Genomic DNA, 461,373 nt, shown 5'->3' with positions numbered 1-461,373 from the left:
TCACACCGGTTACTTTTCCGTTGTCATCCATCTCCAGAGCCAACGGCTGCAGATTAAATTCAAAGTTAACGCCTTCTTCACGGGCATTTTGTACTTCGCGCCGCGAGCCCGGCATATTCTGTTCGTCACGGCGGTAGGCACAAGTTACTTTGGTCGCGCCCTGCCGAATTGCAGTACGTACGCAATCCATGGCGGTATCGCCGCCACCGAGCACTACCACTTGCTGGTCTTTTAAATCAATCAATGGATACTTGGGCATGGCGGTATCCATCAGCTGTTGCGTATTCCCAATTAAGTAAGGCAAGGCCGCAACTACGCCGTTTGCATCCAGGCCTTCTAGTTTGCCATCCAGTGCTTTGTAGGTACCCATGCCCAAAAACACAGCGTCGTATTCCTGCAACAGCTCGTCAAACTTAATATCACGCCCAACTTCCACCCCAAGGCGAAACTCAATGCCCATATCGGTGAATATTTCCCGGCGCAGTTGCATCACTGACTTTTCCAACTTAAATGGCGGAATGCCGTAAGTTAGCAAGCCACCAATTTCCGGATAGCGATCAAACACCACCGGTTTCACCCCGCTACGAATTAATACATCAGCACAGGCTAAGCCCGCCGGCCCTGCGCCTATGACCGCTACTTTTTTATCGGTAGCAATAACCTCGGACAGGTCCGGTCGCCAGCCTTGCTTGAAGGCTTCATCGGTAATGTACTTCTCGATACTACCAATAGTAACCGCGCCAAATTCGTCATTGAGCGTACAGGCACCCTCGCAGAGTCTGTCCTGCGGACACACGCGGCCACATACTTCGGGCAGGCTATTGGTTTTATGCGCCAGCTCAGCCGCTTCAAAAATGCGCCCTTGCTGAGCCAGTTCCAGCCACTGGGGAATATAATTATGAACCGGGCATTTCCATTCACAATAAGGATTACCACAGTCAAGGCAACGGTCTGCCTGACCTTTCACCTGATGCTCTGGCATTGGCTGATAAATTTCTACAAAGGAAATTTGCCGTTCCTTGAGATCACGCTTGGGCGGTTCAATGCGCTGTACATCCATAAACTGGTACACGTTCTTGTTCATTTACATTACCTCAACGCGTAGTTCAGCAGTGGATCTGGCCCGGTGCCCCAGCAAGTCAGCGATACTGGCCGACTTGGGTTTCACAATATAAAACTGTGACAAATGAGCTTCCAGGTCGGTAAGTATGGCATTGGCGTAGCTACTACCGGTCGCTTCCACGTGCTCGTTAATCAGTCCACGTAAATGCTCAACCAGAATAGGTGCATTTACCGGCAGTGCTTCCACCAGCCCCGTATTTAAACGCTGCTCCAGCTTGCCGTCGCTGTCCTGAACATAAGCAAAACCACCAGTCATGCCGGCACCAAAGTTAATACCCATTCTACCCAGTACCACCACAATACCACCGGTCATATACTCGCAGCCATGATCGCCAATGCCTTCAACCACAGCAATGGCACCAGAATTACGAACCGCAAAACGCTCGCCGGCACAACCCGAGGCATACAATTTGCCGCCGGTAGCCCCGTACAAACAAGTGTTCCCCATAATAATAGATTGCTCGGATTGGTAGTTGCTGTCAGCCGGCGGCCGCAGAATCAGTTGCCCACCCGCCATGCCTTTACCGACATAATCATTGGCGTCACCGGTAACTCGCAAGTGCATACCGCCTGCATTCCACACTCCGAAGCTTTGTCCGGCACTGCCGGTAAAGTCTATTTTTAATGGCGAGCCAGCCATGCCCTGATTACCATGCTGCTTCGCAATAGCTCCGGCCAGGGCCGCGCCAACAGAGCGGTCGAAGTTACGAATCGGAAACTGCCAGGTGCCGCCGCGTTTGCTTTTAATAGCGTCGCTACAAGCTGCCAATAGCTGCTGGTTCAACTCGCCTTTATCGAACGACGGGTTTGGCTCAGTGCAATACAACGGCAATTCAGACTTAGTGCCGGCAGCGGCCAGTAATGGCGTTAAGTCCAGCTGTTGCTGCCGCAAGGTTTGACCCTCCACCCGCGCCAGTAAGTCCACCCGCCCAATTAAATCAGTGAGTTTTTCCACGCCCAGTTTCGCCAACCATTCCCGCACTTCCTCGGCCAGAAACTCAAAGTAACGAATCACTTTTTCAGGTAAACCGGTAAAGTGCTCACGGCGCAATTGCTCGTCCTGCGTGGCTACGCCGGTGGCGCAATTATTTAAATGGCAAATGCGTAAGTATTTGCAGCCCAGTGCAATCATAGGCGCAGTGCCAAAGCCAAAGCTCTCAGCACCTAAAATGGCTGCTTTGATCACGTCCAGGCCGCTTTTCAGGCCGCCATCTACCTGCAGCCGCACTTTATGGCGCAAGTTATTCATCACCAGCGCCTGGTGCACTTCAGCTAACCCCAGTTCCCAGGGACTACCGGCATGTTTTACCGAGGTAAGTGGGCTGGCACCGGTGCCGCCATCGTAACCTGACACCGTAATCAAATCGGCGTAGGCCTTAGCTACACCTGCCGCGATAGTGCCAATACCTGGTGCAGATACCAGCTTCACCGACACCAGCGCCTGCGGATTCACCTGCTTTAAGTCAAAAATAAGCTGAGCTAAATCTTCAATCGAATAAATATCGTGGTGCGGCGGCGGTGAAATTAAGGTGGTGCCAGCCACCGAGAAACGTAGCTTGGCTATTTCAGCGGTTACTTTCTCACCCGGCAACTGCCCGCCTTCGCCGGGCTTCGCACCTTGCGCTACTTTTATCTGCAGTACATCGGCATTCACCAGATAATGCGGGGTTACGCCAAAGCGCCCCGACGCTACTTGCTTAATGCGCGAATTCTTATCCGTACCAAAGCGGCGTGGGTCTTCGCCACCCTCGCCTGAATTGGAACAGCCGCCAATGCGATTCATGGCCTGGGCCAGTGCTTCGTGTGCTTCAGGGCTTAATGCACCAATAGACATAGCCGCCGTATCAAACCGTTGAAATAATTTAGCTGCAGGTTCAACCGCTTTGATATCCAGTGGCTTAGCTACTGCCTGCGGGTGCAACAGGTCACGTAAATGTGCAATAGGACGATCATTTACGTACACCTTAAACTGGTTGTAAGCGGCCTGATCGGAGTTATTTACCGCCCGTTGCAGGCAAGTCACTACATCGGGGTTATAGGCATGATATTCACCGCCATGCACATATTTTAACAGGCCACCCTGAGTTAAATCACGACGCTTCAGCCAGGCCTGTTTTGCCAGCTTCAGTAAATCTTGTTGCAGGTCGGTAAAAGTAGCACCACCAATGCGTGCCGGGGCCGTTTTAAAGCAGCGCGAGCGCAACTCAGCGGCAAGCCCCACAATTTCGAATAAGCAGGCACCTCGATAGCTGGCCACAGTGGCTATACCCATTTTCGACATGATTTTTAGCAGGCCTTTATTAATACCATCGCGGTAGTTGGTTAATGCTTCGCGGGCTGGTAAGTTAATAACTTTCTGCGCAACCATTTGTTCAATAGTTTCATACACTAAAAACGGATATACGGCCGTTGCACCCAGGCCAATCAGCACCGCCATTTGATGCGAGTCGCGAACCGCTGCCGTTTCCACCAGAATATTCGAATCACAGCGCAACCGTTCGGCTACCAGTTGCTGTTGTACCGCGCCTACCGCCAGCGCTACCGGAATAGGTAACAACTCTTTGGCAATGCCGCGATCCGACAGAATGAGCAGTACCACCTGCTGCTCGCGCACCAGCCGCACGGCCTCTTGCGTCAGCCGGGCAATGGCTTGTTCTAAGTTGTCTTTCAGCGGATCATATTGCAGCGACAAAGTGGCATGGCGATAGTGCTCTTCATCCAGTTCGCGTAATTGTTTCATGTCGGTGTACATAAGCACCGGCGATTCAAATACCACCCGCCCGGCATAGCCGGAGGTTTCGTTAAAGACGTTTTGCTCGCGCCCAATACAAGTAGCCAACGACATCACGTGACGTTCGCGAATAGGATCAATGGGCGGATTGGTCACCTGCGCAAACTGCTGGCGGAAGTAATCGAACAGTTGCCGTGGCTGCCTTGATAATACCGCCATAGGGGTATCATCACCCATAGAGCCGGTGGCTTCGTTACCGTCACAGGCAAGCACGCTAATGACTTGCTGCAGTTCTTCGCGAGTGTATTGGAATAGCTTGTGGTAAGTGCGCATGCGCTCGTCGTCAAACAAGCGCTGCCCAATGAGCTCAGCACTACAATCTCGAAATGGCACTAACCGGGTTACGTGCTTGTCCAGCCACTGGCGATACGGATGCCGTTGCTGCAGGTCATGATCAATATCGGCGCTGCGCAGAATACGGCCGTTGTAGGTGTCCACCGCCAGCATTTCGCCGGGGCCAAGCCGGCCTTTTTCAACCACCTCGGCATTCTGGTAGTCCCAGATCCCCACTTCCGAGGCCACCGTTAGAATGTCATTGCTGGTAAGTACATAGCGGGCTGGGCGCAAGCCGTTGCGATCCAGACTACAGGCCACGTGGCGGCCGTTACTCATCACAATACCGGCCGGTCCGTCCCAGGGCTCCATATGCATGGAATTAAATTCATAAAACGCCCGTAAGTCGTCGGCCATGGTGGGATTGCCCTGCCAGGCAGGCGGCATTAACAAACGCATTGCGCGGAATAAGTCCATGCCGCCAGCCAGCATCAATTCCAGCATGTTATCCAACGACGACGAATCTGAGCCACTTTCGTTCACAAAAGGGGCGGCGTCTTGTAAATCGGCCAGCAGTGGCGAGCTAAGTTTGTAACTGCGCGCCTGGGCCCACTGCCGGTTACCACGAATGGCATTAATTTCACCATTGTGCGCCAGAAATCGGAAGGGCTGTGCCAGCGGCCAACGCGGGTCAGTATTGGTAGAAAAGCGTTGATGGAATACACAAATAGAGGTGGTGAGTTCAGGGTCGGCTAAATCCGGGTAAAACCGCGCCAAATCGGCAGCCAGCATTAAGCCTTTATAAACAATCACCAGGCACGACAGCGAACACACGTAAAACTCCGGATGCTCAGCCTGCAAACGTTTTTCTGCGCGCCGACGTGCCATATACAGGCGGCGTTCTAAATCCTTTTTTCGCCAGCCCGGTGGTGCTGACACAAATACTTGCTCAATTTGGGGCTGTGAGGTTCGCGCTGCATCACCCAACACGCTGTCGTCAAAGGGAACGTCGCGCCAGCCTTCTACGGTTAAAGTTTCGCGCTGAAGCTCTTCGGCCAGAACCTCTCGTTCAACCTCAGCCAATGCTTCGTCTTGGCTTAGAAAAATCATCCCAACCGCAAACTTTTTACCGACCGACCATTCCTGGTCGCTCGCCAGCGCCCGAAAATAATCCTCCGGTAGCTTTAACAATAAGCCGCAGCCGTCGCCGGTTTTACCATCAGCTCCAATACCGCCACGGTGCTGCATATTCGCTAACCCGGTAATAGCAGTTTCAACCAGCCAATGACTAGGCTCGCCGTTAATCTGAGTAATCAGACCAAAGCCACAGTTATCGCGAACATCGTGGTGATTGTATAAGCTCATAGTTAACCTGCTGTTAACGGACAAGCTTTTAACTTAGCAGGCAGGGGGATTACCGCAAGGGGGTAAGGGGTATAGCGGCCATTCAACCAGTGAATACGACCGCTAATAAAGGCATATAGAAGTTATAGTACTAGAAGCTAGCGCGGCAGATTACGGGAAAACTCAAGCATCCGGTCCAGCGGCTTCATAGCGGCTTTACCTAACTCGGCATCCACGTGAATCTCATGCTTAGCGCCGCCGTTCTCCAGAGCCTCTGCAATCGCCTGTAAGCCGTTCATGGCCATCCAGGGGCAATGTGCACAGCTACGACAGGTAGCGCCGTTACCAACCGTTGGCGCCTCGATAAAGCGCTTATTTGGCTGCAGTTGCTGCATCTTGTAGAAGATGCCGCGGTCAGTGGCCACAATAAAGGTTTCGTTAGGCATGGTTTGGCTTGCTTTAATAAGCTGCGAGGTTGAACCCACGGCATCGGCCAAGGCAACGATATCGCGCGGTGATTCAGGATGCACCAATATGGCTGCGTCGGGGTACACCGCTTTTAAATCAAGCAAAGCCTTGGCTTTAAATTCATCGTGTACCACACAAGCGCCCTGCCACATCACCATGTCGGCACCGGTTTGATCGGCAATATAGTTACCCAGATGGCGGTCAGGGCCCCATAAAATCTTCTCGCCCTGCGCATCTAAGTGATCAACCAGTTCCAGCGCCATGCTGGAGGTAACCACCCAGTCAGCTCGTGCTTTCACCGCAGCCGAGGTATTGGCATACACCACTACGGTGCGATCCGGGTGTTCATCACAAAACGCGCTGAATTTATCCGCCGGACAGCCTAAATCAAGCGAACAGGTCGCTTCCAACGTTGGCATCAGTACGGTTTTTTCAGGTGTTAGAATTTTGGCGGTTTCGCCCATAAATTTCACGCCGGCAACAATCAACATTTGCGCGTCGTGATCGCGGCCAAACCGGGCCATTTCCAATGAGTCAGACACACAGCCACCGGTTTCTTCTGCCAGCGCCTGAATATCATGATCGGTATAGTAGTGCGCCACCAACACCGCATTGCGTTCGTGCAATAAGGTTTTGATGCGTTCTTTATAGTGTTGTTTGTCCGCGTCGCTCAGCGGCGCAGGCTTCGCCGGAAAATGGTAATCCAACGTATCAATGATTTGTATTTGGCTCATATGGTGATTTGTTGCGGCTAGGAACCGCTGACTACTGCAAAAGGTTTGAATATTATAACAGAAATATTTGAGTGACGGTATTGGTGGGTCGTGCTGGATTCGAACCAGCGACCAATTGATTAAAAGTCAACTGCTCTACCAACTGAGCTAACGACCCGTCACTAATCTTGGTGGGTATAACTTGTGCCTCAGCATTGCAATATTGGTGGGTCGTGCTGGATTCGAACCAGCGACCAATTGATTAAAAGTCAACTGCTCTACCAACTGAGCTAACGACCCACAATACACACTGCTTGTTACAACCTAATGCTGTTGCAACGGCGGCATAGTTTACTGAAATAACACCGGGTTGCAACTGCAAATTGCAGTTAATGGGTGCGTTTGCTTAATTAACGCCCACATCGGGGCGTTTTATTACAATGTTTCTACAATTCACTCAAACGTTGGCGCGCTAAACCAGCTTCGGTGCTGTCCGCGTAACCTTTAATAACCTGATTGAAGTAGTCTCTGGCCGCCGCGTTTTGACCTTGCTGCCGCGCAATAGAACCTAACTTCAATAAGCAGTCTGCCCGCTTATTACTGTCAGGATAATCATCTACCACAGTTTTAAATTGTTCAGCTGCGCCATCGTAGTTGCCATCTGAAAACAACAACTGCCCTAGCCAATAATGCGCATTAGGGGCATAGCTGGAATTTGGGAAGCGCTCGATAAACTGCTGGAAAGCCGGAATCGCATCTTGGTAGCGCTTGTCTTCCAGCACTAACTTGATGGCACGATCGTAGGCATCGTTTTCGGAAAGATTGCCAGAGTAGTCAGCCGTATTGTTGCTACCACCGGTCACTGCAGAACTGTCAATAACCTGAGTGTTCGCTGGTGCGCTACTTTGATTGGCTAAACGTCGGTCAATTTCCTGATAAAGCTCACGTTGACGGGTTAGCAATTGTTCCAGTTGAAACGCATGCTCTTCAGTAACGCCACGCAGTTCAGCAACTTCTTCCTGCAGCATATTCACCTGGTTAAGCAAATTCATTTGCGCACTGTTACGTGCATCAATAACTCGCTCTAACTGGTTCAAGCGTTCCTCAAGACTTCCTGAGGAGACACTAGCAACAGGAGCCTGGACAGCTAACGCTGGCCAGGCTACACACAAAGCTGCAACCGCAATAAGGTTTAATTTCATACGTAACCTTTTGCCGATGTCTTAATTACCAACGAACCGGACGCTAGCTTAGTAAACTAAAACAGCGCGACGGTTTTTAGCGTAGGCTGATTCATTTGAGGCACGAACCAGTGGCTTCTCTTCACCGTAAGAAACGGTAGAAAGTTGCGAAGAACTAACGCCTAAGTTACGCAGGTATTCAGTTACTGCTTTGGCACGACGCTCGCCCAGAGCAATGTTGTACTCAGGTGTGCCGCGCTCATCAGCGTGACCTTCAATGACTACGTCAACCGATGGGTTTTTAACTAAGTAATCAGCGTGAGCAGCAAGTAGTTCAGCATACTCAGAAGCAATGCGAGATTCGTCAAAAGCAAAGTAAATCATATGCTCTTTACGTAGTTCGTCATATTTTTCCTGACGCTGTTCTTCAGGCGACATAGTGCGCTCTGCTGCACCCACATCAACACCAGAATCTTGTTGCTGTTGTTGATTCGTTTCTTGCGTACCAGCACCAGAATCAGTTTGTTGATTCGAGCTACAAGCTGCCAGCGTTACGATTGGTAAAGCAATGGCTAAGCCTTTCAGAAATTTGTTCAAGTTCATCCGCATGTTCCTTTTTTTTTCGTCTGAAATACTACTACATATTAAACCGTGATGCGCCTTCACTGCAACCTAACGCAAATACGGCGACCATGATGGCGATTTCACTTCACCCTCGCGGGCTGGCAATCTCGCCTTAAAACGACCATCAACGGACACCAGCGCCAGTACTTGTTTACCATTGTGCGTAGTACTGTATATGATCATGCTGCCGTTGGGTGCCAAACTCGGCGACTCATCTAATGATGTTTGAGTCAGTACCTGCATTGCACCAGACGGATAGTCTTGTTTAGCAATATGGTAGTTGCCGCGTGTACGATTTACCAGTACGAACTGATCTCCGCTTGGCATCACCGTACCACCCAGGTTTTGCTCGCCTTCAAAAGTTAACCGACGAACCGAACCTGATTGTAAATTTACGCTATAAAGCTGTGGCCTTCCACCTCTTTCTGACGTAAATATCAACGATTTACCGTCAGGAGTCCAGCTTGGCTCAGTATCAATAGCGCGATTATTTGTCACCCGTTGCAGTTGTTGATTTGCCAGGGTCATTATATATAACTCAGGATTACCGTCTTTCGACAGCACCATAGCTAAACGCTTACCGTCGGGTGACCAAACAGGGTTCCCGTTGATACCCGGAAATGACGTTATTTTGTCACGACGAGTGGTGTAAATGTCCTGCACAAAAATCTCTGCGGTTTTATTTTCAAAACTCACATAAGCAAGCTTGTTGCCATCGGGCGACCAGCTCGGCGACATTAGTGGTTGATTACTACGTAGCAATACCCGCTCGCCGTAACCGTCATAATCGGCAACCATCAGCTGATATGGCTTATCATCGTTATAGTTAACCGTAACATAGGCAATGCGCGTCATGAATGCACCAGGCTCGCCAGTTAGCTCTTCATAAACCACGTCTGAAATTCGATGGGAGTATTGACGGAACTGTGAACTGGTTACCACGCTACTACGCGCATCCAGGATATGGTCATTGCTTGCCACCAGTTCACCTTCACGCAACATTTGCGATCCACCACCGGTAATCTGGCCGCGCAACACGTCAATCACTTCAAATTTAATGGTATAACGGTCTACTGAATACTCTTCAACGGTTCCCACCACAATGGCTTCAACCCCCATGCCGGCCCATGCTGCGTAGTCTACTTCGCCGCTGGCGCTTGGCATTTGCGGCATAGCTGCAGCCGGAATCGGGTTGAACTTACCACTGCGCATTAAATCTGCAGCCACCACATTGGAAATATCGCCCGGAGCCGGGCCCTCACCTTTCCAGCGAAATGGCACAACTGCTATCGGCCGGGCTGTGTCTATACCCTCGGTAATGACAATTTCCAGGGCCCCGCGGGCCAGCGGACTGGTCAATATACTCAAACTCAGGAATAAAATTACTAGTTTTTTCATCATAGGGTTACAACTCAGGTTTCACAGTTAATTTAATGGTCGCCATTTCTGCATATATATCAGGATCTTCTGATACCGGCAGCGTATTAGCTTTCAACACTGCATTGCGGGCCGATCGACACACGTTATCATCTCCGGATCCGGTGTTCACCGATTTTACAAAGCCGCTTGGTGCAACATTAATCGTTAACTCACAAGACTTCCCACGCATGGAATCATCGATATTCCAATTGCGTTGAATAGTTTGTTGAATCAACGCCGTATACTTTTGAATCTCACTTTGCATTTGCTGCGAGCGAGCGCGTTGACGCTGCGCCATTTCTTCCGCTAATTCGCGTTGCATTTGCGCTTCACGCTCGGCCTTGCGGCGCTGCTCTTCTTCGCGCTTGCGTTGTTCTTCGGCTTCCCGCTGGCGGCGAGCTTCTTCCTCACGACGTTCCTGCGCAGCCTTTTCGGCAGCAGCTTCTTCGCGAGCCCGACGTTGAGCGGCTTGCTCAGCCGCAGCTTCTTCTGCCTCGCGGCGCTCGCGCATACGCTGGGCTTCCTGCTCCGCTTCACGTTGCTCTTTGGCCGTTTGCTCTGCTAACTGTTGTTGCCGCTGCCGTTCCTGCTCCGCCCGACGTTGGGCTTCAGCAGCGCGACGTTCCAGTTCAGCCACGCGCCGCTGTTCGGCCTCACGCTGTTGCTGTTGGCGCTCACGAATCTGCGCAGCTTGCTGGTCTACCGCTGCTTTGTCGACCGCAACAGCCGCTACAATTTCATCTTCTAAATCGTCTTCCATGTTACTAATGTCAACTTGCATGGCAGGCCGATCGTAGTCGGGAGTAAACTCCATGCTGACAAAAATAATGGCCCCAATAAACAGGTGTAAGCCTACTGATATGGCCAACGGCACCTTCATAGAGGTACTCGCGCCAGCACCGGCCAACTGCCTGCCAGAGGTCTTAACCGCGCTATCAGACGCCTGCTTCGATGAAGTTTTGTTTGGTTCCGCCACTACTCTATTCCACGCCTGTCGAATCTGTCATTAAACCCACGGAAGGTACGCCAGCTCGTTGCAGTAGTACCATCAGTTGCACAATTTGATTGTAAGAAACAGCGCCGTCACCGTTCACCATGACCGGTCGCTCAGGATCCACCTGTAACTGAGCTGCTACCTGCACAGCCAGCTCCTGCGCCGACAATGGTGCCTCGGGATTGGAGTTTTCGTTCAGAAAATACTGCCCATCGCGGTTTACCGAAGCTACCAGCGGGGTCTTGCTATCTTCTGACAGAGGCTCCGCCGCTGCTTTTGGCAAATCAACATTTACACCCTGAGTAATCAAAGGCGCAGTTACCATAAATATAATCAGCAATACCAACATCACGTCGATGTACGGCACTACGTTAATATCTGCCACCGGACGACGCCGACGGCGCTGCACCGTCATCATTATACAGTTCCTTCCTGAGCCGCCGGATTACGCGTTTCAGCTGCTTTCACATTCAGCGCCTGGCGCTGCAAAATAGCTAAAAACTCATCCATAAAGTTCAAATACTGGTTATCCACTTTCTCAACCCGGTTGGTAAAGCGGTTGTAGGCAATAACCGCCGGAATAGCGGCGAACAAGCCCATCGCGGTGGCAATCAATGCCTCAGCAATACCAGGAGCAACCATGGCTAAGGTAGCCTGTTGCACCGAACCTAAACCGATAAAGGCATTCATGATGCCCCAAACCGTACCAAACAAGCCCACGTATGGGCTGATAGAACCAATAGTGGCCAGCAGTGACAAGTTACTTTCTAATTTATCCATTTCACGGGAGTGCGCGACACGCATGGCGCGGTAACTCGCATCCAAAATATGCTGACGTTGAATGTCCTTGTTATTACGCAGGCGAGCAAACTCTTTAAAACCGGCGTAAAACAGTAATTCCATGCCGCGGCTGTTGTGCGCCCGGGCCGAAATCTCCTGAAACAAGCGCGCTAAATCAACCCCTGACCAGAACCGTTCTTCGAATTTATAAGCGTCCTGCAAAGCCGTTTCAATCGCTTTGCGGCGCTGGAAAATCATGGCCCAGCCGGCTACTGAGAAAAACAGCAACAGCAGCATAACCAGTTGTACAACAATACTAGCTTCTAAAATTAATGCAGTTATTGATAAATCAGCTTGCACGCTTAAGTTCCTCTACTATTTCAACTGGCATGGGAGTGGCTTTCATGGGCTTGTCTGCTGTGGCTAGGCTAACACATGCGGCCTTCACCGTCGCGCTGCAGATAACCTGTTGATCAGGGCCCAGCACCCATTGTTCAAATTCCACTGAAGCCCGGCCAACCCGGGTCATTTCACTATGCACCTGCAGCAGCTCGTTAAAGCGCGCTGGCAAGCGTAAATCTAATTGAACCTGGCGCACCACAAAAGCAACTCCGGCGGTTAGCCAAGTGTCCTGCTCTATACCTAACGATCGTAACCATTCCGTGCGGGCACGTTCAAGAAATTTGAGATAGTTCGCGTAATACACGATACCACCTGCATCGGTGTCCTCGTAGTAGACCCTGATAGGCCAGATAAAAGTTCCGGCAGAAAAATTTATTTTATCCATATCACCAGCTAAGTTTGAGTTGCTTAAAAAAGCGGCAGACTTTTATTCATGTATAAAAACAAGCGCTTTTTAACTAATAAATTGAAAAATAAAGATTAATTTGGTCATACCAATTTACAAGAGAACAAAAAACAAACGTTAATTTTTATAACAAATTAGTTAAACTAATGCGAACAACAATTTTTCTCGGTTGAATATAGCGTTCTCACCTCTATAATACGCACCATATCAGAGACGAAGAGATTGGTTGTCACTTCTTTGCTGTTATGTTCCCTGGATTTAACTTCCTTGTTGTTCTGTATTTTGCCCGCACCTTTGTGCGGGCTTTTTTTTGTCTATTCCACCGCTTTCCCGGGTAAGCCGAAATGCGCATAAGCATGTGGCGTGGCAATTCTGCCGCGCGGCGTTCGTTGCAGAAAGCCTTGCTGAATCAAATAAGGTTCCAGCACGTCTTCAATGGTTTCTTTTTCTTCACCAATGGCAGCGGCTAAGTTATCTAAACCCACTGGCCCACCCGAGAATTTTTCCATAATGGCCAGCAGCAACTTGCGGTCCATGTAATCAAACCCGGCTTCGTCTACGTCCACCATGGTTAATGCCTGCTTGGCAATATCCTGGGTAATGTTACCGTCGCTGCGCACTTCGGCAAAATCACGCACCCGTCGCAACAACCGATTCGCAATTCGTGGCGTACCGCGCGAGCGCCGAGCTATTTCTACCGCACCGTCGTCAGCCAGTTGCAAATTCAGGTAGCTGGCCGAGCGCTTAATAATTTCGGTCAGTTCGCTCACCTGATAAAACTCAAGCCGCTGTACAATGCCAAACCTGTCCCGTAAAGGAGAGGTTAAAGCGCCAGCTCGCGTGGTTGCACCAATAAGAGTGAAAGGAGGCAGTTCAAGCTTAATTGACCGGGCCGCCGGACCTTCACCAATCATGATATCCAGCTGATAGTCTTCCATCGCTGGATAAAGAATTTCTTCCACCACCGGACTCAACCGATGAATTTCATCAATAAACAGCACATCGTGTGCTTCAAGATTGGTCAATAGTGCCGCAAGATCACCAGCTTTTTCCAGCACCGGCCCCGAGGTTTGCTTAATATTTACGTTAAGTTCGTTGGCAACAATGTTGGCAAGCGTGGTTTTACCAAGCCCGGGCGGTCCGAATATCAACAGATGATCCAGCGCCTCTTCCCGTTGCCGGGCGGCCTGAATAAAAATACTCATTTGCTCAACGACGTGAGTTTGACCCGTATAGTCCGCCAGTGATTTGGGCCGAATAGCGCGATCAATCACTTCGTCGTCACCCTGCGGTAAGGCTTGATTAATACGGTCGGCTTCTATCATGCTGTCGCAACTCTTCTGTCATTGGGCGGCATTCGCGCTGCACCGGGTTGATAACTACCGTGACTTACCATCAGGCCATTGATTTTAAAGCCTGACGGATCATTTCCTCACTGCTCATACCGCTGGTTGCCACTTGTTTAATGGCTTTTTCCGCCTGCACCGGTTTGTAACCTAAGGCAGCCAGCGCACTCAGTGCGTCCTGACGCGGGTCATTCACCGGTATGGTCGGTTGCAAGTCGTGGTCATCCACACCAAAGCTGTCGGTAGCTGGTGTGGCGCTGGTCCAGTTGGCCAGGCGGTCACGCATTTCTACCACTAAACGTTCTGCGGTTTTGCGGCCTACGCCGGGTAATTTAATTAAGCTGGATACGTCATCATGACTCACCGCGCGCACAAATTGGCTGGCCGTCATGCCTGACATAATAGTAAGTGCTAACTTGGGGCCAACACCTTGTGCTTTAATCAACTGCCGAAACAAGGTTCGCTCGGCCTGAGTGTTAAAGCCATACAGTAACTGAGCGTCTTCGCGCACCACAAAATGCGTGCACACCACCAGGTTTTCACCAATCTCGGGCAAGTCGTACATACAGGTCATTGGCATTTGAACTTCATAGCCAACACCTTGCACGTCAATCAATATTTCCGGTGGCTGCTTGCGTAGTAACCGACCCGTTAGTTGTCCTATCACCCTTGCTTCTCCAATTGGTTAGCGTAGCCGTCCACGTACTGTTTTTTGTGCCGCACCAGCCATTCGGATTAAACTTTGGCGGGTATGGGCATGGCACAAAGCTACCGCCAGCGCGTCCGCAGCATCGGCTTGCGGCGGTTGTGATAACTTTAACACAGACATTACCATATGTTGCACCTGCACTTTGTCGGCACCACCGGTACCTACTACCGCCTGCTTAATTTGTCGGGCTGAGTACTCAGCTACACTCAAATCGGCACAGGCTGCAGCGACAATAGCCGCGCCACGGGCCTGACCAAGCTTCAGCGCAGAATCCGGATTACGCGCCATAAATACTTGCTCAATAGCAAATTCGTCAGGTTTAAACTGGGTAATAAGCTCGGCCACACCATCGTGAATAAGCCGCAAACGTTCCGCCAGCTCGCGCGGTTTAGCCGCAGTTCCGGCGGCCCGAATACAGCCACTGCCCAGGTAGTGACACTTACTACCCTTTTGTTCGATGACGCCGTAGCCGGTAAGCCGCGAGCCGGGGTCAATACCCAGAATAATGGTCATGCTAAAGGTCGCATTAGCCGTATCAAGTTAAGCGCTCCAGCAACTCGTCGCTGATATCACCGTTGTGATACACATCCTGCACATCGTCTAAGTCTTCCAGCGCATCAATTAACTTCAAAAATTGCTCAGCGTTATCAGCGTCCAGTTCAGAGCGAGTTTCCGGTACCCAGGTCACTTCCGCATGGGCGCTTTGCAGGCCCGCGTTATCCAATGCGTCTTTCACCTGACCAAAGGTCTCTGGCGTGGTGTACACGTCGAAACTGCCATCGGCTTCGTTATGCACAACATCTTCGGCCTCAGCTTCCAGCGCCGCTTCCATAAGTTCGTCTTCGCTGGTGTCCGCGCTGTAGCTTAGTACACCGCGCTTATTAAACAGGTAGGCAACCGAGCCGTCGGTACCTAAATTGCCACCGTGTTTACTAAAGGCATGGCGTACGTCCGACACCGTTCGATTGCGGTTGTCCGTCATGGTTTCAACCATAATAGCAACGCCACCCGGGCCGTAGCCTTCATAGGTAAGTTCATCAACGTTATCGCCGTCTAAGTCACCACTACCGCGTTTAATGGCGGTGTCTATGGTGTCGCGCTTCATATTATTTGATAGTGCTTTATCAATAGCAGCGCGCAGGCGGGGATTGGTTTCAGGTTCGCCACCGCCCTCTCGGGCGGCAACTGTAATTTCCCGGATCAGGCGGGTAAAAATTTTGCCTTTTTTGGCATCCTGAGCCGCTTTACGATGTTTTATATTGGCCCATTTGGAATGTCCTGCCATAGGTCCTGTCCTCGTTTAGCTTGCTTTACTCGCTGTCATCCGTGCCCGGTAGCGCTTTCAAATCAATACCTAAGTCGTCCAGCGCGGCGGTATTGGCCACACCCGGCGCATCGGTAAGCACACAAGCAGCAGTCGTGGTTTTCGGGAAGGCGATCACATCGCGGATAGAGCTTGCGCCAACCATCAACATAACCAAACGGTCTAAGCCAAAGGCTAAGCCTGCATGCGGTGGCGTGCCGTATTTGAGTGCTTCTAACAAGAAGCCGAATTTTTCCTGCGCTTCGTCAGGCTCAATACCCAAAATACCGAATACCGCTTGTTGCATTTGATTTTCGTGAATACGAACCGAGCCACCACCTACTTCTACGCCATTTAACACCATGTCGTACGCGTTCGACAACGCTTCGGCCGGGTTGGCTTTCAGCTCTTCAGCAGTCACATTCACCGGTGCGGTAAACGGATGGTGCAAGGCAGCCAGACCACCTTCATAGGCTTCAAACATAGGGAAGTCGACTACCCATAGCGGGCGCCACTCGTCACTTACAAAGCCGTGTTCCTGGCCTACTTTCAAGCGCAGTGCGCCCAAAGCTTCAGCCACTACAGTAGATTTATCAGCGCCGAAGAAAATAATATCGCCGTTAGCCGCTTCCGTACGCTCTAGAATACCTTGCAGAGCGTCATCCGGAATAAACTTCAGTACCGGCGACTGAATGCCCTCGCGACCGGCGCTTAAGTCTTTTACTTTCAGCCAGGCCAGGCCTTTGGCACCGTAAATACCGACAAAGTTGGTGTATTCATCAATGTTCTTGCGCGAAATAGCCTCGGCTTTGCCCGGTACTTTAAGCGCCGCAACGCGACCATTCGCATCGTTAGCTGGCCCTGAGAATACTTTGAACTCAACCTCTTTTAATAAATCAGCTACGTCTACCAGCTCCAGCGGGTTGCGCAGGTCTGGTTTATCGCTACCAAAGCGACGCATAGCTTCGTGCCAAGTCATGCGTGGGAATTCACCCAGTTCAACTTGCAACAATTCACTGAATAACTGACGCGTCATTTTCTCAGTAACCGCCATCACCTGATCGGCACTCATAAATGAGGTTTCAATATCTATTTGGGTAAATTCAGGCTGACGATCGGCGCGTAAGTCTTCGTCACGGAAGCACTTCACGATTTGATAGTAGCGATCAAACCCTGACATCATTAGCAATTGCTTAAACAGCTGCGGTGATTGCGGCAACGCAAAGAACTTACCTTTATGCGTGCGGCTTGGTACTAAGTAATCACGCGCGCCCTCAGGAGTTGCCCGGGTCAGCATGGGCGTTTCAATGTCTAAAAAGCCCTGCTCATCAAAAAAGCGACGCACCAGACTGGTTACTTTGGCACGGAACTGCAGGTTGTGGCTCATTTGCGGACGGCGCAGGTCTAAGTAGCGGAAACGTAAGCGCTGCTCTTCGCTTACCTGTTGATTAAAATCAATAGGTAGCGGCTCGGCGCGGCTAATAATTTCCAGCTCAGTGGCGTTAATTTCAACCGCACCACTGGCCATATCTTTATTCACCTGACCATCAGGACGCGCACGCACTGTGCCCTGCAAACGAATGCAGAATTCCTGACGCAGCTTTTCAGCAACCGCAAACATGTCTTTTTGATCCGGGTCGAAAACCACCTGAACCAGGCCGTCACGGTCACGAATGTCGATAAAAATCAGGCCGCCTAAGTCGCGACGACGGTTAACCCAGCCACACAAAGTGACTTGTTGACCAATAAGAGCTTCAGTGACTTGTCCACAATAATGGCTGCGCATTTGCCTTTCCTACTACCATGTTTGACGCTGCCAACGAACTGCCAGCGAGTTTTAAGATGAGTAAATTTCAGAACGCAACATTATAACGGACTGCGGGTGAAAGTCATTAGCCAGCGCATAAACAACCCCCGCCCGTTTTCACATTTTTCAAATAAGCGTACAATAACCTAACTTCTGCGAACTTTAGCGATAACAACAGGATACGCATGTCCGATATCTCTCAAAATAAACGCGATGCGCTCTTTGCTGAACCCTTAGCTCAAATCAGCGATTTTTGTTTTGATGAGCAGGTGGTTGAGGTGTTCCCGGATATGATCAATCGATCGATTCCCGGCTACCAAACCATACTGCACACGCTCAGCAAACTGACCGCTCGCTATGCGCAGCCAAACACTAAACTTTACGATTTGGGTTGTTCGCTGGGTGCCGCCACTATGGCCATGCGCAAAGGCTGTGAGCAGCTAAGTGGCTGTGAAATTGTTGGCGTAGATAACTCCGCCGCGATGATTAAGCGTTGTCGCTTGCACTTAGACGGTTTTAAATCGTCAGTGCCGGTGCACCTGCAGTGCGAACCTATTCAGCAAACCAAGATTCAGAATGCCTCTGTGGTGGTGGTTAACTTTACCCTGCAGTTTGTCCCTAAACCTGAACGACTCGAGGTGCTGAAACACATTTACGCGGGTCTTGAACCCGGCGGTGTGTTGATTCTGTCGGAAAAGGTTATCGGCGCACACCAAACCGGCGATGCGCTGCTGGTTGATTTACACCACGACTTTAAACGCGCTAACGGCTACAGTGACTTAGAAATAAGCCAAAAACGCGCGGCTATTGAAAACGTGATGCGTATTGATTCGCTTGAAGAGCATCAGCAGCGCCTGGCTGCGGCCGGTTTTGTTGACACCCAGGTGTGGTTTCAATGCTTTAACTTTTTGTCATTAGTGGCAGTAAAACCAACACAGCGAGACCCGCAATGAAACGGAGCCAAATGTCAGCACTGCAATTGTGGCAGCAGGATTTGGCGCGCTTGCTGGCGTCCCCCGTGGCTCCCTGGTTAACTCATCTCACCGGGCAACTAGAGCAATGGCAACACTCTCAGCAACACGGTGAATGGACCAAGTGGTTACGAACCATCGACTTGCTGCCTGAGCTTACTGCCAGCCACTGTGAGCTAGGTGATACGATTCGGTTAGGCCCTGCTGCAGCGGAGCATCAGCAAGCCCAGCTACGCGGCTTACTGAGCCAATTAATGCCATGGCGCAAGGGTCCCTTTGATGTTTTCGGTGTGGAAATTGACACTGAATGGCGTTCCGACCTGAAGTGGCAACGCTTACTACCACATATTAGTGATTTGCAGGGGCGGCAAGTGCTGGACGTTGGCTGCGGCAGCGGCTATCACCTGTGGCGCATGCAGGAAGCCGGTGCTACGGATGCCTGGGGAATCGACCCGGGGCAGCTGTTTGTGGCCCAGTTTTTAGCCTTGCGCCGGTTTATGCCAGCAACTATCGCCGAGCGTGCTCATATGTTTCCACTGGGAATTGAGCAAATGCCGACTAAACTAGAGTTTGATACGGTGTTTAGCATGGGCGTGCTTTACCATCGCCGCTCACCCATAGATTTTCTTAGCCAGTTACACCAACAATTGCGCCAAGGCGGCGAACTGGTACTGGAAACTATTGTGGTGGAAGGCGACGAGAACACTGTGCTGGTGCCAGGTGAACGTTATGCCAAAATGCGCAACGTTTGGTTTCTGCCAAGTTGTGCCGCACTATGCCATTGGTTAAAGCGCGTAGGCTTTAGTAACGTACGCGTAGCGGATGTTGCCACCACCAGTATTGAGGAACAACGTCGTACCGACTGGATGCAGGGTGAGTCTTTATCAGACTTTCTTGATCCAAAAGCACCAGAACTGACTATTGAAGGGTATCAGGCTCCCCGGCGAGCCGTCTTACTGGCCACAAAATAATGCAACCTTACCGTCCAAAAACTACTATCGAGCAATGGCGCATACTGCAAGCCGTGGTAGATCGCGGCGGTTATGCACATGCCGCGCAACAACTAAATAAGAGCCAGTCATCGCTAAATCATGCGGTGGCTAAGCTACAACAGGTGCTGGGCGTGCAACTACTGGAAGTACGCGGGCGTAAAGCGTGTTTAACCGACATTGGCGAAGTGATGCTGCGGCGCTCGCGCCAACTTACGCAAACCATTACTGAACTTGAACAGCTGGCTGAGAACTTAAATGAAGGCTGGGAGCCACACATCCGCATGGTGGTGGAAATGGTGTTTGACCGCACCCCCATACTTACTTTGTTGCAAGAGTTTGAAAAACAAAGTCGAGGTAGCCGCTTAATCATCGAAGACTCGGTGTTAACCGGCACCAAGCAGCATATTCAGGAGCAATCCGCCGACTTAGTTATTACTCATCAGTTACCTAAAGGTTACATCGGTGAGCCTATCGGTGAATATCAACTGGAATTGGTGTGTCACCCTTCCCATCCGCTGGCTCAGTTAGAACGAGCGGTAACTCAGGACGAGCTCACGCAGCACCTGCAAGTGGTGATTAGTGACACCGCACCCAAGCCGGATGAAACCGAAGGTTGGTTGCGCTCCGAACAGCGCTGGACCGTGAGTCACTTTGATGAAGCCTTACGGCTGGTGTTAGGCGGGCTTGGTTTCTGCTGGTTGCCACCGCATGTCAGTGGTGCCGCTATTCGTAACGGAACCTTGCGGAAGCTCGAATTGGAAGGCAGCAGCCATCGCCGCGGCTCGCTTTATCTGGTGTTACCTAAAGGTGAAAAAGCAGGGCCGTGTGCGCGTATGCTGGCACAAATTCTATTGCAGGGACTGCAACAACCGCCAGGTAGTCAGCACTTGCAGCCGGTTCCTGTTGCTAAAGTCGGTACCGGCCTGTAATTCCAGGCCGGTGTTTAACTTTACTTAGTATTCAAGCTCGCTAACCACTGACGCATGTCGGCCCCTAATGAGGGGTGACGCATAGCATGCTCTACAAAAGCCTTCGCATAACCTAATTTATTACCACAATCGTGGCTACGCCCTTTCATGTAGTATGCGTGCATTTGCTGATCTTCCAGTAACATCGCCATAGCGTCGGTTAGCTGGATTTCATTACCGGCACCCACCGGGGTACGCTCCAGCAGGCTCCACAAAGCCGCCGGAAACACATAGCGGCCAACCACAGCTAAATCTGATGGTGCCGAACCTACCGCAGGTTTTTCTACTAAACGGGTAATAGCAGCTTGCTCACCCGGCGCTAAGTCCTTGCCATTGATATCAGCAATACCATACTGATCAACTAACTCGCCTGGTACCTTCTCAACCATCACCTGGGCGTTACCCGACTCTTTAAAGTTACGCACCATTTCGGCCAGGTTGTCACGCTTCAGGTCGCAACTAGCGGCGTCTACCAGAACATCCGGCAACACCACCGCAAACGGCTGATCATCAATCAATGGCCGCGCGCACAGCACGGCATGGCCTAAACCTTTCGCCACACCCTGACGCACGTGCATAATAGTCACACCACGCGGACAAATAGACTGCACTTCTTCCAGCAGTTGGCGCTTAACCCGAGTTTCCAGCGTCGTTTCCAGCTCAAAACTGGTATCGAAATGGTTTTCGATTGAGTTTTTACTGGAATGAGTGACCAGAATCACATCAGTTAAGCCAGCCGCCGCACACTCTTCCACAATAAATTGAATGAGTGGACGGTCAACCAGTGGCAGCATTTCCTTTGGAATCGCTTTGGTTGCCGGCAACATCCGTGTGCCAAGTCCGGCAACCGGTATAACTACTTTTTTTACCATGTTAAATCCTTTACTTCTGATTTTTGTCAGAGGCTTTTGAAGTGGTAATACCCTCGTGTTCAGCAACCACTTCCAGTTCTTGCTCAATACCTTCAACGGTAGTAGAAGGTTCCTGGCGTTCAGCGCCATGCATCCAGTCTACTAACTTGCCTGAAATTGCCCACAAAATAAGGCCAAATACGATAAGGCCCAGAGCAATACCACCAAACACCACCAGCAAACCCGAGAATTCAGGGCTAATACCTAAGCCGCCAGCGAAATTTTTGACCGGATCGTATTGGTCGGCAGTGTCAGAAAACGACCCTACCAAACCTGCCAGGTATTGCGCAATTGCCGGCATCAGGAACCAAATACCCATCACCAGACTAGCCAAACGCAGCGGTGCTAGTTTGGTCATCAACGACAAGCCTACTGGCGAAATACAAAGCTCACCCAAGGTATGGAATAAGTAAGCCAGTACCAGCCAAATCATGCTGGACGAACCTGTGGCCTGAATTTCAAATACACCAACCACCAAAAAGCCAAAACCAATGGCAGTTAATAATAAACCTGCGAAGATTTTTATCGGTGCATCAGGGCTGCTGTCGCGCTTGTGCAGAAATACCCACAGGATTGAGAATATAGGTGCAAAAATAAGAATAAACAGTGGGTTTAACGACTGGAAGTAACCCGCCGGAATTTCAAAGCTACCCACAGTACGGGCCGTATACTCCGACGCGTAAATGTTCATTAAACCACCGGCTTGCTCAAAGGCCAGCCAGAACACAGTTACAAACACGAATAGTGACAAGATAACCCGCAGGCGATCACGCTCCACTTCGGTTAACGGCTTCTTGGTACCGCCAGATGCTTCCAGCGAAAGCTTCGCACCAGGAATTTTACCAATGTCGCCTAAAAAGCGCTGGAAGGTCAGGCCCTGAGTGATTACTGCCAGGCTCATACCAACACCAGCGGCAAAGTAGCCCCAGCGCCAGCCGTATTCCGGACTTTCACCCAAAGTTGAGGTAATTAACGGCGCAATAAAGGCACCTAAGTTAATACCCATGTAGAAAATTGAGAACGCACTGTCGCGACGGGCATCACCTTGTGGGTATAAGTCACCAACAATGGTAGAAATGTTTGGCTTAAACAAACCGTTACCGGCAATAATTAAACCCAAACCAACATAGAATAAATCCATGCTGTGAGGTGTGGCCGCAAAGAGCACGAACTGCCCGGCAGCCATTAACACACCACCCCATAAAATAGATTTACGTTGCCCTAAGAAGTTATCGGCTAACCAACCACCAATCAGTGGCGTAAAATAAACCAGTGCGGTGTAGTAGCCATACAGCTTTAACGCATCACCTTGCGATAAACCGAAACCTGGGTTAACGGACTCTGTGGCAGCAACTAAGGTTAATACCAATAGCGCGCGCATACCGTAATAAGAAAAACGTTCCCACATTTCAGTGGTAAACAGAATGTATAGTCCGGTCGGGTGACCAAACAAAGTTCCCTTAGATGGAGCCTGGCTCATACAACGCCCTCAATTTCAGTTCTAATTATTGTTTGAATTTAGCGCGCCAGCTCAACTGCGACGCCACGTGGTGAGCAAGGTTTATATCCTATTGAGGTGCGTGGTTGCAAGAACTAGCGGCAAATCCATCCGAAATATGATACTATTGAGGGCGTGCTAAAGTTTCCAAAATGGTAGGATATGATTTACTTTTCTCCACGACAAGTTCCTGAATTAAAACAATTTACCCTAACAGAACGGGCGGCTCTTGTGCTTCAGGCACAACACCTAATGCCAACGCCACGGCGCTGGCTTGCCAATATGATTAAGCTGGTGGTTTTGAGTGCATTATTTGTACTGCTGATAAACGTTCAAGGCTGGTATTGGCAGGTATTAACGCTGTTAGCCGCCGGTTTAAGCTATCCGCTGCTGTTACAACCGGTGAATTTAAATCTGGCGCGGCCTTATATTCCACAGGCGGTGGCAGCGGCTAAGCGGCAGTCTGATATCGTTGTAAACGAAGCCGAGCATCATTAAAGCATAAGGTAAACATTTCGCCGGCCACTATAGGTTGCCGGTGGGTGCGAAACTGTGCTTGTTGCCAAATCCCTAAACTTAAATCGCACTTAACCGGATGCGACAGCTCAATGCGTTCGCCCGCCTGTGCCCAGGCAAATTCGTGTTCATGAGTATCTAAAATACCAATAACCACATCGTAAGCGGTACGGATTTTAGAGTGACAAAGCTCGCTGTTCAGGTGTGCTAATAGTTCAGCCGGGTGAAACAAGAGTTTATCGGTGCCGGCTAACGCCTGGCGCACCAGCGGATTAATCAAAGTTTTCAGTACCAATAGCGAAATCAAGGTCTGCCCCGCCACCCCATTTGCCGTGGCCATAACAACTAACACTTTACCTTCGGTGAGCTGCCGATAATCCAGCAACAAGCGCTCCGGACTCTGTTCACCAAAGTCGTGGGCAATGCGGTACTCACCGCTGTCTAAATCACCGTTGGGAATAAGGTCGTTGGTTAAGCGCGAAACTACGTCTTCGTCCTGATAGAGCACATCGATATGTGAGTCCAGCTCCCATACCTCACGCTCATGCGCTTCTTCCAGACGATGTCGGTCCAGGCAGTTGTGAATGGCAAAATCCAGAAGTTCCAGGTCGTGAACCGGTTTTACCAGGTAATCCCAGGCGCCCAGGCGCACCGCTTCACGTATATGTGACATTTGCTCTGAAGCTGAAATAACAATAACGGGAATGTCCTGATTACGGGACACCAGGGTTTCCAGTACATCCAGACCTGACATGCGGGGTAACAGTAAGTCACATAGCACCACGTCAGGCTCACTGCTGGCACAGGCCTCTAAACCAGCTTCACCATCGTCTACTACCCGCACTTCATACCCGCGCTGCGTCAAAAATTGACGCACCACTGACTGAAATACAGCATCATCTTCAATCAGTAAAACTCGGGTTGCCTGCATGAACACCTCTGAAAAACGCTTAGAATCTATGCTTAAGCATTGTTCAGCATACGCCATCCGTCAATGTACAAAGGCCAATTAAGACATTTTTGCGTTAATCGTCGTCAAAGTCTTCGAATTCTTCGAACTCTTCCGGCTCTTCCAGTGGTGGATTACCGTCATAAACGTTATTCCGCCAGTTTTGAAAGTAGGCTTCGCGCACGAATGAGTACTGATCCAGCGAGTTCTCCAACACGTCTTCCTGACGGCGTAGCTCCAGTCGCATGGTTAAACCCTTAATGGTATAACGTGCAAGATTGGCAGGCCAACTCAGCACATCCAGTGGAAAGTACAGCCCGTCAACATAATCGCCGCCGCGGTCGGTTACCACAGTTGGCCCCATCGCAGGCAACATCAAATACGGGCCATTCCCCACGCCCCAACTTGCTAGCACTTCACCAAAACCTTCCTGCCGTTTGGTCATACCTAACTCGCCGGCCACATCAAAAAAGCCCAGCAAGCCGACCGTTGAGTTCAGCACAAATCGGCTTAGTGAAACACCAGCGTCGGCTATTTTCCATTGCAGCAGGTTGTTTACTGTAGAAGATGGCTCATCCAGATTCTCGGCCATGTTGTACAGGCCATTGCGCACCGGCTCAGGAATTTTTTCGTAGGCCAGCGCCGCCGGTCTAATCACGGCTTCATCCAGCGACTGATTAAAGTCCCATAAATCCCGGTTCACGGTTTCAAACGGGTCGCGCGGGTCGGCATAATCATCGTCGCCGTTATCGCCGGTACTACTGCAACCTGCCAGCAGCGCCAGCATAAAAGCCATCAATAAATGTTTCATAGAATCCTGTACTCAGTTAGCGACCATCGTTAATACGGTTGTTTATAGTAACGTTAAGGGTTTCGTTGGTTATGGTAGTTATAACCTCAGAGCGACCATCAAGATCACCCGGGCTAGCATCAATGCGTTCATCGGCAGATATTCGCGCCAGCACTTGCCATTGTTCCAGACTACTTAAGGTGTAGTCAGCAAGCATAGCATCCGCATCACTTAAAGTGACTGTAACCGGAAATTCAGTAACTGGCTGTTTCACCACAGCTGCCGGCATCGGGTTGCCGTCGGGGTCACGTACATACACAAACAAAGTGGCCCCCTCAGGCACCGCTGCTTGCAGCTCAGGCGCCAGATCCACGGTAACCCGAATAGCTGTATCGGCACCTGCTAAGCGTTGTCTGGCATCGCTTAAAGCCTCTTCAATAACCGCGTAGCGGCCATCGCCAGGTTCCAGTTGCTCTAATAGTAATTGCCAGGCAGTTACTGCTTCTTGCCAGTCTTGCTGTTCATAGGCCACAAACCCGAGTAACGACAATGCATCGGGGCTTTGCGGATTTTGTTGCAACGCTTGCACCAGCAACTCAGCGGCCTGAGCCAGATAACGAGGCTCACCCGTGCTTAGCAACAGCTGACTAAAACTCAGCAGAGTTCCCATGCGATCAGGTTGTAAATCATAGCTCCGCTGCATCGCATCAATAGCTTGTTCCATTTGCCCCTGTGCCAACATCACCCGGCCGTAAACCAACCATGCCACGGCATCGTTTGGCTGCCGGGCCAGCTTCTGGCGCAAGCCCAGCGCAAAGGTATCCAGTTCGCGCGGGGTTAATTGTTCCTGATCATTCTGTAATGCGCGGCGACCAAGCTCCGGCAATGCCAGCAAAGCGTCGTCGGCTTGCAACTGCAAGCGCCAGCTGCCACTGCCATAGTAAACCCCGCTAGCAATAACCATTACCAGCAGCGCTACTACCCACAGCTTAACCGGCTGCGACGTTTCCAGCTTTTGCTCAAGCTCCGCATTTTCATTCACAAAGCGCTTATCCAACTCAGTTTTTGCTGCAGCCAGGGCCGATTTACTCAATACCCCGTCTTTCGCTTCGTTCTCAAGCTCTTGAATACGTTGCTGATAAAGCTCACGATTTACCGTTAACCGCGTACGTTTAATGTCACTCTGACGGCGGCCAAATACCAGTAAAAAGGCACCACCAAGAAGTAACACCAGTGCCAGAATCAACCAATTAGCTATCATCATCGGCTCCTTGTTGTAACTGCTTCAAGCGCGCCTGTTCCTGTGCTGACAAAGTCACCGGCTGTTGCTTCTGGCTTCTCACCATGAATGTAATAACCACTATACCTAACCCTATTGCCAGCAGCGGGGCTAGCCATAAAATGCTGGTGCTCCATTGCATTGGTGGCTGGTAATGCACGAAATCGCCGTAACGAGCCACCATAAAATCTATTACTTGTTGCTTACTCTGGCCAGCCATCACCATGTCGTAGCTACGGTCGCGTAAGTCTTTTGCCAAGGGCGCGTCAGAATCCGCTATGGTCTGATTTTGACACTTAGGGCAGCGCAGTTCATTAATGAGTTCATAATACAACTGCTGTTGCGCAGCGGTTTCGAACTCGCGTTGATCGGCCGTGGCATGCTGGCTCAGCAACATAAAGCTAAGGCCAAACACCAACGTCATTAAACTTCGCATGGCTGTGCTCCCTGTTGCAGACATTCAAACAGCGGCCGCAGCTTGGCTTCCCAAACCCGCTCGTTTACGTCGCCAACATGGCGATAAACAACACGCCCTTGCGCATCAATAATAAAAGTTTCAGGGGCGCCGTATACGCCAAACTCAAGCGCCACTTTGCCAAGTTCGTCGTACAGATTTAACTGGTAAGGGTCGCCTAAAGTATTCAGCCAGTTCACCGCTTTTTCACGAGAATCGTCTTTATAGTTTAAGCCAACAATAGGCACACCCTCAGCGGCCAGCTTATTCAGGTACTCGTGCTCAGCCCGGCAGGTAGGACACCAGGTTGCCCATACATTCAACAACATCGGCTGACCTTGCAACACCGCTTCGGTATGCATGGTATCGGTATCATAAATATCAGGTAGCTCAAAAGCCGGCACTGGCTTACCCACTAACGCCGAACTTAACTCGGTCGGGTCAGAAAACAGCCCCCGCAGCAGGAATAAGGTCATGCCAAGGAATAACGCCAGCGGTATAAACAACACCAACAATCGTGTGGTTTTAGACATCAGGCGCTCCCCGGGGCTAACTCATTCGCTTTGCGCTGGGCCCGATAGCGTTTATCGGTAAAGGCTAACAGTCCGCCCAAAGCCATAATTAACGCACCACCCCAAATCCAGCGCACCATCGGCTTAATGTATATGCGCAATGCCCAGGTATCCGGTGTATTACTCGTGGTAATAGGTTCACCCATAGCCACATACAAGTCGCGGGTAAAGCCGGCATCTAAGCCAACTTCCGTCATACTGGTGCGCTGCACCCGATAAAAACGTTTGTCACTTTCCACTTGTGCAACCAGAGTGTCGTTCTGATACACACTAAACCAGCCACGATCAGCATCGTAGTTCGGGCCATCTACCCGCGCCAACTTGTCGAAATGGAAGTAATAACCACCAACTTCAATGTGCTCACCCGGCGCTAGTCGAACGTCGCGCTCAATTTCGTAATTACTAACGGCGGTAATGCCTATTAGCATCACGGCAAAACCTAAGTGACCCAGTACCATGCCCCAGTGACTACGCCCTAGTCGGGTTAAGCCTTGTATACCCTGGCCGCGTTGTACTAGTCGTAAGCGCACTTCGGCTACTGTGGTTAACACTATCCACAGCGCCATCACCAAACCCAGTACCGCCATGGCAGTTACCTGATCGGTTAGCAATACCGGTAGCAAGTAGCCCAGCAGCAACGCCAGTCCAAAGGCCAGCAATAAGCTGCCTTTAATGTCAGACAATGCCTGCCGACGCCAACGGGTTAACGGGCCGAAACCAAGTAGCGCGGCAAAAGGCACTACCAGATACAAAAACATTTGGTTAAAGAAGGGTTCGCCAATAGAAATAGAACCTAAGCCCAGTTCTTTGTGCACCAGCGGTAATAAGGTACCCACCAGCACCACCAAGGTGGCAGCCATCAGTAATATATTATTGCCCAGCAACATCACTTCGCGTGACACACCCTCGTACTTGGTTTGGCTTTGTACGCTGCCAGCTCGCAGCGCGAACAGCAGCAAGGAGCCGCCAATAACGACCACCAGTAGACCTAAAATAAACAAACCCCGGGCGGGATCAGTGGCAAACGCATGCACCGACACCAATACCCCGGATCGTACCAGGAAGGTACCCAGCAAGCTTAAGCTGAAGGCCGCAATAGCCAACAAAACTGTCCAGGCCTTAAAGGCACCACGTTTTTCCGTTACCGCTAAGGAATGTATTAAGGCGGTACCAACCAGCCATGGCATAAAGCTGGCATTTTCTACCGGATCCCAGAACCACCAGCCACCCCAGCCGAGTTCGTAGTATGCCCACCAACTTCCCAGCGCAATACCTACGGTTAAAAATACCCAGGCTGCGGTAGTCCAGGGACGCGACCAGCGCGCCCAGGCGGTATCCAGTTTACCCGCCATTAGGGCGGCAATAGCAAAGGCGAAAGCCACCGAAAAGCCAACGTAACCCATGTACAGCAACGGCGGATGAATAATCATGCCCGGATCTTGCAGCAACGGATTTAAGTCGCGGCCGTCTACCGGAATGAGCGGCAGGCTACGGTCAAACGGATTTGATACGGTAATCATGAACAGATAAAAGCCAACGCTAATGAGGCCCAATACCGCCAGCACCCGCGCCGTCATGCTCAGCGGCATCCGCTGTGACCACAGCGCTACCGCCGCGGCCCAACCAGCCTGCATCACCATCCACAATAAGAACGACCCTTCATGCGAGCCCCACACTGCAGTAATGCGATAAACCACCGGTAGTTGGGTATTCGAGTTAGCTGCCACATAGGCAATACTGAAGTCGTTGCTAATAAAGCCCCAGGTAAGGGCAATAAAGGCCAGTACGGTAAACAGAAACTGGCCATAAGCCAGCGGTCGCGCCAGGCTCATGTAGCCGCTATGCTGGCGATGCACGCCCCATAGCGGAATAACGCACAGCAATACCGAAAAGGCGAATGCCAGTGCTAGTGTTAAGTGGCCTAACTCAGCGGTCATAACCTGATTTCCCATCCTGTTCAGAGGTGTCTGGTTGTGCTTGCTCGTCTTTTTTCATGTAATCCGTACGGGTATTCGGATTCTCGTGACGAATACCTTTCATCGCTTCAGCCAGTTCCGGCGGCATATATTCTTCGTCGTGCTTGGCCAGTACTTCAGACGCAGTCATTTCCGTGGGCGAGGTTAAAACACCTTGGGCTACTACACCCTGCCCTTCGCGAAACAGGTCCGGCAGAATACCGGTATATAACACCGTGACTTCCGGGCCGGTATCCACTAATTGAAAGCTAACCTGTAAGGTTTCAGGGTCCCGTTGCACCGAGCCTTCCACCACCATGCCACCAATGCGCATGCGTTGCCCTACGGTGGGCTTAATTTGTTGCTTACCTTTACCTTCAACCACTTCCGAAGGCGTGTAAAACAAGTCAATATTCTGATTTAGTGCTACCAGCATCAGACTCAGCGCAGCACCAACCCCAATCACCAAAGCGGCAACTAGTAGTAAGCGTTTTTTGCGGCGTGGATTCATGCGTAGTTACTCCTTGGCACTGTTTTGTACACTATTGTTCTGGGTTGCAGCCTGGCGTTTGGCCAGCCGCTGTTGGCGATGTTGCTGGCGAGCGCAGTCACGCTGTAATTGCCGGCGCGTTAACACGCTTTGCAACAGCAGTGCGAATAAGGCTAAAAAAGTCACACCAAAAGACAGCCACACGAAAAAACCGTAGCCACCCATTAAAATAAAATCGCGGAAGCTGTCAAATGCCATTAGCTTTGCTCCTGCTGCGAATTAATGTCTGCTGAGGCCGACTTAGGATTCAAAAGTTCCTCACGTACCCAGGGGCGATGCAATTCATGGCGCAAAATTTCATGGCGCAAGCGCAGCATTACAAAGGCGGCTGTCATGAGCGCGAAAGCGAGCAGCGAAATTAATAGCGGCCACAACATTTCAGTAGCCATTGAGGGTTTCGCAAATTTCGTAATAGTGGCGCCCTGATGCAGGGTATTCCACCACTCGACTGAGAAGTGAATTATCGGCAGATTAACCACCCCAACCAGCGCCAGTATTCCGGCAGCTTTGGCGCCGGTGCGGGCATCTTCAAACGCATAATAAAGCGCCATTACGCCAGCATACAAAAACAATAAAATCAGCTCTGAAGTAAGCCGCGCATCCCACACCCACCAGGTGCCCCACATAGGTTTGCCCCAGGCAGCGCCGGTAAATAAGGCAATGAAGGTTAGTACGGCACCAACCGGTGCAATAGCCGCAATGCTCCATTCCGCCGTGCGAATTTGCCACACCAGCGCTATAAAGGCCATGATGGCCATACCTGCATAAGCACCCATTGAAAAAATAGCCGCCGGCACATGAATGTAAATAATGCGGTAACTGTCGCCTTGTTGATAGTCAGCCGGCCCAAACGCCAGCCCCCACACCAGCCCAACCGTTAAGCTGAGTAGTGCCAGAGCAGTTACCCAGGGTAACCAGCGGCCCAGCAACTGATAGGTTGCTTCGCCTTTTGCATAGGGGTGTAACCATCGCCACATGTTAGTTCACGCTCACTTTTACTGCTGCCGCTACTGCAAACGGCGTTAAGGTCAAAGTTAAAATACTAAAACTGGCCAGTAGCAGTAACTGGCCGAAAACCGGTGCGCCAAACACGGCGCTTTCCACCGCTGCCGTTGCAAAAATCAGTAATGGAATGAATAACGGCAATACTAACAAACTTAGTACGGCGCCACCGCGCTGCAGGCTCACTGTTAATGCTGCACCTACGGCTCCCACCGCACTTAACACCGGGGTGCCTAGCAACAAGGTGATTAACAATACAGGTAAGGCACTCAACGGCAGGTTCAGTAATAACGCCAGTAACGGCGCAATCAGCACCAGTGGCAAGCCGGTTAGCAACCAGTGCACCAGTATTTTCGCCAGCACCGCCAGTGGTAATGGGCACGGTAAGAGCACTAACTGCTCCAGCGTGCCGTCCTGATAATCATCGCGAAACAAACGTTCCAGCCCCAGCAACGACGCCAATAGCGCCGCCACCCAAATCACTCCCGGTGCAATACGCGCTAAAATATCAGGCCCGGGGCCAATAGCGACCGGGAACAAACTAATAACCATAAACAAAAACAGCAACGGATTAATCACGTCACTGCGGCGGCGCAATGCCACCTTCAAATCTCGTTTTAACAACGCCGCCAGTTGGCTTCGATAGCCTCTAGTCATAATTCATAACCTCGGCGCCCAGTAAAATGGTGGCCGCCGGCACTGACAGCCGTTGATGCGAGGTCATGATAATGCCGCCACCGGTGCTTAAATGTTCCTGCATCCGCTGTTCAAGCAATTGAATGCCCTGACGATCCAGTGCGGTAAAAGGCTCATCTAATAACCACACTAGCGCCGGGCTATACCATAAGCGCGTTAGCGCTATGCGACGCTGCTGCCCAGCCGATAATTGTTGCGCCGGAATATCTTCTAAGCCAAGCAGCCCGATTTGTTCAAGTAAATCCCAGGCATTCGCCTGCACGCCGTCCAGCTGTTGTTGCCAGGCTAAATTTTCAAGTGCTGACAGCTCGGCTTTAATACCAGCTTTATGCCCCAGAAACAGCGTTTGCCGACGCACTTCTTCGCTTGTTGCTGCTTGTCCGTCAAGCCATTTAATGGCGCCCTGATAGTCACTGAACAGCCCTGCCAGCATGCGCAAAAGCGTTGACTTACCGGCACCGTTAGGGCCTTCTACATGCAGCAGCTCGCCGCGCCCTAGCGTAAAGGACACACCGCTAAATAGAGTTCGCTCGGAGCGAATTGAGGTTAAACCCTCGGCATGCAATAGTGATGGCGTGGAAATAACTGCGTTACCTTTGTTAAACGACGCACAGATGCCGCCGATAATACCACAAGGCGCGCGCAGTTTTCTATGCTGTAACAAGCCTTTCAACGGGCATCATGAGCGGATAATGTAACCGTTAATGTAACCAATGGTGTCACCTTAAATGGGTTCAGGAATGTATGGCTGATCTTTTATCACAACTGGTACAGGCGCTGCGCAACGGCGGGCTTAGCAAGCCGGCAGCCAGCTCGGCAGCGCCCGCAGCGGGTTCTATGCCAGGCTCTGTCGCGCAAAACCCAGCCGCCACGGGAACTGGCTCGCTACCACCTTTGAGTAATCCTCAACTGTTGGCGGTGATGGCGGTAGCGCGGGATCAGTTATTAATGACTATTGGCCGCCAACAAGTAACTATAACGCCGCAGCAATTGCCCGCAGCGCCACAGCCCATACAACTTGGTCAGCAAGTATTGGTGCAACAAACGGCGAATCAGCTACACACTATGTTGTGGCAGCAAGTCACCAGTCAACTACAGCAATTGCAGCAAGGATCGCGGGCATTGCCCTCGCTACAACAGCCGGTGCAACTGCAACCGCCGCCGGGAAATCCGGCGCAACTGATCATGTCAGGCCCCGCCAGCGGCAAGCCGTTGTGGCAGGTAAACCTAAGTCAGCTGGCGCCAAATTTAACCCGGCAATTATTAGCATCGGCATCGCCCGCCGCGCCTGCACCAACGCAGGCCCCGGCCCAGCTCACCTTGCGCTTATTGCCGGCCACCAGCTCCGCGCCAGCGCCGCAAGTACAACTGCAACTAGCACGCCCAGGACAAACTTCAGTGCAGGCCGACATACCGCTGGCGAAACTGCCACCCGCGTTGATTGAAAAGCTCATTGGCACGCCTGCGCGAACCACGCCGCTAACCTCACTTAACCAGCCAGTAACGGCTAGTCAGCCGGCCGCAACAGCGGCAGCACCTCTGCTAACCCCAGCGACACAAAATCCGACCCGCGCGTTACTGCCATTACAGGGTAATCAACTAGCGCCAACCGAACTACGTCAGTTGATTCAGCAATTGGCAAGTCAATTAGCTACGGCGGCAACACAGCCAGCTACTAACACTACTGCGGCTCAGCCGGCAGCAGCGGCTGCAACGCCGGCGGCAACCTTACAAAATTTATTGCAGGCCGTTGCTACCCAGCTACCGCAAGGGGCTGACTTTACCCGCAGCGAAGCTCTGCAGCAGTGGGTCAGCCAATGGTTTGCAGCGCGTCCGGTTAGCTTAAACCCCCAGCAGAGTCTCGGCGGCATTGGTCAGTTATTACTTTTAACTCTGGCGGCACGGCTTGGACAAACCACCGGACAACCTGCGGCAACCACCACCGCCACCAATAATTTCAGCCAGAACCTAGCGCAATGGTTGCAAGGGCAACCACCTGGGCCGGCCACTGCGAACGCGGCTGCGCCGGCAGCAAACCCGGCCGCTGCTAACGCGTTAAGTTTTGCCAATTTACCGGCCAATACCTTGCAGCAACTGTTGCAAGTGCTGAGCGGCGGCTTAAACAGCGCGCGCTTCAGTCAGGCCATACTGACCGAATCAAGCCGGGTGGGCGCTCCCGACTACCATATACTGTTGCCCATGGGCACCGGCCCCCAGCAGAAAGACGCCGAAGTACTGATTCAGCGCCGTCTGCACGAGAAAAAGCGCAAAGCCGAAGCCGCTGAAGATCAATGGTTATTTAAGCTTAAAATGGAGTTAAGCCAGTACGGTCCGGTGCTGGTAAAAGGTAAATATCAACAAAGCGGAACCAGTATTGTTTTTATTACTGAAAATATAGGGGCGCGGGTGCATATTCAGGAGCGGCTGAAGTTTCTGCAGGCACGTTTAGACCAGTTGCAGGTGCCTAAGGTTGAACTCAGTGCCATTCGTGGCAAAGTGCCAGACACGCTACGCGAACCCGGCGAAAACAGCATTCACATTCAGGTGTAAACAACATGAGTAAATCAAAACAAGCCATTGGCCTGGGTTACAACGGTAGTAACGCCCCCTCGGTGGTAGCTAAGGGCTTTGACGGCCTGGCCGAGCAGATTATTGATTTAGCCAAAGCTAACGGGGTGTTGGTACATGAAGACCCAGAACTGGCCAACAGTTTGGCGCAGCTGGACGTTGGCGAGGAAATACCGCGCGATTTATATGTGATTATTGCGGAGCTGATTGCCTTTGCGTACTTGTTAGATGGTCGCTTTCCGGAACACTGGACCATGCCGGAAGGACGTTTCTTCGGACAGGCTTAAGAGTTGCTGTGTTTGTGAACCGACATCAGTAGCTCGGCTTCGGCACGTGGTAGTTCACATTCCTGCATAAGTTCTTCAACGCTGGCACCACTGGCCACCAATTTAGCGGCGCGCTGATACTGTCTACTTTCAGGATCCTGGTCCGCTACTTCCTGCAGGCGTGACTGCAAATCCGTATTGGCCTGCTCCAGGCTATGCAACTGCTTAGTTACGCCCAAAGTACCGCTTTGTAACTCGCGAAACTCTTTGCGCAGCCGCAGTACTTCATGGGCTGCTTTAGTCACTGTGGTCAGCCTGTCCTGCAATGGTTGAACTTGCTGGCGTAACTCGCGCACTTCACGCAGTAAGTAAACACTCACTGCCAGAGTGACCGCCAAAGCCAGCACGCTGATTAACAGAACTATCGTAAAGCCAATGCTCATCAACGCGCTCCAAGGGCAGATTTACAGACGAGAAATCTCATCCCACTCTTCATCGTTTAATAGTTTATTCAAATCAACCAGAATCAGCAGCTCGCCTTCGCGGTTGCTAACACCCTGAATAAACTTAGCACTTTCTTCAGTACCCACATTCGGCGCACTGTCGATGTCAGATTTTTTCAGGTAAACCACTTCGGCAACGCTATCTACCATAATCCCAATCACTTGCTTATCGGCTTCAATGATAACCACACGGGTGCTGTCGGTAACTTCGGTGGTAGGCAAACCAAAGCGCGTGCGAGTGTCGATAACAGTCACCACGTTGCCGCGCAGGTTAATAATACCCAACACATAATCAGGGGCGCCAGGTACCGGTGCAATTTCGCTGTAGCGCAATACTTCCTGCACCTGCATTACATTAATACCGTAGGTTTCCTCTTCCAGGCGGAAGGTAACCCACTGCAACACCTCATCGTTACCGTCTATGTCGGTTGCTTTTTTTACTGTACGGCTATCACTCATGACCGTTGCTCCCATTCCTTTCGAATGCTGTTAGTTAACCTTGCTGACTACCCATGCCTTTGTCAAGCATGGCAATCAGCTCATCTACATTTAATAGCGCGCACATTTTCTCGCGCACAACCCCGGCCAACCAGGGCCGCTTGCCTTGATCAGTTCGACGCCACTGAATGGCATCGGGCTGAATGGTGGTGCTAGTTACTAGCTCTTCGCAGGCCAGCCCCCAACTACTATCACTCAGCATAATCAAATATTGATAATCCAGCTCGCTGGCTAATTTCTCACTATATTTTTCCGGCATCACCCAGCGTGCGGTGTCCACCACCTGCAACTTGTCGTCGCGCTCGGTCATAATGCCAACAAACCAGTCCGGCTTGCCAAATAAGGTACTGGTTTTACCCATACTGTGAATACCGCCAAGGCTTTTCAGCGGCACCGCCAGCGTAAGCCCGGCTACTTTAAAAAACAGCGCCTGAAATTCATGCTGCTGATATTCTTCCATGCTGGTACCAGGCGGCTGACCAGCGTCACCTTTGTGGGCTTCCACATCAGCAATAATTTCGGCATCAGCAACTGGTACGTCTGCTTGCGGCGGTTCTGATTCTGGCTCCGGCGGCGGTGGCGCTTTGGTCACAGGTTCGGTGCGTGGCGCAATACGCCCTACTACCGGTTCTTCCTGTACTGACTTAATTTCTGTTTCCACCAACGGCTCAGGCTTAACCTGTTCCAGCAAACGTGCTACCGGCTCGTGCCGCAACGGCTGCGTGAGGGTTTCACGTTCCTCGGTTAACAGCGCCGACAAATACTCGCGCATAGCTTTATCTGTATTGGAGCGACTCATCGTAACTGCTCCACTTGCCGGTCTTGTTGAATCAGGTAAGTCAGCAATGCGTTATAAGCATGCACACCGCGCGCTGTAGGCGCATAGTAACTAGGTGGCTGCTGAGCGGTACTGGCGTCACGGAACTTGGTATCCACCGGAATCATGCCCGGCCACACTTTCTCACGATAGGTTTCGCGTAACTTGTCATAAGCCAGTAGCGAGGCGCGGGTACGTTTGTCGTACATAGTCGGAATAATGGTATACCTGTGTTCCTGATTCTGTGATTTCTGAATCAAACTCATGGTACGCATCATGCGCTCCAAACCTTTTAACGCCAAAAACTCCGTTTGCACCGGAATCAATACCCGCCGGCAGGCGGCCAACGCATTCACCATCAACACCCCCAACACTGGCGGCACATCAATCAATACGTAATCAAAATCATGTTTTAACAAGTTCAGCGCGCGTTTTAGTACCAGTCCCATACCACTGCGTGCGCCAAGTTTACGGTCCAGCGTGGCGAGTGCCATGCTCGAGGGCAATACCGAAATACCGTCAATAGCGGTTTTACAGATAGCCTGGCGAACCTCGTCAACGCCTACCGCACCGGTGTCGGTAAATAAATCGAACGCCGTATACTCAAGCGTTTCTGAGTCAATGCCAAAATAATAGGTTAACGACGCATGCGGGTCGGTATCTACCAACAGCACCCGTTTACCTTTTTGCGCTAACAAACCGCCAAGCGCAACCGCCGTGGTAGTTTTACCCACCCCGCCTTTCTGGTTGGCTACGGTCCAAATTTTCATTAGCGCCGGTACCCCACTTCACGCAATATTGCCGCCGCCATGTCAGGTAACGGAATATTCTTTTCGGCAATACCCGCCTGGGTTACTGCTTGCGGCATGCCATATACCACCGAAGTGGCTTCGTCCTGCGCCAAAATTTTAGCGCCCAATTCTTTCAGCATACGACAGCCTTCGCGGCCGTCAGCGCCCATACCAGTTAAAATAACGCCCAGCACTTTGCCCTGATAGCTTTTGGCTAACGACGCAAAGGTTAAATCAACACTGGGGCGATAGGTCAGGCGTGCGTTTTCGTCATCGCGAATACGAATCCGGCCGCTACCTGCACGGCCCTCAATCAGCATTTGCTTACCGCCTGGGGCTAAATAAGCATGCCCTGGCTTCAGCACGTCGCCATCGGCGGCTTCTGAAACTGTGATTTGGCACAAGCCATTTAAGCGCTGCGCAAACGCATTGGTGAAGGCGGCTGGCATATGCTGCACCATCACAATCGGATACGGAAAGTTTGCCGGTAACTTAGTTAGTACTTGCTGTAAGGCTACCGGGCCGCCCGTAGAGGTACCAATGGCTAGTAACTGATACTGACTACTGGTTTGCAGCGAACCGGCATCAATGGCCGCACTGGGGCGCCGTGCCGCAGGTTCAGATCTGGTTTCGCGCCGTGGCGGTGGCGTTTGCTCACGTGCCGAAGCTGGCTCCCGCCGTGAACTAGCGTCACTGCTACGTCCTAGTCGCGCAGCTAACGACGATAAGCCACTAGTAGGGGGCGCTGGCGACGGCGTCCGTAATACCGGCTGAGTGCGTGTACCACCTAAGGCCAGCACCCGTTGCTGTAATACCAGCACCGCATCATCACGATTGCGCGCAATGTCTTCGAATTTTTTCGGCAGAAAGTCTACCGCACCAGCGTCTAGCGCATTTAAAGTGGCTTGCGCCCCTTCATGCGTTAATGAGCTGAACATTAGAATTTGGGTAGGGGCTGTTGCCATGATTTGGCGCACTGCTGAAATGCCATCTAGCACCGGCATTTCAATATCCATAGTAATGACATCGGGTCGCAAACGTTTGGCTTCCACCACCGCATCTTCACCATTATTGGCCGTGCCAATAACTTTTATGTCACTATTTGCTTCTAGTATTTCGGTTACCCGACGACGGAAAAAGGCAGAGTCGTCGACTACCAATACAGATACTGTCATTACTTACTTCGCTCGTTAAAGGCGACGGGCGTAGTATTTTAGCAGACTCGGAATATCGAGGATCAGCGCAATACCACCGTCACTGGTAATGGTTGCTCCAGCCATGCCCGGAGTTCCTTGTAATAGCAGGTCGAGCGGCTTAATAACCACCTCTTCCTGGCCGATTAAGCCATCTACTACAAAGCCAACCTGTTGATTGCCAATTTGTACAACCACTACATGACCGTTTTCATTGCGCTGGTTACGGTCCGGCTTGCGAGTCAACCAGTGCTCTAAGAAGAACAACGGAATTGCGCGTTTACGCACAATCAATGTGAGTTGGTTGTCCACTACATTGGTTTGATCCATATTAAGATTAATAATCTCACTAACCCCGGCTAGCGGCAGCGCAAAGGTCTGCTCTTTTACCATCACCATTAAGGTAGGCAAAATGGCTAAAGTTAGCGGCACTTTAATGGTTAATTCGGTGCCTTTGCCTAATTCGGACTGAATATTTACAGTACCATTAAGCTGATTAATTTTAGTTTTCACCACATCCATGCCAACGCCACGACCGGATATGTCAGAAATTTGCTCTTTGGTTGAGAAACCCGGCGCAAAAATCAGGTTGTAGGCGTCTTCGTTCGACATGCGGGCGGCTGAATCGGTATCCAGAATACCCTTGCCAATAGCTATATTCTTCAGCTTCTCGGCATCCATACCGGCACCGTCGTCTTTAATCGACAACAGAATATGGTCGCCTTCCTGAGAGGCCGACAACAATACCGTACCTGTTCTTGGCTTTTTGTTTTTCTCACGATCGTCCGGCATTTCAATACCGTGATCTACTGCGTTGCGCACCAAATGCACCAGTGGATCGGCAAGTGCTTCAACCAGGTTTTTGTCCAGGTCGGTGTCTTCGCCATGCAGTTCAAGATTAATTTCTTTCTTCAGGCTACGCGCCAGGTCACGAACCACGCGTGGGAAGCGACCGAACACTTTCTTAATTGGTTGCATGCGGGTTTTCATCACCGCGCCCTGCAAGTCGCCAGTTACCACGTCTAAGTTGGCAATGGCTTTACTCATTTCTTCGTCTTCGTTATTTACACTCAAACTTAATAAACGGTTACGCACTAATACCAATTCGCCAACCATGTTCATAATCTGGTCAAGGCGTTTGGTGTCCACCCGCACGGTAGTTTCCGGCGGTGGCGCAGCTGGTGCTGCCGGCTTCTTATCGGCAACTACAGCAGGCTTATCTGAGCTTGGTGCGGCTGGCGTTGCAGCAGGTTTAGCCGCTTCTGCTTTTTTCTCTGCTGGTTTTGCAGCTGGCTTGGCCGGCTCTTTACTCTTGTCTTTCGCAGGCGCAGAACCACTGCCATGAATTTCATCTAATAAAGCTTCAAATTCATCATCGGTGATTTCTTCATCCGAATCGTCAGCAGTCTCTTTCTTCGAGCTCTTACTGGTATCTTTAGCGGCTGGCGGAGTGCCCGCACCAGGCCCACCTTTGCCGTGAATTTCATCCAGCAAAGCTTCAAATTCGTCGTCGCTAATTTCATCATCAGCACCGGCATCGCCGCTGTCGGCCTTCGGGCTCTCGGCTTTTGGCGCTGCTGGCTTGCTAGCTTTGGCAGGCTTACTTGCGCCGCCACCATGCAGTTCGTCCAGCATCGCTTCGAATTCGTCATCGGTAATTTCGTCAACGCCGCCTTCGCTGCCGGCTTCAGGCGTTGCCGCAGGCTCTTCAGCTGCTGGTTCTTCCGGTTCTGCTTCAGGCTCTGCTGCAGCTTCGTCTTCCGAAGCCGGTTTAGCTAAGCGGTCTAACGCTGCTAGTAACTCAGGGCTGGCAGGAACTGGCTCGGTGCGTGCCTGAGTGGCCGCGAACTGGGCATTAATAGTGTCCAGCGCCTGCAAAATAACGTCCATGAGTTCAGAGGTCACTTTGCGCTGGTGATTACGAAGGGTATCAAACACGTTCTCAGCGCCGTGGCAGGTGTCAACCAACGCCGTTAGCGACAAGAACCCGGCGCCACCTTTCACGGTGTGGAAGCCGCGGAATATAGCATTCAGGAGTTCTTGATTATCAGGATTGTTTTCGAGCTCAACTAACTGCTCAGAGAGCTGCTCGAGAATCTCGCCAGCCTCAATCAGAAAGTCTTGTAAAATGTCTTCATCTACGTCAAAGCTCATTCATTGTGCTCCGTCAAAATCCTAAACTCGACAATAAGTCATCGACTTCATCTTGCCCGTTTACTACATCGTCACGTTGTTCTGCGTCAATAATTGGGCCTTCTGCGCCAATATTGTCAGGCTTCGCTTTTTTCTTATCGGCCTGCACTTCAGAATCTTCACGTTTTGCGAATACTTTCAGCAATTCGATGAGATTTTGTTCAACATCCTGTACCAATTCAATCACGCGACGGATCACCTGGCCGGTAATATCCTGGTAATCCTGTGCCATCAGTACTTCAGTCATTAGCCCCTGCAAATGCGCAGCATGCTGGCCTGAATCGCGAATAAAACTATCAACATCGTGGCAAAGCTGTTTGAACTCGTTCAGCTCTAAGTCACGACTCATTAAACGGTCCCAAACGGGCTGGATATGACTAACTTGCTGATGCATTTGCTCAGCAATAGGTAAGCTGGCTTCAACCGCATCCATGGTTCTGTTAGCGGCATCTTCGGTACGTTGAATAACATAGTTGAGGCGGTTCTTCGCATCCGGAAGCTCGTCTTCCATTAACGACTCTAACCGCGGGTCTACGTGGAAATCCTGTAACGAGTCATGCAAATCGCGCGTAAGCCTGCCTACCGATGCAAATAACTCATCGTGTTGGACTTTGACGATTTCGCCAAGAAGGGCATCTGCTTGCGCTTGTTCGCCTTGCTCTAATAGTTCAACGAGCTCCTTGGCTTGCGCCAGCGAGATCCGAATGCTATCTGAAGCCATAATTGGATCCCGTTAGATTACTTAATACGCTCGAATATTTTCTCAAGCTTTTCACGCAAAGTTGCGGCGGTAAAAGGCTTAACAATATAACCGTTCACACCAGCCTGAGCGGCTGCAACGATTTGCTCACGCTTCGCTTCGGCGGTAACCATCAGCACCGGCAGGTGGCTCAGGTTCTCGTCAGCACGAATAGCTTTAAGCAAATCAATACCCTGCATGCCTGGCATGTTCCAGTCGGTAACTACAAAGTCGTAGTCGCCATTTTGCAACATAGGCAGCGCCGTATTACCGTCGTCGGCTTCCGATACGTTCTGGAAACCAAGGTCACGTAATAGGTTTTTGATGATACGTCTCATGGTAGAAAAATCATCTACCACAAGAATTTTCATATTTTTATCCAAAGCACCCTCCGCTGAGGCTCTCGATCATGGTTACTGAAAAATACGCTGATTAGTCAACCCAGGTTTGCATACGCGCTTTTAACCGCACCATTGCCTGACTGTGAATTTGACTGACGCGAGACTCGCTTACACTGAGCACTTCGCCTATTTCTTTTAAGTTTAGTTCTTCATCGTAATATAGTGACAATACTAAGGCTTCACGTTCCGGTAATGAGGCAATGGTATTGGCAAGTGCTTTATGAAACGCCTGATGCTCTATGGCACGTTCCGGCTCATTGCGATCAACACTTTGGTGTTCTGCCACCAATACATCTTCGCTAACACCCAAATCTTCAATGCCGATCATGCGCCCTGAGCTTACATCATTTAGCATATGATGATATTCATCAAGTCCAATATCAAGTTTCTCTGCTACCTCAATGTCACGGGCATCGCGGCCAGTTTCATTTTCGACTTCCCGCACCGCGCTGGCCAGTAACCTACCGTTACGGTGTACCGACCGCGGCGCCCAATCGCCGCGCCTGATTTCGTCAAGCATCGAGCCACGAATACGAATACCGGCAAAGGTGTCAAAACTAGCACCTTTGGTATTATCAAAATTACGAGCAGCTTCCAGCAGACCAATCATGCCCGCCTGAATCAAATCATCAACCTGCACACTGGCAGGCAACCTGGCCATCATATGATGGGCAATACGTTTTACCAAACCGGTGTGCTGCTCAATAACCTGCTGCGGACTTGCCGCAGTAGCTGTGTAAGCAGCCGCTTTATTCACTCGCGACATCTCGCTCTAATTGGTTGTCGGCAGATCCTATCAATTGCTCAAGGAAAAATTCCATATGCCCCCCAGGTTGTGCCGGAATAGGCCAATTAATAGCCCGTACCGCCAAGGTCTTAATCGCCAGCGACGCCGGTGATTTCGGGTATGCTTTCACAAAAGGTTGCTGCTTGCGCACGGCTAGTCGTAAATTTTCATCAAACGGCACAATCGCCGCCAATTCCAGCGCAACATCTAAAAAACGGTCGGTTACTTTGGTCAGTTTGTTGTACAGCACCTGACCTTCGCGCATGGTACGAACCATGTTAGCAATAATTTTGAATTTAAATACGCCGTGCTCGCGGCTTAGAATTTTGATTAAGGCATACGCATCGGTAATTGAGGTAGGTTCATCACACACTACTACCATCACGTCCTGAGCGGCGCGAGCAAAGCTCAGCACCATGTCAGAAATACCGGCAGCGGTATCTACTAACAACACATCGTAGTCGCCTTGCAAGCTGCTAAAGGCGCGAATTAAACCGGCGTGTTCGGCGGGTGACAATTCCACCATATTCTTGGTGCCCGAGGTTGCCGGCACAATTTTAATGCCGCTTGGGCCTTCCACCAGCACATCTTCAAGATCGCACTGGCCGCTGAGAACATGCGATAAGTTGCGTTCAACCCGCAACCCGAGCATTACGTCCACGTTCGCCAAACCTAAGTCAGCATCCAGAACTAATACCCGTTTGCCTTGCTCAGCCATAGCAATGGCAGTGTTCAAGGTTACGTTGGTTTTACCCACGCCACCTTTACCACCGGTTACTGCTATTACTTTTACCATTGATTTTTTCATTCTTCGCAGGCCACTCGCTTGATCTAATACCACGGATTTTTCTGCCTAACTTTTTAGCATTACTGCTTTGTCTGGACCCTGATTTGCGTTGCCATGTTCGGTTATTGTCGCAAACCGGAAACTTGCTTTCAGACATTCATAGAAGATGATGTCATGTAAGCATAATTTGAACAAATGCTTTTCTCATAAAGACGTTCAGCTTCGGCTACTAAAAAGCCTGCGTCTGCCGCTTTCAAATCTTCCGGAACTTGCTGACCGTCTGTGACATAACTTACTGGTAAAGCATGCTCTATGGCAACACTCAATACCTCACCTAAGCTCATACATTCGTCTAGTTTGGTCAAAATACAACCAGCCAGTGGCAGTTTCTTGAACTGGCGCAGTATATCTTGTTGTACTGGGGATTGCGCGGTTGCTGACATCACCAGATAAGGTCTGATTTGCAAACGAGCATTGCCCATTAAAGTGCCCAAGTGCTCACTTAAGCGCAAGTCACGCTGGCTCATGCCCGCCGTATCAATTAAAACTAACTTTTTCTGCCGTAATTGTAACAAAATATCGGACAGCTCGCGCGCGTCTCTGGCAATTTTAACCGGACAACCAATAATACGACCATAGGTTTGTAATTGTTCAGTCGCACCAATACGGAAGGTATCTGTACTCACCATAGCGACGTTCTCAGCACCATACTGTTGGGCATAACGAGCGGCTAATTTTGCAACTGTGGTGGTTTTACCCACGCCGGTAGGACCAACTAAAGCCACCACGCCACCTTGCGTCAAGATGTCGTCTTTGGTGGTATGAATCTGACCTTGTAAAATATGTAGTGTCTGTTCCCAGGCTTCGTCATCTGATTCGGCTTCCGGAATAAAACAGGACAGCTGATCGGCTACACCACTGGCTAAACCCATTTGCTGTAGGCGCTTAATCAACATAGCGCGAGTTGGTTCGCTACGTTCAATTTCCTGCCACATCAAACCCGATACCTGATGCTGCAATAATTTTTTGATGCCTGCCATTTCGTTTTGCAGTGCTTTTAATTCGTCGCGACCGCCGCTAATAGTATCAGCGGGGCCTTCCTGCTCAGGCTGTGCCGCCTGGAAATTCTCTGGTACTTCCATTTGTGCCGGTTGCGAATTTTGAGCCGGTGCGCGAGGAGCCTGCGCCGGACTGGTTGCCGCCGCTCTACCTGGCAACTGGGCTGGCTCTTCACCTAGCATCTTCGCCTGCCGCTGCAACAAGGCTTGCAAGCTGTCTGCTGGCTCAGCTTCCGCCTGGCTGGCTTCAGCACGTGGTGCGGCCGCAGCCGGCTGCGCCGCTGGCTTGGCTTCAGGGCGGCGTGAATCCGGGTCAATGGCAGCCACAATTTCCACTCCGCCATTCACGCGTTTGTTTGACATAATAACCGCATCAGCTCCCAATGCAGCTTTCACATCAGACAGTGCAGTACGCATATCTTTGGCAAAAAAGCGTTTAATTTTCAAAGCATTCACCCTTACTCAATGTTTCAATTCTAGTTTTCAGTTTTGCTCTATCAGGCTGTTGGTGCCGGTTCGGCCTGGCCGCCAATAGAACTCACAATTCGAATTTGTTTGTCGTCCGGTACTTCCTGATACGACAGCACCCGCATGCCGTTGGCTGCGTGGCGGGCAAAGCGCGCCATGGTGTTGCGTAAAATTCCGGAGGTCAGCAATACTGACGCTTCACCGTTCATCTCCTGTTGCTGATGCGCTTGCTGTAATGACTGCTGCAAACGCTCGGCTAAACCAGGTTCAATACCTGCTGCAGACTGGTTGTTACCATCATTGCCTGCTGCCTGTAGAGACTGATGCAACATCTGTTCCAGTTCTGGCGCCAAGGTAATGACAGGTAACTCAGCAGCGCCGCCGCTAATGTCCTGCACAATCAACCGGCGCAGTGAAATACGCACGGCCGCGGTAAGCACATCGGGGTCTTTGCTGCGTGGGGCATACTCAATCAGGGTTTGTACGATGGTGCGCAGATCACGCACAGCAATGCCTTCGTCCAGCAGGTTTTGCAGAACTTTCACGAAGGTGCCCAGGCTAATAGTGTCGGGAACCAGTCCTTCCACCAGCTTCGGCGTATTTTTGGCAAGCATGTCGAGCAGGTTTTGGCCTTCTTCATGGCCTAGCAGCTGCGCTGCATTGTTGGTAAGTATTTGGCTTAAGTGGGTAGCAACTACAGTAGCCGCGTCAACCACGGTGTAGCCCAGCGTTTGCGCGTGGTCACGCTTCTCCGGACGAATCCATACCGCATCCAGACCGAACGCCGGATCTTTGGTTGGCTCGCCCTCTAATTTGCCGAATACCTGACCGGGATTTATAGCTAAGTCCCAGTCATGGCGAATATCGGCCTCGCCCATAGTTACGCCCATGAGCGTAATGCGGTAGCTATTCGGGCCTAAATCCAGGTTGTCGCGAATATGTACGGCAGGAACTAAAAAGCCCAACTGCTGGGAAAGCTTCTTGCGCACGCCTTTAATGCGCGTCAACAACTCGCCACCTTGAGTTTTGTCCACCAGCGGAATCAACCGGTAACCCACTTCCAGACCAACAGTATCCACGTGGTTTACGTCTTCCCAACCCAGCTCGCGTTGCGCCGAAGCTGGTTGTTCTTTGGCTGCTTCCACTTTCTTGGCTTCATCTGCTGCCGCGGTTTTGCCTTTCTTGATTTTTAGGTAAGCAATTCCCGCCAGCAGTGCCGACATGGTCAGGAACGCAAAGTGTGGCATGCCGGGAATCACGCCAAGTGCGAACAGTACAGCACTGGCAATAATCATTACCCGTGGGTTTTCAGCCAACTGGAACACCACCTGCTCACCCATGTCTTTGGTGTCGTTTTCACGGGTGATGATGATAGCGGTACCTACCGACAGTAATAGCCCTGGTATTTGTGCCACCAAGCCGTCACCAATGGTAAGTAAGGTATAAATTTCAGCAGCTTCAGAGAAGGTTAAATCGTGCTGAATCATGCCGATCAGGAAGCCACCAACAATGTTGATAACCAGAATCAGGATACCGGCAATGGCATCCCCTTTAACGAACTTACTGGCACCGTCCATGGACCCGTAGAAGTCAGCCTCACGGGTTACATCGTGGCGCCGCTCTTTGGCTTCTTCCTGTGAAATAAGCCCGGCATTTAAGTCGGCGTCAATGGCCATTTGCTTACCTGGCATAGCGTCCAGGGTAAAGCGTGCAGACACCTCGGAAATCCGGCCCGCACCCTTGGTAATAACCATGAAGTTAATAATGATCAGAATTAAGAAAACAATCAGACCAACAGTGTAGTTACCACCGATAACCACACTACCGAAGGCTTCAATAACGCTACCCGCAGCACCTGGTCCGGTGTGGCCTTCCAGCAGTACAATACGGGTAGAAGCTACGTTCAGACTTAAGCGCAGTACGGTAGCAATCAGCAAAATAGTGGGGAAAGAGGCGAAGTCCAGCGGGCGTTTGGTATACACCGCAACCAGCATCACCACCAGCGACAAGGTGATACTGAAGGAAAAGAAAGTATCCAGCAGAATCGGCGGTATGGGTAATACCACCATGGCCAAAATCATCAGTACCGCCAGTGGGGTACCGAATCCTTTTACTATATAGCCATATTTTTGCGACAGGTTGTTGGCGCTGCTGCGTAAGTTTTCAAGGTTCTGCATGTTGCTGGCTGACTCCGAATGACACCGTCAAAATTCACTCTTCTGAGTAGGTGTATTCAAGAATCAAGCCAGCTTAAAAAATTACTCTTGCATTAAAATATTGAACTGTCGGTTACCACTTAAATTATCAATAGAAACCTGTGCTGGCGTAAAGCTAAAGCCCTCTTTTGCAAAGGTAATCAAACCACTCCAACCTGCCGGAATATTGGCGCACGAATAAAACGGTGTTTGGTTACGCCCGCCGGTTTGATATTCACAACTTAAATTAAGGTCGCTAATAGTCACATTCACATTGCGTAACTGATTGTTTTTACAGCTACTACCAAGAGCATCCAAACAGTTAATTTCGCCGGTAACCGAGAACAAGTCGGTGTTCTCGTCTTGCGCAGTTACCGTAACGTTGACGGCATCGGTAAATACCCGACCAGCATCAACCGGATTGGTTGCAGCACTGCCGATAACACCGGAGTTCCCGCCCAGCACCTGCATGTTTACTACACTCATACCATTTTGCTCGGCCTGCAAGCGCCCCCGGCTGTAAGTACCGTAAAAGCTGTTCTCAGGGTCAACAATAGTTCCAATAGGCTCGTTGGTTACTGAAGCCACCACGGCATTGTCACTTTCCCAGTCACTTAGCAGCGTTAAGTTAACCTCGTAAAAGGGCACAATACGTAGCCAGTCCGTCTCGCCATTTTGTAATCGGGTTAGTACTTCCTGTTCGTGCGCAGCATCCATTTCATCCAGGTAAACACCCCGGCCAATCAGCTGGTAGGCTCCCGGCGCCACATTCAAATCACGTCCGGTTGGCGGTTGCGGCAGAGGTTCACCCGTTACCATGGCCCGCACCGCTTGCTGAATATAAGCTTCGTATACCGACGCACTGTCGCTCTGAGTAAGGTAAGCCGCGCTCATCAGTACCACGCTCTGCAGTTGCCAGTCAGCAAAAGGTGCGTAATAGCCGTCAACTCGACGCATACGGCAAGCTTCTAAATATTGGTCTCCTACGCCGGCTTCCACCAAACTACCGTTAACCTCATTGTAGTGGCGATGATTCCCAGAGGCGGTCCGATTGTCTGTCTGCTGATACAGATTACCGTCGGCAACCATAGCGCTGGAATCATGATGGTCGCGACAACACTGATTACACAAAGCCGGTTGATTGGCATCGGCGCTCACCCCAACATTTTTTTCAATGAACTCACTGGCAGCGGTGTCTAGTTGCAGTTCGCCGTCAATTAACGCCATGCGGTTGGGGGTAGCTCCCTGTCCTGACGCCTGCAGCGTGCAGCGACAGTTCAATGTCATAAAGTCTTCAATGCGTTGGGTTTGCGTGGCTTCATCGTAAGTAACCGCATCAAAAGACACCTGCAAATACTCACCCGAACGGCTTACCTGTGGCGTTGGCTTGGAGGTTTCTTTCACAAAATATTCAGAGGCAGCTGAGTTTTCTTCCAGTTTAATGGCTATTACTTCAGGAGCTGCGCCTGGGTTATAAACAACTCTGGGATCCGCCCTCACCGACGGCTCACGTGCCACCCGCTGGCCGTCACGCAACTGCAAAGCAGCAGACCAACCGGGTACTTCAATTTGCTCGGTAGCGCCACCACGAGCCTGCCAGCTCACCTGCACGCTCACTGATTTCGCATGTGGCGTAGGTGCCGGCGTAGTTGAAAATTTTGCTGGTAGCACCTCGCTGTCGGCGGCAAACCACTGGCCATCGTAAAACTGATCGGTTACCTGCCACTGCACAGCAAAGGTTTGCTGGGTGCTAGTGACCGATTCGCTCCCCGCACTAATAGCAGCAAACTCAGTCGCGCGCAGCTGTTCCAATCGGCTTTGGGCAATATCCATAGCGGCATTGCGTTCCGCTGCTAAGGCAGTACTGCGAATAAAAGTGCTTTGCAAAGTTACCAGCGAGCCAATACCAACACCTAAAATGAGTAGGGCTACCAGCAGTTCAATAAAGGTAAAACCGCGACTACGCACACCGCCGGTTCTTATTGCTGAGCTATTAACGGAAATCATGCCAGCTCCCTCCTACCCGCGAAACCCGCCGAAATGCATCGTTATTGGTAATATTCGCCAGTACCTCGCCATCAAAACGCACGGTTAAGGTGCCATTGGCCAGATTGGCCGGATGATTAGCCAGTACTGCTCCGTTCACCAAAGCGCCGCCATTCATAGTTAATTCATAGGGTCCACCGGTGTCTTCAGGCGTCGTGTAACTCATCACCAGACCATTGACTTCAGCGCCACCATTCATTTTTAAGTCACCGTCTTGCACAATCAAAATAACCGGTGCTTCAGTGCTACCTAAAATGGTGTTACTGCTCACATCACAATTACCACTTACCCACAACAACCCACTGGGCTGGCTTCCCAGGTCACTGCAATTGGTAAGTTGAGCCGCCGCCTGATCGCGCAGTTGCTGCCAGTCGGAGCCGGGAATACCAAATAAATAATCGAGTAAGTCGTCCGGAAAGTTCAGATCCTGATCGAGAATGTCGATGCCATGCTCACCCCGTTCACTTAAGGGGCGACTGCTGCACTCGCCGTTACTAAACTCCTGCTGACCACAAGTAGAGCCGCTGCCGTTTACATCCACCACGCCGTCGGTCCAAATGGACAAAGGCACACCGTCGCCACCGCCATTCGGATTGGCAACTACCTCAAAGTTCCCCGACACATTAATGCCACCCTTCACTGCCAGCGGTGTATCCGGATAGGCACGAATTACCGGTAATACCACCAGCGACGAAGTTACTTCCCGGTGCGTGTCACTTTGTGCAGCTTTAGCGCGTGCCAGCACCGAGGCTAAGTCCACATCGCCACGAGGGGTGCCATTAAAACGTTCGGAATTAACCGTCAGTTCGTACTCGCGCGCAGCCAGGGTACCCGTGCTGGTGCTGCTATTGGCATTATTCATTACTGCCGCCTGCGCAATGCGTTGTTCCAGCGCTGATTCTGCTACTAACAAAGCCTCACGGCTGTCGTGATAATTTCGCAAAATACGTTGTTCCTGTAGCTTAAACCGGGCGGTAAAAATGGTAATAACTATCACCACCGCCAGCAGCAGTATGGTTAACGTAAGCGTTGTGAAACCACGGTTAGAAGTCTGCATTTCGAAGTACCACGTGTTGCGTCAGTTCCCGTGACAAGGTTGGATCTTGCTGCAAGTGCGCCTGTAACCGCACTTGCACCTGTTGTTCGGTAATAGTGCCGGTAACCACCTCGGTCACCGTAAACTGCAATGCATCCACCACTATCACATCGGCGCTGGTTAGCCCCTGCCAGCCGTTATCGCCGCACAAAGCACCACCCTGGCGCCGTTGCACCTGCTGATTGCGTAGCCGATAGCCAAAGGCCTCGGTGGAGCCTGAATTAACCCCGTTCTGATCGGCATCGTAGGCAAATAAAATACAGCTATTAACTACTTCGTCAGGATGCTCGCCTACCACCAGCGAATTACGGAAGTCCTGATTGGCATTGGTCGGGTCTACCACCTGCGTCACAAAATCTGCGGTATAGCCACTACGGCGTAAGTCACCCACAATTAAGCCAAGTGTCGCCAGCGTTTCTTCCTGCAGCTGACTGGCCTTCAAGGAGCGGCTATTCACGCCTAAGGTATTGGTAAATACACTGGTTAATGCCGCCAGCAGTACTAGCCCAAGCGCCAGTGTTATCAACATTTCCAGCAAGGAAATACCACGTTGGTTACGAATTAGCTGCATGTGGGGAAGCCTCCGCTGAAGTTCGCACTCTGGCACATACGCACGCGCCCAAGTGCACTCACTATAACCTTCACCTCAGCGGTATTGGGCAATTGGTAACTCACCGTGCCGGCGTGCCCCTCGGCCAACCCCCGCATACCATCAAACGCGGTGTAGCTGCCGCCAACAAAATTGGCATTGGTAAGCGCTACCTGGCCGTAATCAGCTGCATCCAGACGGCGGCTCACATCGTTTATTGCGCAACTTTCAGTCAGACAATCACAGGTTGAGGTAGTAGCTACCGCGGCACACCAGTTGTCAGCATTTTGCTGCCACACCACGTAGCGTGGTTCACCAGCGCGCAGCGCATCAGAGCGGGCGTATTGTAATAAAGCGTAACTTTCCTGAGCGGCACCACTTAGGCGGGAGTTTTGTAGCATAGACAAAAATGAGGGTACGCCAACGGCAACAATAATGCCCAGCACGGCCAGGGTGACCAGCAATTCCAGCAAACTAAAACCAGCACCGCGCCTAACTGTCAGCCTTAGCCTAACGACAGACCGCTGCGACTGGCGCCGACCGGGCAATGCGCATATGCTACTTAACTCGAACGCAAAATTAGCCATTGAGATGTACCGCCAAATATCGTACTTATGAACTTCACTATAACGAATTTTTCGTCAGGATCATCTATGTTGTGCAAAGATAAATGCCGAATTAGTACCTCTACATTGCCTGCAAGCCACAAACAGACTGGCTTTACGCTTATGGAACTACTAGTAACCCTGGCCATAATTGGTATTTTAGCGTCGGTAGCCTACCCCGTGTATCAGGATCACGTACGCAGTGCCAAGCGGGCAACCGCTATTAGCCACTTATTAACCTTGCAATTAGCACAGGAAGAATGGCGGGCGCGTAATCCCACCTATGGGTCAATTGCTGATTTAGGATTGGGTTTAACCAGCGACAACTATACGTATTCGGCCACCAATTTAAGCGGTACCACCTACACCTTAGAGGCAACAGCGACAGGTGCTCAAGCCAATGATACGGGCTGCGAAACTTTAACCGTTAATCAAAATGATACAAAAACGCCAGCAGACTGCTGGCGTTGATAGGTAGTTAGCGCGCTACTTGCGCGTGATTTAAATAGCTTTTACGCGCAGTTCTGGTGGTATCGAAAAGGTCACATTTTCAGGGCGACCGCTGCGCTCTTCCACATGCTTACCACCCCACTCCTGTAACTGCCGAATCACATTCTGCACCAACACTTCCGGCGCTGAAGCCCCCGCAGTAACGCCAACGCGCTGCACATTGTTCAGCCATTGCTGCTCAATGCAGCCAGCGTCATCAATTAAATAGGCGGTGGTATTCATTTTTTCAGCCAGTTCGCGCAAGCGATTTGAATTAGAGCTATTGCGTGCACCAACCACCAGTAATACATCTACATCGGAAGCTAATTCGCGCACGGCATCCTGACGGTTCTGAGTAGCGTAACAAATGTCGTCTTTACGCGGCCCCTGTATCGCCGGAAATTTCGCGCGCAGTGCATCAATCACATCGGCGGTGTCGTCTACCGACAAAGTGGTTTGGCTCATATAGTGCAACTGCGACGGGTCTTTCACTTCCAGTTTCGCTACGTCTTCAACTGATTCCACCAGATAAATACCGCCGTCAGCATTGGCATACTGCCCCATAGTGCCTTCCACTTCCGGATGACCATGGTGACCAATAAGTACACATTCCTGCCCCTTGCGGCTGGCGCGGGTTACTTCCATATGCACTTTAGTTACCAGCGGGCAGGTCGCGTCAAACACTTGCAAACCACGTTCTTTGGCCTGCTTGCGCACCGCCTGCGACACCCCATGCGCACTAAAAATAACAATGCTGTCATCGGGTACTTCGTCCAGTTCATCGACAAACACCGCGCCACGATCACGCAGGCCGTTTACAACGTATTTGTTGTGCACCACTTCATGGCGCACATAAATAGGCGGTTCGAAAATGGCTAAAGCGCGCTCAACAATGGTAATAGCACGGTCAACACCAGCACAAAAACCACGTGGATTCGCTAATATAATGTCCATTCAAAACCTCCTGTTCGCCAGCAACTTATTTTCCAACAAATTACGGCGACACACTAATTACTTCAACCGCAAAGGTAACCGTTTGACCGGCCAGCGGATGATTAAAATCAATAGTTACCGACTGCCCTTCTACCGCTCTTACAATGCCCGGTAAATCAGTACCGTCGGGTTGGGTAAATGCAATAATAGCACCTACTTCCGGCTTAGTTTCAGCGCTAAATTTAGTCGCATCAACGTAGTAAATATTGTCTGGATTCGGTTCGCCAAAGGCGTTTTCCGGCGTCAGCTCAAACTCACGCTCGTCACCGGCGCGCAAACCCACCAAACAAGCTTCAAAGTTCTCGGTTAAGTTGCCGTCACCCATGCGAAATTTCGCTGGTTTACCAGAAACCTTGGTGCTGTCAGCTACCGAACCATCACTCAACTTAATGGTAAAGTGCATAACCACTTCGTGGCCGTGCTCAATGCCTAATCGATTCATTACTTTGACTCCGAAACTGGCTCGCGTTCAAAAAAAGCTTCCAGTAACATCAAAATGGCCCCAAGCGTAATGGCCATGTCGGCTACATTGAATGCCGGCCAATGCCAGTCACCCGCATATACATCTACGAAGTCAATTACGTAGCCAAACACGATACGATCAATCACATTACCAATAGCGCCAGCTAAAATAAGCGCGAAAGCCAGATTTTGACGCCATAAATTCGCCGGATTGCGGCGCAGCCAAATCACCAGCACCACACTCACAGCTATGGCAATGGCAGTGAAGAACCACCGCTGCCAACCACCGCTATCACTTAAAAAGCTAAAAGCCGCGCCATAATTGTGCACGTAGGTAAAGTTCAGGTTAGGCAGTAAGGCAATGCTTTCGTACAGCTCAAAGCTGTGCATTACCCATTGCTTAGAAATTTGGTCTAAAACTATCAGCACCAAACTTAACCATAGAAATTGTACGCCAGTGCGGCCTGTTGTATTTGCATCAGGCATAAGTACGCTCCTCGCCATCGCCTTCTACGTTGGTTACGCAGCGCTGACATAGTTGTGGATGTTCGGCAATACTGCCCACTTCCGGTCGGTGATGCCAGCAACGCTCACATTTTTGCTGCTCGCTCTTATTAACCTGTACCCACAAACCTTCAATATCAGTTGCCTGCACACCTTCCGGCGGCGTGGTGGTCACTTCAACCTGAGCCTGCGAAGTTAGCATCACAAACCGCAGCTCATCTTCCAGTCGCTGTAACTTTTCAGCTAACTCAGTTTGCGCATATAAAGTAATTTCAGCCTGCAATGCACCACCGATTTTTTCGTCACGGCGTGCTTGCTCAAGGGCTTTATTTACTTCATCACGAATGTCGATAAGCTCAGCCCAGTAGGCGTGATCCACTTGCAGTTCAGCGAACTGATTAAAGCCCTGATACCAGCTTTCGGTAAACACGTAGTCACTGCGTTGCTCACCGTTGTTATCGCGCGCTGGCAGGCTCTGCCATACTTCCTGCGCGGTAAAGCTACAAATAGGCGCCATCCAGCGCACTAAGGCTTCAGCAATATGATACAGGGCCGTTTGGCACGAGTGGCGCGCAACGCTGTCGGTTTTCGCGGTGTACTGACGATCTTTAATCACGTCCAGATAGAAGCTACCCAGCTCAATTGAGCAGAAGTGCATTAATTTTTGTACCACCACGTGGAACTGGTAGTTGTCGTAGGCTTCCAGCAATTCTTCCTGCAACTGCATGGCACGGGCAACAATCCACTGGTCCATTTCAACCATGTCGCCCGGCGCTACCGCATCTTTGCTGGGCTCAAATTGATTCAGGTTAGCCAGTAAGAAACGGGCGGTGTTACGAATACGACGGTAAGCATCGGCTGAGCGCTTCAGGATTTCATCCGATACGGTCATTTCTGCCGAGTAATCGGTTGAAGCCACCCACAAGCGCAGAATGTCGCCACCGAGCTTGTTCATGACTTCCTGCGGCGCTACCACGTTACCAATAGACTTGGACATTTTGCGACCCTGACCATCTACGGTAAAGCCGTGCGTTAGTACCTGCTTGTACGGAGCTTCTTCGTACATAGCCACGCCGGTTAACAGACTCGACTGGAACCAGCCACGGTGCTGATCCGAACCTTCCAGATACAAGTCTGCCGGCCAGCTTAAGCCTGCGGTTTCTTTTAACACGCAGTGATGGGTAACGCCTGAGTCAAACCACACGTCCACAGTGTCAGTCACTTTGCGGTAGTCAGCCGCTTCACTTTCCGGCAGCAAATCGGCTGGCTCTAAATCGAACCAGGCCTGAATGCCTTTTTGTTCAACCAGCTTGGCTACGTCTTCCATTAGCTCCAGCGTACGCGGATGCAAGGCATCGGTATCGCGGTGCACCAATACTGCCAGTGGGTTACCCCAGGTACGCTGACGTGAAATACACCAGTCCGGACGGCCACTAACCATTTGTTGAATACGGCTTTGACCCCATTCAGGTACCCAGCGTACTTGCTCAATTTGTTGCAATGCCTGACGGCGCAGACCTTCTTTTTCCATGCTGATAAACCACTGCGGTGTCGCACGGAAAATAATAGGCGTTTTATGGCGCCAGCAATGCGGGTACGAATGACGAAACGCTTCGTGGTGCATCAAAGTACCCGCTTCTTTTAACGCCTCAACAATGTTGTCGTTAGCTTTAAACACATGCTGACCGGCAAACATTGGGGTGTCTTCTTTATACACGCCGTTGTCACCAACCGGGTTATACACTTCAATGTTGTAACGAGCGCCAACCAGGAAATCGTCTACACCGTGGCCTGGCGCGGTATGCACACAGCCGGTACCTGACTCCGTAGTCACGTGCTCGCCCAGAATAATGGGCACCTGCAAGTCAAACAGCGGATGTTTCAGCTGTTGCAGTTCAAGCGCTGCGCCTTCACAGAAACCAAGTTTGTGGTAATGATTGATGTTCCAGCGTTCCATCACATCATTCACCAAATCAGAAGCTACAATTAAGCGCTCAGCGGCTTGCTCGCCGGTAGCTTCCACTTGTACCAGGGCGTATTCAAGCCCGGCATGCACAGTTACCGCACGGCTAGCCGGAATGGTCCACGGCGTGGTGGTCCAGATAACCATGCTCAGCGGGCCTTCACCGTCATGCCCCTCGGGGTGACGGAACGCTTGCACCGCAGTGGCTTCATCTACCAGCGGGAAACGCACATCAATAGAAGGTGAGGTTTTGTCCTGATATTCCACTTCAGCTTCAGCCAGCGCAGAACCACAGTCGGTGCACCAATGCACCGGCTTAAAGCCTTGTTGCATGTGACCGTTATCAATGATCTTCGCCAGTGCCCGAATGCTGTCGGCTTCCTGCTTAAAGTTCATGGTCAGGTACGGGTTGTCCCAGTCACCGAACACGCCCAAACGTTTAAAGTCTTCGCGTTGCTGCTCAACCTGAGTCATGGCGTACTCACGGCATTTCTGACGAAATTCCGCTTCATTCAGCTTTTTACCCGGCTTGCCGTATTTTTTTTCAACCTGCAATTCAATCGGTAAGCCGTGACAGTCCCAGCCCGGCACATAAGGCGCATCAAAGTCGCTTAAGGTTTTGGCTTTTACAATCACGTCTTTTAAAATTTTATTTACCGCATGCCCAATGTGAATTTGGCCGTTGGCGTACGGAGGGCCGTCATGCAAAATAAACGTTGGCTTGCCTTTCTTAGCGTCCCGAATGCGTTGGTATAAACTGTCGTTATACCAGCCTTTGAGCATTTCCGGTTCACGCTGAGCCAGGTTCCCACGCATGGGGAAACTGGTATCAGGCAAGTTGAGCGTATGCTTGTAATCACTCATGTTCCGTTTATTCCTTTGGTTGATGCCAACAACGCTGTTTATGGCATTGCATCACGGCTTGAATTAGGTCGAACTTACTTTTCTATCAAGTTACATTTCAAGGCTAAAATTCTAGCGCGTTGCAAGCCCCCGGGCTACCTCAACATCGCGTTTTATTTGGTGCTGTAATTCAGTTAGGGAAGCAAACTTCTGTTCCGGGCGAATAAAGGCCGTTGGGGTTACTTCCAAATGCTTGCCATATAAGTTCAGGCTTTGATCAAACAGGTGTACTTCCAGTTGCGCCTGCTCACCATTCACGGTTGGGCGAGTACCAATATTGGCAATAGCGGGGAAAACCCTACTCAAATCGTTTTCTATAGTGACATTCACTGCAAAAACACCTTGCAACGGTGATTTTAACCGCTTTAGCAGTACATTTGCGGTAGGAAAGCCAATGGTGCGTCCGCGTTTCTGCCCATGCACCACTCGCCCGCTACAGCTGTATGGCCGCCCTAACATGGCGGCTGCCGCACCAAAATCACCGGCCGCCAGCTCACCGCGAATAGCCGTGCTACTAACCCGGCGTTGCTGTTGCCGGAAGCTATGCGTGTCTACTACCTGAAAATTAAACTCTTCACCAGCTTGCTGCAGTAGTTTGAAGTCACCTTCGCGACCACGGCCAAAGCGAAAGTCGTCGCCAACAACTAAAAACTCAATGCCCAGTTGCTGTACCAGTACCTGCTCAATAAAGGTGGTGGCCGGCAGCGCGGCAAAGCGGCGGTTAAACTGCACACACAGGTGGCGATCAATGCCTTGCGCAGCCAGTTGAATATGCTTTTCGCGCCAATTGGTAAGCCGTGCCGGTGCCTGCTGCGGTTGAAACAACTCTTGCGGCTGGGGCTCAAAGGTCATGACTGTTGCCGCTACCTGACGTTGCTGAGCTTGTTGTAAAACCTGCGCCAATACCGCCTGGTGACCCAAATGAACGCCGTCGAAATTACCAATGGTGAGCACGCAACCGCGATGTTGCGGGCGAATTGTATGTATGCCGCGAATAAGCTCTGTCATTTCGGGTTAACTGCCACCATGTTGTCGTGTCCGCGCTTGCCACCCCAAGGCGCGAAAATAAAGGCGGCATTATACAAGAATTTAGCGGCGGTTTCGATACTCTTACACGCGCCGCCAGGTTTGGCTAGTGCACCCACTTAGGCCGGTGCCCGCAAGTGGCGCAAGCGCACCCCTAACACCAGCAAGAGTAACAGGTAAGCAACCCCGGCTAAGCCAATTAACTGCGCCAGCTGCAGGCTGCGTTCGGTAATGGAATAGGCCAGCCATTGCTCGCGTGGCGGCGACAAGTAAAGCACCAGCGCAGCCATAACTAAAGTGACCAAAGTTACTCGCAGCAGAAATAGCCAGGTGCCCGGCTGGGCTTTTAGTACGCCGTCTTTGTACAAACCGAATGCCAGCATACCAGCGTTCATGGCCGCCGACATAGCGGTTGCCAACGCCAGCCCCACATGTCCGAAGGGAATAGCCAGAATAATGTTGAACACCATATTGCTGACCATGGCAATAATGCCAAATTTCACCGGTCGTTTCGTGTCCTGCCGTGAGTAAAAGCCGGTTGCCAGCACTTTCACTAGCATAAAGCTAAGCAAGCCGGTTCCGTAAGCAATCAAACTGTAAGACGCCAACTGCGCATCCGATGGCGTAAAGGCGCCGTGCATAAATAAGGTCATGAGCATAGGCTCGGCCAGTACAATCAACCCGGCCATGGCAGGCATACCCAACAGCACCACGGTGCGAATGCCCCAGTCCAGGGTTTGACTGAAAGCTTCCGCTGATTTATCAACATGCCGCCCCGACAACGCTGGCAAAATCACCGTGGCAATGGCGATACCAAACAAGCCCAGCGGGAATTCTAATAAGCGGTCGGAGTAATACAGCCAGCTGATCGAGCCGGTAACCAGAAAGCTCGCAATTAAGGTGTCCAGCAACAGGTTAATTTGGCTTACCGATACCCCAAATAACGCCGGAATCATGAGCTTGCGAATGCGGGTAACGCCTTCATCGCGCCAGCCCCAGCGGGGCCGAACTAACAAGCCAGCGCGCTTTAAAAAAGGTAACTGGAACAGTAACTGAATCAGGCCACCGAAGAATACACCCCAGGCTAGCGCATATTCCGGCTGCTCCATATTTGGCGCCCACCAAATGGCGGCAGCAATAATGGCAATATTTAAAAACACCGGGGTAAAGGCCGCAATGGCGAATTTACCCAGGGTATTTAAAATGGCACCCGCTAAGGCGGTGAAGGTAATAAACCACAGGTAGGGAAAGGTAATTCGCAATAAGTCGCTGGCCAGCACATATTTATGGCCTTGCGGGCCATCGTTGTACCAGTCTAAAAACCAACCGGTACCAAAGAGCGCGGCTACCACCGGCGATAACACCACACCAGCAATGGTAATAATAGTAACCAGGGTGCCTAAAGTGCCGGCTACCCGCGCAATCAGCAGTTGCTGATCCGGTAGCGACCGACCCTGTTTGTATTCCACCAATACCGGCACAAAGGCTTGTGCAAAGGCACCTTCAGCAAACAAGCGGCGTAAAAAATTAGGGATTTTGTTAGCGAATAGGAAAACGTCGGCGGCGGCTCCGGCACCCATTAAGTTGGCAATAACTACATCACGCACTAATCCGAGGATACGTGACAAAAAGGTCATAAAGCTCACCACAACACCGGAGCGTAAGAGCCTTGCTGATGCAGATTTTAGCGGAGTTGGTGTTGACTGCTGCCGCGCCACTGAGCCTATCCTTTTGAAACATTGCGAAGCTGTGCAAAGCAGCGTACATTTTCACTCCGTGTATAACAACAACTATATGAGTTCAATTATGTGGAAATGGATTGGAGGTATCTTTGCTGTACTACTAGTGGTAGTCAGCATTTTGGTGGTAAACGCCATTTGGTTTAAACCCTTTTCAATCAACGTATTTTACGAGCGAGCTATGCTCAAAACCACGCTGGATTCGCCCCAGTTACTTACCCAGTTAGGCCTGCTCGAGCGCTTTGGTATTGATGGCCATAATGCGCGATTGGACGACCTGTCGGTTGAAGCACGCGCGCAAAGCTACAAGGATTTAGCTGACACTTACGCCACCTTCAGTAGCTACAGCAGCAGCGATATGAATCAAACCGACAGCATTTCCTATGCGGTATTCGACTATTTTTTGCAGCAACAAATGGCCGGCGAGCGCTGGCAACATCATGGCTACCCGGTGAATCAGCTGTTTGGGGTACAAAACACCCTCCCGAGCTTTTTTGTAAACATGCATAAAGTGAATGACGCCACCGGTGCTGAACACTACATTTCGCGCCTGCATGCCGTACATGATCAGTTCATCGGTTTAATTAATGACATTCAGCAACGTGCTGAGCGTGACATTATACCGCCGAAGTTTGTGCTTACCGCCAGCATGGAGCAAATTGAAAACTTTCTCTCTGGTGGCCCTGGCGAAAATCTATTGCTGACCAGCTTTGCCGACAAACTGGCTGACACTGAGCTTACCGAAGCCGAGCGCACGGACTGGCTGGAGCAAGCCGAAACCGCGCTAACAGAAGCGGTATTCCCGGCTTATCAGAATTTGTATGCCAGTTTGGAAAGCCTGCAAGCACAAGCTGACAACACTGCCGGCGTGTGGAAACTGCCCGACGGCGACGCCTACTACAACCATATGCTGAAACAACACACTACGACCGACCTTACCGCGAATGAAATACATGAGTTAGGTTTGGCCGAGGTTGCGCGTATTCAGGCCGACATGCAGGCCATTTTCAGTAATCAGGGTTACACCTCAGGCACCGTTGGTGAATTACTGGCACAAATAAACGAGCAGGAAGAGTTTTTGTATCCGGATACCGACGCCGGCCGGGAGCAAATTCTGGCGGACTACAAAAGCATTATCACTGACATTAAAACCTATTTAGGGCCAGCCTTCCGGATTCGTCCTGAAGCTGACTTAGATGTGCGTCGGGTACCAGAATTTGCTGAAAAGAATGCGCCAGGTGCTTATTATCAGAGCCCGGCAATAGACGGATCGCGTCCGGGTGTGTTTTTTGCCAACCTGTATAACATTAACGACACGCCAACTTTTGGTATGAAAACCCTGGCCGTGCACGAAGGTATTCCGGGTCACCACTTCCAGCTCGCTATTCAGCAGGAACTGGACGGCTTGCCAACATTCCGGAAATTTGTACCCTTCACCGTGTATTCCGAGGGTTGGGCACTTTATACCGAACAGCTCATGTACGAATTGGATTTATACGGCAACGATCCTTTTGGTAATCTGGGCCGCTTACAAGCAGAGCTATTCCGCGCCGTGCGGCTGGTGGTAGACACCGGCATTCACGCCAAGCGCTGGACCCGCGAACAGGCCATAGACTACATGCAGGCCAACACCGGCATGACTGAATCCAGTGTCACCTCGGAAATTGAGCGTTACATCGTTATGCCCGGCCAGGCTACCTCGTATAAAATCGGTATGTTGAAGCTGGTGGAGTTACGCAACAAAGCCCGCACCGAACTGGGTAGTAGCTTTGATTTGCGCGACTTCCACGATGTGGTGCTACAAAGCGGTTCACTGCCATTGCCAATTCTGGAACAAGTAATAGACCAGTTCATCGAGATGAAACTGCAAATTGAAAAGGCCGCTTAAATTCTAACTTTTCCATTGCCGGGGAGTTGACTTTTGCCTGCAAAACAGGCATATTCCTCGGCCTTTATAAAGAAGCGTTCTGTTAACGAATTTTAGGAGTTCACCTTGGCTAACATCAAGTCTGCGAAAAAGCGTGCGGTACAAGCGGAAAAGAACCGTCGCCATAACGCGAGCCGCCGCTCAATGATGCGTACACAATTGAAGAAAGTTTTAACTGCCGTTGAGGCAGGTGACAAAGCGGCTGCACAGCAGGCTTTTGCTGACCTGACTCCAATCCTTGACCGTTATGCGGGCAAAGGTTTGATCGGTAAAAATAAAGCAGCTCGTCACAAGAGCCGCATCAACACCAAAATTAAAGAAATGGCGTAAGCCTTTTCTGCAATCAGGTGTTAACGGAAAAACCGGCTTCTGCCGGTTTTTTTGTGCCCGTCACATTATTTGTTCTATGATGCTCACATGAAAACAATAGTGTTCCGCGTTGCGGCGTTTGAGAGTATAGGAATTGGCCATCTGGTGCGATGCTTCGCGCTGGCGCAGCAATTTCGTCAGCAAGGCTTAACTTGCCGTTTCCTGCTTACCGAAGCTGCGGCCGCTATTGCCAACCAGTTAGATAATTTCAACTTCCCAATTACCACTATTAGAAGCCAGAACGCGCTGACCGGTGAGCTGGACAGCATTCATAGTGTGGCCAATGAAAACGACTGGCTGGTGATTGACGGTTACGAATTTAGTGCCGCCTACCGGCAGCAACTCAGTGAACTAGGATTTAAACTGTTGTGGCTAGACGATTGGGCCGAGCCGGAACCTGCCCACGTGGCAGCCATACTGAATAGTGGCGCCGGGGTAACGGCTAACGCTTATCAACATCAGCCTACTGGCACTAAATTATTTTTAGGCCCTGCTTATCACCCGCTACGGCCAGAGTTTTTCAAACAGCCTTACCGCAAGGCGCGCGATTGCGAAGCCCTTAGTATTATTTTTGGCGGCAGTGACCCGGCCAACCTAATGACCAGCATTGCCACTGTACTGTCCGCCGATAGCAACTTTCGCGAACTACCGCTGCAATTTATTTGTGGCCCGGCATATCAACGCCTGGACGAACTGGAAGCGCTGCTAGCCGATCAGCCCAACTGGCAGTTGTTACACAACCCCAGTAACATTGCCGAGGCCTTGAATAACTCCCGCCTGGTGGTTACCGCTTGTGGCTCAACTACCTTTGAATGCTGGGCCTTAGGCCGACCCATGATTGCGGTGCAAGTGGCGGGTAATCAGCAGGCTCAGGCGCAGCATTTAGCTGAGCAAGAGTTAGCCGAAGTGTATCAGGCCGCCGATTTTATCAAGCACTGCCACCGGGCGTGTCAGCGTTACTTCGACCACGCCTGGCTGGCACAAGCGCAACAGCGGCAAAGCCAGCAAGCCTGTGGCAGCAAACTGGCTGATATTGGCAAGTGGTTAAGCGAGCATTAAGATGACTCAGGCAGTAACTATAGCCGCCCGCGCATCCGCCATTTCGTTTCATCAGGACGCATAGGGTCGAATAAATAATCCGCACAAAGAAATTCCAGCGTCCGTTGCCATTCTGCCAAGCCCTCTTTAAAAATCTCCACCCCCTGCTCCGGTGACTCACCGGCATACAGAAAACGCGTTAAGGTGGCATGGGTTAAATGCATTTCTGAGGCGAACAATGGAAATAACAGCGACTGATGCGCATGAAACGACAGTGAAATAACCGATTGCTGCTGGCGAATCACCTCTAACGCGCCGTCTTCATCGGTTACCGCACGTTTGGTTACCCGTAGCAGAGCTTTAAATTCACTCACCAGGTTCTGCCGGGTATAACGCTCATCGAAGGCGTCCTGAATGCGTTTTGCCAACGCATTGGAAAACACCTGCTCCGACAGTTCGCGGTAAGTGTCTGCAGGGCTAGCAAGGCCAGGCTCCAACATAATCAAATCTGGCTTTAACGGCATAGTACCGCTGATAAACATGCCGTCACTGCAATTGTACACTTCCTGGTGCGGTTGTTCGTGCAACAGGCGGCTCATCATGTCAGCTGACGCTTTAAACTGAAACTGAGTGTCTACCGTGGGCCGTAAATTGCCCCGCACCCGGGCCTGGCCGCTAATTTTGTCTTTATAGTTATACAGCTCTTTCGAGGTTTTGTTGTTGTAGTAAATAGAATGCTTAGAGTGGTGCTTGTCGGCCGACGCATAGCCAAGATCCACCCCCATCAAATAAATTTGCCGGAAACCAAGTAATAACGTTATATCCAACGCCAAATTGGAAACCGTTGGAAACGAGTGCTGAACCATATCAACGGATATACCCAGCTCTTTAATAATCCAGTCGTAGGCCGCCGAACTGCCATCACCATGCTTAAACACCGTCCAGGTTTCTTTGAACAGATTGCTTACCTCAGGACACACGGTAGTTACCGACAGCAAGGTGATTTGCTTTAAATAGTCGGGATCTTGTATTGACGAGATAATTTCAAAAGGTACCCGATTTTGCTCAAGCTCCGCATGGAAATCAGGTTGAATGCCGTATTTCCACAAGGCTTTTAAAGCAGTACCGCAAGACACCACTAATACCTGATCACGAATACTCAGCAGGTGCTCAATTTGATCGTCCAGCGACGGCCCGTTACCAACAATAAACAACGGTGTATTAAACTTTTGCCCTTGCTCACGCCGCTTAGCCAGTACCGCGCTATCAAGCAACTTCACATCGCTCTTAAAGTTAGTACGGTTATGCGCTAGCGCATAACGCACATGGTCAAAGTACTCGGCCCATACCAATAGGGTTTTCATTTCGCGCTTGAGCGAATTTACCGCTGACTGCAGGCGAGCTACCGGCGTTGGTAAATAGAAGTAGGTATTCGCCGTTAGGTAGCCATCACCCTCGCTGAAGCGGCGAATCATGTCTTGCTCAAAATAGGTGCCGTCGTCGCCAATGCTAAAATGCAGTGATGCTTCGCGCTGCTGAAAATCAGCAAAAATGTCAAACCAGGGAACCGTGTATAGCGACCAGTAAAAGAACTCAATATTCGGTTCAATCACATACAAGGAGTGAATGCGGTGCTCCTGTACCAGCGTTTCTAATTGATAACCAAGCGCTGGCATAAATACCGCTAGTGCCGGAATAGACTTTGGCAATCCGGCGGCAGCGCCGGGATACTTAGCCAAAATTTCACCAAGTCGCTGCGAGTATTTAAAGTGCTGATAATCAAATAATTTACCGCCGGTATAGGAAATCGCTAAATCATTGGCTTCCGCGTGCTCTTTATAATCGGCCAGATTCTGTTGCGACGAAACCTGTGGCTGTTGCGGATACCAGTAACCGCGCCTTTCCTTATGCAGCAGATTAAAACCACCGTCGGCATTCTCTTGAATACCCCAGTTGGTGGGTTCGTAGTCTTGTAGCTGCTCATGAAGGTCCGGGTAAAACTCGGCCAGCGCTTCCATATTTTGCAAGTACAACTGCCTGGCAGCCAGCCAAGCCGGCGACTGCTCATGGCTTTCATCAGGAACTTGCAATTGTGGACTAAAATGCGGCAGCGCATGTTCAATGCCATTAAAATCAGGCAGCTTATAGTTGCGTTTGGTTACCTGCTCAAAGCGGTAGCTGTCGCTCTGTAAGTAAGCCAACCAGGCATCCAGAAAGCTATGATGCGTATGTCGATACAGCCACAGCTGCTCCAGCTTTAAGTGGCTAGTCAATTCCACCAAATCGTCAGCGGGAGTAAGCGCCGCATCACCAATTTGCAGAAATAACTGAGTGCCCTGCTGCGCCGCTTGCTGCAACATACTGGCCCAGTCACAACTCGACAAAGATGCAGCAAATACATCAGGATCCGGCTCATATACCAACACCTGCTCAAATTGATGTTGTTGGAACAGGGTTTCCAATGCCACACCTGAGCCCAGCCCGCATAGCATCAGGGCACCGCATTGCTCTGGTAACGCCTGTTGCACTACTTGACCCGTGGCAATTTCAAAACGAATAGCTTGTTCGGCAAAGCGGGCGGCATCGTCCCGGGCTTCGGCTTCAGCTTGAATGCCGTAAAAGGTAATGCCTGTGGTTAAATCCACCAGGTTGATCTGACCCGCACTGGTACAGAAATGACCCACGCGCGTTGGCATGTGCGCACGGAATTGCTGAAATAAACTAGGAATATGTTCCGCAAAAGCCAACAAATTTGCTTGCAAACGTTTATTCAGGGAGTGATTGATAGTTGCTTCAAGCTCTTGTTGGGCAACCGGGTCGGCCAGTACTTGCGCCTTAATTTGATGAATCATTGATTAGTCAGCTATTTAATCACTATAGATAGTGGCTAAGCTACAAGCTGCAGGGCAGGTATTCAATAGTTTTTGCGGGCTTTCTTACCAACTTGAATCGTCTGAAGTTGTTTTCCGTAGTCGGTTTTAACCGTATTCAGACGTTTCTCCAGAGTTTTGGCAAACTCCAGCTCTTTACTTAGCTGCTCATGTTTTTGTTCCGCACTCACGTTTTCATCCAAGTAAGCAACGTACAACTCCAACTGCTGTTGGTACTCACCAGCTAAGGTCTGCAAACGACCGATATTGGCATCGTCACCGTCTGCAGTAATAGCAAGCTGCGTCATTTCTTCACGCAGCTCACCTAACTTGCGCAGGGCTAAAGAACTCAATAGCCGCTCGCTGACTGCATTTCAGCCTGTTGCTGGTACGCTTCATCACGAGCCGCCTGAGGAATGGCATCCCAACCTTCTTTAATGGTTTGCATGATGTCCGCTGAGTCAATTAACGGCTGCGCTTCGTTGGTTACGCTGGCTTTGTTAATTTGCTCTAAAATGAACACATACAAATCATTCAGATTGGTGGTGAGCTCTTCCGCACCAGGTACTGGCTTCAGTGAGTCACGCAAGGCATTTACAATACCTACCGCACGCGCCAGGTGTGCACCCTTAGCCTGATATTCTTTACGCTCAATGCAACCACGCGCCTGTGCCAGGCGGTCAATAGCGCCTTGCATCAGCATTTGAATAATTTTGTGGGGTTCAGCGCTGGCAACCTGATCTTTCACGCCAACCTGATGATATGCATTTAAACCTTTATTCATTTTGAGTACCTCTTATTAATTGGTACCGAATCCTGGCAATGATGCCAACTGACTAGACAGATAACTGGAAGTCGAATTCAGTTCCGCCAGCACGCCATCCAAAGCGGTATAACGAGCACGTAGCGTTTCTTCGTAACTTTCCATGTATCGGTCGAACTGCTCTCTTTCTGTAGTTAAATTTTCCTGACGTGACTTAAATACTTGTTCTTTACCGGAAATTAATCCGCCAGTTTGCGCATATTGTGCCACTAAGCTATCTAATTTGGTGGCAATACCATCGTCAGCAGAGAATAAATTCGCAACCTGATCAAAGTTGGTTTCCAGCGCTTTGGTCAAACGCTCTTCGCCGGTACCACCAGCGCCAGCTTCTGACGATATTTCTAATTTGCCGTCGTCGTTAAAGGTAACGCCCAACGCATATAAGGTTTTCATGGCGCCTTCGCCGCTATCAACAGCACCACCAACAATGTTCGTTAGTGAGCTTTGCAAACCACGCACCAACGAATCACCCACCAGGGCGCCCCGGCCTTGTTCTTCGGCACTGGTACGAGTTACTCGGTTAATTTCATCAACGACTTTGTTGTAGTTGGAAACAAAGCCTTCGATTTTCTCACGCACACCAGCTACGTCGGTATCAACGTTCAGTGTAACAGTTTCACCAGGTGCCGCTTTTTCAGCATCTAAGGTCACGCCCTCAATTGCGTTTTCAAAGGTGTTGGTTGCGCTATAGGTGCGAATGCCATCAATATCCATAATGGCATCACGCGCTGAATCTTGCGCAGCAATAGTCATACCGCCAGCACCGCCGCCATTGGCAACGGTAGATACGCTATCAAGCTCAGCGTTGTCATTAGTTACGCTTAGTTCCTTCGCTGCACCGGTTTCCGAGGAGCTAAATACCAAACGGGTTTCCGGAGTAGCGCCGCCGGTGTTGATAATAGATGCACTCACACCAAAGTTATCGGCGTTCTTATTTACCGCGTTGGCAATGTCAGCAAGGGTTGCATTGGCACCCACCGCCACACTAAAGCTTGACTCACCGTCAGCTGTGGCGAAGGTTAAATTACCAGCAGTAGTACTAACTACCTGATCAGAGCCGGTAAAAGCTTCTGACTTGGCTTTACTACCCTGTGCCAATTGCTCTACCGAAATTTGGTAGCTTGCTTTTGGCGCACTTGAGCTTGCCGTTGCGCTCAGAAACGGGTTGTCACTGTCTTGCCCGGTTATTTCAGCTGAACGTGACTGCAAGGTACGCGAGTCTTTTAAGTCGGTAATACTAGTACGGAAGGTCGACAAGGTGGACTTCAGTTTGCTAAATGCAGACAGGCTCACCTGAGCTTCAGTTTCACGGCGCTTTAACGACGCTTCTTTTGGCTGGCGCTCAATTTGCACCAACTGCTTAACCAAGTCATCAAGTGCCAGACCTGAACCTACGCCTAAAGCTGAAATAGCCATGAAACCTCCTTCGTCGCGAAAGGCATATTCACCTTCCGAAGACTACTTATATGCGACTATCAATGAGCATGCCAACCACCTGGCCAACTTGCTCGGAATCTTCTCGTAAACGTTCTGCCAGACGAACTAAGTCTTCTGACGGAATTTGTCGAATCACATCACCGGACTTTGAGTCCACTACTTTGATGACTGTGCGATCCGCGTCTTCGTTCACGCTAAACTGTAAATTGCGTCGACTTAACTGCTGCGACTCATTTAGGTTATCGGCGACAGCTTGCAAAAATTGAGCCCGTTCTTCTTCAGACTTTTCGTTCTCTTTTGCTTGTTCCGCCTGCTGCTTTGCTAAGGTCTCAGACAAAGCCCGATCTGTAGCGATATTCGCCTGCGAAGCTGGCTCCTTGCGTTCGGCGTCAGACTGCGATGCTACTTTGTCGCCTCGATTTGAACCGTCGAAGCGCGGTGCAACTGCATTAATTTCGGCCGCCATAACTGCCTCCTTGAATGCGTGGTTCGCGACAGCACCAGATTATCTGGGCTGCCATGCGAAACCACAATATTAAACCAATTAACCCAACAGCGACAGCGCCGCTTGTGGACGTTGGTTTGCCTGCGACAAAATCGCCAGACTCGCTTGTTGCATGATCTGGAATTTTGTCAATTTTGCTGTTTCTGAAGCAAAATCCGTGTCCTGGATGCGCGATTGCGCAGCACTGACATTTTCAGAAATATTAGTTAAGTTACGAATAGTTGACTGGAAACGGTTTTGAATCGCACCCAAATCAGCTCGCGCACCATTAACCACTGATAATGCCGCATCAATAGATGCCAATGCACTAGATGCACCAGCAGTAGTCGATACCGACACAGCCGTTAAGCTCAAACCACCAGCACTGAAGCCATTCGTATTCTTGGCAACAACGTTAATAGTCTGACCAGCGTTTGCACCTACTAAGAAAGAAGCACTCAGTTCACCGTCAAGTACCTTAATACCAGCGAATTCACTATTGCCGGCAATACGGGTAATTTCCGATTTCAGCGCGCTAACTTCTTTGTTCAGTGCGTTTAAATCTTCTGAAGAGTTGATGCCGTTTTGAGCTTGAACCGCTAACTGGCGCATACGTTGCAGCGCAGTTGTCGTTTCTTGTAATGCGCCTTCAGCGGTTTGCGCTAAAGAGATGCCGTCATTGGCATTACGCACAGCTTGATTCAGACCTTCGATTTGCGAGGTCATCCGGCTCACAATTTGCATGCCAGCAGCATCATCAGCAGCGCTGTTGATACGGAAGCCTGAAGACAGGCGCTGGAATGACTTATCAAGTCCACTAGTTGACTGCATCAACTGACGCTGAGCATTTAGTGACGAAATATTAGTATTTACAAAAAGTGCCATGGCACATCCTCCGTTACATAAAAGCACTGTGCTTTTATGAAATATGGTCACGGAATCTACAATAAGATCCTCGCCCATTTCGGATATCGGCAATTTTTTGCCGCACTTTAGTACTTTTTTAGTATTTTTTTAACATTTCTGCCGAAAACGGCAACTTATTTCCGCTTTCGCCGTATTCGGTGAGCTTGAGAAAACAAATTATTACTGGTTAAGTGGCTGAAGTTTCGTTATAAATCAAGCAGTGGTTCGCGCTATAGTGTTGCTATGAACGATTCTGCAGTTACTGAAATAAATACCTTACATAGGTACCTTAAATAAAAAGGCAGCAAGTTATGTTTAACGGCAAAACGATACTCATTACCGGTGGCACCGGATCTTTCGGTCATAAATATACGCAAACCTTGCTGGCTCGTTACAAGCCGAAAAAAATAATTATCTATTCTCGTGACGAACTGAAGCAGTCCGAAATGCAGCAGTTGTATCACGACCCATGTATGCGCTATTTCATTGGTGACGTGCGCGACCCGGAACGCATGGTTCGGGCTATGTACGGCGTTGACTATGTGATTCACGCTGCCGCGCTAAAGCAAGTACCAGCTGCTGAATACAACCCCATGGAGTGCATCAAAACCAATATTAACGGTGCCGAGAACGTTATTAATGCGGCGCTTGATGCCAACGTGAAGAAAGTAATTGCCTTATCTACCGATAAAGCTGCCAACCCGGTAAACCTCTATGGCGCCACTAAACTGGCGTCCGACAAGCTATTTGTTGCCGCCAATAATATGTCAGGTGGCCACGCGACGCAGTTTTCAGTGGTGCGCTATGGCAATGTGGTTGGTTCTCGCGGCTCGGTAGTACCACTGTTCGAACGTTTAATTCAGGAAAACACCGACCACCTGCCCATTACCCACGAAGGTATGACCCGCTTTTGGATAACGCTGCAACAAGGCGTTGATTTTGTTTTGAAAAACTTTGAGCGTATGCAGGGTGGCGAAATTTTTGTACCGAAAATTCCTTCCATTCGCATTGTAGATTTGGCCAAGGCCATGGCACCTAAATTACCTATTAAGGTTGTCGGCATTCGCCCTGGCGAGAAGCTACATGAAATGATGTGTCCGGGTGATATGTCGTTTCATACCTTTGAATTCCCCGACCACTACGTAATTGCCCCGGCCATTAAGTTTTTCAGCCGTAGCAATAACTTCACTTCCAATGCGCTGGGTGAGAAAGGCGAGCAGGTAAACGAGAATTTTGAATACACCTCGGATTTAAACCCGGACTTTTTAAGTGTAGAGCAAATTCAGAGCCTGAACGCGAACACTCTGTTAACCGAGCTGTAGTAGCTGATACAGCAGCTCAGCTCGTTGCCAGTCCTCAGGCGTATCTATGTCCTGTACCCGGTGCCTGGGCAGTATGTGCATGCGTGAATGCTGCGCGAATACCGGTTTTTCGTTTAAAAACGCACTAGCACGACCCCAGTAAAACTGCCCGGCATCATGATAAGCCTCAATCAAATCCTGGGAGCGCGTACTGCGGTGCTCCGGCGCAAACATATGTACCTGCTCTTGCTCGTCCTTATACAACGCCCGCTGAATCGGAAAACCGTAACTGGTAGCGCTAAACACATACTCACTAGTGCTGTTTTCCAGACTATGCAGCCCGGCCTGAAGATCACCCGCTAACAACAAGGGCGCCGTGGCATACAAACAGCACACATACTCCGGCATCACTTCCTGTATTTTTAAATACTCAATAGCGTGACGCACTACCGCGCTGGTGCCGGTGTAGGCATCGGCCAGCTCCGCCGGGCGCAAAAATGGCACCTCGGCGCCGTATTCACGAGCCACTGCGGCAATTTCCTCGTCGTCGGTGCTCACCAGAATGCGGTCAAAAACCCCGCTTTGCTGCGCCGTTGCAATACTGTGCGCCAGCATAGGTTTGCCCGCAAACAGCTTAATGTTCTTGCGCGGAATACGCTGACTGCCGCCACGCGCAGGAATAATAGCGACTCTCATGATGCGTGCTCCGTTAACGCGTGCCGCAGCGCTGCTACTACTTCTTGTTGTTCGGCATCAGTCAGCGTAGCGTACAGCGGTAAACTAATAGCACCGCTGTAATAGTGTTCTGCCGCCGGGAAATCACCCTCGCGAAAGCCAACTCCCTGATAGTAAGGCTGCGTATGAATTGGAATATAATGCACATTCACCCCAATGCCCTGCTCCCGCAGTGACTCAAATACCGCCCGGCGGCTGGTCGCAGGCACCTCAACCACATACAAATGCAACGCCGAGTAATTGTTGCCATTGCGCTGCTGACTGCGAACCGGCAGCCCGGCCAGCAGCTCATCATACTGATCGGCCAGTTGCTGCCGGCGCGCCACAAATTCATCTAACCGCTGCAGCTGCGAGCAGCCCAATGCCGCCTGTAGCTCGGTCATACGATAGTTCAGCCCCAACTCAATTTGCTGATAGTACCAGGGCCCGTCGGGTGCCTTGGTCATGCGCTCGGGATTGCGGGTAATACCATGGCTGCGCAACTCACCCAAACGCTCGGCTACTTCTTTACTACGCGTGGTAATAACCCCACCTTCAGCAGTAGTCACTATTTTCACCGGGTGAAAGCTGAATACCGTGAGCGCTGAATACTGACAATTACCTATGGGCTGGTCCTGATAGCGCCCACCAATCGCATGCGAAGCGTCTTCAATAACCTGAAATTTATACTGCTTAGCCAGCGCCGCAATAGCTTCCATATCACAGGGCTCACCACCAAAGTGCACCACCACTAATACCTTAGGCGGCTGCTTCGCCGTCGCCAATTTAGCTTTTAACTGCTCAGGGCACAGGTTGTAGGTAGCCGGGTCAATATCAACAAAATCCACCTTAGCCCCACAGTAGAGCCCACAATTGGCCGAGGCCACGAAGCTGTTGGGTGTGGTCCACAAGCTATCGCCGCTCTTCAGCCCCAGCGCCAGGCAACCAATATGCAGCGCTGACGTGGCGCTGTTCACCGCTACCGCATACGCAGCATTAGTGTGTGCTGCAACGGCTTTCTCAAACGCCGGAACCTGCGGCCCCTGCGTTAAAAAGTCAGACTTCAGCACCGCCGTAACTGCATCAATATCTGCTTGATTTATATCTTGTTTGCCATATGGAATCATGGAGGTATCTGGTTACCCGATAAATGGTTATGCTTGGTATTACACTACATTGATATCGGTAAGCAAACATCAAACTTCAGTTTTACGCCGCAAAACCGATAGAATGTTTAACATAATGATGAATCAGCTCAGGAACTTATATGGCGTTTATTCATAAACTTGCCGACGTACAAAGCGACACTATTGGCGCTGACACGCGCATTTGGCAATTTGCCGTGGTGCTGGCCGGCGCGCAAATTGGCAGCGACTGCAATATCTGCGCGCATACCTTTATTGAGAGCGACGTGGTTATTGGCAATCAGGTAACGGTAAAATCTGGCGTATTCCTGTGGGACGGCACCAGAATTGGTAATAACGTATTTATTGGTCCTAATGCCACCTTCACCAATGACAAATACCCGCGCTCAAAACAATATCCTGATCAGTTTCAGGGCATAGTGGTGGAAACCGGTGCCAGTATTGGTGCCAATGCCACCATTTTACCCGGTATACGTATTGGTGCTGGTGCTATGGTGGGCGCCGGTGCAGTGGTTACCCGCGACGTACCAGCAAACGTAGTAGTGGTTGGTAATCCAGCCCGGGTAGTGCAGGCACGCAATGAAGGTGACTCCGCATGAAGTTTTTAGTTACCGGCGGTGCCGGTTTTATTGGTTCAGCCGTGGTGCGCTATTTAATTCAGCACACTCAGCACAGCGTGCTGGTGCTGGACAAACTGACTTACGCAGGCAACAAACTGGCGCTTGAACCCGTGCTTAACGACAGCCGCTGTCGTTTTCAGCAAGGCGATATCTGCGACGCCGCGTTGGTGGCCAAGTTACTGACTGAAGAGCAGCCTGATATTATTTTGCATCTGGCAGCCGAAACCCATGTAGACCGTTCTATTGATGGCCCTGCGGATTTTATTCAAAGCAATATTGTGGGTACCTTTGTGCTGCTGGAGCAGGCGCTTGCCTATTGGCAGAAGTTAGATCCGAAACGCCAGCAGGCCTTTCGTTTTCAGCACATTTCCACCGATGAAGTATTTGGTGATTTAGAACCGCAGGAGCCTGCCTTTACCGAGCAAACGCCCTATCAACCCAGTTCGCCCTACTCGGCCAGCAAAGCCAGCTCGGATCATTTAGTGCGGGCCTGGGAACGCACTTACAAACTGCCAGTACTGATTACCAATTGCTCCAATAATTACGGCCCCTACCAGTTTCCGGAAAAACTAGTGCCACTGATGATTTTAAAAGCATTAGCAGGTGAAGCATTGCCAGTGTACGGCGACGGTCAGCAAATTCGCGACTGGCTGTACGTAGAAGATCACGCCAAAGCGCTGATTCAAGTAGCCGAACAAGGTAAGGTTGGCGAAACCTACTGCATTGGCGGCAACAGCGAACTGAGTAACCTTAACGTGGTGCGCACCATTTGCGCTGAGCTGGATAAACTGCGCCCGCACCAGCACGGGTCCTATGCCGAGCAAATTGAGTTCGTCACGGACCGTCCGGGCCACGACCGCCGCTACGCGATTAACTGCGAAAAAATAACCCGCCAGTTAGGCTGGCAACCAGATACCAAATTTAGTGACGGCATTGCCAATACCATTCAGTGGTTTTTGAACCACCCAGACTGGTGTGGTGCCGTGGCAACCGATAACCAGACCACCCAGCGACAAGGGCTAAAAGGTACCTTATGAAAGGCATAATATTAGCCGGCGGCTCCGGCACCCGGTTGTACCCTATTACTCAGGGCGTTTCCAAACAGCTGTTACCGGTATACGACAAGCCCATGATTTACTATCCGTTGTCGGTACTGATGCTGGCGGGCATTCGCGATGTGCTTATTATTACCACCCCAAACGATGCCAGCAGCTTTGAACGTTTGCTGGGTGACGGCTCACAGTTTGGCTTACGGTTGTCTTACGCCATTCAGCCGGAGCCGGAAGGTTTGGCGCAGGCATTTATTATTGGCGAGGACTTTATTGGCAACGACAACGTGTGTCTGGTCCTGGGCGACAACATATTCTACGGTCAGGGCTTTACGCCCAAGCTGCGCGAAGCCGCCAGCAATTTAAACGGCGCCACTATTTTTGGTTATCAGGTGAAAGACCCTGAGCGCTTTGGCGTTATCGAGCTGGACTACAATACTAGTCAGGTGCTGTCGATTGAGGAAAAGCCTGCTGAGCCAAAATCCAATATAGCCGCCACAGGTTTATATTTTTACGACAATCGCGTGATTGAATTTGCCAAAAACGTACAGAAGTCCAATCGCGGCGAACTGGAAATAACCTCTATTAATCAGATGTATCTGGACGACAACACCCTAAAAGCCGAAATTCTTGGCCGGGGTTTTGCATGGCTGGACACAGGTACTTTTTCAAGCTTACTTGAAGCTGCACAGTTTGTTGAAACGCTCGAAAAACGTCAGGGTTACAAAGTCGCGTGTTTAGAAGAAATAGCCTTCGGCCAGGGCTGGATTAGCCGCGAGTCGTTGGAAGCCACGGCGAAGCAGCTACATAAGAGTAATTATGGGGAATATTTGATGTCCATACTAAAAGCTGCGGCACGCACAGGCTCTAGGCCGCCACAATGAGCTTGATTGAAACCTTAAGTTTCGATATCCGCAGTGACGGCCGCGGCGACTTAATTGCCATTGAATCGGGTAAAACGGTGCCGTTTGAATTTAAGCGGGTGTACTACATGACCAATTTAACCTCGCATCCGCGCGGCTTTCATAGCCATAAAAACCTACAACAGGCAGCTATTTGTGTGAAAGGTGCCTGCACTTTTATTCTCGACAACGGTAGCGTGCGTGAATCGGTGCGGTTGGATAAACCCAATCAGGGCTTGTTAATTGGCAACATGATTTGGCGTGAAATGACTGATTTTACCGAAGACTGCGTGCTGATGGTTCTGGCCAGCGAGCACTACGACGAAAGCGATTACATTCGCGACTACGACGAATTTCTGGCGCTGGCAAAAACAGCAGGATAACTATGATTAAGTTTCTGGATTTACGACAGCTAAATGCCCGCCACCAGACTGAGCTGGAGCAGGCCTGTAGCCGAGTGGTGCAATCTGGTTTCTACATAGGTGGCCCCGAAGTAACCGCGTTTGAACGCGAATTTGCCGATTACTGTGGCAGCGCGCACTGCATTGGCGTAGCTAACGGGCTGGATGCGCTGACACTGACCTTACGCGCCTGGCTGGAACTCGGCCAGATTAAACCGGGTGCCGAAGTGCTGGTACCCAGCAATACCTTTATTGCCACCGTACTGGCAGTAACAGCCGCCGGTTTAACGCCGGTGTTGGTAGAGCCAAACCCTGACACGCATTTATTAGAAGTAGCCCAAGTTGAAGAGGCTATTACCCAACATACCCGCGTGATTATGCCGGTACATTTATATGGTCAGTTGGTGGATATGCCGGCGCTGATGAAATTAGCGCGCCAGCACAACTTGCTGGTGCTGGAAGACGCCGCTCAGGCGCATGGTGCCAGTTTAAACGGACAACTAGCCGGAAGTTTCGGTGATGCCGCGGGCTTTAGTTTTTATCCGGGTAAGAATCTGGGTGCGCTTGGTGACGCCGGTGCAGTCACTACATCCGATAATGAGCTGGCCCAGGTTATTCGCAGTCTGGGTAACTACGGCTCTACAGAGAAGTACCACAACACCTATCAGGGCGTGAACAGCCGCCTGGACCCCATGCAGGCAGCTCTGCTACGCGTGAAGCTGCCCTATCTAACTGCAGACACTGAGCGCCGCCGTGACATTGCCACCCAGTATCTTAGCGGCATTACCAATCCTCTGTTGCAATTGCCTCAGCAGGGCGACCAGCTAGCTCATGTGTGGCACCTGTTTGTGGTGCGCACCCAGCGCCGTCAGGAGCTACAGGCATGGCTGCAGCAATACGGCATAGAAACTCATATTCACTACCCATTGGCACCGCATCAGCAGCAGGCTTACAGCGCTTTGCGCCACCTGTCGCTGCCTGTTGCAGAGCAATTGCAACATGAAGTGCTAAGCCTGCCATTGAACCCGTTACTCTCAGATGCCGAGGTACAAGTGGTGATAAACGCCTGCAATGCGTTTAAACCATCAGCTGAGGAAGTCTTATGATTAAAACATTGTTATTCGGTGCCGGCGCCGGTGCCCAGCTGTTTATTGAAAATGAACAGAGCAAACGCGATTTCATTGCCTTTATGGACAATGACGCACGTAAATACGGCACCGACTATGCCGGAATACCAGTTATGGCACCAGGTGATGCCATAGCACTGGAATTCGATGAAATCGTCATTACCACCCAGTGGTTGCAGGACGTTCGCAAGCAACTAATTGAAGACCTTGGCGTCGCACCTGACAAAGTGGTAGTGCCGTTAAAGCAGCAATTAAAGAAGCTGGAGCCATTTCGGCATGAACCCACCCATGAACTGGCACGCCAGTTAGTGCGTGGCATTGGCGCGTTAGCACTGCGCGATAATATTCCGGTGACTATAGATTTTGGCACCTTGCTTGGCATTGTTCGCGACGGCGACATTATTCCCTGGGACGACGACGTGGATTTCGCAGTGCCTGCAGAAGCAGCAGAGCAACTAACAAACTGGCTACCAACGGCACTGGAGCAATTGAATGTTCCGCCGGGCTGGTACATTGAAGTGCTGCGTGACAAAACCGGCAGCGCCATCAGCGTGTTACTGAAGTGGCATACCGAACAAAGTGAGCTGCGCCCTTTTACTACCTCGTTCAGCGCCCGCGAAACCCGCGACGGCACTTCTTACCATATGCCTAGTTTAGGCATGTGGTACGCACCCGCTCAGTACTTTGAAACTATTAAAACTTTCCGCTGGGGCAGCACCGACATTCCGGTTCCTACCCAGCGCGAAAGCTATCTTGAATTTGTGTACGGCGACTGGCGAACCGAGAAGAAAGACATGAAGCTAACTGATTACAACCATATCGGTGAGTCGTCATTTGAGGACTTCCAGCAAGCGCAGTTTCAATTAAATACCACGCAACAAGCCACTGATGACTAATACATATGAGGCTGAAGACATAAACATTGTCATTGTCGTATGCAGTCACAAGCAAAGGGTCACCGGCCGCTCGATAGTTACTTACGTCAGGAAATAACCTGCCGCGCACCCGAAACGTTTTAGGCTTAAATTAATAAAGTGAGTTGGACGAAAGGTATGACACAGATCGCTTTTAAAATTGCATATTGGCTTCTGTCACGCGGCCCGATTGCCTCAAGTCGAAAGCTTGGGGGCATTGACCTAAAGAGTTATTCACATCCCAAGCACCATCAAAGCTGTTTGGTCATAGGCAATGGTCCATCTCTCAAAAATGATCTAAATACATTGACCGAACGGGCTCATAGTTCAGATTTCGTTACCGTTAACCACTTTTCCGAAGATCCATTGTTTGCTAGTTTAAAGCCAACAAAACATGTCGTTATTGATTCGTATTTCTGGGCTCCAGATGCCGCTGAAGAGTTAAAGCAAAAACGTGAGAAATTCTATGCCAGCCTCACTCAAGTTGACTGGTCTATGACTTTATACGCTCCAAGTACCGCAGATCAGACTTTTGTGCGTAATATGGTCTCGAATCCTAATATAAAACTGGTTTTTTTTGGCGGCTGCCCAGTAACTCGGATACCTTTAAAAATACCCACATCAATCACTACTGAATTGTATGAAACCAGCGATTTAATTCCGCCAGTTTGCAATGTGCTTATTTACGCAACCTTCATTGCTGTGTTAACAGGGTATTCTGAAATTGACATTTATGGCGCTGATCTTAGCTTCCATATGGATATCCAACTGAATCAACAGAGCAACGAACTTTTAATGTCTTACACTCATTATTACGGCGAAACGGAATTAGTTCCGTTACGTAAAAACCCACAGCGAACACAGCCATTTAGCATGCATGAAATGATGTCGCGAACGGCTGATACCTTTTATGCACACAAATCAATTTATTCAATCGCAAAAAAGCGCAACATAAAGATTCGCAATAAGTCATCCTTTTCCCTTATTGATGTTTACCCAAGAGCTTGAAGGCGGAAATCACCATGTTTATTCTTGACTGCACCCTCAGAGATGGCGGCTACTATAATCAGTGGAACTTTGGCCATGATGTGGTCAACCGCTATCTGCGCGCCATGGCGGCAGCTCAAGTCGATGTCGTTGAACTAGGATTACGTTCATTAAAAAACCATGGTTTCAAAGGCCCCAACGCTTTTACGTCCGATGCTTACTTAGGCAAACTGGATATTGCTTCCGGTTTACAAGTTGCGGTAATGGTGAATGCGGCAGAGTTCGTCAACTCGGAAAATTTGCCACAAACATTGCAACAGCTATTCCCTAATTCAGCCGCTCAGTCACCCGTTGATATCGTTCGGCTGGCTTGCCATAGTCATGAGATTGAAGCCACACTGCCCGCTGTTTACTGGCTGAAAGAGCAAGGCTATCAAGTTGGACTGAACATGATGCAAATATCGGAGCTTAGCTCGGACCATATTGGTTCTTATGCCAAACAAATTAGCTCAGCTCCAGTTGATGTACTCTACTTTGCTGACAGCCTGGGTAGCATGAATGCCACGCAGGTGCAGGCTGTTATTCAGGCGCTGCGCCAGGGCTGGCAAGGCGACATTGGCATACATACTCATGACAATATTGGCTTAGCACTGCAAAACTCGCTTACGGCTATGGCTGCCGGCACCCGTTGGCTGGATTGTACAGTCACCGGCATGGGCCGTGGCCCGGGTAACGCGAAAACCGAAGAACTGCTAATGGAAACCGGTCGTGCGGCACCGGGCGACATGGTGCCTCTTCTAAAACTAATCAACAGTTACTTTGCCCCGTTGAAACATCAGTGTGGTTGGGGTACTAATCCCTTTTATTATCTTAGTGGTAAGCTCGGCATCCACCCGAGTTATGTACAGGAAATGATGAGTGACTCACGTTATAGTGAAGAGGACATTATTGCTGCGCTCGAACAGCTAAAAGGCCAGCAAGGTAAGAAATTCGATATGCGCCAACTGAGCCGCCAACCGCAAGCAACGGAGGCAAAAGAATATACTGAATGGTCACCCGAAACCATTTTTGCCGGACTCGAAATCCTGTTACTTGGCACCGGCCCGGGCGTGCACGAACATCGCGTTGCTATTGAGAGTTATGTGCGCACCAGACAGCCCGTGGTGGTGGCTTTGAATACGCAATCGGCTATCGGACAAGACGATATTGATTATCGCATTGCCTGTCACCCTATTCGGCTGCTCGCCGACCTCGAACAGTTGCTTGAGTTACCACAACCCTTAATAACGCCATTGAATATGTTACCGGAGCAGGTAAGAACGCGATTAGAGCAAAATCAGAGTTTATTAAACTTCGGCATGCAAGTAAGCACAGACTCATTCCAGTTCTCGCGCACGCGTTGTCAAGTTCCCACCAGCTTAGTCATTGGTTACGCACTTGCAGCTTTTGCCGCCGGCAAAGCCGAGCGAGTTCTAATGGCCGGGTTTGATGGCTATGCCGGTGACGACCGGCGCAATCTTGAAATGAATCAGTTGCTGCAGCAATATCAGGCAACGAAGGCAGCAAGCCCGTTGCTGGCCGTCACTCAAACGCGTTACGAAATACCGCAAGCTAGTATTTACGGTTTTAACGGAGCTAATGCATGAGCATGACTGCATTTTTACCCTGCCGGCAAGGTAGTCAGCGCATTCCAAATAAGAACTGGAAGCCATTCGCCCATGTGCAGCATGGTCTGATTGAAATTAAGCTGGCTCAGCTGCTGGGTTGTCAGGCCATTGACCAGGTGGTGCTATCCACCGACGACGCCGTTATTCTGGATTATGCCCACAGCTTAGGGCATACCAAGTTAGTGATTCATGAGCGTGCGGCAGAGCTAAGTCAAAACACCACAGAAACGAATTCGTTAGTCGGTCACGCCGCCGGGTTAGTACCTAACGGCGATATTCTGTGGACGCATGTAACTTCGCCGTTCGCCAATAACCATAGCTATACGGCAATGATTGAAGCCTATAAAGACGCGCTACAGCATGGTTATGATTCATTAATGACGACTACCGCTCATCAGGGATTCTTTTGGTTTAACGAACAGCCAGTTAACTACAACCGGCAACGAAATAAATGGCCACGTACACAAACGCTTGAGCCCGTGCATGAGGTTAATAGTTGTGCCTTTATCAGCTCCAGTGCCAACTATCAGCGCTATGACGACCGCATTGGTAACAAGGTAAAACTACATCCAATTAGTCGCTTTGAGGGCTTTGATATTGACTGGCCGGAGGATTTCAAACTGGCCGAGTTAATGCTGAAAGAGAATTTGGTTAGCTTATGAAATCGCACTACCAGCACTACCTGTTCGATTGCGACGGCGTGATTTTAGATGCCAACCGTGTAAAAACGGACGCTTTTGGTGATTGCGCTGAAGTTTATGGCAGCGCTGCAAAGGCCGATCTGGTCGCCTATCATCAACAAACCGGCGGAGTTTCCCGTTATCAAAAATTTCGTTGGCTACTTGATAAGTACGCACCGCAAGCTAGCGAAGCAGACTATCAGGCACTACTGGAGTGCTATGCACAGCGCGTGTACGACCAGTTACTAAGTTGTGCCAGCGCGCCGGGGCTAACTGAGTTTCGAGCGCAAACATCAGCAAGCAGCTGGACTGTTATTTCAGGCGGTGATCAAAAGGAATTACGCGATATATTTAAACAACGTGGTCTGGCTAAGTTGTTTGATGGTGGCATTTTTGGCAGTCCTACCGACAAAATGACGCATCTGGAACAGCTCATCACCGCCGGGGTGGAACCGCAAACCTCATTATTTATCGGCGACAGCATATACGACTTACAATGCGCAAAAGCCTTCGCTATTGACTCAGTGTTTGTTTCTGACTGGAGTGAAGTCAGCCCAGAAACGGTGCGAAATCAGGCCCCGCAAACACCTATATTCAAAAATATCGCCGAACTGGCAACAGCTTTATCGGGACAATCAATGACTACCGCAACTTCAGGTAACAAGGACAGTGAGCATGGCTAACGATACCACTAAAACCACGAGTTCCGAGCTGCCGCGTGTGTCGATGTTTTTATTTGTTTTTCAGCAACAGGACTATCTTGAAGAAGCAATTGCTGGTGCACTTGCACAAGATTACGCCAATCTGCAAATCGTGATTTCCGATGACGCTTCCACCGATAATTCAGTTGCAGTGATTGAACAAGCCACCCGCAATTACCAGGGCCCGCACGATATAAAAGTGAATGTGAACCCTACCAACTTAGGTATTGGCGAGCACTTTAAACACATAATGAATAATCTGATTGACGGCAAGCTGGTAGTTGCCGCCGCGGGTGATGATATTTCATCGCCCAACCGGGTGAGCAGGATTGTGGAAACCTGGCTGGCAAACGGCAAACCCGACGTGATTGCGCACGATCTCCGCGAATTTGATCAGCACGGTAATAATGTAGATTCTGACCGCACCATTCAGTATCAATGGCAACAAAACCCGCTTGAGCTGCAACCGATACAGCGGCTTACCAACTACTTACAAGACCCTTTCCCATTGCCATTTTTAGGCGCTGCGCTGGCCTATACTCGCGAGCTGTATCAGCGTTTTGAAGCGCCTATATGGGCACCGGATTACGAAGACCACCTGATGTATTTTCGTGCGCTGCTAGGTGGTAGCATTCACTACTTCCGAGAGCCGCTGGTCCGCTACCGTCGCCACACTGCAAATTTCACCAATCGCGACAAGAAAGTAAGCTCCGCAGTTAAACGAGTATCGCTTGGCAACAGGTCACTGACTATTCCAATGGCCTCGTTCGGGCAATACCGCATGCATCAATTGGTTTGTCAGCAATTCGAAGACTATCTAAAAGCGATACAGTTAGAGCGCGTGTGTCTGGACGTCGACCATTTTTTTAAATTGTGGCAAAACCTCAATCGCCGTCATGAACAGTTGCTGTCTTGTTTTGCCGGCTGGCGAGGTAAACTGGCCTTATTACGCAGTGATGTTCAGCACTATTTCAACTACCTGCCGTGGCGCTGGCATTACGGTGTGCGACAACGAGCCGCCAGCATTAACTATTTAAGCCCTATTCGGATTATTATTTTTGGTGCCAGCGCTGCCGGACAGCGCGCACTCATGCAATTACCTGAACAGTTTGAGGTGGTTGCTTTTGCCGATAACAACAGCAAGTTGCAGGGTCAAAAGGTGCTGGGCATTCCGGTAATTGCACCCGCGAAAATTGGCACCGAAGCTTACACTTTTGACAGTATATTAGTCGCCAGTATTTATTACTTTCCAATCAAACAACAACTCGTTAAGGATATTCACATAGCAGTTACAAAGGTCAGTCGAGCACCACAGGCGATTATTAGCGAATCAACAAGTGCTCATCGTTTTCGGCGCACCAGCAAAATTATAATTGCTTCGGCATTCACTGCAGCATTAATTACTGCACTGATTAGTTCATAGCCCTTTATTAACATAAAAGCTTGCTTTGCCGTAACAACATTATTCCAAGCTGGGCAACCTAACCAGCCCGTCAAGACGTCTCTGGTCATACATTGATTGATAGGTTTTTAAATCATCTAATGTATCGACTTCAACCCACCCGCCATGATGATAGGAAGGCACCACTACCCAATCATTAGCTATAAGGGCAGACAGTAAGCTTGTCATATACATGGACTGAACCGACGGTTCTTGGTAAACGCTTTTTTGCTTCAGATCTCTATAAAAATCGATAAATTGAGAAATACGCGAGCCTGAAACCTTAATTAAGCCGACAAACTGCGCCTCTATGTCATCGTAGCTATCCGGTTTCTCACCCAACTCACAAATACGACCATTATCGGTTTTAAATGTCTCCGCATCGTCCAGCGGATTATCCATTCGATGTGACCATAATTTCAACCAATCCAGGTCGGCCGACACAACGACTTCACCTTGGGTGTTGATCAGGGACTTAATCAGCTGTGGCTCGTATACGATATCGCTGTAACAAATTAATAAATCCTCACCCTCTTGCATATGGGATTCCCCACAGAATAGTGATTCAACCATATTTGATTTATCGTAAATCTCGTTCTTAAACAATTTTATGTTCAAATACTCAAGTTTTTCAGATAGATAACCACTGCAAATCGCAATGTCCGCAGTATTAATGCCTGCCTGATGCAATGCTTCAAGTTGATATTGAATGAGCGGCTTACCGCCCAGTTTCACTAAACACTTAGGTACAACGTCAGTATGAGGACGTAATCGTGAACCAAGCCCAGCAGCTAAAATGATGACTCTCAAAGTGGCTTCTCCTGAATAAATTTATGAATAACTCGCTCCCTGAATAATTTGGTCATAAAGAAATAGGTTCGTCCCTCGGGTACTGTTTGCTGACGCACAGGCACGGACATAAGTGTTTGCACTGACATGCTTTGTGTTGTTTCAGCGAAACAACTATCAATAAATTCAATCAATGTAATTATCCTCAGGCAAGGGTCATAGAACTGCAGCAAACCTACGTAAATACTGTATTCAGGTAAGTTATTTAACTGCCCTTGCCAGTCCACCAGGTCGAACTCTTTTCGATACAGAATATCGCCAGTATCAATACCTTCATTCATGAAGAAAACGGTATACCCAGGTTTGCCTCTAAGCAGGTACGACCATAACAATCCGTCTGCACCTCTGACGTCAGGCAGAAAACCCGGATGAATATGAACAAATTTACTGTTTGCCAGCGAAAGTAATTTATCGTCCAGAATACCGCCTCCGGTAAACAAAAAAGTCTGGTCTTCATCCTTTCTGAGCGCGGAGAGTAACTTAGGATCTTTCAGGTTCTTAATACTAAGCTCGCTAACAGTCGCGGTGGGAACACAACTTAAGCAGTTGCATAAATCAGCAAGTGTCAGTCCAAACTCGGCCAATAAAAGCTTTGCTAAAAAATCCGGAACGGGATGTTTCTCTCGCCAGCGTTCACTAAGAGCTATATCGTTACCGTCCGCACCGAGTTTAAAAAGTTGCTCACCAAATGTAGGAGGATCCGTTTTAAGAACAATAACTTTCTCGGGAAGCAATCCATGTTTAAGTAACATCGCTAAATAAATTCTAGCGAGCATAGAATCCACGAACAAAACGGTAAGGGGAACTTTTCTCATACATTATCTTCACGTTTATTACTAACAAGTTTATCCAGCAACACGTCTAACTCGGCTTGGTTAGAGCGATGCTTCTCTGGCGAAATTATCAATTTCTGTTTCATCTGGTTGTTTAGCTTTATAGCTGAATTCAAAAACTTCAAATCACTCTTTATCTTTGTTGCCCTCACTAAGCATTCAAAGAAATTGCAGTACGTTGTATGTGACACTTCTTGGTCAGACATCTTCGAAGCCACATCAGAGCTGTAGCGTTGATAGATTGATTTTACGACATCTACTTTTTTGCATAGCCTTTCGATTACTCGATAGTGGCTGGCTGCAATCTCCGGGGACTGACTTATCTCTTCAACAAAGCTCTCGGTTTCAAAATAGTGTGTCATGGAAGCTCCCTGCAAAAGTGTTCAAGAAAAAGCCGTTTATCGAAGGGTTCGAAAGGCTCCTCTCGCTCCGGGTGCCACATAATTCCCATCCAGGGATGAATTTCATGCTTAACAGCCTCGATAGCTCCGTCAGCTGTAGAGGCTAGAACCGTCAAATTGTCGCCTAGATTTTCCTCAACAATTGAAAAGTCATGGTAGCTATTTACGTTATCTATCCCCCGACTCTCGGCCCATTCACCAACAAGCTTATGCCGTACTCCAGTGTGATGCCGGATTTTCGTAAGCTGCCCTCCCGAAAAAGCGCTTATGGCTTGCATTCCCCGACATACTGCAAATACTGGAAGCTCTCTCTCAATAGCATGGTTGAGGATTGCAAACTCAAGGCTTCTACGCGCGTCCACGCAACTAATATCGCCCCCACCAGTGAGCACAAAACCATCGCAATTCAATGCTTCCAAATAAGCCCTCTGGTCTTGAACCTTATTGAGCAGCGCTACCGGTACAAACCCTAATTCCGTAATAAATTGACCCCAACGTTGGTCCAGACAGTCCCTCACCTCATCTCTTCCAGCAACACTCTCGACTCTTTGAGTTATTCCTATGAGCTTCATTACAAAATTCCTTGTACTTTCTTATTTCTCGGGTCGAGAGCTATCTTGTTATGCTTAATTAGGTTTTTGTAAACTTCCTCTCCAACGCCCACTGCAGCTGGAAGGTTAAATTCTGCGGCTCGTATGGCAATATGCGAATTTGCACCTCCGTACATGGTAATTAAACCCGCAATATTTGAACTAAATAGCCAATCAAAACCTGGGTCTGCATGAGGAATAAGAACTATCATGCCCGAAAAATCGATATTGCCTTCAAGTTTACTCGACGTTAAAACAATGGTGTTTGCTATCACTGACTGGGAACCAATGAAGTTTGGCTCGCTACCACTTAACTCAAAAGAGTAAAAATGCTTACTTGAATACAAAAGCGGTGGAAGTGCACATGCAGCCGACACTGACCGTTCAAGCTCCTTTAATCGAATCATAGCCATGGTGTAGTGATTGATACTACTTGCAGAAGAGTATGAATCTGTCAGATCAAATATAGTTTGAATGGATAAACTGGCTATCTCCGTTAAGGACAAGTTATTCTGCGTTCCCCATACTTCAATTAAATCTAATGCTTTAGACAAGCTTCTGGTAAAGATAAACTTGGCTTCTTCACGACCCGCAATGGCCGTTCTTAGAAAACCCTCAAAATCATCATCATCTACCTTTAGATTCAAACTTCTGAGTAACTCAAACAACGCGACCTTTTCATTATCCCAAGTGCGAGTATCACTATTGTCTTCAGAGACCACCGCACTAGTTTTGTCTACTATCGGCTTTAAGTACTTGTTCGGACTGCGGGCGTATGAAGGCGAAGTAATATCGTAAGTTCCGGGACGTAGGTGTCCATATTTTTCGACAAATTCACGCCAAAGCATTTCTTTGCTATTAACTTTTTGAGCATCAGTACCAAGTTCATGAGAAACGGTTCTGACGCTCGCTAAGAATTCGTCCATGGCCTTTTGACTGATGACACCAACTGAGACACCCTCGCGAAGCATAGTCACTGCAATAAACGCGCTTCGAGCCAGGTGCGCGAATGGCAAGGTTCCGTTCAACCGGCAATCATCTAATAAGCTTCGGATCCACGCCGTCGACGACTTATCATTCTCAGGAATGCGGTCTTGAACCTTATAGAATCGTTTCTCCAACTTTCTGACTTGCTCTAAATCAGCAGCCGTTCGTTCAATTCCGGCGACAGTGATTTGACGTAATCCTTCAGCAAAAGTGTCAATCTCCTCCTCCGTCATTCCCACGTCAGTTCTCAGCCAGTCTTCCCAACGGGAGAATTCTGGCCCCATACAAGTAGGAACAACATAAAATTCAATTTTGTCGTGATAGTGCGGGTTCTCAATAAGTTTTTTTGAGTAAGAATTTACCAGCTTTTCTGCGAGCTCGTCTGAAACAACCGCCGGAATGAAAGAATTAAAACTAGCTCTAACATCAACGTAAGGTTTACCAGCAAAGGTTACCAACAATGGCAGAGGTCTCACATCTCGATAACCATATTCAGAGCGCTGTGTCGCCCAAGTTTCATTTAAAATAAGATACTCATATAACGACTGCGCGAGCGGGGTCGGATTCACACCAATAATTTCCGCAGGATTCCAGTCCGGCATAATGCCGTATATTGGTTGCTGACCGAGAATATGCGGTAAAGGTTCCGCGCGGCTCTGCCATTGCTGCTCTGCTTCGAACATACGCTCGAAAACGGCTTCATTGACATCAAAGTTATTGGGCGGAGTGACCGTAATAGGTCGTACTTGCAGAATATGTACCTGACCACTTTTATCGACCGCAAACTCAATATCCAGGGCATCATAAGAAACCAGATTCTCAATCTCTTTAATTGACTCAATCACCGGTCTCATTCTTTGATCCGTGATGTCGTCATCAGAAGCATCTCTTCGAACATACAAGGTTTTATATAAATTATTTGCTCCGGACGTTATTGTGTCCGTTCTGCCGGTTTCATCATAATTTAGGACATACCAAGGAGCACTGTGTTCTAGCGTTCGAGTAAAAACTACACCGCTTAATGCAACATCCTCTATCATCGGCTGAATAAGAACTTGATGCTCGGGCTGAGGATTACGGTATGATTCAATAACATCATTTACCGCCGCTTCAAGACCACTATAACTATCAACGTCAAGGACACTTTTAAACGCACCTGCGAACGACCCCTCAAAACCGTCTTCACCTTTCGCGCTAGACCGCACAATCAGCTTTTTTTTGCCAAATTTTGAGCGGATTTCAGTTAGTACACTTTCTTTATCTTGCTTCCATTGATTGGTTGTAAATGAAACTTGTTCCTGAATGTTAGCAACGGTGATCACGCTTCTGAGACGCTCTAATGTCTCAGCTTTCGTTCCTAATACAAATCGAGCAATGTCCTGTGGGTTATTGACTTCGGCCCAGTCGCCACAAACGTCTACTTCATTAATTGAAAATCCGTCTATCCGATATTTTTCAATGAGATTTGAGAGGTATAGATTAGCTATTTCATCTGAAGCTTCCGCTTTAATTCTTTTTAATTTGCTAAGAGCAGTTCCACCAAATTTTACCAGACCTATAAATTCCCCGGACGCCCAGGACTGCGGAATATCACGCCCGGTTCGTTGTACCTTATGGTCATTAACTATTACTTTTTCACTCTCAGAAATGTCCTTTTGATCTCTGGCAATATATCGATTTTGCCATTGACTGTCCCAAGCAATAACTAGGTCACCAGGACATGCTAAAAGACTCTCTACAAGCGTTTTTCGAATCAGAATGTCACCGTAGCAAACGACTAACTCATCTATTTCGTCCAGATTAACTTTGAGTAGGGAAGCTACACTTCCCGTTGACTTCCAATCAGCGTTAACAAAAGTTTCAATTTCAGGATAATGTTTAGAAATGAATTCAGACTTATAACCGAGTACAAGATCAATTTGATAGTCCGACAATGGAAATGCTTTGGTTAACCAATCCAGAACCGGCACTCCATTTACAGGCTCCAATAATGACGGGTTTTGACCATAATGCGGCGCACCTGCGCCTAACACGACACAGTGTCGACGTTTATCACTTTGCAGATTTTTTTTAGTCATGAACCACCCACCTGGAGGTATTTCTTAATATCCCGAATAATTCGCTCCGAAGGTAAGTCTTTGTTATAGAAGGTCTCGACATACTCATCAAACTTAGCTCGATTCGGTAACAATGTCAGATCCCTATCTCCAATAATAATCGACTGGATAAAGCTCAGGATTTGGTTCTTGGTGTATGCTATTTCGTGTGTCGCAAATGCATCTCTTCCGAATTCGTTTAAAAATGTAAAATTTTCAAGATTTTTTCTCGTTAAGAAGAGTACTGGCTTCTTCAGAAAAGAATATTCTGCGATAAAAGAACTACAATCATGAATTAACGCATCCGATTGTTTAAACAAGTCATCATAGGCGTCCAACTCTAACTGCGTAAAATCATTCTCTCGCCAAAAACCATAGTACTCATCGGTTTTCTCTACGCCCCAATCCGGGTGACTATAAAGCTTGGATTTAAGCATGGGGTGCGGCTTAAAGGCCCATTGAACCTGGTCCGAAAAAGTTTCAGCTAATTCTCGAATTGGCTCTCCCAATACCAAAAATGTAGATAAACAACTTTCGTCGTCTGCAATAGTGTGGTGCGCTGCAAATATTATCTTTTTCTTTTCTTTATTTTGAGTTCGCCATACTGGCTTAACAGCAACTTCACCATCGTAACGGTCATTGTCTATGGAAAGCGATTCTGTCGCAGGATACCCGGTTAATTCACTATTCCTGCCTGAAACTAGTGAGTGCCGCTTGAATTCGTCAAAAATATATTTATGAGGCCAGTAAATTCGCCACATTGAATTTAGCATTTCGCTGTTTAGTAGTACTGAATGGTCGCCAGCATGCGTTGTTGCCATATAGTAATAAGGAACATAGCAACACAAGTAGTTCCGGAACACTTCACCAAAATACTTTCGCAAGGTAATTTCATGCTGATTCGTAAAGAAAACAATATCAGGCTGTAAAGAACTGATATCCAGCCAGCCACCTTCCGGACGCCGTGAGTAATGAACCGGATATTCCTTTTTCACAAAAAAATCATAAGTTAGATTCATCTCTTCGTACATTCTGTCTTGATCGAAACTAATGCACGGGCAAACTAATATTTCAGGCTCGAACATTGGATCAGCCATCATTTTTTGAAATAAAGAATCGACTTTCCAAACACTCGCATTAATAACTAAAAAAACAACTTTGATGGTGCTTTTTTGCGAGAGCCTACTCACCTCTTTTGCCTGAAAAGATGCTGAAATACCTTCTGATGATTTCTGTTCTTCTGTTTTCATCGCAAGCTAGCACCTTCCGTATTTCTATAAAATACCGCTGAGTACTCTAATATTTTGTAAATTACAGTGTTATTCACAGGAAGAATAAAGTTACCCGAGCGCTGTTTTACGTCCATTTCGGGTAACAAGGCTTCAATTTGTGACCATTGCACATAGTTTTCCAGCTCTGCCATAATTGGCAATTGCGCCAATAGCTGCATAGCCGGCTCGTACAAATCGTGCAGCAGCTCAGCAAAGGTACCGTCAGGGTCTTGTTTTAATACTTGCAGCACACCCGGCAAGGTGTAGCTGCAAGCAATGCCGTGCGGCACCTGATAATGGCTGGTTAAAGGGTACGACATGCTGTGTGCTACCGCCGTGCGGGTAGTTGCTATAGCTAAACCAGCTAACAAGCTTGCTTGCTGCATCATTGCACGGCTGTGCGTATCGGCAGGATTAGCTAAAACCTCGGGTAAGGCCTGCACAATCAGTCTAAATGCCTGGCGAGAATAGGCTTCAGAAATTGGCGTACGATTGGTATTCCACAACGACTCCATACTGTGTGACAGCGCATCAAGACCCGAATAAAGGGTTTCAAAAGCAGGCAAACTCAAGGTTAGTCGCGCGTCGAGCAAAGCAGCGTCAGGCGCTACGGCAGCACCACTTAATGAATACTTACGTTTTTCAGCGTCATCCCATACCGTGGCAAAAGGCGTCACTTCGGCGCCAGTACCGGCAGTAGTTGGAACGGAAATTAAACTGCAGGTACGCGTAACTGCCGTTGCCTCATTGGCTCTGAAGCGCTGGTGTAAAGGCCTACTGTTGGCGCCCGCTAAAGAACAGGCAACTACTTTGGCCGCATCAATAACACTACCGCCACCAAAACCAATCACTACGTTAAAGCTCTGCGGGCTCAATTCGGCTATAAGCGCATCTAGCGCATCTATGTCCGGGTTAGGCTGAATGCTATCGATAACAGTAAAGGGATGCGGATGTAACTGATCCAGCAACGGCTGTAGTGAGCCGCGCTGGTGATGCCCCTTGCTGGTTAGTACCAATATGTTTAATTTTGCACCTTGGTGTTGTTCGCAGTAACCACGCAAATTGGCAAAGGCATCAGCACCGGAAATAATAGTTACCGGCTGCTGATGTTGATAATCAAAGCGCACCGCGTTACCCACGGCAATGCTCCATAAAGGCTTGCTTATTAGCAACCGGAGTGCTGGCTGGGCGGCCTAAATCAGCGCGCGAGCCGGTGCGAATCTTCACTTCCAACAATACAGGTCCGCTTTGTGCGGTTACTTGCGACCATACTTGCTGTAATGAAGCGGCACTGTACGCCACAAAATAGCCGCGGTAGCCCAGGGATTTGCTAAGCCCCGCAAAATCGATACTGCCAGCTACGGTCGGCTGGCCACCCACGGATTCGTGCGCTTCGTTGTTCAGTACCACATGAATCAGATTTTCTGCGCCGCTGGCGGCAATAATAGCGGCGCCACCCATGTGCATTAAGAACGAGCCGTCGCCGTCTAAGCAAATCACCCGGCGGCTGGGTGTGCTGAGCGCCACACCAAGCGCAATAGAGCTGGTATGCCCCATAGCGCCAACGGTTAGGAAGTCACGCTGGCTTTCGTTGCGGGCCTCTCTGAGTTCGTATAATTCGCGCGAGGTTTTGCCAGTGGTCGACACCATTACATCACTGCTGTCGCTACATTCCAAAATAGTGGCCAGCGCGTCTTCACGGCTTAAGCTGTCTGGTTTAGCAGCCGGCTTGGCAAGTTTGTAGTCAGCAAAGGTATTCTTGCGCACCAGCAAAGCCACCGGGGCGCCGGTGCGTTCTAAGTCAGCAAAGCTCTGCATCAGCACAGCATTAGTGTCACTGCCGGCTTCCAGCACTTGGCAGGGAATATTCAGGTTATCCAGCATGCTCGGCGTTATACGCCCCTGCTTTACATGCTGTGGTTCGTCTTTTACGTCGGGTTCGCCACGCCAACCAATAATCAGCAGTGCCGGAATACGATACACGTCGCCGTCGGTTAGCGAGGTTAACGGGTTAACCAGGTTACCCAGCCCCGAGTTTTGCAAGTACACAGCAGCCGTTTTGCCAGTGCCTAAGTGATAGCCTGCAGCTAACGCCAACGCGTTACCTTCATTGGCGGTAATAATGTGCTGATCGGCTGGTAGGGTATCGCTTACGTAAGCACAGAAGCTCTTCAGCAGCGAGTCCGGCACGCCGGCATACATGGTGACGCCATAGTCAGCCAGCGCCTTTGAGAAATCAGCAGGTTGTATCACACATTATCTCCAGACTGTTGATTACCAGACCAGTTGCCACCGGCCTATTTGTCACCAGACTATTTGCCACCAGGAATCAATTCCAGAATCTCTTTAATCGGCATCATGTCGGCATCTACTTCGGCAGAACGGCCATGCTGCAATATCGATTGTGCGGTTTTCATCATCGCCGGATAAGCGCTACGCAATAACTGGTTGGCATAAATCACTATATTCACGCCGTTATCAATGAGCTCCCGCTCAGTTACCTTATTGTAGCTGGAAGGCACGGCCACCAGTGGCTTACGGTTTTCCAGCTTATTGTATCGGGCACAGAACTCAAACACTTCAGTGGGTTCTTTCTCGCGGCTGTGAATCATAATACCGTCGGCGCCGGCATCTAAAAAGGCTTCGGCGCGTTTAACAGCGTCGTCCACGCCTTTGCCTAAAATCAGGCTTTCAATGCGGGCAATAATCATAAAATCGCGGGTTGCCTGCGCGCCTTTACCTGCCTGAATTTTAGCGCAGAAATTCTCAATGGAATCCTGGGTTTGGTCCACCTCGGTACCGAACAAAGAGTTCTTCTTCAGGCCGGTTTTGTCTTCAATAATAACGGCCGAAACTCCTAAGCGCTCCAGCGTTTTTACGGTAAACACAAAGTGCTCAGGTTTACCGCCGGTGTCAGCGTCATAAATAATCGGCTTGGTAGTTACTTCCAGCACTTCGTTCAGGGTTACCATGCGCGAGGACACATCCACCGCTTCAATATCTGGTTTACCTTTGGCGGTAGAATCGGTCAGGCTGCTGCCCCACATACCGTCAAATTCCTGTGGCCCGGCGTCGGTCATTACCCGGGTGTTTTCTATAATCAGCCCGGACAACGCATTGTGGATGTCTAAAAAGCGCACCAGCGGCTTAGCCGCCAGCATCCGCCGCAGCGACTTCAGGCGTACTTCGGGCGTTGTACCTATGTCTTTCATCGCCGCATGCAGTTGGGTAGAGGAAATGCCTTTAGTGTATGGCACTTCAACCAGTTCACCGCCCCACTCGGCCAGGGTATCAATAACCCGTTGGCGGGTTTTCGCCTGCACCCCTTCACGCCAGTCGTCGCCGTGCACTACATAGTCCGGCTTGAGCTGCTGCAAATTGGGCGCATAATCTAAAGTTTCCTGCGGCACCACCTGCACAACGCCTTTAATGTTTTCAACCACAACCTTACGTTGTTCAAAGGTCATAAAAGGCACGCGCTTGTAACTGGCAATGGCTTTGTCGGTTAACAAGCCCACTGTCACGTCGCCAAGTTCAGCGGCTCTTTTTAATATATTCAGATGTCCCGGATGAACCAGATCAGCACTCATTCCGACATAAACATGTTTTGACATAGGACACTCTTATTTTTCAGATGGTTAACTCACAGTATTCTTATCGGAAGCATGGCACAATTCTATAGTGAATCGCTAACGAAAAGTCGCTCTGTAAGAAAAACATCATGCATAGTTTTACTGAAATGGTAAAGTTGCAAGCTAGTTGGTCCGATAAAACAGAACCACCGGAGACGAATAGAACAATGATGCGCGATACTATTTTAACGCTCATGAATGAGGCGGCCGAAACCACAGGCGCTGAACTGCAGCCTGATATTAACCACGATACAGTACTGCTGGAGTCAGGCCTCGACTCACTTGGATTTGCTATTTTAGTAGCGCGCCTGGAAGAAGAGCTTGGCTACGACCCCTTCAGTATCATGGACGAACCCGTTTACCCGCGCACCTTCGGCGAGTTTGTGGCTATTTACGAACGCTTCGCTCCCAAATAATACCAATGACTAAAACCAGTTTTCGCGCCCAGTTACAGCAATCATTAACGCCACAGTCACAGCTGGTGGCAGGCTCTGCTGAACTTGAACTGGACGAACTGCTGGCGGCAACACCTGCCGTTGAAACCGAAGACGTGGTAAGCATTTCCAGCGCAGCTGCGCTCGATTTTATAAAGTCATTGCTACAGTACGACGGCGCCGCCAATAAACTCTTATTGTTACCGGCCACCGCCGACACCGAACTCACCACTGCGTTACAACAACAAGCCGCGGCGCTACCGGCTAAAGAGCATACTCAATGGTTGCTGGCTACGTCCGGCACCACAGGCACACCCAAGCTCATTTCGCACAGTTTGAACAGCCTCACCCGGCAACTGCAGCGCAACCTGACCAAGGGGGCCGAACTGCGCTGGGGCTTGCTGTACGACCCGGCTCGTTTTGCCGGGTTGCAGGTAGTATTGCAGGCTCTTTGTGGTGGCTCAGCATTAGTCATTCCCGAAGGCGAGAGTCTAACCGACCAGTTACAGCAATTGATTGATGCGAAAGTGAATGCCTTGTCAGCAACACCTAGCTTATGGCGCAAGCTATTAATGCTGCCGGGCTTAGGCAAATTGCCATTGCGCCATATCACCTTAGGTGGCGAAAGCACCGATCAACAAACGCTAAACGCCCTGAAGCAGAAATTCCCGCAGGCTAAGATTCGTCATATTTACGCTTCTACCGAAGCTGGCGTTGGCTTTTCCGTTGCCGATGGGCTGGCCGGGTTTCCAGCCAGCTGGCTTGACAATAAAACTCGCAAGCCAGGCCCTGATAGTACCTTGCTGCTACGTAGCAATGAACAGGAACAATGGCTCGACACCGGCGACTTAATTGAAGTAACCAGTGATCGCGTTTATTTCCAGGGTCGCCTCAACGGCACTATTAATGTGGGTGGTAACAAGCTACAACCAGAGTTAATTGAGAGTTTCTTACTGGGGCAAAACGGTGTGGCCGACGCCCATGTGTACGGCCAACCGAATAAAATGATGGGTAATTTGGTTGCCGCCGATGTAGTGCTACAATCAGGCCATACCAAAGAAGCTGTATTTAAAGCCATACGTGAGGCCTGTCGCAGCCAGTTTGAAGCCTGGCAATGCCCGGCATTACTGCGCCAGGTAGCTGAAATTGAAACCTCAGCGGCCGGTAAAAAAATACGTCAGCAAGCAAGGACAACCGAATGAAAACAGTAATTGTAACCGGCGCGTCGCGTGGGCTGGGACTGACTATTTGCCAGCAGCTACTGGCGGCAGACTATCAGGTAGTCGGCATTGCCCGCACCCATACCGCCGAGTTTAAGCAGTTGCAGCAACAGCACTCCGGTAAGTGCCACTTTCATGCCTTCGACATGCAACAAATTCAGGCTATTCACGAGCTTTGCCAGCAGTTAATAGAAAGCTATGGTCGCCCCTGGGCACTAGTGAACAATGCCGCTATGGGCCAGGGAAGCATTCTGGCTACCTTGCACGAAAGCCAGTTGCATCAATTGCTGCAGGTAAACCTTGAAGCACCCATGCTAATGAGCAAGTATTTGTCGCGCTCCATGCTGCTAAATGGTGCCGGACGGGTGGTAAACGTAACTTCTATCGTCGCGCAAACCGGTTTTAATGGCCTGAGTGTGTATGGCGCCACTAAAGCAGGTTTGGAAGGCTTCACACGGTCGCTGGCTCGTGAACTGGGCAAAGCCAAGGTTACCGTAAATAACGTAGCACCAGGCTATATGGAAACTGAAATGACCAGCGGCCTACAGGGTGACAAACTGGCATCCATTCAGCGCCGTTCCGCTTTGCGCCAGTTGGCTACCCCGGCCGATGTGGCCGCGGCGGTTAGCTATTTAGTCAGTGATGCCGCGGCGCGAGTTACCGGTACCACTATTACTGTTGATGCAGGCAGTACCGCGTGAGCACCCGGCCACAAACCGAATTCACACTCTTTAACGACAATTACTGTCGCACTATTTGGCAGTGGCGCAATCTGCCTCGTGTTCGCGAGCAAATGCGTAGTACCGAGGAAATCAGTTGGCAGAATCATCAACGCTGGTTTCAAAGTGCACTGCAAGACCCGAACCGCAGTGATTTTGTGATGCTGCAAAATGAACGCCCTATTGGCGCCCTGAATTTTACCCAGGTGCAGGAACCCTGCTGGGAATGGGGCTGCTACTTAGGTGAAACCAACGTATGGCCAGGATCCGGACTATTACTGGAAGTAGCAGCGCTGGACTACGCCTTGCTGCAGAACAATTGCCAACAACTGTACGCCGAAGTGAAAGTTCAGAATAAGGGCGCGCTGGCCCTGCACAAGTTATTTGAATACCAAACCGCTGAACCGCCGAATGCTGACTATTTGGCTTTTACTTATCAGCGCGATACCTGGCAACAGCAGCGCGAACGCGTGCTGGCCAAGTTACCTAAGCCCCATCAGGAAGCCGCGGCTGCTATCGTATTTACTCCGGCTCACCCAGCAAGTCCCAGCTAAGTGCGGTGCCCATAGTTACTGCGCGGGTTACTTTGCGACCCAGTACTTGCGGTAAGTACTTACAGGGCAAACCTAGCCCCGGGCGCACCGAGCGCACATTCTGCTCAGTTAATGTTTCACCAGCTTGCACGTCTGCGCTGATATACAGCGAGCGACGATGCTTACGTGCCGGTAGTTCGGTATCAGTGGGCCCGTAACGCACTTGCCCCAACGACTGCCAGCCAGCGGTTATTTCAGCCACTAGTTGTTTCATTTCAACCGGCTCTAGTGAGAACGCAGCATCTACCGCTTTATCGTCACTGCGGTCTAACACAAAATGTTTTTCAATAACGCTGCCGCCCATAGCCACCGCAGTAACAGCAGCACCAAAACCACGGGTGTGATCAGACAAGCCTACTTCACAACCAAATAGCTCGCGTAAATGGGCAATAGTTTTCAGGTTGGCGTCTACCGGCGCTGCCGGATAATTGCTGGTGCATTTTAATAGCAGTAAATCTTTGCAGCCGGCTTCGCGCAGCACCGTTACCGACTCACTCAGTTCAGTCAGGCTGGCCATGCCGGTAGACATAATAATAGGTTTGCCGGTAGCAGCCACTGCTTGTAACAATGCGTGATCAGTGTTCTCAAACGAAGCCACTTTATAACAAGGTACATTCAGTGTTTCTAAAAACTCTACGGCACTGGCATCAAAGGGCGAGCTAAAGGCCACCATGCCCAGATCCTGCGCGCGCTTAAACAGCGGCTGGTGCCATTCCCAGGGTGTCATGGCTTGTTCATATAACTGATGCAGCGACTGGCCATGCCACAGGCTGTCGGGGTTTTCGATGTAAAAGTCACCGGTATGCACCGGCAAGGTCATGGTATCGGCAGTATAGGTTTGCAGCTTCACAGCCTGACAACCCGCAGCTGCGGCCGCTTCAATCAGCGCTAAGGCTTTATTGTAATCACCACCATGATTTCCGGAAATTTCCGCAATCACAAAAGGGGCAAAAGCCGCGCCAATGGAATGTTGTGCAATACGCATGACTACTCCTTGCTATAAACAAAACTTAAGTTACACCAAACAGCCATAAAAAAACCAGGCCGGAGCCTGGTTTTAAGCATACCATCAGAATTCTGATGATGTTATCTCTTACTAGCTTAGCCCAACAGTGACAGAGCTGCCTGTGGACGCTGGTTAGCCTGCGCCAAGATAGTTGTGCTTGCTTGCTGCATGATCTGGAACTTAGTCAGTTTTGCTGTTTCTGCAGCAAAGTCTGTGTCCTGGATACGTGATTGTGCAGCACTAACGTTCTCAGAAATGTTAGTCAGGTTACGGATAGTTGACTGGAAGCGGTTTTGAATCGCACCCAAATCAGCACGCGCGCCGTTCACGATTGACAATGCCGCATCAATAGATGCCAAAGCGCTTGCTGCGCCGGCAGTAGTTGATACTGACACGTTCGCGCCGTCTACACTCAAACCACCAGCACTGAAGCCATTGGTGTTTTTCGCGATAACGTCAATCGTCTGACCAGCGTTCGCACCTACTAAGAAAGAGGCACTCAGTTCACCGTCCAGTACTTTAATACCGGCGAATTCACTGTTGCTGGCAATACGGGTGATTTCCGATTGCAGCGCGCTAACTTCTTTGTTCAGAGCGTTCAAATCTTCAGAAGAGTTGATACCGTTTTGAGCCTGAACCGCCAACTGACGCATACGTTGCAGTGCAGTTGTGGTTTCTTGTAATGCACCTTCAGCGGTTTGCGCTAAAGAGATGCCATCGTTCGCATTACGTACAGCCTGGTTCAGACCTTCGATTTGTGAAGTCATCCGGCTAACAATCTGCATGCCCGCAGCATCATCAGCAGCGCTGTTGATACGGAAGCCTGAAGACAGACGTTCGAATGACTTATCCAAGCCGTTAGTTGAAGTCATTAACTGACGCTGTGCATTTAACGATGAAACGTTAGTATTTACGTATAAAGCCATTTTATCCTCCCGCTTCGATCACACAACGTGACGTTGAAGCCTTCAATTAAGTGGGGTTAATCCCCGCGCTTATTTAAGTTATCGGACAAAATGTCGGCAGCTTTAATTATTTTTTCAATGTTCGTTCGTTTGTTCCGCAGCATGCTGGTAATACTGTTGCATAGTTAGCGTTGAGTTCTGCATCAAACACTGAAACGCCATGCCAGCAAAGGCATAGCTAGCCTCATTCTTCAGTAAAAATACCGCTGGAGCTTGTTCATCGCTGGTATCGTAATGCCAGCTACCACCATGACTCTGGCGAAACACTTCACCAACGTAGCCACCCAGCATGTTTGACAACGTAAACACTACTTTGTTGTCGGACAAATCATGGTTCGCTGAGGCAATAAGTTTCTCAATTAGCACGTCAACATCAGCAACACTTGCTTCGCTACCGTCTAAGCTTATTTGAAACTGCTCTTCGGCATAACTTTTCGTATCAGCAAACATTTGCTGCATCAGGGTATCGAGCTCTTGCTGTTGCATGTAAACCTCTTCTTTATTGATAGCAGTTACTCATTGTGACGAACTGACTATAAAAATCCAGCTATAAAAAAACCAGGCCGGAGCCTGGTTTTAAGCATACCATCAGAATTCTGATGATGTTATCTCTTACTAGCTTAGCCCAGCAGTGACAGAGCTGCCTGTGGACGCTGGTTAGCCTGCGCCAAGATAGTTGTGCTTGCTTGCTGCATGATCTGGAACTTAGTCAGTTTTGCTGTTTCTGCAGCAAAGTCTGTGTCCTGGATACGTGATTGTGCAGCACTAACGTTCTCAGAAATGTTAGTCAGGTTACGGATAGTTGACTGGAAGCGGTTTTGAATCGCACCCAAATCAGCACGCGCACCGTTAACTACTGATAATGCCGCATCAATTGATGCCAGAGCGCTTGCTGCGCCGGCAGTAGTTGATACTGACACGTTCGCGCCGTCTACACTCAAACCACCAGCACTGAAGCCATTGGTGTTTTTCGCGATAACGTCAATCGTCTGACCAGCGTTCGCACCTACTAAGAAAGAGGCACTCAGTTCACCGTCCAGTACTTTAATACCGGCGAATTCACTGTTGCTGGCAATACGGGTGATTTCCGATTGCAGCGCGCTAACTTCTTTGTTCAGAGCGTTCAAATCTTCAGAAGAGTTGATACCGTTTTGAGCCTGAACCGCCAACTGACGCATACGTTGCAGTGCAGTTGTGGTTTCTTGTAATGCACCTTCAGCGGTTTGCGCTAAAGAGATGCCATCGTTCGCATTACGTACAGCCTGGTTCAGACCTTCGATTTGTGAAGTCATCCGGCTAACAATCTGCATGCCCGCAGCATCATCAGCAGCGCTGTTGATACGGAAGCCTGAAGACAGACGTTCGAATGATTTATCCAAACCGCCGGTTGAAGTCATCAACTGACGCTGAGCGTTCAAAGATGATACGTTTGTGTTTACATATAAAGCCATGTTGATTCTCCTCGCCGACACTTACAGGTCGTGTTTCAAGTTGCTTCAGTAAATTTATCGGCGCGAAGAAAGGAAGCTTTAATATTTATTTAGAGAAAATTGAAAAGACTTAAACGGTTGATACGAACATACACCTGTTGTGAAGCCTGCAGCACGGTTTCCTGCTTAGTTAGCTCGGTAATAGCGGTGGCATAATCCACGTCCTGAATACGCGAACGGGCATCTTTGTTCACTATCTGGAAATCAAAGTTACTGTTACGGGCGTTATCCATAACGTTCAACCGGGCACCCACACTGGCACGTGCTGAAACCACTGCATCTTTACCTTTGCTTAAGTCATCCAAGGCAAAGCCGATCTCGTTTTCCCAGTTCTTCAGCGCGTCATCACCGTTATTACGCAGCGAGCGGGCTAAATCGCCAATGGCAGTAGCCACGTTACGCTCTACCGGTTCTTTAAAGTTAACAGTTAAGGTTTCACCTGCTGCCGGCGGTTCTTTAAAGGTAAAGCTAGATCCGGCAAAGCGGATAGGTTCACCCGGCGTATAAGCGCTGGGTCCTGCTATTACCGCGCCAGCAGAATCCGTTACCTGAAACTGATTACCCGCCTGAATTTCAACGTTAAAGTAGTTGTTAGCCGGGGTTGCGTCGTCATAAAGAGTGTCAAGTTGATCAATAAAGCCCTGGCGATCATTTACTTTAAACACGGCTTCACTGGTGGTAGAACCGGCATCGCGACTTACCGAAATGCGGTCTGATACTTTGGTAAACACAGAACTGCCCGGGTCGCCAGCAGCCAATTTCAATGATGGTGACATTTGCAGCAAGCGCTGGCCGTCATCACCATTATATTCATAAGTTTGTTTCGCACTGTTGTAAATAAACGACTCGTCACGGTTCTGAAAACCCGCAAAGATATACTCACCACTTTCGTCCTGTGAGTTCATTAAGTCGAATACTTCGTCTTCCAGTGACTCCAGTTCAAGCGCCAGAGCTTTGCGATCTTCCACCGACATAGTGCCGTTACCTGCTTGAATAGCCAGTACCCGGGCACGGTCAATAGCCGTGGTAATATTCGACAACACGCTTTCTTCACGCTTCAGGTTATTTTCAAGCGTGGTGGAGTTGCGCTGAAACTGATCGTTCTGACCAATTTTTTCATCCAGCGCCATCACCTGCGCCTTACCAATTGGATCATCGGCCGGACTTAGAATTTTGGTTTGCGCACTCAGTTGGTCCTGCACTTTTGACAGCGCCTGCTGGGTGTTCAGCACACTATTTAAACCGCGACTGAATATTAAACTGGTACTTAAGCGCATAGTTTACCTCGTCAACTGCTTAGCGGAATGACTGCAGCAGCGTATTGAATATATCCTGAGCCACGGTAATCAACCGTGCTGACGCATTGTATGCCTGCTCATATTGCAGCAGGTTTGAGGCTTCTTCTTCCAGGTTCACCCCGGAAGTGGACTCAAACATGGCCTTGCTCTGATCGCGAATAGCTTCAGCGGCATCGCGTTGAATCCGGTCGCTTGATACTTTGGTTCCCACATCGGAAACCAGGCGACCGTACGACTCATTAAAAGTCATGGTGGGGTCTGCTTCCGCCCCGCCCGAGCGACGTACCAACTGCTGACGTTGCAAGTCGGTTAAGCGCTGACCATTGGTATTATCATCAAAACCATTGGTATTAAATTCGATATTGTAGGTATCACCCACTGCCGGCTCGCCAATAATAGACACTTCGTAGTCAGCAGTGTTGGCGTAGCCGTCTAACTGCGATACCAGGTTATTGTTGTCGGTGGTGCTGATAGACGGCGACACACCCGATGAATTGGGAATTAAGTTACCGTCAAAGTCATACACGTCGTACTGGTATTCACCGGTACCTGCATCTATGCCTAAAAACTCAAACCGCGCTGGAGCACCGCCATCCAACCCATCGTTACTGCCATTAAACTGATTGTCAGTGCCATTTAAGCTGCTAATGTCCATGCGTGACGCGCCGGTGTTATTACTATCGGCAATAATTCGAATAGGTGCAGCTAAAGCTAAATCTTCCGGCCGACGGATGTTCACATTAATGGCTGAAGCAGCAACTTCGGTTGGTTTAATCAGAAATTGATCGCCGTCAGTGACACCCGGGTCACCAAAATCTACCGTCAGTCCCAGCTCTTCAATATCCACGGTACGTGGTGTGGTGGTTGGAATAACACCAGTAACAGCGGTAGCACCCGGTGCATCTTCACCATTAGGGCCAAGCGGTGTAATGGCATATTCCAGGGTACCGGCGTTATCAATAATATCTATGCGCAGGTTTTCCGACGGCAATGAGGCACTGTTGCCTTCCAAAATACCGGCGGTAACGCGCGATGCGGCATTGGTGTTATCAGGATATGGCTTGCCCTGTACTTCAGTATCGGACAAATCAAACAACTTAATGCCCAACTGGTTATCTAAATCCATGCCCTGCTGATTGGTGGTGTTCATGGCATCAGCTACGCGCAGCGCCAACTGACCAATGCGGTTCTGAGTTGGAATCAACACGTTGTCACGGTAATTCAGGTAACCACCCATTTCACCGCCAATCTGCTCCGCTGGAACTTCGAATTTAATCACCCGGCCCGAGCTGGCAATGCGATTCTCCAGTACCAGTTCTAACTGCTCATTGTCTGGCGACTGTTGCGTTGACAGAATATTAAAACGACCGTCTTCCAGCAGCACTGGCTGACCGTTCTTCATCGACAAGCCAACCGCACCACTGTCAAATTCCTGCATCTGAAAATCACCGTATTCAGCCAGCTTACGTAGCTCCTGATCACGTTGATTCAATAACGTGTTTAACTGCCCGTTTTCACGCGCAGTTGGGCCTATCGCTAAAATCTTTTTGTTAAAGTCAGCAATGCCCTGCACAACTTTGTTGGCTTGCTCTACCGACAGCTTAAAGCGTTCGTTAATGGTTGCGCGTTGCTCCACCAGGTATTCACTAAAGTCGTTGAATTTAGTGGTCATGGCGTTGGCTTCAGCAATCACCAACTGGCGGGCCGTAACAGATCCAGGATCGTTGTTGGCATCCTGCAGGCTGTTAAAAAAGGTCTCTACCGACTTCGCCACGCTGGTGGTATCACCACCGAGCAATGTATCTAATTGCTCAGACTGAGCTAACTGTGATTCAAAGTAGCTGAACTGGGAAATATCGGTACGCAACTGACGCGCTGAAAAGCTATCAATTAAACGCTGCAGCTCAACCCGACCAACCCCGCTGAACTGATTTTGAGTGTAATTAGTGCGCTCGCGAACGTAGCCTTCGGTGTTCACATTGGTAATGTTGCGGCCAGTGGTCTGCAGGCTCTGTTGATGCGCCAACAAGCTATTGGTTCCGGTTTGTAGTAGGTCAAAGCTCATGTCGCACCCTTACTTCGCGTCTAATGCCGTTATCGGCGCCGCAGCGGCAAAATTTAGCCGCTTCTGTAAACCCTGAATTTTCTGAGCGTAGTCAGGGTCAGTTGCATAACCCGCTTGCTGCAGGGCCTCACTAAATGCTTTTACATTGGTACCGGCCTGCAATGCCTGCTGGTACCTGGGGTGTTCTTGCAAGAATTGGACAAAGTCGTCAAAACTTTGCTGTACCGACTCGTACACCCGAAATGCCGCCTGTTCTTTTTTCGCCACACCGCCATCAAACTCAAGCGTCATCACATGGGCTTTATCGCCCTGCCAGCGTTTGTCGGCTTTAATGTTAAACAGGTTATTGCTGGAGCCTTGCTGCGAACCCGGTACCATGCGCTGACCCCAGCCGGTTTCTAGCGCCGCTTGTGCCAACAAGGCCTCAGGCGCTAACCCGGCTTTTTCGGCCGCCGCTCGCGCATGCGGATACAATTGCTCAATAAACTGTTCAGGCCCGCTAAAGCCCTGATGCCGCTGGCTACCGTAATACTTGCCAGCAGGCACGCCACCGGTTTGCTCGTTGCGATTGGCTGCCGCTGTAGTATCTACGCCAACTGCCAAAGCACGTTCTTTCGCCAGCCGACGAGCTGATTCCAGGTTGCTGCCGTCACGTAATACGCTGGCAGCGGTGAAATTCTCATTATCGCCACCGAATTGCTGCACCAGCATGTCAGCCAAACCTAAGCTGCCCTGCTTGGCCATGTCTTTGGACAGCTGTTGGTCGTACATATCGCGGTACATGCCGGTGTAGCGGCTGTTCATCAGGCTGTCTTCTTCAAAAATAGCGTTCGCCTGACGCATGCTTTTTAGCACCATGCCGGTAAAAATAGACTCGAACTGTTGCGCGGCTTCACGCAGCGCTGATTTGTCGTCTTTGAACGCACGCTGCCGCAGGCTATCCAGCTCATCGGTGCTTGCCGCTGATCTAGCCTGACTAAAACTGTTGTTTATAACAGCATCGCTCATGCGTTCTTACCCTGCTTGAATATCGCTAGTTAAATAATGATCAGCTCGCCGCTTAACGCGCCGGCTTGTTTCAATGCTTCCAGTACCGCCACTATGTCGCTGGGGCCGGCACCAATCTGGTTAATAGCACGCACCAGGTCATTCAGCGACACACCTGGGTCAAACACAAACATACGGGCGTCGTCTTCCTGCACATCCACAATGCTTTGTGGCGTGACTACGGTTTCGCCCTCGGCAAATGGATTTGGCTGGTTCACCTGAATGTTTTCAGCAATGGTTACCTGAATATCACCATGGGCCACTGCGGCCGGACGTAAACGTACGTTCTGGCCAATCACCACAGTGCCGCTGCGGCTGTTCACAATAATCTTCGCCGAGGCTTCGGCCGGTTGAAACTCAAGGTTTTCCAGCGTCGACATATAACTAACCCGCTGCCCCACATCACGTGGCGCTATAACCTGAACCGAGGTTGCATCCAGCGCCGTTGCCGTATTCGGGCCAACCACCCGGTTAATAGTTTCAGCCATCCGCTTGGCGGTGGTGAAGTCCGACTGGTGCAGGTTAAAGGTCAGGTAATCACTGGTCGCAAACGGCGTTTTTACTTCACGTTCAACCGTCGCACCACCAGGCACACGGCCAACGGTTGGGGTATTGATTACAATGCGAGAACCATCCAGACCCTGCGCACCCAAGCCGCCAACCACCAGACTACCTTGAGCAACCGCATAAATTTCGCCGTTGGCACCGCGTAAAAAGGTTTGCAGCAAAGTGCCGCCAGTTAAGCTATCAGCACTACCAACAGACGACACAGTTACATCAACCGTCTGGCCGGGCTTCGCGAACGCTGGTAAATCCGCGTGCACTGCCACCGCGGCTACGTTATTAATTTTCGGCCGTTCATTGGCTGGAATATTAATGCCAAAGTTACGCAACATAGTGCGGAAGGTTTGATCGGTAAATGGCGTTTGTTCACCGGTACCAGGCAAGCCCACTACGAGCCCGTAACCAATTAATTGGTTCGAGCGGATACCGGAAACCGAGGCTATATCTTTAATACGTTCAGCCTGAACCGGTGCCACCCAGCCTGCGCTTAGCAGGCTAATGCTGGTAATTGTTACTAAAAGTGCTCGCCACATGTTCGTTACTCCTTACAACGGCCAGTACGAACTATTGAAGAAGCGGGTTAACCAACCTGGTTCCTGCACTTGTGCCAGGCTACCGGTGCCGCTGTATTCAATGCGCGCGTTCGCCACCCGGGTGGATGGCACCATGTTATCTGCTGAAATATCCTGCGGACGTAACATACCGGTTAAACGAATGTACTCGTCGCCGGTATTAATTTTCATCCATTTTTCGCCGCGCACAATCAAGTTGCCGTTGGGCAGTACTTTAATCACGGTGACGGTAATTTGACCAGTCAGGCTGTTGCTCTGATCCGCCGCGCCGTCACCACTGAAATCACGGTCACCACCAAAACTGGCCGACAGCGGATTACCGTTAATAGTAATGGGCCGACCAAATACCTGTGGGGCGCCAAGTTCAGCGTTAGCGGCTTTGCTGGTTTCTGCTGCCGCGGACTTTGATGCAGTGGTTTGTTCCTGCAGCATGACGGTAATAATGTCACCTAAGCGGCGGGCCTTAATATCTGAATACAGTGCATCCGCATATTGCGCCTGGAACAGGCTGCCATTTGGCACAATAGGTTCATTTCTGTCTTCCGGTAACACCGGCGCGTAGAATGGGTCATCAGGCATCGGCTGATGGCGGGGCGTGGCACAACCTGCCAACACCAGTACCATTGCAATAGGGATAAACTTAAACATAATTTTTAGCCTTCTTTTATAGCTGCTGTGCTTATAGTTGCTGAGTGACGAAGCTCAGCATCTGGTCAACCGACGAAATAACTTTCGAGTTCATTTCGTAAGCACGCTGACTTTCAATCAGGTTTACCAGCTCTTCAGTTACGTTCACATTCGACGTTTCCAGCGAACCCTGCACGGTACTACCAAAACCTTCCAAACCAGGAACACCCTCAACCGGTGCGCCACTTACGGCAGTTTCCTGCAGCAAGTTCTGGCCAATAGGTTCCAGCCCGGACGGGTTAATAAAGTCAACCAGGTTTAACTGACCTACCACTACATTGTCAGCATTACCCTGCTGCACTACCGACACTTCACCGTCTTGCGAAATGGAAATAGACACGGCATCTTCTGGTATCACAATGGCTGGCTCAATTGGGAAGCCGGCGCCTGGTGTTACCATGCGACCTTCTTCATCTAACTGAAACTGGCCATTACGAGTGTAAGAAATCTCACCGTCCGGCATCAGAATCTGGAAAAAGCCTTTACCGCTAATCATCACGTCCAGCGAGTTGTCGGTGGTTACCAGATTGCCCTGACCATAGTTCTTCTGGGTAGCAACTACTTTGGTACCGGCACCAAGCATTAAACCTGATGGCATTTCGGTGTCTTGCGCCGACTGCCCACCAGGTTGGTTAATGTTCTGATATAGCAAATCCTCAAAAATCGCCCGACTTTTCTTAAAGCCAATAGTGCTGGCGTTGGCCAGGTTATTCGAGATTACGGAAATATCACGCTGCTGCGCGTCTAAACCGGTTTTACTTATCCACAGAGCTGGATGCATGTTGCACCTCCTGGTAAAAATCTTTCATCAATTAGGTTTAACTAACGCGCATCAACGTTTCTGAACGCTGGCCGTTCTCGTCTGCTGTTTTCATCATTTTCACGTTCATATCGAACTGACGTTGCAGCGAAATCATTTGAGTCATTTCTTCAATTGGGTTCACGTTACTTTTTTCCAGCGCGCCAGCTTCAATGCGCACTTCGGCGGCCAGAATGGCATCAAAACCATCTTTGCGGCGGTACAAGCCGTCTTTGCCGCGCTCAATCTCACCGTTCGGCGGGTTAACCAGCTTCATGCGGTCTACCACTTCCATAGCTTCAGCCGGTGCGCCTTGTGGCCGTACCATGATTGAGCCGTCGCTACCAATTTCCACTTTTTCAACCGGAATCGGCAGGAAAATAGGTCCGCCGTCGCCTAGCAAAGGCTGGCCACTGCTGGTTTGCAACATACCTTCTGCGGTCATTTGCAGGCTACCGTTACGGGTGTAGGCTTCATTGCCTTCGTCGTCGGCTACCGCCAACCAACCGTCGCCGTTAACGGCAACGTCAAGATTCCGTTCGGTAGTCATTAGCGCACCGCCGGCGTAGTTCTGACCCGGGCTTTCGGTAAGTGAAAACACCCGTGTTGGCATGCCTTCACCGTAGGCTTGCATAGAGCGCGCCTGCTGCAGGTCTGATTTAAAGCCAACGCTGTTGGTGTTCGCCAGATTATTGGCGCGCAACGCAATGCCATTCATGTTCTCTTTGGCACCGCTCATGGCTATGTATAGCATCCGATCCATAAATCTCTCCGGCAAAATGCTGGGTTAGTTGGTTCTCTCGGGTAGATATATACAAGATGTGTGCCATGTTGCGGTTGTCGTATGACGATGCTTGCCGTATGACGATGGTTGTCGTATGACGACGGTTGTAGCCTGACGTTTCACGTCAGGTGAGATGTTGTCGCATAAAATGTGCACGTTGTAGGAAACGAATCAAACGTATAGAACATGCATTTGCCTAACCGGATAAATCGCACCTGACGTGGAACGTCAGGCTACACCAAGCGCGATGTCGCCGCGTTAGGAGCCATAAAAAAAGGCCGCGAGCGCGGCCTTTTTTAAGAAGCGATAAAGCTTATCGAATCTGCAGAATAGTCTGCTGCAGCGTTGAGTTCACTTCCAGTGAACGCGAGTTCGCCTGGAAATTACGCTGTGAGGTAATCAAATCAACCAGCTCTTGCGTCAGGTTTACGTTGGAGTTCTCCAGCGCTGATGCTTCAATCGCACCGTAGGTTCCTGAGTTGGCTTCGCCAGCTAATGGGTCACCTGAGGCAATGCTTTGCCGCCATGAAGTATCACCTGTCTGAGTCAAGCCTTGCTCGTTGGCAAAACGTACCATGGCTACCTGACCTAAGTACTGCACATCACCATTCGAGTAAGTTGCAGCTACCAAACCGGTAGAATCGATATCAACGTTGGTTAAACGACCAACAGTAGTACCGTCCTGCTCTAGTGTTGACACTTCAAAGTCAGAAGCGAACTGAGTTGGCACTGTGCCACCGGTACGATCCTGATAGTTCAGCGCAATAGATTGCGCATTATCAGCACCGTTAGCCAGGTAAGGACCGTCCGGGCCTGAACCTGACAAATCTAAAGTGCCCGGCGGGAAAGTAATTTCCGGCGCAGTTACATCAGGGTTACCCGCGGTGTTAAAGGTAATGCGTTGGCTCTGATAGCCCGCTGCAGACTCGGCACCTGGTGTACCTGAACCACCAATATCAATTTCCTGACCATCAAAAGTAGCGTACACGTCCCATTCGTTCGGGCCACGCTTCACATAGTAAGTACTAACTACGTGCGACTCACCTAAGGAGTCAAACACCGTAGCCGAGGTCGAAGCGCTAAAGCTGGAAGGCGCATCCGGCGAGAAGTTCGAACCCGGAGGAGTACCGCCATCATCGTCAATGCTGGTTAAGCGCGCATCTACGTTAAAGGCTTGGAAAATATTGTCAGTTTCCTGCGGCGCACCAGCAACATCAGGAATCCGAATTGGCTGAGTCGTTGCTAAGCTGGTTGATGACGCATTACCAGTGTTGCGGTCAACCTGAAAACCCTGCAAGAAATCACCGGAGTTATTCACAATGAAGTTGCTGTTGTTCAGCTTAAAGGCACCGGCACGGGTATAAGTAAAGTCCCGTGAACCTATGTCAGCCGACGTGGCAAAAAAGCCATTGCCGCTAATAGCCATATCCAGCGAGTTGTTGGTGAAGTTCAACGAGCCTTGTGAAAACTGCTGCGCCACGTTTGACGTTAACGCACCGTCACCTACTTTAGTTTTACCCGCGTTGAAAATGCTCGACGCGTACACATCGGCAAACTCGGCACGCGACTCTTTAAAGCCGGTGGTTTTAACGTTTGCAATGTTGTTTGCCGTTACGTCCAAATCTTTTTGAGAAGCAGCCAGGCCACTCAGAGCTATGTTGTATGACATAAGTCACCTCAATAATACACAATGTATAAATTCTAATTCTTAGCCAGTGCACCGGGCGGCAAAATTACCGCGCCTGCGCCGCTGACGCCTTAGCCAATTTCACTGACGTCAGCCAGCTTGACTCCACCTAAACCACGTAAATTCAGTACAATTCCTTCGCCGCCACCCATACTGACGCTATTCACGTGAGCGCGCATTTGAACTGGTAGTTCTTCGTTACTAGTACCCATTCGAGCGTTAGCGCTAATGCTGTAATTGCCAGGAGGAACCGGATTGCCGTTGGCATCGGTGCCGTCCCATTCAAAATCATGTACGCCGGCTTCAAGGTCACCTAAGCTAATGTTTTTCACCACTTGCCCTTGAGCATTTTCAACGGTTAGCTTGGTGTTAAAGCCCGACTGCTGCAGCGCAATGGCACCGTTAGCACCGCCACCCGTTAACGGAATATTCGCTTCATTGGTTGGCACCATCACCTGGCGACCAACTAGCGTGGAAGCCTGCAATGCCTGATTCGAGGTCATATTCTCGGTAAAGGTTTTGAACTGATCCGACATATTGGTAATGCCTTCAGCCATAGTGAAGTTGGTCATTTGCGCAATCATCTGATCGTTTTCAACCGGCTTCGTCGGATCCTGCATATTCAACTGCTGCGTTAACAGCTTGAAAAAGTCTTCCTGATCCAGTTTCTGATCAGGAGAACCCTCTTTCGCAGTTGGCTCTTCCTGCCAATACATATTACGCAAAGCCGGATTTTGTATTGAATTGTCCATTGTCGGATCTCTCTTTGCTGCTAGTCAGGCCGCCACAGCGAACCTAAAAATTAGTTACCCTGGCCCAGTCTTAATAAACGAGTCACCATGGTTTTCGCGGTATCAGCCACCTGTACGTTGGTTTGATACGAGCGCGACGCGGAAATCATGTTTGCCATTTCTTCCATGGCATTCACATTCGGACGATAAATATAACCATCGCCGTCGGCCATGGGATGGTTTGGCGCGTACTCAACCGTTAACGGCTTTTGGCTTTCCACAATCCCTAACACATTGACACCGGCAGACTCTTGCCCCATGGTGCCTCCGGCTCTGCCGCTCTTGCCGCTGTGATACTGCTCATTGGCTTGCTGCATTGCCGTGGCGAAAACCGGACTCCGGGCGCGATAGGTTTCTTCAGCGCTACTACTTACCGAGTTGGCGTTCGCCATGTTACTGGCCGTGGTGTTCAAACGAACCGACTGGGCGCTCATAGCAGAACCGCTTACATCAAATATCTTAAACAGACTCATGCTTATTGCCCTCCGGTTATGGCTTTCTTCACGCCGGAAATTCGTGCGTCAAGAAAACTCGTACTCATTTGATACTCCAGTGCATTCTGCATATACAAGTTCTGTTCCAACTGTATATCCACAGTGTTACCATCACCCGTATCTGGTTGATTTGGAACGCGATATTTTTCTGTTCCGGAAGGTTTGAGTTCTACTGAGAAGTGGTCGCCATGGGTGCGATCCAGCTTATAATTGCCGCTTCCACCGGTGGCTTGCTTCAATGCCTGCTGAAATTCCATACCTTTGGCTTTGTAACCAGGGGTATCGGCATTGGCAATGTTGTTGGCAATCATTTCAGCACGCTGAGTACGAACACCAAGCGTGTGCTGATGAATACCAAGCATGCTGTCAAAGTTAATAGCCATAATTTTGTCTCCACATAAAGATTGCGGAGATCAAAGCAAGGAATGTGCCAGAGGGGACGTAGCCTGACGTTCTACGTCAGGTGAGATACATCCGCATGCGGAATGTACCTACGACGTAGCCTGACGTTACACGTCAGGTGAGATGCATCCCCGTGCAGAATGTACCTACGACGTAGCCTGACGTTTCACGTCAGGTGAGATGCATCCCCGTGCGGATGTACATTGTCGTAGGCGGATAAACCGCACCTGACGTGGAACGTCAGGCTACACCATGAAACGTGCATTGTTGCTGACGGATAAACCGCACCTGACGTGGAACGTCAGGCTACATTTGTTGCATGTAAATGTACGGAGGGGCGAATCAGGTTTTACGGCGGTAAATAATGCCGGGGTTGCAGCGGATCATTTCAAAATCGTCATTGAGGCCCGACATCGACTCAGATGCCCCCAGGAACAAGTATCCTTTCGGGTTTAGCGACTGACGGAATTGCGAAACAATTTTTTTCTTAAGCTCAGGAGCAAAGTAAATCAGCACGTTGCGACAAAAAATAATGTCGAACTTGCCTAATAAAGAGTAGCTGTCTAATAAATTCAGATGACGGAACTGCACTAACTTACGCACTTCATCTTTTAGTTGCGCCTGGCCGTTCTCGGCATTCACAAAGAACTTCTGGCGGCGTTCCATAGACAAACCGCGAGCTAACGACAGCTTGTCGTAGCAGGCCTGTTTGGATTGCTCCAGCACTTTATTAGAAATATCAGTGCCGGTAATTTGAATCCCCCCCGGAAATGCTCCCGGGTTACGCGCTTTATACTCTAAGTACATCATGGCAATAGAGTACGGCTCTTGCCCACTGGAACTGGCCGACGACCAAATTTTCAGCGGTGTGCGTTGGTTCTTCAATTCAGGGAAAATGCGGTTATACAGTAATTCGAACGGGTAGCCATCACGAAACCACAAAGTTTCATTAGTGGTCATAGCGTCTATCACAGCTGAGCGAATAGCACGCTCACTGATTTGCATGGATTTAGTCACCAGCTCCGTTAAGGTGCTAATGCTAAATTTGTTCATGAGCGGACTCAGCCGACTTTTCACCAGATACAGCTTACTGTCGCCCAGAACGATTCCACACTGGCGCTCCAGAAATTCGCGAAACTCGTTGTAGGCTTTTATATCTAGTTCTTTATCAGACACAGTGATACTGCTACTTCCTTTTAATTAAAAAATACTGCGTTATTCAACATTCAGCCATTTCTTGACCGCGCCTGCAAGCTCATCAGGATGAAACTTAGCAATAAAATCGTCGGCGCCAACTTTTTTCACCATCGCCTGATTAAATACACCGCTTAACGAGGTGTGCAAAATCACATGCATTTTGGCTAAATCGGGGTCGGCTTTTACTTCTGCCGTGAGTGTGTAGCCGTCCATTACCGGCATTTCCACATCGGAAACCATTAGCGGCACGTACCGGTGAATGTCACCACCCACCTGCTCTTTCTTGGCTTTTAACCAATCCAGCGCTTCGCGGCCGTCTTTCATAATTTCCATATTGATTTCAAGCGGCTCTAACGCACGCTTAATTTGATTTCGCGCCACGGCGGAATCGTCGGCAATCAGAATACTGATTTCTTCGCGATTTACATTCAGCGGCGAATTGCGAACTTCTTCACTCAGTTCGGTGTTCAGCGGTGTGATGTCTGACAAAATCCGCTCAACGTCGATAATTTCAACCAGTTCGTCTTCTACCTTAGTTACCGCTGTTAAATAACTCTGGCGGCCCATACCTCGCGGCGGTGGTTTAATGTCTTCCCAGTTAATGTTGATAATGCGTTCAACACCGCCAACCAGAAAGCCCTGCACCGAGCGATTGTACTCAGCAATAATAATAAAGCGCGTTTCAATTTTATCAATCGCAGGGCCACCGGTAGCCAGGCTTAAATCAATAATGGAAATGGCCTGGCCGCGAATGTGAGCAATACCACGCACCAGCGAGCTGCGTTTGGGAATAGCTGTTAACTTCGGGCACTGCAACACTTCCCGAACTTTAAATACGTTAATACCAAAGCGCTGCCGCCCGGCAAGCTTAAAGAGCAGCAGTTCTAGCCGATTCTGTCCGACTAACTGGGTACGCTGGTTGACTGAGTCTAGTATTCCGGCCATGAAAATTCTCCAGTTATTTCTGTTTGTTTGCTATCGGCACAGGCTTTGCATAGCTTTAATACGTTTAGGCAAACAGTCGGTGTTTTGACGCTGTTTGCTAGTTATAACTTTTTTTCCGGCGCAAGCCCAGAAAACAAGCACAAGTGACACAACATAAATGCAAAAACCAAAGGTATCAGGTGTAACCATGATAGCGAACAACTGGCTTCAGCAACGGCTGACAAAAAACCGACTTCTCATCACTTTAGCTATGAGCGTTAGTGTGCTGCCATTATACGTCAGCGCTGCCGCCGAGAATATAGCTACGGCGAATACCGCGGCAGAAAGCTCTGCCGCGGCTACTAAGAGCACGGCCATGAGTTACGACTATCATCGCCTACGCGACCTTGCTGAAAGCTATGTGCTGGAGCGAGTTACCGCACCTGCCGGCGGCAAAGTAACAGTAGAAGCCGGTGGCTTAGATGCTCGCATGGCACCACGCCAGTGCGCAGAACCTGCACGCATACAACTTGCAAATAACGCTAATATGGATCGCTTTAGCACCGTTGAAATCAGCTGCGAAGCCGGTGCGCCATGGCGCAGCTACGTGCCTGTTCGCATTTACATGATGGCACCGGTAGTAACCGCCAAGCGACCTTTGTCGCCAGGTACACTGTTAACCGAAGACGATCTTGAGATCAGTTTAGTAGATACTCAAATGATTCGCAGCGGTTTATACAACTCCGTAGACAAATTACTGGGTTCGCGGGTGAAACGTCGCATTAATGCCAGTGACCCTATTATTGAACGCAACACCTGCCTTGTGTGCGAAGGTGAAAAGGTTACAATAGTAGCTGCATTGGACGGCATGCGCGTAAGCGCCACAGGCGTTGCATTGAATGATGGTTTGCTCGGCGAGTCTGTGTCGGTACGAAATCAAGCCTCCAATCGTGAAGTGAGTGCTGTCGTAGCTGCTTTGAATGAAGTAAAAGTAAACTTATGACATTGAAAATTAAAGTGTTTTTGCTTGGTTTCGCGAGACTATCGGAAGCGGCACAAAAAAGCGGCAAAATGTTGCCACTTTTTTATAAAAAACGCTAAAGCCTGCGCACTTACGGCCGATATACTTCACAAGAAACACATTTAAAGGGGCAAATTATCATGGCAATTAACAACATTAATAACGCTGGCAAGCCTACAACAGTTGATGCAAAGCAAACTGCGCAGCAACAACAGCAGGTTTCTCAACAACAAAGTCAGGCGAAGTCTGCAGCAACACCAGCAGCACGCCAGGACGCGGTTTCTATTACTCCGCAAGCGCAGCAGCTGGGTCAATTAACCCGTAAAGCGAGCAGCGAATCTGGTATTGACCAGGCAAAAGTAGACAAAGTTAAACAAGCGCTAACCGACGGCTCTTATAAAGTTGACGTTGAGCGTCTGGCAGCTAAGTTAGCTGAATTTGAGAGCGACTTATACGGCCGTTAATAGCCGAATGTAGCCGCTAAATGAAGGAAGCCCCTCTTCATGGCATCATCGAATAGTTCCAACAGCAGTACCGAAACACTCGAACAGCTCTTAGACAAGCTCCGGCAGAACCTGCAGGAGCTTGCTGCGTTACAAAAGCAAGAGCTTGCCGCCGTTGTTGAACATAAACACCAGGTAGTGGCACAAAGTACCGCTGCCAAGCAACAGCATTTGCACGCTATTGAGTTGATTGACGCGCAGTTAGCGAAGCACCCAGACGTTGAACGTTTGAAGAATGAGCCTGAACTAACCGAACAAATGGAAGGCTTAAAACGGCAACTGGCTGAGTGCCAGCAGCAGAATGAAGTAAACGATCAAGTGGTTAAAATTACCTTAAGTCGTATTGAACAACTGCGCGACACCTTAATTAGAGCGCATCATCGCGACTCAGTAACCTATGACGACAAAGGCCGCATTCGATAGCGGCCTTTTTTATTGCAACAGCTATAGTTCGTTATTAGTAATAAACCACTCGCTTCAATTCCTGCGGACGACTCACACTAGTGTATAACCGATGTACCTGCTGAAAGTCTAATTTCAACTCAGTCACATAGTAATCACCAGCGGCATAGCTGCGCACAACTTCCGCACCACGAATCACACCATCAACCGATGCCTGATAGCGATCGTCCTGCACCATCCAGTCAGCCACTGCCGTGCTACCACTAATACGCTGGCCATAAACCTGTTCGGCCAGTTCGCGATATGCATCCAACTTCGAAGCCCGCATGGCTGCCAGTTTTTTACCAGCTGTGTCCATATTCTGCTGCTTCTGCAATGGCGCATAGCCAACCGCCGTTAACACCGGAAACTCATCAGGTGTTTTGGTTTCCCATTCCACGTACTGTTGGTCATATACCAGGCTGCAACCGGATAAAACCAGGCCCAGCACACATGTAGTTACAGCTTTCAATAAGGGCTGCATAGCGAACTCCTCAAGCAATATTCCTGTAAGCTGTAACGGCCTGACTGGAAAAAACTTGAGCACACATTGAAACAATACTTGGCTTAATTATTGCTTTGTTCTTGGCATCATTATGCCTTTACGAGAGTTTGACGCCATGCGCTTGTGTTATCGATATCTCAGTTGCCTGCTACTGGCCCTGTTGGTCAGTGTTCCCGCGCATGCGCGTTGGATAGAGGCTCAGGGCGACGCTATTATTATCGACAACGACGTGGCCGGCGCTAGAGCGCAAGCGCTTGAAGTAGCCATTTCGCAAGCGTTAATGGTTTCCGGTGGCAGTGTCAGTAGTGTGCAGCAGGTCGTGGATGGCGTATTACAGGCCACCGAAACCCAATGGCGTGGCAAAGGTAGCGTAGATCAAGTTGATATAGTGCGGGAAGAAGTACGCAACGGCCGTATTTACTTAACCGTGCGCGCCGACATCTGGAACCGTGATGGCTCCTGCCCCGGCACTGAGTACAAAAAATCCGTTACCGTTACCCCATTCGAAATTGCAGAGCGCAGCCAGGCTGTGTATGGCCAGGTGTATCGTATTGGTGAAGTGAGTGCGGAACGCTTTAGCCGTCAGTTGGGTTCTCGCGGGCAAAACCTGACGGTGAAACATACTATGGGTCGCGATGTTGGCTTAAACAAAGCTCTGCAACAGCGCGATCTACAACAACTAGGGCGACTGGCTCGCGTAATTGGTCAGGACAACGACAGCCAGTATGTTGTATTCGGCGTATATAACGACCTGTCAGTGTTTAAAAACGGCAGTGGTGTATTCGGTCCGTTAGTGAGTGCCCGCTATCAGCGCAACTACTCTTTAACCTTATATATGATGGACGCCTACAGTGGTGAAATAGTCACGCGTGCCAATGTGAGTGACTCTGCCCGCTGGGACTTTGACGACCAACCCGAAGTTGATATTGCCGCCAACTACTTCTGGACCTCTTCCTTTGGTTCATCCTTACAACAAGGCTTAAACGAGCTGGCCCAAGGCATTGATGGCAAGCTTCGCTGCGAAGCCGCACGCGGTCGAATTGTGCGGGTAGAGGGCCAGGAATTACAAATTAACTTAGGTGAAGTGAACGGCGTAAAAGCCGGCGACATGCTGCGCGTTGTGCACGAAGCCAACTTTATTGATAGCAACGACAACTACCGCCAAAAATGGGAAGTAAGCGAATTTATGGTGGAAGTAACCCAGGTAAACCAAACCTCGTCTATTGCCCGGCTTGATAACGACAATTTCTTAAGCAACGTGCAGATTAATGACTGGGTAGTGCCCGCCGGAGCTATGTAACAGCCCATATTAGGTTGCGGAATAACAGTCAGTTTAACAAGATTAAAACAAGCTACACTTCAGTAACATTCCGTGATAACTTTAGCTGTAAATATTGCAGCTTTAGTTGTCAGCATGAGCAGTCCAAACGAAATATTTCAACGTGCCGTAGCCGCATTTCAGCAACAGCAATTCGCTGTGGCTGAACAGTCATGTCTGCAACTTCTGAAAACCACTGCCGGGCATCCCGACATATTTCACCTGCTGGCACTATGCGCCAAGCAGCGTGGCGACCTGGCCCAGGCAGAAACTTACTTTCAACGCTGCTTAGCTTTGGCTCCTCAGCACCCGGCAGCCCTGCGTAATTACGCGGCCTTTTTAATGGCCGCCGAGAAATTCGCCGCCGCTGTTACTATATATCAACAACTGGCTAGTACGAATCAGGCTGACGCCGGTACTATGCACAATCATATTGTGGCCTTGTTCCGCAGTGGCCGGTTTAACGAAGCGGTAGAGCTGTGTCAGGGAATTCTGCAACACCAACCCCAAAATTTTGGCGTACACCTGACGCTGGGGAAAGTTTTCCGGCAAATGGGCAAACCGGAGCAAGCGCTGCAGCATGTTGAAATTGCCCATAAAGGCATGAGCGAACCCACAGCTGATGTTACTTACCTGCTCGCCTGCCTGCATTACGACGTAGACAACTACGAGCAAGCAGAAAAGCTGCTGAGCGAGCTAATCAAACAGCAACCAGAGTTTATTGATGCTCATAAAGCGCTAAATCAGCTGTACTGGGAACATGGCCGACACGACGATTTTATGCAGTCCTTCGATGAAGCCCTGCAGCAACTCCCCCACTCGTTGCCGCTTCGCCATGAGCAGGCTATTCACCATATTCTCGCGCAGAACTATGAATCAGCTATTCAGGTATTACAGCGCAGTATTGATGAAGCAGGCGAAATTCCGGTGTTTATTCATACTCAGGGATCGGCATATTCCCGACTGGGTAACTACGACCAAGCCTTAAAGAATTACCAGCGCGCCGTGAAACTGGAGCCAAACAATATGCGCTTCCAGTTAGATTTAGCTATTAGCCTGCTGCGCAACAATCAGCTTGAACCGGCTATGGAACATTTGGAAGAAGCCAATGCGTTGGCACCGCTCAATCAGGAAGTACTGGCGTATCAGGGGCTGTGCTGGCGGCTAATGGACAACCCCAAAGGAAACTGGCTGAATAATACCGACAGCTTTGTTCAGTCCATAGCGCTGGAGCACCCGCCGGAATATGAAAGCCTGCAAGACTTTATGCAACAGTTGGCCGATACCCTAAGTGGCTTGCATAAAACCCAGCGCCAACCGCTGGATCAGAGCGTGCGTAACGGCACCCAAACCGTGGGTAATTTATTTGGCCAGCCCGCGAAAATTATTGAGCAGTATAAAAGCGCGCTGGAAAAAGCCGCGCAGCAGTATATTGATTCACTGCCTGACGATGCCACGCATCCGTTCTTGTCGCGCAAGCAAGCAAGCTTCCGCTTTACCGGCGCCTGGTCGGTGAAACTTGGTGAAACAGGCTTTCATGCCAATCATGTGCATCCGGAAGGCTGGCTGTCATGCTGCACCTACGTGCACTTACCGAAAGAAATTCAACCGCACGACGAGCAGCGTCAGGGCTGGATAAAATTTGGTGAAACTTCGTTAGGGTTGGAAGAACGTGAGCAGGTAAGCCGTTTTGTCTGCCCGCAGGTGGGGCACTGTGTGTTCTTCCCTAGTTACTTCTGGCATGGCACTGTGCCGTTCGAATCAGACGACGTACGAGTTACTGTGCCTTGTGACATAGCTCCGGCAGAAGTGTCACCTTAAGGTATCACCTTAAGCGCGTTTCAAGGTCGGCCTTTAATTCTCACCAAAGTGTTGCTTTACGGATTCCGGCAACTGTTCGCGGTAGTTCTTCCAGCGCCCGGAAGACGAGCTATACAAAGGTTGCCGCACCTGCCACACACTGGCAGTTTTCACCGGATTGCGTAGCTTATGAAAAGCCAGACAGTTGTCATTCCAGGGTAAGTCTAAAAACGCCAACAACTCGCGCACCGAGCTTTCGGTGTCGGCAATCAAATCGTCGTAATGCAGCGTGAACATAGACTCACCAAATAGCTGCTGCCAGTGCGCCATAAGCTCATTCTGCTGTGCCAGATATTCCGCCGTATGCTCAATATCGTTGGCGTACCCCATAAGCTTACCCAGCCGGGTAAAATACACCGACAGGCAATTGTCCAGCGGATTACGAGTCGTATGAATAATCTTCGCTTTGGGAAATACCGCTTTTATAAAGCCTAACAACAAGAAGTTGTCGGGCCGTTTGTCGGTTAAATAAATGGGCTGATCTTGCTGAAGCACCTGGCTACCAAAACGCTCACCCACAAATTGCTGGTAGCTATTGGCTAAGTCTGCCGTGTGCGCTGGCGTAAAGCTTTGTATTACATCGGCTACAGAACGGCTTTGCGCCAATACCGACTGCCATTGCCGAGCAAAAAAGTCTAATTCACCACCGGCTGTTACCTGCGGATGTGCCGCCAGAATCTGTTCAGCCAGCGTTGAGCCTGAGCGGAACATGCCACAAACAAACACCGGCGCAAAGTCGACATGGCTCTGCTGGGTGGCTAACCACTCGGGGGTAAGGTGTTGCTTAAGCTGTGTTACCAAATCGGCAAAACCCGCGGCGTTCCAGGCCGGCAATAGTTGTTTATTTAACTCGTTGGCCTGCTGGTATGCCTGCCAGGCCTTATCATAAGCACCACAGCCGTTTAACAGCTTACCCAGCCCATAACAAACATCGGCACGGGTATTCAGGTCTAACTGCGGGGCTTGCGCAAAGCGCTCCAATGCGACAACTAAAGGGTCATCGCTACTGGCAACAGAGCACACGTCGGCCAAGCGTGCATGCGCACCAGCATGGCCGGGCTCTCGTTTAATTACTTCGCGAAAATAGTGCTCGGCTTGTTGCTTGTTCCCTGCTTCTTCATGCCAGTGCGCCATATTATGCAGCGCTGGTAAATAGTTAGGGTTAAGCTTTAAGGCCTGCTCCAGCGCAGCGAATGCCTGGTCAGGTTGTAATAAATGATCGCTGTAAATAACCGCAATATTATTGGCAACTTCCTCGGGCTCACTAATGCCCATAGCCAAAGCTTGCTGGTAGCTTCCAATAGCTTGCGTATACCAGCCCGCTAAGCGGGCGTGGTAAGCAAAATTGTAGTGCAGATTGGTGTTGTCCGGCCAACGTTTCACGGCGTCAGCATATAACTGCGCGGCCTGGTCGTATTGCTGCAACTGCCGCGCTTTAGCCGCAGCTGCATCTATACGTTGTAACTCATTCACCGGCCGGCACCACTATTATTTGTCAGACTGTTCAGCAAGCTCTTTCTGTAGTTGTGCCTGCATTGGCTCTAAGTGGGCCTTGAACTTCTTCCACTTGTCCACCGACGAGGTATATACAGGTAAACGAACTTGCGCGGCACTGGCCGTAGAAGACGGAGTTTTCTTGCTGTAGAACTCCATAACTTCCGGTTCCCAGTCTATACCACAGTACTCAAACACGGTCTGAGCTGAGCTTTCGGTTTCTTTTACTAAGTCTTCATAACGCACGGCTATCAGGCGTTTACCCATCAGCTTGTGCCAGTGTTGCATCAAGCGCTGGTAAGCACCGTAGTAGCGAGCCAGTTCTTCCTGGTCGTACGAATACGCATAAACCTGATTGAAGAAAGTTTTGTAAATAGCAAAACAAGTATCCATAGCATCACGTTGCACATGAATAATCTTCGCGTGCGGTAATGCTTTTTGAATTAAACCGCAGTACAAAAAGTTGAACGGTAGTTTATCTACTACGTAGTCATGCCCGTCGGCCAATTCCTGCACGGACTTCATGTAACGCTCGCCCAGTGCTTTAAAGTCCAGGTTCTGAGCAGCAACTGTGCGCGGCAGATTACCGCCGGCAGCAGCAATATCAGCATCAATAGCGTCGGCTAAAAAGCGTGGAAAGTCAGGTAACTCCCCCATAGACTTCACTTTCGAGTGGCTGGACAACAAATTCTCCAGCAAAGTGGTACCGGTACGCGGCATACCTACAATAAATACTGGTGTAGGCTCGCCTTTTTTGGCGGCTTTTTTGGCGCCAATTTTTAAGTCTTTACTGCTATCTACTAACGACTGCAGCGCACTTAACTCAGCTTTCTCGTCGTACTGAATTTTGCTGCGCTTCAGCTTATTGCCAGCTTCTAATGCTTTAAAAGATTCATCAAATTCGCCAAGGTCTTCATATTCTTTGGCTAGCGCAAACCATACGGGCACGTCTTTAATGTCGTCCGACTTAGTGCGCTCAGTTAAAAACTCGATGTGATTGTTTTTCTTGGTTTGTTTACGCAAAGCGGAACGCACGTGAATGGCCGCCGGGGCGCCTTCAGGGTTCGCTGCAATAACCTTATCCAGGTTTTTCTCTGCGGCTTTAGTGTCGTTCAAGAAGAACTGACACAAAGCTAAATCATAACGGTAGTCGGTTTCATCAGGATTATTTTTAACCAACTCTTCTAGCACTGGAAGCGCCTTCGCGGGCATGTCCAGTTGCGTATAAATTTTGCTGATTGCGTGTTGATACTTCGCATTATCAGTGAGTAATTTGCCGGCCCTTTCGGTCAGCTCTAGCACCTCTTCACGCCGTTTTAAGCGCAACAGAGTTTGTATTTTATTTAGTAAAAATACCGGTTGTTCAGGCGCTTGTGCTAAGGCGCGGTCTACATAATTCAGCGCTAAATCCAATCTATTCAATCGGGCTGTCAATTGGAACGCGGTGTGCAGCATGGCTACTGACTCTACGTTTTCATGAACTACAGCTTGCACCAACTGCAACGCTTTCTCGTACTCTCCAGCATTTGCATACTTCTTCACCTGCATGGTGAGTTCTTCAGCGGGGTTTAAATTGGTATTCACGCTCATAAAAGTTGCCTACTTAATACAATGTATATGTCTTAGATATAAAAACGGCGGCCGAAGCCGCCGTTTTCTTCAACCATTTCTACTACTTAGAAACGGAAAGTTACGCTAGCGTGCAGGTAACGACCTAATGTGTCGTAGAAACCAGCAACGGTGTTTGCGTTAGTAGCTAAGCTACTACCTACCATTGGAGCTTCTTTGTCTAGCACGTTGTTAACACCAATCAGGAATGAAACGTTTTCAGTTACGTCAAACGCACCATTCAAGTCGATGTAGCTTTGTGAACCTAAGCCGTCAGCTACTAATTGATCAGTAGTTCCGTCATAGTCCACGCCGCCGAAGTAACGCCATTTCACGTTTGCAGTCCAGTCAGCATCAGATGCATAGCTAACTGTTAAGCTGTGACGCCAATCTGGTTGTGGGAAACAGTCTACGCTGATCAAACCAGAACAATCGTATACTGCAGACTCAACACCTGGAATTGGGTTGTATTCTTTTTCCAAGCTGTAGCTACCAATCATCTTAGCGTTAACAGTACCGCCAAGTACGTCGTCGATTTGGTAGTTAGCGCTAACGTCAACACCACTTACGGTACGAGTTGCTAAGTTGATGTTAGTCGCGGTTACGCGGTTCTCATCACCTTGCCACAAGTTACCAGTAGCTGAACGCTGGATGTTGTCACAGAATACTGCCAGACCGGTTTCACCACACTGAGTGATAGTTAACTCAGGAGAGATAGTACCGATAACTTCTTCCAGATCGATATTGAAGTAATCAACACTGAAGTTCAGGTTTTCGATTGGGTTACCAACAACACCGAAAGTTAAGGTGTCAGCAATCTCTGGGTCTAGGTTCGGGTTACCACCGAAGAAACCGTTGTACTGAGAAGCTGGGCTGGTAGATACGTTGCCGTATTGAGCCGCAGTTACACCAGTGTTAGCACAAGCTGCTTGGCTAAGCTCTGGATCTGAACCGGCACAAGGGTCAGTACCTTGCCACAAACCTAAGCTCTGTTGTGCGAACAGTTCAGCAATGTTTGGTGCACGCACCGCACGGTTGAAGCTGGCACGAACTTTCCAGTCTGCAGTTGGGTTGTAATCGATTGCTACTTTATATGCAGTTTCGCCGCCTGAAGTGTTGTAGTCAGAGTAACGACCACCCAGTTCAAGAGTTAAGCTGTCAACAGCAGTAGCGTTGTCTAATAATGGAACACTTAATTCACCGAATACTTCGCGAACATTGTAACCACCAGTCAGACTTGGAGTTGGTCCACCTTGACCAGCCAACAGGCCTTGGGCGAATACTTCATCAGAAGTACGTTCGAAGTCTACTTCACGGTTTTCAACACCGATTACCGCAGCAATTGGGTAAGATGAAGAAGGAATTGAGTAGTCGAATTCACCAGTAGCGAATGCGTTGAATACGCGCTGAGTAGTTACACCATTCAGGATACCAGTACCCTTGATTGGATCAGCTTGCTCAGCAGTTACGCCGTTAAAGGTAAATACTTCGTACGGGATACAAGGGTCTACACAGTCATTAGAACCGATTGCACCAATTGCTTCACCGATACGCGGAGTGAAGAAGTCATTGATGTAAACAGAAGATGAAGAGGTAGAACCATACTGGAATGATACGTCGTATGACCATGCATCACCCAGGTAACCTTCAGAACCAGCTACTAAACGGTATGAGCTGTGCTCAAGTACAGAGGCACGAGGACCGCCTTCAACGTTACGTTTACCGATGTATGCAGAAACTTCTTCAGTACCAGCACCGAACTGATCACGGAACTGCTGACGTTGTGAGTCGCTGAACAGTGGGTTGTCGATATCGAATGAGAAGAAGTTGTAGAAAATACCGGACTCAGCGATTTGCGCTTTAGTACGGTTGTGCATGTAGCTAATTTCCATGTACGGACGGAAGTTTTCGTTTACTTCGTAGTCTACAAAAGCACCTAAAGTATAACGCTCATCCGGACGCATGAAGTGGTTAACAGGCGCGTAGTTATATACGTTGCCTTCACTTGGAATGAAGTTGCTGTTTGGATCTAAGGTCCAGAATACTTGTTGTGAGTAGTCTGGTGTACCGTCTACTGAAGGATAGAAGTAGAAGTTAGGGTTTGGAGTAGTACCAGAACCACCACAAGCAGTACCTGCAGAGTTCAGAGCACATGATGAATAGTCACGTGATTCTTGACGCAATTCATCAATTGTACGCCATGTAGCGTATGCAGTTGCGTGACCTTTGCCATCAGCAAAATCGCCACCCATAGTTAAATCGATATTGAACGCTTTACCGTCGATACCAGAGTTACCTGTAGGGTATACGAAGTTACGGTCATCCATTAAACCCTGGATGTATTCGTTGTCGTTGTCGTGCTGGTAACCTGAACCACCAACTACAAGCTCAAGGCCTGAAAAGTCGTCGTCCATTACAAAGTTAACAACACCAGCAACAGCGTCAGCACCGTAAGTTGCAGAACCACCACCAGTCAGCACTTCAACGCGCTTAACAAGAGCAGATGGAATCTGGTTTACGTCAGGTGCTTGTGAATAAACACCACCTGGCTGCAGACGACGGCCGTTCATCAGTACTAAGGTACGGTTAGCACCCATACCACGTAAGTCAAGGTTAGCAACACCAGATGCGCCGTTAGCGATGAAAGAAGTTTGTGATGCTTCAACCTGTGGCAGGCTGTTCATCAAATCTTCGATACGGGTGTAACCTGACAGTTTAATTTCTTCAGCTGAAGTGATTTGTACCGGGCTAGAAGACTCATAATCAGTACGGCTGATACGAGAACCTGTTACCTGGATACGTTCTTGAGCAGCTTCTTCGCCTGTGCTCTCTTCCTGCGCGTTAGCAGTACTTGAAAGAGCAACCGAAGCGCCACCGAACATTAGCGCTAAGCGGATAGACTTAGCTAGTTTGTTATTAGTATACATATTGACTCCCTGGATCACTTAATAGTGATTTACTCGGTTTTTAACTGGCACGGAAAGGCAGTTCGTGCTCGTTTTTGACCAACAAAAAATATGCTTTAGCGCACTAATTTTAGCCGATCATATATTGATAGTAATGAATTATATTGAATGCAGCAACCTACAAAGCAACTTAAAATCAATATTTTTCATTCTTTCGGGAACTTTTCTTCAAACAGGTGAAATCCTGTTATCATCTAGCCTCCGACACCTGATGTTATAAATTCTGTGTCAAAATTTGTCAACCCCACTAACTATTAGTTAACGAGCTCTTGATCTGAGATCATAGTGGCTAGGTTTACAGAAGGTGGTTTTTTACCGAGAAGTTATAGTAAAGTGCACCCGCCGCGTCCCCGTGGCACAGCTGGATAGCGCAGCCCCCTCCTAAGGGGCAGGTCGTAGGTTCGAATCCTACCGGGGACGCCAGCTCAGCTGGCGCTAGTAAAAGGTAAGAGGGTTATTCAGAGCCGGCGCGCAGCAGGCCGCCCTGGCTGGCACGCAGGTCTTGCGCTACCACGGCAGGAATAAATACCTGACCAGAACTTACCACAGTGTTCGATTGAGCGTGCACCACACGAGCATTCACAATAAAGCCTTCATTATGTTCCGCCATAGTTCCTACCAACATGTGAGTTACCGGCGATATTTCATCCAGTTCCATGTAATCGCGGCTTAAGGCAAAGTCACCCTGTGGGGTTACGCGAATATAATCTGTGGTTTTGTAATCCACCAGGCGCAGCTTTTGTTGGTGCAGCGCATAAATCAGGTTTTCGCTAAATAACTGGCTTAGTGGCGTAGCGTCATTGTACTGGCTGGTTACTTCTACCAAATCAGTCACCGCCAAGTGTAACTTAGCCGAATCGCCCTGCTGTTTCAGTGGCTGGGCCAACTGCTTCGCAAGCTCCTGCGCCAGCGTGCTGCTCAGCATAGCTTGGTTGCCACTATAATCGGGTGCAGAGTTGGTTGGTTCGGCCACCACTGTCATAGGTTCAGACTGCGAACTACAACCCGCCAGACCAACGCTTACTGCTGCGGTTATTACTAAGGCAAGATGTTTCATTGTCCAATTCCTCCGTTGGCGGTGGTCCGTTCCGGCATACCATCAATTATTTCTACCTGACGCTGGTTCCAGTACAGGCGCTTGGCCAAATACTCACTGGCGCTGGCAACAACTTGTTGATCGCGCAAAGTCAGAATACGGGTGTGTACCATTACGCCGTGGTCGCGGCGCGCCATAGTGGCTACTAGCACCAAATCAGCGCGAATGCGCGGATTCAAGTTGGCCAGCTCGCGGCTCAGGTTTAATTCAGCCTGCGGATTAATTTCAATGTAGTTGCGGCCACGTACGTCAATCAGGTTTACCTGACGCTGGCCTAATTCGGTGTACATAGCTTCGGTAAGTTGCTGGCCAACCGGCGCTAACGAGTCGGTAGCGGGGAATAAGCTCAGGGTGTGGGCATCAACCATGCTGGTGAGCGCCAGGCCATGTTCAGCATAGGCAGAGTTTTGTAGTTGTGCTGCTAAAGTAGTGCTGAGTTTGGCAGCAGCCGACTGAAAACCTTCAACCTGCGCCTGTGCGGCACCGGGTAGGCTTAACAACAACACCACCAGCACCGCTGGCAGGCAAGCACCTAGTGAACTGCGCATACGAATGCTGGATACAAACTTAAGTAGTGCTGTCATGACCTGACCTCGCCGATTTTGCAAATCTGTAGCTGTTGCTACAGGTGTTCATGCAAAATTTATCGGCCAGATCGTAATAAACTTAACCCCTTACCACTTGGTTTGAACTATTTTTCTGGCTTTTATAGGTTCATTGCCACAGTACTGATACACCTGCGCCAGAAACAACTCACCGCAACCCAGTGCATCCGAAAACGCATGGTGATTGCCATACATGGGCAAATTGTATTTGGCGCGGCAGGCACTTAGGGTGAGTTCACCGGGTTTGGGCTGTTCGTTTTGCTGCTGCATGCGGCGCCGCTCAAACTGCAGGGTGTCAAAAAAAGCCAACGGCTTCAGGGTTACGTTATAGCGCTTCGCCGCGGCTTGCAGAAACTGCCAGTCCAGCGACACATGATGGCAAACCAATACCGCATCATTTAACACCCGGCTCAGCACCCGTAGGGTTTGCTGTGGCTCGGAGCTACGCAAAAAATCACGTTCCAACAACCCGTGAATAACCGGGCTTTGTTTTAAATCTCGTTTTAAGTCGCGCCCTTTACGCCCCATCACGTGATATTGCGCTGAGCCATAGTCCATTAACGGCGGCTGAATATTCAGCCAGGCCATAGCCAGCAAGGAGTCCTGCTGGGCGTCCAGCCCAGTGGTTTCCAAGTCAAGCGCGACATAGCGCAATTGCCGCCAGGGCTGCGCCAGCGTGGCGCGCCGCTCCAGCCAGTTCGCCAGCGCATTCAGCTTCAGGTTAAAAGCCATAATTAGTAACCCTGCCGGCCGAACTTCAGGCCAACGCCCTGCTGCGCCTCTTTTATAATACGAAAGGCTGATTTTAACTGCCGCCGGGTAAGCGTGCTCAGCTGATCCGGGTTTAATTTATTCTTCGGCTCGTCAGTACCCCACACCTCTAACTGGTGGTTCAGCCGTAACTGCGCCAAAAACTGCCAGGCTTCCTGTAACGACTGGTTGTCGCGCCGATTTAATAAGCGGCTACCGCGTAACTCCTGCAACCGCTTGGTTGTTTGTGGCACCTCTAAACCAGCCTGCAACGCATACAATCGTGCTACGTCGTTAATAATGGCCAGCCCGTAACGTTTTATATCAATCAAGTCATGGTCAGCTTTTAAGCTGTTAAACAGCCCCAGCGGCACATTAATCTGATTCACCAGTATCGCCAGGTTAGCAATAAACACATCGGTTTTACCCAGCTTAATCACTTGTTCACGAAACTTGTGATACAAACCGCTGTTGCCTTCAATTAGCCGACAATCGAAGAATATCTGGCAATACATCAGGGCTTTCGGCGTTGGGCTTTGGGTCCATTTCTCAAACCGCTCAATCCAGCCGTTTAAACTGCGCCGGCAATCCGGGTTGCTGGCCATAATGTTGCCCGGGCACAACGGAATACCGCATTCGTACAAGCCCTGACACACGTACTCGCCCAGCCCTTTAAACCACTCTTTCTTCGCATCGTTTAAGTCGTTGCTAAGCAGCAGGCCGTTGTCCTGATCCGAACTTAAAGTTTGGTCTTCACGCCCCTGCGAACCAAAGGCAATCCAGGCATAAGGTGCCGGCGCCACGCCGTGCTCGCGTTCGTACATATGAATAAGCTGACGGGTCATGCCATCGGTTAGCGAGGCCAGCAAACGCCCCAGCACCGAGGTGTCACGCACCCGCCCGGCAAAGGTTTGCATGTATTCGGGAATATTCTTAGCTTCAGCAACCAGCTCTTCTTTGGTACGGGCTTTATAAATAGCACTAATGAGAAACACAGGTTCACTACGTTGCTGCCGCATTAAGTCGGTAGTGGTTACCATACCCAGCAGGTTGTCGTTGTCATCCAGCACTGGCAGATGGTGAATGTTGCTTTGCGTCATGACAGTTAGCGCATCCACCAGCGACTGACGGCCATACACAGTAGCGGGGGTTTGCGTCATGACCGCGCTCACGGCTACGTCGTACGAAAGCCCACGCGCCACTACCCGGTTGCGAATATCGCGGTCGGTTAAAATACCAACCAGATGCTCTTTGTCGCGCTCGTCCTGCTTAATGGAATCAATAATCAGCACCGAGGAGATCTTGTGCTCCGCCATTACTTTGGCAGCTTCCTGAATCGGTGTGTGACTGGGCAGGCTCACTGGCTTCATGCTCACCACACTGCTTACCAGCTTGTCACTCCAGTCACTGCCGGCGCGGTCCTGCTCTTCCGTCAGCAAGCGCTGGCCATGTGCCTTAATAAAGTATTGCTCAAACGGCTTGCAACTGCTGCGCAGTTCATCAAAAGCCGCTTGCGGTAAAATATATACCACCCCGTCTTGAATAGTTTTCACACGGTTGGTAATAGGCCTGCCACTTAACATAGAGGGGTAGCCAAATAAGTCGGCTTCTTCCAGCCGGTCAATCAGCCGGTCGTCGGCCGCGCGCAAATCGTACACGCCGGAGCGCACAATAAATAATGCCGGGCGTGCTTCTTTTACAATGTCGTTGGCATTGTGCTCATTTACATAAGCAGCCTGCATTTGGCGAATGGCCCACTGCCGCAGCTCAGTATCAAGCTGATCAAAGGGCGGACAATCCGCTAAGAAATTTTCGACTTCCGCAAAATCTGGTTTCATAAAAAAAGCCCGGTACTTACGCACCGGGCTCCTCATCCTTTTCAGGTTTAACGTTCAGGTACACATCACAGCTTAGTGATGAGTAGAAACTCCGGCACCACGAGGGTAACGAATAGACTCTACCAGATCCTGAATGTCTTTCGGTGCATCACCCGTTGCTTTGTGAACAATATAAGCCGCCACAAAGTTAAAGATCATGCCCAGCGTACCAATACCTTCTGGTGAAATACTAAACCACCAGTTTTCCGGCGTATTTGCCGCAGGGTTCACGAACTTGAAGTAAATAATGTAGGCCAGGGTGAAGGTAATACCAACCACCATACCTGCAATTGCACCAGTGCTGTTCATCCGCTTGTAGAAAATACCCATAATAATTGCCGGGAAGAAGCTGGATGCAGCCAAACCGAACGCGAAGGCAACCACCTGTGCCACAAATCCCGGGGGATTAATGCCGAAGTAGGTTGAAATAGCCACGGCAACACCTGCCGCTACCCGCGCATACATAAGCTCCTGCCGGTCGGTAATATCCGGGGCCAGCGTTCGCTTCATTAAGTCGTGCGAAACCGAAGTCGAAATAACCAGCAGCAAACCTGCTGAAGTTGATAACGCCGCAGCTACACCACCGGCTGCCACCAGTGCCACTACCCATGCAGGTAAGTCAGCAATTTCTGGATTCGCCAGTACCATAATGTCACGGTCAACGGTCATTTCGTTGCGCTCATCACCAGAGTAGAACATACGGCCATCGCCGTTTTTGTCTTCCCAGGTAATTAAGCCGGTTTTTTCCCAGTTGGTTATCCAACTTGGTGCATTTTCATATTCCACGCCCTGCATATCAGGTCCGTTGACCGTATTGATCAAGTTCACTTTGGCAAAGCCTGCAATAGAAGGTGCAGTCAGATATACCACTGAAATGAATACCAGTGCCCAACCCGCAGACAAACGCGCGTCAGAAACTTTAGGTACAGTGAAGAAACGTACAATAACGTGTGGCAAACCAGCCGTACCTACCATTAATGCGCAGGTAATAAAGAACACGTCAATTTTACTACGTGACCCTTCTGTGTAAGCCGCTAAGCCAAGCTGTTCCGACAACCCGTCGAGCCTTTGCAGCAAGTACTCCCCGGAACCCGGTTGCCCCTCTGCAATAGTGGCGCCAAAGCCGGTTTGTGGAAGAATGTGACCCGTCATGTATAAAGAGATGAAAATTGCAGGTACTAAATACGCAAATGCCAGTACGCAGTACTGAGCTACCTGAGTATAAGTAATACCTTTCATACCACCCAACACGGTATAGAAGAATACAATCACGGCACCGATAAATACGCCGGTAGCAATATCAACTTCTAAGAAACGTGAGAACACCACCCCAACACCGCGCATTTGGCCGGCAATGTAAGTGAATGAAATGATGATGGCACAAATTACCGCAATGGTACGCGCGGTTTGTGAGTAATAACGGTCACCAATGAAATCCGGTACCGTAAACTTACCGAATTTACGCAGGTATGGTGCTAAACACAGGGCTAATAATACATAACCACCGGTCCAACCCATTAAGTACACGCTGCCGTCGTAACCGGCGAAAGCGATAATACCTGCCATGGAGATAAATGACGCTGCAGACATCCAGTCGGCTGCAGTTGCCATACCGTTTAAGACCGGGTGAACACCACCACTGGCCACGTAAAAGTCTTGTGTCGAACCTGCCCGGGACCAAACTGCGATACCGATATATAATGCGAAGGTCAGGCCGACAATAATAAACGTAAGTGTTTGAATATCCATTGTGCGCCCCTACTCTTCGTGTACGTCGTATTTGTTATCGAGAGCTGTCATTCTGTTCACGTAAATGAAAATCAGAATAACAAAGGTAATGATGGAACCTTGTTGAGCAAACCAGAATCCCAGCTTAAAGCCGAAAAACGTGATTTGATTCAGCACGTCCACCAAAATAATGCCGAAGCCATAAGACACAACAAACCACACCGCCAACAGCTTTAACACCAGGCTAATGTTGTCGCGCCAATAGGCTACTGCGAGTTCTTCGCTTTTGAACGCCATAAAACGCCCCTCCAAGTTGTTCGATTATTATTGTTTGGGTCACTACGCAATCTAGCCCTGTGTGGTCAATACAGAAATTGGACTTTGGTCTAAGGGTGCGTATTCTCTTGTAAAATATCTGGTTATACTCGGCGCTATTGCCTAAAACACGGGAAAGACAATGACCTGGCTGCTTGTTTTTGCTTCATTAGCCTACATCGCACTGCTATTTATGGTGGCCCACTGGGGCGACAAACCGCGTTCCTGGGCGAACCGTGCCAGCTATCATCCGCTGGTGTATGCGTTGTCATTAGCCATTTACTGCACCTCGTGGACCTACTACGGCATGATTGGCAGTGCCAATACCGACGGCTGGGCCTTCTTCCCGATTCTGCTTGGGCCTATGTTGCTGTTTTTATTCGGCTTGCCCATGGTCGAAAAGCTGGTGTCGGTAAGTAAGCAACAAAACATCACCTCGGTAGCCGACTTTATTGCCTCGCGCTACGGCAAGCGCCAGCGGCTGGCCCTGTTTGTTACTCTGATTGCTGCGCTGGCTACTATTCCTTATATAGCGCTGCAGTTAAAAGCCGTGGGTAGCAGCTTTGTCGCACTTACTTCCAGTAGCTCAGCGCTGGCCGAATTCTCTATTAATGAAATGGCGGCGGCGCTAATCATGGCAGTGTTCGCCATGCTGTTCGGTACCCGCCATATTGAAGTTACCGAATACCGCAACGGCATGATTCTGGCTATTGCCTTTGAGTCGCTGGTAAAGCTGCTGGCGCTGGTTATGGCGGCAGTGTTTGCCTGGTGGTTGTTCAACGGCCATTTCGAGCAGTCAATGACCTCAGAAGTACTACTTACCGGCCGCACGGAGTGGTCGCTGTCGGCGTTTTATGAGTTCGACTTTATTGTACAAACGCTCATGGCCGCCGGTGTTATTTTGTGTTTGCCGCGCCAGTTCCATGTCGCCGTGGTAGATAACGTAGATGTTAGCCATTTAAAAACCGCCCGTTGGTTATTCCCCGGCTATTTGCTCATTATTGCGCTGGCCATTGTGCCCATTACCATTACCGGCGGCATGTTCTTCCCCGACGACGCCGACGGCTCTACCTTCTCGCTACGCTTGCCCATGCTGGCAGATCAAACCTGGCTGGCCGTAATTATATTTATAGGTGGTATTTCAGCGGCTACCGCCATGGTTATTATTGCCTCGGTAACCTTAAGTACCATGCTCACCAACGACGTGATTATGCCGCTGTTATTGCAACGCGAGTCGCGCCTACCGGTAAATCAACGCCGCCGCAGCTACGAGCGCAGCCTGCTCATTATGCGGCGGGTGGCTATTGCCGTAATCATGCTGCTGTCGTACTTGTGCTACTACTTCTGGGCGTCTAAAACCGGCTTGGTTAGCATTGGTTTGCTGGCGTTCTCGCTGATGCTGCAAATTCTGCCGCCCATGATTGGTGGTTTGTACTGGCGTCGTGGCCATGCCAGAGGTGTTTATGCGGGTTTGTTTGCCGGGTTAGTGGGTTGGATACTCAGCGTGGCGCTGCCTATGTACCTGCCACATGAACTGAGTGATACCTCTATTATCACCCAGGGCACCATTATTAGTTTAATTTTGAATACCTTTGCCTATGTGCTGTTCTCTGCCATTGCGGTACCGCGGCTGGTAGACCGTATTCAGGCAACCGCCTTTGTAAAACCTCGGGCAACTTTGCCGGAAACCTCTTCAAACCGGCACCATCAGGCCACCAACTCCGACATGCTGCTGTTGCTGCGAACTTTCTTAGGTAATGACCGCACTGAACAGATCATGGAATTTTTCCAGCACGAAACCGAGGTAGCCAATCTGCCACCGGAAGACATTGCCAGCAAGGACCTGATTAAATACGTAGAGCGCTCACTGGCCGGGGTGCTAGGTGCGGCAACCGCACGTTCATTAATTGAAGCGGCGCTGCGTGACCGCCAGTTGAACTTAGAGGAAGTTGTACATTTCTTTGATGACACCACTCAGGCGCTGCAAACCCAGCAATCTATCTTGTTCAGCTCGCTGGAGAACCTGGCGCAGGGCATTAGTGTGGTGGATCAGGAGCTGCGCCTGGTAGCCTGGAACAAGCGCTACTTAGACTTATTCGAATACCCCGAAGGCATGGTCAAACCGGGCCAGCCCATTGCCACCTTAATTCGCTATAACGCCGAACGCGGCGAGTGCGGCCCGGGCGAAATTGATGATTTAGTTAGTAAGCGCTTACGCTACATGCAAATGGGTTCTCCGCACCGATTTATTCGTCGCCGGGGCGACGGCCGGGTGATTGAAATGGTAGGGAATCCACTGCCGAACGGTGGTTTTGTTACCAGTTTTACCGACATTACCGAGCACGTGGAAACTCAGCAGGCGCTGGAAGAAGCCAATATAGATTTGGAACAGCGCATTCATGTGCGCTCGCAAAAGATTCGGGAAATTAACAACGAACTGACCGAAGAGATTGACCGTCGCCGCCGGGTTGAAGTAGCCCTGAAAAAAGCCAAAGCCGAGGCGGAACATGCCAACGCCTCCAAAACCCGTTTCCTGGCGCTGGCCAGTCACGACATTCTGCAGCCGCTAAACGCCGCTCGATTGTATTTGTCGGCGGTTGATGAACGCGACATGGGTGAAGCCAACACTCTGTTACTGGACAAACTGGACACCGCGCTGGCTTCTACCGAACACTTGTTATCAACCCTGCTGGCCATTGCCAAAATGGAGCAAGGGGCATTGCAACCGCAATTCAGGCATGTGTATTTAGACAGCATTTTGCAGCCGCTGGTGGGCGAATATGCGGTGCTGGCCGAGCAGCGTCAGTTGGAATTCCGGGCGCATTATAAAGACGCGGTTATTTATACCGACCCCACCTATTTGCGTCGTATTGTGCAGAACTTTTTGTCTAACGCGATTAAATACACCCAACGCGGCAAAGTGTTGCTGGGCGTGCGTAAACGCGGTGATTACTTACTTATTGCTGTATGGGACACGGGCCCGGGTATTCCACCGCAGCAACGTACGCGCATATTTGATGCCTTTTATCGGGTTCAGAATTCGTCGGTGGAAGGTGTTGGCTTAGGTTTAAGCGTGGCACAGCGTATGAGTGAACAGTTGGGCTGTCAGCTTACGCTGCATTCCGAAGAAGGCCGCGGCTCGTGCTTCTCGGTACGGGTGCCACTGGGCAGTGCCGGTCAGGTTAGCCTGAAACCAACGCGCGAGAACGACGAGTCCCCGACCGAGAATTTATGCATTATTTGCGTAGACGACGATCAGGAAAACCTGACTGCCATGAGCGCGCTACTGCATAAATGGGGTTGTGAGGCGCTCACCTTCCAGCGCGTGGAAGACGTGCTGGAACATGCACGCTCCACGGTCGACAAACAACCCGACGCCATGCTCATTGATTATCAGCTTGGGGAATACGCAGGCGCTAATGGCATTGAACTGGCACGCCAGTTACGGGAGATTTGGGACGAGGACATGCCGGCTGCGCTGGTAACCGCCATGCGCGACGATCAGGTGAAAAAGCAAGCCCGCCAGGAACGCATGCACTTCCTTGCCAAACCGGTAAAACCCGCCGCCCTGAAAGCCCTGCTGAAATACATCCAACAGCATAGGTAGCCTGACGTTCCACGTCAGGTACGATCTACCCACACCAACCCAACCACATGCTGCAACCGGTGCATCCGAATAATGTAGCCTGACGTTCCACGTCAGGTGCCATCTACCGGCCTACACGATTGTATTTCCTACAATCCGTGCTGATTTTCATGACGAATACACCTCACCTGACGTGGAACGTCAGGCTACACAAGCAAAACGTCAGGCTACACCGAAAGCGCGGGCTGCAATAAAGCGTCAAAAATCGTCGTATTCTGCGAAAATGCCGTTGAGCCATTTTTCGTTTATGTCGCGCCAGGTGGGTGGGTATTTCTTGTTCGCTAAGCCTTTGCGCAAGGTCGAGTGCGGCCAGTCCAGAGCATTCTTCACGTACCCATGCTTTACCGGATTAAAGCAGCAGTACAGCAAATACATGTGCAGTTCTTTTTCATTCCGCACCGTATGTTCCCAATAGCCTTTTTGCCACAGCGAACCTATGCCCTTTTTAGAACGGCTTTTGGTGGTGTAATGTGATTTATAATTTTTGGATGAAAATTCAGGCAGAGCTTTGGTGGTCAGCGCTTTGATTTTTGCAATGCGAAGCGGAATGTCTTTGTCGGCTATGGTTAATACGCAGTGCAAATGATCGGGCATTATAACCAGCGCATCAATAATGAAAGGATTAGTTTCTCTGGTTGTATTAATAGCATTTTTGAGCGCACGCAAAATGTCCGGCCGGGTTAGCAGTCGCTTGCGTTTATAGGTGCATAGGGTGAAGAAATAAACACCACCCTCGTAGTAGCGGCGAACATTAGTCATGCAGCAATTCAAGCCGCCTTTGCGCCGTCCAGCAACCTTATATCCGCGTACGACATGACCGGTGTGCGTATTGTGTAGCCTGACGTTTTACGTCAGGTGAGGTGCATGTTTGGCAGCAAATACGTTCGTCATAGAAAATGCATTTTGCGTAGGTAGATACGGGTGCATCGGGTTATAGGAAATACATTTGCGCAGGTAGGTAAATCGCTCCTGACGTGGAACGTCAGGCTACATCATCCCGCAACATCCGACGGCGGCAAAGAGGCACGTGCAAACGGTAGCCTGACGTTTTACGTCAGGTGGGGTGCATGTTTGGCAGCCGCAGCATTCGTTATAGGAAATACATTTGCGTAGGTAGGTAGATAGCACCTGACGTGGAACGTCAGGCTACATCATCCCGCAACATCCGACGGCGGCAAAGAGGCACGTGCAAACGGTAGCCTGACGTTTTACGTCAGGTGAGGTGTATGTTTCGTAGCCGCAGCATTCCCTATAGAAAATACATTTGTGCAGGTAGGTAAATCGCTCCTGACGTGGAACGTCAGGCTACATCATCCCGCAACACCCGAAGGCAGCAAAGAGGCACGTGCAAACGGTAGCCTGACGTTTTACGTCAGGTGAGGTGCATGTTTCGTAGCCGATGCATTCGTTACAGGAAATACATTTGCGCAGGTAGGTAAATCGCTCCTGACGTGGAACGTCAGGCTACATCATCCCGCAACACCCGAAGGCAGCACAAAAAATTAAGGGTTTTCGAGTTGCAGGCGTTCGGCTAGCAGTACGGCCTGGGTGCGGCTATATACGCCCAGCTTGCGGAAAATGGCGGTGATATGGGCTTTTACGGTGGCTTCAGTGATATTCAACTGATAGGCAATTTGCTTGTTCAGCAGGCCTTCGTGCAGAAAGTATAAAACGCGATATTGCTGTGGCGTTAAGGTGGCTACCTTGCGCGCCAGCTCGTGGTCTTCCTGCGACAGGTCGTCAAGGCGGCCACGCATTTCAGCCGGAACCCAGGTATCACCTTGCAGAATACTATCAATGGCCTCGGCAATTTGCGCGGAAGGCATTGATTTAGGAATAAAGCCAAGCGCACCAAAACCAATGCACTTGGCTACTACGGAAGGATCTTCTGAGCCGGAAATCACCGCTACCGGCAACAACGGATAATCCTCACGCACCCGAATCAGGCCGTAAACATCACCGCTGCCGGGCATGTGTAAATCCAGCAGTAACAAATCTAAATCATCATCTTTGCTAAGCGCGGCCAGCGTGGCGTCTAAATCGCCCGCTTCACGCAGTTCCAGCTCAGGATAATGATTGGCCAGGGCGCCTTGCAGCGCTTCACGAAATAATGGATGGTCGTCTGCAATCAAAAATTTCGCCATGGCCAGTGCTTCCCTTCTGTTAGCTGTCGAACTTATTTATTCAGTCGATTCTCAATTAACGAATCTACCACAGAAGGATCGGCTAACGTAGAAGTATCCCCCAGGTTATCAAAATCATTAGCGGCAATTTTACGCAAAATGCGGCGCATGATTTTACCTGAACGGGTTTTCGGCAAACCGTCAGACCAGTGAATAAAGTCCGGCGTGGCAATTGGGCTTAGCTCTTTACGCACCCAGTTGCGTAGCTCCTTGGTTAATTCATCAGTAATTTCGGTGCCACTGACACAGCTTACGTACACATAAATACCCTGACCTTTTAAGTCATGCGGATAGCCAACCACAGCGGCTTCAGCCACAGCTTCGTGAGCTACCAGCGCACTTTCAATTTCAGCGGTACCTAAGCGGTGACCAGATACGTTTAACACGTCATCTACCCGGCCGGTAATCCAGTAGTAGCCGTCTTCGTCACGACGCGCACCGTCACCGGTAAAGTACACATTTTTGTAAGCTGAAAAATAGGTTTGCTCAAAGCGTTCGTGGTCGCCCCACAAGGTGCGCGACTGCCCCGGCCAGGAATCTTTCAGAATCAGGTTACCCTCGGCAGCACCTTTCAGTTCAGCACCTTCACTGTCTACCAGCGCTGGCTGAACACCAAAGAATGGCACCGTAGCTGAACCAGGCTTCAAGTCAGTGGCGCCCGGTAATGGCGTAATCATGATGCCGCCGGTTTCGGTTTGCCACCAGGTGTCCACAATAGGACATTCGCTGTTACCAATAGCACGGTGATACCATTCCCAGGCTTCCGGGTTAATAGGTTCACCCACACTACCTAATACGCGCAGTGACTTCCGCGAGCTGGTTTCGGCCGCCGCATCACCTTTCGACATTAACGCCCGAATAGCCGTTGGCGCCGTGTATAGAATATTTACCTGATGCTTATCAACAATCTCACCAATACGGCCCACGCCAGGATAAGTTGGCACCCCTTCAAACATTAAGGTAGTGGCGCCGTTTGCCAGCGGTCCGTACACGATATAGGTATGACCGGTAATCCAGCCTACGTCGGCCGCACACCAGTACACATCTTCTTCATGGTAATCAAACACATACTCATGCGTCATAGACGCATACACCATGTAGCCGCCGGTGGTATGCAACACACCTTTCGGCTGCCCGGTAGAACCCGAGGTATACAGAATAAAGAGCGGATCTTCCGCGTGCATAACTTCCGGCTGACATTCATTGGAAACATCAGCTACTAATTTGTGCCACCACACGTCACGCGAGTCGTTCCATTTCACCTCGCCATGAGTAACGCGGCTCACTACCACGTGCTCAACCGTAGGGCACTTGCCGTCGGCCAGCGCTTCATCTACGTTCTTTTTCAGGCCTAAAGCATTACCACCACGGCGGCCTTCATCGGCAGTAATCACTACTTTCACGCCGCAGTCATTTACCCGGTCGGCAATAGCTTTCGGCGAGAAACCACCAAAAATAACCGTATGCACCGCACCAATACGCGCACAAGCCAGCATGGCATAAGCCGCTTCCGGCACCATTGGCATATAAATCGCCACGCGATCGCCCTTTTCCACGCCCAGTTTTTTCAGGCCGTTGGCAAAACGCGACACTTCCTGATGCAAAGTGCGGTAAGTAATTTCTTCTTGTACGTCGGGCGAATCGCCCTCCCAAATAATGGCGGTTTTGTCAGCACGTTCCGACAGGTGGCGGTCTACACAGTTGTAGCAAGCGTTTAAAGTGCCGTCTTCGAACCATTTAATGTCCACATTACCGGGCTTGAAGCTGGTGTTCTTTACTTTGTTATAAGGCGTAAACCAGGTAATGCGTTGGCCGTGCTCGCCCCAGAAACTTTCAGGATCAGACACCGACTGTTGATACATTTGCTGATATTTCTGCTCAGTAATTAAGGCACGCTGCTTAGCATGCTCAGGAACTTTGTGAATTGCTTGCGACATATATACTTCCTCCGTTGCGCATTTTACCCCTATGTTGTAGGTTTTTCGCGGCCTCAAGGCTATTAGACCATAGTATAGATTGATTAATTTCGCCGCATTGACGAAGCTTCTCACCTAACAAAAAGTTTATTAATAACTAAATAACAACAACGATATCCTTTGAGGAGCAGAGCAATGTTGCAAAACATCCTAAAAAAATCATTGGTAGCCAGCGCCATTATCGGCAGCATGACCGCGCTACCTGCAGCGGCTCAGGACCCAGAATGGGACTGGGGCGGTTACGTTAAATTAGACGCTTTTGTATCTGATTATGCCGATGGACAAGCACCAGCGTCCGGCTATATCGGTCGTCAATTTTATATTCCAAGCGTAACGCCAGTAGGTGGCATTGGTGACGATCCTGTTACTGACATTCATGCCCGCCAGTCGCGTTTCTTCTTCACCGCTTCACAAGAACTGGAAAACGGTGAAAAAATCAGCGGTCGTATCGAACTCGACTTCTTAACCGTGCCAGTAGGTGACGAACGTATTACTAACTCTTACGCACCGCGTTTGCGTCAGGCTTATTTCACCTATGGTAACTGGTTGTTCGGACAAGCCTGGTCAAACTTCCAGGACTTAAGCATTCTACCAGAGTCTGTTGATTTCGTTGGTGCTACCGACGGCATGGCGTTTATGCGTCAACCACAAATTCGCTACACCGTAGGCAATGGCCTGAGCTTCTCACTGGAAAATCCAGAAACCACAGTCACGCCATTTGGTGGCGGTGGCCGTATTACCTCAAGCGACAGCGCTATGCCTGACTTAGTCGCTAAATATGCTGGTAAAAGCGGCGACGTAAGCTACTCAGTAGCCGGTATTGTGCGCCAACTAGCCTATGACGTAGCTGGCGATAGCGACGAAGAAACCGAAACCGGTTACGGCATTAACGTTGCGGCCAAGTTTATGCTGGGTCAGAACGACGTGCGTGCTTCTGCAGTGTACGGTTCAGGTTTAGGTCGTTACATGGGTTTAAACACCTTTAACGATGCGGTAATTACTGCCGACGGCGACTTAGAAGCAGTTGATATTGCTGGCTTCACTCTGGCTTATCGCCATGTATGGTCTGACACCACCCGCTCAAATATCGTGTTTGCCCGCGGCTGGAGCGACAACGACACGGCGCTTTCCGGTGTTAATGGCACTGAGTCAACTCAGCGCGTTGCTTTCAACATCATGTACTCGCCTACCCCACGGGTTACTTTTGGTGCGGAAATCTCAAACGCCAATCGTGAGCTGGAAAATGGTACAGACGGCGACTTAAACCGACTGCACTTTATGGCCATGTATAGCTTCTAATTTGAGTTAGCGCTTACATAGCTAATACGAAAAAGGCCGCCAGATTAACCAAACTCTGGCGGCCTTTTCTATTTCTAAGCGGCTTACATTTCACGCCATAGAAAGCGCATTAAACCACCGCTGTCTACTGTCACGTTTTCACTATTCCCTTTCATAGCCTGGCGCGCCAACTGATCAAGCACTGGCCACAATAGCTTTTCAACCTGCTCCTGGGTGGTTTGTGCCGAATTCACCGCTGGTAAAATCAATTCAGGAATTCGTACGCTGGCAAGCGGAGTGCCACTGTCGAACAAGTTCACCACCACATTGCGCAATACCATTTCATCTACGGACCAATCCAATGGCTCATTCACTCGTTGCAAATGCAACTGCCGGGCGTGGTCTAACAGTACATGCAAGTTCGACCGTCCGGTGTCAAAATAAGCCACCGTTAACTGCACGTTCTCAAGCACTGCGCGCTTCACCACAATGTTGTTCTTGGGGGCGTTGGTACCAGGCAATTGCCAGTCACCTTCTAACAACAAGTTTTCAGCCATTAATAACTGATTCAAGCCAGCTGGCAGCTCGTCAATGTCAGTACGCAAACGAATATCAGTGGCCATAAGCTCAGCGGTAAGGGTATTCACCTCAAAGGTGCCGTATTCCAGCCGGGTATCAAAACGCTGCTGCGCCTGCTCCTGCAATTGGCCACCCAGCCAGTCAGACAAGTTCTGCTGCTGTGCTTGTACGGGCGCTGCACCAAACCCAACAGCCAGTAACGCCGCAGCACAACAGAACTTACTTAGTTGAAATGCCATACTACCTACCACCTTTATTTTTTCGCATGCAGCTCACGATTAAACTGCTTTTGCTCCGCGTTTTTCCGAAGCATTACATACATAGCACCGCGGCCACCATGCGGCCGCTGAGCGCTGTGAAACGCCAGTACCGGCTGCAACTCGCGCAGCCACTTATTCACATAGCTTTTAATGAGCGCCGGATGCGGTTTCCCCTGCTTACCCATGCCGTGAATAATCAGTACGGTGCGAATACCCACCTCATGACAGTCTTTAATAAAATTGTACAGCGCCATGCGCGCTTCGCGCAGCGTGTGCTGATGCAAATTCAGGCTGGCGTCCATATTGTAGCGACCCTGCTTCAGGCGCTTGTACACACCGGTTTGCACGCCTTCACGACGAAATTCCAGAATGTCGTCGGGATCTACCAAATCCACATACTCGGTAGACAAAAAATTGGTGTCTTCTTCCAATTGCCGCTCCGCCGCTAAACGCCGCTCGCGTTGCGCCAGCGTAGGCTCAAACGCCTTTTTAATGTCGGCAACCTCTTCGCCCACTAATGGCGTTACATCCACCATTTCCTGACGGAACAACTCAAATTCGTCATCTTGTCTGGACATGCTCCCTCCACGCGCAAGGTTTAGCGATTGGTACATTGTGGGTATAAGTGACCGTTGGTGTCTAAGTAATTAGACACTCACCCTCATTATGGTTCACAACTACAGGATTTAGGTGCAGCAAAACACTAAATATTGTCAGCCTATTATAAGCGCTCTTTGCTTAGTAAAGACCAAGAAAGTTTTTGAAGTCAGTTACGCCTTGCTTTAGAATAAGAATTTGTTATCGAATTGTAAAAAAACAAGGATGTTCACATGAATACCTTCCGAAGAACTCTCTTAGCCAGTAGCGTTGTTTTTATCGTTTCATGCGGTGGTGGCGATGAGTCAACTCCTCCACCAGTAAATTATCCGCCTGTAGCCGTTGACGACGAAGCAACGGCCTTGTCGAATGAGCCCACGGAAATTGATGTGCTCGCCAACGATACCGACGAAGGTGACTATGAGCTCACACTTGTAAGCGTGGATGGTCTTGAATTCGGCACCGTATCAATTGAAAATAACAAAGTCATTTACACCTCGGACGAAGACTTCACCGGTACCGATAACTTCACCTACGTAGTATCAGATGGTGCCGACACCGATACAGGTTTTGTCAGTGTTACCGTTGTAAAAGAAATGTCCATTTCCGGTCGTGTTATTGATGCGCCAATAGCCAACGCTGAACTGGTTGTTACTGTTAGCGGTGAGAGTTATTTCACCACCGCAGATGAAGATGGCTTTTATACACTCGATATCCGCTTTATTGATGAAACTCAGGTACCAGTGATATACGCAAACGGTATAGCAGACAACAATCAGGAATTCATAGATTTAAGTAGTACGCTTGATAGCCTTGAGAATCTTTACGAGGCTGCAGGTGAAGACAGAATACTGGATCGAAGCGAAGCCAGCGGTACCTATGTTACAAATCTAACCACAGCAAGCCATTCTCTGATTTCTAGCGGCGCCCCGTTTCCAAAAACCTCTGACGAATTAAGTAATGCACTGGCCGCCATTGATCCCACTGAGCTTTTGGAAGTTGCGGCAGTAATCAAACTAATCATAGATGACCCAAATTATTCCTTACCTGAAGAAACGCCAAAAATCAGGGGCTTCATTAGTAATAGTTCCGCATACAACAGCTTCGTTGAAAACGTAAAAGCCAATAATCCGGAAGTGTTAACCAACATGGTGGCCGAAATACTGGCTGATGAAAACTTAGTTCCGAATAGCACTGATGTGCCTGAGTTTTACGTTGTGTCGCCGACCATCAAGCGTGGTTTCGTTTCGCAGGGCTTAAAGGTTATGTTTTTCAATCAGGACAGTACCGGTAGAGTCGTCAATCACCTATACAACCCAGAAACTTTTGCTGGCGATAACATACCATTCACCTGGGACGCTCAGGACACTGGATACCTGTCTATAGCTTACAATGAGCCTCTGGTGACAACTCATTACGATAACGTAAGAAACCTGACAGATGATGCTGAAATAATAGAAGCCTATGAAACTTTTGAGGGTGGCGAAGTTGAGTTCACCCGAAGCATTACCGCACAACGTTTCAAAACAATTTTAAGCAATGCACGAAACATACTGACTCACAATATAGAAAACATAACCGTCGACTATGTGCCAATTGAAGTTGGCGCAGAGACTTTTCAGATACCTTCTGAACAAGTAGAACGCGAATATCAAGCCAGCTATATAAACGGCGATAAACTTGAGTTTCTTGAAATCACCGAAGACGACGTAGTCGGAAACTGGGCACTACCAGTTATAGCTAATTTTAACGACGACATTCAAAACCCGAATTATGCGTCGGACTTAATTACCTTTAATGCTGACTTTACTTTTAGCGGACGTATTAGCGACGTTCAAGGCACCTGGGAATTAGTTGATAACACGCAGATAACGATGACTTACGACGATATCGTGTTGTCGGTTAAGCTAACCTCCGAAAAAGACGGTATTTACGAGGCCATGCTCCAGGGTTCAACCGGAGACGGATACGAAGTAGCCAAGTACGACTGGGCGGTTAAGCAAGAAGAGAATTTAACTTGGAACGCTGACGCTTTGCTAACCTTAGCTGATGAGGCTTGGTCCGCGAATTTCAACCCTTGGTACATGCGCGAATGGCATGAGCAATTCGGCAAGAATCAGCCAGGCAGCCTGTATGGCTGGCAGTTTATGGATTCCGAACAAGGCTACTATGTCAACATTCCAACCACAGAAAGCGAATGGGTTGGCGACGCCATGAACTGGTCACTAACAAGTGACGGAACACTGCTAGTTGACCGCTATGCTCACTGTGAAGAAAAAGGTCTTTTCGCGTGCTACCGGGAATGGATCCCGCTACTGATGGACGAAGAAAGATATCGTTTGATTGTACTGGATAATGGCTATTACCAGTGGACGGAGTCATCAAGTCAGCACGCCTCCTTGTACCCACCCCAGTTACAGAGCCTGCAAAAAGCCTGGCTGCCGGACAACATTCGTAACCCTAATTATTCGCAGAGTAATAGTGTTGGCAAAAGCAAGTCAGGCGCTAGTGCAGAACCGAGCCCGCGCGTTGGCTTTTTGCCAAAACGCGGACAACCTAACAATTAAAAGCGTTTAAGCATGGCCGCAGTTGAAGCGTCAAAATCGTCGCTGACTGCGGCTTTGCCGTCTAATACGGCCAGAATCTCAGTTGCGGCTTTTTTGCCCAGTTCAACACCCGGCTGATCAAATGAGTTCAGACCCCAGATAACGCCCTGGGTGAATACCTTGTGCTCGTAGGCAGCAATTAGGGCACCGAAGCTTTCCGGCGTTAGCTCGTCCATAAATAATAAGCTGGACGGATGTTTGCCCGGATAGTTATGACGTGGATCTTCTTTATTCTCGTTACCAAACCACATAAGTTTGCGGTGCGCTAAACAGTTGGCCATAGCTAACCGTTGTTGCTCGGCTAAACCTTCCTGCACGCCCGGCTCAAAGTCGGGCGCCTGGCGTTTAAGCACGGCAATAAAGTCGGCGGTAAAAGCGTCGTAACCCTGATGCAAATGCTGGAAAAACGCATGCTGACCATTGGGCCCAAAACCACCCCACACTACGGGGCCTGTTGGGTAATCAATAGCTTTGCCGCTGTGGTCGGCTTGCTTGCCGTTACTTTCCATGTCCAGCTGTTGCAAATAGCTGGGTAAATAACGCAGGCGGCCATCGTACGGCAGTACTGCCAGATTATTGATGCCTCGTTCTTCGCGGTTATAAACGCCAATAAGTGCCATTAATAAAGGAATATTTTCCAGTACCGGAGCGCTGCCGAAATGGTCATCAATGTCTTTAGCGCCAGCTAGCATGCGGCTGAACTGATGCACGCCAATGGTTAAAGCAATAGGTAAACCTATGGCCGACCACAGCGAGAAACGGCCACCTACCGTAGGTGCAAAAGTAAGCTGCTGCGCTGCCGGAATACCAAAATCATTCATAGCCACTGAGTTTGCCGACACGCCAATAACGTGCCGCGACAGCCACTGCTCGTGGGTTAGTGATTCCCTACCTTCGCCGGGCGCGGCCACCCACTTGCGCACCGTGTCTACATTAGCCAGGGTGTCTATAGTGCCGAAGGACTTTGAGGCAATAATAAATACGGTAGTTTCAGGGTCTATCAGTGGGAATACGGCATATAACTGCCCGCCGTCCATGGACGACACAAAATGCACCTCCAGATTATGCAGGGAGGAATCGTCGGCGAACTCGCGCAGGGCAAAGCTGCCCATCATAGGGCCTAAGTCAGAGCCGCCTACGCCAATGTTCACTACGTGCTGAATAGGTTTGCCAGTGGCGCCCAGCCAACGGCCGGAACGCAACTCTCGCACCATATCAGAAAAACGATTTTTGCCGTTTCCGGCAGCAACTACCGAGTGAATGGAGCGACTCAGGCAATGGCTAACCTTTCGGCCTTCCGAGGCATTCATAAACTCGCCGCGCAATAACTGGTTGCGCAAGGCATCAAAGTTTTCGGGCAAGCGTTGCTCAGCAAAGTCCTTTAGCTCCTGCGCTGACAGACCTTGGTAACTCGCGTCTAAATGTAGGTATTTATTCTCGATAATCATTTCGAACTCCGTGTCTCACTGAGCATTACTATTCCTACCTACTATGGTAATCAATTCTGGTGCGAAAAAGTAGCCTGACGTTACACGTCAGGTGCGATCTACCTATCTACGCAAATGCTTTCCCTTTAACGGATACCCCCGCATTATAAATGCCTGACGTTGTCGGCACATATATTGCTACACATTACAACGTGCAACTCGCTACTTGGGTTGTACTTCAAGCATAACAAATTGGAGGATACATCAATGATGTTACAACCACTTTTCACACCAGGGCAGTCGAATAATCAGTCTGCACCGGCTAAACAATTGGACCGACCGGTGAAGTCTGAGCCGCTACCAGTTCCGGTTGACCAGTTTGGGAAAGGAGCTCTTGGCGCAAGTGCACCGCCGCAGAAAGCTCAATCAGCTGCGACACGTCCGCCAGAGCCAGCAACTGTGGTTAAGCTAAACCCTAACCCAATTAATGAAACGCTGCCGGTAGAGCGAACCTATGAAGCCTTAGGCAGTGCCGCCGGAGCCGCTAAGTCACGTTGGTAATTAGCTGCTAGCGGCTACCAAAAAGTGTGGATTTAGTAGCGACTCTTTTTGGTTATACCGCAGCGGCCGGTTATTGCCGGCACCGGCAATTTCTGTCACCTGCGCGCCAGCAGCTAATGCTACGGCGTGGGCTGCGGCGGTGTCCCACTCACAAGTTGGACCTAAGCGCGGGTATAAATCAGCTTCGCCACAAGCTACCAGACAGATTTTTAACGAGCTACCCATAGCTACCAGCTCGTATGGTTTGCCTAGTTGTTCCAGATAACCTGTTAACTCAGCGCTTTGGTGTGAGCGGGAACCTACTACGGTTAAAGTTTCGCGGTTAGCCGATGACTTGGCATGAATCTGCTGATCATTGCAATATGCGACACTATTCGTCGCACCCTTTGTTGCCCCAGTGATGCCACCAACCATCCCCCAATACATCTCATCCAGAACTGGCGCATACACTACCCCAAATACCGGTTCACCCTGGTGAATCAAAGCAATATTCACCGTAAATTCGCCGTTGCGCTTAATAAATTCCTTGGTGCCGTCTAACGGATCTACCAGCCAATAGGTTTGCCAGGTTTGACGCTCGGACCAGGGTATATTGTCAGACTCTTCGCTTAATACGGGGTATTGCACACTGAGCTGCTGAAGCCCGGCTGTAATCACTTTATGTGCAGCTAAATCAGCGCGAGTTAAAGGGCTGTTATCGCCTTTGCTTTCCACCTGGAAGTCACCTTCGCGGTATACCTTCATAATGGCATCGCCCGCTTGTTTCGCAATGGCAATAACCTGGTCTCGTTGCTGTTGATTTAACATGTATTTCTCTTGTTGACCGCTATAGCCAGATTGTACCTGCATGTAGCCTGACGTTCCACGTCAGGTGGGATCTATCCGTTTAAAATAATGCATGTGCTGCAACCATGGGTATTCCACAAATACATTATTTGATAATTTAGACATCTCACCTGACGTGGAGCGTCAGGCTACGTCATTGCCGTCGTCATTGTCATCATCGGTAACAACATATGTCTTGACGAAATGTTTACTTTTGCATAAATAATATGCACCAACCAAGGTATATCCCTTCCCAAGAAGACGAAAATATTTGTCCAAGGCTGGCTTTGTGTATGTGTTGGAACTGGAAGACGCAAACTTTAGCGCTGATGGTTCGGGCGACCGATTTACCTGGGTTTCACCACGCCTGAACATTCTGGAAAAACGGACCTTACCGAATGAATTAAGTAATCCGGAGTATGCAGATTCAGCCACTGCAACCAGCTTTGGTTTTGCTGGCAGCAAAGCAGCAAATGAGCTGCAACGCGTGAGCTTCCTGCCACGCCGCCCGGCTAACGCCCCTGTTCAATAGAAATATGCTTAATAAAAAATGCCAGACTAAATCTCTAGTCTGGCATTTTCTCAAATCCTGCGCCGCACAATATTAAAAAATCGCTATATTTTATAAACAAAAAATTTATAAAAAGACAAATCAGGATTTTTATACTCGCCGATAAATACCAGGTCATCATCACTTGTTGAAGTTTTAATTCGATAAAGCGAAATGATATAGGCAATGCCCATACGACGGGCCGAATCCATACTGATATCCAAATCAACGACGCCCTCTTTAATGTTTCTATTCGGTGAAAATTCAACATCATCCGAAAACAAATACGCTCGACCGCCCCAATTATCAAAATACTCTCTATACTTTTCTGACCGATTAAGAGCTGGCTCAATTAACTCACGAAACTCCTTTTTATAAGCATAGCTGTAAGCATTATGATATCCATCCGCCGTATTAAAGCCATTATAACTAAGAACACTAGGATGAAAACCGAACGCAACCACCCACTCACCTGAATAACCTATATCCGATTTAATATCGTCAAGTAGCTTACTACTATAAAAACTCCTGTAGCTTGGTTCAGACTCACAAGTTACAAAATACTCACATTTCAAAGAGTTTGCTAAATCGTTACTATAAGAGGGATAAAGAACAACCACCAGAAGCTGGGTAACCGATATAAATATCGCTAATGCGCGATTCATATATCGAGAAACTAGTAGTAAGGAAGCAGCAAATATCAAATACCAAAGCAATGGATTAAGCCATATGAAACGATAAAACTTAAAGCCAGATAACGGAGGCAATAGCGTTGAAATAACAGACTTAACTTCAGAGGACCCGTATAACCCATAAGTTACGGAGTAAAATAAAATCAGTCCCAAGCAAATAAAAATCAACTGAAGTTCTTTTCCGTATCGTTTTATATCTAAATATGCAATTTCTTTTCGGGATAGGAACAATGCCAGAAGCAAACATGGCGCAATAAGGAAAAAATGAATTGATTGAGCATGATACTGACCCAGTACTAGTGTTTTCGCGACTCCCCTGATAAAACTATAATCAGAAGATGCCATAGCAACCCTAATCGTATCTTGTCCAGACAGAAAAATAGTATAGAACAATCTGTAGTCAGTCACGATGTAACCAACACAAAGAGCACCAATGAACAGTAAAGAAAGAATCCATCGTTTATCGCGTTGCACTGCCAGATAAACAGTGAACGCCATTATCGTTCCGCAAATAAAGATTCCATACCTTGGGAACTCTGAGAGTATCGGATAAATCAAAACAATGGCTAGCAAACTAATCCGCTTCTCCTCAAGAATCCGGATATAGAGATAGGCCACTAGAGGAAGTGATGCCTGTGCAATAAATAAGTTTTCGTATCCAGGAAGAAGAGCATAAGCAAAAGAAACTATAGGTCCATAGTATTTGAAGTTAGTATCCGAAGAAAGAAGGCGTTGAGCTAAAAAGTAAAAAGAAAAGGTACCGATCACAACCTTAATTAAAAAGTTAACATGATGTGCAACTAAAGGATCAAACAGAAAATAAAGGAAATTAGCTAGTTGTAGCTCGGAGGGTAAATAGGCTCTCTCAATTCCTCCAAGAAAAGGCACGATGGCGTCATTTTTCGAAAAAAACAAACCATGTTCTCTTAATACTGCTAGCCATGCATGCACTGAATCCAGATTGTCGTGAACCTCGATAATCAATGAGTCCCATGCGGCGAGTTTATAAGAAAATATAAAAAGAGCCACACAAGAAACTATCAGCCATCCAATATACGGAGTATGACGCTCACTTTCTGTTCTGTCCATTCGTCACCTATTAAATACGAAATATTTATTTAAAAAGAAAAACGCAACTGTGTAAACAGCCATTGCAAATAACTGAGCCAACTCAGGAATCAGCCCAGCTACATTCAAACTCAAAAATAGCGTAATTTGATTAAGTCCAAAAGCCAAAATAAATGCAATAGTAAAGTTAAGGACCATACGCGGTTTATAGGTTTTATTAAAAACAAAACACCTAGAAAGCGTGAAGGCAACGGATAAAGCCACGCAATAGCCGATTGCGTTTGCAAGATATGGTTGTACATGTAAATAGCGCAGTAAAAGATAAAAAACGCCGTAACCTACCGCTGTATTTATTACACCGACAACTAAAAATCTAAAAAATTCGAAATCAGATATCTTCACAATTAACAGACCATGTTTTTTTCAATCAGCTGGTTGAGAGATCTGTAATCATGTGATCTATTAAAATTCTGGAGCGCTTCCCAAAATTGTAGTAATGAGCTCAATTGGTCTTTACTCTTCGGACCTATAATAATTCCGGATAAGTTTGGGTTACAATATGCTAGATACATCGAGATATCATAAAAACTTTCTGGCTTTGGACGTAACGATGTATCCATTTTTACAGCTTTGAAGGCATCATAGACCCAATCAGGGTGCTCGATCCCCCTTAGTGCCGCAGTTGCACTCGTTCCCTGCTCACGCAATCCCCCTAAATTTATTCCGTAAGCGATATAATCCGCATCTTTAAAATATTTAGAGTAAAATTTACGGGCATCGCAAGTGATTACATTTTCTTTAACCTGTACTATTGGTTTTATAGCATGCTCATTAAAATAATCGCCATAAAGATCCGCACTCTTAATTCCTGATATTCCGATTCGAAGACCGTGTTTATCAGCGATGTCGTTAACAGTTTCCAAGGTTTCCGCTATTTCGATAGAACTGTCCCGAGAGATTCGGTTATCCCAATGAATCGCTATCGAAGACAGAGAACCTTCGAGTTTATCACTTAGAAAGTTAAACTGCTGTTGGATTCCTCTTGGTGAAAGATCACTATCAGGCGTCCCTAAATTATTAACAGAGCCAATCTTAACAAGTACCTCTATTTTGCTAGAAGAATTCAGTGCTTTCCATTCTGAAAGCCAGTTCAATCCCAATCCGTAGTCTTCGGGAATCGCATTAATAGGGTAATTCACTGCATGATCAATTAATGTTTCACCGGACTCAATATAATAATCCAACATCCTAAAAACATCATGTTTAGTTACGCCCCTACCCCACATAGCGCTGCCTAAAAATATCTGTTTCTCATCCGGTGATAATTTATTTATAAGCATTGTTTTTCTCGTATTCTTTTAAGTTGCACTTTAGCCTTTTCATTGCCTTTAAGTATTCTGCCGTTAACTTTAAGATTTTGACTTTTGAATTAGGATCGTCAGTCCACTCTACCGGAATGTCACCAACCTTATAACCAAGTGCCTCAGCGGCTATAAGAATTTCTGTCGCAAAAAACCAACCGTCACTTACTGCGCCAGCCGCCATTAGTTCATTTATCAAGTCCGATCGAAGAAATTTAAACCCACACATCCCGTCACTAAAACCAACGTCAAACCAAGTCTGTAAAATTACGTTGAGGGTCTTACTGGTAAAGGTTCTTATCGGCGGCCTACCGATTGCTTTTGACGCTTTCAACAAACGAGATCCAGTAACAACATCATACTGCCCCCCTTGTATCAGTTCCAATGCGGGTTCTAAATGCTTCAAATCAGTTGCGAGGTCTAAATCCATATAGCCTACAATATCAGACTTTGAATTTAGCCAGGACGCCTTCAAAGCCCTACCTACTCCCCGCTCCTCCAGTCGTATATATCGTACACGTCTTAACGTTTCACTTAAGCGCTGCGCTATCATGGGAGTTTTATCAGTTGACCCATTATCAACAATAACCAAGCTGACCTGACTATTAAGGCTTAAATTCGCGTTGAGGAACATATCAATTTTTTCTATCTGACTTTTGAGAGTATCTTCTTCGTCAAGAACTGGAATTGTAATTTCAATATTTGTAGTAGCCATTAATTAATCTCTCAACTCACTGTCTAGTTTCTCAATAATATCAAAGATGTTATCGATTTTTCCGCCAAGAATCGAGTAAACGCCTGGCAATTTAGCGTCTTTTTCAAATAAAATTGGCCGACCATCGTCTACCTCATTCTTAACTAGTACAGTCTTTAGTTCTAATAACGAATCAACATACTTAGCATCACAAAAACTAGGTATATATCGCATGATATCCCGCCTCATCCTGTCAAATCGAGATTGTGGGCGAAATCGTTCGAGCCTTTGGTAAGGATTGATATCAGCGTCGTCTTCCCAAGACGTATGGGGCGTATATCGTACGTGTGACATGCTGTGTAATTGTCTCGCGGGAAAAGGCATTGTAGAAAAAAAAGGTCCGTCCATAACTGTTATTCCAATATCGGAGAAGCCATCAGGAGGAACAATTAAGGCCATTTCAGTTAACTCGTGCTTAACTCTTGTCTTAACTCCTTCAAACTCGCCCTTTATTTGATTCAAGCCGCTATAAGTACAATTAAATATTTTACTTGTCCAAATTGCATGGCCATTACCTGTATTTTTCTGTCCAGCCGATTCAACAATACATTTATAAATATTAAATCCATCGTTTATTATCTGAGTACAAGAAGTGTCCAACATTACATTTACATTTAAATCTTTTAACTCTTTTTCAGCAAATTGACGTAATTGACTAGAATCAAATGCGAACTCTTCAACTTCAAAAACTTCTTCAATTAACTTAGAGTTAAATTGCTTTCGGTCTGAACTGTCAGCAATTTTAATAGGAGCTCCTATCTCATTACAAAACCGTTCAAATTGTTTAGGAGTAACCTTTGAGTTACGCGTTGCTATTGCATACAATTTTTTGAAGTCAGTTTTTACAGAAAATCCCCATTTATTCAAAAATTTAGGTAAATTAGTACGGCTTCTATAAGCGGTAGTATAACTCCGTGGATAATGATAACCATTGTGTACTCTTGCCTGATTGTTATAAGAAGCCCTTTGCATTAGCGCCTTTTCTTTTTCAATTATCGCAACCTTTTTTAGTCCTATAACTTCGACCAAATAAGCAGCAATACTTGCTCCGTAAAACCCTCCACCAATAACAACAGCGTCAAAAAAATGTGTACTTTTAATTTTTGACATTATTCGAATTCTCGATAGATTCTATAACTTTTGGCTCATCGATATTTAACTTTTCACGACGAGTTATTACGGTACTCGTATATTCTTCAGCTATATTATAGGCGGGTCCCTCATTCGACAAACTAGCCATTTGAAGGATATATTCACCTAAAACTAAAAGTACTAATGAAATAAGAAAAAACATTCCGGACTGTTGCAAAGATAAGCTTACCCACCCTGGTTCAACATTCGTCTTAGTGAGAGAAACGAAAAGTACGTATATCGAATAAATAACATTAGATACAGCACCAAATAGTGTTAGCGCCGTGACTAGTCGCATCGGTACACGGGTGGTTGAAACTAAAATTCGAATTCCTTTGTCAAAGCTGTCACTAAGTCTCTTCTTTTTCCTATTCTTTGGAACATATTTATATTGATATGTAGATCGCTTAAACCCACCTGTTATAGGAAGATGTCGATACGTTATTGCGGGCTGAGGGTGTTGGAGAACAAAATTTATAACCTTTTTGCTTAAAACACGGAATTGCGATATTTCTTTCGTTAGATTTATTCCATTAAATGAACGGAATAAAACGCTAAAAAACTTCTCACCAAACTTATAGCAAACGCTTTGCTTTGATTTCACTATATTTTTTCCGAAAACTACATCAGCACCTGACGTTGCTCTTTTTAGTAACTCCGGTAATTGATTTATATCATCTTCATCTGGGTTAATAACAGCAGCAAAATCTCCGAGAGAATTTTCTATTCCTACCCACGCTGCAGTATCTTGATCGACACTTTTCGTCAAAGCGTATACTTGTAGGTTAGGCAAGCCATCGCCTTTTGTGAGCAACGATAATTTGAAAACTGAGTCATCTGTGGAAGAGTTGTCAACTACAATAACTTCAAAATCTTCAACTAAATCAGAAAGATACAAGACTGCGTTTCTTAGGATTGTCTCTAGCTCATCAGCTTGGTCTTTCACCACATAAACAACTGAGAGAAAAATAGGATAGGTCACGGCAAAAACTCCTTAATAATACTTCCCGAATAGATAGCTGCTCAGCGATACTGAGTTTATACTGATTCGAAAAAATTTTCCTGACGATACCAGAATCATACAATAGCAGCTTTACCTTCTATAGATAATTCTTGATATATAAAGTAATCAATAGCGTTTCCACAATGAAAAGCTATTGAACTAATTCCCGAAATGTAATTGGACGCTAAACTAGGCAATAATCCTTCGGCGGAAAAGATAATCAATAATTTGCTGGGCAGCTTCGGTGACGTTTACTTTGTCAGTATGTACGTGGACATCAGGCTTAGCCGGCGCTTCGTAAGGCGAGCTAATACCGGTAAAATTGGGAATGTCCCCCGCCCGCGCTTTTGCGTACAAGCCTTTAGGATCACGCTGCTCACATACCTCAATCGGGGTATCTATAAATACTTCAATAAACTGGTCGGCACCAACTAAGGTTTTAGCTCTTGCCCGCTCTTCAGCAAAGGGCGAAATCAACGCTGCACTTACAATTAAACCGGCATCAACAAACAAGCGCCCCATTTCGCTTACCCGGCGAATATTTTCAACTCGATCTGAATCGCTAAAACCTAAGTCTTTATTCAAGCCATGGCGTAAATTGTCGCCGTCCAGTACATAGGTACGGCAACCGCGCTCAAACAATAAACGGTCTACGGCATTCGCAATAGTTGATTTACCTGAGCCACTTAGCCCGGTGTACCAAAGCATGCAGGGCTTATGCTCATAGCGCAGCGCACGTTCTTGCGAACCCACGGCAGCGGCATGCCAAACAACTTCTTGTGAAGTCTCACCGGCGCGCTGAGCGCCCGTATCAGGCAAAGCTTCTTCAACCATGCCCGCAGCTACCGTAGTGTTGGAAACCTTATCAATTAAAATAAAGCTACCGCTGTGCTTATTGTCGGCGTACTTATCGAAAGGCACCGGCTCTACCAGCTGCAAATCGACCAGACCAATTTCATTTAAGCCAAGCGTACTCACGCTTTGCTCGGTCATGGTATTTACGTCTATGCGGTGATGCAGCCCCGCCACCATGCCGCGGGTCGCTTTGGTAATAAAGTGTACGCGGTATTCGTTGCGTGGCTGTAGCGGCTGCTCATGCATCCATACCAGCTTGGCCCTTACGCGAGACGCTACCCTGGGTAAGTCGTCTTTATGCGCCAACATGTCACCACGGTTTACCGCCACTTCGTCATTTAAGGTAATAGTTACGGCCTGTGGGGCAACGGCTTGATCTAACTCACCATCAAAAGTGGTAATAGAACGCACACTACTAATAGTACCTGCAGGTAGCACACGAATAGTGTCACCAACCTTCACTGCGCCACTAACTATGCTGCCTTCAAAACCGCGGAAGTCAGAATCAGGCCGGCTAACCCGCTGCACCGGAAAACGGAACTCGTTGGACTCATGCGCCTGGGGCACTGTGGTTTCAATATAGTGCAACAAAGTTGAGCCACGGAACCAGGGCATTTGCTTACTTGGGTGCACCACGTTGTCACCCAACAAAGCCGAAATAGGTACAAAGCGAATATCAGGAATATCCAGACTACCGGCTAGTTTCAGATAATCCTGCTGAATGCCTTTATACACATCCTGCTTATAGCCCACGGTGTCCATTTTGTTCACCGCTACTATGACCTGCTTAATACCCAGCAGCGAACAAATAAAGCTATGCCGGCGCGTTTGGGTTTGCACACCCTTACTGGCATCAATCAGAATAATGGCAAAGTCGCTATTCGAGGCGCCGGTGGCCATATTGCGGGTGTACTGCTCGTGGCCCGGGGTGTCGGCAATAATAAACTTACGCTTAGGCGTGGAAAAATACCTATAAGCTACGTCAATGGTAATGCCCTGTTCGCGTTCCGACTGCAGGCCGTCTACCAACAAGGCTAAATCTAACTCGCCACCCTGAGTGCCCATTTTTTTGCTGTCGGCGGTTAAGCTGCTGAGCTGATCTTCGTAGATTCCCTGACTGTCATACAGCAGGCGACCAATCAGAGTGCTTTTACCGTCGTCCACGCTACCGCAAGTTAATAAGCGCAATAAGCCTAATTTATTCGGGTTGGTACTCATTGCTTCGTCACTCATTACTAAAAGTACCCCTCAATTTTCTTCTTTTCCATTGAGGCTGCGGCGTCATGATCGATCACCCGACCCTGGCGCTCGGAAAAGCGGCTTAGCTGCATTTCAGCAATAATTTCCGGCAAGGTAGTGGCGTTTGATTCCATAGCACCTGTTAGCGGATAACAACCTAAGGTACGAAAACGCACCATGCGCTGCTGGGGCTGCTCCCCTTCGGCTAAACGTATACGATTGTCGTCTACCATAATCAGGCTGCCGTCACGCTCCACCACAGGGCGCTCTTTAGCAAAGTATAGCGACGGAATTTCAATACCCTCGGCCTGAATGTATTCCCAAATATCCAGCTCGGTCCAATTCGACAGCGGAAACACCCGCATACTTTCGCGTTTATTCACGGCACCGTTATATATACGCCATAGTTCAGGGCGTTGCTGTTTTGGGTCCCAGCGGTGATGCGGATCACGAAATGAAAACACACGCTCTTTGGCACGGGATTTTTCTTCGTCTCGACGGGCGCCGCCAATAGCGGCATCAAAACCATGCTGACTAAGCGCCTGCTTCAGCGCATCGGTTTTCATAATGTCGGTGTAACGCGGGTGGTCAAAAGGGTTCACACCCTGCTGCACCGCTTCTTGATTGGTATGCACTAAGAGCTCAAAGTTATGCTGCTTTGCCATACGGTCGCGAAAGGCAATCATTTCCTGAAACTTCCAGGTGGTGTCTATGTGCAGTAGTGGGAACGGAATTCGCCCAGGGTAGAATGCCTTGCGGGCTAAATGCAGAAGTACAGAAGAATCTTTCCCAACCGAGTACATCATCACCGGCTGCTCGAACTGCGCAGCCACCTCACGAAAAATGTGAATGGCTTCGCTTTCGAGCTGCTGCAGGTGCGTTAAACGATTCTCGGTCGTCATAAAATTCCAGTTGTAGCCTGACGTTTCACGTCAGGTCCAATCTAACCGTTTAAAATAATGTATTTGCTGCAACCATCGGCATGCCACAAATACATTATTTGATAATCCAGGCATCTCACCTGACGTGGAACGTCAGGCTACGTCAACGTCAACCAGCAGTTACAGTGAGCTTACTGCTGCTAGGGCTACACCAACCTGATACATGATCTGTGTTGCTGTGCTCCAAACCTCAATATTGTTCACGTATTGCGTGTCTAATGGCACCACTATGGTATCGCCTGGTTCAACTGAAGTGCGTTTAAAGTTAAACCAACCACTACGGTCTGGTACAGAGATAGAGCCATCAGCTTTTACTATATACACGCGTGAGTCATCCGCTTTCTGGCGCAACCCCCCGGCACGTTCAATGTAATCATCCAGTGACAAAGTGCCATCGTAACGATAAGAACTAGCCAGTTGCACTTCGCCAATAATGCTAACCGTGTTTTGAGAGGTAGGCACAAATAAGCGGTCGCCGTCTTTCAACTGCAAGTCAGCATCACGCGAGCCATTAGCCATAATGGCATCTAAATCGACCACCAAACGCCCAATAGCTTCAATGTTAGTTAAGTCACGTAATAACTGGTTAAGCTCGCCGTACGCAAAGTTACCACCGGTGTCAGTAATAACGTTAGATGCAATTTCACGGCGTAATTGCTGTGCCAGACCTTCTAATTGACGTTGTTCCGTTTCACGTAGGTCGGCTCTAGTAAATACAGCGCCGCGCTCAAAGGCATAGTCTGTTAAACCCCCGGCACGTTCCAGCAACGTTTTCAGGGTTTCACCACGGCGAATAGTGTATGTACCGGGGAAACGCACTTCGCCTTCCAAACGCACCTGCAGAGTATTCTGCCAATCAGGAATCGACAAAATGTTTACCCGATCCCGACCATTTAAGAGCATTTGAGTTTCGCCGCTAAGCACTTTACCCAATTCAAAGGGCACATAATCAGTAACAGCTTCACCGTCGGATAAAAGGGTTCGGGTAATTTCAGCACGTGCCAGATAGGCCGACTCTTTTAAACCGCCAGCCGCCGCTATAGCATCTCGCGCTGTGGCATTTACTGCCAGTGGATATACGCCCGGATAGCGCACTTCACCATCAACGAAAAATAAATTTAGACTACCTGTTGCTGTGTATTGGTTACGCAACTGATATAAAATAGGCTGCAACAAATTATAACGCGAGAACTTTGAATAGTAGCTAGGTGATTTCACTGTCTCTTTGTCACCTTCTTTTTCACTCGGTTCCGTTTCAAAAAGGCTAGCGAGTTCTTTATCAAGCTCACGCAAGCGGTCAGGTTGATCGCTGTCATTGAAATTGTCGGCACGATTACCAACGAGCTTTTGCAGATATTGCTCACGGTATAACTCTAATACTTCTTCGCGCTGAATTCGTGCACGTTCGGATTCAGTTCTTAAAAAGCTTTCTAGCTGGTTCTTTTCTGCCATGGCCGACTCATAACGGCTAAAAATAACCACCTGATCGCGTGATTGCAGGGCAAGGTTCTGCTCAGCCTTACCCGAAATCGCCTGCGCAACGTCAAACTGCAGAACTTGCGTACGACGGCGGTCTTCCGACGGCCGAACTACCAGCCCGTAGCCCAAGTCGGCAACCGGCAATAATGCGGAATCAATACCTGGAAGTAGATCACTGACGCGCATATCATTGGTAACTTCATAGGTGCCAGGGCGAGTAACTGCACCTACCAACATAACTCCCTCAGATACACGCTGAGCAACAGCACCAATATCTAAATCATCGCCGCCGCGCATTTTTACAGAATCAGCTTTAGTATTTAAATTCACAGTTTCAATAATACGTGAACCGTTAGCCACACGCTGAAGTTGTGCTGACGCTCTATAGGCATTCGGCAATAGTCCGCCTGCAAGCTCTACAACATCAGCCAACGTCTCATTGCCTTTGAGTTCGTACTGCGCCGGACGCATCACTTCGCCACGCACGGTTATCATCTCACCTCGGGGTGGGATAAAAACTACATCTCCGTCGCGCAGTAAAGCATCATCACTAGCATCACCCTTGGTCAGTAAATCGTACAGATCAAAAGTTTTTACTGTTTCACCGCCGCGTTTTAACTGAATGCTACGTAGCGAAGCAATATCAGATACACCACCGGACACAAACAGCGCCTGACTAATAGTCGTTAGCGAACTAACGGTATAAGCGCCCGGTTTGTAGGCTTCGCCAACAACAAATACTTGCATAGAACGCAGTTCACCAATAGAAACCGCCGCTTCAATACCAATCATGCGTTCACTTACGGTGGCACGAATCAACTCTTTCACTTCATCGTAACGTAACCCAGCCACGCTCATTGGCCCCAACTGACCAACCGTAATTCGACCTTCGCGATCCACAATTGCGTCATAACTTGAGCTTTCTTTCCCATACAACTGAATACGTAGAGTATCTCCCACACCAATCAAGTAATTAGAAGGAACTGGTGCATTACTAATAGGTGCGAAAGTGCTAGGTTCGCCCTGAAACAGGCTATAACCGAATGGAGCAATTTCTTCATCATCTTTTGCCAGACGCTTTTCAAGCTCGCCTGGGCTAAGCTCATTTAGCGCGCGACGGTCAGTTTCAGTATCAGTGTTGTTAGCACGCTCGGAAACCGTATCAGAAGCTCGGATTTCACCTTGTTGGTTACCGCTACTACGTTCTAAATCGCTTAAGCTAATACCGTACTGACGCGCCAAAGCTTCTTGCTGAGCGCGTGGTAACTTCTTGAATTGCTCAAGCTGCGCCTGAGTTGGCTTACTCTGGGCATAGGCCTCTTGAGGCAGCGAAATGACTGCAGCAGCAATCAAGAATAGAGCTAGGGCAAGTGATACTAAGCGGCTCAAAACCGACTCCTTTCGAAAACGAAAAATAGAACGTATAAATTAGAATTTATAACAAAAACGCAGGCTATTGTAGCCTGCGTTTTCAGCGAATGGAACTCTAAACCTTGAGTAGGAAAATATATTAAAGCGACTCACTAATTATAGCCATTCGGATTCTTCTGCTGCCACTGCCACGTATCACGCATCATATCCTCAAGAGTCCTTGTCGCTCTCCACTGCAGCTGATTTTCAGCTTTTTCTGTACAGGCCCAACATGCCGGAAGATCACCATCTCGTCTAGTGCCAATTTCGTAGGGTATTTTAATTCCATTAACGCGCTGAAATGTTTCAATCACTTCTTTTACCGAATTTGACTTACCCGTACCCAAATTAAATATGTGAATGCCGGCAGCCGCCATTTGATTTAAAGCGCATAAATGTCCTTTAGCCAGATCAACCACATGAATATAATCTCGCTCACAAGTCCCATCGCGAGTATCATAATTGTCCCCATGAATGACTAGTTTGTCTAGACGCCCTATCGCAACTTGAGACACAAAAGGCATTAAGTTGTTGGGAATATCCTTTGGATCCTCACCTATCATGCCTGAAGAGTGCGCCCCGACAGGATTAAAATATCGAAGAATTGTTATCGACATGTCGGTTTCTGCGGAGTGAAAGTCGGTTAATATTTGCTCAACTATTGCTTTAGACCGACCATAAGGGTTTGACGCTCGCCCTCTTGGCATCGACTCTAAATAAGGAACAGGAGCATCTTCACCATAAACGGTTGCCGACGAACTGAAAATAAACTGCTTAACTTCAGCCTGCTGCATAGCTCGTAGCAAAACCATCGTTCCGTGAACATTATTATCATAATACTCTAGTGGCTTTGCGACACTTTCGCTAACTGATTTTAACCCTGCAAAATGGATAACTGCCGAGATATTGTATTTCTGAAAAACAGAATCCAAAAAAACCTCGTCACGAATATCACCTTCTAAAAATGGCACTTTGGTACCGGTGATGGTCTCAATACGGCGAATACTCTCAACTGCACTATTTGATAAATTATCAATCACCACAATTTCGTGATTTGCCTGAATCAACTCAACTGCTGTATGAGAGCCAATATATCCAGCACCACCTGTTAATAAAATCACATCTAATCCTTACAATCGCGTTAAGACAGCTAAGCAAACCGTCCAGAATAAACTAGTCAGAATTAAAAACATCTCGGGTATATACCTTTGCTTTTACATCTTGTAGCTCTTCGGCAAGACGATTTGAGACAATCACGCAGCTCTTTTCTTTAAATTCCTGAAGATCTCGAATAACCGGAAAATTATTAAAGCTATTATCTTCTAATGCAGGTTCATACACTACAATAGAAATCCCCTTGGCTTCGAGACGGCTCATAATGCCCTGCACAGCAGACGCTCGGAAGTTATCAGAACCTGACTTCATTACTAAGCGATAAATCCCGACGGTTTTCGGTTTCCGAGCCATTATAGCACTAGCAACGAAGCTCTTCCGAGTTGAATTCGACTCTACGACAGCTCTAATCAAGGCTTGCGGCACGTCTTCATAGTTCGCGAGTAGTTGCTTCGTATCTTTGGGTAAACAGTAACCGCCATAGCCAAAGGACGGATTATTGTAATGTGAGCCAATACGAGGATCTAGGCCGACCCCTTCAATAATCTGGCGGGTATCTAAACTATGACTTTCTGCGTAAGTATCTAACTCGTTAAAGTAAGCCACGCGCATTGCTAAATAAGTATTGGCAAAAAGTTTAATAGCTTCAGCTTCTGTACTATCTGTGTAAAGAACAGGAACGTCTTTCTTTAAGGCTCCCTGCAGCAACAAACCAGCAAACTGTTGAGCACGCTCCGACCGCTCGCCAACAATAATTCTGGAGGGGTGAAGGTTATCGTATAGCGCCAGACCTTCACGCAAAAACTCTGGCGAAAACATAATATTCTCAGTATTAAAGCGTTTACGCGCTTCTAAAGTGAAACCTACAGGCACCGTTGACTTTATAACCATTACTGCACTCGGGTTAACAGCTAAAACGTCCTGTATAACCGCTTCAACCGAACTTGTATTGAAGTAATTTGTCTCCGGATCATAGTCTGTCGGAGTTGCTATAACTACAAACTTTGCATCTTTATAGCCTTCCTGCTTGTTCATCGTTGCGCTCAGTGACAGTTCGCCACTAGACAAAAAACCTGATAGTTCCCTATCTTCAATCGGGGACTCGCCGCTGTTTACTAAAGCAACTCTTTCTTCAATAATATCTACAGCCACTACATCATTGTGTTGTGCAAGCAAGACTGCGTTGGAAAGGCCTACGTAGCCAGTTCCCGCCACTGCAATTTTCATTACAACTTTCCTTAATATTTATTTTAGCTATAGCTTTAAAATCTGAATTAAAACCTCGTCATGCCGCATGCTATCTGGAGACGGCAAGCTACAATGCACATTGGTTATTATTCTATCTGCGAAGGGGCAACAATGGAACTCAAATCAGCGTACAATTTTGGTGTCATACACCACACGTTCTGCTAACATTAGGCGTCAATAATTCCAAACAAGCTCATATTTAAGCAACCTAGCTGTGCGTTTATAGGCAAATTAAATGTTAAGTTTCCGTAAAACGGCTCAAGTTCACGTGTATTGCCCTGAAGAATATCAGAAGTTAATATCAAAAATTCTTCGCCACCACAAAATCAACTTCGTTCTCAATGAATTTAACCTTCAGCGTGGGCTACCAAAGGTAGTATGCCATTATAGAAGCGCCGAAATGACCGCGGAGCAACGGGAATTTTTGGTTACTGCGACGGAGATGGGTGCTTGGGTTGAACCTTTAATTAGCTTTCTTGATAGAAAAGTAAAATACACAGAAACTGAGTTGCTGAATGCTGATTATTTCCTGCAACAAAAGGCTTTCTCAATTTTATCCAACAGCGGTAACAAGCTCTGGAAAAGAGTTTTTGACTTCATAGCGTCACTCATCGGTATCGTTTGCCTTTCTCCAATTCTATTACTTACTGCAATTGCCATTAAGTTAGAATCTCGAGGGCCGGCACTTTATAAGCAACGTCGAGTGGGGTTATATAATACCGAGTTCAGCGTGATCAAATTTCGTTCAATGCGCACAGACGCAGAGAAGGATGGTGCAAAGTGGGCTCAGAAAAATGACTCGCGCGTCACGCGTGTAGGAAAATTCATTCGTAAAACACGGTTAGACGAACTCCCGCAACTGATTAATGTACTTAGAGGAGACATGTCGATAATCGGGCCTCGTCCTGAGCGGGAAATTTTTATAATAAAACTGGAAAAATCGATCCCGTATTATAGGTTTCGGCACGCCGTTCGCCCAGGAATTACCGGATTGGCTCAGGTTAAATATCCTTACGGAGCCTCAACTGAAGACGCGATATGGAAACATAAATATGATATTTACTATATTAAACATCAAAGTTTCTTAATGGATATAAAAATTATACTTCTAACAGTAAAAACAATCCTATTTGCAAAAGGGATTTAGCAACTGACTTGATCATCCGAGCGCTTTTGACATTTTAACGTTGAAAAAATTTACATACAGTCACTAACGTTTAGTGAAAGCTCCCTTCCTCTTTCAGTCTAAAGTAGTGCTCGCTACTGCGGTTAGAAAAAACCCTCGCAGGGTGACCACCAACTATAGATAGTGCAGGAACATCACTTACAACCACACTACCAGCTTGAACTATGGCCCCCTCACCTAAAGTAACCCCTCCTAAGATGATAACGCGACTTCCAATCCATACATTTTCTTCAATGATTATATCTTTGACTATATAGGTCTCATCGTAAGGTAATTTTTCCCCCTTATAATTATGGATATCGGTTATAAATAGGCAATCCTCGCCCGAATGAAAGTTGCTTCCTATCCTTACTAACCCTTTGCCGTTAACTTTTAAACCGTTGAAATGGCAGTTCACTCCCAATTCGGTGCGAGACGAGAACTGACAAGGCCCGTTTATTCTGATATTTACACCTCTATCGCGAACGACTCTTAGCGCATTCCACTTCAAAAACGAACGATATAAGCGCTTCACGAACATCTTGAACCTAGTAAACATAAAAACTCCTAGATCAACTCAGAAACAGCTTAAGGCGAGAATCTATCGGAACAAGTTTGGCTTCGCCGCTATTTAAAAGAAAGGACATATACTCCAATCCTGGAAGCTCGAGCACAAGTAACTTACATTTATAGTCGTATGCTTCAAACATTGCAGTTGAAAAAACTCCCAACGCATACTCAGCTGATTTCATCATCTTGTGCAGACTTTCTTTATTGTCAGAAATTACTTTAACATTTTTATATTTCGATAAATTCACGAGAGAAAGATAGGATTTCCATCTATTGTACTCGCTAGGATGTAGCTTAAAAATAATTTCGTAGTTCTCTAAATATTGTATGTTTTTTTCCAAATATGCTGCAATTCGCTCTCCATTCACTCCTTGAGATAAGCAGAGTATTGTTCCAGTTTTTTTCGGAACGTGCTCAAGCTTCCTTTTTTCCATCGCGAAATACTGCAACTCTCTAGTAAAAATACAGTTCGGTGGAATTGGAAAGTTTGCGGCTTGTTTCCACATATCTTGCCAAACAATAAGCTCATCCGGAAAGAAAGGGTGTTCAAAGTTGGAGTCTGTAGGAAATTCATACCCGAGATGGTATTTATTTATTACGCCATGCTGTACTTCCGTCACCTTTATACCCAGTGACTTTGCAGCATGTATCAATACCGGATGTCCATATGAAACGGCTAAGACTATTTCCTGTATGGATTTTTTCTTAAGAAATTTTTTAACTAAATAGTTTTCAACTTTAAACTTCGAAGCTAGTTTTTGCATCCTACCCAAAAGATCGATACTAACCGAGAATTGGTCTTCTATATCATCCTCTATAGCTTTGATAGTACGCTGCACTTCCTTGCTAACAGGCGCTTTAAAAACAGAAGAATAGGCATTGGATAAGACAGAGAAAAAGTCGTAAGCAACTGCATTACGACCGAGCGACACTTGATGCCTATGCCCGTCATGTTTTTCCAATACGGTAGTGTCGCTACGAACGTTAATGAAGTCGTTCGTATAAATATCTATGACCACATTGTTTGACAGTACCTTTCTAGAGTGTGGGACTATCAACAATGTAGATTTCTTTGCCAAGAAAGGATTATGACGGAGTGAGTTATATATATAGCTATAGCTATTCTTTAATTTATCAATTCGGCTTAAGGCCGCCTGATGCGGACGATCTAACATGCCAATCTTCTGAGCAATTTCATAATAAATATGAAGCCTAAGTGCTAGCCACACCCTAACCTCAGAAATTTCTAAGTGAAGCGCATTATGGCGTTCCTCAACTTCTCTAAATACTTTCACTACATCATTTACGCTTCTCATTCTTATTTTCCCCTTATCCACGGCATTTTTATTAAGGAGTTAACCGCAATGAAAGATATGATAAATAGTAAAAGATAGGAGATTAAAAACGATAGCGATGCTCCCATAATTCCTTTTTCCTGTATTAGGAAAAAATTAATTAGTAAACTTACAATAGCAACCGAAAAAGTGATTACAGCAATCATTTTTGTTCTAGAGTAATAAACAAAGAATGGGAATATTGAGTTATACATAGCGTAGAAGCTGTAACCTACCGCCAAGTATATTACAAAATCATAGGCTGCATGATACTGAGGTGGAACGACAATAGGAATCAAAAAGTATGAAGCTAAAGTAACAATAAGGCTAATAACAAATACTGCTACCCAGTAGATATATAGCTTCTGTACAATTTCATTTTTTGTAACAACACTATCTTTCGAAATCGCTTTATATAACCATGGAGCCCATGTCCTATTTAAAGCTATTGTTACGAGTGATAAAACCATCGCAAACTGGTAACTTACAGCGAAAACAGCTACGGCCGATGTTCCTTCGATTCTCTCTAGGAACAATCTATTACTCATACTTAAGGATGCGCCGGCTAATGCATGGGGGATTAAGGGAAGTGACACTAACAATATTTCCCTTAAGTAATTTCGGTTTAACTCGTAATTTATGTAACCAGAACGTTTTAAGATATAGACTGAGAATAAAGCAAAGGAACCGATGGCTATAAGCATTGCGCTCAAGCGACCCGAGAGTCCTGCGGTAATAACTACGACCAAATAAAGAGTTAAAATAAGCTCTATTGCTGACCGACCAACTTCAATACCAGCAAAATTAAGCGGCTTTCCATCATTTCTGTATACAGTAAGCAGTAATTCTATGAGCACTGAACAGAATGCGATAAAAGGCAGAAGCGCAAACCAACCAGCAGGAACTGAAAAGACCTCTTCGATAGACAAATAAATAACTAACGATACTACGGACCAAAGAATTAATGACAGTGTTAGAGTGAAAATTACATTTCCAATTAATAGCGCTATCTCATCTTTCGTCTTATCATAAAAGCTCTTTGTTATATTGTTCTGAATATTCATACCCACAACTGAAACTGACAGAACCAACAAAAGTTGATATATAGCTAATGCACCGAATTCATTTTCACTCAAAAACCGCGTGAGTATCGGCAAAAGAATAAGTGGCATCAACTTATTCATCACCGACGATACGAAATAGATGAGAAAATGCCGTGATCGCTCAAGCATCACAAAACTTAGACTTTTAGATAGAAAAAAGAGCATTTCTACTACTACGGCAAACGGGAAAGAAAGCGAGTCATTGTTCCAAAGTGCGTATCTATTGAACTGCGCACGATTTCACTACGAGACCATTCACTCTCGCTCTCGTAGGTTAGTAAATTTTCAACCTCAAAAGGAATCACGTCTGATACATTGTAAGCGTCTTTAATACGTAGCTTTGCTAGCACTTTTGACAATAAAGAACCATGCTTGGAAATGTATGCGTCAAGAACCATCCCTCCTAATACATCCCTTAATGCTATACCTCGGCCGTCCTCTGCTATTAACAGGCTCGGTTTACCAACGCTGGACATAAATATATGAGCATGAACACGATAGCCTATGTGGATATCACATTCTGAATAGTGTTCTATCATATTTTCAGCACTACCAGATACATCGCTATACGATATATGTTGTGACTCAAGCCATGATAAAAATCGCGAGTGTCCAGCAATATGCCGCGATGAAAATCGCGCCTGAGGATATTTCTCCGGCGTAAGAGTGTGATGGAAAATCACAGAAAAGTTCGCGCTAGAGAAGTAATCCTTAAGGCCCAGAACGACATCCATCATCTGTTTTTCTAATTTTTTGCTGTCCAAAAATGAGACACCTAAAGAAAAGCTCACGTTCTTTACAGTATCAGGTTTCGATATTGGCTTGTTAATCGAGTCTTGCACATAGAGTGCTGGGCAACCAGTCATCAGAAAATTATTGTACCCACAAGAATTTAATGCATTTAACGTATGATAGTCGCGCACCGAAGACTTTATACCCGAATTCTCAATTTTTTGAAGTAGAGAATGGGTTTTACCTGATAAAGGATATTTGCGGGTGGCATGCCAATCACCAATACCTGATTTCCACCCGATACCTAAGGTACACATTGGTACTTTTATGTCATCTAAATCTGGTGTTAACTTATAAACATTTGGCCACATGTTGTACTGTAGCGCTGGCCCGCCAGTTAAAATCAAAGCTTTACTATTATTAACTAAATCAAGCTTATCTGCGGAGAGTTCCTCCCAGCCATTCAAGTCGATCACTTTGCGATCAGGTCTTATAGCGTTGATCAGCTCAAACGCCCTTTTTTTTATGAGAAAGTCCCCGGCATTATTTTTACTACCGGTTAAAGTAACATAGTAGCCTTTGTCCATTAGCCAGAAGTCCTCTCTATCATGCTCCACTGGAGTACAGTATCATCTTCCAGATCTTGCGCTACAGCCATTCCAATAACCTCATCCCAAAACAACGGACTAATGCCATGGGCTGGGCGTTTAGCAATAATATCATTCTCATTGATTATTTCGCCTTTGGTCATATCTCGTGCAAGAACAATACTTCTTCTAGCATGCTTGCGAGCCGCTTCCTCTTTCGCCAAATCTTTGGATTCACCAGCAACTAACGTTCGGTACTTAGTTGCCTTTCTCACAAACTCAGCTAAGTCTATTGTGTCCATTGCGTGGTAATGGTCGTTTCCTGGCAGCGATTTATCATGCGTAAAGTGTTTTTCCAAAACACATGCTCCAAGAAGTATTGATGCTTCGAGAGCGCTTATCGTTTCATCAGGCACAACATGGTCTGAGTAACCAATTAGACATTCAGGAAATGTTCTTGCTAATACAGGAATCATTCCCAGTTGGGCGTTGTCTTCAGGAGTCGGATAGTTTAGAACACAGTGTAATAGCACTATATCTTTGGCACCTGCCGCTTTTGCGGTTTGGACTGCATTCTCAATTTCAGGCAGGCTTGAGCCACCCGTTGACATGATAAGGGGTTTTTTCTTCGACGCGCACTTACGAATCAGAGGAATATTAGTTATGTCAGCTGACGCAATTTTAAATAACGGCATAAGCGGATCTAAAAAATCAACAGCATCAAGATCGAACGGTGTCGATAAAAAATCGATACCAAGCTCTTGGCAATATTCAGCAAGCTCCTGATAATCTTCAGGTTCAAACGAATCATACTTTAAAAATAGCTTATATTGACTGTCTGTCTTTTCTTTCGTCTGGTCCCAATATGCAGGACTATCTTTTGACGCGATTTTTCCGGCCTTATAAGACTGGAATTTTGCGGCATGTGCGCCACCTTCTTTCGCTTCTCTAATTAAGCGCTTAGCTAGCTTTTTATCGCCTTCATGATTAACACCGATTTCAGCGATGATATAAGGGTTTAGTGGGTCACCTATGGTATGAGTACTTAGTTTAATACTGCGATAGCTCATTCAAATCTCTCCAATAATTACTTAATTAGGTTCGTTAGCATCTTGATTACGCGTTCTTTCCCTTTTGTAAGGTCCATTGCCGCCTGCCGTTCTACCAAAATATTGCGTTTCTCTGTATCTCTTAACAAACTCTCAACAGCCTCGACTAACACATCATCCGTAAGCTCTGTTCTAATTCCTAAGTTTATTATTCCATTGCTCTCAGAAGCAAAGCTATGGGTTAACTCTCTTTGATTTTGGCATATCACGATTGTCGGAATATTTAATGAAGCAAGCTCCAGAACAGTTCTTCCTCCGGACGTTATTGCCATATCAGCCTTAATCATGAAGTCTGAAATACGCGAGGTGGAGTCTGTATAACTAACATTATTCAATTCATTGTGCTTGATATAGTCGTCTAGCTGTTTTTTATATTGATAACCTGGACCAACTACAACATCCACTTTCAAGCATTTAAATTCGTTCAATCTCTTACTTAATGCAGATAAACATTGTAGTGTAACGTTACCTTCGTCTACACCACCGAACGTTATCAGCAAGCTCTCAACCTCTTTTTTCTGCAGCCTATTGGGAACATACAGAAATTCATCACGTAAGCAAAAATACTCTGGCCCAGAAAAATAATTGTTAGGCTGATCGCTGACCGGATATAGAGCATTTATAACCATGTCGGCATAGTAGGAACCTGGCCCTAAATCTTCAAAATTAACTACTGGAATATCGCGGTCCCTGAAAGGGATAACTTCACTTTCTTTTGTGTCGAGTATGTCATTAATAACCAAGTCAGGATTACAATCAACTGCCGTTTCTGTCAGCCTATTGTCTTTACATGTGTGTACAGCGTAGTTAAAACGTCTTATATAGTTGGCCGCTAATACACTGCTCTCTTCACATACGAATTCAATTTCGTACCTCACTAATTCATGTGCAAGCATTACGCAACGATACGCATGACCAAGCCCTATCTCGGGATAACCGCGAACGCAGAATACAATCTTCCTTCTAGTCAGGATGCTCTCGCACAAAAATAAATCGGAAAGTGAGTCAATATCAAAGCTGCGTTCCAGCGGAACTTCTAACAACGAAACTCGCGCACCAATCCTCGATCCTTTTTCCAATTGTTTTCTAGTACAAGCTATTACAGCTCCTGTTTCTCGGAAATTGGCTGGCAACTCTTGCCTATTAACCCTCGCTGTATATGTAGGTACAGGACTATCATTCCGTAATGTCCAACACAAGTGGCGATCATCAACGACCGATAGAACAGTGTCTACCCCAGTATCGTCAAAAATAGTTCTTGCTTGTTCAATGTCTTCATTTGTTACTAAAGGCGATGTAGGTTGAACCGTGATGACATGAGAAAAAGTCGTTTTCAGCTTTTTCTCGGCTTTTTCTACCGCGTCAACAATAACAGGATCCAACGTAACCTTATCACCACTTAAATCCTCTGATCTTTTAATAACCGTGGCGCCGAACCTTTCAGAAAGAAGAGCTATCTCATCGTCATCAGTCGTTACCACTACGGAGTCAACATTTCTACTATGAAGGCCTGCCTGAATTGCGTAGTAAATCATCGGCTTTCCAGCTACAGGTCGTATACTCTTCCGTGGAATCCCTTTAGACCCACCGCGAGCAGGAATAACTAAAATCGTAGACATATAAGCTCCGTTCCCAAACCTAGACCCAAGTTAACTTTTTGACTTCAATAACGTGTCAAAGTAATCAATTGTCTTTATAAGTCCTTCTGTAAGTTTAACTTCAGGACTCCAGTTAAGTTTTTCTCTTGCCAAAGAGATATTTGGTTGCCGCTGCTTTGGGTCATCCGACGGAAGAGGCAAACTAATCAATCTCGATGTTGAATTAGTTAAATCAATAATACTCTTAGCGAGCTCTTTAATCGTGAATTCAGTTGGATTACCTAAATTGATTGGACCTATAACACCATCATCTGTGGCCATCAATTTTAAAAAGCCACTAATAAGATCATCAACATAGCAAAAGCTACGAGTTTGAGAACCATCACCATAGATTGTGATATCCTCGCCTTTCAAAGCCTGTATTATGAAGTTACTTACTACTCGACCATCATTAGGATGCATTCGTGGGCCGTATGTATTAAATATACGTGCAACCTTTATCCGTGTCTGGTGTTGTCTGTGGTAGTCAAAAAATAATGTCTCAGCACAGCGCTTTCCCTCATCATAACAAGATCTAATTCCGATAGGATTGACATTACCCCAGTAAGACTCTTGTTGCGGGTGAACTTCAGGATCACCATAGACTTCGCTAGTTGAGGCTTGAAATACCTTGGCTCCGGTTCGTTTAGCGATTCCTAAAACATTAATTGCACCGTGGATGCTAGTTTTTGTTGTTTGAACAGGATCACGTTGATAATGAACCGGAGAAGCTGGGCACGCCAGATTAAATATCTCGTCGAACTCACCATAGTACGGCAGTGTAATATCGTGTCGAACAAACTCAAAGTTCCGACATTCTAGTAGATGCTCAACGTTTCTTTTATCACTGGTATATAAGTTATCTAAACAAAGAACGTCATGCCCCTGCGATACAAGATTTTCACACAAGTGAGAACCTAAAAATCCAGATCCTCCAGTTACAAGTATTTTCTTCATTTACATAGCCTTTTTTAATAATCTGAAGTAAATCGACTGAACAATATAACTAAGGAAAAGTACGGGCATAAAAAGTGTCAAAAGCTTATTTTCTTTTTGTAATGCCTTTGTAATAACCCGTGCCACTTTCCTAGCCTGTTTTAATTTACCACGTGAAATTGACCCTGGTAGAATCCTGTAAGCAATTAAAGGCGACAAGATTTTAATCATCCTAATGTTATCTCGCGCTAGCTCTAGCCAAAGGGCATAGTCTTCAACGGCTACGTACCCTTTATCTCGATTGAAGTTATATTTGGCTATGATGTCACGTCTGACTAAAACGCTTGAGGTTGGAATAACATTTTTGAACAATAAACTTCTGAAATTTAGAGTCTTAGTTCGAAATTTATTTCCGCAGTATTCATTAACATAACTCGACTTGTCACCTTTAAAGTCATATGTCTTTGAACAAAGAAAATCTACATTACATTCTTTTGCTATCGTTAATTGTACGGATAGCTTTTCTGGAGACCATAGGTCATCAGCATCTAAAAACGCTAGCCATTCTCCTGACGCATTTTTAATGCCCGTGTTACGCGGAGTAGCAGGTCCACCCGTATTATCATCTAACTCGATGAGATTAATCCGGGAGTCAGACAACATTATCTCTCGAATGTATTTTACAGTGTTGTCTGTTGAACAATCGTCTACAACCAGAATCTCAAAATCTTGGTGTGACTGGTTCAGAACCGATTCAATCGTGGCGGTGATATATCGCTCCGCATTAAAAGTCGGAATTACTACGGATACTTTCAATATTTGCTCCTTAATCTCGAATCGGGTAAAGCCTTGATAATTTCTTCCCAGGCATCCAGTTGCTTCGGCTCTGAAAAAAACGCGGCGCGTTGCACTGCATCTTGTCTTAACGCCGAGTACTCCTCCTTTTCCAGCCTCAACGCATCGGAAACACCTTCTGTCCAAATACGTTTGATCTTATCAAAGTCGTCCCATTTCTCGTTAGGAAGCAACGGCAACAGGAAACCTCCTGCGCCAGTTACCTTTTCTTCAACCTTACGGTCTAAAGGTATATCTAATATTTCCCTTGGACCCACGGGGCAATCTGATGATAAAACGGGTGTTCCAACACACAAAGCCTCTACGAGGGCATTTCCAAACCCTTCCCAAAGCGAAGGAAACACGAAATATTTTGCGCGGCTCAGAATTGCAAAAGGGTTTTCCACAAAGCCGGTTACTATAACATCTGCGTGGTTGAGATTTCCAGATGTACACCGCGTCAAATCTACCAGTTCCAAACTTAATTTCCGTGAGAGACTAACTAACTCTTCCTTTAACGCACCATCACCAACGACGACATATGTTGCGTCCAAGTTCTCGGCCTTCAAACCGGCTAAAACATGAAGAAAATTTAAGTGACCTTTCTGCTGCTCGATCCTCCCAACCGACACTAAACAAGGCTTTCTAACCATCAGATCATCTAACAATGGAAAGGCTGAGTACTTCGTAGCTTTAACAGACATTTTTGATACGTTATAGCCATTATAAATAACAGATACATTAAAATCTTTTTGAGCCTTAGCGGACGTATCAAAAAAATTCTCGTCGAAATCCATTCGAGCCGCTTTAGATAAAAAATCTAAATGATCAAATTTTCGCGACGATGTAGCCAACAGTCGCCGGTAGATGAAAGCGAACCTGCGGCCCCAAAAACTATCCCGGCCCGACATCAAATGTGAGGACGTATGATTTCTAAACGATGCTATACAAGGAAACTTCAAGAACAACCTAGCAAAGCCAACATACAGAATAGGCCGTTCTAAAAAGCCAATATAGCAAGCATCATTTTTCTTAATATATCTAATCAAGTTAAACAACTGCATAAACGACGAAAGGAGCTTTAAGAACTTGTTCGCTTGACCTTCCAAAGAAGAGAGTGTTTTAACCTCTATCTGGTCATCAATTATATATTGCTGGCGACTTTCTAATGTCAATATTGAAACCTTGTAGCCCCTATTCAGAAGTCCATGGGAGAGTCTGACAACAACCCCCTCGGCACCGCCTCCGTGAAGTGATGGAAGCACAAATACGATGTGTTTCGTTTTCATGATGGTAACCTTCGGGTACCTATTGCAAGTATTAAAATGTAAAAAATTGAGAGGCGCATTTGCTCGTTAAAGTTATTGCCAATTGAAAAAACAGGAACTAGCAGCATAAATATGAAACAAGCAAGATATAAATCTATTGATTCTTTTTCTTTTCTCTTTCTCGTAATCTTAATTAAGAGGCTATATAGACAAACTAAGTACGGTATTATAAAACCAAACAACAATCCAGAAACACCATACCTAAATATGTAAAACGCATATGCTGACTCAACATGTTCCATTATATTCTTAGCCGGTCCATGTCCAAAAATAAAGAGCAGTATATTACTAGTTCCTAACTGAACTGCAGTTTCAAATTGAACTATCCGAGTGGTCGCACTACCCAGTTCACCACTATTAATCATATGCAATAACCCCGAAACCAAATATTCATACTCCTCAAAAAAAATGTATAAATATAATGCTAAAGACATTAAGAGCGCGAGCATTACGAATCCAATAAATAAATAACGGATGCGAATATTGAACCGACTCAATTGAGAATAATTTGAGAGAAAAAGCGCGAAACCAGAAGCGGTTAAGACAAAGAAAATAAATGGGAAAAATACGGATCTAGACTGAGTTAGCGATATCAAAATAACAGCCAGTACAAAGAGAGCAATATATTTAAAACTTCGATTAAATGAAAGAACTAAAAAGTATGTTGCTAAAAATGCTGTAAAGTATGCGTAGTCATATGGATTAACAAATGGGGCAGAAACTCGATATGACCTAATATTGTGTGATTTAGTATATAGATTTAAAACCAAATCTGATATCCGAGAGAAATGGAGTATTGCAAAAACAGATAAAATGATAACTGCTAATAAAAAGAATCTATGCAAAGCATAAGGTGCAGAGTAGCTATTACTAAGAAAAAATGAAAGACTAAAAAAAGTAATCAAATATAAGATAGGCTTGTGCAACTCAACTATGTCACGAAAAGAAACATCCACCCCATGCAAAACTCCAACAGACATGCTCGTTGGTATGATTACTAAATAAGCCGCTAAAGAGAAAAAAACAAGAGCCGCTGCTCCCCCTATAATCTCAACACGATATAAATTCGCAATTAAGTACGAGCAGACTAATATTATTATAGTCCCATTTACTATAGCAACTTCCATGCTACCAAGCAGATTATGAAACCCTGGCAACAAAAGGGCAGTAAACAGAAGAATATATAAGTAACAGTTAGATACACGCAAAGTAGGTTAAATACTCCGACTGATATCTTTATGCTTAAGATAGTAATATCTTGTAATAGAAATAAAAATACTTAAAAACAATCCAAATAAAGTAACAACGCCGACAATTAAAATACGATTTGGAGAAGAAGGTCGCTCAGGAACCAACGGAGTATCGATTATTTCAAAAACATAATCATCTTTTACATCAGCAAACATAAGGACTTTTGTTTGCTCTTCAATTAAACCGTAAAGAGCACTTCTAAACTCGGTTATCTGATTCTTAACTAACTGCTCCTCTAAGAAGCTTATACTTTTTTCGGCTTCTAAAATATCCCTAGACTTCATTCTAGCGTTTAGCTCGGATACAAGTAGCTTTAACCAAGAAGCTGCGATTTCTGGCGACCTGTGATGTAGAGATAGTGAAACCAATCCTGACTCTCGAATTATTTCGTGTTCAATTCCCCGTTTTAAAGCTTTAGCAGCCGATTGATTCGATGGCTCACGACCACCAAATTTTTCATCTGACCAAGTATTGTTTGATTCGTCAAAGTACTCCGGGTCGTATTTCAAAGTCCTCGTTTGAGGATCGTAACTTGCTACGGCAAACAACTTTTTCTTCAAATCGTATTTGTTAATAAAATCAATTAAGAAGTCGTTAGAAGTAAGAATAGCAAGTGCTAACTGAGATTTATCGACTTGGTTTTGGCCCAAGTTTAAGCCAGCCATTGACGCAATGCCTCCGAACTGACCAGTTAAAGCTGAAAGATCGCTATTTGACTTCTTATCCGAGGGAGCTAGCAACGCTTGTGCGGTATACTCCTTATCCATTTGTGAACTTAGCACTAACGAAACAACCATGAGTAAAAGCGTAGTAAATAGAATGACATACTTGTAACGCCACACAGCGGAAAAGAGTTCAATTACATTGACATCCCCATTGCCATGAGCATTTTGAGATTGAAAAAATTCTTCTTTTTTATTAGCGTAGTCTTCATTTATTTTCATAGCGAATAGCAACCCAATATTAGCTTTGAGCACTCATGATAACGAATCATTCGGTGCAATTATTTGCGTATACATAAATTAAATAAACTGGTTATTCTCTTTTTCCATAACCAGATACCATTATTTCATTTAATCAAAATCTTATAATATGCTTATACTTTCTGGAGCATTCGCCAAAAGACATCTTACAACTTTCTCAATAAAACGGGTTTCGACTTTCCGTACTATGGTACAGCGAAGTCGACCGATGTAACATCTGCCCACCGTCGCGCGTTAGCGGCGACCAGCCCACTGAGCCTCGACCTGTCGTGTTACCCATGATCATTAAGTCGAACGGTATGCTTATATAAAAGCCTTTGGTAAAACTACCTTCACCGTACTCTTCGGCTGAAACATTGGTTTTTGCTGCATAAGCACCAACTATCATACCGGAATCAAATTTGTGTTCGAATGCCACCTGTACGCCGTTATCTTTGGCCAAGAATCGGCCTGCGGAAACTCGCAGCAAGGTGTCGGGTAAAAACTCTGGTTTCCAGTAGCCGGTTACATGGCCGGTAATAGTTTCGTAATCACGAAAGCCTAGGTGGCTTTCAAAGCTACGCTGTTTAACTGCGTTAATGTCTACCCCAATGGCGTAGTTTTTATCGAATGGACGATACAATACTTCACCACCTACGCCACCAAACATACGCTCTAAATAACCGCCATATATTGAGGCATACCAATCATTTGAAATCTGCTCCATATGGCTAATTTGTAAATCGCGCAACCAAATATCGGACTGCTGAACATATTCCCGAATATAGGTTCTTACCCGGGGCAACTCAGAGTCCTGACTGTCAACGTTAAAGTTAAACTCATCAAAGTTTGTTAATAAGTTAGCCCCAAAAGTAGCTCGAATATAGGTATTGTCTGCTAACTTAAAACTACTACGGCCTAGCAGTTTCAGTTGATACATATAAAATGTTTCGGGGTTACCAAAAGATTGCTCCACTACCGGTGTTAGCTTAAAGCTAGGCCAGGTTAGTGCGCTTTCTGGCTCATAGAATGGCTCGGTGTTGTGCCAATCGTTTAAGTTAGGATCCACCCTTGTATAGGAACTTTCAATTTCGCTATCAAATTTGCGGCGTTCAACTGCTACTCTAAACTCACCACGATCAACGCGAGTACTTGCTAGCTGCATGTTGCCGCTGGTGTCTATAAATTCAAAAACTTTAACTTGTTCAGGTGTTTGGTTTATTAACACCCGCGCAGCTCTGTCAGTGCCCTCTTCGTGGTCACGGTATCGCGCCTGGCGACCATATAGCTGAAGCGTCTGGTTATCATCAGTTAGCTGCATTCGGGTCACATATGTGCCACTTTCTTCCCAAAGCTCACTTCGCACCTTTGTGGCTGCTTCTTCATCCGTAAATTCGTCGATTGAACGTTGCGCAGGCGGCTCGGGGGCAACTTTTGGTTTATGCGGTTTTAGCTGCCCTAACGTCATAAAGTTAGTCCGCAGGGTAAAACCAAACATAAGTGTGTTACCGCGCTCATAACTAAGCTTTAGCTGCACGCCATCACTAATCGCGTAATCGGCACCAATATTCCAGGGCGAGCTTTGTTCAACGTCAACCAGTGCGGGCTCATTTAAATAGTTATTAGAATCGTATTCCAGCTTTAGAATCAGCTCAGGCCAGGGCGTTTGATATTCTACGCCACCGAAAATCGCTGCATCACCACGAAACCATTTATCAACTTCGAAGCTACCACCAGTTCCAGAAAATCCTGCATCTCGTTCACAAAACGTATCGGATATATCACAAAAGGGGTTACTGATGTTCCCATTCTTGCCTAAATAGCCCCAGCCCATGCCCAGGGTAAAATCAAACGCGCCCACGCGCTTGCTGGCAGCAATAAATTCACCGGCAAATTTGCCCGTTCCGGCCATATCGCGAAAACCAACGCTTAACTCTGGAACCCAATAGCTTTCTTCAAGAAGCCGAGCTTTTATGTCTACACCCCGGTCTTTATAGGTTTGGTCATTACTAAAATCGGGATCACTGCTGAACAAGCGCGTGCGAATATCGTTGTATCTAATAGTAGTTTCTAACCATGGGAACAATTGTAAATTAAGCGCCATGCGCCGGTATTCTTCGTTGTCGTAATAGGTAAAGCTGAACTCGCCATCGTTGTCCATACGAGCCGTTGGTGTTTGCATAAGCCCAACACCACCGAAGTCAGAATGCGTTTGCCGACTTTGCATACCAGATTCCCACCACTGTTTCGCATTGGCGGTATTTATTGAAAGCGCGAAGCTTGCTACCAAAATATATGTAATTGGGTACTTCATAACGCGACATTCCAGTATTTGGCCAGCTCAGCAAGCTGTTGGTTTATTTGCTTATATTGTTCAGGCAATTGGTTTTGTTGAAAACCCAGCACCCAAATACCGCCAACAATGGCGGGTTCGCCGCTGGCATTGTAATAAGCTATAGGTACCTGCTGAACAGCACCTGCCAGATTTATTTGCCATAAGTGACTATTACTGGCACCGGGTAAACTAAACTCGTTTAACCTTACTTTTCTGACCATGTCGCGAACTGACAAGTCCGCAATATAAGGGGCTTCAATAACTTGGTTTACTGCACCTATTACATACCAGTGCGGCACGGCGCCTTCGGCATGCTCTGGTGATATAAGGAAGCTGTAACCACCGGCCGGCAAGTAAGGATTGTTGTTTATAGAAATTCGGTTAGAGATACGTATTTGATCTAAGTATGCGTATAGGGCTGGCTCTACCGTATCAATACCAGACTGGCGCATACCGGTTATTGCCGTGTCTATTCGACCCACAAATTCGGCACCAACTACGGGCCACTGAGCTACCTGCGCAGCAACGCTTGAAGCGGTAGCCGCAAGTTCCGGTTCGCTCGCAGCTTCCCAATAACTTGCCAGCTCTTCTAACTCGCTTATAAGCCGTTGCTGTTGCTGTTTTACTTGTTCTTGCTTGCTGGAGCTAACTAACCGCGTAGTTGGCCAGTAAGGCGTTAACGGCAGCAAGTTTGACTGCATAGCCGCCTGATACACGCTTAATAAATTTGGGGACTCGTTAAAGTCTAACCGTTGCTGCTGACCATTTTTAATGATGTACACACTTACAGCTATATTTTGCTGTTGTTCTTGCTCTTGTGCATACGCATAGCCCGGAACTAGCTGAGCTGAGCTAAAGGCTACTGCAAACCCAAGGAGATACTTAAAGAATGCTGACATTTACATATCCCCCACGTAGGCTTTTACTTCTTCGGTGGTAATAAAGCCTAGTTCGGGCGAGAACCATTGACGTGACTTCAGCACACGGCCCGTTTCAGCCTCTAACCAAAAGGTATTTTCAACTTCAAAATCACCTGGCTGCACGGTTAAAGCTTCTGTTAATTTTACAGCTTCGTAAGTGTTTTCATTCGGTAGGGTTATGCTCTGCCTGGTCATCTTCTGAAAATCAAAACGGCCAGTAATTTCCAAACGCTGATTGTTATTTTGTATAGGTGAACCAATTTCAATGCTTCTAACCCAATTCGCAGAACATGCAGATAGATCCACGTTTTCGTCTTGCGCATCGCGTAATTCCTTGCGCACACAGGCTATAGGGTCTGATTGAAGGTTGCTAACAAACTCAGGACCACCCTGAATGTTACGTGTAAACACCACTCGGCCATAGCGGGTGGCTATTACTTCGTGCGGCCCCGCCGCCCAACTTAACAGGCCATTGTCGTCGTAGTTCAGAACCATTACCGCACGTGGTTTGTCTTGCAACTGTATATAACTGGCCGCATAGGAAAGCTCCGAAATTTCTTCCGGAGTTAAGGTTATATCTTCAGGCAACACAAAAACACGCTTGGTAGTTTCTAGCGCATCCTGAAAACCTGAGTTACATCCGCTTAACGTAACTAATAAAAGTAGCGCCAGCGCCCTTTTTAAGCTTGGAAAGTAGTTCAACAAGAGGGAAGCCCTGAGTGATTATTTTTATAACGCAAAGGTAGCACTTTTTTACAGGCAAAAAAATACCGCAGTTGTTAAACTGCGGTAATTTTAGTGTATTTGCAAAGGCCCTTGCGGACAATTTACAAATTAACCACCAGTAGTGGTAGTAGTACCAGTTACCGGAGGGTCAACTGGGTCAACTGGGTCAACTGGCTCTGGCTGTGGTACGTCAGTGTCGCCTTGCTCAGCTGCAACAACAACTAAAGCGAATCCGCCAGCTGCTGCGCCTGCAACGCCTACTGAACCTAAGCCGAAAGTGCCGCTGTCCGCAGTACCAGCTTGTTGTGCCATTGCACCTGGCGCTGACGCCATAAGTGCTGCAGCAAATAATGCAGTTAATTTCTTCATAAAAAACACCTCAATGTGTACTCGTGTAATCGATTGGCCAATCGCTCTGTAGGTATTCACTTACCTCAGACGATTAGCAAATACGGTAGCAGCTTTATTTCTACCTGTAAAGCATTGGTTGTTGGTAGAAAAACAGTTTTTACTACAACTGTTTAGTCTTTGTAAAAGTGTATGTCCATTTGCGGGAACGGAATAGCAATCTCGTTCTTATCAAGCGCCATTTTTATTTCGCGGTTTAAGTCCCAGCGGGTTGGCCAGTAATCGCCTACCTTCACCCATGGGCGCACGATAAAGTCGACCGAAGACGCACCCAGTTCGTTCACCTGAATGTTCATTGCCGGCTCTTCCAATATGCGCGGATCGGCTTTTAACACTTCCTCTAACACTTCTTTGGTTTTCCGCAAGTCAGCGCTATAGCTTACACCCACTACCAAATCAATACGGCGCAGTTCTTCGCGGCTGTAGTTGGTAATGCTGTCGTTGGTAATTTGTGCGTTAGGTACAAACACTACTTTGTTGTCTGGTGTTTTTAAAATGGTTTGGAAAATCGTAATAGACTCAACTGTACCTGCTACGCCGCCAGCTTCTACATACTCACCGGCACGCATGGGGCGGAACATAATAAGCAGCACGCCACTGGCAATGTTGCTCAGTGAGCCCTGCAAGGCCAAGCCAATAGCCAAACCAGCGGCACCTAATATGGCAATAAAGCTGGTGGTTTGCACGCCTACATGCGACAACGCCATAAGTATGGCGGCAATAAATATAACTGACTTAACTATGGCTGCCATAAAGCTAACTACGGCGTTGTCCATTTCGCGTTTGCGCATGCCATTGCCCATTACCCTGGCTACTGTGTTGGCAATAATACGGCCCGCAATAAGTATTAACAGGGCAACCACAAACTTAATGGCGTAGCCAATAAGTACTTCTTGATTTTCAGTAATCCATTGCAGAGTCGAGTCCATGTTTAACCTCTTTATCTTTTACAATTAAAGTTTAAATGCGAAATTGTAGCGGCCCTGGGCGTCTGGTTTACCCACGTACACCAACAATTCAGTCACTTTTTCGGGTGCTTCTGGTTTTGGCTGCAGACTACCGGCTATAGTGCTTTGGCTGCGGTTTATAGCCGAGTCCAGCATTAAGCCCATCATGTTGTCGCCGTTCATGAGCACCGTAACGGCACCTTGGTTACAACCCAAGTTTAACTGGTAGTTGCCCAAGTCTTGCCAGTTTTGATTGATTTTTAAGGCCACTTGCTGCCCGCGCACTTGCGCCTGCAGGGTTTTACATAGGTTAGTACCACCCTCGGGCTGAAAGCGATCAATTTGCGCTTGCCAGCGGCCGTCTACAGTAAGCGGCGCTGGAATGTTGAAGGTACTAATAGAGTCAGCAATGCGCCCGCCTAAGTCGGCATCACTAATGGTGACGCCACCGCGGCCTGCGGTTAGTATCAGCTCGCCGCTTACTACGTTGTTTAGTTCAGGCAATTCCAAACTGGTGTGCAGTTGCCCGGTTAACAGGCTCCAGAAGCTTAAGTCCCAACTCACGTTATGCAACCGCAGAGCTTTTGGGGTATTGGGTAGTTCTACGCTAATTTGCCCGGCCTGCCCTTGCCATAAACTGCCAGTGACGTCGTACACCGCAATGCCCTTAGGTAAGGGTGCTAAATGCAGCAGCCGCGCCGGCGCTGTTACTAACAGTGCAATAAGGAAAAATAGAACTAATATGGTCGCAAAGCCAAGCTTCTTACTAGCACCCTGCATCATGATGCGGCCTCAGATAGTTGTAACCGACGCACACGAACCTGACCCTCGGTATTGGCCTCGGCTAAATCCAGTTGCTGAATTTGCACGCCCGCCTGAGTTTGTAGCTGGTGTAACAAACGTAGCAGCTTGGCAAAGTCGACCTCGTCCGTAACCACTACTAAGTCATTACCCTGCGGCTGAGTGCGGTTCACGCTAATTTGTTGTTGCTGGGCCAGCCTGGTAAAGCGCTGGGTAAGTGTACCCTGCACTTGCTGACCACTGAGCTGGCTGGCACCACCGGTTAAAGCTTGGTACTGCGCTGTTTTGTCGCGCACCCAGGTAAGCAGCTGCTGCTGGCCCTGCACACGCAGTTCAGCCTGAGTAACGGCATTGCTTAGCGGCGCCCAAATGGCGAAATATAAAATACCTATTACGGCTACTATTAAGCCGCTTTTTACCAGTAGTTGTTCGCGGGCGTTCAGGCCCTGCCAATGGCTTTGGCCGTGTGCCTGCCACAGGTTCTTCACTGGTGTGGTAACTTTTTCGGTTATGTTGGTGATGGCTGTACTCATACGGCACCTCCCGCTGAGGCATCGGCCCAGGTAACGGTAATAGCACCAGACACTTGCTGGTCACGCTGGCTTACCTGCCCCTGACTGACCCGAATGCGACCACTTTGTTCGGCTAGCTGCCGGAAAGCTTCCAGTTGCTCAAAACTCTTGCCATTTACCTGCAAGCGCAGTTGGCCGTTGTCGTATCGCATCAATTCTAATTCCAGTTCTTCCTGCGCAGCAAAAGCTGGCTCCAGCTGTTGCAGCAGTGCCAATACACCTTCCTGATTGCCAGTGCCCTGCACTTGTTGCAGGTGCTGATTCAGCTGGCTGCGCACGTTCACAATGCGCGTTTCATTCGGGAAAGTTTGTTTGTAGGTTTGCTCTATTTGCTGGCTAAGTTGTTCTTGCTGGCTGTTTAAGCTTACCAGTTGAGTAATTTGCAGGCTTAAGCCCAGCACCGCAACTACGCCAGCAGCAATCGCCAGTGGTGTCCAGTTGTGCTGACTGCGCTGACGTTGCTGCTTCTGGCGGTACTTGCCCTGCAGTAAATCAATGCCGCCACTGCTTTGGCCAACTACTGTTAGCGGTACTTCAATGTCGGCGGCCTGCAGTAACGCCGGAGGTTGCGGCCAGTTCAGGTCGCCGTAATGTACTATGGCTTCCGGCATACTTTCTGGTGTTAAGCTGTCGGCCACCAGTTGGCTGGCTAACTGTTCAAACAACTGGGTTTCAATAGCAAAGCCGCTCCAGGCACCGGTTCGTACCAGAGTGTCACCGCCGGTAAGCTGCATGGCCTGCCACTGCTTCGGCTTGTAAGGAAGCATAAACACGTCGGGTAGCATGCGCTTGGGCTGAATACCGGCTTGTTTAAGCCACTGCAGCCAGGTTTGCATTTGCGTGTGTGCCACTACAGCTACCGGCAGCTCCGGCTGCTTTGATTTTTGCGGCCAGGCAAAGTGCAGGCTGTCGATGTCGCTGGCTAATTCTTCTTCCAGTGCGTATGGCACCACTTGATTCAAATGGCGCTGCGCACCACTAGGAATGCTGATTTGACGCAAAGCGATGCCGTGGCTGGCCACGAACACCGTGGTTTCGCGGCTGGCGGCTTTGTCGCTAAGCTGGCTTAGTTGTTCAGCCGAACTTAGCTCACCGCTGGCAATAAGCTCGCCCGCGGCGGCGTCCCAAATCAGCCAGTGGCAGATTTGGTTGGTGCTGGCTGGCAGCCTTATATAAAGTCGTTCGTTCGCTTTGCTCATGTTGTTATTCTCGTTTTAATTCGTAGCGGCATTAGTGCATACCACGGTATAACACCGTGACTTCACTACCATCAACGTTAATAATGCTGGTTGCGGTTTGGCTTAACTGGCCAAAGCGAACCCGGCCACGCAGTTCAAAATACTCACTGGTTAAGCGCAAATCGTCAAGGGCAGTTTGTTGTTCCCCAGCTTCCTGGGCTTCACCAGATTCGTTTTGCAATGCGGCCTGCACCGCTGAATTTTCAGAAAAATCAGTTATTTTATTGTAGCCGTTCTCGGGCCGTTGCTCTATAAGCTCGGCCGCTTCACTTAGTGCCAACCGTCCGCCAAACAGTGCAGTGAGCACTTCTGGTTGCTGCACGGTATTAATATTCACCTGGCCGTCACTGTTGGCTGGTATGGCACATACAAAGGGTAATACTTTTTGATAAATTTCGCGGGTGAAGCCACGAATTAAGCGCAGTTCGCTAATATGAGCCAAGGGTGCATTGGCCGTCCGGTATGGGGTAGGCAGTGACTCATAGTCCGGATCTTCAGCGCCATAGGTACCACTAATATTGGTGTCGCGGTCTATCCAGTCCACAATGCTGTCGACCATTACGTCGGCATTGTAGTCGTCTATTTGCAACGCCAGAAATAGGTTTTTGAATTGTTCTTTACGGCGCTCCTGACTATTGGCGGTGGCATTGCTGCTACTAGCGTCCAGCGCATTTACATTTAGGCAGCTGCGTAAATCACTAATGCGCCCTTCAATGGTGCCCCCTTCTACCGGAAACACGCTGTTTTGTTGGGCCCAGTTCTGGCCCAAATTCACTTCGCCGTCGCTTTGTTCCAGTTCCATTACTAGCACTTGTTTCACCAGGGCTTCGGCGCTGTGCAAATACCAGTAGGCTTGCTCGGAGTCCTGCAGGTTTTGGGTGCGCAGTATTTGCAGCTGCAAACGCCCACCCATGGTTACTGCTAAGGTTGAAACTAAGGCAACCACCAGTAACACCATGATTAAGGCTACGCCCTGTTGTTTTTGCGGGCGCGAGATCATTGCTCTTGCTCCGCTTGCTGGTCCTGTTCTATGAATTGACCGCCATTGAGTTCGAATACCCGGCGTATTTCACCAAAGTCTTCAGTTTGCATGGTCATTTCAATAGCCAGCGGGAGCCAGCCGCTGCGGTTCCACTCGTCTTGCCAGTTTGGCGCGGTGTTAGTGGTGTCGGCAATAAAGCGAAAGCGCAGTTCGGGAACGCCTTGCATAACTACTTGAATGTTTGGGTCGGCACCTACCTGATCTACATAGGGGTAGCTGATGCGTTGCAGTTGGTCGTCGTAAATACGGTACACCACGGGTTGCAGCGCGCTGCGTGGAAACATATCGCCGGGATTCTGCCAGCCAGTTCGCACAAAGCCTAAGGTGCCGCTGTCGCTGTTGGTCAGGTCGCGGTCGGTGGTTAGGTACATATTAGCGTCGTCACCCTGAGCGCCGCGCACGGGCCGGGCCACTATTTGGCGAATGTCGCGTTCCATAATCAGCATGGCGTACTGCAGTTTTTCCAGCTCGCTTTGGCGGGCGCTGCTTTGTTGTTCGGTGTTAATCATGCCGTCTACCACCTGGTAGCTGGCCATGCCAATAACAGCGAATATCATCATGACTACCAGCACTTCCACCAGCGTAAACCCTGATTGACCGCGGCCGGAATGTGCGGCTGTGGCACACGTAGCCTGACGTTTTACGTCAGGTGAGGTGGTGGAACCGACAGAGTTGGTTGTCGCATCGCACGAAATCGTTGGTTGCGGGATCGCACCTGCGGTAGAACCGCAGGCTACAACATTGGCACACGTAGCCTGACGTTTTACGTCAGGTGAGGTGGTGGAAACGACAAGGTTGGTTGTCGCATCGCACGAAATCGTTGGTTGCGGGATCGCACCTGCGGTAGAACCGCAGGCTACAACATTGGCACACGTAGCCTGACGTTTTACGTCAGGTGAGGTAGTGGAAACGACAGGGTTGGTTGTCGCAACGCGCGAAATCGTTGGTTGCGGGATCGCACCTGCGGTAGAACCGCAGGCTACATCCACCCGACGCTCATTATAATTCAGCACGGGTAACCTCCAGGTTGAAGCCATCCACGCTTTGTACGTGCCAGGTAGAGCCGGGCTCTTCCCGGTCGCGAATATTCAGGCGGAACCGGGGTAACTGGCCGCTTGGAAAAATAATCAGTTGGGGGGTTATTTGATCGTTGCGGTCGTCTTCTTCAGCAAACAAGCCACCGCTTAGTTGTTCTTCCTGTTCCATTAAATCAAGGTCGGCGCTTTCAACCGTAATGGCGTGGTTCCAGGGAATGTCGAACTTTTCGAAACCACGTTCGGTAACGCCCTGCCAGCGGCCGTTTTCACCTAACTCGGGTTGCCAGCTTACGAACTGGTAGCTTTCTTCCTGAATATGCAGGCCCATGGTGGCCTGACGAACTAGCGCGTATTCGCGGGCGTATTGCAGGCGGTAGGCCAGGTTTTGCGCGGTTTCCTGCGGGGTTTTACCACCAGGGCTGGACAGCGTGAGGGTAACCCCCAGCGCCAGCAAACCCACAATGGCCATAACCAGCATAATTTCGATTAACGTAAAGCCGCTAGCACAGCGTACCGATGCCGCATTTGGTGCCGCATTCGATGTCGCGTTTGGTGCCGCATTCGATGCCGCGTTTGTTGTAGCCTGACGTTCCACGTCAGGTGGGATATTGGATACGACAGGTGCGGTTGTCGCATCAGACAAAATCGTTGATTGCAGAACCTCACCTGCGGTAGAACCGCAGGCTACAACATTGGCACACGTAGCCTGACGTTTTACGTCAGGTGGGGTGTTGAATACGACAGGTGCGGTTGTCGCATCGGACAAAATCTTTGGTTGCAGGATCGCACCTGCGGTGGAACCGCAGGCTACAACAGAACCGCAGGCCGCATGAGACCCAGCGCCGCAGGCAACAACAGCGGAGCCGTAGGCGACGTCATTATTCTGTGCGCAATGCATTAGCGCCGCCCTACGTAGCGGGTTAGTGAGTACACACTACTGTCGTCTTCCTCGGTGAACTGGCGGTCGCTTACGCGTATGGTTACAGCGCGAAAATCAGACATGGCGGTTTCTTGTACTTGTTGCTGCCAGAACCATTCTTTGTCGCCGTTGCGTTCGCTTCCGGTTTGGTTGTTGGCGGGTGGCCAACGGGTGCTCAGGCTAAGTTCGGCTAAGCGATTAGCAGCCACATAGCGAGCAAAGGTTTTGTCCTGAATAAAGCCAACGCTATTGAGGTTATCGGTGGCAGCTTTCACCCCCGCCAGTGCCGCCAGGCCGAATATGGACAGCGCCAGCATAACCTCAATTAATGTAAAACCAAGGGTCCTGCGTTCGCCCGTAGCCTGATGTTTTACGTCAGGTGGGGTGTTGAAAACGGCAAGGGCGGTTGTCGTATCGGGCGGAATCGGTGGATTCGAGATCGCACCTGCGGTAAAACCGCAGGCTACATCAAACCCGGAAACATTGGCACACGTAGCCTGATGTTTTACGTCAGGTGGGGTGTTGAAAACGGCAAGGGCGGTGATTGCATCGGACATTGTTGTTGGGTTCGATATCTCACCTGCGGTAGAACCGCAGGCTACATCAAACCCGGAAACATTGGCACACGTAGCCTGACGTTTTACGTCAGGAGGGATAGCCGGCATCGCACCTGCGGTAGAACCGCAGGCTACGTCATTCCTTTCAGTCATTCTGGCCTATCATCCAGTTGCCGAAGTCGTCGTCGGTACCGGTTTGGTTGTCAGGGCCTGCCGAGAAAATGTCTACGTCGCCGTACTCACCCGGGTTCAGCAGCAGGTAGTCATTACCGTATGGGTCTTGTGGTAAGCGCTGAATGTAACCGCCACGGCGGTAGTTACGCGGGCTTGGTCCAACGGTAGGTTCATTTACCAGCGACTCCAGGCCCTGCTCGGTAGTTGGGTACATGCCGTTGTCCAGGCGGTACTGCGCCAGCGCATTTTCCAGCGCTACCATGTCAGCCACCACTTTCTGGCGATCGGCCTGTTCACTAGAGCCAATAACGTTCGGCAGAATAATACTGGCCAGCACACCAATAATGGCTACCACCACCATAACTTCGATGAGTGAGAAACCAGACTGGCCAGTTTTGCTAGCCGCAGACTTTGAAATAATACTCATGATAATTCCTCGTTAATAACGCTATTACTACTGCTGTGTAAGACTACAAACCAATGCTTTGATTCAACTGCAAGATCGGCTGAATAATAGCTAACACAATAAATAAGACAATACCGGCCATAGTTACAATAAGAACCGGCTCAAATATTTTTAAGCTAATGCTGACCAGGTTTTCAAACTCGCGGTCCTGGTTGTCGGCGGCCCGGCCTAACATTTGTTCCAGCTCGCCACTTTTTTCACCCGCAGATATCATGTGCAACATCATAGGCGGAAACAGTTTGGTTTGTGCCAAGGCTGCCCGCAATGACGAACCCTCGCGTACCCGGTCGGCCGCATCACTAACCGCCATATGCATAGCACGGTTGCTAAGTACGGTGGCGGTAATACGCAAGCCTTCCAGCAGCGGTACCGCCGAGGCACTTAAAATGCTCAACGTACGGCTGAACCGCGCAGTGTTTACCCCACGAATAACCTTACCAAACAACGGCATTCGCAGCAGCCAGGCATGAAATTTATCGCGAAACGCAGGCTTACGTAGTGCTTGCTTAAACACAATGAGCGCCACCCCAATCAGCAACAGCAAATAAATACCGTAACCACGCAGGGTTTCACTAATAGCAATAAGTGCTGTGGTAGTCGGCGGCAGTTCTTGCCCCAAGGTGGTGAACTGCTCGACAATTTGCGGCACTACCGACACCAGCAGGAATACAATAATACCTACAGCCACCAGAGTTAGCATGGCTGGGTACACCAGCGCTTGTACCAGTTGGCTTTTCATATGCTGGCGTTGTTCGGTGTAATCAGCCAGGCGGCTTAATACTTCGTCCAGATGGCCCGAGCGTTCGCCAGCACCCACCATAGCGGTATACAGGTTGTCGAATACACGCGGATATTCGGCCATGCTTTCCGCCAGCGAGTAGCCTTCCACCACTTTGCTGCGCACTGCCATAATAAGCTTTTGCAGGCGCGGCTTTTCGCTTTGGTCGGCCACCGCCAGCAAGGCTTGTTCAATAGGTAAGGCGCTGCCTACCAGAGTAGATAACTGACGGGTAACTAGTGCTAAGTCGGACGCGCTAACGCCACTACGAAAGGAGCCACTGGACAGCCAGCCCAACCGGGCGCGATGTTCTTCGGCAGTGCCGCGGTCCTGCTCCGCAGCTAAGTCTACCCGAATCGGCATTAAGCCTTGTTCGCGCAGCTGTTGACGCACCTGACGTACGGTGTCGGCCTCAATAATGCCTTTCTTTTTGCTGCCTTTGGCGGTAACCGCCTGATATTCAAACGCTGCCACGATTTATTCCTCGCGCGTTACACGCAATACTTCTTCGAGCGTGGTGACCCCGGCTTTTACTTTGTCTAAACCGTCATGACGAATGCTGGGCGCCTGTTTACGCACATACTTCTCAATTGACTGCTCGCCGTGCCCGTTGTGAATGAGTTCGCGTACTTTTTCGTCCACCAGCAGAAGTTCGTGAATGCCGGTACGGCCGCGATAACCGCTTTGATTGCAGTGCTCGCAGCCCTTGGCGCGATAAATAGTAAAGTCGCCCTGGGCATCACGCTCGGCGCTGGTTACTGACAACACCTGAGCTTCTTCGTTGTCGGCCAGGTGCGGCTCTTTGCAGTGCTCACACAAGGTTCGTACTAAGCGCTGCGACAATACCGCCAGCAAACTGGAGCTGAGCAGAAATGGTTCTATTCCCATGTCTTCTAACCGGGTAATAGCGCCCGAGGCGGTATTGGTGTGCAAGGTAGACAACACTAAGTGACCGGTTAAACTGGCCTGCACCGCAATATGGGCAGTTTCCACATCGCGAATCTCACCCACCATGACTACGTCGGGATCCTGTCGCAAAATAGCCCGCAGGCCACGTGCGAACGTCATGTCTACCCGCGGATTCACCTGAGTTTGGCCGATGCCTTCAATGGCGTACTCAATTGGGTCTTCCACCGTCAGAATATTACGGTCTTTGGAGTTAATTTCGCTTAAGCCGGCATACAAAGTGGTACTTTTACCCGAGCCCGTAGGGCCGGTTACCAGAATAATACCGTGTGGCTTTTTAATCAGTTCGGCGAATAAGTCGCGATGATCCTGAGTCATGCCCAGTTGACCGAGGTTTAAGCGCGCATTGTTTTTGTCCAGTAACCGCAGTACCACGCGTTCGCCGTGATTCGACGGCATGGTAGAAACCCGCACGTCTACTGCCCGGCCTGCAATTAGCAAGCTAATGCGGCCGTCTTGCGGAATACGCTTTTCGGCAATATCCAGCTGCGCCATCACTTTAATACGTGACACCAGCAGCGAGCTTAACTTGCGGTTCGGGCGAATAATTTCACGCAACACGCCGTCAATACGAAAACGTATCAGCAGATCTTTTTCAAAGGTTTCAATGTGAATATCTGAAGCGCCCTCTTTAATAGCTTCGCTCAACATGGCGTTGATAAGCTTGATAATAGGCGCGTCGTCTTCACTTTCTAATAAGTCTTCGGTTTGCGGCAGCTCGTCGGCCAGGCTAAACAGATTGCTCTCATTACCAATATCTTCCATCAACTGCTTGGCTTCGCTGGAGTCGCGCTGGTAGGCCTGAGTTAATAAGGCTTCGAAGTCACTGTCGCTGTGCTGTTGCAACTCAAACTGCTGGGCCAGAATACGGCGCACTTCCAGCAAGGTTTGACCGCTGATGTCACTACGGCAATGTACCACCGGCGCTTCGCCTTCGTTGTGTTGGATAACCACACCAAAGCGCTTCGCAAACGCAAAAGGTAAGCGTTTGGGAACTATGCTTGAAACCAGCTCAGCCACATCAGTCATGCTTAGTCCTTCACCGGTTGGTCTTGCTCACCCTCAGCCTGCTCAGCTTCGCGCTGCGGCGACTCAATGCCTTTTTCCTGCAGGTATTCATCAAAGCTTGGTGGCAAAGTAAGGTTGCCGTTCCATTCCGGCATTACCGGGCTGTCGGTGTTTGGCATTAAATCAATGCCATCGGCACGGCGTTTTAACTGCTCGGCACGCATGTAGTTGTATTTGGTGCCACTAATAGCCTGGGCTTCGTTGCTACTGCGCACAATACGGGCGCGCAGGAAAATCATGAGGTTACGCTTCTGTTTACTGGTAGCGGTAGAGCGGAACAAATGCCCTAATACCGGAATGTCACCCAGCAATGGAATTTTAGACACGCTTTCTTGTACGTCTTCATCAATTAAGCCGCCCAGCACCACGGTTTCGCCGTCTTCAGCCAGCACCACGGTTTTCAGTTCACGTTTATTAATGGTGATATCTACCGAGGTTGCGCCGCTTAAGCTGGAAACTTCCTGCTCAATAATCATTTGTACGGCATTACCTTCGTTAATTTGCGGGGTAACTTTCAGTTTTATACCAATGTCTTCACGGTCTACCGTTTGGAATGGATTTTCGTTGTTGCCACCCACGGTTGAACCTGTGATTGTTGGTACGCTTTGCCCTACCAGGAAACTGGCTTCTTCATTGTCCAGCGTCATAATGCTGGGCGTAGCCAGAATGTTGGAGTTGGTGCTGGTGCTAACCGCCTGCAAAATAGCGCCCCAGTCGTCTTTAATCACACCGAACATCATGCCGTTTACGCTACCCAGAAGCTCTGCCAGCAGCGACACGTCGCCTTGCTGATCGGGTTCGCGGGTGGTAATTAAGTTACCGGCGTTATCAATACGTTCTGTTACTGAGCCTTCCTGCGTACGGGCCTGATAAGCACCAGCGGCTAATTGGCCAATAGGTACCTGGTTACCGTTGTTATACTGCACCATGCCGCCGTCTTCGCTTATCCACTGCAAGCCTAAGTTAACGCCATCGCCTTCCATTACTTCCACAATAATCGCTTCTACGTGCACCTGAGCACGGCGGATATCTAGCTGACGAATCACGCTTTCCAGCGAAGCAATTAAATCGGGCTTGGCGGTGATAACCAATGAGTTACTGGCTTCGTGCGCGCTAATGCTGATGTCCTGCCCCAGCGCACCGCCGCCGGACGGACGACGGCGTTGCACATTCGCTGCCTGGCCACTGCCACCAGCACCTTCCATTTCTGCCTGAATGGACTGGCTAACGCCCTGCAGCACCTCAACCAGCTCTTGCGCATTGGCGTATTTCAAATAATAAACCCGGGTGTTACCTTCGGTTTTTAAGTCTTTGTCTAACTGACGTACCAACTTAGAAACTCGCTCACGAGCGCGCGGCTCGCCGCTGATAATCACGCTGTTGGTGCGCTCGTCAGCCACTACTTTAGGAATCAATAAATCAGGTGCATTGGCGTCGGCTGATTTGTCGTACAGGCTTAGTGCAATACGCACAATTTCCGAGGCCGATGCATACTGCAGTTCAATAATTTCAACGTTGCGGTCACCAGCTAAGTCTACCCGTTCTACGATTTCAGTTAAGCGCTGCACGCGCTCGGCGTTACCGGTAAGGATGATAACGTTAGAAGGGTCATAACTAACGGTGTTACCACCGCCAGCCTGGTTGTTTAACTGACGAATCAAGGGTGCCAGTTCGCGTACGTTTACATTTTTCACCTGAAGTACGCGAGTAACTATAGTGTCACCGCGCAATTGCTCGCCTTCTCCGACAATAGGTGTCGCAGCATTTTTGGTGTCTTTATCAACAATAACTTTTACGATGCCCGATTCCATTTCAATGGCGGCAAAGCCGTACACCTGCAGCACGTTCTGGAAAAACTGCCAGTACTGGCTGGCGGTCATCACGTCATAGCTACGCACGTCAATGCGGCCTCGCACCTGCGGATCAATAATAATGGTTTTGCCCAAATTACGGCCCACCACCTGAATAAACTCGCTGATTTCGGTGTTCTTGAAACTGGCGGCGTATTCTTCCTGCTGCGCATTTTGTTGTTGTGTATTTTGCGGCGCGGCAACGGCAGTAGCGGCATGCATACCTGTTAGGCTAAGTAGCAGCGCAAGTGTCAGTTTGTTGATTGGTTTTGGCATCATAAAATTTATTCCTGTGCGGCCGGTAAGCTAAATACCAGCTCTATGTATTCTTCATTACGCAGCACGGTAATAGACACTTCACTGCTGGTTCTTAATTCTTCGGTGGCAGACATAGCCGAGCTAATGTCGGTTAAGTCGTAGCCGTTAATTGAAATAGCCAAATCGCCGGCCTGAAATCCTGCCGCGCGGAACAATTCCGGCTGCTGCCCCGGCGCTAACCGGTAGCCAAGTAGTTCACCGTCTTGTTGCATTGGTGAAATATTTACGTAACTGAATAAGTTGCTTGGCTCATTAGCCACCGCAGCCAGTTGCTCGGATAACTCAGCGTCGTCACGATTGTCTACTTCGCGGCTATTACTGCGGTTAGCGGTATTCGTGCTTGCATTGTTGCTCACGCTGTTTGCCATAGTAAGTGACAAACCTTCGCTCAGCTCGCCAATGCCTTCCAGTTCAAGCGTTTCAATGCGACCGCTGTTGTCGAGAATAACACGGTCAGCGTAAATTTCAGTGATGGTAACCCGGGCATTGGTAAGGGTGTCGCCAACCACGTAAGTTTGCTGATTAGCGCCTTGCTGAATAATGGCTGCCGAACGTTCCGGATTACTACTGGCCGACACCCCCACTAAGCGCACATTCAACTGAGTTTTAGGGGCATTTAATGCCTGCGCCTGAACGCTTTGCGCGGAGCTTTCACCAAACAAATGCAAATTCGTCAGACTGGAAATATTTACGCTGGGCGCACTGCTTTGGCCGCTGCCAGCCTGGCTACTTGGCGCTGCAGTACCCGCCGGTGCTGCCGGTGACGCGGGCGTGGCTAACAACCATACCCATTGTGCCAATAGCCATACGGCCACCAACGCCAATACCACCACGCCAGCCTTTAATAAACGGCGTTGTAAGGTAGCGCTGTCGGTTGCTCCGCCAGACCAGTTCACACTTCGGATTGAAAATTTTGTGACCACAGGATTACTTTATTTTAGTTTTATAGTGTCTCGGCATTCTATCGTGATAGGCCGAGGGCAACAATCGTTTAACAATATTCTTTTGCTTACCTTTTTATTCGCACTACTACTTACATTTCATTCTTAAATTTACGCAAATCGCGACGCTGCTTTTTGTCGGGCTTGGTAGCCGGATGCGGATTCAGATGCGCGTTTAGCTTACGCAGTTCTGCTTCCTTTTCCCGCCGCACTACCGAAGCTTCCGTTTCCTGATAAAGCTTCTGCGCCTCAGGTGCATTGCGGCGCACGTCACTTACCTGCAGAACTTCCACTTCCATAATGTCATGCCCGCGCGGAAACTTCAGCAGATTACCCACCGCCACAGTCCGTGACGGCTTACAACGCTGCCCGTCGAGCAATACTTTACCCGACTGTACCACTTGCCGCGCCAGTGAGCGGGTTTTATAAAACCGCGCCGCCCATAACCATTTATCCAGTCTTACTGATTCAGTCATAGCCATCTTGTGCCAAATGAACCTAGGTTAGCTGAGCTTAGGTAAGTAAACAAACTTAGGTAAACACGTACTCAGCTAAACAATACTCGCAAGTCATTACAATTTGACCTTCCTCGCGAAGAATTTCTTCTAATTCGGTTGGGTCTACTGCAGCCAGTGCATCGGCAGTACGTTCACGCGAACAGCCACAGAAGAATTCGACGCCCTGTGCCGGATAGAGTTCCACCTGCTCGTCATGATATAAGCGAGTAAGTACTTGCTCACCCGGCAGCGTAAACAATTCAGCGGCTGTCATGGTTTGCGTTAGGTGCTCTAAGTGCTCAAAACCAGCTAAATCAGTACCCGCTGAAGGCAACACCTGCAGCATCATACCGGCCGCATGCTCGCCATCGGCGTGCAACCACAACCGCGTATGCAACTGCTCAGACTGGCTAAAATAATTTTCTAAAATAGCAGCAACGCTGTCTTCATCAGCGCTGGTTACACCCTGGTAGCGCTCACCCTGGTCTGGCGTTAGGGTAATAATCAGCTGCCCTTTACCTAATAACTCGCGCAAGTCAGTCTGGTCGTCGCTAATTTCCTGACGCACCCGTGCAACACCGCGCAACCGCTGATCGTGATAACCGTTCACCGAAATAAAGTTCAGCGGTCCGTCACCCTGCAACTGCACGCCAATATGACCTTCAAATTTCAGTGTGGCAGTAAGCAACGAGGTAGCGGCCATGAGCTCGCCCAGCAAACGCTGCACTGGGGCCGGATACTCGTGCCCTTGCAGCATACGCTGATAGCTGGAGCTAAGTTGCACAAGCTCGCCACGCACGTCTTGGTCAATAAAGGTATAACGCAACAGCTGGTCGGTTGGATAGGTAGACATAAATTTGTTTTTCGCCTTTATTACTTGAGTTTAATGGAGTTCAGCCCCTGGCATACACATACCACTATTTAGCGCGATATTTGGCTCCGGAAGCATTTCACAAATGGAAATCTGGCCTTGTTGTTCGTTCAGTATTTTATGCATGCGATTGTATTCTTCAACCGCCGGTAGCAACTTAGTTTCATCGGTTGTTTCCGTGGAATAAATTACGTAGCGTTCAGGGCCACCGCAAGGTCTGGAGCCCAGGCCTACTAACTTGCATTGCGTTATGTCGCTGGCTCTGGGTGGCCGAATAATATCACGAATTTGTTGACGCTTTTCAGCCAGTTCCTGTTCGGTTACTTGCTGTTCTTGTTGGTCGTCAGCACCCGTCATTTCTGTGCCTTGCTCGCCTGCTGAGCTCCCTGCCTCTGAGCTCTGTTCATCTGAACTTAACTCCTGCTCATCCTGCTGCTGAGTTGGTTCGCTTTGTTCGTTACAGGCGCTCAGCATAAAAACTGAGGCGAACGCCAGCAAGCTAAGTTTGATATTGGCTGTCATATTAATTTTCATAATTTGCTTTCCTTAAATGAAAAAGGCCTGACCCCAGTTTAACACCAGAATCAGGCCTTATATTCACTTCAATACGAATTAACGTTTAATAACGTGTAACTCGTTCAGCGGTTCAACAACTTCTATGCGAGCTGCACGAACCTTTCCGCTTGCGCGTAATTGCTCAACTAACGCATTTAAGTCAGCACCTTCTGGTGCTTGTAATACGCCTAAGCCAACACGAGAATCCTGGCTAACAATAGTCAGACCAAATTCTTCTGCAATGGCTGCCAAGCTGCTCTCGCCGGCTAACACAGTCACGTTACCACTAATAGTGGCTACGTTACGGGTTACCTCGTTATACACTTGAACACCACCAGAAAGCTTAGGTGCTTCAACGCTCGCGCCATCTTTCATCATGCGGTAAGTTCCGAACGCACGTTCGTTGCCTACCGATGCCGGACGCTCAGCCTTTGCAACGCTGTTCTGACTATTGCTGTTCAGGCGGATATCGCCAGCTTGATCCTGAGCGATAACAGAACCTGTCATCAATAAACCTGATGCGGCTAAAGCCATGATTGTTAATTTCATAATTTATTCTCCTTTAACCTTGTAAATTAATGACCAAACAGACGGACATTAACCTGATCTACAAGGCTGTTTTCCGCATTATTTAGATACACACCACGATCCTGACCATTCGTATCTAACACACGAACTGTCCAAGTACCGGCAGACGACTCACCTAAAAACGCGTTGGTTAGCAACGGGCTGCTTGGATGATAAATCGCTTCCAAAGTACCGCCCAGAGCGCCTAAACCAAAGTACGCACCTAGCGATGTACGCGAGGTTGCAATCACTGACGTCGTGCCCGCCGGAGAAGTTACTTCAATAGCAATATCCGAACCTGCGGTAGTACCTGAGATAACACCGTTGTATGCATCTTCCATTGCTGGGTTGGTTACTGACAAGGCAAATTGTACGCCCTCAATGGTCAGGTCTTCTTCAACAGTAATTTCAATTGAAGTACCTTCGGCATTGTTGTCTGGTACAGCTACTGGAGTTTCCAGTACAGTTTCCAGCCAATCAGTTTCAACCAGTTCTGGTAGTTCGACCGAACCTGACATAGCAAGTTCAACTGCCGCACCGGCGTTCGGGCGACCAAAGCCATATAAGTTGTTGAAGCTATAACCAGCAGCGTTTTCTACCCAACCTTGGTGAGCAACAAACACGTCTTCACCAATAGTTAGTTCAACTGGAGCGTCGTCAGGAGCAACCTGGGTTGCAGTGCTTGCCAGAATGTAGCGAATTTCACGCCAGTTTAAATCTGGATTTGCTTCAGCAATCAAGTTAACCACACCAGAAGTGTTTGGTGCAGCTGACGAAGTACCATTAAAGGTGCTGGTATAGTTACAGCTTAAGTTATTGTCGTTCAAATCACCCATAGGGTTGTTGAACGGGTAAACGCGGGCATGGAAGTTTTCAACACCCAAACTATCTAGAAATGCGCCGTTTACGGCACGGAAACTGTCATAAGCAGCCCAACCTGAGTAGCCACGTGTACAAGTAGTTTGGTCCGTGGTCACCATCGCTGGTTCAAAGGTTCCGAATTCACCAGCAGGAGCCGCAACTAACAGGTTAGAACCTGACGTTGAATAGCTCGTGTGGTTACCGTCGGAGTTAACTGCACCAATTGATAGCGTGTAGAAATTGGCGTTACTTGGATCCCAGTTACCGTCATAACAACCAAGAACACGACGCGCTCCCTCAACTACACCAGCCTGCTGTGCGTCACACAGTTGGTTACCTTCAGGCCAGTTACCTGAACTAATAAACGCATTACCGGCTGACTTAATATTCAACGCACCTAAACCGTTACGTAACTGGGTAGATGGGTAACTAACGATAGCTTCATCAATAGGGTCGGTGTCAAAAATTACCGGAGCAGTAATACCGTAGCTACGGTTAAAGGTAACAACGTTGTCGCTAGCGCCAATACCAGAACCAGCCATACCATGAACCATCATAAAGTTACGGTCTGTTTGTGTACCAGCTCCGCCCAAATAGTTCATACCAATCAGGCCTGCGTTAGGAGACACACCGCGACCACCTAAGCCATTCCAGCCTTCAGCAGCAATCAAACCAGAAACTGAAGTACCGTGGTCACCGCCATTACCTAATACGGTAGGGTCAGTACGATCTACAGCATCAGGAATCAGGTTTATTGAGCGGCCTGGCAGCACGTTCGATTGCAGGTCTTCATGGTCAATAGCCAAACCTTGGTCAACTACCACCGAGATAGAGCCCTGACCGGTAATACCACGTTGATAAGCACCAGCAACGTTCAAGTCTTCACCTGGAACCAGAATACTGTCGTCAAAAAAGAAAACTGCTTCAGCTTCTTCTTGAGTCCAACCCTGAGCAACACGAAGATCTATGTATGCTTCGTAAACCGAGTCCGCCATGGCAAAACCAGTTTGTCCGGTGTTACGTAAGTGCCACTGTTGGTCAGCTAGTGGATCGCCGTTCACAGTCTCAACGGTCACTGTTTCTGTAGTCGTTAATTCACCATCGCTTACTTCAATAGTGATTACCGCTGCTTCAGCGCGAATTGGCGTGTATACGAAGCTGCCATCGCCGCTAATTTCTACTGTACCTGGTGCTGTTTCGGCACCTTCAGCTGAGGCTACCGTAGCCGAGTAGGTTAAGTCGTCGCCGTTGGCGTCGGTTGCTGTTACCTGACCCTGAATTGGCATCCACTGGTTACCTTCAGCAGCAATTGACGCTGAAACTTCCGGTGCATAATTATCATCACTGCCACAGGCGGTTAAGCCCAGTACAAGCGCAGCTGATAATGCCGTTAATTTAAATTGTTTAGTTGGCATTGTTATATCATCCTATTGTTCAATTAATACCACTCACTACATTCTTCAAACACTAAAAAGATGTGAGCAACTTTTATATTTACTTAGCAAATAAAACTAGACTTCCCAGTCACCACTTACGAAAAATTCGCGGGTTCACTAAAAGGCAGTATTGAGCTTGCTCACCCGTTACACTTGTGTAACATCTGCACATAGCTAATAACGGATCGGAACCGATGCTACTTAATTTTTTTTAACATTGAAAGCACGAATTCATCATATTTTTAACAAATATGACTGTTTAGGTTTTGTAAGGCGTAAACAAAAAAGGCCAGACGCTTGTCTGGCCCTTATTGCAATAGGACTTGTACACATTCAGCCGTAAATCAACTCGAAACACTTTGTAACTTCTTGTTACTTCTTTTTAATGAATTTCAGCAGGCGTTTGCGCTTGCGTTCCTGCGTTAAGGTAAGTTTGTTCTTTTTACCAGCAAACGGATTCACAGATTCACGGAACTCAATTTTAATTGGCGTACCCATTACCCGCATGGCTTTGCGGAAATAGTTAATCAAATAGCGTTGATAAGAACCCGGCAGGTGCTCTACCTGGTTGCCGTGAATAATTACCCGTGGCGGGTTGTAGCCACCAGCATGCGCATACTTCAGCTTCACCCGACGACCACGCACCAATGGTGGCTGGTGCTCGTCTTGCGCCATTTCCATAATCTTGGTTAGTTGTGCAGTGTTAATTCGGCGGGTAGCGCTGTCGTAGGCTTCCAGTACCGACTCAAACAGGTTGCCAACGCCGGTGCCGTGCAATGCGGAAATAAAGTGCAGGCGAGCAAAATCTACAAAGCCTAAGCGGCGATCCAGCTCGCGCTTAATTTCGTCTTTGTGATCACTGCGCAGGCCATCCCATTTATTGACTGCCAGTACTATAGAGCGACCCGCATTTAAGGCATAACCAATCAGGTTTAAGTCCTGGTCGGAAATGGTTTCGCGGGCATCTACCACACAAATAACCACGTTGGCGTCTTCAATAGCCTGCAGGGTTTTCACCACTGAGAATTTTTCAACGGTTTCGTCAATTTTGCCGCGGCGACGTACGCCGGCAGTATCAATTAAGATGTACTCACGGCCATCGCGTTGCATGGGAATATAAACCGAGTCACGGGTGGTTCCCGGCATGTCGTACACCACCACTCGCTCTTCGCCCAGAATGCGGTTGATCAACGTAGATTTGCCCACGTTGGGCCGACCAACAATGGCCAGTTTTAATGGCAGCGCTTCGTAGTCAATTTCGTCGTGCGCTAAGTCTTCACTGGCTGGGGTTTCGGTGTTTGACGCCAGCACTTCCGGATACGCCTCGGCCAAGGGGCCTAAGGTTAATTCCAGCAGTTGCTCAACGCCACGACCGTGCGCTGCCGCAATGGGGTATATTTCGCCCAGCGACAAGCTGTAAAAGTCTGCCGAGGCGGCTACGGCATCAATGCCGTCTACTTTATTACATACCACGAAGGTTTTTTTGTTTTGCTTACGCAGGTGTTTGGCAATGGCATCGTCAGCTACGGTAACACCGTCGCGGGCGTCTACCAGAAACAACACCACGTCGGCTTCAGTAATAGCTTGCAGCGACTGCCCGGCCATTTCTAAATCAATGCCTTCTTCGTCGCCGTTAATACCACCGGTATCAATCACAATAAACTGATAGCCGTCGTAATTGGCCTGACCGTACTTGCGGTCACGCGTTAACCCCGGAAAGTCAGCAACTAACGCGTCACGAGTACGCGTTAGCCGATTGAATAAGGTTGATTTGCCGACATTTGGACGCCCGACTAGGGCTACAACGGGTAACATGGCCGTTTCTATCCTTTTGGAGTTTTAAGGTTTTACTTTTACCAGACTGCCATCGCGCAGTTGCATATAAAGCATATTGTTGTGTTCAAGTGCTGGCACATAAGCACCGTCACCATCTAATTCAAGACGGCCCTGAATTTCACCTGAACTGCGGTTTAACCAATGGAAGTAGCCTTCAAAGTCGCCTACCACCACAAATTCACCGCTTACTGTTGGCGCCGTTAACTGGCGGCCATACAATTCAGATGAACTCCAGATTTCGGTACCTGAGCTACGCTCAATGGCATGCACGTGGCTTTGGTCGTCGGTTACGTAAATAGCTAAGGCGGTAACCGCCAGGCTCTGGTACGACGAATATTTGCGCTGCCAGATAATTCTGCCGTTAGACAGCTCTACGGCACTCAACTGACCGTTAAACGCGATGGTATAAATAGTGCCACCGAAAATAATCGGCTTGGTGTCTACATCCACCAAACGCTCTAGCTCGGTGCTGCCACGCGGTTTCGCAATCGGGGTTTCCCAGGCTCGTTGACCGTTTTCTAGAATAGCCACGGTAAGCTTGCCGCTATTGGTACCAAATACAGCACCACCACTGGCAATACTAGGTGCAGAACTACCACGCAAGGTAAGCGTTGGTACTTCCATTTGAATTTCCCAGCGTTGCTTACCAGTGTCGGCATTTAACCCAACCAGGCTACCAGACGAGGTATGCACTACTACCATGCCCTCGCCTACGGCAGGGTCAGCCAGCACTTCACCAGCTACTTTTTGTTGCCAGAGCAGTTCGCCGGTGGTTGCATTTAACGCACCCACTTCACCGTTTTCAGTACCGAAATACAGGTTACCCGAATTAGCTACTAAGCCACCGGAAATACGCGCAGTGTCAGCTTTGCCTGGCACTTTCCAACCACTATTTTCAGAGGTTAAGTTCATGCGCCACTTAGTTTTGCCCGTGTCCACATGCATTGACTTGATCACGCCTTCACGGTCAGCTGCAATAATATGATCGCCAACCACTACCGGACCAAGCCGAGAGAAATAATGCTCAACGCCGTCGCCTACGCTTTCATCCCATTCCACTGATGGCTTTATTTGCTCATCAATAGGCTGAAGTTCGGCCCAGGTAATTTCGTCGGTAGAAAAAATAGAACAAGCCGACAAGCTCACCGCCGCAGTACCTACTGCTAAGGCTTTGCCAATGCGAGTTAACAGCGGCGTGATGCCACTGGCTGAGTTGTTCGGCTGTTGTTGCAAATGTTGCCCAATAAATGTCATGAAGCCACTGCCAGATTTTGTAATTTAAGTTTTGCGGTGCTTGAACCGGCCATGCTGGCTGCAGTGTCTTCGTCTACAGCTAACTGATAGGCCGCACGCGCACCCTCGATGTCGCCTGTTTCGACCAGCACATCGCCGCGCAGTTCAGCCACTACCGCAGTAAAACTTGCCGGCTTGTCAGTTGCCAGTGCCGTCAACGCCGCATCATATTGCTGTTGCGCCAGTAAAACCCGCGCCTGACGGATGTCGGCAATAGCACGAAGTTCTGGTTCAGCGTTGTCACGCACTTGTTGTAACGCACTTACTGCAGTGGCTAAGTCGCCATTATTCACAGCTTCACGAGCCAACTGAAACGCAGTCAGTTGCGCATAAGTGGTGTCGCCTTTCTCATTAATAAACGCCTGTGCGTTTTCAACGGCTACCGCTTCATCACCGGCTTCGTTGCTATCAAACTGTGCGGTTACCTGATTAAAGCGCTCAGAGGCTGCTTCTTTCGCTTCAGTTACTGAAGCGTCGTAGTAACGCCAGCCGTAAAATAAACCAAAACCGATAACGGCGCCGGCAACCAGGCCTTTACCATGCTCATTCCAGAATTCCTTCAGGCGTTCTACTTGTTGATCTTCAGTTTCCACGTGCCTAATCCTTCTTTAAGATTTTTCTGCAATTGTTGCGGTTAAATACTCAACCAGCTGCTGCCAGCTAACACTTTTCTGACCGGTCTGGTCACGCAATGGTTTCACTGTGTAGCTACTGTTTTCAAGCTCGCTGTCACCAATAATCACGGCTACTGCGGCCCCTGATTTATCGGCTTTCTTCATTTGTTTCTTCATGTTGCCGCCACCGCAGTGCATCAGCACCCGTACGTTCGGTAATTCAGAGCGCAAGCGCTCGGCAACATCAACACCGGCTAGTTCCGCGGCTTCACCCATAAGGGCAACATACACATCGGCACTGGCCTGAGATTTAATTTTATTCTGGCTTTCCAGCAACAATACCAGCCGCTCCAGCCCCATGGCGAAACCTACTGCTGGTGTCGCTTTACCACCTAGTTGCTCAACCAGACCGTCGTAACGGCCACCGGCACATACTGTACCTTGCGCACCCAACTCGGTAGTTACCCATTCAAACACGGTGCGGTTGTAATAATCCAGCCCGCGCACCAAACGTTCGTTCAAAGTGTACTTAATACCGGCGGTATCCAGTCGTTTACACAACTGCGAAAAATGTTCGCGGGACTCGTCGTCCCAGTATTCTGACAGCTGCGGTGCATTCACCAGTATGGCCTGCATATCCGGGTTTTTGCTGTCCAGAATACGTAGTGGATTGCTCTGCAAACGGCGCTTGCTGTCTTCGTCCAGCACTTCTTCATGCTGACTTAAATAAGTGCGCAGCGCATCGCGATAGGTTGCCCGGGCTTCGTTTGAGGCCAGCGAGTTCAGTTGCAACTCAACCTGATCGGCAATACCAAACTCGCGCCACAGGCGCGCGGTTAGCAAAATAATTTCGGCATCAATGTCGGCGTCTGGCAAGCCAAAAGCTTCCAGGCCAAACTGATGAAACTGACGGTAGCGACCTTTTTGCGGACGCTCGTGGCGGAACATTGGGCCCATGTACCACAACCGCTGTGTTTGGTTATACAGCAACCCGTGCTCGTTACCGGCACGCACACAGCTGGCGGTTCCTTCCGGACGCAGCGTCAGGCTGTCGCCGTTGCGGTCGTCAAAGGTGTACATTTCTTTTTCAACAATGTCGGTTACTTCGCCAATAGAGCGTTTAAATAAATCAGTGCTCTCTACAATAGGCATACGAATTTCTTCGTAACCATAGCTGGCGGCCACCTGCCGCAACACGGCTTCAACCTGCTGCCAGGCCGGGCTTTGCTGCGGTAAAATGTCGTTCATACCACGAATTGCTTGGATTGTTTTTGCCACGTCAAACTACCATTTACAGTGGAATACTAAGAATGTAAGCCGCATAGTATACCGCAGCTTTACAATGGCTTCACAGGAATCTGCTCAGCCTGCAGTTGTTTTACTTTGGCGCGGATTCTAGCTTCTAGTTGATCAACTAAATCGTTGTTGTCTAAACGCTCTTTCTGGCGCTCGCCATTTACATACAAACCGCTTTTATTTTTGGCGCCAGCTAAGCCTACATGGGAGATCAGCGCTTCGCCCGGGCCATTCACCACACACCCAATAATGGACACGTCCATGGCCGTGGTTACGTCTTCCAGGCGTTCTTCCAGCTCATTGACGGTGGAAATAACATCGAATTCCTGCCGTGAACAACTTGGGCAGGCAATAAAGTTAATACCACGGCTACGAATGCGCAGTGACTTCAGAATATCGAAGCCTACTTTGATTTCTTCTACCGGGTTAGCCGCCAGCGACACGCGCAAGGTGTCACCAATGCCTTCGGCCAGCAACATGCCTAAACCAATAGCCGACTTCACCGAACCACTGCGCAGGCCGCCAGCTTCGGTAATACCTAAGTGCAGCGGTTGTTCAATTTGTTTTGCCAGCAAGCGGTAAGACTCAACCGCTAAAAATACGTCGGAGGCTTTTACGCTTACTTTGAAGTCCTGAAAATTCAGACGGTCAAGAATGTCGACGTGACGCATAGCGGATTCAAACAAGGCTTGCGGATTTGGCTCACCGTATTTTTCCTGCAGGTCTTTTTCTAATGAGCCGCCGTTTACGCCAATACGAATCGGAATGTTTTTATCACGGGCGGCGTCTACCACACTGCGAATACGTTGCTCGTTACCAATGTTGCCCGGGTTAATACGCAGGCAATCAACGCCGTATTCGGCCACTTTCAGGGCAATGCGGTAGTCAAAGTGGATGTCGGCAACCAGTGGCACACTGCACTGTTGTTTGATTTTCTTGAAGGCTTCGGCAGCGTCCATGGTAGGCACTGAAACCCGCACAATGTCGGCACCCGCTGCGGCAATAGCATTCACCTGCGCAACGGTGGCGGCAACATCGGTGGTTTCAGTATTGGTCATAGACTGCACCGCTATTGGCGCACCATCGCCGATAGGCACGTTACCCACGTATATGCGACGTGACGGGCGACGTTTAATTGGACTTTCGTGCATCATGACTGCTACTCAACTTATTGCTAAAAATATTACTGGGGCAGCGTGAAACTTGCTGCCCGGCCAGAACGGAACTGGCTCATGTCTACCGATTCACCACGGAAACGAATGCTCACCACTTCAGGCGCACCCAAAGTAATGTTGTAAGGCGCTTCACCTTCTAATGGCATTTCATAACCTGCTGGCTTCACGCCAAAGGCAATGGTTTCGCCGGTGGCGTCTTCAACTTTCACCCAGCAATCACCACCGAATATTAAAACCAGTTCAGCGTTGGTTGCTTCAGCACTTTCGCTGGCAGTTGCCTGCGCGGCTGGTTCGTTAGCCGGCTGTGGAGCTGCCGCTACTGGCTCAGATTGTGTTTGGTCTTCTGCTGGTTGGTCTGCAGTTTGCGGCTCTGGCCGATTTGCTTCTGGCTCTGGCTCAGATTCAACCGGCAATTGCGTAATTTCTTCAACATCGGCACCGCTCACTTCCGCAGCAGGTTCCGGGTGTGTAGAGCTAAGCGCCGTGGAAACATCGGCAGAACTTACTTCGTCTTCACGCAAAGGTTCTGCTGAGTTAGCCTGACTGCGCTGAGCAGCCGCCGCAGACTCATCGGCAGCGTCTTGCAGTTCATCGGGGCGCATGGCGGCGCTGGTGCGACCGCTATTCGTGCTCACTGCTTCACCATTACCGCTGTCGGCACCAAACTGAAAATCAGGTTCCTGCCACCACCAGATAAAAGCCAGGCCAATGACCAAAACTAAAATGGCGTAGCTTACGAACATAAGGCGGTTGTCGTTTTCCTGATGTGCTTTGCGTCGTGAGAAGCTTTGCATATCAATAGAAACAGGTTCTTCGTAGCCCATGCGGTCGTATGCTGCTAACACTTCAACTTCGTTCAGTTCCAGTGCTTTGGCGTACGAACGCAAATAGCCACGCACGAAGGTGGCGGAATTAAAGGTTTCGTAGTCGTCTTCTTCAATCAGCTCAATAATTTGCAAACGCAAACGTAAGCGATCGGCAATATCACGTAGCTCAAGGTTACGCCTCATGCGAGCGGCACGTAGCAGCTCACCTGGCGTAGGACCACTGGCAGGTGGCGGCGTTGAAACCTCGTTTTCGTTATTGTTTTGTTCCGGGTTTTCTTGCTCTGCTGTCATAGTTTTGTTAGCTGTTGGTAGCGTTGTGTTTGGGTGGAATCCGGGTACTGTTGTTCCAGAATTTCACCGTATTGCCGTGCTCGCTCGGGATTACCAAGGGCGCGGGATAATTGTACTTCTAACCATAAATACTGTGCACTAAGTTGCGGCTGTCGAGCGCGTTTGCGCAGCACATCTTGTGCCTGATTCCAACGTTCCAGTTGCAACAATAACCCAGCATAGCGCTCAAGAATAGCGCTATCTTGTGGTGCGTGATTAATCGCCTGCTCAAAATATTGTTGCGCTTGTACAATATTGCCGCTTTCGTAGGCACAGTTTGCCGCATTTTCGTACGTATCGCCAACCCGGAAGTAAGTATTCACCTGCAAGGCCTGACGGAACAGCTTATCAGCCGCTTCATACTCACCAGCTTCACACAGCAAAACCCCGTAGTTATTCATTACGTCGGGGTTATTTGGCGCCAAATTCAGGGCTTGTTCATAATGCCGAACGGCCGCTTCTAAATTTTCGGCACGCTGATAATAATAAGCTAAACCCAATTGCACGTCAGCCGACTTAGGGGCGTATTCGTGCGCTTTCTCTAAATTAAATTTTGCTTGCTCAAAGTCACCCGAGTTCAAATATTCTAAACCAAGTGCCAGCCGTACTTGTGCCGCTTCGGCTGCGTTAAATTTTTGCGCCGGCTGTTGCTCGCCTTTTACCACACGTTGAGACACACAACCGCTAATTAGCAGTGCTGTAATTAGCACAATAAGCAGTTGTTTCATAAGTTTTCCCCGTTGGTACAAGTGGCCGGTGCTACTACCAGCTTAGTTATACGGCTTTTACGCCTATTTCGTCACCGCCGCGCGCTTGCTGCTGACGCTTCAGAATACGTTTGGTACGGTCAATTACATCGCCAACCAACTGACCACAAGCGGCATCAATATCGTCACCGCGAGTCTTCCGAACCATAACCACAAACCCCTTTTCTATCAGAACTTTAGCAAAGCGGTCAATGCGTGAATTACTGGAACGGCCGTAATCTGACCCAGGAAATGGATTAAATGGAATCAGATTTATCTTACTTGGCGTATCTTTCAAGGTTTCTGCCAGCGCATGAGCCTGATCGGTTGAATCATTCACATGATCAATCATCACGTACTCTACTGTGACCTTGTTTTGTGCCTTAGAGTTCTCGACATATTTGCGACTAGACGCCAAAAACTCTTCAATTGGGTACTTTTTATTAATAGGTACTATTTCGTCACGCAGCTTGTTGTCTGGTGCGTGCAATGAAATGGCCAGTGCCACATCAATTTGTTCACGTAGTTTATCAAGTGCAGGAACCACACCTGAGGTGCTTAAGGTAACCCGACGTTTCGACAGGCCAAAGCCCCAGTCATCCAGCATTAACTGCATGGCAGGTACTACGTTGTTCAGGTTCAGCAAGGGTTCGCCCATGCCCATCATAACTACGTTGGTAACAGCTTTTACGCCAGTGTCGCCAGACGCGCCCAGCAGCTGGTTTACCCGCCATACCTGACCAATAATTTCAGCCACGCGTAAATTACGGTTAAAGCCTTGCTGACCAGTAGAACAGAAGGTGCACTCAAGCGCACAACCTACCTGCGAACTAACGCACAAAGTGGCGCGATCTTTTTCCGGAATCCATACGGTTTCTACGTCCTGACCATCAAACAAGGTCATGGCAAACTTAATGGTGCCGTCCGTTGATTGTTGTTGGGTACGTATTTCCGGTGCGCGAATTTCAGCAATGTTCGCCAGCTTGGTACGCAGTGCTTTGTTGAGGTTGGTCATTTGCTCGAAATCGTCAACGCAGAAATGATAAATCCACTTCATGACCTGGTCGGCCCGAAATGGCTTTTCACCTATCTCTTTGAAGAACTCACGAATACCTTCGCGATTCAAATCGAGCAGGTTTACTTTTTTATCAACGGCGTTGGTCATTCAAACCTCAATATCTAACTTATTTACTTAAGCCTTGGTTTAGCTAAGGCTTCTTAACGACAAAAAACGGACACTTTCTGCGGTATTGCTGCCGCGTCCATGCGTCCGTTTTTATCAGTTTACAACTTCGCGCGAAAACTTAGCGTGTGCGTGGGCACAACTCTTCGTCGCTGAAGAAGTAAGCAATTTCACGTCCAGCTGATTCAACCGCGTCTGAACCGTGGACAGCATTTTCGTCGATGGTTTCAGCATAGTCTGCGCGCAAAGTACCTGCCAGTGCTTCGGCTGGATTTGTTGCACCCATGATTTCACGGTGCTTAAGCACAGCATTTTCGCCTTCCAGCGCAGTTACCATGATAGGACCTGAAGTCATGAAGCCAACCAGGGCGCCAAAGAAAGGACGCTCTTTGTGTTCAGCGTAGAAGCCTTCGGCTTGCTCTTTGCTCAGGTGCATCATTTTTGCTGCAACAATACGCAGGCCTGCGCTTTCAAAACGCGAGTAGATGGCGCCAATCAGGTTTTTGCCAACTGCGTCTGGTTTGATCATCGATAACGTACGCTCTAAAGCCATTTTTTTCTCCGTTCCGTGCAGCATTCACTGCTATATCAGAATTGAATAAGTGGGTGATAATTAACGCGCAAATTATACGCGAATTGAACGCAAACCCCAACATAAATGTGTGTTTGGTGGCGTTTGCGTGGAAAAGGTGGGGAGGATGTGTGGAGCCTGGGGGCTGACTCCATCAATAGCTGTACTTCTCTCTAGCCTGAGTCAGATCAAAAGAAATGGGTGACGGTGAATCCGACTGCCGAGCGACAATAAACAATTTGTCGATATCTCCTTTTCTGTGGCCCAGGAAACACCGAACCATGCGGTACCGCTCAATATTAAAATACTTGTTCATGATTTGTATCTTTAATTCCATATCACCATCGTCACCAACGCCACCTTTTCCTTTACCAAAAACGTTGTGGCTCTCAAACAGTAAATATCCGTTTGGCCGTAAAAGCCCCTGACACTTCTGAATGTATGCTTCAAACCCCATATCCAGATTACCATCGATAGTATGATGATTAGAAAAAGACAGGATCACATCAAACTTCTTGTTCGAATCATATGTGGTGAAATCGCTTTCAATAACGTCCACGTTGCTTAGCTTGAAGAAAGCCAATGCATCACGTGCGATGCGATTCAGGTATGGATTTAGCTCGATGGCTGTTACCGATTTTGCTAATTTGGCGCAGTAGATAGACACAAAACCACAGTTACTACCGATATCAAGCACCTCAGCATTCTCAAGAATCTCATCTACTTGATATTGCTTGAACCGAAATCCCGTCGGCTTGGCACCGGTAATACCAAGTTCTTCCAATCCTTGATAAAAATATCCATGAGTATAGTGTTTCGCCCAATTCTTTTTCTGATCACGCAAGTGGCCGCGAAGTTTTCGCTGAATTAACAATGTGCCTTTGAATAAGCCCTTCCAAAAGTCGTAGATTCTAAATCGGGTTGTATATGGGATTCTAAGCATGGTTATAGCCTTATACGTGTTAAGAGGTTGAAAGTATTTTTTTTATGTTACTCCACCATAGATAAATTTATAACTGTCGCAAAAACCACAAGGGTGAAATTCATCATCTATCGCGCCTCTGATATGTGGTGAGGTTGCAGGAAGGACTAGTAGAACTCGTATGAGTAGCCAGCATGTCGCTTAAGAGCTTACTGGCTATCTCACTGATAACTTAATTCCTCAAGAACAATACCGCGGTTCTTATCAATAATTAAGAGAAAGGACTTACCAGCACCAGGCACATTGCTCTTGAGATCCTCACGATTGACTACCCCAACAACCGCAGTTCCATCCTCGTCTGGTAATCGTTCCATGGAAAGACCCCAGTATCATTGACACCCAGACACCTCAAAATGAGGCTTGCTCGAACTGCTCGGGGCTGATGCTGCCATGTATGGCATTAATAACCCCCCCACTAGTAACAACTAAATTCGAACACCTACTTGAGTATATTGTAATCAACTGGATGTTCTGGCCTTGGCTGAAGAGCTTGAGCGAGGCTTTGGATTTAAGATCTACTTTAACTGTAACAGTTCGTTTTTTGCCTTAATGAGTGCTTTGATATATATATCAAACGCTATGGGCTCGCCAAGTACTTGGCCTGCAGGTGCTTCAAAACAAACCCCTTTGGACGGCTCATTAGTAACCAGACCTACGAATATGTCATCAATTGCAACTTCGGCTATCAAATTCTCGTAGTCCAAGTCGCTGCTGACTATTACATCAATTTTACTTGTCACGTTTCGGCTCCAAAAATGTGCTTCGCCTCAACTCACCCAAAGCATAAAAAGTTAGTTATTATTCACACTGTAATTTTTACCACTAAAGCGAGTTGTACATTTTTTCAACTTCAACCCTAATAAATCTTCTTTGGTCATCAACATAAACAAGTATCTGGTGGCGCCCCAAGAATTCAGGTAATTTATCCTCGTTTGGATCCCGAACTTGATATCGACTCTGGTGACGGTCAAAGCCGTAAATCCAACCTTCCTCATTAAAAAAAATTTCGATCTCCCGAGAGCTGCTTCCATCATCTAATCTAGTTGCAACCAAGTCTTCAATCTCTTGTGCTGACGTCATTTGTCCACAACCTGCTAAAACTAGACAAAAAGCTAGCAAAGTTCTCTGCAGTAATTTCATAGTAATCCACACTTTAATTGGAGTTTGTCTCCGATTGTTCCGAATTAGATAACAAGCTGCGATATGCAACTCTGACCTTTCTCCTGTCGTAACATCACGTTTTCAATCAGATTTCACCAACAGATTATGAAAAGCAATTTAAAAAAAACGTCTACTGAGTGTCTAGTGAACTAGTGGCGATTCAGATTGCCACTTCATAGTTGTTGCTCTGCATCATTGAAATACCTGAGCATACCTCATCATTGTACTGCTTCTGATGTGCAACCAACTCGGGAACCTTGCATGACGAGCTCGATTGCCCATCGGCCAAAGCGTTCGGTGCGATCAGTATCTGTAATAACAACAGGTGCAGTAAGTGTTTCATCCAGCAAAATTACCTTCTGTGGCCAGGCTATACAAGAGAAATGGACAGAAATCAGTCTTGGTGCTACATTGCAAGTACAACGTAACACATGAGGATATAGCCGTGAGCGATTCAACCTTCACCATCCGAGTCGATGACACTTTGAAAAGCCAGTTTACCCAAGCTGCAAAATCCCGCGACCGCAGCGGAGCACAGCTTCTTCGGGACTTTATGCGCGAGTTCGTAAAACAACAGCAAGATACGGCTGAATATGACGACTGGTTTCGTCGTGAGGTACAAGCCGGTCTTGATTCGGCCAATGCAGGCAATTTGGTATCAGCAGCCGAAGTAGAAGCTCAGTTTGCAGCCCGGCGTGCAGCTACCCGCCGTCGTATTGAAGATTCTGAATGATCGCTGCGAGTTTGAGTTGCGTTATACAAGTGACTCACGTAGCATACTGCAAATAGATGTTTAGACGTCCAAAAGAGGTTTTATGTCGACGAAAATTACGTTAGCCGGTGGCTGTTTCTGGTGTATTGAATCTGCTTTTAAGCAGGTACGCGGTATTGAGAAAGCGGAATCAGGTTATGCGGGCGGTACAGCGCCGAATCCGAGCTATGAAGAAGTGTGCACAGGTCGTACCGGGCATGCAGAAGTAGTACAACTGACCTTTGCTGAAGATCAAATTAGTGTGCGTGAAATTCTGGAGATTTTCTTTGCGTTGCACGATCCAACTCAGCTGAATCGCCAAGGTAATGATATTGGCACCCAGTATCGCAGCGCGGTGTTTTACCACAATGAAGATCAGGCGGAAGCGGCGCATGCCATTATTGCTGAAATTAATCAGCAGAATACCTGGGACGGTGTGGTGGTAACTGAGGTTGAACCCTTGGATGTGTTCTATTCTGCAGGGGATTATCACGAGGACTACTTTGCGCGTAATCCTGAAAACGCCTATTGCCAGGCGGTGGTATCGCCAAAGCTGGCGAAGTTTCGTAAAACTTTTGCCGACAAGCTGGTGTAAGCCACCAGCTATGCCGACGGAACCACTAACCCGGTGTTAGTGGTTCTCTTTCACCATATTCACGGTGTATTTCGGAATTTCCACTACCAAATCTTCGTTTTTGATAATGGCCTGACAACCCAGGCGTGATTCCGGCTCAAGACCCCAGGCTTTGTCCAGCATGTCGTCTTCCAGCTCGTCGCTTTCATCAAGCGAATCAAAACCTTCCCGAATAACCACATGGCAAGTGGTGCAGGCACAAGATTTTTCGCAGGCATGTTCAATGCCGATGCCGTTTTTCAGCGCCACATCTAAAACAGTTTCGCCTTCAGCGGCTTCCACGGCGGTGCCTTCCGGGCATAAATCGTCGTGTGGAAGGAAAATAATCTGTGGCATTGCGTACTCCTTAAACTAAGTAAAAACGGCCGTTAAATACTGTCTACTGACTTGCCTGATAAGGCATGACGAATGGACTTGTTCATACGGCGCGCAGCAAATTCTTCACTGGCGTTGTCTACGGTTTCAATGGCTTGCTCAATGGCAGCTTTGTCGGTGCCAGCACGGGCTATGCGTAGGGCTTCCATGCTGTCATCCAGTTTAGTGCGTTCGCTTGGTTCCAGCAATTCGCCGTCTGCTGCCAGCGCCTGGCTTAAGGCTTCCAGCACACGGTCGGCTTCCACCTGTTGTTCGCGCAACATACGCGCCGCCATGTCTTCTTTGGCGTTGCTCATGGAGCTTTGAATCATGTCAGCAATGTCGGTGTCGCCTAAGCCGTACGACGGCTTCACCTGAATAGATGCGCTCACGCCACTGGATTTCTCCATAGCCGACACACTCAGCAGGCCATCGGCGTCTACCTGAAAGGTCACGCGAATATGTGCAGCACCGGCTGCCATTGGCGGAATATCCAATAGGTTAAAGCGCGCCAGTGAGCGGCAGTGATCAACTAACTCACGTTCGCCTTGCAGCACGTGAATCATCATGGCGGTTTGGCCATCTTTGAAGGTGGTGAATTCCTGCGCTTTAGCAACCGGAATGGTGGTGTTACGTGGAATAATTTTTTCCACCAATCCACCCATGGTTTCCAGCCCCAGCGACAACGGAATCACGTCTAACAACAGCATGTCTGAATCGGGTTTGTTACCTGCCAGAATGTCTGCCTGAATGGCGGCACCCAGAGCAACTACCTGATCCGGGTCTATGTGCGTGAGTGGCTCTTTACCGAAAAATTCGGCTACCGCAGAGCGTACCTGAGGTACGCGGGTTGACCCACCTACCAGCACTACGTCAATTACTTCGTCGGCAGTTACTTCGGCGTCTTTTAACGCGCGCTTGCAGCTTAGCAGCGTGCGTTTTACTAACGGCGCAATCAGTTCGTTTAACTGATCGCGAGTCAATGTTAGCTGGTAGTCCTGCCCGTTAATAACAATTTGAATGTCAGCACGATTTGAATCGGTCAGGGTTTCTTTGGCTTGGCGGGCGGCGTTAATCAGCTGGCGTTCAATTTTGGCGCTGACCTTGTCGTCAAACCCAAACTCTTGTTTCAGATGATGCACTATAAGCTGGTCGAAGTCGTCGCCACCTAAGGCACTGTCGCCACCGGTAGCTAATACTTCGAACACGCCTTTGTCTAAGCGCAGCAAAGAAATATCAAAAGTACCGCCGCCCAAGTCGTACACGGCAATCAGCCCTTCTCGGCCAGAATCTAAACCATAAGCTACTGCCGCAGCGGTTGGCTCGTTCAACAGGCGTAGTACGTTTAAACCAGCCAGTTGTGCGGCGTCTTTGGTGCTTTGGCGCTGGGCGTCATCAAAGTATGCCGGCACGGTAATAACCACACCGGTAAGCTCGCCACCTAAAGTGGCTTCAGCCCGAGCTGCCAGAGTACGCAGTATGTCGGCTGATACTTGCACGGCGTTGCGCTGGCCACCCGCGGTGTTAAACACAGGTACGCCATTGTCGGTTTCCGACAAGTGATACGGCAAATTCGAGAAATTCTTTTGTACGTCGGCCACGGTACGGCCAATAAAGCGTTTTACCGACACTATGGTGTTCTCGGTGTCGCTGTCAGTTATTGCCAGCGCTTCGTGACCGGTCAGGGTTTGCTCGGCACCGTAGTGCACTACTGACGGCAATATCGGGCGCTGCTGGGCGTCGTTTAACACTTCTGCAGTGCCACTACGCACCGACGCCACCAATGAGTTGGTGGTGCCTAAATCTATTCCGGCCGCTAAGCGATGTTCATGTGGGGCCGTACTTTGGCCAGGTTCCGCAATTTGCAGTAATGCCATGCCGTGGTGCTCTCCTGTCGGTATTTAGTACGCTTGCTCTTCCAGCCGTTCCAGCTCGTTGCGCAATTTATGCATAAATTTCAGTTTGCGAACCACTTCGGTGGCCGCATCGTTGGCGCTGTCAGTTGGCTGTTCTAAGAGTTGTTCGAGTTCGCTCTGCAACGCCGCGGTTTGTTCCAGTAAGTCTTTCTCAGCGCGGCCAATGTCGGCCAATAAGTCGTTGCTGGCGGCTACTTCTTCCAGCCGCTCGCGCCATTCCATTTGCGCCATTAAAAATTCAGGATCGCTAATGGTTTGTTGTTCGTGGCGAATATCAATGCCGCGCAGGGTTAGAATGTACTCCGCGCGGGACAACGGCTTGCGCAAGGTCTGGTAGGCATCATTCAACTGCGCAGTGCGTTGCACGGCACGCAGCTTTTCACGTTCACCGCTGCTGGCAAAACGATCGGGATGCATTGCCTGCTGCAGTTGACGGTAACGCTGTTGTAAATCTGCCGCATCCAGCGTGAACTGTTGCGGCAGATCGAAAAGCTCAAAATGATTCATTCAGTCAGGCCAGTTAGATGTTAAAGCTCTCTCCACAACCGCACTCGCCTTTGGCGTTCGGGTTGTTGAATTCGAAACCTTCGTTCAAACCTTCTTTCACGAAATCCAGTTCGGTTCCGTCCAGGTACACCAGGCTTTTACCGTCAATAATAACGTTAATGCCGTGGGCTTCGAATACGGTATCGCCTTCATCAACAGAGTCTACAAACTCCATTACGTAGGCCAGGCCTGAGCAACCCGTGGTTTTTACACCTAAACGGATGCCAACGCCTGAACCGCGCTTTTCCAAAAACGAACGCGCGCGTGCTGCTGCCGCGTCGGTCATGGTAATCGCCATGCCATTACTCCTTGCGAATGCCGTTACTGTACGTGTCTTTTCTTGTAATCTTCAATAGCTGCTTTAATGGCGTCTTCAGCCAAAATAGAGCAATGAATTTTTACCGGAGGTAACGCCAGCTCTTCTGCAATTTGGGTGTTCTTCAGCTGTGATGCTTCTTCCAGTGACTTGCCTTTTACCCATTCGGTAAGTAGCGAGCTGGAAGCGATAGCTGAACCGCAACCGTAAGTTTTGAACTTGGCGTCTTCAATAATGCCCTGCTCGTTCACTTTAATTTGCAGCTTCATAACGTCGCCGCACGCTGGTGCGCCAACCATGCCGGTGGCAATGCTCGGATCGTTTTTGTCGAAACCGCCAACATTGCGCGGGTTTTCATAATGATCGATTACTTTTTCGCTGTAAGCCATAATAAAGTGCCTCTTTTCGCGTTTGTTCCTGACGTGGAACGTCAGGCTACATATTATTTAATGGGCGGCCCATTCGACTGATTCGAGGTCCACACCTTCTTTAAACATTTCCCATAACGGCGACATGTCACGCAGGCGGCCGATGGATTTCTGTATTTGTTCAATGGCGTAGTCAATTTCTTCTTCTTTGGTAAAGCGACCAAAGCTGAAGCGGATTGAGCTATGCGCCAGTTCGTCGTTACGGCCAATGGCGCGCAATACGTACGACGGTTCCAGGCTGGCTGAAGTACAAGCTGAGCCAGATGAAACGGCTAAGTCTTTCAGTGCCATAATCAGCGACTCGCCTTCAACAAAGTTAAAGCTGATGTTGAAGATATGCGGTACGCCCTGTTCCTGATCACCGTTAATGTAAACTTCTTCAATGTCTTTCACGCCATTCCACAAGCGCTCACGCAACTGATGGAAGCGCTCGGCTTCGGCTGCCATTTCGGCTTTAGCTATACGTGCTGCTTCACCCATACCCACAATTTGGTGGGTTGGCAAGGTGCCTGAACGCATGCCGCGCTCGTGACCGCCGCCGTGCATTTGCGCATTCAAACGTACCCGTGGTTTACGGCGTACATACAAAGCGCCAATGCCTTTCGGACCATACATTTTGTGGCCTGAGAATGACATTAAATCTACTGGTAGCTGCTGCAAATCAATGGCAACTTTGCCTGCGCTTTGCGCTGCATCTACGTGGAAAATCGTTTTGTTTGCGCGGCACAGGTTACCAATAGTTTCGATATCCTGAATCACACCAATTTCGTTGTTCACGTGCATCACGCTAACCAGCACCGTGTCTTCGCGCAGTGCTTGCTTGAACACGTCCAGATCAATCAGACCGTTTTCCTGCACGTCTAAATAAGTTACTTCAAAACCTTCACGCTCTAACTGACGGCAGGTATCAAGCACGGCTTTGTGCTCGGTTTTTACCGTAATCACGTGCTTACCTTTTTTCTGATAGAACTCAGCAGCGCCTTTAATAGCCAGATTGTCTGACTCGGTGGCGCCTGAGGTAAATACGATCTCGCGCGGGTCGGCGTTAATCAAATCAGCGATTTGGTTACGGGCAATATCAATAGCTTCTTCCGCCTGCCAACCGAACCGGTGAGAGCGTGATGCCGGGTTACCATAGTGACCTTCAGGCCCCATGAATTGCATCATTTTTTCTACTACACGCGGGTCTGCCGGAGTGGTTGCCGCGTAATCAAAATAGATGGGTAACTGCATGGTAGTGCTCCTAACGTTCTATAAACAGTTGACGGAAATTTGCTGTGCCCGTTGCGCTTCGTTCTGGCGCTTGGCGACACCGCTAATGTCACTGCTTTGCATTAATTCTCCCAGCGTAATACCGCCGAGGAAATCTTCGATTCGTTCACTTAAGCCTTCCCACAACGAGTGTGTAAGGCAACGTTCGCCACCCTGACAGTCGGCTTTACCCTGGCAACGGGTTGCATCAATAGATTCATCAACCGCCTGAATAACCGAACCCACCGAAATACTGATGGCTTCTTGGCCGAGCCGATAACCGCCGCCTGGACCGCGCACGCTGGTAACTAATCCTTGCTTACGTAAACGCGCGAATAATTGTTCTAAATACGACAGCGAAATTCCTTGCCGCTCGGAAATATCAGCCAGCGGCACGGGGCCATGGTCAGTGTGCAGGGCAACGTCGAGCATGGCAGTTACTGCGTATCGACCTTTCGATGTCAGGCGCATAAGCGAATCTCTTGCGTTGTTAAGTGATTTCTATGCCCTGATCCTGACATTCCCGACTGTTTTAGTCAAGTATTTTGACCCTTGCTACAGCTGAGCTAGCGAGCTATTGCCTTAAGATCTGTCAAGCTTCTTGTCCACTGAGGCTAAAATGCCCCGCAGAATGTTCAATTCATTGGTGTCCGGGCGTGCGCGGGAAAATAAACGACGCAGCTTGGACATCACCTGGCCGGGATGCTGGCGGACAATAAATTGCGTGGCCGTCAGGGTTTGTTCCAGGTGGGTATAAAAGCGTTCTAAGTCTTCGTTATGCGGGTAACTTACCTGCTCGGCGTCTTCCGCAGGTTGGTAAGCCTGTGCTTCTAAGTACTGCATACGCACTTCATAACTTAAGGTTTGTACAGCCATGGCTAAATTCAACGAGCTGTAATCAGGATTCGCCGGAATATGCACATGGAAGTTACATTGCTGCAGTTCTTCGTTGGTTAAGCCACTGTTTTCCCGGCCAAATACTAAGGCAACCGGGTAATTCGGGCTTTCTTCCAATACTTTGGCAGCGCATTCGCGCGGGTTCAGCAACGGCCAGTCCAGGGTGCGGCTACGCGCACTGGTCGCAATGCTTAGCCCGCAATCAGCAATGGCTTCGGCCAGGGTACCCACAGTTTTAGCCGAAGCCAGAATGTCGGTAGCGCCAGCGGCCAGTGCCGATGCATGACTGTCGGGAGCCTGCACAGGGTCAACCAGAGTTAACTGGCTTAGCCCCATGGTTTTCATGGCCCGGGCAACCGAGCCAATATTGCCGGTATGCGAGGTGTTTACCAATACAATTCGAATATTGTTCAACATGCGCAGACTCCGTTTGCTTAGCGGCTTACTTCAGGCTTTTAGGTAAGTGCGGACGGGCAATTGAAAGTATTTCTTTCACTACTTTCGGGGCACCGGCCACAATATTGCCGTTTTGCTGATAGTCGTGACCACCACGGAAATCGGTGACAATACCACCGGCTTCACGCACTAACAGATCACCTGCTGCGGTGTCCCACTGCTGCAAGCCGAATTCCCAGAAACCGTCGAAGCGGCCACTGGCCACATAGGCAAGATCCAGCGCTGCTGAGCCACCACGGCGCATGTCAGCCACGTGCTCGAACAGATCAGAGAAAATGCCCTGATAGGTAGGTAGTAAGGTTTTGTTCTTAAATGGAAAGCCGGTTGCCAGCAAAGTGCTTTGCAGGTCTTTGGCATTGCTTACACGCAAACGTTTGTCGTTTAACTGCGCACCAGCGCCACGACTTGCGGTAAAGAGTTCTTCGCGCATTGGGTCGTATACCACAGCATGGTGAACCACGCCTTTCATGGTAATGGCAATAGAGATTGCGAAGTGAGGAACACCGCGCAGGTAGTTGGTAGTGCCGTCTAATGGGTCGATAACCCAGGTCACGTCTGCATCAGAGCCTTCCTGTAACCCGCTTTCCTCAGCCAGAATACTGTGCTTCGGATACGACTTACGAATAACGGCGATAATGGCTTCTTCTGCCGCTTTATCAATTGCCGTTACCCAGTCGTTATGGGTTTTCATTTGTGCTTTAAAATCTGCTTTTTCACCAAAATTCTTAGTGAGGATTTTGCCCGCTGCACGCGCAGCGCGCACCGCTATGTTTAACATCGGATGCATACCAAATACCTGTGCTGTGAAAGAACGTTTTCTGGGCGCGGATTATAGGAGATATCGCCACAAAGGTAAAGCCGCGCTACAGGCCGCGAAACGCTTAGCTGGCGGGCGTTTTATCACAAACTTAACCAATAAATGTCACAATAACGCAACAAAATAGTTTTAATATTGCGCTGTATATGATATTTAAAACTCGCGCTAAACAATAATAAATAGCCAACATGAGGGATTTTTGATGGATCATTCAGAAGAGCTAAGTGTTGTGAACGATAAGTCTGACAAGTCGCGCAATAGCAAACGCAAATGGCGTGAAATTGAAGCGATTAAGGAAAAGTATCGCCTTCGTCAGGAACTTCAGGAAATGGACTTTGGGTTGGATGTTGATTTAGAAGAAATGGATTTCTAAGCTAACGGTTTTACGGCAAGGGTGCTGTCGTAGCGGACAAAATCGTCGCTGGCAGGATCGCACCTGCGGTGGAACCGCAGGCTACACCGAAAAATCGTTACCAAGCTATCGGCTGCTTGCCCTGAGCGGCCAGTGCTTCGTTCGCCGCGCGAAAATGGCCACAGGTTAAAAAGCCTCGATGCGCCGACAACGGCGAGGGGTGCACGGCGGTTAATACATCATGCTTGCTCGCATCTACCCGAGCGGCTTTCTTTTGCGCATGCGAACCCCAGAGTAAAAACACCACGCCCTGTAAGCGCTCATTAATTTCTGCAATAACCGTGTCGGTAAACTGTTCCCAGCCCCAGCCTGCGTGTGAATGCGCTTTGCCCTGCTCAACGGTTAACACGGTATTCAGCAAGAACACGCCCTGCTCGGCCCAGTGCTCTAAGCAACCATGATCGGGCACCTGATAGTCGGGATAATCATGCTGCAGGGCTTTGTAGATGTTCTTCAACGACGGCGGCGGCTTGATACCCAGCGGTACCGAAAAACACAGACCATGTGCCTGCCCCGGGCCGTGGTATGGGTCCTGCCCCAGTATCACCACTTTTACGTCACCTAGTTCGGTAAGTTTAAAGGCATTGAATACATCTGCTGCGGGTGGATACACCACCACACCTTCGGCTCTGGCAGACTGCACCCGGCTTATCAGTTGCTGAAAATAGGGCTGCTGCTTTTCCGCAGCCAGGGCGTCGCGCCAGCTTTGCATATTCGTATCCATTATTATTGATATTTGGTGTACCATTTTACATGCAACCGCGGCAGCAACAAACGAGGCTTTACATGCAGAACGAAATTCCCAAAATCAGTTGTTTTGTGATCACACTGAACGAGGGTCGCTATTTAGATGAAGTACTCGAAAGTGTGCGCGGTGTGGATGAAATCGTGGTGGTGGATTCCGGCTCAACTGATGACACGCTGGAAATTGCCAAACGCCACGGCGCCCGCATTATTCACAACGACTGGCCGGGCTATTCCAAACAAAAAGCCTTTGCGCTAGAGCAATGCACCCACAATTGGGTGATTAACCTGGATGGTGATGAAGTGCTGCCACCGGGCGGCTTTGAAATGATTCAGCAGCGTATTGCCCAGGGTGACATTAACGGTATTTGGGTGGCGCATGACGACATTTTTATGGGGCATAGCTTGCGTGCGGCACGGCACCATAAATATCGCCGGGTGTATCGTAAAGACAAAGCGCACATGAATACTGCTGTACTGGTACACGAGCATATTGAAGTAGAACCGCCATTAGCTGAATTGCCGATTCGATTTAAACATTATGGCTATGACTCGGCCCACGGTTATATGGACAAGCTGAACACCTATTCACTGTTAAAAGCCAAGCAGCGGGAAGAGCAAGGTCGCGGTTGTAGCCTGCCTCGGTTGTTACTGATTTATCCGTTAATGTTTTTGAAGTTCTACTTAGGAAGGCAAATGATTTGGTCGGGTTGGCGGGGATTTATTAAAGCCAATATTGATGCGTTTCACTTTTTCCTGACTGAAGCCAAGCTGTACGAACGTGAGTACCGGCGTAAGCGCGGTGACGATATCAGCCGCTCCGAGGGCTAACCCCGGAGACGGCTGCGGCCTTTCCTACTCGTCGCTTGAAGTTTCTTTGTGCTTCTCGAACCAATGTAAAATGTAGGCAACTTTCGCCATTAAGTTACTTGGCCGCGAGTAAATACCATGGCCTGAGCCAGGTACACGCACCATTGCAGTTTCTACGCCAGCCAGTTTCAGCGCCTGATAATATTGCTCAGATTCTGACATTGGCGTGCGGTAATCTGCTTCACCGGTTAATAGCATAGTTGGCGTAGTTACGTTGCCTACATAGCTGATAGGTGAATACTTCATGTAATGTTCCATGTTCTCCCACGGCAGACCAGGGAACCAATATTTGTAGAAGAAGTTGTAAGCATCAGCGGTTAACACAAAGCTATACCAGTTAATTACCGGCTTAGCCACTACCGCTGCGCGGAAACGATCGGTATGGCCGACAATCCAGGCCGTTAATACACCACCGCCGCTACCACCGGTTACATATAACTGATCTTCATCAATAATGCCTTTCTCAATAACAGCGTCAACGCCGTCCATTAAGTCGTTGTAGTCTTCACTTGGGTAGTTGTGGTGAATCTCTTGCGCGAAATCAGCGCCATAGCTGGTGCTGCCGCGAGGGTTGGTGTACAGCACTACGTAACCAGCCTGAGCGAACAGTTGCACTTCAGCTGCGAAGCTTGGTGCGTACGCGGTATGCGGGCCACCATGAATTTCCAGTATCAACGGATACTTTTTCGAAGCATCATAGTTTGGCGGATACACTATCCAACCTTGGATTTTCTTACCGTCGTGGCTGGATTCGTACCAGATTTCTTCCACTTTACCTAAGGTTTTGTGAGCAAACAGATCGTCGTTCAGGTTGGTTACCTGAGTGGCTTTTTTGCCTTTATGGATAGCCAGTTCAGCCGGACGCTGGGTGTTCGCCACTGTGTACGCAATAGTGTTGTCATTGGCAACCGAGAAAGCGCCACCGCTGTATGGGCGTGAATAAGCCAGACCACCTAAGTTATTCACTACCTGAGTACGCTTGCCGCGTAAGCTTTGGTAAGCAATGTAACCTTCGCCTTCGCTGTCGTACGACAGGTACAAGCCGTTGCTGTCGGCTGACCACTGGATGTCGTTTACGCTGTTATCCAGATCGTCAGTCAGTACACGGGCGTTATCGCCGTCAGCATCCATAACGTACAAACGCGTGGTCTGATAGCTTAGGTACTTGTCGTCAAAACCCAACCAGGCGATTTTCTTACCGTCCGGTGATACTACCGGATTGCTGTCAGGGCCAACGCGGTCAGTAATTTGCTTCACGTCGCCGTCACGAACATTCACAGAATAGAGCTCTGAGTTCGTTGGCTGCTCGAAAGCGTCTTCACGAAGGTTGCCTGAGAAGTAAATGTGCTCGCCGTTACCTGACCAGCTTAACGTGCCGCCATGGTTGTAGTCGTCTTGCGTTAGCTGACGTGGCGTACCACCGCTGGCTGGCATGATATAAATTTGCTGATAACCTTCGCGAGCATAACCACCGCCGTCAAAACGGTAGTTGTCTTTATCAATATAAATAGCAGGGTCGGCCCAGTCGGCACCCTCTGGTTTACCCGGTAAGCTTACTGGAGCTGACTCAGGCTGCTTGGTGAACATGGTAAATGCCAACCATTCGCCGTTCGGTGACCAGCTTAAGTTAGATGGACTGCCATTTAAGCGCGTAATAGGGGCATGCTTTTGGGTGTCTTGCCATAGCATGTGAATTTGCGGGCTACCTGAACGCGATGACACAAACGCCAGTTTGCTGCCATCGGGTGACCATACCGGTGAATGGTCGCTGTGGTTACCTACAGTAACCGGACGCACGTTGCCGTTGTCGTCAACTGACCATAGATTGCCGAGCTTACGATCGCTCATTTTGTCCATGAAGTTGCGCACGAATATGGTGGTATCGCCGCTAGGATGAATAGTTGGCTGTGATGCGTACTCCAACTCAAACACGTCGGCTAAGGTAAATTCATTATGCTTGTCTGCTGCCATTGCCGTTCCCGACAATACCAACAAAGCCGTGGAGGCTAATAATCGCTTCATTGTGGTTCCCTCGTCATGGACTGTTAATTTTCTATTTTTTTACATTATTAGTTTCAACAGCTTAGTCTGAGCATTCCACCTGTGCAACGGAACTGCGACAATCGCCCCGCTTTTTCACGACCAGCGGTTTTTGGTAACCTGACGTTTTACGTCAGGTGCGATTTGTAATCCATAGCAATTGGTTGTTTCGGCAGGATCGGCCCTGACGTGGAACGTCAGGCTACAGCGGGCATAAAAAAACCCGCCGAGGCGGGTTTTTTCTGCTAGCTAAGCGCTTAGAACGAGTAGCTAAAGCTTACGGATGCAAAGTCGCGATCTTCTGCAACGTCGTAATCAGCACCTGTTGAAGTGGTATAACCCAAGGACACTTTGTACTTGCTCTGGTAGTCTGCATCCAGACTTAAACCTAAGGTTTTACGACCTTCGATAAAGTTGGTGTTAGCAGAGTACCCGTCTACGTCGTGAGACCAAGCCAGGTTTGGTGTTAAGTTCCAGCCTGCAATGGCGCTGCTGTAATCAAGAGCAGCGCGGATGCGGTAACCCCAGGAGCTAGAAGTTACGAAACCTTCACAGTTACCTGCAGGTACTGCGCCGCCTAAGGCAGCTGAATCAGCTTCAGTGAAGCACTTGCCATATACCGGGTTACGACCATAACGCTGTTCGTCCAGGCTTGGCAGGCTGCTTACTGTGCTCATAGCCACTTCACTGATAAAGGTTAGGCGGTTTGCACCCAACACGTTGTCGATGAAGCGAATACCGGTAATTTGACCCTGAGTAATATCAAGCTCGTCATAACCAGACAGCAATGCGTCTAAGTTGGTCCAGTTACCTTCTTCGTCACGCTCTAAGCGGTCGGCGAAGGTACTTGGTACGCCGGCACGTAAGCCAGCAGTAAGGATTTCCGTGGTGTTAATTTGCACCGGATGATCAGGACGGAAGCTGATTTCACCACCAACTGACCACAGGCCAACGTTAGTACTGAAGCTAGCACCCATAATCTTGTTATCTTCCGGATACTCCAGCACGTAGTCAGGGCCAGCTACCGGTAAGCCATCTGGGTGGCTGTAGGAAGGGCTTGGCTGCACGCGCCAGTTATAAGCACCAATCAGCGGAGTTTGCTGATGAATGTTCATGTAGTACAAACCGAATTCCACGTCTAAATCAGTGGAGTAATAACGCAAGCTTGCACCGTACTGACCGCCGTCATCTGGCAGTAAGTCAGGGCGACGATCCAGATAAGTACCGAATTCATATGATTCACGGTCACTTAACGAAGAACTTGGGTCAGTAGCTACTAATTGTGGGTTCAGAGTAACTTTGTTACAGCCCGGACCACCAATGATGTCTACTGTAGAGAAGAAGGTACCACAACCATCAACTTTGGTGTTGTCCCACTCGTACTGATAGAAAGTGTCTAAGCTTAAGTTAGTCGTTAGACCAATGTTGGCGCTAATCATGCCAACTGGCAGTAATGCTTCTTTAATTTCAACACCCGGACGGCGAACAGCGTTCACGTCAATTGGGTTAATGGCGTTAATGCCGTTGAAGATAAAGGTACTTTCACCCCAGCTTAATACCTGACGACCAACCCGTAAGCTAACCGGCATATCGCCTAAGTCAAAATAGCTGTAAACGAAAGCATCAAGTAACTCGATGCCGCTGCCTTTAGCAAAATCGTTCAGGTCGTCGGCGTTCAGAGTTACGTCTGGAAAGTAGTTATTACCGGTGTGACCGTGCGCCATTTCTTCTTCTTCAAGCACGTAGTCATACCAGTATTTGAAACGAACGAAGGCACCAAAGTCGCCACCGTCGATAGATAAGTCATGTACACCTTTGAATACCGACGTAACTAAATCGCCTTTATCAAAGTTCAGGTTACCGTCGTCGGCAACGCCTGACTGACCCATGCCACCTTCACGGTTACCTGGATGGATAACACGTAGGTCTGGGTCTTCCATGCGCCATGCGGCACCATAGGAAACAATAGAGTCAAATTTTACGCGGAAATCACCAACGTCAAATTCTGCTGCTTGTGTTGCTGTACTTGCAAGGCTTAGCGCTATGGCTGAAGCAAGAGGTAGTTTTTTTAGCATAGTTGTTCTTCTTTTCATTGTTAGCCACCTAATCCTGAGAGCGTATTAGCCGGGTAATTCCTGCGCAGGTTGTCACGTCATTTTGTTAAAAATTAGGTGAAAAACTTGCACCCCAACAGGTCGTGTCCGACGGATATGCATTGAATCATGTCCGATGAGTTGGAATTATGCAAGTAGTTGGTAGAGAAAAGATCGAATTATGTTAGTAGCCTGACGGGTTAGGTCAGGCTACTAAAGGGTGCACTAATGGGGAGGGTAAAGCTTACAGAGCTTTTTCTAACTCCGGTAAAACATCAAATAAGTCGGCTACCAGACCGTAATCAGCCACCTGGAAGATCGGTGCTTCTTCGTCTTTATTAATAGCAACAATGACTTTGGAGTCTTTCATACCGGCCAAATGCTGGATAGCACCACTAATACCAACCGCAATGTATAGCTCAGGGGCTACAATTTTACCGGTTTGACCTACTTGCATGTCGTTCGGTACGAAGCCGGCGTCAACCGCAGCACGCGAGGCACCTACAGCAGCACCAAGTTTGTCGGCCACAGTTTCCAGCAATTTGAAGTTTTCGCCGTTTTGCATGCCACGGCCACCGGAAATAACGATGCTTGCTGCGGTTAAATCAGGGCGTTCTGACTCGGCCAGTTGTTCGTTTACGAACTCGGCTTTGTCGTTGCTGAATACGTCGTCAATGTCTTCTACCGGCGCGTCGCTACCTTCGGCTGCAACCGCGTCAAACGCAGTGGTACGCACAGTAATAACTTTAATGCTGTCCGACGATTTCACGGTGGCAATAGCATTACCGGCGTAAATTGGACGCTTAAAGGTGTCGCCACTTTCTACGCTCATAATGTCGGAAATTTGCGATACGTCTAATAACGCAGCTACGCGCGGCATAAAGTTTTTGCCGGTAGTGGTAGCTGGTGCCAGCACGTATTCGTAGTCAGCAGCTAATTTGGCTACTAACTCGCCTAAGTTTTCCGCTAAGAAATGACCGTAAACAGCGTTGTCAGCCAGTAAGACTTTGCTTACGTTGGCAGCTTGTGCGGCGGCGTTCGCAACGCCGGCACAGTTTTCACCAGCAACCAATACGCTAATATCGTCGCCCAACTGCACCGCTGCAGCCAAAGTTTTTAGAGTGGCTGGGTTCAGTTCTTTATTGTCGTGTTCGGCAACTACTAAAATACTCATAGTACTTTCGCCTCATTTTTTAATTTGTCTACCAACTCAGCAACATCAGCTACTTTCACACCGGCGCTACGCTCGGGTGGGGTTTCTACTTTTAGTAACTCAACTTTGCTGCCTACGGTTACGCCTAAGTCGTCAGTGCTCATTACGTCCAGCGGCTTGCGCTTGGCTTTCATAATATTTGGCAATGAAGCATAGCGTGGTTCATTTAAACGCAAGTCAGTAGTCACAATGGCTGGCAGTTTCAACCGCAGGGTTTGCAGGCCGCCGTCTACTTCACGAGTAACAGATACGGCGCTGTCTTCTACTACTAGCTTAGACGCAAAAGTACCTTGTGGCATGCCGGTTAAGGCACCCAGCATTTGGCCGGTCTGGTTGTTGTCGGCGTCAATGGACTGTTTGCCCAGAATAACTAAATCTGGTTCTTCTTTGGCGATAACTTCTTTTAACAGCTTAGCCACGCTTAGTGAGTCAGGCATGCTGTCGGTTTCAACCTGAATAGCGCGATCGGCTCCCAGTGCCAGTGCGGTACGCAATTGCTCCTGCACGGCTTTCGGGCCAATAGATACCACTACCACTTCGTCGGCGTGGTTCTGTTCTTTTAAGCGAACGGCTTCTTCAACAGCGATTTCGCAAAACGGGTTTAGCGCCATTTTTACGTTGGCCAGATCAACATCTGACTGATCCGCTTTCACACGTACTTTGACGTTATAGTCAATGACGCGCTTTACTGCGACGAGCACTTTCATGTTGTCATTCCTTTTTTAACTGCTTGATTCTGTGTTCTGCGACGCCGATATCAAGACACTCACAGCGAATTTTAGTCGGGCATTATCGTAAACTGACCGACAAGAGTAAAGCCCTTAACCTTTTCCGCTCGGCCTTAGAGCGTATACAATGGCTTACTAACAGTATGTACTAATAAAGGGTGATACGTGGATTTTTCCAGTTGGGAACACAGTTTTCGATATTTAGTGCAACAAGCTCGGTCAATGCCCGCCTACCCCTCTGAACTGCGCGACAAAGCGCATGAGGTAACGGGTTGCGAGGCGAAAGTGTGGTTGGCGGTTGATAGCAGCAACCCTGAACAGGTGCAGGTGCGCATGGACAGCGAATCGCGCATTGTCAAAGGGTTGCTAGCGTTGTTACTGGAACAAACCGATGGCCGCAGCGCGGAGACTATTGCCAGCTTCGACGGTCAGCAGTACTTCGCCGACATTGGTTTAGCCAAACATTTAAGCCCGTCGCGCACGAACGGGTTGTATCAGGTAGCGGCGGCATTGCGGGCGCAGGTATTGCCTACCAGTTAAGCAGTAATTTTCTTCAGTAAGGCTGCCACAGCGTGCATGGCAAAGGTGGTAGTAACCATCATGCTGGCACCAAAGCCGGTACTGCAGTCCATGCGCATGCTGCCAGCACCAGGTTTGGCCATGCTAATGCCGCCGTCGCCGGTGGGGTAACGCAATTGCTCGGTGGAATAAATAGCCTGCACGCCAAATTTACGCTTCGGGTTCTTGGTGAAGTTATAGTCACGACGCAGCTGTGAACGTACTTTAGCCAGCAGCGGATCTTGCTCAGCTTTGGCCAGGTCAGCCATAGTTACACTGCCGGGGTCGAGCTGCCCGCCCGCACCACCACAAGTCACTAACGGCAGCTTGCGACGCTTGCACCAGGCAATCAGGGCTGCTTTGGTGTTCACCGAATCAATGGCATCCAGCACCGCAGTTACCGGCTCACCCAAACAGGCTTCCAGATTGTCGGCGGTAAGAAAGTCATCAATAATCCGTACTTCACAGTCCGGGTTGATGTCTTTTACCCGTGCTGCCAGCACTTCGGTTTTTAACTGGCCCACGGTACTGGTTAACGCTGGCAACTGGCGGTTGATATTGGTTAAACAGATATCGTCCAGGTCAATTAAGGTAAGTGCGCCAATGCCGGTGCGCGCCAGCGCTTCCACTGCCCAGGATCCGACCCCGCCTAAACCAACCACAGCGACATGGTGTTGCTGCAGGCGCTGTAATTGTGGTTGACCATAAACCCGGCTTACGCCGCTAAAACGGGGATTCGGCTCGCTCATTTTGCTCTCTTTGTTTAGTCGCTTAGTTTGCTCGTTCGGTTGAGCTAATGGCTTGTTCGGTTACGTCGTACACAATCAAACACAGGTGTTCAATGTCGCCACGGGGTGAGGCCAACGGCAATAAAGTGATGTTCTGATACATCCACTCGCTACGGCCTGTTACCGGGCGATAATTACCGAAGCGAAATACGTAAGGTCGTTGCTGCCAGGTAATAAAGCTGCGTGAGCCCAATTCCCAGGCTACCCGTGCTTTGCGCTGTAACCAGTCGGCGTCTATTTCCGGACACACTTTAAATAACGACTGTTCACGCACACTGCTGGGTAGCAGGCCGCTGTGGTTTTCCATAAATTCATTCCAGATTTGAATCTGGTAATTCTTATTTACTACCACAATGCCCACGTCTATGGCACCTAGAATACTGAGTTTCCAGTGCAGCTCTTCCATGTCAGCCATGTCATCCATACTCATGAGAGGCCTCCAGTATGTGGGCAAGCTGCCGGTCTAACGCCGGAATTGCCATGGGTGGAAACAGTAGCAACAGGTCAAAATGAATATCGTGCGATTTAATGCTATAGCCAATTTCAATGGCCAACAGCGGTGGCCGAGTGTCTTCTTCACCGGCTTGTTCCTGCAACGTTGACGCTTGCAGCAGTTCGCGCAACTGCTGATGCTGGCCTAATAGAATAGGCTGGCCGGGGGAAAAGTTTACGTGCAGTTGCTCAGTTAAGCCTTTTAAGCAGGCACTGGTAAGCAGCGCAGCAATGTCCATTAAAGCTTCAAGTTCTTGCTGTACCGGCGCATTAGTCGCATCGTAATTCAGCAGCTTGGCCATGCCTTCCATGGACGAATCGGTAAAAATAACCAGCGCCTCGCCATGCATGCCGCCACCGGCAAAACCTTGACTGACCGCCGACACGCGGCTGTCCTGATCAATAGTCGCCAGTGCCATGTGCAGTTCGCTGGGCGCCAGTTCATTCACATTCGGAATGGGTAAATCAATGAACACATCCAGAATTCGCGCCAAAAAGTCGCCCGCCCGCCCCATGGCCACGTTGGCAATTTCCTGATAGGTGTCACGCTTATGCTGACTGGCCGTTAAAGTGGTGGATTCTTCAACTTGATGCAGTTGACCACCAGCGGGGGTATACAAACCAAAGGTGCTGAGCAGATTGGTTACTTCACCGGCACTCATTGGCTTTTTCACAAAAGCCATGGCACCTAAGCGTTTCACGCGCTGCTGCGCGGCCGGCTGAATATCACCGGACACCACAATAACAAAGGTATCTAATTGCTCAGCAGCAATGCGTTCTAAGGTTTCATAACCGTCTAACACCGGCATGTTTAAATCCAGAAACAGCACTTCGGCCGCGCCAGAGCGAATGCGTTCCAGTGCCTGCTCGCCGTGTTCTGCCATGCTCACTTGTGCGTCCCAGTCGGCAGGTAAAGCACGAAATAATTGCTTTCGCGCCATGCCGGAGTCGTCACACAAAGTTACCCGTAAGGTCATGTTAAATAGCCACCGGTGCTTTTATGTGTGGATGCGCCTGGTAGTCCTGCAAACTGAAGTCGTCAAAGGTAAACGAGAATATGTCTTTCACTTCAGGATTCAACAGCATACCCGGCAACGGATAAGGTTTGCGCGATAACTGCTCTTTCGCCTGTTCCAGGTGATTGGAATACAAATGCGCGTCACCAAAGGTATGAATAAAATCACCCGGTTTTAAATTACAAACCTGCGCTACCATAAGCGTAAGTAAAGCATAGCTGGCAATATTAAAAGGCACACCCAAAAAGATGTCGGCACTGCGCTGGTACAACTGACAGCTCAGCTTGCCGTCAGCCACATTAAACTGGAACAAGGTATGGCAAGGCGGTAGTGCTTGTTTACCGGCTTCGGCATTCGCTCGGGGCGATTTACTGGTGTCAGGCAGTACCGCCGGATTCCAGGCACTGACCAACAGCCGGCGCGAGTCAGGCGTGGTTTTAATGGCCTGAATCAGGTCTTTTATCTGGTCTACTACTTCGCCGTTCGGGCCGCGCCAACTGCGCCATTGCGCGCCGTAAACCGGGCCTAATTCGCCGGCTTCAGTGGCCCATTCGTCCCAAATGCTCACGCCATTTTCGCGCAAGTAAGTAACGTTGGTTTCACCTTTTAAAAACCACAGCAGCTCGTGAATAATAGAACGCAGGTGACATTTCTTGGTGGTGACCAGCGGAAACCCTTCAGCCAGATCAAAGCGCATTTGATAGCCGAAAATACTGCGGGTGCCAGTGCCGGTGCGGTCGGTTTTTTCAACGCCGTTTTCCAGCACGTGCTGCATCAAATCTAAATACTGTTTCATGCTTTGCCTCCACGCTGTTTATGTTTGTATGCCCACACCATGAGTGCAGCACCCACTGCAATCATCGGTAGCGATAACAATTGTCCCATGGACAAACCAAAGGTCAACAGGCCTAAGTGGGCATCAGGCTCGCGGAAGAATTCCACCACAAAGCGACTAATGCCGTAGCCAATCAGGAACAGTCCACCAACAGCGCCAACCGGGCGCGGCTTGCGGCTATACAGTGCCAATACCACAAATAACAGCAGGCCTTCTAACAGTGCCTGATACAATTGCGACGGATGCCGGGCAACGTTGCCACCATGGGCAAACACCATACCCCACGGCATGTCAGTAGCGCGGCCCCATAACTCGCCGTTAATAAAGTTACCAATGCGGCCCAGGCCAAGCCCAACCGGTACCAGTGGCGCCACAAAGTCACCAATTTGCAAAAAGGTTTTGCCGGTTTTGCGGGTAAACCACCAGCACGCCGCCATGACGCCCAATAAGCCGCCGTGGAAGGACATGCCGCCGGCTTTAACATCAAACAGGTAAAGTGGATTCTGAATAAAATACTCAAACTGATAAAAGGATACATAACCCAGACGACCGCCCACGACAACGCCAATAAAGCCCCAGAATAATAAGTCACTGAATTCGTTTTTGCCCCAGTTGCTGTCGCGTTCGGCCCGACGATTACCAAACCAGTAAGCGAAGGCGAAGCCCAGCAGATACATTAAGCCGTACCAGCGAATGTCCAGCGGCCCTATGCTGAAAATAATGGGATCAATTGAGGGATGGATCCAGGCGTCTTGATTCATTGGTTATCCTATTAGTAAGTTGGCTGCCACTATAACCAAAAATGCAGCAAAACCTTGTTGTAAGCGTCGAATGGCAATGCGCTGGGTTAACGCCGCACCCAGTGGTGCGAATAATACCGACGCAATGGAAATAGCTATCCAGGCCGGGCCATGCACGTAGCCCAGCAGGCCAGTTTCAGCTTCTAGCTGACTTTGGCCCAGAATAATAAACATGGTAACGGCACTAAAGCCAATGCTTAGGCTACCTACCGAGGATACCGCAATGGCTTGTCGAATAGGCACCCGCAAACGTTGTAAAAATGGCACTGTGAGCGCACCACCGCCAATGCCAACCAGAGCGGCAAGTACACCAATGCCGGCAGCAATAATGGCAAGTAAACGTTTGGAAATTCCAGTTAAAGGTTCGCCGGTGCGCTGCGGCACCATCATGCGTACCGATAAAATAATGAGCACCACGGCGAAGATACGCTGTAACCATACCGGCGCTATTTGGGTTGCCAGAAAAGCACCCAGTACGGCACCAGCCATAAGCCCGGGAATAACCCGACGCACCCAGAACCAGCTAACCTGACCATGGCGCATGTGCGAGCGCGCGGCGCTCATGGTGGTCATGCAAATAGTGGCCAAACTGGTGGCAACGGCCATAGGCACGACCAAGTGTGGCGCTACACCCAGTTCGGGCAGTAAATAAATAAGCAAAGGAACTACTACTAAACCGCCGCCGATTCCCAACATGCCAGCCAGCAGCCCGGCAATAGCGCCGCCACACAGACATAAAATCCAGCCGGTTAATAACACGTGCGATCCTTTCTTGAATTAAGCGTTAATTTTAGCGCTGCTGGTTTATTTACCAGCGCGAACAAAACCACCCAGACCCATGCTTTCCAGCTTCAGGTTGGTCATTTTGCGAACTTGTTCCGGAGTACGGGCGCGTAATGCCTGAGCTAACATGACATGCAACGTGCTTAAACGAACATTGCGTAAAATCCAGCGCACCCGGTCAATATTGTAACTGTTCATGCTAAGGGTGCGATACCCCATAGCCACAAGTAATAGTGCTCCACCGGGTTCACCAGCAAGTTCCCCGCACACACTCACCGGTTTGCCTAAGGCTTCGCAGCGCGTCACTATTTCCTGTAACACCGCCAGTACCGACGGATGATAGGCATCGTATAAGCTGGCCACGCGCTGATTGTTGCGATCTACCGCCAGCAGATACTGGGTTAAATCATTGGTACCGACCGAGAAGAAATCGACCTTGCCGGCAATAGCTTCCAGCTGATACACCAGTGCCGGTACTTCAATCATCACCCCCAGCAAAGGTTGAAACAGCTGTTCGTCGCTGTCACAGCTAAGCTCTTCGGCCACTTCAAAGAATGCTTGCTTAACCAGCCGCGAGGCTTCGTCCACTTCGGCAGCCGACGTAACCATGGGCAATAAAATACGTAAATTATTGCGCAGAATGCTGGCCCGCAACATGGCGCGAACCTGCACCAGAAAAATCTCCGGGTGGTCCAGCGTTAAGCGAATACCGCGCCAGCCCAGAAACGGATTTTCTTCATTAATGGGGAAGTAAGGTAAAGGTTTGTCGCCGCCTACGTCGAGCGTGCGCATTACCACCGGTCCGGCGGAGAACTGTTCCAGCACTTTGGCGTAAAGTTCGACTTGTTCGTCTTCGGTAGGCAAACGTTCGCGCATCATAAAGGGAATTTCGGTGCGATACAGGCCAACGCCTTTCACGTTCAGTTCTTTCAGCAAATCGCGGTCGGTGTTTAACCCTACATTTAGTTGCAAAGTAACAGGCACGCCGTCTTCGGTTTCAACGGGCAAGTCGCGTGCGGTTGCTACTAAATCGCGAAGTTCGTCTTCTTCCGCCGCTAGTTGTTCGTATTCACTGCGCACCTGCGCCGGTGGGTTCAGATAAATCTGGCCGGTATAACCGTCTACTATAAGTTGTTGCTCAGCAAAGTCCTGCAACGCAATGTCGTCTACGCCCAGTACCGCCGGAATACCCATGCTGCGCGCCAAAATAGCCGCGTGTGAGTTGCTGGAGCCGCGCATGGACACCATGCCGATAATTTCGGACTCGGGCAGTTCGCCTAACATGGCAGCGGTTACTTCTTCGGCCACCAGAATACAGCTACTGGGCACCTGTAAGCGCCGGCGTTCGCGTTTTTGCAAATGCGACAGTACCCGCTGGCCGAGATCGCGTACGTCGCCGGCGCGTTCACGAATATACTCGTCGTCAACTTCTTCAAACTGTGCAATAAACTGCTCAACCACCTGCCGCAGCGCGGTTTGCGCGCGCCAGCCTTGCTGAATAGCCGCTTCTACCGCATCGCCTAAACTCGCGGCATCAAGCATGCCGTGGTACACGTCAAAAATGGCCAGGGTGTCGTCGGCCACCTGCCCCTGCAGGCGATTAGATAGCTCGTTCAGTTCCTGCCGGGTAAGCGCAACCGCGTGCCGAAACCGACGAATTTCATGCGCCGGTTTGTCGGTTCGCTTAGGTGTAACCTGCTCCAGTCGAGCCGGTGGTTTCGCCACATAAGCTTCGCCCACGGCAACACCGGGTGCGCCGGGTAAACCACGAATGCTTTGCAGCCAGGGGGAATGAGGTTCGGTACGCAGTAAACCTTTCGCTTCGGCGTGGGCAATAACCACTGCCAGCTGCGCCGCTAAGGTAACAATAAAAGCTTCTTCGTCGCGGGAAAAGGCACGGGCGTGCACTTGCTGCACGGTGAGTACACCAAGTACCCTGCGACGGTGAATAACAGGAGCTGCCAACATGGCCGAATAAGCTTCTTCGTCCAACCCTTCCATGCGTTTAAAGGCCGGATGGTTGGTGGCATTGGCAATATTCAGGGGTTCTTCACGCTGCGCAGCTAAGCTAATAACACCTTCGCCAAAGGGAACCCGAATGTGGGTATTATCGCGCACTTGCAGGCCGTCGGTAGCCGCCAAACTGAATTGCTTTTGCTCGTGATCGGCTAAATAGACGGTACAGCTGTCGGTTTCCAGCGCACGTTTTACCTGAGTAACCATGGTGGTAAGCGCCAAATCAAAATCAGGCGCCTGGGTTACGGCTTCAACAATGCGCTGCAAAACTCTTAGCATGAGGACCTTTTTCTACGTTGCCCGCGCGAGCGCCGACCAGGATGAGCCTGACCCGCAGCAGAACCGCCGGCAACACCAAAGGCATGCGCGGCGAATTCTTTCATCACGCGGCGATACACATCACGTTTAAAGGACACTACCTGACGTACCGGATACCAAAAACTCACCCAGCGCCAGCCATCAAACTCGGGATGGCCGGACTTCAGCACATCGACATCCTGCTCTTTGCACTTCAAACGCAGTAAAAACCACTTCTGTTTCTGACCAATACAGGTCGGTCGCTGTTCACGGCGAACCAGGCGTTTTGGCAATCGGTATCGAAGCCAGCTGCGACTGGTGTAAACAATCTCAACTTGATCGGGGGTTAACCCGACTTCTTCCCAAAGTTCCCTGTACATAGCTTGTTCGGCGTTTTCGCCATCATCAATTCCACCTTGCGGAAATTGCCAGCTATGTTGCCCAAATCGACGTGCCCAAAAGACTTGTCCCTGCTCGTTACAGATGACGATTCCTACGTTGGCGCGGAATCCTTCAGCATCTATCACGCGAGCAACCTCTTTATTTTTTAAGTTCTGTAGCTGATTTTTCCACAATACCGGCTGATGGGCAAATTAGTTATGTTAAAGTTAACAAACGAAGTTGCTGCGGGAGTCTCTTCAACCCATGTTACGCCTTGCCACACAACCACCAGCTAGTCTTGCCCAGCTATTTGATCGTGCTAGTAGCCTGGCCGGCGCCAGCTTTGCTGAACTGGCAGAAGCGGCGAAAGTAACGCTGCCGGCCGACCTGCGCCGCGACAAAGGTTGGGTTGGTCAGCTATTGGAGCGTTTCTTGGGCGCCAGCGCCGGCTCCAAGCAGGAGCAGGACTTTCCCCAGTTAGGTGTTGAGCTGAAAACCTTGCCTATTGATGCCGGCGGCAAACCACTGGAAACCACCTTTGTGTGCAGCGCCCCGCTCACCAACATAGCTGGCTTGCAATGGGCCAATTCTAACGTACGCAATAAGCTACAATGTGTGTTGTGGTTGCCCATTGACGGGCGCCGCGAGGTGCCGCTGGCCGAGCGCAGCGTTGGCAGTGCTTTTTTATGGCGCCCCAACGCGGACCAGGAAGCACGCTTACGCGCCGACTGGCAGGAACACATGGATCGCATCGCGCTAGGTCAGGTGGAACAAATAAATGCGCGCCATGGCGACTGCCTGCAACTGCGCCCCAAAGCTGCTAATGGGCGGGTACTGACCGACGCCATTGGCGCACATGGCCAACATATTCAAACGCTACCGCGAGGGTTTTACTTGAAAACAGCCTTTACCCAACAACTTATTCACGACGCATTCGAGTTATAAACTATGAGCTCTGCTGAGTATTCCGTAAAACCAATGGCCAAGCGCAACGGTTTAGTTTTTTGCTTTGCCGGGGTAGGTATTATTGTACTGGCCCTGCTAATGAGGCTGACCGCTATCGATTTACCCTGGCAGGCATGGGCCATTATTTTAGCTTTCAGTGGCTTTTTATTGTTGCTGGGCATTGCCAAAATTACCGAGCCGGAAGTGTCGCTGTTAATTACGCCCGCAGATATTCGTTATTTGCACCGCCGCGGAACCTGGCGCCTCGACTGGGACAATATTATAAGGTTTGATATACCCCGAGTTCACCGGGGACTGGACTTAGAAGACTTGCCCTTTGTGGGCATTAAAATTGAAGATGAAGATTTATTTTTAGCCGAAGTGTCCCCACGCCTGGCTGTGCATTTAGTTAGTGAACAGCGACACCTGCTCACTATGGCACTGCGCCGGGAAAAGCCGGAGCTAACCGATTACAGCGACTATTTCGATATTCCAACGAGCTACGTAAGCCGCCAGGGAATTGAGTACAATGGCATTAAGGCGATGTTTGCAACCCGCATGCTGCAATTGCGTGAGCTATTGGGTTACGACATTTATATTAGTGATAGTGCGCTGGACCGGCCGCTGGAAGAGTTCTGTTCCCACTTGCGGCAATTACGGGAGCACCGACCTGCTGCACAGCGCGGCGAATAGGGCGCTCCCTGACAACTAGCCGATGATTTATTCCGGCCAGTTAGGCTGATTCAGTTGTTCTATTGCCGGGCGGCAAAAGAAATAGCCCTGCATTAAGTTAATGCCGCGATCGCGCAAATATTTGTACTCGTCGTCGGTTTCAATACCTTCGGCAATAAGTTGAATTTCCAGCTCAGTTGCTACACTAATAATGCCCGACAAAATGGCTTTCTTGGTACGATCTAGATGAATATTGCGAATTAAATTCATGTCGATTTTCAGAAAATCAGGTTGGAAATCGGCTAATAAATTCAAGCCCGCATAACCTTCACCGAAATCGTCAATAGCAGTACGGAAGCCGTACTCACGATAGGTTTTAAACACATCAACCAGCAAATTGTGATTCTCAATTTTTTCGTGCTCGGTAACCTCGAAAATGATTTTCTCACGCGGGAAACCGGTTTCGTTGGCGGTTTTTAAGGTTTGCGCCAAACAGGTTTCAGGTTCATAAATCGCATTCGGCATAAAGTTAATGCTGAGGTTTTGCTGCAGATTTAATTTTGCTGCGGTCTCAATAGAACGTATGCGACAAGTTTGATCGAAGGTATACTTATTGTCGTCGTTTACCCGGGCTAATACGTCACCAGCACCTTCACCGTTCTCACCACGGACCAATGATTCGTAGGCAAACACTTCACGATTGGCAATATCAACAATTGGCTGAAATGCCATTTTAACCCCGAAACCTAGTGGTTCACGACAAGAACAAGTATTACATGCTGGCATAGTGTTATCCTCCTGAGGCAAAATACGCGAGGTGTGGTAGGCTGGATCAATCAGTTGTATACAATAACACTGTTTCAGTTTTAAAAAATAGCTACAGAAGGATTTTGCATGCAAACCCTGGGTTGGCGTGAATGGGGAGCACTCCCTGAACTTGGCATTGCTGCCATAAAAATGAAAGTTGATACCGGCGCAAAAACGTCTTGTTTACATGCTTTTAAGTTAGAGCCCTTCGAACGCGATGGTCAGCAATGGTTACGTATTTGGATGCACCCGGAACAAAACAGCGACCGCGAACAAATTTGTGAAGCACAAATTCACGATCAGCGCGCAGTCACTGATTCCGGCGGCCATACCGAGCAACGTTACGTGATTAAAAGCCGGTTGGTGATAGGTGATTTTGATTCCCCGATAGAGCTAACGCTGACCAACCGCGATAGTATGAAATTTCGAATGTTACTGGGTCGCCAAGCGATGCGCCGCCAGTTTCTGGTTAATCCGGACGCATCGTATTTATTAGGAGAGCCGCAATGAAAATAGCTATTTTGTCACGCAACAGGCGTTTGTACTCAACCCGCCGTTTAATTGAGGCTGCCGAAGCGCGTGGCCACGAGGTTGACGTATTAGATCCGCTAAGTTGTTACATGAATATCAATGCCCGCGAGTTGTCTATTCATATGAAGGGTATTGAGCTGCCGCTATATGATGCGGTAATTCCGCGTATTGGCGCTTCGGTAACTTTCTACGGCACGGCCGTACTGCGCCAGTTTGAAATGATGGGCGTTTACCCACTGAACGAGTCGGTAGCCATTTCCCGTAGCCGCGACAAACTGCGTTCATTGCAGCTGTTATCGCGCAAAGGCATTGGCTTGCCCATTACCGGCTTTGCCAGTAAGCCGCAGGACATTCCCGACCTAATTGATATGGTTGGCGGCGCGCCACTAGTAATTAAACTACTGGAAGGCACCCAGGGCATTGGCGTGGTGTTAGCTGAAACTCGCCAGGCCGCAGAAAGTGTGATTGAAGCCTTTATGGGCATGAAATCAAACATTATGGTGCAGGAATATATTAAAGAGTCCGGCGGTGCCGACATTCGCTGCTTTGTTATTGGCGATAAAGTAATTGCTGCCATGAAACGCCAGGCTAAATCAGGTGAGTTCCGCTCGAACTTGCACCGTGGTGGTTCTGCCTCGCTGGTGAAACTAACACCGGCGGAACGCGCCACCGCTGTAAAAGCGGCTAAAACCATGGGGTTAAACGTGGCTGGTGTTGATTTACTACGCTCTAACCATGGTCCGCTGGTAATGGAAGTTAACTCGTCGCCAGGTTTAGAGGGCATTGAGTCGGCCACCGACAAAGACGTTGCCGACAAGATTATTGACTTTATTGAGCGCAATAAGAAAGACAACAGCACCCGCACCAAAGGTCGCGGGTAATACCAGTACCAACAGGAGTTTCGTGAGTGGTTAAAAGCAAAACCCGTGAGCATTTTCAGTTAGCTGAACATAGCATTGCGCCAGGTTCGCGGCACAGTGTGAAAATACCAGCAGCGCGGCTGTATAACGATGCCCCGATAGATTTGCATGTGGAAGTTTTTCACGGCACTAAGCCCGGCCCGGTGCTGCTGGTTTGTGCGGCCATTCATGGTGATGAATTAAACGGGATTGAGGTTTGTCGCCGCTTGTTAAGCGAAATAGACCCGCTGAAACTAACCGGAACTTTAATGATAGTGCCGGTGGTGAATGTGTTTGGCTTTATTCAGCAATCGCGTTATTTGCCTGACCGCCGCGACTTAAACCGCTGCTTTCCGGGATCTGAACGCGGTGCCCTGGGTAGTCGACTGGCGCACTTGTTCCGGGAAACGCTGGTGGAGCGTGCTACTCACATTGTGGATTTGCACACCGGCGCCATTCACCGTAGTAATTTGCCGCAAATTCGCGTGAATGTAGACAACGCCGAAGCACTAGCCATGGCTGAAGCCTTCGGGTCACCGGTTATTCTACACGCGAAAGATCGCGACGGCTCACTCCGTTCACTGGCACATGAACTAGGCATGCCGCTGATACTGTATGAAGCCGGGGAAGCCTTGCGATTTGATTACGCCGCTATAAAAGCTGGTGTTATTGGCGTAAAAAATGTGCTGAAATCATTAAAAATGCTTACCGGCCGCCCTCGCCGCCGGCGCGTAAATCCGGTGGTGGCACGTCGTTCCACCTGGATACGTAGCGAGTACGACGGTCTGGTCATTCCGAAAGTGGAATTAGGCCAAACCATTAGCAAGGGGCAAATTGTTGCGCAGTCAGTAAACCCGCACGGTGAAGAAATGTATGCGATTCGCTCCACCACTAATGGTATTGTGATTGGCATCAGTAACATCCCGGTGGCAAACGAAGGGGAAGCTTTGTTTAACATTGCACAATTTGAGGCTGACGAAATGGACGATGCAGCCGAGAATGTTGATATATTCAGCGAAGTTTATGACCAGAAACCGATATAACGCCAATGAGGTAGATGTGCAGCTTGGGCTGCGCTATTGCCATGGGCGTTCCTCAATTTATCGCCAAATACTGGAACACTATGTGGATCAGTATGGCGAAGCCCCGACCCTTGCCAGTTTTCAACAGCAATCACCGGAAGATATTGTGCGCTGGCTGCACACCTTAAAAGGCCACAGTGCTACTATTGGGGCGACGGCTTTTAGCTTGCGCGCCCGTGAATTACAGCAAGACTGGCACAATTTGGATGAGCGGGAATTAAACTCTCGTTGGCAGGAACTGAGCCTGCATATGCAACGCATTGTTGCTGAAGCCAGGGAATATATACAACTTTATCAAGCGCACCCTTAAAGAAATGCCCCCTGTGGGTAGATTTTTTGTACACTTAGCCGATACAAGAAATATAAAGGACTTTAATGCTTTCGGCTGATGTAATAAAAAGTCGACGGCAGGAGGTAGGCAGCTGTGAGTGACGGCTTAAAATTCATTAGTCAGGCAGGCTTTGTGCATGTTGAGATCCCCCATGGTCTTGACGTGAGCGCCATGACGATTGAGAACCTCGAAGACGCCTACCGCAAGAGTGAACTTAGCAAAGCTAAAGTCGTAGACAACGGCTTTCAAAATGCCGTTACTGAAGCGCGCAAATACCGCACAGAAAACCCCGGCACCAAACAAAACTTACGCTTCAAAATAGCTGAAATTCGTGATGCTGAACTCACCATTGAGATTTCCGAAGATGCCATGGAAGCCGAAGCTTATGTTACGGCGCCATACGGCGGCACTACCCTGAGCCGTGGCCATATTCTCAGCTGTTTGCGTGAGCAGGAAATTACTGCAGGTATTCGTCGCGAAGCTATTGAACAACTGATTGAACATTGCAACACCGCCCTGCCCGGCTTGCCGCTAGAGGTAACTATTGCGCGCGGGCGTAAGCCTGTGAATGGTTTGGATGCCCGCTTTAAACCGCTGGTTCCCGATGCCCGCAAACGCATTCTGCGGCCACAGGACCGGGGCGACGGCAGCGTTGATATGCGCGATCTTGGTAAACTGTTTTCGGTAAAGGAAGGCGAAGCTGTGCTGCGCCGCATTCCGGCTACCAAAGGCCGGCCGGGTTTCACCATTAAAGGCGAGCCTTTACCCGCAACCGATGGCACTGATCGCGATATAAAGGCGGGCAAAGGTACCTTGCTGAACCCTGACAACAGCGACGAACTTATTGCCGAGAAACAAGGCATGCCAACCTTCATCGATAACTCGGCTGAAGTTGATGAAGTTCTGACTATGAAAGACGTTGACGTTGGTACCGGCCATGTTGATTACGAAGGCAGCGTTATTATTACCGGCAGCGTAGGCGAAGGCATGCGCGTGAAAGCCACCGGTGACATTACTATTGCCGGCTACGTGGATTCTGCCGAGCTGAATGCCGGCGGTAATATTACCGTTGCTAAAGGCGTTATTGGGCATCAACTGGCCCATGACGACGAAGACGACGACGATAACTTTGCCCCGCTGTCGACCCGCCTGATAGCCAGTGGTTCGGTGTGGGTTTCCTATGCTCAGTACGCGATGTTAATTGGCAAGCACGGAGTCATTGTTGATAAACAATTAACCCACTGTCACGTGATTACTCAGGGTGCGCTTTGTGTCGGGGGTGAAGGTAAAAACGCACTTGGTAAGCTTATTGGTGGCGTAGTAGAAACCACCAGTGACGTGTCGGCCGGCCAGGTGGGTGCACCGGCTGGTACGAAAACTCGTATTTATTTTCAGCAGCCACTGGATGCCTCTGAAGCTGACGTGGAAGTGAATAGCTTACGCAACCACTTACAAATAGCCCTGCGCACTATTAAAAAATTACTGGCAGCCCAGCAACAATTGGCGAAAATACCCAAGTTGAACGAACGCCAGCAATTAATGCGCAGCAAAATAACCGACGAACTGGCGCATCAACAGAATACTATTGCTACTTTGCGAGGCCGCTTGAGCTTAGTAATGGACACGCCGGCGCCAGATCTGCAGTTGCAGGTAATAGCAGGCCGTCAGTTGTATCCGGGCGCTATAGTTCGGTTTGAAGATAAATTTTTGCGCGTTAAAGAGCATCGCGGCGGAACTGTGATAGCCTTGCGCCAACACGAACTTATAATGGATGTTTTACGTTAAATGAGCACTCCCCCTGCGGTATCCGCTAGCGCCTTATCAGCCCCCGGTCAGTTATTACAACGCTATGGTTTAGACAGTCTTCACGAGCATCAGGTGCTGGTTATCAATAGCAGCGACGCCGCTGGTGCGGCACTACCGCAGGTATGCAGCTGGAATTTGCACTTTGGTTATCATCAATTGTGGCAAGCCAGTGGCAAACAAAGTCATTTTACCGCCAGAACTCCTGACTATGCAGCTACCGCTGCCATTATTTATGTTCCCAAAGAAAAACCACTACTTGCCATGTTACTAGCCGCCGTAGCAAAGTTATTACCTGTTGGCGCACCAGTGTGGCTGGTAGGCGAAAAACGTAGCGGCATTAAAAGTGTGGCCAAGCAACTGAGTAATGCTTTTGCCGGTGCGCAAAAATTAACTGACGGTAACCACTGCTCGTTATTTGCCACCGAAGTTGTGGCTCAGGCCCCCGCGTGGAGTTTGGACGACTACGCCAGTTGGGTTCAGTACCAACATCCGTTAACCGACACCCTGCTTGAGCTTTGCACCTTCCCGGGCGTGTTTGCCCACGAAAGCGTCGACAGCGGTAGCCATTATTTATTGCGCCACTTGCCGGTTCCGCGAGCGTCATCCCGGGTGCTGGATTTTGCCTGTGGCGCTGGTGTATTGGGTGCCTGTTTGCAGCAACAGCAGCCACAGTTACAAGTTACCTATGTAGATGTTAGCGCGCTGGCACTGGCCGCTACCGAAGCAACCCTTACCCGCAATAAATTGGCCACTGATGGCGATTCTACTACAGTAATGGCGGCGGATAAGCTGGATGCCAAACTAGGTAAATTCGACTTTATTGTGAGCCACCCGCCGTTTCATACTGGCGTGGCAACTGACTACCGCATTGGTCAGCAATTTTTGCGACAAGCCCGTGAGCACCTGACCGCACAAGGTGAACTCTGGCTGGTTGCCAATAAGTTTTTACCCTGGCCAGAGCTGATTGAACAAAGCTTTGGGCATTGTGAACGCATTGCCAACGATAATCGCTACGCGGTATATCGGGCGCAGGCTAAAGCCCCGGCACGCTCGAAAGGCCGACGTAAAGCTTGAAAGGCAACTCGTAACTGCCTAACATGAGCTTCTAACCTTGAACACTCTCTGAGGGCGCCAGGTGGCCATTCAGTTCAGCTCGATCAAGCGCAGCATGTTACTGATCGTATTGATTGTAACGACACTGGCGTTGCTGATTGCTTTTACAATTAATACCTATAGTCAGGTGCAACATTACCGTGACTCCCTGATAGAGCGCTCGGTCGCTTATGCCCGGGTTACTGCCTTTAATGCCCTTAGCAGCGTGGTGTTTGACGATAACGAAACCGAAACCCAACGCTTACGCAGCCTGCGCAGTACCTCTTTTGTTGAGCATGTACACATTTACAAGCTGGATGAAGTTACCGGCGATCTGAATTTCTTTGCCAGCTATAACCGCCGTGGCCTGGCTCCCATTCCCGCAAAATATGCCAGTATTAACAGCCTGGGTGAGCCACGTATTGTGGCTGACTATTTAGAGGTTGCCGAGCCCATTCAACTGGATAACTCGGTGGTAGGTTATGTGTATCTGCGCTCGTCCATGTCGGAATTGGAAGCTTTTGTGCAGCGCTCCATTATGCTGGCAGTTATTGTTACCCTGGGCACTCTGATACTAGCCGCCTTATTAACTATTCGGATGCGTAAAACCATTACCAGCCCGCTGGATCGTATGGTTGAGGTTATTCAGCAAGTAGCCCGCGAGAAAGATTATTCACTACGTCTGCCCACCTCACATTTGCAGGAAGTTGACAGTGTTAGTCATGCCTTCAATATCATGTTGAATCGTATTCAGCAGCATATAACCCGGCAGGAAAAAGCTGAACAGGAAGCCAGCTCACTGGCGTCGGAGTTGGAACAGCAAGTAAGCCAGCGTACCCAGGCCTTAAAAGAAGCCAACTCCGAATTATTGAAAACCCTCGAGCAGTTGCATTTGTATCAAAGTCAGTTAGTAGAGTCGGAAAAAATGGCGTCACTGGGTGATATGGTGGCGGGCATTGCGCATGAGGTAAACACCCCGATTGGGTTGTCGGTAACCGCCTCTACGCTGCTGCAGGACAAACTGCATCTGATGCAGGAGAAGTTCTCCGCCAAACGCATTTCGACGCAGGAATTTGAACGGTTTTTGAATGATTGTGACGAAAACCTGGCCATTATTTACCGCAATGTAAATCGTGCTGCAGATTTGATTACCGCATTTAAACAAGTGGCGGTAGACCAGTCGTCTGAAGTTGACCGGCAAATTCTGGTAGTGGACTTTATGCAAGACGTACTGCTGTCGATAAAGCCACGCCTAAAAGACAGCACCAACTTCCCCATTCATATTCATTGCGACCCTACCCTGCGCATTGAAACCAAGCCCGGTCCGCTTAACCAAATACTGAGCCATTTGATTACCAACTCTATGGTGCACGGTTTTGACCACCGCCAGCAAGGTGAAGTAAATATTACCATTGCCATTGATACCGATAAGCGTTTGGAAATTGTTTATGAAGACAATGGCGCGGGCGTACCTATTGATATTCGCCGCCGTATTTTTGACCCTTTTGTTACCTCTAAGCGCGGTTCCGGCGGCAGCGGCCTGGGCATGCATTTAGTTTACAACCTGGTTACGCAGGTATTAAAAGGCAATATTCATTTCTTTAGTGAACAAGAGCAGGGAGTTGAGTTTGTGGTGCGCTTTCCGGTAACTATATTGCCACCAGCAAAGTCTGACGAACCCCCTTCTGCTGAGGCGCAGGGCTAACATGCGCTGCTCATGGTCAGCTGTTGCCGCGCTCGGTACCTTGCTGATTGTGGCGCCTACCAGTGTCAGCGTTGCACCGGCTGCGCCACTGCCGTTGCAAGCTACCGAGCCAACTCCAGCCGAAGAAACCGAAGCTGCACAGCGTTTGGCCCGCGCGCTATTTATGGCGCAAATGATTCACTTTATAAAATGGCCATTTGTGCCAACCGGTAAACTCGGTGAATCTGCCACTCCCGACCGCGTTACTTTCTGCATGCTGCATCAGCGCCCAACCGAAACTTCACCGCAACTGTTAACCGAAGCCAGTGTGCTGCAACAGCGCAGTGCGGAAGCGAATAGCCCGGACGCACCGCGAGTAGTTACCTTTTATCATTACAGCCAGCTGCAACTGCATTTAGTGAATGATCACTGCCATGTTATTTATGCAGACTACGACCAGCTTAAAGAGCTGCCCAGTATTGCTATTCAACAACTGAACATTTCCAGCTTTATCGTTTCGAATAATCTGGCCTTTTTAAATCAGGGTGGTATTGGCGCGCTGTATTTTGAGAACAAACGGGTGCGTTTATATCTCAATAATCACGAATTACAGCGCAGTGATATAACCTTAGGTTCACGTTTGTTACAAGTATCCCGTTTTTATCCGCTCACAGAATAAACTGTGTTAAACTACGCGTATTCGCTACATTTGAATAAGATTAGCTGTATAAACAATGCGTTTGCAGTGTTTCTTAACGCATATTGCCGGGTGTTTAACTGGTATTCTGTTTACAAAAGTAATAATCTATTTTCAAATTAGTTAACGACTTATCGACATCAACGGAACTTTGATATGAGCGCCAAGATTTTAATAGTGGAAGATGAGGTTGTTACCCGCCAGACGCTAACCCGCCTGTTTCAGCACGAAGGTTACGAAGTATTTGACGCGGCCGATGGTTTGCAGATGGAACGTATTATGTCTCAGCAGACCGTTGACATTGTTATTATGGATGTGAACTTACCTGGTAAAAACGGTATTGAGCTGGCTGAATCACTACGTGAACGGGACAACATCGGACTGGTATTCTTAACCGGTCGCGATAGCGAAGATGACCGTTTACTGGCACTGGAAATTGGCGCTGACGATTACCTGATCAAGCCTTACAACCCGAAAGAATTGCTGATTCGGGTACGTAACTTGTACCGCCGTATTGAAGCCTTAAAGTCGCAGCAGCAACCAGTTGGCCACGACAGTGTGGTATTTGAGTTCAACGGTTGGAAATTAGACAGCGACAGCCGTTGCCTGTTTTCACCAGAGCGCAAAGTGTTCCGCTTACCAAAAAGCGAATATCGCGCCATGGAACTGTTTCTGACTAATCCGGGCAAAATTCTGGATCGCGAAACCTTAGTGAAAAAGATGCTCGACCGCGAACTGCGGCCGAACGATCGGACTGTGGATGTAGCTATTCGCCGCATTCGTCGTCACTTTGAGTCGCACCCAACCACACCAAACCTGATCACCACTATTCATGGTGAAGGCTACCGATTTGTTGGTGATGTGGTTGCTAATCGGGTGGAATAAACCAAACTTTTAACTTTGGTTATAATTCTGAAGCCATTCCTGTAACACAGGGGTGGCTTTTTCATATGCGCTATCAAAATCCTTCAGCAAAGCAGGCAAATCACTGGGTTGCCAACTCTCTTTTTCGAGATATTCCAGCTTTCTTGCCAACCCAGCCAGCCCGACGGAACGGCAGGCACTTTTCATTTTATGAGCCTGACTACGCACCGCTGCGGTATCTTTGTTATCAGCAGCCTCGGTTAGCTCTTCCATATAACTTGGCATTATCTGTATAAAGATGTTGACGGTGTGCTGCAGCCCATCCAAACCTAAGGCGTCAGCGTACTGACCTAGCAGTACTTCATCTAATGCAATCGAATTTCCTGTTGTCATAGTGAACCCTTGAATCGAAACTACCGTAATGGACGTTATTCTTGTTATACTAACGGCCTTTTAAATTATGCCAGACACTTTAAAAACATCGCGGAGCAGTATGAGCATGTCGACTATGACGCCGACCATTATGCCAGATATAGCCAATCAGACTAGTGCCCAAACCGAAGGAGCACTGGATTGGGTAGGTATGAGCAACATCGAAATTCCTCTGATGGTAGCTGCCATTGGAGAACCTGACCGTCAGGTTAGCGCGAAAGTCGAAGCTTTTGTAAACCTAGCCGATCCTAAAGCCAAAGGCATTCATATGTCACGGCTGTATCTGTTACTAGACGAGCTTTCCAACAATGGTACCTTAAGCCACGCCAGTTTAAAGCAATTGTTGAATGACTTTATTGGTAGCCATGAAGGTTTAGCCGACAAAGCTTTTGTACGCTTTGATTTTGACTACCACTTGCGCCGTAAGTCGCTGATCAGCAAAAAGCAGGGCTGGAAAGCCTATCCGGTGACGGTAGTTGGTGTTTACGACGACGGCAATCTGGATTTGGAGCTTGGCGTAGAAGTACCTTACTCGTCTACCTGCCCTTGTTCAGCAGCGTTAGCGCGGCAATTAATTCAAGACGCCTTTGCGGCAAAATTTGCCGGTAACGATGCCGTTGATGCCGCCACCGTCAAAGAATGGTTAGGCACTACCGAAGGTATTGTGGCCACGCCGCACAGCCAGCGTTCTATTGCTGAAGTAAAAGTAACCATGGGCAAAGACGTTGACGAACTGCCAATTATTCATTTAATTGACAGCATTGAAGATGCGCTGCAAACCCCGGTACAAGCCGCAGTAAAACGTGAAGACGAGCAAGAGTTTGCCCGCCTGAACGCGCAGAACCTGATGTTTGTAGAAGACTCAGCCCGCCGCTTGCAGGCGGCGTTGAACCGCATGCCAATGTTCACCGACTTCTGGGTACGAGTGAACCATTTGGAATCACTGCACGCTCACGATGCGGTGAGTGTAGCGACCAAAGGTGTGCAAGGCGGTTTTAAATACTAAGCTGGCACAGGCTTTGCAATAACCTCATCAACGTCAAAATGTTGATGAGGTTTTTTTATGGAAATTTTACTGATTTTATTCGTGATTGCCCTTATTGGTGTGGCTATTCTGGCCAGCCGCATAAGTGAAACTTACACCCCTTACCCTTATCAGCCACGCCAGAAATCGCTATGCAGTGCCGTGGAAGCGCAATTTTTGACGCTACTGGAGAAATCCGTTGGTGACGACTACCGCATTTTCACCAAAGTTCGGTTAAACGACATTGTGACTGTGCGCAAGGGCGTGTCCCGCTCAGCTTCGCGTAGTGCACAAAATAAAGCTAATCAGAAAGTTCTGGATTATGTGTTGTGCGATCGTGAAACCATGCAAGTGAAAGCCGCCATTGAGTTGGAACCGGCTAATTCTGCCGGCGAACAAGGCAAGCGTAACTGGTTTCTGAAAAATACTTTAACTGCCGCAGGCATCCCATTCTTGCGCTTTAAAGCCAAACCGGGCTATCGTGTAGCGGACATGCGCGACTATATTAACGGTAAGATCATGCAGGCGGAGCATGTGCGTGCAGCTGCACCAAAAGCCCGTCGTCCTGCCGATAGTGACCGCGCCGAACCTGCACATACAAAAGAGGTTGTGGCGGCATGAGCCTGACAACAAATTAATTAATGGCGTGGCCTGAACAGCTGGTCACGCTGGTGCAATACCCGGCCAGCATTGTTTTATTAATGCTGCTGCTGGAGCGAGTATTAGTTTGGTCGCCGCTGTGGCACCCGCTTAGTCTGGTGCGCTTGTTCGCGCAGCAACTACAACTGCGAGTACTACGCCCGCAACGTGATGCATCAGGTCAGCAGTTACTGGCTGGCGTACTTGCCACCCTGGTGCTATTAACCCTGGTGTTATTTCCGGCCTGGTGGTTACTGGACGTAAGCGACTTCCCCAGCGCGCTTGGCGCCTTTTTGCTACTGATTAGTTTACACACCAGCCCACAAACCGCTCTGGTAAAGGCTATAGCCAAAGCGCTGCAGCGTGATCAGAAAAATGTCGCCCGTACCTTACTCAACCGGCTTGATAGTCGCGATAATAAGCGCTTAAGCCCCATAGGAATCATTCGTGCGGCCGCTGACAACCAGTTACTAAGCTGGGTGCAGCATACCCTTGCTATTATTCTGGCTTATTTGATTGGTGGTGCGGTGCTGGCGCTGGCCGTTCGGGTGCTAACATTGCTGGCTTCACAATGGCCGTTAGAAGACCCCCGCTACCGCTATTTTGGCCAAATTCCCCACCGCTTAAGCCAGTTAGCACTACTACTTCCTATGCTATTAGCTGCCTTGCTGGTGATTATATTAAGCACCTTAGTGCGTGGCCCCAGACTATTGCGAACCCTGCGCCAGCAACAGTGGCAGCACTGGTGGTTGCCCGAAGCCTGTTGGCTCTTTGGCTGTGCCCGTTTGCTGGGAATTCCGCTGGGCGGGCCGGTGCAATACCGCAATGAACGAACCCGCCGTGCGCGTTTCGGCCCGGCTGTTGCGAACCCCAAAGCCATTCTGTTTGCGCTGCGCTTCACCCGCATTGCCGACGCATTAGTGCTGCTTACTTCACTTGCATTCGCCGCACTGCAACTACTGTAGCTAATTGCATTTTTTGTTAGTGCTATAACATCGATCATCGGCTTTGCTTCGTATATAATACTCGGCCGGAAAATTAAGCAACGAGTACTTATGAAATCGTTAGACGTGGTGGGCATCGGCAACGCGCTGGTTGACCAGGAATTCGAAGTCACAGATGACTTTTTAAGCCAGCACGGCATCGAGAAAGGCATGATGACCCTGATTGAAGAAGCTGATCAGGACAAACTGATTGCTGAACTCAGCCAACGCGGTGACCTTAAGAAACAATCAGGTGGTGGTTCTGCTGCCAATTCATTAGTTGCCTTCAGCCAATTTGGCGGAAACGCATTTTACTGCTGCAAAGTGGCTGATGATGAAGCTGGTGAATTCTATCGGCATGATCTTGAAAAGGTAGGTATTCGTACTAACTTGCAGCATCAGCATCACCAGGGCAAAACAGGACGTTGTCTGGTTATGGTGACGCCTGATGCCGAACGTACCATGCGCACTTTTCTTGGTATTACCGCTGATTTGTCGTTGGAAGAATTAGACGAAGATGCCATTGCTGCCGCTGAATACTTGTACATTGAAGGCTATTTAATTACGTCTCCAATTGCCCGCGAAGCTATTGTTCGCGCCAAGCAACTGGCCCGTAAGCACGGCACCAAAATTGCCATGACCTGCTCCGACCCCGCCATGGTGAAATATTTCCGTGATGGTATAGAGCTAATTCTGGAAGGTGGCGTTGATGTCATGTTCTGTAACCACGAAGAAGCAGAGCTGTTAACCGGCACAGATGACCCGCAGCAAGCGCTGCTGGCCTTGCAAAAACATGCCAGCACTGTGGCTATTACATTGGGCAAAGACGGCGCATTGTTAGGTGACGGGAAGCGGCAAGTAGCAGTGCCAGGCGTTAAAGTAAAAGCGGTCGATAGCAACGGTGCCGGCGACATGTTTTCAGGTGCCATGTTGTTTGGTTTGACGCGTCAGCTATCCTTAGCAGATGCAGGCCGGTTGGCCAGCCACGCAGCGGCAGAAATAGTGACCGAATTTGGTCCGCGCCTGAGCCTGGAACGACAGCAACAAATACTGCAGCAACTGCAAATTGAAGCAGCCGCTGTTTAACCAAATAAAGCAGGATACTTATGAACCAAAGCACTCACGATTACAAAGTAGCTGATATTTCGCTGGCCGACTACGGCCGTAAAGAAATCACCATTGCTGAGTCAGAAATGCCAGCACTGATGACCATTCGTCGCAAATATGCAGACAGCAAACCGTTAGCCGGTGCGCGCATTATTGGTTGTATTCATATGACCATTCAAACTGCCGTACTGATTGAAACCTTGCTGGAACTCGGTGCCGAAGTGCGCTGGTCTTCATGTAATATTTTCTCTACTCAGGATCACGCTGCTGCCGCTATGGCTGCTGCCGGTGTACCTGTGTTTGCCTGGAAAGGCGAAACCGAAGAAGAATACGAGTGGTGCCTTGAGCAAACTTGCCGCAAAGACGGTGAGTTGTGGGATGCCAATATGATTCTTGATGATGGCGGTGATTTAACGCTGTTAATGCATGAAAAATATCCCGAAATGCTAGATAAAGTTCATGGCATTACGGAAGAAACCACTACTGGTGTGCACCGTTTGCTGGAAATGCTGAAAAAAGGCACTTTGAAAGTTCCTGCTATTAACGTAAACGATGCGGTTACCAAATCGAAGAACGATAATAAATACGGTTGCCGTCACTCGCTGAACGACGCTATTAAGCGTGGTACCGATCACCTGTTGTCAGGTAAAAAAGCACTGGTTATTGGTTATGGCGATGTGGGTAAAGGTTCAGCAGCTAGCCTTCGTCAGGAAGGCATGATTGTGAAAATTTCTGAAATTGACCCAATCTGCGCTATGCAAGCGTGCATGGACGGCTACGAAGTGGTTTCTCCGTACAAAAACGGCGTAAACACCAACAGTGCTGAAGGCATTAACAAAGATCTGCTGCAAAACACTGACTTGCTGGTAACCACCACAGGTAACGTGAATGTGTGCGATCAGTACATGCTGTCAGCGCTGAAAGCTACTGCTGTAGTTTGTAACATTGGCCACTTCGACAACGAAATTGATACTGCGTTTATGCGCAAAAACTGGAAGTGGGACGAAGTAAAACCACAGGTTCACAAAATTCACCGTAGCGATGACCAGCATGATTACCTGCTGCTGTTATCTGAAGGTCGTTTGGTAAACCTAGGTAACGCTACCGGCCACCCTAGCCGTATTATGGATGGTTCTTTTGCCAACCAGGTACTGGCGCAAATGCACATGTTTAGCGAGAAATTTGCTGATTTACCAAGTGCGCAAAAACAAGCTAAACTGCGTGTTGAAGTGCTGCCGAAGCAATTAGACGAAGAAGTTGCGCGCTACATGGTGCAAGGTTTCGGTGGTGTTATGACCAAAATGACTGAGCAGCAAGCCGACTACATTGGTGTAGCTGTTGAAGGTCCATTTAAAACCGATGAGTATCGTTATTAATGACTGAACCCAAAGAAAAGGTTCTCTATCGTCCAATGACGGCTGCAGATCATGCAGCCGTTATTCGTTTAGCGAACGAAGTTCATGGTGACAATTACCTGAACGAAGAGAGTTTGGCTGACTATGCCGCGAAAGGCACCGTTGGTGATGTGAATTTAAACTGGCTGGCATGGCTGGGTGATGAGTTAATTGGCATTCGGCTAACCTTTGCGCCAGGCACCTGGCCGGTTGACGATCAGTGTACGCCAGAAGCCTGGCCGGTAGCTAGCGACTACATTTGTTACTTCAAATGTGCTGCGGTAGCTGAACAAGCACGAGGCTTAGGTGTCGGCCGTGGGCTGTTAGAGCATTCTATTGCCGCCGCCAAGCAATTGGGCTGCCAGGCCGGACTTGCTCACATTTGGCGCCAAAGCCCGAATAACAGCGCATTTTCCTACTTTAGTAAATGTGGTGGCGAGCTTATTCGCGAGCACAAAAAGCGTTGGTACCAGTTGTCGGTAGAAGAAGGCTATCACTGCCCGGTTTGCGACGGTGTGTGTTACTGCACCGCTGCTGAAATGATATTGCCATTTAAGCAAACTACCGCCGCTGCGGTGTAATTTCTACTTAGCCTTGAAGAGCCTCCATGCAACCAATGTATGATCCCTTAACCTCCGCTCAGCTTGGTCCGAACGACTCCTACCCCGCCAGTTACTGGGCTACTCAGGGTATGCCCCAATGGCCGGTACGCAGTGCGTTGCCGGAACAAGCGGAAGTAGTGATTATTGGCGCAGGCTACACCGGCCTGAATGCGGCGCTAAGCCTGGCTAAAGATTATCACCGCGAAGTAGTAGTGGTAGAGGCTAATCAGTTAGCCTGGGGCTGCTCAGGGCGTAATGCGGGCTTTGTGATGCCCAGCACCGGACGCCGTAGCTATCAGGACTGGATTAAAAGCTACGATATGCCCATGGCCAAGGCTATTCATGCTGAGCAGCATGCGGCCATTGACCATGTGCGCTCGTTAATCACAGACAGTTCAGTTGCTTGCGATACCCAACACGGTGGTTATTTAAAATTGGCGCACAGCGCTAAGGCCAATCAACTGCTGGTGCAGCAACACCAATTGCTACAGCAATTAGGTGATGCTGCGGTACTACACAGTGCCGCCACTGTTGCCGCTGACTATGTGAAAACCCCGGTCGCCCATGGTGCACTGCACTATCCGCAAAGTTTCGCGGTAAATCCAATGCAGCTAGCTGCGGTAACTGCTCACGCAGCTGCCAATGCAGGGGCTAAATTAGTTACCAATGCCCCGGTGCAACACTGGGAGACCACACCTCAGGGACAGCGCCTGCACACAGCAGCCGGCTCTATTGAGGCTAAGCAGGTTATTATTGCCAGCAATGGCTACACGCCGAATCATTTGCATCCGGCCATTCACGGCCGCAGCTTGCCAGTACTGTCGAGTATTATTGTGACGCGACCGCTCACCGCGGCCCAACAGCAGCAAATAGGTTTAATCCCGGCGCATCAGTTTATGGACACGCGCTCGCTGAAATACTACTTCCGTTTATTGCCCGATGGCCGGTTGTTGTTTGGTGGGCGCGGCGCTATTCGTGGTCGCGATGCAAACAAACCGCGCTACGCCAAACATTTGCAGCAAGCCTTACAGGCCACTTTTCCGCAGCTTGAAACCGTGACTCTGGACTATTTCTGGAGTGGTTGGGTGAGCGTTGCGTTGGACGACTATCCGCGTATTTATGAAGCGGCGCCCGGGGTATTCACCAGTATGGGTTACTGTGGTGCCGGTGTTGCTTTCAGCAGTTTAGCCGGACACCGACTAGCGCAACTCACTAGTGGCGATGCCCTGCCGGAGCTGCCATTCTACCAATCGGCGCTGCCGAAATTCCCGCTTGCGCAAGGCCGACGTTTAGGCCAGTGGCTGTACTACCAATGGGCGCGAGCCACCGCCTAAACTAAGGCTGTAGTTGTGCTTAACTACAGCCCGAATACAACCTTTTCACTGCGCAACATACGCGCAATACCAAGCATTAGCAGGCCACTGCATAACAGTGTAATAACCGCACTTGCCACCGCCGCAAATACGTTCAGTGGTTCGCCCTTAATTAAATCCAGGAACGCCTGATGCTGCCCGGTAAGCGGTAAATAATACAGTGCCTGATGTTTAATGCGCGCAAACTCAATACCGAAGGATGCCAGCATGGGCACCATCAGCAGAAACGAAATATAGGTTTGTGCTTCTTTGAAGCTTTTCGCCCGAAACGACACGAACAACTGCAATGCGGTGGCAAATAACGCCAGTGGTACTAACATAACCGCCATTAATGCCAGCGTTTGCCAGGCCAAATCGACGCTAATACCAATGCGTTCCAGCGGTACATAAGTGAACACAAAGGGAATAATCACCAAACTTAGCACGGCGCCGAACATAGCAAAGCTTGCCGCAGTCAGGGTTTTACCTGCGACCAACTCAGCACTTGATAAGGGTTGTGACAGCAAAAACTCCAGTGAATTACGTTCACGCTCGCCCGCACTAATATCAATAGCCACGTTCATGCCCGACCAAAATACCGACAACAAAATGAACACCAACACGCTACCTAACAGTAATGCCGCGCGCGAGCCTTTGGTAGCAGAATCCTGCCGTACCACGTCAATAGGTTGCATCAGCTGTGGATGCAGTCCGCGCGCCAGCAACCGCACCTGCGCTATTTGCTGACTGTAATTCTGCAGAGCCTGAGTTACGCGACTAATTTCAGCGCGCTGTTGCTGATTCGAAAAGTCAGCATTAAACACAACCCGGGCCGGTTCACCGGCAGCAATGGCGGCATCCCAGTCGGCCGGAAATTCCAGCGCAATGGGCTGGCGTCCGGTGGGCCAGGGTTCCTCGCGCTGCTCTATTCCGGCTGCAGCCAAAAACTCAACTAAGGCCGCCGCATGCTCAGTGCCCTGCATATCAATTTTAACATCGCTGTCGTCGGTCATTTGCGACACTAAGAAAAAGAATGCTACGGCCATAAGCACCGGACCAAAAAATGCGTAGGACATAGCGGCAAGCACTGAGCGTCTGTCACGCACAGCATCGCGCAGTTCTTTGCGCCAGACGGTTACTATTGCTGAACTCATGCCGCAATTCCCTCGTCAGTTCCGATTATTTTTACGAAAGCTTCTTCGAGCGCCGACTCGCCGGTCATGGCGCAGAGTTCGTCAGGCGAGCCTTCGGCCGCTACCTTACCCTGAGCTACCACCACCACGCGGTCACACAACGCTGCAACTTCTTGCATTACGTGCGAAGAAAACAAAATACAGGTGCCCTGCGCCCGCAGTTCACGCAGTAAGTCGCGCAGAATGCGGGTGCTCATAACATCTAAGCCACGGCTGGGTTCGTCCAGAATCAAATGCTTGGGCTGATGAACAATGGCCTGCGCCAGTGCAACTTTCATGCGTTGGCCTTGCGAAAAGCCCGCACTGCGACGGTGCGCCAGCTCCGTCATGCCTAACCGCTCAATAACGGCAGTAACCGCCTGGTTGCGCTCGGCCCCCTTCAAGCCATGTAGCTCGGCAAAAAAGGCAATTTGCTCCTGCGCGGTCAAACGTTCATAAAGACCAAACTTGTCAGGGAAAATACCAATTAGTCGCCGCGCCGCCAGCGGATCAAGCAAGGCATCAACGGTATCAATCAGCGCTTGCCCGGAGTCGGCTTTTTGCAGGCCGTAAATGGTGCGCAAGCAGGTAGTTTTACCAGCGCCATTGGGACCCAGCAGACCGGTTATCTGGCCATCGGGCGCGTGGAACGTCAGGCCGTCAAGTGCTCTGACGTCGCCAAATGATTTGGTTAAATTCTGGACTGAAATCATAATTTTACATTCCCGCGCCGTTGCTGCTTCGGACAAAAGGTGTTGCGCGCTGTTGTTGCTGCAAGCACGACGCATCTAACTGCTCGGCATCCAGGCTTTCAATAAAGTTCGCAATTAAACGATTCGCGCAGGTATGGGAGGCTATCGTATGCGCACCAAAAGGTGCAACTAAATGCCGACTATTGGTTAAAGTACTCGCCGCCAATTCACCCCAGGCTACTGGTGTAACAGGGTCAAGCTGGCCGGACAATAACAGCACCGGCTTGTCGCTTTGCACTGGCTCCGACCAGCTTGGGTCAGGCGTGAAGCTAGGCCAGGGTTTACACATATCAATAAAGGCTTCGGCAGTACGCCCGCCAATGAAGGTGTTGTTGGCGTCGTCGGCCAGCAGCGCCGGAGTGGCGCGCGGAAGATCTTCGCTACATAAAACCGACAGCGTTAACCCCAAATACAGGGGTGACTGGGACATCATGGTGCCCATTAGGCCAACCAAGGGCTCATAGTTTTGCGCAGCAGTTTCACGAATAGTGTATGGCACCAACCGACGCGTGCTGGGATGATATAAAGCAACGCGCAGCACTGACGACAAGCGACCACTGGTAACCAGCAAGTCGAGCGGCTCATTAGTGAGCGGATCGTTCACTACTAGTGCGGCCGGATCGCTATCCAGTTTCTGCATTAAGTTTCGATAGCTCTCGTCCAGGTTTGGAAACTCCTGGCGGCAACTCGTGTCTTGCTCACAATGTTCCAATAACTGGGCAAACGACTGCGCACCGTGTAAGCCAAAGGGCCCGATAACAACTTGCGTTGGGGCAACGGCATCCAATACAGCACTACGCACGGCGTCAGGGGCTTCACGCAAATACACTAACCCGGCACGAGTACCGTAGGAGCCGCCATACAGATTGACGCTGGGATACCCCAGTTGTTGTCGCACGGTTTCGAAATCACGAACTGCATTCACAGTATGATATTGGGTAAGGTCGGAGTCTGGATATTGCGCTAAGCATTCGGCAGCCATTTCATCCAGTGCTTGCTCGTTGTCGGCACGAACTAATTCGTCGGCGCGCTCAATATCACAAGACAGCGGATTCGATTGCCCGGTACCACGCTGGTCAATTAACAAAATATCACGCTGTTGGCGTACCTGGGTGAACATACGGTTCATCATAGGTGCCAGTTCGGTGGCAGCCTGCCCTGGCCCGCCCGCCAAAATTAGTAGCGGATCTTCACGAGAACCTTCCTGCACAGCAGGCAGTACCGCGTAGTGAATTGAAATTTGACGTCCGTTCGGCTGTTCGTAATTTTCAGGAACCTGAATATTACCGCAGCGAATACGCTCAGAAATACCATCAATATAACAGTCGTTGTTGGTGGCGTTCTTTGCCTCAACCGGAACCTGTGCCAGAGCGTGGTTGCTATATGCAAGCAAGCCTAGCAGAGCAAATATCACGCGTACGTGCATAACGAATTTCATCCTTCAGTGAGTAACCTGCATAGTGTGGCCGATTGACCTTACTACTGACAAGAGTTATTCGTTTAAAATTTGTTAACAGAGATTACAAAGTTATTTAATAGCGGGCACAAAAAAGGGCGCAAACTGCGCCCTCTTGTATTACTTGTTGCCTAGTCACTAGTCCCAGTTACAAGTTTGCTCCGGCTAATTACAGACCAGCACGTTCTTTAATGGCTGCTGCAATTGGAGAACCAGCGTGGCCATTGCTTTGCGCCCACTCGTAATCACCGCTAGCGGTTAAATCTTGTGGTGCCAGACTACGCACAACAAACTCACCAATGTCGTTAGAACCGTTGCTCATAGCAAACTGTAGCAAGCTTTGACCATTGCATTGAATAGAACCGTAGATATCACGGATACGTACGCGGCTATCACGCAGTTTCTTACGCATGCGAATAGTGTCATCGCCTTGCACGTAAGTACACATGCTCAACGCCAGCTCATTGGCCTGTGCAGGCTTGCTCAGTGCAACGCCGCCCAATGCCAGAGCGATAGCTACTGTACTGATTAAAGCTGTTTTCATGACTAGACTCCTATTAAAACACAAACTTGTTTAAAAAATCATCAATATAATACTATGGCTTTCCTTACGAATCAATCGACAGTAAAGACCTAAATTATTGATTGTATTAACATTAGATTAACGAACCCTATCGTAAGTCAGAGTAGTAAATGCCTGTGGGTTATTAGTATCGGGCTCATGCCGTTGCTCGCTAACCTTGTTCCAGTGCCCTGCTGTCGTGTAGTTTGGAAAATAAGTATCGCCTGCAACATCAAGATCGATTTTGGTCAGGTATAAACGATCAGCAAGGGGTAAAAATAGTTCATAAATTTTTCCTCCCCCAATGACCATTAGCTCACTGGCATCACCTGCAGCGGCTATCGCCTGATCGGCACTATGTACCCACACCACGCTTGGTTGCTGGGCTGAAGCGGCAACTTCTTGCCGCGTCAGAATAATGTTGGTGCGTCCAGGCAACGGCCGACCAATAGCTTCAAAAGTTGCCCGCCCCATAACTATTGGCTTACCCAGCGTAATTTTTTTGAAGTATTGTAACTCGGCCGGCAAATGCCATGGCATTTGCATGTTTTTACCAATAACTCGATTGGCTGCCATAGCAGCGACTAAAGCAATTTTCATAACAGTTAAAGCTCTGGTCGGGGTGGTTGGGCAATAATGCCTGAGAACAGCACTCAGGCATTCATTCACTACTAATTATTCGCGGTTACGAACTTACTTCTGATAAATAACTTCAACGTCGTAATCGTCGTCATCAAAGTCATCGTCATCATCTTCGTCGTCAAATTCGGCTTCGGCTTTAGCAATTTCTTCACGATGATAGTCGTCCCACTTAAAGTCGGTGGTGGTTTTCTCATCGTCGCTTAGCTCTTCCGGTGCCGGCAACTGTTCTAGGTAGGTCATGATTTCCTTGCAGAGCTGCTCGGTACCACGCCCTTCAATAGCTGACAGTTGATATACCGGACCTTCCCAGCCCAAACCTTCAACAATGTCATTCACGCGTTCTTCAAGTTCTTCCGGCAACACCAGATCCACTTTGTTAATCACTAACCAACGCGGCTTCTCTGCCAGTTTCGGACTGTATTTTTCCAGCTCACCCACAATCATCCGGGCTTGCTCAATGGGGTCGGTGTTGTCGTACGGCGCTAAATCAATCAGGTGCACCAGCAGACGGCAACGCTCCAGATGTTTCAGGAACTGAATACCTAAACCAGCACCGTCAGCAGCGCCTTCGATCAGACCCGGAATATCGGCAATAACAAAGCTATTATGCGGGAACGGCCGCACTACACCCAGGTTTGGAACTAAGGTGGTAAAGGGGTAATCCGCAACCTTTGGCTTGGCCGCCGACACTGACCGGATAAAGGTTGATTTACCGGCATTTGGCATGCCCAGCAAACCGACATCGGCCAGCAGCATCAATTCCATTTTCAGCATGCGAATTTCGCCCGGGGTACCATCAGTTTTCTGACGTGGCGCCCGGTTGGTGCTGCTTTTGAAGCGCGCGTTACCCAAGCCATGATAGCCACCTTTGGCAACCATGCGGCGTTGACCGTGACGGGTTAAGTCACCCATTAGCTCGCCAGTTTCAACGTCGGTAGCACGGGTGCCAACCGGCACCTTTAACACTAAATCTTCGCCACGGCGACCGGTACAGTTTTTACCCATACCATTTTGGCCACGCTGAGCGCGGTGGAAGCGCTCGAATTGGTAGTCAATCAGGGTGTTTAAGTTTTCATCGGCTTCTAAATATACATCGCCGCCGTCGCCACCATCACCACCGTCGGGGCCACCACGAGGAATATATTTTTCACGCCGAAAGCCCACGCAACCATTGCCGCCGTCGCCGGCTTCAACGCGAACTTCAACTTCATCTACGAATTTCATTTGAACTTACTCACTGCCTGATTGAGCTATATATAATAGCAGCTTCTAGGAACCATTAAAAAACCCCGCCAAAAGGGACGGGGTTTTGCAAAGACCGTTAGTTAGCCGGTTTACTTAAATTACTACCCGAAGTAAAACTTCGTAGGTACTAATTAATCAGTAACGATGCTAACGAACTTACGGTTTTGTGGGCCTTTTTCTGCAAAAGACACTTTACCGTCTGATAATGCGAATAAAGTGTGGTCGCGGCCAACACCAACGTTATCACCAGCGTGGAAACGAGTACCACGTTGACGAACGATAATGCTACCAGCTAAAACGGACTCGCCGCCAAAGCGTTTAACACCCAGGCGTTTACTCTCTGAGTCACGACCGTTACGGGTTGAACCACCAGCTTTTTTGTGTGCCATGAGTCGTTACTCCTTATTAAGCGTTAATTGCAGTGATTTTCACTTCAGTGAACCACTGACGATGACCTTGTTGACGACGTGAGTGCTTACGACGACGGAACTTCACGATTTTGACTTTATCGCCACGACCGTGGTTCACGATTTCAGCTTTTACAAGACCACCTGAAACTAGAGGCGCGCCGATTTTAACGTCGTCGCCGTTCGATACCATTAATACCTGGTCGAACTCAACCACATCACCAGTGGCTGCTTCCAGCTTTTCCAGGCGGACGATTTGGCCTTCAGACACACGGTGCTGCTTACCGCCACTTTGGAATACTGCGTACATGTTTATCTCCGATACCCATAAGGGTGCTTTGAAATTTAATTCAGGGCGCGGATTTTACGGTAAGTTTTATCGGATTACAAGCTCTTAAAGCACGCTTAACTGTATGGCTAAATGACTTGTTACGCCGGCACTGCTATTAGTGGGTAGAAACCCACGGGAAAACCGCAAGAAAACATCATTCTTTACTTTGTAAATATTGTATAAGGCATCCAAATACATTAAATTAACAATTAAATCTTACCAATAGTTTTCTTTAGGGAGTTTACTGATATGGACATCGCCTCTATTTTCCGTCGTTCTACATTGCTCAGCATGGCCTTCATAACCACCTTATTGGTGGGCTGTGGGGGTGATGGTTCGGGCAACAGAATTATTATCGTTAATGTTAGTGACAGCCCCGAAGTGTGTGACCATGGTCTCGATATACCTGATATCGCCTTTTTTTGTGAGCCGCCACTTTATAACATTGAAACCGGTAACTTAGAGGGCTACGCCGCTATGGTTGAAGGGTTTAGCCATGAATTCGGCGTTGCTTCGGTGCTACGCGTTCAAGCATACCCCATTGAAGATCAGGCCGCTGATGGCCCTATATACGATTTTAGGCTCATTGAAACCATACGTACAACGCAGGTGGCACAAGTTGGTGATATTTATACCTTCGATATTCCCTTAAACGGCTATATGTTCCAGTTCAGAGATGGTCAATACGCTATTCAGGGCTACGAGTTTAATTGCGCCGAGGGCGTAGATTGCCAGCAACTGCTTGAAATAGATGGCAGCGAGGGGCTAGCGACCATTGAATTCACCTACGTGGGTGGTGAAGTGCCAATTACACTCACATCCTGGAACTAGACCCTGCGAGAGCTAATTAAAATTATTAACCGAAACAAGGACTGCATTAGTAATGGAAATATCAATTAACTTTCGCCGCTGTGCGCTACTGGGTGCCGCTTTTTTCTCAAGTCTGTTGGTGGGTTGTGGTGACATCACCGGAGGTGACGACCGCCCGGAAAGACAAATACTCATTTTAACCGTTAGCGACAAGCCAGAGTTGTGTCCCCTTCAGCCGTCTGACCGATCCACTATTTGTTCTCCTTCGGCTTACGAGAAGGATTCAGGTCAAAATCGAGTTTATTCCAATTCCATCTCGGGCTTTACACACGAGTTCGGTGTAGCTTATGAGTTGCGAGTTCGAAGAGACCCTTATGAAGACGACATAGCGGATGGTCCTGACGCTGATTACACCCTGCTTGAAACGCTAAACACAACTCAAGTAGCACAATCAGGTGATATCTATGAGTATGATATTCCCTTAGACGGCTCAATGTTTAGTGTTGAAGATGGCAATTACTTTTTTGGCAGATACCAATTTAATTGCGGTGAAGGCGTTGACTGTCAGCAGCTAGTTGATATGGATGGTAGTAGAGGCCTAGTAACTATTGAGTTCACCTACGTAGGTGGTGAAGTTCCTATTACGCTCACGTATTGGAACTAACGATAGTTTAAGCTTTGATTAAGAATAAAACGGGAAGGCAGAATAAGGCTGAAGCAAAAACTTCAGCCTTTTTTTATGCGGAGTAATTAGGCGACACGATCTACGGCAATACCAGCCAGCGCAACTAGTGCTTGTTTATGTTCTGACTCTGGTAAGGGAACTAATGCCTGACGGGCTAATTCGGCTTCATCGAGCGCGCGCTCGCGGGTGTAATCCAGTGCGCCAGTGCGGCGCATAGCAGTAAGAATAGGCTCTAGCTTGTCGCGACCGTTGCCCGCTTCAATAGCGGTACGAATCATTTGCTGTTCGTCGGCGTTGCCATGCCACATGGCGTACAGCAATGGCAGTGTGGGCTTGCCTTCAGCCAGATCGTCGCCGGCCTGTTTGCCCATAATTTCGCTGTCGGCGGTGTAATCCATTAAGTCGTCAACGAGCTGGAAGGCGGTGCCTAAATGCTTGCCGTACAGCGCCAGTGCAGCTTCTAATTCGGCGGATTCGTTGGCAAGCACAGCACCCAACTGCGTAGCAGCTTCGAACAGTTTACCGGTTTTGCTGTAAATAACGGCGTTGTAGCGTTCTTCGGTGGTTTCCGGGTCGTTGCAGTTCATTAACTGCAAAACTTCGCCTTCGGAAATAATATTGGTAGCGTCGGCTAGCACCTTCATCACTTTCATGGAGTCTAGCGTTACCATCAGCTGGAATGCGCGGGTATATAAAAAGTCACCCACCAGCACACTGGCTTCGTTGCCAAATAAGGCATTGGCCGTTTCTTTGCCACGGCGTAATTCGGACGCGTCAACCACGTCGTCGTGCAACAAGGTGGCGGTGTGAATAAATTCAATGATGGTAGCCAGGGTGTAATGGCCTTCGCCCTGATAACCTACGGCGCGGGCAGCAGTTACCGCCAGCAAGGGTCGCAAACGCTTGCCACCACTACTGACTATATACATACCAAGCTGATTGATTAAGGCAACGTCCGATTGTAGCTCTTTACCGATTAAGGTATTCACCCCTTGCATATCCTTTGCCATGAGGGTGTTTATATCGCTTAACTTCATAGTTACTATTTAGTTGCTGCTGCGCTAAGCTTCGGATTGTACTAGCATTAGCCCGCTGATGGTAGCTTTCTAAGCCCAGCGTAAAGCTTTTCGGGATTAACCGAAGGTAGCAGCACATCACCGGGGTTGCACAGGTTGCATAAAGGAAACAACAAATGAGCATTCGCCAGCAGGCAGCCACTATTCTGGACGGACAAATTCCACCATTCAGGCCGGGTTACTGGCTAAACGCCTTTTTAATGCTGTTAATTCTGCTGAACGTGGCGGCAGTTATTATTGAATCCATTACGCCCATATACAATGAGTACACCAACTGGTTTCTGAATTTCGAATTTTTCTCGGTTATGGTGTTCTCGCTGGAATATGTACTGCGGATATGGAGCGCCCCGGAACTGCCTAAATACCATCAGCACTCAGCGTTTAGTGCGCGCTGGCGATACGCGATTTCCCCCATGGCGCTGATTGACCTGCTGGCCATTGCCCCCTTCTACTTAAGCCTGTTTATTAGCATCGACATGCGCTTCTTACGCGCGCTGCGCTTACTGCGAATTTTCAAATTCAGCCGTCATTCGCGGGCGTTGCAACTACTGGGCACCGTGTTACGAAATGAGGGTAGTAATCTACTGGCGGCATTCTCAGTACTCTTTGTGCTGCTGATTCTGGCTTCCAGCGGTATTTATATGATCGAAGCCAACATTCAGCCGGACAAATTCGGCAGCATTCCGGAAGCTATGTGGTGGGCCATGGCCACGCTAACCACCGTCGGCTACGGTGACGTTACCCCTATTACCGCTGGCGGTAAGTTCTTTGGCGGCATGATTACTATTGTTGGCATGGGCATGGTGGCGTTACCGGCAGGTATTCTGGCCTCGGGCTTTGCCGAGCAACTGGCGCATCGGCGCGAGAGCTTTAAGCTGGTGGTGAATGCGCTAATGGCGCGAGCAGATCAGGAAGCTATAAGTGCGGAGCTTATTGAGGAAGTACGTCAGGCTTTGCGTATTGATACGCAAACGGCGCAGCGCATTTTAACTGAAATAAAAAGTCAGGCGACTAACGAAAAAGGGTGAAAAACGACTGTTGTCATTTTTCACCCTTTAGTTTTGCTTTCAGTGACTTAACGTTCGTTACTTCACTCTTCGTTATTTAACGAAGTCCAAGCCAGTTTGGATGTCGCCTTTCAGGCCGTCCAGCATGTCTTTCTTACATTTTTCTTCATAGTCGCTCAAGGCACCGTACGACAGAATTTCTTCTACGCCGTTTTTACCTAAACGAACTGGCTGGGCAAAGAATACAGCGTCGCTGCCGTCGCCTTCAACGTAAGTGCATTCGATTACTTCTTCGCCCTGCAGGCCTTTTACTAGTGACAAGCAGAAACGTGCCGCTGCCTGACCCATAGACAAGGTAGCAGAACCGCCGCCAGCTTTGGCTTCAACTACTTCAGTACCAGCGTTTTGAATGCGGTGCGTCAGTTGTTCAATTTGCTCTTGGGTGAAGGTTACGTTCTCAACCTGAGACAGCAGAGGCAGAATAGTGGTGCCGCTGTGGCCGCCAATTACTGGCACAGTAATGTTGGCAGGGTTTAAGCCTTCCAGTTCAGCCACAAAGGTTTCTGAACGGATAACATCCAGCGTGGTTACGCCGAATAATTTGTTCTTGTTGTATACGCCTTTTTTCTTCAGCACTTGTGCAGCAATTGGTACAGTGGTGTTCACCGGGTTGGTGATGATGCCGATACAAGCGTCCGGGCAATTGTCAGCAATAGCTTCAACCAGGTTCGCAACAATGCCTGCGTTAATGTTGAATAAGTCTGAACGATCCATACCTGGCTTACGTGGAACGCCAGCTGGAATAAGTACGATATCGCTACCAACTAAAGCAGCACCTAAATCGTCTTTACCGAAACCGGCAACTTTAACGTCGGTTGGGATGTGGCTTAAATCAACAGCAACACCCGGAACTACCGGAGCCACGTCATATAATGACAGTTCTGATCCAGCTGGTAATTGAGTTTTCAAAAGTAATGATAGTGCCTGACCGATACCGCCGGCTGCACCTAAAACTGCAACTTTCATATTTGACTCCATCTTCTAACAAGGTGAATTTCGCGAACTTGAATGGCTTTTTGTTGGGCCAAAACTCTACTCTATAAGCGCCTAAATTACAACTGGAGCTCCCGTGGCTAGGCGTTCCGCAACGGATAGGATACACTGCTTTTTGTCTTTCATTATTCGAACCTGAGTAGCGCAAGTATGGCACAAAATAAAGCAGACAAACTGGTTGAAGCATTTAAAGCATTGTTACGGGAAGAACGTTACGGCTCACAAGGCGAGATCGTGAAATGCCTGCAAGACCAAGGCTTTCAGAACATCAGCCAGTCAAAAGTTTCACGCATGCTGAGCAAGTACGGCGCCGTGCGTACCCGCAATGCGCGCCAGGAAATGGTGTACTGCCTGCCTGCCGAGCTGGGCATACCTTCAACACGTGCGCCATTAACCCAGCTTGTTTTAGATATTCAGCATAATGATGTGATGGTGATCATTCGTACTACGCCCGGAGCTGCGCAGCTAATTGCCCGCTTGCTGGATTCGGTAGGTAAACAAGAGGGCGTGCTAGGCACCATTGCCGGTGATGACACTATTTTTATTGCGCCACTGAAGGTTTCGGAAATTGATTTCACCTTACAAAAAGTGAAAGAGTTATTTGAAAACGCGTAGTCTCGAACGAGCTACGCGTTTTCCAGAAAATTAATAGAAGGTACGAAGTAAGACGCATTGCTGACCGACTGAATGTAATCCAACAGAGGGTCGTAATCACCGCGCTCATCGGCTTGATAACGCTGCTTTAACCACTGCACCACACCAGCGGGCTGAGCGGCAAAATACATGGCCAACAGCCCCTGCTCACGTAAATCACCCCAGGGCATATTTTGCCGCAATAACTGTAACGGTTGCTCGTTGGCATCCAGCAAACGGCTTTTCCCCGCATGGGTAACGTGACTGAGGCTAGCCTCACTAATGCGTTCGCCAGTTACTTTACGACGCCCCATGAGTTCTTCCTGTCCGGCTGGGCCTAATTGCTCCCAACGCCGCAAATCGTGGCGGAATTTTTGTACAAACAAATAACTACCCGCCACAAAAGTAGCGTCGTCATCGGCGTCTACTAATGCCGCCTGACGTTTGCGCATACCGCGCGGATTATCCGGTGCATCAATGAAACCGGTGAGGTCACGACCATCTAAAAAGCGGAAGGACCGTATTTGATCCAGCACTTCTACGTCGTGTCCCAACCATTCCATTAAGGTGCGCGCCGCCAGGAAGTTGGCGTCGAACCGGTCCGAACGAACATGCAGCAGAATATCGACCGGCTCACGTGGCGCCTGACGGTCGCCGTCGGCAATGTCCGGAAAGCTGTGTAGGTGCACCGGCCGCCGCTCTGGATAAACCACGTCCCAATAGTCATTGCCAATGGCTACGTAGCCGTTCAGCATAGCTTCCGAAAAGCGGTCGTCCAGCTCCTGTAAAATCGCCGGAATACGTGCCAGCTTGCGGCGCACCGCCAGCACGTCATCCGTCATTACATTCAATAACAGGGTAAGTCCGTGTAAATTGGGTTCAGCGCAGATCCCTGCCTGTGCTCGCGCCATCTTGTTGTCTCCTGTTAATAGCCCGCTGCGTGGCCATCTTTACGGCTTTCCGAAGCACCTACCCAGGTGCCGTTTTCCCAATCTTTCATAATGGCCTGGTAGCCACCGTAAGGACCTACTTTGTGCGTCAGAGTATGGCCCATTTTCACCAGCTCACGGCGTGTTTCAGGTGAGAAGCCAGTTTCTAAACTTACTTCGCCACCGTCAGTCATTTGCGAGCCGGTAGGTTGGCTTGAACCTGAATGCAAAATACGTGGGGCGTCGCCAGCTTCTTGCAGATTCATACCAAAATCAATCATATTGATCAGAATTTGTGCATGCATTTGCGGTTGCGTAGCACCACCCATAACGCCGTAGCTCATATATGGCTTGCCGTCTTTGGTCACGAAAGCAGGAATAATAGTTTGGAAAGGACGTTTGCCCGGTTCAAACACATTAAAGTGCCCTTCTTCCAGGCTAAACAGCTCGCCGCGATCCTGCAGAATAAAACCAAGACCCGTAGGCGTCATACCAGAGCCCATGCCACGATAGTTACTTTGAATTAACGACACCATATTGCCGTGTTTGTCGGCTACGGTCATATAAATAGTGTCGCCGTCAGTTGGCGGATTACCTGGCTCGTAAGACTTAGCCGCACTAGTGCTGTCAATTAACTTGCGACGCTCATTGGCATATTCTTTGGAAATTAAGCCAGCTACCGGAATGTCGTTAAAGGCCGGATCTGAGTAAAACTTCGCACGGTCTTCAAAGGCCAGTTTTTTGGCTTCGACAAAATGGTGAATATATTCAGGGCTATCAAAGCCCATGCCGGCAATGTCTAATGGCTCAAGTATATTCAGAATTTGTAAGGCTGCGATACCCTGACCGTTTGGCGGTAACTCCCATAAGTCGTAACCACGGTAGTTGGTAGACACCGGTTCTACCCAGTCAGAGGTGTGGCTGGCTAAGTCGTCGTACGATAAAAAGCCGCCCTGCTCTTTCATGTATGCCGCAATAGTGCGCGCGATGTCGCCCTTATAAAATGCGTCGCGACCGCCCCGGGCAATTTTTTCCAGGGTGTTGGCTAATGCCGGGTTCTTAAAAATTTCGCCTTTTTTCGGGGTTTCACCACCTGGCATATACACGTCACTGAAACCGTCGAATTTACTTAGAATAGGTACGCTACGTTCCATGTAGTAAGCAATCACTTCGCTTACCGGAAAGCCGTTACGGGCATAGTCAATCGCATGCTGCAGGTTATTCGCCATGGGTTGCGCACCAAAGCGTTCATGCATTTCAAACCAGCCGTCTACCGCGCCCGGCACTGACACCGGCAACGGACCATGCGAAGGTATTTTATTAATACCCTGCTCTTTGGCGTGGTCTTGTAAGTGTTTTAACGTCAAACTTTTTGGTGAACGGCCAGAAGCATTAAGGCCGTACAGCTTTTCGTCTTCAGCGGACCAGATAATGGCGTATAAGTCACCACCAATACCGTTGCCAGTTGGCTCTACCAAACCTAGCATGGCGTTCGCGGCAATAGCGGCATCAACCGCGTTACCGCCGTTGCGCATTACTTGCAGGGCAACCTGGGTTGCCAGGGGTTGGCTGGTTGCAGCCATAGCTTCGGTAGCAAAAACTTCCGAGCGACTGGCAAAATGTTTACCGGTAATACGGTCATAGGCCAGCGAGCTGGCACTGCTAAGTACAGCTGTGGTTAATAGTGCACCACTTAAAAGATGTGTTATTTTCATTGTTATTCTCCTTATCTGGTGCCACAAGCTATTGGTCTTATTGCCATTGCTATTCATTCAGGACACCCTAAACTAAGTCTTAATGCAATTTAGCAAATATTCACTGGAGTTTATATGCGCCTGATTATAACTGCGCTTGTTGCGGTAGTCCTAACGGCCTGTACGGCCACGCCGGATAACCGTCAGTCAGCTACCGAAGCCAACGCCGACCAGCGTTACGAAAAACTGGCCGATTCTATTTGGACCGGCATGAAAAACCTGACGCCAGGCAACACCGGCGACGACCGCGGTAAACTTACCGACATGTCACCAGCAGCAGTTGCCATGCGGGCCGAGCGCCAACGCGTATGGCTGCAGCAATTAAACGAGGTAGAAACTGCCGCGTTAAGTGAACAGAATCAAATTAACCACGCCATGCTGAGCTATCGCCTGAAAAACAATGTCGACAGTGACCGCTATCTGGAATATTTGCAACCATTGAATGCTGAAGGTGGCTTCCATAGCTATTTAGCGTTCACGGCTCGCAACGCTAACTTACGTACCGCTGAAGATTATAGTTTTTATCTGGACAAACTAGCGGCTATTCCGGCTTACATGAGACAACAAACCGATTGGTTACGCACTGGCCTTGAACAAGGTTACAGTCAGCCCAAAGCGGCTATGGCCGGTTTTGAAGAAAGCATTCTGGCTTTTATTGTGCAAGATCCTAAGGAAAGCGTGTTCTACCAACCGCTGAGCACTAAGCCTGAGCACATTGATGATGACACCTGGTTAACGCTGCAAAATCGTGCAGTAACCATTATTGATAACGAAATTTTACCAGCTTATCAGGCGTTCTTTGACTACATGGTGCGGGAGTACCTGCCTGGTTCACGTGACACTATTGGTGCCAGTGAATTACCTAATGGCGATGAGTACTATCAAAACCGCATTAAGCATTTCACCACCACCGATTACACCGCTGAAGAAATTCACGAAATTGGTGTAGCTGAAGTGAAGCGCATTCGCAACGATATGGCCGAAGTTATTGAGAAAACCGGCTTTGTGGGGTCTTTTGACGCCTTTTTGGACTTCCTGCGTGAAGACGAGCGTTTTTATGCAGAAACGCCGGAAGAGCTACTGAAAGAAGCGGCTTTCATCGCCAAGAAAATGGACGGCGAGCTACCTAAGTTCTTTAAGAAGATGCCGCGCCAACCTTACGGTATTGCACCGGTTCCGGCTGAAATTGCACCTAAATATACGACCGGCCGTTATGCTGGTTCGTCACGCGATGACCGCGCCGGTTTTTACTGGGTAAACACCTATGCGCTGGACCGTCGTCCGCTTTATCAATTAGAAGCTTTGACGCTGCATGAAGCGGTGCCAGGCCACCATCTCCAAATCGCGCTGGCTCGTGAGTTGGAAGGTTTACCTGAGTACCGTCGCAGCACCTATATTTCAGCCTTTGGTGAAGGCTGGGGTTTATATGCCGAGCATTTGGGTACTGAAGCTGGTTTCTATCAGGACCCTTACAGTGACTTTGGCCGCTTAAGCTACGAAATGTGGCGCGCGGCACGCCTGGTAGTAGATACAGGTATGCATGCGATGGGTTGGAGTCGTGAGCGGGCGATTGAATTTATGGCCAGTAACACTGCCCTGTCGATGCACAACGTAACCACCGAAATTGACCGTTACATTACCTGGCCAGGACAAGCCTTGTCGTACAAGCTGGGTGAAATCGTGATCAAACGCCTGCGCGCGGAAGCTGAGCAAGCCCTGGGCGCGGACTTCGATATTCGCGAGTTCCACGACGTGGTATTAGGTAACGGCAGCATTCCACTAGACGTGCTGGAGCAGCAGGTACGTGACTGGATTGACAGCCAGGTACAAGAAGCCAAAGCTTAATTAACGATAAAAATACTTAATAAAAAAACGCTCCTGGCAAATCGCCCGGAGCGTTTTTTTATGTCTACTGGTATTAGTTACCACTGAGAAGCTCGGGATAACTACTGCATTCTAAAAATTTGGTAAAAAAAAGCCAGTCAGGGTTAGCTGACTGGCTCCTTATTGCTACGACACCCTTAGTGATTCTGGCATCTCACCTGCGGTAGAACCGCAGGCTACGCAGAACCGCAGGCTACATGTTCGCTAGGCTACTTCTAAGGTCGCGATAATGTTTTTCTTCGCGGCGGCTTCGGCAGCTCTGAAGTCGGCCATTTGATCAAAGTTCAGGTAGCGATACACTTCGCCCGCCATCGCTTTAATGTCCTGTGCGTATTCCAGGTATTCTGCCGGAGTTGGCAGCTTGCCTAAAATAGCGCCCACTGCAGCAAGTTCTGCTGAAGTCAGGTATACGTTGGCACCATCACCTAAACGGTTCGGGAAGTTCCGCGTTGAGGTAGAAAGTACGGTAGCACCCGGCTCAACCCGTGCCTGGTTACCCATACACAGTGAACAACCTGGCATTTCAGTACGCACGCCATTGCGCTCGTAAATGTCGTAGTAACCTTCGGTTTGTAGTTGCGCCTGATCCATTTTGGTTGGCGGAGCAATCCACAAACGGGTGTTCAACGGCTGGGTGTTTTTCTCCAGCAGTTTACCCGCAGCGCGGAAGTGACCAATGTTGGTCATGCACGAACCAATGAATACTTCGTCAACTTTGTCGCCGGCAACGTCACTTAAGAACTTGGCATCGTCAGGGTCATTTGGACAACAAACGATTGGCTCTTTAATGTCGTTCAGGTCGATTTCGATTACTGCACTGTAATCAGCATCGGCGTCCGCACGTAATTGCTGCGGATTGGCCAGCCAGTCTTCCATTTTACGGGCACGGCGTTCCAGCGTGCGCGCGTCGCCATAGCCTTCGTTGATCATCCAACGCAGCATGGTAACGTTCGAGCGTAAGTATTCAGCTACCGACTCGTCAGACATCTTAATGGTACAGCCAGCAGCTGAACGCTCAGCAGATGCGTCTGATAATTCGAATGCTTGCTCAACGGTTAAGTCATCTAAGCCTTCAATTTCCAGAATTCGGCCAGAGAAGATGTTTTTCTTGCCGCGTTTTTCAACAGTCAACAAGCCTTCTTTAATGGCGAATAATGGAATGGCATGAACCAGGTCACGCAAGGTTACGCCCGGCTGCATGTCGCCTTTAAAGCGCACCAATACAGATTCAGGCATATCTAACGGCATCACGCCGGTAGCGGCAGCAAAAGCCACCAAACCAGAACCCGCAGGGAACGAAATACCCAGCGGGAAACGGGTGTGTGAATCGCCACCAGTACCTACGGTGTCTGGCAACAACATACGGTTTAACCAGCTGTGAATAATACCATCACCCGGACGTAAGCTTACGCCGCCACGGTTCATAATGAAGTCAGGTAAGGTGTGCTGAGTTTCAACGTCAACCGGCTTCGGATAAGCCGCCGTGTGACAGAACGACTGCATGGTTAAGTCGGCACTGAAGCCTAAACAGGCCAGGTCTTTCAGTTCGTCACGTGTCATTGGACCGGTGGTGTCTTGCGAGCCCACGGTGGTCATTTTCGGTTCACAGTAAGTGCCCGGACGAACGCCGTCTACGCCACATGCCACCCCAACCATTTTCTGTGCCAGAGTGTAACCTTTGCCAGTGTCAGCTGGTTGCTCAGGCTTCAGGAACAATTCTGAACGGCCCATGCCCAGCGACTCGCGCGCTTTTTCAGTTAAGCCACGACCGATAATTAGGTTGATACGGCCACCAGCACGCACTTCGTCCAGAATTACGCGTGATGCATAATCGTACTCAGCCAGAACTTCGCCCTGCTCGTTTTCGATTTTGCCAGCGTACGGGTAGATATGAATGATATCGCCCATGTTCATGGCTTCAACGTCGGCTTCAAATACTAAGGCGCCAGCGTCTTTCATGGTATTGAAGAAAATTGGTGCAACTTTGCTACCAATACAAATACCACCGCCACGTTTGTTCGGGGTGCCCGGCATGTCTTCGCCAATAAACCACAACACTGAGTTAGTGGCTGATTTACGTGAAGAACCGGTACCTACTACATCACCTACGAAAGCAACCGGGTGGCCTTTTTCTTTCAGCTCGTCCATTTGCTTAGCCGCGTCAGTAATGCCTTCGCGTGGCATTTTGTACATAGCTTTCGCATGTAATGGAATGTCCGGACGTGACCAGGCATCAGGTGCTGGTGACAAGTCATCGGTATTAGTTTCGCCGGTTACTTTAAATACGGTTGCGGTAATTTTTTCTGCCAGTTTGTCACGGCCAGTGAACCATTCAGCGTTCGCCCATGATTCAACCACTTCTTTGGCCAGCGCGTTACCCGCGTTCATTTTCTCTTCCACGTCGTGGAAGGCATCAAACATCAACAGGGTGTGCTTCAATTCTTCGGCGGCCAGGGTGCCCAGCTCGGCGTCATCCAGCAAGTCCACCAAAGTCACGATGTTGTAACCACCGTGCATGTTACCCAGCAGCTTCACTGCTTTTTCTTTGTTAATTACTGGTGAGCTGGCTTCGTTTTTCACTAGGGCAGCCAAAAAGCCTGCTTTTACATAAGCAGCTTCATCAACACCAGGAGGTACACGCTCAGACAGCAGCTCAACTAAGAAGTCCTCTTCACCTTTTGGTGGGTTCTTCAGAAGTTCAACCAGTCCGGCTACTTGCTCAGCGTTTAATGGTTTCGGGGGGATGCCTTCAGCGGCGCGTTCTTCAACATGCGTACGATAATCTTGCAGCACTCTACAGCCCTCTTTCAATTGCTGATCCTATGAGAGGATCAAACCTGCGGTAAAAAATGTCGCGCAATTATAGGGGTTTTAGCGGCTGATTGAAATTCATCTGCCCCATATATAGGCTAAATCGTCGATATATCTGGCATAACAGCAGTGAATGGCTGAACTCAACTATCGCAGCTTTAAAGTCGCTCCCATAAGTGGGCGGCTGCGGGCCCGGCAATACGGTTAGCGGCGCGCACCAAATGAACTTCCAACTGCGCCTGATTAAGAAAGCCGGGAATAGAGAGCTGAACAAGTTGCCCCTCGGCTAACGAACGAGCAACCAATTGTTGCGGAATAACGCCCCAGCCAAGGCCAGCCAACAGCAATTCACGCTGGGTATGAGAGTCGTTCACCCGAATACGTTGCTGACCGGGCAAGCGCAAAATAGCGTCCAGGCTAATGCCTACGTCCATATTTTGTGGAATTAACATAGGTAAATCCAACAAGGCTTCCCGGGTAGTTGGCACCCCACCCGTTTGCGCTGCCAACTCGCTGGAAATAACTACCGCCAGAGTAAAGGGCTCAACAAAGCGGGTTTCGAAATCGCCGTATTGGCGGAACACCGGCAACCAGGGGCACAGGCCCACATCTACTTCGCCTTCGCGCAGGCGCCGCAAGGTTCGCATTTGGGACTCACCCAGCAATAGCAGTTCGGTGGCGGGAAAAGCCACCTGCAGTGAGCGTAGTGCATCGATCAGCAACACCGGGTCACAGGTATGGTCGTAGGCTATCCGCAGTTGAGCTTCGGCGCCTTGTTGCAGTTTTTCAGTAAGCGACTCAAGCCGCGCCTGTTGCTTAATGACTTCCTGCGCCTGACGCAAAAACTGCTCGCCGCGGGGAGTTAACTGCAACCTATAGCCGCTTGGGTCAAACAACGCGAAGCCAGCTTCGTCCTCGAGCTTTTTCAGTGCCATACTGATTGCCGACTGAGTGCGATGCAGCTGGCTTGCAGCACCCTGCAAGCTGCCGCTATCGGCTACTGCCGCCAGCATTTGTAACTGCCAGAGAGTCATTCAATATTCCTTAATAAGAAATACATATTTATTCAATATTACTTTAATAACATTTCAACTACACTCCTACCATTGATTTTTCCGGTTTTGATTTGCACAGGCTGCACACAGAGGTATATAGAATGACATCACGCTCCTTATGGATTGGCCTTAGCTTACTAAGCGTCACGCTACTTAGCGGCTGCTCCGAAGCAGTTTCTGATCCGGTTGAAACTGGCGAGCGCCCGGTAAAGCTGCATCAGGTGAGCATTGCCGGTGGTGAGCGCACGCGCCAGTTTCCGGCCGTGGTGGAAGCCGCAGAGGCTGCCCAGCTGGCCTTTCGCGTAGCTGGGGAACTGGAGAAATTACCCGTGCAACCAGGCCGGGATGTGGCGCAGGGTGAGCTGATTGCCAAACTGGATGCTACCGACTACCAACTGGTGGTTGATGAAGCCAAAGCCCGCTATGACCTGGCCGCGTCGCAATTTGCCCGCAGCGAAAAGCTGGTGAAAGACGGTCTGATGTCGCAAGCGCAGTATGACGAGATTAAAGCCAACTTAGATGTCAGCAGAGCCAATTTAGATACCGCGCGCGCCAATTTAGGTTATACCGAGCTACGCGCCCCATTTGCTGGTTCGATTGCCCGCTTGTATGTTGAGAACTACGAAAATGTGCAGCCACAGCAGCAAATAGCCACTTTGCAGCTAAGCGACGCCATTGATATTAGTATTCGGGTACCCGAAAACCTGTTTGCCCGGGTTCAGCGCCGCAGCGAAGCCACTGTTGATGTGATTTTTGATGCATCGCCCGGCCAGCGGTACCAAGCTCAGTTAAAAGAATGGGACACCAGCGCCGACCCCGCTACCAATACCTATAAAGTGGTGTTCACCATGCCCAAGCCCATTGACTTAAATGCTTTGCCAGGGATGTCTGCCACTGTGGAAGTGGACACCCGCGCCCTGTTAGCGGCTACCGAACGTCTGATCGTTATTCCGGCGCAGGCGGTATTCTCGCCGCTGGGGCAAGAACAGGGGGAGCAACGTTTCGTGTGGGTATATGACCCGCAATCACAACAGGTTGAGCAACGTGAGGTCACCGTTGGTGAAATCACCAACCACGGCATTGAGATTTTAAGCGGGCTTAGTGCTGATGAGCAAATTGTAGTAGCTGGCGTGCACCAACTTGAGCCTGGCCAGCGGGTTCGCCCCTGGGTTCGTGAGCGAGGTCTGTAATGGATATCGCTCGTTATAGTATTAAACGCAGCACCAGTAGCTGGCTTTTCTTGCTGATTTTGCTGGTGGGTGGCGTGATTGCCCTGCAAGAATTAGGACGGCTGGAAGACCCTGAATTCACTTTAAAAAAAGCGATGGTGATTACCACTTATCCGGGTGCTTCAGCGCAACAAGTGGAAGAGGAAGTTACCTATCCGCTGGAAAATGCGATTCAGGAACTGAGTTACGTTGATTACATCACGTCCATTTCTAAGCCCGGCCTGTCGCAAATTACCGTCGAAATGAAAAGCACCTATCGCAAAGACGATTTGGCGCAAATCTGGGACGAATTACGTCGTAAAATTAATGACCACAAAGCCGAGCTACCACCAGGTACCGGCGAGCCTATGGTACGTGACGATTTCGCCGATGTGTATGGCATTTTGTTGGCTATTTCCGGCGACGGTTATAGCTATCAGGACATTCGCGACTACACCGAATTTCTGCGTCGTGAACTGGTACTGGTGGATGGTATTGGCAAGGTCACCATGGCCGGCAAACAGCAAGAACAAGTGATGGTGGAAGTTTCCCGAGCCAAGCTTGGTAACTTTGGCATTCCCCCGCAACGTATTACTGAATTGCTGCAAACGCAAAATATAGTCAGTGATGCCGGCCAGGTAAAAATTGGTTCGGAAAGTTTGCGCATAGCTACCTCTGGTGAATTTACCACGGTGCAACAGCTGGCCGACTTAATTATTAGTAATCCGGGTGCCGATGAACGCATTCGTCTACGCGATGTGGCCACCATTTACCGCGACTATAAGGAAATCCCCTCTCATCTGGTGCGCTTTGGCGGCGATGCCGCACTGTGGCTGGGCGTTTCCTTTGCCGACGGCGTTAACGTAGTTGAAGTAGGCGAACGCCTGAATCAGCGAATTGACGAGCTAGATTACGCCCGCCCAATTGGCATGGACATTCACAACATTTACAACCAATCCGCCGAGGTTGAGCGCTCGGTCAGCGGCTTCATGCTGAACCTGGCGGAAGCGGTAATTATTGTGATTATTGCGCTGTTATTAACCATGGGGTTACGCAGCGGGATTTTGATTGGCAGCGTGCTGCTCATTACCGTACTGGGCAGCTTTATTTTCATGTATTTAATGGATATTCAGCTACAACGGGTGTCGCTGGGCGCGCTCATTATTGCATTGGGTATGCTGGTAGATAACGCCATAGTGATTGCCGAGGGCATGTTGGTGAATGTGCGCCGGGGAATGTCGCGGTTAGATGCCGCCAGTCAGGTGGTGGAACAGAACAAATGGCCACTACTGGGCGCCACCGTGATTGCTATTATTGCCTTTGCACCTATTGGCTTATCCAGTGACGCCAGCGGTGAATTTGCCGGTAGCTTGTTCTGGGTATTATTGATTTCGTTACTGTTAAGTTGGCTTACCGCCTTAACCTTAACGCCATTTTTAGGTAATTATTTGTACAGCAACACCCGCGCCGACACGAACCCGGATCCCGATTCGGTATATGACAACCGCATATTTCATGCGTACCGTTCAGCGCTGGGTCTGTTCTTGCGTTGGCGCAAAACCACTGTTATTGCGTTGTTGGGGCTGTTGGTAATTTCGGTACTAGGTTTTGGCCAGGTGCGGCAGGCATTTTTCCCGCCTTCCACCACACCAGTGGTTTACGTAGATATGTGGTATCCACAGGGTACCGATATTCGTGCCACGGCTCTGGATATTCGCCGTGCCGAAGCTTTCTTACTGGAGCAGGACGAAGTTGAGAAAGTGGCCACCACTATTGGCCAGGGTGGCCCGCGCTTTACCCTTACTTACGTAGTCGAAAAATCCTATGAAAGTTACGGTCAAATGATTGTGCGGGCCACTAGCCAGGAAGCGCTGCAAAAACTGCTACCGAAAATACGAAGCTACTTGTACAGCGAACACCCGGATGTAGAATCCAAACTGTCTTTTATTGAACTCGGCCCTGCCACGCCCGCTAAAATTGAAGCCCGCTTTAGCGGCAGTGACCCTGCTGTACTACGTCAATTGGCCGTGCAAACACATGCTATTTTTGATGCCGATGAGGGCGCTGTAAATGTGCGCGACGACTGGCGCCAGCGCACCAAATTGTTGCGTCCGGTGTTTAATCAAAGCAACGCCCGCCGGTTAGGTGTTACCAAAGAAGACGTGAACGACTTACTGCGCCGCAATTTTGGTGGCCAAAGCGTGGGGGTATACCGCGACGGTACCGAGTTACTGCCTATAGTAGTGCGCCCTCCGGCCGAGGAACGTGCTGATTTAGACGACTGGGAAGAACTCCAGATATACAGTCAGCCGTTGCAGCAATTTATTCCGCTGGGCCAGGTGGTAAGCCGAATCGAAGTTGACTGGGAAAATCAGTTAATTCTGCGCCGCGACCGCAAGCGCACATTAACAGTCATGGCCGATCACGATATTTTAGGCACCGAAACCGCGTCGCAGGTATTCGAGCGGGTGCGACCACAGGTAGAAACCCTGCCGTTACCGGCTGGTTATGAACTGAGCTGGGGTGGTGAATTTGAAGCCGCAACCAAAGCCCAAACAGCCATTTTTGGCGCGCTGCCACTGGGCTTCTTAGTTATGTTTATTATTACCGTGCTGCTATTTAGTTCGATTCGTCAGGCCGGCGTGCTGTGGACTACGGTACCGCTGAGTATTATCGGCGTAACCTTAGGTTTGTTAGTGATGAACGAACCCTTCGGCTTTATGGCCTTGCTGGGCTTTTTAAGCCTGTCAGGCATGCTCATTAAAAACGGCGTGGTGCTGTTGGAGCAGGTAAAAGTAGAGCTGGCAGCCGGTAAACAAGATTTAACCGCGTTAATGGACGCCGCCGTGAGTCGGGTGCGACCGGTATCAATGGCAGCAGCAACCACCATTTTAGGTATGTTGCCGCTGCTATTTGACAGCTTCTTTGCCAGCATGGCGGTGGTCATTATGTTCGGTTTAGGCTTCGCCACTGTGCTAACGCTCATTGTGGTGCCGGTAATGTACGCCCTGGTAATGCGGGTTTCTAGCAGCGACAAGCTGAGCTAATTAGCTCAGCTTGCGGCCCAACCAGAGCCAGTAAACCGCCGGAATCACCAACAACGACAATAGTGGTGCCACCACCATGCCGCCAATCATAGGCGCGGCAATGCGTTGCATCACTTCACTACCACTACCGCTGCCCAGCATAATGGGCAGCAAACCGGCCACAATAGTAATCACCGTCATTGCTTTGGGCCGCACCCGCAGTACTGCGCCGTCCATTATGGCTTCATGTAAGCCGGCACGGTCGCGCCGCTCGGAGTCACGCCAGGCATTGTTCAGGTACAGCAGCATGACCACCCCAAACTCTGCCGCAACGCCAGCTAGCGCTATCATACCTACCACCACAGCCACTGACAGGTTAAAGCCAAGCAGCCAGATAAACCACAAGCTGCCGGTTACCGCCAGTGGCAAGGTCGCCATAATCAGCAAGCCTTGTTTGAATGACCGGAAGGTTAAGTACAGCAACACCAGAATAATAGCCAGAGTTACAGGTACTACTTCGTAGAGCTTGGCTTCAACGCGCTGCATGTACTCATATTGCCCGGACCAACTCACGCTGTAACGCTCGGGTAAGTCAAAGTTATCCAGCACAGGTTCTGCCGCCTGAATGTAATCGCTTAAAGCTACATCTGGACGGGCTTCAATAAACACATAGCCACTGGGTCGCGCATTTTCACTGCGGATCATGCTGGGACCCCTTTCTACTTCTATGTCGGCCACCTGCTCCAGCGTTACCCAGGCACCCGTGGCGCTGGCAATAGGAAGCTGCTTCAGGGTTTCCACATGATCCCGGGAAGCACGGGGGTAGCGCAGATTAATTGGATAGCGCTCGGTACCTTCTACGGTTTCAGCAATCACGGCGCCGCCAATGGCATATTGAATGTGCGCCTGAATGTCGGCCTGAGTGACACCATACTGAGCCGCCGCAGCTAGCTTCGGTGTAATAGTTATATACCGCCCGGAAGCGGCTCGCTCAGCAAATACTGACGCTGACTCCGGCAGTTCTGCTAAGCGCTCTTCCAGTGCTTCGCCAATACGCTGAATTTCGGCTAAGTCAGGCCCGGAAATTTTCAGCCCCAATGGCGTTTTCAGACCCGTAGAAAGCATATCAATACGGGTTTTAATGGGTTGTACCCAGGCGTTGGTTATGCCTGGTATCTGTACCGTGGCATCTAATTCCGCAATGATTTTTTCCAGCGTCATGCCAGCGCGCCACTCGGATTCAGGTTTTAACTGAATGGTGGTTTCCAGCATGGTTAGCGGCGCCGGATCTGTTGCTGTTTGTGCTCGGCCGGCCTTACCAAATACAGTATCCACTTCCGGCACTTGCTTAATTAACCGGTCGCTTTGCTGCAACAGCTTACTGACCGTAGGCACACTGATACCCGGCATGGTGGTTGGCATATAAAGTAAGTCGCCTTCCTGCATGGGCGGCATAAACTCATTGCCGATTTTTGACAATGGATACACCGCACTCAGGGTGGCTATTACGGCTATTGCCACGGTAACTTTCGGCCAATTCAGTACCACCCGCAGCACTGGTTGGTACACCCATACCATGGCCCGGGTAAGCGGATTACGCTGCTCTGAAATAATACGCCCGCGAACAAGCCAGCCCATTAATACCGGCACTAAGGTGATGGCCAGTAAGGCAGCCGCAGCCATAGCGAAGGTTTTGGTATAGGCCAGCGGAGCAAATAAGCGCCCTTCCTGCGCCTCCAGCGCAAACACAGGTACAAAACTTAACGTAATGATTAGCAACGACAAGAACAGCGCCGGACCAACCTCTTTGGCGGCCTCGGCCATTACCCGCCAATGCTCCGTGCCGGCAGGCGGACGATTATGTTTCTGCTGATAACGCTCTAAATGCTTATGGGCGTTTTCCACCATCACTATGGCTGCATCCACCAGTGCGCCTATGGCAATGGCTATACCGCCGAGGCTCATAATATTGGCGTTAATGCCCAGACTACGCATAATGATAAAGCTGATAAGTACCGCCAGCGGCAGCGTAATAATAGCCACCAGCGCTGAGCGTACGTGCAGCAGAAATAAAATGGTGACCAGCGCCACCAGCCCCATTTCCTGCAGCAGCTTGTCGCTTAAGTTGGTTACTGCCCGTTCAATCAGTTGCGAGCGGTCGTAGGTAGGTACAACCTCAACGCCCTCTGGCAAGCCACGTTGCAACTCAGCCAGCTTGGTTTTCACTCGTTCAATGGTTGCCAGCGCATTTTCACCCTGACGCATGACAATAATGCCACCCACTACTTCGCCTTCGCCGTTGAGCTCAGCAACCCCGCGCCGGCTTTGCGGGCCTTTGCGAATGGTGGCCACATCGGCTAGCGTAAGTGAATACCCACTATCGCTTTGCACGTTAATAGGCAATTGCTGCAAATCCTCGATGGATTGAATGTAACCTTTGCCACGCACCATAAACTCGGCTTCGGCCATGGCTACCACGCCGCCACCCACTTCAGCGTTGGCGGCCTGAATGATGTTGCGTACTTGCGTTAGCGTCAGGTTGTATTGGCGCAGCTTGCGCGGCTCAACCACTACTTGATAGGTTTCCACCATGCCACCAACGGTGGCGACTTCGGCAACACCTTCAACGCTCTGTAGTTCTTGTTTTAAGAACCAGTTTTGTAAGCTGGTAAGCTCGCCTAAGTGCTGGCCCCCGGTTTTATCTACCAGTGCATACTGATAAATCCAACCCACACCACTGGCGTCTGGCCCCAGGGTTGGGGTGACATTGTCAGGTAACGCCGCCCCGGCCTGATTCAAATACTCTAATACCCGGCTACGCGCCCAGTAAGGGTCGGTACCGTCTTCAAATAAGATATACAGGTAGGAATCGCCAAAAAAGGAATAACCGCGCACCTGCGTTGAACCAGGCACTGCCAGCATAATATTTGCCAACGGCCAGGTTACTTGCTCTTCCACCAATTGCGGCGCCTGCCCCGGGTACGGGGTTTTCACAATCACTTGTACATCGGATAAATCGGGAATGGCGTCTAATGGAGTATTCACCATGGCCCGCCAGCCCATCCATGCCGCCAGTATTGCGGCAATAAGCACCAGCAAACGGTTCTGCATGGACCAGTCTATGATTCGCGCTAACATTATCGGCTTCCTTTAATGTTGACTATGGTCAGTTGCGGCAGGCGTTTTACTGCGCTGGCGCAAGCTGGCATCAGAATCTAAGAGGAACTGGCCAGAGGTAACTACTTGATCACCTTCGCTCAAGCCATGCAGGATTTCAGCCTGACCATTCACTACCAGGCCCACATGCACGTCACGTTGCGCAAAGCTGTTGTCGCTTTCACGCACCATCACGCGGTTGTCCGTGCCGGTCATAATGAGAGCGCTCACCGGTACGGCCAGCACGTCACGTTTTGGTCCACCGAAAATATCAATTTGAGCCTGCTGCCCCACCACCAATTTATTGCGTTCGTTGGTGCTAAGCCCGGCCAGTTCAATGCGCACCCGCAAAGTACGGCTGGTCATGTCTAATTCCGGGTAAATGTAGTCAATGCTGGCGTCCAGGTTCTCAATACCTGCCTGTGGCAGGCTAACCGAAACCGGACTGTTGGCGCTAAACCAGTCCAACTGCTGCTCAGGTACATCGGCAATAAGCCACAAACTGTCACTCGCAGCTATGGTTATGGCAGTAGGGCCCGGTTGCAGGTACATACCGACAGCAATAGGTAGCTCAGTTACCACCCCACTTTGCGGTGCGTAAAATGGCACCTGATAGCGCACCTGGCGGCTTTGCTCCAGCTCGTTAATAAGCGCTGGCGTCATGCCCAGTAACTTTAAGCGAGTGCGGCCGTCACGCTGCAGGGCTTCGCGGCGGTCTTTATTACTGAGGTTGGTTAAGGTGTCCAGCGTTTGCAAATGATCCTGCTGCGCCACTACCAGTTCCTGGCTGTACAGCTCGTACATCAGGTCGCCCTTTTCTACGCGCTGACCCACGCTGGTAATAGCGAGTTTTTCAATCCAGCCGGAAACACGCGGATGCACGTGATACAAGCGGTCATCGTTCCAGCTCACCCGGCCCTGTGTGGGCAGATACCGCCACAAGGTTGTACGCCCGGCGGCTTCGGTAACCACACCAAGGTTCTGTTGCATGCTGGCGGAGATTTCTACGGTGCTGTCACGAACGTTGTTCTGTTTAGGCTCCAATTGCATACCACAAATAGGGCAAGTGCCCGGCTCATCACGCACAATGTGCGAATGCATAGGGCAAACGTATTCAGTGGTTTGCTCCTCAGACTGCATAGCCTGCGGCAACTGACTGGAATGATCATGCTGGTCTTGCCACGCTAATGCAGGCGCGATCACAACAAGATTCATAGAGCCGGCTACAATAAAGGCCAGCATAAGGGTAACAAGCATGCGCGACGGCATATAAATTCTCCTGTAAAACAACAACCAAAAAAGAAACTCGTGGTGTGTTACACAGGCATAGGGGGTTTGTTATGTTGCTCAGGGTCTATTGAGGATAAGTCGGAATAGAAGCTAAATCGTTCAGCATGACTATGGTTATGCTTTAACTGCAACATAGTCAGAGCCACTGATGAGGTAGAATGACACTGTTGCTGACAGTCACCGCAATCACCTTCACAAGCGTTATGTGATGAGCTATTTACAAGCTCTGCGGCGACCGGCTCTTCATCACAGCAGTCGTGATCTGACATTTGCTGATGTTCCATGGCCATCATTTCTGGCGCAGCCGCACTCGCTGATCCCGCCATGGGGCTCAGGGTTAGGCTCAGTAATATCAGCAGGAGTAAGATTCGCATGGCATTAATATAGCCGATGTAAGGCGAACAGGCAAAAAAAAGAGCAAGACCGAAGTCTTGCTCTTTACCAGATGTTCTTACCAAATACTCTCTACCAGATAGTAACGCGATTCTCTGGCGCTACATACAGGTCGTCGCCTGGTTTCACCTCAAAGGCTTCATAGAAACCTGGGATGTTCACCACAGTACCGTTCACCCGGAACATAGCAGGTGAGTGTGGGCCACGCATAACGTGCTGACGCAAGGCTTCTTCACGTGCCTTGTTTTTCCACACTTGTGCCCAACCAATGAATACTCGTTGCTCACCGGTAAAGCCGTCCATTTCTGGTGACTCTTCGCCGTTTAGCGACATTTGGTAGGCTTTGTAGGCAATAGTTAAGCCGGCTAAATCGCCAATGTTCTCACCCAGTGCCAAACGGCCGTTAATGAACACGTCTTCCAGCACTTCGTAGCCTGAGTACTGATCGGCCAGAATAGTCGCGCGCTCTTCAAAGGCTGCACGGTCGGTGTCGGTCCACCAGCTACGCAAGTTACCGTCGCCGTCGTACTTCGAACCCTGGTCGTCAAAACCATGGCCAATTTCGTGACCGATAACTGCACCAATACCGCCGTAGTTTACTGCGTCTTCCGCTTCCATGTTAAAGAACGGAGGCTGCAAAATACCAGCTGGGAATACGATTTCGTTGCGCACCGGGCTGTAGTAAGCATTTACGGTTTGTGGCGTCATGCCCCAGTCTTCGTCTTTCACTGGCTCGCCAATTTTCGCAATTTCTTCGTCGTAGTTAAACGCAGCAGAACGTTTGTAGTTACCTACTAAGTCTTCAGCGCTTACCGCCAAACCAGTGTAGTCACGCCATTCGTTCGGATAACCAATTTTCGGGTCAAACTTGCTCAATTTTTCCAAGGCTTTTTCTTTGGTGTCAGCAGTCATCCATTCGAGGCTTTCAATAGATTCAGCATAAGCTTTGGTTAAGTTATCAACCAATTCACTCATGCGTTCTTTAGCTTCAGCCGGGAAGTATTCTGCTACATACAACTGACCTAGTACTTCACCAAGTGCGCTATCGGTGGCATCTACACCACGCTTCCAACGCGGTTCCTGCACTTCGTTGCCTTGCAATACTTTGCCATAGAATTCAAAACGACGTTCGCCGAATGCTTCCGCCAACGCTGGTGCGAAACGGTCAGCCAAACGCACGGTCATGTAGTGTTTCAATACGTTGGTGTCAGTTTCGCTTAACAAGCCGTTTAAGGCTTCAAAGTATGACGGCTGACGCACGATAGCTGAATCCACCCCATCCAAACCAGCAGCTTGCGCATAAGCACCGTAGTTAAAGTCGTCAAATAACTCGTTTAACTCGTCTTTGCTGTATTTGTTGTAGGTTTTGTCCGCATCACGACTATCCACACGGCTCCACTGCACTTCGGCCAGCTCGGTCTCAAATTCCATCACAGCTTCAGCCGCTGCTTCAGGGTTTGAATACTCCAGCATGGTTAATAAATCAGTTAAATAGCTTTGGTATTCATCGCGATAGGTTTGGAATTTTTCGTCGTCTTTCAGGTAATACTCACGATCTGGTAAACCCAAACCTGACTGCGTGAAATACATGGTATTTACGTTCGGATCTTTGGCATCCGGATACACATAAAAACCAAACGGAATGCTTACGCCAAGGCGCGACAATTCAGCCATGTGTGCAGCAACAGAAGCATGGTCATCCAGTGCCGCAATTTCAGCTAAATCGGCTTGAATTGGGGTGTAGCTCAATTCATTCAGTAGCTCAACATTCATGAAACTGTTAAAGAAGTCACCAATTTTAGCGGCGTTAGTGCCGGCTTCCGGGTTACTTTCTGCTGCAGTCTCAATAATAGTGCGTAAACGTTCCTGGTTTTGCTCACGTAATTCGTAGAACGCACCAATAGAAGAACGGTCGCCAGGAATTTCGGTGTTTTTGTACCAGGTTCCATTTACGTACTGGAATAAGTCGTCTTGCGGGCGTACCGACTGATCAAAGCTGTCTAAGTACACACCTGATTGCAGCTCTGTCTGAGCAACTTGCTCAGCTGCATTCTGTTTGGTTTCGTTGTTCTGTTGTGGTGAGCAAGCAGCTACACCTAGTGCAAGTGCCACGCTAAGCGCGACCGTCGTTATTTTTTTCATGTTTCTTAAACCTTATTTGTAGCGAAATGAGAGCAGCAATTTTTTATACAACTAGTTTATGCTTATCTCATCATATTGGTAAAGACCCTAGCACTGCAGGGATCCACTAAAGTTGTAACAAAGTTTACAAATGTTCTGCAATTGACGGCATACGGAAAGTTAACCGAATAAAGATCAGACACAGTACTAAATACACTGCCGCAGTAATTAGAATACCCAGACTTTCAACGCCGGTGGCAATGTTAATAGCCAGCAATATAGTACCAGCGGCAAAATGGAATAGGTTGCCAAGGCAAATAGGACGGCCGTAAATACCACCGAGTATTTGTCCGCGTGCCATCCAGTTCATCGCACCGAAGCCAAAATAAACAGCACCTAAAAGCTGTAGCAAAATCATTGTCAACGGTGTTTGTGCTGCGGCCGCGCCGGAGCCAGCAATAAGCGCTAAAGCCTGCTGTGGTACTACTAATAAACCCAAACCCGCTATTAATAATAGCCATGCCGTTAACAGCATGCTCCAGTAACCAGCTCGTGCGTGTCGCCTCATTCGTACTTCCTAATTCTTGTGGATAAAGTTTGCATGCAAACTAAGGGTAAATCATTGCTCTTTACCATACGTTATAGTGCCTGTTGGCGCAAATAACTGCCACTTTTTTGCAGGTCTATTTTAGCCAAAAAAAAACCGCCTGCGCCAAAGCGACAAGCGGTTTTTTGAGCTACCGAATTAACCTTCGGCGCCACTCAATTTACTTTTTCTTTTTAGCCTTTTTATTCGGCATATCAGTAATTGAACCTTCCTGAACTTCAGCTGCTAAGCCAATAGATTCGTGCAAGGTTGGGTGAGCATGAATAGTCAGTGCGATGTCTTCAGCATCACAACCCATTTCAATGGCTAAACAAATTTCACCCAGTAGCTCACCGGCGTTAGGACCACAAGTAGCACCACCAATAATGCGATTATTCTTATCAAATAACAGCTTGGTCATGCCGGCCGTTGCGCCTTGTGCAATAGCTCGGCCAGAAGCTGACCATGGGAATACCGCTACTTCGTAATCCACGCCTTGCTCTTTCGCTTCTTTCTCAGTTAAACCAGCCCAGGCAAGTTCTGGATCCGTGTAGGCAATTGACGGAATAACTTTCGGGTCAAAGTAGTGCTTCTGACCGGAAATCACCTCAGCGGCTACGTGGCCTTCGTGCACGGCTTTGTGTGCCAGCATTGGCTGACCCACTAAGTCACCAATAGCGAAGATATTCTTCACGTTAGTGCGCAGTTGCTTGTCCACTTCAATAAAGCCGCGATCGGTAACTTTTACGCCTGCTTTGTCAGCGTCAATTTTGGCGCCGTTTGGAGCACGACCAACAGCAACCAATACCGCATCATATTTAACCGGTTTCTCTGGCGCTTTGTCGCCTTCAAAGGTTACATGAATACCGTCTTTTTTGGCTTCAACTTTGGCTGCTTTGGTGTTCAACATAATGTTGTCGAACTTGCCTGAAATTTGCTTCATGAAGCTCTTGATAATGTCTTTATCTGCTGGCGGAACCAACTGATCAGTCATTTCAACAACGTCTACTTTACTGCCCAGCGCGCTGTATACACAGCCCATTTCTAAACCAATAATGCCGCCGCCTAATACCAGCATACGGTCTGGAATAAATGGCAGTTCAAGCGCGTCGGTAGAGTCCCAGATGCGGTCGTCATCATGCGGAACAAAAGGTAATTTAATCGACTGTGAACCTACCGCAACAATGGCGTTTTCAAAGTTGATAACAGTTTCGCCGTCATCGCCTTCTACTTTCAGGCTGGTGTCGCTGGTAAATTTACCTAAGCCATTAACCACTTTCACTTTGCGCATTTTGGACATTTGGTCCAGGCCGCCAGTTAACTGACCAATAACTTTCTCTTTGTGCTTACGGATTTTGTCCAAATCAATTTTAGGTTCGCTAAACTCGATGCCTTCAGCTGACATATGCTTCGCGTCTTCAATATGCTTCGCTAAATGCAGCAGCGCTTTCGATGGAATACAGCCCACGTTCAAACAAACACCACCTAAGGTGTTGTAACGTTCAACCAATACTACATCCAGGCCTAAATCGGCAGCGCGGAAAGCTGCTGAGTAACCACCAGGGCCTGCGCCCAGAACCACTACTTGCGTTTTTATGTCTTTGCTCATGACGACCTCATCATCCTAAATTGAATGGGGCGCATTATAGCAGCCCCTGTCGTATTTGTTTACTACAGAACCAGTTTACGGATATCTGATAGCACGTTGCTTAAATATACCGAGAAGCGCGCGGCTACAGCGCCGTCAATCACCCGGTGGTCGTACGAAAGACTCAGCGGTAGCATTAAGCGCGCATCAAAGTCTTTGCCATTCCACTTGGGTTTCATTTCGCTTTTCGACACACCCAAAATAGCAACGTCGGGCGCATTCACAATAGGTGTAAATGCCGTGCCCCCAATGCCACCCAGGCTGGAGATAGAGAAACAACCGCCCTGCATATCCGCTGACTTCAGCTTGCCGTCACGAGCGCGTGCGCTCACATCCAGCAGCTCTTCCGACAGCTCGTAAATGCCTTTTTTGTCAACATCGCGAATAACCGGAACCACTAAGCCACCCGGAGTATCCACCGCAATACCCAGGTTGATGTATTTTTTCATCACCAGGTGTTCGCCATCGTCGGCCAACGAAGAATTGAAGACCGGATACTCCTGCAACCCTTTGGCAACAGCTTTCATAATGAATACCAACGGCGTAATTTTCACGCCATCTTTCTTCTTCGCCTGCAGTTCGTTTTCCTGCTTGCGGAAAGCTTCCAGTTCGGTAATGTCAGCTTCATCAAACTGAGTCACATGCGGAATAGTTACCCAGTTACGATGCAGGTTCGGACCCGAAATCTTCTGAATACGGGACATTGGCTCCAGTTCTACTTCACCAAATTTGGAGAAGTCTACTTTGGGTGGCGCAATCACCTGTAAACCACCGCCGTCTTTGCTGTAACCAGCACCGGCCGAAGCTTTCGGACGTGACAGTTCGTACTTCACATAATCCTGCACGTCTTCTTTCAGAATCCGGTCTTTCCGGCCTGAGCCTTTAACTTGATTTAAATCAACGCCAAATTCACGGGCCACACGGCGAACAGCTGGTGACGCGTGAGCGAGCCCTTCGGCCTGACCTTTTTTGTCGAGCGGATGGTCAGGAACGGGCGGCTTACGATCGCCGTCGTTCTTGCTGTCTTTCTGCTCTTTGCTGTCTTTGTCGTCTTTTGAATCCTGCGACTGTGACGCTTTTGACTCAGCTTGTTTGCTATCGCCCTCGTCGTCAGCTTCGTCGTCATCGTCGCTGTCGTCGCTAACTTTCAGCTTCAGTACCAACGAGCCTTCTTTGACTTTGTCACCCACACTCACTTCAACTGATTCCACGGTACCCGCTTGTGGGCTAGGCACATCCATGGTGGCTTTGTCAGTTTCCAGAGTAATCAGGCCGTCTTCCGCTGAAATTTCATCACCTTTGCTAACCAGCACTTCAATGATTTCAACTTCACCGGATTCGCCAATATCAGGCACGGTAACTTCAATAACTTTGCTGCCGCCGGACGACTTTTTCTTCGCTTTTTTCTCGTCTTTCGAGGTGTCTTCTTTCGACTCTTCTGACTTCTCGTCAGAATCATCGCTGGAATCGTCAGACTTATCTTCAGAACTGTCGTCAGATTTCTCATCGGACTCTTCGTCGGCATCGTCGTCCGAGTCATCACCAGCTGCTTCCATCAGCGCCAGCAAGTCACCTTCTTTAATTTTGTCGCCCACTGATACTTTCAGTTCAGCAATAGTGCCACCAAAAGGTGCTGGTATATCCATAGAAGCCTTATCACTTTCAACCGTGATTAATGCGTCTTCAGCTTCCAGCTTGTCGCCTTTGCTAACCAGCACTTCAATGACTTCAACTTCTTCACCACCCACATCAGGGGCTTTTACTTCTTTTGTATCTGCCATGATTCAGCCCCCCTTATGCGTACAGTGGATTAAGTTTGTCAGTATCGATACCTAAGTCTTTAATGGCTTTGGTCACCACTTTGGCATCGATATCGCCAGCCTTGGCCAGTTCGCTTAACGCAGCAACCACAATGAACTCAGGGTTCACTTCGAAGTGCTTACGCAAGTTTGCGCGGCTGTCTGAACGACCATAACCGTCGGTACCTAATACGCGATATGGCGTTGGCACCCAGGCACGAATCTGGTCAGCGTACATTTTCATGTAATCGGTTGCTGCAACTGTTGGCCCTTTGGCCTTGCCAAGTACCTCGGACACATAAGCGGTTTTCGCTTTTTTGCCCGGGTTCAGCATGTTGTAGCGATCAACGTCCATGCCGTCACGCGCCAGCTCGTTGAACGAGGTTGCGCTGTAGACGGTGCTGGTAATGTCGTAATCTTCCGCCAGCATCTTCGCCGCTATGCGTACTTGTTCTAGAATAGTCCCCGAACCTAACAACTGAACTTCGCCTTTGGCTTTGTTCTTCGCCGTTACTTTTTCCAGTTCGTACAAGCCTTTCAGAATACCTTCTTCCACACCTTCCGGCATTTCTGGCTGTTTGTAGTTCTCGTTCATTACGGTTAGGTAATAGAACACGTTTTCCTGCTCGCCATACATGCGGCGCAAGCCATCCTGAACCACTACCGCCACTTCGTAGCCATAGGTTGGGTCATAACAAATACAGTTTGGCACCGTATTGAACAAGATTGGGCTGCTGCCGTCCTGGTGCTGCAGACCTTCGCCGTTCAGCGTGGTGCGTCCGGCAGTACCGCCAACCAGGAAACCACGAGTCTGGCTGTCACCAGCTGCCCAAACTAAGTCACCAACGCGTTGGAAACCGAACATGGAATAGTAAATGTAGAACGGAATCATGGGCTCGTTGTTGGTGGAGTAACTAGTACCCGCTGCCACCCACGACGCCAGAGCGCCAAGCTCGTTAATACCTTCCTGAATAACCTGGCCTTTTTTATCTTCGCGATAATAGGCAACCTGATCCGCGTCCTGCGGTTCATATTTCTGACCCTGGCTGGAGTAAATACCAACCTGGCGGAACAAGCCTTCCATACCAAAGGTACGGGCTTCATCCGGAATAATTGGCACTATGCGCTGACCAATTTTCTTATCTTTCAGCAACACGTTCAGAACTCGCACAAACACCATGGTGGTGGAGATTTCACGGTCACCGGAGCCTTTCAAGACTGTCTCAAAAGCTTTCAGTGCAGGTAATTCCAACTCTTTGTCGGTATTAGCACGACGCACTGGCATGTAACCGCCCAGTTTTTCGCGGCGTTCCTGCATGTACTTCAACTCTTCGCTGTCTTTGTCGAAGCTATAAAACGGCAGGTCTTCCAGGTCACCGTCTTTAATTGGAATATTAAAGCGGTCACGGAAGTGTTTAATGGCATCCATGTCCATTTTCTTCACCTGGTGAGCAATGTTTTTGCCTTCGCCAGCTGAACCCATGCCGTAGCCTTTCACGGTTTTCGCCAAAATAACCTGTGGCCGGCCTTTGGTGTTTACCGCTTTATGATAAGCCGCGTGTACTTTCACCGGATCGTGACCACCGCGGTTCAAGCGCCAGATGTCTTCGTCAGACAAGTTGGCCACCATCGCTTTGGTTTCTTCGGTTTTGCCGAAGAAATGCTCGCGGGTGTAAGCGCCACCTTTGGCTTTATAGTTCTGATACTCACCGTCTACGCTGTCTTGCATAATTTCGGACAGCTTGCCTTCGGTATCACGGTAAATAAGCGGATCCCAGTAGCGACCCCAAATTACTTTAATCACTTCCCAGCCAGCGCCACGGAAGGTGCCTTCCAGTTCCTGAATGATTTTGCCGTTACCACGTACCGGGCCATCTAAGCGCTGCAGGTTACAGTTCACAACAAAGGTCAGGTTGTCCAGGCCTTCACGGGTAGCCAGGCTGATTGCGCCCAGGCTTTCTGGCTCATCGGTTTCACCGTCGCCAAGGAAGCAATAAACACGCTGACGCGAGCAATCTTTAATGCCGCGGTCAGTCAGGTATTTCAGGAAACGGGCTAAATAAATAGCCTGAATTGGACCTAAGCCCATAGAAACAGTTGGGAACTGCCAGAAGTCAGGCATTAATTTCGGATGCGGATACGATGACAAACCAGCGCCATCACATTCCTGCCGGAAGTTGTTTAGCTGTTCTTCAGTTAAACGCCCTTCTAAAAAGGCGCGCGCATAAATACCTGGTGAGGCATGGCCCTGAATAAACAGGTAGTCGCCGCCATCGTGCTCATTCGGAGCACGGAAGAAGTGGTTAAAGCCAACATCGTAAAGCATGGCAGAAGAAGCAAAGCTGGAAATATGACCACCGAGCTCCAAATCTTTCTTCGATGCCCGCAATACCATTACCAGTGCATTCCAGCGAATGGCCGCACGAATACGTGATTCAATGGTTTGGTCGCCCGGAACCGGAGGCTCCTGACTGGCCGCAATAGTGTTCAGGTAAGAAGTTGTGGCGGTATAAGGCAAATAGGCACCGCTACGGCGCGCCTTCTCGACCAACTTCTCCAGAATAAAATGCCCACGCTCTGAGCCATCGGTCTCGAGTACCGACTCAAGGGCGTCAATCCATTCCTGTGTTTCTTGTGGATCGACATCATTTCGTAAATGGTCTGTCATAACAAATCCTTACCCTGTTTCATGTCGGCGCAATGAACGCTGCATCCGCGAATTTTCGCGACTCAACGTTAATAACGCATGTTCAATATAGGCCAGATGCTCGTAACATGCTTCGCGAGCTTGTTCTGGCTCTCCTGCCACTATCGCCGTAACTATCTGTTGGCGATGCGCATTGAGCTTTTGCAAAATGCCGGCTTTACCCGCCAGCACTTCAAGATTTTGTCGAATATTTTCCGTAAGTAGTGGCTGCATGCCACGTACCAGATGCAGCAGTACCACATTGTGCGATGCTTCCGTGATACGCAAATGAAAGGCACTTAGAGCACTTGCGTGCTCAACTAATTCACCTTGTTGCTGCTCGGCTATGGCGCTGAAGCTCTGTTCAATGGCTTCCAAATCAGCCGGCGTACCGCGCAGTGCAGCGTAATAAGCCGATATACCTTCTAACGCATGCCGAAATTCCAGTAAGTCGAATTGCGACTCCGGATGCTTTGCCAATAACTCAAATAAAGGTTCAGCAACGCGCTGTTGTAAGGTATCACAAACATAAGTACCGCCGCCCTGACGGCGCTCGATCAGGCCGCGCGCTTCCAGCTTTTGTATGGCTTCGCGCAACGACGGTCGTGACACCTCAAATTGCAGCGCTAAGTCCCGTTCAGACGGCAAGCGCTGACCGGAACCCAAAGAGCCGTCCACAATCATGGCTTCGATTCGCGCCATAATCGCATCGGACAACTTAGTATGCTGAATTTTAGGAAACACCATTGGCACTCGTTTATTTGGTTAATTGGTATGACCAAGCTCAACCATTGTAGTCGAAAGCGGTGATGACCCCAAATAAAATTTGCTGCGAATTGGTACGACCAGCTAGTAGAACCAGCCGGCCAGAGTTAATAAGGCTAATACCACTATCAACAATAGTAGATTGCGCTTCATTAGTGCAACCAGACGCAGAGGTTCCTGAGTTTTACCTGGTTGTGGGTTGGCATCGTTTTCGATTGGCTGGGTGTCTTCGGCAGCTACAGCAACCTTCAGGAACACCTGCTGCGCGGGTTGATGTGGCTTGGAAAAACTACCCAACCATACCGGCAACGCGTTGCTGAAGTGACCAACCAGCAAAAAGCCGGCGCTGGTAATGCGAACCGGTGCCCAGTCCACCCAGAACATAATTTTTTGCCAGGGTGCGGCGTCAATAATGTCGTCATCCCGGTCGCCAGTGTCGTCATTACTGTCGTCGAGATCGGCGTCAACTGTTTCCGGCTCGCTCTTAGCGCCGTCTTTTGCATGGGTTTGCAAGTTCTGCATAGTACGCAGTGAGGCATAAGCTAAGGCACCAAAAATTCCCAGCACCACGTAAGCTATCAGCACCGCTGCGTAGTGACGGTAGTGCAGCCAGGCTAACGCCGGCCCGGTTTCGGTATGATCATCAGGTAAGCCGGCAGCTTGGTGAATAGTCGTTGCCGCCTGGTTCAGCGCCGCAGCATCGTCACGGTGAGCAGCGTGCAGGTAATCGCGATAAGCACTTCGGGCCGGCGCACAAGCCACCGCCAGTAACAGCGCCAGCACACTGATAATTAACGTAACCAAGCCACTGTCTAAAATAGCTACCACCAGGCTAATAACTATAGCTGGCAACAACACCACTACTACAGCGCCAATGGGGTTCTCATATAGCTTTTCCAACCAGTCTTGCTGCTTACTTAACCGTAGCCAGCGCTGCAGATATCCAGAGAAATGCCAGCCAGGTGATAATCTCTTCACTCGCTCGATTGAAAAGGCCAGTAACACCGCAATCAGTTGCATAAGTTGTCCCTTTGCTTCGCTGAAACTCGGTTATGCAGAAATACTACCTGCTAACTCAGCTGTTAATAATGTATGAAAATGATGCCAGTCAAAGCCAGGTCCCGGATCCGTTTTACGCCCTGGTGCAATGTGCTGATGTCCCACTATACGGCGCCGGTTCAGCGCTGGATAGGTGTGAATCAAAGCTGCCGCTATGTGCACCAGCTGTTGGTACTGTTGTTCAGTGTAAGACTGATAGTCAGTACCCTCAAGTTCTATTCCTATAGAAAAATCATTACAACGACGGCGCCCACAGTACCAGGACTTGCCGGCATGCCAGGCGCGCTGGTTAAAGGGCACGTACTGAATCACTTCACCGTCGCGGCGTATCACCACGTGAGCAGACACCCGCAGCCCTTCCAAAATAGCAAAATCGGGGTGGGCGGAACTGTCCAGTTGCCCCATAAAAAGATCGTGAATATACGGCTGGCCAAAGCTTCCTTCGGGTAAACTGATGCAATGTACTACCAGTAAATTAATGTCTTGCTCATCAGGCCGGGCGTCGGCATGCGGCGACGGTTCAAACCGGGCTTCTGACAAGCAATGCTGGCGGATCCTTACAGACATAAAAAACGTACTCACGCTAAACGGAAAACCTTTTTTCAGGGATTCCAACAAGGTATGGTTACACTTAGTATCAGGCTTGCGCAGCCGCAGGTAAAGAGTAGGTCTTAACCCGCAGGCTCGCAACATTCAAAAAGGGTATGCATGACACAGCAAGATATGCCACAACGCACCGGCAAACTGTTTGCCTGGCTGGCCTGGATTATTGGTTTGCTATTTCTGTATTGGCTGTTCGACGACATGCTGCAGGAGCAATTTAATCCGAACCAAAATGTGCAAAGCACTCGCAACGGCGAGGCTATACAAGTAGTGCTGGAACAAAACCGCGCCGGCCATTACGTAGCCACGGGCGCTATTAATAACCATCGCGTGCTATTTTTGCTAGATACCGGCGCTACCCAGGTAGCTATCCCCCAGAATGTTGCCGCTGCCATTGGATTACCCAGGGGTTCCCAAATTATGGTGAACACAGCCAACGGGCGTGCTACTGCTTACCGAACGCAGCTTGATACTCTACAATTAGGAGACATTGTGTTGCGCGACGTGGCGGCCACCATAGTTCCGGGTATGGGTGGCGAGCAAATATTGTTGGGCATGAGTGCGCTCAAACAGGTAGAATTCAGCCAACGCGGCAAAATGCTGACCATAGGTTACTAACAAAGCGGTTCCTGATTATGTATACACTTCCCCAGGCCTGGCAACAGGACATGCGCGACGCGGTAACAGCGGCTCTGCGTGAAGATTTGCAAGGTGATGCCAGCAACGACATTACCGCCCAACTGATTCCCGCTGAAGCTACAGCTACAGCTACCCTGATTACTCGTGAAGCCGGTGTTTTGTGCGGCACTGCCTGGGTTGACGAGGTGTTTGCCCAATTGGGCGGGCAGGTAAAAGTAGAGTGGTTTTTAAAAGACGGCGACCGCATGACCGCCAATACGGAGTTGTGTCACCTACACGGACCCAGTCGGATACTGTTAACCGGTGAACGTACCGCTTTAAATTTCCTCCAAACGCTGGCCGGGGTGGCTACCACCACCGCCAACTATGTAGCCTTACTGGAAGGCAGTAACACCAAGTTGCTGGATACCCGCAAAACACTTCCCGGCCTGCGCACAGCGCTGAAATATGCCGTGACTTGTGGCGGTGGGAAAAACCATCGCATTGGTTTGTACGATGCCTTTTTGATTAAAGAAAACCATATTATGGCCTGCGGCGGCATTGCAGAAGCCGTACAACAAGCGCGCCAGTTGAAACCCAATTTACCGGTTGAAGTAGAAGTGGAATCGCTGGCCGAACTGGATCAGGCGTTATCTGCCGGAAGCGATATTGTGATGTTGGATAATTTCAACATTGAGGATATACAAGAAGCCGTACGCATTACCGCTAAGCGCGCCCGATTAGAAGTTTCGGGCAATATAACCTCAGAGCGACTGAAGGATTTAGCCGCAACTAATGTTGATTATATTTCCTCAGGGGCCCTAACCAAACATATACAAGCCATCGATTTATCGTTGCGAATTCGGTCTTAACAAAACTTGACGTTTAAAATTTTTCTGTTATTTTGATTTTGCGTTCGCGTTTTTTTATACAACCTTCATGGTTGTATCAGTTAACCGCGTTAGCACGCTTTAAAAGGCAAAACCGTTGAAAAGCGGTGACGCAAAGCTTCCGGTCTAAGGTTGTTTGCCAACGGCAAACTAAACTATTGATAGCGGGGCTGCAGGCGAAGTCTGAATTTCCCCTCTGGCTTCTCTGCTGCATGGATGTCGCACATAGACATCTACTTTACTTTTGAATGGGATGTGACTATTCATTAATACCGTACATCAACGGTTTTAACTGAAAGCGCCCCGCTTTGATGTAGCAATTGATGCACGATGCATCTGGAGAAAACCTATGAAACGCTCTACTAAACAAAACGGCTTTACCCTTATTGAACTGATGATTGTAGTTGCCATTGTTGGCATTTTGGCTGCAGTTGCGATTCCGGTATACAGTGATTACACCCAGCGTGCGAAAGCATCTACTGGCGTATCTGCGTTAGAAGCATACAAAACAGCTGTAGCACTGTGTTATCAAACCACCAGCAACCTGACCGGTTGTACAAGTGGGTCTGAAGGTGTACCAACAGCTATTGCCGCCAACACGGTAAACGGTATTGCAACAGCTTCCGTTACTGATGGTGTGATTTCAGCCACCTTAGAAGCGAATGATGCGAATGGTGCTGCAATTGAGATTGCCTTAACACCTACTGCCACAGCCACTAACGTAAACTGGACTATTACTTGTTCTGATTTCGCACTAGAGCCAGGCTCGCGGGTAGATGGTTGTTCTGCCGCTATTCCAGCACCAGAACCTGCAGCATAAGTTGCAATCAGTCTAACTAATATAGTTAGGAAGTACTGTAGAGTTGTTGCTTGCCGGCGGTTTACGCCGGCAAGCGCTCTTTCCATCTAAAGGTGTTTTATGTTGCACCACACTCTGGCAGCCCTATTACTGCGTGACAATCTTGTTCCCGAAGCTGCACTTAGCAGTTGTAGTGAACACGCATATCGGGAAAAGAAATCTTTCCCCGCTTGCCTGCTGGAACGCAATTTAATTCAGGCCGACCAACTGGCCGAAGTTTGTTACCACGAATATCATGTGCCCTGGCTAGATTTAAGCGCATTCAATACTGAGTTAATTCCATCCGAATTTATTAGCGAAAAGCTGATCCGCAAGCATCATGCTTTGCCGTTGTATCAGCGTGGCAATACGCTTTATATTGCCGTTTCTGACCCCACCCGAATTGACGCCCTGGACGATTTTCAGTTTCGCGCCCGGTTGCAAACCGAAGCCATTTTGGTGGCTGAAGACAAGCTCAACCGCTTAATTGATAAGGTGCTGGAAACCGAAGTGTCGGCGCTTGGCATTACCGAAGCCGACGAACGCGAACTGCAATCGCTGGATCGTGACGAAGAACAACGTATTCAAAAAGAAGACGTAGGCAGCGACCAAAGTGACGCGCCAATTGTTATTTATATTAATAAACTGCTGCTGGACGCCATTAAACGCGGCGCATCGGATTTGCATTTTGAACCCTACGAAAGCGACTATCGCATTCGTTTTCGTATTGATGGTGTGTTGCATGAAGTGGCACGCCCACCGGTTTCTCTGGCCGGCCGTATAGCCGCGCGACTGAAGGTAATGGCACGACTGGATATCGCCGAGCGCCGCTTACCCCAGGACGGCCGTATTAAGCTACGCCTGTCGAAGAGCAAATCTATTGATTTTCGGGTCAGCACCCTGCCCACCCTGTGGGGTGAAAAAGTGGTGATGCGGATACTGGATTCCGCTGCTGCCATGTTGGGTATTGAATCTCTGGGGTATGAACCCGAGCAGCAAGAGCTCTACAGTGCTGCACTGGAGCGCCCGCAAGGTATGATTCTGGTGACCGGCCCCACAGGTAGCGGTAAAACGGTGTCCTTATATACTGGTCTGAACCAGTTAAATACGCCGGAGCGCAATATTTCTACCGCGGAAGACCCGGTTGAGATTAACCTGCAAGGTATTAACCAGGTACAAATTAATGTGAAGGCAGGGCTAACCTTTGCTGACGCCCTGCGCTCGTTTTTACGGCAGGATCCTGATGTGATTATGGTAGGTGAGATCCGTGATTTAGAAACCGCCGAAATAGCCATAAAAGCAGCCCAAACCGGTCACCTGGTACTGTCTACCCTGCATACTAACTCAGCAGCAGAAACCCTGACTCGCTTAATGAATATGGGCGTTGCGCCCTACAACATCGCTGGTACTGTGTCGTTGATTATTGCCCAGCGTTTGGCGCGACGGTTGTGCGGTTTCTGCAAAGAGCCGGAAGAACTGCCGGAGCCGGAATTATTGCGCCAGGGCTTTAGTCAGGACCAACTGCAGGATTTGCACATTCATAAAGCCGTGGGCTGTGAACATTGCACCGGGGGCTATAAAGGGCGTACAGGCATATACGAAGTTCTGCCGGTGACAGAGTCCATTCAAACCCTTATTTTAAAACAAGCGTCAGCACAAGATATTCATTCCCAGGCGACCAGTGAAGGCGTTAACTCGTTGCGCCGCTCGGCTTTGCGGAAAGTGGCCCGCGGCGCTATTAGCCTGGCCGAAGCCAACCGGGTCACCAGCTTTTAAAAGCGAATGAAGCGCAGTTAAGGAATTTCATGGCAACTCAGAAAAATGCTCCAACCTTAGTTGAATTTCGCTGGCAAGGCATAAACAAGCGCGGCCGCAAGGTGCAGGGCATTATGCGTGGTGACACGCTGAAACAAATTCGGGCGCAACTGCGTCAGCAAGGCATATCGCCGGGCAAAATAACCCGTAAACGCCAACCCTTATTTAAACGCAATAAAGTCACGGGTAAAGAAATTGCCTCACTGACCCGCCAAATGGCTACTATGCTAGCCGCCGGTGTGCCGCTGTTGCAGTCGCTGGACATGATTGCCCGGGGCACCGACAACGAAAAGTTACGCAGTTTAATAGTCGCGGTGGCACAAGACGTAAGCTCAGGTTCGCAACTGGCAGAATCACTGCGCAAGCACCCGAATTATTTTGACGACCTGTATTGCGATTTAGTGCACGCCGGTGAACAGTCAGGTTCACTGGAAAGTATTTACGATCGCATTGCCACCTACCGCGAAAAAGCCGAAGAACTTAAAGCTAAAATTAAAAAAGCCTTGGTATATCCCAGCGCGGTCATTCTGGTCGCCATTGGTGTTACCTGTATTTTGCTGTTGTTCGTGGTACCCCAGTTTCAGGCTATTTTTGATGACTTTGGTGCCGAACTGCCAGCGTTCACCCAATTTGTTCTGAAAATATCCAGCGGCCTGCAAAATTATTATCTGCATATTTTTGGCAGCATTATTGCCGGTATATTCCTGTTCCGTCATTTGCACCGCAAAAGTCGTAAACTGCGTGATAGAGTAGACCGGCTGGTACTTAAGCTACCGGTGGTTGGTGCTATTTTGCACAAAGCTGCCGTAGCGCGGTTTTCGCGTACGCTGGCCACCACCTTTGCCGCTGGTGTGCCGCTTATGGATGCGCTTGAGTCGGCGGCCGGAGCGTCGGGCAATGCCCAGTATCGTGATGCTATTTTAATGATTCGCGAAGAAGTAAGCTCAGGTATGCAAATGAACACGGCTATGCAAAACGTGAATTTGTTCCCGGAAATGGTTATTCAGATGATCCGCATTGGTGAAGAAGCCGGTGCCGTTGACAGCATGCTGTCGAAAGTCGCCAGTATTTACGAGCGCGAAGTTGATGATGCTGTAGACAACCTAACCAGCCTGCTGGAGCCAATGATTATGGTGGTAATTGGTGTGTTGGTGGGTGGTTTGATTATTTCTATGTACTTACCGATTTTCGAACTTGGCAACGTGGTTCGCTAAAGTCATACTAACCCCTTAAATTTTATCACCGCGCTGTTAGTCAAAAGGATGAGCCTGTTCCCATGGATGTTGCCAACCTGTACGCCCCGCTCTCCATGTCAGCCACTTTGTTGGCTGGCTTATTTGGCCTGATTATTGGCAGTTTCCTCAATGTGGTGATTGGCCGCTTGCCAAAAATTCTACAAATACAATGGCGGGCTGAATGCGACGGTATCGTTGACGAGCACACTACCAAAAAACTCAGCCTGTCGTTATCCAAACCCGGTTCGCATTGCCCTGAATGTAGCCACAAAATAGCCTGGTACGACAATATACCGCTGCTAAGCTGGGTGCTGCTAAAAGCCCGCTGCCGCCATTGCCAGACCTCTATTTCAATTCGTTACCCCTTGGTAGAACTGTTAACCGGTGTGCTATTTGCCGCGATTGGCTGGCGTTACGGCTTGCTCGGCATTGATGCTTATTTTTATGCGCTGGCCGTTAGCTTGCTGATTAGCCTGTTCTTTATTGATCTGGACGAGATGCTATTACCCGATCAACTAACCCTGTTATTGCTGTGGGTAGGCCTAGTGTACTCGGTGGTAGGAGACACCATCACGCCAGCGGCAGCTATTATTGGGGCCAGCTGTGGTTACCTCTCGCTGTGGTTAGTGTTCTGGGGCTTTAAATTACTGACCGGCCGTGACGGTATGGGCTACGGCGATTTTAAGCTGCTGGCAGCGCTGGGCGCCTGGCTGGGCTGGCAGCAACTGCCGGTGGTGGTCATTCTGGCCTCGGTTAGCGGTGCTGTGGTTGGTATTATTTGGCAAACCCTGCAACGCCAGCGGCGCGGCAATCCTATTCCATTTGGGCCTTTCTTAATTGTTGGCGGTGTTAGCGCCTGGCTGTTCGGCGAAGCCCTGTTGCAAAGCTACTGGCGGTGGCTACAACTATGATGGTGGTGGGCGTAACCGGTGGCATCGGCAGTGGCAAAACCACGGTCACTGATTTATTTGCCACACATGGCATCAAGGTAATTGATGCCGATGTGGTTGCCCGCGAAATAGTGCTGCCGGGGCAACCTTGTTTGCAACGCTTACAGGAAGCCTTTGGCGATGAAGTATTAGCTAAGGATGGTTCCCTGAACCGGGCCTGGCTACGCGACAAGATTTTCTCCGATAGTGCGGCAAAAACCCAAGTAAATGAAATAATGCACCCGGCCATTCGTACCGAACTGCTGCGCCAGTTAAACGCCGCCGACTCCCCATACGTTATTTTGTCGGCGCCACTATTGGTGGAAAACAATCTTACCAAGCTCTGTGATCGCGTACTCGTAGTGGATGTAAGCACTCAAGTACAACGCCAGCGAACGCTCGAGCGCGACGGTGTAAGCGCGGCGCAGGTTGAGGCCATTCTGGCGGCACAGGTTAGTCGTAACGAGCGCCTGGCCGCTGCCGATGATGTTATTGATAATAACGGGCCAGTTACAGCACTGGCTGAGCAGGTTGCGCAACTGCACCAACAGTATTTAAGCATTGCAACCAGCACCTGAGTCGTTATCATACCGCTATGACAAGTCAGCCCCCTACCACCATGGATTACGAGTATCCACTCAGCGAGCGAGTGCGTACTTACTTGCGCATCGAACACTTGCTGTTACTGATGAAGCCATCTGATCTGGTCGGTACGGACAACTATGCGGGCTACTTCAGCGCATTATTCTCTATTCTGGATTTATGTGAACGTAGTGATATTCGCAGTGATTTAGTGAAGGATTTAGAGCGGCGCAAACAACAGCTTAAGTTTTGGGCCAGTCACCCGGATGTGGACAGCCCGGCGCTGGAAGCCACCCGGGCGCAGCTGCAAACCAGCCTGTCAGCACTGCAGCAAGCCACCCGTATAGGCGCGGCGTTAAAGCAGGAGCGGTTGCTCAGCTCTATTCGACAGCGATTCGCTATGGCCGGTGGTACCTGTAATTTCGATTTACCCCAATTACACTATTGGCTGCTGCAAGACCCTGACCAACGTCAGCGAGACATGGCACGTTGGTGGTCTGAATTGGCGCAACTGGCGGCGGCACTCAGTTTAGAATTACATATGTTGCGCGAACACGTACCTTTTACTGAGATAGTTGCACCTCAGGGGTTGTTGCAGGAAAATACCGAACCTCTGGCGTTACTGCGCTTGCAGGTACCTGCCACTATTGCAGCCTATCCGGTGGTTAGCGGTCATAAGCAGCGCTTCAGTGTGCGCTTTATGAGTACCGAGCCGGAGCAGGGTCGCGCTTCGTTCGAACAAGATGTCACTTTTTATTTAGCGAGATGCCCGATATGTCAGTAACTGTAGTGCAGTGCCCTACCTGCCAGAAGAATGTTGAATGGGGACCACAGTCTGAGTTTAGACCGTTTTGTAGCGACCGTTGCCGCTTAATTGATTTAGGCGAGTGGGCCAACGAAGAGAAACAAATACCGGGCGAACCAGCACCACAGTTTCCTGATCAGGCTGACAACGAAGGTTACTAATTAGGTAGGGTACAGCTGTTAAACACTAGCCTGAATGAGTTCCAGAATAGCTTCGTTAGCATCGGGGAAGCGGTAGGCGTCCAGCTCGTGCACCGGCACCCAGGCCCAGGGCTGGCCTTCGCGTTGTTTTACCTCACCAGAGAACGCCGTTACTCGCCACACATCCAATAATACTCGCTTATCGGGATACTGATGCGTGATCACTGTGAGCGGCGCGGCAGCTGTGACGTGAATATTACACTCTTCACGCAGCTCCCGGCACAGCGCGTCGTAAACCGTTTCACTAGTTTCAACTTTGCCGCCAGGGAATTCCCATTTGCCGCCCTGATGCAAGTGCTCATGGCGGCAGCTAATGAAAATATCGCCCTGCTCATTTTCGATAACTCCCACGGCAACGTGTACCGTGGCAGGTTCTGTTCTCATAACACCCTCGGACACAGTTAGCTTTACAGCTTACCGTGGCAATGTTTGTATTTCTTGCCGGAACCACAAGGACAAGGTTCATTGCGCCCTACTTTCGGGCCGTCACGCTGTTCTTGCTGTGGTTCTTGCTGAGCGGCTTGCGGTGCGCCCTGAGGCATACGCTGTTGCTCTTCTGCGGCCGCCTGAGCACCGGCCTCTTCATGCTGATACTCACGCTTGCTGGCTTCCGCTTTACGGCGTTGTGCTTCAACCGCTTCAACATCTTCTTCTGCCCGCACGCGCACTTTGCTAAGCACAGTAATAACGTCTACTTTCAGGGCTTCCAGCATATCTGCAAACAGCTCGAAAGCTTCCCGCTTATATTCTTGCTTCGGATTCTTCTGCGCGTAACCGCGTAAATGAATACCCTGACGCAAATGATCCATAGCAGCCAGGTGTTCTTTCCAATGAGAATCCAGACTCTGCAGCATGATAGCCTTTTCAAACTGACGCAGCACAGATTCGCCAACCTGCTCTTCTTTCGCCTGGTAGGCTTTCGCCAGTTCGTCCTGAATGCGCTCGCGCAAGGTTTCTTCATGCATGCTGTCGTCTTCATCCAGCCATTTCTGCACTGGCAAGTCCATGGCGAAATCGGCGCGCAAACGTTCTTCCAGGCCGTCAACGCTCCACATTTCTTCCAGTGAACCTGGCGGAATATATTCGCTAATCACACTATCCATTACGTCTTTACGAATAACTTCGATGGTTTCCGCAATATCACCTTCGTCCAGCAATTCGTTGCGCTGTTCGTATACCACTTTACGTTGGTCGTTCGCCACATCATCGTATTCAAGTAGCTGTTTACGCACATCAAAGTTACGACCTTCAACTTTACGTTGGGCATTTTCAATGGCTTTGGTAACCCACGGATGCTCAATAGCTTCGCCGCGCTTCATGCCTAAACGTTTCATCATGGCGCCCATACGGTCGGACGCGAAAATGCGCATTAAGCTGTCGTCTAACGACAAGTAAAAACGTGATGAACCCGGGTCACCCTGACGACCAGAACGGCCTCGTAACTGATTGTCGATACGACGCGACTCGTGGCGTTCGGTACCTATAATGTGTAAGCCGCCGGCCTTAATGACCGCATCGTGGCGCTCTCGCCAATCTTTCTTAATGGCTTCAATTTTGTCGTTGTCCGGATTCTCTAATTTCTCGATCTCGGACTGCCAGTTACCACCGAGCACGATATCGGTACCACGACCAGCCATGTTGGTAGCTATAGTAACCGCACCTGAACGACCCGCCTGAGCCACAATATCGGCTTCCTGAGCGTGGAACTTGGCATTCAATACGCTGTGAGGAATTTTCTTTTTCTTCAGTAAGGTAGACAGAACTTCTGACGTTTCAATGGAAATAGTACCCACCAGTACCGGGCGCTCTTCCTTACGGCATTGCTCAATATCTTCCACAATAGCTTCGTACTTTTCTTCGGCAGTAAGGAAGATCAAGTCAGCGCGGTCGTCACGAATCATTGGCTTGTTGGTTGGTATAACCACAGTTTCCAAACCATAAATGCTCTGAAACTCGAATGCTTCGGTGTCGGCTGTACCTGTCATACCGGCCAGCTTGTTGTACAAGCGGAAATAGTTCTGGAAAGTTATTGAAGCCAGCGTTTGGTTTTCATTCTGAATTTTCACGCCTTCTTTGGCTTCCATGGCCTGATGTAGGCCTTCCGACCAGCGGCGACCTTCCATGGTACGACCCGTGTGTTCATCAACAATCACGATTTGGTCGTCTTTCACAATGTAGTCTACGTCTTTACTGAACAAGTGGTGCGCGCGCAAGGCGGCATTCACGTGGTGCAATAACAGGATATTGGCAGCGGAATACAATGATTCTTCGGCACCTAATATGCCACGCTCTTTCAGAATTTCTTCAATGTGTTCCTGACCGTGCTCGGTCAAATGCAACTGACGGGCTTTTTCATCAATAGTGAAGTCACCTTCGCCACGTTTTTCTTCTGTGTCTTCTTCTTCCTGACGGCTCAGCAGCGGTACAATTTCATTCATCTGCTTGTACATTTCAGAGCTGTCTTCAGCTGCACCAGAGATAATTAGCGGGGTACGAGCTTCATCAATAAGAATGGAGTCGACTTCATCCACAATGGCGTAATTCAGTTTGCGCTGAACGCGATCTTGCGGGCTAAATGCCATGTTGTCGCGTAAGTAATCAAAGCCAAATTCGTTGTTGGTGCCGTAGGTAATATCAGCCTGATATGCAGCTTTTTTCTCGTTTGGTGGCATGCCCGGAATATTAAAGGAAACACTCATACCTAAGAATTCAAACAGCGGGCTGTTCCACTCGGCGTCACGACGAGCCAAATAGTCGTTCACGGTAACAACGTGAACACCGTCGCCGGATAAAGCATTCAAGTAGGCCGACAAGGTGGCGGTAAGCGTTTTACCTTCACCGGTGCGCATTTCAGCAATACGGTTGTCGTTCAAAATCATGCCGCCAACCAGCTGCACGTCGAAATGACGCATGCCAAACACACGCTTACTAGCTTCGCGCACTGTGGCGAAAGCTTCTACCAGCAAGGAGTTTAACTCGGCACCTTCATGCAGACGTTTACGGAATTCTGTGGTTTTTTCTTTTAGTTGAGTGTCGCTTAAGGCTTCAAATTCAGGTTCGAGAGCATTAATTTCCTGAACCGATTTTCCTAACTTTTTTAGAATTCGATCGTTGCGGCTACCAAAAGCTTTTCGAAAAATACTACCAAACATATGAATATGACATCCTGTTAAGCCGCTGTCTTGTGCAGCGGCAATTAAAATTCAACGACAGAGGTGTTAACTATGAATTGACTACCTGGCATCTTCCACTTTGCGGTAGACAAATTTATAGGGGTCAATTTGACGACCATTACGTAATACTTCGTAATGAACGTGTGGGCCGGTAGACCGACCGGTACTTCCCATCAGTGCAATTTCTTGCCCCCGAGTAACCACATCGCCAACTTTCACTACGATTTGATCGTTATGCCCGTAACGGGTTGATAACCCAGCACCATGGTCAATCTCAACCAGTTGGCCATAGCCGTAGCGGTCACCTGCCCAAGTTACAACGCCAGCGCCGGTTGCGATAACTTTCACGTCAGCATCGTAACTGGCAAAATCTAACCCTTTGTGCATTGCCGGGGTGCCATTAAATGGGTCTTTGCGAATACCGTACTGTGACGACATCCAGCCCGAGGTAATTGGCCGACCGGCAATGAAACTATCATTACTTATATTGTGATTCATCATCACAGATTCAAGCAGCGATAACTGTTTTTGTTTATCCTGGAGTTTTACCAGCATGTCATCAATTTGCTGCATCACTTCGCGGCCGTCGCTAACAGGCATTTCGGTAACCATCAATTCGGGCCCGCCGATTGGAATGTCTTCGGTAAACGAAAACTCACCGTTGTCGACTTCAGCAACTTGGGCTAACCGCTGACCGAGCGAGTCTAAGCGACGCATTTGCGCACGCATTTCGCCCAAATACATGGTCATTGCAGTTAGTTTTTTGGAGGTATCTTGTTTCAGCTCGGCCAATGCCTGCTGCTGCAGAGCTACTTGCTTTTGTTCCTGACTAATTCGCTGTTGCGCGAATTGAGGGTCAACCCCCTGATACTGCCATGGCTTGGTATAGGCCAAAGCCACCAGAGCCACCAGACTACACAGGGAAAGCAACCGTCGTCGGCTGAGGCGCACACCAAATTTGATTTTGGTGCCGCGATAGAACACTGATAAACTCATGCTATCTCTCGTTATTGGTACTTACTGTCATGATTCGTCAACGCCCGAAAGCATTACAATCGTTGCTTACGCGTCGCTCGTTGCGTCAATTCCATGACTTTACCGAGCGTTACCGTCGCTGGCAACAGGTTCTTGCACGTTGTCTGAACGAATCACAGCTTAATTATTGCCGGGTACTTAATCTGCGCGACAGCTGTTTAGTTATAGAAGTTAGTTCTGCTGCCTGGGCAACCCGGTTAAAACTTCAGCAAAGCCGCATTATAACCCATTTTAATCAGGATGCGACGGCTAGCGTAACCAGCGTGCAAATAAAGGTCAATCCAGAAGCTTTTAAGCCGACACAAAATCCTGTCAAAATCGAATCAAAGCCAGATTCTAACAGGCCTACAAAGGAATCGGCTGCGCCTGAAAAAGCATCGGCGCCAGCACCAAAAGCAAACAGTGCAGAAACCTTACGGGCACAAGCTGAGATGTGTGAGGAGCCGCTGCGATCGCAGTTGCTACAGTTAGCCGCAACTTTCGCTGCGGCAACTAAAGACTAGGCGTTATGCCAAAGATGGGTTCAAAAAAGCGATAGGTGATGCCGCCTGAGCATCTTCAAAGGTTACAAACTCCCAGCTTTCCTGGTGTGCTAATACCGCACGCAGCAACTGGTTGTTTAATGCATGGCCTGACTTAAATGCGCGTAAGTGGCCTAAGATGGCGTAACCACCCATGTACAAATCGCCCACCGCATCAAGAATCTTGTGTTTTACGAACTCGTCGTCGTAACGCAAGCCATCGCTATTTAAAATTCGGAACTCATCAAGTACCACGGCGTTATCGAAACTACCACCTAAGGCCAGGTTATTAGCCCGCAGTGATTCGATATCGCGCATGAAACCAAAGGTACGTGCACGACTGATGTTTTTGATGAACTTCTGACTGCTAAAATCCATGCTGACAACCTGTTCGGTATCAGCAATAGCCGGGTGATCGAAGTCGATGGCAAAATCAATACGGAAGCCATCGTGGGGTAGTAGTTCCGCCCATTTGTCATCTTCTTCAACCCGAACCGGCTGCTTTATGCGAATGAATTTCTTCGCGGCGGTCTGTTCTTCAATACCAGCACTTTGTAACAAGTAAACGAATGGATGCGCACTACCGTCCATAATTGGAATTTCGTGTGAATCCACTTCAATAATCAGGTTGTCGATACCAACGCCGGCGATAGCTGCAAGCAAGTGTTCAACTGTCGAAACACGAACGTTGTCGGCATTAATCAGACAGGTACACATACGCGTATCGCGCACTAAATCCGCATTGGCAGGAATATCTACCGCAGGACTCAGGTCGACGCGACGAAACACCAGCCCTGTATTGGCCGGCGCAGGGCGCAAGGTCAAATGCACCTTGTTACCTTTATGCAAACCAACACCTGTGGTTGCAATCGCTTGTTTTATTGTACGTTGTCTAATCATTTTCTTTCCTGATTACCAGCTTAAGCCTGTGAATATACGCAGCAAAGCTAAATCTCGTTCACTTTTTACACAAAAAGGTCGCGCACTTTACACTTTTTTACGCCGAATTACAAGTTATTCAATTGCTTATCAATCGACTTGCTTGCGTAAAAACGCCGGGATATCAAGGTAATCCATGTCCTGGCTTGGCTTGTTTTTAGCCGCAGGTTTAGATGCCTTTTCCGGTTGTGCTTCACTGGTTTCTGGTTCTTCATCCAAACGCGGTGCGGCGGCTGAGCGATCCAGGTTAGCGTAGTGATTCTCACGTTTTGCCGGGGCCTGATGATTGTTGTTCACCAAGCTAATGTCAGGCTTACGCTCTGCACCAATACCGGTCGCAACCACAGTTACCCGTAATTCGTCAGACATATCCGGATCAATAACAGTTCCCACAATCACAGTGGCATTATCGGACGCGAACGCCTTCACGGTGTTACCGACGGTTTCGAACTCGTCAATGCTCATGTCCATACCAGCAGTTACGTTAACCAGTACGCCACGGGCGCCAGACAAGTCGATGTCTTCCAGTAACGGGCTGTTAATGGCCATTTCCGCAGCTTCCTGAGCACGGTCTTCGCCACTGGCCACGCCAGTACCCATCATGGCCGTACCCATTTCACGCATAACTGCACGCACGTCGGCAAAGTCGACGTTAATTAAGCCCGGACGGGTAATTAGCTCGGCAATACCCTGAACTGCACCAAGCAGAACGTTGTTTGCGGCGCCAAAGGCTTCCAGCAAACTGGTGCCCTTGCCCATCACTTTTAATAGTTTTTCGTTCGGGATGGTGATGAGAGAGTCAACAGAACGAGCCAGTTGGCTAATACCTTCTTCAGCCACTGCCATGCGCTTCTTGCCTTCAAACGGGAACGGTTTAGTTACTACCGCCACCGTCAAAATGCCAAGCTCACGGGCAATTTCAGCCACCACAGGCGCAGCGCCGGTACCAGTACCGCCACCCATACCCGCAGCAATAAAGATCATGTCTGCACCTTGCAGGTTTTTCTTTATTTCGTCGCGGGTTTCTTCCGCTGCCTGCCGACCAATTTCAGGATTAGCGCCAGCGCCAAGCCCTTTGGTCATGTCGTTGCCCAGTTGAATAGTTACATGCGCACCGTGCTCACGTAACGACTGAGCATCGGTGTTGGCAGCAATAAACTGCACACCTTCAATCGATTCTTTTACCATGTGCTTAACGGCATTGCCGCCGGCACCACCAACGCCGATGACTTTTATCACCGCGTCATTTTCAAAATTATCCATGAGTTCAAACATAGTCACTCTCCTGTACTTGCTTATTGTACTACCCCAGATTTAAAACTAAAACTTTTATATAACCGTAAGTTAGCGCTTTTAACGCGTTCCGACAGAAAGCTAAAATTCGCCTTTAAACCAACCGTGAATACGCTTCCATAAACCGATAACATCGTTATTGGAACGCTCTTTCTGTTCATTCATTAAATCTTGCTGCCCGTAGCGCAGCAGCCCTACTGCCGTGGCATAGCCAGGGTCTTTAACGTAATCAGTTAACCCTTTCATACCCAGGGGTTCGCCTAAGCGAACCGGCATTTGAAAAATCTCTTCGGCAAACTCAACGGCGCCTTCCATTTTGCCGCAGCCACCGGTTAGCACTACGCCGGCCGCAATTTGCTCGTCCAGTCCGCTTTGTTTAATTTCGTCGCGCACTAGTTCGAACAGCTCCTGATAACGCGGTTCTACTACTTCCGCCAGAATATGACGCGCCATCACTCGTGACGGCCGGCCACCTACCGAAGGCACTTCAATAGTGTCTTCCATGCTCACTAATTGACGTAACGCACAGGCGTACTGTGTTTTAATTTGTTCCGCATGATTCAATGGCGTGCGGAAGATCTTGGCAATATCACTAGTAACCTGGTTACCTGCCGCCGGAATCACCGCGGTATGGCGCAACACACCGCCAGAGTAAATGCAGATATCAATAGTGCCGCCGCCCATATCAACCAGGGCCACACCCAGGTCTTTCTCATCTTCGGTCAGAATCGAAATACTGGACGCCAGTGCCGAGAAAATCAGCTTGTCGACCGTTAAACCGCAGCGTTCTACTGCCTTCACAATATTCTTCGCCATGTCGTTGGCACAGGTAATAATGTGTACCTTGGATTCCATGCGCACGCCCGACATGCCGATTGGGCTTTTAATGCTTTCCTGCGAATCAATCACAAACTCTTGTGGTAACACGTGCAGAATTCGGCGTTCCTGTGCAATAGGTACCGACTTAGCAGCATGAATAACGCTATCAACGTCGTCCTGCGTTACTTCCGCTTCATTAATGGGCACCATGCCATTTTCGTTCTGGCAGGCAATGTGCCGGCCAGAAATATTCAGGTACACAGTAGCGATGCGGCAGTCCGCCATTAACTCGGCTTCTTCCACCGCGCGCTGCACCGACTGCACCACCAGGTTGAGGTCGTTCACTCCGCCCTTGTCCATACCCCGAGAGGCGGTTGCACCCACCCCGACCACACTAATTTCACCGTCAGGTAAAACTTCACCGATTAACGCGGTGACCTTGGTGGTACCAATGTCGAGTCCGACAATCATGTTGCGCTCAGCTGATTTTGACATTCCGCTCAACTCTCATCCTGTTGTGTTTGCTCAGGTTCACGCCATCGTACGGCGACGCCTGTGTCATAGCGCAAATCAACGTAGTCGATTGCGCCCTGTTGTTGCTTTTCTATCGCCGGATACAAATCAATAAAGCGTTGTATCCGCTGTAATCTTGCTTCCCGGCCAAGCCGGATTTCCGTGCCGCCCTCAAGCACTAACTCGGCGGCAAAGCGTTCACTTAATCGTAATGCCCGTACCACAAACCCATTTAGCTCTAACAGTGCACTTAAGCGCTGATAGGTTGACAGCGTCTCCGTTGCTGCATCCGGCGGCCCGTACAAATAGGGTATTCCCGCCGCTAACCCTTCTACATCGGCGCTAAACAATTCACCGCGCTCGTTCATCAACAGGTTGTCGTTCCAATACGCGATAGGTTGTTGCTCCACCACGTACACCCGCAATAAATCAGGCCACTCCTTGCGCACTGAGGCTCGGTCTACCCAGGCCAGTGCTTCAACCCGCTGCCGTAATTCATCTACGTCAGCCGAAAAAAAACTTCCCAGTGGCTGCGAGCGCAACGCTTGCTGCACTTCGGTTGCCGCCACTTGTTGTAACTCGCCCTGCACCAACAATCGACGCAACGGCATTTGGTTGGCGTCCATCAGTTGCTGCTGCAGCCACCAACTGCCGCCACTGGTAATTATCAGCACCAGGGCCAGAAAGGTGACGCCGCCCCATAGCTGCCAGCGGCTCTGCATACACCTTATGCCTCGGTCTGCGCTAAAATGCGCAGCACCAGGTCAGTAAAACTCAAACCATGCTGCTTGGCAGCCATAGGCACCAGACTCTTTTCAGTCATACCCGGAACCATGTTGGCTTCCAGTAAAAACATGTCGCCGTTATCGTCACACATCACGTCAATGCGACCCCAGTTGCGGCCGTCAAGCGCTTTAAAAGCCGCCACGGCAAGCTCTTGCAGGGCACTTTCGTCGGCTGCAGACAACCCGGCCGGACACAAATACTCGGTGTCCGTAGACTGATATTTCGCCTCGTAGTCATAAAACTCATGGCTGGTTTTCAGGCGAATAGCTGGTAATGCCTGATCCTGTAAAATTGCGACCGTGTATTCAGGTCCATTTAACCAGCGTTCAATTAATACTTGAGTGTCAAACATACCTGCCGTTGCTACGGCGGCTTTCAAATGCGCAGCGCTGCTGGCCGACGACATGCCGATACTGGAGCCTTCGTGCGCCGGTTTCACCATCACTTTGCCGCCTAACTCAGCCAGTACCGCCTCGGCATCAAATTCCTGGCCGCTCGTAATAATGCGACTGCTGGCAGTTGGCAAACCTACACCCTGCCAGATTTGCTTGGTGCGAGCTTTGTCCATTGCCAAAGCACAACCGAGTACGCCACTGCCGGTATACGGAAGATCCAATAACTCCAGCGCGCCTTGCACCTGACCGTCTTCACCACCGCGCCCGTGCATCGCAATAAACACGCGATCAAAGTGGCCATCCAGTAAATCATTCAACGGCTGGGAAAAGGGGTCAAACGCGTGCGCATCAATACCTGCACCCGCTAGCGCCTTCAATACCGCCATGCCTGATTTCAATGAAATTTGGCGCTCAGCTGAGCGGCCGCCCATTAATACTGCAACTTTGCCAAACTGACTCATGAGATTTCTCCCGCTTGTGCCAATTGTTTAGGTTGCAACTTACAATCTGCTAGTTGCCGCGCCAGCGCACCAATATTGCCGGCGCCCTGAGTAAGCACTAAGTCACCCGGTGCAACAATGTCAGCCAAGACTTCAGATAGCTCATCGGGGTGCGCCACATACACAGGATCAAGCTGTCCGCGCAGGCGAATAGTTCGACACAGTGATTTACTGTCGGCACCACTAATCGGGGTTTCACCAGCGCTATATACTTCCAGTAGCAACAGCACATCAACCTGTGACAACACGCTGGCAAAATCTTCGTATAAATCTCGCGTACGACTGTAGCGGTGCGGCTGAAACGCCATTACTAAGCGCCGATCTGGCCAACCCTGCCGCGCCGCCGCAATAGTGGCTGCGACTTCTGACGGGTGATGCCCATAGTCGTCTACCAACATCACATTGCCGCTACCGGCGCTAGTGCTAAGCTCGAATTCACCATAATGTTGAAACCGTCGACCGATGCCGGCAAAGCTATTCAATGCCTGTTGAATGGCATCGTCGTCAATTCCTTCGTCGGTTGCTACAGCTACTGCGGCCAAGGCGTTCAACACGTTATGCCGACCCGGTAGATTCAACACTACTTGTAATGGCTCATGGCCATCACGTAACACCGTGAAGTGGCTTTGTCCGCCTTGCTGGTTATAGTCAGTAGCGCGTACGTCCGCTTCGTCACTAAATCCATAGGTAAGGGTTTGGCGACCAATTCTCGGCAGCAATTCAGTCACCACAGCATCATCAATACACATTACCGCTAAACCATAAAACGGCAGGTTGTGCAGGAACTCTATGTAGGTGTCTTCCAGCCGACTGAAGTCACCGTCGTAAGTGTCCATGTGATCGGCTTCAATATTGGTAACAATGGCTACCATGGGCTGCAAATGCAGGAAGGACGCATCACTTTCATCCGCTTCAGCAATCAAATATTTGCTGCTGCCTAACCGGGCATTACTGCCGGCGCTGTTCAGCAAGCCACCAATAACAAAAGTTGGATCCAATTCCGCCTGTGCAAAAATACTCGCTACCAGCGAAGTAGTGGTGGTTTTACCGTGCGTTCCGGCTACGGCCACGCCGTGGCGAAAGCGCATAAGCTCTGCCAGCATTTCAGCACGGCGTACCACAGGTACCCGCAGTTCAGCTGCAGCCAATAGCTCCGGATTACTCGGGTTAATAGCGGTAGATACCACCACCACACTGGCGCTAGCCACATGGTCACGGTTGTGGCCAATGAATACATGCGCGCCAAGGCTGCGTAAACGCTGGGTATTCGCGTTCTCGGCAATGTCGGAACCGGATATTTCATAGCCCTGGTTGAGCAAAACTTCGGCTATACCACCCATACCGGCACCACCAATGCCAACAAAATGAATGCGTTTTACCCGCCTCATTTCCGGCACTGCCAATACTGTAAATGGCTGGTTTAATTTACTTGTCATGACTGCTTACTCTTGGTCGATTCGGTTGTTGCCGGATTTTTTATCCAGCGCTCGCACTGGGTCACGACATTATCTGTCGCATCTACCCAGGCCGCTTGCTGCGCGGCCTGCGCCATAGTGCGCAGCTGCTCTGGCTGCTGCAACAATGCTTGCAATTCTTTTACTAAACCCAGCTCCAGTTGCGCCTGCGGAATAAGCCGGGCGGCACCTGCCGTCACTAATTCCTGTGCGTTAGCCGTTTGATGGTCATCAACCGCATGTGGCAAAGGCACAAACAGCGCAGGCACGCCGACGGCCGCTATTTCCGCCACGGTTAGCGCACCGGCACGGCAAATGACCAAATCAGCCTGAGCATAGGCATGTTCCATAGTGTCAATAAACTCAATAACCTCAACCTGATTGTCCTTTCCGCTTGCGTAAGCTGCGGTCACTGTGTCGCGGTTTCCTTTGCCACATTGATGCACAATATCCAGTGCCTGACTTAACTGCAGTGTTTGCAATGCCACCGGCACTATGTCATTCAAGGCGCGTGCGCCTAAACTGCCACCAACCACCAGAATGCGTAAGCGTTGAGCCGAGGTCGCCGCCTGGTCGCCATGATATTTACCCTGCGCAGCCAGTACGCCAGTGCGCAGCGGATTACCGGTGACTATGGCGTTCGGCAAATAGTCTTTAGCACTGCCAAAACCCAACATCACTTGTTGCGCAAAGCGGCTTAACAGTCGCGTGGTTAAACCCGGCACCGCATTTTGTTCGTGTACCAGCAAAGGTATACCCAGTAACCGCGCGGCCACACCCGCAGGGCCTGACACATAACCGCCAAAGGTGAGCACCACCTGCGTTTGCTGCGCGCGCAGCAGCTTCATGCTTTGCCAAACCGCGCCAAGTAACCGCACTGGCGCTAGCAGCTTGCGCACCACACCGTGCCCACGCAGCCCCTGCACCGACAACTGATGCAAGGTAAAGTTTGCCGCCGGAACCACCCGTGCTTCCAGACGTTGCTCGGTAGTACCCAACCATTGCACCTGCCAGCCTAGCGTGCGCAATTGTTCTGCCACAGCCAGCGCCGGAAAAACATGCCCGCCAGTACCGGCGGCCGCTATAATAATTTGTTTCATGCGGAGCGCCTCCGTGACGGAGTAACTTTTAAATGCGCCAGCCGCAGTTCGTAATCAATGCGCAGCAACATGGCAATGGCCACGCCACTGACCAGTAAACTGGTACCGCCATAACTAATTAAGGGCAGGGTTAACCCCTTAGTTGGTAACAAGCCGGCGGCAGCGCCCACGTTCACCATGGCCTGAAAACTGAACCAAATGGCGATGCCGTAAGCCAGAAAACCACTGAATGGTTTATTGTCAGCCAGGGCGCGACGACCCAGCAGCATAGTTCGCACTACCAGGCACAGGAACAATGCCAGCACGAAGGCAATACCAATAAAGCCAAGCTCTTCGGCCATTACCGCCATAATAAAGTCGGTATGAGCTTCAGGCAGATACTGTAACTTCTGAATACTATTTCCTAAGCCCTGACCGTCGATGTTGCCGCGGCCAAACGCCATTAACGATTGCGTGAGCTGATAACCGCTGCCGAACGGATCCTGCCAGGGGTCCCAGAAGGATAAGATGCGGCGCATCCGATATTGTTCCAGCACAATCAGTAATACGGTTGAAGCGGTGCAGGTTAGCAACACTGCAAAGAACTGCCACAAGCGGGCACCAGCCAAAAACAGCATGCCAATAACAGTGGCCGACATCACTACCACGGTGCCCAAGTCAGGCTCTGCCAGTAACAGCGCCGCCATGGTAAACAACACCGCCAATGGCTTAATAAAGCCTTTTAAGTTCTCGCGCACTTCTTCGTAGCGGCGCACCAGATAGCTGGCCATGTAGGTAAAGAAGCACAGCTTGGCAATTTCTGCCGCCTGAATGGTAATTGGGCCCACTTTAATCCAACGCTTAGCACCATTTACCGTGTGGCCAATCAGCAGTACCGCCACTAGCAGCGCAATTGCACCCAGAAGTAGCATGGCACTGCGGTCCTGCCAGAACTGCATAGGGATTTGCACCGCTACCGCAATCACGGCCATAGTTAAGAGCAAATAGGCCGCATGGCGGAAAATGAAATAGAACGGCTGCCCGGTCAGGCGATCAGCCACCGGGAAGGACGCCGAGCTAACCATAACCAGACCAATGGCCATTAACGCCAGAGTCAGCACCACTAATACCCGATCATAAAGTACCAGTTCGCCCTGCGGCCAAAGCCACTGAGACAACTGTCGCCACGGCGAAGCCGCGGCTGGCATGGTTAGTTCAAGCTGCTGTTCAGGACGCGAGTTTGGCATAATGCGCCTCCACAGCCTGGCGGAACATGTGCCCGCGGTGTTCAAAATTGTTAAACATGTCAAAACTGGCGCAAGCTGGCGACAACAACACCGTACCTTGTTTGCCAGCAGCCTTGGCCGCACTGGCCACAGCTTCTTCCAGAGTTTTCACGCGAATGCTGTCGGGCCGTAAATCAGCAATACGGTCACCATCGCGACCAAAAGTAATCAGCGTATCGACTTGCTGCAGGGCGTCGCTGAAACTGCGGAAATCGGCGCCTTTGCCATCGCCGCCAGCGAGCAACACCAACTGCCCGGCGGTAGTGCCGCGTAAGCCCTGAATGGCGGCTTGTGCCGCACCCACATTGGTGGCTTTCGAATCGTTAATCCAGCGCACGCCATTGTGTTCTAAAATTAATTCGCAGCGATGTGGTAAGCCAACAAATTCACGCAACGCCGGCAGTACTTCCTGAGGCGTAATGTGAATGGCTTCCAGCAATGCCAACGCCGCCTGAACGTTAGTGAGATTATGCACGCCCTGCAATTGCAGCTCGGAAGCCTTCACCACCGTTTTATTAGCACGGGTTATGGCCAGCTTATCGCCGCGCCCTTTAATGGCGTAATCCTGGTCGTGAGCACTTTCCCCAAAACTAAGAATGTTACTGTCGCGCAACCGTTGCGTAGGCTGGGTTAGCGAATCGTCGCGGTTCACCACTAAATGTTCAGCGTGACGATAAATACGCTGTTTGGCGTCTACGTAGGCATGCAAGTCTAAATAGCGATCCAGATGGTCGGCACTCACATTCAAAATAGTTGCCGCAACCGGCGCCAGCGACGACGTGCTTTCTAGTTGGAAACTAGATAGCTCAAGCACGTAGCAATCCACGTCCTGATTCACTAAATCCAGTACCGGCACACCGATGTTACCGCCCACAGCCACGCGTTTACCGGTGCTGGCAATCAGGTCACCACAAAGTTTGGTGACGGTAGACTTGCCATTCGAACCAGTAATAGCAATCACCGGACGGGTTACCTGCCAGGCAAATAATTCAATATCACCAATAATGGGAATACCGGCATCAGCAGCAATCTGCAGGGGTAACTGTTCGCGGTCTACACCCGGACTAATAATGAGCAAGTCCATGGCGAGCAAATGTTCAATTTCGAATGGCCCAGTATGAACCAACAGATCTTTGTCTAGTTTGTGTAACTCAGCCAAACCCTTGGGTTGGTCATGACTGTCAAAAACTTCCGGACGCACATCCTGATTCAGCAAAAAGCGCACGCAAGAAAGCCCGGTTTGGCCTAAGCCAATAACCGCAACTTCTTTATATTCTTGCAACTGCTTCATTGCTGAACGAATAACCACTTTGTGTCCTCAGTTCAAGTACGTTTTATGCCTATGCTCTAGCGCAGTTTCAGCGTTGCCAGACCAATCAGCACAAACACCAGTGACAAAATCCAGAAACGCACGATAACGCGCGGTTCAGGCCATCCTTTTAATTCGTAATGATGGTGAATGGGAGCCATCCGGAAAATTCGTTTGCCGCGTAATTTGTAGGAACCTACCTGCAACATCACCGACATGGTTTCCATTACAAACACGCCACCCATAATGAATAACACCAGTTCCTGGCGAACCAATACGGCCAAAATGCCCAGTGCCGCGCCGAGCGCCAGCGAACCTACGTCGCCCATAAATACTTGCGCCGGATAGGTGTTAAACCAAAGAAACCCAAGCCCTGCTCCGGCAATAGCCGTGCACACCACGGTTAGCTCCGCTGTTAGCGGTAAGTACGGAATGTTCAAGTAGCTGGCAAAATTCACGTTGCCCGAGGCATACGCGAAAATGGCCAGCGCCGATGCCACCATAATGGTTGGCATAATGGCCAGGCCGTCCAGCCCGTCGGTTAAGTTCACCGCGTTGCTGGTTCCGACAATGACAAAGTAAGCAAGCACCACATACATAAGGCCTAATTGCGGCATTAAGTCTTTAAAGAAAGGCACCAGCAACTGCGTTTCCGGCCCTACGGTGGCACTACCGTATAAATACACGGCGGCCGTAGTGGCAATAACGGACTGCCAGAAATACTTCCAGCGAGCCGGTAAGCCGCGGCTATTTTTCTGCACGACTTTGCGATAGTCGTCGATAAAGCCAACCAAACCAAAGCCGGTAACTACGCCTAATACCACCCACACGTAACGGTTGCTTAAGTCAGCCCAAAGCAGGCTGGACACCACAATAGAAGCAAGAATGAGCAACCCACCCATAGTCGGTGTGCCGCTTTTGCTTAAATGGGATTGCGGGCCGTCGTCACGCACGGTTTGACCAATTTGTAAGCGCTGTAAAAAGCGAATTAACCGCGGTCCGAACCACAGCGAAATTAGCAGTGCGGTTAATACCGCCAGAATGGCGCGCAAAGTCAGGTAGGAGAACACATTGAATGCGGTCTCGTATTGCAGCAAATATTCAGCCAACCAGACTAACATGCTTGTTGTCCCTCACTTTCACCTATCTCATCGGCACGTTGGCGCAATGCTAGTACCACCCGTTCCATGTGCGCGCTGCGCGACCCTTTCACTAAAATAGTGACCGGACGACGCTCACTCTCAATCAAATTCAAAATATGACTTACCAACAAATCCAGGCTGCCGAAATGGCGCCCGCCGTGACCATTAAACACGTCACTGGCGCTTTGGCTCAGTACACCCAGGGTAAACAGATTATCAATGCCTACCTTGATGCCGTAGGCACCAATTTCTTCATGGTAGGCACGGGCATCTTCACCAAGCTCACCCATGTCGCCAAGTACCATAATGCGGTAGCCCGAATAGCTGGCCAGCAAATCCAAAGCCGCTTTGGTTGAACCCACGTTGGCGTTATAGGTGTCGTCAATCAGACGCACGTCGGTGGCAATATCGTGACTTTGCAAACGCCCGGGAACCGCTTCTAAATGTTGCAGCCCGGCAGCAACATCGGCTAACGTGCAGCCAAGTTCAAGGCATGCCGCGGCCGCCACCAGGGCGTTGTGAACATTATGCTGGCCCGGTATTGGCACGTGAATTTTCGCGTTCTGGCGATCACTGCTACCGGCCTTACTTGGCAAGCTAATTTCAAAGGTTGCGCAGCCAGCATTATCTAAAACAATGTTATGCGCCTGCACCACGGCCGCGTCACCACTGCCAAAGGTTTGATGACGAACATCGGCCAACACGCGTTGCCAACAACCAGCAAACTCTGAATCTTGTGGCGTAATAGCCAGCCCGCCTTCCTGCAACCCGCGGAAAATTTCTGATTTCGCCTTAGCAATACCGTGTACGTCGCCAAAGCCCTCAACATGAGCCGGGCTCACGTTGTTAATAATGGCTACATTAGGTTTCACCAAACCCGAGGTATAGGCAATTTCACCGCGATGATTGGCGCCCAGTTCCAGCACCGCATAATCATGCTCTTGCGTCAGTCGTAACAAGGTTAGTGGCACGCCAATGTCGTTATTAAAATTGCCGGCGGTAGCCAGTACCTTGCCACGACGGCCTAAAATAGCGGCCATCATTTCTTTTACCGTGGTTTTGCCACTGCTGCCGGTTATGGCAATAGTTTTCGGCGCAACTTGCTGTTTTACCGCAGCACCAAGCAAACCCAGTGCATAACGGGTGTCTTTCACAATTATTTGCGGGCAGTCACACTCTTGCTGTTGTTCAACAATTGCCGCTGCCGCACCTTTGGCAATGGCCTGCGGAACAAACTCATGAGCATTGAAGTTAGGCCCCTGCAGTGCAATAAACAGCGAACCCGCAGGTAAGTTGCGGGTATCGGTAGACACAGCTTCAATGGTCAGGTTCTCACCTACCAGTTGGCCTTCTACGGCCGCTGCAATCCAGGCTAAGTCAACGCGAATCATGTGTTACCTCCGGCCACCTGGGCACCGTGCTGTTGCATGTAGGCAGCCACCACTTCACGTTCATGGTATGGGTGACGTTGTTGTCCTATCACCTGATAATCTTCATGACCTTTACCTGCCAACAGCACCACATCGTCGGCGCCAGCCCGGGCCAGAGTTTCAAGTACGGCTTGTTCACGCCCCATTACCACCTGCACGTTCTCGCGTTTGGCAATACCCGTTAAAATATCCTGCACTATGTGCTCCGGCGCTTCAGTGCGTGGGTTGTCATCAGTTACCACAACCTGATCAGCCAACTCGGCCGCAACTGATCCCATTTGTGGGCGTTTACCCCGGTCACGGTCACCACCACAGCCAAATACACACCACAGCTGGCCGCGGCAATGGCGGCGCAAGGCGCTGAGCACCTGCTGTAAGGCATCTGGGGTATGCGCATAATCAACCACTGCTAATGGTTCACCGTCGGTAAAGAAGGTCTCCATGCGGCCAGGAACCGGTTGTAGGTGTTTAACCTGAGCACATGCATGCGCCAGGTTATAACCCAGCGCTCGTAGGCTGGTTAAGGCTGTGAGCACGTTATAAACGTTAAATTGACCTAGTAGCGGCGACTCAACCTCATAGCTGGCTTCCGCATCAGTCACCGTGAAACGGGTGCCATGGTCTTCGAACACTATGTCGGTAGCCAGCAAACGCCGGGTTGACGAATTTTGCCCCGCATTTGCGGCGCCGTTGGCTTCGGCGTGAGTGACACCATAGTGCCAGGCCGCCGGTAATTGCTCAGACCAGGCTGCACACAGCGCATCATCGTCGTTCAATACCATTTGGCAGGGTTCAAGATCGGTGAACAAGCGCAGCTTCGCCGCTTCGTAGTTCGCCATGGTGCCATGATAATCAAGGTGATCCCGGCTAATATTCGTAATTGCGGCCAGCTCAAATTCCAACGCATCCACCCGCCCCTGAATCAGGGCATGAGACGAGACTTCCATGGCAACCGCAGTAGCACCCTCGGCGCGCAAAGCCGCCAGCCGTTGCTGCACCGCAATGGCATCGGGAGTGGTGTGTTGCTCAGGTACCAGGCGCCCAATCATGCCGCTGCCGGTAGTACCAATAACGCCACTGATTTCGCCAATGCGCTGTAGCAACTGCGCCAGAATATGAGTTACTGAGGTTTTGCCGTTGGTGCCGGTTACACCAATCAGTCGTAATTGCTTGCTGGGGTGTCCAAAGAAACGCCCGGCTAACAGTGATAACTGATTGCGTAGCCCGGTTACCGCGATAATTGGCACGCCATTGCGATTGCGTACTTCGGCCATGTCAGCTTCAGCAATTACCGCTCGGGCACCGGCAGCTATGGCCTGGTCAATATAGTCACGGCCGTCGCTCTGATAGCCTGGAATGGCCACAAATAAGTCACCGCTGGCAACCTGACGGCTGTCCAGCTTCATACCTGTTACTTCAAGATCAGGTAACAGCAATGGGTAATTTGGTAGTAAACGCGTTAGTTTAATCATTCGCCCCTCCCTGCCGGCCGGTCGGTTTGGCATCGACTGCAGCTAAACCGGCTACACGAACGGCTTTATCAGACAGATTATCTGGCGGAATGTTCAGCAAGCGCATCGCATCTCCGACAATTTCTGCAAATACCGGTGCTGCCACATCACCGCCGTGATAATCATCGCCTTGCGGCTCATTCACGGTAACTACCACAGCTATACGCGGATCACTTACGGGCGCAATGCCGGCAAACAGGGTGACATAGTCATCACCGTAGCCACCAACCACTGCTTTACGCGATGTTCCTGTTTTGCCGGCAACGCGGTAACCGGGCACTTGCGCTGATTTAGCAGTACCTTCTTCCACCACGTTTTCCAGCATCAGCAACACCTGCCGAGCCGTTTCTCTGTCGATTACCTGTTCACCCGCGCCGGGGCCTTCCAGACGCTGAATACTTAGCGGGCGACGAACGCCGCCATTGCCGATAATGCTGTACATTTGCGCGAGCTGTAAGGTGGTTACCTGCAGGCCATAGCCGTACGACAAAGTAGCAATGTCGAGATCGGACCAACGGCGGCGATTGGTGAGCACACCAAAGCTCTCGCCGAGCATGCCAATGCCCGTATCATTGCCAAAACCTACGTCGAAGTAGGTTTGAATAAGCTTGTCGATACCTACCCCAAGCGCCAGCTTGGTAACACCAACGTTACTGGAGTGTTGCAGTACCTCGGCAATGCTCAGCTTACCGTAGTTGCGCGGATCGCTAACCCGGCGACCACCAATTCGCAGCCAGCCGGGGCTTGTATCTACCGAATCTGAGGCTTGCACATGGTTGTTATCCAGTGCCGTTATAACTGCCAGCGGTTTCACCGTGGAGCCTGGTTCGTAAGCATCGGTAATCGCCCGATTCCGCAACCGGTGTGGTTGCAAATCGTTACGATTGTTAGGGTTAAAGGACGGGCTGTTGACCATCGCTAACAGTTCACCTGTTTTCACGTCAATAATCACCGCCGAACCTGAAGTAGCTTGGTGATAGCGCACGGCTTTTTTCAGTTCGGCATAAGCAAGTGATTGCAGACGCTGGTCTATGCTCAGCGTTAATTGTTGTGGTTGCTGCGCGGCAACTGCGCGAATTTCCTCAACAACCCGCCCTTGTGCGTCCTTGCGATAAACTCGTTCACCGGGAGTACCGGTCAGAACCTCATCATAAACAGCCTCGAGTCCTTCAATACCGCGGCTGTCGATATCTGTTACGCCCACTACATGGGCAGCAATTTCACCGGCCGGGTAAAAACGCCGACTCTCGGTTTTTAAATACACACCTGGAATATCTAGCTGCCGCACGTACTCGGCAACTGCCGGAGTTACTTTACGTTCCAGGTACACAAAGCGCTTGCTGGGGTCGTCTACCCGCGCCAGTAAATCATCAACGTTGGTGCGGAACACTTCCGCCAGCGCCAGCCAGCGCTCTTTATTCTCTAAACCACCCTGTTGATGCAGGCGCTGTGGATCTACCCATACCGTTTGCACCGGTACGCTCACGGCTAACTCACGACCGTTGCGGTCCACAATCATGCCACGTTGCACGTCGGTTTGTGCCGAGCGCAGTGAACGCCGATCGCCTTCCATTTGCAGGCGCTCTGGTGCTACGACCTGAATGTAAGCTACCCGTGCCAGCAAGGTGCCGAATACGGAAAATAGCACCAACATAGCCACGTAGAAGCGCCAGTGCAGTGCGTTTGGATGCTGATTCTTGCGATTTCTGTTTATTGCCATGGCACCAGCACCTCCTGCTCAGGTTCCGGCCGCACCATGTTCAACTGCTGCATGGCAATACGTTCCACCCGGCTATGCTCGGTTAAGGCATTCTGCTCTATGGTTAAATGCCGCCACTCAATATCCAGCTGGTCGCGGGTTGAACTGAGTTCATCGCGGGCAATGGTAATTTGGCGATGGCTGTGAGCCACGTAAATAATAGTCAGCGCACTGGCTACCACAGCGATAAACACCAGAATAACAGCCGGAAAACGCACCACGTCATCGCGCCACAGAACTAGCATTGAGGGGGCTTTAGTTGTCGTCATAACGCACCCTCTCGGCAATTCGCAGCACTGAACTGCGTGAACGTGGGTTAGCACTCACTTCGCCATCAGTCGGCTTCACAGCGCGACTTAACAACTTCAGTTGTTTGGACTTATTGAGCTCTTCATCTTTAATTGGCATACCTGCTGGTACCGACTTGGCCTGACTATGCTTGCGCATAAAACGTTTCACCAAACGGTCTTCCAGGCTATGGAAGCTAATAACAACTAAGCGTCCGCCGGTTTTCAAACCGGCCAGAGCCGCTTCCAGGGCTTGTTCAATTTCGTCCAATTCACCATTGATATGAATACGGATCCCCTGAAATGCCCGGGTAGCCGGATGCTTGTGTTTGTCTTTAAAGGGCACAACGCGCGCAATCATTTCAGCTAGTTGGCGCGTGCGTAAAAATGGCTTCTCGTCGCGATCGTGAACAATGGCGCGGGCGATTTTGCGGGCGAATCGCTCTTCACCATATTCTTTCAATACAAACGCAATATCTGCTTCCGGTGCCGTATTAACAAACTCAGCTGCGGTCATACCACTGCTGGTGTCCATACGCATGTCCAGCGGTCCGTCGCGCATAAAACTAAAACCACGCTCGGCGTCATCAAGTTGTGGGGAAGACACGCCAAGGTCAAATAGAATACCGTCCAGCTGCTCGGAAAGTGAGTGGTCACTTATTACCTGAGCTAGTTGCGAGAAGGGAGTGTGAACAATAGTAAAGCGGGAATCGGTCGCCAGCGGTAACGCCGCTTCAATCGCGGTGGGGTCGCGGTCAAGCGCATACAGGCGGCCTTGGGTATTTAGTTCTGCTAAAATTGCGCGCGCATGTCCACCTCGACCAAAGGTCGCGTCAAGATAGGTTCCGTGCGGTTTCAGCGCAAGTGCCTCGACGGCTTCTTGCAGGAGCACCGACACGTGTTGCGGTGGCGCTGTTTTCATTATAATGAGAAGTCTTGTAAGCGGTCACTAAGGGCCACGTCTTGTTGTTCTGCCGCCATATCTTCAGCAACTTGTGCCTGCCACGCAGCTTCTGACCAGATTTCAAACTTATTCAACTGACCAATGAGCATCAGTTTTTTGTTTAAATCGGCATGCTGGCGTAGCGTCGGAGCAATCAGTAAACGACCGTTCTTGTCCATAGAGCAGTCTTCTGCATGCCCGAGCAACAAGCGCTGTAAGCGACGCTCGGCGGGGTTCATACTGGATAATGTGGTAAGCTTTTGTTCAATAATCTGCCACTGCGGCAGCGGGTACAGCAACAAGCAAGGCTGCTTGATATCTATGGTGCACACCATTTCGCCCTCGCAATCAAGCGCCAAGCTCTTGCGATACCTAGCTGGTATTGCAAGTCGGCCTTTCTCGTCCAGACTTATTGATGTTGCCCCACGAAACATGAGATCCCCACTTGATCCACAAAAATCCACAAATCCCCACAACGTGACAGTCTAGGTGTCATTTCTTCTTTCTGTCAAGCAAAATACCAAGTCTTTGCAGTGGCTTTACCCCATATAAAACGGCGTTGATCAGCAAGGTGTTGAGTTTTGTGGAGTTTTGTGGAGACAATCGTGATCATCTTTTTGTAAAAAAAATCAACTAATCGCGCGACAACCCCGCTTAAGTCTTGACCAGCACATTGCTTTCCTAGACTATCGACAAAGCATTAAGTTGAATTCGTTTCAGTTTTTTCTACATAACTAAGGACATGCGGCTTGATACAATCTCGACTATCAAGAAAGCGCTATTTAGTAACCGTAGTTATTAGCATTGCGGTACTGCTGCAAACTGCCGTATTTTTTGTTGCGGACAGCCAGCGTGGCCGCGAAATAGAAATAAACAAGCGCGTAGCGGCACAAGAACTTGGCGTTCTGCGCGCCCGGCTGGAAGGCCGACTGAGTGCCAACCTGATTGCCATGCGCGGCCTGCGCGCCGAAATTATGATTAATCCGACTATTGATCAGCAACGCTTTACCCGGCTTGCCCGCGAACTCATGGGCGATGACTTACAAATTCGCCATTTAGCACTAGCACCTAATCTGGTGGTCCAACATGTGTATCCGCTGGCAGGTAACGAAGATGCTATTGGCTTTGATTACCGTTCATCCCCTGTGCAACTAGCTACCGTGCAACGCGCAGTGGAAGCACGCGATATCGTATTAGCTGGCCCGCTTGAACTGGTGCAGGGCGGTTCCGCGCTCATTGCCCGACTGCCGGTATTTCGCAGCAATGAACCCGATGCGGCGTTGTGGGGCATCATTGCCGAAGTCATTAATACCGACGCATTGCTTAGCTCAGCCGAGTTTAAGCCGCAGCTAGGCGATTTCAATTTTGCCTTACGCGGGGTTAACGGGGAGGGCATGCAGGGTGATTTGATAGCCGGGCATGCACCGGTTTGGCAACAAGACTTTTTAGCCGTAAAAGTAAACGTTCCGGATGGCCACTGGATGCTGGCAGCGTATCCGGCCAGCGGTGACTGGCAGGTAGACACCAGCGGCTACTGGGCGCGTATGATTATAGGTACCGCCGCAGTGCTAATGATTACCGCTATTCTCATGTTGCTGCTGTTTACTCAGTTACGGCTGCGTACCGCACTGTCTACTATTTCTCATCAGGCACGGTTTGACCCCCTGACTGATTTACCCAACCGCCATTACTTCATTATTCAGTTGGAGCGCTTAATTCAGAGCGCGTTAAGGCATGACTATAAGTTCGCCATACTCTTTATTGATTTAGACCACTTTAAAGAAGTGAATGACTCACTCGGCCATGATGTGGGTGACCAGTTATTACAGCATATAGCGAATCGCATTAAATCCAGTATTCGACCAGAAGATCTGGTAGCGCGTATGGGTGGCGACGAATTTGTGGTGGTGTTGCGGAATTTAGAAGACGCGGTGCAGGCTGAGCAACAAGCTAACCGGATTGTTGCGAGTATTCAGCCCTCACTGCGCCTGCAGCAAAGTGAACTCAGTATTAGTGCCAGTATTGGCGTGGCTATGTTCCCAATTGACGGAATGCAATCAACAGAACTACTCAAGCATGCTGACCTGGCCATGTACGCTGCTAAAGCGGCTGGTCGTCAAACCGTGTACTTCTTTGATAAAAGCTTACGCTATGCGGCCGAACAACACATTAGTTTGCACCACGACATGCTTACCGGCGTTGAGAACGACGAATTCGAGGTGTTCTACCAACCGGTAGTTGATGCAGCCACCGGTAAAGTGGCTAAGTGTGAAGCCCTGCTGCGCTGGCAGCACCCTAGCCACGGTGCGATTCCGCCCACCCAGTTTATTCCGGTGGCAGAAAAAACCGGGGCTATTCGGGTATTGGGAGAGTTTGTACTCACGCAGGTGAGTCGCGACTGGCAACGCCTGCAAGCAGCGGGATTTGACTTGATTATTTCCATGAATAGATCACCACGCGAATTCAATCTGGCCGATAGCGCAGACCTCTGGTTAGCAAGATTAGCCGAAGAGCAAATGCCACCTGCAAAACTTATGATTGAGATTACCGAATCTATGCTGATGAAAAATCAGGAACGCCAGTTGGTGAATCTGAGAAAGCTGCGCAACGCCGGTGTTTTAATTGCTATTGATGATTTCGGTACCGGTTATTCATCGCTGAATTACTTGCGCCGGTATCCGGTCGACTTTATTAAGATAGACCGGAGTTTTCTGCTGGAAGTACCTGCCAATAAGCAACAGAACGCTTTGCTGGATGCGCTCATTCGTATTGCTCAGACATTAAACCTGAACATTATTGCCGAAGGTGTAGAAAATCAGGAACAAGTGGCACTGTTGAAGCAATTGCAGTGTAATTACCTGCAAGGCTTCTTGTTCAGTAAGCCCGTTCCCTTTGCCGAGTTGCTGAAATTTCTTCAACAGCAAACCGACACCGTTACCGGGTAACACGAAGAAGGTGGGAGCCAGCCGATAAGCCGGGTTCTGTCGTGGACAATCATTCGTCTAGCCACTGAGTCGCCTCAGCGTTCAAGCAGTCTACCCGGGTTCAACGCGGGCCGCGCCAATGAACCCCTATTTGACCTTGCTCCGGGTGGAGTTTACCGTGCCACGAACTGTTACCAGCCGCGCGGTGCGCTCTTACCGCACCCTTTCACCCTTACCTGATCCTGCTTGCGCAGGCCATCGGCGGTTTGCTCTCTGTTGCACTAGTCGTCGGCTTGCGCCGCCCAGGCGTTACCTGGCACCCTGCCCTATGGAGCCCGGACTTTCCTCCCCCTAACAGTTTCCCATTAGGCAGCGATTGTCTGGCTGACTCCCGCGCGGCATTCTACGCGCATGTACAGCCCGACTCAATCATTCATTTTTTGCCTGCAGTCCGTATTCGTACAGTTGGTTCTTACGCAAGCCATACACTTCAGCCACTATGGCGGCAGCTTTCTTTAACGGCAACTCCTGGCTCAATAATTTCAGGCAGTGCAAAGCTTCGGTTGGCAGTTCGGTATGCGCAGCTGGCTCAGCGCCGGCCAGCATCAGCACCATTTCTCCACGCTGTTGGTTGCTGTCAGCAGTAACCTGCTGCAACACCTCAGCAACTGTGCCAGTTAAGTAAGTTTCGAATTGCTTAGTGAGTTCTCGCCCCAGCACACAGCCACGCTGCTCACCGAACACCTCGTGCAGAGCTTCTAAGGTATGCACAATGCGGTGCGGCGACTCATAGAACACCAGCGTGCGGGTTTCAGTCAGTAATTCCTGCAAGCGCTTGCGGCGCTGCTGTGGCTTGGCCGGTAAAAAGCCCTCAAAACAGAACCGGTCAGTTGCCAACCCACTGGCTGACAATGCCGTGGTAATGGCACAAGCTCCCGGCAAGGCAACAACTTTGATGCCCGCGCGACGACACTGCCCCACCAGCACATAGCCCGGATCGCTGATTAACGGTGTACCTGCATCGGAGATTAAGGCAATGCTCTCGCCCGCCTGCAAACGCTTAATCAGTGCTTCACTGCGGTCACGTTCGTTGTGTTCGTGCAGTGCCAACAAGTCATTCTTAATGCCCAGATGACTTAATAACTTGCCGCTGTGGCGGGTATCTTCGGCAGCAATAACCTGCACTTCGGCCAATACCGCACAGGCACGTTCACTAATGTCACCCAAATTACCTATGGGGGTGGGAACAATATACAAAATACCGGGGTCTGAAGCAGAAGACATAACTGTTCCTGTAGTTGATAAAGCAAGCTTAAGTTTGTTTCAGCGGCGGTGCCAGTTTATAGTAGCTACATTAAATAATGCTCGCTTTTGGAAACGCTATTGTGCCAAAGAAGTTAATCGCCTGCTTGATCATTTTTGCTGTTGCCGGTTGTGGCAGTCAGCCACGCCAGCCGCAACCCGAGCTGACGCCACAAGTGCAAACGCCGGTACTCACTGAGGCTGCAGCGCGAACTCCTGCCGACTGGTTAGCCGAAGCGGAGCAAGCCGCAACGCCACAAGCACGTCAGTATGCCCTGTTACTAGCGGCGGCCACTTTTCAGCAGCAACAAAACTGGCAATCTTCGGCAGCGGTATTAGCGCAAATTAATAGTGCTGATTTAGCCCCCAAAGACTGGCGTCAGTTTCGGTTACTGCAGGCACAGTTTGCCGCGCATCAACAGCAGTGGGCAGAAGTACTCGAATTACTGGATCATTTAACCGAGCAATTCACCGAACGCAGTGAACGAGCGCAAGCTCTGGCACTGCGAGCTCAGGCTGCGGCCGCGCAAGGTTCTTACCTGAAAGCGGCGCTGTGGCGCATAGAACAACAACGCTACCAGAGTGATTCTGTTGCCAACGCCGCTATTTGGCAGTTACTGCAGCAAGTTCCGCCGCAACAATGGCGTGACTTTAAACGCCCGGCCGATTCTATTAGCGATGGCTGGACACGACTGGTTCAACGCCTGCATCAGACACTGTCTACCAACACCGATATTGCCAGTACCCTAACTGAGTGGCAGCAAAGTTATCCGGACCACCCTGCGCAAGCCATAGTGGAAGAACATTTCGCCGCCTGGCTGGAGCCGCGCAGCCCGATTCAGCAAGTTGCTGTTTTACTGCCATTAACCGGCCCCTATGCCAGTCAGGGTAATGCCGTTCGCGACGGCACTATTCTGGCCTTGTTAAAACAGCCGCAACTGCAGGCTACTTTCATAGATACCAATACCACGGCGGTTGGCGCTATTGCGGAAGAGCTTATTCAACTACAGCCGGACATGGTTGTAGGCCCACTGTTAAAAGAACAAGTACAAGCCTTGCTCGATGAAATGCCAACGGCGCAGTGGACACATCTGTTTTTGAATGAACAACCGCCGCTTGGGGATGCCGAGGTAGCGACAAGCTCCGCAGCCCGTTCCGCCTATTTTTTCGCGCTGGATCCAGAAACCGAAGTACGTACCGCAGCCGACCTGTTGTTCCAGCAAGAATTTAGCCGCCCCTTGCTGTTTGCACCGGCAACCGGCCGGGGCGAAGCTTTAGTAGACACCTTTACCCAGCACTGGCAGCAACTGCCGGTAGCGAATCCGGATGTGGCTGCAGGTTTTTACCGTACTACTGAAGACATGAAGAGTTCGGTTCAGCTAAACCTTGGTGTACAAGACAGCGAAGCGCGCATTACTGCGGTTAAAAATGCCGCCGGCAAAATTATTGTTGAAGCAGAGCCTCGCAGCCGCGCTGATGTGGATGTGATTTATTTAACTGGCGGCGCCGATCAAACCAAGCTGCTGAAACCTTTTATAGATGTCACCATTTCACCTTTTGCCGAACGTATTCCGGTGTATGCCAGTTCGGCCAGTCATGTCGGTCAAACTGGTATAAGCGAGAACGACCTTGACCAGGTGAGATTTAGTGAAATTCCCTGGCTGCTACCAAATCATCCCCAACGCCAGCAGCTTAACACCGTACTTAAATTACGTGATGGCTGGGGCTATAGCCATGCGCGCTTAGCTGCGATGGGCCATGATGCCTTGCTGTTAAGCCCGCAGTTACAAGCATTAGCGCAGCTACCCGGGTATCGTCATCAAGGCCTTAGCGGGGCTCTAAATGTAGTGAACCAACGAATTCAACGCCAGCTTGAATGGGCTACCTTTAATCAGCACCAGGTGGTGCCGATGCAAGGAATCAATTATGTCCCGTCACCAAGCTGGAACCGACGCTGAAACCCAAGCCATTGAGTACTTGCAAGCACAGGGGTTAACCTTTGTGCAGCGCAACTTTCAGGTCGGCAAGAAAGAAATAGATGTTATTATGCGCGCGCAAGAGCGCTGGGTTTTTGTTGAGGTTAAGTATCGGCGCAATGAATCTTTTGCCAGGGTACTGGAACAAATAACACCACAGCAATGTCAGCGTATAAGAACCGCAGCCCGTTTATTTTTACTGCAACAAAACATTACCGAGCATTTAACGCCAATGCGCTTTGATGTGATAGCTATTGTTGGCGAGCCAGCTAGCATTCAATGGTTGCAGGACGCTTTTTAGTGTTTACAGGAAACTTATGCAAGACCAAATAAAAGCGCTTTTTACGCAAAGCATACAAACCCAGATAGCCACTGCGGAAGTACTTGGTGATGCCATTGTGAATGCGGCTGAACTGTTAACCCAAAGCGTGTTGTCAGGACGTCGGGTATTTGCCTGCGGCGAGGGCCAGGCAAGTGTTGTAACACAAGAGTTCGCGCACCTGATGCTACACGGCCAAAAACTCGAGCGCCCGCCGTTCCCGGTTATTGGCTTGCCCTGCGTTGGCAGTAGCGATGGCGCTTGTGATACTTATGCACGGCACATTTTGGCACTAGGTCAGGCTCAGGATGTATTACTGGTGGCCAGTACCGACGCCACTGCAGCTCAGGTAAGCAAAGCCATGGAAGCAGCGCTTTCCCGTGGCATGCTCATAGTGGCATTAACCGGCGATAGCGACACCGATGTGGCCGGTTTGCTGGGCCCGGACGATGTAGAAATACGAATTCCAAGTTATGAACCTAATCGCATTAGTGAACAACTGTTGTTTGTGGTTCATAGTTTATGCGATCTGATTGAACAACAAGTGTTTCCCCAAGAGGTATCCGAATGACACCACAGGCTAAAACCAGAATTGGCTCCAGCTTCACCCGCGGCATGAGTGTGGTGTTAGCATCTGTTCTGCTGTTACAAGGTTGTGCTGTGGCCGTGGTTGGCGCCAGCGCGCTTGGTGTGAAAGCGGCAACGGACAGACGCAGTATTGGCACTCAAATGGATGACCAAACCTTAGAGTTTCGGGCGCAGCGAGCCATCTCCGAATCAGAAGATTTGGGTGCCACACGAGTGGTGGCAGTGGCATATAACGAAGCCGTGCTGTTAGTGGGTCAGGCCCTTTCGCAAGAACGTAAAATTCAGGCTGAACGACTGGTTAGACAGCAACAAGGAATTGACCAGATACACAACGAAATTCGCATTGGTAACCCGATTTCAATTACTACCCGCACCCATGACAGCTGGCTTACCAGTAAGGTAAAAACCAAATTACTGAGTGAGAAAGACATCGACGGTTCGCAAATTAAAGTAGTGACTGAAAATGGCGAAGTCTTCTTAATGGGGATAGTGGCGAACGACGAAGCGGAACTTGCGGTTGAGATAGTGCGGAATATTTCTGGAGTAAAGCGCGTAGTCACCGCATTTAACAGCCCCTGATTGGGGCTGAAGCTATTTAACTACTTTTAAATGCGAGCCCTTGGCTTTACCGGGCTTTTTAGCTGACTTTTTCGTGCTAACAGATTTCTTATCCTGATCCTGCTCTGTTTCTTCCACTAATGCCATTGGCTGAGTGTCTTCCACAGGCGCCTGCTCGTAGCTCAGTGCGCTCTCTTCTTCAAAGATGGTACCAGCACCATTCTCACGGGCATAAATGGCTACCACGGCCGCTATAGGCACATACACTTGCTGTGACTTACCACCGAAGCGAGCATTAAACTGCACGTCACTGTTGGTCATTTGCAGGGCACCAACGGCTGCTGGCGCAATATTCAAAATAATCTGACCTTCTTTTACAAACTGCAACGGCACTTTGCAATGAGGTACTTCAGCGTTCACCACAATATGTGGAGTTAGCTGGTTATCAACAATCCATTCGTAAAGCGACCGTAACAAGTACGGTCGTTTTGCTGTCATGGGTACATCAACACTCATTTTTTAGCGTCGCGAACCATGTCGCGTTCCATATCGGTAAGCGATTCCTGGAAAGTATCGCGTTCGAACACACGCATCATGTAGCCCTTAACTTCTTTCGCACCAGTGCCGTCTAAGTCAACGCCATATACCGGTAAGCGCCATAGTAGCGGAGCTAAATAACAATCTACCAGACTGAACTCTTCGCTCATGAAGTAAGGCGTGTCCGCAAAGATTGGTGCTAACGCTAACAAACTTTCACGCAGCTCTAACCGCGCTGGGTCAGCTTTTTTACCGCCAGCAGCAATGGTTTCAGCCAACGCATACCAATCGCGTTGAATACGGTACATCATCAAACGACTGCTACCACGAGCTACCGGGTATACCGGCATTAATGGTGGATGCGGAAAACGCTCATCAAGATATTCCATAATGATATGGGCGTTATACAACACCAGATCGCGGTCTACCAAAGTTGGTACCGCGTCCGGATAAGGGTTCAGTTGCATTAAGTCTTCCGGACGCTCATCGCCTTCCAGGAAGTTAATTTCTACACCGACACCTTTTTCCGCTAACACTAAACGCACTTGATGACTTAGCAAATCATTTTTGCCCGCATAGAGCGTCATAACTGAACGTTTATTTGCAGCAACCGCCATGTATTTCTCCATATTTCATCAACAGCGAAGGGGGCAACAATGCCCCCAACGTACTACTTCATACATCAGTTAAGTTAACCGATGCTTATTTTACGTCTCGCCAAAATTCACGTTTCAGGAACCAGGCCATAATCGTGAAAATCAGCAGGAAACCGAATACAAACCAACCCATGCGGCGCTGTTCTAACAACATTGGTTCACCGGTATAGACCAGGAATGCGGTTAAATCGAGCATGGCTTGATCATATTCATCCGCCGTCAACATACCGCTGCCGTCAGATTTAATACCTACGTAAACGTCCTGCATTTCACCGTCAATCATACGACGTTCGGTAGTTTTACTTGGTACGCCTTGCAGCTCTTGCATTACGTGCGGCATACCTACGTTCGGGAACACCGCGTTGTTGACGCCAAACGGGCGTGACTCATCAACATAGAATGAGCGGAAGTAGGTATATAACCAATCAGCACCACGAACCCGGGCTACCAGAGTTAAATCCGGAGCACCGGTACCGAACCACGCCGAAGCGGATTCCGCTGACATGGAGTTACGCATTAAGTCGCCCGGCTTATCGCCAGTAAACTGTAAATGCTTCACACCCAAATCTTCCGGAATACCTAAATCTTCAAAAGTACGGTTGTAGCGTTGGTACTGCATGGAGTGACACCCCATGCAGTAGTTCATGAACAATTGCGCACCGCGTTGTAACGACGCTTTGTCATGCAAGTCTACGTCTGCACTATCCAACGGAATGGTTGGGCCAGCTGCCATGGCTAAGCCAGGCAGAAGGGTTAGCATTGCGATAAGAAACTTTTTCATCACTTGGTTAACCTCTCTGGTAGTGGCTTGGTGTTCTCGTTTTTACTGTAGAACCACAGCAGACCAAAGAACGCGAAGTACAAGAAGGTGAATACTCGGGCAAAGAAGGTATACACCTCAGTTGCTGGTTTCACACCCAGATAGCCAAGCACAATAAAGCTAATCACAAATACCGTTAGGTTAATTTTGTGGAAGTTACTACGGTAGCGAATTGAGCGTACCCGACCACGGTCTAACCAAGGCAGTAAGAATAAGAACACAATAGCGCCAAACATCAGGATGACACCAAAGAGCTTATCCGGAACCGCTCGCAAAATAGCGTAGAACGGTGTGAAGTACCAAACTGGCGCAATATGCTCTGGGGTTTTCAGAGGGTTTGCCGCTTCAAAGTTTGGTGGCTCCAGGAAGAACCCGCCCATAGCTGGATTGAAGAAAATAACCCAACAGAAGAAGAACAGGAAAATACCTATGCCGACTAAGTCTTTCACCACGTAATACGGGTAGAAAGGAATCGCATCGACAATGTCTTTCTTCTTAGTAAAGCGTTCATGGAATTCAAACTTCGGTTTTTCACTGTCTGGTACTGAACCTTTCGGCTTCTTAATATCTATGCCGTCGGGGTTATTGGAACCCACTTCGTGCAGAGCAACAATATGCAGGAACACCAGAATTACCAGCACTAATGGCAAGGCAATAACGTGCAACGCGAAGAAGCGGTTCAGGGTAGCTCCGGAGATAACATAGTCACCACGGATCCATAAGGTTAAGTCATCACCAATGATCGGAATCGCACCGAACAGGGAGATAATAACCTGAGCACCCCAGTAAGACATTTGTCCCCAAGGTAGCAGGTAACCCATAAAGGCTTCTGCCATGAGCACCAGGAATATCAGCATACCGAATATCCACAGCAACTCGCGCGGCTTCTGATAAGAGCCGTACATCATGCCACGGAACATGTGCAGATAAACCACCACGAAGAAGGCCGAAGCACCGGTGGAGTGCATATAGCGCAACAACCAGCCAAATTCGACATCTCGCATAATAAATTCAACCGAAGCGAAAGCGCCTTCAGCTGACGGAACATAGTTCATGGTTAACCAGATACCAGTGATTATTTGGTTAACCAATACCAACATGGCCAGCACCCCGAACAGGTACCACATGTTAAAGTTTTTCGGAGCTGGGTACTGTGCCAGATGGATATTCCATGTTTTCGTCATGGGAATACGTTCATCCATCCAGGCAACAAAATTCTTAAACATTAGGCTTGCTCCCCGTCTTCACCGATAAGAATGGTCGTATCATCGATGTAATAATGTGGCGGCACTACCAAGTTATATGGTGCTGGAACGCCCGAGAATACGCGCCCGGCAATATCGAACTTCGAGCCGTGACAAGGGCAGAAAAAGCCAGACGGTATGCCTTCAACCTGTTCACCGAAAGAATCTTGAAGATACTGCGGAGAACAACCCAAATGCGTACAAATACCAACGGTTACCAAATACTCTTCTTTAATAGAGCGGTATCTGTTTTGGGCATAGCTTGGTTGCTGTGGTTGCTCTGAATTCGGATCGCGCAAATCGTCTTCGATTGCGGCAAGTCCTTCCAACATTTCAGGGGTTCGACGAACAACCCACACAGGCTGTCCACGCCACTCTACTCGAATCAACTGACCCGGTTCGGCTTTACCAATATTCACTTCCACTGGCGCCCCGGCGTTTTTCGCTTTCGCACTCGGGTTCCATGACGCAATGAAAGGAACGGCAACACCAACCGCACCCGCACCACCGACTACGGTAGTTGCGACGGTCAAGAATCGACGGCGGCCTTTATCTACAGGCGCATTGCTCATCCACTTACTCTCCAGTTAGGACGCTTCACAGTACATTGCTGTGAAGTCAGTAATTAGCTGCTGCTTATGCCAGCGGCATCGCTGACGGCAAAAAAATGCTTTCAGATGATAAAGAAATACCCTTATTTTTACAAGGATAAACACAAAAAACCCGGCACAAGGCCGGGCTTTTTAAAATAAGCAGTACAACAATTAACGTTTTGAGAACTGAGGACGCTTACGTGCTTTGGCAAGACCGACTTTCTTACGCTCAACCTGACGTGCATCACGAGTTACATAACCCGCACGACGTAAGTCACCACGTAAAGTTTCATCGTATTGCATCAGTGCACGGGTGATACCGTGACGTACTGCACCTGCCTGACCTGTAGAACCACCACCTTTAACAGTGATGTACAAATCAAATTTTTCTACCATCTCGACCAATTCAAGTGGCTGACGAACTACCATGCGGGCAGTTTCACGGCCAAAATATTGCTCAAGTGTGGTGTTATTGATGGTCACTTTGCCACTACCCGGACGCAGGAAAACGCGAGCGGTAGAGCTTTTACGACGACCAGTACCGTAGTATTGATTCTCTGCCATTTTCTTCATGCTCCGTATTAAATGTCGAGTTGTTTAGGCTGTTGCGCAACATGGTTGTGCTCAGCGCCTGCGTACACTTTCAGTTTACGGAACATGGCACGACCTAGTGGACCACGAGGCAGCATACCTTTTACCGCTTTCTGAATTACCATTTCTGGTTTCTTCTCAATCAGCTTTTCGAAGGTGATCGAAGAGATACCACCAGGGTACCCAGAGTGCGAGTAATAAATCTTACCAGCAGCCTTGTTACCAGTAACCGCTACTTTTTCTGCGTTTACGATAACAATGTAATCACCGGTGTCTACGTGTGGAGTGAACTCAGGTTTATGCTTACCGCGTAAACGACGAGCTACTTCAGTCGCCAGACGACCCAGAGTTTTACCTTCAGCGTCAATAACGTACCAGTCACGTTGTACTGTTTCTGGTTTTGCAACAAATGTTTTCATTAATATGTACTCTATTCCATAGGTTCACGACAGTAGTTCCGGGCTTCCCCGCGAACCACAACTGACCGGCAACATGCACGATCGTTGTACCTGTAACGTGGGCTGGCGCGGATTATAGGGGAAAGGATCGCGGATGTAAAGTAACCAATGCCCTTAAGCTAAATGTCCCAGTGCCAGGTATTCATGGCTCTGCATCTCTTTTAAACGGCTAATACAGCGTTTGAATTCAAACTCCAGTTTGCCGCCTGAATACAACTGCTCAATCGACACTGCCGCTGACATAATTAGTTTCACCCGACGCTCATAGAATTCATCGACCAAGGCGATAAAACGCCGCGCAGCGTCATCGTTATTACTGCCGAGCTGAGGCAAATCACTAATTAAAACCGCATGATACAAGCGCGCGATTTCGATGTAATCGTTCTGGCTACGTGGCCCGCCGCAAATCGCCATAAAATCAAATAGCACCACGTCGTCGGTTTCGCGACGCACGGAAATGTCGCGACCGTTAATGGTTATAGTGCCATCGGTGCAGTGACTCTGATGATCCGGTGCCAGTTGGAAAAAGTAGTTGAGCAGGTTTTCGTCCGCGTCGGCATCCAGCGGTGCATGGTAAATTTCGGCCTGAGTCAGGGTGCGCAACCGATAATCCACCCCACCGTCTACATTAAGCACCTGGCAATTCTGGTTAATCAATGCAATTGCCGGTAAAAAACGCTCCCGCTGCAACCCATTTTTATAGAGTTGATCAGGAACTATATTGGACGTGGCAATAAGTACCACCTGGCGTTTAAATAGCTCCTGCATCAGCGTACCCAGCAACATAGCGTCAGTGATGTCCTGCACGAAAAATTCGTCAAAACACAATACCTGAGCTTCACCGGCTAGTTTTTCCGCAATAATTGGCAAGGGATCGCTGACCCCCTTTAAGCCTTTTAATTCTTCGTGTACACGATGCATAAACCGGTGAAAATGAACGCGCTGCTTCTGCTCAAAGGGTAAAGCATTGTAAAAAGTATCCACCAGATAGGTCTTACCACGCCCAACACCACCCCAAAAATACAACCCTTGCGGAGCCTTGGCCGGGCCGCTGAATAATTGCCTAAGCTTAGCCAGCCAACCATTGCCGCGGGCGCGCCACGCCAACAGATCGTCATACAGACGCTGCAGTGCTTCTACTGCTTGTTGCTGCGCTGGATCATGTTCAAAATCATCGCGCTGCAAATCACTCTGATATTGTTGCCAAGGTGTTTTCATGGGTCAGCCACTACCCCTCTTTGTGTTTCTGCATTATGCTATAAGACAGCATATGTTAGCATGGCGCAGAGCTTTTTAAGGAGTAGTTATGAGTTGGATTATTGGTGTTTTATTGGTAGCCGTGGGTATGGTCATCGGTTTCTTTGTGGCTCGCTACTGGTTGCAGGAACACTCCGATCAGGCGCGCTTAAGTGATGAAGTTACCGCCAGCAAGCAGCAACTGGCGAGCTATCAACGTGAAGTAGCGGAGCATTTTGCCACGGCCAATGCGCTGGTTGAGCAGCTAGCCGACACGCAAAGTAAGTTGCAATCGTACTTAGGCCACAGTGCCGAGTTGTTGCAACAAGGCCAATATCAGAATGATTTGCCGTTTTTTGCGGAAGACACGTTACGCCAGTTACGGGTAGCGAATACGGTAAAAAATGATTCCCGTAAGCAAGAAGCAGGCAGTGGTGACGCACCACCGCGTGATTACCCTGATAGCGCCAGCGGCCTGTTTAAGGGCGCAGACAAAAAAACCGACGCGAAGAAAAAAGCGACGAGTTAACCCCTCAGCGGATTGCTAATTGCAATCCGCTCACATCTTGAAACATATTCTGTGCGAACCTATGTAATGATTTCTGGTCATTAAGCTGTGATATTTAATCGTTATTGTCATTCTTAGGAGTTTGCATGTTATGAAGACATTCCTTGTTAGTGCAGGTTTAGCGCTTGCGGTTACTTTTACATCAGTGCCCGTGCAAGCCGGCTTACCTTTTTTTGGCAACGATAAAGAAGAACTACCGACGTTAGCCCCCATGCTGGAAGAAGTAACACCAGCGGTGGTAAATATTTCGGTGAAAGGTAATCGCGAAGTGCGCCAACGCGTTCCGGAAGCCTTTCGGTTTTTCTTTGGTCCTAACAGTCCACAAGAGCAAGTACGGGAACGTCCCTTCCGCGGGCTCGGCTCAGGGGTCATTATTGATAAAGACAACGGCTACGTTGTTACCAACAACCACGTGATTGACGATGCCTCGGAAATTCAGGTGACCTTAAAAGACGGTCGCCAGTACGATGCCAAAGTAATAGGTACCGACGCTCGCAGTGACATTGCTTTGCTACAAATTCAAGACGGTAAGAACCTGACCGAAATTGAGGTCGGCCGCTCCGGTCAGCTGCGCGTTGGTGACTTCGTGGTAGCTATTGGTAACCCCTTTGGTTTAGGCCAAACCGTCACCTCCGGTATTGTCAGCGCGCTGGGCCGTAGCGGTTTGGGCATTGAAGAAGTAGAAAACTTTATTCAAACCGATGCCGCTATTAACAGCGGTAATTCTGGTGGTGCTCTGGTTACTCTGGATGGCAAATTAATTGGTATTAACACGGCTATTCTGGGCCCTGGCGGCGGCAACATTGGTATCGGCTTTGCCATTCCGGCGGACATGATGACCAATCTGGTCGATCAGTTACTGGAATTTGGTGAAGTGCGCCGCGGAGTGCTTGGCGTGCGCGGCGACAACCTGACTCAGGACATTGCCAATGCATTGGATTTAGAGATGACCCAAGGCGCTTTTGTGGCTGAAGTTATTGCAGACTCAGCTGCCGAGCAAGCCGGGTTAAAATCTGGTGACGTTATTGTTGGCGTAAACGGTGAATCTATTCGTTCCTTCTTTGAGCTTGCCGCCCGTGTTGGCAGTATAGGTGCAGGTAAAGAAGTTACCCTGAACATTGTTCGCGACGGCGACGAAATGGATGTTTCTGTGGTACTCGACAACGAAGAAAGCGCTACCGTAGCGGCCGAATTACATCCGGCACTGGAAGGTGTTTCCTTATCGGTGAACTCAGGCGGCGGTGTACTGATTACTGAGGTAGCAGAAAATTCTCCTGCGGCGCGCCTTGGTTTACGTCAGAACGATATTATTCTGGGCGTGAATAAAACCCCAACAAATAGTTTGTCCGAATTACGCCAGGCACTTGATAATGTCGGTGGCGTTATTGCCCTGAACCTGCAACGAGGAAACTCGCAGTTATACTTGGTTCTGCGCGGACGCTAACTAGTACTCAAGGGGGTATTGCCCCCTGCTGCAAGAATAGCTGAAGCCAGCCTGACGATGGTGTTTACTGTCTTCAGGCTGGCTTCAGTGCTATGCTATCTAGGATTGCGTATCTAACTGTTTATCTTACTTATTCGTAGCCAGATACCGCGATGCCAAATAACCCAAAAAAATATACTAAGAATTAAGCAAAGGATTCCGCATGAAGGCACGGCAACTGCTGCAATTTTTCGGTCGCTCGGCGGCACTAGGACTAGTGGTTGCGGCTATTGTGCTACTTGCCATGCCATGGCTGAATAAAAACGGTCAACCGCAAACCGATCAGGCACCGGTTTCTTTTGCTGATGCAGTGAATCGCGCCGCGCCAGCCGTAGTAAATATCTATAGCGTTGGCGAAGTGCGCGGGTCATTTTTTAATCCTCGACCAACCACAGTATGGCGCTTGGGTTCCGGTGTAATTATGAATAGCCGGGGCTACATTTTAACTGCGTATCATGTGGTTACCGACGTAGACCAAATTCAAATCGCGTTGCAAGATGGCCGTCGCTATGGTGCTCAGCTGGTAGGTAGTGACCGCTACACCGACCTTGCGGTGTTAAAAATAGATGCCGACAACCTGCCCGTTATTCCACAGTCTGACAATTTGAATCCGCGCGTTGGCGACGTGGTGCTGGCTATTGGTAACCCTTACAACCTGGGGCAAACCATTACTCAGGGGATTATTAGTGCCACCGGTGGTCGTATTGGTGTCAGCAATTCTTATTCAGATTTAATTCAAATGGACGCTGTTATTAACGAAGGTGCCTCTGGTGGTGCGTTAGTTAACAGTAATGGCGTACTGGTTGGCATTAACAATGCCAGTTATAACTCACTTACCGGTGAGGGTGGCGAAGGCATTTATTTTGCGGTGCCGGGTACGAATGCAAAACGAGTGATGCAAAAAATCATTACCGATGGCGCGGTAGTGCGTGGTTATCTGGGAATTAATGTAGGCGATAGCTTGAACAGTCAACGCCCGGTTCCAGGCATTACCGTAACTGAAGTAGCGCCTGGTAGCCCAGCTGCTTTAGCCGGCTTAGAAGTTGATGATTTTATTATTGAGTTTGATGGTAAATCGGTTTCCACTCCGGCCCAGGGGCTGGATTTAGTAGCCAATACTAAACCGGGAACTGTATTAACCATTCGCTTCTATCGGGGTGATGAACTGCGTACTGTCGACGCGGTTATTGGTAAATTACCCGAATAACGCGCCGACATTTGCTGCATTAATTAGCTATCACAGCCTTCGGGAACAATAGTACTTTGGGCGCGCTGAATATTCGCGCCTAATGCTTGCAGCTTTTTCTCAATAGACTCATAGCCACGGTCAATGTGATAGATTTGCTCAATCACAGTTTCACCTTCGGCAACCAAACCAGCAATAACCAAAGACGCTGAAGCGCGTAAGTCGGTACACATGACTTCAGCACCCGTGAGCCTGGTCACACCACGGCAAATTGCGGTATTACCTTCCAGTTCAATTTCAGCGCCCATACGACGTAACTCGGGCACGTGCATAAAGCGATTTTCAAAAATGGTTTCACGGATCCAGCCAGTGCCCTCGGCAATGGCGTTGAGCGCCGTAAATTGCGCCTGCATATCGGTTGGGAAAGCAGGATGCGGTGCGGTAACAATATTCACAGGTTTCACCCGACCGTTACTCTTTAACTGTATCCAGTCTTCACCACGGGTAACTTCGGCGCCAGCTTCACCCAACTTTTTAATCACCGCGTCCAGCATGCCTGGCGCCGTGTTCAAACATTTCACTTCACCACCGGTTGCTAATGCGGCAACCAGGAAAGTACCGGTTTCAATGCGATCCGGCTGTACCTGATAACTGCCGCCATGCAAGCGTTCAACGCCACGAATTTCTATGCAGTCGGTTCCAGCACCGCGAATCTCCGCGCCTAAGTGATTCAAGAAATTGGCTAAGTCGATAATTTCCGGCTCACGCGCAGCGTTCTCGATAATAGTCACGCCATCGGCCAAGGTAGCCGCCATCATCAGGTTCTCGGTGCCAGTAACACTAACCGTATCCATTAACAGCTGAGCACCTTTTAAGCGCCCTTCAACAGATGCTTTAATATAGCCGTTCTCGACCACGATATCAGCACCCATGCGGCGCAAACCTTCAATATGAAGATTCACCGGACGCGCACCAATAGCACAACCGCCAGGTAAAGAAACTTCGGCACGACCACACTTCGCCAGTAATGGGCCAAGCACTAACACCGATGCACGCATGGTTTTAACTAAGTCGTACGAAGCTTTGTGATCATGTAACCCGGTTGGGTCTATGGTGTAGCTGTTAGCTGAGTTCGCTGTATGGCTAATGCCTAAGCGATGCAGTAATTCCAGCGTGGTGGCAACATCATGCAAAGCCGGAACATTGCTAACGGTCACAGGTTCATTGGGTAAAATAGTTGCCATAAGAATAGGCAAGGCTGCGTTTTTAGCGCCTGATATAGTGACTTCGCCGCGCAGGGGATTGCCGCCACGAATAATTAACTTTTCCATGCCCACCACCTTAGCTCAGCATTTGTAATTTTTTCTCACGCTGCCACTGAGTGGGCGTATAGGCTTTTATCGACACGGCATGAATAGCGCCACTAGCAATATGTTCATTCAGTGGGCGGTAAACCAGTTGTTGTTGTTTAACCCGGGAAAGCCCTTCAAACGCTTCACCAACAACCGTGATAGTGGCGTGACTACCATCGGTTTTAACCAGCACTTCAGTCAAATCAAGTGCGTCCTTTAATAACTTTTCTATTTGCTCGGAATCCATGATCACAACTATTAATAGGCAGAATAAGTGTACTAGCTTAACGAAAGCAGCGACCCAACGCCACTCACAGCAGCAATATCTCGTAATTGTTGGTTCGCATTTTCAAATTTCAATGCGTCCTGGCTGCCATTTAAGCAGCGCTTTATTTCAATTAACAAGGCAACGCCAGCCGTGTCCACGTGCTCTAATCCGGCCAGATCAATCGTCAGTGAATCTTGTTGCAACCACTGCGAACGCTCCTGCCAAAATTGCGGAACCGTGTTTCGGGTTAGCTCGCCGCTAATACAGACCCGATTATTGTCTTGGAGTTCCCAGCTTAAGCTCATTGGCGAGCGCCTATTTGCTCTACTTCTTCAACGTCATCGCCCTGCTTAATTTCTTCGTTCGCTTTTTCGCGTAACAAATCGATAGTACCGTCAATACCACGTGAACGAATAACTGAAGCAATCTCGGCTTGCTTGCTGTCGAGTAAGCTAATGCCTTCCACGATTAAATCGTAAGCTTTCCACACGTCTTCGTTTTTATCAAAGCGCATGCGAAAATCCATGCGAATAGGCGGACGACCTTCTTCAGTTACGCGGGTGCGAACCACTGTCGCTGACTTCTTATCCGCTTCACCACGGGCTGGCTCAAACTCAACTTCATGCTTTTCTTCGTCATACTGTAAAAATGCACGCGCATAAGTAGCAATCAGATACTCGCGAAATACGCGATGGTATTCCTGACGTTGATCACGAGTGGTGTCTTTATAGTTACGCCCTAAAGTTTTGTTTGCCGCATACTGATAGTCCACATAAGGCATCATTTCGTCACGCACGATTTCACGTAAGTAATCCAGATCTTCGTCAATCTTGCTGCGCTCATTCCCAATACGATCAAAGGTTTTGTTCGCCACTTGCTGCAGCAAATCGTGCGGATCGTCTGACTTGATCATTTCGGCTGATACCGAAATGGACATAAATACACCAACTGCCAATGCTAATAACTGTTTCATACTGCCTCCTTAGCCTTCGCCTTGGCTAAATAAAAACTGTCCAATTAACTCTTCCAGCACAATGGCTGATTTGGTGTCAGTGATATAATCGCCATCTTCCAGCATACCCATTGAATCATCGATAAAGCCTGGCTGCAGACCAACATACTGCTCACCAAGTAAACCTGAGGTCAGAATGGATACTGAACTGGTTTCTGAAAAATCGTCATAGTCTTTATTAATCGTAAACTCGACTAATGGTTCATAATATTCACCGTCTAAGGTGATACTGGTAACCCGACCTACTACTACGCCACCCACTTTCACTGGTGAACGTACTTTTAACCCGCCAATATTGTCGAACTTGGCATACAGCTGATAGGTTTCTTCACCGGTACTAACGCTACTGCTGGCAGCACGAAGCCCCAGGAACAGCAAAGCTGCAAAACCCAAAACAACAAAAATACCGACGCTTAACTGTGTTTTTCTTGATTCCATAATCGCCTGCCTAAGTGATTAACCGAACATTAATGCGGTTAAAACAAAATCCAATCCCAATACTGCTAAAGACGCAGTAACCACTGTCGAAGTTGTCGCGCTGCTAATACCCGCGGAAGTTGGTGTGCAGTTATAACCCTTGTAGAGCGCTATCCAGGTCACTACAAATGCGAACACCAGACTTTTAATAATTCCGTTCAAAATATCGTCGTACCAATCTACGCTTGACTGCATGACTGACCAAAAGGCGCCATCGTCTACGCCCAGCCATTGCACGCCAACCAGGAAGCCGCCGTAAATACCAACTGCAGAGAAAATCAGAGCCAGTATTGGCATACTCACGAAGCCGGCCCAGAAACGCGGTGCAATTACCCGACGCAATGGGTCTATCGCCATCATTTCTAAACTAGAAAGCTGTTCAGTTGCTTTCATTAAGCCAATTTCGGCGGTTAGTGCGGAGCCAGCACGGCCGGCAAATAACAACCCGGTAACTACCGGACCTAATTCACGCAATAAAGATAGCGCTACCATAGGGCCCAAACTTTGCTCGGCGCCATAGTCAATCAAAATGGTGTAGCCTTGTAATGCCAACACCATGCCGATGAAGAGACCACTGACAATAATAATAAGTAGTGACAACACGCCCACTACATACATTTGCTGAATAAATAGCGGCCATGATTTAGCCGGCTGAGGTTTACCAGCCAGCGCGCCAAATAACATCAACAGCGACTTACCTGCACCGGCAATAGTATCTAGGGTGTAGCGCCCAATATTGCGAATCATTTCAATCATTTCGAGCCCTCCAGCAGATCATCAAAGTAGTCATCTGCCTCATAATGGAAGGGCACCGGGCCATCGGCTTCGCCACGCATGAACTGCTTCACAATGCCTGAAGCATTTTCGTCGAGCTCTTTCGGAGTGCCTTTAGCGACCACTTTTTTGTTCGCAATAATGTAAGCGTAGTCGGCTATCGACATCACTTCTTTCACATCATGGCTAACAATAATGCTGGTAAGCCCCAGTGAACTACTTAGCTCACGAATCAGCTTCACAATAACGCCCATGGAAATGGGGTCTTGTCCGGCAAAAGGTTCGTCGTACATAATTAATTCTGGATCGAGCGCTATTGCGCGAGCCAACGCTGCTCGCCTGGCCATGCCGCCGGACAACTCGGCCGGGAATAAATCGCGGGCGCCGCGCAAACCAACCGCTTCCAGTTTCATCAGCACTATAGTGCGAATGATAGATTCCGGCAGCTTGCTGTGCTCGCGCAGTGGAAAGGCAACGTTGTCGAATACCGTCATGTCCGTAAACAGCGCGCCACTTTGAAATAGCATGCTAATGCGCTTACGAACCTGATATAGATCGGACCGGGACAAGGTTGGAATGTTGTGTCCGGCCACTTTAATGCTGCCCTGCTGCGGCCGTATCTGACCGCCAATCAAACGCAGTAACGTGGTTTTACCGATGCCACTTGGCCCCATTACGGCCACAATTTTTCCGCGCGGAACGGTTAACGAAAGGCCATCGTAAAGAAGCCGTTCACCGTGCGAAAATTTTACATCGTCAATTTCTACCAATGTTTCCACGTGTTGAAATCCCTTACTTAAAATTGCGCTGTTCCAAAGTATCGCTGCACTTACTATTCTACCTTAAACAGAGTGCAGGCTACGGCTGGAGTTCTGTAAAATTTGTGTCAAATAATGTATTTCTATACAAGCGCTTAGCCTGTTATTTTGCAGTTTGGCCAAGATCATCAACCAACCCCAGCAAAACTTCGGCAAAACGCTCGCGATCACAACAACCGTACTGACATAGACCCAGTTGTTCGAATAAACGCGCACCATGTACTGCAAATAATAGTAAACGAGCGCGTTCGCCGCCTAATTCTGACTCATCGAGTTCAGCAAATAACGCATCCGTTTGCTCGCGCAATGGCGCTAACAACTCCGGATTATTGGCAGCAGCGGCCAAAATTGCACTGTGCAATGCTGGCGCCTCTTCTTCACAACTCATAGCTGCCAGTAAAATGCTTTTTAAATTGGCGTCGCGGCTACCTTCCAAATCTTTTAAAAATTCTGTCCGGCGCACTTCTTTACGATCGACCAAACGCTGCAACATGGCCTGCACTAAGGCGTCTTTATTGGCAAAGTGATACAGCAAACCACCTTTACTGACTCCGGTTTGTTGCACCAAAGCATCAAAGGTTAAGCGCGCTGCACCTTGCTCTGCTACCAAAGCTTCAGCGGCATCCAGAACATGCTCACGCAAACTCGGGCGACCACATTTATCAGGCTGCTTGCTCGTTACCACGTTGTTGTCAGTTGTTGCCGAGGCCGATTTTGCCGAACTCACCATACTCATTTACTACCTTTTTTAAGCGCAAACGGTAATACGCTAGCTTTATTACTAAACCGTCTAGTTGGTATAGTAATATATTCGGGATATAGATCACAAGTGAATCCGCCTGTATTTCAGTTAGGTTTGACGTATTATTAGGCGTAGCAACAACGAACCAGCAGGTAACCAAGCATTCATGAGCACCTCGAAGCACAATTTTATTGACCTGGGACGCCAGGTACTGGATATCGAACAGGCCGCCATTGCAGGTTTGTACCCAGCGCTGGACGATCAATTCAGCAGTGCTTGTCAGTTGATGATGGATTGCGCTGGCAAGGTCATTGTTATTGGCATGGGTAAGTCCGGCCACATCGGCGGCAAAATAGCAGCAACCCTGGCATCTACCGGCACCCCGGCATTCTTTGTTCATCCCGGCGAGGCCAGCCACGGCGATTTGGGCATGGTTTCGGCCAATGATGTGGTGTTAGCCATTTCCAATTCAGGCGAGACGGCAGAACTGCTGGGCCTGATTCCGGTGCTAAAGCGTTTAGGTGTGCAGCTTATTGCCTTAACCGGTAAACCAGAGTCAACGTTGGCGAAGCTTGCCGACGTGCATATTTCTATTGCGGTAGAACAAGAAGCTTGCCCGCTAGGTTTGGCCCCAACCGCCTCTACTACCGCCACGCTGGTAATGGGCGATGCCTTAGCAGTAGCCCTACTGAATGCGCGTGGCTTTTCGGCAGATGACTTTGCGCTGTCCCATCCCGGTGGTAGTTTAGGCAAACGCCTGTTACTGCGGCTGGAAGATTTAATGCATAGCGGCGAGCGAGTGCCGCGAGTGCATACCGAAGCCACTATCAGTGAAGCCTTGTTAGAAATGTCGCGCAAAGGCTTAGGCATGACCGCCGTGGTTAATGGCGACAATCAGTTACAGGGAATTTTCACCGACGGTGACTTACGCCGAATTTTGGATCATCGCGTGGATATTCATCAAACCGCCATAGCTGAAGTGATGACGCGCAAGCCGGTTACCGCCAACACCAATATGCTGGCTGCGCAGGCGCTGAAAATAATGGAAGATAAGAAAATTAACGGCTTGTTTGTAATGGATGAGCAGCACCGCCCTATCGGTGCGTTAAACATGCATGACCTTTTACGGGCAGGAGTGTTGTAATGACAGCAAGCATTGTCGCCAATAGCGTCAGCACCTGGTACGGCGAAGTTGCCACCGAAGTGCTGGAGCGCGCCAGCGCGGTCAAATTATTGATTTGCGATGTCGACGGCGTGTTTTCCGATGGCCGCATTTACCTTGGCAACGACGGTGAAGAATTCAAAGCCTTTCACACGCGCGACGGTTTTGGCGTAAAAGCCTTGCTGAAGCACGGCGTAAAAGTTGCCGTTATTACCGGCCGCAAGTCGCGCATTGTCGAACAGCGCATGAGTGGGCTTGGAGTAACCGATATTATTCAGGGGTGCGAAGAAAAACTTAGTGCCTATCAGGAATTAGCACAGAAGTATGAACTAACGGACGCTGACATCGCCTGTATTGGTGATGATATTCCCGATGTAGCCATGATTCAGCAGGCCGGATTTGGGGTTGCGGTATTTGATGCCCACCCTTGGGTGCAGCAGCAAGCTAGCTACACCACTACCCGCAGTGGCGGTTTTGGTGCCGTACGTGAGCTTGCTGACCTGATTTTGTTAGCCCAGGGTGGGCTAATGTTGCAAGGTGGAGTGAGCCTGTGAAACGGCGGGTCTGGCTAATTCTAATCGTGCTGTTCGGCGCTGGTGCACTATTAATGTGGCGCCCATTTATTGACCGCGATGAACAGTTGCGGCCTGAGCGCGATGTGGCCGTAAAACCTGACTTCACAGCACAAGGCCTGATTACCCAGGTTTTCAATGAAAACGGACAGTTAGCTCATCGCATTAATTCAACCGAAATGGCCCATTTTAGCCAACTGGGCTTAACCGAACTTACTACGCCGGTTTATATCGTGTACCCCGACGAGCAAGGAGCTACCTGGGAAGTGCGTGCAGAGCACGGGTCTTTTTACGATGACCAAACCTTGGTTTTGGAAAAAAATGTCACCATTACAAGTCTTACTGGTGACGATTATATTGAACAAATCACCACCTCTTATTTGGTGGTGAATATGGTGAGTGAAACCATGACCACCGAACAGCCGGTAACAATTAAAGGAACCAACTTTATTGTTCGGGGTAATGGTATGATTGCCGACTTATACGCAGAAAAACTGGAACTCTATCGACATGTTGAAACAATTTATAATCGGCGTGACTAGTATCGCCGCACTAACGCTGGGTTTGGCTGTGCCAACGCTGGCGCAGGGCCAGGACGACTTTAGCCAGCCCATTAAGATTAATGCCGATGACGAGTCCTTTGACATTAAACAGAATCTGGCTATTTTCACCAACAATGTGGTGATTCAGCAAGGCACCTTGCGTATTGAAGCTGATAAGCTCGTAGCGGAGCGCGACCGTGAGCGTCAGGTTGAAGTTTTTGTGGCCACCGGAGCGCCAGCAACTTATCAGCAAAAGCTGGAAGACGGCTCATTGATTCAGGCTCAGGCCAACGAAATTCGCTATGATCAGCTTAACCAAATTCTGACTTTGACCGGCAATGCTGAAGTCAATCAGAATGACAGTTTGGTACGCGGCGGTGTGTTACGCTACGACTTTAACGCACAGGTGCTGACCTCAGAGCGTGGCGAAGATGACAACGAACAAGTCGAAACTATTATTATGCCGCGCAACACTGAGCGCGAAGGCGGCAATGGCAACAACCAACCACCTGCAGATAATACTTCCAACCCATAGGATTCACTGATGGCAACATTAATTGCTGAACATTTAGCTAAGTCCTATAAAAACCGTCGCGTAGTGCGTGACGTGAGCCTGCGGGTAGAAAGTGGTCAGGTAATTGGGCTACTGGGCCCAAACGGCGCCGGTAAAACAACGACCTTTTATATGATTGTTGGTTTGGTAAGCAACGACGAGGGCAAGATACGTCTGGATGATGACGACATCACCTTACTACCTATGCATGAGCGCGCCCGCCGCGGCATAGGTTATTTGCCACAAGAATCGTCAATTTTTCGCAAGTTGACTGTGCGCGATAACATTATGGCTATTTTAGAAACCCGCAAAGAGCTGGATTCCGGCCAGCGCGAGGAAAAACTCGATAATTTGTTGGAAGAGTTTCATATTAGCCATATCGCCAATAGTTTGGGCATGAGCTTGTCCGGTGGTGAACGTCGTCGGGTAGAAATTGCCCGGGCATTAGCCGCTGAACCACAATTTATTTTGCTGGACGAACCCTTCGCAGGGGTTGACCCTATTTCTGTAATTGATATAAAGAAAATTATTGAGCATTTACGCCAACGTGGTATCGGCGTACTCATTACTGACCACAACGTGCGCGAAACGCTCTCAGTATGTGAGCATGCCTACATCGTTAGCCACGGTGAACTTATTGCCAGCGGCGACGCCAATAGCGTGCTTAATAACCAGCAAGTAAAAGATGTATATTTGGGCGACCAATTTACGCTGTAACTAACGCAAAGAGCGCATGCCGATGAAGCAAAGTCTGCAACTTAAAATGGGCCAGCAGCTGACGATGACTCCTCAGCTCCAGCAGGCTATTCGGTTGCTGCAGCTTTCCTCACTGGATTTACAGCAGGAAATTCAGGAAGCATTGGAGAACAATCCGCTGCTTGAGTTAGAGGCTGCTGAAGAAAGCTTTGGTGATAATTCCGGCGAACACTCCAATGACAGCTCGGCTGACTCCAACGATAGCCATACAACCTCAGCAAGCGCTAGCAATGGCGACGATGCTGGCGTTAATGACCAACTGGCCAGTGGCAGCGACGACAGTCAGTTAGAGTCATCTGACGCCATGGCGAAAGATCAACTACCCGATGATTTGCCGACCGATTCCACCTGGGATGATACTTACTCCGCCGGCAGCAGCAGTGCCTCCTCCGGCGGCGGCAGTTTTGGTGACGACGACGAAATGTCGTACCAGGGCGAAACCAGCGAATCCCTGCAAGATTACCTACTGTGGCAAATGCGCCTGTCCCACTTTAGTGAAGAAGATGAGCTCATTGCCACCGCTATCATTGAAGCTATTGATGAAGCTGGCTATCTGACGGTGCCCCTGGAAGATATTCTGGACAGCGTGAGTGCCACCATAGATACCCAGGCCGAAGATATCGGCATGGAAGAAGTTTGCATGGTATTAAAGCGGGTGCAGCAGTTTGACCCCTTAGGCGTGGCCGCGCGCAGTGTGGCCGAATGTTTGGATCTGCAGTTAAAAGCGCTGCCGGCAGACACCCCCTGGGTCAGTCAGGCCCGACTGACAGTGTCAGAGCACATGAACTTATTAGCCAGTCGCGATTACCGTACGCTGGCGCGCAAGTTAAAAATTCAGGAAGGTCAGTTGCGTGAAGTACTGCGACTTATTCATGGCCTGCACCCGCGACCAGGCGATACAGTAATCCAGCAAAGTGCCGAATACGTAATACCTGATGTTACTGTGGTGAAAAAAAATGGTCGTTGGATAGTTGAGCTAAATCCGGAAAGTGTGCCTAAACTTAGAGTAAACGAAGAATACGCGGCAATGAGCCGGCACGCTAAAAATCCCGAAGACGGACAGTACATTCGTCACCATACACAAGAAGCGCGCTGGTTTATTAAAAGTCTGGAGAGCCGCAACGAAACGCTGCTAAAAGTTTCTAATTGCATAGTGCATCGCCAGCAAGCGTTCTTCGAATATGGCGAAGAAGCCATGAAGCCAATGGTGCTGAATGACGTTGCTGAGGCAGTAGATATGCATGAGTCGACAATCTCCCGGGTAACCACGCAAAAATTTATGCACACCCCGCGCGGCGTGTTCGAATTAAAATATTTCTTTTCCAGCCACGTTAGCACCGAAAACGGTGGTGAGTGCTCCTCCACGGCCATTCGTGCGTTTATTAAAAAGTTAGTTAGTGCCGAGAATGCGAAGAAACCGCTCAGCGATAGTAAAATTGCTGAACTCATGGCGGCACAAGGCATCCAAGTAGCAAGGCGAACCATTGCTAAATACCGGGAGTCTTTAAACATCCCCGCTTCGAGCCAGCGTAAAAGCTTACTTTAGCCGTTTGAACAAACACACATGTACATTGGGCAATAGAAGGAAGATGCTATGCAAATTAATTTGACGGGTCATCACATCGACATCACTGATGCATTGCGAGACTATGTAGATACTAAATTTGGAAAGCTGGAGCGACATTTCGAGCAAATTACCAACGTTCATGTGATATTGAATGTTGAAAAACTCAACCAAAAAGCGGAAGCTACGGTACACCTGAATGGCGGTGAAATTTTTGCCGACTCAGAACACCAAGATATGTACGCAGCAATTGACGGTTTAATTGCCAAACTTGACCGTCAGGTCATTAAACACAAAGAAAAGATGAAACGTCACTAACTTATGGATTTAACTTCTCTGTTAAGCCCGGACTGCACACGTTGTGCAGTATCGGGCGCAAGTAAAAAGAAAGTACTGGAAACCATCAGCCAACTGGCAGCACCGCGCTTGTCAGGTACCACCCGCCATGATGTGTTTGAAAGCCTGCTGAATCGTGAACGCTTAGGAAGTACCGGTATCGGACTGGGCATAGCGATTCCACATGGGCGCCTACCCAGTGCTTCGCAGCCGGTGGCCGTGTTATTAACACTAACCGACCCGGTTGATTTTGATGCGATTGATAATCAGCCAGTAGATATTGTGTTTGCCTTATTAGTGCCGGAAGATCAGCACGAGGCGCATTTAAATACGCTCGCTAATATTGCCAAACGCATGAATGATAAGGACTGCACCAGAGCCTTACGTGAAGCCAGCTCTGATGAGCAGTTATTCGATCTTTTCACTACCGATGACAAGCCATGCAATTAATAGTTGTTAGCGGTCGCTCCGGCTCCGGCAAAACTATTGCGCTACGAGTGCTGGAAGACTTAGGTTTTTATTGTGTTGATAACTTACCTATTACGCTGCTACCAACTTTGGTTCACGCAGTAATTGAACAATTTGACCGTATTGCCATAAGCATTGATGTACGCAATATTCCCGGTCGTTCTGACGAGTTGCTTGATGCACTCGACTTTCTGCCAAAAAAAGTAAAACCCGAAATACTCTTTATTGATTCCGACGAAGGCGTGCTGCTGAAACGCTTTGGTGAAACCAGACGTTTGCATCCCCTTTCTCAGCGCGAGTTGCCGCTGCCGGAAGCCTTAAAGCTTGAATACAAGCTACTGGAGCCGATTGCCGAACGTGCCACCTGGCGCATCGATAGCAGTAAATTGAGTGTGCACCAGTTAAGTGAACAAGTAACCGAGCGGGTACTGGGCAAAGCTGCCGCCCGCTTGATTGTGGTATTTCAATCGTTTGGTTTTAAGCACGGCGTACCGCCTGATGCTGATTACGTATTCGATGCCAGAATTCTGCCAAATCCACATTGGGAACCAGAGCTCAAACCATTGAATGGCCGCGATCAGCCGGTTCAGCACTTTTTTAGTCAGCAACCACTGGTCACTAAATTTATTTTTCAGGTTGAGACCTTTCTGGCAACCTGGCTACCGCACTTTCAACGCAGCAACCGCAGCTATTTAACTATTGCTATTGGCTGCACTGGTGGCCAACACCGTTCCGTTTATATTGCTGAACAGTTAGCTAGTCGTTTTTCCGACCAAACCTTTAAGGTACAAATTCGCCATCGCGAACTGGATGCACAATAGTGACTCAACAAGTGGTTCAAAAAAATCTGATTATTCGTAACAAGCTTGGTTTGCATGCTCGTGCTGCCACCAAGTTGGCGCAACTCACGCACCAGTTTGATGCCAAAATACGCATTAAACAGGGTACTCAGGAAGTAGATGCGTCCAGCGTTATGTGTCTGCTGCTGTTAGCCAGCGGTCAGGGCAAAGAGATTCAGGTAACCGCCGAAGGCTCACAAGCTGAAGAAGCCTTACAAGCGGTGTCAGATTTAATTGAAGCCCGCTTTGATGAAGATCAATGATTATCAGCTACTGACGTAACGAAAAAGTTACGGTAAACTCCTCATCTCTATAGGAGTTTTTCCATGCAAGCAGACGTCGCCGAAAAAGAAATTGCTGAACAACGCCTGCAAGAGGTCAATGACGCTCTTGCGCGTGGCATGTTCGTGCAAGCCCGTCGACAACTTCACAACCTACCCGCCTGGGACGTTGCGCTGCTGCTGGAGTCATCCCCACCGAAGGCTCGTGCCATTATTTGGCAGCTCGTTGATGCCGACGAGCACGGTGATATTCTTGAAGAGCTAAACGAAGAAGTTCAAAAATCCATTATTCGTCAAATGGCGCCGGAAAAACTGGCAGCCGCGACCGAAGGCATGGATACCGATGATTTGGCCTACGTTCTGCGTGGCTTGCCCGATCCGGTCTATCAAGAAGTACTAAAATCAATGGACGAGCAAGATCGGCAACGTGCCGAAATGGCTCTGTCCTACGAAGAAGAATCCGCCGGCGGTATCATGAACACCGATACCATTACCCTGCGCCCCGACGTTAGCATTGATGTGGTACTGCGCTATTTACGCCTCAAAGGCGAGTTACCTGAAGCTACCGATAAGTTATACGTGGTGAACCGCGAAGATAAATTTATTGGTGAAATAGCTCTATCAAGGCTGCTTACGGTTGACCCTGCCGGTTTAGTAAAAGACGTAATGACCCCGGACGTACAGGGCATTCCGGTAGACATGGACGAAACCGAAGTCGCTAAGCTCTTCGAACGCCAGGACTGGGTATCGGCACCGGTAGTTGATGCCGACAACCGCTTGCTTGGTCGTATCACCATTGATGACGTGGTTGATATTATTCGCGAAGACGCGCAGCACTCCATGTTAAGCATGGCGGGTTTGGAAGACGATGAAGATACCTTCGCACCAGTACTAAAGAGTACTCGCCGCCGCACAGTTTGGTTGGCGGTAAACCTGGTTACGGCGTTGCTGGCTGCTTTCGTTAGCTCGCTGTTTGAAGATATTCTGGCGCAAATGGCCATTCTGGCAATATTGAACACCATAGTTCCGAGCATGGGTGGTATTGCCGGCAGCCAAACCTTAACGCTGGTGATTCGAGCCATGGCGCTGGGGCATATTACCTCCAGCAACACCCGCTGGCTAATTGGTAAAGAGCTGGCGATAGGTGCGTTAAACGGGGTTATTTGGGCAGTGTTAATAGCTGCCGTAGTAGCGCTGTGGAAGCAGGATTTGATGATTGGCTTTATCATTGCCTTCGCCATGATGGCGAACCTGCTGGCAGCGGGTCTGGCCGGTGTCACAGTGCCGCTGATTCTGAAGCGCTTTGACATTGATCCGGCACTGGCTGGCGGCGTTATCCTTACCACGGTTACTGACGTGGTGGGTATATTTGCCTTCCTTGGTACGGCAACCCTGATGTTATCTTAACGGCTCGACCGCGTTAGTCTTTCACCTTGAAAGTAGCGGTCAGGCCGGTGAAGCCTGCCACTTGTTCTTCAACCGAAGACATTTCCGAACTCATACGCTGCGCCCGCTTTAGGAATATCGGGATGGCGAACAATGTTGTGGTTTTTGCCGAGCAACTCAGCTTCACTGAAGCCGCTAATAGCCACAAAGTCTTCGTTCACGTAGGTAATAACGCCACGCTTGTCGGTAGTCGACACTAGCTGTTGCTGGGCGGAAACTTTTACTTCTTGATCAATAACCTGAGAATTACGACGCATGCGGACAACCAAACCTAAACCAATGCTGCAAACGCGAGAGCGTAGCAAGTTACCGCTACGCTTATATTGTTTTAGATCATAAAACGGTGTGTTCTTGTGCGTAGATTGGTTAGTGACCAGCCACCCGCATTTGTTCAATCAACATGGAACCTGTTAATACACCATGGCGGTGATCAACGTCATTGCCAATGGCAACAATATTTTTAAACATATCGCGCAAATTACCGGCGATGGTAATCTCCTCAACCGGGTAGGCAATTACGCCATTTTCTACCCAATAACCAGCGGCCCCGCGAGAATAGTCACCATTGACAATATTAACACCCTGGCCCATTAACTCGGTTACCAGCAGCCCGGTACCCATGGTTTGACATAGTTCCTGCAAGCTCTGGTTCTGATTGCTAACCCGCCAGTTGTGGATACCGCCAGCATGGCCGGTAGGAGTGGCGTTTAACTTGCGGGCGGTATAACTGGACATCAGATAAGTTTCCAGTACGCCCTTATCAACAATAGACTGCGTTTGCGTTCGCACACCTTCGGTATCAAAGGGGCTACTTGCCAGGCCGCCAACAAGGTGCGGTTGTTCATCAATTTTCAACCAGTCCGGGAATATTTGCTGGCCTTTCTGATTCAATAAAAAACTAGACTTGCGATACAAGTTACCGCCGCTAATGGCAGCCACCAAGTGGCCGAACAGCGAGTTGGCCACATCGGCACGAAAGATTACTGGCACTTGTGCCGTATTGATTTTACGTGCGCCAAGGCGCCCCAGAGTTTCCTCTACAGCTTCGTTAGCAACTTCCTGAGGGGTTGCCAGCTCATGCTGCTTGCGTGCTACTGAGTAGCTATAATCGCGCTGCATACGCTCGCCCTCTTTGCCTATCAAAGCGCAACTTAAGCTGTGGCGAGACTGCAAATAGCCACCGACAAAACCGTGGGTATTGCCGTACACCCGATAACCGCAATGACTGCTATATGCCGCGCCATCGGAATTCACAATTCGCTTGTCCGCCGCCAGGCCATGACGCTCACAATCAAGCGCCTGCTGCAGCGCAAATTCGGCGCTCTGGTCTGCCGGATGGCACAAATCTAAATCCGGATAGTCGTGCGCCATAAACTCAGCCGGGGCTAAACCAGCGCAGGGGTCTTCCGACGTAAAATTAGCTATTTCATTGGCTTTGGTTACTGCTTCGCGAATAGCTGCCGCACTTAAGTCGGTGGTGGATGCTGAACCTTTGTGATGCCCCCGGTACACCGTAATACCTAACGCACCATCTTGATTGAACTCAACCGTTTCTACCTCGCCCATGCGCGTACCTACCGAAATACCGCGGCTGCGGCTAATCGCGCATTCAGCCGAGCTGGCCCCGGCTTTTTTGGCTTGCTCCAAGGCATCAGCAACAGTTTCTTTTACGCCTTCAAGTTCAATCGAAAGTTCGTTTAACGATGGGGTCACAACAACTTCTCCACACTTATCTGGTGATCGTCCGGCTGTTCAGCTAGCACTTGGTTATGCAGCGAGCCATTGAATGTACTTAGCATATCATAATGACCATGCATAATTTCTGTCAGAATGCCGAATTCCTGTTAAAATGACGACTAGCACGAGCTTGATATCAGCTGCGCAGGAGCAGCGTTTCAATAGCTTTTACCGACATCCTGCAAGGTGACGTCTATGGCGGCCAATAAGCCCGAAGAATTTGATGAGTTCGATGCCACCGAACTGCCCCCGAGTAAATCGCAACTCAAACGCGAAATGTCGCAACTGCAAGCGCTGGGCGAACGCCTGGTTGCCATGCAACATGGTCAGTTAGAGCAACTGCCGATACCCGAGCCACTGCTTGATGCCGTGTATCTGGCCCAGCGTATTCGTAATACCCGTGAAGGCTACCGCCGCCAACTTCAGTACATTGGCAAACTTATGCGGGGCCTGGATACCGAAGAACTAGAGCAAGCATTACACGACATGGACCATCAAAGTGACGTGCAGAACGCATTTTTTCATCAATTGGAAAAACGTCGCGACGACATTCTGGCCGGTGGTGACGAAGCCATTCAAACTTTGGTAGAGGAATACCCGAGCGCCGATCGGCAACGTTTGCGTCAGCTGTATCGCCAGGCACAAAAACAGCAAGCTGAGAATAAGCCACCAGCTGCTGCACGCGAATTGTTTAAGTATTTGCGCGAGATTTGTTCATAGCTTTGTTTGTAACAAGTAGCGCGACGGCGCTACTTGTTATGCAACTCTCTATTCAGTGCCACCAACGGTAAGCGCGTCCAGTTTTAGAGTTGGCTGACCAACCCCTACCGGCAGACTCTGACCGTCTTTTCCGCAAACACCAATGCCAGTATCCAGCGCTAGGTCATTACCCACCATAGATACCTGACCCATAGCTTCAGGACCATTGCCTATTAAGGTTGCGCCCTTCAGCGGTGTGGTAATACGGCCGTTTTCAATCAAGTAGGCTTCAGACGCCGAGAACACGAATTTACCAGAGGTAATATCAACCTGACCGCCGGCAAACTGCGGCGCATAAATACCCTTTTTGACACTACTAATAATATCTTCCGGCGTTGATTCACCACCTAACATATAGGTGTTCGTCATGCGCGGCATTGGTAAGTGCGCGTATGATTCACGACGCCCGTTACCGGTTGCAGCAACCCCCATTAAGCGGGCATTCATTTTGTCCTGCATGTATCCGCGCAAACGACCTTTTTCAATCAGTACGTTATAAGCCCCTGGTGTGCCTTCATCGTCAATCGACAAAGACCCGCGTCGATTGGCTAAGGTGCCATCATCAACAATGGTACAAAGCTCGGATGCTACTTTTTCGCCCATACGATTGGCGTAAGCTGACGAGCCTTTGCGATTAAAGTCACCTTCTAACCCATGGCCAACGGCTTCATGCAGCAACACGCCCGGCCAACCAGCACCAAGTACCACCGGCATAGTGCCAGCCGGAGCCGGTTTGGCAACTAAGTTCACCAGTGCCTGACGAACCGCTTCGCGAGCGTACTCCTGCCAACGATAGTCGCCGCCCTTATCGCCCGGTTCAAGGAAGTAGCTGTACTGTACCCGACCGCCACCGCCAGCACTGCCGCGTTCGCGACGGCCGTCTTGTTCAGCCAGTACGGTACAATTCAGTCGCACCAGGGGACGAATGTCGGTAGCAAAAGTCCCATCGGTGGCCATTACTGCAATTTCATCGTAACTGCCGCTGATGCTGGCTATTACCTCAACCACGCGCGGATCTTGTTGGCGCGCAAAAGCGTCCATTTCCTGCAACAGCTTGATTTTCTCAGCGTCGGCCATTGTTTGAATGGGATTACTAAAGCTATAGCGCTCGTGAATAGTAGCAGTGGGCTTAACGGCGAAAGTCTGTTGCGCACCGGCTTTGGCAATTCCTCGCGCAGCATCTGCAGCCTGAGTTAATGCCTTAGCGCTAATCTCATCAGCATAGGCAAACCCAGTTTTGTCGCCGTGCAAAGCACGCACACCCAACCCGGACTCAATATGAAAGCTACCGTCTTTCACAATACCGTCTTCCAGCACCCAGGACTCATTGGCACTGGATTGCAGATACACATCGGCATAGTCAATTGGCTGACAGTACATTTGCTGCAAGCTTTGCTGCAGAATACTCTCGTCCAGTTGATTAGATTGGATTAGTCGTGCTACTACCTGCTCATGTTGAGCGCTCATACTTCACCTTAAATTGGTTGTGTGTTGCTACTGGTATCCGCTTGCGAATATCAGTTAACTGGCTGATATCGGCTGCTGCTGAAAGTACACCTGTGCCACTTTCCTGCTCAGCTAAAATGCGGCCCCAGCCATCCACTATGAGTGAATGTCCGAAGGTTTCCCGGCCATTGGCGTGCTCACCAACTTGCCCCGGCGCCACCATAAAACACTGCTGTTCAATAGCGCGAGAGCGTACCAGCTGATGCCAATGGGCGGCGCCAGTAACCTTAGTAAAGGCCGACGGCAATACCATGATATCGCAGCCTTGCTCCCGTAATACGCGAAACAGTTCTGGAAAGCGCACATCATAACACACCGCCAGCCCTAACCGACCAAACTCGGTATTGATGGTCACCACTTTGCTGCCCGGTTTGGTGTAGCGGGACTCATGATAGGTACCAGTGCTATCGGCTACTTCCACATCAAATAAATGAATTTTATCGTAACGACCAGCCAGTTCGCCAGCGCTGTTAAACACTAGACAAGCAGCGCTGAAGCGCTCGGCATTGTCGGTGTCTACTACCGGAATAGTACCCGCGACTAACCAGATTCCATGTTGCTTAGCCAAGGCTGCAAGCTGGTTTTGCAAAGGCCCGTCACCAAAGCGTTCAGCGCTCAGAAGTTGCTGCTTATCGCCGGCACCAAAACAACTGAAGGCTTCAGGTAACACTACTAATTGCGGCCGCTGTGGCGGGATGTTTTGCAATAACTCTGCAACCTGTTGCATATTTTTTTGTGGATCCGGACCGCTGGTCATTTGCAGCGCGGTTAATTGAACCGGTTTCGCTTTGCCTGATTGACTCATGGGCTTTCTCCTTCTGGTTGCTGTTGCGGGTTTTCCTGTTCAGCTTCAGGTTTAGGGAGTTCGACCTTGCGGCTATCCCGTAATACTTCATCCACCACCGGGTCATTAATAGTTCCGGTGACGCGATATTCCAACCTACTAATAACCTGAGCATCAAACAACATGCGATCGATTAGCAAGGCCGCTAAACCGGACGGCGGATTGATCATCCATGCCAAAATAACTGGCAGGCTGGAGGTAACCTTGGGCACGTAAACTAAACGGTAATCTACCTCGTCGTTGACCAGGTTGGTGGTGCCCTGCACCTCTAAATCGCCGGCGGAACCTAACAAGCGCGTGTCCGAGGTTGAAGCAACACCGTCATCAATAGCTAAAGTTCCACCAAAACGGGTGTAGAACATACCGTTGGAAAATACATCACGGAAATCTAGGGTTAATTTTCGCAGTAACCCTTCCAGACTTAGAATGGACAACAAGCGTGCACCGCCCTCATTAACATCGCGTAGGTAACCTTGCCCAAGCGTCCACTCTAAACGACCATCAAGGCTATCGGCATTCCACTCGTAAGGGCTACCCTGCCAACTTAAATCCGCATTAATAGACGCCGAGCTGTCCTGAATAACCGTGGTGATGTCATATTCACTCAGTAAAGCACCGAAATCGTCGCTACTCAGGCTGCCGTTCAGGAAAGTTTGATCCACTAACTCGCCATCAGCAGCAGGCTTACGCAACCAACGACCTTCCAGTTGCAACCTATTGCTACCACGATTCACCAGAACATTTTCAATCGCAATACCATCTTCAATTGGCGCAAACTCGGCACTAATACGCCCCAGATTGTGATCGCCGTATTGGCAGCGCTCGCAAATAAGCGAAATCGCCGGGAAATCGGTTAAGTCTATATCCGGTGTGGTAGCAACAGTCTCGCGCAAGGTCGCAACATCGGCTAGCTCCAGAAAACGCGCATTTACTTCAATGCGTTCCTCGGTCAACTGACGAGGTAGTCGAATTTCCATGGCGGTTTGATTGGCGTTCAGCTCAATTTGCCAGCCGTTTTCATTTGGAAATGCCTGAATCGATGCGTCGTCAAAGCGCTGCCCTGCCCAGGTTAACGCCGGGCTATTTACCTGAATCAGATCGGGCATATAACTGTTGCGCAGGTTATTTTCGCCAGCCTCTTCGCCATTACCGCTCAACTGGCTAATAAAACTAAACCAATGGCCAATATCAGCCTGCGACAAATTAGCACTCACAATGAACTGCGAAGGATTAGGGAGTACACGCATGTCCTGCGTCTGCCCAATATTAATGTAGCCGTGTTCAAGACGCCGATCGGCAGTTCCGACGGTAACTTCACCCTCGGCTAAAATATCTTCCCGGTTCTCGTCACGCGCTGCCAATAGGCGGCTGGTTAGCTGCAACTGATCTGCATTACCACTCACGTTCAACAGCCAGTGCCATGGCTCACCGAACTCTTTCGAAAAGGGAGCAGGTGAAGTCATTTCCAGGCCGGTTAAATCGGTACGCTGCTGCCACTGATATGTATAGTTGCCGTCGGCGGGCAAAGTTACCACTAAGTCGGCACGCCAATTCACAGCACCATAAGCGTACTCCTGCATTGGCGCTTCCGGCAGGTGGTCAAATAACGTGTCGGTTTGCCAGTCAGCGGTTACGGCAATGTCCACTGCATAGGGTTGGTCAGTAGGCTGCTCACCGGCCACATTCACTTGCAGCGGCAAACCATGCCATTGTAACGAAAGGTTATCAGCCGCCAGCACTTCATTGGCAAATCGCAACCGCCCATTCAGTTTTGTAAACGCTTGATCAACGGCTGTTACCCGAACCCGGTTGTCGACAAACTCAACATAGCCAGTAACCACAGCATCGGTGGCAGCTGATTCATTCAGGGGTACTATCAGCTGAAAAGCGCCGTTAATTTGATCCTGCAATTCTACCGCGGCTAGTGCAGTACCGACTGAATCAGCCAACGGGCTAGCATTAAACAGTGGTGCCGCGCCAACAGCATCACCTTCAACTTCAGCATCTATGGCCAGCACCGGATCGCCGGCCTGCATGTTTTCGATTACCGCAGTGGCTGATTGCACCTGCATACCTGCAATGTCGCCCTGAGAGCTTTGTATGCTTAGATCATCACCCACTACAGACAACAGTGCGTTCATGTTAGACAACGCAGGCCAGTTCGGTTGAAACTTAAAATCCAGGGCTTCTAACCAGGCATGCGCCTGAAATACACCCTCGGTTTCATGATAGGGGAAGGCGCCGGGCTCGCCACGCCAAATTAACAGTAAGTCCGCCACCTGTCCGGCTCGCACCGATTCATTCAGGTAACGTTTTAAATTGTCTCCCAGCACCGCTGGCAAATGGTCGCGCAGGGTTTGTACCTCAAAGGTTTCGTTGGCGGCCAGTTGCAGCTCAATCTGCGCCGCTTGGTTGGCCAACTGATACCAGTGAAAACTCGGTGCCAATTTCATGTCTGCTATCTGCACTTTGCTGGTATTTGCCAGATTCAGAGCAAAGCCTTGCGAGTGTTGCTGCCACTGCAACTGTAAAGCCAGCTCATCAACCTGCCAGCTCGTATCCGCAAGCACATCACTTTGAATCTGCACCTGCTGGCCGGTAATCTCAGCGTCTGCGGAGTTCAGAGTGCCATAGGCATTCACAGTGACATCTCGTACAGTGGGTAACTTTTGGTGGCCCTGCCAACCTATCTGGCTGGCTTTCAACAACCACTCCAGCCCGGGCTCTACCGCATAGGTGAGCCCCACATCAGCATAACCCTCAACCTGCATTGCCGTGAAATAGTCGCTGGAATCAGGCATCCCGATAAGCCCTGCCAACGGCACTATGTGTTGCAGAGGTAAGTTACTCATGCTGGCTTGATGCTGCCCGTCGCTATACTGCCATTGTAACGCTGGTAGTTCCCATTCCTGAGTATCGGCATAACTACTGAGCATGGTCATGGGGGTACTATTAATTAGCCATCCCGCTGCGGTCTGCTCTAATTTAACCAACCCCTGTTGCAACTCAAGTTGATACGACTCGTTCTGATTTTGCCAGGCCAACTGGTTATTTCGAAAACGCAGGGTACCCTCTTGTAATTGACCTTCGCCGAAATTAAGCCAGCCGGTAAAATTAAGCTCCGCATTGGTAATCTCACCCTCGCTCATGCGTTGCTGCAACCAAGGTGAAACATCAAATTCGCTGGCACTCACATACAACTGGCCAGCAAGCTCGCTAACGTCCTGCCCTTGTAAATCGACAATGAAATCGAGCCGGTTATTGGTAAATTCACTGATACGAAATTGACCGGTTCCCTGGTGGCGTGAACCCTGATTGCGCCATGACAGTTCATCAATCAACAAGGTTCGCCCCGGCTCATTACCGGTACGTAAATGTAATTGACTGCTGCGTAAGGAAAATCGTTCGAGTTGCTGCAAGAATAAGTCAGCTAGCACGTCAGTAACTGTGTCAGTTTCACTGCCGGCGGGAACCAGATTGCTGTCATAACGAATATCAGCATCGGCGATTAAAAACGCTGCTGCTGTCGGGCGCCATTCCCGAAGGGATGTCCAGAAATCGAGCGCCACAAACATACTGCCAATTTTGATATCTACGGCACTACCGCTGTCGCTATGCACTTGCACGCCGCGCAACACCAGTCGCGGTCCGCTGCTACCCCAGTCGGCACTTAACTCGGTAACCTCAACATCTAACTGATAGTTGCTTGCCAGCCACTGCTCCACTGGCTCGGTGACGTTTGGCAAATAGGGTAAAGACAACCGCAGTACCGTAAGTAGCACTGCAGCTAAAACCAGTAAGATGGCAATACTGAGCCATAACTTACGAATAATAAAACTGGCAACTCGCGTAACCGACACTACATCATCACCACGTCAAACTGCTCCTGATGATAGAGCGGCTCAGTTTTCACGTTTACTTGCTTACTAATAAATACCTCCAACTCTGCCAGCGCGTGTGATTCTTCGTTTAATAATACTTCGGCCACGGCGGCAGATGCATAAATCACAAACTTATCGGCAGCATAGGCCCGGTTTACCCGTACAATTTCCCGCATAATTTCATAGCACACAGTTTCGACTGTCTTCATGCTGCCGCGGCCATTACACACCGGGCATTCGGAGCACAGCACATGCTCCAGACTCTCGCGGGTGCGCTTGCGCGTCATTTCCACTAAGCCCAGTTGCGTAAAGCCGTTGTGGCCCGTTTTAGCGCGGTCTTTGGCTAAGGCATTATCCAGGCTCTGCAGTACGCGGCGTTTATGATCGGCGTCCTGCATATCAATAAAATCGATAATGATAATACCACCTAAATTGCGCAGCCGTAGTTGCCGGGCGATGGCCTGAGTAGCCTCAATGTTGGTATTGAAAATAGTGTCTTCCAGATTACGATGCCCCACGAAAGCACCGGTATTAATATCGATGGTGGTCATCGCCTCGGTTTGATCAATAATCAGATAACCGCCGGACTTCAATTCAACTTTGCGATCCAGTGCTCGTTGCACTTCATTTTCAACGTCGAATAAATCGAAAATGGGACGCTCACCCACGTAGTTCTCAACCAGGCTCGATAGTTCCGGAATAAACTCGTCAGTGAAAGATTTCAGCATTTCAAAAGTGATTTTAGAGTCAACCCGAATGCGTTCTATAGGTTCACCAACAAAATCGCGCAACACGCGACACGGGAGATTTAAATCTTCGTACAGTACACCTATTTTGCGTAAGTTCTTGCGCCGTTTTTGAATGGTTTGCCACAATCGTTGCAGAAACGCGGCGTCATTCTGTAGGTCTTTATCGGCGGCGCCTTCTGCGGCGGTGCGCACAATAAAACCGCTGCCGTCAGTACAGTATGGGGCCGCCAGCTCTTTCAGACGTTCCCGTTCAGCTTCGCCTTCAATGCGCTGGGAAACGCCCACATGGCTTGATTGCGGCATCAGCACTAAATAGCGCGAAGGGATGGTAATGTCCGTAGTCAGGCGAGCGCCTTTAGTGCCTAGTGGATCTTTTACCACTTGCACTATAATGTGCTGGCCAGCGCGAACCAGTTCGGCAATATCACGAACCGGCAATCGACTGGACTCAATTTCTTCCACTTGTTCAATATGGGTAACTATATCCGAGGCGTGCAAGAATGCAGCCTTATCAAGGCCGATATCAATAAAGGCTGCCTGCATTCCGGGCAGAACACGAGATACTTTGCCAACATAAATATTGCCAACCAGACCTCGCTTAGCCTGTCGTTCAATATGAATTTCCTGCAAAATACCATTTTCGATCAAGGCCACCCGGGCCTCGGTCGGCGTTACATTCATTAAAATTTCGGCGCTCACACAGTACTCCCGAAAGCTGATACCAGCCCAAAGCTGGTTAATAGTTGCTCCGTTTCATACAAGGGTAGTCCGACAACCGCAAAATAGCTGCCGTTAATAGTAGTCACGAAACGTCCGCCAATGCCTTGTATGCCATAGCCACCAGCTTTATCTGCAGGCTCACCGGTATGCCAGTACGCTTCCATTTCAGCCGTAGTTACAACTTTAAAACTTACCTTAGTAGAGACCCTGATTGTGCGGGTTTGTTCACCATTGGTAACGGCTACCGCCGTTAATACCTCATGGGTAGCACCGGACAACGCCTGGAACATACTCATAAAGTGCGCTTTATCACGGGGCTTTTCCAGCACCTGATTATTTAGCACTAACAGCGTATCAGAACCAATCACAACCGCAGGTGCAGAAAGTAACTGCAAACCCGCCTCAGCTTTTTCCCGGGCCAGCCTCTCAACGTAAGCGGGGGCAGACTCTGATGGTTGCTGCTGCTCAATAATATTAGGTTTTACTATCGAGAACTGATAGCCAAGCTGCGTCAACAAGTCGGCCCGGCGCGGCGAACCTGAGGCAAGCACAAGTGACTTCATGACACGCGAAAGTTACGTCTGACTTTACGCAGTAATAAAAACAGCCAGGGCCAAATAATGGCTGAAGTAATTACCGGCAACATGTAGCTAGCCATAAACTGTGCATCATTTAAAAAATGTTCAACCTGAAACACTATGGTGCGTTTCAGTAAAATAAGTATGGCTACAATCAGCGCTTGCTGACTTAAAGAAAAGTTACGAATTTTCTGGAAATGCCGCGAGGCGAAATACCCCATCACAATAAGACCGGTGGCATGAATACCGAAGGTTGAACCCAATAAAATATCGGACACCACCCCCAGCACCAGCGCCGTACCCATACTTACCCGATGCGGTAGAGCTATCATCCAGTACAGCAACACCAATGCCAGCCAATCTGGCCGAAACGGGTCTAATGCCGCAGGCATGGGCATCACCATTAACACCAAAGCTAATAAGTAAGTGACCAGTAAAGTGCCAAAGCCGCCTTTAATCATTCGCATTGTTGGCTTCCTCCGGCGAGTCATTGGTGTCAGTTTCAGCTTCGCTGTCGGCTTTTTCCGGCGCATCGTAAATTGGCTGTTCCAAGCTGTCATCAGGCCAAAGCAACAACACTGAACGCACTCTATCAAGTAACGCGAAAGGTCGGGCATGCACCACCGCAAATGGGAGTGATTCATCCCGAACTATGCTCTCAATAATAGCTACCGGGTAGCCCTCGGGGAAGGTATCACCAAGCCCTGAAGTAACCAGCATATCTTGTTCCTGCAACTCAGTACTGTGCGGAATAAACATCAATTCCAACCGTTGTAAGTCGCCAACACCCTGCGCCAGCACTCGAATGTCGTTACGCTCGGCGCGTAAGGGAATGGAATGACTTTGATCTGAAATTAATACCACCCGCGAAGTCGTGGTACTGACACTAATGATTTGCCCCACAATGCCGCGACTATCGAGCACCGGTTGGCCTTCGTACACCCCGTTAATGGTGCCTTTGTTAATCACTAGCTGATGACTGAATGGATCAGATGCTACCGCAACGACTTCAGCCACCATACGGCGACTTTCGTTGCGAACATCGGAATCAAGTAAGTTACGCAGCCGGGCATTTTCATTTTGCAAAAACTGAAAACGTTGCAGTCGCCCTTGCAAATGCAGCAACTGCTCGCGCATAGCTTCATTTTCGGCATTCAGGCTGGTTCGGGTTTGTAATGCTTTGGAGGCAGAGTCAAGCAGCTGTTCCGGCAGAATAGCCAGATACTGCACCGGACTAACAATAGAGCTAAGCAGCAACCGTACCGGCTGCATTGCATTGAGCCGGTGGTCAATAAACATCAGGCCGAACGTCACGGTGAGTGCCAATATCAGCCTGAATCTTAAGGAAGGACCACGTTCGAAGAGCGATTTCATTCGCTCTGTTACTCGTAACTAAACAGGTCACCACCGTGCATATCAATCATTTCCAGCGCTTTACCACCACCTCGGGCGACACAGGTCAGTGGGTCATCGGCAATGATCACGGGAATCCCTGTTTCTTCCATCAGCAGACGGTCTAAATCACGCAGCAAGGCGCCACCGCCGGTTAGTACCATTCCTCGTTCGGAAATATCTGATGCAAGTTCTGGCGGAGACTGCTCCAGGGCAACCATTACCGCACTAACAATACCCATTAGAGGTTCTTGCAAAGCTTCTAATATTTCGTTGCTGTTCAGAATAAAAGAGCGTGGTACACCTTCCGCCAGGTTACGGCCGCGAACTTCAATTTCGCGAACTTCGTCGCCAGGGAACGCAGAGCCAATTTCGTGCTTAATACGCTCAGCCGTCGCTTCACCAATTAAGGCACCGAAATTACGGCGAATATAATTAACGATGGCTTCGTCAAACTTATCGCCACCAATACGTACCGAGGACGAATAAACCACACCGTTTAGTGAAATGATCGCTACTTCGGTAGTACCACCACCAATATCCACCACCATAGAACCGGTCGCTTCTGATACCGGCAAACCGGCACCAATAGCAGCTGCCATAGGTTCATCGATTAGATACACTTCGCGGGCACCTGCACCTAGTGCAGACTCACGAATGGCGCGGCGTTCAACCTGCGTTGAACCACAAGGCACGCACACCAAAACACGTGGGCTAGGACGGAAGTAATTGCTGTCGTGCACTTGTTTAATAAAGTGTTGCAGCATTTTTTCGGTCACATAAAAGTCGGCAATAACACCGTCTTTCATTGGCCGTATAGCTTTAATATTACCAGGCGTACGCCCAAGCATTTGCTTGGCAGCAGTACCAACAGCAGCAACGGATTTTGGCCCGCCAGAACGCTCCTGACGGATAGCAACTACCGATGGCTCGTTTAGCACTATGCCTTCATCTTTTACATAAATCAGGGTGTTTGCGGTACCAAGATCTATGGAAAGATCATTTGAAAATAAACCGCGAAGCTTTTTAAACATGGACAGGTCAATCCTTCATGTCGTCAGTCTTGTGAGATCCTGTAACTCTACCAAGCTACAGGGGACGCAGCAAGCGAGTTAAACGCTCTTTATTAAGGTTTACAAAGGCGCAAGCGCCTTTGTACTTAGCTTAGCGTTGTGCGCGAACGACGCGAAAACCAATATAGTTGGAACGGAATTCTTTCGGTAGTTCCATGCGCGTTGAAACCCGGGCTAAGCTTGGTGCGAAATTCCATGAACCACCGCGAACCAAAACTTCACCGGATTCTGCACTGTAAGTCCATTCCCACACGTTACCAACGGTGTCGAATAAGCCCCAAGCATTGCGCTTAAAAGTACCTACTGGTGCTGTACGTTGATTCGAAAAATCGCTGCCACAGCTACGGCAGTTAGCGCGACCAGAACCTATATTCGGGCCCCACCAGTAATCGGTTTCAGTACCAGCACGAGCGGCATATTCCCACTGACGTTCAGACGGCAAGTTGTATTTAAAACCACTGCGGCTGGACAACCAGCTCACAAACTCTTGCGAATCGTTATAGCTAACACACACTACCGGCGAAGTATCCGATTGTGTAAAGCCCGGCTCACGCCAGTTTAACTTGCTGTCGCGTTGCGGTTTGCCGTCAACGTACACTGAGCAACCATTGCCTTTTTCGGCTTCAGTTACATAAGAAGTATCGTCAACAAAAGCACGGAACAGTCCGACTGTAATTTCTTGCTCTGAAATACCAAAGGAGCTTTCGATAGTCTGAGTACCAGCCGGTTTCTCATTCGGTAAACCGTTACCGCTTAAGTCACCCATTTTAAAGCTACCGGACGGAACCACCACTAACTCAGGGCCTCGCACATTGCGATACAGTACGTCCTGAATTTTTTCACCTTGCGTGAAAGCAAAAGCCGCACGCTCAAGTTCAGCGCGAACCGTGGTTGACTCTTTCAACGCCAGGCGTCTTACAAAACTCTCAAATCCAAACTTAGTGACTTCAACATCGTGTTCGCCGGCGGGCAACATAACTTCCAAAGGAGTTGAACCATAGCTAACACCATCAATGATTACTTCATCGTCATAAACGTTGGAGCGCAATGTCAGTCTATACATTGCCGATTCATCATAAGCGATCGCTTCAGCATCACCAGCCGGCTTATCCTTTCCCACATCAGAGTCTAGGTTACAGTAACGCAGGTCAATATTGAGCAGGCTACACGCCTGGTTTTCCTGCAACTGGCCGCGCAGTTCAACTGACAGCTTCACGCCATAGTTGCCCTGACCACTAAAGCCATTACTCACTGTTTTTGAACCCAGAATTTGAATGTTAGGACTTGCCTTTTCCTGATTCGCTCGCGCGGTTTCAGATTCTGATAGCTCAGAGAACACCTGATCCAGATACTGCTTAGAGGCTTTTTGCTTGGCCAGCAGCTTGCCGCGGTTTTCACACTGCGCAATAGTTTCCTGACGGTCACAAACAATTGACTGACTTACTTCAATAGTGCCCGTTTTATTAAACTCACGTTGCACACGGTCAACACGCGCTGCAGTGCGTTTCTCTTTCAGAATTTCAATTTGGTTAATCAAACCGTGCCGGCTCAAGCGGACGTTTTCCACTTCTTCTTTTTTAGCGGCAACCAGTTGCACCTGAGTTTTAATATCTTCTTTGTTGCGCTGATGCGCTAACACAGCCTGTTGATAGGCTTTTTGTGCGGTAGAAATATCAGTTTCGGGATCATCAATGAGCTGCCGATATCTGTTATTCATTTCTTCCAGTGCATTTAAACGCGCCCGCTCCAACTCGTCACTGCGCGAACGCAATGAATTCAGTTGTTCTACGAGGTTCCGGTGTTCAGCCTCAAGCCCAGCAACATTCTCAGAAAAATTTTCATACTGAGATTGCAGTGTGCTGATATTGGTTGAAATTTCTTCGACTGTCGCTTCTTGAGCAACAACCGTTCCGGACAGCGCCAGAGATGTAGTCACGAACAGTGCCAGTCGAGCCAATCGCATCATTGTTCCATTCCAAGCTTAGAAATAACCGGGGGACGTGCTCTGTACTTAAGTAAGTTAAGACCGCACAGGCCGCGCCTTTGTTATTGTAATAGTTCAAACGTTTGCAAAACCTGTTATTCGGGTGTCACTTCTACCAGTGACTTTATAGTGCCGAATAAGAATACAGCTTTATGCTATTTGCTTGCTACCCAAAGCGCAAGTTTATTGAACACTTTATTAAGTATTAAATTGCCGAATTATTACCAAAGTCTTACTACCAACCGATTTCACGGGTGAAAATGATTCGGTCGTTCCCACGGAAACGGCCGAAGTATAAGGTTGCGGCAGGGTCTTCCCAGGCGTTACTGGTACTATTCCAGCTGCGCAGGTAGTCAACCCCAAGGTCATTCAGGTTGGGCTGCCACAACGCTTCACATGGGGTTGCTGCACCGTCCACAACAAAACTGTTCCCCGTGCGCCCCCCACTTACGGTGGTATTGCCCTGCGCATTTAGCGTATTCCCGGCACAAGCCAGATTCGTTAACCAGGCAGTAGTTACCGGCGTGCTATTATCACGCGTATTGACGCGATACGCCTCTAACCCGCCCACACTGGTGTAAGCGGTAATAATAACATCAACCGGCAGCGGTTCGCCGTCGACTCCGTAGCTGTCATTTAATACGACCACGCCGTCCAGCAACTCAGTGCCGGTCATATCCATCGCCTCACCGATTAAGCTGTTGTTCAAGCTAATGTCCTGACAGTTACCCGGCGCAGCCTGACTGGCAATACACACGCCATCGCTATCGGTCATTAAGCTGGCCGGAACTGTGATGTTGTAGTCGGCTTGCGCGGGCAACTTGGGCACCTGTGGCTTACTGAATAACATGGACAAGTTGACCAGTTGGAATTCCAGCGGCTGTCCCAGTGTGCTCTGGTTGGCTACTTGCAAAGTTGCGGTACCGTTTAAGCTGGCAGTCACATTGGCAAGGTTCGATGTAGCCGTGGTATCGAACCGATTCCCATCGGTGCTGCCATCACTGGTTAACCGGTAAAACAGGTCACGGTAGTTAGTTATCAGAGCGCCGGCGGTGCTATAGGCACGCAATTCCCATTGTGGATTCAAGCCAAACTCAGTAGGTTGCCCATAATAAGTGAAATCGTCCTGTGCATGCACTAATACCGGGGTTTGTGACAGTACTTCAAAATATGCAGGAATAAAGCGCCCGACCGGCTCACTAGTACGATTCAGGGCACCGTTAATACCGCCAGCTCCCAGATAATCGCCTCCGGCAACATTGGCTTCCAGTTGAATCACACCAACTTCGTTGAAATTGACACTGCTATTCACGTATTCTGCAATATTTGAACTGGCACTAAATCCGTTCATATTCGCCAAAGTGCCACTATTGGCGCCGCTACCGGTAGGTGCGAGCAGGCTGTGGTTCACCAGTGCCAGTGTCTGCGCAGTGTTTTCATTCCCGAAATTCGGAGTCGCATCACCATTGAAATTTAACGCCGTAAGGCGTACTTCAAAGTTCTCACCTGCACTGGCAAACACATTGGCAAGGTGAAAGTCGCTAGTTAACCCCGCCGCCGGATTACTGCTAATGGTGAAGCCAACCGCATGGGGTTTTACAACAAAAGGTGCTGAATTACCGCTTAAAGTTGCGCTGGTGGGCGCCTGAGTGCTTGCACTTAAAGCAATAGAGCCAACATCACCGTAAGTAACGTTAAGAGTTCCTGCGCCATTACTGTCGAAAGTAACAGGCACTGCGGTGGCGGCGGTGCCCACAGTGTTTGAGTTAATGGTAAGTGCAGCTTGCGGATAGGTGGTAGTGTTACTGCAAGTACCCGGGTTCTGGCAACTCAAGGCAAACTGCACGTTCTGATTGCCCTGCAACGCAGCACCGCAGGCACCGGTATTAGTATCGGTGCGAATAGCTTCCAGCCCCAGGCTAAAAGAAACCCCGGCCACCTGACTTTGCTCGTTAGTAAAGCGCAATGCCGTATCTACCGCTGTAATAGCACAACCATTTACGCTATCGCATTGCACGCCCGAAGCGGGAATTTCACCGGTGGGGTTCTGGGTTACCAATTGATAGTTACCAACCGTAGGTATGTCCAATTCCACCGTGGTTTGACTGCTATTGTTGAAGCTTGCAGTGCTGGCAGCAAAACCACCAGTAGATTCAGCAATATCAACCGTACCAGTAAATGCAAACTGGTTGGTACAACCGGCGTCAGCGCATGCGGTGACTGTTACCGGATAAGCTTCACAGGTAAGCGCCGTACCGCTATGAGTGAGCTGGAAGTATTCGACGTTGCCTTCAGGAGAACAGCCGCGGTCTTCTTCGTTTTCAATTTCCTGCTGCTGGTCACACTGATCGCCAGTAATATTGCCGTTGTCGTTCACGTTAGGCGAATCAACGTCACCGTTGATAGTACCGTTGTTGTTAACCGAGTTCGTGGCATCCACATCGCCATTTATAACCGAGTTGCCACCGTTTATGTTCACGTTTTCGGCTTCTATATTGCCGTTTACCGTATTGTTTTCACCAATATTTACGTTAGTGGCATCAATGTTGCCGTCAATAGTGATGTTATTGCCGGTATTTAAGGTTCCATCCACTTGGATGTTGCCACTTACCGTACTGTTATTACCTAAATTTAAGTTACCACTTACTATTAACCCACCAGTGAAACCCGTGTTGTTGCCCGAGTTAATAGACCCTTCCACAGTCAGGTTGGCGTTAATAATGCCGTTATTGCTGGGATTCATATTCCCTTCAACAATAATATTTAAATCGTCCGTATTGCCACCCTCATTCACCACGAAGTTATTGCCAAAGGTGAAGTCGCCGGTGATACGTAAAGTGGTAGGCGAGCTAACGTTAATAGTGTCGTTATTACCGAAAATCAGGTTGCCGTTGCACAGCACTTCGGTGCCGTCGTAGCTGCACCCGGGCGGTAATGGTCCGGCGGGCACAACATAGGTTGCCGCTGACGCAGCCGGACTGATGAGCAATGCACCCAGCAGCAGTAGACTTGCAATCCCATATTTATAAGCTGGCATCACTGGCCTCCAGTTGTAGCTGGCGCGAGTAAACATCACCACCAACCGTACAAATACCCGTAGCCTCAAGCCGGAAGTGCGTCTGTCCGTTACCTAAATCCAGCTGCCGACATTGCACTTCAACCTCACAGTTCTGTAAGCCCGTAGTTTGCGTATGAGACGCAAAATCCTGGGTAAATTCAGCACTGCCACCCAAACTGGTGCCCGGGCACGCAGACGGGTTTGCGCCGGCGTCGTAAGGTGCAGTTTCGTCTAACGGGAAAAGTTCGGTCAGGTACAAGTCAACCCCAGCGTTGGCCGCGGCCAAGGCGCGACTGCCAGAAACCTCAGCAATAACGCCGGCGCTGCTGCCGCCTAGCAGCCGAATAATGGCAATGCCCAGCAGCCCCATCACCACGATCACAAAGATGGCAATAGTAAGAGCACTGCCGCGCTGCTTATTCCGGTTCTTACAGGAGTAATTATTGAACATTTGGAATATGCACCTCGTGATGCAGAATCAACGGCTCAGCGCCTTCGCTTCTGGCGAATCTGAACTGCAGTTGCACTAAACCATTGCGCTGCAAAGTTGCGTTAGCCACGGTAAAAGGCAATTGCGCTGGTAAACTTACATCATTGGTCAGGTTGGTAGCCATAGTTTCACCAGTGCCCAAGTTGCCGGGCGCTTGCTGATTCTGATTGCGCCCGTAACCTTCATAACGGCGCAGGTTCTCGCCCTCCAGACACCAACTAACCGGGTCATTAATACTATAGTACCGACGTGCCGCGCTGCCGCTGATAAATCTGTCACCGGAGGCAAACGCAAGCCGAGTGAGGCCTGCCGATGGCGTATCGGCAGTGCTATCAACTAAGGCTAATGAGCGGCCAGGCCCACCATCACGGTAAATATGATCTTCAGTAAAAGCATTTACAATAATGCGATTGCCAAATACGTCTGGGTCTGCTGTTACCACATCCATAGGCGCGTTCGAGTTGGGTGGCCGGGGAATGCTCAAGTACAACCCGCTGCCTGACACCGGCACAAACTCCAGGCACTGGTAGGTGGCGTCGTCAGTGAGTTCGCGGGCGCTGGCCGGCAGCGAGCTTTTCAATTCACGGCTAAGGCGCTCCAGCGCAAAGCGGCTTTGTGCAGATAATTGATCACGCCCCACCGCGTCCACAAAAATCTCGGCGCCAACCCGTAAATAGCTGAACACAGCAATGCCGCTAACGGCCAGAATAAGCATAACGGCAACCAATTCAATGAGCGTAAAACCGCGAATTCGGAGCATTAATAATTCCCCCGATAAGCGCTGAACACCACATCCACACCGTCGGGTGTTACTACGGTTACCCGAATCAGCTTGGCGTTCGCAACAGCGCCGTCGTCTACGCTGTCCAGGTTGCCGTCGTAGTAAACACTTACTTGCACCGAGAAGCCATTGTAAATAGCACCCAAGTCGTCACCCAGCGCCGTTTCAATAGCAGCGCCTGTTTCATTTAAGCCGTGATAATCATCAACGTCATCGAAATCATCTCGACTTTCGCCGTCGGGCCCTAAATTGGCCGGTGCTGTGCACGCAGGCGCAGTAACTTCACCACAACGCGGTGTGCCGCCATTGGGATCTGAGTTTTCATCAAATCGCTTGGACACAACTTCATTAAGCATGGCATTACCAAGCTCCACCGCCCGAATCTGGTAAATAGCATCAACGGTGTTACGGGCCTGTGGAAACAGCAAGGTGCTGAGTAAAGTGAGTGCTATGGCCAGCACCACAATGCCGGTAACCAGCTCAATTAGGGTGAAACCACGCGCGGCTTTAATCATTCGCAGACGCCCCGATGGATTCGGCCCTGACTAGCCACGCATACTTGCAGGTTATTGCCGCCAGCAATAGTAATTTGCCAGGGTGCTGTGCCGCAGGCATTCCCCGGGGCGCTCACCGGGCAGCCCAGGCCATTAAAGTAACGAACCTCTGCTGGGGTGATAGTTACTCCGGCGTCCTGCTCAGCGGCCGCTAAGCCCTCGTAGTCAGGATCAAAGCTAGCCGGTAACGAGGTGTCGGAGCAGTTGGTTGGAACGCCAAAGCGATTGCCCGCAATAAGCACACAATAATTATTGGTTGAAGCCGTGTCCTGCATCGCCCGTTGCTGCTGCAGGCGCAGCAAATTAATCAGCCGGGCCTGATAGGTTTGTACGTCGGCGCCGTCGTCACTGAAAAACGCAGGTGCCGCAGTAACGGCTAAAATGCCAATCACCACAATAACTGCCACTAGCTCAATGATGGTAAAGCCCTGCTGTATACGCATGCGCCGCCTGTTAAATGCTAAGTGTTCGTTAAACCTACCACAAATTTTACTATAGCCATCATTGTGCGCAATAAAAAAGGGCCCGTAGGCCCTTTCCTGAATCAACGCTGTGCTTAGCAGCCAGAGTCAGTTACTACCACAGTTGCCGGTGTAGAGGCATCTGCAGCTTGGCTATACGTCACAAAGCAGTTGGTGCCTGAAATGTCGGTCGCTGCAGCAGTGGCAGAACCAGTTACCAAATCACCAGGAGCTAATAACAAGCTTTCCGGAGTAGTAGTAGCGTCTACGAAATATGCCCACTCAGCAGTGGCTGCTGCGCCATCAGCTACAGCTTCAGCGTCCATGTTCGTTGCAGCGATAATGCCTGCAGCTGTTGCTGCCGGGTAACCGAATACAGTGTCTACACCATTGGCCGTACCTGTAGCACCAAGTGAATCTTCTAATGCCGCTTTTGCATAAGTCACCTGCGAAGCGCCCTGCATAGCACCTTTAGCGCCATTTACAGTTGAAGTACGTGCGTCAGAAGAAAAATCGATAAACTGTGGTGCTGCAGTTACAGCCAAAATGCCCAGCACGACAATTACGATAATAAGTTCGATTAATGTAAAACCTTGTTGCTTCTTCATGGTATTCCCCAAGTTAAATCCAAAAATGAGCTGCGCTTGTTAGCGAAGTTTAATTGTTACTATAAATGTTAACACTACCGGTACGAGGATTGTAAACAAAAACGTTCCCGGTGGTTTGAAAGTCAGTTCCCGACGGCGCTGCCGTTAAGTTCTTTATGGTGTTGGCTAAATAATATACACAAACATCATTGCCGCCAAAAGTTTCTTGCGCTACGTAATACCTGTTCTCACCCAATAAAGTGAAATTGGTGGTCGCCGTTGGTGCTCCCTGCAAAATTGCCTGCATAATGGAACGACAATCTTCGTTATTCATATTCTGGTCATGCGAGCTGGCATTGTTGTTGCCACTGACCGGATAACCGGTATTGCCGTCAACATTCACAACAATGCCGTCCATTTCAATAACGGCGCCAGCACCATTGGCGCCACCTTGCGGCCGCCCATCGAGCTCCCACTCAGCGCGTACTATACCCACAGCACTGGCAAAACCACCGGCAACACCCTCTAATGCAGAGTCCTCTGCATCGGCCGTCACACTGGTAAAGCGAGGCAAAGCCGACGCGGCCAGCAAGCCCAGAATGACCACCACAATAATCAGCTCTATTAAGGTAAAGCCTTGCTGTCGATTTGCTGTTGATATCATACCTTCATTCCTTTCGTTATTTTGCTGGCGAAGCGCCTACATAGCAATCTTACAAAGCTCATACGCAGAGGCCTGCAACTAAGCAACTTAGCGCCCCTGATAAGCGTTCATCATATCCCACATTGGCAGGAATATACCCATGGCCATAACCAATAGCAGGGCTGCAACCACCACAATCAACATAGGTTCCAGACGCGCTGTCAGGGTTTTTAAATCGTAGTCTACTTCGCGTTCATAATACTCGGCCACTTCGCCAAGCAATTCGTCTACCCGGCCAGTTTCTTCACCCACCGAAATCATTTGCAGCACCAAAGGCGTAAACAGGCCACTGCTGCGACTGGCCCGGCTTAAACTTTCACCTTTTTCAATATTCCGGCGCATATCCAGAATATGTTTGCTGCCCCAGGCGTTATCAACGGCGTCGGCTACTAGCGACAATGCCTGCGTAAGCGGCACCCCCGCGCTTAACATGACCGAGAAGCTACGGCTAAAACGGGCCAGCATAGAGCGCATCAAAATACTGCCCACTGCTGGTATTCGCAATTTCAAGTAGTCCCACTGCACGCGCCCGGCCGGGCTTTGTATATAACGCCGAAGCATAAATATAGCGCCAGCAATGGCCAACAACATAAGGTGCCAGTAATTGACAAAAAAGTTCGAGGTACCAATCAGCACGCGGGTTGCCAGCGGTAGCTCGACACCAAAGCGGCTAAACATGCTGGCAAAGGTTGGTATTACAAATATATTCAGCACAAACATGGCGGCAACCAGCGCCAGCAATACAAACGACGGATATCTTGTTGCCGCTTTCACTTGCTTGCGGGTTTCCTGTTCTTTTTCTAAATAAGCTGCCAGTTGTGCAAACGACTGTTCTAGCTGGCCGGTATTTTCACCCACATGCACAACGGCCACCAACAAGCGTGGAAACACTTTCGGATGCGACGCCATAGCCGCCGACAAGGTGCGGCCTTTCTCTAACTGCCCCACCGTTTCCCGAAGAGCCCGCGCCAGACGTTTGCTGCTGGTGTTCTCAGCCAACCCGTCAATGGCCCGCAACAGCGGAATACCGGCCTTGGTTAACGAATACATTTGCCGGGTAAAAATAATTAAATCGGGCAGCTTAACGTCGGGCTCCAGCCATTGCTGCCAGTTAATCCCCTCGCTGCGCACACCGCTGGATTCTTCAATATTAAGCAGAATAATGCCACGCCGCACTAAGCTGTCTACCGCACTGCCCTCATTGCCGGCTTCAATAGTGCCGTTAATGAGCTCGCCCTGAGCGTTGCGACCACGGTACAAGAACTCAGCCATTAGCCGCCTCCGTTGTCCGTGCTCTTAGCGGAACCCTCGGAACTGGTCTCGCTTGGTGTGGTTAGCGATGCAAAATCTTCTTCTTCCACCGACTCGGCTAAGAACAGCACTTCGCTGACGGTGGTTACACCCTGCTTAGCGTAATCCAGCGCTGTGTGTGCCAGGCTACGAAAGTTCGCCGACTTAGCGGCCGCACGTGCAAATTCGCGCGTATCGCTATCACGTAGCGCGTCCATCATAGCTTCATTCATTTCCAGCAATTCAAATACACCGATACGACCTCGGTAACCAGTTTGGTTACAGCGTTGGCAACCACGTCCGGCGAAGAACTTAGTGTCGTTGGTAATGTCTGGCGACATCGTTTGCAGCCAGCTTAATTCGTTCGAGTCTATTTCTGCCGGCTGTTTACAGTGCTCACAAATACGTCGGATCAGTCGCTGCGCTAATACGCCGCGTAAAGCCGCAGCCACTAAATAAGGCGCTGCGCCCATATCAATCAAACGCAAAGCACTGGTAATAGCGTCATTGGTGTGTAGCGTTGAAAGAACCAAGTGACCTGTAATAGCCCCGCGCATACCGATTTCTACCGTTTCACGGTCGCGCATCTCACCCACCATGATAATGTCGGGATCCTGCCGTAGCGTGCTGCGTAGCACTTGCGCAAAGTCCAACCCAATACGGCTATTCACCTGCACCTGAGAGATTCGCGGTAACCGATATTCCACCGGATCTTCCACGGTAATTATTTTTTTGCTGGCCTGATTCAGTTCACTCAGCACCCCATACAAGGTGGTGGTTTTACCCGACCCGGTTGGACCAGTAACAATTAACATGCCATGCGGACGGTGCACTAAACGTCTTACGCGCTTTATAATATCGTCGGGCATGCCGGTTTGTTCCAGCGCCAGCAACCCGGCTGACTGATCCAGCAAACGCATAACGCAGGATTCACCGTGCTGCACCGGCATAGTGGAAACCCGCACATCTATACTGTGCTTCTTCACATTGATGTGAAAACGGCCATCCTGGGGTAAACGTTTTTCTGAAATATCTAGCCCGGCCATTAGTTTCAGGCGCAAAATCAAAGCCGAAGCAATGTTGCCTTCCTCCAGTATATTTTCCTGCAACACTCCATCTACACGCTGGCGAATGCGTAAGGCTTTGGCTTCGGGTTCAATGTGAATATCGGATGCGCGCACTTGCACGGCATCTTCAAAAATGGACTGTAATAGCTTGGCTACTGTGGCATCACCGCCACTTTCTTCCAGTGTCAGGGCACCAAGGTCGAACTCGGCACTGTCGTCGTACTCGTCCTGCAACTGGCTGGCAAACTGCTCAATGTCTTGTGTACGGCGGTACAAATTGTCGAACGAATCCAGCAACTGCTGATCGGCAACTACCGCAATTTCGACGTTGCGCGGCGCTAAGATGCCTGCAATAGCATCTATGGCTGCCAGGTCGGCCGGGTCGCTCATGCCTACCAGGGCACGCTGTTCATCGGCTTCTATAACTAACGCCCGGTGCCTACGAGCTTGTATTTCCGGCAATAATTTTGCGGTTTTTTCATCAATGCGATACTCGCTCACATCAATGAACGGAATATTCAACTGCTTAGACAAAAAGGTCAGCAATTCATCTTCGCTAACGTAATTCAAATCCACCAAGGCGTGGCCAAGCTTACGGCCCGAACGTGATTGCTCGGTCAGTGCCGACTGCAATTCGGACTCTGAGATAATGTTTTCGTGAACCAGCAGGTCACCCAACCGCATCTTTAAACGAGGACGCATTAATCGCCTCCCGCCTGACTATCTTGCAGTTGCGCCAATCGCTCCTGAATATACAGGTTAGTGGCGGCAGTAAAACCACCAATTTGTAGTGCTTTACCGTACGCATCTGCCGCTGACACGGAAGCGTCAGAATCATCCAGCGCCAGCGCCAGACCTAACCACCAGCGCGCATTGCCCGGCTGTGCCTGCGTTAGAACCTGATAGTCAGCCACAGCCTGCTCATAGTCAGCCGCCTTCCAGGCAAGTTCAGCACGAATACTTAAGCCTTCCCGGGCACGCTCTGCACTCAGTGTCATACTCTTTAGAACTTCCAACGCATCGGCTGGCATGTCCAGCCGTTGATACATACGCGCCAGCAACAATTTTAAATCGGCTGCCTGAGGGTCCAACTGAATCCCCTGCTGCAGTATAGCTAAGGCTCTGTTGCCGTAGCCGCGGCCATACCAGTAGGCTGCTAAGCGCTCGCGCACCACTGTATTTAATGGCTGCACTGTTAATGCTTGCTCTAACAGTTCCTGGCCTTGCTGTTGCTGCCCTTTGCTAAAAGCTTCTTCCGCTTTTTCAAGGTTTCGCGCAGCAAGTTGCGCCGGTGACAGTTGCACGCGACGTACTGACATACTTGGCTTCGACGTGTCAGTTGCCTTAGCGGAATTAGATGATGCCGGTTGTTCATTCGGTGTTTCTGTGGCTGATTGATCGGAGGTAGACCTTGCCGTGTCTGCTGCTTCTGATTCAGCCGCAGCCTGAGTTTCACTCGCAGTTGTTGTTGCTGGCTGCCCGGAGGAGCTCTGGTTACCCGAAGTCTGGTTACCCGAATTTTGCGGCGAAGAATCTGCAGCCAACACAGCTTCAGACGAGTCATTCTCACTAGTTGATTCAGCTTTTTGCGGCTGGGCTTCAGCCGCCACCGGGGCTAACTGTTCAGGATCAATTGGTTGGTTAGATTCACGTTGTTGAATAACAGGCGCAGGTTCCTGGTCACTCTGCTGCCAGGAAAAGTAGAAAACTAATCCGGCCAATACCACCGCAATAAGCAGCCACACCACTCTTAACAGAGTCCGGCGTGGCATCGGCGCGATAGCGGCCGGGGCAGCATTACTTTGTGGGTGTTTCTGGCGCTGATCTAAGTCGCGCAGCATGCGGTTAATAACACTCACAACGACCACCACTGCTGTACTGCATTCATAACTCCGGCGCCCAACTTGGGCACAAATAATAAGGCTGCAGTGCCAATAACAACGGCAGCAATAACCGGCCACAGCCAGTTTAAGGGTTTTAATTTAGTAGCGTCTTCGGTGTCTGCCGCCGCTGCACGCACATGGCGCAACTGCACCTGATGGGTGCCTTCGCCGTAGCAAAGCAATAGAATTTTATGACACAACACATTCACTAACCGCGGCACACCGCGGCTGGATTTGTAGATAGCCCGCACCACAGAGGCCGAGAAAATTGCCGGCCCTTTATAACCCGCCACCTGCAACCGATGGGAAATATAGGTCGCAATTTCGGTTTCATTCATAGCGTCCAGGTTGTACGAAAAAGTAATACGCTGACGCAGTTGCCGATGCTCTTTGGCCGCAAGTTTTTCATCCAGTTCGGGCTGACCAAACAAGACCAGATGCACCAATTTGCGACTTTCGGTTTCAAGATTAGAGAACAATCTTAAAGCCTCCAGACTTTCGCTTGGCAAGGCCTGTGCTTCATCCAGAATAATCGCAACAGAACGACCCAACTTATTAATTTCCATCAGCTTTTGCTGAATAATTTTGGTCATTTGTTGTTGTGACGTAGCCACCGAGGTGTCAATTTGCAATTCACTGGCAATAGCTTCACGCAGCTCGTGCGGTGACAGATACGGATTGGGAATATAGACAGTGACATAGTAATCAGGAATTTCGTTCAGCACTTTGCGGCACAGCAGAGTTTTACCGGTACCAACTTCACCTACTACTTTAATAAAGCCTTCGCCGGTTTTTAGCGCCGTCAGCAGTACCTCTAACGCGGCATGATGGCCCGCCAGATCGCAATAGAAATCCGTGTTCGGTGTTAGCGTGAAGGGTAATTCACGCAGTCCATAGTGATACAAATACATAAGTTAGTTATCCGGGTACCAGCGCTTTAAAATATCGCTTGAGCGTTCTAACTCGTCTCGCCAGGTATCAACACCTACCACTACTGGCCGCAGTAAAATAATCAGCTCTTTTTTCTGTTCAATACGTTGGCGACTTTTGAATAAGTTACCCAGCACCGGAATATCACCTAAAAATGGTGCTTTGGCTTCGCGATCGCTATAAGTGGTTTGCATTAAGCCACCTAACACCACAATTTCGCCATTGCGGGCGCGCACTATGGTGTCACTTTCGCGAATGTTGCTCTGCGCCAACGGCAGAATAAACTGGTCTTCGTTTAAGGTAATCACTTTTTCCTGTTCAGAGGTTTCCACCACCGACGGGTGTACGTGCAGTGTGACTTCGCCGTCAGCACTTATTTGCGGCGTCACATCCAGTGAAATACCTGAGAAAAACGGGGTTAACTCAATATTTGGCGTAGAGGTAGTGGCCGTACCGGTAACCGTAGTGGTAGATACGTTAGTTACGTAATACTCGTCTTCACCAATTTTAATAACAGCTTTCTGATTATTCGAAGCACTAACGCGCGGATTCGACAGTACCTGCACATTACCCTGAGTTTGCAGCAGTTGAATAACACCATTGAAATTTTTATCGGTAATGGTGATGCCAAACACACCACCTAATGAATTAGCCTGACTCGCCAAACCACCGGTTAAACCATAACGAATGGAGGTGCTACCCATTGAACCCATTACGTCTTGCCAGTTAATACCCTGCTGGTATTCGTCGTTCAACGTAACTTCAATAATTCGGGCTTCCAGAATTACCTGACGTTGCAAACGTTCTTCAGCGGCAGATAAAAACTCGCGAACGGCGCGAATTTCGCTTGGGAATGCTGTAACTGTAACTAAACCGGCCTGTGGCGATACCACCACGCGACGACCATTCTCTTCGCCAACTATGCCTTGGAGAATATCTTTCAGTTCTGACCAAATATCGGTTTCAGATTCAGTTGAAATAGAAGTGCCGTTGCCTTGAATTTGGTTTTGCTGGCGCCCTCTTGAACTCTGACCGCCCGTACCCCCCTGGTTAGCCAGGTTGTTATCGACATTGCCTCCACCGGCTCTACGATTGTTCGAGTTGTTACGGTCTTCGTCGGTAACACCACCAGAATTCACACTGGTTTGTGACAACCCAAGGCGACGCAATGACAAATAATCTAGTGTGATAGTTTCACTGCGTAAGCCAGCCGGATAAATTCGAATAATTCGGCCCGAACGACGCACATCAAAGCCATAAATGTCTTGTACCACGGCCAAAGTTTCAGCCACAGTCACATCTTTTAAACTCAAAGAGATGGCACCGCTTACATCTGGGTGCACCACTACACTGTACGGAGAGTCTTCGGCCAAACTGGCAAAGAACTCGCGCGCATTAATGTTATTCGCCTGCACCGTAAAGCGCGGTTCAGCCAGCACATCGGTTGCCGCAGACGGATTCTCAGCGGTGTCGGCAAACAAATCGCGACGCACATCTTCGGGTAACTGCTCGCGCTGCGGTTTCGCGCTACCAGGCTCCCCTTGCTGCTGCAAAGCCTGCTGCGCCTCGCGCGGCGCCCGCTCGGGCTGATGCGCACAAGACACGAGGAAAATACTAGCCAACAGCGGCACATAAGCTTTAAACATTACTTCTGGCCTCCGTTGGTGGTTGATGCATGCGTTTCTTGAGATTGCTTCACTGACTGATACATTCGCACTATAACCTGTTTCCCGTTGGCTTCCAGTATTACCTTTGACAGTTCAATACGGATTACCTGATAAATTCCGATAAACTCGTTTTCACGCAATTTTTGACCATTAATTTGTGCCCAGCGGTCGTTCTCTCGCAACTGAATGGCTTGTAACTCCAGCATTTGCGCTGGCAAGCCCGTGCTTTGCTGAACCCCACCAGTTTGTGGTGGTCGCGTTGGATCCCGTTGCTGTGCCTGCGCAGGCACTGACACCAGCACCACTAGCATTGCCGTTATAAGTAATTTATACCCCAACATAATCTTGCTCCATGCTGAGTGTATAAATTTCCACTTCCACCTCGCCTTGCGGGTAACTGGCTACCGAATACTGCAGTCGATGCCAGTAAAACGACCAGGGTAGCTCTTCGAGGGCCGCAAAATAGTCGCGGATTTCAAAATAACTGCCCTTAATACGCAGGCGCAAGCGGTGCTGATAAATACTGGTATTCGCATTGCTATCGGTATTCATGAGCAAAGGTTCCGGCGGCAGCGCTTCGGCCCCAATAACCACTAAATTGTCGGCTTCAGCCAACACCGCCTGCAGCAAAGCACGATTGTCTTTCGCATTCACGTACGCAGTTTTTTCGCGTAATTGCTGCCTAATCTCGGCCAGACGTTCATTCGCTTGCTGCTGCTGTGCGGTTAACGCTGCATTTGGATCGCCAGCTAATGCCCGTTGCGTCTGACCGGCGGTTTGCTGCAACTGCGTTAACTCTTGTTGCAATCGGGTTTCTTGCTGCAAACTACTGCGCCAGGAATCCCATTGTGGCTGTACTACTTGTCCGCCAACTAATGCTGTTACCGCTATCAGACCCGCACCAAGCCAAAATCCACGGCGCTTTTGCGGCAATGCATAAAACTTGTCTTGATAAACTTGCCAGCGACTCATTGGTCACCCCCGCCGGACAAACGCAGCAAATCATTCGGTGTAACCGGGGCGCCATCTGTTTCTGTGGCTGTTGCACTGCTAATAGTAAAGGCCAGGCCCTGGGCGTTGTCTTCCGTACGTAACTCGAACACCGCAAATTGACGGTTGCGTAATGTTGGTTGTCCGGAAAAGTCCGCCATCCATGCTGGCAAGGCGGCCGCCTTGGTAGCGTAACCACGCAAGGTTAAATCTCCTTGCTCCATCACTATGTCCTGCAACCACAGCTGCCCGGGGGTAATCTCAGCTAAGTCACTTAATAACATGGCAAAACTAGTTTGATGCTGACGCTGTTGCTGGTTCAGGTTACCCAGTAGCTGTTGCCCCCGCTCAATTTCGGCGCGGGTTAAATCTAGTTGCTGCTGAATTTTCGGATCGCCGCGACGCTGTTGCAGTGCCTGGTTCAGTTCAGTAACCACCGCCCGTTGCTGAGTAACTTGCCGGTTTAACTCGGTTACCTGTTGTTGGTGCGACGACTGGGCATAGCTCAAAACTATGGCTACCAGCACCAAGACCGCTAACCAACCACCCAACACCAACAGGGTTAGTTTAAGCGTGAAGCGCTTTTGTACTGGCCGAAGTTCGGCTACGTATAAATTAATGGCGGTTTTTAACGCAGTTGAGCTCATGTCGCCTCCTGCGTTAATGCATCGAGCAATAACAAGGTACCGCCCAGTGCAGCCAAATCACTAAAGTCGCCGGCTGCAAGTTCCTGCGCCCACTGCGGATAGGCTAAACCGCTTACCTTTAAGCCCAACTGCTGCTGCAAGGCATCATGTACCTCACTGGCCGGACTAAAGGGCAATGCACATTGAATAGTGGCGACCGGACGCTGGCGCAACTGACTATCAAAGTAGTCCAGCGAGCGCTGCATCTCGACGCTGAGTGGCTCTAGCGCACCCATTTTCAATTCGTCGGTGGAGTAGTCAGCGAGCTTTTCGAAACCGCGTACCTGCCGGCTTAGAAATAACTTTTCCTCGCTCACAATTTGCACCACGATAGGTTCACCTGCACGCTGTAATAAGAACATGACCGGGTCCACGGTATCTGTGACTAAACGTGCATTGGCAAGTTCCACCACACTAATACCCTGCAGCTCAAGTTTGGCATCATGCAAACAATTTAAGATTGGTTCTAACTGCTTTTTATCCGCTACCACCACATTAATTTTGTCACTACCAGCCGGTTGCGCGGGCAACTCATAATAATCAGCAATAATTTGTGACGGCGACAGTGACACCAGTTCCCGCAACGCGAACTTTAGGCCACTGGCGAGTTCTTCAGCAGGCAATTGCGGACGGTCAATCAGAACGCTTTGGTAAAGCGAAAGACCCAGCACTAGCTGTACTGGCATATCAGGTTGTAGAAAGCGCTTATATTGCTGCAGCAGTTTTTCGATGGTTTCAAACCAGGCACCCACTCGCGCTTCCGCCTGATCGTTCAAAACCAGGCTGGAAGGCGCAGTAGCATGGGCTGCAAGTTCTGCAATACAGAAAGACACCGAGTGTTGATGAACAACAATAGTGAGTAATCGACGTGCTGATGTACGCGGACGACGAAATAAAACCAAATGATATTCCCTAAGCGCTTTTTATAATTATACGACTGACTATTTATTATGCCGTTTTTAGCGCTTGCTGACTACATTGTAATCACATTTTTTTAACGAACTGTATCACCTTGGAAGCAACACTTAACGCACTATAGCGAATCCTAAGCGTACCCGTAGCGGCTCTTTTTCATCATAATTCAGCAGGCTTTCACCATAGCCGTGAAAAAACTGCAAATAGATGTAACCCCCTGCTCTGCTGAATATTTTTTGGCGTATTGGATAGGTCAAATCAAGCTGGGCGTTACCGAAACGCTGCAGCCCATAACGAGTAGTCAGTGAGGCTAAAAAGCCATCTTCACTACCATAACGAATGGTTAAGCCGGAGCGGCCGCGATAATCAACCACATCGTCATTTTCATCGCCTTTGTTGATGTAGGTGGAGAGCTTAGGCGCTATCACTAAATTTTTATCACCAATGTTGAAACTCCAGGCGGGCTGTATAAACAGCGTATCTACACTGCGCGACTCGTCACCCGCTTGCCCATTTGATTCGTGTTCGTAACCAAAGCGCCAGTAGTCCGGTTTCCAGCCAAACTGCGGCGTATTCAATTCCCAGAAAAAACTGGGCCTGTAGGTGGTGTCTTCAAAGGGCTTGGATTCCGCCGACAAGTTCCACAACGATGTTTGGGTGTAGCCAAGGTGAAACTTTTCCAGCCACGGCAAATGCTTAACAAATAAACCGTCTTCGGAGAACATGCGATATTTAAAGCTGATTTGAAACCGCGAGGTTAAATCGCCGGAGCCATCAACGTTGCCACCAACCACAAAATACATGGGTTCATTAATTGATAAAGCGGCTTCTTCCGCTTCATCCACAGGCTCTAATTCCCACTCACTAAAAACCACTTCCGGCGCAATTTCACTGGGCTCGGAGAAAGCTTCCTGCTGCATCGGATTCTCAATTTCTTGCTGAAGGTCGGGCAGATCCGCGGCCGCCACCGAGAATGGTAACAACAAGAAAAAGGGCAGCTTGAAAGCTGCCCCACGAAAACATGTGCTCTTACTAATGCCTGGGCGCATAGGTTTAAACCTTAAAGCGTTCCACTGCACGCGACAACTGTTCAGACAATGCCTGTAACTGATGTGCCGTAGAACTAGTGTGTTGAGTAGCTTCTTTGTTCTGTTCTGCCATGCCCGAGAAGCGCTCAACGTGCTTCGCGACTTCGCCACTGGCCTGGTTTTGCTCCTGCAATGCGTTGCTGATGTCTTCAACCACGGTAAGCACTCGTTCGAAGCTTTCGCGAATTTCCCGAATAGCTACGCCAGTTTGCCCCGCCAGTTCTACACCTTCTTCAACTTCATCGACACCACGCTCCATTTGATGCACTGTATTTTGGGTACCCTGCTGAATCTTACCAACCATGACTTCAATTTCGTCAGTAGATTCACTGGTACGTTGCGCCAGGGTGCGCACTTCATCAGCAACTACCGAGAAACCGCGACCCTGTTCACCAGCACGAGCTGCTTCAATAGCCGCGTTCAGTGCTAGCAAGTTAGTTTGGTCGGCAATCGACTTAATCACATTTACTATAGAATTGATTTGTTCAGATTGCTTGCCCAATTCCACCACTTGCGCTGAGGCTTCACGAACCGCTTCGTTAATACGATTCATGCTGGCTACCATTTGTTCCATCACCTTGGCACTTTGTTCTGCATTGTTGCCAGATTCAGTAGCAATTTGCTTAGCTTCGCCTGCATTTTCAGCAACATGGCTAATACTGGCACTAAGCTGCTGCACCGAGGTAGCAATAGAGCCTGACGCATTAGATTGCTCATCAGAGGATGCAGACAACTCTTCGGCGGTGCTGGCCACGGCCTGACTGGAACTGGAAAGCTCAGTTGCGGCCTGCTTGATTTCGCTCATCATGTGGCGCAATTGCGTTTGCATGTTGGCTAATGCCGACAGCAATTCGGCAATTTCATCGCTACCGTCTTCGTCAATATGATTGTCTAAACGACCATCGGCAACCGCTGAAGCTACTAGCATAGCATCGGCCAAACGTTGTTGCAGTTGGCGGCGGAATACCAGTCCTGAAATTACGGCAACCACAATCACCACTAGGCCACCAATCAACACCGCAGCAACCGTTAAACTGGACGTTTCAGCAGCAGCTTCCTGACGCTCTGTAAGCAATTGCTTTTCTGCTTGAGTAAACTCCGCAATACCCTCGCGAAGGGCTTGCCGTCCCTCACGACCTGCACCACGAGCAACAACCGCAGCGGCTTGATCCAGACCATAACTGCCTTCACCGTATTGTTCACGGGTAGCAATAACAGGGTCGATAGCGTTAAATAACCAGTCGTCATATATCGCACGTAAGTCTTTCAAACGCTGTTGCTGCGCCGAATTATCTGCTGTTAACTTCAGCAAACGATCATAAGAGGCGTCAAAGTCGGCAATACCACGATCATAAGGCGTTAAAAAATCGTAATTGCCGGTTAGCGCAAAACCACGCTGACCATTGGCAATGTTTAACATGTGCACTTCAATTTGTTCTGCTTCAGCAATGACGATATGCGAATGGTCGGTCGCTTCGGTCGCTTCGCCTAATTCATTAAGGCTTGATGCCACCAAGGCAACCAGTGCCACCATAAGCGTGATGATAATGCTGTATGAAATGACCAGTTTATGTACAAGTTTCATTGCTTTCCCCTGACAGCGGCAGTGAGTAGGTTTGGCACACCCTGCTGCACGCTGTTCTATGCTTTTCTGAATACTTTTAGTATCGACCTGAATCACTTTTTTATTAGCAAAACCGATCAAAAAATTCGTTTAGCTAGCCTTCACGACTTGCCATTGTAGCGTTTCGCCAGCCCAATATGGGGTAATAGGACCAACAGTGCTGTCAATGCTATTAGCTACCTGCCAAGGTTTCCGCTGTAGCTGTATTTTACGCTGGTGGCGTGGATACCCATAAAAGTCAGCGCCAAAACCTGCGGCAAAATCGGCCAGTAAATGCAGCGCCTGATGTTGTTCAAAAAACTCGGCGTACAGCGGTAATGCAGCCGGTGCCGAATAACAACCGGCGCAACCACAAGGCGCTTCCTTACGATCGCGCGCATGCGGCGCTGAGTCGGTGCCTAAAAAGAATTTCGGATTACCTGACAACACCACCTGCTGCAGGGCTAACTGGTGCTCGCGGCGCTTAAGTATCGGCAAGCAATAATTATGCGGCCGGATGCCGCCTACCAACAGGTGGTTACGGTTCATGAGTAGGTGTTGCGGGGTGATTGTTGCGCCAACATTCTTGCCAGCGGACTTCACAAACTCAACCGCGTCAGCGGTAGTAATGTGTTCTAACACCAGTTTTAAATTCGGGTACTTTGCTACCAGCGGCGCCAGATTGCGTTCAATGAATAATTTTTCCCGGTCAAAAATATCCACGTCGGGATCAGTAACCTCACCATGCACCAATAAGGGTACATGATGTTCTTCCATCGCAGCGAACACGGCATCTAAGTCAGCAATAGAAGTAACTCCAGCTGCCGAGTTGGTAGTAGCCCCCGACGGATACAATTTAAACCCAATAATGTGCGAATTACGGGCTGCCTGCTGAACATCACTCACGGTTGTGTTCTGAGTAAGATACAAGGTCATCAGCGGATCAAAGGCGCTTTCTTCCGGCAGCGCGTGCAAAATACGGTCGCGATACGCCAGAGCGGCTGCTACTGAGGTTACCGGCGGCACTAAATTAGGCATGACCACGGCGCGACCAAACATTTCAGCTGTCGCGGGAACCGTTGTGGTCAGTAATTCGTTATCACGAAAGTGAACATGCCAATCGTCGGGAACGGGGATTTCAAGTACGTCAGCAGCCATGGGGGTCCTTTTTTCTATACTCGCAGTAGCTAAGTAGCCAGCATCAATGGATGGTTAATCAGGCCGGAGTATAGCAAAAAAATAAAACTGTTTTTAGCGCTTTTGTGGCGCGACCACGATGCTATTTCTACCTGCTGCTTTGGCTTGATATAAAGCTTCGTCGGCTCTTGCCAGCCATTTATCAGGGCTACTGTCTGCCACCGAATATTCAGCCAACCCAGCACTCATGGTAACTGCAATAGAATCAGAACCAACTATAACGGGGTCGTCGGCCAAGGCCTTGCGAATGCGTTCAGCAACAACCTGCGCGTCAGCTTCCGTCGTGTGTGGTAGCAATACCGCAAACTCCTCTCCGCCCAAACGCCCAAGCAAATCAACTTCACGCAACTGCGCCAAAGTGCGGTCAGTGAACGACTGCAGCACCTTATCACCAGCACCATGGCCATAGTTGTCGTTTACTTTTTTAAAATGATCCAAATCAATCAATATCAGGGTTACCGGCTGCTGGTAACGCTCAAACTGTTCGATGTGCGAGCGACACTGATGCAAAAAGGTTCGGCGGTTAGCAACCCCGGTAAGTTCATCGGTGGTGGCCATACGTTTCAATTCTTCCTGAGCCTCGGCCCGCTGCTCTTCCACGCGGCGGGTGTAAATCATAGTGCCTAAAGCATCCATAACCGGCTTAAGCATTGCCAATTGTTCACGACGGTAACCCTCTTCACTATTCGCCAGCAGAGTCACCCCAACCACTTCCCGGTTAAACACTATGGGCATTGCCATAATAGTTTCAAAGTCAGGCAAATCCAGTGGTGATAAGGAGCTTTCCGTGGTTGCCAAATGCTCATTCTCAATCAGGGTTTCGCCACGCACCGCAACCTGTTGCAGTATTTCACAGCCAATAGTGACTTCTAACCCCTGCTGAACCAGTTGCTGATAACCTTCAGTGGCATCTGTAGTTTCGGATGACAAACGTAGTCCGTGTACCAGTAATAAATCGCGTTGCCGCGAATTGCCCGGGAATTCACCAACCAAACCGAATTCACTGCCACTGACACCCAATAACACGTCCAACAAATGGGTGCCGGCTTTGGCGAAGTCTTTCGCTAATAGAAACTCGTTTTGTATGGCGCTTAACAAATCTAAAATTCGTTGTTGCCGATTACGTTCAATTTCGTTTTCCACTTGCTCGGTAATATCACGGTGCGTACCCACTAACCGCTTTGGTTTGCCGGTAGCATCACGCTCTACCAACTTACCCACGCTATGCATCCACACCCAATGACCGGCGTCATGACGCAGTCGAAAACGCACATCAATCTTGGCGGTGTTGCCGCTGAAGTGGTTTGTCATGGCCTGTTCTAGTATGTCTTTGTCAGCCGGATGCACGCGCTCGCGCCAATCTCTAACATACGGAGATGAGTTATCCTGGTCCAGCCCCAGTAACTGGTGCCAACGGTCGCTATATTGAATTTGGCCGCTAGTTAAATCCCAATCCCAGGTCGAGAGTTCACCGGCGTCCAGCGCCAGTGCAAAACGCTCATTCGAATCCTGCACCAACATTTCCAGTTGTTTGCGCTGAGTCTGCTCAAGCAGGTAGCCACGAATACGAATAACCTCGCCTTTGCTATTGTGGTCGGCCCGGCATACCTGCCGAACCCAACGCAATTCACCGGCTTGGGTTAAAATTCGATAATCAATTTCCCAATGGTCGCGTTCACCAGTGGAAAGCTGTCGAAGGGATTCACGCACTAGCGCCCGGTCGTCGTGATAAACACAGCTTAAATAATTAAATTCCGGGCGCCGCACATGCTCTACTGAGTAGCCAAGAATATCGTCAATGTTTTTCGCCGCATACAACACCCGCCAATCGGGTTGCGCGTCCCAAATAACCACAGCTACCGGCCCTTCGGCAAACAGTTGCTGCTCGGCCACCCGGTTTTGTAATTCGTAGCGTAATTGTAGTTCATCGGACACGATTTCAGCCAGAGATTCCAGCCACTGTTGTTGTTGCTCTGAGAATTCATGCGGTTTGGAGTCGAACAAACAGAGGGTACCCAAGTGCAGATCGGGGGCAATTGTTATGAGTGCTCCGGCGTAGAAGCGCACGCCATGGGTTGCAACTGCGGGATGATTTTTAAAACGCTCACTGGAGCAAGCGTCTTTAACTACTAGCGTTTTCCCGTCACCAACAGCATATGCACAAAAAGATACTTTGCGCTCTGTCTCGCTGGCATCAAACCCAACTTTGGATTTAAACCACTGGCGCTCGCTATCTATTAGCGAGATTAATACTGAGGGCACGTCAAATAAGCTTTTTGCAAGCGCAGTGATGCGTTCGAACGATTGCTCTGGCTCTGTATCCAGAACATCTAACTGGTACAAAGCTCGAAGCCGTTCCTGTTCGTTGTCCGGAATGTTCGGGTCCCGCATGAGCTTCTCTCCGCTGCGTGAAAACAAATACCTGTAGCTAGGTTATACCCCAACTAGGGAAAAAGCGATTCACGCCAGCTGATATGTATGCAGGTTAAGGAAACATTAACTCAGTAATTTTTCGCGCCAGTGTTTGCGACAGCAGGACACATATTTTTCGTTACCGCCAATAGCCACCTGAGCACCAATTTTTACCGCATTACCCTGCTCATCCACCCGTAACGACATGGTTGCTTTTCGACCGCAAAAGCAGATGGTTTTCATTTCCACTAATTTATCCGCCACCGCCAGCAATACCGCACTACCGGGAAACGCTTGACCGAACGCGTCGGTACGAATGCCGTAGCACATAACCGGAATATTCAGGGTGTCCACCACATCGGTGAGTTGCCATACCTGCGCCTCAGTTAAAAACTGAACTTCGTCCATCAGCACGCAATCAATGGCATGTTGTTGATGACGCGCTTCCAGCAAGGCTTTTAAATCAGTGTTGCGGGTATAGGCCAGCGCGTGGCGTTGAATGCCCAGACGTGAAGCAATAGTGCCTTGCCCGGCACGGTCATCAACGGCTGGGGTTAGTAACAGCACGTGCTGACCACGCTCTTCGTAATTATGCGCAACTTGCAGCAATGCAGTGCTTTTACCCGCATTCATTGCGGAATAGGTAAAATATAATGAGGCCATTTAGGTTACTTCGGTTGTGCAACGACAGCCTGTTTATAGCGACTTTAGCGGGTGAATGCAAAACACATTTCCGCTAAACTGGTTACCAAACCCACTATAACCCGCGCAGTCACAGGAGCCACCATGACCACCAGCTACTCACCCGAATTTATTCGCGCCATGCCCAAAGCAGATCTGCACCTGCATTTAGATGGCAGTTTGCGTCCCAGTGGTCTCATTGAGATGGCAAAGCGCAGCAACATCGAGTTGCCCTCCTACAGTGTTGAAGGCCTGCGCGAACTGGTGTTTAAAGACAATTACCAGAACCTTGGCGAATACCTGAATGGCTTTCAGTATACCTGCGCGGTATTGCGCGATTTAGAAAACCTGGAACAAGCGGCCTACGAACTCGGTATTGATAACCAGGAAGAGGGCGTGAACTACATTGAAGTGCGGTTTGCCCCACAGTTACTGATGGACCCTAGCGCCGGAGTTGATTTTGATCGGGTGATGCATGCCACCAACAACGGGTTAAAACGGGCGAAAGACGAATACAACAGCAGTAAAGCTGTTCAGCAAGGCGATAAGCCCGAATTTGAATACGGCTTAATCAACTGCGCCATGCGTATGTTTGGTAAAAAAGGATTTTCGCCTTACTACACGCAACTGTTTCAACTGATGCGTGAGTCTGAATCTAAGCAAGTGATTAAAACAGCCGCCATGGAGCTGGTGCGCGCCAGCGTGCGCCTGCGTGATGAAGAAGGCATGCCCATTGTTGGGCTGGATATTGCGGGCCAGGAAATGGGCTATCCGGCGCATGAATTCAAAGAGGTGTACGAGTACGCCCATCAAAACTTTTTACTAAAAACTGTGCATGCCGGTGAAGCTTATGGTGCTGAAAGTATCTTTGAGGCACTCACCCAGTGTTATGCCGACCGCTTAGGTCATGGCTATTCGCTGTTTTCACCGGATATGATTGAAGACCAGAGCATTACTGACAAACAGGGCTACACCGAGCGGTTAGCTTCGTTTATTGCCGACCGCCGCATTGCGGTGGAAGTGTGCTTAACGAGTAATATGCAAACCAATCCAAGTATTGGGTCTATTAAGAATCACAATTTCGGCAAAATGCTCGACCATCGCCTGGCCACGGTCATTTGTACCGATAACCGGTTAGTGTCCAATACTACAGTCAGTAAAGAATATGAGCTGGCGCTGAATAACTTCGACGTACCATTGAAACGCCTGAAAGACATGGTTGCCTACGGCTTTAAGAAGAATTTCTTTCCGGGTAACTATGTGGAAAAACGCGAGTACGCCAAGCGCACCCTAAATTACTTTGACCGGGTGGCTATGGCATATAACCTGACCGACTAGGTTAGTCCGGCTGAGGCTAGCGTTTACTCAGGTGAACGCCGGCCATCATGCAGCGTACTGAGCCACCAGCTAATTCAATGGTACTCACCTGCAAGGGTAACAGGGTTGCGCTGCGTTCTATCTGCGCCCGCTGCTGCTTGGTTAGCGTTGCCGCGCCAGTGGCCGACATGGCCAGAATTCGCCCCTGTGACGAACTTAACTCAATGGCATTACCGGCAAATTTGCCAATTTGTTCATTCGACAGCTCAATAACTTCACGGCCCGATTCACGCAACCTGTTAATAACCTCCTTACGGCGGTCGCTGTCGGTAATCATGTGAGTACCAACCAACGCGAACTCGCTGGCAATACACATGAGCACATTGGTGTGGTAAATCACGTTACCCCGCCCATCGGCGGCATCAAACACCATAGGTTCGTAGTTAAAGTGCGTACAAAAACGCTCTAAGATTACCGGGTCAGCGCGATTTGAACGCGCGGTATATGCCACTCGTTCATCATGGTCCAGCACCATAGCGCCAGTGCCTTCTAAAAACATGCGATCGGGTTCTAAGCCCGAATAATCAATAACGTCCTGAACCCGATAATTGGCTTTGAGTTGCTCAATGACACCCCAGCGGCGCTCGCGGCGGCGACTTTCGGTGTACATGGGATAAATGGCAATATGGCCACCCACATGCGTAGAAAACCAATTATTTGGAAATACGGAATCCGGCGTATCACGACTGCCGTCGTCTTCAAATAAATGCACTATAACGCCGTTGTTACGCAGCGTTTTTACTAAGTCGGTAACTTCCCGATAGGCAGCGTCGGCAATCTCACGGCCACGCGACTGACTGTGCATGGTTTGAAAACTATTGTCGGCCGCGGTTTCAGGGTTTGAACGGAATCGACTTGGCCGCACCATAACCACTGCTTTGGGGGCCTGATTGGATCGCAACATGACAATAAACTCACTGGCAAAATAAGAAGGGCAATATACTAAGATATTGCCCTTTTAAGGAAAAGTGTTATGCAAACCGCGCAGCCTTGCGTTATAAAGCGGCGCTTCGCTTCGGTATATCAATATTTAGTAGCTGATGATTCTTCGAGTAATCTACTGGAACATCAATAACATGAACACCTTTTTGCGCTAAGCAATCACGCAGCAATGGCGCCAGCGCTTCAGTACTTTCAACGCGATAACCTTTAGCACCATAAGCTTCGGCATATTTAACGAAGTCAGGGTTGGCAAAATCTAAGCCAAAGTCCTGGAATTTCATGTCTTGCTGCTTCCACTTAATCATGCCGTAGCCACTGTCATTCAGAATTACGACAACCAAATCAAGTCCCATGCGCACGGCCGTTTCCAGCTCCTGCGAATTCATCATAAAGCCGCCGTCTCCACAAATGGCCATAACTTTACGATCAGAATGCACCAGTTTGGCCGCCATGGCTGAAGGCAAGCCAGCGCCCATAGATGCCAGTGCATTATCCAGCAACACAGTATTTGGCTGGCGTGCCGCGTAGTTGCGGGCAAACCAGATTTTGTAAATGCCGTTGTCCAACGCAATAACCCCGTCGTCGGGCATTACCGAACGAACGTCTTCAACCAGACGCTGAGGCAGCACCGGGAAGGTATTGTCGTGCGCACCTTCATTGGTGTGATCACGCAAGCTCTCCCGCACTTTCAGCATAAAGCTGAAGTCCCAGTGTGGCTGCTTCTCTATACCTTCTTTCAAGCGCCAGATGCTGTTGCCGATGTCACCAATCATGCTGGCATGAGGAAAGTAAACGGGCTCTACTTGTGCCGCCTGAAAGTTAATGTGCACCACTTTTTTCTTGCCATTGTCGGCGCGCATCATAAAGGGTGGCTTTTCAACTACGTCGTGGCCCACATTTAAAATGAGGTCCGCATGTTCAAGTGCCCGATGCGGATAGTCACCGTCTGACAATGCGGCGTTGCCAATCCATAACGGATGGTCTTCATTAATCACGCCTTTACCCATTTGGGTGGTCACAAATGGAATGCCTACCTTGTCGACAAAAGCGCGCAACATTTTGGCGGTAATTTTACGGTTTGCGCCAGCACCAATGAGCAATAACGGATGCTTAGCTTCGCGCAGCAGTTCCAGCACGTGACGAACGGACTTGTCTTCCACTACCGGGCGACGAAAGTGGCTGGGCTCAATAGGATCCACTTCAACACTCTCGGCGGCAACGTCATCGGATAATTCAAGATGAGTAGCACCCGGCCGCTCCTCTTCCGCAGCCCGGAAAGCTTCCCGCACATGTGCGGGAATACTGGAGCCACTAATTATCTGCGCCGTGTATTTGGTAATAGGGCTCATCATATCAATCACGTCAATGATCTGAAATTTGCCCTGGGCACGGTCACGAATTGGTTTTTGTCCGGTTATAACCACCATAGGCATAGCGCCGAGCTGCGCATAGGCAACCGGGGTGACTAAGTTGGTAGCCCCCGGGCCTAAGGTGGCCATACAAACACCGGGCTTACCAGTAAGCCGTCCATAAGTTGCGGCCATAAAGCCCGCCCCCTGCTCATGACGGGTTACAATAAGTTGTATGTTGGAATGTGCCAAAGACTCGAGTAAATCCAGATTTTCTTCACCGGGAATGCCGAATACGTATTCAACGCCTTCATTTTCCAGCGTTTTCACCATTAAATCTGATGCTTTCACCTGGCCTTCTCCTTGTGGTTGATTCTGTATGTGTTCTAGCTTACGCCTAAGCTGTAAGGATAGTTCACCCTAACACAGAGTCACGCCCACATGAAAAAATCCCCGCTAGACGGGGCTTTCTGAGTCTGCACTGGCACGAGCAAAACAAGAGGCGAATTCTGAGGCAAACTATTGATTCGTGCTCTACTTTATTACTGTAAGTAATTTGTAAGCTGCCGATAGCCTAATACATAAGCTTTTTGTTGGCTGACTAAGGATTATCAATGAAGATCATACAGCAGTTAAGTATTACGCAGAGACTCGTTTCATTACTAGGCATTGCCGCTTTAGGGACAGCTCTGATGGTGGCGTTTATGATATTTATTCTAAACGATCTTTTGGTTGAAGAAGAAAAACGCAAACTCAACGCCGTACTTGATACAGCGCATACCATAGTCAGCCATTACCATCAGGAATATCAGAATGGTAACCTAAGTGAATCTGAAGCTCGATCTGAAGCTTATGCCCGTCTCGATAGCATTAGATACGAGGGCGTAGAGTATGTTTTTACGCTGAACCGCGACGGTGTTTTGGTGCAGCATCCTTTTTCTAAGCAATTAGTTGGCCAGGATGTCACCAACTATGAAGATCCAGAAGGCACCCGACTGTTTCAGGAAATGGTTCAAAAAGCACGCTCTGCTGGCCGTGCTACCGTTGAGTACATATGGCAAAAAGGGAGTAACGCAGACGACCTGGTTCCGAAAATTAGCCGAATTCGCGTGTTTGAACCCTGGAACCTTATTATGGGAACAGGCCAGTACACCGACAATATTACCAGTATGCTGTGGCAGGAGTTTTTCAAATTAGCCGGTTTAGCTGCAGTTCTGGCCGTTCCTCTGCTGTTCGTATTTGTTTTGATTATCCGCAGTATTACCCGCCCGTTAAAAACGATTAATAATGCCATGTTTGATATTGCTGAAGGGGAAGGCGATTTAACTCAGCGGCTCGATGACTCGGGTTCCGATGAACTCGCTAAATTAGCCACCTCATTCAATACCTTTGTGCACAAAATTCGGCAATTGGTGCAGAGTGTTCAGGAATGCGCTCACAGTGAGAGTGAAGCTGCCAGTCAGCTAACGAACTTATCTGCTACCAGTAGCCGTCAGAGTGACGACCTGACTGCGCAAACAAGCTCCATAGCCACAGCTATTACTGAATTGTCGTCATCCGCTGCAGAAGTAGCCGATCATGCCCGCCAGGCAGCCGAATCAGCAAATACAGCAGATGAAGAGGCCGGACGTTCCGCCATTATTGTGCGCGAATCCGTTAACAACATTGAAGCACTCACTTCCGAACTCGGAAAAGCCGGAGAAAAAGCCCGTTTGTTACAAGATGGGTCAGACAAAATTGGCAATATCCTGGGTGTTATCGTTGCCATTGCCGAACAAACCAATTTATTGGCTCTCAATGCCGCTATTGAAGCCGCTCGGGCTGGCGATGCCGGACGCGGTTTTGCGGTTGTTGCAGACGAAGTCAGAACCTTAGCTACCCGAACTCAGCACTCGACCGATGAAATATCTTCTATTGTCGAGACTATCCAGAGTGCGATTAAAGAGGTCAGCCAGATTATTAGTGATGTAGAACATCGTTCTGAATCGACCAACGAAGAAGCATTGAAAGCTGAACGAGCAATCAGCCAAATTCAAGAAGCGGTAGCCAATATTTCCAGTATGAACATACAGATTGCTGCAGCGACCGATGAACAAAGTCGCGTGACGAAAGATCTGAACGAGAACATCACCGATATCTCAGATCTTTCACACGCCAATCAGGAGGCAAATATAAAGGTTTCTGAAGTGAGCCGGGACCTCAGCAAAAACAGCGTTGAACTGGGTCAACTTGTGAGTCGATTCAAGACCAAATAGCCTGTTTGCTTAGAGACGTGCTCAGACACCTGGCAAAGACCTGGCCAGTGCGTTTAGCGGCTAATAAGCTCTGCTGCTATGCGATAGCTGTGTTGCCGGGCGGCAGGGTCATGCATCATGCTGGTCAGCATCAGCTCGTCCGGATTATGTTTGGCGATAAAATCTTGTATATCTTGTTGTACCGAAGCGGCATCGCCGACCACTGAGCAAGCCAGTGCGCTTTCTACATAGGCTTTTTCATGCGGTTGCCAAATACTGTCGATGCTATCCACCGGTGCTGGCAGCAAACCCGGTGTACCTCGTGTCAGGTTAACAAACTGCTGTTGCAGCGAGCTAAACAGCCGTTTGGCTTCAGTGGCAGTGTCTGCGGCAAACACATTCAGCGCCAGCATCAGATAAGGCTTATCCAGCTGTGCCGAGGGTTTAAATTCGCGCCGGTACAGTTCTGCTGCCTGCTGCATCATGCCTGGGGCAAAATGTGAGGCAAACGCGTAGGGTAAGCCAAGCTGAGCGGCTAATTGCGCACCATACAGGCTTGAACCCAGTATCCATAACGGCACCTTCAGCCCTTGTCCCGGCACGGCCTGCACTGACTGATTTGGTCTGGCTTCAGCAAAATACTGCTGTAACTCGGCGATATCGGCCGGGAACTGTGCTTCATTTTCCACTTTATGCCGCCGCAATGCCCGCGCTGTAGCCTGATCACTACCCGGCGCCCGGCCTAAGCCTAAGTCAATGCGGTCAGGGTATAACGTAGCCAGAGTGCCAAATTGCTCGGCTATCACCAGAGGTGAATGGTTCGGCAGCATAATGCCACCGGCACCTAACCGGATACGCGAGGTGGCTGCCGCTAAATGGCTGATTAATAACGACGTAGCGGCGCTGGCAATGCCCGGCATATTGTGATGTTCAGCCAGCCAGTAACGATGATAACCGAGTGAGTCGGCATCTTGCGCCAGGGCTTTGCTGGCAGCAAAGCTATCGACCACGCTGCTGCCCGCTGCAACCGGGGCTAAATCTAAAATGGATAAAGGAATCATCAGCTCTCCGCTAGGCTGTGCAAAAAAGCCCTGTAAAAACAGGGCTTTTTATTATCTTTAAACGAAATTTTGGTTAGAACGGAATATCGTCGTCAAAGTCGTTGTCTGGTGAAAACGGCTCTGGTTCTGGCTGCTGTGCCGGACGCTGCTGCGGCTGTTGTTGTGGTTGTTGTTGGTAACCACCTTGCTGAGCCGGCGCTTGCTGTGGACGTGACTGCGCTGGTGCGCCTTGGCCTTGATTTGACGGTTGATTGCCGTAGTTGCCCTGCTGGCCGCCCGGACGACCGTCCAGCATTTGCAGTTCATTAATCACGATTTCGGTGGTGTAACGTTCTACGCCATCCTGCCCCTGCCACTTACGTGTTTGCAGACGACCTTCCACATAAATTTTAGAACCTTTTTTCAGATATTCACCGGCAATTTCAGCCAAACGACGATAAGCCACACAACGGTGCCATTCAGTTTGTTCACGTTGTTCGCCGGTTTGCTTGTCTTTCCAGGTTTCGCTGGTCGCAATTGACAGGTTCGCAATCGCGGTGCTGTTCTGGGTATAACGAATTTCCGGATCGGCACCCAAATTGCCAATCAAAATTACTTTATTAATGCCGCGACTGGCCATGCCTGTCTCCTTGTTAAATACTGCTTATTTTAGTTGTTAACTTTGAAATTCTTGCAACAGCGCGTCAAGCGCCTGAGCATCGTATTCGCGTTGATCTACTTTTACATAAGCCATGCTTTCCGCCACTACCACCCGGGCTTCTTCAATGCCTGCCAGCGCAGTTATGCGCGAGACGAGAAGTTCGGCTTTGGTGGCATCCAAGCTGGTGGTGTTGAACGCTAAATTCTTATGTTGAGAATGTACCCGCATGCCTAGGGTGACACAACCCCAACATACTAGCAGTAGCAGACAGAAAATCCCAATACCCGGATTGCCGTAATACTGGCCAACTAAACCACCGAGCACGCCACCTGCAAAGGCACCCGAGAACTGAAAAGTTGCGTAAATTCCACTAGCGCTGCCCTTACTGCCGGCTGGTGCCATGCGGGTTAGCAGCGCTGGTAAGCTGGCTTCTAAATAATTAAATCCGGCGAAGAAAATCACCAATGCCACCGCCAACCACAGCCATGTCGTATGCGAAAAAACGACCATAGCTACCGCTATCATCAGCAAACCTATAGCCAGCCGGAAGAATGGTACTTGCACATTTTTACGTGCCGCAATAATAAGTAGCGGCACCATAATGGCAATAGAGGCTACCAGCGTAGGCAGGTAAATCCAGGCGTGTTCTGCAATCGTTAAACCACTGGCTGTCAGCAGCGTTGGTATGGCGACAAACCAGGCGGTTAAACACGCATGCAATACAAACACGCCCAGGTTCAGGCGTAGTAATTGCGGCTGAGTGACCAGCCCACGCAACTCGGCACGAACCGGCACTATGTCTCTACTGGAGCTGCGGGTAACCACTTTCGGTAAAAACAATAACAACACTGCAATACCCAACAAGGCACTGACCGCTGTTACCCAGAATAAGCCGCGTAAACCAATGATACCGCCAAGTGCCGGCCCCAGCACCAACGCAAGTGCAAAGGCCAAGCCAATACACATACCAATAGTAGCCATTACTTTGGCTCGCTGTTCGTCACGGGAAACGTCGGCAGCCAGTGCCAAAATTGCAGCGGCAATAGCACCGGTGCCCTGCAAGGCACGACCAATAATAACGCCGGTTAAGGTATCGGCCATCGCAGCTACCACACTACCGAGTGCAAATAGCAATAAGCCACCAACAATAACGGGCCGCCGGCCAATACGATCGGACAACATTCCCAACGGGATTTGTAAAAAGGCCTGGGTTAAACCGTAAGCTCCAATTGCCAGGCCTACCAGCCATGGCTGGTAATCCGGATACAAGGGCGCATAAATAGCCATTACCGGCAGAATTAAGAACAGCCCGAGCATGCGTAGCCCAAACACGCTCGCTAACGCTGCGGCCGCTTTGCGTTCGGTTGCGGTCATTGCATGTGATGGTGGTTGGGTGGTCATTTCAGCTGGAATTCTCGTACTGCTATTAAAATAGAATCGCGATTGTACCAGAAGTGGGTGCTTGTGCGATAATGACTGATTACGTTTTCTGACTTACGCTTAACCAGTGACGTTTCATGACTGACATTTTAAACCAACGGAGCTTCGAGTTTGACTATGGATAAGATTGAAGTACGTGGGGCTCGCACCCATAATCTGAAAAATCTCCACCTGACTATTCCGCGTGACAAACTTATCGTAATAACCGGTCTTTCCGGCTCCGGCAAATCATCACTGGCGTTTGATACCTTGTATGCGGAGGGTCAGCGGCGTTACGTTGAGTCCTTGTCGGCTTACGCGCGGCAGTTTTTATCGCTGATGGAAAAGCCCGATGTGGATAGCATTGAAGGTTTATCTCCGGCGATTTCGATTGAGCAAAAATCAACCTCGCATAACCCGCGTTCTACCGTGGGTACTATTACCGAAATCTATGACTACTTGCGACTCATGTTTGCCCGCGTTGGCGAACCGCGCTGCCCTACTCACGATGTAACTCTGGCCGCGCAAACCGTATCGCAAATGGTTGATCAGGTTGTGGCGCTGCCAGAAGGCGAAAAGCTGATGTTACTGGCGCCCATTATTCAGGACCGCAAGGGTGAACATACCAAAGTTCTGGAAAACCTGGCAGCGCAAGGCTTTATCCGGGCGCGCATTGACGGTGAGATTTGTGACTTAAGCGATCCACCCACGCTGGAACTGCAGAAAAAGCACACCATTGAAGTAGTAGTTGACCGCATTAAAGTGCGTGAAGGCCTGGAACTGCGCTTGGCCGAGTCCTTTGAAACCGCGCTGGAGCTAACCGGTGGTACCGTGGTAGTAGCGCCGATGGAGAAAACGTCCAAGCTGGACGCCATGATTTTTTCTGCCAACTTCGCCTGTCCGCATTGCGGTTACAGCATGCAGGAACTTGAGCCTCGCTTATTCTCATTTAACAATCCAGCGGGTGCCTGTAGTTCGTGCGATGGTTTGGGTATTGAGCAGTTCTTTGATCCGGAACGCGTGATTACCAACGCTGAGCTGAGCCTAACCGGCGGTGCCATTCGTGGTTGGGACAAGCGCAACTTCTATTACTATCAAATGCTGCAGTCGCTGGCCCGTCATTACAAGTTTGATTTGAATCAGCCATTTAATTCACTGCCTGAAGAAATTCGAAAAGTGGTGTTATATGGCAGCGGTCGCAAAGAGATTGAATTTAGCTACATGAATGACCGTGGCGACCGGGTGGTACGCAATCACCCGTTTGAAGGCATTATTCCAAACATGCAACGCCGCTACCGCGAAACGGATTCGTCGGCAGTGCGTGATGAGCTATCGAAATACCTGGCATCGCAGCCGTGTGAAAGCTGTCACGGCACGCGCTTACGTCAGGAAGCGCGCCATGTGTTTGTGCAAAACACCACCCTACCGGAAATTGTTGATCAGTCTATTGGCGCCGCACTGGAATTTTTTGAGACCTTACAACTGGAAGGTCAGCGGGCGCAAATTGCCGAAAAGATTCTGAAAGAGATAAATGACCGCTTGGGCTTTTTGGTCAATGTAGGCCTGAACTACCTCAGCTTGTCGCGTAGTGCTGAAACCCTCTCCGGCGGTGAAGCCCAGCGTATTCGCCTGGCCAGTCAAATTGGTGCCGGCTTAGTTGGCGTTATGTACGTGCTGGACGAACCGTCCATTGGCTTACATCAACGTGATAACGAACGTTTGCTCAAAACCCTAAATCACCTGCGTGATTTGGGTAACACCGTGATTGTGGTAGAGCATGACGAAGACGCCATTCGCGCAGCTGATCATGTGATTGATATTGGTCCGGGCGCTGGTGTTCACGGCGGTGAAATTGTTGCACAAGGTACCTACGAAGAAATTCTGGCAAGTGAGAATTCACTGACTGCGGATTATCTTTCTGGCCGCAAGCAAATTGATGTGCCGGCAACACGCCACAAACCGGGCAAACATTGGCTTACCCTAAGTGGTGCTTCAGGTAACAACTTAAAAGACGTGACCCTGAAGTTACCTATTGGGGTGATGACCTGTGTTACCGGCGTATCTGGCTCTGGTAAATCAACGCTGATTAACGACACCTTATTCCGCATTGCACACCGCGAACTCAACGGTGCCACTGTGACTGAACCTGCGCCTTACACTTCTGTAGACGGCATGCAGTATCTGGATAAAGTGGTCGATATTGATCAAAGCCCAATTGGCCGTACGCCACGTTCAAATCCGGCTACTTATACCGGCATATTCACACCAATTCGTGAGTTATTTGCCGGCGTTGAAGAAGCCCGGTCACGTGGTTATAAGCCGGGTCGATTCAGCTTTAACGTACGTGGCGGTCGCTGTGAAGCCTGTCAGGGTGACGGCATGATCAAAGTAGAAATGCACTTCCTACCTGATGTGTATGTGCCTTGTGATGTTTGTAAAGGTAAACGCTACAACCGCGAAACTCTGGAAATTCAATACAAGCACAAGAACATAAATGAAGTGCTGGACATGACGGTGGAAGATGCCCGTGAATTCTTTGAGCCGGTGCCTGCCATTGCCCGCAAACTGCAAACCTTAATGGATGTAGGTTTGTCATACATCCGCTTGGGCCAGTCGGCTACGACCTTGTCGGGTGGTGAAGCACAACGGGTGAAGCTATCACGCGAGCTGTCCAAGCGCGATACCGGTAAAACTTTGTATATTCTGGATGAGCCAACCACAGGTTTGCACTTCCACGACATTCAGCAGCTCTTGATTGTGCTGCACCGCTTACGTGACCATGGCAATACCATAGTGATTATTGAACACAATCTGGATGTGATAAAAACCGCCGACTGGATTGTTGATTTGGGTCCTGAAGGTGGTGCCGGTGGTGGTGAAATCTTATTTAGTGATACACCAGAAAAAATCAGCGAATGTGAGCGTTCACATACAGCGCGATTCTTAACGCCTATGCTTACCAACAAAGGTTCCAAGTAGCCACAGAGTTAACAGGAGTGCGAAATTGAGTCAGGAGATAATGAGTGGCGGCCAACAGATCAACGCGCCGGACAATCTCGAATCACTACTGAAGCGCGTGCATGAGCAGGCGCAGAAGCTGAGCGAGGGCGTGGTTGCCAACTATATTCCGGCACTGGCTGAGGTAAACCCAGACCAGTGCGCGCTCACTGTGGCAACTCTGGACGGGCAAATTACCTCGCAGGGCGACTCGCAAACTCAATTTTCAATTCAGTCTATTTCTAAAGTATTTGGTTTGATGCTTGCCATGGAACGGGTTGGCGATGACTTATGGCAACGCGTGCAAATGGAACCTTCCGGTCAGCCTTTTAATTCCATTGTGCAGTTGGAGTGGGAAAAAGGCATTCCGCGTAATCCCATGATTAACGCCGGTGCTATTTTAGTGAGCGATGTACTGGTGAGCCACTATTCCGCTAGTAAATCTGCAGTACTGAGCATGGTTCGTAATCTTTGTGGTGACGACCATGTACAGGCCGATAACCGGGTTCATCAGTCGGAACTCGAACACGGTAGCCGCAATTCCGCACTAGCCTATTTGATGAAGAGCTTCGGCAATATCGAAGCTGACGTTACCGAAGTACTGGATCATTACTTCTGGCAATGCTCGTTAACCATGTCGACAGAGGGTCTGGCTCGCAGTCTGGCTTTTCTGGCCAACCGCGGCACTTGCCCGTTTAGTGGTAAACGTATTACCAGTCACCGCGAAGCCCAGCGTATTAATGCGCTGATGAGCACCAGCGGTATGTATGACCAGTCGGGGCACTTCGCATTTACCGTTGGCTTACCGGCAAAAAGCGGTGTTGGTGGTGGTATTGTAGCGATAGTTCCGGACTATGGCGTGATTGCAGCCTGGAGCCCGCCGTTGAATAGCTACGGTAATTCGGTACGGGGTATGGAAATGATTCGCAAAGTAGCTACCGAACTGGGCCTAAGCGTTTACTAATCCTCTGTAAACTAATTAGTACCAGCGAAGTGGGTGCTAACTATCGGTATTCTGGAACGGCGCCTGGATTTGGAACGAGGTTAGGTTAAAGCTTCGAAACAGTGCATCCAGTTCGCCTTCCGCGTTCAGCTGCTTTAACAAATCGCTCATAATGTGCACATCAATAGCTTTGTCATTATTCACCAGCATAGACAGCGTATAGCTGCTATCCGGCTCTGGTGCGAACGCTAATTTGTCGTAGTACTCGGTGTTTTCTAACGAAGCAATAAATTCATCGGTTAGCATGATCATATCCAACCGGTCATTCATCAACATCCGGATATTCGTCATGTGAGAATTTGACAGGTACATACCATACTCACGCTCAAGTAAATCAGTGGTCGTGCGTTTGCCGGTAAATCCATAATGATAGCCAGCCATACCGCCAATTCGCTTGTTCTGATAGTCGGAAAAGTCGGTATCCTTAATGCCTTCACGCTTGTGCATCACAAAACGCTCACTACCTCGCATTATAGGAGTGGTAACGCCTAAATCAATATTATGCCGGGTAGCGCCCTGTGACCAACCCCATTCGGGCGTTTCGAAAAACATGACATCACAGCAGCCCTCTAGAGATAAAGCCTGGTAGCGAGCTGTTACGGGTACTTCACGCAGAATAAAGCGATAGTTGCTTTGCATAAAGTTCAACGAAGTGATCATTTCGCCAACTAAATTCCTGGGCATTTCTTTTGAGTAGAACGGCGGAAACTCGTACGCAGCCACGTAAACATCAATGGGTTCGTCTGCAATAGCTTTTGGTGACCCTAGCATTAAGATCAATAACACCAAGGTTCTACTAAGAATCGCCACAGTGCCTCTCGCCTGAAATTAGGACTTCATATACTTGTCCGATGAGCGCTAAAAGTCAACCAGAATGCGGCCATCTGCGACGTATAGTGTCGTTTCATTTTGAAAAACGAATAAAAAAAGGCCCCCAATTGGGAGCCTTTTTGAAAATCTATCGGCAATTAAGCGATGATTTTTGATACTACGCCTGCACCTACGGTACGGCCACCTTCACGAATTGCGAAGCGTAAACCTTCGTCCATCGCGATTGGGTGAATCAGCTCAACCACAAACTTCAGGTTGTCGCCAGGCATTACCATTTCAACACCTTCCGGTAATTGAACAGCACCAGTTACGTCCGTTGTACGGAAGTAGAACTGTGGACGGTAGCCTTTGAAGAACGGAGTATGACGGCCGCCTTCTTCTTTGCTCAGTACATACACTTCCGCTTCAAACTGAGTGTGCGGAGTGATTGTACCTGGCTTCGCCAGTACCTGACCACGTTGGATGTCGTCACGCTTAGTACCACGCAACAACGCACCGATGTTCTCGCCTGCACGACCTTCGTCAAGCAGTTTACGGAACATTTCTACGCCCGTTACGATTGTTTTGGTGGTGTCTTTGATACCAACGATTTCTACTTCGTCACCAGTACGCACGATGCCGCGCTCAACACGACCCGTTACTACTGTACCACGGCCTGAAATTGAGAATACGTCTTCGATAGGCATGATGAACGGCTTATCGATGTCACGCTCTGGCTCTGGAATGTATGAATCCAGTGCTTCTGCCAACTCGATGATTTTCTTCTCGTAGCCTTCGTCGCCTTCCAGGGCTTTCAGAGCTGAGCCCTGAATTACCGGCAGGTCGTCGCCTGGGAAGTCGTATTCGCTTAACAGCTCACGTACTTCCATTTCTACCAGCTCTAACAGCTCTTCATCGTCTACCATGTCACATTTGTTCATGAATACGACGATGAATGGTACGCCTACCTGACGTGACAACAGGATGTGCTCACGAGTCTGTGGCATTGGGCCATCAGTCGCGGCTACTACCAGAATGGCGCCGTCCATTTGCGCAGCACCAGTGATCATGTTTTTAACATAGTCAGCGTGGCCTGGGCAGTCTACGTGGGCGTAGTGACGCGCTGGCGTGTCATACTCAACGTGTGAAGTCGCGATGGTGATACCACGCGCTTTTTCTTCTGGAGCGTTATCGATTTGATCGAATGCGCGCGCTGAACCACCGTAGGTTTTTGCCAATACCGACGTGATTGCAGCAGTCAGTGTAGTTTTACCGTGGTCAACGTGGCCAATCGTACCAACGTTCACATGCGGTTTCGAACGTTCAAATTTTTCTTTAGACATGACTTTTCCTTAACTTAAGTTAAAAGTCCGATCCTCTTAAAAGATCGGACCAGACTCTACTTAATCTTTAGTGTTACGAGCAGCAATAACCTGCTCAGCAACGTTGTTTGGAGCTTCAGCGTACTTCAAGAATTCCATTGCATAAGATGCACGGCCCTGAGTCTGCGAACGCAGGTCAGTAGCATAACCGAACATTTCTGATAACGGAACTTGTGCACGCACTTCTTTCAAACCACCCGGAGCATCTTCCATTCCTTCGATGATGCCACGACGACGGTTCAAGTCGCCTACAACGTCACCCATGAAATCTTCCGGAGTAACAACTTCAACTTTCATCATTGGCTCAAGCAGAGCAGGTTTAGCTTGTAATGCGCCTTTCTTGAACGCCATGCTACCTGCAATTTTGAACGCCATTTCTGAAGAGTCGACGTCATGGAAAGAACCATCATACAGAGTCGCTTTCACGCCCAGTACCTGGTAACCGGCTAACACACCGTTTGTCATCTGTTCCTGAATACCCTTGTCTACTGCCGGGATATATTCTTTAGGAACCACACCACCAACGATTTCGTTAACGAATTCGTAGTTAGGTGTATCGTCATCACTGGCGTCGAATTCCATTGGTTCAAGACGTAACCAGACGTGACCAAACTGTCCACGACCACCTGATTGACGTACGAACTTGCCTTCAACTTCCACTTTCTGACGAATACTTTCACGGTAAGCTACCTGCGGCTTACCAACGTTACACTCAACGTTAAATTCGCGCTTCATACGGTCAACAATGATATCAAGGTGAAGTTCACCCATACCAGAGATGATCGTTTGACCGGTTTCTTCATCCGTTTTAACACGGAATGACGGATCTTCTGCAGCCAGTTTACCTAGTGCGATACCCATTTTCTCTTGGTCAGCCTTAGTTTTCGGCTCAACCGCGATAGAAATTACAGGTTCTGGGAATTCCATCCGCTCTAGTGTGATGATGTTATTCGGATCACACAGAGTGTCACCTGTGGTGGTATCTTTCAAACCGATAGCTGCCGCGATATCGCCAGCCAGGATTTCTTTGATTTCCTGACGGTCGTTCGCATGCATCTGAACCATACGGCCGATACGCTCACGCTTACCTTTAACGGTATTCAGAACGGTATCACCTTGCTTCACAACGCCTGAATAGACGCGTAAGAAGGTTAAAGTACCAACGAATGGGTCAGTTGCGATTTTGAACGCCAAGGCCGAGAACGGCTCGTTGTCGTCAGATTTACGCACGCCTTCTGACTCATCATCAAGAATACCGCGGATCGCTTTAACTTCTGTCGGTGCTGGCAAGTATTCAATAACAGCATCTAGTACTGCCTGAACACCCTTGTTCTTAAACGCAGAACCACACAGGGTCAGAACGATTTCGTTATTCAATGTACGTTGACGCAAACCAGCTTTGATTTCAGCTTCAGTCAATTCACCTTCTTCAAGGTATTTGTTCATCAGCTCGTCGTTAGCTTCTGCTGCAGCTTCTACCAATTCGTTGTGGTAATGCTCAGCATCATCAACCATGTCTGCAGGGATGGCTTCATAAGTGAAGGTCATGCCGCTGTCAGCTTCGTTCCAGTTGATAGCTTTCATTTTAATCAAGTCGACTACGCCTTTGAACTCATCTTCAGCGCCAATAGCCAATTGAATTGGTACCGGGTTTGCTGCCAGACGAGTTTTCAGCTGTTCAATAACACGCAAATAGTCAGCGCCGGCACGGTCCATCTTGTTGACGAATACCATGCGTGGTACTTCATATTTGTTTGCTTGACGCCATACAGTCTCAGTTTGCGGCTGCACACCTGAAGAACCACACAGAACAACAACGGCACCATCCAGTACACGTAACGAGCGCTCTACCTCAATGGTAAAGTCAACGTGACCTGGGGTGTCGATGATGTTGATGCGATGTTCAGGGAACTGTGCATCCATACCACGCCAAAATGACGTTACCGCAGCAGACGTGATAGTAATACCACGTTCTTGTTCCTGGGCCATCCAGTCTGTTGTTGCTGCACCGTCGTGCACCTCACCAATTTTGTGAGATAAGCCGGTATAGAACAACACACGTTCGGTCGTGGTCGTTTTTCCTGCGTCTACGTGAGCTACGATACCGATATTGCGGTAGCGCTCAATCGAAGTTTTTCGAGCCACAATAAAATTCCTCTAATGGTTGCTTGTGAATTACCAGCGATAATGAGCAAACGCTTTGTTTGCTTCGGCCATACGGTGGACGTCTTCACGCTTCTTCACAGCAGAGCCTTTGTTTTCTGATGCGTCCAGCATTTCTGCAGCCAGACGTTGAGCCATAGATTTTTCACCCCGAACACGCGCTGCATCAACTAACCAACGCATAGCCAGTGCATTACGACGCACAGGACGTACTTCTACCGGTACTTGATAGGTAGAACCACCAACGCGGCGAGACTTAACCTCTACCGTAGGGCGGATATTGTCCAGTGCTACTTCAAAAACTTCCAAATGCTCTTTCTTTGACTTTTCAGCCATGATGTCTAGAGCATCATAAATAATTTTCTCAGAAACAGCTTTTTTGCCGTCAACCATGACGACATTAATAAATTTAGCCAACAACTCTGATCCGAACTTAGGATCCGGCAGGATTTTACGTTGACCTATGACGCGTCTTCTTGGCATCTCAATATTCTCCGGTTAATTCAGGGTTTCCCCAAAACGTTCTTATGTGTGTTTGGCCTTACTAACGGAGAACCGTTAAGATTTGGGCCGTTTGGCGCCGTACTTAGAGCGGCCTTGGCGACGATCGCCTACGCCTGCACAGTCAAGTGCACCGCGTACTGTGTGATAACGCACACCTGGCAAGTCTTTTACACGACCACCGCGGATAAGTACCACGGAGTGTTCTTGCAAGTTGTGGCCTTCACCACCGATGTACGAACTAACTTCAAAGCCGTTCGTTAAACGCACACGACATACTTTACGCAGTGCCGAGTTTGGTTTTTTCGGGGTGGTAGTATAAACGCGCGTACAAACGCCGCGCTTCTGTGGGCAAGCCTCAAGTGCCGGGACGCTGCTTTTAACAACCGGCTTTTGACGACCTTTGCGCACCAGCTGGTTAACTGTTGCCATTCAATACTCCTGATTATGTTGATGTCGCTCAACAAGGTGAAAAAATCTATTATCCCGCTCAATTTGGGATCCCCAATACGGATTTACCCGAATATAGGGAGGCCGAATTTTAATGGTCATAAATTCACCTGTCAAGAACAGATACAAAAGAGCCAATGCCGTTTCGGGCATTGGCTCTCACATTTGTTTACAGCAATGAACGTTTATTCAGCGTCTTTTGACTCTGAACCTTCGTTCAAGGCGTCCACTAATTGCTGTTCAGCTTCTTCTGCAGTCAGCTTCGGTGCTGCTAATACATCGTTCTGCTCGGCACGTTTACGTGCACGTTCACGATGATAAGCAAAACCAGTACCGGCTGGAATTAAGCGTCCAACAATAACGTTCTCTTTCAAGCCACGCAGGTTGTCGTGCTTACCTTGTACCGCAGCTTCTGTCAGTACGCGCGTAGTTTCCTGGAACGATGCCGCTGAAATAAATGACTCAGTTGACAGTGATGCTTTGGTAATACCAAGTAGCTGACGCTCGTAAGTGGCTGGCATTTTGCCATCCGCTTCCGCTTTGGTATTGGCCGCTAACACTTCTGACAGCTCCATCATCTCGCCTTCCAGCAAGTCGGTTTCGCCCGGGCTTAATATAATTGCCTTACGCAGCATCTGACGAACAATAGTCTCGATGTGCTTATCGTTAATTTTTACACCCTGCAGACGGTAAACTTCCTGCACTTCGTTCACAATGTAGTTAGCTAGTGCGCTAACGCCACGCAAACGTAGAATGTCATGCGGTGCTTCAGGGCCGTCAGCGATAACTTCACCACGGGTCACTTGCTCACCTTCAAAGATGTTCAATTGACGCCATTTCGGAATCATCTCTTCATAATGATCACCGCTTTCAGCAAGGGTAATCACTAAACGACGCTTACCTTTGGTTTCTTTACCAAAGCTTACCGTACCTGTGTGCTCTGCAAGAATTGCAGGCTCTTTCGGACGACGAGCTTCGAATAAGTCGGCAACGCGTGGCAGACCACCGGTGATATCCCGAGTTTTTGAACCTTCCTGCGGAATACGTGCAACAGTGTCACCCACTTTCACTTCGGCGTTATCTTCCAGGTTAATAATTGCGTTACCTGGTAAGAAATACTGAGCCGGAATGTCAGTGCCAACGATGTTCACGTCGTCACCTTTCTTATCAACCAATTTCACCATTGGGCGCATGTCTTTACCGGCGCTGGTACGTTGACCAGTTTCCAGTACAACAATGCTCGACAGGCCAGTCAGTTCGTCGGTTTGACGCGTCATAGTAACGCCATCAATTAAGTCAACAAACTTCAGGTAACCTGCTACCTCGGTAATAATTGGGTGAGTGTGCGGATCCCAGTTGGCTACGATTTCACCAGCGTCGACAGCTTTGCCTTCGCCTTTTTTCAGAATCGCACCGTAAGGAACTTTATAACGCTCGCGCTCACGACCTAATTCATCAATCAGCGTTAGTTCGGTAGAACGTGACGTGATAACCAGGTGGCTATCGCTGTTTTCTACTGACTTCGCATTATGTAGCTTCAAGGTACCGGCGTTTTTAACCTGTACGTTGTTTTCTGCTGATGCCCGTGATGCCGCACCACCGATGTGGAAGGTACGCATGGTTAACTGTGTACCAGGTTCACCGATTGACTGTGCTGCAATAACACCAACCGCTTCACCTTGGTTAACCATGTGGCCACGACCCAGGTCACGACCGTAACAGTTGGCACAAACACCAAAGTCGGTTTCACAGGTAATAACAGAACGAACTTTCACTTCATCAATGGAGTGCTCTTCAAGCACGTCACACATTTTTTCGTCAAGCAGGGTATTCCGTGCCAGCAAGACTTTGCGCTTGCTACCCGGAACTATAACGTCGTCACAAAGTACGCGTCCTAGTACCCGCTCACGCAATGGCTCTACTACGTCACCACCTTCAATCAGCGGTTTCATGTACAGGCCTTCGTGCGTGCCACAGTCTTCTTCAACGATTACTACGTCTTGCGCAACGTCAACCAAACGACGAGTCAGGTAACCTGAGTTCGCAGTTTTCAATGCGGTATCGGCCAAACCTTTACGCGCACCGTGCGTTGAGATGAAGTACTGCAGTACGTTCAAACCTTCACGGAAGTTAGCGGTAATTGGCGTTTCGATGATTGAACCATCTGGTTTCGCCATCAGACCACGCATACCGGCCAACTGACGAATCTGAGCAGGACTACCACGAGCGCCTGAGTCAGCCATCATGTAAACCGAGTTGAACGAGTTTTGCTCTTCGTCCTCACCGTCGCGGTTTTTAACAATTTCTTTCGACAAGTTGTCCATCATGGCTTTCGAAACTTTCTCGTTCGCCGTAGACCAAATATCGATAACTTTGTTGTATTTCTCACCGGCGGTTACCAAACCAGATTCAAACTGGTCCTGAATTTCCGCTACTTCTTCTTCTGCTGCGTCGATAATGTCTTTCTTCGCATCAGGAATAACCATATCGTCGATACCTACCGAGGCACCTGCAATCATGGCGTAGTGGAAACCGGTATACATTAAACGGTCAGCAAAAATAACCGTTGGCTTCAAGCCAAGGTTACGGTACGACGTATTCAATAAGCGACCGATTTGCTTCTTGCCCATGTCCTGGTTAATCATGTCGAAAGGCATACCTTCCGGCAGAATCAATGACAGAATTGAGCGGCCAACGGTAGTTTCATACAACGTGGTTGCTTCGCTACGCTCGCCTTCTTCGCTAATCAGCACTTCATGCAAACGTACTTTTACTTTGGCATGCAATTCAACATCGCCATTGCGGTAAGCACGTTCCGCTTCTTTCGCGTCTTTAAATACCATGCCTTCGCCCTTGCCATTAACTTTGGCGCGGGTCATGTAGTACAAGCCCAATACAACGTCCTGTGAAGGAACGATGATAGGGTCACCACTGGCAGGTGACAGAATGTTGTTGGTTGACATCATCAACGCGCGCGCTTCTAACTGCGCTTCCAGCGTTAATGGAACGTGAACCGCCATTTGGTCACCATCGAAGTCGGCGTTGTAAGCCGCACAAACGAGTGGGTGTAACTGAATGGCTTTACCTTCAATCAGTACCGGTTCGAACGCCTGAATACCAAGACGGTGCAAGGTTGGCGCCCGGTTTAGCATAACCGGATGCTCGCGAATAACTTCGTCTAACACGTCCCAAACTTCCGGGATTTCGCGCTCGACCATTTTCTTCGCAGCTTTAATAGTGGTTGCCAGACCGCGGCCTTCCAGTTTGCCGTAGATGAATGGCTTGAACAGTTCCAATGCCATTTTCTTCGGTAAACCACACTGATGCAGACGCAGTTTAGGACCAACTGTAATTACTGAACGGCCAGAGTAATCAACCCGTTTACCCAGAAGGTTTTGACGGAAACGACCTTGCTTACCTTTGATCATGTCGGCCAAAGATTTCAGAGGACGTTTGTTAGAACCGGTAATAGCGCGACCACGACGACCGTTATCTAACAGCGCATCGACGGCTTCTTGTAACATCCGTTTTTCGTTACGCACGATGATATCTGGCGCAGCCAGATCCAACAGACGCTTCAAACGGTTGTTCCGGTTGATTACACGACGGTATAAATCGTTCAAATCTGACGTTGCAAAGCGACCGCCATCTAGTGGTACCAATGGACGTAAATCCGGTGGTAACACAGGCAGTACTTTCAGAATCATCCACTCTGGCTTGTTGCCAGACATTTGGAAAGATTCTAACAATTTCAGACGCTTGCTGATTTTCTTACGCTTGGTTTCAGAGTTCGTTTCCGGCAACTCTTCACGCAAGGTTTTGATGTCGCCATCAATATCAATTTCGCGTAGCAACGCTAATACGGCTTCGGCACCCATTTTGGCGTCGAATTCGTCGCCATGTTCTTCCAGGGCGTCTAAGTATTCTTCTTCAGTCAGAATACTGCCGGTTTCCAGCGTGGTCATGCCCGCTTCAGTTACCACATAAGATTCGAAATACAGCACCCGCTCGATATCACGCAAGGTCATATCTAGCATTAACCCGATACGGGAAGGTAGTGATTTCAGGAACCAAATGTGTGCAACCGGGCTTGCCAGCTCAATGTGACCCATGCGCTCACGACGCACTTTGGTCAGTGTAACTTCAACGCCACACTTCTCACAGATCACACCGCGGTGCTTCAAACGCTTGTACTTACCGCACAAGCATTCGTAATCTTTCACCGGGCCAAAAATACGCGCACAGAACAAGCCATCACGTTCAGGCTTGAAAGTACGGTAGTTAATGGTTTCCGGCTTTTTCACTTCACCAAATGACCAGCTCCGGATCATGTCCGGCGACGCAAGTCCGATGCGAATCGCATCGAACTCTTCGGTTTGGTTCATCGGTTTTAAAAACTTCAATAAGTCTTTCACGATTTATCTCCTGGCAGTTCGCGTCCGGTGGTCACTCAGTCCTGGTCCAACTCAATGTTGATACCAAGTGAGCGAATTTCCTTCAGTAGTACGTTGAAGGATTCCGGCATACCTGCTTCCATCTGCAAGTCGTTGTCGACGATGTTTTTGTACATCTTCGTACGACCATTTACGTCGTCCGATTTCACCGTCAACATTTCCTGCAATGTATAAGCAGCACCGTAAGCTTCCAGTGCCCACACTTCCATCTCACCGAAGCGCTGACCACCAAATTGAGCTTTACCACCCAAGGGTTGCTGAGTAACCAAGCTGTACGAACCAGTTGAACGTGCGTGCATCTTGTCGTCCACTAAGTGGTTCAACTTCAGCATGTACATGTAACCTACAGTTACATCACGTTCAAAGCGCTCACCAGTGCGGCCATCAAACAATGTGATTTGGCCTGACTCTGGAATGTCAGCAAGTTTCAGCAACGCTTTAATTTCTTCTTCAACGGCACCATCAAATACTGGTGTCGCTGTCGGCAAACCGGCTTTCAGGTTGTCCGCTAAGCGCATCACTTCTTCGTCACTAAAGTCATTTAAATCAACTTCTTGACGTGATTCACCTAAGCTATACACCTGTTGCAGGAAGTCGCGCATTTCAGCCACTTTCTTCTGCTGAGCGATCATGGCTTCGATTTTAATACCGATACCACGAGCGGCCATACCCAAATGGGTTTCCAGAATCTGACCGATGTTCATCCGCGAAGGTACACCCAACGGGTTCAACACGATATCAACTGGATTGCCGTGCTCGTCATGTGGCATGTCTTCCACTGGAACAATGGTAGAAATAACACCTTTGTTACCGTGACGACCTGCTAATTTATCACCAGGTTGAATGCGACGACGAACAGCTAAGTAAACTTTAACAATCTTCAATACGCCCGGCGCTAAATCATCACCTTGGGTGATTTTGCGACGTTTGTTCTCGAATTTATTATCAAAGTCGGCACGAATCTCTTCGTACTGCTGAGCAATTTGCTCTAACTGCAGCTGTGCGTCTTCGTTTTTCAAGTTCTGAGTTAACCACTTACTACGTTCCAGGCCAGCCAATTTCGATTCATCAAAACCATTCGCCAGTAACAAGTTTTTGGCACGGGCATAAATACCCTCTTCCAGAATCTTGAACTCATCCGTTAAATCTTTTTTCACTTTCGCCAGTTGCATTTCTTCAATAGCAACTGCGCGTTTGTCTTTCTCAACGCCATCGCGAGTGAACACCTGTACATCAATAACAGTACCGGTTACGCCGTTAGGCACACGCAGTGAACTGTCTTTAACATCAGATGCTTTCTCACCGAAAATAGCTCGCAACAGTTTCTCTTCCGGAGTTAGCTGGGTTTCGCCCTTCGGCGTTACCTTACCTACCAGAATGTCGCCGCCATTTACTTCAGCGCCTACGTAAACAACGCCAGATTCATCCAGTTTGTTCAGTGCTGACTCACCTACGTTTGGAATATCAGAAGTAATTTCTTCTGAACCAAGTTTGGTATCACGAGCCACACAGTTTAATTCCTGAATGTGAATAGTGGTCATACGATCTTCAATGGCCACACGCTCAGAAATTAGGATGGAATCCTCGAAGTTGTAACCGTTCCAAGGCATGAATGCTACGCGCATGTTCTGACCCAGCGCCAACTCACCTAAATCGGTAGAAGGACCGTCAGCTAACACGTCACCGCGCATAACCGGCTCACCTGAATTCACAGTTGGTAACTGGTTAATACAAGTGTTTTGGTTTGAACGGGTGTATTTCGTCAGGTTGTAGATATCGATACCAGCTTCGCCAGGTACCATCTCTTCTTCATTAACCTTAACAACAATACGACCAGCATCCACGTAATCAACCACACCGCCACGCTTAGCAACTACGGTTACACCCGAGTCGACCGCTACGGTGCGTTCAATACCAGTACCTACCAACGGCTTCTGCGCACGTAAAGTTGGTACTGCCTGACGTTGCATGTTCGAACCCATCAGGGCCCGGTTAGCATCATCGTGTTCCAGGAACGGAATCAGGCTTGCTGCAATAGATACGATCTGTTGCGGCGCCACGTCCATATACTGAACTTGTTCTTTGGTCATCAAGGTAAATTCATTCTTGTGACGACAAGGAACTAAATCATCGGTTAACGCACCTTTGTCGTTCAGGCTTACGTTCGCCTGTGCGATTACAAAGTTACCTTCTTCAATAGCTGACAGATAATCTACGTCATCTGTAACAACGCCATTTTCGATACGGCGGTATGGAGTTTCCAGGAAACCGTATTCATTGGTACGCGCAAAGGTGGCCAATGAGTTAATCAGACCGATGTTCGGGCCTTCCGGAGTTTCGATTGGACATACACGACCATAGTGCGTTGGGTGAACGTCACGTACTTCGAAGCCAGCACGTTCACGGGTCAAGCCACCCGGCCCCAATGCTGAAATACGACGTTTGTGCGTTACTTCTGAAAGTGGGTTGTTTTGGTCCATAAACTGAGACAGCTGGCTGGAACCAAAGAACTCTTTCACTGCGGCACTAATAGGCTTAGCGTTAATTAAATCTTGCGGCATGGTGGCATCAAGGTCACCTAAGCTCAGGCGTTCTTTCACAGCACGCTCTACCCGGACTAAGCCGACGCGGAACTGGTTTTCAGCCATTTCACCAACCGAACGAATACGGCGGTTACCTAAGTGATCGATATCATCAACTTCATCCAGACCGTTACGGATCTCGATAAGTTTTTTCATGACCGATACTATGTCTTCTTTCGACAAAATTCCGCTACCGGTTAAGTCATCACGACCTAAACGACGGTTGAATTTCATGCGACCAACTGCGGATAAATCATAACGATCTTCGCTGAAGAACAGGTTCTCGAATAGAGTTTCTGCAGCTTCTTTAGTTGGCGGCTCGCCAGGACGCATCATGCGATAAATTTCCACCAGCGCTTCAAGGCGATTGGTGCTGTTATCCACACGCAGCGTTTCGCTCATGTAAGGACCGTGGTCCAAATCATTGACGAATAGCGTTTCGAATTTTTTAAAGCCAGCTTCACGCAGTTTTGCCAACAATTCCAGTGTCAATTCACTGTTTGCCGGGGCCACAACTTCGCCAGTTTTCTTCACCACATAATCTTTCGCCAGCACTTTACCGACTAAGTATTCAAGCGGAACTTCCATTTCAGCCGTGTTCAGGCTTTCAATTTGCTTGATGTGGCGCGCAGTAATACGACGACCTTTCTCAACGATAATCTCTTCTTTATCGCCTTTGATGTCGAATTTAGCCGTTTCACCGCGTAAGCGCTCAGGCACTAACTGCATGAACACTTTGTCACGACGTATTTCGTAATACGTAGTGTCGAAGAACATCTCAAGGATTTCTTCGGTGCTGTATTCTAGTGCACGTAAAATGATCGACGCCGGTAATTTACGACGACGGTCAATACGTACGAAAACGTTGTCTTTCGGGTCAAATTCAAAGTCTAACCATGAACCGCGATACGGGATAACCCGCGCGTTATAAAGCACTTTACCCGATGAGTGGGTTTTGCCTTTGTCATGGTCAAAGAATACACCTGGAGAGCGGTGTAACTGAGAAACGATAACACGCTCAGTACCGTTGATAACAAAGGTACCGTTTTCGGTCATCAATGGGATTTCACCCATGTAGACTTCCTGCTCTTTAATGTCTTTTACGGTACCGGCCGCAGCCTCTTTATCGTAAATCACTAAACGCAGTTTGACGCGCAATGGCGCCGAGTAGGTAATACCACGAACTTGACATTCAATTACGTCAAATACGGGTTCACCAAGTTTATAACTAACGTACTGCAATTCCGAATTGCCAGAATAACTCGCAATTGGGAACACCGAACGGAACGCAGCTTCCAGGCCATTATTGGCTTCTGGATCTGGTTCTATGAATTTTTTAAATGAGTCGAGTTGAATCGACAACAGGTAAGGCACTTCCAACACATGTGGACGCTTACCGAAATCCTTGCGAATACGTTTTTTCTCAGAGTAGGAGTACGCCATGGGGTTCCTCAGCTAGCTGATTGATGACCCTAACCACCAGGTCGTGATGGTTAAAAACAGATGTAGCTAATCATCTGTCATTCCCGTTTTTGTCACCGATAGCATGCACCCCAACTACGGGCAAAAATGATACATGCTTAACAGCGCAAAAAGGCTGGTGACCCAAAAGTCACCAGCCCCAGGCCTAAAAGGCCAGTTTTATGTCATGCAGTTGTTTACTTGATTTCAACTTCTGCACCAGCTTCTTCAAGCTGCTTTTTCAGTTCTTCAGCGTCTGCTTTCGCGATGCCTTCTTTAACTGCTACAGGTGCAGCTTCAACCATTGCTTTGGCTTCTTTCAAGCCTAGGCCAGTTGCAGCACGCACTGCTTTGATAGCGCCAACTTTGTTAGCACCAGCAGCTTTCAGGACTACGTCAAATTCAGTCTTTTCTTCTGCAGCGGCTTCGCCACCAGCAGCAGGACCAGCAGCTACTGCAACAGCAGCAGATGCGTCAACACCGAATTTTTCTTCTGCAGCTTCGATCAGTTCAACCAGTTCCATAACTGGCATTTCAGCGATCGCATTCAAAATATCGTCTTTGGAAAGAGCCATAACTCTAAACTCCTGGGTTATATAATTACAAAAAATTGGTTAAAAAAACCGTCTCTACTTAGCGTCTTTAATTGCTGCCAACACACGCACAAACTTAGTTGGTACTTCGTTCATAGTACGAACGAACTTACTAACTGGCGCTTTGAAGGTGGCAAGCAATTTCGCCAATGCTTCGTCACGTGTCGGAAGTGATGCAACTGCATCAAGCTTATCTGCGCCCATCAGACCGTTACCGATCGACAGTGCAGTTACCTTCAGGTGCTTGTTTTGTTTAGCGAAATCTTTGAACAAACGCGCGGCTGAGCCAGGCGCATCCAAAGAAAAGCCATACATCAACGGACCTTTCAGTGCTTCGTCCATGTCACCGAATTGCGTATCTTGCAAAGCACGTTTTGCCAGAGTGTTCCGAATTACCTTCAGAACCACACCTTGCTCACGCGCCTGCTTACGCAGAACGGTCATGTCCGCTACTTCCATGCCACGATACTCAGCAACAGCGACGGATAGAGCTTCTGAAGCTACATCGTTGATTTCTTTAACGATGGCTTTTTTTGCTGCTAAACCTAGTGCCACTGATATCACCTCTTTTTTTGAAACTTTGCTTCCGGAAAATCCGGTTACGCCGTTTCGCGTTACAAATTGATAGCCATATTGCACTACCACGTTGTTACGGTGAATCTCTACCCAGAGAGTCTGAGTCGGATATCACCATCTGCGCAGGACATTAAGTGTCGTTTTGCTGGCGTCAGCCTCACGATACACCTGCGGTCTTGGACGGGAGCCACTTCACTTAACCTTAAAGTGGCAGCTCCAACCCACAAACCTTTGAAAAGTGGATGAAAATTATACGCCCTTTTCAATCCACTGCAACCCTGAGGTTGCGCAACCTTAGCCGGCTTTAACAGCAGCCAAAGTTGCTGGATCAATCGATACACCCGCGCCCATAGTGGTCGACAGGCTTACACGTTTGATGTACTGACCTTTTGCAGAAGACGGCTTAGCCTTTCTTAAAGCGCTCAGCAGTGATTCTAAGTTCTCTTGTAACTGGCCGTTTTCGAACGTTACTTTACCGATAGTAGCGTGAATGATACCGCCTTTATCGTTACGGTAGCGAACCTGACCAGATTTAGCGTTTTTAACCGCAGTTGCAACGTCTGGAGTTACGGTACCAGTTTTCGGGTTAGGCATCAGGCCACGTGGACCTAAGATTTGACCCAACTGACCAACCACACGCATAGCATCAGGAGAAGCGATAACTACGTCAAAATCCATGACGCCTTTTTTCACTTGCTCAGCCAGGTCTTCCATACCAACGATGTCAGCACCAGCTTCTTTTGCTTTTTCAGCGTTTGCGCCACCAGTGAACACGGCAACGCGAACATCGCGGCCAGTGCCGTTAGGCAGTACAGTTGCGCCACGAACGTTTTGATCAGATTTACGTGCATCGATACCAAGGTTGACAGAAACGTCAACGCTTTCAGTAAATTTAGCAGTCGCAAGCTCTTTCAGCAGCGTTAAGGCTTCATTAATGTCGTAATCACGCACTTCTACTTTTTCGCGGATTAAACGAGCACGTTTAGTTAATTTAGCCATCTTATAAGCCCTCCACTTTCAAGCCCATCGCACGAGCAGAGCCGGCGATAGTACGTACAGCAGCGTCCATAGAAGCTGCAGTTAAGTCTGGCTCTTTAGTTTTCGCGATTTCTTCAAGCTGATCGCGAGTAACGGTGCCAACTTTTTCAGTGTTCGGGCGACCTGAACCACTTTTAATACCAGCCGCTTTTTTCAGCAGGAATGCTGCTGGCGGGGTTTTAGTGATAAAGGTGAAAGAACGGTCTTCGAATACTGTAATTTCTACAGGAACCGGCGCGCCTTTTTCCATTTCGCCAGTCTGTGCGTTAAACGCTTTACAGAATTCCATAATGTTTACGCCGTGCTGACCCAGCGCTGGACCAACCGGAGGTGACGGGTTCGCCGCACCGGCTGCAACTTGCAGCTTAATAATGGCGGATACTTTCTTAGCCATGATACTTCCTCTGTTTAATGGGTATAACGCCTTGCAAGTCTTTCGCTAAACACCTGATAAGGCTAGGTATTTAGTGCAAGAGGAAACTTGCTCAAACGGCTTCCCTAGGTAAAAAGGACGCGAATTGTAGACCAATTCGTGTCCAAGATCAAGAAAATCACCATTCGCAGATGGTGATTTTTCAAACAACTTAATTAACCTTTCTCGACTTGCCCGAATTCCAGTTCAACTGGGGTGGCGCGGCCGAAGATAGATACCGACACTGTCAGGCGACTTTTGTCGTAATCGACGCTCTCAACAGTACCGTTGAAATCTGCAAAAGGACCGTCGTTTACGCGAACCAGTTCACCCGGCTCGAATAAGGTTTTCGGACGTGGCTTATCAACAGATTCGTTCAGACGATTCAAAATGGTATCGGCTTCTTTTTGCGAAATTGGTGCCGGACGCTCAGCAGTACCGCCGATGAAACCAAGTACCCGTGGAATACTTTTCACCAGGTGCCAGCTTTCTTCGTCCATAGCCATTTCTACCAGTACATAACCTGGAAAGAATTTGCGCTCGCTCTTGCGACGCTGACCAGCACGCATTTCAACAACTTCTTCGGTTGGTACTAATACTTCACCGAACTTGTCTTCCATGCCGTTCATTTTAATGTGTTCACGTAGTGAATTTGCTACCCGGCCTTCGTAGCCCGAGAATGCTTGTACTACATACCAGCGTTTCTTGTCGCTCATATTAAAACTCCAGTCCGGTCAGGAAGCCAACCACACGTACGAGAATTGCATCCATACCCCACAGGATCAGCGCGATAATGGCTGTAGCAACGGCAATGATTAGCGTGGTTTGCGTTGCTTCCTGGCGAGTTGGCCATACTACTTTACGAACTTCGGTACGGCTTTCTTTAGCAAAGCTCAAGAAGCGACGGCCTTTACCAGTTACTGCAGCAAAGCCACCCGCGATGGCAACCAATAACACCACGCCAATGGCGCGATACAATACAGATACTTGCTCACCATAGTAGTAGTTGCCTGCAATAGCCGCGGCTAGTAAGGCAATAACGATGACCCATTTCAGGCCGTCTAGTGAACTGCTTTGCGTTTCAGTCTGTGCGCTCATTCTTTCTTATCCTGCGGTTTTGTCTGCGTTCGCTGCTTGAGCTCAAAAATAGTGGCAGGGGTGGAGGGATTCGAACCCCCAACCGTCGGTTTTGGAGACCGCTGTTCTACCAATTGGAACTACACCCCTGCAAATCATCCAAACACTGCAAACCTAAGAGTTTTAAATCGGCTGGTAAACGGTGATGGAATGGACGCCGTATTATACCGATTGCGCACCATGACGCAACTGCAATATTACATTGCGCCGACGGTAGCCTGACGTTTAACGTCAGGTGCGATATTAAATACACACACCCAAGTTTGGTTAAATGCGGCGGGTCATCACCTGACGTGGAACGTCAGGCTACCGAGCATAAAAAAAGGCCCCCAATTGGGAGCCTTTTTGAAAATCTATCGGCAATTAAGCGATGATTTTTGATACTACGCCTGCACCTACGGTACGGCCACCTTCACGAATTGCGAAGCGTAAACCTTCGTCCATCGCGATTGGGTGAATCAGCTCAACCACAAACTTCAGGTTGTCGCCAGGCATTACCATTTCAACACCTTCCGGTAATTGAACAGCACCAGTTACGTCCGTTGTACGGAAGTAGAACTGTGGACGGTAGCCTTTGAAGAACGGAGTATGACGGCCGCCTTCTTCTTTGCTCAGTACATACACTTCCGCTTCAAACTGAGTGTGCGGAGTGATTGTACCTGGCTTCGCCAGTACCTGACCACGTTGGATGTCGTCACGCTTAGTACCACGCAACAACGCACCGATGTTCTCGCCTGCACGACCTTCGTCAAGCAGTTTACGGAACATTTCTACGCCCGTTACGATTGTTTTGGTGGTGTCTTTGATACCAACGATTTCTACTTCGTCACCAGTACGCACGATGCCGCGCTCAACACGACCCGTTACTACTGTACCACGGCCTGAAATTGAGAATACGTCTTCGATAGGCATGATGAACGGCTTATCGATGTCACGCTCTGGCTCTGGAATGTATGAATCCAGTGCTTCTGCCAACTCGATGATTTTCTTCTCGTAGCCTTCGTCGCCTTCCAGGGCTTTCAGAGCTGAGCCCTGAATTACCGGCAGGTCGTCGCCTGGGAAGTCGTATTCGCTTAACAGCTCACGTACTTCCATTTCTACCAGCTCTAACAGCTCTTCATCGTCTACCATGTCACATTTGTTCATGAATACGACGATGAATGGTACGCCTACCTGACGTGACAACAGGATGTGCTCACGAGTCTGTGGCATTGGGCCATCAGTCGCGGCTACTACCAGAATGGCGCCGTCCATTTGCGCAGCACCAGTGATCATGTTTTTAACATAGTCAGCGTGGCCTGGGCAGTCTACGTGGGCGTAGTGACGCGCTGGCGTGTCATACTCAACGTGTGAAGTCGCGATGGTGATACCACGCGCTTTTTCTTCTGGAGCGTTATCGATTTGATCGAATGCGCGCGCTGAACCACCGTAGGTTTTTGCCAATACCGACGTGATTGCAGCAGTCAGTGTAGTTTTACCGTGGTCAACGTGGCCAATCGTACCAACGTTCACATGCGGTTTCGAACGTTCAAATTTTTCTTTAGACATGACAGCCTCTCTTTGGACAACTTACGGTGGCGCGGTTAAAAAATCGCGCACATTAAAAATGTGTGTACCTGACCGTGACAGCTTGAACTTCGTGCGAGAATACAGATGGGATGAACCGAGAGTGGTGCTGATAGGCGGATTCGAACCGCCGACCTCACCCTTACCAAGGGTGCGCTCTACCAACTGAGCTATATCAGCACTTTCTGATAATTGGAGCGGGTAGTGGGAATCGAACCCACATCATCAGCTTGGAAGGCTGAGGTAATAGCCATTATACGATACCCGCATGCCTTTACTCGGGTCACCTCAAACCATTTCTGAACTCACCGCATTCAAGATCAATGCATTGGTGGAGGGGGCAGGATTCGAACCTGCGAAGGCTGAGCCGTCAGATTTACAGTCTGATCCCTTTGACCGCTCGGGAACCCCTCCCCGCAATTTGAGTTGGTGCCGGCACCAAGAGTCGAACTCGGGACCTACTGATTACAAGTCAGTTGCTCTACCAACTGAGCTATGCCGGCACCCCGGTTAGGTGGAGCGCATTCTATTGTATCGATTTTGCTGATGCAACAGAAAATGCTAATTTTTTAGTGAAACAGGGTCCGATTGCTTAATTTGCGAACGGATGACGTAAAATAATGGTTTCAATTCGATCCGGACCGGTTGAAATAATATCAACCGGAACACCGGTTAAAGCTTCAATTCGTTTAATGTAAGCCAGTGCTTCGGTCGGCAAATCTCTATGCTCGGTTAAACCCACGGTGCTGCCTTTCCAACCCGGCATGGTTTCGTACACAGGTTCAACGTTGTCGTAGTCTTCGGCTGCCAGTGGCGGGTAGTCATTCACAGTACCGTCACTTAACTTATAGCCTACGCAAATTTTCAGCTCGTCTAAGCCATCCAGTACGTCCAGCTTGGTTAAGCAGAAACCGCTGACTGAGTTGATTTGCACCGCGCGACGCGCCAGTACAGCATCAAACCAACCAGTACGGCGTTTACGACCGGTAGTAGCGCCGAACTCGTGACCTTTTACGCCCAGGTGCTCGCCCACATTACAATCCAGCTCGGTTGGGAACGGACCACTACCCACCCGGGTGGTATAAGCTTTCACAATACCCAGCACGTAATCAATATAGCGTGGACCAAAGCCGGCACCGGTAGAAACCCCACCAGCAGTAGTGTTCGACGAGGTCACGTACGGATAGGTGCCGTGATCAATGTCCAGCAAGGTACCCTGAGCACCCTCAAACATAATATCGTCACCACGCTTGCGTGCTTCGTCCAGCAAGCTTGGTATATCGGCAATCATACCGCGCAGTTGCTCGGCCACTTCACGACAATAGGCAATCACATCTTCAACGGAAACGGCTGGTTCTTTGTAATACTCAACCAAGGTGAAGTTATGCACTTCCATTACTTCACGCAGCTTCTGTTCAAAGCGTTCGAAATTGAACAAATCGCCAACGCGCAGCGCCCGACGCGCTACTTTGTCTTCATAGGCTGGCCCGATGCCACGACCAGTAGTACCGATGGCATTAGCGCCGCGAGCTTTCTCGCGCGCCTGATCCAGCGCAATGTGGTAAGGCAGAATTAATGGGCAGGCTTCGCTAATCAGCAGGCGCTCGCGAACCGGAACATCGCGCTTTTCCAGCATCGCGATTTCTTCCATTAAGGCTTCCGGTGATAACACCACGCCATTACCGATTAAGCATTTCACGTTGGCACGCAAAACACCGGATGGAATTAAGTGTAATACGGTCTTTTCGCCGTCAATAACTAAGGTATGGCCGGCATTGTGACCGCCCTGATAACGCACCACGTAGGTCGCTTTATCCGTTAACAGGTCAACAATTTTACCCTTACCTTCATCACCCCATTGGGTGCCTAAAATGACAACGTTTTTGCCCATGATAATACTCACCGATGTTGATGCGTGCTGTGATTACAAATGCGAATGCAAAGAAAGGCGGCGATTTTACCAGCTATTTGCGTCAGACGGTAGTCTGCTGCAGCTGTTTGAAATCAGTTTTCTCGTGATAAAGCGCAAAGCCAAAGCGCAAGCGGGTGTTGCGGTAATCGGTTTTAATGCCAACCGAGTTCAGTTGCTGCGCTAGTTCTGCTACTTGCTCGGCCCGGTCAAACGCGAAGGTTAAAAAGTGTCCATGCTCATTGTTGTTCGGCATCAGCAAGTGCTGCCGATTCAATAACGGATGATTTAGCTTATCTATTTCCTGCAAAAACGCCTGCTGCAAATCACGCACGTAGGCATGAATAGTGGTAACAGTCAGGCCATCATTGCGCCACCATTCCAATACCGCCTGTAACCGGTACAACGCGGTAAAATCCATAGTGGCCCCGGCAAAACGGAAACCGTCGTCAGCGTACTCTACGCGCCCCTGTTGCGGCTTCGCCAAATTTGCAAAATCAGCAAACCAACCGGTGTATTCAGGCCGTAACTGAGTACCTTTAGGTACGCTCATAAAGCAGCAGCCTTCGCCAGCCTGCAAATACTTGTAACTGCCGGCCAGATAAAATATGCGATCGCAAACGTCACTTAAGTCGGTAGGAATAGCGCCACAACCATGGTAACCGTCAATAACTACGGTGGTGCTTGCGGGAACCAGATGCAACCAGTCGCCAACCCAGGGGGCAACTACGCCGGAATTAAAAAACACCTGACTACAGAACACCATATCGTAACTGTGTTCAGTTAGCGCTTGCTGCCAACGGGTGGCAAAAGTATCAAAAGGCTCGGTCGGAATTTGCGTAATAGTAACCTGTGGCCGCTCCTGCAAGCGTCTGGCCTGACGGGAGAAACTATGAAACTCGGCGTCTGTGGTTAGTATATGAAGAGGTTTGGTTGCGTCAAAGCAACTTATAATGCGGTACAAAAGTTCGTGGGTATTGCTGGCAAACACCCACTGGTCGGGCTGTGGGTGATTCATTAAATCTGCCAGTAACTGCTGTACTGCTGGCACGCGCTGCGAGAATATCTGATCCCACTTTTCATCGGCACCAATGGCTGAATCGTCCCAGTAGGCTAAATGCGCCTGGCGAGTTACGTCCGGCCAATAATGATGGCTATGCGGGGCGCAATGTAACTCGCCCCGATGCTGTTCTAAAAAGTGCTGATAATGCCGCTTATACATGCCAATACGGGTGACTAAATGTCACCCATTTTGTTTTTCAGGAAGCGGAAGAAGTCGCTGTTCGGATCCAGTACTAACATGTCCTGGTTGCCGTTAAAGCTCTTCTGGTACGATTCCATACTACGCAAGAACGAGAAGAACTCAGCGTCTTTGGAATACGAGTCAGCATAAATTTTTGCTGCCATGGCATCCCCTTCACCGCGTAATTCCCGCGCCTGACGCTTGGCGTCGGCTAACATAACAGTTACCCGGGCATCAACGTCAGCACGAATGAACTCAGCCTGCTCACGACCTTCTGAGCGGTGCTCAGTAGCCACTGCTTGCCGTTCTGCTCGCATACGCTGGTAAATCGACTGGCTGACTTCGGTTGGCAGGTTAATTTGCATAACCCGCACGTCAACCACTTCAATACCCAGTTCACGCGCACTGTCAGCACCACGAATCAAGGCTTCACGCATTAAGTCGTCACGCTCACCAGATACAATTTCAGTAATAGTACGGCTACCAAACTCGGCGCGCAGACCACTGCTGATACGACGTTGTAACAGCGCTTCAGCTTGTAACTGATTACCGCCATTGGTAGACAAGTAATAAGTTGCGAAATCAGAGATACGCCATTTCACATAGGTATCCACGATTAAGTCTTTTTTCTCGCTGGTGACGAAACGATCCGGATCACCATCAAGGGTTTTAAACCGTGCATCCAAGCGTTTAACATCTTCAATAAATGGAATTTTGAAGTGTAAACCTGGTTCATAAACAATTGGCATACCAGTGTCAGCGTCACGCTGCACTTTACCAAACTGAACCACAATGGCGCGCTGGCCTTCTTTAATCACAAATACTGACGATAAACCCAGGGCAATCGCGACAATTACTAATACTGCGATAACGTTTTTCATAGCTTACCCCCGGCCATCGTTGTAGCGACTAGACGTACGTGCACTACCAGAATTAGTAGTACTGTTGCCGCTATCTTGCTGTAAGTTATCGGAAAGATTTAACTTAGGCACTGGCTGCGAGTTGGTACCCGAGCTACCGCGCTGATGTTGTAAAATCTTATCCAGTGGCAAATACAACATGTTGTTGCTGCCTTCTACGTCCACCATAACTTTGCTGGTGCGAGCGTAGATATCTTCCAGCGTATCTAAATAGATACGTTCACGTGTTACTACCGGAGCAGCCTGGTATTGTGGCAACAGCTCGTTAAAGCGTGCTACTTCACCTTGTGCTTCCAACACGATTTGTTCGCGATAAGCTTGTGCTTCCTGCATCAAGCGGCGAACCTGACCACGGGCCAGCGGTTCTACTTGACGAGCATAAGCTTCAGCTTCACGAATGAAACGTTCTTCATCTTCCTGCGCGGAAATTGCATCATCAAAAGCGTCTTTTACCGCTTCTGGCGGACGCGCCGGCAACAGGTTGATGTCGACAATTTGCAAGCCTAAGTTATACGGCTGAATCATATTCTCCAGCATTTCCAAAGTGTTCGCGCGAACGTTTTCACGGCCTACGGTTAACACTTCATCCATGGTGGTGTGACCAACTACATAACGCAACGCGCTATCGGTTGCCTGCGCCAGACTACGGTCGGCATTTTCAACGGCATACAGATAATCACGTGGATTAATCACGCGATACTGCACGTCCAGCTCAACCCGCACAACGTTTTCGTCCTGCGTCAGCATAAAGCCATTCGACTGTTGCGATTTCACGTTGTTTACGTCAACCGTTTCCACGGTATCAATAAACAGTGGCCGCCAGTGCAGACCAGACTCAACCAGGTTACTGTATTGACCAAAGCGCAGTACAACGCCGCGTTCGGCTTCTTTCACCGTGTAAAATCCGGCTACAAACCAAACAATCAGCGCCAAACCAACGATTAGGCCAATGCCTTTACCGCCGATACCGCCGCCGCTAGTGCGTGAACCGCCTTTGCCGCCATTACCGCCTTTACCACCAAAACCTAACTTGCCGAGCAGATTACGTACTGCTTCATCAAGGTCAGGTGGCCCCTGATCACGCCCACCCTGGTTTTTCCAAGGGTCGCGATCGTCATTGTTGTTACCGTTTCCCGGTTGATTCCAGGCCATTGATTACTCCAACTCTAAGTTGTGCTAAAAAATACAAAGCTGCGCTATTCTACATAGCCTTGCAAAGTGCCGCCATGTTGCGGCTCAAATTCTTGTTCATACTGTTTACACAAACGCTGCCAGTCTACCTGAGACATGCGCACCTGCAAAATTAAAGCGCCATCATCGGCTACAGCTTCGTCGGTGACACTATCGAGTGTGTAGAGTCTACCACGCAACTTACCCAATGCGGGCGGCAATCGTAGCGCTAAGTTTACCATACGCGGCCGCAGTCGCTCGGTTAGTGCCTGCTCAAGCAGCTCTACACCAGCCCCGGTTTGCGCTGACAGCCACACCCGCAGTGGCATACCTTCGTCATCATAATCAATGCGCGGGGTAATATCATCATGCTGGTCAATCTTGTTATACACCAACAACTGCGGAACTTCGTTCGCTTCAATTTCGGTTAATACGTGACTTACTTCCAGCGTGTTTTCCTGCTGGCGGTCATCAGTAACGTCAATCACGTGCAACAAGAGGTCCGCTTCACGGGTTTCTTTTAAGGTTGCTTTAAAAGCCGCCACCAAATCATGCGGCAGGTGACGAATAAAGCCAACAGTATCGGCAAAAATCACATCACCCACGTCTGGCAACTGCAGTTTGCGCAAAGTTGGATCCAAAGTCGCAAATAACTGATCGGCGGCGTAAACATGAGAATCGGTAAGCTTATTAAACAGCGTTGATTTACCGGCGTTGGTGTAACCTACCAAAGACACAGTTGGGATTTCTGCCCGTAATCGCGCCCGGCGCCCCTGATCACGCTGCTTCGCCACTTTGGCAAGCCGCCCCAGAATATTGCGAATGCGACCGCGAATTAAACGTCGGTCGGTTTCCAGCTGAGTTTCACCAGGGCCACGTAAACCTATACCACCTTTTTGCCGCTCAAGGTGAGTCCAACCACGTACCAACCGGGTAGATAAGTGGCGTAACTGTGCCAGCTCAACCTGCAGCTTACCCTCATGGGTACGTGCACGTTGGGCGAATATGTCCAGAATCAGACCGGTACGATCGAGCACACGGCATTGGCACAACTTTTCCAAGTTGCGCTCCTGAGTTGGCGATAACGCATGATTAAAAATAACGATATTAGCGCCGATGGCAGCTACTTGCGCAGCCACTTCTTCGGCTTTACCGCTACCAACAAAGAATTTAGAACTCGGCGTATTGCGAGATGCGGTGATCACACCAAGTGTTTCTACGCCTGCGGAACTAACCAGTAACTTTAATTCAGATAAATCTTCGCGGTCGGTTTCAACCGGAAAATCGACATGAACAAGCAAGGCTTGTTCACCGCTTTCAAACCTGTCAAACAAGCTATAACAGCTCCTCTATAGCATTCGACAACTGTGTCCGTTAGTCCGCTTCAACAGCGTCCTCGGATTCCGCTTGAGCCATATAATTGGCTGGAATTCGCGCCGGCACCACGGTAGAAATGGCATGCTTATATACCATTTGGCTCACAGTGTTCTTCAGTAAAATGACAAATTGGTCAAAGGATTCAATCTGCCCCTGCAATTTAATACCGTTTACCAGATAAATAGAAACTGGAACGTGTTCACGGCGTAACGCATTTAAAAACGGGTCTTGTAAAGTTTGCCCTTTGGCCATTTTGGTGATTCCTTATTCTTGTTATATCGCGCTGGGTTACTACCGCTTACCAGCCGTGTTTAGCACCACGCTGAATGACATGTTAAAAACATGTTTCATAAACACTAGCCCAGCCATAAAAATTTGCAACTACTGATTTACGTTAATAGTTTGAATATGTAGCTAAATTCTTAAATTTCAAGGCTCATACTCCGAAAAAACCTGAGCTGGTTGCGCCAGCGCTTGCTGTGCCTGCGCTAGTACCTTACCGGCTTCAGGTTTCAGCCAGGTGACACCAGGCCACCCTCTTAACCAGGTGAGCTGACGTTTAGCCAATTGCCGCGTCGCTACCACACCTTTTTCGACCATTTGGTCATAACTAAGTTCATCGTCCAAATACTGCCAAACTTGACGATAACCAACACACCGCATGGAGGGTAAATCGAGATGCAAATCACCTCGTTGGCGCAATGCTTTTACTTCGTCAATAAAGCCGTTTTGCAGCATTAATTCAAATCGATCCGCAATACGCTGATGCAGTGTTTGTCGCTGTTGCGGCGCAATCGCCAACTGTTTTACCGGAACCTTGAGCGCACCGGTTCGACTTTGACTTAACTCAGTCAGGCTTTGCCCGCTAATTCGGAACACTTCCAACGCCCGCAAAATGCGTTGCGGATCGTTAGGATGAATACGCTCGGCACTGACCGAATCGATCACTTTTAAATCGTCATGCAGAGCCTGGCTGCCGCGTTCTTCAAGTTCCTCCTGCAATGCCGCTCTCAGCTCCGGCTGAGATTCCGGTAAATCGGAGAACCCCTCCAGCAACGCTTTAAAATACAACATAGTTCCGCCAACCAAAATTGGCGTACGCCCGGCAGCTAAAATAGCGTTAATCTCGCGCTTGGCATCGGTTGCGAACTGAGCCGCTGAATAGCTTTCGGCCGGGTCGCAAATGTCAATGAGCCGATGCGGTGCCCTAGTAAGCTCTGCCGCGGTTGGCTTGGCGGTGCCTATATTCATGTCGCGATAAATAAGCGCCGAATCAACCGAAATAATATCGCCATTAAGATGCTCATGCAGGGCTATCGCAAGATCGGTTTTTCCTGCCGCCGTAGGCCCGTACAAGCAAATGATATGAGGCTGCTCACTCACTGGCTAAGCTCCGGTGGTAATTGCGGCAACTGCACTGGCGTTAGGTAGTGATTGCTACTGTTAAAGTTCTGCTGCCAACACTGCAACCAATGCTCGGCTTGCGTGGCGCTATAGTCCGACTGCACCTGAAAACTCACCAACCACTGCCACAGGCTATCTGCTAACTCCTGTGGTTGTTGTGCATCGGGCTGTTGTAGCAAGTGCTGGAACAGCACCGCAATAGTACGGGTAATATCGGTTTGCCGTAACATAGCCGGTACCTGTTGAACTTCAATAGCGTTGCGCTGCGCTTGAATCTGCAGTCCTAACTGCGCTAATAACGGCGCGTGCAAGGTTGCGAACTGGTCGCGAATATCGGGTGTGGTTATCTTTACCGGCACTAATAGCGGTTGCCCGTTCAGGCCCTGATCAGCTTGCCGTTTAATGTTAGTAAGCAAACTATCGCGCTGCACCTGCTGTAAGTTGAGTAGCGCCAACGACTCAGGCCGGCTCAGCAAAGCGAAACGCTGCTGAAACACAGTTAGTAACTGCCACTCGCCAGTTGCGGCTGGCGTAGCCGCCAATGGTGGGTTGCCGACAGGTTTAGGTGAAGCGCCCCCACTTAACAACTGGGTATTTGCGTGCAACGCTGCCGGCGCTGGTGCTGGCCGCATACCGGGCAACGGGTGTGCACTGCGTGGCTTAAACTCGGCCAGCTCAGCCGCCGAAGGCGACTGACTGCTGGAATACTGATGGCCGCTAACAACATCCATAGACTCGGACGAGTGCTCCGATGCACTTTGCACCAGCGCAGGCCGTAACGCCTGAACTACAAAGTCATGAATTTGGCGAGCTCGATGAAACCTAACCTCATGCTTGGCCGGATGCACGTTCACATCAACATCAATCGCCGGTAACTCCAGATACAGCACAAAAGATGGGCTGCGATCTTCCGCCAAAGTATCCGCATAAGCCTGGCGCACGGCGTGCAGCAACAGCCGGTCACGCATCATGCGGCCATTCACATATAAATACTGAATATCAGACTGGTGCCGGCAACTGGCAGCGGGGGCTATCCACCCGCGCAGTTGAACCTGATCATGCTCGGCCTTCACTTGCAGAGCTTCGGCAGCGAAGGCTTTGCCACAAATTTGTGCTAAGCGCTGCTGCCGCGCGCTGTCGCTGTCGGCGCGTCGGTACTGGCGTACCTCTTTTTGGTTATGCCGCAGGGTTAAAGCCACATCAAAGCGTACCAACGCAATACGGCGAATCACTTCGTCAATATGGCTGAATTCCGTTTTCGCGGTACGCAAAAACTTGCGTCGGGCTGGGGTGTTGTAGAACAAATCCACCACATCCACAGTGGTACCATCGGGGTGCGCCGCCGGGCTGGTCTGCACCTCCATGTCGCGGCCTTCCACCCAGGCTTGCCAGGCCGTTTCTTGTGCCGGCGGCTTCGAGGTTAAACGCAGCCGTGAAACAGAGCTGATACTCGCCAGCGCCTCGCCACGAAAACCCAAACTTTGAATCGCTTCTAAATCATCCAGACTGCTAATTTTGCTGGTGGCATGCCGACTTAGGGCCAGCGCCAGCTCATCTTGTACAATCCCAGCCCCGTTATCGCGTAAGCGAATGCGCTTGGCCCCACCTTGTTCAATATCAATCTCAATTTGGGTAGCACCGGCGTCTATGCTGTTTTCAATGAGTTCTTTTACTACCGACGCCGGGCGCTCAACCACCTCGCCGGCGGCAATCTGGTTGGCCAGACTAATAGGAAGTAACTGAATAGGCATGCTTAACAACCCGCTACGTTGAAGGAATTTCTAAAACCTGTCCGATATGCAACACCGACCCTGACATATTGTTGTGCCGCTGAATGGCTCGTACTGAGGTATTGTAGCGCTGCGCCAGCACCGACAATGACTCACCCGATTTCACCACATGCCTGGTTGGTTGCGGGCGGGCAAACACGGTACCGTCAATAGGGTTGCGCATGAAGTAATTACGAACCCCCTGATAAATGGAACGGGCCAGCTTCTGCTGGTGTTGATTGCTCATCAAGTTACGTTCTTCGGCAGGGTTTGAAATAAATCCGGTTTCAATTAATACCGAAGGCACATTAGGTGACGTCAGCACCGCGAAACTAGCGGCCTGAGGCTTATGCTTGTGTAATTTCGTGATGGTGCCAAGCTCATTCAAAATAGCCTCGGCCGCGCTATAGCCACTGGCCATAGAGTTATCCATTTGCATATCAAACAGGGTTTGCGTTAAGTAACCATCAGTATCGTTAGTCTGCACAATTTCAGCCGCACCACCGAGGAGTTCAGAGTGCCGTTCTTTGGCCTCTAACCAACGGCCAAGCTCGTTATTGGCGCGTCGTTTGGATAACACCCAAACCGACGCACCATTAGGTTGCGGCGAGGTAAAGGCATCGGCGTGAATAGACAAAAACAGGTCGGCTTTTGCGTCGCGGGCTTTTTGAGTACGAATACCATGGTCAACATAGTAGTCGCCAGTACGCACCAGGTAAGCTTGCATGGCAGGGTCTTTATTAATTTGCTCGGCCAGCGCACGCGCTACTTTTAAAACAATGTGCTTTTCATAATTACCACTTGGCCCAACCGAGCCAGGATCATCACCGCCATGCCCGGCGTCTATAGCAATAGTGACTTTACGTTCTTTTAATTCAGCCACTGATTTTGCCGGTCCGCTGCGTTTTACCGACTTACCCGGTAAATCAACCACCAGACGATTGCCATAGGTGTCATTGGCCGGCAGAGCGAACACTTTGGCGTCACTTTTCTCGGCCAGCTCAATAACCAACCGCGTACTACCGGCATCTTTGGGCGTGCTGGTACGAATTTTATGAACCAACAGCGACTCTTCACCCAAATTGGTTAAAGACGCTTTGCGGTTGGTATTTTTGAAATCAATAACCAGGCGATAAGGTTTTTCTTGATAGAGCGTGAAATAGGTAAAATCAGGAGCCGCTGACATATCAAAGACAACCCGGGTTTTATCAGGCGAAGGCCATACCCGTACGCTATCAATACTGATATTGGCCATAGCCTGCGCTGGCCATGCCAAAGCTGACATAAGCATGATCAAGCTGAAACTCAGACACACCCATAGCGCTGTGTGCGGTGCGTTTAAACGCACTCTATTTAGGTACCCGTGTTGCATGGTAATTGTTCAAGCCGTTGCCGACCTTTTTCCGTTAGCGCAGTTATAGTTATTGAACGTGCAGTGTTCTGATAAGCAATAGTGACATCTAAATCTGCACCGGGCAAATAGCCGCTGCCGCGTTCCGGCCACTCAATCAGAACCACTGCATCGTCTGAAAAGTAATCGCGAATGCCCATAAATTCAAGTTCTTCAGGATCGGCCAGGCGATACAAATCGAAATGGTGAACCTGCAAATCACCAAGCTGGTAACTTTCCACCAGCGTATAGGTAGGACTTTTTACATGGCCCGGATGACCGCAAGCCTGCACAAAACCGCGACTAAAGGTCGTTTTACCTGCACCAAGCGGCCCATTCAGGTTAACCACCAGAGCCCGATTTTCCATTTGTGTGCCGGAGGCAGCTAAATTCGCCGCAATTTCCAGCAATTCTAGCTCAGTCGTCAGCTGCCAGTTTTTCGAAGTCATGCCAATTCCATGTAGTGGTTATTGATGCCAATTTGGCTGGTTTATTAAGATACGTAAAACATCAAGCAAGTCGCTGGCTATAGTACCACGTTCGCCGTTTTCTGCAGCCACTTCAGCGGCTCTGCCGTGTAACCAAACCGCCAGATAAACCGCTTGCTCGGGCGGAAATTTTTGCGCCAGCAACGCACCAACAATACCGCTTAACACGTCGCCCATTCCGCCGCTGGCCATGGCTGGTGTGCCGCTGGTATTCACCGCGTACCCCTGCTGGGTGCGAATAACCGTACCCGCCCCTTTGAGTAGCACTATCCCACCGGAGTTCCCTGCTGCATTCGCACTGTCGCTAACGTAGCTCTGATAGATGTCATTAACCGCGCTCCAACGCTGAGCAGAAACCGTTTTGGTAGTGCTTTTTAACAGCTCGGCGGCCTCACCCGGGTGCGGCGTTAGTACCCAGATTGAAGTTGGTGGCGACGCTTCCTGCGCTAACAAACGTAAAGCATCAGCGTCGACAACCAAGGGTTTGCTAGAAGCCACCGCATGCTGCCAGATCATATGAGCCCATTCGCTTTGACCGAGCCCCGGCCCCACCACAATAGTGTCGGCTTGTTTTAATAGCAGTTGTAACCCGTGCTCATCGCTAATGGCATGCACCATAAGCTCCGGTTGTTGCGGCGCTATCACCGCCTGACTGTCTGGGTGACAACCCACCATGACTTTGCCGGCACCACTGCGCAACGCCGCTTTGCCAGCAAGTACCGCAGCACCCGCCATCCCTGGAGCACCACCAAGCACTAATAAGGTTCCGGCATCGCCTTTGTGCGCGGTGCGCTTACGCGGGGTTAAATAGTCGGCCAAAGATTCGCAGCTGAGGCGTTTGGCAAAAGGTTGTTGCTGATTAGCAAATTCATCAGCTACGCCCAAGCCAGCGAACTTAAGCTCGCCAATATAATCGGCAGCAGCACCCGTTAATAGCCCCGGTTTGAGCGCAATAAAAGTTACTGTCGTGTCGGCGTAAAAGCAGGTTCCCAAAGGTTGGCCACTATCGCTTTGTAAACCACTTGGCACGTCGGCACAAACCACAGCAGTAATCTGACCTTGCTGCCGCGCTTCATTTACACGCGAAATGGCGGCGGCAAATTCACCCTCAACGTCTCGACTTAATCCGTTCCCCAATAATGCATCCACTACCAGGGTAGCACCGCTAAAACTTGCCTCAGGTAACTTTTGCAATGGTTTAACAACTCCACCGGCTGCGGTGAATTCTTCCCGCATTTGTTTTGCCAGGGTTGATTTCGCCTCGGTTGCGTAAACCACCACGGGTTTTTTCGCAATCAGCGCCAACCGGGCAACTACGTAGCCGTCACCACCGTTGTTACCCGGCCCGGCAACCACCACTAAGTGATCAAAGCGATATGCTTGCACGGCTTCCCAAATCGCTTCGCCGGCCCTGACCATGAGTTTGTCCATGGTTAGCCCAACAGCGTCGGCAGCGGCTTGCTCGCCGTTACGCAGTTGTTCGGTTTGATAGCAAAAGGCAGGCAGTTGGTCTGCCAGTTTCGAGTTGGTTGCTGTTGTCATTTCGACCTCTGGAGTTCCAGTGAGTGAAACATCGACATTAATGCGGTTTTTTGTTCTCGCTTTGTGGGTCAAAAATGCCAATCACGTTATCGAATTGACGCTTCGAACCACTGCCCTGCGCTTTGGGCTCACTCATTCGGTGCTTACACTGTACGCATTCAACTTGCTCAATGTTATTTTCAAAAAACAGCATAAGCGTGTCTGTTGCCTCACATTTTGGGCAAACTGCACCAGCAATAAAACGTTTCCGTTGTCGCGCCATATTCACTCCGTTTGGCATGGGCTATACTAGCCCTTTGATTGAGCTTCGCTTAGCTCATTACTAAGCCTTCATAATAGCATAGAGACCACATGATAGATGTACGAGACATTACGCTCATGCGTGGTGGAGAGATCTTACTACAAGAAGCAAGTTTTTCGGTTTTTCCCGGTCATAAGGTGGGCTTAATTGGCGCCAACGGCAGCGGCAAATCAAGTTTGTTTGCCTTATTCCGTGGCGAAATCAGCCTCGACAGTGGCGACTGCGATATCCCTAGGGGTTGGCGATTAGCCAGCGTAAAGCAGGAAACCCCAGCCTTAGCCAGCTCCGCGCTGGATTACGTGATTGACGGTGACAAACAATATCGCCAGCTACAGCAGCAGTTGAGCACCGCCGAGCAACAAGATGACGGCCGCGCCATTGGTGATTTACACGATCAAATAGCCCAAATTGGTGGTTACGATATTGAACCCCGGGCAGCTAGTTTGTTAGCTGGCTTAGGGTTTTCGCAGGCACAGTTACAGCAACCGGTGAAAGATTTTTCCGGTGGCTGGCGCATGCGTTTAAACCTGGCGCAGGCACTGATTGCCCGCGCCGATTTATTACTGCTAGATGAACCTACCAACCATTTGGATGTTGATGCTATTTACTGGCTGGAAGGCTGGTTACAACAGTACGACGGCACCTTGGTTATTATTGCGCACGACCGCGACTTCCTGGATAACGTAACCCAGCAGATTGTTCACATTGAGCATAAAACTACCCGCACCTACACAGGTAATTACAGCCAGTTCGAGCGCCAACGTGCTGAACAGCTTGCGCAGCAACAAGCCTCGTTTGAAAAAGAACAGACGGTACGTAAGCACTTACAAACTTATATCGACCGATTCCGTTACAAAGCCAGTAAAGCCAAACAGGCGCAAAGTCGAATCAAAGCGCTGGAGAAGCTCTCTGCCCAGGCGCCATTGCGAGCGCAAAGTGCGATTCGGTTTGAGTTTGCCGAGCCCGACAAACTGCCCAATCCGCTGGTAACCATGCGCAATTTACAGGCGGGTTACGGCACTACCGTTATTCTAAAAGACATTAAATTTAATCTGGTACCCGGCAGCCGTATCGGTTTGTTAGGTCGTAACGGTGCCGGTAAATCTACCTTAATTAAGTTAATTGCCGGTCAGTTAGAGCCTCAGGCTGGTGAGCTGGCATTAAGTACTAGTGTAAAGCTTGGTTACTTTGCTCAGCATCAGCTGGAACTGTTGGATCCTAAGGCCTCAGCACTGCTGCACCTGCAACGCTTAGATGCCCGCGCCAGTGAACAGCAGTTGCGGGATTATATTGGCGGCTTTGGATTTTCCGGTGATGCGGCCACGCAGGCAGTTGCCCCTATGAGCGGTGGTGAAAAAGCCCGTCTGGTGCTGGCGTTGATTATTTATCAAAAGCCCAACTTATTATTGCTGGATGAGCCAACCAACCACCTGGATTTAGAAATGCGCGAGGCGCTGGTATTTGCCTTACAAAGTTTTACCGGCGCAATGATTGTAGTTTCGCACGATCGTCATCTATTACGTAGTACTGTGGATGACTTTTACCTAGTTGCGGATCAACAAGTACAACCTTTTGATGGTGATTTAGATAGCTATCATCAGTGGTTACAGCAACAGGCGAAAAATCCTGATGCCGCTGCTCCGAGTGAGGCGAACAGTGGCAATGCCGACACGCGCAAAGCACAAAAGCGGCTTGAAGCCGAGCGTCGGCAAGCACTGAAGCCGCTCAAAGATAAGGTTCGTAAACTGGAGCAACAGGTAGATAAGTTAGCCGGCGCACTTGAACAGATAAACGAGCGCCTGGCCGATGCAGATATATACAACGAGGCCCGCAAAGCTGAACTGGCCGATGTATTAAAACAACAGGCCCAAACTCAGCAGCAACTGAGCCAGTGCGAACACGACTGGATGATTGCAGAGGAAGAATTGCAAGAACAAACTACCGATAACTATGCCGATAATTAATAGTGCTTTTCAACCTGCACCTGGCTGTAGCAATTGCCATGTGCAGACATTGCTACCGCGGATTATTGCCGGACGCCGGAAAATTGATGGCGACTGGGAAAAAGTGACCACCCTTGATAAAGATTTTTTTGAGGTTTTCTGGCATCGCCCGCACTCAGCCGACGCCCCGCTACTGGTCATTTTTCACGGCTTAGAGGGCTCGGTTGATTCGCCTTATGCGTGGCAAATGATGGTCAAAGCCGCCAGCAGCGGCTGGAATTCGGCTGTTATGCACTTTCGTGGCTGCGGTCCTTCGGTGAACAAACTGCCTCGCGCTTACCACTCAGGTGATACCGGCGACGCGCGCCGATTGCTCGAGCAATTGCATCAACAAAACCCAAACCGCCCATTGTTAGCCGCAGGCTACAGTTTAGGTGGCAACATGCTTACCAAGTTGTTGGGTGAAGCGCCTGTGGCCGGGCTTGCCGGCGCAGTGGTCGTAGCTGCACCTATAGATTTAGCGGCTTGCGCCCACCGTATTAATGAGGGTTTTTCGAAGGTATACCGCAATCACTTGTTAGGTAGCCTGAAGCAGAAAATGCTCATCAAACAAGAAACCGGTGTTATTCATGAAGAGCATGCACTGAGCGATTTAAAGATTGCCGACTTAACCAATTTTTATGAGTTTGACGATTTGGTAACCGCACCACTGCATGGCTTCGATGGCGTTGACGATTACTACAAGCGGGCTAGTTCGCGGCCACTTTTACATGCCATTGAAAATTCCCTGCTCATGATTCACGCCGCCGACGACCCCTTTATGACCGAAGATGTGATTCCGTCCGAACAGGAACTGTCGGCCACTACTACCTACGAGCTCAGTAAGCACGGCGGGCATATGGGCTTTGTCGGTTGGAAGAATGGCCGGTTCTGGCATTGGCTGCCAGATCGTATGCACCACTATTTGCAGCAGCAACTGGAGCAATATTAATGCAGATACCCTGGCAAGAACTAAATGCCGATACCCTACAGGCCCTGATTGAGGAATTCGTACTTCGCGAAGGTACTGATTACGGTGAGCAGGAAGTGCCATTCGCAACGAAAGTAGCGCAGGTACAGGCACAGTTAGAGCGGAATGAGATTGTGATTGTTTGGTCAGAACTGCACGAAACCGTGACTATAATGCCACGCGATCAGCTGGGTCAGGATTTCAACTAACCCTGTTTGTGCTTAATAAAAACATCACGCCAGGCTACTGCCTGATCACCCAAAATTAAAAAGTTCGGGTTACCCAATCCTACCGTTTCATTATAGGTAAGAGGTTCAAACTTCTCACTTACTATAAGCCCCCCCGCTTCATGCACTATCACTTGTGCGGCGGCAGTGTCCCATTCGCCGGTCGGCCCTACCCGCAAAAAACAATCGGCTTTGCCTTCGGCAATGAAGCAGGCTTTTAATGAGCAACTTCCCGCGGGTAACGGATGAATTTTGCGATCGCTGGCCATACGCCGACCCACGCGTTCACGCGGCTGACGCCGGCTAATGGCGATAATAATAGGGTCTTGCGCCGGGTCATCAAACTTACGAACTCGAATGGATTGCGTGCCTTGTGCATCGGTTTTGTGCGCGCCAGCACCGCGTACGGCCGAATACAAAGTGTCGCCAGCAGGCCAGTATATAACGCCCAGTACCGGTTCATTTTTTTCTACTAAGGCAATATTCACCGCGAAATCACCACTGCGGGCAATAAATTCCTGGGTGCCGTCAATGGGGTCAATCAGCCAGTAACGAGGCCAGTCCCGACGTTGCTGAAAATCCACATGCCCGCTTTCCTCCGACAGAATTGGGATGTCGGGCGTTAGGCTGGTTAGCGCATCAATAATCGAGCGGTTAGCCGCCATATCCGCCGAAGTTACCGGCGACTCATCGGCTTTTTCATAAGTTTGATATTCACGCAAATCGTACATTCGCATTACTAACGCACCCGCCTGCCGGGCAATGCCTGCAACATCCGGCAGTAACTGCTGCAGTTGTTCGCTGACCTGATTACCAGGTTCTTTGTTCGGTGCTTGGTTAGATTCTGCGTTGCGACTCATGATAGTTACTTCACTCCTTGCGCCTGCTCTCTTAAGAATAGTAGCAAAGCGGCAATACTGCGTGCTTCGGTAAAATCAGCCTGTTGTAGTAAGTGTTCCGATTCGTGCACCGACCAGGGTACTTTCTCTAACGGCTCCGGCTCGTCGCCCGGGAGTTCTTCCGGGTATAAGTCTTCGGCCACAAATATGTGCATAGTCGCAGCAAAAAACTGTGGTGCCATGGTGACGCTTTTCAGCGGTCGCAACACCTTAGCTCCGTAGCCAATTTCTTCTTTCAATTCACGGTTGGCAGCTTGTTCCGGCGTTTCATCGGGATCTATTAACCCTTTTGGAAATCCCAACTGGTAATTGTGTAAACCGGCGGCATATTCGCGCACCAGAATCATGGTGTCATCATCCAGCAAAGGCACAATCATGACCGCACCACGACCGCTGCCCTGCATTCGCTCAAACTGGCGTTCAACGCCGTTACTAAAGCGCAAATCAACGGCTTCAATGCGCAACAATCTGCTGCGTGCAACGGTTTGACGCGTCAATATTTCTGGAACTTGCTTCGTTGCCATAGTAGTTTATGCATGCTGTGCGAGTGGAGCTCCTACTATAAACATAATTGTGGCGAAAACCTATGTTGAATTGGTCTGAAATCGATACAGTATTGCTGGATATGGACGGCACCTTACTCGATCTTCATTTTGACAATCATTTCTGGCTAGAACACATACCCAAGCGCTACGCTGAGCGGCATCAATTAACGCCAGAAGTTGCGCAGGCGCAATTAACCGAAGCTTTCGCCGCAGTTGCAGGTACGCTGGACTGGTATTGCCTTGACTACTGGCAGCGTGAACTACAATTACCCATAATGACGTTAAAACGCGAACTCCAGCATTTAATCCGGATGCGCGACGACGTGCCCGAATTTTTAACCGCATTACGTGCTAATCAGAAGCATGTTGTATTGGTTACCAACGCCCACCCGGACAGTCTGAGTTTGAAGCTGGAACGCACCGAACTAGAGCAATATTGCGATGTCATGGTGTCTACCCATCAGTTCGGGGCGAGTAAAGAATCATTGCGGTTGTGGGACAGATTACAGCGCTACATCGGGTTTGACCCCAAGCGCACCTTATTTATTGATGACAGCCTGCGCATTTTGCAAACCGCGCAGCAATTTGGTATTCGCCAGTGTTTGTGCGTGGCGAATCCGGACAGCCAGCGCCCTGTTCAACAGGTTAACGGCTTCCCGAGTATTGAGCACTACCATGAATTATTAAAGGATTTAGCATGACCAAAAAACAACCTGATTATGATGCTGTTATTATTGGCAGTGGCCCCGGCGGCGAAGGCGCGGCCATGCAGTTGGCAAAGAGCGGTAAGCGCGTTGCCATGATTGAAAAATATCAGGTTATAGGCGGTGGCTGTACCCATTGGGGAACCATTCCCTCAAAAGCCTTGCGCCATTCGGTCAGCCGCTTAATTGAATACAATGCCAACCCACTGTTTTCTGGCGAACGCATTCAGCGGGGCCTTACCTTTGTAGAAATTTTAAAGCATGCGCAAGGGGTTATCCGCAAACAGGTAAAGCTGCGCAGCTCCTTTTACGAGCGGAACGACGTTGACGTGATTCACGGTGAAGCGCGCTTCGTTTCACCTACCGAAATTAGTATTCGTAAAAATGACGATTCCGTGGAGCACATCACTACCAAGCAGGTTGTTATAGCAACAGGCTCACGGCCTTATCACCCACCGAATGTAGACTTCAGCCATCCGCGTATTTACGATTCGGATTCAGTATTGTCACTAAGCCATGAGCCGCGCAGCATCATTATTTTTGGTGCTGGTGTGGTGGGTAGTGAATACGCCAGCATCTTCCGCGGGCTTGGCGTAAAAGTGGACTTGGTGAATACCCGTGAGCGCTTACTATCCTTCCTAGACGCTGAAATATCGGACGCGATTTCGTATCACCTACGCAATAACGGCGTGGTGATTCGCCATAACGAAGAATTTGAAAGCATTGAGGGCACCGATGACGGCGTAGTGTTGCACACCCAGTCAGGCAAGCGCATGACCGCCGATTGTTTATTATTTGCAAACGGTCGCTCCGGTAACATTGAAGAGCTGAACGTAGAGGCGGTCGATTTAAAACCTAACTATCGTGGCCAGTTGGAAGTGGACGAGAACTACCGGACGTCGGTTGAGAATATCTATGCTGTGGGTGACATTATTGGTTACCCAAGTTTAGCCAGCGCCGCCTACGATCAAGGTCGCATTTGCGCGACCGCTATGATGCATGGTCAATGCGACAGCGCCCTGGTTACTGATATACCAACAGGTATTTACACTATTCCAGAAATCAGCTCAGTGGGCTCAACCGAAGAAGAGCTCACGCGCAAAAAAGTGCCTTATGAAGTGGGTCGGGCTTTGTTTAAACATCTGGCCCGGGCGCAAATTGCCAATACCGATGTAGGTTGCCTGAAGATTCTGTTCCACCGTGAAAGCAAAGAAATTTTAGGGATTCACTGCTTTGGCGAGCGGGCGGCTGAAATTATTCACATTGGACAAGCCATTATGGAACAAAAAGATGGCGGCAATACCATTGAGTATTTCGTGAATACCACTTTCAACTACCCCACTATGGCGGAAGCTTATCGGGTAGCCGCACTTAACGGTTTGAATCGCGTTTCTTTAGGTTAGTTTTGGCCAGTTTGCGTAACCGCCCGGACATAGTTTCGGGCTGCGCAGCAGGCGACACCTGCAGCACTGGCAACAAAATTTGCGCGCACAAGCCACCAAGATCACTCTGCGCCACCTGAATAGAACCGTGGTGCCGCTCTACAATTCTTTTAATAATGGCTAAGCCTAAGCCTGAGCCCCCGCTTCCCCGCGCGCTATCACCCTGTGTAAAGGGCTGAAAATAGTGCTCCATTTTATCCGCAGGAATTCCCGGACCATCGTCTTCCACACTAAACCAAACTTTCTGTTGCTGCTCGTAATAGCCACTACGAATTAAAATTTTGCTATGCCCATAACGCTCGGCATTTTCCAATAAGTTCAGCAATACGCGCTTAACCGAAACTACCCGCATTTGAATGGGCGGCATCCGCTCGAGTTGCAACTCCACGAGTTTTTGCCAGTTCGCCGGCACATTGGCTACTACTTCGTGAATCAAGTCGTTCAAGTCTTCTAAGGCTGCATCTTCGCCCTGATCGGTGCGCACATATTCTATAAATTGGTCAATAATAGCGTTCATGTTGTCCACGTCATGAATAATACCGTCGGCCAGAGCGCTGTCCTGCGGCGACATCATTTCAGTGGCGAGTCGAATGCGGGTTAATGGCGTACGTAAATCGTGTGACACGCCGGCCATCATCAGGGAACGGTCTTGTTCAAGCTGGCGCACGCCTTTAAGCATTTGGTTGAAGGCGCGGGTTACCGCAATCACTTCATTGGAGCCGCGCTCGGGCAACGGCTCAGGGTAGTCGCCGCGACCTACTTTGCGAGCCGCCGCTTCCAGATCTTTCAAGGGCCGGTTCAACCAATTGGCAAAAATAATGCCGCCAAGCACACTCAGTACGCCAATCAACACCAGATAAAAAACCAGCGGCGAGAAGCGGGCTTCGTCAAAGCCGGTAAGTTGAATACGAAACCAGTGCTGCGGCGCAGCTTCGGTTTTTACCCAAACTACGTATTCATCGCCCTGACCAACGCGAACTTCGGCCTGCTCCTGTAAGTTTTCACTCATGGAGTCAGATAAGAAACGATAATGAGTGGACTGCTGCAGCCCTTGTTCAACGGCTTCGGGCACCGTTAAGAAAGAAACCCCGGTAGCCTCGGCATAATCCACGTAGGCTTCACCAGCGACACCAGCATCCCCATGCCAACTACGTAGCAACAAGGCGCCCTGAATTTGCTTGGCCATCACGTCGTTCATTTGCTGAATACTGGGCTTCACCACGTAAACGCCAACCATCAGGTAGGACACCAGTTGGTTTATCAGTAACACCAAAGCAATTAAACCAAGGGTGCGGGCAAAAGCCGAACGCGGGATAAAACGCTTCAGGGAAAAGGACGCATCAGCCATTCGGTTTTGCTTTGCCATCGGGCACAAACACGTAACCCAAACCCCATACGGTTTGAATATAGCGCGGGTTAGCCGGGTCTACTTCAACCATTCGACGCAACCGCGACACTTGTACGTCTATGCTGCGCTCGAGCGCTGAGTAATCGCGGCCACGCGCCAGATTCATTAGTTTGTCGCGCGACAGTGGCTCGCGGGCATGGGTAACCAGTGCTTTTAACACCGCAAACTCACCGCTGGTTAGCGGCATATGCTCGTCGCCGCGAAACATTTCCCGGGTACCCAAATTCAGTCGGAATTCGCCAAAGCTAACTTCTTCGCCATCGGCACTTGGTGCGCCAGGTATTTCTTTGCCCCGACGCCGTAAAACGGCCCTTACCCGCGCCAATAATTCGCGCGGATTAAATGGCTTGGCAAGGTAATCGTCAGCGCCTAATTCCAGCCCAATAATACGATCAACCTCATCACCCTTGGCGGTTAACATCACGATTGGAATTTCGTTGTTTTTCTGGCGTAAACGGCGGCAAATAGATAGGCCGTCTTCGCCTGGCAGCATTAAGTCTAGTACCATTAAGTGGAAGTTTTCACGTTCCAATAACCGGTCCATTTGCTCGCCATTGGCCGAAGCACGTACGTAAAAGCCTTGTTCGGTCAGATAACGCTCCAGCAGGGCGCGTAAGCGCGCATCGTCATCTACTACCAGAATTTTATAGGTTTCCTGAGACATCAGCTTTCCTTATTCATAACAACACCCGCCGACTGACGGTTTTGGGTTGTTAACATGCTCTCAATATACGGGGAAGCGCGCCCTTTGCCAATTCACAGCAGTGTTTCAACACCGGCTGTTTTGTTTCTAAATGTTTTCCAGAGCGTGATAGTTAATATCAGTAACGAACCATTGCTTAGTACCAGTGGGGGTAGCAACCTCAACCTCATCATCCACTTGCTTCTTTAACAGCGCCCGCGCCATTGGTGAGTCTATTGAGATATAGTCATTGCGACCGTAAATTTCGTCGGGACCAACAATGCGAAAGCGCCGCTTATCGCCATCGTCATTCTCAATTTCAACCCAGGCGCCAAAGAACACTTTGCCGTCTTGCTGCGGTGAGTGATCGACAATTTTGAGTTGCTCCAGACGTTTGTCCAGAAAACGAATGCGGCGGTCTATTTGCCGCAGTTTTTGTTTGTTGTATTTGTAATCTGCGTTCTCGCTGCGGTCACCAAGGCTGGCCGCCCAGGTTACTTTTTCGGTGGTTTCACGACGCTCCACGCGCCACAACTGATCACGCTCCTGCTGCAATTTTTCATACCCCGCACGGGTAATTAAATTGGTTTTCATCGCCTACCCCAACCAGCTTGCCAACAAGGGTATATGCAGCAACACGTTGATAGGAAAGGTAATCCCCAGTGCTGCCAGCATGGCCAAACCTATATCTGCTTGTTTAATGGCAGCCCTTATAGCTGCCGGAGCCGCTATATAGGAGGCACTGGCGGTTAACGCAGCCAGCACTAAAATACTGCCGGACGGCAACTCCAGATACCAACCTAAACCAAGACCGAACCAGGCCAGTGGAAATGGTGCCAGCGCCGCAAACAACATCAGCCGCCAGTGCTGCCAGGGCAGTGGTTGAAACACCCGCGCGGTACATAACCCCATTTCCAACAGGAATAAGGCCAGGAAGGCTTTAAAGCCATCTACCACCAAGCCTTCAATCGGCGCCAAACCTTTAGGTCCGTATGCCCAGCCCAGCAATAAACCGCCCATGAGCAGAATAACCCCACGACTGGTGAGTGCTTCAATCCAAATGGCCGCCATTGAACCGCCCTGCTGGGCATGACGCCGCTGATGTAGTGCTAACATCAGAATGATGGCGGGTAGCTCCAGAATCACAAGAAATAGGGTTGTTTCGGGCGCCAGCGGCATTCCGGCGGTTTCAGCTAAGGCCCAGGCTACGGCAAAAGTACCGGCGCTGACGGAACCGTAGTGAGCAGCAATACTGGCTGAGTTGGCCGGAGTTAATTTAACCAGATAGCTAAGCACCGGATAAATAAGTATGGGAATAATTAACCCCAGCGCACCAACCATAGCAAGCTGACCAAGGTGAATACTATCCTGATCGGAATGTAGAGCGAGACCCCCTTTAATACCAATACTGAGCATTAGCAAAATAGTCAGTATGTCGTAAACAGAACCCGGTACTTTCAGGTCGGATTTGAGTAGGCCGGCCAATAAACCGAGAGCAAAAAAGGCAATGACAACGTCAGGCATAGTCTTCTCCAAGCTAATTTTGACGCATTATACTATAAAAAAAGCGACCTTCTGGTCGCTTTTCTAGCTAAAGCATAAATGTTAGCACATCAATTAACTAACAGATTAGGCTCGGGGCCCTCGGCCACGTAACGCTCCGGAGATTAAAGAAATAACCAGTAGCACGAGGAAAATGAAGAAGATGATTTTTGCGATCTCAGTGGCTGCTCCCGCAACACCACCAAAGCCAAGGACGCCTGCAACAATGGCTACAATAAAAAATACTAATGCCCAACGTAACATAACTTTTTCCTTAAGCAATTGTGTTTCACAACACCCTCATGGTGTTCATATATAGCTAAGCCCTATATTCGAATATTTGCAAGTTTTGCCACAGTAAAGAGCGGGTAAAGTCGAAATTCCTGAAGAATTGAACACCCATAACAGCCATCAGACTGGTATACTGCGCGCCTTACTTTCCGAAATTTTAATTCACTGCTTGAGAGATGTTATGAGTGTGATTAGTCAACGTATCGCCAACGAGCTTGCGGTTCAAATTAGCCAGGTAAATGCCGCAATAGCGTTACTGGATGACGGCGCTACAGTGCCCTTTATTTCCCGTTATCGGAAGGAGGCAACTGGCGGCTTGGATGACACCCAACTACGGCAGTTAGCACAGCGCGTTGGCTATTTGCGCGAGCTGGATGAGCGCCGTCAGGTGATTCTGGCCAGTATCCGTGATCAACAGAAACTGACCCCCGAGCTGGAACAAGCTATTTTAAGCAGTGATTCCAAAACCGAATTGGAAGACTTGTACTTACCCTATAAGCCCAAACGACGCACCAAAGGACAGATTGCCCGCGAAGCCGGTATTGAGCCTTTGGCCGATATCCTTCTTAGCGACCCAAGTCAGGATCCGGAACAATCGGCTGTCCCTTATATTAACGCTGAAGCAGGCTTTGCCGATGCCAAGTCTGTACTAGACGGCGCACGTTATATTTTAATGGAACGGTTCGCCGAGAACGCCGACCTTCTGAAAAAGGTTCGTGACCATTTATGGCAGAACGCGCATCTGGTGAGCCAGGTTGCCAAAGGAAAAGAGCAAGATGGTGCCAAGTATCGTGATTATTTTGAATTTCACGAAGCACTGAAAACGATTCCATCGCACCGCGCCTTAGCGCTGTTTCGCGGCCGCAATGAAGGCTTCTTGCAGTTGCAATTGGATGCCGACCCGGGTCAGGAAGACAGCAGTCGCCGCAGTTATTGCGAACAACTGATTGCGAATCAATTTGAAATTAAGCATCAGGGGCGCCCAGCCGATGACTGGCTGCAGCAAACCGTACAATGGTGCTGGCGTGTCAAGTTACTGCTACACATGGAAACTGAGCTAATGGGGCGCATTCGGGAAGCCGCTGAAGCCGATGCTATTTTGGTATTTGCCAATAATTTGAAAGATTTACTGATGGCCGCTCCAGCCGGCCCGCAAGTGACTATGGGACTAGATCCCGGGGTTCGTACCGGTGTTAAAATTGCCATTGTTGATGGTACCGGCAAGGTCTTAGCGCATAACACCGTATTCCCTTTCCAGCCGCAGAATCAAACGGATAAAGCCATTCGTACGCTGGCAACCCTATGCAAACAGTACAAAGTAACCTTAATTAGTATTGGTAACGGCACCTACTCGCGCGAAACCGACAAGCTGGTTGGCGACATGCTGAAACAGCATAGTGAAATAAAGGCTACCCGCGTGATTGTAAACGAAGCCGGTGCCTCTATTTACTCTGCTTCCGAGCTGGCAGCAAAAGAGTTTCCAGACTTAGACGTGTCTATTCGCGGAGCCGTTTCTATTGCCCGCCGCCTGCAGGATCCACTGGCGGAGTTAGTGAAAATAGAACCTAAGTCGATTGGCGTTGGTCAGTATCAGCACGACGTTAGCCAGTCTCAATTGGCGCAAAGTCTAGACGCCACTGTAGAAGACTGTGTGAACGCCGTTGGCGTAGACGTTAATACCGCTTCAGTACCCCTGCTAGCGCGTGTTTCCGGTCTGAGTAAAACACTGGCTCAGAATATAGTGCTGCATCGGGACAGTAACGGTCGCTTTGATTCCCGTAGTCAGTTACTGAAAGTAGCCCGCATGGGGCCAAAGTCATACGAGCAGGCGGCTGGTTTCTTGCGCATTATGAATGGCAAGCATCCGCTGGATGCCTCAGCCGTGCACCCGGAGGCCTATCCGGTAGTCACTCGCATAGCGAAGCAACAACAGCGTGAACTGACTGAAATGATTGGCGACCGGAGCTTTCTGCGAGCATTAAAAGCCGCTGATTATGCCGATGACACCTTTGGCGAGCCTACGATTAGAGATATTTTACTGGAACTGGAAAAACCAGGCCGCGACCCTCGCCCTGAATTTAAAACCGCCAACTTTAAGGACGGCGTGGATACCATTAAGGATTTAAAACCTGGTATGACGCTGGAAGGTGTAGTGAGCAATGTCGCTAACTTCGGTGCTTTCGTGGATATTGGCGTGCATCAGGACGGCCTGGTTCACATTTCGGCACTGGCGGATAAGTTCGTTAGCGATCCGCGCGAAGTGGTGAAAGCCGGTGACGTGGTCACGGTAAAAGTACTCGAGGTTGACGTTCCCCGCAAACGCATTAGTTTAACCATGCGGTTACAGGACGATTTACCCGCGGCAAAACCCACTGCAGATAAATCGAAGCAACAGGCCACTAAGCCACAAGGCAAGGGCAATCAGCGCCAGAGCGCGCCGGCGCCCAACGCAAACACAGCTATGGGTAGCGCTTTAGCAGAAGCACTACAGAAGGCTAAGAAAGGGTAATGTGAATTAAGCAGTGAGCGAGAAGCTTGCTTCGCGAGTGGATACCGCGTTGGCATAGTAAGCGCCAATGCGGTCACCGCGAGCACCGTAATCAGTCATAGACTGCACGGATGCGGTACCTGACGCTTCAAAGTTACGGCGTACGACCGTAGGACCCGCAATTCCATTAACGTTTTCAACTGGCTGGGCACTGGCTGTAATACTTTCAGAGCCAGTGTCTTCTTCAGTTTCGCCGGAGTTCATGCTTGGTGCTTTTACATCACCAGCATCAGCGGTTTGTTTCGCCATTTCAGCACGCGCTTCGCTGGCACGTTGGGTAGCTTCCGCAGCAATGGCCCGGTCGGCACCCGAAGGTTCCGCAGGTGCTAATGCAGCTCTGCGCACTTGTTCCATTTTCTGAACCGTAGCTTCGGGGTCATTGGGGATTGGTGACAAATCTATCGACACCTCGCCTTCGGAGGCATAGGTGCGACCGTTAGGGCCACGTTCATAGCTGTAGGTAGGTGAACCGGCATATTGTCCACCAACGGCTGCGTGCTGCTGCTCGTGAATGCGAACTTCGCGGTCACGTGCTTCCAACTTGCGTATTTCTTCCTGCTCTTCTTTCGCTTCAGGGCTATCTGGATCAGGTTCACCATTGCGGGCAGACTGATCACCTTTGCCATTCTCATCCACCGATTGCTGTTCTGCATCAGCCTTGTTCGCATCGGTTGCGGAAGTAGTGGCGTCAGTAGTTGAGACCGGATTATTAACGCGCGCAGCTGAATCGTTAGCGTCACCATTTGGGTTACGACGACCAGCCTCGCCTTCCTGACCTAAACCACGTTGCTGCGGCGAAGATTCAGTTGGACTTGGTTGATTAACTAGTTCGCGATTGCGGTTTTCACTGCGCACGAAATCAGCTGCGGGTACAACCGCAACTGGATAATTCGGGAATGCAGTGGTGATATTCACGGCGCTAGCCTTAGGCCCGAACGTCGATTAAAGAACCTAACATGCCATCGGCGGTTTCAAGAACTTTGCCGTTGGCCTGAAACATTCTTTCACCAACAGTTTGGTTGAGCATAGACTCGCTCAAACTATTACTAGAGTTTACGCTTTGTGAAGTTTCACTAGCGGTTTCGGTAGCCTGCTGGGCACCTGCTGGCGCGATATCCTGCTGTTGTTGCTGGATACGTCCTGGTGCAGTGGCTATTTCAGCACTAGCTTGTGACACCTGCTCTGAAGCACGGTTCATACCATAGTTCGCACTGTTCATTGCGCCTGCTATGTCCATGAGCTCCTCCTACTACGTTGTGTGTCTGAAGGTCAATTATTGAACAGGCATCGTGGAATTGCAAGCGAATCCACAAAAAAAGCGGCAAATACATGCCGCTTTTTTAAGTGCTTGAATACCGTAAAAATTAGCTGGTCAGCGTGCGTTGATAGCTTTCCAGTAATTCCCGGAAGTCGCGTCGCTGTGCTTTAAAAGCATGTTTTAAATCGCGCACTTGTTGTTGTAACTGCTCCAGTGTTGGCAGGTGCATTTGATCGCGCAACGCTTTCGCCCGCGTATCCAACAACTTCTTCCGTGCCAGATAATACTCTTTTAATTTCAGTAACAACTGCTCGTATTCTTCATGCAGTTTTTCCATAGTGTGCTGCGGCTTCGAACTGGCTGCCACTTGCAGACGCTGGAATTGCATATCCAGTCGGGCCTTCTCGACCTGATATTCAGAACATTTCTTCAGTCCCCAGGTAAGGCCAAACCACGAACAACCTTTGATCAACCATTTCGTTGGATCGAACTGCCACCAGCGAATACCGTTACGGTAATCAGCCGAGAATATATGGTGATAGTTGTGATAACCCTCACCAAAGGTTAAAAACGCCAACCAACCATTGTCACGAGCGCTGTTACGGTCGGTGTAAGGCTGCCGTCCCCACATGTGCGCCAGTGAGTTAATAAAGAAGGTGGTGTGGTGATTAACAACCAGACGTAGGAAGCCGATTAGCAGCATAGCACCAAGAATGTCGCCCATCAGTACACCCAACAGAATTGGCCAACCGAAGTTGGTCAGTAAGGTTAGCGTTAGATAGTTACGATGCTGCCACATGACAATGGGATCTTGCTGCAGATCTTTTACATTGTCGTAATTGGTATAACGATGTTGCTGGTACTCACGCAACATCCAACCTATATGCGAGTACCAAAAGCCCCGCGACGCTGAATAGGGGTCATGATCATCATGATCCACGTGCTTATGATGCTCACGGTGATCAGACGACCAGTGCAGAATGCTGTTTTGCAGCGCCAGCGCGCCGCCAATTGCAAAAAGAAATCGCAGTACCGGATTAGCCTGGTAAGTTTTGTGCGACCACAAACGATGATAACCGGCCGTAATGGAGATACCAGCAAAGCCAATGGTCAGCACAAAAGCCAGCCACAACCCGCCGCTAAAACCATGGGTTAGTCCGTATAACGGAACGCCAATCACAGCAATTAAAAAGGTGATGCCGAACACTAAGGTATTCAGCCAAATAACCGGCGCATGCGCCTCTGTTTGATTCGATTTTTGCATATAAACAACAGTTCCAGCTTGGTTTAGTAAAGCACTTGTAACAAACTTGCAAAGTTAGCGAACAAGTGTACGCTCAATTTAACTTGTTCGTTTTCCAAACACAAGCAGAAACAAGTTCACGTTGTGTAAAAATACGATAAACTTCCGGAGCATTTTTGTTCATTTTTGTTAGAAGGTCTGGCTATGACTGGTATTCGCGCTAAACAAAAAGAAAAGACTCGCCGCGCGCTCATTGATGCGGCTATGAATCAGCTGAGCGCAGAACATGGGTTTGCCAGCTTAAGCTTGCGCGAGGTTGCACGCGAAGCGGGTATTGCGCCAACTTCGTTTTATCGTCATTTTCAGAATATGGAAGAACTGGGCTTAACCTTAGTAGATGAGAGCGGTCTCGCTCTGCGCCAGTTATTACGACAAAGCCGGCAGCAAATTGCGAAAGGTGGATCTATCATTCGCTCTTCCGTAGACACCTTTATGCAATTTGTGGCCGACAACACCGCCATTTTTCGCTTGTTACTACAAGAACGCTCGGGCACTTCGCGAGAGTTCCGGCTGGCGGTGGCGCGCGAATTAAGTCATTTTAAAGCGGAGCTGGTTGACTATCTGGTAGACGATCAAAAATACCACCGCCAGTTAGCAGAACTGCAGGCCGACGCCATTGTTCGGATTGTATTCAGCGCTGGCGCCGATAGTTTGGATAGCAACCCTCAGGAACGGGAAGATTTAACGGAAGCGACGGTTCAGCAAGTGCGTTTAGTGGCTCGCGGAGCTGCCGCGGTGCAGCAAGACCAAGCGGCGGTAGCCCGGGTTAACCAGGCCAACCAGGAAACGGAACATTAAGTTACAGCGGCCACACCCATAAGATTAACGGCACCGATATTAACGCCAACACAATTGACAGCGGCAAGCCCAACTTCCAATAGTCACCGAAGCCATAACCACCCGGCCCCATAACTAATATATTCGACTGATGCCCAATGGGTGTTAAGAACGGCAGCGCAGCACCAATAGCTACTGCCATTAGGAATGGATCCATACTCACCCCCAGCGTAGCTGCCATACTAATACCTATTGGCGCCATTAATACTGCCGCTGCGGCATTGTTGACGATATTTGAAAGCAACATACTTACCAGTAGCAATAAACCTACGCCAACATAAGCCGGAGCATCTGCACTAACTGCCAGTGCTGTCATCGCAATGGAATCAGCTGCCCCACTACGCTCCAGTGCAGCACCTAACGGAATAGTAGCGCCGAGCAACACGATAATGGGCCAGTCAATGCTGGTATATAAGTCGCGAATCGGAATAACATTACTAACCACCATAGCGCCGGCAGCCAGCGTGAAACTTACCGGCACCGACACTAACCCAAACGCGGATAGCCCTATAGCCAAACCGAAAATACCGAGCGGTAACCACAATTTACGTTCCGAACCAATGCGAATACTGCGTTGCGCCAGCGGAAAGCAGCCAAAGCGCTCAAACACGTCGTTCAGAATCTCGGCATCACCTTGCAGCAACAGCACATCACCCGGTTTAAACCGGATGTTACTTAAGTTGTGCGGCAGTGTTTGCCCTTGCCGGGCTACTGCCAACACATTTACACCAAACCGGTGGCGTAACCGCAAATCAGAAGCGGAACGCCCAATCAACCGAGAGTCATGACCCACAATACCTTCAATAACCGATATGTCGTCAGATACTAAAAAACGCTCGTCCAGTTCTTCGTCAGCGTTCAGTTCCAGCCCGCTCATGTCCAGCACCTGCTGAATGGTTTCGGCATCGGCTTCAACAATGAGTACGTCGTCAGCCTTCATTCGGCGGTACCGGGCAGGTGCCGACCAGCGTTCTTTGCCACGTTTTAATGCAACAATCACAAAGTTACTTTTGACCTGGTTCTCAAGTTCAAAAATAGTCTCGCCAACGAACTGGGAGTTTTCGGGTACGTATAGTTCGGTCAGATAGGCACTGACATCATAGGGCGAATCGGACTTTTCACTGCCACTCTTTTTAGGTACCAGGAAGCGCGATAACAACCACATAAATACCAAACCAACAATAGCAGCCGTTAAACCAACCGGGCTAAAGTCGAAAATACCAAAAGATTCACCAGTTACTTCACGGCGAATATCGGAAATAATGATGTTTGGCGGCGTACCTATCATGGTAATAGTACCGCCTAACAACGAGCCGAATGCCATGGGCATGAGAATCAACGAGGCATTACCACTGCCGCTACGCGACAGCTGCAGGGCCACCGGAATCATGATTGCCATGGCACCAGTGTTACTAATAAAAGCAGAACAAAAAGTGGTTAATCCCGTTAGTGCAATCAGTTGCACCCAAGCTTTATCGCCTACTTTTTTCATCAAAGAGGCGAGCGCATCAACGACCCCGGAGCGCCACATGGCATGGCTAATAACCAGCACTGCAGCAACCGTAATAACAGCGGCGTTGCCAAAGCCACTAAAAACCGCACCGGCTGGAACTAAGCCCAGTAAGGCTGCGGCAAGCAAGGCCATCATGGCAACAATGTCATAGCGCCAGTAGTCAACTACAAAAAGTACCAGAGCGACTAAAAGAATGCCGCCTATGAGCCATTGATCCATCATAACTTCAACTATCCAATAACTTGTATATAGCCCCTAAGAGTGGCGTGTATACGTGGGAAGTCAATAGCTTTGCTGATAAACTCTTAAAAAATACAATAAAAGTTAAAGGAGCATATTATGGGACGTTTGCTGATTGGTTGTATTGCCGCGGCATTTTGTTCACTGCCACTTATGGCTCGTGAAATGACGCTTGCCGAAACCGTTACGGTAAAGTCGGTAAGTAGTGCGGCGTTATCGCCCACACAGGAAACTGTTGCTTTTACCCGCAACCTGCCAAGAACGCCATATCAGGATAAAGATGGCAGTGACCGCAGCGCACTGCTGGTTCTTAACGCGCAAGGCGAGGAAGTAACCTTTGTTCAAAATGACGCCGGCATTGCGCAGGTAACTTATGCGCCGCAAGGCGATCGCATTTACTTTTTGAGTAAACGCGATGGTGATGATTATCGCAGCTTGTACACTATTTCAGTAAGCGGTGGTGAAGCGCAAAAGCTATTCGAATTTGAAACCAGTATTCGTGACTATGCGATTAGCGCCAACGGCGAGCAGCTTGCGTTTTTAGCGCAAGAAGCAAACCCTGCCACAACTAAGAAGCTAGCTGATAAAGGCTTTAAGGCTGAAGTTTATGAAGAGCAGGAGAAATTCACCAATGTTTACCTGCTGGACTTAACCCAGGACGAGCCCAGTGCCAAGCGCCTGACCAATGACCGCGAAGTATTCTCAGTAGCTTTTCGCCCTGACCACGAGCAGTTGCTGGTGCGCACAGCACCAACCGGGTTAGTTGACGACAACTACATGAGCAGCAGTTATGAGTTAATGAGCCTTAATGGCGAGTTTGTGCATACCTACGACAGCACAGGTAAGCTTGGGTACGCCGAGTTCTCGCCGAACGGCCGCTATCTGGCAGTTATTGGTACAGCAGACTATAACGACCCGGCAACGGGTCGGCTGTACGTTTACGATAGTCAGGCCGAGCACGAGCGCCGCGAGGTGTTACCCGATTACCAGGGGCAGGTGAAAGATATAGCCTGGCGCACCAATGAAGAACTTATTTGGCTAGGCCACATTGGCACCGAATCTGAGGTGCGGGCACTGACCATGCAATGGCTTGAAAGCCGTCAGTTGGTGGAACCGGGGCAACTCATTGTGATTGACATTGCCACCTCAGCAGGCAAGTCCGACATTCTTCTGCGGGCGCACACACCAAGCCACCCTACTGAGCTTTACCGCCATAGCGGCAGAGGCTTGCAACGCTTAACCGATTCCAACCCCTGGCTGGAAGGAATTACGCAGCCTGAACAACAAACCATAACCTATAAAGCCAGCGATGGCACAGAGCTGGAAGGTATTTTGGTGTATCCGCTGGACTATCAGCAAGGCCAACGTTACCCACTAATTATGGTGGTTCACGGCGGACCGGAAGCGCATTACAGTAACGGCTGGCTGGATCGCTACGCTAGCCCAGCTAAGCACGCCGCGAGCAAAGGCTACGCACTATTCTTCCCGAACTACCGGGGCAGCACTGGCCGCGGTGTTGAGTTCTCAAAACTGGGACAAGACGATTACGCCGGCAAAGAATTTGATGATTTGGTAGATGGTAAGAATCATTTGGTTAGTATGGGTCTGGTTGACGAAACCAAGGTTGGCATTACCGGCGGATCTTACGGTGGTTACGCATCAGCCTGGGCAGCAACAGCTCTGACTGACCACTTCGCCGCCAGTGTGATGTCGGTAGGTATCAGTAATAATTTGTCGAAGTTTGGTACCACGGACATTCCAAAAGAAATGCATGCGGTTCATGCCCGCAGCTATCCGTGGGACAAGTGGCAGTGGTATTTGGAACGTAGCCCTATTTATCATGCTGAGAAAGGCCGTACGCCGCTGCTGATCATGCACGGTAAAGAAGACACCCGCGTTCATCCAAGCCAGTCAATGGAACTGTACCGGTATCTGAAAACTCATGGCAATGTGCCAGTACGGTTAGTGCTATATCCGGGCGAAGGTCACGGCAATCGCAAAGCTGCGGCGCAGTTAGACTTCAGCATGCGCCTGATGCGCTGGATGGATCAATTCCTGGTTGAACAGGCAACTACCCTACCGCCATATGAGTTAGGGCATGCCGACAACTTGCCCGCCAGTGAAGACTAGGCTAGTGCAATAAGCATAAAAAAAGGTCAGCAATTGCTGACCTTTTTTATTGGTGGGCTGTAGCCCTTGCTATTAAAGCTGAGGGCCAGCTGCAACCAGTGACTTGCCTTCGTCGTTATCCGTAAACTTCTCGAAGTTTGCGATAAAGCGTGCGGCTAAATCCTGTGCTTTTGCATCCCATGCCTCTACCGCAGAATAAGTATTACGCGGATCCAGAATACTAGCGTTATCAACACCAGGTAAATTGGTTGGCATAGCCAGATTGAAGTAAGGCAGTTGCACAAACTCAGCGTCTTCAATGCTGCCATCTAAAATCGAGTCAATAATAGCGCGGGTAGCCTGAATAGAAATACGCTTGCCAGTGCCGTTCCAGCCAGTGTTAACCAAATAAGCCTCAGCGCCAACTGCTTCCATACGTTTTACCAGTACTTCTGCATACTGAGTTGGATGCAGGCTTAAGAAAGCCGCGCCAAAACAGCTGGAAAAGGTAGGCGTAGGTTCGGTAATACCACGCTCAGTACCAGCCAGCTTGGCAGTAAAGCCAGACAGGAAGTGGTACTTGGTTTGTTCTTTGGTTAGCTTGGCTACCGGTGGTAACACACCAAAGGCATCAGCAGTTAAGAAGATAACTTTTTTCGCATGACCACTCTTAGACACCGGACGAACGATATTGTCGATGTGATAAATAGGGTAAGAAACGCGGGTGTTCTCAGTTTTTGAACCGTCGTTAAAATCAACTTTGTTGTCGGCACTAACAGCCACGTTTTCCAGCAACGCATCGCGACGAATCGCGTTATAAATATCTGGCTCAGCTTCTTGTGACAAGTTAATGGTTTTAGCATAACAACCGCCTTCAAAGTTGAACACGCCGTCGTCGTCCCAGCCGTGCTCATCATCACCAATCAGCTCACGCTTAGGATCGGTCGACAAGGTTGTTTTACCAGTACCAGACAGACCAAAGAATATAGCTACATCGCCTTCTTTACCCACGTTCGCTGAGCAGTGCATGGAGGCAATACCTTGCAATGGCAAAAAGTAGTTCATCATTGAGAACATACCTTTCTTCATTTCGCCGCCGTACCAGGTACCACCAATTAACTGCATACGCTCAGTTAAGTTGAAGGCAACAAAGTTTTCCGAGTTCAAACCTTGTTGTTCCCAGTTCGGGTTGGTGCACTTGGCGCCATTCATAACCACGAAATCAGCTTTAAAGCT

The 461,373-nt window shown here is 49.3% G+C and carries 427 protein-coding genes, 8 tRNA genes, 1 other RNA gene, 1 pseudogene and 1 riboswitch (2 of these 438 cut by a window edge); of the genes and pseudogenes, 110 read left to right on the top strand and 327 right to left on the bottom strand.

The window, feature by feature from the left end; translation table 11 throughout:
* From CCE91_RS03770 to aspS, 17 genes are all read right to left on the bottom strand, one after another.
* Window positions 1-1,084 carry the 5' portion of an FAD-dependent oxidoreductase gene (locus tag CCE91_RS03770; RefSeq protein WP_086433915.1) on the bottom strand. It extends 332 nt beyond the left edge of the window, so only the first 1,084 of its 1,416 coding nucleotides appear in the window; the start codon lies at window positions 1,082-1,084; its stop codon lies beyond the left edge, outside the window.
* Window positions 1,085-5,551, bottom strand: a complete 4,467-nt coding sequence (gene gltB, locus CCE91_RS03765) for a glutamate synthase large subunit (protein WP_086433914.1) — start codon at window positions 5,549-5,551, stop codon at window positions 1,085-1,087.
* A 137-nt stretch (window positions 5,552-5,688) separates the two neighbouring features.
* Entirely contained in the window at window positions 5,689-6,732 is a 1,044-nt protein-coding gene (gene nadA / locus CCE91_RS03760) for a quinolinate synthase NadA (RefSeq protein WP_086433913.1), read from the bottom strand.
* Between the two features lie 81 nt (window positions 6,733-6,813).
* Window positions 6,814-6,889: transfer RNA gene (locus CCE91_RS03755), tRNA-Lys, on the bottom strand.
* A gap of 46 nt (window positions 6,890-6,935) precedes the next feature.
* Window positions 6,936-7,011: transfer RNA gene (locus tag CCE91_RS03750), tRNA-Lys, on the bottom strand.
* A gap of 146 nt (window positions 7,012-7,157) precedes the next feature.
* The gene (gene ybgF / locus CCE91_RS03745; protein WP_086433912.1) at window positions 7,158-7,913 is read right to left on the bottom strand and encodes a tol-pal system protein YbgF; all 756 of its coding nucleotides are present in this window, start codon (window positions 7,911-7,913) and stop codon (window positions 7,158-7,160) included.
* Between the two features lie 48 nt (window positions 7,914-7,961).
* Window positions 7,962-8,495: a peptidoglycan-associated lipoprotein Pal gene (pal, locus tag CCE91_RS03740; protein ID WP_086433911.1), complete on the bottom strand. Its 534-nt coding sequence runs from the start codon at window positions 8,493-8,495 to the stop codon at window positions 7,962-7,964.
* 69 nt (window positions 8,496-8,564) lie between these two features.
* A complete protein-coding gene (gene tolB, locus CCE91_RS03735; RefSeq protein ID WP_086434818.1) occupies window positions 8,565-9,914 on the bottom strand; it encodes a Tol-Pal system beta propeller repeat protein TolB in 1,350 nt (449 codons plus the stop codon).
* 7 nt (window positions 9,915-9,921) lie between these two features.
* Window positions 9,922-10,911 (bottom strand): cell envelope integrity protein TolA, encoded by a 990-nt coding sequence (gene tolA, locus CCE91_RS03730; RefSeq protein ID WP_234996253.1) that lies wholly within the window; start codon window positions 10,909-10,911, stop codon window positions 9,922-9,924.
* Window positions 10,912-10,915: 4 nt separating this feature from the next.
* Entirely contained in the window at window positions 10,916-11,347 is a 432-nt protein-coding gene (gene tolR / locus CCE91_RS03725; protein ID WP_086433910.1) for a protein TolR, read from the bottom strand.
* A complete protein-coding gene (tolQ, locus tag CCE91_RS03720; protein ID WP_086433909.1) occupies window positions 11,347-12,069 on the bottom strand; it encodes a protein TolQ in 723 nt (240 codons plus the stop codon). Before tolQ ends, tolR begins: the two co-directional genes overlap by 1 nt.
* Entirely contained in the window at window positions 12,059-12,496 is a 438-nt protein-coding gene (gene ybgC / locus CCE91_RS03715) for a tol-pal system-associated acyl-CoA thioesterase (protein WP_086433908.1), read from the bottom strand. The genes tolQ and ybgC overlap by 11 nt, the downstream gene beginning before the upstream one ends.
* Window positions 12,497-12,831: 335 nt before the next feature.
* Complete coding sequence (ruvB, locus tag CCE91_RS03710) at window positions 12,832-13,842, bottom strand: Holliday junction branch migration DNA helicase RuvB (RefSeq protein WP_086433907.1); 1,011 nt, start codon at window positions 13,840-13,842, stop codon at window positions 12,832-12,834.
* A 70-nt stretch (window positions 13,843-13,912) separates the two neighbouring features.
* The gene (gene ruvA / locus CCE91_RS03705; protein ID WP_086433906.1) at window positions 13,913-14,530 is read right to left on the bottom strand and encodes a Holliday junction branch migration protein RuvA; all 618 of its coding nucleotides are present in this window, start codon (window positions 14,528-14,530) and stop codon (window positions 13,913-13,915) included.
* An 18-nt stretch (window positions 14,531-14,548) separates the two neighbouring features.
* Window positions 14,549-15,085: a crossover junction endodeoxyribonuclease RuvC gene (gene ruvC / locus CCE91_RS03700; protein WP_086433905.1), complete on the bottom strand. Its 537-nt coding sequence runs from the start codon at window positions 15,083-15,085 to the stop codon at window positions 14,549-14,551.
* A 22-nt stretch (window positions 15,086-15,107) separates the two neighbouring features.
* The gene (locus CCE91_RS03695) at window positions 15,108-15,857 is read right to left on the bottom strand and encodes a YebC/PmpR family DNA-binding transcriptional regulator (RefSeq protein ID WP_086433904.1); all 750 of its coding nucleotides are present in this window, start codon (window positions 15,855-15,857) and stop codon (window positions 15,108-15,110) included.
* 25 nt (window positions 15,858-15,882) lie between these two features.
* Complete coding sequence (gene aspS, locus CCE91_RS03690) at window positions 15,883-17,661, bottom strand: aspartate--tRNA ligase (protein ID WP_086433903.1); 1,779 nt, start codon at window positions 17,659-17,661, stop codon at window positions 15,883-15,885.
* 206 nt (window positions 17,662-17,867) lie between these two features.
* On the opposite strand from aspS, the gene cmoA reads away from it, so the two are divergent.
* From cmoA to CCE91_RS03675, 3 genes are read left to right on the top strand one after another with little or no spacing between them, the layout of a single operon-like run.
* Window positions 17,868-18,635, top strand: coding sequence for a carboxy-S-adenosyl-L-methionine synthase CmoA (cmoA, locus tag CCE91_RS03685; protein ID WP_086433902.1), 768 nt, complete (start codon window positions 17,868-17,870; stop codon window positions 18,633-18,635).
* An 11-nt stretch (window positions 18,636-18,646) separates the two neighbouring features.
* Window positions 18,647-19,624: a tRNA 5-methoxyuridine(34)/uridine 5-oxyacetic acid(34) synthase CmoB gene (gene cmoB / locus CCE91_RS03680; protein ID WP_407681274.1), complete on the top strand. Its 978-nt coding sequence runs from the start codon at window positions 18,647-18,649 to the stop codon at window positions 19,622-19,624.
* On the top strand, window positions 19,624-20,574 hold the full coding sequence (locus tag CCE91_RS03675; RefSeq protein WP_086433901.1) for a LysR family transcriptional regulator: 951 nt from the start codon (window positions 19,624-19,626) through the stop codon (window positions 20,572-20,574). Before cmoB ends, CCE91_RS03675 begins: the two co-directional genes overlap by 1 nt.
* A gap of 20 nt (window positions 20,575-20,594) precedes the next feature.
* Here CCE91_RS03675 and galU read toward each other — a convergent pair whose 3' ends face one another.
* Together galU and CCE91_RS03665 are read right to left on the bottom strand one after the other, a co-directional pair.
* A complete protein-coding gene (gene galU, locus CCE91_RS03670; protein WP_086433900.1) occupies window positions 20,595-21,485 on the bottom strand; it encodes a UTP--glucose-1-phosphate uridylyltransferase GalU in 891 nt (296 codons plus the stop codon).
* A gap of 10 nt (window positions 21,486-21,495) precedes the next feature.
* Window positions 21,496-23,004, bottom strand: coding sequence for a peptide MFS transporter (locus CCE91_RS03665; protein WP_086433899.1), 1,509 nt, complete (start codon window positions 23,002-23,004; stop codon window positions 21,496-21,498).
* A gap of 180 nt (window positions 23,005-23,184) precedes the next feature.
* Between CCE91_RS03665 and CCE91_RS03660 the strand changes: the two genes are divergently transcribed.
* Window positions 23,185-23,520, top strand: coding sequence for a DUF6170 family protein (locus CCE91_RS03660; RefSeq protein ID WP_143435688.1), 336 nt, complete (start codon window positions 23,185-23,187; stop codon window positions 23,518-23,520).
* On the opposite strand, the gene CCE91_RS03655 is transcribed toward CCE91_RS03660, so the two are convergent.
* From CCE91_RS03655 to ccmA, 11 genes are all read right to left on the bottom strand, one after another.
* Complete coding sequence (locus CCE91_RS03655; protein WP_157984136.1) at window positions 23,474-24,469, bottom strand: response regulator; 996 nt, start codon at window positions 24,467-24,469, stop codon at window positions 23,474-23,476. The two genes, CCE91_RS03660 and CCE91_RS03655, sit on opposite strands and share 47 nt — an antisense overlap.
* 94 nt (window positions 24,470-24,563) lie before the next feature.
* Window positions 24,564-25,298, bottom strand: a complete 735-nt coding sequence (locus CCE91_RS03650) for an MlaA family lipoprotein (RefSeq protein ID WP_086433896.1) — start codon at window positions 25,296-25,298, stop codon at window positions 24,564-24,566.
* 16 nt (window positions 25,299-25,314) lie between these two features.
* Complete coding sequence (gene ccmI / locus CCE91_RS03645; protein WP_159454931.1) at window positions 25,315-26,538, bottom strand: c-type cytochrome biogenesis protein CcmI; 1,224 nt, start codon at window positions 26,536-26,538, stop codon at window positions 25,315-25,317.
* The gene (locus tag CCE91_RS03640; protein WP_086433894.1) at window positions 26,528-26,992 is read right to left on the bottom strand and encodes a cytochrome c-type biogenesis protein; all 465 of its coding nucleotides are present in this window, start codon (window positions 26,990-26,992) and stop codon (window positions 26,528-26,530) included. The genes ccmI and CCE91_RS03640 overlap by 11 nt, the downstream gene beginning before the upstream one ends.
* Window positions 26,980-27,543, bottom strand: a complete 564-nt coding sequence (locus CCE91_RS03635; RefSeq protein WP_086433893.1) for a DsbE family thiol:disulfide interchange protein — start codon at window positions 27,541-27,543, stop codon at window positions 26,980-26,982. The genes CCE91_RS03640 and CCE91_RS03635 overlap by 13 nt, the downstream gene beginning before the upstream one ends.
* Complete coding sequence (locus tag CCE91_RS03630; RefSeq protein ID WP_086433892.1) at window positions 27,543-29,519, bottom strand: heme lyase CcmF/NrfE family subunit; 1,977 nt, start codon at window positions 29,517-29,519, stop codon at window positions 27,543-27,545. The genes CCE91_RS03635 and CCE91_RS03630 overlap by 1 nt, the downstream gene beginning before the upstream one ends.
* A complete protein-coding gene (gene ccmE, locus CCE91_RS03625) occupies window positions 29,509-30,048 on the bottom strand; it encodes a cytochrome c maturation protein CcmE (protein ID WP_086433891.1) in 540 nt (179 codons plus the stop codon). Before ccmE ends, CCE91_RS03630 begins: the two co-directional genes overlap by 11 nt.
* A 6-nt stretch (window positions 30,049-30,054) precedes the next feature.
* A complete protein-coding gene (gene ccmD / locus CCE91_RS03620; protein WP_086433890.1) occupies window positions 30,055-30,285 on the bottom strand; it encodes a heme exporter protein CcmD in 231 nt (76 codons plus the stop codon).
* Complete coding sequence (locus CCE91_RS03615) at window positions 30,285-31,064, bottom strand: heme ABC transporter permease (protein WP_086433889.1); 780 nt, start codon at window positions 31,062-31,064, stop codon at window positions 30,285-30,287. Before CCE91_RS03615 ends, ccmD begins: the two co-directional genes overlap by 1 nt.
* A 1-nt stretch (window position 31,065) precedes the next feature.
* Window positions 31,066-31,746 (bottom strand): heme exporter protein CcmB, encoded by a 681-nt coding sequence (ccmB, locus tag CCE91_RS03610; protein WP_086433888.1) that lies wholly within the window; start codon window positions 31,744-31,746, stop codon window positions 31,066-31,068.
* Entirely contained in the window at window positions 31,739-32,401 is a 663-nt protein-coding gene (ccmA, locus tag CCE91_RS03605) for a cytochrome c biogenesis heme-transporting ATPase CcmA (RefSeq protein WP_086434815.1), read from the bottom strand. The genes ccmB and ccmA overlap by 8 nt, the downstream gene beginning before the upstream one ends.
* Window positions 32,402-32,529: 128 nt before the next feature.
* Here ccmA and CCE91_RS03600 point away from each other — a divergent pair, with 128 nt between their 5' ends.
* Window positions 32,530-34,335: a hypothetical protein gene (locus tag CCE91_RS03600; RefSeq protein WP_086433887.1), complete on the top strand. Its 1,806-nt coding sequence runs from the start codon at window positions 32,530-32,532 to the stop codon at window positions 34,333-34,335.
* 5 nt (window positions 34,336-34,340) lie between these two features.
* Complete coding sequence (locus tag CCE91_RS03595; protein WP_086433886.1) at window positions 34,341-34,640, top strand: EscU/YscU/HrcU family type III secretion system export apparatus switch protein; 300 nt, start codon at window positions 34,341-34,343, stop codon at window positions 34,638-34,640.
* Here CCE91_RS03595 and CCE91_RS03590 read toward each other — a convergent pair.
* The 16 genes from CCE91_RS03590 to CCE91_RS03515 form a co-directional block, all read right to left on the bottom strand.
* Window positions 34,637-35,062, bottom strand: a complete 426-nt coding sequence (locus CCE91_RS03590) for a DUF2802 domain-containing protein (RefSeq protein ID WP_086433885.1) — start codon at window positions 35,060-35,062, stop codon at window positions 34,637-34,639. The two genes, CCE91_RS03595 and CCE91_RS03590, sit on opposite strands and share 4 nt — an antisense overlap.
* Before the next feature lie 21 nt (window positions 35,063-35,083).
* Entirely contained in the window at window positions 35,084-35,581 is a 498-nt protein-coding gene (locus CCE91_RS03585) for a chemotaxis protein CheW (protein WP_086433884.1), read from the bottom strand.
* A gap of 34 nt (window positions 35,582-35,615) precedes the next feature.
* The gene (locus CCE91_RS03580) at window positions 35,616-36,419 is read right to left on the bottom strand and encodes a chemotaxis protein CheW (RefSeq protein WP_086433883.1); all 804 of its coding nucleotides are present in this window, start codon (window positions 36,417-36,419) and stop codon (window positions 35,616-35,618) included.
* Entirely contained in the window at window positions 36,416-37,207 is a 792-nt protein-coding gene (locus CCE91_RS03575; protein WP_086433882.1) for a ParA family protein, read from the bottom strand. The genes CCE91_RS03580 and CCE91_RS03575 overlap by 4 nt, the downstream gene beginning before the upstream one ends.
* A complete protein-coding gene (locus CCE91_RS03570; protein ID WP_086433881.1) occupies window positions 37,207-38,403 on the bottom strand; it encodes a protein-glutamate methylesterase/protein-glutamine glutaminase in 1,197 nt (398 codons plus the stop codon). The genes CCE91_RS03575 and CCE91_RS03570 overlap by 1 nt, the downstream gene beginning before the upstream one ends.
* Before the next feature lie 15 nt (window positions 38,404-38,418).
* Window positions 38,419-40,575: a chemotaxis protein CheA gene (locus CCE91_RS03565; protein WP_086433880.1), complete on the bottom strand. Its 2,157-nt coding sequence runs from the start codon at window positions 40,573-40,575 to the stop codon at window positions 38,419-38,421.
* A gap of 13 nt (window positions 40,576-40,588) precedes the next feature.
* On the bottom strand, window positions 40,589-41,335 hold the full coding sequence (locus tag CCE91_RS03560) for a protein phosphatase CheZ (protein WP_086433879.1): 747 nt from the start codon (window positions 41,333-41,335) through the stop codon (window positions 40,589-40,591).
* A gap of 17 nt (window positions 41,336-41,352) precedes the next feature.
* Complete coding sequence (gene cheY / locus CCE91_RS03555) at window positions 41,353-41,736, bottom strand: chemotaxis response regulator CheY (RefSeq protein WP_086433878.1); 384 nt, start codon at window positions 41,734-41,736, stop codon at window positions 41,353-41,355.
* Between the two features lie 49 nt (window positions 41,737-41,785).
* Window positions 41,786-42,511: an RNA polymerase sigma factor FliA gene (locus CCE91_RS03550; RefSeq protein ID WP_086434814.1), complete on the bottom strand. Its 726-nt coding sequence runs from the start codon at window positions 42,509-42,511 to the stop codon at window positions 41,786-41,788.
* The gene (locus tag CCE91_RS03545; protein ID WP_086433877.1) at window positions 42,504-43,349 is read right to left on the bottom strand and encodes a MinD/ParA family protein; all 846 of its coding nucleotides are present in this window, start codon (window positions 43,347-43,349) and stop codon (window positions 42,504-42,506) included. The genes CCE91_RS03550 and CCE91_RS03545 overlap by 8 nt, the downstream gene beginning before the upstream one ends.
* Window positions 43,350-43,477: 128 nt before the next feature.
* On the bottom strand, window positions 43,478-44,842 hold the full coding sequence (gene flhF, locus CCE91_RS03540; RefSeq protein WP_234996251.1) for a flagellar biosynthesis protein FlhF: 1,365 nt from the start codon (window positions 44,840-44,842) through the stop codon (window positions 43,478-43,480).
* A 41-nt stretch (window positions 44,843-44,883) separates the two neighbouring features.
* Window positions 44,884-47,031: a flagellar biosynthesis protein FlhA gene (gene flhA, locus CCE91_RS03535; protein ID WP_086433876.1), complete on the bottom strand. Its 2,148-nt coding sequence runs from the start codon at window positions 47,029-47,031 to the stop codon at window positions 44,884-44,886.
* An 81-nt stretch (window positions 47,032-47,112) separates the two neighbouring features.
* On the bottom strand, window positions 47,113-49,056 hold the full coding sequence (locus tag CCE91_RS03530; RefSeq protein WP_086433875.1) for a type IV pilus modification PilV family protein: 1,944 nt from the start codon (window positions 49,054-49,056) through the stop codon (window positions 47,113-47,115).
* Window positions 49,043-50,152: a PilX N-terminal domain-containing pilus assembly protein gene (locus CCE91_RS03525; protein ID WP_086433874.1), complete on the bottom strand. Its 1,110-nt coding sequence runs from the start codon at window positions 50,150-50,152 to the stop codon at window positions 49,043-49,045. Before CCE91_RS03525 ends, CCE91_RS03530 begins: the two co-directional genes overlap by 14 nt.
* Complete coding sequence (locus tag CCE91_RS03520; protein WP_086433873.1) at window positions 50,139-50,762, bottom strand: prepilin-type N-terminal cleavage/methylation domain-containing protein; 624 nt, start codon at window positions 50,760-50,762, stop codon at window positions 50,139-50,141. Before CCE91_RS03520 ends, CCE91_RS03525 begins: the two co-directional genes overlap by 14 nt.
* Window positions 50,753-51,367: a GspH/FimT family pseudopilin gene (locus tag CCE91_RS03515; protein ID WP_086433872.1), complete on the bottom strand. Its 615-nt coding sequence runs from the start codon at window positions 51,365-51,367 to the stop codon at window positions 50,753-50,755. Before CCE91_RS03515 ends, CCE91_RS03520 begins: the two co-directional genes overlap by 10 nt.
* A gap of 27 nt (window positions 51,368-51,394) precedes the next feature.
* On the opposite strand from CCE91_RS03515, the gene CCE91_RS03510 reads away from it, so the two are divergent.
* Complete coding sequence (locus tag CCE91_RS03510) at window positions 51,395-51,856, top strand: type IV pilin protein (RefSeq protein ID WP_327078322.1); 462 nt, start codon at window positions 51,395-51,397, stop codon at window positions 51,854-51,856.
* 30 nt (window positions 51,857-51,886) lie between these two features.
* Here CCE91_RS03510 and ispH read toward each other — a convergent pair whose 3' ends face one another.
* The 6 genes from ispH to murJ all read right to left on the bottom strand — a co-directional run bounded on the left by ispH (window position 51,887) and on the right by murJ (window position 59,443).
* Window positions 51,887-52,828 (bottom strand): 4-hydroxy-3-methylbut-2-enyl diphosphate reductase, encoded by a 942-nt coding sequence (gene ispH / locus CCE91_RS03505; protein WP_086433870.1) that lies wholly within the window; start codon window positions 52,826-52,828, stop codon window positions 51,887-51,889.
* A gap of 40 nt (window positions 52,829-52,868) precedes the next feature.
* The gene (gene fkpB, locus CCE91_RS03500) at window positions 52,869-53,309 is read right to left on the bottom strand and encodes an FKBP-type peptidyl-prolyl cis-trans isomerase (protein ID WP_086433869.1); all 441 of its coding nucleotides are present in this window, start codon (window positions 53,307-53,309) and stop codon (window positions 52,869-52,871) included.
* Window positions 53,309-53,815: a signal peptidase II gene (gene lspA / locus CCE91_RS03495; protein WP_086433868.1), complete on the bottom strand. Its 507-nt coding sequence runs from the start codon at window positions 53,813-53,815 to the stop codon at window positions 53,309-53,311. Before lspA ends, fkpB begins: the two co-directional genes overlap by 1 nt.
* Entirely contained in the window at window positions 53,808-56,660 is a 2,853-nt protein-coding gene (gene ileS / locus CCE91_RS03490; RefSeq protein ID WP_086433867.1) for an isoleucine--tRNA ligase, read from the bottom strand. The genes lspA and ileS overlap by 8 nt, the downstream gene beginning before the upstream one ends.
* A 111-nt stretch (window positions 56,661-56,771) precedes the next feature.
* A complete protein-coding gene (gene ribF, locus CCE91_RS03485) occupies window positions 56,772-57,707 on the bottom strand; it encodes a bifunctional riboflavin kinase/FAD synthetase (protein ID WP_086433866.1) in 936 nt (311 codons plus the stop codon).
* Between the two features lie 137 nt (window positions 57,708-57,844).
* Complete coding sequence (gene murJ / locus CCE91_RS03480; RefSeq protein WP_268802160.1) at window positions 57,845-59,443, bottom strand: murein biosynthesis integral membrane protein MurJ; 1,599 nt, start codon at window positions 59,441-59,443, stop codon at window positions 57,845-57,847.
* Between the two features lie 88 nt (window positions 59,444-59,531).
* On the opposite strand from murJ, the gene CCE91_RS03475 reads away from it, so the two are divergent.
* From CCE91_RS03475 to pseG, 3 genes are all read left to right on the top strand, one after another.
* The gene (locus tag CCE91_RS03475) at window positions 59,532-61,352 is read left to right on the top strand and encodes a DUF885 domain-containing protein (RefSeq protein WP_234996250.1); all 1,821 of its coding nucleotides are present in this window, start codon (window positions 59,532-59,534) and stop codon (window positions 61,350-61,352) included.
* A 105-nt stretch (window positions 61,353-61,457) separates the two neighbouring features.
* Window positions 61,458-61,721, top strand: a complete 264-nt coding sequence (gene rpsT, locus CCE91_RS03470; RefSeq protein WP_086433863.1) for a 30S ribosomal protein S20 — start codon at window positions 61,458-61,460, stop codon at window positions 61,719-61,721.
* Between the two features lie 87 nt (window positions 61,722-61,808).
* Entirely contained in the window at window positions 61,809-62,819 is a 1,011-nt protein-coding gene (pseG, locus tag CCE91_RS03465; protein ID WP_086433862.1) for a UDP-2,4-diacetamido-2,4,6-trideoxy-beta-L-altropyranose hydrolase, read from the top strand.
* Between the two features lie 17 nt (window positions 62,820-62,836).
* Here pseG and CCE91_RS03460 read toward each other — a convergent pair whose 3' ends face one another.
* The 6 genes from CCE91_RS03460 to CCE91_RS03435 form a co-directional block, all read right to left on the bottom strand.
* Window positions 62,837-65,650 carry a motility associated factor glycosyltransferase family protein gene (locus CCE91_RS03460; protein WP_086433861.1) on the bottom strand — a complete coding sequence of 938 codons (2,814 nt, stop codon included), beginning with the start codon at window positions 65,648-65,650 and terminating at the stop codon, window positions 62,837-62,839.
* 62 nt (window positions 65,651-65,712) lie between these two features.
* Entirely contained in the window at window positions 65,713-66,021 is a 309-nt protein-coding gene (locus CCE91_RS03455; protein WP_086433860.1) for a hypothetical protein, read from the bottom strand.
* Complete coding sequence (gene fliS, locus CCE91_RS03450; RefSeq protein WP_086433859.1) at window positions 66,018-66,452, bottom strand: flagellar export chaperone FliS; 435 nt, start codon at window positions 66,450-66,452, stop codon at window positions 66,018-66,020. The genes CCE91_RS03455 and fliS overlap by 4 nt, the downstream gene beginning before the upstream one ends.
* 15 nt (window positions 66,453-66,467) lie before the next feature.
* Window positions 66,468-67,907 (bottom strand): flagellar filament capping protein FliD, encoded by a 1,440-nt coding sequence (gene fliD / locus CCE91_RS03445; protein ID WP_086433858.1) that lies wholly within the window; start codon window positions 67,905-67,907, stop codon window positions 66,468-66,470.
* A 46-nt stretch (window positions 67,908-67,953) separates the two neighbouring features.
* Window positions 67,954-68,394 (bottom strand): flagellar protein FlaG, encoded by a 441-nt coding sequence (locus tag CCE91_RS03440; protein ID WP_086433857.1) that lies wholly within the window; start codon window positions 68,392-68,394, stop codon window positions 67,954-67,956.
* Window positions 68,395-68,472: 78 nt separating this feature from the next.
* Window positions 68,473-69,297, bottom strand: coding sequence for a flagellin N-terminal helical domain-containing protein (locus tag CCE91_RS03435; RefSeq protein ID WP_086433856.1), 825 nt, complete (start codon window positions 69,295-69,297; stop codon window positions 68,473-68,475).
* A gap of 332 nt (window positions 69,298-69,629) precedes the next feature.
* Between CCE91_RS03435 and pseB the strand changes: the two genes are divergently transcribed.
* The gene (gene pseB / locus CCE91_RS03430) at window positions 69,630-70,640 is read left to right on the top strand and encodes a UDP-N-acetylglucosamine 4,6-dehydratase (inverting) (protein WP_086433855.1); all 1,011 of its coding nucleotides are present in this window, start codon (window positions 69,630-69,632) and stop codon (window positions 70,638-70,640) included.
* Here the strand turns inward: pseB and pseF are convergent.
* Both pseF and pseC read right to left on the bottom strand, forming a co-directional pair.
* Window positions 70,626-71,315 carry a pseudaminic acid cytidylyltransferase gene (pseF, locus tag CCE91_RS03425; protein ID WP_086433854.1) on the bottom strand — a complete coding sequence of 230 codons (690 nt, stop codon included), beginning with the start codon at window positions 71,313-71,315 and terminating at the stop codon, window positions 70,626-70,628. The two genes, pseB and pseF, sit on opposite strands and share 15 nt — an antisense overlap.
* Entirely contained in the window at window positions 71,312-72,460 is a 1,149-nt protein-coding gene (pseC, locus tag CCE91_RS03420; RefSeq protein WP_086433853.1) for a UDP-4-amino-4,6-dideoxy-N-acetyl-beta-L-altrosamine transaminase, read from the bottom strand. Before pseC ends, pseF begins: the two co-directional genes overlap by 4 nt.
* Before the next feature lie 140 nt (window positions 72,461-72,600).
* Between pseC and CCE91_RS03415 the strand changes: the two genes are divergently transcribed.
* The 11 genes from CCE91_RS03415 to CCE91_RS03365 all read left to right on the top strand — a co-directional run bounded on the left by CCE91_RS03415 (window position 72,601) and on the right by CCE91_RS03365 (window position 82,949).
* On the top strand, window positions 72,601-73,077 hold the full coding sequence (locus tag CCE91_RS03415; protein ID WP_086433852.1) for an acyltransferase: 477 nt from the start codon (window positions 72,601-72,603) through the stop codon (window positions 73,075-73,077).
* Window positions 73,074-74,135: a dTDP-glucose 4,6-dehydratase gene (gene rfbB / locus CCE91_RS03410; RefSeq protein WP_086433851.1), complete on the top strand. Its 1,062-nt coding sequence runs from the start codon at window positions 73,074-73,076 to the stop codon at window positions 74,133-74,135. The genes CCE91_RS03415 and rfbB overlap by 4 nt, the downstream gene beginning before the upstream one ends.
* Window positions 74,132-75,031 (top strand): glucose-1-phosphate thymidylyltransferase RfbA, encoded by a 900-nt coding sequence (gene rfbA, locus CCE91_RS03405; RefSeq protein ID WP_086433850.1) that lies wholly within the window; start codon window positions 74,132-74,134, stop codon window positions 75,029-75,031. Before rfbB ends, rfbA begins: the two co-directional genes overlap by 4 nt.
* Window positions 75,028-75,432, top strand: coding sequence for a sugar 3,4-ketoisomerase (locus CCE91_RS03400; RefSeq protein WP_086433849.1), 405 nt, complete (start codon window positions 75,028-75,030; stop codon window positions 75,430-75,432). Before rfbA ends, CCE91_RS03400 begins: the two co-directional genes overlap by 4 nt.
* 2 nt (window positions 75,433-75,434) lie before the next feature.
* Window positions 75,435-76,556, top strand: a complete 1,122-nt coding sequence (locus CCE91_RS03395; protein WP_086433848.1) for a DegT/DnrJ/EryC1/StrS family aminotransferase — start codon at window positions 75,435-75,437, stop codon at window positions 76,554-76,556.
* The gene (locus CCE91_RS03390) at window positions 76,553-77,473 is read left to right on the top strand and encodes a nucleoside-diphosphate sugar epimerase/dehydratase (RefSeq protein WP_086433847.1); all 921 of its coding nucleotides are present in this window, start codon (window positions 76,553-76,555) and stop codon (window positions 77,471-77,473) included. Before CCE91_RS03395 ends, CCE91_RS03390 begins: the two co-directional genes overlap by 4 nt.
* 156 nt (window positions 77,474-77,629) lie before the next feature.
* A complete protein-coding gene (locus CCE91_RS03385; protein WP_126797168.1) occupies window positions 77,630-78,499 on the top strand; it encodes a hypothetical protein in 870 nt (289 codons plus the stop codon).
* 14 nt (window positions 78,500-78,513) lie between these two features.
* Window positions 78,514-80,124 carry an aldolase catalytic domain-containing protein gene (locus CCE91_RS03380; RefSeq protein ID WP_086433845.1) on the top strand — a complete coding sequence of 537 codons (1,611 nt, stop codon included), beginning with the start codon at window positions 78,514-78,516 and terminating at the stop codon, window positions 80,122-80,124.
* A complete protein-coding gene (locus CCE91_RS03375; protein WP_086433844.1) occupies window positions 80,121-80,807 on the top strand; it encodes an acylneuraminate cytidylyltransferase family protein in 687 nt (228 codons plus the stop codon). The genes CCE91_RS03380 and CCE91_RS03375 overlap by 4 nt, the downstream gene beginning before the upstream one ends.
* Window positions 80,804-81,508, top strand: a complete 705-nt coding sequence (locus CCE91_RS03370) for an HAD family hydrolase (RefSeq protein ID WP_086433843.1) — start codon at window positions 80,804-80,806, stop codon at window positions 81,506-81,508. Before CCE91_RS03375 ends, CCE91_RS03370 begins: the two co-directional genes overlap by 4 nt.
* Window positions 81,501-82,949 (top strand): glycosyltransferase, encoded by a 1,449-nt coding sequence (locus CCE91_RS03365; protein ID WP_086433842.1) that lies wholly within the window; start codon window positions 81,501-81,503, stop codon window positions 82,947-82,949. The genes CCE91_RS03370 and CCE91_RS03365 overlap by 8 nt, the downstream gene beginning before the upstream one ends.
* Before the next feature lie 39 nt (window positions 82,950-82,988).
* Here CCE91_RS03365 and CCE91_RS03360 read toward each other — a convergent pair whose 3' ends face one another.
* Genes CCE91_RS03360 through aepX form a run of 9 tightly spaced genes read right to left on the bottom strand, consistent with a single transcriptional unit; the run spans window position 82,989 to window position 93,608 of the window.
* Window positions 82,989-83,777, bottom strand: coding sequence for a phosphocholine cytidylyltransferase family protein (locus CCE91_RS03360; RefSeq protein ID WP_086433841.1), 789 nt, complete (start codon window positions 83,775-83,777; stop codon window positions 82,989-82,991).
* Complete coding sequence (locus tag CCE91_RS03355; protein WP_086433840.1) at window positions 83,774-84,631, bottom strand: formyltransferase family protein; 858 nt, start codon at window positions 84,629-84,631, stop codon at window positions 83,774-83,776. Before CCE91_RS03355 ends, CCE91_RS03360 begins: the two co-directional genes overlap by 4 nt.
* On the bottom strand, window positions 84,628-85,011 hold the full coding sequence (locus tag CCE91_RS03350; RefSeq protein ID WP_086433839.1) for a hypothetical protein: 384 nt from the start codon (window positions 85,009-85,011) through the stop codon (window positions 84,628-84,630). Before CCE91_RS03350 ends, CCE91_RS03355 begins: the two co-directional genes overlap by 4 nt.
* Window positions 85,008-85,622: a gamma-glutamyl-gamma-aminobutyrate hydrolase family protein gene (locus tag CCE91_RS03345; protein ID WP_086433838.1), complete on the bottom strand. Its 615-nt coding sequence runs from the start codon at window positions 85,620-85,622 to the stop codon at window positions 85,008-85,010. The genes CCE91_RS03350 and CCE91_RS03345 overlap by 4 nt, the downstream gene beginning before the upstream one ends.
* Entirely contained in the window at window positions 85,622-88,705 is a 3,084-nt protein-coding gene (locus CCE91_RS03340) for a PEP/pyruvate-binding domain-containing protein (RefSeq protein ID WP_086433837.1), read from the bottom strand. The genes CCE91_RS03345 and CCE91_RS03340 overlap by 1 nt, the downstream gene beginning before the upstream one ends.
* Window positions 88,702-89,973, bottom strand: coding sequence for a CDP-glycerol glycerophosphotransferase family protein (locus CCE91_RS03335; protein ID WP_086433836.1), 1,272 nt, complete (start codon window positions 89,971-89,973; stop codon window positions 88,702-88,704). Before CCE91_RS03335 ends, CCE91_RS03340 begins: the two co-directional genes overlap by 4 nt.
* On the bottom strand, window positions 89,970-91,133 hold the full coding sequence (locus CCE91_RS03330) for a phosphonoacetaldehyde reductase (protein ID WP_157984137.1): 1,164 nt from the start codon (window positions 91,131-91,133) through the stop codon (window positions 89,970-89,972). Before CCE91_RS03330 ends, CCE91_RS03335 begins: the two co-directional genes overlap by 4 nt.
* Window positions 91,126-92,247 (bottom strand): phosphonopyruvate decarboxylase, encoded by a 1,122-nt coding sequence (gene aepY / locus CCE91_RS03325; RefSeq protein ID WP_086433834.1) that lies wholly within the window; start codon window positions 92,245-92,247, stop codon window positions 91,126-91,128. Before aepY ends, CCE91_RS03330 begins: the two co-directional genes overlap by 8 nt.
* 59 nt (window positions 92,248-92,306) lie before the next feature.
* Window positions 92,307-93,608 (bottom strand): phosphoenolpyruvate mutase, encoded by a 1,302-nt coding sequence (gene aepX, locus CCE91_RS03320; protein ID WP_086433833.1) that lies wholly within the window; start codon window positions 93,606-93,608, stop codon window positions 92,307-92,309.
* 185 nt (window positions 93,609-93,793) lie between these two features.
* Between aepX and CCE91_RS03315 the strand changes: the two genes are divergently transcribed.
* Genes CCE91_RS03315 through pseH form a run of 4 tightly spaced genes read left to right on the top strand, consistent with a single transcriptional unit; the run spans window position 93,794 to window position 96,553 of the window.
* On the top strand, window positions 93,794-94,042 hold the full coding sequence (locus CCE91_RS03315) for an acyl carrier protein (protein WP_407681273.1): 249 nt from the start codon (window positions 93,794-93,796) through the stop codon (window positions 94,040-94,042).
* A gap of 5 nt (window positions 94,043-94,047) precedes the next feature.
* On the top strand, window positions 94,048-95,262 hold the full coding sequence (locus tag CCE91_RS03310) for an AMP-binding protein (RefSeq protein WP_086433832.1): 1,215 nt from the start codon (window positions 94,048-94,050) through the stop codon (window positions 95,260-95,262).
* Window positions 95,259-95,981: an SDR family NAD(P)-dependent oxidoreductase gene (locus CCE91_RS03305; protein ID WP_086433831.1), complete on the top strand. Its 723-nt coding sequence runs from the start codon at window positions 95,259-95,261 to the stop codon at window positions 95,979-95,981. The genes CCE91_RS03310 and CCE91_RS03305 overlap by 4 nt, the downstream gene beginning before the upstream one ends.
* Complete coding sequence (gene pseH, locus CCE91_RS03300; RefSeq protein WP_086433830.1) at window positions 95,978-96,553, top strand: UDP-4-amino-4,6-dideoxy-N-acetyl-beta-L-altrosamine N-acetyltransferase; 576 nt, start codon at window positions 95,978-95,980, stop codon at window positions 96,551-96,553. The genes CCE91_RS03305 and pseH overlap by 4 nt, the downstream gene beginning before the upstream one ends.
* On the opposite strand, the gene pseI is transcribed toward pseH, so the two are convergent.
* From pseI to CCE91_RS03215, 17 genes are all read right to left on the bottom strand, one after another.
* A complete protein-coding gene (pseI, locus tag CCE91_RS03295) occupies window positions 96,522-97,577 on the bottom strand; it encodes a pseudaminic acid synthase (RefSeq protein WP_086433829.1) in 1,056 nt (351 codons plus the stop codon). The genes pseH and pseI overlap by 32 nt on opposite strands.
* Window positions 97,578-97,693: 116 nt before the next feature.
* The gene (locus CCE91_RS03290; protein ID WP_086433828.1) at window positions 97,694-98,524 is read right to left on the bottom strand and encodes a flagellin N-terminal helical domain-containing protein; all 831 of its coding nucleotides are present in this window, start codon (window positions 98,522-98,524) and stop codon (window positions 97,694-97,696) included.
* Window positions 98,525-98,638: 114 nt separating this feature from the next.
* Window positions 98,639-99,049 (bottom strand): hypothetical protein, encoded by a 411-nt coding sequence (locus CCE91_RS03285; protein WP_086433827.1) that lies wholly within the window; start codon window positions 99,047-99,049, stop codon window positions 98,639-98,641.
* Window positions 99,050-99,183: 134 nt separating this feature from the next.
* Window positions 99,184-100,014 carry a flagellin N-terminal helical domain-containing protein gene (locus tag CCE91_RS03280; protein ID WP_086433826.1) on the bottom strand — a complete coding sequence of 277 codons (831 nt, stop codon included), beginning with the start codon at window positions 100,012-100,014 and terminating at the stop codon, window positions 99,184-99,186.
* Between the two features lie 89 nt (window positions 100,015-100,103).
* Window positions 100,104-101,330, bottom strand: a complete 1,227-nt coding sequence (gene flgL, locus CCE91_RS03275; protein WP_086433825.1) for a flagellar hook-associated protein FlgL — start codon at window positions 101,328-101,330, stop codon at window positions 100,104-100,106.
* 19 nt (window positions 101,331-101,349) lie between these two features.
* Window positions 101,350-103,416 carry a flagellar hook-associated protein FlgK gene (gene flgK / locus CCE91_RS03270; protein ID WP_086433824.1) on the bottom strand — a complete coding sequence of 689 codons (2,067 nt, stop codon included), beginning with the start codon at window positions 103,414-103,416 and terminating at the stop codon, window positions 101,350-101,352.
* 9 nt (window positions 103,417-103,425) lie between these two features.
* Window positions 103,426-104,424 (bottom strand): flagellar assembly peptidoglycan hydrolase FlgJ, encoded by a 999-nt coding sequence (gene flgJ / locus CCE91_RS03265; protein ID WP_086433823.1) that lies wholly within the window; start codon window positions 104,422-104,424, stop codon window positions 103,426-103,428.
* A gap of 29 nt (window positions 104,425-104,453) precedes the next feature.
* On the bottom strand, window positions 104,454-105,560 hold the full coding sequence (locus CCE91_RS03260) for a flagellar basal body P-ring protein FlgI (protein ID WP_086433822.1): 1,107 nt from the start codon (window positions 105,558-105,560) through the stop codon (window positions 104,454-104,456).
* Window positions 105,561-105,572: 12 nt separating this feature from the next.
* A complete protein-coding gene (flgH, locus tag CCE91_RS03255; protein ID WP_086433821.1) occupies window positions 105,573-106,247 on the bottom strand; it encodes a flagellar basal body L-ring protein FlgH in 675 nt (224 codons plus the stop codon).
* A gap of 31 nt (window positions 106,248-106,278) precedes the next feature.
* The gene (flgG, locus tag CCE91_RS03250) at window positions 106,279-107,067 is read right to left on the bottom strand and encodes a flagellar basal-body rod protein FlgG (protein WP_086433820.1); all 789 of its coding nucleotides are present in this window, start codon (window positions 107,065-107,067) and stop codon (window positions 106,279-106,281) included.
* A gap of 37 nt (window positions 107,068-107,104) precedes the next feature.
* Window positions 107,105-107,848: a flagellar basal body rod protein FlgF gene (locus tag CCE91_RS03245; RefSeq protein WP_086433819.1), complete on the bottom strand. Its 744-nt coding sequence runs from the start codon at window positions 107,846-107,848 to the stop codon at window positions 107,105-107,107.
* Between the two features lie 334 nt (window positions 107,849-108,182).
* Window positions 108,183-109,538 carry a flagellar hook protein FlgE gene (gene flgE, locus CCE91_RS03240; RefSeq protein WP_086433818.1) on the bottom strand — a complete coding sequence of 452 codons (1,356 nt, stop codon included), beginning with the start codon at window positions 109,536-109,538 and terminating at the stop codon, window positions 108,183-108,185.
* 89 nt (window positions 109,539-109,627) lie between these two features.
* Complete coding sequence (locus CCE91_RS03235) at window positions 109,628-110,308, bottom strand: flagellar hook assembly protein FlgD (RefSeq protein ID WP_086433817.1); 681 nt, start codon at window positions 110,306-110,308, stop codon at window positions 109,628-109,630.
* A 50-nt stretch (window positions 110,309-110,358) separates the two neighbouring features.
* Window positions 110,359-110,820, bottom strand: a complete 462-nt coding sequence (flgC, locus tag CCE91_RS03230; RefSeq protein ID WP_086433816.1) for a flagellar basal body rod protein FlgC — start codon at window positions 110,818-110,820, stop codon at window positions 110,359-110,361.
* A gap of 2 nt (window positions 110,821-110,822) precedes the next feature.
* A complete protein-coding gene (gene flgB / locus CCE91_RS03225; RefSeq protein ID WP_086433815.1) occupies window positions 110,823-111,224 on the bottom strand; it encodes a flagellar basal body rod protein FlgB in 402 nt (133 codons plus the stop codon).
* A 361-nt stretch (window positions 111,225-111,585) separates the two neighbouring features.
* On the bottom strand, window positions 111,586-112,419 hold the full coding sequence (locus CCE91_RS03220; RefSeq protein ID WP_086433814.1) for a CheR family methyltransferase: 834 nt from the start codon (window positions 112,417-112,419) through the stop codon (window positions 111,586-111,588).
* A 39-nt stretch (window positions 112,420-112,458) separates the two neighbouring features.
* On the bottom strand, window positions 112,459-113,385 hold the full coding sequence (locus CCE91_RS03215) for a chemotaxis protein (RefSeq protein WP_086433813.1): 927 nt from the start codon (window positions 113,383-113,385) through the stop codon (window positions 112,459-112,461).
* Window positions 113,386-113,572: 187 nt separating this feature from the next.
* Between CCE91_RS03215 and flgA the strand changes: the two genes are divergently transcribed.
* The 3 genes from flgA to flgN all read left to right on the top strand — a co-directional run bounded on the left by flgA (window position 113,573) and on the right by flgN (window position 115,311).
* Window positions 113,573-114,367 carry a flagellar basal body P-ring formation chaperone FlgA gene (gene flgA / locus CCE91_RS03210; protein WP_157984138.1) on the top strand — a complete coding sequence of 265 codons (795 nt, stop codon included), beginning with the start codon at window positions 113,573-113,575 and terminating at the stop codon, window positions 114,365-114,367.
* A gap of 158 nt (window positions 114,368-114,525) precedes the next feature.
* Window positions 114,526-114,849, top strand: coding sequence for a flagellar biosynthesis anti-sigma factor FlgM (gene flgM / locus CCE91_RS03205; protein ID WP_086433811.1), 324 nt, complete (start codon window positions 114,526-114,528; stop codon window positions 114,847-114,849).
* Window positions 114,850-114,888: 39 nt separating this feature from the next.
* Window positions 114,889-115,311, top strand: coding sequence for a flagellar export chaperone FlgN (gene flgN, locus CCE91_RS03200; RefSeq protein ID WP_086433810.1), 423 nt, complete (start codon window positions 114,889-114,891; stop codon window positions 115,309-115,311).
* 34 nt (window positions 115,312-115,345) lie between these two features.
* Here the strand turns inward: flgN and CCE91_RS03195 are convergent, their stop codons facing one another.
* Window positions 115,346-115,813: an LPP20 family lipoprotein gene (locus tag CCE91_RS03195; RefSeq protein ID WP_086433809.1), complete on the bottom strand. Its 468-nt coding sequence runs from the start codon at window positions 115,811-115,813 to the stop codon at window positions 115,346-115,348.
* A 112-nt stretch (window positions 115,814-115,925) separates the two neighbouring features.
* Here CCE91_RS03195 and CCE91_RS03190 point away from each other — a divergent pair, with 112 nt between their 5' ends.
* Window positions 115,926-117,134 carry a flagella assembly protein FlgT gene (locus CCE91_RS03190; protein WP_234996249.1) on the top strand — a complete coding sequence of 403 codons (1,209 nt, stop codon included), beginning with the start codon at window positions 115,926-115,928 and terminating at the stop codon, window positions 117,132-117,134.
* A gap of 114 nt (window positions 117,135-117,248) precedes the next feature.
* Window positions 117,249-118,973 (top strand): 2OG-Fe(II) oxygenase family protein, encoded by a 1,725-nt coding sequence (locus CCE91_RS03185; protein ID WP_126797170.1) that lies wholly within the window; start codon window positions 117,249-117,251, stop codon window positions 118,971-118,973.
* A 33-nt stretch (window positions 118,974-119,006) separates the two neighbouring features.
* Here CCE91_RS03185 and CCE91_RS03180 read toward each other — a convergent pair whose 3' ends face one another.
* The 3 genes from CCE91_RS03180 to CCE91_RS03170 all read right to left on the bottom strand — a co-directional run bounded on the left by CCE91_RS03180 (window position 119,007) and on the right by CCE91_RS03170 (window position 125,041).
* The gene (locus CCE91_RS03180; RefSeq protein ID WP_086433807.1) at window positions 119,007-120,485 is read right to left on the bottom strand and encodes a tetratricopeptide repeat-containing sulfotransferase family protein; all 1,479 of its coding nucleotides are present in this window, start codon (window positions 120,483-120,485) and stop codon (window positions 119,007-119,009) included.
* A 15-nt stretch (window positions 120,486-120,500) separates the two neighbouring features.
* Window positions 120,501-122,096 (bottom strand): tetratricopeptide repeat-containing sulfotransferase family protein, encoded by a 1,596-nt coding sequence (locus CCE91_RS03175; RefSeq protein ID WP_086433806.1) that lies wholly within the window; start codon window positions 122,094-122,096, stop codon window positions 120,501-120,503.
* An 86-nt stretch (window positions 122,097-122,182) separates the two neighbouring features.
* Window positions 122,183-125,041, bottom strand: coding sequence for a TonB-dependent receptor domain-containing protein (locus tag CCE91_RS03170; RefSeq protein ID WP_086433805.1), 2,859 nt, complete (start codon window positions 125,039-125,041; stop codon window positions 122,183-122,185).
* Between the two features lie 385 nt (window positions 125,042-125,426).
* Here CCE91_RS03170 and CCE91_RS03165 point away from each other — a divergent pair.
* Window positions 125,427-125,503 (top strand) — tRNA-Arg (locus tag CCE91_RS03165).
* 31 nt (window positions 125,504-125,534) lie between these two features.
* Here CCE91_RS03165 and CCE91_RS03160 read toward each other — a convergent pair.
* From CCE91_RS03160 to CCE91_RS03135, 6 genes are all read right to left on the bottom strand, one after another.
* Window positions 125,535-126,137: a FlgO family outer membrane protein gene (locus tag CCE91_RS03160; RefSeq protein WP_086433804.1), complete on the bottom strand. Its 603-nt coding sequence runs from the start codon at window positions 126,135-126,137 to the stop codon at window positions 125,535-125,537.
* Window positions 126,134-126,760, bottom strand: coding sequence for a FlgO family outer membrane protein (locus tag CCE91_RS03155; RefSeq protein ID WP_126797172.1), 627 nt, complete (start codon window positions 126,758-126,760; stop codon window positions 126,134-126,136). Before CCE91_RS03155 ends, CCE91_RS03160 begins: the two co-directional genes overlap by 4 nt.
* Before the next feature lie 90 nt (window positions 126,761-126,850).
* The gene (locus tag CCE91_RS03150; protein WP_086433802.1) at window positions 126,851-127,513 is read right to left on the bottom strand and encodes a 3'-5' exonuclease; all 663 of its coding nucleotides are present in this window, start codon (window positions 127,511-127,513) and stop codon (window positions 126,851-126,853) included.
* Between the two features lie 2 nt (window positions 127,514-127,515).
* Window positions 127,516-129,369: a DUF294 nucleotidyltransferase-like domain-containing protein gene (locus tag CCE91_RS03145; protein WP_086433801.1), complete on the bottom strand. Its 1,854-nt coding sequence runs from the start codon at window positions 129,367-129,369 to the stop codon at window positions 127,516-127,518.
* A gap of 72 nt (window positions 129,370-129,441) precedes the next feature.
* On the bottom strand, window positions 129,442-131,157 hold the full coding sequence (locus tag CCE91_RS03140) for a sodium:solute symporter family protein (RefSeq protein ID WP_086433800.1): 1,716 nt from the start codon (window positions 131,155-131,157) through the stop codon (window positions 129,442-129,444).
* A gap of 9 nt (window positions 131,158-131,166) precedes the next feature.
* Window positions 131,167-131,433, bottom strand: coding sequence for a DUF4212 domain-containing protein (locus CCE91_RS03135; RefSeq protein WP_086433799.1), 267 nt, complete (start codon window positions 131,431-131,433; stop codon window positions 131,167-131,169).
* A gap of 160 nt (window positions 131,434-131,593) precedes the next feature.
* Between CCE91_RS03135 and CCE91_RS03130 the strand changes: the two genes are divergently transcribed.
* A complete protein-coding gene (locus CCE91_RS03130) occupies window positions 131,594-135,058 on the top strand; it encodes a PAS domain-containing hybrid sensor histidine kinase/response regulator (RefSeq protein ID WP_086433798.1) in 3,465 nt (1,154 codons plus the stop codon).
* Between the two features lie 237 nt (window positions 135,059-135,295).
* Here the strand turns inward: CCE91_RS03130 and CCE91_RS03125 are convergent, their stop codons facing one another.
* The 3 genes from CCE91_RS03125 to acs all read right to left on the bottom strand — a co-directional run bounded on the left by CCE91_RS03125 (window position 135,296) and on the right by acs (window position 139,217).
* Window positions 135,296-135,856, bottom strand: a complete 561-nt coding sequence (locus tag CCE91_RS03125) for an REP-associated tyrosine transposase (protein ID WP_086433797.1) — start codon at window positions 135,854-135,856, stop codon at window positions 135,296-135,298.
* A 743-nt stretch (window positions 135,857-136,599) separates the two neighbouring features.
* Window positions 136,600-137,241: a response regulator transcription factor gene (locus tag CCE91_RS03120; protein WP_086433796.1), complete on the bottom strand. Its 642-nt coding sequence runs from the start codon at window positions 137,239-137,241 to the stop codon at window positions 136,600-136,602.
* A 32-nt stretch (window positions 137,242-137,273) separates the two neighbouring features.
* Window positions 137,274-139,217, bottom strand: coding sequence for an acetate--CoA ligase (gene acs, locus CCE91_RS03115; RefSeq protein ID WP_086433795.1), 1,944 nt, complete (start codon window positions 139,215-139,217; stop codon window positions 137,274-137,276).
* 174 nt (window positions 139,218-139,391) lie between these two features.
* On the opposite strand from acs, the gene CCE91_RS03110 reads away from it, so the two are divergent.
* Complete coding sequence (locus CCE91_RS03110; RefSeq protein WP_086433794.1) at window positions 139,392-140,555, top strand: DcaP family trimeric outer membrane transporter; 1,164 nt, start codon at window positions 139,392-139,394, stop codon at window positions 140,553-140,555.
* A gap of 83 nt (window positions 140,556-140,638) precedes the next feature.
* On the opposite strand, the gene CCE91_RS03105 is transcribed toward CCE91_RS03110, so the two are convergent.
* Together CCE91_RS03105 and smrA are read right to left on the bottom strand one after the other, a co-directional pair.
* A complete protein-coding gene (locus CCE91_RS03105) occupies window positions 140,639-141,352 on the bottom strand; it encodes a hypothetical protein (protein WP_086433793.1) in 714 nt (237 codons plus the stop codon).
* 14 nt (window positions 141,353-141,366) lie between these two features.
* Complete coding sequence (smrA, locus tag CCE91_RS03100; RefSeq protein WP_086433792.1) at window positions 141,367-141,951, bottom strand: DNA endonuclease SmrA; 585 nt, start codon at window positions 141,949-141,951, stop codon at window positions 141,367-141,369.
* A 252-nt stretch (window positions 141,952-142,203) separates the two neighbouring features.
* On the opposite strand from smrA, the gene CCE91_RS03095 reads away from it, so the two are divergent.
* Complete coding sequence (locus CCE91_RS03095) at window positions 142,204-144,537, top strand: Ig-like domain-containing protein (protein ID WP_086433791.1); 2,334 nt, start codon at window positions 142,204-142,206, stop codon at window positions 144,535-144,537.
* Here the strand turns inward: CCE91_RS03095 and pgi are convergent.
* The gene (gene pgi / locus CCE91_RS03090) at window positions 144,534-146,024 is read right to left on the bottom strand and encodes a glucose-6-phosphate isomerase (RefSeq protein WP_086433790.1); all 1,491 of its coding nucleotides are present in this window, start codon (window positions 146,022-146,024) and stop codon (window positions 144,534-144,536) included. The genes CCE91_RS03095 and pgi overlap by 4 nt on opposite strands.
* A 246-nt stretch (window positions 146,025-146,270) precedes the next feature.
* On the opposite strand from pgi, the gene CCE91_RS03085 reads away from it, so the two are divergent.
* Window positions 146,271-146,564 (top strand): hypothetical protein, encoded by a 294-nt coding sequence (locus tag CCE91_RS03085; RefSeq protein WP_086433789.1) that lies wholly within the window; start codon window positions 146,271-146,273, stop codon window positions 146,562-146,564.
* Here the strand turns inward: CCE91_RS03085 and cysQ (CCE91_RS03080) are convergent, their stop codons facing one another.
* On the bottom strand, window positions 146,565-147,371 hold the full coding sequence (gene cysQ / locus CCE91_RS03080; protein WP_086434810.1) for a 3'(2'),5'-bisphosphate nucleotidase CysQ: 807 nt from the start codon (window positions 147,369-147,371) through the stop codon (window positions 146,565-146,567).
* 289 nt (window positions 147,372-147,660) lie between these two features.
* Between cysQ (CCE91_RS03080) and CCE91_RS03075 the strand changes: the two genes are divergently transcribed.
* Window positions 147,661-147,921: a hypothetical protein gene (locus CCE91_RS03075; protein WP_126797174.1), complete on the top strand. Its 261-nt coding sequence runs from the start codon at window positions 147,661-147,663 to the stop codon at window positions 147,919-147,921.
* Window positions 147,922-148,004: 83 nt separating this feature from the next.
* On the opposite strand, the gene CCE91_RS03070 is transcribed toward CCE91_RS03075, so the two are convergent.
* From CCE91_RS03070 to CCE91_RS03020, 11 genes are all read right to left on the bottom strand, one after another.
* Complete coding sequence (locus tag CCE91_RS03070) at window positions 148,005-149,720, bottom strand: DUF6044 family protein (RefSeq protein ID WP_086433787.1); 1,716 nt, start codon at window positions 149,718-149,720, stop codon at window positions 148,005-148,007.
* 3 nt (window positions 149,721-149,723) lie between these two features.
* Window positions 149,724-150,101 carry a GtrA family protein gene (locus tag CCE91_RS03065; protein ID WP_157984139.1) on the bottom strand — a complete coding sequence of 126 codons (378 nt, stop codon included), beginning with the start codon at window positions 150,099-150,101 and terminating at the stop codon, window positions 149,724-149,726.
* A gap of 2 nt (window positions 150,102-150,103) precedes the next feature.
* Window positions 150,104-151,039 (bottom strand): aldo/keto reductase, encoded by a 936-nt coding sequence (locus CCE91_RS03060; RefSeq protein ID WP_086433785.1) that lies wholly within the window; start codon window positions 151,037-151,039, stop codon window positions 150,104-150,106.
* A complete protein-coding gene (locus CCE91_RS03055) occupies window positions 151,026-151,775 on the bottom strand; it encodes a glycosyltransferase (RefSeq protein WP_086433784.1) in 750 nt (249 codons plus the stop codon). The genes CCE91_RS03060 and CCE91_RS03055 overlap by 14 nt, the downstream gene beginning before the upstream one ends.
* Before the next feature lie 3 nt (window positions 151,776-151,778).
* Window positions 151,779-152,924 (bottom strand): FAD-dependent oxidoreductase, encoded by a 1,146-nt coding sequence (locus tag CCE91_RS03050; protein ID WP_086433783.1) that lies wholly within the window; start codon window positions 152,922-152,924, stop codon window positions 151,779-151,781.
* Entirely contained in the window at window positions 152,911-153,927 is a 1,017-nt protein-coding gene (locus CCE91_RS03045) for a glycosyltransferase (protein ID WP_086433782.1), read from the bottom strand. Before CCE91_RS03045 ends, CCE91_RS03050 begins: the two co-directional genes overlap by 14 nt.
* Window positions 153,928-154,137: 210 nt before the next feature.
* On the bottom strand, window positions 154,138-156,036 hold the full coding sequence (cysN, locus tag CCE91_RS03040; RefSeq protein WP_086433781.1) for a sulfate adenylyltransferase subunit CysN: 1,899 nt from the start codon (window positions 156,034-156,036) through the stop codon (window positions 154,138-154,140).
* Between the two features lie 2 nt (window positions 156,037-156,038).
* Window positions 156,039-156,944: a sulfate adenylyltransferase subunit CysD gene (cysD, locus tag CCE91_RS03035; RefSeq protein ID WP_086433780.1), complete on the bottom strand. Its 906-nt coding sequence runs from the start codon at window positions 156,942-156,944 to the stop codon at window positions 156,039-156,041.
* 159 nt (window positions 156,945-157,103) lie between these two features.
* Window positions 157,104-159,851, bottom strand: a complete 2,748-nt coding sequence (locus CCE91_RS03030) for an SLBB domain-containing protein (protein WP_086433779.1) — start codon at window positions 159,849-159,851, stop codon at window positions 157,104-157,106.
* A 134-nt stretch (window positions 159,852-159,985) separates the two neighbouring features.
* Window positions 159,986-160,993, bottom strand: coding sequence for a UDP-glucose 4-epimerase GalE (gene galE, locus CCE91_RS03025; protein WP_086433778.1), 1,008 nt, complete (start codon window positions 160,991-160,993; stop codon window positions 159,986-159,988).
* 52 nt (window positions 160,994-161,045) lie between these two features.
* Window positions 161,046-162,212: a nucleotide sugar dehydrogenase gene (locus CCE91_RS03020; RefSeq protein ID WP_086433777.1), complete on the bottom strand. Its 1,167-nt coding sequence runs from the start codon at window positions 162,210-162,212 to the stop codon at window positions 161,046-161,048.
* Between the two features lie 256 nt (window positions 162,213-162,468).
* Between CCE91_RS03020 and CCE91_RS03015 the strand changes: the two genes are divergently transcribed.
* Window positions 162,469-163,380, top strand: coding sequence for a sugar transferase (locus tag CCE91_RS03015; RefSeq protein ID WP_086433776.1), 912 nt, complete (start codon window positions 162,469-162,471; stop codon window positions 163,378-163,380).
* A gap of 70 nt (window positions 163,381-163,450) precedes the next feature.
* On the opposite strand, the gene CCE91_RS03010 is transcribed toward CCE91_RS03015, so the two are convergent.
* The 47 genes from CCE91_RS03010 to CCE91_RS02785 all read right to left on the bottom strand — a co-directional run bounded on the left by CCE91_RS03010 (window position 163,451) and on the right by CCE91_RS02785 (window position 210,988).
* Complete coding sequence (locus CCE91_RS03010) at window positions 163,451-163,957, bottom strand: acyltransferase (protein ID WP_086433775.1); 507 nt, start codon at window positions 163,955-163,957, stop codon at window positions 163,451-163,453.
* Between the two features lie 13 nt (window positions 163,958-163,970).
* Entirely contained in the window at window positions 163,971-165,284 is a 1,314-nt protein-coding gene (locus tag CCE91_RS03005; protein ID WP_086433774.1) for a hypothetical protein, read from the bottom strand.
* A 2-nt stretch (window positions 165,285-165,286) separates the two neighbouring features.
* Window positions 165,287-166,534 carry a lipopolysaccharide biosynthesis protein gene (locus tag CCE91_RS03000; RefSeq protein WP_268802169.1) on the bottom strand — a complete coding sequence of 416 codons (1,248 nt, stop codon included), beginning with the start codon at window positions 166,532-166,534 and terminating at the stop codon, window positions 165,287-165,289.
* Between the two features lie 44 nt (window positions 166,535-166,578).
* Window positions 166,579-167,724 (bottom strand): polysaccharide pyruvyl transferase family protein, encoded by a 1,146-nt coding sequence (locus tag CCE91_RS02995; protein WP_086433772.1) that lies wholly within the window; start codon window positions 167,722-167,724, stop codon window positions 166,579-166,581.
* Window positions 167,724-168,794, bottom strand: a complete 1,071-nt coding sequence (locus tag CCE91_RS02990; protein ID WP_086433771.1) for an N-acetylneuraminate synthase family protein — start codon at window positions 168,792-168,794, stop codon at window positions 167,724-167,726. The genes CCE91_RS02995 and CCE91_RS02990 overlap by 1 nt, the downstream gene beginning before the upstream one ends.
* Window positions 168,795-168,811: 17 nt before the next feature.
* On the bottom strand, window positions 168,812-170,452 hold the full coding sequence (locus CCE91_RS02985) for a cytidylyltransferase domain-containing protein (protein WP_086433770.1): 1,641 nt from the start codon (window positions 170,450-170,452) through the stop codon (window positions 168,812-168,814).
* A gap of 30 nt (window positions 170,453-170,482) precedes the next feature.
* Window positions 170,483-171,427: a UDP-glucuronic acid decarboxylase family protein gene (locus tag CCE91_RS02980; protein WP_086433769.1), complete on the bottom strand. Its 945-nt coding sequence runs from the start codon at window positions 171,425-171,427 to the stop codon at window positions 170,483-170,485.
* Entirely contained in the window at window positions 171,428-172,222 is a 795-nt protein-coding gene (locus CCE91_RS02975; protein WP_157984141.1) for a glycosyltransferase family 2 protein, read from the bottom strand.
* Window positions 172,219-173,529 (bottom strand): glycosyltransferase, encoded by a 1,311-nt coding sequence (locus CCE91_RS02970; RefSeq protein WP_086433767.1) that lies wholly within the window; start codon window positions 173,527-173,529, stop codon window positions 172,219-172,221. The genes CCE91_RS02975 and CCE91_RS02970 overlap by 4 nt, the downstream gene beginning before the upstream one ends.
* Entirely contained in the window at window positions 173,526-174,695 is a 1,170-nt protein-coding gene (locus CCE91_RS02965; RefSeq protein ID WP_086433766.1) for a hypothetical protein, read from the bottom strand. The genes CCE91_RS02970 and CCE91_RS02965 overlap by 4 nt, the downstream gene beginning before the upstream one ends.
* Window positions 174,696-174,782: 87 nt before the next feature.
* Complete coding sequence (locus tag CCE91_RS02960; protein WP_126797176.1) at window positions 174,783-175,763, bottom strand: Wzz/FepE/Etk N-terminal domain-containing protein; 981 nt, start codon at window positions 175,761-175,763, stop codon at window positions 174,783-174,785.
* Between the two features lie 196 nt (window positions 175,764-175,959).
* The gene (locus CCE91_RS02955; RefSeq protein ID WP_198677989.1) at window positions 175,960-178,095 is read right to left on the bottom strand and encodes a YjbH domain-containing protein; all 2,136 of its coding nucleotides are present in this window, start codon (window positions 178,093-178,095) and stop codon (window positions 175,960-175,962) included.
* The gene (locus tag CCE91_RS02950) at window positions 178,092-179,015 is read right to left on the bottom strand and encodes a capsule biosynthesis GfcC D2 domain-containing protein (RefSeq protein WP_086433764.1); all 924 of its coding nucleotides are present in this window, start codon (window positions 179,013-179,015) and stop codon (window positions 178,092-178,094) included. The genes CCE91_RS02955 and CCE91_RS02950 overlap by 4 nt, the downstream gene beginning before the upstream one ends.
* Window positions 179,016-179,738: a YjbF family lipoprotein gene (locus CCE91_RS02945; RefSeq protein WP_268802168.1), complete on the bottom strand. Its 723-nt coding sequence runs from the start codon at window positions 179,736-179,738 to the stop codon at window positions 179,016-179,018.
* Between the two features lie 132 nt (window positions 179,739-179,870).
* The gene (locus tag CCE91_RS02940) at window positions 179,871-180,131 is read right to left on the bottom strand and encodes a hypothetical protein (RefSeq protein WP_086433762.1); all 261 of its coding nucleotides are present in this window, start codon (window positions 180,129-180,131) and stop codon (window positions 179,871-179,873) included.
* 152 nt (window positions 180,132-180,283) lie between these two features.
* Window positions 180,284-181,099: a mechanosensitive ion channel family protein gene (locus CCE91_RS02935; protein ID WP_086433761.1), complete on the bottom strand. Its 816-nt coding sequence runs from the start codon at window positions 181,097-181,099 to the stop codon at window positions 180,284-180,286.
* Between the two features lie 24 nt (window positions 181,100-181,123).
* Entirely contained in the window at window positions 181,124-181,900 is a 777-nt protein-coding gene (locus CCE91_RS02930) for a type II secretion system protein N (RefSeq protein WP_086433760.1), read from the bottom strand.
* Window positions 181,897-182,451, bottom strand: a complete 555-nt coding sequence (gene gspM / locus CCE91_RS02925) for a type II secretion system protein GspM (protein WP_086433759.1) — start codon at window positions 182,449-182,451, stop codon at window positions 181,897-181,899. The genes CCE91_RS02930 and gspM overlap by 4 nt, the downstream gene beginning before the upstream one ends.
* Entirely contained in the window at window positions 182,448-183,689 is a 1,242-nt protein-coding gene (gene gspL, locus CCE91_RS02920) for a type II secretion system protein GspL (protein ID WP_086433758.1), read from the bottom strand. Before gspL ends, gspM begins: the two co-directional genes overlap by 4 nt.
* A gap of 31 nt (window positions 183,690-183,720) precedes the next feature.
* Window positions 183,721-184,728 (bottom strand): type II secretion system minor pseudopilin GspK, encoded by a 1,008-nt coding sequence (gene gspK, locus CCE91_RS02915; RefSeq protein WP_086433757.1) that lies wholly within the window; start codon window positions 184,726-184,728, stop codon window positions 183,721-183,723.
* Window positions 184,725-185,783, bottom strand: a complete 1,059-nt coding sequence (gene gspJ, locus CCE91_RS02910) for a type II secretion system minor pseudopilin GspJ (RefSeq protein WP_234996248.1) — start codon at window positions 185,781-185,783, stop codon at window positions 184,725-184,727. Before gspJ ends, gspK begins: the two co-directional genes overlap by 4 nt.
* The gene (gene gspH, locus CCE91_RS02905) at window positions 185,770-186,705 is read right to left on the bottom strand and encodes a type II secretion system minor pseudopilin GspH (RefSeq protein ID WP_086433755.1); all 936 of its coding nucleotides are present in this window, start codon (window positions 186,703-186,705) and stop codon (window positions 185,770-185,772) included. Before gspH ends, gspJ begins: the two co-directional genes overlap by 14 nt.
* Window positions 186,705-187,436, bottom strand: a complete 732-nt coding sequence (gene gspI, locus CCE91_RS02900; RefSeq protein ID WP_234996247.1) for a type II secretion system minor pseudopilin GspI — start codon at window positions 187,434-187,436, stop codon at window positions 186,705-186,707. Before gspI ends, gspH begins: the two co-directional genes overlap by 1 nt.
* Window positions 187,429-187,884, bottom strand: coding sequence for a type II secretion system major pseudopilin GspG (gene gspG, locus CCE91_RS02895; RefSeq protein ID WP_086433753.1), 456 nt, complete (start codon window positions 187,882-187,884; stop codon window positions 187,429-187,431). Before gspG ends, gspI begins: the two co-directional genes overlap by 8 nt.
* A gap of 43 nt (window positions 187,885-187,927) precedes the next feature.
* Window positions 187,928-189,175 (bottom strand): type II secretion system inner membrane protein GspF, encoded by a 1,248-nt coding sequence (gene gspF / locus CCE91_RS02890; RefSeq protein WP_086433752.1) that lies wholly within the window; start codon window positions 189,173-189,175, stop codon window positions 187,928-187,930.
* A 3-nt stretch (window positions 189,176-189,178) separates the two neighbouring features.
* A complete protein-coding gene (gene gspE, locus CCE91_RS02885; RefSeq protein WP_086433751.1) occupies window positions 189,179-190,696 on the bottom strand; it encodes a type II secretion system ATPase GspE in 1,518 nt (505 codons plus the stop codon).
* Between the two features lie 2 nt (window positions 190,697-190,698).
* Window positions 190,699-192,864 carry a type II secretion system secretin GspD gene (gene gspD / locus CCE91_RS02880; protein WP_407681272.1) on the bottom strand — a complete coding sequence of 722 codons (2,166 nt, stop codon included), beginning with the start codon at window positions 192,862-192,864 and terminating at the stop codon, window positions 190,699-190,701.
* Between the two features lie 5 nt (window positions 192,865-192,869).
* A complete protein-coding gene (gene gspC, locus CCE91_RS02875; RefSeq protein ID WP_234996246.1) occupies window positions 192,870-193,826 on the bottom strand; it encodes a type II secretion system protein GspC in 957 nt (318 codons plus the stop codon).
* 110 nt (window positions 193,827-193,936) lie between these two features.
* A complete protein-coding gene (locus CCE91_RS02870; RefSeq protein WP_198677990.1) occupies window positions 193,937-194,326 on the bottom strand; it encodes an RNA-binding S4 domain-containing protein in 390 nt (129 codons plus the stop codon).
* A gap of 49 nt (window positions 194,327-194,375) precedes the next feature.
* A complete protein-coding gene (gene hslO, locus CCE91_RS02865) occupies window positions 194,376-195,194 on the bottom strand; it encodes an Hsp33 family molecular chaperone HslO (RefSeq protein WP_086433750.1) in 819 nt (272 codons plus the stop codon).
* A 30-nt stretch (window positions 195,195-195,224) separates the two neighbouring features.
* The gene (locus tag CCE91_RS02860) at window positions 195,225-195,746 is read right to left on the bottom strand and encodes a hypothetical protein (RefSeq protein ID WP_086433749.1); all 522 of its coding nucleotides are present in this window, start codon (window positions 195,744-195,746) and stop codon (window positions 195,225-195,227) included.
* A 78-nt stretch (window positions 195,747-195,824) separates the two neighbouring features.
* Window positions 195,825-196,316: a S8 family serine peptidase gene (locus CCE91_RS02855; protein WP_086433748.1), complete on the bottom strand. Its 492-nt coding sequence runs from the start codon at window positions 196,314-196,316 to the stop codon at window positions 195,825-195,827.
* A 26-nt stretch (window positions 196,317-196,342) separates the two neighbouring features.
* Window positions 196,343-198,610: a S8 family serine peptidase gene (locus tag CCE91_RS02850; protein WP_086433747.1), complete on the bottom strand. Its 2,268-nt coding sequence runs from the start codon at window positions 198,608-198,610 to the stop codon at window positions 196,343-196,345.
* A 393-nt stretch (window positions 198,611-199,003) separates the two neighbouring features.
* Entirely contained in the window at window positions 199,004-200,446 is a 1,443-nt protein-coding gene (der, locus tag CCE91_RS02845) for a ribosome biogenesis GTPase Der (protein ID WP_086433746.1), read from the bottom strand.
* 24 nt (window positions 200,447-200,470) lie between these two features.
* On the bottom strand, window positions 200,471-201,721 hold the full coding sequence (bamB, locus tag CCE91_RS02840; protein ID WP_086433745.1) for an outer membrane protein assembly factor BamB: 1,251 nt from the start codon (window positions 201,719-201,721) through the stop codon (window positions 200,471-200,473).
* A complete protein-coding gene (locus CCE91_RS02835; RefSeq protein WP_086433744.1) occupies window positions 201,718-202,353 on the bottom strand; it encodes a YfgM family protein in 636 nt (211 codons plus the stop codon). Before CCE91_RS02835 ends, bamB begins: the two co-directional genes overlap by 4 nt.
* Before the next feature lie 15 nt (window positions 202,354-202,368).
* Window positions 202,369-203,652, bottom strand: a complete 1,284-nt coding sequence (gene hisS, locus CCE91_RS02830; protein WP_086433743.1) for a histidine--tRNA ligase — start codon at window positions 203,650-203,652, stop codon at window positions 202,369-202,371.
* 59 nt (window positions 203,653-203,711) lie between these two features.
* On the bottom strand, window positions 203,712-204,824 hold the full coding sequence (gene ispG, locus CCE91_RS02825) for a flavodoxin-dependent (E)-4-hydroxy-3-methylbut-2-enyl-diphosphate synthase (protein WP_086433742.1): 1,113 nt from the start codon (window positions 204,822-204,824) through the stop codon (window positions 203,712-203,714).
* 29 nt (window positions 204,825-204,853) lie between these two features.
* Window positions 204,854-205,963 (bottom strand): RodZ domain-containing protein, encoded by a 1,110-nt coding sequence (locus CCE91_RS02820; RefSeq protein ID WP_086433741.1) that lies wholly within the window; start codon window positions 205,961-205,963, stop codon window positions 204,854-204,856.
* On the bottom strand, window positions 205,960-206,730 hold the full coding sequence (gene pilW, locus CCE91_RS02815) for a type IV pilus biogenesis/stability protein PilW (protein ID WP_086433740.1): 771 nt from the start codon (window positions 206,728-206,730) through the stop codon (window positions 205,960-205,962). Before pilW ends, CCE91_RS02820 begins: the two co-directional genes overlap by 4 nt.
* A 46-nt stretch (window positions 206,731-206,776) precedes the next feature.
* Window positions 206,777-207,913: a bifunctional tRNA (adenosine(37)-C2)-methyltransferase TrmG/ribosomal RNA large subunit methyltransferase RlmN gene (locus tag CCE91_RS02810; protein WP_086433739.1), complete on the bottom strand. Its 1,137-nt coding sequence runs from the start codon at window positions 207,911-207,913 to the stop codon at window positions 206,777-206,779.
* A gap of 139 nt (window positions 207,914-208,052) precedes the next feature.
* Entirely contained in the window at window positions 208,053-208,484 is a 432-nt protein-coding gene (gene ndk / locus CCE91_RS02805; protein ID WP_086433738.1) for a nucleoside-diphosphate kinase, read from the bottom strand.
* 172 nt (window positions 208,485-208,656) lie between these two features.
* A complete protein-coding gene (locus CCE91_RS02800; protein ID WP_086433737.1) occupies window positions 208,657-209,445 on the bottom strand; it encodes a class I SAM-dependent methyltransferase in 789 nt (262 codons plus the stop codon).
* 200 nt (window positions 209,446-209,645) lie between these two features.
* On the bottom strand, window positions 209,646-209,798 hold the full coding sequence (locus CCE91_RS12255; RefSeq protein ID WP_157984143.1) for a hypothetical protein: 153 nt from the start codon (window positions 209,796-209,798) through the stop codon (window positions 209,646-209,648).
* Between the two features lie 201 nt (window positions 209,799-209,999).
* The gene (locus CCE91_RS02795) at window positions 210,000-210,224 is read right to left on the bottom strand and encodes a hypothetical protein (protein WP_086433736.1); all 225 of its coding nucleotides are present in this window, start codon (window positions 210,222-210,224) and stop codon (window positions 210,000-210,002) included.
* 82 nt (window positions 210,225-210,306) lie between these two features.
* Entirely contained in the window at window positions 210,307-210,624 is a 318-nt protein-coding gene (locus tag CCE91_RS02790; RefSeq protein WP_126797178.1) for a hypothetical protein, read from the bottom strand.
* A gap of 181 nt (window positions 210,625-210,805) precedes the next feature.
* Window positions 210,806-210,988 carry a hypothetical protein gene (locus CCE91_RS02785; RefSeq protein ID WP_086433734.1) on the bottom strand — a complete coding sequence of 61 codons (183 nt, stop codon included), beginning with the start codon at window positions 210,986-210,988 and terminating at the stop codon, window positions 210,806-210,808.
* Between the two features lie 102 nt (window positions 210,989-211,090).
* On the opposite strand from CCE91_RS02785, the gene CCE91_RS02780 reads away from it, so the two are divergent.
* Together CCE91_RS02780 and msrA are read left to right on the top strand one after the other, a co-directional pair.
* Window positions 211,091-211,378 carry a CopG family ribbon-helix-helix protein gene (locus tag CCE91_RS02780; protein WP_086433733.1) on the top strand — a complete coding sequence of 96 codons (288 nt, stop codon included), beginning with the start codon at window positions 211,091-211,093 and terminating at the stop codon, window positions 211,376-211,378.
* A gap of 82 nt (window positions 211,379-211,460) precedes the next feature.
* Complete coding sequence (msrA, locus tag CCE91_RS02775; protein WP_086433732.1) at window positions 211,461-211,991, top strand: peptide-methionine (S)-S-oxide reductase MsrA; 531 nt, start codon at window positions 211,461-211,463, stop codon at window positions 211,989-211,991.
* A gap of 36 nt (window positions 211,992-212,027) precedes the next feature.
* Here the strand turns inward: msrA and fdx are convergent, their stop codons facing one another.
* From fdx to suhB, 9 genes are all read right to left on the bottom strand, one after another.
* Window positions 212,028-212,366: an ISC system 2Fe-2S type ferredoxin gene (fdx, locus tag CCE91_RS02770; protein ID WP_086433731.1), complete on the bottom strand. Its 339-nt coding sequence runs from the start codon at window positions 212,364-212,366 to the stop codon at window positions 212,028-212,030.
* A 32-nt stretch (window positions 212,367-212,398) separates the two neighbouring features.
* Window positions 212,399-214,261 (bottom strand): Fe-S protein assembly chaperone HscA, encoded by a 1,863-nt coding sequence (gene hscA / locus CCE91_RS02765; protein ID WP_086433730.1) that lies wholly within the window; start codon window positions 214,259-214,261, stop codon window positions 212,399-212,401.
* Between the two features lie 24 nt (window positions 214,262-214,285).
* Window positions 214,286-214,807: a co-chaperone HscB gene (gene hscB, locus CCE91_RS02760; RefSeq protein ID WP_086433729.1), complete on the bottom strand. Its 522-nt coding sequence runs from the start codon at window positions 214,805-214,807 to the stop codon at window positions 214,286-214,288.
* 13 nt (window positions 214,808-214,820) lie between these two features.
* A complete protein-coding gene (gene iscA, locus CCE91_RS02755) occupies window positions 214,821-215,144 on the bottom strand; it encodes an iron-sulfur cluster assembly protein IscA (RefSeq protein ID WP_086433728.1) in 324 nt (107 codons plus the stop codon).
* Between the two features lie 23 nt (window positions 215,145-215,167).
* A complete protein-coding gene (gene iscU / locus CCE91_RS02750) occupies window positions 215,168-215,551 on the bottom strand; it encodes a Fe-S cluster assembly scaffold IscU (RefSeq protein WP_086433727.1) in 384 nt (127 codons plus the stop codon).
* 57 nt (window positions 215,552-215,608) lie between these two features.
* Complete coding sequence (locus CCE91_RS02745) at window positions 215,609-216,823, bottom strand: IscS subfamily cysteine desulfurase (protein ID WP_086433726.1); 1,215 nt, start codon at window positions 216,821-216,823, stop codon at window positions 215,609-215,611.
* Between the two features lie 18 nt (window positions 216,824-216,841).
* On the bottom strand, window positions 216,842-217,312 hold the full coding sequence (iscR, locus tag CCE91_RS02740) for a Fe-S cluster assembly transcriptional regulator IscR (protein WP_086433725.1): 471 nt from the start codon (window positions 217,310-217,312) through the stop codon (window positions 216,842-216,844).
* 111 nt (window positions 217,313-217,423) lie between these two features.
* Window positions 217,424-218,155, bottom strand: a complete 732-nt coding sequence (trmJ, locus tag CCE91_RS02735) for a tRNA (cytosine(32)/uridine(32)-2'-O)-methyltransferase TrmJ (protein ID WP_086433724.1) — start codon at window positions 218,153-218,155, stop codon at window positions 217,424-217,426.
* 25 nt (window positions 218,156-218,180) lie between these two features.
* Window positions 218,181-218,981, bottom strand: a complete 801-nt coding sequence (gene suhB / locus CCE91_RS02730) for an inositol-1-monophosphatase (protein ID WP_086433723.1) — start codon at window positions 218,979-218,981, stop codon at window positions 218,181-218,183.
* A 232-nt stretch (window positions 218,982-219,213) separates the two neighbouring features.
* Here suhB and CCE91_RS02725 point away from each other — a divergent pair, with 232 nt between their 5' ends.
* The gene (locus tag CCE91_RS02725) at window positions 219,214-219,384 is read left to right on the top strand and encodes a DUF3545 family protein (RefSeq protein WP_086433722.1); all 171 of its coding nucleotides are present in this window, start codon (window positions 219,214-219,216) and stop codon (window positions 219,382-219,384) included.
* Window positions 219,385-219,481: 97 nt separating this feature from the next.
* Here CCE91_RS02725 and ung read toward each other — a convergent pair whose 3' ends face one another.
* Window positions 219,482-220,135, bottom strand: coding sequence for a uracil-DNA glycosylase (ung, locus tag CCE91_RS02720; RefSeq protein WP_407681271.1), 654 nt, complete (start codon window positions 220,133-220,135; stop codon window positions 219,482-219,484).
* 74 nt (window positions 220,136-220,209) lie between these two features.
* On the opposite strand from ung, the gene CCE91_RS02715 reads away from it, so the two are divergent.
* On the top strand, window positions 220,210-220,998 hold the full coding sequence (locus CCE91_RS02715; protein WP_157984144.1) for a glycosyltransferase family 2 protein: 789 nt from the start codon (window positions 220,210-220,212) through the stop codon (window positions 220,996-220,998).
* Between the two features lie 24 nt (window positions 220,999-221,022).
* Here the strand turns inward: CCE91_RS02715 and CCE91_RS02710 are convergent, their stop codons facing one another.
* The 4 genes from CCE91_RS02710 to CCE91_RS02695 all read right to left on the bottom strand — a co-directional run bounded on the left by CCE91_RS02710 (window position 221,023) and on the right by CCE91_RS02695 (window position 227,090).
* A complete protein-coding gene (locus tag CCE91_RS02710) occupies window positions 221,023-223,059 on the bottom strand; it encodes a S9 family peptidase (protein ID WP_086433719.1) in 2,037 nt (678 codons plus the stop codon).
* A 275-nt stretch (window positions 223,060-223,334) separates the two neighbouring features.
* Entirely contained in the window at window positions 223,335-225,170 is a 1,836-nt protein-coding gene (locus CCE91_RS02705) for a DUF1302 domain-containing protein (RefSeq protein WP_234996245.1), read from the bottom strand.
* Between the two features lie 244 nt (window positions 225,171-225,414).
* The gene (locus CCE91_RS02700; protein ID WP_086433717.1) at window positions 225,415-226,344 is read right to left on the bottom strand and encodes an electron transfer flavoprotein subunit alpha/FixB family protein; all 930 of its coding nucleotides are present in this window, start codon (window positions 226,342-226,344) and stop codon (window positions 225,415-225,417) included.
* Complete coding sequence (locus CCE91_RS02695; protein WP_086433716.1) at window positions 226,341-227,090, bottom strand: electron transfer flavoprotein subunit beta/FixA family protein; 750 nt, start codon at window positions 227,088-227,090, stop codon at window positions 226,341-226,343. Before CCE91_RS02695 ends, CCE91_RS02700 begins: the two co-directional genes overlap by 4 nt.
* A 186-nt stretch (window positions 227,091-227,276) precedes the next feature.
* On the opposite strand from CCE91_RS02695, the gene CCE91_RS02690 reads away from it, so the two are divergent.
* Entirely contained in the window at window positions 227,277-227,651 is a 375-nt protein-coding gene (locus tag CCE91_RS02690) for a SufE family protein (protein ID WP_086433715.1), read from the top strand.
* Here the strand turns inward: CCE91_RS02690 and tcdA are convergent.
* From tcdA to rppH, 8 genes are read right to left on the bottom strand one after another with little or no spacing between them, the layout of a single operon-like run.
* A complete protein-coding gene (gene tcdA / locus CCE91_RS02685; protein WP_086433714.1) occupies window positions 227,648-228,418 on the bottom strand; it encodes a tRNA cyclic N6-threonylcarbamoyladenosine(37) synthase TcdA in 771 nt (256 codons plus the stop codon). The genes CCE91_RS02690 and tcdA overlap by 4 nt on opposite strands.
* A gap of 22 nt (window positions 228,419-228,440) precedes the next feature.
* Window positions 228,441-228,887, bottom strand: a complete 447-nt coding sequence (locus CCE91_RS02680) for a PAS domain-containing protein (protein ID WP_234996244.1) — start codon at window positions 228,885-228,887, stop codon at window positions 228,441-228,443.
* Window positions 228,874-229,926, bottom strand: a complete 1,053-nt coding sequence (locus CCE91_RS02675; protein WP_086433713.1) for a response regulator — start codon at window positions 229,924-229,926, stop codon at window positions 228,874-228,876. Before CCE91_RS02675 ends, CCE91_RS02680 begins: the two co-directional genes overlap by 14 nt.
* A gap of 1 nt (window position 229,927) precedes the next feature.
* On the bottom strand, window positions 229,928-230,761 hold the full coding sequence (locus tag CCE91_RS02670; protein ID WP_086433712.1) for a thymidylate synthase: 834 nt from the start codon (window positions 230,759-230,761) through the stop codon (window positions 229,928-229,930).
* Complete coding sequence (lgt, locus tag CCE91_RS02665) at window positions 230,758-231,561, bottom strand: prolipoprotein diacylglyceryl transferase (protein ID WP_086433711.1); 804 nt, start codon at window positions 231,559-231,561, stop codon at window positions 230,758-230,760. The genes CCE91_RS02670 and lgt overlap by 4 nt, the downstream gene beginning before the upstream one ends.
* Window positions 231,562-231,564: 3 nt before the next feature.
* Window positions 231,565-232,359 carry a sulfite exporter TauE/SafE family protein gene (locus CCE91_RS02660; protein WP_086433710.1) on the bottom strand — a complete coding sequence of 265 codons (795 nt, stop codon included), beginning with the start codon at window positions 232,357-232,359 and terminating at the stop codon, window positions 231,565-231,567.
* 45 nt (window positions 232,360-232,404) lie between these two features.
* Complete coding sequence (gene ptsP / locus CCE91_RS02655; RefSeq protein ID WP_086433709.1) at window positions 232,405-234,678, bottom strand: phosphoenolpyruvate--protein phosphotransferase; 2,274 nt, start codon at window positions 234,676-234,678, stop codon at window positions 232,405-232,407.
* Window positions 234,672-235,223: an RNA pyrophosphohydrolase gene (gene rppH, locus CCE91_RS02650; RefSeq protein ID WP_086434804.1), complete on the bottom strand. Its 552-nt coding sequence runs from the start codon at window positions 235,221-235,223 to the stop codon at window positions 234,672-234,674. The genes ptsP and rppH overlap by 7 nt, the downstream gene beginning before the upstream one ends.
* Window positions 235,224-235,341: 118 nt before the next feature.
* Here rppH and mutH point away from each other — a divergent pair, with 118 nt between their 5' ends.
* Window positions 235,342-236,022, top strand: a complete 681-nt coding sequence (gene mutH, locus CCE91_RS02645; protein ID WP_086433708.1) for a DNA mismatch repair endonuclease MutH — start codon at window positions 235,342-235,344, stop codon at window positions 236,020-236,022.
* A gap of 3 nt (window positions 236,023-236,025) precedes the next feature.
* Window positions 236,026-236,715, top strand: a complete 690-nt coding sequence (locus CCE91_RS02640; protein ID WP_086433707.1) for a DUF2982 domain-containing protein — start codon at window positions 236,026-236,028, stop codon at window positions 236,713-236,715.
* A 27-nt stretch (window positions 236,716-236,742) separates the two neighbouring features.
* On the opposite strand, the gene CCE91_RS02635 is transcribed toward CCE91_RS02640, so the two are convergent.
* Window positions 236,743-237,480, bottom strand: a complete 738-nt coding sequence (locus tag CCE91_RS02635) for an EAL domain-containing protein (protein WP_086433706.1) — start codon at window positions 237,478-237,480, stop codon at window positions 236,743-236,745.
* A 108-nt stretch (window positions 237,481-237,588) separates the two neighbouring features.
* On the opposite strand from CCE91_RS02635, the gene CCE91_RS02630 reads away from it, so the two are divergent.
* From CCE91_RS02630 to arcA, 9 genes are all read left to right on the top strand, one after another.
* Window positions 237,589-238,011, top strand: coding sequence for an ATP-dependent zinc protease family protein (locus CCE91_RS02630; RefSeq protein WP_086433705.1), 423 nt, complete (start codon window positions 237,589-237,591; stop codon window positions 238,009-238,011).
* A complete protein-coding gene (rimK, locus tag CCE91_RS02625) occupies window positions 238,008-238,913 on the top strand; it encodes a 30S ribosomal protein S6--L-glutamate ligase (RefSeq protein WP_086433704.1) in 906 nt (301 codons plus the stop codon). The genes CCE91_RS02630 and rimK overlap by 4 nt, the downstream gene beginning before the upstream one ends.
* A gap of 26 nt (window positions 238,914-238,939) precedes the next feature.
* Window positions 238,940-239,974: a succinylglutamate desuccinylase/aspartoacylase family protein gene (locus CCE91_RS02620; protein WP_086433703.1), complete on the top strand. Its 1,035-nt coding sequence runs from the start codon at window positions 238,940-238,942 to the stop codon at window positions 239,972-239,974.
* Window positions 239,955-240,323: an Hpt domain-containing protein gene (locus CCE91_RS02615; protein WP_157984145.1), complete on the top strand. Its 369-nt coding sequence runs from the start codon at window positions 239,955-239,957 to the stop codon at window positions 240,321-240,323. Before CCE91_RS02620 ends, CCE91_RS02615 begins: the two co-directional genes overlap by 20 nt.
* Before the next feature lie 114 nt (window positions 240,324-240,437).
* Window positions 240,438-242,129 (top strand): DUF342 domain-containing protein, encoded by a 1,692-nt coding sequence (locus CCE91_RS02610; RefSeq protein WP_086433701.1) that lies wholly within the window; start codon window positions 240,438-240,440, stop codon window positions 242,127-242,129.
* The gene (locus CCE91_RS02605; RefSeq protein WP_086433700.1) at window positions 242,130-243,224 is read left to right on the top strand and encodes a methyltransferase; all 1,095 of its coding nucleotides are present in this window, start codon (window positions 242,130-242,132) and stop codon (window positions 243,222-243,224) included.
* A 94-nt stretch (window positions 243,225-243,318) separates the two neighbouring features.
* Window positions 243,319-244,947 (top strand): sensor histidine kinase, encoded by a 1,629-nt coding sequence (locus tag CCE91_RS02600; protein WP_234996243.1) that lies wholly within the window; start codon window positions 243,319-243,321, stop codon window positions 244,945-244,947.
* A gap of 1 nt (window position 244,948) precedes the next feature.
* Window positions 244,949-245,605 carry a YfiR family protein gene (locus CCE91_RS02595; RefSeq protein ID WP_086433699.1) on the top strand — a complete coding sequence of 219 codons (657 nt, stop codon included), beginning with the start codon at window positions 244,949-244,951 and terminating at the stop codon, window positions 245,603-245,605.
* A gap of 174 nt (window positions 245,606-245,779) precedes the next feature.
* Complete coding sequence (arcA, locus tag CCE91_RS02590) at window positions 245,780-246,508, top strand: two-component system response regulator ArcA (protein WP_086433698.1); 729 nt, start codon at window positions 245,780-245,782, stop codon at window positions 246,506-246,508.
* Between the two features lie 9 nt (window positions 246,509-246,517).
* Here the strand turns inward: arcA and CCE91_RS02585 are convergent, their stop codons facing one another.
* Window positions 246,518-246,880: an Hpt domain-containing protein gene (locus tag CCE91_RS02585; RefSeq protein ID WP_086433697.1), complete on the bottom strand. Its 363-nt coding sequence runs from the start codon at window positions 246,878-246,880 to the stop codon at window positions 246,518-246,520.
* Between the two features lie 115 nt (window positions 246,881-246,995).
* Here CCE91_RS02585 and folE2 point away from each other — a divergent pair, with 115 nt between their 5' ends.
* The 7 genes from folE2 to CCE91_RS02550 all read left to right on the top strand — a co-directional run bounded on the left by folE2 (window position 246,996) and on the right by CCE91_RS02550 (window position 254,002).
* Window positions 246,996-247,925, top strand: a complete 930-nt coding sequence (gene folE2 / locus CCE91_RS02580; protein WP_086433696.1) for a GTP cyclohydrolase FolE2 — start codon at window positions 246,996-246,998, stop codon at window positions 247,923-247,925.
* A 57-nt stretch (window positions 247,926-247,982) separates the two neighbouring features.
* Window positions 247,983-248,564, top strand: a complete 582-nt coding sequence (locus CCE91_RS02575; protein WP_086433695.1) for a DUF2726 domain-containing protein — start codon at window positions 247,983-247,985, stop codon at window positions 248,562-248,564.
* Window positions 248,565-248,584: 20 nt separating this feature from the next.
* Window positions 248,585-249,547, top strand: coding sequence for a cobalamin biosynthesis protein (locus tag CCE91_RS02570; RefSeq protein WP_086433694.1), 963 nt, complete (start codon window positions 248,585-248,587; stop codon window positions 249,545-249,547).
* Between the two features lie 90 nt (window positions 249,548-249,637).
* Window positions 249,638-250,651: an adenosine kinase gene (locus CCE91_RS02565; RefSeq protein ID WP_086433693.1), complete on the top strand. Its 1,014-nt coding sequence runs from the start codon at window positions 249,638-249,640 to the stop codon at window positions 250,649-250,651.
* Window positions 250,652-250,671: 20 nt separating this feature from the next.
* On the top strand, window positions 250,672-252,048 hold the full coding sequence (gene ahcY, locus CCE91_RS02560; RefSeq protein WP_086433692.1) for an adenosylhomocysteinase: 1,377 nt from the start codon (window positions 250,672-250,674) through the stop codon (window positions 252,046-252,048).
* Entirely contained in the window at window positions 252,048-252,647 is a 600-nt protein-coding gene (locus CCE91_RS02555; RefSeq protein ID WP_086433691.1) for a GNAT family N-acetyltransferase, read from the top strand. The genes ahcY and CCE91_RS02555 overlap by 1 nt, the downstream gene beginning before the upstream one ends.
* 26 nt (window positions 252,648-252,673) lie before the next feature.
* Complete coding sequence (locus CCE91_RS02550; RefSeq protein ID WP_234996242.1) at window positions 252,674-254,002, top strand: NAD(P)/FAD-dependent oxidoreductase; 1,329 nt, start codon at window positions 252,674-252,676, stop codon at window positions 254,000-254,002.
* Between the two features lie 23 nt (window positions 254,003-254,025).
* On the opposite strand, the gene CCE91_RS02545 is transcribed toward CCE91_RS02550, so the two are convergent.
* From CCE91_RS02545 to rplU, 8 genes are all read right to left on the bottom strand, one after another.
* Window positions 254,026-255,174, bottom strand: coding sequence for an ABC transporter permease (locus tag CCE91_RS02545; RefSeq protein ID WP_086433689.1), 1,149 nt, complete (start codon window positions 255,172-255,174; stop codon window positions 254,026-254,028).
* Window positions 255,171-255,905 (bottom strand): ABC transporter ATP-binding protein, encoded by a 735-nt coding sequence (locus tag CCE91_RS02540; protein ID WP_086433688.1) that lies wholly within the window; start codon window positions 255,903-255,905, stop codon window positions 255,171-255,173. The genes CCE91_RS02545 and CCE91_RS02540 overlap by 4 nt, the downstream gene beginning before the upstream one ends.
* Before the next feature lie 4 nt (window positions 255,906-255,909).
* Window positions 255,910-257,370, bottom strand: coding sequence for an alpha/beta hydrolase (locus tag CCE91_RS02535; protein ID WP_234996241.1), 1,461 nt, complete (start codon window positions 257,368-257,370; stop codon window positions 255,910-255,912).
* A 199-nt stretch (window positions 257,371-257,569) separates the two neighbouring features.
* A complete protein-coding gene (locus tag CCE91_RS02530; protein WP_086433686.1) occupies window positions 257,570-257,944 on the bottom strand; it encodes a DUF3718 domain-containing protein in 375 nt (124 codons plus the stop codon).
* Between the two features lie 117 nt (window positions 257,945-258,061).
* A complete protein-coding gene (gene folA / locus CCE91_RS02525) occupies window positions 258,062-258,562 on the bottom strand; it encodes a type 3 dihydrofolate reductase (protein ID WP_086433685.1) in 501 nt (166 codons plus the stop codon).
* Window positions 258,563-258,655: 93 nt separating this feature from the next.
* Window positions 258,656-259,828 carry an Obg family GTPase CgtA gene (gene cgtA, locus CCE91_RS02520; RefSeq protein ID WP_086433684.1) on the bottom strand — a complete coding sequence of 391 codons (1,173 nt, stop codon included), beginning with the start codon at window positions 259,826-259,828 and terminating at the stop codon, window positions 258,656-258,658.
* A gap of 152 nt (window positions 259,829-259,980) precedes the next feature.
* Window positions 259,981-260,238 (bottom strand): 50S ribosomal protein L27, encoded by a 258-nt coding sequence (gene rpmA / locus CCE91_RS02515; protein WP_086433683.1) that lies wholly within the window; start codon window positions 260,236-260,238, stop codon window positions 259,981-259,983.
* 16 nt (window positions 260,239-260,254) lie between these two features.
* Window positions 260,255-260,566, bottom strand: a complete 312-nt coding sequence (gene rplU, locus CCE91_RS02510; protein WP_086433682.1) for a 50S ribosomal protein L21 — start codon at window positions 260,564-260,566, stop codon at window positions 260,255-260,257.
* Between the two features lie 270 nt (window positions 260,567-260,836).
* On the opposite strand from rplU, the gene CCE91_RS02505 reads away from it, so the two are divergent.
* Together CCE91_RS02505 and CCE91_RS02500 are read left to right on the top strand one after the other, a co-directional pair.
* Window positions 260,837-261,418 (top strand): DUF4377 domain-containing protein, encoded by a 582-nt coding sequence (locus tag CCE91_RS02505; protein ID WP_086433681.1) that lies wholly within the window; start codon window positions 260,837-260,839, stop codon window positions 261,416-261,418.
* Window positions 261,419-261,470: 52 nt separating this feature from the next.
* The gene (locus CCE91_RS02500) at window positions 261,471-262,061 is read left to right on the top strand and encodes a DUF4377 domain-containing protein (RefSeq protein ID WP_086433680.1); all 591 of its coding nucleotides are present in this window, start codon (window positions 261,471-261,473) and stop codon (window positions 262,059-262,061) included.
* Window positions 262,062-262,147: 86 nt separating this feature from the next.
* On the opposite strand, the gene ispB is transcribed toward CCE91_RS02500, so the two are convergent.
* Window positions 262,148-263,119, bottom strand: a complete 972-nt coding sequence (ispB, locus tag CCE91_RS02495) for an octaprenyl diphosphate synthase (RefSeq protein WP_086433679.1) — start codon at window positions 263,117-263,119, stop codon at window positions 262,148-262,150.
* Between the two features lie 155 nt (window positions 263,120-263,274).
* Here ispB and CCE91_RS02490 point away from each other — a divergent pair, with 155 nt between their 5' ends.
* Window positions 263,275-264,186, top strand: a complete 912-nt coding sequence (locus CCE91_RS02490; protein ID WP_086433678.1) for an ion transporter — start codon at window positions 263,275-263,277, stop codon at window positions 264,184-264,186.
* Between the two features lie 72 nt (window positions 264,187-264,258).
* Here the strand turns inward: CCE91_RS02490 and mdh are convergent, their stop codons facing one another.
* Window positions 264,259-265,191 (bottom strand): malate dehydrogenase, encoded by a 933-nt coding sequence (mdh, locus tag CCE91_RS02485; RefSeq protein ID WP_086433677.1) that lies wholly within the window; start codon window positions 265,189-265,191, stop codon window positions 264,259-264,261.
* Between the two features lie 177 nt (window positions 265,192-265,368).
* Between mdh and argR the strand changes: the two genes are divergently transcribed.
* Complete coding sequence (argR, locus tag CCE91_RS02480; protein WP_086433676.1) at window positions 265,369-265,833, top strand: transcriptional regulator ArgR; 465 nt, start codon at window positions 265,369-265,371, stop codon at window positions 265,831-265,833.
* An 11-nt stretch (window positions 265,834-265,844) separates the two neighbouring features.
* On the opposite strand, the gene CCE91_RS02475 is transcribed toward argR, so the two are convergent.
* The gene (locus CCE91_RS02475; protein ID WP_086433675.1) at window positions 265,845-266,762 is read right to left on the bottom strand and encodes a Dyp-type peroxidase; all 918 of its coding nucleotides are present in this window, start codon (window positions 266,760-266,762) and stop codon (window positions 265,845-265,847) included.
* Window positions 266,763-266,776: 14 nt separating this feature from the next.
* Window positions 266,777-268,495 carry a gamma-glutamyltransferase gene (gene ggt, locus CCE91_RS02470; protein WP_086433674.1) on the bottom strand — a complete coding sequence of 573 codons (1,719 nt, stop codon included), beginning with the start codon at window positions 268,493-268,495 and terminating at the stop codon, window positions 266,777-266,779.
* Between the two features lie 114 nt (window positions 268,496-268,609).
* Here ggt and CCE91_RS02465 point away from each other — a divergent pair, with 114 nt between their 5' ends.
* Window positions 268,610-270,379 (top strand): DUF885 domain-containing protein, encoded by a 1,770-nt coding sequence (locus CCE91_RS02465; RefSeq protein ID WP_086433673.1) that lies wholly within the window; start codon window positions 268,610-268,612, stop codon window positions 270,377-270,379.
* 243 nt (window positions 270,380-270,622) lie between these two features.
* Here the strand turns inward: CCE91_RS02465 and acnB are convergent, their stop codons facing one another.
* Together acnB and CCE91_RS02455 are read right to left on the bottom strand one after the other, a co-directional pair.
* Entirely contained in the window at window positions 270,623-273,211 is a 2,589-nt protein-coding gene (gene acnB / locus CCE91_RS02460) for a bifunctional aconitate hydratase 2/2-methylisocitrate dehydratase (RefSeq protein ID WP_086433672.1), read from the bottom strand.
* 176 nt (window positions 273,212-273,387) lie between these two features.
* Complete coding sequence (locus tag CCE91_RS02455) at window positions 273,388-274,263, bottom strand: LysR family transcriptional regulator (RefSeq protein ID WP_086433671.1); 876 nt, start codon at window positions 274,261-274,263, stop codon at window positions 273,388-273,390.
* Window positions 274,264-274,385: 122 nt separating this feature from the next.
* Here CCE91_RS02455 and CCE91_RS02450 point away from each other — a divergent pair, with 122 nt between their 5' ends.
* Window positions 274,386-275,474 carry an efflux RND transporter periplasmic adaptor subunit gene (locus tag CCE91_RS02450; protein WP_086433670.1) on the top strand — a complete coding sequence of 363 codons (1,089 nt, stop codon included), beginning with the start codon at window positions 274,386-274,388 and terminating at the stop codon, window positions 275,472-275,474.
* Window positions 275,474-278,539: an efflux RND transporter permease subunit gene (locus tag CCE91_RS02445; RefSeq protein ID WP_086433669.1), complete on the top strand. Its 3,066-nt coding sequence runs from the start codon at window positions 275,474-275,476 to the stop codon at window positions 278,537-278,539. The genes CCE91_RS02450 and CCE91_RS02445 overlap by 1 nt, the downstream gene beginning before the upstream one ends.
* On the opposite strand, the gene CCE91_RS02440 is transcribed toward CCE91_RS02445, so the two are convergent.
* The 11 genes from CCE91_RS02440 to ampD form a co-directional block, all read right to left on the bottom strand.
* Window positions 278,540-281,656, bottom strand: coding sequence for an efflux RND transporter permease subunit (locus tag CCE91_RS02440; RefSeq protein WP_086433668.1), 3,117 nt, complete (start codon window positions 281,654-281,656; stop codon window positions 278,540-278,542).
* 12 nt (window positions 281,657-281,668) lie between these two features.
* The gene (locus tag CCE91_RS02435) at window positions 281,669-282,943 is read right to left on the bottom strand and encodes an efflux RND transporter periplasmic adaptor subunit (RefSeq protein WP_086433667.1); all 1,275 of its coding nucleotides are present in this window, start codon (window positions 282,941-282,943) and stop codon (window positions 281,669-281,671) included.
* Between the two features lie 47 nt (window positions 282,944-282,990).
* Window positions 282,991-283,338, bottom strand: coding sequence for a hypothetical protein (locus CCE91_RS12220; protein WP_126797180.1), 348 nt, complete (start codon window positions 283,336-283,338; stop codon window positions 282,991-282,993).
* A 91-nt stretch (window positions 283,339-283,429) separates the two neighbouring features.
* Complete coding sequence (locus CCE91_RS02430; protein WP_086433666.1) at window positions 283,430-285,499, bottom strand: M13 family metallopeptidase; 2,070 nt, start codon at window positions 285,497-285,499, stop codon at window positions 283,430-283,432.
* A 124-nt stretch (window positions 285,500-285,623) separates the two neighbouring features.
* The gene (locus CCE91_RS02425) at window positions 285,624-286,046 is read right to left on the bottom strand and encodes a hypothetical protein (protein ID WP_126797182.1); all 423 of its coding nucleotides are present in this window, start codon (window positions 286,044-286,046) and stop codon (window positions 285,624-285,626) included.
* A 199-nt stretch (window positions 286,047-286,245) separates the two neighbouring features.
* Window positions 286,246-287,673, bottom strand: coding sequence for a dihydrolipoyl dehydrogenase (gene lpdA, locus CCE91_RS02420; RefSeq protein ID WP_086433664.1), 1,428 nt, complete (start codon window positions 287,671-287,673; stop codon window positions 286,246-286,248).
* 62 nt (window positions 287,674-287,735) lie between these two features.
* A complete protein-coding gene (aceF, locus tag CCE91_RS02415; protein ID WP_086433663.1) occupies window positions 287,736-289,493 on the bottom strand; it encodes a dihydrolipoyllysine-residue acetyltransferase in 1,758 nt (585 codons plus the stop codon).
* A gap of 13 nt (window positions 289,494-289,506) precedes the next feature.
* Complete coding sequence (gene aceE, locus CCE91_RS02410; protein ID WP_086433662.1) at window positions 289,507-292,179, bottom strand: pyruvate dehydrogenase (acetyl-transferring), homodimeric type; 2,673 nt, start codon at window positions 292,177-292,179, stop codon at window positions 289,507-289,509.
* Between the two features lie 9 nt (window positions 292,180-292,188).
* On the bottom strand, window positions 292,189-292,944 hold the full coding sequence (pdhR, locus tag CCE91_RS02405; protein WP_086433661.1) for a pyruvate dehydrogenase complex transcriptional repressor PdhR: 756 nt from the start codon (window positions 292,942-292,944) through the stop codon (window positions 292,189-292,191).
* Between the two features lie 102 nt (window positions 292,945-293,046).
* The gene (gene ampE, locus CCE91_RS02400; RefSeq protein ID WP_086433660.1) at window positions 293,047-293,982 is read right to left on the bottom strand and encodes a regulatory signaling modulator protein AmpE; all 936 of its coding nucleotides are present in this window, start codon (window positions 293,980-293,982) and stop codon (window positions 293,047-293,049) included.
* A gap of 30 nt (window positions 293,983-294,012) precedes the next feature.
* Window positions 294,013-294,588, bottom strand: a complete 576-nt coding sequence (gene ampD / locus CCE91_RS02395) for a 1,6-anhydro-N-acetylmuramyl-L-alanine amidase AmpD (RefSeq protein ID WP_086433659.1) — start codon at window positions 294,586-294,588, stop codon at window positions 294,013-294,015.
* Between the two features lie 141 nt (window positions 294,589-294,729).
* On the opposite strand from ampD, the gene CCE91_RS02390 reads away from it, so the two are divergent.
* From CCE91_RS02390 to yacG, 9 genes are all read left to right on the top strand, one after another.
* Window positions 294,730-295,242, top strand: coding sequence for a retropepsin-like aspartic protease family protein (locus CCE91_RS02390; RefSeq protein WP_234996240.1), 513 nt, complete (start codon window positions 294,730-294,732; stop codon window positions 295,240-295,242).
* 17 nt (window positions 295,243-295,259) lie between these two features.
* Complete coding sequence (gene nadC, locus CCE91_RS02385; protein ID WP_086433658.1) at window positions 295,260-296,114, top strand: carboxylating nicotinate-nucleotide diphosphorylase; 855 nt, start codon at window positions 295,260-295,262, stop codon at window positions 296,112-296,114.
* Between the two features lie 95 nt (window positions 296,115-296,209).
* Window positions 296,210-296,310: riboswitch (cyclic di-GMP riboswitch) on the top strand.
* A gap of 171 nt (window positions 296,311-296,481) precedes the next feature.
* The gene (locus CCE91_RS12340) at window positions 296,482-296,952 is read left to right on the top strand and encodes a pilin (protein ID WP_086433657.1); all 471 of its coding nucleotides are present in this window, start codon (window positions 296,482-296,484) and stop codon (window positions 296,950-296,952) included.
* Window positions 296,953-297,051: 99 nt separating this feature from the next.
* Window positions 297,052-298,746: a type IV-A pilus assembly ATPase PilB gene (gene pilB / locus CCE91_RS02375; RefSeq protein WP_086433656.1), complete on the top strand. Its 1,695-nt coding sequence runs from the start codon at window positions 297,052-297,054 to the stop codon at window positions 298,744-298,746.
* Between the two features lie 29 nt (window positions 298,747-298,775).
* Complete coding sequence (locus tag CCE91_RS02370; RefSeq protein ID WP_086433655.1) at window positions 298,776-299,999, top strand: type II secretion system F family protein; 1,224 nt, start codon at window positions 298,776-298,778, stop codon at window positions 299,997-299,999.
* Window positions 300,000-300,061: 62 nt separating this feature from the next.
* Entirely contained in the window at window positions 300,062-300,931 is an 870-nt protein-coding gene (locus CCE91_RS02365) for a prepilin peptidase (protein WP_086433654.1), read from the top strand.
* Window positions 300,928-301,527 carry a dephospho-CoA kinase gene (gene coaE / locus CCE91_RS02360; protein WP_086433653.1) on the top strand — a complete coding sequence of 200 codons (600 nt, stop codon included), beginning with the start codon at window positions 300,928-300,930 and terminating at the stop codon, window positions 301,525-301,527. The genes CCE91_RS02365 and coaE overlap by 4 nt, the downstream gene beginning before the upstream one ends.
* Window positions 301,528-301,544: 17 nt before the next feature.
* A complete protein-coding gene (zapD, locus tag CCE91_RS02355) occupies window positions 301,545-302,315 on the top strand; it encodes a cell division protein ZapD (RefSeq protein ID WP_086433652.1) in 771 nt (256 codons plus the stop codon).
* Entirely contained in the window at window positions 302,306-302,497 is a 192-nt protein-coding gene (gene yacG, locus CCE91_RS02350; protein WP_086433651.1) for a DNA gyrase inhibitor YacG, read from the top strand. Before zapD ends, yacG begins: the two co-directional genes overlap by 10 nt.
* Before the next feature lie 18 nt (window positions 302,498-302,515).
* Here yacG and mutT read toward each other — a convergent pair whose 3' ends face one another.
* From mutT to CCE91_RS02335, 3 genes are all read right to left on the bottom strand, one after another.
* Entirely contained in the window at window positions 302,516-302,920 is a 405-nt protein-coding gene (mutT, locus tag CCE91_RS02345) for an 8-oxo-dGTP diphosphatase MutT (protein ID WP_086433650.1), read from the bottom strand.
* Window positions 302,921-302,943: 23 nt separating this feature from the next.
* Window positions 302,944-305,688 (bottom strand): preprotein translocase subunit SecA, encoded by a 2,745-nt coding sequence (gene secA, locus CCE91_RS02340; protein ID WP_086433649.1) that lies wholly within the window; start codon window positions 305,686-305,688, stop codon window positions 302,944-302,946.
* Window positions 305,689-305,769: 81 nt separating this feature from the next.
* A complete protein-coding gene (locus tag CCE91_RS02335) occupies window positions 305,770-306,705 on the bottom strand; it encodes a M23 family metallopeptidase (RefSeq protein ID WP_086433648.1) in 936 nt (311 codons plus the stop codon).
* 29 nt (window positions 306,706-306,734) lie between these two features.
* Between CCE91_RS02335 and CCE91_RS02330 the strand changes: the two genes are divergently transcribed.
* Window positions 306,735-307,247, top strand: a complete 513-nt coding sequence (locus tag CCE91_RS02330) for a DUF721 domain-containing protein (protein WP_086433647.1) — start codon at window positions 306,735-306,737, stop codon at window positions 307,245-307,247.
* A gap of 3 nt (window positions 307,248-307,250) precedes the next feature.
* Here CCE91_RS02330 and lpxC read toward each other — a convergent pair whose 3' ends face one another.
* The 16 genes from lpxC to mraZ form a co-directional block, all read right to left on the bottom strand.
* Window positions 307,251-308,165 carry a UDP-3-O-acyl-N-acetylglucosamine deacetylase gene (lpxC, locus tag CCE91_RS02325; RefSeq protein WP_086433646.1) on the bottom strand — a complete coding sequence of 305 codons (915 nt, stop codon included), beginning with the start codon at window positions 308,163-308,165 and terminating at the stop codon, window positions 307,251-307,253.
* 129 nt (window positions 308,166-308,294) lie between these two features.
* Window positions 308,295-309,479: a cell division protein FtsZ gene (gene ftsZ, locus CCE91_RS02320; RefSeq protein WP_086433645.1), complete on the bottom strand. Its 1,185-nt coding sequence runs from the start codon at window positions 309,477-309,479 to the stop codon at window positions 308,295-308,297.
* 99 nt (window positions 309,480-309,578) lie between these two features.
* Window positions 309,579-310,811: a cell division protein FtsA gene (gene ftsA, locus CCE91_RS02315; protein WP_086433644.1), complete on the bottom strand. Its 1,233-nt coding sequence runs from the start codon at window positions 310,809-310,811 to the stop codon at window positions 309,579-309,581.
* Window positions 310,812-310,816: 5 nt separating this feature from the next.
* A complete protein-coding gene (locus tag CCE91_RS02310; protein WP_086433643.1) occupies window positions 310,817-311,551 on the bottom strand; it encodes a cell division protein FtsQ/DivIB in 735 nt (244 codons plus the stop codon).
* Window positions 311,552-311,556: 5 nt separating this feature from the next.
* Window positions 311,557-312,471 (bottom strand): D-alanine--D-alanine ligase, encoded by a 915-nt coding sequence (locus CCE91_RS02305; protein WP_086433642.1) that lies wholly within the window; start codon window positions 312,469-312,471, stop codon window positions 311,557-311,559.
* Window positions 312,468-313,946, bottom strand: a complete 1,479-nt coding sequence (gene murC, locus CCE91_RS02300) for a UDP-N-acetylmuramate--L-alanine ligase (protein WP_086433641.1) — start codon at window positions 313,944-313,946, stop codon at window positions 312,468-312,470. The genes CCE91_RS02305 and murC overlap by 4 nt, the downstream gene beginning before the upstream one ends.
* Window positions 313,943-315,064: an undecaprenyldiphospho-muramoylpentapeptide beta-N-acetylglucosaminyltransferase gene (gene murG / locus CCE91_RS02295; RefSeq protein WP_086433640.1), complete on the bottom strand. Its 1,122-nt coding sequence runs from the start codon at window positions 315,062-315,064 to the stop codon at window positions 313,943-313,945. Before murG ends, murC begins: the two co-directional genes overlap by 4 nt.
* Window positions 315,061-316,290, bottom strand: a complete 1,230-nt coding sequence (gene ftsW, locus CCE91_RS02290; RefSeq protein WP_086433639.1) for a cell division protein FtsW — start codon at window positions 316,288-316,290, stop codon at window positions 315,061-315,063. Before ftsW ends, murG begins: the two co-directional genes overlap by 4 nt.
* A complete protein-coding gene (murD, locus tag CCE91_RS02285) occupies window positions 316,271-317,638 on the bottom strand; it encodes a UDP-N-acetylmuramoyl-L-alanine--D-glutamate ligase (RefSeq protein ID WP_234996239.1) in 1,368 nt (455 codons plus the stop codon). Before murD ends, ftsW begins: the two co-directional genes overlap by 20 nt.
* A gap of 38 nt (window positions 317,639-317,676) precedes the next feature.
* Window positions 317,677-318,759 carry a phospho-N-acetylmuramoyl-pentapeptide-transferase gene (gene mraY, locus CCE91_RS02280; protein ID WP_086433638.1) on the bottom strand — a complete coding sequence of 361 codons (1,083 nt, stop codon included), beginning with the start codon at window positions 318,757-318,759 and terminating at the stop codon, window positions 317,677-317,679.
* Window positions 318,753-320,171 (bottom strand): UDP-N-acetylmuramoyl-tripeptide--D-alanyl-D-alanine ligase, encoded by a 1,419-nt coding sequence (locus CCE91_RS02275; protein ID WP_086433637.1) that lies wholly within the window; start codon window positions 320,169-320,171, stop codon window positions 318,753-318,755. Before CCE91_RS02275 ends, mraY begins: the two co-directional genes overlap by 7 nt.
* On the bottom strand, window positions 320,168-321,682 hold the full coding sequence (murE, locus tag CCE91_RS02270) for a UDP-N-acetylmuramoyl-L-alanyl-D-glutamate--2,6-diaminopimelate ligase (RefSeq protein WP_086433636.1): 1,515 nt from the start codon (window positions 321,680-321,682) through the stop codon (window positions 320,168-320,170). Before murE ends, CCE91_RS02275 begins: the two co-directional genes overlap by 4 nt.
* Window positions 321,675-323,441: a peptidoglycan D,D-transpeptidase FtsI family protein gene (locus tag CCE91_RS02265; RefSeq protein WP_086433635.1), complete on the bottom strand. Its 1,767-nt coding sequence runs from the start codon at window positions 323,439-323,441 to the stop codon at window positions 321,675-321,677. Before CCE91_RS02265 ends, murE begins: the two co-directional genes overlap by 8 nt.
* Window positions 323,432-323,749 (bottom strand): cell division protein FtsL, encoded by a 318-nt coding sequence (gene ftsL / locus CCE91_RS02260; protein WP_086433634.1) that lies wholly within the window; start codon window positions 323,747-323,749, stop codon window positions 323,432-323,434. The genes CCE91_RS02265 and ftsL overlap by 10 nt, the downstream gene beginning before the upstream one ends.
* Window positions 323,736-324,689 carry a 16S rRNA (cytosine(1402)-N(4))-methyltransferase RsmH gene (gene rsmH, locus CCE91_RS02255; protein ID WP_086433633.1) on the bottom strand — a complete coding sequence of 318 codons (954 nt, stop codon included), beginning with the start codon at window positions 324,687-324,689 and terminating at the stop codon, window positions 323,736-323,738. Before rsmH ends, ftsL begins: the two co-directional genes overlap by 14 nt.
* On the bottom strand, window positions 324,689-325,144 hold the full coding sequence (gene mraZ, locus CCE91_RS02250; RefSeq protein ID WP_086433632.1) for a division/cell wall cluster transcriptional repressor MraZ: 456 nt from the start codon (window positions 325,142-325,144) through the stop codon (window positions 324,689-324,691). The genes rsmH and mraZ overlap by 1 nt, the downstream gene beginning before the upstream one ends.
* 315 nt (window positions 325,145-325,459) lie before the next feature.
* On the opposite strand from mraZ, the gene CCE91_RS02245 reads away from it, so the two are divergent.
* A complete protein-coding gene (locus CCE91_RS02245) occupies window positions 325,460-327,655 on the top strand; it encodes a putative bifunctional diguanylate cyclase/phosphodiesterase (protein ID WP_086433631.1) in 2,196 nt (731 codons plus the stop codon).
* Window positions 327,656-327,664: 9 nt separating this feature from the next.
* Here CCE91_RS02245 and rnpB read toward each other — a convergent pair.
* Together rnpB and rsmI are read right to left on the bottom strand one after the other, a co-directional pair.
* Window positions 327,665-328,026, bottom strand: an RNA gene (gene rnpB / locus CCE91_RS02240) — RNase P RNA component class A.
* A 37-nt stretch (window positions 328,027-328,063) separates the two neighbouring features.
* Window positions 328,064-328,918: a 16S rRNA (cytidine(1402)-2'-O)-methyltransferase gene (gene rsmI, locus CCE91_RS02235; protein ID WP_086433630.1), complete on the bottom strand. Its 855-nt coding sequence runs from the start codon at window positions 328,916-328,918 to the stop codon at window positions 328,064-328,066.
* A gap of 101 nt (window positions 328,919-329,019) precedes the next feature.
* Here rsmI and CCE91_RS02230 point away from each other — a divergent pair, with 101 nt between their 5' ends.
* From CCE91_RS02230 to dolP, 4 genes are read left to right on the top strand one after another with little or no spacing between them, the layout of a single operon-like run.
* The gene (locus CCE91_RS02230; RefSeq protein ID WP_157984146.1) at window positions 329,020-330,894 is read left to right on the top strand and encodes a penicillin-binding protein activator; all 1,875 of its coding nucleotides are present in this window, start codon (window positions 329,020-329,022) and stop codon (window positions 330,892-330,894) included.
* Window positions 330,863-331,213, top strand: coding sequence for a YraN family protein (locus CCE91_RS02225; RefSeq protein WP_086433628.1), 351 nt, complete (start codon window positions 330,863-330,865; stop codon window positions 331,211-331,213). Before CCE91_RS02230 ends, CCE91_RS02225 begins: the two co-directional genes overlap by 32 nt.
* 16 nt (window positions 331,214-331,229) lie before the next feature.
* Window positions 331,230-331,802 (top strand): SIS domain-containing protein, encoded by a 573-nt coding sequence (locus tag CCE91_RS02220; protein ID WP_086433627.1) that lies wholly within the window; start codon window positions 331,230-331,232, stop codon window positions 331,800-331,802.
* Window positions 331,799-332,398, top strand: a complete 600-nt coding sequence (gene dolP / locus CCE91_RS02215; RefSeq protein WP_086433626.1) for a division/outer membrane stress-associated lipid-binding lipoprotein — start codon at window positions 331,799-331,801, stop codon at window positions 332,396-332,398. The genes CCE91_RS02220 and dolP overlap by 4 nt, the downstream gene beginning before the upstream one ends.
* A gap of 12 nt (window positions 332,399-332,410) precedes the next feature.
* On the opposite strand, the gene CCE91_RS02210 is transcribed toward dolP, so the two are convergent.
* The 8 genes from CCE91_RS02210 to zapE form a co-directional block, all read right to left on the bottom strand.
* Window positions 332,411-332,875, bottom strand: a complete 465-nt coding sequence (locus tag CCE91_RS02210; RefSeq protein ID WP_086434800.1) for a ClpXP protease specificity-enhancing factor — start codon at window positions 332,873-332,875, stop codon at window positions 332,411-332,413.
* Window positions 332,876-332,889: 14 nt separating this feature from the next.
* Entirely contained in the window at window positions 332,890-333,531 is a 642-nt protein-coding gene (gene sspA, locus CCE91_RS02205; RefSeq protein ID WP_086433625.1) for a stringent starvation protein SspA, read from the bottom strand.
* 85 nt (window positions 333,532-333,616) lie between these two features.
* A complete protein-coding gene (locus CCE91_RS02200) occupies window positions 333,617-334,351 on the bottom strand; it encodes a cytochrome c1 (protein WP_086433624.1) in 735 nt (244 codons plus the stop codon).
* Complete coding sequence (locus CCE91_RS02195) at window positions 334,351-335,616, bottom strand: cytochrome b (protein ID WP_086433623.1); 1,266 nt, start codon at window positions 335,614-335,616, stop codon at window positions 334,351-334,353. Before CCE91_RS02195 ends, CCE91_RS02200 begins: the two co-directional genes overlap by 1 nt.
* On the bottom strand, window positions 335,616-336,206 hold the full coding sequence (petA, locus tag CCE91_RS02190; RefSeq protein WP_086433622.1) for a ubiquinol-cytochrome c reductase iron-sulfur subunit: 591 nt from the start codon (window positions 336,204-336,206) through the stop codon (window positions 335,616-335,618). The genes CCE91_RS02195 and petA overlap by 1 nt, the downstream gene beginning before the upstream one ends.
* A 192-nt stretch (window positions 336,207-336,398) precedes the next feature.
* On the bottom strand, window positions 336,399-336,791 hold the full coding sequence (gene rpsI, locus CCE91_RS02185; protein WP_086433621.1) for a 30S ribosomal protein S9: 393 nt from the start codon (window positions 336,789-336,791) through the stop codon (window positions 336,399-336,401).
* A gap of 17 nt (window positions 336,792-336,808) precedes the next feature.
* A complete protein-coding gene (rplM, locus tag CCE91_RS02180; RefSeq protein WP_086433620.1) occupies window positions 336,809-337,237 on the bottom strand; it encodes a 50S ribosomal protein L13 in 429 nt (142 codons plus the stop codon).
* A 153-nt stretch (window positions 337,238-337,390) separates the two neighbouring features.
* Window positions 337,391-338,494: a cell division protein ZapE gene (zapE, locus tag CCE91_RS02175; RefSeq protein ID WP_086433619.1), complete on the bottom strand. Its 1,104-nt coding sequence runs from the start codon at window positions 338,492-338,494 to the stop codon at window positions 337,391-337,393.
* An 88-nt stretch (window positions 338,495-338,582) separates the two neighbouring features.
* On the opposite strand from zapE, the gene CCE91_RS02170 reads away from it, so the two are divergent.
* From CCE91_RS02170 to CCE91_RS02160, 3 genes are all read left to right on the top strand, one after another.
* Entirely contained in the window at window positions 338,583-339,041 is a 459-nt protein-coding gene (locus CCE91_RS02170) for a YhcB family protein (protein WP_086433618.1), read from the top strand.
* Between the two features lie 130 nt (window positions 339,042-339,171).
* Window positions 339,172-340,524, top strand: coding sequence for a Do family serine endopeptidase (locus CCE91_RS02165; protein WP_086433617.1), 1,353 nt, complete (start codon window positions 339,172-339,174; stop codon window positions 340,522-340,524).
* A 202-nt stretch (window positions 340,525-340,726) separates the two neighbouring features.
* Window positions 340,727-341,770, top strand: a complete 1,044-nt coding sequence (locus tag CCE91_RS02160) for a trypsin-like peptidase domain-containing protein (RefSeq protein ID WP_086433616.1) — start codon at window positions 340,727-340,729, stop codon at window positions 341,768-341,770.
* A gap of 23 nt (window positions 341,771-341,793) precedes the next feature.
* On the opposite strand, the gene murA is transcribed toward CCE91_RS02160, so the two are convergent.
* The 8 genes from murA to CCE91_RS02120 all read right to left on the bottom strand — a co-directional run bounded on the left by murA (window position 341,794) and on the right by CCE91_RS02120 (window position 347,186).
* Window positions 341,794-343,080, bottom strand: a complete 1,287-nt coding sequence (gene murA, locus CCE91_RS02155; RefSeq protein ID WP_086433615.1) for a UDP-N-acetylglucosamine 1-carboxyvinyltransferase — start codon at window positions 343,078-343,080, stop codon at window positions 341,794-341,796.
* A gap of 10 nt (window positions 343,081-343,090) precedes the next feature.
* Window positions 343,091-343,348, bottom strand: a complete 258-nt coding sequence (locus CCE91_RS02150; RefSeq protein WP_086433614.1) for a BolA family protein — start codon at window positions 343,346-343,348, stop codon at window positions 343,091-343,093.
* Between the two features lie 32 nt (window positions 343,349-343,380).
* A complete protein-coding gene (locus CCE91_RS02145) occupies window positions 343,381-343,674 on the bottom strand; it encodes an STAS domain-containing protein (RefSeq protein ID WP_086433613.1) in 294 nt (97 codons plus the stop codon).
* Window positions 343,671-344,342 carry an MlaC/ttg2D family ABC transporter substrate-binding protein gene (locus CCE91_RS02140; protein WP_086433612.1) on the bottom strand — a complete coding sequence of 224 codons (672 nt, stop codon included), beginning with the start codon at window positions 344,340-344,342 and terminating at the stop codon, window positions 343,671-343,673. The genes CCE91_RS02145 and CCE91_RS02140 overlap by 4 nt, the downstream gene beginning before the upstream one ends.
* Window positions 344,343-344,351: 9 nt before the next feature.
* A complete protein-coding gene (gene mlaD / locus CCE91_RS02135) occupies window positions 344,352-344,819 on the bottom strand; it encodes an outer membrane lipid asymmetry maintenance protein MlaD (RefSeq protein ID WP_086433611.1) in 468 nt (155 codons plus the stop codon).
* A gap of 18 nt (window positions 344,820-344,837) precedes the next feature.
* A complete protein-coding gene (gene mlaE / locus CCE91_RS02130) occupies window positions 344,838-345,614 on the bottom strand; it encodes a lipid asymmetry maintenance ABC transporter permease subunit MlaE (protein ID WP_086433610.1) in 777 nt (258 codons plus the stop codon).
* Window positions 345,611-346,411 carry a phospholipid ABC transporter ATP-binding protein MlaF gene (mlaF, locus tag CCE91_RS02125; RefSeq protein ID WP_086433609.1) on the bottom strand — a complete coding sequence of 267 codons (801 nt, stop codon included), beginning with the start codon at window positions 346,409-346,411 and terminating at the stop codon, window positions 345,611-345,613. Before mlaF ends, mlaE begins: the two co-directional genes overlap by 4 nt.
* A gap of 142 nt (window positions 346,412-346,553) precedes the next feature.
* Window positions 346,554-347,186, bottom strand: a complete 633-nt coding sequence (locus CCE91_RS02120; protein ID WP_234996238.1) for a TetR/AcrR family transcriptional regulator — start codon at window positions 347,184-347,186, stop codon at window positions 346,554-346,556.
* A gap of 172 nt (window positions 347,187-347,358) precedes the next feature.
* Between CCE91_RS02120 and CCE91_RS02115 the strand changes: the two genes are divergently transcribed.
* The 11 genes from CCE91_RS02115 (at window position 347,359) to mgtE (ending at window position 355,672) form a co-directional block, all read left to right on the top strand.
* The gene (locus tag CCE91_RS02115; RefSeq protein WP_086433608.1) at window positions 347,359-348,336 is read left to right on the top strand and encodes a KpsF/GutQ family sugar-phosphate isomerase; all 978 of its coding nucleotides are present in this window, start codon (window positions 347,359-347,361) and stop codon (window positions 348,334-348,336) included.
* A complete protein-coding gene (gene kdsC / locus CCE91_RS02110; RefSeq protein WP_086433607.1) occupies window positions 348,336-348,908 on the top strand; it encodes a 3-deoxy-manno-octulosonate-8-phosphatase KdsC in 573 nt (190 codons plus the stop codon). Before CCE91_RS02115 ends, kdsC begins: the two co-directional genes overlap by 1 nt.
* The gene (gene lptC, locus CCE91_RS02105) at window positions 348,905-349,468 is read left to right on the top strand and encodes an LPS export ABC transporter periplasmic protein LptC (RefSeq protein ID WP_086433606.1); all 564 of its coding nucleotides are present in this window, start codon (window positions 348,905-348,907) and stop codon (window positions 349,466-349,468) included. The genes kdsC and lptC overlap by 4 nt, the downstream gene beginning before the upstream one ends.
* Window positions 349,437-350,003, top strand: coding sequence for a lipopolysaccharide transport periplasmic protein LptA (gene lptA, locus CCE91_RS02100; protein WP_086433605.1), 567 nt, complete (start codon window positions 349,437-349,439; stop codon window positions 350,001-350,003). Before lptC ends, lptA begins: the two co-directional genes overlap by 32 nt.
* 9 nt (window positions 350,004-350,012) lie before the next feature.
* Entirely contained in the window at window positions 350,013-350,738 is a 726-nt protein-coding gene (gene lptB, locus CCE91_RS02095; RefSeq protein WP_086433604.1) for an LPS export ABC transporter ATP-binding protein, read from the top strand.
* A gap of 22 nt (window positions 350,739-350,760) precedes the next feature.
* Window positions 350,761-352,323, top strand: coding sequence for an RNA polymerase factor sigma-54 (locus tag CCE91_RS02090; RefSeq protein WP_086434798.1), 1,563 nt, complete (start codon window positions 350,761-350,763; stop codon window positions 352,321-352,323).
* Window positions 352,324-352,371: 48 nt separating this feature from the next.
* The gene (gene hpf, locus CCE91_RS02085; RefSeq protein WP_086433603.1) at window positions 352,372-352,659 is read left to right on the top strand and encodes a ribosome hibernation promoting factor; all 288 of its coding nucleotides are present in this window, start codon (window positions 352,372-352,374) and stop codon (window positions 352,657-352,659) included.
* Window positions 352,660-352,662: 3 nt separating this feature from the next.
* Window positions 352,663-353,127, top strand: coding sequence for a PTS IIA-like nitrogen regulatory protein PtsN (ptsN, locus tag CCE91_RS02080; protein WP_086433602.1), 465 nt, complete (start codon window positions 352,663-352,665; stop codon window positions 353,125-353,127).
* Window positions 353,118-353,966, top strand: a complete 849-nt coding sequence (rapZ, locus tag CCE91_RS02075) for an RNase adapter RapZ (RefSeq protein ID WP_086433601.1) — start codon at window positions 353,118-353,120, stop codon at window positions 353,964-353,966. Before ptsN ends, rapZ begins: the two co-directional genes overlap by 10 nt.
* On the top strand, window positions 353,966-354,247 hold the full coding sequence (locus CCE91_RS02070) for an HPr family phosphocarrier protein (protein WP_086433600.1): 282 nt from the start codon (window positions 353,966-353,968) through the stop codon (window positions 354,245-354,247). Before rapZ ends, CCE91_RS02070 begins: the two co-directional genes overlap by 1 nt.
* A 63-nt stretch (window positions 354,248-354,310) precedes the next feature.
* Window positions 354,311-355,672 (top strand): magnesium transporter, encoded by a 1,362-nt coding sequence (mgtE, locus tag CCE91_RS02065; RefSeq protein WP_086433599.1) that lies wholly within the window; start codon window positions 354,311-354,313, stop codon window positions 355,670-355,672.
* A 104-nt stretch (window positions 355,673-355,776) separates the two neighbouring features.
* Here mgtE and CCE91_RS02060 read toward each other — a convergent pair.
* Both CCE91_RS02060 and pmbA read right to left on the bottom strand, forming a co-directional pair.
* Window positions 355,777-355,968, bottom strand: a pseudogene (locus CCE91_RS02060) (PAS domain S-box protein); the annotation flags it as partial.
* 109 nt (window positions 355,969-356,077) lie between these two features.
* Window positions 356,078-357,424 carry a metalloprotease PmbA gene (pmbA, locus tag CCE91_RS02055; protein WP_086433597.1) on the bottom strand — a complete coding sequence of 449 codons (1,347 nt, stop codon included), beginning with the start codon at window positions 357,422-357,424 and terminating at the stop codon, window positions 356,078-356,080.
* A 219-nt stretch (window positions 357,425-357,643) separates the two neighbouring features.
* Between pmbA and yjgA the strand changes: the two genes are divergently transcribed.
* Window positions 357,644-358,168: a ribosome biogenesis factor YjgA gene (gene yjgA, locus CCE91_RS02050; RefSeq protein ID WP_086433596.1), complete on the top strand. Its 525-nt coding sequence runs from the start codon at window positions 357,644-357,646 to the stop codon at window positions 358,166-358,168.
* A 48-nt stretch (window positions 358,169-358,216) separates the two neighbouring features.
* Here yjgA and tldD read toward each other — a convergent pair whose 3' ends face one another.
* From tldD to CCE91_RS01900, 30 genes are all read right to left on the bottom strand, one after another.
* A complete protein-coding gene (gene tldD, locus CCE91_RS02045; RefSeq protein WP_086433595.1) occupies window positions 358,217-359,674 on the bottom strand; it encodes a metalloprotease TldD in 1,458 nt (485 codons plus the stop codon).
* Window positions 359,658-360,518: a carbon-nitrogen hydrolase family protein gene (locus tag CCE91_RS02040; RefSeq protein WP_234996237.1), complete on the bottom strand. Its 861-nt coding sequence runs from the start codon at window positions 360,516-360,518 to the stop codon at window positions 359,658-359,660. The genes tldD and CCE91_RS02040 overlap by 17 nt, the downstream gene beginning before the upstream one ends.
* Window positions 360,515-364,417 carry a YhdP family protein gene (locus CCE91_RS02035; RefSeq protein WP_086433594.1) on the bottom strand — a complete coding sequence of 1,301 codons (3,903 nt, stop codon included), beginning with the start codon at window positions 364,415-364,417 and terminating at the stop codon, window positions 360,515-360,517. Before CCE91_RS02035 ends, CCE91_RS02040 begins: the two co-directional genes overlap by 4 nt.
* Window positions 364,417-365,886, bottom strand: a complete 1,470-nt coding sequence (gene rng, locus CCE91_RS02030) for a ribonuclease G (protein WP_086433593.1) — start codon at window positions 365,884-365,886, stop codon at window positions 364,417-364,419. Before rng ends, CCE91_RS02035 begins: the two co-directional genes overlap by 1 nt.
* The gene (locus CCE91_RS02025; RefSeq protein ID WP_086433592.1) at window positions 365,883-366,470 is read right to left on the bottom strand and encodes a Maf family protein; all 588 of its coding nucleotides are present in this window, start codon (window positions 366,468-366,470) and stop codon (window positions 365,883-365,885) included. The genes rng and CCE91_RS02025 overlap by 4 nt, the downstream gene beginning before the upstream one ends.
* Window positions 366,467-366,952 carry a rod shape-determining protein MreD gene (gene mreD, locus CCE91_RS02020; protein WP_086433591.1) on the bottom strand — a complete coding sequence of 162 codons (486 nt, stop codon included), beginning with the start codon at window positions 366,950-366,952 and terminating at the stop codon, window positions 366,467-366,469. The genes CCE91_RS02025 and mreD overlap by 4 nt, the downstream gene beginning before the upstream one ends.
* Window positions 366,939-367,859, bottom strand: a complete 921-nt coding sequence (gene mreC, locus CCE91_RS02015; protein ID WP_086433590.1) for a rod shape-determining protein MreC — start codon at window positions 367,857-367,859, stop codon at window positions 366,939-366,941. Before mreC ends, mreD begins: the two co-directional genes overlap by 14 nt.
* An 8-nt stretch (window positions 367,860-367,867) precedes the next feature.
* The gene (locus CCE91_RS02010) at window positions 367,868-368,911 is read right to left on the bottom strand and encodes a rod shape-determining protein (protein ID WP_086433589.1); all 1,044 of its coding nucleotides are present in this window, start codon (window positions 368,909-368,911) and stop codon (window positions 367,868-367,870) included.
* A gap of 130 nt (window positions 368,912-369,041) precedes the next feature.
* Entirely contained in the window at window positions 369,042-370,916 is a 1,875-nt protein-coding gene (locus CCE91_RS02005; RefSeq protein WP_086433588.1) for a formylglycine-generating enzyme family protein, read from the bottom strand.
* Between the two features lie 253 nt (window positions 370,917-371,169).
* A complete protein-coding gene (locus CCE91_RS02000; RefSeq protein WP_157984147.1) occupies window positions 371,170-373,971 on the bottom strand; it encodes a DUF6701 domain-containing protein in 2,802 nt (933 codons plus the stop codon).
* On the bottom strand, window positions 373,958-374,443 hold the full coding sequence (locus CCE91_RS01995; protein WP_086433586.1) for a pilus assembly PilX N-terminal domain-containing protein: 486 nt from the start codon (window positions 374,441-374,443) through the stop codon (window positions 373,958-373,960). The genes CCE91_RS02000 and CCE91_RS01995 overlap by 14 nt, the downstream gene beginning before the upstream one ends.
* Window positions 374,433-375,242 (bottom strand): PilW family protein, encoded by an 810-nt coding sequence (locus tag CCE91_RS01990; RefSeq protein ID WP_086433585.1) that lies wholly within the window; start codon window positions 375,240-375,242, stop codon window positions 374,433-374,435. The genes CCE91_RS01995 and CCE91_RS01990 overlap by 11 nt, the downstream gene beginning before the upstream one ends.
* Window positions 375,242-375,778: a type IV pilus modification PilV family protein gene (locus tag CCE91_RS01985; RefSeq protein WP_086433584.1), complete on the bottom strand. Its 537-nt coding sequence runs from the start codon at window positions 375,776-375,778 to the stop codon at window positions 375,242-375,244. Before CCE91_RS01985 ends, CCE91_RS01990 begins: the two co-directional genes overlap by 1 nt.
* The gene (locus tag CCE91_RS12375) at window positions 375,775-376,260 is read right to left on the bottom strand and encodes a pilus assembly FimT family protein (RefSeq protein ID WP_086433583.1); all 486 of its coding nucleotides are present in this window, start codon (window positions 376,258-376,260) and stop codon (window positions 375,775-375,777) included. The genes CCE91_RS01985 and CCE91_RS12375 overlap by 4 nt, the downstream gene beginning before the upstream one ends.
* Window positions 376,261-376,373: 113 nt before the next feature.
* Window positions 376,374-376,886 (bottom strand): prepilin-type N-terminal cleavage/methylation domain-containing protein, encoded by a 513-nt coding sequence (locus CCE91_RS12370; RefSeq protein WP_086433582.1) that lies wholly within the window; start codon window positions 376,884-376,886, stop codon window positions 376,374-376,376.
* A gap of 49 nt (window positions 376,887-376,935) precedes the next feature.
* Window positions 376,936-377,529, bottom strand: a complete 594-nt coding sequence (locus CCE91_RS01970) for a pilus assembly FimT family protein (protein WP_086433581.1) — start codon at window positions 377,527-377,529, stop codon at window positions 376,936-376,938.
* 87 nt (window positions 377,530-377,616) lie between these two features.
* A complete protein-coding gene (locus CCE91_RS01965) occupies window positions 377,617-378,840 on the bottom strand; it encodes a type II secretion system F family protein (protein ID WP_086433580.1) in 1,224 nt (407 codons plus the stop codon).
* A complete protein-coding gene (locus CCE91_RS01960; RefSeq protein WP_086433579.1) occupies window positions 378,840-380,627 on the bottom strand; it encodes a GspE/PulE family protein in 1,788 nt (595 codons plus the stop codon). The genes CCE91_RS01965 and CCE91_RS01960 overlap by 1 nt, the downstream gene beginning before the upstream one ends.
* On the bottom strand, window positions 380,627-381,784 hold the full coding sequence (locus CCE91_RS01955; protein ID WP_086433578.1) for a tetratricopeptide repeat protein: 1,158 nt from the start codon (window positions 381,782-381,784) through the stop codon (window positions 380,627-380,629). The genes CCE91_RS01960 and CCE91_RS01955 overlap by 1 nt, the downstream gene beginning before the upstream one ends.
* Window positions 381,781-382,719 carry an ExeA family protein gene (locus CCE91_RS01950; RefSeq protein ID WP_086433577.1) on the bottom strand — a complete coding sequence of 313 codons (939 nt, stop codon included), beginning with the start codon at window positions 382,717-382,719 and terminating at the stop codon, window positions 381,781-381,783. The genes CCE91_RS01955 and CCE91_RS01950 overlap by 4 nt, the downstream gene beginning before the upstream one ends.
* 3 nt (window positions 382,720-382,722) lie before the next feature.
* Window positions 382,723-384,384 (bottom strand): pilus (MSHA type) biogenesis protein MshL, encoded by a 1,662-nt coding sequence (mshL, locus tag CCE91_RS01945; protein ID WP_086433576.1) that lies wholly within the window; start codon window positions 384,382-384,384, stop codon window positions 382,723-382,725.
* Window positions 384,384-384,746 carry a general secretion pathway protein GspB gene (locus CCE91_RS01940; protein WP_086433575.1) on the bottom strand — a complete coding sequence of 121 codons (363 nt, stop codon included), beginning with the start codon at window positions 384,744-384,746 and terminating at the stop codon, window positions 384,384-384,386. Before CCE91_RS01940 ends, mshL begins: the two co-directional genes overlap by 1 nt.
* A complete protein-coding gene (locus CCE91_RS01935; protein ID WP_086433574.1) occupies window positions 384,733-385,377 on the bottom strand; it encodes a hypothetical protein in 645 nt (214 codons plus the stop codon). The genes CCE91_RS01940 and CCE91_RS01935 overlap by 14 nt, the downstream gene beginning before the upstream one ends.
* Window positions 385,374-386,042 carry a PilN domain-containing protein gene (locus CCE91_RS01930; RefSeq protein ID WP_086433573.1) on the bottom strand — a complete coding sequence of 223 codons (669 nt, stop codon included), beginning with the start codon at window positions 386,040-386,042 and terminating at the stop codon, window positions 385,374-385,376. The genes CCE91_RS01935 and CCE91_RS01930 overlap by 4 nt, the downstream gene beginning before the upstream one ends.
* On the bottom strand, window positions 386,039-386,983 hold the full coding sequence (locus tag CCE91_RS01925; RefSeq protein ID WP_086433572.1) for a hypothetical protein: 945 nt from the start codon (window positions 386,981-386,983) through the stop codon (window positions 386,039-386,041). Before CCE91_RS01925 ends, CCE91_RS01930 begins: the two co-directional genes overlap by 4 nt.
* Before the next feature lie 123 nt (window positions 386,984-387,106).
* Window positions 387,107-388,045 (bottom strand): phospholipase A, encoded by a 939-nt coding sequence (locus CCE91_RS01920; RefSeq protein ID WP_086433571.1) that lies wholly within the window; start codon window positions 388,043-388,045, stop codon window positions 387,107-387,109.
* 4 nt (window positions 388,046-388,049) lie between these two features.
* Complete coding sequence (locus CCE91_RS01915; protein WP_086433570.1) at window positions 388,050-389,669, bottom strand: methyl-accepting chemotaxis protein; 1,620 nt, start codon at window positions 389,667-389,669, stop codon at window positions 388,050-388,052.
* Window positions 389,670-389,798: 129 nt separating this feature from the next.
* On the bottom strand, window positions 389,799-390,845 hold the full coding sequence (pyrC, locus tag CCE91_RS01910) for a dihydroorotase (RefSeq protein WP_086433569.1): 1,047 nt from the start codon (window positions 390,843-390,845) through the stop codon (window positions 389,799-389,801).
* 93 nt (window positions 390,846-390,938) lie between these two features.
* Window positions 390,939-393,275 (bottom strand): diguanylate cyclase, encoded by a 2,337-nt coding sequence (locus tag CCE91_RS01905; RefSeq protein WP_086433568.1) that lies wholly within the window; start codon window positions 393,273-393,275, stop codon window positions 390,939-390,941.
* Window positions 393,276-393,380: 105 nt separating this feature from the next.
* On the bottom strand, window positions 393,381-393,959 hold the full coding sequence (locus CCE91_RS01900; RefSeq protein WP_086433567.1) for a thymidine kinase: 579 nt from the start codon (window positions 393,957-393,959) through the stop codon (window positions 393,381-393,383).
* Between the two features lie 123 nt (window positions 393,960-394,082).
* Here CCE91_RS01900 and CCE91_RS01895 point away from each other — a divergent pair, with 123 nt between their 5' ends.
* The gene (locus tag CCE91_RS01895; protein ID WP_086433566.1) at window positions 394,083-395,315 is read left to right on the top strand and encodes an adenosine deaminase family protein; all 1,233 of its coding nucleotides are present in this window, start codon (window positions 394,083-394,085) and stop codon (window positions 395,313-395,315) included.
* A 16-nt stretch (window positions 395,316-395,331) separates the two neighbouring features.
* On the opposite strand, the gene ctlX is transcribed toward CCE91_RS01895, so the two are convergent.
* Both ctlX and CCE91_RS01885 read right to left on the bottom strand, forming a co-directional pair.
* The gene (gene ctlX / locus CCE91_RS01890; RefSeq protein ID WP_198677991.1) at window positions 395,332-396,258 is read right to left on the bottom strand and encodes a citrulline utilization hydrolase CtlX; all 927 of its coding nucleotides are present in this window, start codon (window positions 396,256-396,258) and stop codon (window positions 395,332-395,334) included.
* A gap of 91 nt (window positions 396,259-396,349) precedes the next feature.
* Window positions 396,350-397,996, bottom strand: coding sequence for an acetolactate synthase large subunit (locus CCE91_RS01885; protein WP_086433564.1), 1,647 nt, complete (start codon window positions 397,994-397,996; stop codon window positions 396,350-396,352).
* A gap of 263 nt (window positions 397,997-398,259) precedes the next feature.
* On the opposite strand from CCE91_RS01885, the gene CCE91_RS01880 reads away from it, so the two are divergent.
* Entirely contained in the window at window positions 398,260-399,900 is a 1,641-nt protein-coding gene (locus CCE91_RS01880; protein WP_086433563.1) for a methyl-accepting chemotaxis protein, read from the top strand.
* Window positions 399,901-399,953: 53 nt separating this feature from the next.
* Here CCE91_RS01880 and CCE91_RS01875 read toward each other — a convergent pair whose 3' ends face one another.
* The 3 genes from CCE91_RS01875 to CCE91_RS01865 form a co-directional block, all read right to left on the bottom strand.
* Complete coding sequence (locus CCE91_RS01875) at window positions 399,954-400,940, bottom strand: LLM class flavin-dependent oxidoreductase (RefSeq protein ID WP_086433562.1); 987 nt, start codon at window positions 400,938-400,940, stop codon at window positions 399,954-399,956.
* A 73-nt stretch (window positions 400,941-401,013) separates the two neighbouring features.
* Window positions 401,014-401,559 (bottom strand): single-stranded DNA-binding protein, encoded by a 546-nt coding sequence (ssb, locus tag CCE91_RS01870; RefSeq protein ID WP_086433561.1) that lies wholly within the window; start codon window positions 401,557-401,559, stop codon window positions 401,014-401,016.
* A 36-nt stretch (window positions 401,560-401,595) separates the two neighbouring features.
* Window positions 401,596-402,981, bottom strand: a complete 1,386-nt coding sequence (locus tag CCE91_RS01865; RefSeq protein ID WP_234996236.1) for an MFS transporter — start codon at window positions 402,979-402,981, stop codon at window positions 401,596-401,598.
* Between the two features lie 156 nt (window positions 402,982-403,137).
* On the opposite strand from CCE91_RS01865, the gene uvrA reads away from it, so the two are divergent.
* Window positions 403,138-405,978 carry an excinuclease ABC subunit UvrA gene (gene uvrA / locus CCE91_RS01860; protein ID WP_086433559.1) on the top strand — a complete coding sequence of 947 codons (2,841 nt, stop codon included), beginning with the start codon at window positions 403,138-403,140 and terminating at the stop codon, window positions 405,976-405,978.
* 40 nt (window positions 405,979-406,018) lie between these two features.
* Window positions 406,019-406,960: a glutaminase A gene (glsA, locus tag CCE91_RS01855; protein ID WP_198678014.1), complete on the top strand. Its 942-nt coding sequence runs from the start codon at window positions 406,019-406,021 to the stop codon at window positions 406,958-406,960.
* 36 nt (window positions 406,961-406,996) lie between these two features.
* Here glsA and CCE91_RS01850 read toward each other — a convergent pair whose 3' ends face one another.
* From CCE91_RS01850 to CCE91_RS01700, 31 genes are all read right to left on the bottom strand, one after another.
* Window positions 406,997-407,809 (bottom strand): substrate-binding periplasmic protein, encoded by an 813-nt coding sequence (locus CCE91_RS01850; protein WP_086433557.1) that lies wholly within the window; start codon window positions 407,807-407,809, stop codon window positions 406,997-406,999.
* Between the two features lie 158 nt (window positions 407,810-407,967).
* Window positions 407,968-409,152 carry an elongation factor Tu gene (gene tuf, locus CCE91_RS01845; RefSeq protein ID WP_086433545.1) on the bottom strand — a complete coding sequence of 395 codons (1,185 nt, stop codon included), beginning with the start codon at window positions 409,150-409,152 and terminating at the stop codon, window positions 407,968-407,970.
* Window positions 409,153-409,212: 60 nt separating this feature from the next.
* The gene (fusA, locus tag CCE91_RS01840) at window positions 409,213-411,336 is read right to left on the bottom strand and encodes an elongation factor G (RefSeq protein ID WP_086433556.1); all 2,124 of its coding nucleotides are present in this window, start codon (window positions 411,334-411,336) and stop codon (window positions 409,213-409,215) included.
* A 30-nt stretch (window positions 411,337-411,366) separates the two neighbouring features.
* A complete protein-coding gene (rpsG, locus tag CCE91_RS01835; protein WP_086433555.1) occupies window positions 411,367-411,837 on the bottom strand; it encodes a 30S ribosomal protein S7 in 471 nt (156 codons plus the stop codon).
* A gap of 75 nt (window positions 411,838-411,912) precedes the next feature.
* Window positions 411,913-412,287: a 30S ribosomal protein S12 gene (rpsL, locus tag CCE91_RS01830; protein WP_086433554.1), complete on the bottom strand. Its 375-nt coding sequence runs from the start codon at window positions 412,285-412,287 to the stop codon at window positions 411,913-411,915.
* 203 nt (window positions 412,288-412,490) lie between these two features.
* Window positions 412,491-416,720 carry a DNA-directed RNA polymerase subunit beta' gene (rpoC, locus tag CCE91_RS01825; protein WP_086433553.1) on the bottom strand — a complete coding sequence of 1,410 codons (4,230 nt, stop codon included), beginning with the start codon at window positions 416,718-416,720 and terminating at the stop codon, window positions 412,491-412,493.
* A gap of 35 nt (window positions 416,721-416,755) precedes the next feature.
* Window positions 416,756-420,784 carry a DNA-directed RNA polymerase subunit beta gene (rpoB, locus tag CCE91_RS01820; RefSeq protein WP_086433552.1) on the bottom strand — a complete coding sequence of 1,343 codons (4,029 nt, stop codon included), beginning with the start codon at window positions 420,782-420,784 and terminating at the stop codon, window positions 416,756-416,758.
* A 215-nt stretch (window positions 420,785-420,999) separates the two neighbouring features.
* On the bottom strand, window positions 421,000-421,377 hold the full coding sequence (rplL, locus tag CCE91_RS01815; protein ID WP_086433551.1) for a 50S ribosomal protein L7/L12: 378 nt from the start codon (window positions 421,375-421,377) through the stop codon (window positions 421,000-421,002).
* A 54-nt stretch (window positions 421,378-421,431) separates the two neighbouring features.
* The gene (rplJ, locus tag CCE91_RS01810; RefSeq protein WP_086433550.1) at window positions 421,432-421,950 is read right to left on the bottom strand and encodes a 50S ribosomal protein L10; all 519 of its coding nucleotides are present in this window, start codon (window positions 421,948-421,950) and stop codon (window positions 421,432-421,434) included.
* 315 nt (window positions 421,951-422,265) lie between these two features.
* The gene (rplA, locus tag CCE91_RS01805; RefSeq protein ID WP_086433549.1) at window positions 422,266-422,970 is read right to left on the bottom strand and encodes a 50S ribosomal protein L1; all 705 of its coding nucleotides are present in this window, start codon (window positions 422,968-422,970) and stop codon (window positions 422,266-422,268) included.
* A gap of 1 nt (window position 422,971) precedes the next feature.
* Window positions 422,972-423,403: a 50S ribosomal protein L11 gene (gene rplK, locus CCE91_RS01800; RefSeq protein ID WP_086433548.1), complete on the bottom strand. Its 432-nt coding sequence runs from the start codon at window positions 423,401-423,403 to the stop codon at window positions 422,972-422,974.
* 194 nt (window positions 423,404-423,597) lie between these two features.
* On the bottom strand, window positions 423,598-424,137 hold the full coding sequence (gene nusG, locus CCE91_RS01795) for a transcription termination/antitermination protein NusG (RefSeq protein WP_086433547.1): 540 nt from the start codon (window positions 424,135-424,137) through the stop codon (window positions 423,598-423,600).
* 1 nt (window position 424,138) lies between these two features.
* Window positions 424,139-424,519: a preprotein translocase subunit SecE gene (gene secE / locus CCE91_RS01790; RefSeq protein WP_086433546.1), complete on the bottom strand. Its 381-nt coding sequence runs from the start codon at window positions 424,517-424,519 to the stop codon at window positions 424,139-424,141.
* A 52-nt stretch (window positions 424,520-424,571) separates the two neighbouring features.
* Window positions 424,572-424,648, bottom strand: a tRNA-Trp gene (locus CCE91_RS01785).
* 273 nt (window positions 424,649-424,921) lie between these two features.
* A complete protein-coding gene (gene tuf / locus CCE91_RS01780) occupies window positions 424,922-426,106 on the bottom strand; it encodes an elongation factor Tu (RefSeq protein WP_086433545.1) in 1,185 nt (394 codons plus the stop codon).
* Between the two features lie 122 nt (window positions 426,107-426,228).
* Window positions 426,229-426,304: transfer RNA gene (locus tag CCE91_RS01775), tRNA-Thr, on the bottom strand.
* A gap of 13 nt (window positions 426,305-426,317) precedes the next feature.
* Window positions 426,318-426,392 (bottom strand) — tRNA-Gly (locus tag CCE91_RS01770).
* 61 nt (window positions 426,393-426,453) lie between these two features.
* A tRNA-Tyr gene (locus tag CCE91_RS01765) sits at window positions 426,454-426,538 on the bottom strand.
* Between the two features lie 13 nt (window positions 426,539-426,551).
* Window positions 426,552-426,627, bottom strand: a tRNA-Thr gene (locus CCE91_RS01760).
* An 89-nt stretch (window positions 426,628-426,716) separates the two neighbouring features.
* Window positions 426,717-428,015, bottom strand: coding sequence for an adenylosuccinate synthase (locus CCE91_RS01755; RefSeq protein ID WP_086433544.1), 1,299 nt, complete (start codon window positions 428,013-428,015; stop codon window positions 426,717-426,719).
* 82 nt (window positions 428,016-428,097) lie between these two features.
* On the bottom strand, window positions 428,098-429,255 hold the full coding sequence (locus tag CCE91_RS01750; protein ID WP_086433543.1) for an aminotransferase class V-fold PLP-dependent enzyme: 1,158 nt from the start codon (window positions 429,253-429,255) through the stop codon (window positions 428,098-428,100).
* 14 nt (window positions 429,256-429,269) lie between these two features.
* Window positions 429,270-430,157 carry a protease modulator HflC gene (gene hflC, locus CCE91_RS01745; protein ID WP_086433542.1) on the bottom strand — a complete coding sequence of 296 codons (888 nt, stop codon included), beginning with the start codon at window positions 430,155-430,157 and terminating at the stop codon, window positions 429,270-429,272.
* A gap of 3 nt (window positions 430,158-430,160) precedes the next feature.
* The gene (hflK, locus tag CCE91_RS01740; RefSeq protein ID WP_086433541.1) at window positions 430,161-431,348 is read right to left on the bottom strand and encodes an FtsH protease activity modulator HflK; all 1,188 of its coding nucleotides are present in this window, start codon (window positions 431,346-431,348) and stop codon (window positions 430,161-430,163) included.
* A 44-nt stretch (window positions 431,349-431,392) separates the two neighbouring features.
* Window positions 431,393-432,700, bottom strand: a complete 1,308-nt coding sequence (gene hflX / locus CCE91_RS01735) for a ribosome rescue GTPase HflX (RefSeq protein ID WP_086433540.1) — start codon at window positions 432,698-432,700, stop codon at window positions 431,393-431,395.
* A gap of 40 nt (window positions 432,701-432,740) precedes the next feature.
* Window positions 432,741-432,995, bottom strand: coding sequence for an RNA chaperone Hfq (gene hfq / locus CCE91_RS01730; RefSeq protein WP_086433539.1), 255 nt, complete (start codon window positions 432,993-432,995; stop codon window positions 432,741-432,743).
* 177 nt (window positions 432,996-433,172) lie between these two features.
* Window positions 433,173-434,126, bottom strand: coding sequence for a tRNA (adenosine(37)-N6)-dimethylallyltransferase MiaA (gene miaA, locus CCE91_RS01725; protein ID WP_086433538.1), 954 nt, complete (start codon window positions 434,124-434,126; stop codon window positions 433,173-433,175).
* Complete coding sequence (mutL, locus tag CCE91_RS01720) at window positions 434,123-435,898, bottom strand: DNA mismatch repair endonuclease MutL (protein ID WP_086433537.1); 1,776 nt, start codon at window positions 435,896-435,898, stop codon at window positions 434,123-434,125. The genes miaA and mutL overlap by 4 nt, the downstream gene beginning before the upstream one ends.
* A 13-nt stretch (window positions 435,899-435,911) precedes the next feature.
* A complete protein-coding gene (locus CCE91_RS01715; protein ID WP_198677992.1) occupies window positions 435,912-437,201 on the bottom strand; it encodes an N-acetylmuramoyl-L-alanine amidase in 1,290 nt (429 codons plus the stop codon).
* A 68-nt stretch (window positions 437,202-437,269) separates the two neighbouring features.
* Complete coding sequence (gene tsaE, locus CCE91_RS01710) at window positions 437,270-437,755, bottom strand: tRNA (adenosine(37)-N6)-threonylcarbamoyltransferase complex ATPase subunit type 1 TsaE (RefSeq protein WP_086433535.1); 486 nt, start codon at window positions 437,753-437,755, stop codon at window positions 437,270-437,272.
* Between the two features lie 18 nt (window positions 437,756-437,773).
* Entirely contained in the window at window positions 437,774-439,336 is a 1,563-nt protein-coding gene (locus CCE91_RS01705; RefSeq protein ID WP_086433534.1) for an NAD(P)H-hydrate dehydratase, read from the bottom strand.
* 37 nt (window positions 439,337-439,373) lie between these two features.
* A complete protein-coding gene (locus tag CCE91_RS01700) occupies window positions 439,374-439,598 on the bottom strand; it encodes a YheV family putative zinc ribbon protein (protein WP_086433533.1) in 225 nt (74 codons plus the stop codon).
* 89 nt (window positions 439,599-439,687) lie between these two features.
* Here CCE91_RS01700 and CCE91_RS01695 point away from each other — a divergent pair, with 89 nt between their 5' ends.
* The 3 genes from CCE91_RS01695 to CCE91_RS01685 are packed head-to-tail and all read left to right on the top strand — an operon-like array spanning window position 439,688 to window position 442,798.
* Window positions 439,688-441,601, top strand: coding sequence for an ATP-binding cassette domain-containing protein (locus CCE91_RS01695; RefSeq protein ID WP_086433532.1), 1,914 nt, complete (start codon window positions 439,688-439,690; stop codon window positions 441,599-441,601).
* The gene (locus tag CCE91_RS01690) at window positions 441,588-442,571 is read left to right on the top strand and encodes a hydrolase (RefSeq protein ID WP_086433531.1); all 984 of its coding nucleotides are present in this window, start codon (window positions 441,588-441,590) and stop codon (window positions 442,569-442,571) included. The genes CCE91_RS01695 and CCE91_RS01690 overlap by 14 nt, the downstream gene beginning before the upstream one ends.
* On the top strand, window positions 442,571-442,798 hold the full coding sequence (locus tag CCE91_RS01685) for a YheU family protein (RefSeq protein ID WP_086433530.1): 228 nt from the start codon (window positions 442,571-442,573) through the stop codon (window positions 442,796-442,798). The genes CCE91_RS01690 and CCE91_RS01685 overlap by 1 nt, the downstream gene beginning before the upstream one ends.
* Here the strand turns inward: CCE91_RS01685 and cysQ (CCE91_RS01680) are convergent.
* Both cysQ (CCE91_RS01680) and nudE read right to left on the bottom strand, forming a co-directional pair.
* Complete coding sequence (cysQ, locus tag CCE91_RS01680; protein ID WP_086433529.1) at window positions 442,795-443,676, bottom strand: 3'(2'),5'-bisphosphate nucleotidase CysQ; 882 nt, start codon at window positions 443,674-443,676, stop codon at window positions 442,795-442,797. The two genes, CCE91_RS01685 and cysQ (CCE91_RS01680), sit on opposite strands and share 4 nt — an antisense overlap.
* Before the next feature lie 5 nt (window positions 443,677-443,681).
* A complete protein-coding gene (gene nudE, locus CCE91_RS01675) occupies window positions 443,682-444,239 on the bottom strand; it encodes an ADP compounds hydrolase NudE (protein WP_086433528.1) in 558 nt (185 codons plus the stop codon).
* A 62-nt stretch (window positions 444,240-444,301) separates the two neighbouring features.
* Here nudE and yrfG point away from each other — a divergent pair, with 62 nt between their 5' ends.
* Together yrfG and sthA are read left to right on the top strand one after the other, a co-directional pair.
* Window positions 444,302-444,961, top strand: a complete 660-nt coding sequence (gene yrfG / locus CCE91_RS01670; RefSeq protein ID WP_086433527.1) for a GMP/IMP nucleotidase — start codon at window positions 444,302-444,304, stop codon at window positions 444,959-444,961.
* Window positions 444,958-446,367: a Si-specific NAD(P)(+) transhydrogenase gene (gene sthA / locus CCE91_RS01665; protein ID WP_086433526.1), complete on the top strand. Its 1,410-nt coding sequence runs from the start codon at window positions 444,958-444,960 to the stop codon at window positions 446,365-446,367. Before yrfG ends, sthA begins: the two co-directional genes overlap by 4 nt.
* On the opposite strand, the gene envZ is transcribed toward sthA, so the two are convergent.
* The 5 genes from envZ to CCE91_RS01640 form a co-directional block, all read right to left on the bottom strand.
* Entirely contained in the window at window positions 446,336-447,754 is a 1,419-nt protein-coding gene (envZ, locus tag CCE91_RS01660; protein ID WP_086433525.1) for a two-component system sensor histidine kinase EnvZ, read from the bottom strand. The genes sthA and envZ overlap by 32 nt on opposite strands.
* Window positions 447,747-448,478, bottom strand: coding sequence for an osmolarity response regulator transcription factor OmpR (gene ompR, locus CCE91_RS01655; protein WP_086433524.1), 732 nt, complete (start codon window positions 448,476-448,478; stop codon window positions 447,747-447,749). Before ompR ends, envZ begins: the two co-directional genes overlap by 8 nt.
* Window positions 448,479-448,604: 126 nt before the next feature.
* Complete coding sequence (gene greB / locus CCE91_RS01650) at window positions 448,605-449,090, bottom strand: transcription elongation factor GreB (protein WP_086433523.1); 486 nt, start codon at window positions 449,088-449,090, stop codon at window positions 448,605-448,607.
* A 3-nt stretch (window positions 449,091-449,093) separates the two neighbouring features.
* Complete coding sequence (locus tag CCE91_RS01645) at window positions 449,094-450,020, bottom strand: sodium-dependent bicarbonate transport family permease (protein WP_086433522.1); 927 nt, start codon at window positions 450,018-450,020, stop codon at window positions 449,094-449,096.
* A gap of 105 nt (window positions 450,021-450,125) precedes the next feature.
* Entirely contained in the window at window positions 450,126-450,302 is a 177-nt protein-coding gene (locus CCE91_RS01640; protein WP_086433521.1) for a DUF1328 domain-containing protein, read from the bottom strand.
* A gap of 208 nt (window positions 450,303-450,510) precedes the next feature.
* Here CCE91_RS01640 and CCE91_RS01635 point away from each other — a divergent pair, with 208 nt between their 5' ends.
* Complete coding sequence (locus CCE91_RS01635) at window positions 450,511-452,838, top strand: Tex family protein (protein ID WP_086433520.1); 2,328 nt, start codon at window positions 450,511-450,513, stop codon at window positions 452,836-452,838.
* Between the two features lie 6 nt (window positions 452,839-452,844).
* Here the strand turns inward: CCE91_RS01635 and CCE91_RS01630 are convergent, their stop codons facing one another.
* The 3 genes from CCE91_RS01630 to CCE91_RS01620 all read right to left on the bottom strand — a co-directional run bounded on the left by CCE91_RS01630 (window position 452,845) and on the right by CCE91_RS01620 (window position 455,399).
* On the bottom strand, window positions 452,845-453,792 hold the full coding sequence (locus tag CCE91_RS01630; protein ID WP_234996234.1) for a putative metalloprotease CJM1_0395 family protein: 948 nt from the start codon (window positions 453,790-453,792) through the stop codon (window positions 452,845-452,847).
* Window positions 453,793-453,802: 10 nt separating this feature from the next.
* Window positions 453,803-454,114 carry a flagellar basal body rod C-terminal domain-containing protein gene (locus CCE91_RS01625; RefSeq protein ID WP_086433519.1) on the bottom strand — a complete coding sequence of 104 codons (312 nt, stop codon included), beginning with the start codon at window positions 454,112-454,114 and terminating at the stop codon, window positions 453,803-453,805.
* 127 nt (window positions 454,115-454,241) lie between these two features.
* The gene (locus CCE91_RS01620; RefSeq protein ID WP_086433518.1) at window positions 454,242-455,399 is read right to left on the bottom strand and encodes an acyl-CoA desaturase; all 1,158 of its coding nucleotides are present in this window, start codon (window positions 455,397-455,399) and stop codon (window positions 454,242-454,244) included.
* Window positions 455,400-455,582: 183 nt separating this feature from the next.
* Here CCE91_RS01620 and fabR point away from each other — a divergent pair, with 183 nt between their 5' ends.
* On the top strand, window positions 455,583-456,236 hold the full coding sequence (gene fabR / locus CCE91_RS01615; RefSeq protein WP_086433517.1) for an HTH-type transcriptional repressor FabR: 654 nt from the start codon (window positions 455,583-455,585) through the stop codon (window positions 456,234-456,236).
* A gap of 1 nt (window position 456,237) precedes the next feature.
* Here fabR and CCE91_RS01610 read toward each other — a convergent pair whose 3' ends face one another.
* Window positions 456,238-458,010, bottom strand: a complete 1,773-nt coding sequence (locus tag CCE91_RS01610) for an SLC13 family permease (protein WP_086433516.1) — start codon at window positions 458,008-458,010, stop codon at window positions 456,238-456,240.
* A 117-nt stretch (window positions 458,011-458,127) separates the two neighbouring features.
* On the opposite strand from CCE91_RS01610, the gene CCE91_RS01605 reads away from it, so the two are divergent.
* Window positions 458,128-460,158 carry a S9 family peptidase gene (locus CCE91_RS01605; RefSeq protein WP_086433515.1) on the top strand — a complete coding sequence of 677 codons (2,031 nt, stop codon included), beginning with the start codon at window positions 458,128-458,130 and terminating at the stop codon, window positions 460,156-460,158.
* Between the two features lie 72 nt (window positions 460,159-460,230).
* Here CCE91_RS01605 and pckA read toward each other — a convergent pair whose 3' ends face one another.
* Window positions 460,231-461,373, bottom strand: the 3' portion of a protein-coding gene (gene pckA, locus CCE91_RS01600; protein WP_086433514.1) for a phosphoenolpyruvate carboxykinase (ATP). Its footprint extends 459 nt past the window's final position; the window shows 1,143 of its 1,602 coding nt (coding positions 460-1,602); its start codon lies off the right edge, out of view; the stop codon is at window positions 460,231-460,233.

The organism is Pseudidiomarina planktonica (assembly GCF_900177775.1).
GTDB lineage: Bacteria > Pseudomonadota > Gammaproteobacteria > Enterobacterales > Alteromonadaceae > Pseudidiomarina > Pseudidiomarina planktonica.
The sequence above is the reverse complement of the archived record's forward strand: the minus strand, read 5'-3'. Positions and strand labels throughout refer to the sequence as shown.

Excerpts from the sequence above, each read along its gene's own strand:
- gltB (WP_086433914.1), bottom strand. The coding sequence starts at position 5,551 with ATGAGCTTATACAATCACCACGATGTTCGCGATAACTGTGGCTTTGGT.
- nadA (WP_086433913.1), bottom strand. The coding sequence starts at position 6,732 with ATGAGCCAAATACAAATCATTGATACGTTGGATTACCATTTTCCGGCG.
- ybgF (WP_086433912.1), bottom strand. The coding sequence starts at position 7,913 with ATGAAATTAAACCTTATTGCGGTTGCAGCTTTGTGTGTAGCCTGGCCA.
- pal (WP_086433911.1), bottom strand. The coding sequence starts at position 8,495 with ATGAACTTGAACAAATTTCTGAAAGGCTTAGCCATTGCTTTACCAATC.
- tolB (WP_086434818.1), bottom strand. The coding sequence starts at position 9,914 with ATGAAAAAACTAGTAATTTTATTCCTGAGTTTGAGTATATTGACCAGT.
- tolR (WP_086433910.1), bottom strand. The coding sequence starts at position 11,347 with ATGATGACGGTGCAGCGCCGTCGGCGTCGTCCGGTGGCAGATATTAAC.
- ybgC (WP_086433908.1), bottom strand. The coding sequence starts at position 12,496 with ATGGATAAAATAAATTTTTCTGCCGGAACTTTTATCTGGCCTATCAGG.
- ruvB (WP_086433907.1), bottom strand. The coding sequence starts at position 13,842 with ATGATAGAAGCCGACCGTATTAATCAAGCCTTACCGCAGGGTGACGAC.
- ruvC (WP_086433905.1), bottom strand. The coding sequence starts at position 15,085 with ATGACCATTATTCTGGGTATTGACCCCGGCTCGCGGCTTACCGGCTAC.
- CCE91_RS03695 (WP_086433904.1), bottom strand. The coding sequence starts at position 15,857 with ATGGCAGGACATTCCAAATGGGCCAATATAAAACATCGTAAAGCGGCT.
- aspS (WP_086433903.1), bottom strand. The coding sequence starts at position 17,661 with ATGCGCAGCCATTATTGTGGACAAGTCACTGAAGCTCTTATTGGTCAA.
- cmoA (WP_086433902.1), top strand. The coding sequence starts at position 17,868 with ATGTCCGATATCTCTCAAAATAAACGCGATGCGCTCTTTGCTGAACCC.
- cmoB (WP_407681274.1), top strand. The coding sequence starts at position 18,647 with ATGTCAGCACTGCAATTGTGGCAGCAGGATTTGGCGCGCTTGCTGGCG.
- CCE91_RS03675 (WP_086433901.1), top strand. The coding sequence starts at position 19,624 with ATGCAACCTTACCGTCCAAAAACTACTATCGAGCAATGGCGCATACTG.
- galU (WP_086433900.1), bottom strand. The coding sequence starts at position 21,485 with ATGGTAAAAAAAGTAGTTATACCGGTTGCCGGACTTGGCACACGGATG.
- CCE91_RS03665 (WP_086433899.1), bottom strand. The coding sequence starts at position 23,004 with ATGAGCCAGGCTCCATCTAAGGGAACTTTGTTTGGTCACCCGACCGGA.
- CCE91_RS03660 (WP_143435688.1), top strand. The coding sequence starts at position 23,185 with ATGATTTACTTTTCTCCACGACAAGTTCCTGAATTAAAACAATTTACC.
- CCE91_RS03655 (WP_157984136.1), bottom strand. The coding sequence starts at position 24,469 with ATGCAGGCAACCCGAGTTTTACTGATTGAAGATGATGCTGTATTTCAG.
- CCE91_RS03650 (WP_086433896.1), bottom strand. The coding sequence starts at position 25,298 with ATGAAACATTTATTGATGGCTTTTATGCTGGCGCTGCTGGCAGGTTGC.
- ccmI (WP_159454931.1), bottom strand. The coding sequence starts at position 26,538 with ATGATAGCTAATTGGTTGATTCTGGCACTGGTGTTACTTCTTGGTGGT.
- CCE91_RS03640 (WP_086433894.1), bottom strand. The coding sequence starts at position 26,992 with ATGCGAAGTTTAATGACGTTGGTGTTTGGCCTTAGCTTTATGTTGCTG.
- CCE91_RS03635 (WP_086433893.1), bottom strand. The coding sequence starts at position 27,543 with ATGTCTAAAACCACACGATTGTTGGTGTTGTTTATACCGCTGGCGTTA.
- CCE91_RS03630 (WP_086433892.1), bottom strand. The coding sequence starts at position 29,519 with ATGACCGCTGAGTTAGGCCACTTAACACTAGCACTGGCATTCGCCTTT.
- ccmE (WP_086433891.1), bottom strand. The coding sequence starts at position 30,048 with ATGAATCCACGCCGCAAAAAACGCTTACTACTAGTTGCCGCTTTGGTG.
- ccmD (WP_086433890.1), bottom strand. The coding sequence starts at position 30,285 with ATGGCATTTGACAGCTTCCGCGATTTTATTTTAATGGGTGGCTACGGT.
- CCE91_RS03615 (WP_086433889.1), bottom strand. The coding sequence starts at position 31,064 with ATGTGGCGATGGTTACACCCCTATGCAAAAGGCGAAGCAACCTATCAG.
- ccmB (WP_086433888.1), bottom strand. The coding sequence starts at position 31,746 with ATGACTAGAGGCTATCGAAGCCAACTGGCGGCGTTGTTAAAACGAGAT.
- CCE91_RS03600 (WP_086433887.1), top strand. The coding sequence starts at position 32,530 with ATGGCTGATCTTTTATCACAACTGGTACAGGCGCTGCGCAACGGCGGG.
- CCE91_RS03595 (WP_086433886.1), top strand. The coding sequence starts at position 34,341 with ATGAGTAAATCAAAACAAGCCATTGGCCTGGGTTACAACGGTAGTAAC.
- CCE91_RS03590 (WP_086433885.1), bottom strand. The coding sequence starts at position 35,062 with ATGAGCATTGGCTTTACGATAGTTCTGTTAATCAGCGTGCTGGCTTTG.
- CCE91_RS03585 (WP_086433884.1), bottom strand. The coding sequence starts at position 35,581 with ATGAGTGATAGCCGTACAGTAAAAAAAGCAACCGACATAGACGGTAAC.
- CCE91_RS03580 (WP_086433883.1), bottom strand. The coding sequence starts at position 36,419 with ATGAGTCGCTCCAATACAGATAAAGCTATGCGCGAGTATTTGTCGGCG.
- CCE91_RS03575 (WP_086433882.1), bottom strand. The coding sequence starts at position 37,207 with ATGAAAATTTGGACCGTAGCCAACCAGAAAGGCGGGGTGGGTAAAACT.
- CCE91_RS03570 (WP_086433881.1), bottom strand. The coding sequence starts at position 38,403 with ATGACAGTATCTGTATTGGTAGTCGACGACTCTGCCTTTTTCCGTCGT.
- CCE91_RS03565 (WP_086433880.1), bottom strand. The coding sequence starts at position 40,575 with ATGAGCTTTGACGTAGATGAAGACATTTTACAAGACTTTCTGATTGAG.
- CCE91_RS03560 (WP_086433879.1), bottom strand. The coding sequence starts at position 41,335 with ATGGCTTCAGATAGCATTCGGATCTCGCTGGCGCAAGCCAAGGAGCTC.
- CCE91_RS03545 (WP_086433877.1), bottom strand. The coding sequence starts at position 43,349 with ATGAAAAAATCAATGGTAAAAGTAATAGCAGTAACCGGTGGTAAAGGT.
- flhA (WP_086433876.1), bottom strand. The coding sequence starts at position 47,031 with ATGCAGAACCTTGAAAACTTACGCAGCAGCGCCAACAACCTGTCGCAA.
- CCE91_RS03530 (WP_086433875.1), bottom strand. The coding sequence starts at position 49,056 with ATGATTTCCGTTAATAGCTCAGCAATAAGAACCGGCGGTGTGCGTAGT.
- CCE91_RS03525 (WP_086433874.1), bottom strand. The coding sequence starts at position 50,152 with ATGCAGACTTCTAACCGTGGTTTCACAACGCTTACGTTAACCATACTG.
- CCE91_RS03520 (WP_086433873.1), bottom strand. The coding sequence starts at position 50,762 with ATGCAGCTAATTCGTAACCAACGTGGTATTTCCTTGCTGGAAATGTTG.
- CCE91_RS03515 (WP_086433872.1), bottom strand. The coding sequence starts at position 51,367 with ATGGCTAATTTTGCGTTCGAGTTAAGTAGCATATGCGCATTGCCCGGT.
- CCE91_RS03510 (WP_327078322.1), top strand. The coding sequence starts at position 51,395 with ATGAACTTCACTATAACGAATTTTTCGTCAGGATCATCTATGTTGTGC.
- ispH (WP_086433870.1), bottom strand. The coding sequence starts at position 52,828 with ATGGACATTATATTAGCGAATCCACGTGGTTTTTGTGCTGGTGTTGAC.
- fkpB (WP_086433869.1), bottom strand. The coding sequence starts at position 53,309 with ATGAATCGATTAGGCATTGAGCACGGCCACGAAGTGGTTATGCACTTT.
- lspA (WP_086433868.1), bottom strand. The coding sequence starts at position 53,815 with ATGCCTGATGCAAATACAACAGGCCGCACTGGCGTACAATTTCTATGG.
- ileS (WP_086433867.1), bottom strand. The coding sequence starts at position 56,660 with ATGAGTGATTACAAGCATACGCTCAACTTGCCTGATACCAGTTTCCCC.
- ribF (WP_086433866.1), bottom strand. The coding sequence starts at position 57,707 with ATGACAGAGCTTATTCGCGGCATACATACAATTCGCCCGCAACATCGC.
- CCE91_RS03475 (WP_234996250.1), top strand. The coding sequence starts at position 59,532 with ATGTGGAAATGGATTGGAGGTATCTTTGCTGTACTACTAGTGGTAGTC.
- pseG (WP_086433862.1), top strand. The coding sequence starts at position 61,809 with ATGAAAACAATAGTGTTCCGCGTTGCGGCGTTTGAGAGTATAGGAATT.
- CCE91_RS03460 (WP_086433861.1), bottom strand. The coding sequence starts at position 65,650 with ATGATTCATCAAATTAAGGCGCAAGTACTGGCCGACCCGGTTGCCCAA.
- fliS (WP_086433859.1), bottom strand. The coding sequence starts at position 66,452 with ATGAATAAAGGTTTAAATGCATATCATCAGGTTGGCGTGAAAGATCAG.
- fliD (WP_086433858.1), bottom strand. The coding sequence starts at position 67,907 with ATGGCTATTTCAGCTTTAGGCGTAGGTTCAGGTCTGGCACTTGATGAC.
- CCE91_RS03440 (WP_086433857.1), bottom strand. The coding sequence starts at position 68,394 with ATGGCGGCCGAAATTAATGCAGTTGCACCGCGCTTCGACGGTTCAAAT.
- CCE91_RS03435 (WP_086433856.1), bottom strand. The coding sequence starts at position 69,297 with ATGGCACTTTTTGTAAATACTAATATTTCGTCACTAAATGCTCAGCGT.
- pseB (WP_086433855.1), top strand. The coding sequence starts at position 69,630 with ATGTTTAACGGCAAAACGATACTCATTACCGGTGGCACCGGATCTTTC.
- pseF (WP_086433854.1), bottom strand. The coding sequence starts at position 71,315 with ATGAGAGTCGCTATTATTCCTGCGCGTGGCGGCAGTCAGCGTATTCCG.
- pseC (WP_086433853.1), bottom strand. The coding sequence starts at position 72,460 with ATGATTCCATATGGCAAACAAGATATAAATCAAGCAGATATTGATGCA.
- CCE91_RS03415 (WP_086433852.1), top strand. The coding sequence starts at position 72,601 with ATGGCGTTTATTCATAAACTTGCCGACGTACAAAGCGACACTATTGGC.
- rfbB (WP_086433851.1), top strand. The coding sequence starts at position 73,074 with ATGAAGTTTTTAGTTACCGGCGGTGCCGGTTTTATTGGTTCAGCCGTG.
- rfbA (WP_086433850.1), top strand. The coding sequence starts at position 74,132 with ATGAAAGGCATAATATTAGCCGGCGGCTCCGGCACCCGGTTGTACCCT.
- CCE91_RS03400 (WP_086433849.1), top strand. The coding sequence starts at position 75,028 with ATGAGCTTGATTGAAACCTTAAGTTTCGATATCCGCAGTGACGGCCGC.
- CCE91_RS03395 (WP_086433848.1), top strand. The coding sequence starts at position 75,435 with ATGATTAAGTTTCTGGATTTACGACAGCTAAATGCCCGCCACCAGACT.
- CCE91_RS03390 (WP_086433847.1), top strand. The coding sequence starts at position 76,553 with ATGATTAAAACATTGTTATTCGGTGCCGGCGCCGGTGCCCAGCTGTTT.
- CCE91_RS03385 (WP_126797168.1), top strand. The coding sequence starts at position 77,630 with ATGACACAGATCGCTTTTAAAATTGCATATTGGCTTCTGTCACGCGGC.
- CCE91_RS03380 (WP_086433845.1), top strand. The coding sequence starts at position 78,514 with ATGTTTATTCTTGACTGCACCCTCAGAGATGGCGGCTACTATAATCAG.
- CCE91_RS03375 (WP_086433844.1), top strand. The coding sequence starts at position 80,121 with ATGAGCATGACTGCATTTTTACCCTGCCGGCAAGGTAGTCAGCGCATT.
- CCE91_RS03370 (WP_086433843.1), top strand. The coding sequence starts at position 80,804 with ATGAAATCGCACTACCAGCACTACCTGTTCGATTGCGACGGCGTGATT.
- CCE91_RS03365 (WP_086433842.1), top strand. The coding sequence starts at position 81,501 with ATGGCTAACGATACCACTAAAACCACGAGTTCCGAGCTGCCGCGTGTG.
- CCE91_RS03355 (WP_086433840.1), bottom strand. The coding sequence starts at position 84,631 with ATGAGAAAAGTTCCCCTTACCGTTTTGTTCGTGGATTCTATGCTCGCT.
- CCE91_RS03350 (WP_086433839.1), bottom strand. The coding sequence starts at position 85,011 with ATGACACACTATTTTGAAACCGAGAGCTTTGTTGAAGAGATAAGTCAG.
- CCE91_RS03345 (WP_086433838.1), bottom strand. The coding sequence starts at position 85,622 with ATGAAGCTCATAGGAATAACTCAAAGAGTCGAGAGTGTTGCTGGAAGA.
- CCE91_RS03340 (WP_086433837.1), bottom strand. The coding sequence starts at position 88,705 with ATGACTAAAAAAAATCTGCAAAGTGATAAACGTCGACACTGTGTCGTG.
- CCE91_RS03335 (WP_086433836.1), bottom strand. The coding sequence starts at position 89,973 with ATGAAAACAGAAGAACAGAAATCATCAGAAGGTATTTCAGCATCTTTT.
- aepX (WP_086433833.1), bottom strand. The coding sequence starts at position 93,608 with ATGTCAAAACATGTTTATGTCGGAATGAGTGCTGATCTGGTTCATCCG.
- CCE91_RS03315 (WP_407681273.1), top strand. The coding sequence starts at position 93,794 with ATGATGCGCGATACTATTTTAACGCTCATGAATGAGGCGGCCGAAACC.
- CCE91_RS03310 (WP_086433832.1), top strand. The coding sequence starts at position 94,048 with ATGACTAAAACCAGTTTTCGCGCCCAGTTACAGCAATCATTAACGCCA.
- CCE91_RS03305 (WP_086433831.1), top strand. The coding sequence starts at position 95,259 with ATGAAAACAGTAATTGTAACCGGCGCGTCGCGTGGGCTGGGACTGACT.
- pseI (WP_086433829.1), bottom strand. The coding sequence starts at position 97,577 with ATGCGTATTGCACAACATTCCATTGGCGCGGCTTTTGCCCCTTTTGTG.
- CCE91_RS03290 (WP_086433828.1), bottom strand. The coding sequence starts at position 98,524 with ATGGCTTTATACGTAAATACTAACGTTTCATCGTTAAATGCACAGCGT.
- CCE91_RS03285 (WP_086433827.1), bottom strand. The coding sequence starts at position 99,049 with ATGCAACAGCAAGAGCTCGATACCCTGATGCAGCAAATGTTTGCTGAT.
- CCE91_RS03280 (WP_086433826.1), bottom strand. The coding sequence starts at position 100,014 with ATGGCTTTATATGTAAACACAAACGTATCATCTTTGAACGCTCAGCGT.
- flgL (WP_086433825.1), bottom strand. The coding sequence starts at position 101,330 with ATGCGCTTAAGTACCAGTTTAATATTCAGTCGCGGTTTAAATAGTGTG.
- flgK (WP_086433824.1), bottom strand. The coding sequence starts at position 103,416 with ATGAGCTTTGACCTACTACAAACCGGAACCAATAGCTTGTTGGCGCAT.
- flgJ (WP_086433823.1), bottom strand. The coding sequence starts at position 104,424 with ATGAGCGATGCTGTTATAAACAACAGTTTTAGTCAGGCTAGATCAGCG.
- CCE91_RS03260 (WP_086433822.1), bottom strand. The coding sequence starts at position 105,560 with ATGTGGCGAGCACTTTTAGTAACAATTACCAGCATTAGCCTGCTAAGC.
- flgH (WP_086433821.1), bottom strand. The coding sequence starts at position 106,247 with ATGTTTAAGTTTATCCCTATTGCAATGGTACTGGTGTTGGCAGGTTGT.
- flgG (WP_086433820.1), bottom strand. The coding sequence starts at position 107,067 with ATGCATCCAGCTCTGTGGATAAGTAAAACCGGTTTAGACGCGCAGCAG.
- CCE91_RS03245 (WP_086433819.1), bottom strand. The coding sequence starts at position 107,848 with ATGGATCGGATGCTATACATAGCCATGAGCGGTGCCAAAGAGAACATG.
- flgE (WP_086433818.1), bottom strand. The coding sequence starts at position 109,538 with ATGTCATACAACATAGCTCTGAGTGGCCTGGCTGCTTCTCAAAAAGAT.
- CCE91_RS03235 (WP_086433817.1), bottom strand. The coding sequence starts at position 110,308 with ATGGACAATTCAATACAAAATCCGGCTTTGCGTAATATGTATTGGCAG.
- flgC (WP_086433816.1), bottom strand. The coding sequence starts at position 110,820 with ATGAGTCTGTTTAAGATATTTGATGTAAGCGGTTCTGCTATGAGCGCC.
- flgB (WP_086433815.1), bottom strand. The coding sequence starts at position 111,224 with ATGGCTATTAACTTTGACAGCATGCTTGGTATTCATCAGCACACGCTT.
- CCE91_RS03215 (WP_086433813.1), bottom strand. The coding sequence starts at position 113,385 with ATGGCCGGAATACTAGACTCAGTCAACCAGCGTACCCAGTTAGTCGGA.
- flgA (WP_157984138.1), top strand. The coding sequence starts at position 113,573 with ATGATAGCGAACAACTGGCTTCAGCAACGGCTGACAAAAAACCGACTT.
- flgM (WP_086433811.1), top strand. The coding sequence starts at position 114,526 with ATGGCAATTAACAACATTAATAACGCTGGCAAGCCTACAACAGTTGAT.
- flgN (WP_086433810.1), top strand. The coding sequence starts at position 114,889 with ATGGCATCATCGAATAGTTCCAACAGCAGTACCGAAACACTCGAACAG.
- CCE91_RS03195 (WP_086433809.1), bottom strand. The coding sequence starts at position 115,813 with ATGCAGCCCTTATTGAAAGCTGTAACTACATGTGTGCTGGGCCTGGTT.
- CCE91_RS03190 (WP_234996249.1), top strand. The coding sequence starts at position 115,926 with ATGCCTTTACGAGAGTTTGACGCCATGCGCTTGTGTTATCGATATCTC.
- CCE91_RS03185 (WP_126797170.1), top strand. The coding sequence starts at position 117,249 with ATGAGCAGTCCAAACGAAATATTTCAACGTGCCGTAGCCGCATTTCAG.
- CCE91_RS03175 (WP_086433806.1), bottom strand. The coding sequence starts at position 122,096 with ATGAGCGTGAATACCAATTTAAACCCCGCTGAAGAACTCACCATGCAG.
- CCE91_RS03170 (WP_086433805.1), bottom strand. The coding sequence starts at position 125,041 with ATGTATACTAATAACAAACTAGCTAAGTCTATCCGCTTAGCGCTAATG.
- CCE91_RS03160 (WP_086433804.1), bottom strand. The coding sequence starts at position 126,137 with ATGAAACATCTTGCCTTAGTAATAACCGCAGCAGTAAGCGTTGGTCTG.
- CCE91_RS03155 (WP_126797172.1), bottom strand. The coding sequence starts at position 126,760 with ATGACAGCACTACTTAAGTTTGTATCCAGCATTCGTATGCGCAGTTCA.
- CCE91_RS03150 (WP_086433802.1), bottom strand. The coding sequence starts at position 127,513 with ATGGCTTTTAACCTGAAGCTGAATGCGCTGGCGAACTGGCTGGAGCGG.
- CCE91_RS03145 (WP_086433801.1), bottom strand. The coding sequence starts at position 129,369 with ATGAAACCAGATTTTGCGGAAGTCGAAAATTTCTTAGCGGATTGTCCG.
- CCE91_RS03140 (WP_086433800.1), bottom strand. The coding sequence starts at position 131,157 with ATGGATATTCAAACACTTACGTTTATTATTGTCGGCCTGACCTTCGCA.
- CCE91_RS03135 (WP_086433799.1), bottom strand. The coding sequence starts at position 131,433 with ATGGCGTTCAAAAGCGAAGAACTCGCAGTAGCCTATTGGCGCGACAAC.
- CCE91_RS03130 (WP_086433798.1), top strand. The coding sequence starts at position 131,594 with ATGACCTGGCTGCTTGTTTTTGCTTCATTAGCCTACATCGCACTGCTA.
- CCE91_RS03125 (WP_086433797.1), bottom strand. The coding sequence starts at position 135,856 with ATGACTAATGTTCGCCGCTACTACGAGGGTGGTGTTTATTTCTTCACC.
- CCE91_RS03120 (WP_086433796.1), bottom strand. The coding sequence starts at position 137,241 with ATGGCGAAATTTTTGATTGCAGACGACCATCCATTATTTCGTGAAGCG.
- acs (WP_086433795.1), bottom strand. The coding sequence starts at position 139,217 with ATGTCGCAAGCAATTCACAAAGTTCCTGAGCATGCTAAGCAGCGTGCC.
- CCE91_RS03110 (WP_086433794.1), top strand. The coding sequence starts at position 139,392 with ATGTTGCAAAACATCCTAAAAAAATCATTGGTAGCCAGCGCCATTATC.
- CCE91_RS03105 (WP_086433793.1), bottom strand. The coding sequence starts at position 141,352 with ATGGCATTTCAACTAAGTAAGTTCTGTTGTGCTGCGGCGTTACTGGCT.
- smrA (WP_086433792.1), bottom strand. The coding sequence starts at position 141,951 with ATGTCCAGACAAGATGACGAATTTGAGTTGTTCCGTCAGGAAATGGTG.
- CCE91_RS03095 (WP_086433791.1), top strand. The coding sequence starts at position 142,204 with ATGAATACCTTCCGAAGAACTCTCTTAGCCAGTAGCGTTGTTTTTATC.
- pgi (WP_086433790.1), bottom strand. The coding sequence starts at position 146,024 with ATGATTATCGAGAATAAATACCTACATTTAGACGCGAGTTACCAAGGT.
- CCE91_RS03085 (WP_086433789.1), top strand. The coding sequence starts at position 146,271 with ATGATGTTACAACCACTTTTCACACCAGGGCAGTCGAATAATCAGTCT.
- cysQ (WP_086434810.1), bottom strand. The coding sequence starts at position 147,371 with ATGTTAAATCAACAGCAACGAGACCAGGTTATTGCCATTGCGAAACAA.
- CCE91_RS03070 (WP_086433787.1), bottom strand. The coding sequence starts at position 149,720 with ATGGACAGAACAGAAAGTGAGCGTCATACTCCGTATATTGGATGGCTG.
- CCE91_RS03060 (WP_086433785.1), bottom strand. The coding sequence starts at position 151,039 with ATGCTTATAAATAAATTATCACCGGATGAGAAACAGATATTTTTAGGC.
- CCE91_RS03055 (WP_086433784.1), bottom strand. The coding sequence starts at position 151,775 with ATGGCTACTACAAATATTGAAATTACAATTCCAGTTCTTGACGAAGAA.
- CCE91_RS03050 (WP_086433783.1), bottom strand. The coding sequence starts at position 152,924 with ATGTCAAAAATTAAAAGTACACATTTTTTTGACGCTGTTGTTATTGGT.
- cysN (WP_086433781.1), bottom strand. The coding sequence starts at position 156,036 with ATGAGTGACGAAGCAATGAGTACCAACCCGAATAAATTAGGCTTATTG.
- cysD (WP_086433780.1), bottom strand. The coding sequence starts at position 156,944 with ATGACGACCGAGAATCGTTTAACGCACCTGCAGCAGCTCGAAAGCGAA.
- CCE91_RS03020 (WP_086433777.1), bottom strand. The coding sequence starts at position 162,212 with ATGAAAATTGCAGTGGCGGGAACTGGCTACGTAGGCCTTTCCAACGCA.
- CCE91_RS03015 (WP_086433776.1), top strand. The coding sequence starts at position 162,469 with ATGTTAAGTTTCCGTAAAACGGCTCAAGTTCACGTGTATTGCCCTGAA.
- CCE91_RS03010 (WP_086433775.1), bottom strand. The coding sequence starts at position 163,957 with ATGTTTACTAGGTTCAAGATGTTCGTGAAGCGCTTATATCGTTCGTTT.
- CCE91_RS03005 (WP_086433774.1), bottom strand. The coding sequence starts at position 165,284 with ATGAGAAGCGTAAATGATGTAGTGAAAGTATTTAGAGAAGTTGAGGAA.
- CCE91_RS03000 (WP_268802169.1), bottom strand. The coding sequence starts at position 166,534 with ATGCTTGAGCGATCACGGCATTTTCTCATCTATTTCGTATCGTCGGTG.
- CCE91_RS02995 (WP_086433772.1), bottom strand. The coding sequence starts at position 167,724 with ATGGACAAAGGCTACTATGTTACTTTAACCGGTAGTAAAAATAATGCC.
- CCE91_RS02990 (WP_086433771.1), bottom strand. The coding sequence starts at position 168,794 with ATGAGCTATCGCAGTATTAAACTAAGTACTCATACCATAGGTGACCCA.
- CCE91_RS02985 (WP_086433770.1), bottom strand. The coding sequence starts at position 170,452 with ATGTCTACGATTTTAGTTATTCCTGCTCGCGGTGGGTCTAAAGGGATT.
- CCE91_RS02980 (WP_086433769.1), bottom strand. The coding sequence starts at position 171,427 with ATGAAGAAAATACTTGTAACTGGAGGATCTGGATTTTTAGGTTCTCAC.
- CCE91_RS02970 (WP_086433767.1), bottom strand. The coding sequence starts at position 173,529 with ATGAAAACGAAACACATCGTATTTGTGCTTCCATCACTTCACGGAGGC.
- CCE91_RS02965 (WP_086433766.1), bottom strand. The coding sequence starts at position 174,695 with ATGGAAGTTGCTATAGTAAATGGGACTATAATAATATTAGTCTGCTCG.
- CCE91_RS02960 (WP_126797176.1), bottom strand. The coding sequence starts at position 175,763 with ATGAAAATAAATGAAGACTACGCTAATAAAAAAGAAGAATTTTTTCAA.
- CCE91_RS02955 (WP_198677989.1), bottom strand. The coding sequence starts at position 178,095 with ATGAAGTACCCAATTACATATATTTTGGTAGCAAGCTTCGCGCTTTCA.
- CCE91_RS02950 (WP_086433764.1), bottom strand. The coding sequence starts at position 179,015 with ATGTCAGCATTCTTTAAGTATCTCCTTGGGTTTGCAGTAGCCTTTAGC.
- CCE91_RS02940 (WP_086433762.1), bottom strand. The coding sequence starts at position 180,131 with ATGAAGAAATTAACTGCATTATTTGCTGCAGCACTTATGGCGTCAGCG.
- CCE91_RS02935 (WP_086433761.1), bottom strand. The coding sequence starts at position 181,099 with ATGGACTCGACTCTGCAATGGATTACTGAAAATCAAGAAGTACTTATT.
- CCE91_RS02930 (WP_086433760.1), bottom strand. The coding sequence starts at position 181,900 with ATGATGCAGGGTGCTAGTAAGAAGCTTGGCTTTGCGACCATATTAGTT.
- gspM (WP_086433759.1), bottom strand. The coding sequence starts at position 182,451 with ATGAGTACAGCCATCACCAACATAACCGAAAAAGTTACCACACCAGTG.
- gspL (WP_086433758.1), bottom strand. The coding sequence starts at position 183,689 with ATGAGCAAAGCGAACGAACGACTTTATATAAGGCTGCCAGCCAGCACC.
- gspK (WP_086433757.1), bottom strand. The coding sequence starts at position 184,728 with ATGATCTCGCGCCCGCAAAAACAACAGGGCGTAGCCTTAATCATGGTG.
- gspH (WP_086433755.1), bottom strand. The coding sequence starts at position 186,705 with ATGCATTGCGCACAGAATAATGACGTCGCCTACGGCTCCGCTGTTGTT.
- gspI (WP_234996247.1), bottom strand. The coding sequence starts at position 187,436 with ATGACTGAAAGGAATGACGTAGCCTGCGGTTCTACCGCAGGTGCGATG.
- gspG (WP_086433753.1), bottom strand. The coding sequence starts at position 187,884 with ATGAGTATTATTTCAAAGTCTGCGGCTAGCAAAACTGGCCAGTCTGGT.
- gspE (WP_086433751.1), bottom strand. The coding sequence starts at position 190,696 with ATGACTGATGTGGCTGAGCTGGTTTCAAGCATAGTTCCCAAACGCTTA.
- gspD (WP_407681272.1), bottom strand. The coding sequence starts at position 192,864 with ATGATGCCAAAACCAATCAACAAACTGACACTTGCGCTGCTACTTAGC.
- CCE91_RS02870 (WP_198677990.1), bottom strand. The coding sequence starts at position 194,326 with ATGGCTATGACTGAATCAGTAAGACTGGATAAATGGTTATGGGCGGCG.
- hslO (WP_086433750.1), bottom strand. The coding sequence starts at position 195,194 with ATGTCTACCTATCCAACCGACCAGCTGTTGCGTTATACCTTTATTGAC.
- CCE91_RS02860 (WP_086433749.1), bottom strand. The coding sequence starts at position 195,746 with ATGAAAATTAATATGACAGCCAATATCAAACTTAGCTTGCTGGCGTTC.
- CCE91_RS02855 (WP_086433748.1), bottom strand. The coding sequence starts at position 196,316 with ATGAAATTAACAATCATGGCTTTAGCCGCATCAGGTTTATTGATGACA.
- CCE91_RS02850 (WP_086433747.1), bottom strand. The coding sequence starts at position 198,610 with ATGCCAACTAAACAATTTAAATTAACGGCATTATCAGCTGCGCTTGTA.
- der (WP_086433746.1), bottom strand. The coding sequence starts at position 200,446 with ATGTTACCCGTTGTAGCCCTAGTCGGGCGTCCAAATGTCGGCAAATCA.
- bamB (WP_086433745.1), bottom strand. The coding sequence starts at position 201,721 with ATGACATTTATTGGGCAACATTTGCAACAACAGCCGAACAACTCAGCC.
- ispG (WP_086433742.1), bottom strand. The coding sequence starts at position 204,824 with ATGATGCACGAAAGTCCAATTAAACGTCGCCCGTCACGTCGCATATAC.
- CCE91_RS02820 (WP_086433741.1), bottom strand. The coding sequence starts at position 205,963 with ATGACAGCAGAGCAAGAAAACCCGGAACAAAACAATAACGAAAACGAG.
- pilW (WP_086433740.1), bottom strand. The coding sequence starts at position 206,730 with ATGAAACAACTGCTTATTGTGCTAATTACAGCACTGCTAATTAGCGGT.
- CCE91_RS02810 (WP_086433739.1), bottom strand. The coding sequence starts at position 207,913 with ATGACCAACGCCGTTGATAAAAAAGTAAACCTGCTCGATTTGAATCGC.
- ndk (WP_086433738.1), bottom strand. The coding sequence starts at position 208,484 with ATGGCTTTAGAGCGTACGTTATCGATGATCAAACCAGACGCAGTTGGC.
- CCE91_RS02800 (WP_086433737.1), bottom strand. The coding sequence starts at position 209,445 with ATGCTTAGAATCCCATATACAACCCGATTTAGAATCTACGACTTTTGG.
- CCE91_RS12255 (WP_157984143.1), bottom strand. The coding sequence starts at position 209,798 with ATGGAACGATTACCAGACGAGGATGGAACTGCGGTTGTTGGGGTAGTC.
- CCE91_RS02790 (WP_126797178.1), bottom strand. The coding sequence starts at position 210,624 with ATGAAATTACTGCAGAGAACTTTGCTAGCTTTTTGTCTAGTTTTAGCA.
- CCE91_RS02785 (WP_086433734.1), bottom strand. The coding sequence starts at position 210,988 with ATGAAACACTTACTGCACCTGTTGTTATTACAGATACTGATCGCACCG.
- msrA (WP_086433732.1), top strand. The coding sequence starts at position 211,461 with ATGTCGACGAAAATTACGTTAGCCGGTGGCTGTTTCTGGTGTATTGAA.
- fdx (WP_086433731.1), bottom strand. The coding sequence starts at position 212,366 with ATGCCACAGATTATTTTCCTTCCACACGACGATTTATGCCCGGAAGGC.
- hscA (WP_086433730.1), bottom strand. The coding sequence starts at position 214,261 with ATGGCATTACTGCAAATTGCGGAACCTGGCCAAAGTACGGCCCCACAT.
- hscB (WP_086433729.1), bottom strand. The coding sequence starts at position 214,807 with ATGAATCATTTTGAGCTTTTCGATCTGCCGCAACAGTTCACGCTGGAT.
- iscA (WP_086433728.1), bottom strand. The coding sequence starts at position 215,144 with ATGGCGATTACCATGACCGACGCGGCAGCAGCACGCGCGCGTTCGTTT.
- iscU (WP_086433727.1), bottom strand. The coding sequence starts at position 215,551 with ATGGCTTACAGCGAAAAAGTAATCGATCATTATGAAAACCCGCGCAAT.
- CCE91_RS02745 (WP_086433726.1), bottom strand. The coding sequence starts at position 216,823 with ATGCAGTTACCCATCTATTTTGATTACGCGGCAACCACTCCGGCAGAC.
- iscR (WP_086433725.1), bottom strand. The coding sequence starts at position 217,312 with ATGCGCCTGACATCGAAAGGTCGATACGCAGTAACTGCCATGCTCGAC.
- trmJ (WP_086433724.1), bottom strand. The coding sequence starts at position 218,155 with ATGTTGAACAATATTCGAATTGTATTGGTAAACACCTCGCATACCGGC.
- suhB (WP_086433723.1), bottom strand. The coding sequence starts at position 218,981 with ATGCATCCGATGTTAAACATAGCGGTGCGCGCTGCGCGTGCAGCGGGC.
- CCE91_RS02725 (WP_086433722.1), top strand. The coding sequence starts at position 219,214 with ATGGATCATTCAGAAGAGCTAAGTGTTGTGAACGATAAGTCTGACAAG.
- ung (WP_407681271.1), bottom strand. The coding sequence starts at position 220,135 with ATGCAAAGCTGGCGCGACGCCCTGGCTGCGGAAAAGCAGCAGCCCTAT.
- CCE91_RS02715 (WP_157984144.1), top strand. The coding sequence starts at position 220,210 with ATGCAGAACGAAATTCCCAAAATCAGTTGTTTTGTGATCACACTGAAC.
- CCE91_RS02710 (WP_086433719.1), bottom strand. The coding sequence starts at position 223,059 with ATGAAGCGATTATTAGCCTCCACGGCTTTGTTGGTATTGTCGGGAACG.
- CCE91_RS02705 (WP_234996245.1), bottom strand. The coding sequence starts at position 225,170 with ATGAAAAGAAGAACAACTATGCTAAAAAAACTACCTCTTGCTTCAGCC.
- CCE91_RS02700 (WP_086433717.1), bottom strand. The coding sequence starts at position 226,344 with ATGAGTATTTTAGTAGTTGCCGAACACGACAATAAAGAACTGAACCCA.
- CCE91_RS02695 (WP_086433716.1), bottom strand. The coding sequence starts at position 227,090 with ATGAAAGTGCTCGTCGCAGTAAAGCGCGTCATTGACTATAACGTCAAA.
- tcdA (WP_086433714.1), bottom strand. The coding sequence starts at position 228,418 with ATGAGCGAGCCGAATCCCCGTTTTAGCGGCGTAAGCCGGGTTTATGGT.
- CCE91_RS02680 (WP_234996244.1), bottom strand. The coding sequence starts at position 228,887 with ATGAGTATGGATGACATGGCTGACATGGAAGAGCTGCACTGGAAACTC.
- CCE91_RS02675 (WP_086433713.1), bottom strand. The coding sequence starts at position 229,926 with ATGACCTTACGGGTAACTTTGTGTGACGACTCCGGCATGGCGCGAAAG.
- CCE91_RS02670 (WP_086433712.1), bottom strand. The coding sequence starts at position 230,761 with ATGAAACAGTATTTAGATTTGATGCAGCACGTGCTGGAAAACGGCGTT.
- lgt (WP_086433711.1), bottom strand. The coding sequence starts at position 231,561 with ATGAATCAAGACGCCTGGATCCATCCCTCAATTGATCCCATTATTTTC.
- ptsP (WP_086433709.1), bottom strand. The coding sequence starts at position 234,678 with ATGCTAAGAGTTTTGCAGCGCATTGTTGAAGCCGTAACCCAGGCGCCT.
- mutH (WP_086433708.1), top strand. The coding sequence starts at position 235,342 with ATGTTACGCCTTGCCACACAACCACCAGCTAGTCTTGCCCAGCTATTT.
- CCE91_RS02640 (WP_086433707.1), top strand. The coding sequence starts at position 236,026 with ATGAGCTCTGCTGAGTATTCCGTAAAACCAATGGCCAAGCGCAACGGT.
- CCE91_RS02635 (WP_086433706.1), bottom strand. The coding sequence starts at position 237,480 with ATGCCAGCATGTAATACTTGTTCTTGTCGTGAACCACTAGGTTTCGGG.
- CCE91_RS02630 (WP_086433705.1), top strand. The coding sequence starts at position 237,589 with ATGCAAACCCTGGGTTGGCGTGAATGGGGAGCACTCCCTGAACTTGGC.
- rimK (WP_086433704.1), top strand. The coding sequence starts at position 238,008 with ATGAAAATAGCTATTTTGTCACGCAACAGGCGTTTGTACTCAACCCGC.
- CCE91_RS02615 (WP_157984145.1), top strand. The coding sequence starts at position 239,955 with ATGACCAGAAACCGATATAACGCCAATGAGGTAGATGTGCAGCTTGGG.
- CCE91_RS02605 (WP_086433700.1), top strand. The coding sequence starts at position 242,130 with ATGAGCACTCCCCCTGCGGTATCCGCTAGCGCCTTATCAGCCCCCGGT.
- CCE91_RS02600 (WP_234996243.1), top strand. The coding sequence starts at position 243,319 with ATGTTACTGATCGTATTGATTGTAACGACACTGGCGTTGCTGATTGCT.
- CCE91_RS02595 (WP_086433699.1), top strand. The coding sequence starts at position 244,949 with ATGCGCTGCTCATGGTCAGCTGTTGCCGCGCTCGGTACCTTGCTGATT.
- arcA (WP_086433698.1), top strand. The coding sequence starts at position 245,780 with ATGAGCGCCAAGATTTTAATAGTGGAAGATGAGGTTGTTACCCGCCAG.
- CCE91_RS02585 (WP_086433697.1), bottom strand. The coding sequence starts at position 246,880 with ATGACAACAGGAAATTCGATTGCATTAGATGAAGTACTGCTAGGTCAG.
- folE2 (WP_086433696.1), top strand. The coding sequence starts at position 246,996 with ATGACGCCGACCATTATGCCAGATATAGCCAATCAGACTAGTGCCCAA.
- CCE91_RS02575 (WP_086433695.1), top strand. The coding sequence starts at position 247,983 with ATGGAAATTTTACTGATTTTATTCGTGATTGCCCTTATTGGTGTGGCT.
- CCE91_RS02570 (WP_086433694.1), top strand. The coding sequence starts at position 248,585 with ATGGCGTGGCCTGAACAGCTGGTCACGCTGGTGCAATACCCGGCCAGC.
- CCE91_RS02565 (WP_086433693.1), top strand. The coding sequence starts at position 249,638 with ATGAAATCGTTAGACGTGGTGGGCATCGGCAACGCGCTGGTTGACCAG.
- ahcY (WP_086433692.1), top strand. The coding sequence starts at position 250,672 with ATGAACCAAAGCACTCACGATTACAAAGTAGCTGATATTTCGCTGGCC.
- CCE91_RS02555 (WP_086433691.1), top strand. The coding sequence starts at position 252,048 with ATGACTGAACCCAAAGAAAAGGTTCTCTATCGTCCAATGACGGCTGCA.
- CCE91_RS02550 (WP_234996242.1), top strand. The coding sequence starts at position 252,674 with ATGCAACCAATGTATGATCCCTTAACCTCCGCTCAGCTTGGTCCGAAC.
- CCE91_RS02545 (WP_086433689.1), bottom strand. The coding sequence starts at position 255,174 with ATGAGTTCAGCAATAGTAACCGTCTGGCGCAAAGAACTGCGCGATGCT.
- CCE91_RS02540 (WP_086433688.1), bottom strand. The coding sequence starts at position 255,905 with ATGATTTCAGTCCAGAATTTAACCAAATCATTTGGCGACGTCAGAGCA.
- CCE91_RS02535 (WP_234996241.1), bottom strand. The coding sequence starts at position 257,370 with ATGCACGTACGCGTGATATTTGCTCTGCTAGGCTTGCTTGCATATAGC.
- CCE91_RS02530 (WP_086433686.1), bottom strand. The coding sequence starts at position 257,944 with ATGAAAACAGCTTTAATCAGTACAGTAGCTATCGCTCTGGCATTGGGC.
- folA (WP_086433685.1), bottom strand. The coding sequence starts at position 258,562 with ATGAAAATTGCTTTAGTCGCTGCTATGGCAGCCAATCGAGTTATTGGT.
- cgtA (WP_086433684.1), bottom strand. The coding sequence starts at position 259,828 with ATGAAATTCGTAGATGAAGTTGAAGTTCGCGTTGAAGCCGGCGACGGC.
- rpmA (WP_086433683.1), bottom strand. The coding sequence starts at position 260,238 with ATGGCACACAAAAAAGCTGGTGGTTCAACCCGTAACGGTCGTGACTCA.
- rplU (WP_086433682.1), bottom strand. The coding sequence starts at position 260,566 with ATGTACGCAGTATTCCAAAGTGGCGGTAAGCAGCACCGTGTGTCTGAA.
- CCE91_RS02505 (WP_086433681.1), top strand. The coding sequence starts at position 260,837 with ATGGACATCGCCTCTATTTTCCGTCGTTCTACATTGCTCAGCATGGCC.
- CCE91_RS02500 (WP_086433680.1), top strand. The coding sequence starts at position 261,471 with ATGGAAATATCAATTAACTTTCGCCGCTGTGCGCTACTGGGTGCCGCT.
- ispB (WP_086433679.1), bottom strand. The coding sequence starts at position 263,119 with ATGAAGTTAAGCGATATAAACACCCTCATGGCAAAGGATATGCAAGGG.
- CCE91_RS02490 (WP_086433678.1), top strand. The coding sequence starts at position 263,275 with ATGAGCATTCGCCAGCAGGCAGCCACTATTCTGGACGGACAAATTCCA.
- mdh (WP_086433677.1), bottom strand. The coding sequence starts at position 265,191 with ATGAAAGTTGCAGTTTTAGGTGCAGCCGGCGGTATCGGTCAGGCACTA.
- argR (WP_086433676.1), top strand. The coding sequence starts at position 265,369 with ATGGCACAAAATAAAGCAGACAAACTGGTTGAAGCATTTAAAGCATTG.
- CCE91_RS02475 (WP_086433675.1), bottom strand. The coding sequence starts at position 266,762 with ATGGCGCGAGCACAGGCAGGGATCTGCGCTGAACCCAATTTACACGGA.
- ggt (WP_086433674.1), bottom strand. The coding sequence starts at position 268,495 with ATGAAAATAACACATCTTTTAAGTGGTGCACTATTAACCACAGCTGTA.
- CCE91_RS02465 (WP_086433673.1), top strand. The coding sequence starts at position 268,610 with ATGCGCCTGATTATAACTGCGCTTGTTGCGGTAGTCCTAACGGCCTGT.
- CCE91_RS02455 (WP_086433671.1), bottom strand. The coding sequence starts at position 274,263 with ATGACTCTCTGGCAGTTACAAATGCTGGCGGCAGTAGCCGATAGCGGC.
- CCE91_RS02450 (WP_086433670.1), top strand. The coding sequence starts at position 274,386 with ATGACATCACGCTCCTTATGGATTGGCCTTAGCTTACTAAGCGTCACG.
- CCE91_RS02445 (WP_086433669.1), top strand. The coding sequence starts at position 275,474 with ATGGATATCGCTCGTTATAGTATTAAACGCAGCACCAGTAGCTGGCTT.
- CCE91_RS02440 (WP_086433668.1), bottom strand. The coding sequence starts at position 281,656 with ATGTTAGCGCGAATCATAGACTGGTCCATGCAGAACCGTTTGCTGGTG.
- CCE91_RS02435 (WP_086433667.1), bottom strand. The coding sequence starts at position 282,943 with ATGCCGTCGCGCATGCTTGTTACCCTTATGCTGGCCTTTATTGTAGCC.
- CCE91_RS12220 (WP_126797180.1), bottom strand. The coding sequence starts at position 283,338 with ATGCGAATCTTACTCCTGCTGATATTACTGAGCCTAACCCTGAGCCCC.
- CCE91_RS02430 (WP_086433666.1), bottom strand. The coding sequence starts at position 285,499 with ATGAAAAAAATAACGACGGTCGCGCTTAGCGTGGCACTTGCACTAGGT.
- CCE91_RS02425 (WP_126797182.1), bottom strand. The coding sequence starts at position 286,046 with ATGAGGCGACACGCACGAGCTGGTTACTGGAGCATGCTGTTAACGGCA.
- lpdA (WP_086433664.1), bottom strand. The coding sequence starts at position 287,673 with ATGAGCAAAGACATAAAAACGCAAGTAGTGGTTCTGGGCGCAGGCCCT.
- aceF (WP_086433663.1), bottom strand. The coding sequence starts at position 289,493 with ATGGCAGATACAAAAGAAGTAAAAGCCCCTGATGTGGGTGGTGAAGAA.
- aceE (WP_086433662.1), bottom strand. The coding sequence starts at position 292,179 with ATGACAGACCATTTACGAAATGATGTCGATCCACAAGAAACACAGGAA.
- pdhR (WP_086433661.1), bottom strand. The coding sequence starts at position 292,944 with ATGGTGTTTCCTAAAATTCAGCATACTAAGTTGTCCGATGCGATTATG.
- ampE (WP_086433660.1), bottom strand. The coding sequence starts at position 293,982 with ATGCAACTGATTGCGGTGTTACTGGCCTTTTCAATCGAGCGAGTGAAG.
- ampD (WP_086433659.1), bottom strand. The coding sequence starts at position 294,588 with ATGTCTGTAAGGATCCGCCAGCATTGCTTGTCAGAAGCCCGGTTTGAA.
- CCE91_RS02390 (WP_234996240.1), top strand. The coding sequence starts at position 294,730 with ATGACACAGCAAGATATGCCACAACGCACCGGCAAACTGTTTGCCTGG.
- nadC (WP_086433658.1), top strand. The coding sequence starts at position 295,260 with ATGTATACACTTCCCCAGGCCTGGCAACAGGACATGCGCGACGCGGTA.
- CCE91_RS12340 (WP_086433657.1), top strand. The coding sequence starts at position 296,482 with ATGAAACGCTCTACTAAACAAAACGGCTTTACCCTTATTGAACTGATG.
- pilB (WP_086433656.1), top strand. The coding sequence starts at position 297,052 with ATGTTGCACCACACTCTGGCAGCCCTATTACTGCGTGACAATCTTGTT.
- CCE91_RS02370 (WP_086433655.1), top strand. The coding sequence starts at position 298,776 with ATGGCAACTCAGAAAAATGCTCCAACCTTAGTTGAATTTCGCTGGCAA.
- CCE91_RS02365 (WP_086433654.1), top strand. The coding sequence starts at position 300,062 with ATGGATGTTGCCAACCTGTACGCCCCGCTCTCCATGTCAGCCACTTTG.
- coaE (WP_086433653.1), top strand. The coding sequence starts at position 300,928 with ATGATGGTGGTGGGCGTAACCGGTGGCATCGGCAGTGGCAAAACCACG.
- zapD (WP_086433652.1), top strand. The coding sequence starts at position 301,545 with ATGACAAGTCAGCCCCCTACCACCATGGATTACGAGTATCCACTCAGC.
- yacG (WP_086433651.1), top strand. The coding sequence starts at position 302,306 with ATGTCAGTAACTGTAGTGCAGTGCCCTACCTGCCAGAAGAATGTTGAA.
- mutT (WP_086433650.1), bottom strand. The coding sequence starts at position 302,920 with ATGAGAACAGAACCTGCCACGGTACACGTTGCCGTGGGAGTTATCGAA.
- secA (WP_086433649.1), bottom strand. The coding sequence starts at position 305,688 with ATGTTTGGTAGTATTTTTCGAAAAGCTTTTGGTAGCCGCAACGATCGA.
- CCE91_RS02335 (WP_086433648.1), bottom strand. The coding sequence starts at position 306,705 with ATGAGTTTATCAGTGTTCTATCGCGGCACCAAAATCAAATTTGGTGTG.
- CCE91_RS02330 (WP_086433647.1), top strand. The coding sequence starts at position 306,735 with ATGATTCGTCAACGCCCGAAAGCATTACAATCGTTGCTTACGCGTCGC.
- lpxC (WP_086433646.1), bottom strand. The coding sequence starts at position 308,165 with ATGATTAGACAACGTACAATAAAACAAGCGATTGCAACCACAGGTGTT.
- ftsZ (WP_086433645.1), bottom strand. The coding sequence starts at position 309,479 with ATGTTTGAACTCATGGATAATTTTGAAAATGACGCGGTGATAAAAGTC.
- ftsA (WP_086433644.1), bottom strand. The coding sequence starts at position 310,811 with ATGTCAAAATCAGCTGAGCGCAACATGATTGTCGGACTCGACATTGGT.
- CCE91_RS02310 (WP_086433643.1), bottom strand. The coding sequence starts at position 311,551 with ATGCAGAGCCGCTGGCAGCTATGGGGCGGCGTCACCTTTCTGGCCCTG.
- CCE91_RS02305 (WP_086433642.1), bottom strand. The coding sequence starts at position 312,471 with ATGAGTCAGTTTGGCAAAGTTGCAGTATTAATGGGCGGCCGCTCAGCT.
- murC (WP_086433641.1), bottom strand. The coding sequence starts at position 313,946 with ATGACAAGTAAATTAAACCAGCCATTTACAGTATTGGCAGTGCCGGAA.
- murG (WP_086433640.1), bottom strand. The coding sequence starts at position 315,064 with ATGAAACAAATTATTATAGCGGCCGCCGGTACTGGCGGGCATGTTTTT.
- ftsW (WP_086433639.1), bottom strand. The coding sequence starts at position 316,290 with ATGCCAAACTCGCGTCCTGAACAGCAGCTTGAACTAACCATGCCAGCC.
- mraY (WP_086433638.1), bottom strand. The coding sequence starts at position 318,759 with ATGTTAGTCTGGTTGGCTGAATATTTGCTGCAATACGAGACCGCATTC.
- CCE91_RS02275 (WP_086433637.1), bottom strand. The coding sequence starts at position 320,171 with ATGATTCGCGTTGACTTAGCCTGGATTGCAGCGGCCGTAGAAGGCCAA.
- murE (WP_086433636.1), bottom strand. The coding sequence starts at position 321,682 with ATGATTAAACTAACGCGTTTACTACCAAATTACCCATTGCTGTTACCT.
- CCE91_RS02265 (WP_086433635.1), bottom strand. The coding sequence starts at position 323,441 with ATGGCAATAAACAGAAATCGCAAGAATCAGCATCCAAACGCACTGCAC.
- ftsL (WP_086433634.1), bottom strand. The coding sequence starts at position 323,749 with ATGACGACAACTAAAGCCCCCTCAATGCTAGTTCTGTGGCGCGATGAC.
- rsmH (WP_086433633.1), bottom strand. The coding sequence starts at position 324,689 with ATGAAAACAGCGCCACCGCAACACGTGTCGGTGCTCCTGCAAGAAGCC.
- mraZ (WP_086433632.1), bottom strand. The coding sequence starts at position 325,144 with ATGTTTCGTGGGGCAACATCAATAAGTCTGGACGAGAAAGGCCGACTT.
- rsmI (WP_086433630.1), bottom strand. The coding sequence starts at position 328,918 with ATGTCTTCTGCTTCAGACCCCGGTATTTTGTATATTGTTCCCACCCCC.
- CCE91_RS02225 (WP_086433628.1), top strand. The coding sequence starts at position 330,863 with ATGTCCCGTCACCAAGCTGGAACCGACGCTGAAACCCAAGCCATTGAG.
- CCE91_RS02220 (WP_086433627.1), top strand. The coding sequence starts at position 331,230 with ATGCAAGACCAAATAAAAGCGCTTTTTACGCAAAGCATACAAACCCAG.
- dolP (WP_086433626.1), top strand. The coding sequence starts at position 331,799 with ATGACACCACAGGCTAAAACCAGAATTGGCTCCAGCTTCACCCGCGGC.
- CCE91_RS02210 (WP_086434800.1), bottom strand. The coding sequence starts at position 332,875 with ATGACAGCAAAACGACCGTACTTGTTACGGTCGCTTTACGAATGGATT.
- sspA (WP_086433625.1), bottom strand. The coding sequence starts at position 333,531 with ATGGCGGTTGCTGCAAATAAACGTTCAGTTATGACGCTCTATGCGGGC.
- CCE91_RS02200 (WP_086433624.1), bottom strand. The coding sequence starts at position 334,351 with ATGAAAAAGTTTCTTATCGCAATGCTAACCCTTCTGCCTGGCTTAGCC.
- CCE91_RS02195 (WP_086433623.1), bottom strand. The coding sequence starts at position 335,616 with ATGTTTAAGAATTTTGTTGCCTGGATGGATGAACGTATTCCCATGACG.
- petA (WP_086433622.1), bottom strand. The coding sequence starts at position 336,206 with ATGAGCAATGCGCCTGTAGATAAAGGCCGCCGTCGATTCTTGACCGTC.
- rpsI (WP_086433621.1), bottom strand. The coding sequence starts at position 336,791 with ATGGCAGAGAATCAATACTACGGTACTGGTCGTCGTAAAAGCTCTACC.
- rplM (WP_086433620.1), bottom strand. The coding sequence starts at position 337,237 with ATGAAAACATTTGTTGCAAAACCAGAAACAGTACAACGTGACTGGTAC.
- zapE (WP_086433619.1), bottom strand. The coding sequence starts at position 338,494 with ATGAAAACACCTTGGCAACAATATCAGAGTGATTTGCAGCGCGATGAT.
- CCE91_RS02170 (WP_086433618.1), top strand. The coding sequence starts at position 338,583 with ATGAGTTGGATTATTGGTGTTTTATTGGTAGCCGTGGGTATGGTCATC.
- CCE91_RS02165 (WP_086433617.1), top strand. The coding sequence starts at position 339,172 with ATGAAGACATTCCTTGTTAGTGCAGGTTTAGCGCTTGCGGTTACTTTT.
- CCE91_RS02160 (WP_086433616.1), top strand. The coding sequence starts at position 340,727 with ATGAAGGCACGGCAACTGCTGCAATTTTTCGGTCGCTCGGCGGCACTA.
- murA (WP_086433615.1), bottom strand. The coding sequence starts at position 343,080 with ATGGAAAAGTTAATTATTCGTGGCGGCAATCCCCTGCGCGGCGAAGTC.
- CCE91_RS02150 (WP_086433614.1), bottom strand. The coding sequence starts at position 343,348 with ATGGATTCCGAGCAAATAGAAAAGTTATTAAAGGACGCACTTGATTTG.
- CCE91_RS02145 (WP_086433613.1), bottom strand. The coding sequence starts at position 343,674 with ATGAGCTTAAGCTGGGAACTCCAAGACAATAATCGGGTCTGTATTAGC.
- CCE91_RS02140 (WP_086433612.1), bottom strand. The coding sequence starts at position 344,342 with ATGAAACAGTTATTAGCATTGGCAGTTGGTGTATTTATGTCCATTTCG.
- mlaD (WP_086433611.1), bottom strand. The coding sequence starts at position 344,819 with ATGGAATCAAGAAAAACACAGTTAAGCGTCGGTATTTTTGTTGTTTTG.
- mlaE (WP_086433610.1), bottom strand. The coding sequence starts at position 345,614 with ATGATTGAAATGATTCGCAATATTGGGCGCTACACCCTAGATACTATT.
- CCE91_RS02120 (WP_234996238.1), bottom strand. The coding sequence starts at position 347,186 with ATGAGTATGGTGAGTTCGGCAAAATCGGCCTCGGCAACAACTGACAAC.
- CCE91_RS02115 (WP_086433608.1), top strand. The coding sequence starts at position 347,359 with ATGAGCACCTCGAAGCACAATTTTATTGACCTGGGACGCCAGGTACTG.
- kdsC (WP_086433607.1), top strand. The coding sequence starts at position 348,336 with ATGACAGCAAGCATTGTCGCCAATAGCGTCAGCACCTGGTACGGCGAA.
- lptA (WP_086433605.1), top strand. The coding sequence starts at position 349,437 with ATGTTGAAACAATTTATAATCGGCGTGACTAGTATCGCCGCACTAACG.
- lptB (WP_086433604.1), top strand. The coding sequence starts at position 350,013 with ATGGCAACATTAATTGCTGAACATTTAGCTAAGTCCTATAAAAACCGT.
- CCE91_RS02090 (WP_086434798.1), top strand. The coding sequence starts at position 350,761 with ATGAAGCAAAGTCTGCAACTTAAAATGGGCCAGCAGCTGACGATGACT.
- hpf (WP_086433603.1), top strand. The coding sequence starts at position 352,372 with ATGCAAATTAATTTGACGGGTCATCACATCGACATCACTGATGCATTG.
- ptsN (WP_086433602.1), top strand. The coding sequence starts at position 352,663 with ATGGATTTAACTTCTCTGTTAAGCCCGGACTGCACACGTTGTGCAGTA.
- rapZ (WP_086433601.1), top strand. The coding sequence starts at position 353,118 with ATGCAATTAATAGTTGTTAGCGGTCGCTCCGGCTCCGGCAAAACTATT.
- mgtE (WP_086433599.1), top strand. The coding sequence starts at position 354,311 with ATGCAAGCAGACGTCGCCGAAAAAGAAATTGCTGAACAACGCCTGCAA.
- yjgA (WP_086433596.1), top strand. The coding sequence starts at position 357,644 with ATGGCGGCCAATAAGCCCGAAGAATTTGATGAGTTCGATGCCACCGAA.
- tldD (WP_086433595.1), bottom strand. The coding sequence starts at position 359,674 with ATGAGCGCTCAACATGAGCAGGTAGTAGCACGACTAATCCAATCTAAT.
- CCE91_RS02040 (WP_234996237.1), bottom strand. The coding sequence starts at position 360,518 with ATGAGTCAATCAGGCAAAGCGAAACCGGTTCAATTAACCGCGCTGCAA.
- CCE91_RS02025 (WP_086433592.1), bottom strand. The coding sequence starts at position 366,470 with ATGAAGTCACTTGTGCTTGCCTCAGGTTCGCCGCGCCGGGCCGACTTG.
- mreD (WP_086433591.1), bottom strand. The coding sequence starts at position 366,952 with ATGCGAATGATTAAAGGCGGCTTTGGCACTTTACTGGTCACTTACTTA.
- mreC (WP_086433590.1), bottom strand. The coding sequence starts at position 367,859 with ATGAAATCGCTCTTCGAACGTGGTCCTTCCTTAAGATTCAGGCTGATA.
- CCE91_RS02010 (WP_086433589.1), bottom strand. The coding sequence starts at position 368,911 with ATGTTTAAAAAGCTTCGCGGTTTATTTTCAAATGATCTTTCCATAGAT.
- CCE91_RS02005 (WP_086433588.1), bottom strand. The coding sequence starts at position 370,916 with ATGATGCGATTGGCTCGACTGGCACTGTTCGTGACTACATCTCTGGCG.
- CCE91_RS02000 (WP_157984147.1), bottom strand. The coding sequence starts at position 373,971 with ATGCCAGCTTATAAATATGGGATTGCAAGTCTACTGCTGCTGGGTGCA.
- CCE91_RS01995 (WP_086433586.1), bottom strand. The coding sequence starts at position 374,443 with ATGTTCAATAATTACTCCTGTAAGAACCGGAATAAGCAGCGCGGCAGT.
- CCE91_RS01990 (WP_086433585.1), bottom strand. The coding sequence starts at position 375,242 with ATGCTCCGAATTCGCGGTTTTACGCTCATTGAATTGGTTGCCGTTATG.
- CCE91_RS01985 (WP_086433584.1), bottom strand. The coding sequence starts at position 375,778 with ATGATTAAAGCCGCGCGTGGTTTCACCCTAATTGAGCTGGTTACCGGC.
- CCE91_RS12375 (WP_086433583.1), bottom strand. The coding sequence starts at position 376,260 with ATGCGTATACAGCAGGGCTTTACCATCATTGAGCTAGTGGCAGTTATT.
- CCE91_RS12370 (WP_086433582.1), bottom strand. The coding sequence starts at position 376,886 with ATGAAGAAGCAACAAGGTTTTACATTAATCGAACTTATTATCGTAATT.
- CCE91_RS01970 (WP_086433581.1), bottom strand. The coding sequence starts at position 377,529 with ATGATATCAACAGCAAATCGACAGCAAGGCTTTACCTTAATAGAGCTG.
- CCE91_RS01965 (WP_086433580.1), bottom strand. The coding sequence starts at position 378,840 with ATGGCTGAGTTCTTGTACCGTGGTCGCAACGCTCAGGGCGAGCTCATT.
- CCE91_RS01960 (WP_086433579.1), bottom strand. The coding sequence starts at position 380,627 with ATGCGTCCTCGTTTAAAGATGCGGTTGGGTGACCTGCTGGTTCACGAA.
- CCE91_RS01950 (WP_086433577.1), bottom strand. The coding sequence starts at position 382,719 with ATGTATTTGTATCACTATGGACTGCGTGAATTACCCTTCACGCTAACA.
- mshL (WP_086433576.1), bottom strand. The coding sequence starts at position 384,384 with ATGTTTAAAGCTTATGTGCCGCTGTTGGCTAGTATTTTCCTCGTGTCT.
- CCE91_RS01940 (WP_086433575.1), bottom strand. The coding sequence starts at position 384,746 with ATGTTGGGGTATAAATTACTTATAACGGCAATGCTAGTGGTGCTGGTG.
- CCE91_RS01935 (WP_086433574.1), bottom strand. The coding sequence starts at position 385,377 with ATGAGTCGCTGGCAAGTTTATCAAGACAAGTTTTATGCATTGCCGCAA.
- CCE91_RS01930 (WP_086433573.1), bottom strand. The coding sequence starts at position 386,042 with ATGAGCTCAACTGCGTTAAAAACCGCCATTAATTTATACGTAGCCGAA.
- CCE91_RS01920 (WP_086433571.1), bottom strand. The coding sequence starts at position 388,045 with ATGCGCCCAGGCATTAGTAAGAGCACATGTTTTCGTGGGGCAGCTTTC.
- CCE91_RS01915 (WP_086433570.1), bottom strand. The coding sequence starts at position 389,669 with ATGAAACTTGTACATAAACTGGTCATTTCATACAGCATTATCATCACG.
- pyrC (WP_086433569.1), bottom strand. The coding sequence starts at position 390,845 with ATGGCTGCTGACGTACTTGAAATCCCCGTTCCCGACGATTGGCATGTT.
- CCE91_RS01905 (WP_086433568.1), bottom strand. The coding sequence starts at position 393,275 with ATGCGGGACCCGAACATTCCGGACAACGAACAGGAACGGCTTCGAGCT.
- CCE91_RS01900 (WP_086433567.1), bottom strand. The coding sequence starts at position 393,959 with ATGGCCTCATTATATTTTACCTATTCCGCAATGAATGCGGGTAAAAGC.
- CCE91_RS01895 (WP_086433566.1), top strand. The coding sequence starts at position 394,083 with ATGACCACCAGCTACTCACCCGAATTTATTCGCGCCATGCCCAAAGCA.
- ctlX (WP_198677991.1), bottom strand. The coding sequence starts at position 396,258 with ATGTTGCGATCCAATCAGGCCCCCAAAGCAGTGGTTATGGTGCGGCCA.
- CCE91_RS01880 (WP_086433563.1), top strand. The coding sequence starts at position 398,260 with ATGAAGATCATACAGCAGTTAAGTATTACGCAGAGACTCGTTTCATTA.
- CCE91_RS01875 (WP_086433562.1), bottom strand. The coding sequence starts at position 400,940 with ATGATTCCTTTATCCATTTTAGATTTAGCCCCGGTTGCAGCGGGCAGC.
- ssb (WP_086433561.1), bottom strand. The coding sequence starts at position 401,559 with ATGGCCAGTCGCGGCATTAATAAAGTAATTTTGATTGGCAATTTGGGT.
- CCE91_RS01865 (WP_234996236.1), bottom strand. The coding sequence starts at position 402,981 with ATGACCACCCAACCACCATCACATGCAATGACCGCAACCGAACGCAAA.
- uvrA (WP_086433559.1), top strand. The coding sequence starts at position 403,138 with ATGGATAAGATTGAAGTACGTGGGGCTCGCACCCATAATCTGAAAAAT.
- glsA (WP_198678014.1), top strand. The coding sequence starts at position 406,019 with ATGAGTGGCGGCCAACAGATCAACGCGCCGGACAATCTCGAATCACTA.
- tuf (WP_086433545.1), bottom strand. The coding sequence starts at position 409,152 with ATGTCTAAAGAAAAATTTGAACGTTCGAAACCGCATGTGAACGTTGGT.
- rpsG (WP_086433555.1), bottom strand. The coding sequence starts at position 411,837 with ATGCCAAGAAGACGCGTCATAGGTCAACGTAAAATCCTGCCGGATCCT.
- rpsL (WP_086433554.1), bottom strand. The coding sequence starts at position 412,287 with ATGGCAACAGTTAACCAGCTGGTGCGCAAAGGTCGTCAAAAGCCGGTT.
- rpoB (WP_086433552.1), bottom strand. The coding sequence starts at position 420,784 with ATGGCGTACTCCTACTCTGAGAAAAAACGTATTCGCAAGGATTTCGGT.
- rplL (WP_086433551.1), bottom strand. The coding sequence starts at position 421,377 with ATGGCTCTTTCCAAAGACGATATTTTGAATGCGATCGCTGAAATGCCA.
- rplA (WP_086433549.1), bottom strand. The coding sequence starts at position 422,970 with ATGGCTAAATTAACTAAACGTGCTCGTTTAATCCGCGAAAAAGTAGAA.
- rplK (WP_086433548.1), bottom strand. The coding sequence starts at position 423,403 with ATGGCTAAGAAAGTATCCGCCATTATTAAGCTGCAAGTTGCAGCCGGT.
- nusG (WP_086433547.1), bottom strand. The coding sequence starts at position 424,137 with ATGAGCGACAAGAAACGCTGGTATGTAGTACAAGCATTCTCGGGCTAC.
- secE (WP_086433546.1), bottom strand. The coding sequence starts at position 424,519 with ATGAGCGCACAGACTGAAACGCAAAGCAGTTCACTAGACGGCCTGAAA.
- tuf (WP_086433545.1), bottom strand. The coding sequence starts at position 426,106 with ATGTCTAAAGAAAAATTTGAACGTTCGAAACCGCATGTGAACGTTGGT.
- CCE91_RS01755 (WP_086433544.1), bottom strand. The coding sequence starts at position 428,015 with ATGGGCAAAAACGTTGTCATTTTAGGCACCCAATGGGGTGATGAAGGT.
- CCE91_RS01750 (WP_086433543.1), bottom strand. The coding sequence starts at position 429,255 with ATGTATAAGCGGCATTATCAGCACTTTTTAGAACAGCATCGGGGCGAG.
- hflC (WP_086433542.1), bottom strand. The coding sequence starts at position 430,157 with ATGAAAAACGTTATCGCAGTATTAGTAATTGTCGCGATTGCCCTGGGT.
- hflK (WP_086433541.1), bottom strand. The coding sequence starts at position 431,348 with ATGGCCTGGAATCAACCGGGAAACGGTAACAACAATGACGATCGCGAC.
- hfq (WP_086433539.1), bottom strand. The coding sequence starts at position 432,995 with ATGGCCAAAGGGCAAACTTTACAAGACCCGTTTTTAAATGCGTTACGC.
- mutL (WP_086433537.1), bottom strand. The coding sequence starts at position 435,898 with ATGCCTATTCAGTTACTTCCTATTAGTCTGGCCAACCAGATTGCCGCC.
- CCE91_RS01715 (WP_198677992.1), bottom strand. The coding sequence starts at position 437,201 with ATGTCAGCTTTGGCATGGCCAGCGCAGGCTATGGCCAATATCAGTATT.
- tsaE (WP_086433535.1), bottom strand. The coding sequence starts at position 437,755 with ATGACTTCGAAAAACTGGCAGCTGACGACTGAGCTAGAATTGCTGGAA.
- CCE91_RS01705 (WP_086433534.1), bottom strand. The coding sequence starts at position 439,336 with ATGACAACAGCAACCAACTCGAAACTGGCAGACCAACTGCCTGCCTTT.
- CCE91_RS01700 (WP_086433533.1), bottom strand. The coding sequence starts at position 439,598 with ATGGCGCGACAACGGAAACGTTTTATTGCTGGTGCAGTTTGCCCAAAA.
- CCE91_RS01695 (WP_086433532.1), top strand. The coding sequence starts at position 439,688 with ATGATAGATGTACGAGACATTACGCTCATGCGTGGTGGAGAGATCTTA.
- CCE91_RS01690 (WP_086433531.1), top strand. The coding sequence starts at position 441,588 with ATGCCGATAATTAATAGTGCTTTTCAACCTGCACCTGGCTGTAGCAAT.
- CCE91_RS01685 (WP_086433530.1), top strand. The coding sequence starts at position 442,571 with ATGCAGATACCCTGGCAAGAACTAAATGCCGATACCCTACAGGCCCTG.
- cysQ (WP_086433529.1), bottom strand. The coding sequence starts at position 443,676 with ATGAGTCGCAACGCAGAATCTAACCAAGCACCGAACAAAGAACCTGGT.
- nudE (WP_086433528.1), bottom strand. The coding sequence starts at position 444,239 with ATGGCAACGAAGCAAGTTCCAGAAATATTGACGCGTCAAACCGTTGCA.
- yrfG (WP_086433527.1), top strand. The coding sequence starts at position 444,302 with ATGTTGAATTGGTCTGAAATCGATACAGTATTGCTGGATATGGACGGC.
- sthA (WP_086433526.1), top strand. The coding sequence starts at position 444,958 with ATGACCAAAAAACAACCTGATTATGATGCTGTTATTATTGGCAGTGGC.
- envZ (WP_086433525.1), bottom strand. The coding sequence starts at position 447,754 with ATGGCTGATGCGTCCTTTTCCCTGAAGCGTTTTATCCCGCGTTCGGCT.
- ompR (WP_086433524.1), bottom strand. The coding sequence starts at position 448,478 with ATGTCTCAGGAAACCTATAAAATTCTGGTAGTAGATGACGATGCGCGC.
- greB (WP_086433523.1), bottom strand. The coding sequence starts at position 449,090 with ATGAAAACCAATTTAATTACCCGTGCGGGGTATGAAAAATTGCAGCAG.
- CCE91_RS01645 (WP_086433522.1), bottom strand. The coding sequence starts at position 450,020 with ATGCCTGACGTTGTCATTGCCTTTTTTGCTCTCGGTTTATTGGCCGGC.
- CCE91_RS01640 (WP_086433521.1), bottom strand. The coding sequence starts at position 450,302 with ATGTTACGTTGGGCATTAGTATTTTTTATTGTAGCCATTGTTGCAGGC.
- CCE91_RS01635 (WP_086433520.1), top strand. The coding sequence starts at position 450,511 with ATGAGTGTGATTAGTCAACGTATCGCCAACGAGCTTGCGGTTCAAATT.
- CCE91_RS01625 (WP_086433519.1), bottom strand. The coding sequence starts at position 454,114 with ATGGACATAGCAGGCGCAATGAACAGTGCGAACTATGGTATGAACCGT.
- CCE91_RS01620 (WP_086433518.1), bottom strand. The coding sequence starts at position 455,399 with ATGCAAAAATCGAATCAAACAGAGGCGCATGCGCCGGTTATTTGGCTG.
- fabR (WP_086433517.1), top strand. The coding sequence starts at position 455,583 with ATGACTGGTATTCGCGCTAAACAAAAAGAAAAGACTCGCCGCGCGCTC.
- CCE91_RS01610 (WP_086433516.1), bottom strand. The coding sequence starts at position 458,010 with ATGATGGATCAATGGCTCATAGGCGGCATTCTTTTAGTCGCTCTGGTA.
- CCE91_RS01605 (WP_086433515.1), top strand. The coding sequence starts at position 458,128 with ATGGGACGTTTGCTGATTGGTTGTATTGCCGCGGCATTTTGTTCACTG.